Source organism: Marvinbryantia formatexigens DSM 14469 (assembly GCF_025148285.1).
GTDB lineage: Bacteria > Bacillota > Clostridia > Lachnospirales > Lachnospiraceae > Marvinbryantia > Marvinbryantia formatexigens.
On the sequence record NZ_CP102268.1, the window covers coordinates 624990 to 1086362 of the forward strand.

The 461373-nt window shown below is 50.7% G+C and carries 399 protein-coding genes, 10 tRNA genes, 5 pseudogenes and 3 riboswitches (2 of these 417 running past the window's edge); of the genes and pseudogenes, 75 read left to right on the forward strand and 339 right to left on the reverse strand.

The features are described from left to right. Nucleotides 1-78 carry the 3' portion of a 4-hydroxy-tetrahydrodipicolinate synthase gene (dapA, locus tag NQ534_RS03275; RefSeq protein WP_040783443.1) on the forward strand. Its footprint begins 885 nt before the window's first position, so the window shows 78 of its 963 coding nt (coding positions 886-963); its start codon lies off the left edge, out of view; it ends in the stop codon at nt 76-78. A 635-nt stretch (nt 79-713) separates the two neighbouring features. Here the strand turns inward: dapA and NQ534_RS03280 are convergent. The 4 genes and pseudogenes from NQ534_RS03280 to NQ534_RS03295 form a co-directional block, all read right to left on the reverse strand. Next, nucleotides 714-1472, reverse strand: coding sequence for a class I SAM-dependent methyltransferase (locus NQ534_RS03280; protein ID WP_006862128.1), 759 nt, complete (start codon nt 1470-1472; stop codon nt 714-716). Between the two features lie 287 nt (nt 1473-1759). Next, nucleotides 1760-2361 (reverse strand): annotated as a pseudogene (locus tag NQ534_RS03285) (GyrI-like domain-containing protein). Further along, nucleotides 2351-2995 carry an MmcQ/YjbR family DNA-binding protein gene (locus NQ534_RS21495; protein WP_081455604.1) on the reverse strand — a complete coding sequence of 215 codons (645 nt, stop codon included), beginning with the start codon at nt 2993-2995 and terminating at the stop codon, nt 2351-2353. The pseudogene NQ534_RS03285 and the gene NQ534_RS21495 overlap by 11 nt, the downstream one beginning before the upstream one ends. Before the next feature lie 161 nt (nt 2996-3156). Then, nucleotides 3157-4095: a helix-turn-helix transcriptional regulator gene (locus NQ534_RS03295; protein ID WP_040783391.1), complete on the reverse strand. Its 939-nt coding sequence runs from the start codon at nt 4093-4095 to the stop codon at nt 3157-3159. Between the two features lie 274 nt (nt 4096-4369). On the opposite strand from NQ534_RS03295, the gene NQ534_RS03300 reads away from it, so the two are divergent. Beyond that, nucleotides 4370-5533: an acyl-CoA--6-aminopenicillanic acid acyltransferase gene (locus NQ534_RS03300; RefSeq protein WP_006862133.1), complete on the forward strand. Its 1164-nt coding sequence runs from the start codon at nt 4370-4372 to the stop codon at nt 5531-5533. A gap of 170 nt (nt 5534-5703) precedes the next feature. Here NQ534_RS03300 and NQ534_RS03305 read toward each other — a convergent pair whose 3' ends face one another. From NQ534_RS03305 to NQ534_RS03370, 15 genes and pseudogenes are all read right to left on the reverse strand, one after another. Continuing rightward, the gene (locus NQ534_RS03305) at nt 5704-6366 is read right to left on the reverse strand and encodes a TipAS antibiotic-recognition domain-containing protein (RefSeq protein ID WP_322790984.1); all 663 of its coding nucleotides are present in this window, start codon (nt 6364-6366) and stop codon (nt 5704-5706) included. Between the two features lie 9 nt (nt 6367-6375). Beyond that, a pseudogene (locus tag NQ534_RS21955) lies at nt 6376-6618 on the reverse strand (MerR family transcriptional regulator); the annotation flags it as partial. A 216-nt stretch (nt 6619-6834) separates the two neighbouring features. Continuing rightward, nucleotides 6835-7239: an ACT domain-containing protein gene (locus NQ534_RS03310; RefSeq protein WP_006862137.1), complete on the reverse strand. Its 405-nt coding sequence runs from the start codon at nt 7237-7239 to the stop codon at nt 6835-6837. A gap of 109 nt (nt 7240-7348) precedes the next feature. Further along, entirely contained in the window at nt 7349-8662 is a 1314-nt protein-coding gene (locus NQ534_RS03315; RefSeq protein ID WP_143115777.1) for a sensor histidine kinase, read from the reverse strand. Nucleotides 8663-8676: 14 nt separating this feature from the next. Beyond that, nucleotides 8677-9402 (reverse strand): response regulator transcription factor, encoded by a 726-nt coding sequence (locus NQ534_RS03320; protein WP_040783450.1) that lies wholly within the window; start codon nt 9400-9402, stop codon nt 8677-8679. 17 nt (nt 9403-9419) lie between these two features. Then, entirely contained in the window at nt 9420-9944 is a 525-nt protein-coding gene (locus NQ534_RS03325; RefSeq protein ID WP_006862140.1) for a UBA domain-containing protein, read from the reverse strand. Between the two features lie 105 nt (nt 9945-10049). Next, complete coding sequence (locus NQ534_RS03330) at nt 10050-10910, reverse strand: YitT family protein (RefSeq protein ID WP_006862141.1); 861 nt, start codon at nt 10908-10910, stop codon at nt 10050-10052. Between the two features lie 36 nt (nt 10911-10946). After that, the gene (locus tag NQ534_RS03335) at nt 10947-11867 is read right to left on the reverse strand and encodes a ketopantoate reductase family protein (protein WP_006862142.1); all 921 of its coding nucleotides are present in this window, start codon (nt 11865-11867) and stop codon (nt 10947-10949) included. Between the two features lie 259 nt (nt 11868-12126). After that, nucleotides 12127-12660, reverse strand: a complete 534-nt coding sequence (locus NQ534_RS03340; RefSeq protein WP_040783394.1) for a cysteine hydrolase family protein — start codon at nt 12658-12660, stop codon at nt 12127-12129. A 104-nt stretch (nt 12661-12764) separates the two neighbouring features. Beyond that, on the reverse strand, nt 12765-13112 hold the full coding sequence (locus NQ534_RS03345; protein ID WP_242655356.1) for an arsenate reductase family protein: 348 nt from the start codon (nt 13110-13112) through the stop codon (nt 12765-12767). Nucleotides 13113-13298: 186 nt separating this feature from the next. After that, nucleotides 13299-14474 carry an MATE family efflux transporter gene (locus NQ534_RS03350; protein ID WP_081455601.1) on the reverse strand — a complete coding sequence of 392 codons (1176 nt, stop codon included), beginning with the start codon at nt 14472-14474 and terminating at the stop codon, nt 13299-13301. A 73-nt stretch (nt 14475-14547) separates the two neighbouring features. Beyond that, on the reverse strand, nt 14548-15948 hold the full coding sequence (locus tag NQ534_RS03355; protein WP_040783397.1) for a S41 family peptidase: 1401 nt from the start codon (nt 15946-15948) through the stop codon (nt 14548-14550). A gap of 132 nt (nt 15949-16080) precedes the next feature. Then, nucleotides 16081-16641: a hypothetical protein gene (locus tag NQ534_RS03360; protein ID WP_006862149.1), complete on the reverse strand. Its 561-nt coding sequence runs from the start codon at nt 16639-16641 to the stop codon at nt 16081-16083. A 376-nt stretch (nt 16642-17017) separates the two neighbouring features. Then, a complete protein-coding gene (locus tag NQ534_RS03365) occupies nt 17018-18811 on the reverse strand; it encodes a DUF4367 domain-containing protein (protein WP_006862151.1) in 1794 nt (597 codons plus the stop codon). Next, nucleotides 18804-19325, reverse strand: coding sequence for an RNA polymerase sigma factor (locus NQ534_RS03370; RefSeq protein ID WP_040783457.1), 522 nt, complete (start codon nt 19323-19325; stop codon nt 18804-18806). Before NQ534_RS03370 ends, NQ534_RS03365 begins: the two co-directional genes overlap by 8 nt. Nucleotides 19326-19546: 221 nt before the next feature. On the opposite strand from NQ534_RS03370, the gene NQ534_RS03375 reads away from it, so the two are divergent. Next, entirely contained in the window at nt 19547-20947 is a 1401-nt protein-coding gene (locus tag NQ534_RS03375) for an MATE family efflux transporter (RefSeq protein WP_006862153.1), read from the forward strand. A 328-nt stretch (nt 20948-21275) separates the two neighbouring features. Here NQ534_RS03375 and NQ534_RS03380 read toward each other — a convergent pair whose 3' ends face one another. From NQ534_RS03380 to NQ534_RS21850, 18 genes are all read right to left on the reverse strand, one after another. Then, on the reverse strand, nt 21276-22301 hold the full coding sequence (locus tag NQ534_RS03380; RefSeq protein ID WP_040783461.1) for an aldo/keto reductase: 1026 nt from the start codon (nt 22299-22301) through the stop codon (nt 21276-21278). Between the two features lie 156 nt (nt 22302-22457). Then, nucleotides 22458-24536 carry a glycoside hydrolase family 13 protein gene (locus NQ534_RS03385; protein ID WP_006862155.1) on the reverse strand — a complete coding sequence of 693 codons (2079 nt, stop codon included), beginning with the start codon at nt 24534-24536 and terminating at the stop codon, nt 22458-22460. Nucleotides 24537-24793: 257 nt separating this feature from the next. Then, complete coding sequence (gene ftsH / locus NQ534_RS03390; RefSeq protein ID WP_040783400.1) at nt 24794-26596, reverse strand: ATP-dependent zinc metalloprotease FtsH; 1803 nt, start codon at nt 26594-26596, stop codon at nt 24794-24796. Between the two features lie 49 nt (nt 26597-26645). Beyond that, nucleotides 26646-27167, reverse strand: coding sequence for a hypoxanthine phosphoribosyltransferase (gene hpt / locus NQ534_RS03395; protein ID WP_006862157.1), 522 nt, complete (start codon nt 27165-27167; stop codon nt 26646-26648). Next, nucleotides 27124-28539 carry a tRNA lysidine(34) synthetase TilS gene (gene tilS / locus NQ534_RS21365; protein WP_006862158.1) on the reverse strand — a complete coding sequence of 472 codons (1416 nt, stop codon included), beginning with the start codon at nt 28537-28539 and terminating at the stop codon, nt 27124-27126. The genes hpt and tilS overlap by 44 nt, the downstream gene beginning before the upstream one ends. A 12-nt stretch (nt 28540-28551) precedes the next feature. Continuing rightward, the gene (locus tag NQ534_RS03410; RefSeq protein WP_050778319.1) at nt 28552-29946 is read right to left on the reverse strand and encodes a SpoIIE family protein phosphatase; all 1395 of its coding nucleotides are present in this window, start codon (nt 29944-29946) and stop codon (nt 28552-28554) included. A 284-nt stretch (nt 29947-30230) separates the two neighbouring features. Beyond that, entirely contained in the window at nt 30231-31913 is a 1683-nt protein-coding gene (locus NQ534_RS03415) for a phospho-sugar mutase (RefSeq protein WP_006862160.1), read from the reverse strand. Between the two features lie 300 nt (nt 31914-32213). After that, nucleotides 32214-32287, reverse strand: a tRNA-Met gene (locus tag NQ534_RS03420). Between the two features lie 126 nt (nt 32288-32413). Further along, nucleotides 32414-32713 carry a septum formation initiator family protein gene (locus tag NQ534_RS03425; RefSeq protein WP_006862161.1) on the reverse strand — a complete coding sequence of 100 codons (300 nt, stop codon included), beginning with the start codon at nt 32711-32713 and terminating at the stop codon, nt 32414-32416. Between the two features lie 27 nt (nt 32714-32740). Continuing rightward, entirely contained in the window at nt 32741-33085 is a 345-nt protein-coding gene (gene yabQ / locus NQ534_RS03430; RefSeq protein ID WP_006862162.1) for a spore cortex biosynthesis protein YabQ, read from the reverse strand. A gap of 1 nt (nt 33086) precedes the next feature. Continuing rightward, entirely contained in the window at nt 33087-33371 is a 285-nt protein-coding gene (yabP, locus tag NQ534_RS03435) for a sporulation protein YabP (RefSeq protein ID WP_006862163.1), read from the reverse strand. A 140-nt stretch (nt 33372-33511) separates the two neighbouring features. Further along, the gene (locus tag NQ534_RS03440; protein WP_040783403.1) at nt 33512-33751 is read right to left on the reverse strand and encodes an RNA-binding S4 domain-containing protein; all 240 of its coding nucleotides are present in this window, start codon (nt 33749-33751) and stop codon (nt 33512-33514) included. A gap of 152 nt (nt 33752-33903) precedes the next feature. Beyond that, nucleotides 33904-34179, reverse strand: a complete 276-nt coding sequence (hbs, locus tag NQ534_RS03445; RefSeq protein WP_006862165.1) for a non-specific DNA-binding protein Hbs — start codon at nt 34177-34179, stop codon at nt 33904-33906. Between the two features lie 155 nt (nt 34180-34334). After that, nucleotides 34335-34802 carry a MazG nucleotide pyrophosphohydrolase domain-containing protein gene (locus NQ534_RS03450; RefSeq protein ID WP_050778321.1) on the reverse strand — a complete coding sequence of 156 codons (468 nt, stop codon included), beginning with the start codon at nt 34800-34802 and terminating at the stop codon, nt 34335-34337. 32 nt (nt 34803-34834) lie between these two features. Continuing rightward, on the reverse strand, nt 34835-35824 hold the full coding sequence (locus tag NQ534_RS03455) for a CotS family spore coat protein (RefSeq protein ID WP_006862167.1): 990 nt from the start codon (nt 35822-35824) through the stop codon (nt 34835-34837). A gap of 90 nt (nt 35825-35914) precedes the next feature. Next, complete coding sequence (locus tag NQ534_RS03460; RefSeq protein WP_006862168.1) at nt 35915-37288, reverse strand: CCA tRNA nucleotidyltransferase; 1374 nt, start codon at nt 37286-37288, stop codon at nt 35915-35917. Nucleotides 37289-37300: 12 nt separating this feature from the next. Further along, nucleotides 37301-38128: an undecaprenyl-diphosphate phosphatase gene (locus NQ534_RS03465; protein ID WP_006862169.1), complete on the reverse strand. Its 828-nt coding sequence runs from the start codon at nt 38126-38128 to the stop codon at nt 37301-37303. Nucleotides 38129-38229: 101 nt separating this feature from the next. Beyond that, nucleotides 38230-38613: a hypothetical protein gene (locus NQ534_RS21850; RefSeq protein ID WP_330371619.1), complete on the reverse strand. Its 384-nt coding sequence runs from the start codon at nt 38611-38613 to the stop codon at nt 38230-38232. 133 nt (nt 38614-38746) lie between these two features. Between NQ534_RS21850 and NQ534_RS03475 the strand changes: the two genes are divergently transcribed. Both NQ534_RS03475 and NQ534_RS03480 read left to right on the forward strand, forming a co-directional pair. Continuing rightward, entirely contained in the window at nt 38747-39220 is a 474-nt protein-coding gene (locus tag NQ534_RS03475) for an RNA polymerase sigma factor (protein ID WP_006862171.1), read from the forward strand. 4 nt (nt 39221-39224) lie between these two features. Continuing rightward, nucleotides 39225-40922 (forward strand): DUF4367 domain-containing protein, encoded by a 1698-nt coding sequence (locus NQ534_RS03480; RefSeq protein WP_040783406.1) that lies wholly within the window; start codon nt 39225-39227, stop codon nt 40920-40922. Between the two features lie 361 nt (nt 40923-41283). On the opposite strand, the gene NQ534_RS03485 is transcribed toward NQ534_RS03480, so the two are convergent. From NQ534_RS03485 to NQ534_RS03505, 5 genes are all read right to left on the reverse strand, one after another. Next, a complete protein-coding gene (locus NQ534_RS03485; RefSeq protein WP_006862173.1) occupies nt 41284-41667 on the reverse strand; it encodes a DUF2304 domain-containing protein in 384 nt (127 codons plus the stop codon). 22 nt (nt 41668-41689) lie between these two features. After that, the gene (locus NQ534_RS03490) at nt 41690-42376 is read right to left on the reverse strand and encodes a glycosyltransferase family 2 protein (protein WP_006862174.1); all 687 of its coding nucleotides are present in this window, start codon (nt 42374-42376) and stop codon (nt 41690-41692) included. 92 nt (nt 42377-42468) lie between these two features. Continuing rightward, nucleotides 42469-43290: a glycosyltransferase family 2 protein gene (locus NQ534_RS03495; RefSeq protein WP_006862175.1), complete on the reverse strand. Its 822-nt coding sequence runs from the start codon at nt 43288-43290 to the stop codon at nt 42469-42471. 16 nt (nt 43291-43306) lie between these two features. Further along, on the reverse strand, nt 43307-44596 hold the full coding sequence (locus NQ534_RS03500) for a lipopolysaccharide biosynthesis protein (RefSeq protein ID WP_040783407.1): 1290 nt from the start codon (nt 44594-44596) through the stop codon (nt 43307-43309). A gap of 37 nt (nt 44597-44633) precedes the next feature. Continuing rightward, on the reverse strand, nt 44634-47312 hold the full coding sequence (locus NQ534_RS03505; RefSeq protein WP_006862177.1) for a DUF2142 domain-containing protein: 2679 nt from the start codon (nt 47310-47312) through the stop codon (nt 44634-44636). A gap of 125 nt (nt 47313-47437) precedes the next feature. On the opposite strand from NQ534_RS03505, the gene NQ534_RS03510 reads away from it, so the two are divergent. After that, nucleotides 47438-48685, forward strand: a complete 1248-nt coding sequence (locus NQ534_RS03510; RefSeq protein ID WP_006862178.1) for an MORN repeat-containing protein — start codon at nt 47438-47440, stop codon at nt 48683-48685. Nucleotides 48686-48742: 57 nt separating this feature from the next. Here the strand turns inward: NQ534_RS03510 and NQ534_RS03515 are convergent, their stop codons facing one another. From NQ534_RS03515 to NQ534_RS03600, 18 genes and pseudogenes are all read right to left on the reverse strand, one after another. Then, nucleotides 48743-49876: a glycosyltransferase gene (locus NQ534_RS03515; RefSeq protein ID WP_006862179.1), complete on the reverse strand. Its 1134-nt coding sequence runs from the start codon at nt 49874-49876 to the stop codon at nt 48743-48745. 7 nt (nt 49877-49883) lie between these two features. Further along, complete coding sequence (locus tag NQ534_RS03520; RefSeq protein ID WP_006862180.1) at nt 49884-50786, reverse strand: glycosyltransferase family 2 protein; 903 nt, start codon at nt 50784-50786, stop codon at nt 49884-49886. A gap of 12 nt (nt 50787-50798) precedes the next feature. Further along, a complete protein-coding gene (locus NQ534_RS03525) occupies nt 50799-51830 on the reverse strand; it encodes a glycosyltransferase family 2 protein (RefSeq protein ID WP_006862181.1) in 1032 nt (343 codons plus the stop codon). A gap of 18 nt (nt 51831-51848) precedes the next feature. After that, nucleotides 51849-53756 carry a DUF2142 domain-containing protein gene (locus NQ534_RS03530; RefSeq protein WP_006862182.1) on the reverse strand — a complete coding sequence of 636 codons (1908 nt, stop codon included), beginning with the start codon at nt 53754-53756 and terminating at the stop codon, nt 51849-51851. Nucleotides 53757-53795: 39 nt separating this feature from the next. Then, a complete protein-coding gene (locus tag NQ534_RS03535) occupies nt 53796-55865 on the reverse strand; it encodes a glycosyltransferase (RefSeq protein ID WP_006862183.1) in 2070 nt (689 codons plus the stop codon). Between the two features lie 3 nt (nt 55866-55868). Then, nucleotides 55869-57110, reverse strand: a complete 1242-nt coding sequence (locus NQ534_RS21685; protein ID WP_322790993.1) for a CgeB family protein — start codon at nt 57108-57110, stop codon at nt 55869-55871. Next, nucleotides 57111-57836 (reverse strand): annotated as a pseudogene (locus NQ534_RS21690) (ABC transporter ATP-binding protein); the annotation flags it as partial. Between the two features lie 11 nt (nt 57837-57847). Further along, nucleotides 57848-58624 (reverse strand): ABC transporter permease, encoded by a 777-nt coding sequence (locus NQ534_RS03550; RefSeq protein WP_006862185.1) that lies wholly within the window; start codon nt 58622-58624, stop codon nt 57848-57850. 4 nt (nt 58625-58628) lie between these two features. Continuing rightward, nucleotides 58629-59837, reverse strand: a complete 1209-nt coding sequence (locus NQ534_RS03555) for a glycosyltransferase family 2 protein (protein ID WP_006862186.1) — start codon at nt 59835-59837, stop codon at nt 58629-58631. Then, a complete protein-coding gene (locus tag NQ534_RS03560; RefSeq protein WP_006862187.1) occupies nt 59834-61087 on the reverse strand; it encodes a CDP-glycerol glycerophosphotransferase family protein in 1254 nt (417 codons plus the stop codon). Before NQ534_RS03560 ends, NQ534_RS03555 begins: the two co-directional genes overlap by 4 nt. A 10-nt stretch (nt 61088-61097) precedes the next feature. Continuing rightward, nucleotides 61098-62459: a polysaccharide pyruvyl transferase family protein gene (locus NQ534_RS03565; protein WP_006862188.1), complete on the reverse strand. Its 1362-nt coding sequence runs from the start codon at nt 62457-62459 to the stop codon at nt 61098-61100. Between the two features lie 10 nt (nt 62460-62469). Continuing rightward, nucleotides 62470-63495: an alcohol dehydrogenase catalytic domain-containing protein gene (locus NQ534_RS03570; RefSeq protein ID WP_006862189.1), complete on the reverse strand. Its 1026-nt coding sequence runs from the start codon at nt 63493-63495 to the stop codon at nt 62470-62472. A 1-nt stretch (nt 63496) separates the two neighbouring features. Beyond that, nucleotides 63497-64234, reverse strand: coding sequence for an IspD/TarI family cytidylyltransferase (locus NQ534_RS03575; protein WP_006862190.1), 738 nt, complete (start codon nt 64232-64234; stop codon nt 63497-63499). A gap of 71 nt (nt 64235-64305) precedes the next feature. Continuing rightward, entirely contained in the window at nt 64306-65469 is a 1164-nt protein-coding gene (locus NQ534_RS03580; RefSeq protein WP_006862191.1) for a CDP-glycerol glycerophosphotransferase family protein, read from the reverse strand. Between the two features lie 26 nt (nt 65470-65495). Further along, on the reverse strand, nt 65496-66272 hold the full coding sequence (locus tag NQ534_RS03585; RefSeq protein WP_006862192.1) for a glycosyltransferase family 2 protein: 777 nt from the start codon (nt 66270-66272) through the stop codon (nt 65496-65498). Nucleotides 66273-66347: 75 nt separating this feature from the next. Beyond that, complete coding sequence (locus NQ534_RS03590; protein WP_006862193.1) at nt 66348-67760, reverse strand: sugar transferase; 1413 nt, start codon at nt 67758-67760, stop codon at nt 66348-66350. A gap of 218 nt (nt 67761-67978) precedes the next feature. Then, nucleotides 67979-68746 (reverse strand): hypothetical protein, encoded by a 768-nt coding sequence (locus NQ534_RS03595; protein WP_006862195.1) that lies wholly within the window; start codon nt 68744-68746, stop codon nt 67979-67981. Between the two features lie 17 nt (nt 68747-68763). After that, the gene (locus NQ534_RS03600; protein ID WP_006862196.1) at nt 68764-69810 is read right to left on the reverse strand and encodes a DUF6077 domain-containing protein; all 1047 of its coding nucleotides are present in this window, start codon (nt 69808-69810) and stop codon (nt 68764-68766) included. A 433-nt stretch (nt 69811-70243) separates the two neighbouring features. Between NQ534_RS03600 and NQ534_RS03605 the strand changes: the two genes are divergently transcribed. Beyond that, entirely contained in the window at nt 70244-71581 is a 1338-nt protein-coding gene (locus NQ534_RS03605; RefSeq protein WP_006862197.1) for a L,D-transpeptidase family protein, read from the forward strand. A 199-nt stretch (nt 71582-71780) separates the two neighbouring features. Here NQ534_RS03605 and NQ534_RS03610 read toward each other — a convergent pair whose 3' ends face one another. The 15 genes from NQ534_RS03610 to NQ534_RS03680 form a co-directional block, all read right to left on the reverse strand. Then, nucleotides 71781-72044, reverse strand: a complete 264-nt coding sequence (locus NQ534_RS03610) for an HPr family phosphocarrier protein (protein WP_006862199.1) — start codon at nt 72042-72044, stop codon at nt 71781-71783. Nucleotides 72045-72047: 3 nt separating this feature from the next. After that, nucleotides 72048-73370: a CdaR family protein gene (locus NQ534_RS03615; RefSeq protein WP_006862200.1), complete on the reverse strand. Its 1323-nt coding sequence runs from the start codon at nt 73368-73370 to the stop codon at nt 72048-72050. Nucleotide 73371: 1 nt separating this feature from the next. Further along, a complete protein-coding gene (cdaA, locus tag NQ534_RS03620; protein ID WP_006862201.1) occupies nt 73372-74262 on the reverse strand; it encodes a diadenylate cyclase CdaA in 891 nt (296 codons plus the stop codon). A gap of 17 nt (nt 74263-74279) precedes the next feature. Beyond that, nucleotides 74280-75212, reverse strand: coding sequence for a hypothetical protein (locus tag NQ534_RS03625; RefSeq protein WP_006862202.1), 933 nt, complete (start codon nt 75210-75212; stop codon nt 74280-74282). Next, the gene (locus NQ534_RS03630; RefSeq protein WP_040783409.1) at nt 75209-75637 is read right to left on the reverse strand and encodes a hypothetical protein; all 429 of its coding nucleotides are present in this window, start codon (nt 75635-75637) and stop codon (nt 75209-75211) included. Before NQ534_RS03630 ends, NQ534_RS03625 begins: the two co-directional genes overlap by 4 nt. 156 nt (nt 75638-75793) lie before the next feature. Next, nucleotides 75794-76699, reverse strand: coding sequence for a ComF family protein (locus NQ534_RS03635; RefSeq protein WP_006862204.1), 906 nt, complete (start codon nt 76697-76699; stop codon nt 75794-75796). Next, entirely contained in the window at nt 76689-76925 is a 237-nt protein-coding gene (locus NQ534_RS03640) for a hypothetical protein (RefSeq protein ID WP_040783412.1), read from the reverse strand. Before NQ534_RS03640 ends, NQ534_RS03635 begins: the two co-directional genes overlap by 11 nt. After that, nucleotides 76913-79162 carry an SF1B family DNA helicase RecD2 gene (gene recD2 / locus NQ534_RS03645; protein ID WP_006862205.1) on the reverse strand — a complete coding sequence of 750 codons (2250 nt, stop codon included), beginning with the start codon at nt 79160-79162 and terminating at the stop codon, nt 76913-76915. Before recD2 ends, NQ534_RS03640 begins: the two co-directional genes overlap by 13 nt. Before the next feature lie 20 nt (nt 79163-79182). Beyond that, a complete protein-coding gene (locus NQ534_RS03650; protein WP_006862206.1) occupies nt 79183-79356 on the reverse strand; it encodes a hypothetical protein in 174 nt (57 codons plus the stop codon). After that, a complete protein-coding gene (locus NQ534_RS03655) occupies nt 79337-80335 on the reverse strand; it encodes a rod shape-determining protein (protein WP_006862207.1) in 999 nt (332 codons plus the stop codon). Before NQ534_RS03655 ends, NQ534_RS03650 begins: the two co-directional genes overlap by 20 nt. A 376-nt stretch (nt 80336-80711) precedes the next feature. Further along, the gene (uvrA, locus tag NQ534_RS03660; RefSeq protein WP_006862209.1) at nt 80712-83549 is read right to left on the reverse strand and encodes an excinuclease ABC subunit UvrA; all 2838 of its coding nucleotides are present in this window, start codon (nt 83547-83549) and stop codon (nt 80712-80714) included. 29 nt (nt 83550-83578) lie between these two features. Then, nucleotides 83579-85561 carry an excinuclease ABC subunit UvrB gene (gene uvrB / locus NQ534_RS03665; RefSeq protein ID WP_006862210.1) on the reverse strand — a complete coding sequence of 661 codons (1983 nt, stop codon included), beginning with the start codon at nt 85559-85561 and terminating at the stop codon, nt 83579-83581. 343 nt (nt 85562-85904) lie between these two features. Beyond that, a complete protein-coding gene (locus NQ534_RS03670; RefSeq protein WP_006862211.1) occupies nt 85905-86990 on the reverse strand; it encodes a phosphotriesterase family protein in 1086 nt (361 codons plus the stop codon). 27 nt (nt 86991-87017) lie between these two features. Then, nucleotides 87018-87947, reverse strand: a complete 930-nt coding sequence (locus tag NQ534_RS03675; protein ID WP_006862212.1) for an alpha/beta hydrolase — start codon at nt 87945-87947, stop codon at nt 87018-87020. Between the two features lie 42 nt (nt 87948-87989). Then, a complete protein-coding gene (locus tag NQ534_RS03680) occupies nt 87990-88211 on the reverse strand; it encodes a hypothetical protein (RefSeq protein WP_040783414.1) in 222 nt (73 codons plus the stop codon). A gap of 341 nt (nt 88212-88552) precedes the next feature. Between NQ534_RS03680 and NQ534_RS03685 the strand changes: the two genes are divergently transcribed. Then, nucleotides 88553-88738 carry a hypothetical protein gene (locus NQ534_RS03685; protein ID WP_040783417.1) on the forward strand — a complete coding sequence of 62 codons (186 nt, stop codon included), beginning with the start codon at nt 88553-88555 and terminating at the stop codon, nt 88736-88738. 22 nt (nt 88739-88760) lie between these two features. On the opposite strand, the gene NQ534_RS03690 is transcribed toward NQ534_RS03685, so the two are convergent. Next, nucleotides 88761-90167: a S41 family peptidase gene (locus NQ534_RS03690; RefSeq protein ID WP_157200733.1), complete on the reverse strand. Its 1407-nt coding sequence runs from the start codon at nt 90165-90167 to the stop codon at nt 88761-88763. A 136-nt stretch (nt 90168-90303) separates the two neighbouring features. Continuing rightward, a complete protein-coding gene (locus NQ534_RS03695; protein ID WP_006862217.1) occupies nt 90304-91392 on the reverse strand; it encodes a PucR family transcriptional regulator in 1089 nt (362 codons plus the stop codon). Between the two features lie 204 nt (nt 91393-91596). On the opposite strand from NQ534_RS03695, the gene galT reads away from it, so the two are divergent. Continuing rightward, on the forward strand, nt 91597-93090 hold the full coding sequence (gene galT, locus NQ534_RS03700; RefSeq protein ID WP_006862219.1) for a UDP-glucose--hexose-1-phosphate uridylyltransferase: 1494 nt from the start codon (nt 91597-91599) through the stop codon (nt 93088-93090). Nucleotides 93091-93100: 10 nt separating this feature from the next. Continuing rightward, on the forward strand, nt 93101-93835 hold the full coding sequence (ymfI, locus tag NQ534_RS03705) for an elongation factor P 5-aminopentanone reductase (RefSeq protein ID WP_006862220.1): 735 nt from the start codon (nt 93101-93103) through the stop codon (nt 93833-93835). 58 nt (nt 93836-93893) lie between these two features. Here ymfI and greA read toward each other — a convergent pair whose 3' ends face one another. From greA to NQ534_RS03730, 5 genes are all read right to left on the reverse strand, one after another. Next, nucleotides 93894-94397, reverse strand: a complete 504-nt coding sequence (gene greA / locus NQ534_RS03710) for a transcription elongation factor GreA (RefSeq protein WP_040783506.1) — start codon at nt 94395-94397, stop codon at nt 93894-93896. A gap of 62 nt (nt 94398-94459) precedes the next feature. Continuing rightward, entirely contained in the window at nt 94460-96733 is a 2274-nt protein-coding gene (locus NQ534_RS03715) for an adenosylcobalamin-dependent ribonucleoside-diphosphate reductase (RefSeq protein WP_006862222.1), read from the reverse strand. Between the two features lie 276 nt (nt 96734-97009). Beyond that, complete coding sequence (locus NQ534_RS03720) at nt 97010-98176, reverse strand: ABC transporter permease (protein ID WP_006862224.1); 1167 nt, start codon at nt 98174-98176, stop codon at nt 97010-97012. Further along, nucleotides 98173-98865, reverse strand: a complete 693-nt coding sequence (locus tag NQ534_RS03725; RefSeq protein ID WP_006862225.1) for an ABC transporter ATP-binding protein — start codon at nt 98863-98865, stop codon at nt 98173-98175. The genes NQ534_RS03720 and NQ534_RS03725 overlap by 4 nt, the downstream gene beginning before the upstream one ends. 12 nt (nt 98866-98877) lie before the next feature. Beyond that, nucleotides 98878-100407, reverse strand: a complete 1530-nt coding sequence (locus NQ534_RS03730) for an efflux RND transporter periplasmic adaptor subunit (protein ID WP_006862226.1) — start codon at nt 100405-100407, stop codon at nt 98878-98880. A gap of 180 nt (nt 100408-100587) precedes the next feature. Between NQ534_RS03730 and NQ534_RS03735 the strand changes: the two genes are divergently transcribed. Together NQ534_RS03735 and NQ534_RS03740 are read left to right on the forward strand one after the other, a co-directional pair. Next, the gene (locus NQ534_RS03735; RefSeq protein ID WP_040783420.1) at nt 100588-101265 is read left to right on the forward strand and encodes a response regulator transcription factor; all 678 of its coding nucleotides are present in this window, start codon (nt 100588-100590) and stop codon (nt 101263-101265) included. Continuing rightward, nucleotides 101255-102301: a HAMP domain-containing sensor histidine kinase gene (locus NQ534_RS03740; RefSeq protein ID WP_006862228.1), complete on the forward strand. Its 1047-nt coding sequence runs from the start codon at nt 101255-101257 to the stop codon at nt 102299-102301. Before NQ534_RS03735 ends, NQ534_RS03740 begins: the two co-directional genes overlap by 11 nt. A gap of 190 nt (nt 102302-102491) precedes the next feature. Here the strand turns inward: NQ534_RS03740 and NQ534_RS03745 are convergent, their stop codons facing one another. From NQ534_RS03745 to NQ534_RS03865, 25 genes are all read right to left on the reverse strand, one after another. Further along, entirely contained in the window at nt 102492-102950 is a 459-nt protein-coding gene (locus NQ534_RS03745) for a cytidylate kinase-like family protein (RefSeq protein WP_040783422.1), read from the reverse strand. 244 nt (nt 102951-103194) lie between these two features. After that, the gene (gene rpsI, locus NQ534_RS03750; protein ID WP_006862231.1) at nt 103195-103587 is read right to left on the reverse strand and encodes a 30S ribosomal protein S9; all 393 of its coding nucleotides are present in this window, start codon (nt 103585-103587) and stop codon (nt 103195-103197) included. A gap of 17 nt (nt 103588-103604) precedes the next feature. Then, nucleotides 103605-104033 carry a 50S ribosomal protein L13 gene (gene rplM / locus NQ534_RS03755; protein WP_006862232.1) on the reverse strand — a complete coding sequence of 143 codons (429 nt, stop codon included), beginning with the start codon at nt 104031-104033 and terminating at the stop codon, nt 103605-103607. A 219-nt stretch (nt 104034-104252) separates the two neighbouring features. Beyond that, nucleotides 104253-105944 (reverse strand): AAA family ATPase, encoded by a 1692-nt coding sequence (locus tag NQ534_RS03760; RefSeq protein ID WP_040783509.1) that lies wholly within the window; start codon nt 105942-105944, stop codon nt 104253-104255. A gap of 53 nt (nt 105945-105997) precedes the next feature. Further along, entirely contained in the window at nt 105998-107881 is a 1884-nt protein-coding gene (locus tag NQ534_RS03765) for a hypothetical protein (protein ID WP_006862234.1), read from the reverse strand. Nucleotides 107882-107899: 18 nt separating this feature from the next. Further along, nucleotides 107900-108913, reverse strand: a complete 1014-nt coding sequence (locus NQ534_RS03770; protein WP_006862235.1) for a glycosyltransferase family 2 protein — start codon at nt 108911-108913, stop codon at nt 107900-107902. A gap of 222 nt (nt 108914-109135) precedes the next feature. Next, nucleotides 109136-110242 carry an SGNH/GDSL hydrolase family protein gene (locus NQ534_RS03775; RefSeq protein ID WP_006862236.1) on the reverse strand — a complete coding sequence of 369 codons (1107 nt, stop codon included), beginning with the start codon at nt 110240-110242 and terminating at the stop codon, nt 109136-109138. A gap of 210 nt (nt 110243-110452) precedes the next feature. Beyond that, the gene (locus NQ534_RS03780) at nt 110453-111214 is read right to left on the reverse strand and encodes a formate/nitrite transporter family protein (protein WP_006862237.1); all 762 of its coding nucleotides are present in this window, start codon (nt 111212-111214) and stop codon (nt 110453-110455) included. Between the two features lie 357 nt (nt 111215-111571). Continuing rightward, complete coding sequence (locus NQ534_RS03785) at nt 111572-113257, reverse strand: formate--tetrahydrofolate ligase (protein ID WP_040783516.1); 1686 nt, start codon at nt 113255-113257, stop codon at nt 111572-111574. A 179-nt stretch (nt 113258-113436) separates the two neighbouring features. Beyond that, a riboswitch (THF riboswitch) is annotated at nt 113437-113527 on the reverse strand. Nucleotides 113528-113649: 122 nt separating this feature from the next. Then, nucleotides 113650-113731 (reverse strand) — tRNA-Leu (locus NQ534_RS03790). Nucleotides 113732-113842: 111 nt separating this feature from the next. Then, a tRNA-Lys gene (locus NQ534_RS03795) sits at nt 113843-113915 on the reverse strand. A gap of 16 nt (nt 113916-113931) precedes the next feature. Then, nucleotides 113932-114003 (reverse strand) — tRNA-Gln (locus NQ534_RS03800). 19 nt (nt 114004-114022) lie between these two features. After that, nucleotides 114023-114096: transfer RNA gene (locus NQ534_RS03805), tRNA-His, on the reverse strand. 34 nt (nt 114097-114130) lie between these two features. After that, nucleotides 114131-114204 (reverse strand) — tRNA-Arg (locus NQ534_RS03810). Nucleotides 114205-114208: 4 nt separating this feature from the next. Next, a tRNA-Gly gene (locus NQ534_RS03815) sits at nt 114209-114279 on the reverse strand. 32 nt (nt 114280-114311) lie between these two features. Further along, a tRNA-Pro gene (locus NQ534_RS03820) sits at nt 114312-114386 on the reverse strand. Between the two features lie 160 nt (nt 114387-114546). Next, the gene (locus NQ534_RS03825) at nt 114547-115029 is read right to left on the reverse strand and encodes a metallophosphoesterase family protein (RefSeq protein WP_006862239.1); all 483 of its coding nucleotides are present in this window, start codon (nt 115027-115029) and stop codon (nt 114547-114549) included. Beyond that, the gene (locus NQ534_RS03830) at nt 115007-115642 is read right to left on the reverse strand and encodes an XTP/dITP diphosphatase (protein WP_006862240.1); all 636 of its coding nucleotides are present in this window, start codon (nt 115640-115642) and stop codon (nt 115007-115009) included. Before NQ534_RS03830 ends, NQ534_RS03825 begins: the two co-directional genes overlap by 23 nt. Next, a complete protein-coding gene (locus tag NQ534_RS03835; protein WP_006862241.1) occupies nt 115642-116988 on the reverse strand; it encodes a lectin like domain-containing protein in 1347 nt (448 codons plus the stop codon). The genes NQ534_RS03830 and NQ534_RS03835 overlap by 1 nt, the downstream gene beginning before the upstream one ends. Further along, a complete protein-coding gene (locus NQ534_RS03840; protein WP_006862242.1) occupies nt 116981-118144 on the reverse strand; it encodes a THUMP domain-containing class I SAM-dependent RNA methyltransferase in 1164 nt (387 codons plus the stop codon). The genes NQ534_RS03835 and NQ534_RS03840 overlap by 8 nt, the downstream gene beginning before the upstream one ends. A 143-nt stretch (nt 118145-118287) precedes the next feature. Further along, the gene (locus NQ534_RS03845; protein ID WP_006862243.1) at nt 118288-118593 is read right to left on the reverse strand and encodes a rhodanese-like domain-containing protein; all 306 of its coding nucleotides are present in this window, start codon (nt 118591-118593) and stop codon (nt 118288-118290) included. 516 nt (nt 118594-119109) lie between these two features. After that, nucleotides 119110-119322 carry a hypothetical protein gene (locus NQ534_RS03850; RefSeq protein ID WP_006862245.1) on the reverse strand — a complete coding sequence of 71 codons (213 nt, stop codon included), beginning with the start codon at nt 119320-119322 and terminating at the stop codon, nt 119110-119112. A 292-nt stretch (nt 119323-119614) separates the two neighbouring features. Further along, complete coding sequence (locus tag NQ534_RS03855) at nt 119615-120058, reverse strand: threonine/serine exporter family protein (protein ID WP_006862246.1); 444 nt, start codon at nt 120056-120058, stop codon at nt 119615-119617. Continuing rightward, complete coding sequence (locus NQ534_RS03860) at nt 120052-120828, reverse strand: threonine/serine exporter family protein (RefSeq protein ID WP_006862247.1); 777 nt, start codon at nt 120826-120828, stop codon at nt 120052-120054. Before NQ534_RS03860 ends, NQ534_RS03855 begins: the two co-directional genes overlap by 7 nt. Further along, entirely contained in the window at nt 120828-121274 is a 447-nt protein-coding gene (locus NQ534_RS03865) for a DUF1700 domain-containing protein (protein ID WP_006862248.1), read from the reverse strand. The genes NQ534_RS03860 and NQ534_RS03865 overlap by 1 nt, the downstream gene beginning before the upstream one ends. Nucleotides 121275-121540: 266 nt before the next feature. Here NQ534_RS03865 and NQ534_RS03870 point away from each other — a divergent pair, with 266 nt between their 5' ends. Continuing rightward, the gene (locus tag NQ534_RS03870) at nt 121541-122200 is read left to right on the forward strand and encodes a hypothetical protein (RefSeq protein WP_006862249.1); all 660 of its coding nucleotides are present in this window, start codon (nt 121541-121543) and stop codon (nt 122198-122200) included. An 86-nt stretch (nt 122201-122286) separates the two neighbouring features. On the opposite strand, the gene NQ534_RS03875 is transcribed toward NQ534_RS03870, so the two are convergent. The 22 genes from NQ534_RS03875 to NQ534_RS03980 all read right to left on the reverse strand — a co-directional run bounded on the left by NQ534_RS03875 (nt 122287) and on the right by NQ534_RS03980 (nt 152644). After that, nucleotides 122287-123078, reverse strand: coding sequence for a polysaccharide deacetylase family protein (locus tag NQ534_RS03875; RefSeq protein ID WP_006862251.1), 792 nt, complete (start codon nt 123076-123078; stop codon nt 122287-122289). 139 nt (nt 123079-123217) lie between these two features. Beyond that, nucleotides 123218-124342: an RNA polymerase sigma factor RpoD gene (rpoD, locus tag NQ534_RS03880; protein ID WP_006862252.1), complete on the reverse strand. Its 1125-nt coding sequence runs from the start codon at nt 124340-124342 to the stop codon at nt 123218-123220. Beyond that, nucleotides 124335-125831, reverse strand: a complete 1497-nt coding sequence (gene clpX, locus NQ534_RS03885; RefSeq protein ID WP_006862253.1) for an ATP-dependent Clp protease ATP-binding subunit ClpX — start codon at nt 125829-125831, stop codon at nt 124335-124337. Before clpX ends, rpoD begins: the two co-directional genes overlap by 8 nt. 83 nt (nt 125832-125914) lie before the next feature. After that, a complete protein-coding gene (locus NQ534_RS03890) occupies nt 125915-127309 on the reverse strand; it encodes a S1C family serine protease (RefSeq protein ID WP_006862254.1) in 1395 nt (464 codons plus the stop codon). 74 nt (nt 127310-127383) lie between these two features. After that, a complete protein-coding gene (locus NQ534_RS03895) occupies nt 127384-128352 on the reverse strand; it encodes a glycosyltransferase family 2 protein (RefSeq protein ID WP_006862255.1) in 969 nt (322 codons plus the stop codon). Next, nucleotides 128352-129737 carry an LCP family protein gene (locus tag NQ534_RS03900; RefSeq protein ID WP_006862256.1) on the reverse strand — a complete coding sequence of 462 codons (1386 nt, stop codon included), beginning with the start codon at nt 129735-129737 and terminating at the stop codon, nt 128352-128354. Before NQ534_RS03900 ends, NQ534_RS03895 begins: the two co-directional genes overlap by 1 nt. Nucleotides 129738-129832: 95 nt before the next feature. Continuing rightward, entirely contained in the window at nt 129833-131233 is a 1401-nt protein-coding gene (locus NQ534_RS03905) for an undecaprenyl-phosphate glucose phosphotransferase (protein ID WP_006862257.1), read from the reverse strand. 96 nt (nt 131234-131329) lie between these two features. After that, the gene (locus tag NQ534_RS03910; RefSeq protein WP_006862258.1) at nt 131330-132283 is read right to left on the reverse strand and encodes a glycosyltransferase family 2 protein; all 954 of its coding nucleotides are present in this window, start codon (nt 132281-132283) and stop codon (nt 131330-131332) included. A gap of 42 nt (nt 132284-132325) precedes the next feature. Continuing rightward, complete coding sequence (rffA, locus tag NQ534_RS03915; RefSeq protein ID WP_006862259.1) at nt 132326-133456, reverse strand: dTDP-4-amino-4,6-dideoxygalactose transaminase; 1131 nt, start codon at nt 133454-133456, stop codon at nt 132326-132328. Then, the gene (locus tag NQ534_RS03920; protein ID WP_006862260.1) at nt 133449-135275 is read right to left on the reverse strand and encodes a glycosyltransferase family 2 protein; all 1827 of its coding nucleotides are present in this window, start codon (nt 135273-135275) and stop codon (nt 133449-133451) included. Before NQ534_RS03920 ends, rffA begins: the two co-directional genes overlap by 8 nt. Continuing rightward, nucleotides 135244-137985, reverse strand: coding sequence for a YfhO family protein (locus NQ534_RS03925; protein WP_006862261.1), 2742 nt, complete (start codon nt 137983-137985; stop codon nt 135244-135246). Before NQ534_RS03925 ends, NQ534_RS03920 begins: the two co-directional genes overlap by 32 nt. Nucleotides 137986-138090: 105 nt before the next feature. After that, complete coding sequence (locus NQ534_RS03930) at nt 138091-143769, reverse strand: glycosyltransferase (RefSeq protein ID WP_006862263.1); 5679 nt, start codon at nt 143767-143769, stop codon at nt 138091-138093. A gap of 91 nt (nt 143770-143860) precedes the next feature. After that, nucleotides 143861-145144 carry an ABC transporter ATP-binding protein gene (locus NQ534_RS03935; protein ID WP_006862264.1) on the reverse strand — a complete coding sequence of 428 codons (1284 nt, stop codon included), beginning with the start codon at nt 145142-145144 and terminating at the stop codon, nt 143861-143863. Nucleotides 145145-145252: 108 nt separating this feature from the next. Further along, on the reverse strand, nt 145253-146059 hold the full coding sequence (locus NQ534_RS03940; protein ID WP_006862265.1) for an ABC transporter permease: 807 nt from the start codon (nt 146057-146059) through the stop codon (nt 145253-145255). Between the two features lie 4 nt (nt 146060-146063). Then, entirely contained in the window at nt 146064-146624 is a 561-nt protein-coding gene (gene rfbC, locus NQ534_RS03945; RefSeq protein WP_006862266.1) for a dTDP-4-dehydrorhamnose 3,5-epimerase, read from the reverse strand. A gap of 141 nt (nt 146625-146765) precedes the next feature. Continuing rightward, a complete protein-coding gene (rfbA, locus tag NQ534_RS03950) occupies nt 146766-147635 on the reverse strand; it encodes a glucose-1-phosphate thymidylyltransferase RfbA (RefSeq protein ID WP_006862268.1) in 870 nt (289 codons plus the stop codon). 48 nt (nt 147636-147683) lie between these two features. Then, nucleotides 147684-148772 carry a dTDP-glucose 4,6-dehydratase gene (gene rfbB / locus NQ534_RS03955; RefSeq protein WP_040783437.1) on the reverse strand — a complete coding sequence of 363 codons (1089 nt, stop codon included), beginning with the start codon at nt 148770-148772 and terminating at the stop codon, nt 147684-147686. Nucleotides 148773-148786: 14 nt separating this feature from the next. Then, complete coding sequence (gene rfbD, locus NQ534_RS03960) at nt 148787-149728, reverse strand: dTDP-4-dehydrorhamnose reductase (protein ID WP_006862270.1); 942 nt, start codon at nt 149726-149728, stop codon at nt 148787-148789. A gap of 27 nt (nt 149729-149755) precedes the next feature. Next, nucleotides 149756-150697 (reverse strand): glycosyltransferase family 2 protein, encoded by a 942-nt coding sequence (locus NQ534_RS03965; protein WP_006862271.1) that lies wholly within the window; start codon nt 150695-150697, stop codon nt 149756-149758. A 384-nt stretch (nt 150698-151081) separates the two neighbouring features. After that, nucleotides 151082-151246, reverse strand: coding sequence for a hypothetical protein (locus tag NQ534_RS03970; protein WP_157200734.1), 165 nt, complete (start codon nt 151244-151246; stop codon nt 151082-151084). 35 nt (nt 151247-151281) lie between these two features. Continuing rightward, nucleotides 151282-151626, reverse strand: a complete 345-nt coding sequence (locus tag NQ534_RS03975; RefSeq protein WP_006862274.1) for a sporulation initiation factor Spo0A C-terminal domain-containing protein — start codon at nt 151624-151626, stop codon at nt 151282-151284. A gap of 112 nt (nt 151627-151738) precedes the next feature. Next, nucleotides 151739-152644 (reverse strand): LysR family transcriptional regulator, encoded by a 906-nt coding sequence (locus NQ534_RS03980; RefSeq protein WP_006862275.1) that lies wholly within the window; start codon nt 152642-152644, stop codon nt 151739-151741. Nucleotides 152645-152746: 102 nt separating this feature from the next. On the opposite strand from NQ534_RS03980, the gene NQ534_RS03985 reads away from it, so the two are divergent. From NQ534_RS03985 to NQ534_RS03995, 3 genes are all read left to right on the forward strand, one after another. After that, nucleotides 152747-153250: a flavodoxin gene (locus NQ534_RS03985; RefSeq protein WP_006862276.1), complete on the forward strand. Its 504-nt coding sequence runs from the start codon at nt 152747-152749 to the stop codon at nt 153248-153250. Nucleotides 153251-153262: 12 nt separating this feature from the next. Further along, nucleotides 153263-153673: a cupin domain-containing protein gene (locus NQ534_RS03990; protein WP_006862277.1), complete on the forward strand. Its 411-nt coding sequence runs from the start codon at nt 153263-153265 to the stop codon at nt 153671-153673. A 111-nt stretch (nt 153674-153784) separates the two neighbouring features. Beyond that, complete coding sequence (locus NQ534_RS03995; RefSeq protein WP_006862278.1) at nt 153785-154327, forward strand: Uma2 family endonuclease; 543 nt, start codon at nt 153785-153787, stop codon at nt 154325-154327. 1528 nt (nt 154328-155855) lie between these two features. Here NQ534_RS03995 and NQ534_RS04000 read toward each other — a convergent pair. From NQ534_RS04000 to NQ534_RS04015, 4 genes are all read right to left on the reverse strand, one after another. Further along, a complete protein-coding gene (locus NQ534_RS04000) occupies nt 155856-156797 on the reverse strand; it encodes a tyrosine-type recombinase/integrase (RefSeq protein WP_006864686.1) in 942 nt (313 codons plus the stop codon). A gap of 136 nt (nt 156798-156933) precedes the next feature. Next, nucleotides 156934-157398, reverse strand: coding sequence for a 6TM ABC transporter family protein (locus tag NQ534_RS04005; RefSeq protein WP_006864685.1), 465 nt, complete (start codon nt 157396-157398; stop codon nt 156934-156936). After that, a complete protein-coding gene (locus NQ534_RS04010) occupies nt 157383-157631 on the reverse strand; it encodes a hypothetical protein (protein ID WP_006864684.1) in 249 nt (82 codons plus the stop codon). The genes NQ534_RS04005 and NQ534_RS04010 overlap by 16 nt, the downstream gene beginning before the upstream one ends. After that, nucleotides 157628-157966, reverse strand: a complete 339-nt coding sequence (locus NQ534_RS04015) for a hypothetical protein (RefSeq protein ID WP_006864683.1) — start codon at nt 157964-157966, stop codon at nt 157628-157630. Before NQ534_RS04015 ends, NQ534_RS04010 begins: the two co-directional genes overlap by 4 nt. Nucleotides 157967-158325: 359 nt before the next feature. Between NQ534_RS04015 and NQ534_RS04020 the strand changes: the two genes are divergently transcribed. The 3 genes from NQ534_RS04020 (at nt 158326) to NQ534_RS04030 (ending at nt 161004) form a co-directional block, all read left to right on the forward strand. Beyond that, the gene (locus NQ534_RS04020) at nt 158326-158541 is read left to right on the forward strand and encodes a helix-turn-helix domain-containing protein (protein WP_006864682.1); all 216 of its coding nucleotides are present in this window, start codon (nt 158326-158328) and stop codon (nt 158539-158541) included. A 163-nt stretch (nt 158542-158704) separates the two neighbouring features. Next, a complete protein-coding gene (locus tag NQ534_RS04025) occupies nt 158705-159247 on the forward strand; it encodes a Uma2 family endonuclease (protein ID WP_006864680.1) in 543 nt (180 codons plus the stop codon). Nucleotides 159248-160518: 1271 nt separating this feature from the next. Then, nucleotides 160519-161004 (forward strand): QueT transporter family protein, encoded by a 486-nt coding sequence (locus NQ534_RS04030; protein ID WP_006861010.1) that lies wholly within the window; start codon nt 160519-160521, stop codon nt 161002-161004. Between the two features lie 297 nt (nt 161005-161301). Here NQ534_RS04030 and cdd read toward each other — a convergent pair whose 3' ends face one another. From cdd to NQ534_RS04355, 65 genes and pseudogenes are all read right to left on the reverse strand, one after another. Continuing rightward, nucleotides 161302-161715 carry a cytidine deaminase gene (gene cdd / locus NQ534_RS04035; protein WP_040782289.1) on the reverse strand — a complete coding sequence of 138 codons (414 nt, stop codon included), beginning with the start codon at nt 161713-161715 and terminating at the stop codon, nt 161302-161304. An 85-nt stretch (nt 161716-161800) separates the two neighbouring features. After that, nucleotides 161801-162973, reverse strand: coding sequence for an NAD(P)-dependent malic enzyme (locus NQ534_RS04040; RefSeq protein WP_006861008.1), 1173 nt, complete (start codon nt 162971-162973; stop codon nt 161801-161803). A 175-nt stretch (nt 162974-163148) separates the two neighbouring features. Continuing rightward, nucleotides 163149-164228 (reverse strand): type II toxin-antitoxin system RelB family anti-toxin, encoded by a 1080-nt coding sequence (gene relB, locus NQ534_RS04045; RefSeq protein WP_006861007.1) that lies wholly within the window; start codon nt 164226-164228, stop codon nt 163149-163151. A 348-nt stretch (nt 164229-164576) separates the two neighbouring features. After that, a complete protein-coding gene (locus tag NQ534_RS04050) occupies nt 164577-166322 on the reverse strand; it encodes a dihydroxy-acid dehydratase (protein ID WP_006861005.1) in 1746 nt (581 codons plus the stop codon). Nucleotides 166323-166420: 98 nt separating this feature from the next. Beyond that, nucleotides 166421-167776: a GntP family permease gene (locus tag NQ534_RS04055; protein WP_040782406.1), complete on the reverse strand. Its 1356-nt coding sequence runs from the start codon at nt 167774-167776 to the stop codon at nt 166421-166423. Between the two features lie 294 nt (nt 167777-168070). Beyond that, nucleotides 168071-168880: a FadR/GntR family transcriptional regulator gene (locus NQ534_RS04060; protein WP_006861002.1), complete on the reverse strand. Its 810-nt coding sequence runs from the start codon at nt 168878-168880 to the stop codon at nt 168071-168073. A gap of 25 nt (nt 168881-168905) precedes the next feature. Next, a complete protein-coding gene (locus tag NQ534_RS04065; protein WP_040782287.1) occupies nt 168906-171359 on the reverse strand; it encodes a hypothetical protein in 2454 nt (817 codons plus the stop codon). 53 nt (nt 171360-171412) lie between these two features. Beyond that, complete coding sequence (locus NQ534_RS04070; protein WP_040782400.1) at nt 171413-172594, reverse strand: class I SAM-dependent methyltransferase; 1182 nt, start codon at nt 172592-172594, stop codon at nt 171413-171415. 167 nt (nt 172595-172761) lie between these two features. Further along, complete coding sequence (locus tag NQ534_RS04075; protein ID WP_006860999.1) at nt 172762-173967, reverse strand: MalY/PatB family protein; 1206 nt, start codon at nt 173965-173967, stop codon at nt 172762-172764. A gap of 148 nt (nt 173968-174115) precedes the next feature. Next, nucleotides 174116-175156, reverse strand: coding sequence for an ABC transporter permease (locus NQ534_RS04080; RefSeq protein WP_006860998.1), 1041 nt, complete (start codon nt 175154-175156; stop codon nt 174116-174118). Then, the gene (locus tag NQ534_RS04085; protein WP_006860997.1) at nt 175153-175899 is read right to left on the reverse strand and encodes an ABC transporter ATP-binding protein; all 747 of its coding nucleotides are present in this window, start codon (nt 175897-175899) and stop codon (nt 175153-175155) included. Before NQ534_RS04085 ends, NQ534_RS04080 begins: the two co-directional genes overlap by 4 nt. Nucleotides 175900-176032: 133 nt before the next feature. Further along, a complete protein-coding gene (locus tag NQ534_RS04090; RefSeq protein ID WP_006860996.1) occupies nt 176033-177241 on the reverse strand; it encodes a sensor histidine kinase in 1209 nt (402 codons plus the stop codon). Next, entirely contained in the window at nt 177229-177951 is a 723-nt protein-coding gene (locus NQ534_RS04095; protein WP_006860995.1) for a response regulator transcription factor, read from the reverse strand. Before NQ534_RS04095 ends, NQ534_RS04090 begins: the two co-directional genes overlap by 13 nt. Before the next feature lie 48 nt (nt 177952-177999). Further along, a complete protein-coding gene (locus tag NQ534_RS04100) occupies nt 178000-179682 on the reverse strand; it encodes an AAA family ATPase (RefSeq protein WP_006860994.1) in 1683 nt (560 codons plus the stop codon). Nucleotides 179683-179834: 152 nt separating this feature from the next. Beyond that, on the reverse strand, nt 179835-181019 hold the full coding sequence (locus NQ534_RS04105; protein ID WP_040782283.1) for a hypothetical protein: 1185 nt from the start codon (nt 181017-181019) through the stop codon (nt 179835-179837). A 177-nt stretch (nt 181020-181196) separates the two neighbouring features. Beyond that, a complete protein-coding gene (locus NQ534_RS04110; protein ID WP_006860992.1) occupies nt 181197-183026 on the reverse strand; it encodes a sensor histidine kinase in 1830 nt (609 codons plus the stop codon). Then, nucleotides 182992-183690, reverse strand: a complete 699-nt coding sequence (locus tag NQ534_RS04115; RefSeq protein ID WP_006860991.1) for a response regulator transcription factor — start codon at nt 183688-183690, stop codon at nt 182992-182994. The genes NQ534_RS04110 and NQ534_RS04115 overlap by 35 nt, the downstream gene beginning before the upstream one ends. Before the next feature lie 234 nt (nt 183691-183924). After that, nucleotides 183925-184608 (reverse strand): DUF4405 domain-containing protein, encoded by a 684-nt coding sequence (locus NQ534_RS04120; RefSeq protein ID WP_040782279.1) that lies wholly within the window; start codon nt 184606-184608, stop codon nt 183925-183927. 172 nt (nt 184609-184780) lie between these two features. Continuing rightward, nucleotides 184781-186088 carry an ATP-binding protein gene (locus tag NQ534_RS04125; RefSeq protein ID WP_006860989.1) on the reverse strand — a complete coding sequence of 436 codons (1308 nt, stop codon included), beginning with the start codon at nt 186086-186088 and terminating at the stop codon, nt 184781-184783. Next, nucleotides 186089-186796, reverse strand: coding sequence for a LytR/AlgR family response regulator transcription factor (locus NQ534_RS04130; RefSeq protein ID WP_006860988.1), 708 nt, complete (start codon nt 186794-186796; stop codon nt 186089-186091). A gap of 190 nt (nt 186797-186986) precedes the next feature. Further along, on the reverse strand, nt 186987-189386 hold the full coding sequence (locus NQ534_RS04135; protein WP_006860987.1) for an ABC transporter permease: 2400 nt from the start codon (nt 189384-189386) through the stop codon (nt 186987-186989). 170 nt (nt 189387-189556) lie between these two features. Further along, nucleotides 189557-190222 (reverse strand): annotated as a pseudogene (locus NQ534_RS04140) (ABC transporter ATP-binding protein); the annotation flags it as partial. A 101-nt stretch (nt 190223-190323) separates the two neighbouring features. Then, nucleotides 190324-191511, reverse strand: a complete 1188-nt coding sequence (locus NQ534_RS04145) for a sensor histidine kinase (RefSeq protein WP_006860985.1) — start codon at nt 191509-191511, stop codon at nt 190324-190326. Beyond that, nucleotides 191508-192182 carry a response regulator transcription factor gene (locus NQ534_RS04150; RefSeq protein ID WP_006860984.1) on the reverse strand — a complete coding sequence of 225 codons (675 nt, stop codon included), beginning with the start codon at nt 192180-192182 and terminating at the stop codon, nt 191508-191510. The genes NQ534_RS04145 and NQ534_RS04150 overlap by 4 nt, the downstream gene beginning before the upstream one ends. After that, nucleotides 192179-193291: an anaerobic sulfatase maturase gene (locus tag NQ534_RS04155; protein WP_040782278.1), complete on the reverse strand. Its 1113-nt coding sequence runs from the start codon at nt 193289-193291 to the stop codon at nt 192179-192181. The genes NQ534_RS04150 and NQ534_RS04155 overlap by 4 nt, the downstream gene beginning before the upstream one ends. Nucleotides 193292-193334: 43 nt before the next feature. Beyond that, nucleotides 193335-193580 (reverse strand): DUF2442 domain-containing protein, encoded by a 246-nt coding sequence (locus NQ534_RS04160; RefSeq protein WP_006860982.1) that lies wholly within the window; start codon nt 193578-193580, stop codon nt 193335-193337. A gap of 16 nt (nt 193581-193596) precedes the next feature. Continuing rightward, entirely contained in the window at nt 193597-193863 is a 267-nt protein-coding gene (locus tag NQ534_RS04165; RefSeq protein ID WP_040782275.1) for a DUF4160 domain-containing protein, read from the reverse strand. Between the two features lie 68 nt (nt 193864-193931). After that, nucleotides 193932-196157, reverse strand: coding sequence for an ABC transporter permease (locus NQ534_RS04170; RefSeq protein ID WP_006860980.1), 2226 nt, complete (start codon nt 196155-196157; stop codon nt 193932-193934). Between the two features lie 12 nt (nt 196158-196169). Next, nucleotides 196170-196871 (reverse strand): ABC transporter ATP-binding protein, encoded by a 702-nt coding sequence (locus tag NQ534_RS04175; RefSeq protein ID WP_006860979.1) that lies wholly within the window; start codon nt 196869-196871, stop codon nt 196170-196172. Nucleotides 196872-197010: 139 nt separating this feature from the next. Beyond that, complete coding sequence (locus NQ534_RS04180) at nt 197011-197205, reverse strand: hypothetical protein (protein WP_006860978.1); 195 nt, start codon at nt 197203-197205, stop codon at nt 197011-197013. Next, a complete protein-coding gene (locus NQ534_RS04185; protein ID WP_006860977.1) occupies nt 197198-197731 on the reverse strand; it encodes a DUF3990 domain-containing protein in 534 nt (177 codons plus the stop codon). Before NQ534_RS04185 ends, NQ534_RS04180 begins: the two co-directional genes overlap by 8 nt. Beyond that, nucleotides 197731-197952, reverse strand: coding sequence for a DUF3791 domain-containing protein (locus NQ534_RS04190; RefSeq protein WP_040782271.1), 222 nt, complete (start codon nt 197950-197952; stop codon nt 197731-197733). Before NQ534_RS04190 ends, NQ534_RS04185 begins: the two co-directional genes overlap by 1 nt. Before the next feature lie 187 nt (nt 197953-198139). Continuing rightward, nucleotides 198140-199801: an FAD-dependent oxidoreductase gene (locus NQ534_RS04195; RefSeq protein ID WP_006860975.1), complete on the reverse strand. Its 1662-nt coding sequence runs from the start codon at nt 199799-199801 to the stop codon at nt 198140-198142. A 1-nt stretch (nt 199802) separates the two neighbouring features. Further along, nucleotides 199803-200366, reverse strand: coding sequence for an alkyl hydroperoxide reductase subunit C (ahpC, locus tag NQ534_RS04200; RefSeq protein ID WP_006860974.1), 564 nt, complete (start codon nt 200364-200366; stop codon nt 199803-199805). 147 nt (nt 200367-200513) lie between these two features. Then, complete coding sequence (locus NQ534_RS04205; protein ID WP_006860973.1) at nt 200514-201455, reverse strand: transcriptional regulator; 942 nt, start codon at nt 201453-201455, stop codon at nt 200514-200516. Further along, entirely contained in the window at nt 201439-202158 is a 720-nt protein-coding gene (locus tag NQ534_RS04210) for a streptococcal pilin isopeptide linkage domain-containing protein (protein ID WP_006860972.1), read from the reverse strand. Before NQ534_RS04210 ends, NQ534_RS04205 begins: the two co-directional genes overlap by 17 nt. 47 nt (nt 202159-202205) lie before the next feature. Beyond that, entirely contained in the window at nt 202206-202997 is a 792-nt protein-coding gene (gene srtB / locus NQ534_RS04215) for a class B sortase (protein ID WP_006860971.1), read from the reverse strand. A gap of 315 nt (nt 202998-203312) precedes the next feature. Then, nucleotides 203313-204326, reverse strand: a complete 1014-nt coding sequence (locus NQ534_RS04220; RefSeq protein ID WP_006860969.1) for a DUF7601 domain-containing protein — start codon at nt 204324-204326, stop codon at nt 203313-203315. A gap of 151 nt (nt 204327-204477) precedes the next feature. Next, nucleotides 204478-205197, reverse strand: coding sequence for a signal peptidase I (gene lepB / locus NQ534_RS04225; RefSeq protein WP_006860968.1), 720 nt, complete (start codon nt 205195-205197; stop codon nt 204478-204480). Beyond that, a complete protein-coding gene (locus NQ534_RS04230; RefSeq protein ID WP_006860966.1) occupies nt 205197-207521 on the reverse strand; it encodes an Ig-like domain-containing protein in 2325 nt (774 codons plus the stop codon). Before NQ534_RS04230 ends, lepB begins: the two co-directional genes overlap by 1 nt. 424 nt (nt 207522-207945) lie before the next feature. Further along, on the reverse strand, nt 207946-208788 hold the full coding sequence (locus tag NQ534_RS04235; RefSeq protein ID WP_006860964.1) for a tyrosine-type recombinase/integrase: 843 nt from the start codon (nt 208786-208788) through the stop codon (nt 207946-207948). A gap of 233 nt (nt 208789-209021) precedes the next feature. Next, nucleotides 209022-209420, reverse strand: coding sequence for a putative toxin-antitoxin system toxin component, PIN family (locus tag NQ534_RS04240; protein WP_006860962.1), 399 nt, complete (start codon nt 209418-209420; stop codon nt 209022-209024). 1 nt (nt 209421) lies between these two features. After that, entirely contained in the window at nt 209422-209679 is a 258-nt protein-coding gene (locus tag NQ534_RS04245; RefSeq protein WP_040782269.1) for an AbrB/MazE/SpoVT family DNA-binding domain-containing protein, read from the reverse strand. A gap of 95 nt (nt 209680-209774) precedes the next feature. Further along, nucleotides 209775-210641 carry a magnesium transporter CorA family protein gene (locus NQ534_RS04250; protein WP_006860960.1) on the reverse strand — a complete coding sequence of 289 codons (867 nt, stop codon included), beginning with the start codon at nt 210639-210641 and terminating at the stop codon, nt 209775-209777. Further along, entirely contained in the window at nt 210638-212755 is a 2118-nt protein-coding gene (gene ppk1, locus NQ534_RS04255; protein WP_006860959.1) for a polyphosphate kinase 1, read from the reverse strand. Before ppk1 ends, NQ534_RS04250 begins: the two co-directional genes overlap by 4 nt. 196 nt (nt 212756-212951) lie before the next feature. Continuing rightward, nucleotides 212952-213746, reverse strand: a complete 795-nt coding sequence (locus NQ534_RS04260) for a sulfite exporter TauE/SafE family protein (RefSeq protein ID WP_006860958.1) — start codon at nt 213744-213746, stop codon at nt 212952-212954. An 82-nt stretch (nt 213747-213828) separates the two neighbouring features. Then, nucleotides 213829-214407 (reverse strand): hypothetical protein, encoded by a 579-nt coding sequence (locus tag NQ534_RS04265; protein WP_006860957.1) that lies wholly within the window; start codon nt 214405-214407, stop codon nt 213829-213831. A gap of 163 nt (nt 214408-214570) precedes the next feature. Beyond that, the gene (locus tag NQ534_RS04270; RefSeq protein WP_006860956.1) at nt 214571-215272 is read right to left on the reverse strand and encodes a response regulator; all 702 of its coding nucleotides are present in this window, start codon (nt 215270-215272) and stop codon (nt 214571-214573) included. Beyond that, nucleotides 215265-217952 (reverse strand): ATP-binding protein, encoded by a 2688-nt coding sequence (locus NQ534_RS04275; protein WP_006860955.1) that lies wholly within the window; start codon nt 217950-217952, stop codon nt 215265-215267. The genes NQ534_RS04270 and NQ534_RS04275 overlap by 8 nt, the downstream gene beginning before the upstream one ends. 61 nt (nt 217953-218013) lie before the next feature. Continuing rightward, nucleotides 218014-218139, reverse strand: a complete 126-nt coding sequence (locus tag NQ534_RS04280; RefSeq protein WP_006860954.1) for a hypothetical protein — start codon at nt 218137-218139, stop codon at nt 218014-218016. 357 nt (nt 218140-218496) lie between these two features. Continuing rightward, the gene (locus tag NQ534_RS04285; protein WP_006860952.1) at nt 218497-219144 is read right to left on the reverse strand and encodes a potassium channel family protein; all 648 of its coding nucleotides are present in this window, start codon (nt 219142-219144) and stop codon (nt 218497-218499) included. Between the two features lie 16 nt (nt 219145-219160). Further along, nucleotides 219161-220495, reverse strand: a complete 1335-nt coding sequence (locus NQ534_RS04290) for a TrkH family potassium uptake protein (RefSeq protein ID WP_006860951.1) — start codon at nt 220493-220495, stop codon at nt 219161-219163. 105 nt (nt 220496-220600) lie between these two features. After that, nucleotides 220601-222661, reverse strand: coding sequence for a DUF4118 domain-containing protein (locus tag NQ534_RS04295; protein ID WP_006860950.1), 2061 nt, complete (start codon nt 222659-222661; stop codon nt 220601-220603). A 134-nt stretch (nt 222662-222795) separates the two neighbouring features. Further along, nucleotides 222796-223404 carry a potassium-transporting ATPase subunit KdpC gene (kdpC, locus tag NQ534_RS04300; RefSeq protein WP_040782383.1) on the reverse strand — a complete coding sequence of 203 codons (609 nt, stop codon included), beginning with the start codon at nt 223402-223404 and terminating at the stop codon, nt 222796-222798. A 17-nt stretch (nt 223405-223421) separates the two neighbouring features. Further along, nucleotides 223422-225491, reverse strand: a complete 2070-nt coding sequence (gene kdpB / locus NQ534_RS04305; protein WP_040782266.1) for a potassium-transporting ATPase subunit KdpB — start codon at nt 225489-225491, stop codon at nt 223422-223424. Between the two features lie 42 nt (nt 225492-225533). Then, on the reverse strand, nt 225534-227339 hold the full coding sequence (gene kdpA / locus NQ534_RS04310; RefSeq protein ID WP_006860947.1) for a potassium-transporting ATPase subunit KdpA: 1806 nt from the start codon (nt 227337-227339) through the stop codon (nt 225534-225536). Nucleotides 227340-227653: 314 nt separating this feature from the next. Next, on the reverse strand, nt 227654-227845 hold the full coding sequence (locus NQ534_RS04315; protein ID WP_006860946.1) for a hypothetical protein: 192 nt from the start codon (nt 227843-227845) through the stop codon (nt 227654-227656). A 461-nt stretch (nt 227846-228306) separates the two neighbouring features. Continuing rightward, nucleotides 228307-229386 (reverse strand): HigA family addiction module antitoxin, encoded by a 1080-nt coding sequence (locus NQ534_RS04320; protein ID WP_006860942.1) that lies wholly within the window; start codon nt 229384-229386, stop codon nt 228307-228309. A 395-nt stretch (nt 229387-229781) separates the two neighbouring features. Continuing rightward, nucleotides 229782-231026 carry a PDDEXK nuclease domain-containing protein gene (locus NQ534_RS04325; protein ID WP_198140190.1) on the reverse strand — a complete coding sequence of 415 codons (1245 nt, stop codon included), beginning with the start codon at nt 231024-231026 and terminating at the stop codon, nt 229782-229784. A 297-nt stretch (nt 231027-231323) separates the two neighbouring features. Beyond that, complete coding sequence (gene tsf / locus NQ534_RS04330; RefSeq protein ID WP_006860939.1) at nt 231324-232265, reverse strand: translation elongation factor Ts; 942 nt, start codon at nt 232263-232265, stop codon at nt 231324-231326. 4 nt (nt 232266-232269) lie between these two features. Then, nucleotides 232270-233025 (reverse strand): 30S ribosomal protein S2, encoded by a 756-nt coding sequence (gene rpsB / locus NQ534_RS04335; RefSeq protein WP_040782263.1) that lies wholly within the window; start codon nt 233023-233025, stop codon nt 232270-232272. Between the two features lie 224 nt (nt 233026-233249). Continuing rightward, complete coding sequence (locus NQ534_RS04340) at nt 233250-234512, reverse strand: ABC transporter permease (RefSeq protein ID WP_006860937.1); 1263 nt, start codon at nt 234510-234512, stop codon at nt 233250-233252. Between the two features lie 18 nt (nt 234513-234530). Beyond that, a complete protein-coding gene (locus NQ534_RS04345) occupies nt 234531-237803 on the reverse strand; it encodes an efflux RND transporter periplasmic adaptor subunit (RefSeq protein WP_006860936.1) in 3273 nt (1090 codons plus the stop codon). A gap of 3 nt (nt 237804-237806) precedes the next feature. Beyond that, entirely contained in the window at nt 237807-238481 is a 675-nt protein-coding gene (locus NQ534_RS04350; RefSeq protein ID WP_040782379.1) for an ABC transporter ATP-binding protein, read from the reverse strand. Nucleotides 238482-238519: 38 nt separating this feature from the next. Continuing rightward, the gene (locus NQ534_RS04355; RefSeq protein WP_050778282.1) at nt 238520-240025 is read right to left on the reverse strand and encodes an efflux RND transporter periplasmic adaptor subunit; all 1506 of its coding nucleotides are present in this window, start codon (nt 240023-240025) and stop codon (nt 238520-238522) included. A gap of 198 nt (nt 240026-240223) precedes the next feature. Here NQ534_RS04355 and NQ534_RS04360 point away from each other — a divergent pair, with 198 nt between their 5' ends. Further along, entirely contained in the window at nt 240224-241363 is a 1140-nt protein-coding gene (locus NQ534_RS04360) for a DUF5105 domain-containing protein (RefSeq protein ID WP_006860933.1), read from the forward strand. A 387-nt stretch (nt 241364-241750) separates the two neighbouring features. Here NQ534_RS04360 and hisS read toward each other — a convergent pair whose 3' ends face one another. The 8 genes from hisS to NQ534_RS04400 form a co-directional block, all read right to left on the reverse strand. Beyond that, nucleotides 241751-242998, reverse strand: a complete 1248-nt coding sequence (gene hisS, locus NQ534_RS04365; protein ID WP_040782261.1) for a histidine--tRNA ligase — start codon at nt 242996-242998, stop codon at nt 241751-241753. A 14-nt stretch (nt 242999-243012) separates the two neighbouring features. Further along, nucleotides 243013-243576 (reverse strand): HD-GYP domain-containing protein, encoded by a 564-nt coding sequence (locus tag NQ534_RS04370; RefSeq protein WP_040782374.1) that lies wholly within the window; start codon nt 243574-243576, stop codon nt 243013-243015. Between the two features lie 11 nt (nt 243577-243587). Next, the gene (gene hemZ / locus NQ534_RS04375) at nt 243588-245036 is read right to left on the reverse strand and encodes a coproporphyrinogen dehydrogenase HemZ (RefSeq protein ID WP_006860929.1); all 1449 of its coding nucleotides are present in this window, start codon (nt 245034-245036) and stop codon (nt 243588-243590) included. Beyond that, nucleotides 245033-245662, reverse strand: coding sequence for an MBL fold metallo-hydrolase (locus tag NQ534_RS04380; RefSeq protein ID WP_006860928.1), 630 nt, complete (start codon nt 245660-245662; stop codon nt 245033-245035). The genes hemZ and NQ534_RS04380 overlap by 4 nt, the downstream gene beginning before the upstream one ends. Nucleotides 245663-245672: 10 nt before the next feature. Next, nucleotides 245673-247997, reverse strand: coding sequence for a RelA/SpoT family protein (locus tag NQ534_RS04385; RefSeq protein ID WP_006860927.1), 2325 nt, complete (start codon nt 247995-247997; stop codon nt 245673-245675). Nucleotides 247998-248033: 36 nt separating this feature from the next. Next, nucleotides 248034-248561: an adenine phosphoribosyltransferase gene (locus NQ534_RS04390; protein ID WP_006860926.1), complete on the reverse strand. Its 528-nt coding sequence runs from the start codon at nt 248559-248561 to the stop codon at nt 248034-248036. Nucleotides 248562-248823: 262 nt separating this feature from the next. Then, nucleotides 248824-248908 (reverse strand) — tRNA-Leu (locus tag NQ534_RS04395). Nucleotides 248909-249148: 240 nt separating this feature from the next. After that, a complete protein-coding gene (locus NQ534_RS04400) occupies nt 249149-250630 on the reverse strand; it encodes a sedoheptulokinase (RefSeq protein ID WP_006860925.1) in 1482 nt (493 codons plus the stop codon). Between the two features lie 110 nt (nt 250631-250740). Between NQ534_RS04400 and NQ534_RS04405 the strand changes: the two genes are divergently transcribed. Continuing rightward, nucleotides 250741-250824: transfer RNA gene (locus tag NQ534_RS04405), tRNA-Leu, on the forward strand. 422 nt (nt 250825-251246) lie between these two features. On the opposite strand, the gene NQ534_RS04410 is transcribed toward NQ534_RS04405, so the two are convergent. From NQ534_RS04410 to NQ534_RS04535, 26 genes are all read right to left on the reverse strand, one after another. Next, nucleotides 251247-251759 carry a Uma2 family endonuclease gene (locus tag NQ534_RS04410; RefSeq protein ID WP_006860922.1) on the reverse strand — a complete coding sequence of 171 codons (513 nt, stop codon included), beginning with the start codon at nt 251757-251759 and terminating at the stop codon, nt 251247-251249. 170 nt (nt 251760-251929) lie between these two features. Continuing rightward, complete coding sequence (locus NQ534_RS04415; RefSeq protein ID WP_143115705.1) at nt 251930-252637, reverse strand: SH3 domain-containing protein; 708 nt, start codon at nt 252635-252637, stop codon at nt 251930-251932. 28 nt (nt 252638-252665) lie between these two features. Continuing rightward, a complete protein-coding gene (locus NQ534_RS04420; protein WP_242655322.1) occupies nt 252666-253322 on the reverse strand; it encodes an HD domain-containing protein in 657 nt (218 codons plus the stop codon). A gap of 280 nt (nt 253323-253602) precedes the next feature. Beyond that, entirely contained in the window at nt 253603-256728 is a 3126-nt protein-coding gene (lacZ, locus tag NQ534_RS04425; RefSeq protein ID WP_006860919.1) for a beta-galactosidase, LacZ type, read from the reverse strand. Between the two features lie 191 nt (nt 256729-256919). Then, the gene (locus NQ534_RS04430) at nt 256920-257945 is read right to left on the reverse strand and encodes a DUF4981 domain-containing protein (RefSeq protein ID WP_040782257.1); all 1026 of its coding nucleotides are present in this window, start codon (nt 257943-257945) and stop codon (nt 256920-256922) included. A gap of 128 nt (nt 257946-258073) precedes the next feature. Beyond that, on the reverse strand, nt 258074-258430 hold the full coding sequence (rplT, locus tag NQ534_RS04435; protein WP_006860916.1) for a 50S ribosomal protein L20: 357 nt from the start codon (nt 258428-258430) through the stop codon (nt 258074-258076). Between the two features lie 25 nt (nt 258431-258455). Further along, nucleotides 258456-258653, reverse strand: coding sequence for a 50S ribosomal protein L35 (gene rpmI / locus NQ534_RS04440; RefSeq protein WP_006860915.1), 198 nt, complete (start codon nt 258651-258653; stop codon nt 258456-258458). A 63-nt stretch (nt 258654-258716) separates the two neighbouring features. Next, a complete protein-coding gene (gene infC, locus NQ534_RS04445; RefSeq protein WP_006860914.1) occupies nt 258717-259211 on the reverse strand; it encodes a translation initiation factor IF-3 in 495 nt (164 codons plus the stop codon). 371 nt (nt 259212-259582) lie between these two features. Further along, entirely contained in the window at nt 259583-264412 is a 4830-nt protein-coding gene (locus NQ534_RS04450; RefSeq protein WP_006860912.1) for a hypothetical protein, read from the reverse strand. A 37-nt stretch (nt 264413-264449) separates the two neighbouring features. Then, the gene (locus tag NQ534_RS04455) at nt 264450-265379 is read right to left on the reverse strand and encodes a serine/threonine protein kinase (protein WP_006860911.1); all 930 of its coding nucleotides are present in this window, start codon (nt 265377-265379) and stop codon (nt 264450-264452) included. Nucleotides 265380-265666: 287 nt separating this feature from the next. Then, nucleotides 265667-267598, reverse strand: a complete 1932-nt coding sequence (locus NQ534_RS04460; protein ID WP_006860910.1) for a protein kinase domain-containing protein — start codon at nt 267596-267598, stop codon at nt 265667-265669. A gap of 12 nt (nt 267599-267610) precedes the next feature. Further along, nucleotides 267611-268069, reverse strand: a complete 459-nt coding sequence (locus NQ534_RS04465) for a helix-turn-helix transcriptional regulator (RefSeq protein ID WP_143115706.1) — start codon at nt 268067-268069, stop codon at nt 267611-267613. A 334-nt stretch (nt 268070-268403) separates the two neighbouring features. Beyond that, on the reverse strand, nt 268404-268721 hold the full coding sequence (locus tag NQ534_RS04470; RefSeq protein WP_006860907.1) for a DUF1540 domain-containing protein: 318 nt from the start codon (nt 268719-268721) through the stop codon (nt 268404-268406). Nucleotides 268722-268797: 76 nt separating this feature from the next. Next, nucleotides 268798-270726, reverse strand: coding sequence for a threonine--tRNA ligase (gene thrS / locus NQ534_RS04475; RefSeq protein WP_006860906.1), 1929 nt, complete (start codon nt 270724-270726; stop codon nt 268798-268800). Nucleotides 270727-271175: 449 nt separating this feature from the next. Further along, nucleotides 271176-272384 (reverse strand): hypothetical protein, encoded by a 1209-nt coding sequence (locus NQ534_RS04480; protein ID WP_143115707.1) that lies wholly within the window; start codon nt 272382-272384, stop codon nt 271176-271178. A gap of 8 nt (nt 272385-272392) precedes the next feature. Further along, nucleotides 272393-273862 (reverse strand): hypothetical protein, encoded by a 1470-nt coding sequence (locus tag NQ534_RS04485; protein ID WP_006860903.1) that lies wholly within the window; start codon nt 273860-273862, stop codon nt 272393-272395. 46 nt (nt 273863-273908) lie between these two features. Beyond that, nucleotides 273909-275396, reverse strand: a complete 1488-nt coding sequence (locus NQ534_RS04490; RefSeq protein WP_006860902.1) for an MFS transporter — start codon at nt 275394-275396, stop codon at nt 273909-273911. A 122-nt stretch (nt 275397-275518) separates the two neighbouring features. Continuing rightward, nucleotides 275519-276757 carry a helix-turn-helix domain-containing protein gene (locus tag NQ534_RS04495; RefSeq protein ID WP_006860901.1) on the reverse strand — a complete coding sequence of 413 codons (1239 nt, stop codon included), beginning with the start codon at nt 276755-276757 and terminating at the stop codon, nt 275519-275521. Nucleotides 276758-276875: 118 nt separating this feature from the next. Then, nucleotides 276876-278681 (reverse strand): family 43 glycosylhydrolase, encoded by a 1806-nt coding sequence (locus tag NQ534_RS04500; protein WP_006860900.1) that lies wholly within the window; start codon nt 278679-278681, stop codon nt 276876-276878. Nucleotides 278682-278699: 18 nt separating this feature from the next. After that, nucleotides 278700-280298: a GH35 family beta-galactosidase gene (locus NQ534_RS04505; RefSeq protein ID WP_242655321.1), complete on the reverse strand. Its 1599-nt coding sequence runs from the start codon at nt 280296-280298 to the stop codon at nt 278700-278702. Nucleotides 280299-280325: 27 nt separating this feature from the next. Continuing rightward, the gene (locus tag NQ534_RS04510; protein ID WP_006860898.1) at nt 280326-282806 is read right to left on the reverse strand and encodes a glycoside hydrolase family 2 TIM barrel-domain containing protein; all 2481 of its coding nucleotides are present in this window, start codon (nt 282804-282806) and stop codon (nt 280326-280328) included. 9 nt (nt 282807-282815) lie between these two features. Beyond that, entirely contained in the window at nt 282816-285086 is a 2271-nt protein-coding gene (locus NQ534_RS04515; protein ID WP_006860897.1) for a glycoside hydrolase family 2 protein, read from the reverse strand. Between the two features lie 83 nt (nt 285087-285169). Then, a complete protein-coding gene (locus NQ534_RS04520; RefSeq protein ID WP_006860896.1) occupies nt 285170-286534 on the reverse strand; it encodes an MATE family efflux transporter in 1365 nt (454 codons plus the stop codon). Nucleotides 286535-286923: 389 nt separating this feature from the next. Next, nucleotides 286924-287493 (reverse strand): PDDEXK nuclease domain-containing protein, encoded by a 570-nt coding sequence (locus NQ534_RS04525; protein ID WP_242655320.1) that lies wholly within the window; start codon nt 287491-287493, stop codon nt 286924-286926. Nucleotides 287494-287592: 99 nt separating this feature from the next. Next, nucleotides 287593-288075, reverse strand: a complete 483-nt coding sequence (locus tag NQ534_RS04530; RefSeq protein WP_006860893.1) for a DUF1016 N-terminal domain-containing protein — start codon at nt 288073-288075, stop codon at nt 287593-287595. 180 nt (nt 288076-288255) lie between these two features. Then, nucleotides 288256-288654 (reverse strand): alpha/beta fold hydrolase, encoded by a 399-nt coding sequence (locus NQ534_RS04535; protein WP_143115708.1) that lies wholly within the window; start codon nt 288652-288654, stop codon nt 288256-288258. Nucleotides 288655-288895: 241 nt separating this feature from the next. On the opposite strand from NQ534_RS04535, the gene NQ534_RS04540 reads away from it, so the two are divergent. The 3 genes from NQ534_RS04540 (at nt 288896) to NQ534_RS04550 (ending at nt 292812) form a co-directional block, all read left to right on the forward strand. Then, nucleotides 288896-289909: an SDR family NAD(P)-dependent oxidoreductase gene (locus NQ534_RS04540; protein ID WP_006860890.1), complete on the forward strand. Its 1014-nt coding sequence runs from the start codon at nt 288896-288898 to the stop codon at nt 289907-289909. Nucleotides 289910-290190: 281 nt separating this feature from the next. Next, on the forward strand, nt 290191-291042 hold the full coding sequence (locus tag NQ534_RS04545) for a phosphotriesterase family protein (protein WP_006860888.1): 852 nt from the start codon (nt 290191-290193) through the stop codon (nt 291040-291042). Nucleotides 291043-291264: 222 nt separating this feature from the next. Further along, nucleotides 291265-292812: a PucR family transcriptional regulator gene (locus NQ534_RS04550; protein ID WP_040782251.1), complete on the forward strand. Its 1548-nt coding sequence runs from the start codon at nt 291265-291267 to the stop codon at nt 292810-292812. Between the two features lie 68 nt (nt 292813-292880). Here the strand turns inward: NQ534_RS04550 and NQ534_RS04555 are convergent, their stop codons facing one another. From NQ534_RS04555 to NQ534_RS04585, 7 genes are all read right to left on the reverse strand, one after another. Continuing rightward, entirely contained in the window at nt 292881-293885 is a 1005-nt protein-coding gene (locus NQ534_RS04555; RefSeq protein ID WP_040782248.1) for an aminomethyl transferase family protein, read from the reverse strand. Between the two features lies 1 nt (nt 293886). Next, entirely contained in the window at nt 293887-295110 is a 1224-nt protein-coding gene (locus NQ534_RS04560) for a hypothetical protein (RefSeq protein ID WP_006860883.1), read from the reverse strand. Nucleotides 295111-295244: 134 nt separating this feature from the next. Further along, on the reverse strand, nt 295245-296189 hold the full coding sequence (locus tag NQ534_RS04565) for a carbohydrate ABC transporter permease (RefSeq protein ID WP_006860882.1): 945 nt from the start codon (nt 296187-296189) through the stop codon (nt 295245-295247). Nucleotides 296190-296208: 19 nt separating this feature from the next. Beyond that, nucleotides 296209-297174, reverse strand: a complete 966-nt coding sequence (locus NQ534_RS04570) for an ABC transporter permease (RefSeq protein ID WP_006860881.1) — start codon at nt 297172-297174, stop codon at nt 296209-296211. 72 nt (nt 297175-297246) lie between these two features. Continuing rightward, nucleotides 297247-299061: a hypothetical protein gene (locus NQ534_RS04575; protein WP_006860880.1), complete on the reverse strand. Its 1815-nt coding sequence runs from the start codon at nt 299059-299061 to the stop codon at nt 297247-297249. 54 nt (nt 299062-299115) lie between these two features. Then, nucleotides 299116-300456 carry a hypothetical protein gene (locus tag NQ534_RS04580; protein WP_006860879.1) on the reverse strand — a complete coding sequence of 447 codons (1341 nt, stop codon included), beginning with the start codon at nt 300454-300456 and terminating at the stop codon, nt 299116-299118. Between the two features lie 100 nt (nt 300457-300556). Beyond that, a complete protein-coding gene (locus NQ534_RS04585) occupies nt 300557-302569 on the reverse strand; it encodes a type 2 periplasmic-binding domain-containing protein (RefSeq protein WP_006860878.1) in 2013 nt (670 codons plus the stop codon). Between the two features lie 324 nt (nt 302570-302893). Between NQ534_RS04585 and NQ534_RS04590 the strand changes: the two genes are divergently transcribed. Beyond that, nucleotides 302894-303451, forward strand: a complete 558-nt coding sequence (locus NQ534_RS04590; RefSeq protein ID WP_006860876.1) for a TetR/AcrR family transcriptional regulator — start codon at nt 302894-302896, stop codon at nt 303449-303451. A 144-nt stretch (nt 303452-303595) separates the two neighbouring features. Here the strand turns inward: NQ534_RS04590 and NQ534_RS04595 are convergent, their stop codons facing one another. Together NQ534_RS04595 and NQ534_RS04600 are read right to left on the reverse strand one after the other, a co-directional pair. After that, nucleotides 303596-303997 (reverse strand): HI0074 family nucleotidyltransferase substrate-binding subunit, encoded by a 402-nt coding sequence (locus NQ534_RS04595; protein WP_006860874.1) that lies wholly within the window; start codon nt 303995-303997, stop codon nt 303596-303598. Further along, nucleotides 303978-304259 carry a nucleotidyltransferase family protein gene (locus tag NQ534_RS04600; protein ID WP_050778281.1) on the reverse strand — a complete coding sequence of 94 codons (282 nt, stop codon included), beginning with the start codon at nt 304257-304259 and terminating at the stop codon, nt 303978-303980. Before NQ534_RS04600 ends, NQ534_RS04595 begins: the two co-directional genes overlap by 20 nt. A 237-nt stretch (nt 304260-304496) precedes the next feature. Here NQ534_RS04600 and NQ534_RS04605 point away from each other — a divergent pair, with 237 nt between their 5' ends. Further along, complete coding sequence (locus tag NQ534_RS04605) at nt 304497-305795, forward strand: hypothetical protein (protein WP_040782245.1); 1299 nt, start codon at nt 304497-304499, stop codon at nt 305793-305795. 221 nt (nt 305796-306016) lie between these two features. On the opposite strand, the gene NQ534_RS04610 is transcribed toward NQ534_RS04605, so the two are convergent. From NQ534_RS04610 to NQ534_RS04625, 4 genes are all read right to left on the reverse strand, one after another. Then, nucleotides 306017-306664, reverse strand: coding sequence for a potassium channel family protein (locus NQ534_RS04610; RefSeq protein WP_006860870.1), 648 nt, complete (start codon nt 306662-306664; stop codon nt 306017-306019). Between the two features lie 76 nt (nt 306665-306740). Continuing rightward, complete coding sequence (locus NQ534_RS04615) at nt 306741-308123, reverse strand: TrkH family potassium uptake protein (protein ID WP_006860869.1); 1383 nt, start codon at nt 308121-308123, stop codon at nt 306741-306743. Between the two features lie 69 nt (nt 308124-308192). Further along, nucleotides 308193-308975, reverse strand: a complete 783-nt coding sequence (locus NQ534_RS04620) for a YdcF family protein (RefSeq protein WP_006860868.1) — start codon at nt 308973-308975, stop codon at nt 308193-308195. Next, the gene (locus NQ534_RS04625; protein ID WP_143115709.1) at nt 308960-309460 is read right to left on the reverse strand and encodes an SEC-C metal-binding domain-containing protein; all 501 of its coding nucleotides are present in this window, start codon (nt 309458-309460) and stop codon (nt 308960-308962) included. The genes NQ534_RS04620 and NQ534_RS04625 overlap by 16 nt, the downstream gene beginning before the upstream one ends. 436 nt (nt 309461-309896) lie before the next feature. On the opposite strand from NQ534_RS04625, the gene NQ534_RS04630 reads away from it, so the two are divergent. Then, on the forward strand, nt 309897-310136 hold the full coding sequence (locus NQ534_RS04630; RefSeq protein WP_006860866.1) for a hypothetical protein: 240 nt from the start codon (nt 309897-309899) through the stop codon (nt 310134-310136). 130 nt (nt 310137-310266) lie between these two features. Here NQ534_RS04630 and NQ534_RS04635 read toward each other — a convergent pair whose 3' ends face one another. Beyond that, nucleotides 310267-311073, reverse strand: a complete 807-nt coding sequence (locus NQ534_RS04635; RefSeq protein WP_006860865.1) for a DUF134 domain-containing protein — start codon at nt 311071-311073, stop codon at nt 310267-310269. Nucleotides 311074-311422: 349 nt separating this feature from the next. On the opposite strand from NQ534_RS04635, the gene NQ534_RS04640 reads away from it, so the two are divergent. Further along, a complete protein-coding gene (locus NQ534_RS04640) occupies nt 311423-311998 on the forward strand; it encodes a TetR/AcrR family transcriptional regulator (protein WP_040782241.1) in 576 nt (191 codons plus the stop codon). Between the two features lie 258 nt (nt 311999-312256). Continuing rightward, nucleotides 312257-314218, forward strand: coding sequence for an oleate hydratase (locus tag NQ534_RS04645; protein ID WP_006860863.1), 1962 nt, complete (start codon nt 312257-312259; stop codon nt 314216-314218). A gap of 2 nt (nt 314219-314220) precedes the next feature. Here NQ534_RS04645 and pfkB read toward each other — a convergent pair whose 3' ends face one another. From pfkB to NQ534_RS04665, 4 genes are all read right to left on the reverse strand, one after another. Next, nucleotides 314221-315150, reverse strand: a complete 930-nt coding sequence (pfkB, locus tag NQ534_RS04650) for a 1-phosphofructokinase (RefSeq protein ID WP_006860862.1) — start codon at nt 315148-315150, stop codon at nt 314221-314223. Nucleotides 315151-315196: 46 nt separating this feature from the next. After that, on the reverse strand, nt 315197-316051 hold the full coding sequence (locus tag NQ534_RS04655) for a patatin-like phospholipase family protein (protein ID WP_040782336.1): 855 nt from the start codon (nt 316049-316051) through the stop codon (nt 315197-315199). Nucleotides 316052-316218: 167 nt separating this feature from the next. Beyond that, nucleotides 316219-317076 (reverse strand): DegV family protein, encoded by an 858-nt coding sequence (locus NQ534_RS04660; RefSeq protein WP_006860860.1) that lies wholly within the window; start codon nt 317074-317076, stop codon nt 316219-316221. 36 nt (nt 317077-317112) lie between these two features. Further along, nucleotides 317113-318468, reverse strand: a complete 1356-nt coding sequence (locus NQ534_RS04665) for a radical SAM/SPASM domain-containing protein (protein WP_040782238.1) — start codon at nt 318466-318468, stop codon at nt 317113-317115. A gap of 265 nt (nt 318469-318733) precedes the next feature. Here NQ534_RS04665 and NQ534_RS04670 point away from each other — a divergent pair, with 265 nt between their 5' ends. Both NQ534_RS04670 and NQ534_RS04675 read left to right on the forward strand, forming a co-directional pair. Then, the gene (locus NQ534_RS04670; RefSeq protein ID WP_260043274.1) at nt 318734-318868 is read left to right on the forward strand and encodes a hypothetical protein; all 135 of its coding nucleotides are present in this window, start codon (nt 318734-318736) and stop codon (nt 318866-318868) included. 30 nt (nt 318869-318898) lie between these two features. After that, nucleotides 318899-319636, forward strand: a complete 738-nt coding sequence (locus NQ534_RS04675; RefSeq protein WP_006860857.1) for an SGNH/GDSL hydrolase family protein — start codon at nt 318899-318901, stop codon at nt 319634-319636. A gap of 44 nt (nt 319637-319680) precedes the next feature. Here NQ534_RS04675 and NQ534_RS04680 read toward each other — a convergent pair whose 3' ends face one another. From NQ534_RS04680 to NQ534_RS04700, 5 genes are all read right to left on the reverse strand, one after another. Further along, complete coding sequence (locus NQ534_RS04680) at nt 319681-320466, reverse strand: hypothetical protein (RefSeq protein WP_006860856.1); 786 nt, start codon at nt 320464-320466, stop codon at nt 319681-319683. 68 nt (nt 320467-320534) lie between these two features. After that, nucleotides 320535-321791, reverse strand: a complete 1257-nt coding sequence (locus NQ534_RS04685) for a dipeptidase (protein ID WP_006860855.1) — start codon at nt 321789-321791, stop codon at nt 320535-320537. Between the two features lie 55 nt (nt 321792-321846). Beyond that, a complete protein-coding gene (locus tag NQ534_RS21695; protein WP_242655324.1) occupies nt 321847-322023 on the reverse strand; it encodes a DUF6472 family protein in 177 nt (58 codons plus the stop codon). 246 nt (nt 322024-322269) lie between these two features. Next, nucleotides 322270-322935, reverse strand: coding sequence for a YkgJ family cysteine cluster protein (locus tag NQ534_RS04695; RefSeq protein ID WP_040782235.1), 666 nt, complete (start codon nt 322933-322935; stop codon nt 322270-322272). 1 nt (nt 322936) lies between these two features. Then, the gene (locus tag NQ534_RS04700) at nt 322937-323830 is read right to left on the reverse strand and encodes a DMT family transporter (RefSeq protein ID WP_040782232.1); all 894 of its coding nucleotides are present in this window, start codon (nt 323828-323830) and stop codon (nt 322937-322939) included. Between the two features lie 139 nt (nt 323831-323969). Here NQ534_RS04700 and NQ534_RS04705 point away from each other — a divergent pair, with 139 nt between their 5' ends. Further along, entirely contained in the window at nt 323970-324662 is a 693-nt protein-coding gene (locus NQ534_RS04705) for a hypothetical protein (protein ID WP_006860851.1), read from the forward strand. Here the strand turns inward: NQ534_RS04705 and NQ534_RS04710 are convergent. From NQ534_RS04710 to lysA, 4 genes are all read right to left on the reverse strand, one after another. After that, a complete protein-coding gene (locus NQ534_RS04710) occupies nt 324659-325597 on the reverse strand; it encodes an NAD(P)/FAD-dependent oxidoreductase (RefSeq protein ID WP_006860850.1) in 939 nt (312 codons plus the stop codon). The two genes, NQ534_RS04705 and NQ534_RS04710, sit on opposite strands and share 4 nt — an antisense overlap. 145 nt (nt 325598-325742) lie before the next feature. Beyond that, nucleotides 325743-326408 (reverse strand): energy-coupled thiamine transporter ThiT, encoded by a 666-nt coding sequence (gene thiT / locus NQ534_RS04715; RefSeq protein WP_006860849.1) that lies wholly within the window; start codon nt 326406-326408, stop codon nt 325743-325745. Between the two features lie 38 nt (nt 326409-326446). Next, nucleotides 326447-326547, reverse strand: a riboswitch (TPP riboswitch). Between the two features lie 88 nt (nt 326548-326635). After that, nucleotides 326636-327193, reverse strand: a complete 558-nt coding sequence (locus NQ534_RS04720; RefSeq protein ID WP_040782323.1) for an HD domain-containing protein — start codon at nt 327191-327193, stop codon at nt 326636-326638. Nucleotides 327194-327207: 14 nt separating this feature from the next. Further along, nucleotides 327208-328476 carry a diaminopimelate decarboxylase gene (lysA, locus tag NQ534_RS04725; RefSeq protein WP_006860846.1) on the reverse strand — a complete coding sequence of 423 codons (1269 nt, stop codon included), beginning with the start codon at nt 328474-328476 and terminating at the stop codon, nt 327208-327210. Between the two features lie 219 nt (nt 328477-328695). On the opposite strand from lysA, the gene NQ534_RS04730 reads away from it, so the two are divergent. From NQ534_RS04730 to NQ534_RS04740, 3 genes are read left to right on the forward strand one after another with little or no spacing between them, the layout of a single operon-like run. After that, complete coding sequence (locus NQ534_RS04730) at nt 328696-329580, forward strand: LysR family transcriptional regulator (RefSeq protein ID WP_006860845.1); 885 nt, start codon at nt 328696-328698, stop codon at nt 329578-329580. Next, nucleotides 329577-329816, forward strand: a complete 240-nt coding sequence (locus NQ534_RS04735) for a hypothetical protein (RefSeq protein WP_006860844.1) — start codon at nt 329577-329579, stop codon at nt 329814-329816. Before NQ534_RS04730 ends, NQ534_RS04735 begins: the two co-directional genes overlap by 4 nt. After that, on the forward strand, nt 329794-330393 hold the full coding sequence (locus NQ534_RS04740; RefSeq protein WP_006860843.1) for an HAD family hydrolase: 600 nt from the start codon (nt 329794-329796) through the stop codon (nt 330391-330393). The genes NQ534_RS04735 and NQ534_RS04740 overlap by 23 nt, the downstream gene beginning before the upstream one ends. A 63-nt stretch (nt 330394-330456) precedes the next feature. Here the strand turns inward: NQ534_RS04740 and relB (NQ534_RS04745) are convergent, their stop codons facing one another. The 6 genes from relB (NQ534_RS04745) to NQ534_RS21390 all read right to left on the reverse strand — a co-directional run bounded on the left by relB (NQ534_RS04745) (nt 330457) and on the right by NQ534_RS21390 (nt 334183). Then, a complete protein-coding gene (gene relB / locus NQ534_RS04745; RefSeq protein WP_143115710.1) occupies nt 330457-330693 on the reverse strand; it encodes a type II toxin-antitoxin system RelB family anti-toxin in 237 nt (78 codons plus the stop codon). Between the two features lie 133 nt (nt 330694-330826). Continuing rightward, nucleotides 330827-332101 (reverse strand): adenylosuccinate synthase, encoded by a 1275-nt coding sequence (locus NQ534_RS04750; RefSeq protein WP_040782228.1) that lies wholly within the window; start codon nt 332099-332101, stop codon nt 330827-330829. Nucleotides 332102-332513: 412 nt separating this feature from the next. Next, nucleotides 332514-332894 carry a dihydrofolate reductase family protein gene (locus tag NQ534_RS04755; protein ID WP_040782225.1) on the reverse strand — a complete coding sequence of 127 codons (381 nt, stop codon included), beginning with the start codon at nt 332892-332894 and terminating at the stop codon, nt 332514-332516. Between the two features lie 29 nt (nt 332895-332923). Continuing rightward, the gene (locus NQ534_RS04760) at nt 332924-333754 is read right to left on the reverse strand and encodes an SDR family oxidoreductase (RefSeq protein WP_006860839.1); all 831 of its coding nucleotides are present in this window, start codon (nt 333752-333754) and stop codon (nt 332924-332926) included. A gap of 15 nt (nt 333755-333769) precedes the next feature. Then, entirely contained in the window at nt 333770-333895 is a 126-nt protein-coding gene (locus tag NQ534_RS04765) for an oxidoreductase, aldo/keto reductase (RefSeq protein WP_198140189.1), read from the reverse strand. A 54-nt stretch (nt 333896-333949) separates the two neighbouring features. After that, complete coding sequence (locus NQ534_RS21390; protein WP_176944174.1) at nt 333950-334183, reverse strand: hypothetical protein; 234 nt, start codon at nt 334181-334183, stop codon at nt 333950-333952. A 120-nt stretch (nt 334184-334303) separates the two neighbouring features. Here NQ534_RS21390 and NQ534_RS04775 point away from each other — a divergent pair, with 120 nt between their 5' ends. Then, entirely contained in the window at nt 334304-335191 is an 888-nt protein-coding gene (locus tag NQ534_RS04775) for a LysR family transcriptional regulator (RefSeq protein WP_006860836.1), read from the forward strand. Nucleotides 335192-335532: 341 nt separating this feature from the next. Here the strand turns inward: NQ534_RS04775 and NQ534_RS04780 are convergent, their stop codons facing one another. Then, nucleotides 335533-336162, reverse strand: coding sequence for an NAD(P)-dependent oxidoreductase (locus NQ534_RS04780; RefSeq protein WP_006860834.1), 630 nt, complete (start codon nt 336160-336162; stop codon nt 335533-335535). A gap of 361 nt (nt 336163-336523) precedes the next feature. On the opposite strand from NQ534_RS04780, the gene NQ534_RS04785 reads away from it, so the two are divergent. From NQ534_RS04785 to NQ534_RS04805, 5 genes are all read left to right on the forward strand, one after another. Then, complete coding sequence (locus NQ534_RS04785; protein ID WP_006860832.1) at nt 336524-336862, forward strand: winged helix-turn-helix transcriptional regulator; 339 nt, start codon at nt 336524-336526, stop codon at nt 336860-336862. 245 nt (nt 336863-337107) lie between these two features. Beyond that, a complete protein-coding gene (locus tag NQ534_RS21700) occupies nt 337108-337338 on the forward strand; it encodes a GNAT family N-acetyltransferase (RefSeq protein WP_242655319.1) in 231 nt (76 codons plus the stop codon). Nucleotides 337339-337361: 23 nt separating this feature from the next. Continuing rightward, nucleotides 337362-338126 (forward strand): MBL fold metallo-hydrolase, encoded by a 765-nt coding sequence (locus NQ534_RS04795; protein WP_006860830.1) that lies wholly within the window; start codon nt 337362-337364, stop codon nt 338124-338126. A 457-nt stretch (nt 338127-338583) separates the two neighbouring features. Continuing rightward, entirely contained in the window at nt 338584-338829 is a 246-nt protein-coding gene (locus NQ534_RS04800) for an ArsR/SmtB family transcription factor (RefSeq protein WP_242655323.1), read from the forward strand. Nucleotides 338830-338999: 170 nt separating this feature from the next. Next, nucleotides 339000-339671 carry a nitroreductase family protein gene (locus NQ534_RS04805; protein ID WP_006860826.1) on the forward strand — a complete coding sequence of 224 codons (672 nt, stop codon included), beginning with the start codon at nt 339000-339002 and terminating at the stop codon, nt 339669-339671. A gap of 59 nt (nt 339672-339730) precedes the next feature. On the opposite strand, the gene thiD is transcribed toward NQ534_RS04805, so the two are convergent. The 9 genes from thiD to purF all read right to left on the reverse strand — a co-directional run bounded on the left by thiD (nt 339731) and on the right by purF (nt 350438). Further along, on the reverse strand, nt 339731-340723 hold the full coding sequence (thiD, locus tag NQ534_RS04810; protein ID WP_006860825.1) for a bifunctional hydroxymethylpyrimidine kinase/phosphomethylpyrimidine kinase: 993 nt from the start codon (nt 340721-340723) through the stop codon (nt 339731-339733). A 156-nt stretch (nt 340724-340879) separates the two neighbouring features. Further along, the gene (gene thiE / locus NQ534_RS04815) at nt 340880-341554 is read right to left on the reverse strand and encodes a thiamine phosphate synthase (RefSeq protein WP_006860824.1); all 675 of its coding nucleotides are present in this window, start codon (nt 341552-341554) and stop codon (nt 340880-340882) included. After that, complete coding sequence (gene thiM, locus NQ534_RS04820; protein ID WP_006860823.1) at nt 341541-342365, reverse strand: hydroxyethylthiazole kinase; 825 nt, start codon at nt 342363-342365, stop codon at nt 341541-341543. Before thiM ends, thiE begins: the two co-directional genes overlap by 14 nt. Before the next feature lie 172 nt (nt 342366-342537). After that, nucleotides 342538-343845: a phosphomethylpyrimidine synthase ThiC gene (gene thiC / locus NQ534_RS04825; RefSeq protein ID WP_006860821.1), complete on the reverse strand. Its 1308-nt coding sequence runs from the start codon at nt 343843-343845 to the stop codon at nt 342538-342540. Between the two features lie 149 nt (nt 343846-343994). Continuing rightward, nucleotides 343995-344102: riboswitch (TPP riboswitch) on the reverse strand. 127 nt (nt 344103-344229) lie between these two features. Beyond that, nucleotides 344230-345582 (reverse strand): MATE family efflux transporter, encoded by a 1353-nt coding sequence (locus NQ534_RS04830; protein WP_006860820.1) that lies wholly within the window; start codon nt 345580-345582, stop codon nt 344230-344232. Next, the gene (locus tag NQ534_RS04835) at nt 345575-346027 is read right to left on the reverse strand and encodes a MarR family winged helix-turn-helix transcriptional regulator (RefSeq protein WP_040782218.1); all 453 of its coding nucleotides are present in this window, start codon (nt 346025-346027) and stop codon (nt 345575-345577) included. Before NQ534_RS04835 ends, NQ534_RS04830 begins: the two co-directional genes overlap by 8 nt. 110 nt (nt 346028-346137) lie before the next feature. Further along, a complete protein-coding gene (locus NQ534_RS04840) occupies nt 346138-346839 on the reverse strand; it encodes a Uma2 family endonuclease (RefSeq protein ID WP_006860818.1) in 702 nt (233 codons plus the stop codon). 374 nt (nt 346840-347213) lie between these two features. Then, a complete protein-coding gene (gene purB / locus NQ534_RS04845) occupies nt 347214-348647 on the reverse strand; it encodes an adenylosuccinate lyase (RefSeq protein WP_006860816.1) in 1434 nt (477 codons plus the stop codon). A 342-nt stretch (nt 348648-348989) separates the two neighbouring features. Further along, on the reverse strand, nt 348990-350438 hold the full coding sequence (gene purF, locus NQ534_RS04850; protein ID WP_050778280.1) for an amidophosphoribosyltransferase: 1449 nt from the start codon (nt 350436-350438) through the stop codon (nt 348990-348992). Between the two features lie 264 nt (nt 350439-350702). Here purF and NQ534_RS21525 point away from each other — a divergent pair, with 264 nt between their 5' ends. From NQ534_RS21525 to NQ534_RS04870, 3 genes are all read left to right on the forward strand, one after another. Continuing rightward, nucleotides 350703-351491, forward strand: a complete 789-nt coding sequence (locus NQ534_RS21525; protein WP_040782214.1) for a transporter substrate-binding domain-containing protein — start codon at nt 350703-350705, stop codon at nt 351489-351491. Between the two features lie 141 nt (nt 351492-351632). Next, nucleotides 351633-352289, forward strand: a complete 657-nt coding sequence (locus NQ534_RS04865) for an amino acid ABC transporter permease (protein WP_006860812.1) — start codon at nt 351633-351635, stop codon at nt 352287-352289. Between the two features lie 12 nt (nt 352290-352301). Next, nucleotides 352302-353087, forward strand: coding sequence for an amino acid ABC transporter ATP-binding protein (locus tag NQ534_RS04870; protein ID WP_006860811.1), 786 nt, complete (start codon nt 352302-352304; stop codon nt 353085-353087). A 6-nt stretch (nt 353088-353093) separates the two neighbouring features. Here NQ534_RS04870 and NQ534_RS04875 read toward each other — a convergent pair whose 3' ends face one another. The 4 genes from NQ534_RS04875 to nrdR form a co-directional block, all read right to left on the reverse strand. Further along, complete coding sequence (locus NQ534_RS04875) at nt 353094-353891, reverse strand: hypothetical protein (protein WP_006860810.1); 798 nt, start codon at nt 353889-353891, stop codon at nt 353094-353096. Between the two features lie 3 nt (nt 353892-353894). After that, on the reverse strand, nt 353895-355052 hold the full coding sequence (locus NQ534_RS04880) for a DUF5716 family protein (protein ID WP_006860809.1): 1158 nt from the start codon (nt 355050-355052) through the stop codon (nt 353895-353897). Between the two features lie 71 nt (nt 355053-355123). Further along, on the reverse strand, nt 355124-358663 hold the full coding sequence (locus NQ534_RS04885; RefSeq protein ID WP_006860808.1) for a DUF5717 family protein: 3540 nt from the start codon (nt 358661-358663) through the stop codon (nt 355124-355126). A gap of 60 nt (nt 358664-358723) precedes the next feature. Beyond that, entirely contained in the window at nt 358724-359173 is a 450-nt protein-coding gene (nrdR, locus tag NQ534_RS04890) for a transcriptional regulator NrdR (protein ID WP_040782211.1), read from the reverse strand. Between the two features lie 165 nt (nt 359174-359338). Between nrdR and NQ534_RS04895 the strand changes: the two genes are divergently transcribed. Continuing rightward, nucleotides 359339-359602, forward strand: coding sequence for a PRC-barrel domain-containing protein (locus NQ534_RS04895; protein WP_006860806.1), 264 nt, complete (start codon nt 359339-359341; stop codon nt 359600-359602). Between the two features lies 1 nt (nt 359603). Here NQ534_RS04895 and sigG read toward each other — a convergent pair whose 3' ends face one another. The 4 genes from sigG to NQ534_RS04915 all read right to left on the reverse strand — a co-directional run bounded on the left by sigG (nt 359604) and on the right by NQ534_RS04915 (nt 363039). Next, nucleotides 359604-360380 carry an RNA polymerase sporulation sigma factor SigG gene (sigG, locus tag NQ534_RS04900; RefSeq protein WP_006860805.1) on the reverse strand — a complete coding sequence of 259 codons (777 nt, stop codon included), beginning with the start codon at nt 360378-360380 and terminating at the stop codon, nt 359604-359606. Nucleotides 360381-360679: 299 nt separating this feature from the next. After that, a complete protein-coding gene (locus NQ534_RS04905; protein ID WP_040782309.1) occupies nt 360680-361393 on the reverse strand; it encodes a biosynthetic peptidoglycan transglycosylase in 714 nt (237 codons plus the stop codon). A gap of 193 nt (nt 361394-361586) precedes the next feature. Beyond that, nucleotides 361587-361802: a hypothetical protein gene (locus NQ534_RS04910; RefSeq protein WP_040782208.1), complete on the reverse strand. Its 216-nt coding sequence runs from the start codon at nt 361800-361802 to the stop codon at nt 361587-361589. Nucleotides 361803-362043: 241 nt separating this feature from the next. Continuing rightward, nucleotides 362044-363039 (reverse strand): M15 family metallopeptidase, encoded by a 996-nt coding sequence (locus tag NQ534_RS04915; protein WP_050778279.1) that lies wholly within the window; start codon nt 363037-363039, stop codon nt 362044-362046. Nucleotides 363040-363288: 249 nt separating this feature from the next. On the opposite strand from NQ534_RS04915, the gene NQ534_RS04920 reads away from it, so the two are divergent. From NQ534_RS04920 to NQ534_RS04955, 8 genes are all read left to right on the forward strand, one after another. Next, entirely contained in the window at nt 363289-363675 is a 387-nt protein-coding gene (locus NQ534_RS04920) for a hypothetical protein (RefSeq protein WP_242655318.1), read from the forward strand. A 20-nt stretch (nt 363676-363695) separates the two neighbouring features. Then, the gene (locus NQ534_RS04925; RefSeq protein WP_006860799.1) at nt 363696-364127 is read left to right on the forward strand and encodes a CPBP family intramembrane glutamic endopeptidase; all 432 of its coding nucleotides are present in this window, start codon (nt 363696-363698) and stop codon (nt 364125-364127) included. A 288-nt stretch (nt 364128-364415) separates the two neighbouring features. After that, a complete protein-coding gene (locus NQ534_RS04930; protein WP_006860798.1) occupies nt 364416-364769 on the forward strand; it encodes a hypothetical protein in 354 nt (117 codons plus the stop codon). 63 nt (nt 364770-364832) lie between these two features. Further along, nucleotides 364833-365312, forward strand: coding sequence for a GNAT family N-acetyltransferase (locus NQ534_RS04935; RefSeq protein WP_006860796.1), 480 nt, complete (start codon nt 364833-364835; stop codon nt 365310-365312). 106 nt (nt 365313-365418) lie between these two features. Next, the gene (locus NQ534_RS04940) at nt 365419-366285 is read left to right on the forward strand and encodes an ornithine carbamoyltransferase (RefSeq protein ID WP_242655317.1); all 867 of its coding nucleotides are present in this window, start codon (nt 365419-365421) and stop codon (nt 366283-366285) included. Between the two features lie 23 nt (nt 366286-366308). Continuing rightward, a complete protein-coding gene (locus NQ534_RS04945; protein ID WP_006860794.1) occupies nt 366309-366830 on the forward strand; it encodes a GNAT family N-acetyltransferase in 522 nt (173 codons plus the stop codon). A gap of 64 nt (nt 366831-366894) precedes the next feature. Next, the gene (locus NQ534_RS04950; protein ID WP_006860793.1) at nt 366895-367662 is read left to right on the forward strand and encodes an MBL fold metallo-hydrolase; all 768 of its coding nucleotides are present in this window, start codon (nt 366895-366897) and stop codon (nt 367660-367662) included. A 217-nt stretch (nt 367663-367879) separates the two neighbouring features. Further along, entirely contained in the window at nt 367880-368683 is an 804-nt protein-coding gene (locus NQ534_RS04955) for a class I SAM-dependent methyltransferase (RefSeq protein ID WP_006860792.1), read from the forward strand. A 161-nt stretch (nt 368684-368844) separates the two neighbouring features. Here the strand turns inward: NQ534_RS04955 and NQ534_RS04960 are convergent, their stop codons facing one another. The 5 genes from NQ534_RS04960 to aroD form a co-directional block, all read right to left on the reverse strand. Beyond that, nucleotides 368845-369363 (reverse strand): CarD family transcriptional regulator, encoded by a 519-nt coding sequence (locus NQ534_RS04960; RefSeq protein ID WP_040782203.1) that lies wholly within the window; start codon nt 369361-369363, stop codon nt 368845-368847. A 397-nt stretch (nt 369364-369760) separates the two neighbouring features. Further along, nucleotides 369761-373264 carry an ATP-binding domain-containing protein gene (locus NQ534_RS04965; RefSeq protein ID WP_143115711.1) on the reverse strand — a complete coding sequence of 1168 codons (3504 nt, stop codon included), beginning with the start codon at nt 373262-373264 and terminating at the stop codon, nt 369761-369763. A 185-nt stretch (nt 373265-373449) separates the two neighbouring features. After that, complete coding sequence (gene sigE, locus NQ534_RS04970) at nt 373450-374190, reverse strand: RNA polymerase sporulation sigma factor SigE (protein WP_040782199.1); 741 nt, start codon at nt 374188-374190, stop codon at nt 373450-373452. A gap of 18 nt (nt 374191-374208) precedes the next feature. Continuing rightward, nucleotides 374209-375039 carry a sigma-E processing peptidase SpoIIGA gene (locus NQ534_RS04975; RefSeq protein WP_050778278.1) on the reverse strand — a complete coding sequence of 277 codons (831 nt, stop codon included), beginning with the start codon at nt 375037-375039 and terminating at the stop codon, nt 374209-374211. A 199-nt stretch (nt 375040-375238) separates the two neighbouring features. Beyond that, nucleotides 375239-376480, reverse strand: a complete 1242-nt coding sequence (gene aroD / locus NQ534_RS21395; protein WP_006860784.1) for a type I 3-dehydroquinate dehydratase — start codon at nt 376478-376480, stop codon at nt 375239-375241. Between the two features lie 208 nt (nt 376481-376688). Between aroD and relB (NQ534_RS04990) the strand changes: the two genes are divergently transcribed. The 9 genes from relB (NQ534_RS04990) to NQ534_RS05030 all read left to right on the forward strand — a co-directional run bounded on the left by relB (NQ534_RS04990) (nt 376689) and on the right by NQ534_RS05030 (nt 385880). Next, nucleotides 376689-376832, forward strand: a complete 144-nt coding sequence (gene relB / locus NQ534_RS04990; RefSeq protein ID WP_006860783.1) for a type II toxin-antitoxin system RelB family anti-toxin — start codon at nt 376689-376691, stop codon at nt 376830-376832. A gap of 408 nt (nt 376833-377240) precedes the next feature. After that, nucleotides 377241-378119 carry a MerR family transcriptional regulator gene (locus NQ534_RS04995; protein ID WP_006860781.1) on the forward strand — a complete coding sequence of 293 codons (879 nt, stop codon included), beginning with the start codon at nt 377241-377243 and terminating at the stop codon, nt 378117-378119. A gap of 44 nt (nt 378120-378163) precedes the next feature. Then, nucleotides 378164-378406: a hypothetical protein gene (locus NQ534_RS05000; protein ID WP_006860780.1), complete on the forward strand. Its 243-nt coding sequence runs from the start codon at nt 378164-378166 to the stop codon at nt 378404-378406. 54 nt (nt 378407-378460) lie between these two features. After that, nucleotides 378461-378622: a hypothetical protein gene (locus NQ534_RS05005; protein ID WP_006860779.1), complete on the forward strand. Its 162-nt coding sequence runs from the start codon at nt 378461-378463 to the stop codon at nt 378620-378622. 416 nt (nt 378623-379038) lie between these two features. Next, nucleotides 379039-380253, forward strand: coding sequence for an XRE family transcriptional regulator (locus NQ534_RS05010; protein ID WP_006860777.1), 1215 nt, complete (start codon nt 379039-379041; stop codon nt 380251-380253). A gap of 924 nt (nt 380254-381177) precedes the next feature. Next, nucleotides 381178-381450 (forward strand): hypothetical protein, encoded by a 273-nt coding sequence (locus NQ534_RS05015; RefSeq protein ID WP_006860775.1) that lies wholly within the window; start codon nt 381178-381180, stop codon nt 381448-381450. Between the two features lie 111 nt (nt 381451-381561). Beyond that, nucleotides 381562-383175, forward strand: coding sequence for a recombinase family protein (locus NQ534_RS05020; protein ID WP_006860774.1), 1614 nt, complete (start codon nt 381562-381564; stop codon nt 383173-383175). 70 nt (nt 383176-383245) lie between these two features. Further along, nucleotides 383246-384187, forward strand: coding sequence for a tetratricopeptide repeat protein (locus NQ534_RS05025; protein WP_006860773.1), 942 nt, complete (start codon nt 383246-383248; stop codon nt 384185-384187). Beyond that, a complete protein-coding gene (locus NQ534_RS05030) occupies nt 384159-385880 on the forward strand; it encodes an ABC transporter ATP-binding protein (RefSeq protein WP_006860772.1) in 1722 nt (573 codons plus the stop codon). The genes NQ534_RS05025 and NQ534_RS05030 overlap by 29 nt, the downstream gene beginning before the upstream one ends. A gap of 194 nt (nt 385881-386074) precedes the next feature. Here the strand turns inward: NQ534_RS05030 and NQ534_RS05035 are convergent, their stop codons facing one another. Then, nucleotides 386075-386401 carry a hypothetical protein gene (locus tag NQ534_RS05035; protein WP_006860771.1) on the reverse strand — a complete coding sequence of 109 codons (327 nt, stop codon included), beginning with the start codon at nt 386399-386401 and terminating at the stop codon, nt 386075-386077. Between the two features lie 426 nt (nt 386402-386827). Here NQ534_RS05035 and NQ534_RS05040 point away from each other — a divergent pair, with 426 nt between their 5' ends. Then, entirely contained in the window at nt 386828-387685 is an 858-nt protein-coding gene (locus NQ534_RS05040) for a shikimate dehydrogenase (RefSeq protein ID WP_040782193.1), read from the forward strand. Between the two features lie 15 nt (nt 387686-387700). On the opposite strand, the gene NQ534_RS05045 is transcribed toward NQ534_RS05040, so the two are convergent. The 11 genes and pseudogenes from NQ534_RS05045 to NQ534_RS05095 all read right to left on the reverse strand — a co-directional run bounded on the left by NQ534_RS05045 (nt 387701) and on the right by NQ534_RS05095 (nt 401245). Continuing rightward, nucleotides 387701-389203, reverse strand: a complete 1503-nt coding sequence (locus tag NQ534_RS05045) for a Mur ligase family protein (RefSeq protein WP_006860767.1) — start codon at nt 389201-389203, stop codon at nt 387701-387703. 102 nt (nt 389204-389305) lie between these two features. Beyond that, nucleotides 389306-390322 (reverse strand): hypothetical protein, encoded by a 1017-nt coding sequence (locus tag NQ534_RS05050; protein ID WP_074679853.1) that lies wholly within the window; start codon nt 390320-390322, stop codon nt 389306-389308. Next, the gene (locus NQ534_RS05055) at nt 390312-391727 is read right to left on the reverse strand and encodes a HAMP domain-containing sensor histidine kinase (protein ID WP_176944175.1); all 1416 of its coding nucleotides are present in this window, start codon (nt 391725-391727) and stop codon (nt 390312-390314) included. The genes NQ534_RS05050 and NQ534_RS05055 overlap by 11 nt, the downstream gene beginning before the upstream one ends. Nucleotides 391728-391782: 55 nt before the next feature. Then, complete coding sequence (locus NQ534_RS05060) at nt 391783-392436, reverse strand: response regulator transcription factor (RefSeq protein ID WP_006862917.1); 654 nt, start codon at nt 392434-392436, stop codon at nt 391783-391785. A 259-nt stretch (nt 392437-392695) separates the two neighbouring features. Continuing rightward, entirely contained in the window at nt 392696-394777 is a 2082-nt protein-coding gene (locus tag NQ534_RS05065) for a heavy metal translocating P-type ATPase (protein ID WP_006862916.1), read from the reverse strand. Further along, nucleotides 394778-395068, reverse strand: a complete 291-nt coding sequence (locus tag NQ534_RS05070; protein WP_006862915.1) for a DUF6110 family protein — start codon at nt 395066-395068, stop codon at nt 394778-394780. It abuts the gene before it with no gap. Between the two features lie 319 nt (nt 395069-395387). Next, nucleotides 395388-396692 (reverse strand): annotated as a pseudogene (locus NQ534_RS05075) (O-acetylhomoserine aminocarboxypropyltransferase/cysteine synthase family protein). A 199-nt stretch (nt 396693-396891) separates the two neighbouring features. Further along, nucleotides 396892-397938 carry a LysR family transcriptional regulator gene (locus tag NQ534_RS05080; protein ID WP_006862911.1) on the reverse strand — a complete coding sequence of 349 codons (1047 nt, stop codon included), beginning with the start codon at nt 397936-397938 and terminating at the stop codon, nt 396892-396894. A gap of 30 nt (nt 397939-397968) precedes the next feature. Then, complete coding sequence (gene relB / locus NQ534_RS05085) at nt 397969-398412, reverse strand: type II toxin-antitoxin system RelB family anti-toxin (RefSeq protein WP_006862910.1); 444 nt, start codon at nt 398410-398412, stop codon at nt 397969-397971. 150 nt (nt 398413-398562) lie between these two features. Beyond that, nucleotides 398563-400743: a glycoside hydrolase family 2 TIM barrel-domain containing protein gene (locus NQ534_RS05090; RefSeq protein ID WP_006862909.1), complete on the reverse strand. Its 2181-nt coding sequence runs from the start codon at nt 400741-400743 to the stop codon at nt 398563-398565. An 82-nt stretch (nt 400744-400825) separates the two neighbouring features. Further along, nucleotides 400826-401245 (reverse strand): hypothetical protein, encoded by a 420-nt coding sequence (locus NQ534_RS05095; protein WP_040784016.1) that lies wholly within the window; start codon nt 401243-401245, stop codon nt 400826-400828. A gap of 367 nt (nt 401246-401612) precedes the next feature. Here NQ534_RS05095 and NQ534_RS21960 point away from each other — a divergent pair, with 367 nt between their 5' ends. Further along, nucleotides 401613-401732: a putative holin-like toxin gene (locus NQ534_RS21960; RefSeq protein WP_465220231.1), complete on the forward strand. Its 120-nt coding sequence runs from the start codon at nt 401613-401615 to the stop codon at nt 401730-401732. A 186-nt stretch (nt 401733-401918) separates the two neighbouring features. Here NQ534_RS21960 and bsh read toward each other — a convergent pair whose 3' ends face one another. Further along, nucleotides 401919-402893, reverse strand: a complete 975-nt coding sequence (gene bsh, locus NQ534_RS05100) for a choloylglycine hydrolase (protein ID WP_006862905.1) — start codon at nt 402891-402893, stop codon at nt 401919-401921. 135 nt (nt 402894-403028) lie between these two features. Beyond that, nucleotides 403029-404462 carry an alanine/glycine:cation symporter family protein gene (locus tag NQ534_RS05105; RefSeq protein ID WP_006862904.1) on the reverse strand — a complete coding sequence of 478 codons (1434 nt, stop codon included), beginning with the start codon at nt 404460-404462 and terminating at the stop codon, nt 403029-403031. 256 nt (nt 404463-404718) lie between these two features. On the opposite strand from NQ534_RS05105, the gene NQ534_RS05110 reads away from it, so the two are divergent. Then, the gene (locus tag NQ534_RS05110) at nt 404719-405321 is read left to right on the forward strand and encodes a TetR/AcrR family transcriptional regulator (protein ID WP_242655381.1); all 603 of its coding nucleotides are present in this window, start codon (nt 404719-404721) and stop codon (nt 405319-405321) included. A 181-nt stretch (nt 405322-405502) separates the two neighbouring features. Here NQ534_RS05110 and NQ534_RS05115 read toward each other — a convergent pair whose 3' ends face one another. From NQ534_RS05115 to NQ534_RS05165, 11 genes are all read right to left on the reverse strand, one after another. Continuing rightward, complete coding sequence (locus NQ534_RS05115; protein ID WP_006862902.1) at nt 405503-407056, reverse strand: AMP-dependent synthetase/ligase; 1554 nt, start codon at nt 407054-407056, stop codon at nt 405503-405505. A gap of 4 nt (nt 407057-407060) precedes the next feature. Beyond that, complete coding sequence (locus NQ534_RS05120; protein ID WP_006862901.1) at nt 407061-407297, reverse strand: acyl carrier protein; 237 nt, start codon at nt 407295-407297, stop codon at nt 407061-407063. A gap of 144 nt (nt 407298-407441) precedes the next feature. Then, a complete protein-coding gene (locus tag NQ534_RS05125) occupies nt 407442-408827 on the reverse strand; it encodes a condensation domain-containing protein (protein ID WP_006862900.1) in 1386 nt (461 codons plus the stop codon). 204 nt (nt 408828-409031) lie between these two features. After that, on the reverse strand, nt 409032-410009 hold the full coding sequence (locus NQ534_RS05130) for an alpha/beta hydrolase (RefSeq protein WP_242874366.1): 978 nt from the start codon (nt 410007-410009) through the stop codon (nt 409032-409034). A 123-nt stretch (nt 410010-410132) separates the two neighbouring features. Then, entirely contained in the window at nt 410133-412331 is a 2199-nt protein-coding gene (locus NQ534_RS05135; protein ID WP_242655379.1) for a glycoside hydrolase family 3 C-terminal domain-containing protein, read from the reverse strand. Between the two features lie 52 nt (nt 412332-412383). Then, the gene (locus NQ534_RS05140) at nt 412384-414414 is read right to left on the reverse strand and encodes a beta-galactosidase (RefSeq protein WP_006862895.1); all 2031 of its coding nucleotides are present in this window, start codon (nt 414412-414414) and stop codon (nt 412384-412386) included. Nucleotides 414415-414419: 5 nt separating this feature from the next. Further along, a complete protein-coding gene (locus tag NQ534_RS05145) occupies nt 414420-415136 on the reverse strand; it encodes a GTP pyrophosphokinase (protein ID WP_006862894.1) in 717 nt (238 codons plus the stop codon). 21 nt (nt 415137-415157) lie between these two features. Continuing rightward, nucleotides 415158-416204 (reverse strand): galactose ABC transporter substrate-binding protein, encoded by a 1047-nt coding sequence (locus tag NQ534_RS05150; RefSeq protein WP_006862893.1) that lies wholly within the window; start codon nt 416202-416204, stop codon nt 415158-415160. 82 nt (nt 416205-416286) lie between these two features. Further along, a complete protein-coding gene (locus tag NQ534_RS05155) occupies nt 416287-417258 on the reverse strand; it encodes a sugar ABC transporter substrate-binding protein (RefSeq protein WP_006862892.1) in 972 nt (323 codons plus the stop codon). Beyond that, complete coding sequence (locus NQ534_RS05160; RefSeq protein ID WP_006862891.1) at nt 417248-419149, reverse strand: cache domain-containing sensor histidine kinase; 1902 nt, start codon at nt 419147-419149, stop codon at nt 417248-417250. The genes NQ534_RS05155 and NQ534_RS05160 overlap by 11 nt, the downstream gene beginning before the upstream one ends. Next, the gene (locus NQ534_RS05165) at nt 419098-420708 is read right to left on the reverse strand and encodes a response regulator (RefSeq protein ID WP_040784084.1); all 1611 of its coding nucleotides are present in this window, start codon (nt 420706-420708) and stop codon (nt 419098-419100) included. Before NQ534_RS05165 ends, NQ534_RS05160 begins: the two co-directional genes overlap by 52 nt. Nucleotides 420709-421016: 308 nt before the next feature. Between NQ534_RS05165 and NQ534_RS05170 the strand changes: the two genes are divergently transcribed. The 3 genes from NQ534_RS05170 to NQ534_RS05180 are packed head-to-tail and all read left to right on the forward strand — an operon-like array spanning nt 421017 to nt 422260. Then, nucleotides 421017-421334: a PadR family transcriptional regulator gene (locus NQ534_RS05170; RefSeq protein WP_006862889.1), complete on the forward strand. Its 318-nt coding sequence runs from the start codon at nt 421017-421019 to the stop codon at nt 421332-421334. Next, nucleotides 421327-422007 carry a DUF1700 domain-containing protein gene (locus NQ534_RS05175; protein WP_006862888.1) on the forward strand — a complete coding sequence of 227 codons (681 nt, stop codon included), beginning with the start codon at nt 421327-421329 and terminating at the stop codon, nt 422005-422007. Before NQ534_RS05170 ends, NQ534_RS05175 begins: the two co-directional genes overlap by 8 nt. Before the next feature lie 4 nt (nt 422008-422011). Beyond that, entirely contained in the window at nt 422012-422260 is a 249-nt protein-coding gene (locus NQ534_RS05180; protein WP_006862887.1) for a hypothetical protein, read from the forward strand. 375 nt (nt 422261-422635) lie between these two features. Here the strand turns inward: NQ534_RS05180 and NQ534_RS05185 are convergent, their stop codons facing one another. The 5 genes from NQ534_RS05185 to NQ534_RS05205 form a co-directional block, all read right to left on the reverse strand. Continuing rightward, entirely contained in the window at nt 422636-423373 is a 738-nt protein-coding gene (locus NQ534_RS05185; protein WP_040784009.1) for a response regulator transcription factor, read from the reverse strand. Continuing rightward, a complete protein-coding gene (locus NQ534_RS05190) occupies nt 423348-425108 on the reverse strand; it encodes a sensor histidine kinase (RefSeq protein ID WP_006862883.1) in 1761 nt (586 codons plus the stop codon). The genes NQ534_RS05185 and NQ534_RS05190 overlap by 26 nt, the downstream gene beginning before the upstream one ends. Before the next feature lies 1 nt (nt 425109). Beyond that, nucleotides 425110-425946 carry a carbohydrate ABC transporter permease gene (locus NQ534_RS05195; protein ID WP_006862882.1) on the reverse strand — a complete coding sequence of 279 codons (837 nt, stop codon included), beginning with the start codon at nt 425944-425946 and terminating at the stop codon, nt 425110-425112. After that, nucleotides 425943-426836 (reverse strand): carbohydrate ABC transporter permease, encoded by an 894-nt coding sequence (locus NQ534_RS05200; protein ID WP_006862881.1) that lies wholly within the window; start codon nt 426834-426836, stop codon nt 425943-425945. The genes NQ534_RS05195 and NQ534_RS05200 overlap by 4 nt, the downstream gene beginning before the upstream one ends. A 97-nt stretch (nt 426837-426933) precedes the next feature. After that, nucleotides 426934-428184, reverse strand: coding sequence for an extracellular solute-binding protein (locus tag NQ534_RS05205; RefSeq protein WP_006862880.1), 1251 nt, complete (start codon nt 428182-428184; stop codon nt 426934-426936). Nucleotides 428185-428722: 538 nt separating this feature from the next. On the opposite strand from NQ534_RS05205, the gene NQ534_RS05210 reads away from it, so the two are divergent. Together NQ534_RS05210 and NQ534_RS05215 are read left to right on the forward strand one after the other, a co-directional pair. Then, the gene (locus NQ534_RS05210) at nt 428723-429970 is read left to right on the forward strand and encodes an MFS transporter (RefSeq protein ID WP_006862877.1); all 1248 of its coding nucleotides are present in this window, start codon (nt 428723-428725) and stop codon (nt 429968-429970) included. 73 nt (nt 429971-430043) lie between these two features. Beyond that, a complete protein-coding gene (locus tag NQ534_RS05215; protein ID WP_006862876.1) occupies nt 430044-430823 on the forward strand; it encodes a class I SAM-dependent methyltransferase in 780 nt (259 codons plus the stop codon). Between the two features lie 16 nt (nt 430824-430839). Here NQ534_RS05215 and NQ534_RS05220 read toward each other — a convergent pair whose 3' ends face one another. The 10 genes from NQ534_RS05220 to NQ534_RS05265 form a co-directional block, all read right to left on the reverse strand. Then, the gene (locus NQ534_RS05220; protein WP_040784003.1) at nt 430840-431598 is read right to left on the reverse strand and encodes an ABC transporter ATP-binding protein; all 759 of its coding nucleotides are present in this window, start codon (nt 431596-431598) and stop codon (nt 430840-430842) included. 108 nt (nt 431599-431706) lie between these two features. Further along, nucleotides 431707-432492, reverse strand: coding sequence for an ABC transporter ATP-binding protein (locus NQ534_RS05225; RefSeq protein WP_006862874.1), 786 nt, complete (start codon nt 432490-432492; stop codon nt 431707-431709). A 72-nt stretch (nt 432493-432564) separates the two neighbouring features. Further along, nucleotides 432565-434115: an ABC transporter substrate-binding protein gene (locus NQ534_RS05230; protein WP_006862873.1), complete on the reverse strand. Its 1551-nt coding sequence runs from the start codon at nt 434113-434115 to the stop codon at nt 432565-432567. 30 nt (nt 434116-434145) lie between these two features. Beyond that, a complete protein-coding gene (nikC, locus tag NQ534_RS05235; RefSeq protein WP_006862872.1) occupies nt 434146-435039 on the reverse strand; it encodes a nickel transporter permease in 894 nt (297 codons plus the stop codon). Nucleotides 435040-435041: 2 nt separating this feature from the next. Continuing rightward, entirely contained in the window at nt 435042-435986 is a 945-nt protein-coding gene (nikB, locus tag NQ534_RS05240; protein ID WP_006862870.1) for a nickel ABC transporter permease, read from the reverse strand. Between the two features lie 4 nt (nt 435987-435990). Continuing rightward, the gene (locus tag NQ534_RS05245) at nt 435991-436596 is read right to left on the reverse strand and encodes a class I SAM-dependent methyltransferase (protein WP_040784075.1); all 606 of its coding nucleotides are present in this window, start codon (nt 436594-436596) and stop codon (nt 435991-435993) included. Between the two features lie 18 nt (nt 436597-436614). After that, the gene (locus tag NQ534_RS05250) at nt 436615-437796 is read right to left on the reverse strand and encodes an ABC transporter substrate-binding protein (protein WP_006862868.1); all 1182 of its coding nucleotides are present in this window, start codon (nt 437794-437796) and stop codon (nt 436615-436617) included. Further along, entirely contained in the window at nt 437793-438560 is a 768-nt protein-coding gene (locus NQ534_RS05255; RefSeq protein ID WP_006862867.1) for an ABC transporter ATP-binding protein, read from the reverse strand. The genes NQ534_RS05250 and NQ534_RS05255 overlap by 4 nt, the downstream gene beginning before the upstream one ends. Continuing rightward, on the reverse strand, nt 438554-439567 hold the full coding sequence (locus tag NQ534_RS05260; RefSeq protein WP_207645512.1) for a FecCD family ABC transporter permease: 1014 nt from the start codon (nt 439565-439567) through the stop codon (nt 438554-438556). Before NQ534_RS05260 ends, NQ534_RS05255 begins: the two co-directional genes overlap by 7 nt. 116 nt (nt 439568-439683) lie before the next feature. Next, nucleotides 439684-440652 carry a LysR family transcriptional regulator gene (locus tag NQ534_RS05265; RefSeq protein ID WP_006862865.1) on the reverse strand — a complete coding sequence of 323 codons (969 nt, stop codon included), beginning with the start codon at nt 440650-440652 and terminating at the stop codon, nt 439684-439686. 336 nt (nt 440653-440988) lie between these two features. Between NQ534_RS05265 and NQ534_RS05270 the strand changes: the two genes are divergently transcribed. Next, the gene (locus NQ534_RS05270) at nt 440989-441747 is read left to right on the forward strand and encodes a class I SAM-dependent methyltransferase (protein ID WP_006862864.1); all 759 of its coding nucleotides are present in this window, start codon (nt 440989-440991) and stop codon (nt 441745-441747) included. A gap of 5 nt (nt 441748-441752) precedes the next feature. Beyond that, a complete protein-coding gene (locus tag NQ534_RS05275) occupies nt 441753-442520 on the forward strand; it encodes a class I SAM-dependent methyltransferase (RefSeq protein WP_006862863.1) in 768 nt (255 codons plus the stop codon). 43 nt (nt 442521-442563) lie between these two features. Here the strand turns inward: NQ534_RS05275 and NQ534_RS05280 are convergent, their stop codons facing one another. The 6 genes from NQ534_RS05280 to NQ534_RS05305 form a co-directional block, all read right to left on the reverse strand. After that, nucleotides 442564-442755: a hypothetical protein gene (locus NQ534_RS05280; protein ID WP_006862862.1), complete on the reverse strand. Its 192-nt coding sequence runs from the start codon at nt 442753-442755 to the stop codon at nt 442564-442566. Further along, complete coding sequence (locus tag NQ534_RS05285; RefSeq protein ID WP_006862861.1) at nt 442748-442930, reverse strand: hypothetical protein; 183 nt, start codon at nt 442928-442930, stop codon at nt 442748-442750. Before NQ534_RS05285 ends, NQ534_RS05280 begins: the two co-directional genes overlap by 8 nt. A gap of 126 nt (nt 442931-443056) precedes the next feature. Next, nucleotides 443057-447619, reverse strand: coding sequence for an efflux RND transporter permease subunit (locus NQ534_RS05290; RefSeq protein ID WP_006862860.1), 4563 nt, complete (start codon nt 447617-447619; stop codon nt 443057-443059). Between the two features lie 113 nt (nt 447620-447732). Further along, the gene (locus NQ534_RS05295; protein ID WP_006862859.1) at nt 447733-448653 is read right to left on the reverse strand and encodes an AEC family transporter; all 921 of its coding nucleotides are present in this window, start codon (nt 448651-448653) and stop codon (nt 447733-447735) included. Continuing rightward, on the reverse strand, nt 448641-451388 hold the full coding sequence (locus tag NQ534_RS05300) for an ATP-dependent DNA helicase (protein WP_006862858.1): 2748 nt from the start codon (nt 451386-451388) through the stop codon (nt 448641-448643). The genes NQ534_RS05295 and NQ534_RS05300 overlap by 13 nt, the downstream gene beginning before the upstream one ends. Nucleotides 451389-451569: 181 nt before the next feature. Beyond that, on the reverse strand, nt 451570-451797 hold the full coding sequence (locus tag NQ534_RS05305) for an HPr family phosphocarrier protein (protein ID WP_040784065.1): 228 nt from the start codon (nt 451795-451797) through the stop codon (nt 451570-451572). A 451-nt stretch (nt 451798-452248) separates the two neighbouring features. On the opposite strand from NQ534_RS05305, the gene NQ534_RS05310 reads away from it, so the two are divergent. The 3 genes from NQ534_RS05310 (at nt 452249) to NQ534_RS05320 (ending at nt 456184) form a co-directional block, all read left to right on the forward strand. After that, on the forward strand, nt 452249-452782 hold the full coding sequence (locus NQ534_RS05310) for a DUF8052 family protein (RefSeq protein WP_040784000.1): 534 nt from the start codon (nt 452249-452251) through the stop codon (nt 452780-452782). A 3-nt stretch (nt 452783-452785) separates the two neighbouring features. Continuing rightward, nucleotides 452786-454498 (forward strand): carbon starvation CstA family protein, encoded by a 1713-nt coding sequence (locus tag NQ534_RS05315; protein WP_006862854.1) that lies wholly within the window; start codon nt 452786-452788, stop codon nt 454496-454498. A gap of 177 nt (nt 454499-454675) precedes the next feature. Continuing rightward, nucleotides 454676-456184, forward strand: a complete 1509-nt coding sequence (locus NQ534_RS05320; RefSeq protein ID WP_006862853.1) for an aminotransferase class I/II-fold pyridoxal phosphate-dependent enzyme — start codon at nt 454676-454678, stop codon at nt 456182-456184. 156 nt (nt 456185-456340) lie between these two features. Here the strand turns inward: NQ534_RS05320 and NQ534_RS05325 are convergent, their stop codons facing one another. The 5 genes from NQ534_RS05325 to ppdK all read right to left on the reverse strand — a co-directional run. Beyond that, nucleotides 456341-456817 (reverse strand): Hsp20/alpha crystallin family protein, encoded by a 477-nt coding sequence (locus NQ534_RS05325; RefSeq protein ID WP_006862852.1) that lies wholly within the window; start codon nt 456815-456817, stop codon nt 456341-456343. A 283-nt stretch (nt 456818-457100) separates the two neighbouring features. After that, complete coding sequence (locus NQ534_RS05330; RefSeq protein WP_143115713.1) at nt 457101-458312, reverse strand: hypothetical protein; 1212 nt, start codon at nt 458310-458312, stop codon at nt 457101-457103. A 17-nt stretch (nt 458313-458329) separates the two neighbouring features. Then, nucleotides 458330-458896 (reverse strand): RNA polymerase sigma factor, encoded by a 567-nt coding sequence (locus NQ534_RS05335; protein WP_143115714.1) that lies wholly within the window; start codon nt 458894-458896, stop codon nt 458330-458332. 106 nt (nt 458897-459002) lie between these two features. After that, nucleotides 459003-459770: a nucleoside phosphorylase gene (locus NQ534_RS05340; protein WP_040784056.1), complete on the reverse strand. Its 768-nt coding sequence runs from the start codon at nt 459768-459770 to the stop codon at nt 459003-459005. A 290-nt stretch (nt 459771-460060) separates the two neighbouring features. Next, nucleotides 460061-461373: the 3' portion of a pyruvate, phosphate dikinase gene (gene ppdK / locus NQ534_RS05345; RefSeq protein ID WP_040783997.1), read on the reverse strand. 1312 nt of this gene lie beyond the right edge of the window; the window shows 1313 of its 2625 coding nt (coding positions 1313-2625); its start codon lies off the right edge, out of view; its stop codon occupies nt 460061-460063.

The window sequence follows — 461373 nt, forward strand, 5'->3', positions numbered from 1 at the left end:
GATTCCAGTCTGAGGGCCGGTTCCGTAGCCATAAACATGACGCCGCATACGGGTACGGTTCTCCACGGAAATGTATAACAACTAATCCGGCAGACATCACCTACGGGACCTTCCACCGGCAGCCCCTTCAGATACATGGCCACTAAAAAATGTCCACTGGACGTTTTTATCGTATGCATGGCAACAAAAACGGCAGCCCGCATTTTTCAGGCAGGCTGCCGCATTTCAAGGATTTCCCCAAACCGTTTTACTGACTTTTTCTTTCAAACCACCAGATCCATGCCACAACAGCAATCACTATGACAAACATCAGTCCTGCTACTATGTGCATTCCCATAGATATCCCTCCTTGTCTCCGGATAAAATCTGAAGCGTGTTGAGAATATCCTGGTGGTTACAAATAATTCGCGCGGCAGATAATCAGCCATCCGGATTTTTCCGGAAACAGCAGCCAGTTCAAGTATAAGCAGCAGGAGAACAATCCCTATGTAATTTACGCCGGAATGTCTGGTTTTCGCAGTCCAACAGCGCATCGCCGTTCCTCCTGTTCTGGTGTTTCTCCAGATATTATTATACATAGAAAGGTTCTGTACGGCAAGGATTTTTTCTACATTATCCCGTGAGCGTGAACACTGTGTATAACTGTTCACTCCGTTCACAGTAACCTTTTTATCTTTGAACAATTTGGGAAAAAAGGTTATCCACAACCACGTTTATTCTTTTTGGGCAATCAAACAATACCAGTCTGCCACATCCGGATCAACATTTTCAAGAAACGCCGGATGACACATAACCTCCATTTTCCGATATCCCATAGATTGCAGTTTTTCCAGCAAACGTGATCTTTTTATCGGGAAATAGTGTTCCTCAAAATGCTCTTTCTGAAATATCTGCCGGTTCTTTTCAAACAAATAAAGCAGATGAAATGTCATGGACTGATCCATATTGTAATCCCACACCTGCAGAAAATTAATTCTGATATCGCCGTCAAACACCGGATCATAGAGATAAAAACGCTTCCGCTCTTCCAAAATCTTATCCCAGTTGCGCATATCAAAATAAAGGTATCCATGCCTTTTTACCAGGGCATCCATTTGTTCAAGCACCATTTCCGCTTCTTCATTTGTCACATATGGAATGGAATTCCCAGTGCTTGCCACACAATCATATGCTTCATGAAAATGCTGATCCAGCTTCCGGAAATCACTTACCCTCAGATCAATTTCCAGATTTCTCTCACACGCCTTTTCTTCACATTTTTTTAACATTGCACTGCTCAGATCTGAGCCGGAAAGCCGGATGCCAAGCTCTGCCGCCGGAAGCGTCAGATTGCCCGTTCCAATGCTGACATCCAGCATCGTATGTATCTTTTTTCCATCAAAAACCTTTTCCCAGTGCCGCTTAATTGCCCCATGCCTGTTCTCATTTTCCAGAAGGTCATAGATATCTGGTCTTTCGTATAAATCCGACACGTCAATTTTCTCCCTGTTTTCCTTTATTTATCAACTTTCCTGAGGTCTGTATTTCAGACTTCTTCTCCGCTTGCTTTCTCCGAAAACCGCCCGAACCATACCGCTACTTTTCCCCTGAATTTCATGTTTCCCCTCCTTCGCACATTTTTCTGCCCTCGGACCCGTTCCAATGCCTTTTTTCTTTGTGATACATTTTATCATAGGCACTGTTAAAAATCACTTCTTATTTGTACGATATCCGCCATTTAAGCATCCATCTCCTGTTTCTTCCCTAATTACAGCAAGCCTTACATTATCTTCTTAACAGGATGCCGTATCACCGTACGCAGCTTTTCTTTTGCAGTCCTCCTTGGGTCACTCAGATAAATTTCATGATGAAACCGGGATGATGATATATCTGTTACATATCCTTTTTCACAGATAAAATCCTCCATCCGCCCGATCGTTGCCGGCTCATCATCATATCCTCCGATATGCATACATTGCACACAAAGCCCCTCTTTATATGTGAAAAATTGTACTTTGGAAAAATCCTGCTGTTTTTTTGCAGTCGCCTCCCGGATTGCCCAGTCAAATTCCTCTTTTGATACAAACTCCGGCAAACGAATCATGGAAATCCATTCAAAAGTCTCTTTCTGACTGTAGTCAAGTCCCGAATGCCCAGGCTGCCACCACAGTCCCTCCAGAGGCGGCACCACATAAGGAAAATATCCTGCTATTTTATGTGTGCCCTTATAACTCATTTTAATAGTAAACGCAACTCCGTACAGCAGCCCTATCGATTCCTTATACGCACCATCCGGCACATTGGGATTCCCGCTTCCCCGCACTGCAATATAGTTCATTTCCGGTATTTCCACATATACTCTTTCTTGTAATCAAATGCCATGTTTTTTGTCACTCCTCAGATTATTTATGCGATTTTCTATGCTTTTCTGAAATGCATTCTCTGAAAGCTGCGGATCCTTCGTTTCCTGCCATATGCTGCACGGAAGAATATCACATTCTGCACAATTCACCATTCTCTTCTTCCGGACGGCACACGCATAAATGGGACACGGCTTTCCTTCCGGCGCATGAAACACCCTGCCCTGCAGCTCATTGCAGCCCTGACACATCGTTCCATAGTATCCGCAGGCGGCACATTCTGTCCCACAGCAGCTCAGTCCGAGAATTTCCCTCTGTTTCTTTTTACTGAAACCGGAAAGCACCAGCCGGTAGGACTTATCCAGCATCCCCTTCAGCAGCTCATCCGGTACTTCACCATCCGGCTTTATGGAGTTCCAATGCAGCTTATCAGAATAATACCCAGGTATAATATCCTCATACTGTGTTCTGAAAAATTCTCCCTCCGCAGGCTCCAGTTTCAGATTGATATAATAAGGCTTTCCATCTGCGCCCAGGCAGATTGCCGCAAACATCTTTCCGCCGACATGATAACGTATCCAGTTCCATGTCTCCTGCAAATCTTTTGTAACGCCACGCTTCTGCAACAAATAAGTGTCCATCCATTCATATCTCATAATGTTCTCCCTTCCTGCTTCCGGGCATTTTCCCTCCCGCATCAGCAGTCTCATATTATTTTTGTGTCCACGCCTGCATCGATAATCTCATATGCTTTTAGTGTCCCCGCCTGCATCAGTAATCTCATATGCTTTTAGTGTCTCCGCCTGCATCGGTAAGCTCATATGCTTTTAGTGTCTCCGCCTGCATCGGTAAGCTCATATGCTTTTAGTGTCTTCTCCAGCGCTTCACACAGTTGTGTCCGCAGCTCCTGCGGCTCCAGCAGCACTGCCTTATCCCGAAAAGACAAAAGCCATGTGATGAGATTTTCCGCATCCGTGTAATCCGCCTTAAAAAGCAGTCTTCCATCCTGCTGCACCGTGAAGCAATCCGTGCCAAACTCTTCCACCAGACGCCATTTGCACTCCGGCGCAAACAGAGCTTTCACACGTATCCCGCCCGGAAAAATGCGCTCATTCCGCAAATCCGGCACAGGCACCGACCTTTTTTCAAATGTATTTTCTGTCACCTGCAGCTCTTCCATCCGGTTCAACTTAAACAATCTGTAATCTCTGCGTTGCCCGCACCATCCCCACACATACCAGCTCGACCATTGGAAAATCAGATAATACGGCTCAATTCGCCTCCTGCTCTCCCCTCCGGAGGAATAATACTTAAATTCTATTTCCAGGCAGCAATCTATGGCGTTGCGTATCTGCTCAATCTTCGGCGCAAGAGAAACCTTATACCAGGATGAAAGATTAATCAGTATCGACTGATTTCCCGTCATAAAATCCGAAGCTCCCGCGGACAGCTTATCCATCAGCCTTTTGTAATGATTCGTTCCATGAATACTGTCCAGACTGCGAAGTCCCGCCAGAATATCCCGCATCTCTGCACTTGTCAGAAGCGCACGGTCCACCCTGTAATTTTCCATAATGGAAATCCCGCCATTTATTCCCTGCTTTGTCACAATCGGAATCCCTGCCCTGCACAGACTGTCGATATCCCGGCTGATTGTTCTTCTGGATACCTCAAACTGTTCCGCGAGTTCCGGTGCCGTCACAGATTCTTTTTGTAACAAAATAGATAAAATTCCAATTAACCGGTCAATCTTCATCTCTATCTCCTGTTCCCTGCCAGTATAACACCCCAAACCTGTCATCTGTGTGTCCTGTTTTTTCAAATTATACCACAAAATCTGACACTCCGTTCAGGTCTTTGCACTTAACTGTTAAAACGGTGAAAAATGATACAAAAGAAGACTTGACAAAAATTTTTTATTCTTTTACTCTTTTCTCAGAGTTGCCGGCAGCTCTCCAGCATCAATCAAAACCCCGCTGCAAGCACGACACCTGACTCGTTGCTCGCGGAAAAAAAGGAGAGCAATTTTTATGTATCATCACATATTTTCGTGGAATCACTACGATATTGGTTTTCAATGGGGTTCCCTGCTGGCTGCAAACAGCAATTTTATTTTAGAAAACATCCCTTTTCCACTTGACGGGGAGCGCACAGGCTTTTCCGAAAAGTGTCTGCCTCTTTATAAGCAGTATTTTCCGGAAATTCTGGAAGAAATCCAGGGCATTGCCGATGGGCAGAGCTGCGCGGCATCCAAAATACATGCCTTTTTATTCAGTATGTACGCCTTACCGCCGGCATGTCATTGTTCCTGTTTTGCGGTATCTGCCAAAAGACAGATTCTTTTGGGAAGAAACAGTGATTTTCTTACAATGCTTGAAGAGACAAACCGAAATGTCATATATGATTTTGAGACAGGTTCATATGCCTTTACAGGAAATACTACCGCCTTTGTTCAGATGGAAGATGGCATCAACGAAAAAGGACTTGCAGTCGGACTGACTTCTGTTTTCCCCCGTATGATAAAACCGGGATTGAATGCCGGAATGCTGCTGAGATACTTTCTGGAAAAATGCACCTGCACAGAACATGCACTGGAAGAGCTGAAGCGCCTTCCTGTCAGCTCTGCGCAGACCATTATTTTCGCGGATATCTCCGGCAATATCGCATTAGCAGAATGTGATGCCCGGCAGATTGTTATCACGCGCTCATCCGCTGACGCTCCTTATGTATGCGCCACAAATTGTTTTCATGCTGATGTACTGCGGACGCCGTCTGATATATTTCCGTCGGCTACCTATTCCAGTACATTGTCGTCAGACCTGCAATATGATGCACCATTTCCCGGTGTGCAGTCCGGTATATTTCCACCGGCTACCCGTTCCGGTACATCCGCGCCAGGCAGTTACAACGGCGCCGGGATGAATTCTCCAATTTCTTTTCCGGACGACTGGAAAGCAGAGTTGCGCTATCAGACCCTTACCCGTACTTTGTCACATAATGCGGACAACTTCACTCTCCGGGATGGTATGGACCTGTTATCCGGGAAAAAGGGATTTCTCTGCCAGTATGACCGGAAATCCGGCAGAGATACCGTATGGTCTGTCCTTTATGATTTGAGTAACCATAATATTTACCGCGCAGAGGGAAATCCGCCAGAACAGCCTTACCGGGAAGACGACTGTTTTATTTTCTGAACCCGTTTCCGGATACAATGGCATCTATCCTGAATTTCCATGTACGCCACCAGGATACCGTACGGCATCCGCACCCAGGCACTGCACGGATATCACATTCTAATAATGGCAGTAATTTTGTCCGGCTATACTTTCCGCGACAAAATTACTGCCAGCAGCTTTTTCCATAGTTACATCTTTTTATAAAATTCTCCGACAGCCGCCGCAAAAAAATCCGCGGTTCCAGCGCCATATTGTTTGTCCAGCGCCGTCCTCGCCTGTTCATTTGTCTGATAAAGCGCTGCCAAATCCTTCACGATTGCCTCTGCGTCTTTTATCTGGTACAGTTGTCTGGAAACGAAATCATATTCTCCAATGATTTCTTTAACCGGAAAGCCGGAAGGTTCCTCTCCCCGCTTATCCGCAAGCTTCTTCATCACCGCGTCCAGGCGCTTCTGATATGCCGCAAAGATATCCGGGTTTGTCGGCTGCGCTCCTTCCAGTACCTGCTCCTTACTTCCATACCACTCCACCAGCTTCTGGAAATTTTTCTGAGCCTGTTCTCCGGACGCATTTTTCACAAACATTTTGTGAAATTCTGCTTCCTGCTCTGCCGCATCCTTCCCCATCATTTTCGCATCACTCATTTTAGATGTTGCGCCGCCGTTTGCCGCAATGTAGTTTCCCATAAACTGTTTTTTCTGCTCATCCGATAGATTTCCCATAACAGCCCGATAAAGCTGCTCTATGTCCTCCTGGTTAAATACTGCAAAATCCATCCTGTTCTCTCCTTTCAAAATATCGTCTATTGTAAAAATCAGACGCTCCAGGCGCTCTTTTTTCTGTTCCAGCATTTTTCGCTGTCCCAGCAAGATCTGATTTCTGTCAAGAGCAGGATTTTCCATAATGGACTTAATTTCCCGGAGAGGCAAATCAAATTCCCGGAAAAACAGAATTTGCTGCAGTCTTTCCAGCGCTTTATCGTCATAAAGCCTGTAGCCGGCATCACTGATTGCCTATGGCTTCAGCAACCCGATTTCATCATACCAGTGAAGCGTGCGCACGCTGATACCGGTCAGCGCAGATACCTCTTTTACCGTTCTCATTTACTGTTCCTCCTGTCCCCGACATCATCAGAATAATCCATCACGTCACGTGAGAGTCAAGCACAAATTTACAGCCGCCAGAGAATTTTTATAAATCTTTTTCTAATCTGGCAGGAACAGTTTCCGCAGCCCGCCGCATATCACATACAATACGTGAATTCCCTTATATTTCAGACACTCTTACCATACGTGAATTCCCTTATATTTCAAGCACTCTTACAATACGTGAAATCCTTTGTATTTCAGACACTCTTCCACTTCTGCGGTATCATTTACATGAAGTACCATAATTGGACTTCCCTTTTCCCGGTCAAAGGACAGGTACAGATAATCTACGCTGATGTTGCTCTCATCCAGCGCCAGCAGCAGACGATTCAGATTACCAACCTCATCCGCCACCTCTATGCCCAGAACATCTGTTAACTTGCAAAGATATCCGGCTTCACACAAAGCTTTCATTGCCTCTTCCGGTTTGGATACCAGCATTCGAATAATGCCATACTCTGCACTGTCGTTTGTGACAGAACCAAGAATATTAATATCATTTTCGGCAAGTATCCCGGTAATTTTCTGCATCGTCCCTTTCTTATTTTCTGCAAAAATCGCAAGCTGATTTAACATAATTTTCTCCTCCGTTTATTCCCGGTCAGACATCACATTAACTTTTTGTGACAGGATGTCCGCCTAATTCCATATCATTCTAGCACTATATAACAGTAACTGTCAAATATCAGAGAATCACACGTATCCTTGTTCCAAGCTGCGTCCTTGACAGCACCTCAAAATGTCCATGATGCTTATCAATAATCCATTTCGCAATGGAAAGTCCCAGACCGGTTCCCTGGAAACGCCTCGCATCGTCCGCTCTGTAGAAGCGCTCGAACATCTGGGCAATGTCCTTTTCCGCCATGCCAATCCCCGCATCCTGCACCAGCAGATATACATGTCCGTCCCCGGTATAGCCGGTGCCAAGCAGAATTTCTTCCCCGTTTTCCGTATATTTTGCAGCGTTATCCACCAGAATCCGCACTGCCTGCTTCAGCATCGCCGCATCCGCCCGGATGATGATTTCTCCGTCTTCCATCCGGCAGCGGTACCTGTGATTCTCATCAATCATCAGTGATTCCTCATAAACTTCCCGCATCATATCATTAAGAGACACATTTTCCATAGTAAGCTTGTGCCTGCCGCTGTCGCCCCGCGCCAGGAACAGAAGCTGCTCAACCAGATGCTGCATGTGCTCCGATTCGTGGCTGATAGCCGTAATCGATTCATCCAGCACTTTTTCATCCTCCCTGCCCCACCGCGCCAGCATATTCGCGTATCCCTGAATCACTGCAATCGGTGTGCGCAGCTCATGAGACGCATCGTTTACAAACCTTGCCTGCTGCCGGTAGGAATCGCGCATCCTGATGAGAAGGTTGTTCATCGCCGCCTCTATTCCCTGCAGATCAGCGTCTCCAAAAGAAATCAGCTCTGCATCTTCCGGCTGCAGACTTGAAACCGCCTCTTCAATCTGCTGATATTTTTCTTCCGTAAACGTCATTTTGCTCAATTCGTCCGCTTTCAGGGCAATTTCATCAATCGGTGCAAGAATCCGGCGGATTTTCCGGCTCTCGCTGCCGTAAGAAAAAATCATTCCCATTACCTGGAAGAACAGAAGAACCAGCACCACCGTACCAATCACCTGCAATGCCGGATACAAAGCAAGCCTTAGCAGAACCCTTCCGCTTTCATCTGTCACCACATATGTCACATTCTGCAGATACTGTGTTTCTGCCAGCGTCCTCATATAATCCAGCCGAAGCTCTCCAAACCGCACCAGCTCCCGGTCAATTATCCATCCCACAAAAAGCAACACAAAAAGAAGCAGGTCCATTCCGGCATACAGACCGAGCTTCTTTCCAATCCATGACATGTGAATTTTTCTTGCAATGGAAGTCATCCGCTTCGTTTCCGTGTTACTTTTTGTCTTCTCTGCCCGTCCTGCCTCTTTCCGCCCGTGTTTCGCCTCTTTTTGTTTATGTTTCGAATTTTTCTGCATCTTACCCGCGTCCTTCATCCTCCGCATGCATCCGGCGCTTCCGATTTTATCACATATCCTACGCCGCGCACAGTCTGAATCATTTTAATCTGAAAAGCCTCGTCTATTTTGGCACGCAGAAAACGGATATAAACATCCACCACATTTGTTTCTCCCACATAATCATAGCCGCATACCCTGTTCAGCAAGACTTCCCGTGTAAGTACAATATCCTGGTTTTCCAGAAGTGTTTTCAGCATCTGGAATTCCCGGTTTGTCAGGATAATTTCTGTCCCGTCATATGTGACCTGGTGACGTTTTTCGGAAAGCTGCAGCCTGCCCCATCTGTACACGCCCGTTTCTTCTTCCTCCGGACGCCGCGCAGACCGCCGGGTGTCTCCGTGCAGCTTCAGCGCCACACGGATGCGCGCAAGCAGTTCCTCTATTGCAAACGGTTTTGTAATATAATCAACAGCTCCGGCATCCAGTCCCGCCACCTTGTCCATCACGGCATCCCGCGCTGTCAGCAGGATGACCGGCGTCGGTTTCTCCTGCTGCAGCCTCCGCAAAACCTCCAGACCATTCAGCCCCGGAAGCATGATATCCAGCAGAATCAGAGCGAAATCACCGGACAGCGCAATTTCCAGCGCCTCTCTTCCATTCACAGCCTTGCTGACAGTATAGCCCTCATGCACCAGCTCCAGCTCTACAAACCGCGCCAGCTTTTCTTCATCCTCAACCACCAGAATATGTGCTCCCATAATATCCCCTTTTTTCATTACAGTTTTTTAAATTCATCCTTCGCCTTATCCGCCATCTTGCTTGCCTGCTCCATCACCTTATTTGCTTCGTTGAGGTTATCCTTCCCCTCGAAGGAATACTGACACCCCAGAAACAGCCCGATGATAAGCGCCGGAACAAGAATCTGCCACATCAGCACCAGCGCAATCACTACCAGAACAATCGGCACACGGAGAATTTCTTTCTCCTTCCGTTTCACACAGAGGGAGTTGTCCAGACATTTGCGAATCACAATCCCGACCAGACGCCCAAGCTTGCGGAATATATTGTCATCGGCTTCCTTCTGCTCCTTTACCTTGTCCTTCACTGACACATATTGTGTCTGCTCCTCATAGCTGGTGGAGTATGTTTCCCTGGACGGACCCTGGGTCTTTCCGGATTTTTCCAGATAAACCATCGCATCCAGAAGATCCCAGTTGCTCGCCTCCAGCGCTTCCTTCGCCTCTTCATAAGTGACATTTGCGCGCGCCCTTAATTTTTCCACTTTTTCCAGTTGTTCCATATTCTTACCTTCCCTTTCCGAATGATTTTCCTGTTGATGGTAACTACTTTACCAGTGTTTTCTTAATCATTCTTTGAAGAAAGATTAAAAACGGATTAAAGCCGGTTATTCTGCCGGTTTCTGGTAAAATCTTCCGGAAAGCTGCTCCGTGCGGATAGAATTGACAAATGCGTGCGGGTCGGCTTCCTTGACCGCATTCATTACTTTCTTGGTTTCCGCGCAGGAAACAACGGAGTAAACCACGTTGCGCTCGCAGTGCCCATAAGAGCCTTCGCCCTCCAGAATCGTCGCACCGTGATGGCTCACCTGCGCAATCGCGTCGCTGATTTCCTGCGGCTTATTGGTAACGACAAACAGGGTCTGTCTCTGGTATTTCTTATACATGCTATGCAGAACCTGCGTGGACGTATACTGGAAAATGATAGAATACAGCGCCTTGTCCCATCCAAACAGCAGCCCCGCCGCAGAAAGAATCACAATGTTCAGTCCAAGCACAAGATTAAAGGATTCCATTCCTTTTTTCTCTGACAGGAAGATGGCAATAAAATCCGTTCCGCCCGTCGTCGCATTCATCGAGAAACATACGCTGATAACAAAACCATTTATCATGCCGCCGAAAATACTGATCAGCAGCAAATCATATGTGATTTTATAGCCCGGTACCAGGTCCGTGAAAATACCGGTAAGAAAAATCATCAGGCAGGAATACAGCGTAAATTTTTTTCCGATATAGCGGAAGCCTATGTACACCGGAAGGGCATTCAGCAGCACGTTCACCAGGGTATACGGAAGCTCCACATTCCAGAGCATCTGTGCTATCCGCTGCAGAAGAATCGTAAGCCCGGTCGCTCCGCCCGGATAAAGTCCCCCGGTACGTACAAAGGATTTAATATTCACTGCCATCAGCAAAGACATCAGGCAGATTACGACAATTCTCTTTCCATCTTCTTTTACATCAAATTTCATTACCGTTCCCTCTCATATTCTCTTTCATGTTCCATATTACAGTATGTTGCGTTCCCGCAATGCATCGGCAATCTTCTCATAGACCGGCATGGGAACTCCCCACTTTTGTCCCATACGCACCACTTCATATACCAGTCCGTCAATCTCAGAAGACTTTCCCTGCCGGATATCCCGCTGCATGGAGGTAGACGCTTCCGGCGTCAGACTGTCCAGAATGTCAAGATTTGTTTTTACAATATCCACATGAAAGGGGATTCCCATTGCTGTCGCCAGCGCATCAATCTCCCGTATCAAAGCCGCAAAGGTATCGCGGATTTCCCCTTCCTTCTGCATTTCTCCCGCCTTTGCATCGTAATACTGTCCACATGCCGCTGCCGGGGATACATAAGAAAATTTCTGAAGGGCATCCCGCCGGATATTATCAGACAGCACCGCCTCAATGCCGGAATCCTCCAGGTCTTTTTTCACATCTTCAAGCACCGGACGATACTGTGACGGCTCGCGCACACCAAAAACTACCCGGAAAATATTTCCGTTCTGCCAGAGACAGCCCGGTCGTTTAATCTCCGCCGCAATATAAATACAGCCGTCTGTTACAAGAAGCTGCGGCAGCTTTTCCTGCAGGCGTCCACCCGTTCCGTATATATTCAGTATCGGAATTACCACCGTTTCCGGTTTTGCCACTTTTTGAATGAAGGGCACCGTTTCTTCCAGAGAATAGCCCTTCACACAGACAAATATCACATCCGGCTGCTCATTGTAATGCTCCATATCCGCCGCTTTCACCGGACTGACTGTATAATTTCCTTTTCTGGTCGTCTCCATCTGAATTCCGTTTTTCTGCATCGCTTCCAGATGCGCGCCGCGCGCAATCAATGTTACATCCTTTCCCGCTTCGGTCATATAGGCGCCGATGCATCCGCCCGTTCCACCTGCACCAATCACTAAATATTTCATATATCCTCTCCTGTTTTCTTCCCGGCATTTTGGGTAATCTGTTTTATCATTCCGCCCGCAAAAGGATTGCAATATATATCCCCCGTAAGCATTTATGCAGCAAAAGAGTTGCAATATATATCCCCCGTAAGCATTTACGCAGCAAAAGAGTTGCAATATATATCCCCTGTGAGCATTTATGCAGCAAAATGGTTGCAATATATATCCACTTTGAGCATTTATACAGCAAAATACTGCGATAAGCAGCTCTGATAAGCATTTATGGCTTCACATAAATCTGGCACATTTTCATGGCTGCCAGCGCATTTTCGTGGCTCTGCGGCGTAACGCCCGCACAGCAGGATGCGTCGACTGTCACCTTTATTTCCGGAGCAAATGCTTTTGTCAGCATCGCGTTTGAAATCACACAAATATCTGTGCACAGTCCAATGATTTCCACCTCGGTAACGTCTGCATAACAGCCCTTTTCCCAGTCCAGAGCATATTCACTGGAACCAAATGTCTCTTTTTGATAAATCTTCATTTCCGACAGATTCACCGTCCCGCGAATCTGCTCGCAGAGCTCCCAGCCAGCCGTCCCCTTTATGCAGTGCGGCACCGGAAGATTTTTTCCTTCCTGGGTTTCCAGATAATTTTCTCCGTGCGTATCCATCGTGAATACAATCCGTTCTCTGTCCTTCTGATAGCTGCGTATTTTCTCCACCACAGCCGGTACAATCGCCTGCGCCTCTTTCGTGCCGAGCGCCCCGTCAATAAAATCCTTCTGCATATCCACTACCAGCAACATTTTCATTGTTATTTTCTCCTGTCTTTTCACGCGCAAAAAGCTCCCCACGGCTTTGCCGTGCAAGGAGCCCTTCCGGCGCCCTTGCCGGAAATCTTTGCATATGTTTTATGTTACAGTTTTTCTTCCCACTCCTTCTCCCGGAAGCCAAGCAAAACGCCGTCCTCCAGAACCACAAGCGGCCGTTTTACCAGCATCCCGTCGGAAGCAAGCAGGGCAAACTGTTCTTCCTCACTCATCGAAGCAAGCTTGTCCTTCAGCCCCAGCTCGCGGTACAGCATTCCGCTGGTATTGAAAAATTTCTTCAGCGGCTGTCCGCTTTTTTCATGCCACGCCTTTAATTCCTCCACCGTCGGATTTTCCTCTTTAATATGGCGGTCTGTGTATGCAATGCCGCGGGCATCCAGCCATTTTTTCGCCTTCTGGCAGGTACTGCATTTCGGATATTCAATAAACAGCATCTGTATCCCCTCCTTTGTGAAAACAGTATAACATGCAGCGCCTGTTTTTTCAATGGAAGTATGGGAATTTCCAGCCTCCGGCACCTGCTGCGGCGTGAAACTTATCCTGTGAGTCTGCGCCCTGAGAACAAATGAAAATCCACTTACCATTCCAGTCTACCGTCCAGATAATAAGTGGTAATCCACTTACTGTTTCAGCTCCCGATAGGTGTAGGCGATAACCGCCGCCGACATAAGGAAGGTCAGCACATCGGACACCGGCATGGAATAAAGTACGCCGTCCAGCCCGAAGAAAACCGGAAGCAGCAGAGCAAAGCCAACGCCGAATACCACCTCACGCACCATAGATAACATGGTGGACGCCAGCGCTTTGCCCAGCGACTGCAGATAGATAAAGGTTCCCTTGTTTACGCAGGCGAAAATCATCATGCACAGATATATGCGGAAGGCTTTGACCGCAAACTCCGTATAATATACGCTCTCATTTGCCGCGCCGAACAGCGCGATCAGCTGCCGCGGGAAAAATTCCACAATTATCAAGGCGACGGCGCCAACTGCCGCCTCGGAAACCAGCAACAAAGTAAAAAGATTTCTGGCACGGTCTTTTCTTCCCGCCCCGATATTGTAGCCAACGATGGGGATACACCCCGCCGCCATGCCGACTGCAATCGAAATGACAATCTGGAAGAACTTCATTACAATTCCCACAACTGCCATCGGAATCTGCGCGTACTGCGCCTGTCCGAAAATTTCATCCATCGCGCCGTATTTCTGTATCATATTGTTGATTGCCGCCATTGCTGCAACAAGTGATATCTGTGAAAGAAAGCTGCAGATACCAAGCGGAAGGTATCTCTTTGTAAGAGAGACATGTATTCCAAAGCTTTCTCTGGAAAGCTTCACCGCCTTCATGTGGCAAAGATACCATATGGAAAGCGCCGCGGTCAGCACCTGTCCCGTAACAGTTGCGACAGCCGCTCCCATCATTCCCCAGTGGAATCCGAAAATAAACAGCGGGTCGAGCACAATATTCACCGCAGCGCCCGCCAGCGTGGAAATCATGGCAAATTTCGGGCTGCCATCCGAGCGGATAATCGGATTCATCGCCTGCCCGAACATATAAAACGGCACGCCAAGGGTAATATAAAAGAAGTATTCCCGTGAATGATAAAAGGTTTCCTCATTTACCCTGCCGCCAAACAGTGTCAGAATCGGGTTCATAAACAGCAGATAGATAGCGGCAAGCAGCAGACCGGCTCCGTCTCCAGGAATGTATTCGATTTTTGTTCCATTTTTCTTCCTCCTCACATAAAAACAAAAAAATAATGTGTGGCAAACAGCCGGATTTACGCCGTTCGCCACACACTGTATCTTATATTATATGTGTTTTTCAAAAAATTTTCAAAGGACATTTTTCACAAATTTCTAAAGCCCTTCAGGGAACGATACCGTCACAAATATAATCCACTGCTGTATCCTTTCCCGCCAGAAAGTCTTCTGCAGTCTGCACAATCTCAATTTCCGGCTGAAGCTGCCCGGACACCCCGTATGCCGAAGAGAAATCCTTCGTAGAACAATAGAGTGTGCTGCCGTCCGGAAGCGTTTTCTGCACAAGCTCTCCAAATGCAAGCACGCCTCCTGTCGGCTCCCCGACAAGCTGCGCTCCAATTTCCTGCAAATCCAGCGCGTTCATCACCCCGGAGGAAAACGTCTGCGGTCCAGTCAGGCAATACAGACTGCTGCCCTTCTCCCGGAATTTTTCCAGCGTTTCCAGAAGCGGGCGGATTACCTCACTGTTTCCGCCGCTGTTATGGCGCAGGTCGATAATCACTTTCTCCGGCGCATCGGCAAGGAGCTGCTGCTCCAGCTTCTGCGCAAATTCCCGCATCGTCATCCGCGGATTCTCCTGGCAGACATTATACTGCAAAAAAGCGCTTCCATCGTCCAGAAGCGTTGCATAGTAATAGCCGGACTGTGCCAGTGTCTGTGCCATCGGGTAAAATGAGGAATTCTGATAATCGTATTCGCCGTCAGACGCTTCCACCTCCATCGTGACCTCTTCGCCGGAAGCGATGTCCTTTGCGGTAATTTCCACAAAAGCAAGGCTGTCCGCAATGCCTGTGTATTTTAAGTTTTGCAGATACCGGATTTCCTGGCTGCACTGCATGTCCGCCCACTGCTGCGTTTCGCTGCTTATCAGCGGCAAAAGCTTCTCCCGAATCCGGGAAACCGCGGTTCCATTCACCGCTGTCAGTTCTTTTCCCACCAGTTCCCCGTACTCCTTCTGCGCCTGCACAATCATCCAGTGCCCGTCGTAAATCATCACAAAAAACGGCAGCTCCGGTTGGGTGATATTCGCCGGCGGCAGCAGCATGGTGTGCTCATCGCCAAGCGCTGCAACCAATCTGCGCATTGCATAATAATGCTCTGTCTCCCCGCAGTTATTCCAGCTTCGCTCCAGCTCATCAATCTGCGCGTCAAACTCCTCCTCTGTCATTTTCGTAAACGGCGACGGATGATGCTCCTTTATAAAATCCCGCAGCTCCAACGGGGATGAGGACGTATCATTTTGCTGCACTGTTTCTGCCGTCTGCACAGCATCACCTGCTTCCACCGCTTCTGCAGTTTGCGTAGCGCCCTCTGCTTCCATCGCTTCTATCGTCTGCGCAGCATCACCTGCTTCCACCGCTTCTGTCGTCTGTGCAGCATCACCTGCTTCCACCGCTTCTGCAGTTTGCGCAGCGCCCTCTGCTTCCACCGTCTGCGCAGCCCCCGCTCCCCGGATGGGTGCTGTCAGCGCCGCTGCCAGAAAAATTCCCACAATATATTTTTTCACAGCTTTCCCTCCCCGCACAAGCTTTCCTTCTATAATAATAACAGCATTTTGCTATCGCCCTCCGGTATCCGCCCGGCTTCCCCACATAATATTCTTTCTATATAATAACAACGTATGCTGTCGTCCTCCGGCTCATCCGCACAGATAAAATCTGATATCCGCATCGGAATACAGCGCAAGACTGACGGAGATTTCCAGCATACGGCTGTTCAGCCGGTGATACATGACCGCCGGCTTCCAGGGAATCCCTGTCAGATATTCACGTTCGCGCCCCGTGAGCGGCGCAAACATTTTCTGAAGCCGCGCTTCCCGGTCGCGCCGGATGGTGCCAAACGGGCAGGAAACATACAGATGCTCTTCGCCGTTCCGGGCAATCTGCTTTTGCAGCAGCACCCACAGCTCTTTTTCCTGCAGACCTTCCGTGCTGATTTCGCGCGCATTCTCCGGTAATGTTTCCAGAAGAATGCCGCGCTCTGTCAGATGACGATAAACTGTCTTTTCCACCCGCTCGCGGGGTGTGGGAAAAGTGAGCTGCCGCATAATGGCGTCCGTCGTATATCCAAGGTCACACAAATGACGAATGGCATCACCGCTGGCGGCATCGTGCATAAAATCAGCCAGCGCTTCCTGGAAATATTTTGATGTCTCTTCTCCCTGCTTTCCCGCAGACGACCGCCGCCCCTCATCTTCCACAACGCTCTCCCCCTTCCCTTTAAAAGTCCCGGTTCATTTTCTCAACTTCTCCAAACAAATATCTTTACTGTTCCTTGACAATAAGCTTACCACAGACACAACCAGCCTTCAAGTCCTTTGTCAGGCTGCCGGACCTCCTCATCGCATTTCAGGTTACGGTTCAGGCGTCAGCTATGCAGGTCACAGAGCGCCTGCTAAAACAGAGGGGGACACCCCGTTCCTTTCTCCGGAGTGTCCCTCTGAATGTTCTGTCAATTTTTACAGGATTCCCGCCTCTGCAGCTTTCTTTTCCCACACTTTTACTGGCATTCTCCCGTATTTTTATCGACGTACCTTTCCCGTATCTGCTCTCTGGCGCAAAAGCCTGCCGCAATCGTCAGTTTACGTTTATCCGCACGTAACGCTCTGTATAAGTCTCGCCCTCTTCCGGAATCACAGTTCCAGTTCCCGCTCTTCCCCAACACAGATAGAGATTATCCAGCATATCTTCGTCCACCACAAAGAGCATTGTATACTCCAGTGTTTCTCCGGCCGCCAGATCACAGTAGAAGAAATGGGAATTCAGTTCGCCGGCATATGGAGACTTGTCAAAGTAGATTGCTCTGTTTTCATACGTCATTGCGTCCTCCTGCAGGTTCAGCGGCTCTGTCCAGGTCTCGGCATACCGGTAGTTGCCCTCCTCCACCGGCTGCAGATAGGCTATGTTCGGAGCACCCGCCCAGAAATCTACCGCCGCATCACTGATATTCTCCGCCGTAAAGGTAACCTTTAAGAATTTACGGTTTACGCCCTCGTCGCGCGCAACCTCCTGCGGATCTGATCCATCGTCGCTGTCACTGTAAGTAACCCTTGTATAAGAAGATGCCGTCCCGTCTTCATTGATGTTGGATGCAATGCGAGCTTCGTAATCAAAGAAATTTTCCTGCGGATAATCTGCAACAGAGTCAATGATTTCTGCACTCTCTACCATAATTCTGGTCGTATTGCTCTCCGATATCCCACTCTCCTTATCAACAAAGCTATCCAACGCCTCAAAGCTGTCTCCGATATCATAAATGTATTCCTGGGGCACGCCAAACTCCAGTCTCGCCTGTTCTTCCTGCTCGTACTGTTCCATAGATTCTGCCAGAGCTTTCTCCCGCGCTTCCTTCTCTTCTGCGCTCATGTACTCCAGCACTTCCTCCTGCTTTGTGAATTGCAGACCTTCCGCCACCTTCACAAGCTCTTCCATGCTAAGGTCATTGCCCCCGAAAATAATGCATACAAAACCTTCTGTCTCGTCGAAGAGATAAATGCGTTTGTCAAAGGTTCTGGTCTCTCTCTCCAAATCGTAATTCAGCGTAATCAGATGCGCCTCCATGCCGTTGATCGTAGTTTTTTCAATGCTCTTAACGTTATCCACGTCCAACTGATCCGGCTGCTGGTCCAGAGTATTTGCCGTTGCCAGATAGATGCTGATGCCATCCTTCCCGGAACCGTCCGCGCTCCATATCAGCTTACCCATATTTTCCCTTGTTTCGTACCCCTCCGGAATATAACCAGCTTCCACTTCGATTGCATTCGGCGTCAGCTCATAATTAAATTCCAGCTTGTAGCTCAATGTGTCCTCTGTTTGCTCGACCGTCTTTGAGAACATACCGTTGATTGCCATGACGGTGACGGAGGATACAGCAAGGATGCCCATTGCCGCTGCCAGCACTGCCCAGCGTCCCGTTTTTCTGCCGCGCCCTGACGCGCTCCGGCGTCCGTCCGTCTTCCGCGCATATGCCCTGTTCTGCCTCTCGGTCCGCTGCTCATACGCACCCGGCTGTCCTGCATACGTACTGCTCTGATATGCACCCTCCTGCTGTCCTGCATACGCGCTGCTCTGATATGCACTCTCCTGCTGTCCTGCATACACATCACTCTGATATGCACTCTCCTGCTGTCCTGCATACGCGCTGCTCTGATATGCGCCCTCCGGCTGCTCATACGCACTGCTCTGATATGCACTCTCCTGCTGTCCTGCATACGTGCTGCTCTGATATGCACCCTCCGGCTTCCGCTTCATGGCTGCATCCGCGCGCACAAAGCTGTACGCCTCCTGAATCTTCTGCTCTGTCAGCGCCGATGTGCTGATATTCTGGCGCAGAATCCGTTTCATTTCCGCCTTTGAGTATTTTCTATCCATAAATCGCTCCCGCCTCCTTCGTCTCTAACTGCATCGCGAACTTTTTTCTGGCACGTACCAGCCTGCTCTTCACCGTATGCTCATTCATTCCAAGCAGTCCGGCGATTTCTTTTGTATGGAAACCTTCCACATAATACAGCACCAGAATAATCCGGTATTTCTCATCTATTCCGCGCAAAAGCTCCCGGAATTCAATATCCGCATAGCTCATATCCTCCACCGCCTGCTCCTGCAGCTCCTCCGGCAGCGTTTCCATGCGGTTCTGCCGCAGAATATCCTTACACTTGTTAATGACGATCCGTATCAGCCAGGTTTTAAAATACTGCGGCTGCTGCAGCGTATGTAATTTTTCATAACAGGTAAGAATCGTATCCTGCATGGCATCCGCGATATCCTGCTCGCTGCTCAGGTATGCTCTGGCAACCTTGAGCATGCTCTGCCGGTTCAGCTCCATAAGCTGTATGAAGCTCTCGGCATCGTTCTCACGCTGCGCCTTTATCACCAGACGTTCCAAATTTACACCTCCATCTCTGTAAAGTCCGCCTTTTCCGGCGCGCTTCACATATTCGCCGGTATCCGGCGTTTCAAAAACCGGTTTTTTTCACTTTACATCTATTAGACGGGCGGGTCCGCAATAAGGATGCAGAAAAATGAAAAAAACTTGCTTTTTCTTTTCAGTGTGCTACGATTAAATGGTACGGGAAACCGTTCACACAGGAGAAAGGATAGAAGAACATGTCACACCACAGTCATCACTTTTTACACGTAAACATCCATCATCAGCAGAAGCAGCAGGCGCTGCTCACAGAGGGCCCGATTCCGCAGCGGATCATCTCCTTTGCACTCCCTCTGTTTCTGGGAAATCTGTTCCAGCAGCTTTATAATACGGCGGATTCCCTGATTGTCGGAAATTTTCTCGGAAGCGAAGCGCTTGCCGCCGTCAGCTCCTCCGGCAGTCTGATTTTTCTGATGGTCGGATTTTTTAACGGAATCGCTCTCGGCGCCGGCGTCGTCACCGCGCGCTATTTCGGTGCAAAGGATTACCAGACAACACAGAAATCCATTCACACGACCGTTACCTTTGGCATCATCTGCGGTCTTCTGCTGATGCTGCTCGGTATTTTTCTCGCCCCGCAGATTCTCATCTGGATGGGGACGCCAGAAAACGTGCTGCCGAATTCCGTGCTTTATTTCCGCGTATATTTCTGCGGCTCGCTTGCTTTTGTGCTCTACAATATTTTTGTCGGCATCATGCAGTCAGTCGGCGACAGCAGACGACCGCTGCTTTATCTGATTATTTCGTCCGTCACAAATATTCTTCTGGATCTGCTGTTTATCGCCGTGCTCGGCATGGGCGTCGGCTCCGCGGCGCTTGCCACCATTCTCTCGCAGTTTCTGAGCGCGGTGCTCTGCCTGCACCATCTGATGCATGCGCCCGAAGAGTACCGTATCTCTCTGAAAAAGCTGGGAATCGACCGGCAGATGCTGCGCCAGATTATCTCAAACGGTCTGCCATCCGGCATCCAGAATTCCATCATTTCCATCGCGAATGTGGTGGTGCAGTCCAATATCAACGCCTTCGGGCAGATGGCGATGGCAGGCTGCGGCTCCTACTCCAAAATAGAGGGATTCGGCTTTCTGCCGATTACCTGCTTCGCAATGGCGCTGACCACCTTTGTCAGCCAGAATCTGGGGGCAAAGAAATATGACCGCGCAAAGAAGGGCGCCTATTTCGGCATCGCCTGTTCCGTGATTCTCGCGGAGCTGGTCGGCATCACGATTTACCTGACCTCACCGGTGCTGATTTCGCTCTTTAATAAGGAAGAGCCGGTCATCGCCTACGGCGTCACGCAGGCGCACACCGTTACTCTGTTTTATTTTCTGCTCGCCTTCTCGCACTGCCTCGCGGGTATTCTGCGCGGCGCCGGAAAAGCGATCGTGCCGATGCTCGTCATGATGATATGCTGGTGCGTTATCCGCGTCACCTACATTACCGTCGCTGTGCGCCTCGTCCCGCAGATACAGACCGTATTCTGGGCATACCCGCTCACCTGGGCGCTCAGCTCCATCGTGTTCCTCATCTACTTTTTGAAAGCAGACTGGATACACGGCTTCGAAAAAAAGAAAGCCGGCTGATATAAGCCCGGCTTTCCTGATATATACGGCACAAAGGTCACTTTTCAACATATCATCTACAATTTGTATATGGAAAGCTACTTTGAAATCCGACGTCATATGTCTGTCCGCAGACGATAGGCAGATTTTGCAGATTTTGCGAGCATAGCGGCAGCAATTTTGTCCGACTATCTTCTATGGAGGCAAAATTGCTGCCAATAGGCGGCGCAGCAAAATCAAAAAATCAACGTGTCTGGGGACAGACATATGACAGACGGATTTTCAAAAAACTTCTATAACAAATTGGTCCAGAAACATGGAAAGCGACCTTTGTGCAAACCTCTCACTTTTATTTACGGCTTGCCTCGAAATCGCGGAAATCCTTCGCGCATTTTTTGAGCATTTCCCGGATGGGCAGATGATACGGGCAGCGGCCCTCGCATTCGCCGCATTCGATACATTCATCCGCCTTTACGTTCAGCGTCTGGTAGCGGCTGTACCCCCATTCAGCAAGACCATACCGCTGCAGATAGCCTGCAAACAGAAATACGTTGGAAATGCTGATACCGGCGCTGCAGGGCTGGCAATAATTGCAGCGGCGGCAGAAGTTTTCGCCAAGCTGCTCCCGCACGGACGCAATTTTTTCCGCGTCAGTCTTATCCAGCGGCTGTTCATTTTCCACCGCCTCCACATTCTGCTGTACCTCCTCCAGGCTGTACATGCCGGGTATCACAATGGTGACATCGGGATTGTCGCAGATATAGCGCAGCGCCAGCGTCGCGTCCTCAATCGCACCGCCCGCCAGCGGTTTCATGGCAATAAAACCGACGCCGCGCTCTGAACAGACTTTCATCAGCTCTTCGCCCTGCGATTCCACGATATTGTAGGGAAACATAATCGTCTCCACCCAGTCCAACGTCAGAGCGTGCTCAAATACCTGCAGCGAATGCGCCGTCAGACCGATATGCCCGATTTTTCCTGCCGCCTTTGCCTCCAGCAGCGCCTCCAGCGCACCGCCCTCGCCGGTAATCGTATCCATATCGCCCATTCCCGGATTGTGAAGCTGATAAAGGTCGATATAGTCTGTCCGGAAATTGTGCAGACTGGTTTCAATATCCTTCGCCATCGCTTCCTTTGTGCGCGCCATGCTCTTCGTCGCCAGCACAAATTTATCGCGGATGCCCTCCAGCGCTTCCCCGATAAGCTGCTCGCTTATTGTATAGCCGCGGGCACTGTCAATATAGTTTACGCCCTTTTCCATCAGCGCGCGCACCAGCTTTTTTACTTCCTGCGCATCGCTCTTCTGGATGGGGATTCCGCCAAGCCCCATCTTCGACACCTTTAAACCTGTCTTTCCAAGTGTTACGTATTTCATCTGTTGTCTCCTCCCTGTTTTTTCGCCGCCCGGCATCGTCATCTGTTCTCTCCGGCACACGCTTTTCTTTTATCCGCCGCCCGATCCGTGCGCGGCTTCTGTCCCGGAACCGTCGCCCGGACCATCGGCACATTCCCTCCGGATTTGCAGCTTCGCCTATTCCATCACCTTCAGCACGGTCGCCGAGAGCGGCGGCAGCGTCATGGTAATCTCTCCGCCGTGTACCTCATAAAACACGCTGTCCGTGTGATAGCCGTCCGCATCCGTCTGCATAATCTGGATAACATTGTCCTCGTCCCCGATTCCGATATCCAGCGTGCGAATCTGCTTCGTCATCGGCACTTCGCTGTTATTGAACACCATCATATAGCGTTCTTTTCCCAGAAATCTGCCGTAGCAGATATACTGATAATCTGTTGCCACAATCTTAATGGAGCCGCGCCTCAGCGCCCCGCTCTCCCGGTGGATACGAATCATTGCCCGGTGAAAAGCAATCAGCTCCTTATCCTCCTGTCCCCACGGATAGGTGCGCCGGTTGTCCGGATCCGTAAAGCCGCAGACGCCCGCCTCATCGCCATAATAAATCGTCGGCGCGCCCGGCCAGGTCATCTGCATGACTACCGCCTCGCGCATGACCGCCTTGTTAATATTCTGCTGCGCCGCCTCGCTTCCGAGCGCCGACACACGTCCGACCCTGTGGTTGGTCCGCGTAAGGAAACGGGAATGGTCGTGATTAGACAGCTCGTTCATCGCCACCTGCAGCGACGGTCCCAGAAAGCTCGCCATAAAATGTCCCATCGCCCACTCAAAGTGCATTCCGTTGCCCAACATATCCTGCCGGTATTCGTCGCTGTGCTTTTCCATGCCGGTAAAAAACCACGTCACCGGCTCCATAAACGCATCGTAATTCATAACGGTGTCCCACTCGTCGCCCTGCAGCCAGGAGCGCGCGTCGCCGTAATGCTCCGCCAGAATCAGCGCGTCCGGATTCGCCTCCCGGACAACCTCGCGGAATTCCTTCCAGAACTGGTGGTTATACTCGCTGGAAAAGCCAAGGTCCGCCGCCACATCCAGCCGCCAGCCATCCGCATTGTACGGCGGCGATACCCACTTTGCTGCAATCCGCAGGATATAGTCATGCAGCTTCTGTGAGTGCTCATACGTCAGCTTCGGCAGCGTATCGTGCCCCCACCAGCCGTCGTAGTCCCTGTTATAGGGCCAGTTTTCACTGTTAAACTTAAAAAAGCTGCGGTACGGGCTGTCGGCTGACACATAGGCTCCCTTTTCATAGCCGGGCTGGTCCTCGTATATGCACTCCCGGTCCAGCCACTTGTTAAACGAACCGCAATGATTGAATACGCCATCCAGGATAACGCGCATCCCGCGCCGGTGAATCTCCTCCACCAGCCGGATGAAAAGCTGGTTGCTCGCCTCCAGGTTCTCCTTATCCGTCACCCGCGTAATATAGCGCGTGGCGTGCCTGTTCTCGCAGTCGCCCTCCGGCAGCAGCTCTCCGGTATCCTTCACAATCTTTCCGTAATGCGGGTCCACGTAATCGTAATCCTGGATATCATATTTGTGATTGGACGGCGACACAAAAATCGGGTTTAAATAGATTACCTCCACGCCGAGCTCCTGCAGATAATCCAGCTTATCCATCACGCCCTGCAGATCGCCCCCGTAAAACTCGCGCACGCCCATGCTCGCCGGATATTTATTCCAGTCCGTCACCTTATTCGTGACGTCCCCGATATAGAAATATTCCCGGTCCTCCACGTCGTTTGACGGGTCCCCGTTGCAAAAGCGATCCACAAAAATCTGGTACATCACCGCACCCTTCGCCCAGTCGGGCGTACGAAAACCCGGCACCAGCATAAACTGGTATTCTCCGCGCACATCCCTGGAAACTCCCCGCTTATCATAATAACAGACCAGTCTCCCCGCCTGTACCTTAAAACAGTAGCGCAGAGGACGGATGCCGACCGGCACCTCAACCTTATAGTAATAAAAATATCCTTCTTCCCTGTCAAAGCTCATCGGCAGCGTCTCATCCTTCGTCTGCAGATACACTGCGTCAATATTGTCCCGCTTTGCGCGGAAACGGATGGTAACAGTATCTCCGGGCTCCGGTTCCATCGGTGTCACAAAATTTTCTGTCTCGTCGCTGAACAGAGCTGACGCGATAAACACCGGGCGCATTCCCAGTATATAAAGCTCTTTCTCATTCAGCAGCATCGTCTTGTCCCAAATCAATGTTCTTCTCCTTTTTGCCGAAATTACATACCTATTTTATAACATCCGCCGCCAAGATACAACCCGTAACGTAAAAAAGACAGCGGTTAAGCTGTCTTTTTTGGAGAAGGTATTTCTTCTTATGGGGTGTTGCAAAAACTATATAATGTATTGGGGGGTTTTACAATACGTAGTATAGCATGACTCCTCAAATAAGTCTACACAAACTTCACAAATTTTTCAGTTTGTTTTTGTGAATATTACACAAAAAGCGCCTCAAATTCCTCCTGGCCAATCTTTTCCTTCTCAATCAGAAGCTTTGCGCAGGCATGAAGCACCTCGATGTGCTCCTTAATGATATCGGTCGCCTTCGCATGCGCCTCGTCAATCAGGCGTTTTACTTCCTCATCAATGGTCGCCGCCACGCTCTCGCTGAAGCCGCGCGACTGCGCCAGGTCACGTCCGATGAATACCTCGTTCTCGTCGTTGCCGTAGTCAATCAGACCTACCCTGTCAGACATGCCGTAGCGCGTCACCATCGCCTTGGCGAGGTGCGTCGCCTGCCGGATATCCTGCGATGCCCCGGTGGTAACGTCCCCGATAATCAGCTCCTCCGCCACGCGGCCGCCCAGGTCCACCACCAGCGTATCCATCATCTTTCCTTTGGTCATGAACATTTCATCCTTCTCCGGCAGCGGCATCGTATAGCCCGCGGCGCCCATACCGGTGGGGATAATGGATACCGTGTGCACCGGCCCCACGTTCGGCAGCAGATGAAACAGGAGCGCGTGCCCCGCCTCGTGGTACGCCGTGATGCGCTTCTCCGATTCCGATATCACGCGGCTCTTTTTCTCGGCGCCGATACCCACCTTGATAAACGCCTGCTGGATATCCTCCTGCATGATGTAGGCGCGGCTTTTCTTCGCCGCATAGATTGCCGACTCATTCAGCAGGTTTTCCAGGTCCGCGCCGGTAAAGCCCGCCGTCGTGCGCGCAATATCCGCCAGATTTACATCGTCACCGAGCGGTTTTCCCTTGGCGTGCACCCTGAGGATTTCCTCTCTTCCCTTAATATCCGGCTTTCCGACGCCGATTTTCCGGTCGAAACGCCCCGGACGCAGGATTGCCGGGTCGAGAATATCCACCCGGTTGGTCGCCGCCATCACGATGATTCCCTGGTTTACTCCAAAACCGTCCATTTCCACAAGGAGCTGGTTCAGGGTCTGCTCCCGCTCGTCGTGACCGCCGCCCATACCGGTGCCTCTGCGGCGTGCTACCGCGTCAATCTCATCGATAAATACGATGCAGGGCGCATTCTGCTTCGCCTCCGCAAACAGGTCGCGCACACGCGATGCGCCGACACCGACAAACATTTCCACAAAGTCGGAACCGGATATGCTGAAGAACGGAACGCCCGCCTCCCCCGCCACCGCCTTTGCAAGCAGCGTTTTACCGGTACCCGGAGAACCGACAAGAATCACGCCCTTGGGGATGCGCGCCCCCATCTTCGTGTATTTCTGCGGATCCTTCAGAAAATCCACCAGCTCCTGCAGGTCCTCTTTTTCCTCCTGCAGACCGGCGACATCCTTAAACGTCACCTTTCTGGCATCCGGCATAATCAGCGTGGCGCGGCTTTTGCCGAAATTCATCATCTTATTGCCGCCGCCCGACTGCCGGTTCATCATGATAATAAATACCACCATAATGATCCCCATCATCAGCACCGGAATGAGGCTCGTCAGGAACGAGCTGTCCGTCGGCACATCGTAGGTCTCATAAGATATGTTATATTCGCGGAGCAGCTTCTCCGCCTCTTTTACATCCGTCACATATACCTGCTGCAGGCTGCCGTCCCTCATGGTCAGAACGACCTCTCCGGTCGGCACCTCACTGTTCTGGCGGAGGTCCGCCGCCGCAATGGTGCCATCCTCCAGCGCCTGCACAAAGTCATTGTAGGTGCATTTTTCCTCCATTGTCACTCCGCTGCGCATACCGAATAAAACCAGCACGACAAGCACCAGAGCAATAAAATAAACGCCAATATTTCTTGTACTTCTGTTCAAAAGTAGTCTCCTTTCCAGTCATTCTTTTTCCGCGGACCGTAAGCTTTCTTTACAGCTCCACCACGCCCACATACGGCAGGTTGCGGTAGCGCTGCGCATAGTCCAGCCCGTAGCCCACGACAAATTTATCCTCAATCTCAAAGCCGGTGTAATCCACCTTTACCTGCTTTACCCGGCGGTCCGGCTTGTCAAGCAGCGTGCAGAGCGCCAGGCTCGCCGGTTTGCGCGCTTCCAGGATCTCCAGCAGGTAGCTTAATGTCCTGCCCGAATCGATGATATCCTCGATGACGATTACATGCCTTCCCTCCAGCGGTTCGTCCAGGTCCTTGACGATCTTTACCACGCCGCTCGATTTGGTGCCGGAGCCGTAGCTGCTGCAGGACATAAAGTCCAGCGTCACCGGAACCGTGATTCTCTTTGCCAGCTCGCAGGTAAAGAAAATGCTGCCCTTCAGCACGCAAATCAGATGTACAGATTTTCCCTCATAATCTGCACTGATTTTTCTGCCAAGCTCCTCAATTTTCCTGTCAACTTCTTCCTCCGGAATCAATACACTGATTTTCTCCGCCATAATTTTCTCCAATCCTCCGTATCTCTAAAATCCTCTTTGTCTCCGGTGATACCCTGTACGCTTCGCTGACGCGGTGTCCAATCACCCACAGTATCTCACTTCCCTGTGCGAGAAGCAGGATATGATTCCGCTGTCCAGCCGGTATTTTCTCTTCGATGAGGTATTCTTTCAATTTCTTTTTTCCGCCCTGCCGGTTGATGACGATATAGTCCCCCGGTCTGCGTGTGCGGATAAAAAGATTATTGCCTATTCTATCACAATCCAGCCGTTTCGTATATGTATTTTGAAAAATATTTTTATTTTCATTCGAAAAAATCCGGAATTCGAAGGTTCCCTCCGGTGTCTCACAGCTTCCCGGAACCTCTGCGTGCACCGAAAACGGAAGCTCCTGCCCTTTTTCGTCCGCCTTTTTTAGCAGCAGCTTATCGAAGCTGCGCACCGCCTGCCAGCCGCCGGGAAGCATGGTCTGCCGCCCTGACTGCCCCCCGGCAAGCTTCTTTATGTCCGCGATATGTCTGCGGCTGATATCCTTCAGCGGACAGCCCGCCCGCCGGAGGCTTTCGCGCAGCACATATTCCTGCAGAAGAGACGGCTTCTCCTTCAGGGCGGATACCGTTATCTGCACCGTTCCCTCCCCGAAATCCGCCAGCTCCTCCAGACATTTCTGCGTCTCCTGCTCCATATACGCCTGCACCCGCTGCAGCTCCTCCGCCAGCGCGGCGATGTGCTCCCGTCCAGCACTGTTAATCTGCTCCTCCAGAAGCGGCAGAATCTGGTGACGGATGCGGTTGCGCGCATAATCCGTTTCCTGGTTGGTGGCGTCCGTGCGCCAGGTCTGCGAGTGCCCGCGCAGATACTCCTCTATCTCCGCGCGGCTGCATGAGAGCAGCGGACGGATAACCGCGCCGCGCACCGGACGGATGCCGCCGGCGCCCGTCAGCCCGCTGCCGCGCGCGATCTGGAAGAGCACCGTCTCCGCCTGGTCATCCCGGTTGTGCGCTACCGCAATTTTATCCGCGCCCGTCTCCTGCCGGATGCGCTCAAACGCCTCGTAACGCGCCCGGCGCCCGGCTTCCTCCACCGAAAGCTTCTCCCGGCGCGCCAGCTCCGGCACGCAGACCTGCACGAGCCGGTATTCTATTGTATGCTCCCGGCAGATTTTCTCCACAAATGCGGCGTCCTCCAGGCTCTCCTGCCCGCGCACGCCGTGCTCCACATGTACCGCGAGGATGGAAAACGGCACCCGCTTCCGGTATTCCATCAATACAAAAAGCAGGCACAGAGAATCCGCGCCTCCCGATACGCCCGCGATTACCTTGTCTCCCGCCTCAATCATGCGGTATTTTTCCATATAGGCAAATGCCTTCTGCATACGTATCTCTCCTCATTTTTTCCAGAAACCGCCCGCAAGGATGGTCATGTCGTCCTTCGCCCCGTCCTGCGCAAAGGACAGCACCTGCTCCATCAGAATATCGGCAAATTCCGCCGGATTGTCAGAATCAATCTGCAGGATAAGGTATTTCATCAGCTCCTCCTGCTCTTCCTGCGGCAGCGCGTCCAGCACGCCGTCCGACACCATCACGATCAAATCGCCGTGCTCCAGCCGCTTGCGCGATCGCTCAAAATCCACCTCCTGGAATACCCCGACCGGCAGGCTTGTGGAGGTGACCGCTTCCACCCAGCCGGCGCGCCGGATAAAGGTGGTTGCCGCGCCAATCTTTAAAAATTCGCATTCTCCGCTGTAGAGATTGATTCCGCAGATGTCCAGCGTGGAAAACCGCTGCATTCCCCGCTGCAGTACCATCGCGGAATTAATCATCCGCACCGCCGTCTCCGCAGTAAATCCTGCACCCATAAACTGCTCCAGAAGCTCGATAACCGTCTGGCTCTCCCTGTTTGCCCGCACGCCGCTGCCCATGCCATCCGAAATTCCCAGGATCACCTGCCCGTGGCTGCCGGTCAGCACCGAGAAATTGTCTCCGCACGCCGCCTCCCCCGCACAGGTCCTTCTCGCAGAACCGGTGAGCATGTAATAGCCTGTCTCTTCCACAAAATGAATGGTGGCGGGCTCCGCACCCAGGGTGAGCCGGCTGTTCCGCTCCGGAACCAGCGGACGGCTGCAGGCTTTTGAGAGGGTATCGGCGATTGCTTTCACTGAAACACAGTGCCTGCGCGGCGTTTTTGCCGTCAGGACGACCTCCGGCGGTCCCCAGTTATTTTTTACGATGCGCAGGCTCTGCACCCGCACGTTCTGCAGCCGCAGCTTTGTCTTTACCCTGTGCTCCAGCTCGCTGTCGGCGTCGGACGCCTCGTAGACTGTGCAGGCGATCTCCTGTATGATCTGCGCCGTCTCGGAGAGCTGTCTCGCCACCGCCGCACGGTTTTCCAGCATCCGGTTGCTCCACATCAGATTGATGCGCGCCTGGCAGAAGCTCCCCCGCAGCTCCTCCGCAAAAGAATAGCCCTTCACGCAGTGACGTGCGAAGCGCTCCTCCGCCGCCAGGCAGACGCCGCTCTCCGCTCCGTCCTCCGCCACCGCCGACAGCAGATCATAGACAAGGCGCGCCGTCTTTTCCCCGTTTTCCTTCCAGCATACGGCATACCTTCCGCAGGTGCGGCAGACCCTTCCCTTCACCGTATCATAGATTTCCTCCAGATCCTCCCCGCTCAGCTCTTCTTTCTTCGATGGAAGATACTGAAAAACCTCCGCAAGACGCTGGAACGATTCCGCGCAGCGCTCAATCCTTCCCTTTTCCGATACTCTCTCCCACTCTTCCATCCTTATGCCTCCCGCTTCAAACTCCCGCACGCCTGCAGTCCCACCTCCAAGTATACACAGGATCGCGCGCATAATTTGTCAAACGGGGAGAGAAAACTTAATTTTTTTATGCAGCCTCTTCATCCGGCGACCGAAGGCAGATTTATGTAACAGCTCAGACAGCTCTTTGTGCCCGCTGCGACGCGCAGCTAGTCCTGTGGGCAAAGACCGTAAGAAAATGATACGGGAATTCGACAGCAAAAGCGCCGCACCATTTGTGCAGCGCCCTTTTACGCTTATGTATATCAGGAGAACAGCGGCTTTAATGCTTCTGCCAGTCTGTCCTTCTGCGCCTGCGCCTCTGCAAGGTCTTTGCCAAGCGTAGTGAAGTAGGTCTTTATCTTCGGTTCTGTGCCGGACGGGCGGACTACCACGGTCGCGCCGCCTTCCAGCGCGTAAATCAGCACGTTTGCTGCCGGAAGTCCCGTCTCCTCCGGTTTCTTGTAGTCTGTCACCTTTGTCACCTTATAGCCTGCAATGTCCGCCGGCGGATTGTCCCGCAGCTCCTGCATGATGCCCGCCATCTTATCCATACCGGTAAGCCCCGGAAACTCGAAGCTGTCCACCTTGTTCAGATAGCGTCCGTATTCTTTATAGATTTCTTCCATGCGCTCCTTCAGCGAGCTGCCGATACTTCTGTAGTACGCCGCCATTTCGCAGATGAGCATAGAGCCGATTACCGCATCCTTGTCGCGCACATACGGACCTGCCAGATATCCGTAGCTCTCCTCAAAGCCGAAGATGAAGCGGTCTACCTCGCCTGCCGCCTCCAGCCCTGCTATCTGGTCGCCGATCCACTTAAAGCCTGTCAGAACGTTGCGCATTTCCACACCGTAATGCTCCGCCACTGCATCCGCCAGCGGGGTGGATACGATGGATTTCACCGCTACCGCCTTCTCCGGCATCGTGCCCTTTTCGATACGTCCTGCGCAGATGTAATCCAGCAGAAGAACGCCCATTTCGTTGCCGCTTACCAGCTCATAGGAGCCGTCCGGGCACTTCATGGCGATGCCCACACGGTCCGCATCCGGGTCGGTAGCCAGCATCAGGTCCGCGCCGGTCTCTTTTGCCAGCTCCAGACCTTTCTCCAGCGCCGCAAAAATCTCCGGGTTCGGATAGCTACAGGTGGTGAAGTAGCCGTTCGGATACTCCTGCTCCGGAACGATGGTGATGTCTGTGATGCCGATGTCCTTGAGCACCTGTGTGACAGGAACCAGACCGGAGCCGTTCAGCGGGCTGTACACCAGCTTCAGACCGGCAGTTCTGCACAGACCCGGACGCACCTGACGGGATTCGATTGCCTCATAGAACGCCTTCTTGCAGTCGTCGCACACAAAGCGAATCATGCCGTTTTCCACGCCCTCCGCGAAGGATATGTATTTTGCGCCGTCCAGCACGTCTGTTTTCTGGATTTCTTCGTAAACGATCGCCGCCGCGTCGTCTGTCATCTGACAGCCGTCCGGACCGTATGCCTTGTAGCCATTGTATTTTGCCGGGTTGTGGGACGCCGTCACCATGATACCCGCATTGCACTCATAGTAGCGGGTAGCGAAGGAGAGCGCCGGTACCGGCATCAGCGCGTCGTATATCCGCACCTTAATGCCGTTTGCAGCCAGCACGCCTGCCGCTGTCTTTGCAAATACATCGCTCTTTAAGCGGCTGTCGTAACTGATTGCCACAAGCTGATTGCCTCCCTGTGTCTTTACCCAGTTCGCCAGCCCCTGTGTCGCCTGACGCACTACATAAATATTCATACGGTTTGTGCCTGCTCCGAGCACGCCGCGCAGTCCCGCGGTGCCGAATTTCAGCGCTACCGCAAATCTGTCCTTGATTTCATCGTCGTTTCCTTCAATTTTTGCCAGTTCCGGTCTTAAATCTGCATCCTCCAAATCTGCAGCAAGCCAGCGTTTGTAATCTTCCTGATACATTTTTCCCACTCCTGATTATTATTTTGAATCGTTTTGTACAAAATGACAAAATCTTAATTATAATATATCGCTTTTCTGTGCATCTGTCAATGAAAAGAAGTGCGCAGCGGGCGTGTTTTGCGACATAAATAGTACGTCTGCATGTGATAAACAGATGTCCGTTTGCATATGGATTTTCCGTGGAATCTGCCGCTGTATGCCTGCCCGCAGACACGTCGATTTCCTCGCAGCCCCGCCAGATAATCAACTGTACTGCAAAAATAGCAGCAAAAAGCCCCGGCATCTGCCAGGGCTGATAAGTAGCGGAAGGGAGATTTGAACTCTCGACACCACGGGTATGAACCGTGTGCTCTAGCCAACTGAGCTATTCCGCCGCAACACGATTATTATAGCGGTTTTCCTTCTGCTTGTCAACTGCTTTTTTCAATTAATTATATGAAATATTCATGCCTGCATAAGAACCCGGCGGCCGGGCCGCTGCCCTGTCTGGCACGGCTCCGTCAGTCGTCTGAGCGGAACAGGATTTCATCCTCTCCGACCATGCCAAGCTTCTGTCTGGCAACTTCTCCGGCATATTCCGGCGTTTTGACATATTCTTTTAATTCTTCTATTTCTTCCGCCCGTTCGCTCTCTTCGGCAATCTCTGCATTCAGCTCTTCGATGCGCGCTTCATAACCGGCGTTTTTTTCCCGGAGACGGCTGCTCTGCGTAAACACGACGCACATCAGTACGACTACCACCGCCGAAATGCAGATCATTTCCCTGCGGTTGCTCCCTCTGCGTTTTTTTCTTTTTTTCATAGACTGGATTCTCCTGTTAAAAGACTTCTATCTTCCGTGCACTGACATTTTACCTCTTTTTCTTATCTTTTTCAACAGTTTTGTCCATATCTTCCGAAAAAAAACCTCTGCCAGATACTGGAACCATACGCCAAGGAGAATTCCCACGAATGCATACCCCCGCAGCGCGCCGTTATTTTTTTCAAATATCATACCGAATATAATAAAGGATACCGCCAGCCAGTAAAACAGATCCTCGATACTGACCGCCACAATATGATGAGGAACCACTTTCCGGAAAATCCGGAACAAATCGTATGCCCAGACAAGAAATACGCCTGTCAGGATGCTGACGAAGAAAAACAACGCCTCCTGCTGCACGACCGCGCTCATATCAGCGGAGCAGCCTGCTCATCAGGCTTCCTTCCTGTTTCTTTTTATGCCCGCGCTCGGAATAGACCATGCTGTCGATTTTTCCTTCCAGATCCGCCTCCCCCAGCTCCAGCGTCAGCCGGCTGATATGCAAATTTTTCCCCTTAATCGTAAGAAGTCCCATTTCCGTATCCAGCACGATTTCATTCTCATCAAATGACAGCACATCGGATATGCCGCTGACTGTCCCTGTTTTCCTCCCAATGAGCACAAGCTTGTGCGCACGCTGCATCTGCTTTTCTTCCATTGCATTCTCCGGCGTCGTCCTCAATTCTATATATATGCGCCGCCTTGGCTTTTATGCGTTGCAGTTTAAGCGCGCTTTTTTCGCGAAAGGTCTGCACCCGTTCTCTGCCTGGCCGCCTCAGGCAGCCGCGCATCTGCTGCTTACAGATACCGGTACATCTCCTGCGCTTCCTCCTTGCGCACTGTCTCCTGAACATTGAGCACTTCCACCTTCACGCTCTTCGTGCCAAACTGGATCTCTATAATATCGCCCTCTTTTATATTGACAGAAGCTTTCGCCGTCCTGCCGTTTACCAGTACGCGCCCGGCGTCGCACGCCTCGTTTGCAACCGTCCGCCGCTTAATCAGGCGGGAAACCTTTAAAAACTTATCTAATCTCATTTCTGTCTCCCTGACGTCTTTGTCACGCCGGGACAGCTTTTCTGCGTAATGAAAGTGATGCAGGATAGGCATACACGCCATAAAACTGCCATATTTCCGGCGTCATAAAAAATAGCGAGGCCGGACAGCCCCGCAAATTCCATTCTCTGTTCTTAGTTGTTCACTGCATCCTTCAGCGCCTTGCCTGCTTTAAACTTCGGAGTTTTGGATGCCTGAATGCTCATTGACTCACCAGTCTGCGGATTTCTTCCTTCTCTTGCTGCTCTCTCAGATACCTCAAATGTACCGAAGCCCACCAGCTGGACTTTCTCACCTTTTTTCAGTTCAGCAGTTACTACATCTGTAAATGCCTTTACAGCTAACTCCGCATCTTTTTTGGATAACTCAGTCTCTTTTGCGATAGCTGCGATTAATTCTGTTTTGTTCATGGAAAATTTCCTCCTCTAGATTTTCTCCTGCTCTGCCTTCCGGCACTCGTCAGATTTATCAGTCTTGTACGCCTCCGCGTGCATTACTATTAACCTTTATATACCGTAACCCTTTTTTTGTCAAGACCTTTCCTTTAAAACCCCGAAGCTGTTTTCTAGTTACTGTGAGCGGTAACGTTTTCCAGATGCCGTATCATATCCTTCTGCGCCCGCTCCAGCGCCCGACGCTTTGCCTCCTCCACCTCAGGCGGAATATGCGCCTTTTCTGCGCGTTTTATCGCGTCCCAGTCTGGCAGCTCTTTGTTTTCCGTAAAAACATGCGGGTGACGGCGGATCATTTTTTCGCACGCCGCCTGCAGGACATCACTGATGTCAAACAGCCCCTCCTCCGCGGCAATCTGGCTCTGCAGCACGACCTGCAGCAGCATGTCCCCAAGCTCCTCGCACAGGTTGCTGTCATCGCCCGTTTCCCGCCACACATCTATGGCGGCAAGCGCCTCCACCGTTTCATTTATCATGCACGGCTTCAGACTCTCATGCGTCTGCGCGCGGTCCCACGGACAGCCGTCCGGGGCGCGCAGCTTTTTTATGATTTCCACATAATCTTCAAAGCTGTATTTCATATTCTTTTCACCTGTCCTGTTCTTGCGCCAGCTCACTCTATTGTTTTTAGAAACGCGTTCCGGCGGTTCTGCTGGCTGATTAAAGCCTCCAGCTTTTCCCGGTTCTTTTCCGGCACCCATGCTTTTTTCCGGTTGTAATACTGATTGGCAAGCTTCCAGAATTTTTCCGGATACAAAAGCCGGATATAGAGGTAATCACGCTGCTGCTTTCCCATCGTCCTTTCCCGGTCATAGCTGTCCAGAATCCGGTATCCATTATTCTGCTGCCATTCCTGTTTTTCCATAATCTTGCGCATAAACTGGTAGAGGTCCGTCTCCTGGACGTCATACCGGCACTTGTCAAAGTTTCCGACAAATATCTGGTTTCTGCCGGGGAACCAGACATTGTGCTGGTTGAAATTTCCGTGGCAGAGTGCGCCGCGCCGGCACATTTCCTCCCGCAGGGCGGCATATCCGGAGCCGCGAAGCTGCTCCAGCGCCTCCTGTGCCTGTTCGTAAAACATGCGGAAGCAATTTAAGAACAGAATCTCAAATCCATTCTTCTGCTTCCGCTTCCGGATGAAAGCATAGACCTTGCGCAGCTCCCGGTTGTGGCGCAGAAACTCTTCCTGCAGGTCCTCCCCGACATAATTTCCGTCGTCTGACTCCGGCTCCGGAGGCAGGTACATCATCCGGTGAAGCTGCGCCAGACGCCTTGCCGTCTGCTCGACATCCGCCATGCTTTTTGTATCGCACTCGCGCCCCTCATACCAGTCCTTGAGGATGCAGGCTTCCTCCTCGCGGTCCGTCGTCAGGAGCTTTCCTTCTCTGTTTTCCATCGCTATATCAGCATAAAGATACCCCTTCTGCCGCATGGCTTCCAGCACGCGGTTGACAAATACCATTTTCTTCTCGGAGCTGCCGCAGCCCGCCAGCAGCTTCTTTCCCAGATTCGTCTCGCAGATATAGGAGCCTCGTCCTCTCCTTGTGCTGATGACCTCGATTTCATACTGTTCCAATACCTTCAGGCTTTTTTCGTTCACGCATAACCCTCCCCTATATCATTCCTTCTATCGTATGCCGGAAGGGGACAGATTATGTTTTAAAAGCCATGTAAAAAATTCCGCGCGCGTTTACCGCCGTCCGCCCACGTAAGTATCCATCAGATATTCTCTGGTATTGTGCTGCGGCTCGTCAAGGACATCCTCCAGCATCCGCTCCAGGATTTCCCCGATTTCCTTTCCGGGAGCAATGCCTGCGCCAATCAGGTCCCTGCCGCTGACGGCAAGCTCCTTCAGTGAGAGACATTCCTCCTTCTGTAAAATTTCCTCATAGATATCGTACATCTGCTCCAGCAGCAGAAGCTTCTCGGTCTTCCGGTAATCGCTCTGCGCCAGCACATCTGCGCCGCACACCTGCATCAGCGCCGGAAACAGCTCTTTGCCGCAGCGATACACCAGGCGGCGCACACTCCTCTCAGAGACGGCGCGTCCGCCGCTTCGCAGCTTCTCTGCCGTCCCGTCATTTAAAGGCGGCTTTGCGTCGTGCAGACGCACCAGCGCCTTTACTTTGCGAATCGTGTCGTTATCAAACTTCAGCCTGCGGAGCATCCTTCCCGCCAGCTCCTCGCTGATGGCGGGATGCCCGTAAAAATGGTCCACCCCGTCCTTTGTCGTCCGTGACGCCGGTTTTCCAAAGTCGTGACAGAGCACCGCCAGACGGATAATTCTGTCGGGTTCCGAATACTCCAGCGCCTTCAGGGTATGCTCGCCCACATTATAAATATGATGCTTATGATGCTGGGGCGTCTGCATCATGGCGTCAAATTCCGGGAGCACGACCGCCGTAATGCCAAGCTCATACGCTTTTCCCAGAATCTCCGGATGCGGCGACACAAGCAGACGGACCAGCTCTCCCTGAATCCGCTCCGCACTGATATTTTTTAAATTCCCCGCCATGTTCCGGGCGGCAGCCTGCGTTTCCTCCTCAATAGAAAAACCAAGCTGCGCGGAAAAACGCACAGCCCGCAGGATGCGCAGGGCATCCTCGCTGAAGCGCTCCTGCGCATTTCCCACGCAGCGGATGATTCCCTCCTGCAAATCGCGGATGCCTCCGAACACGTCAATCAGCCCCCGCGATTCGCTGTACGCCATCGCGTTGACCGTAAAATCCCGCCGCCGCAAATCCTCCGTCAGATTATCGGTAAAGCTGACCTCCTTCGGATGGCGGCTGTCGGCGTATTCCCCGTCGATGCGGTAGGTGGTGACCTCGTAGCCCGTTTTATCCAGCATGACCGTCACGGTTCCGTGCGCAATGCCCGTATCCACTGTCCGGTCGAACAGCGCCTTTACCTGCTGCGGTTTTGCGGAGGTGGTAATATCCCAGTCGTCCGGCTCTCTGCCGATAATGGAATCGCGCACACAGCCGCCGACCGCATACGCCTCAAAGCCCGCCTCCTCAAGTCTCCCGATAATATGCTTTACTTGTTCCGGTAAAATAATATTCATAAAACTCCCTTACTATCCCTGCGCCCAGAAGTATGCCAGCACGACCACGCCGAGAATGATACGGTACCAGCCAAATACCGTAAAGTCGTGCTTGCGGATATAGCCAAGCAGCAGCTTGATTACCGCGATGGACACAAGGAATGCCACGACCATGCCGACCAGAAGCAGCACCAGCTCCATCTGGGTGAACGAAAAGCCGAATTTTACAATCTTTAAAAGGCTCGCGCCCAGCATGACAGGCACCGCCAGGAAAAAGGTAAATTCCGCCGCCACGGTGCGGGAAACGCCAATCATAATCGCACCCAGAATCGTCGCACCGGAGCGCGAGGTTCCCGGAAATACTGCGGCTATCAACTGGAATGCTCCAATCCACAGCGCAACCGGATAGGTAATCTCCGCCACTGAGTTAATCTTTATTTTCATACCGCGGTTCTGCCGCTCAATCACGATAAACAGAATACCGAACACTATCAGTGCTACCGAAACGGTCTCGTAATTGTAAAACAGCTCGTTGAGCTTTTCATCAAAGAGGATTCCCACAACCGCCGCCGGTATACACGCGACCAGAATCTTAAACCACATGGAAAATGTGTCTTTTTTGATGAAGTATTTTTCTTTCAGCGAAAACGGCCAGAGCCGCTTAAAATAAAGCACGACAACCGCCAGAATCGCGCCGAGCTGGATGACCACCAGAAACATCTCCATAAACTCTTCTGATACATTCAGCTTTATGAATTCATCCAGCAGAATCATATGTCCGGTACTGCTGATTGGCAGCCACTCGGTAATCCCCTCTACAATGCCGAAAAGCACTGCCTTTAAAATTTCGATGATGTCCATAAATTTCCTCCTTATTTTTATGGCTGAATAGTTATATTATATTGCCCGGAAGATTAAAATACAAGTGAATTCTTTGTTAAGGCCGGGCGCGCCCGCCTCTCTTAGTATTCTTTTGCAATTTCTTCAATGCCGTACAGGCTCTTAAACTCCGCCAGGTCCTTCGCTCCTTTAATCAGCATGACCTCCTCGAATTTCCCGGTGCGCAAATCCTTAAACCCCGCCACGGTCTCCCCGGTGCAGATGCTGCAATGAAGCACCGGCTTCTGGTTCTGCCTGTCGTATTCTTTTTTGACCGCCTTTTTCCTTCCAAACATATTCCTTCCAACCTCCCCTTTTCCGGATTCGCTGCTGAAAATAAATCCCGGATATGTTTCATTATAGCATCGCTTCCATTTCCGGACAAGAGTCAAATGCCAGTGCAGGCACGGCACCTGGCTTGGAATAAAAGTGTGCTTCGGCGCATTGTCCGAATCTGACTGCCGCAAAATGCACCTTCCAGTTTCTTGTTTTGCAGGGAATAAAAAATATTTATCGAAAAAAACGGGACCATCCACTGTTCTGAAGCATCTAATCAGTGTAAGATAAAAATGCCGGCCGGCAGAAAGGAACCAGATTAATATGAAGAAAGAACAGCTTGGAGAACTGATTCTGGCAGCTTCCGACACGATGTATCATATTGCAAAGTCGCTTTTGTATGAGGATGCCGACTGTGCGGACGCCATCCAGGAAGCCATCGTGAAGGCGTTTTCCAAATATCACACTTTAAAAAATGATGCTTATGCAAAGACCTGGCTGATACGTATCTTAATCAATGAATGCTACCGCATTCTGCGCCGGAAAAGCCGTACCGTTCCGATGGAGATGCCGCTTCAGGACCAGCCATCTACACCGGCGACGGATTATTCTGAGCTTTATGAGGCACTCTCCGCCCTGCCGGATGATATGCGGCTCACCGTCGCACTTTATTATCTGGAGGGCTACAGCGTCCGAGAGACCGCAGCGCTGCTGAAGGTTTCCGAAAGTGCTATAAAAAACCGTCTGTCCCGTGCACGCGCAAAACTGCGCCGGACATTGGATGAAAGGGAGGACTAAGCTTATGCAATCTGATAATCTGAGACAGAAATTAAAACAGGATTTTCCGCAAATGCCGCCGGAAATCCACAACATAATCGGACAGGAAGTAAACCGGCAGCTTACTTCCTCACCGCGCCGCAGCAGCGCAAAACAGAGACTACTGTTTTTCATCCTCGCCGCAGCGCTGCTGCTCGGAACTGTTGCCTTTGCTGGGCTGCAGTTTTACCAACTCTATGTAGAAAATGAGGGTACCTATGGAAGAAAAATCCACGTCGAAGGGAATGTCGGAAGAGACGAAGCGGATAGCTCTGAGGCATCTGATACAACTAATTCCGGAGCGGCTGGCACAAGCGATGCTGGACGGACCGATACGAATGGTTCCGGAGCAACTGATACGGATGGCGCTCGCAGCTGGCTGCAGTTTCATTATATTCCGGAAGGCATGGGACTGGATTACAATGGATTTAAGCTGCATTTTGCAGATTCTTCCTGGGCAATTTCTGTTTTTCAGATCCCGCTGGAAGCAGATACTTCCACCGAAAGTCTTGTCCTGTCGGAAAACTATGTTACATTCAGCGAAGAGCTGGAAATCGGAAATCATCAAGCTGTCTATCTGACGCTTCAGAATACCTCTGACACTCCCACCGGTCTGTCAGAAAACAGCGCACCGGGCGCGCGCCAGAAGATTTATATGCTGTGCCCGGAAGCAGAAACAGTTCTGGAGGCGGTTGCCTCCCCGGAGGTTTCAAAGGATGAGCTTATAAAAGTACTGGAAAATATTGAGCTGACTGCAACGCACAAAAGCCCCGCTGACCAGAATACAGCGGATGAAACCGGCATTTCTCTCATAGAAGCCGCAGTAAATCTGTTTAAAGCTTTGCTGCCGGAGCCAGAGAGCAAAGATTCCCCGGTTCAGACATCCTTTACCGCAGAAGAAATAGCGCAGATGCCTTCCACCGGAGAACCTGTTTCCGTTCCCTGCGGAGCAGATACGGCAAACAGGCAAAATGATGTAACAAATGATATTACCGCAGAGGTAATACGCGTACAGGTTGCCGATGACCTCAGCTTATTAGAGGTTCCTGCATACATTCCCTCCTGGTGGTCGGATGTCACCGATGAAAACGGAAAGCTGAAGCCAAATGAAATCAGCTACATCAGACGCGGCGACGGCGTCCGGACTCTGGATGAAGTTCTTAAAACAGAATTTATCCCACAAAAGCTGGTTTTTGTAACCGTCGCTTACACCAATACCGGCTCTGAAACGCTGAAAAATATCTGTTTCTTTATTACGCCCTGCGCTATTGCAGAGAAAAACGGCAGTTATTCCCTGTATACAGATTCCACCGAGCTGCGCAGTGATTTATATAATCATCGCGCCACTCCGGGCAATACGGCAACGGAAAACTCTGGCGGACAGAATGATGCGGCAGCGGGAAACTCCGGCGGGCTCACCTGCGATTACAGTCATTTCACCGGTGCCGCCAGCTTCTCAATGCCCTACTTTGCCCCGCATGGTGGAACCCAGCGGCATGGCGGCAATTATATTACCGAACTGAAGCCACAGGAAACCATTTTCATCCATGCCGCCGCCATCATCAATGCTGATGAGCTGCCATATCTTTTTCTGAATCTGAATGCCGTCACCGGCAACGACTACTACGAAACATTTTCGCAGCGGTATGTGGATATCCGAAGCGATATATCTTTTTCGCAATAACAGCGATAAAAGCAGGCAAACCTTTCCCGTTTGCCTGCTATTCACTTATCTGTGAGGTAAAATAAATTCAGATTGGTACATGGAAAATATCGCCAGACGGGAAATCAAATACCCCGCTGCAAGCAACGGGGTATTTGACCCTCGCGGCATTCGCCAAATGCTCGTGCAAGCACGGCACTTGGCTCATTGCTCGCGGGAATAAAAATTATCCGGTATGAGATGGTGTTTCGTGAGAAAAATATATGGTAGATATGAGATAAATTGGAAAAGCGCAGACACTCCGGCTATGAATTATCATGATTCACAGCCGGGTTTGTGACATCTTTACAGTTCAAAAAGATAAATAAACAATCATTTTCCATTAACAGCTCCCGCTCATTTTATTCTGTTTTTTCTCTGAGCTACCGCTGTTCTCCAGCTCATCATTTTTTAAAGCCATCATCTGAGCCAGTTTTCTCAACCGGTTATTCATTCTGGAAAGGGCTACCGTGAGAGAAAAGATAATAACAATGGATAATAAAAATCCCACAAAGAAAATCATATTCATCGGAGACTGGATTCCCAGAATTTTCGCAATAGAATCCATCAGGCTCGGACGGATAATTATAATCAGCAGGACGATATCGCACACTATCCAGACCAGCACGTATTTCAGCTCCAATGACCTTTTTCTGACCATATTCAGTATCGCAGCAAGCCCTATCAGCAAAATAATTCCTATAATAATCTGTGCTCTCAGTGTCATGTCTTCACCTCATTTAATTATATCAGCGTAACCGTTCAATCAAAATCGCCAGGCTTACCTTTATCATATAGTAAGCAGATTTTCCAGGAGAAATAGAAGATACTCCAGCCAGGCGTTCCCGCATAATTACCGGTACTTCCTTTACTTTATATTTATGTCTCAGCAATCTTGCCGCTGTCTCTGGTTCCGGATAGTCTTTGGGATAATCCTTAATAAACAGCTCCATCACTCTCCGGTTGCACATCCGCATACCCGAAGTAGCATCCGTTATTTTCGTTCCAAACAATACTTTCAACAAAAAAGCAAAAAAACGGATTCCGAATCTACGCAGAGTCGAAGACTGAAACCCTTCATTATCAATAAAACGCGAGCCGATTACCATATCAAGATTTTCTTTTTCCAGAGTATCAGCCATCATCTGCAAAAATCTGGCATCATGCTGACCATCCCCGTCAAATTGTACCGCCACGTCATACCCGTTTTGAAACGCATACAGATATCCAGTCTGCACAGCTCCGCCAATTCCAAGATTAATCGGCAGATCCAGCACATGAATTCCGTGGTTTCTGCACAGCCCCAGGGTATTGTCCTTTGAGCAGTCATTGACAACTAAATAGTCGAAACCCGGTGCATTATTTTTTATATCTTCTATTGTCTCTAATATACTTCCCTGCTCATTGTAAGCAGGAATGATAACAAGCTTTTTCATTATCCTGTGTACTCCCTATCGTGAGACTCATTCTGATTTTCTCCATTATAACGTATAAGAACCGGTAAAGCAAGCCACCCTGCTGCATTCTTTTATAGTTGATTGGAATCCTGACCCTTTGCATAAAACTTCAGAATCAATTTTGCAACTGTTTCCGGCCAGAATTTGCAAAACATCTGGTATTCTTCATCCGAACGTTTATTATCTCCAATAATTGCCGATGTCTCCGAATCCTCATGAATACGATGCCCCATCAGCATTTGCGGAGAATACACAAACTCTCCCGGCAGCTTCGATAATGTCTCCCATGCTTCCCAGTCCTCACAAGCGCGAAAACCATTTTTGAAAATTACCTCCGGAAGATGCTCCGTTACAAACATCACCGACGGACAGCAGATTGGAGAACCCAACGATAAAATACGCCGCCGTACCCACCGCGATTTCCAGAAAATACGTATGCAGAGAGGAAGAAGCATGATTCTTTTAATGGTCAGCAGGCGGTTTTTTACCACTGGTTTTCCTTCTCTGATTTCATAATAATTGCTGAAAAATATGAGCGGCTTTTTAGCATCCTGGCACATACGCAGTGCTGTCGCCAGATAGTCTTTATGGTACACATCATCCTGATGTGCAATAGTAATATATTTTGTTTTTGCACAGGCATAGCCAAAATTCCAGTCCTGCGTAATTCCTCCTTCTCCCGTATTTATATAATACGGTAAATGATATTTCGCAGCCAGATTTTCAATATAACTGTTCGGAGTCGACGTTACAACTATAATATTGCTCTTTACAGTCTGTTTTTTCAGAGAAAGAATGCATTCCTCCAGATAAGGACTCTCCTTATAGGCACAGATCACAAACGAGTGATTCACACTTTCCATATTCTTTTTGTACTCAACTTTACTATTCACGCTGTCCAATCCTCTTTTATTCTGTTTCTTCCTTATTAAGATACCTGACGAAATATGCCACGGATATAGCCGACGTAATGATGCAGATAATCAGTGTCGTTACAGCCGCTCCAACAGCCCCCATCAGATGAATCAAAACCCAGTTACTGATAATATTTAAAACTGACTCACCAAGTCCAAGCCAGACATTGAACTGCAATTTTCTTTGTGTAACAAGAAGATTTCCAGTAATTTTCCGGAAGGTTGCTGTAAAAAAATAACTCAGTGACAAAATCCGGAATGCCGGAACAGCATCCAGATACTGGCTGCCAAATACTATTTTTATGATAACAGGTGCAAATACAATCAGGCATGCGCTAATCAGTGCATTCACGATGGAAAAGTACTTCAGCAGCAGAAAATATTTTTGTTTTACCCACTGCTTGTCTCCCTGCCTCTGGCTGAAGAACGGATATATATATACGACGAGAGCAGCCGGAATAAACAGCAGCGCATTCGGAATAATCGTTGCTGTTTTATAAGAAGCCACAATCGTTTCATCCGTAATAATCCAGCCGACCAGAAAAACATCTACCAGATAATATAACTGTCCCGTCGCCGTATTCAGCATAGAAATTACCGACAGCTTCAGAATATCTTTTTTTTCCTCTAAAGTGATTGCCGCTGCCCTGAAAATACGTTTAATCGGAAATCTGTATATCCATATTGCACATAAAATAGATAACACATACGCTAATTCCCGGAAAAGAATCATACCGGATGCTTGCAGCAAATAAGCGCCTGCCACAGAAGCCACCAGAATCAGCGCAGTATTTATCACAGAACATTTTGAAAATTCCACATTCATCATATTATAGCGGAAATATGTCTGGATAAAATTGAAAAATGTGTAGAGTAAAGGCAGCGCTGCAAACAATATCAGAATATCATTAACGCCCTCCAGAGGCAGCGGCAGATACAATGCCCCCAACACAATCAGCATTCCCAGAAAAACATTAAATCCGCTGCCTGCCAGCATTCCAAACTTCAGATAACGGTCCGCATTTTTCTCTGTCTGCATCTTTTCACTGCACACCTGCAGGCAGGCCGGTTCCATTCCAAAGCCATTCGCCATTGCCAGAAAAGAATAAATGTTAAACGCATACGAATAAATACCGTAATCACTTTTGGAAAGGACACGGATTACGATAAAATTACTCACAAAAGCAATCACCTGGTTAATAACATTCGCCCCAAATATATGCCCGAACCCGGTGCTGATCACCTTTTTAATAAGCATTCTGGTTTTTTCTGTATTCTTCTTCAATACATTCTCTCCCATCCACTGTAAACGCGCATAATAATCAGAATATAGAAACGACCACATACCCGATTGCTATCATATCCAGCAATGCTGCAGAAAAAATCAGCAAATCGTCTCTCTTATTTTTGAATGAAAATGTTTTATTCCGAAACACGACAAACAACAAACCTGCAAACGGCAAAAAGTATCTTCCCTGTACACCGTCTATAGACTGTGTTCCTACCTCTGTCCATGCCAGAAGCATTGAAAGCTGTGTCAGCACCATACTGCCCAGGCACAACAGCACAACAAGCCCACGCTGCCATTTATTCCAGAATACCTGCTCTTTTTCGCTTCGCACGGTGCAAATACAAATAATCAGCAAAAAAGCAATTACAAGAAACCACGGCAGCACAATTTCCAGATTTCCAAGACGTCCTCCTGCCATCCCCTGTATATAATAGTCCAGTCTCTCCGTTACCGTATTCTGATAAAGACGGATCAGCTGTTTGGGATGCTCCAGAAAATACGAAATTGTATAAAGCTCCACATCTCCCGACCTGAACGAGGTTCCCTGTGCTTTGGAAAACATAGAAATAATCCGTTCTGAAAACTGCGCTATAAATAATATACCCATAGAAAACAGCATTCCAAATACTCCGGCCAGGCGCTTCCAATCCAGCTTTTTCCCGGAAAAAACAGCCAGAAGAAGCAGTCCCAGTACCGGAATGTAAACACCGCCCTTACAAACCGCCATCATTGCTCCTGAAACGGCAATAACAAGCAGATCTGAAATACTCACATCTTTCTCGAAAATTATGTGCAGACAATATGCAATAAAAATATTCGCAGCACCAATAATAATGCCGTCATAAGAACAGGATGCCATCTGCTGCAGCATAATCGGAACCAGACCGACAACTGCCAGTACCGATTTTCCAAACGGAACTTTTCTTATTGCAACATACATCAGCAGAATCGTGACGAGCAGGTTGCAGATTCTTCCCATAAGCAGCATTACAGCATGTCCCAGGTGCAATATGCGCGCTACCGTAAATCCAATCGCAGAAGGCAGATAATTCAATACCGTGACATTATTCACTGCATTTCCCGCATAAGCAATCGTCAGTGTCTCATCCTCAGACGTTTCCTGCAGCTCCTCATAAAAATCACGATATTCCTCTAAATCAACCTTCATGGTGCTGCCCACTTTTTCGTTGATATCGCACGCTCTCTTATAAATTCTGTCCGGTCCCGGTATCTCCGTAATTCCAAGCATCTCATTTGAAATCCGATAGGCACTGTCAAAATGAGTCCATTCATCCGGCACACAGTATGGCGGTATCAGAAAACAGAAAATCATTCCCAGCACAAGCGCGCTGACCGCATACATTTTTGCCGCCGGTACGCGAAAAACAGATACAAATATCCACAGACCTGTACCGAAAACTATTACAGCAATCATCAGACAGCGGAACATTTTTTCCAGAAACAGATTTTTACTGTACAGTGCCGTTATAGCAAGATTTCCCGATGCATTCTCCCCATTTTTCATTAATGAAAAATTCCTGCCGGTTCCCACTGCCAGCTTCAATTCCTCCTCCTGCAGATTTCCGCTGCGCAGAATTACCTTATAATAATGATTCGCAGAATCCTCCAGCACAGTCTGCCAGTCAAAAAAAACATACTGTTCTGTCATCTCTGTGTCATCAGCTTCTATCTCTCTTTTGGGAATAACATCTGACAGCTCTGTCAATGCAGAAACACGGTATTCTTTTTCCAGCAGCAATTCTCCTGTTGTAAAATCATATAGCTCCAGCCTCAGAGTTGCTTTTGTATCCTCATCCGCCTCTATACCGATTCCTATACCGGAAAAATCATCCCCGCTCACACAGAAAATCTGAGACACCTCATCTCCTTCTCCCATGCCAATCCACTGCTGTCCATCACGGCAGGCCACCTCATATTGTCTCTCTGCAACCAGCTTTTCTATACAGTATGTGTAAATATAATCTGCCAGAATAAGCCCGCCTGCAAATATAATAACCGCTCCCAGACAGGTTCTTTTCCAGTTAATCCTTCTCTTTACAATTCTTTCTGTTTTTTTCTCATTCCAGACCGGCAGATGCAGCTTTTTCCGCGCAAGAAACAGCAAAATACCAGTTAATATTTCTGCTGCTAAATATAAAACCGCTTTCAGATAATTATAGGAGATTGTTTTATAGCACAGCGCCCCGCAAAGATATGTTTCCTGAAGCACACCGTCCTCCCACAGCGCACTTCCATAACCGCTCTCTTCTGAGAGACTGATCGTCGGTCCTTTTTCTTCCAGCCCTTCTGATTCAATTCTTAATCTTACTTTTGTTCCAGCAGGCAGCTCTTCCTGAAACGAAATATAAAAATTCCCAAATTGATTAGCAAGCTCAATTTCGTTTTTCTGGATCAACGCGCCGTCCTCTTCGTTAAATAAAGAAATGAGCAGCTTCTCGTCTGTAAAGCTCAGATTATTTTTTTTGTAATTATATATAATAAATCCATCCGGGTTATCCTGCCCGATACGGAAAACGGTATCCAGTCTCTGACCATCCAGAATTTCATACTCTTCGTCGGAGCTTGTTCCCAGACTGTATTGCTGAAAGGTCTGTGTCCCGGATGTAAATATCTGCCATATAAAAGCAACAACAATCACAGCAAAATATAGGATGAAAAAATTCTTTTCTACAAATCGTTTTAATTTCATTCGTATGCTGCCTTTCCTTATTAATACATTATCTATAAAGTATAGCAAACAATTCTTTTATTTGCAAGTTGACATTTATCCGGGTGTTCGCTAGAATATTATTATTAGTGTAAAGGAGTTGTTATATGAAAAAAGCGTTTAAATTTATTTATTTTCTGTTTTTTCTGCTGCTGTTTTCAGAAAATGCTTTTGCCGAAGACAATGATAAGATTGCCGTCACAATCTTTTCCGATACTTATTACGGAACCTACGAAGGAAATATGGAAAATGGTGTTCCTGCCGGAGACGGCACTCTGACCTGCAGCGATGACAGCGCTGATTTTACCTTGACCGGCACCTGGGAAGCCGGCATTTTAAACGGTAAAGCAACCATAAATTACAGCGACGGTTCTTATCTGACTGCTTCCTTTAAGGACGGGCTTATATCCGGCAGAGTAAAAGACTGTCTCGCAGACGGCTCCTATCGCGTTTATTCCTGCACTGACGGACGTCCATATAAATTCATCACTTATTATGATGCTTCCGGAAACGAAACCGGCGTCGATGCCTTTTATCAGATGCAGCCGGTCTCTTCTTTAAAAGACGCCTGCATCGAACCGGAATACGGGCTTATGCTGAATTCCTTTTACAGCACGACTCCTTATAAAATTTCCGGCACTGTCCTCGGAACCTTTGACGACAGCACTTCCACTTTTGTGCTGCTCGAAGATGGCGACGAACATATTTATGTTCTGACCTATAAAAATGTTGCTACCGATAAATATAACCAGGCAATCGTCCCAAATCTTGTGACCGGTGATACGATTACCGCATACGGTTTTCTGCAAAAATGTGATGTTCTTTCGTCCATCAGCGATTACAGGCGTTCGGTACCTGTCACCTCAGAGCCGGATTCTTCCGCCCTTCCGGAAAGTATTCTGCAGTCTGAAGAAGTGAAGACAGAAAATTTGCGCAGCAGTAATTCAACTGTGCCCTTTCTTCTTCTTTTTGCTGCAGATGTGAGAGGGGAAGCTGCCACCGACCGGCTGGCTCCTTCTTATGAATACGATGATGTTGCCCGTAATCCCTATTTATATTCTGATTTAAGCTGCAGCATAACAGGAGAGGTAACGCAGGCACAGATTAATTATGAAAACGGAACCGTTTCTATCCGGATGGAAGAATCGGGGACACAAAACAAATACGTTGTCCGTTATACATTTTCTGACGGCGATTCCATTCCCGCTATCGGAGATACCATTGTGGTCGACGGCGCATATGCCGGCAACTCCAAAGCTTTATCCGAAGCAGACAGAGATACCTCGTCAGATGAAACAGACTCGATTTACATCATCTATCCCAGAATAAACTCAAAGTCAGTCCGGATTTTATAAACCTCAAAAAATATAAGTGCCTCTTACACAGATATTTCATCTGCCGAGGCACTTTTTTCATTTCGTATTTTTAAAAAACTGAAAAACCGGTTCCATAACAACCTTAAAATCGCACAGCCCGATTGCCCATCCGCGAATGTCGTCTATCACTTCTTTTCTGCTTTTAGACTTATATACGCTGTCGCAAAATACTATCACTTTTTCTATATCCACCGGACTTTCATCTGCCGGAAACCGCTTAAAGTAACGGGAACCACTTTTAGAGAACACATCTATCTCAGATGATGCAATTACCGGTAAGCCCTTCGCCACATACTCTTTGCTTTTTAATGATGTAGAATAATTGTGCCCGCTTCTGTGCCGTCCAAAGCTTTCCGCCGCCACATTGCACTTCTCATAAATCTGCTCCAACTCTTTTCCAAATTTCTGCCCGTAAAGAACCACATGTTTCTCTATATGCCATTTTTCAATAATCCTTTTATATTCCTCAAGCTCCGGTCCATTCCCCACCAGATGAAATACAACCTCTCTTTTCCCACCCTGCCTGTAGTACGCTCCAATTCCTTCTAAAATCCTGTCATAGCCGTGCCATTTTGCCAGGTCTGCTACTGCAATCATATTGATTTTTCCATCATACGGATGTTCTCCCGAAACCGACTTTATTTTTTCAAAATTGACGCCATTCATGGTCCGTATCGTCTGAATACCGAAAATCTGCTTATCCCCTGAAAACGTCACAATACGGTCTACATAACGATGCATTCTGTTTCTATAACATTTATCTAAAAATAATACTACCTTATTTTCCAGACTATCTGTCAGTTCTTTATCGTAAGGATACGTGGGCACTTCTATTACTGTAACGATTTTCTGCTTTTTCAGATATTTTAGAAGCCGGAAAAACTGCCAGTCCCCATATACATACCGGATGTAAGCGCCATCGTATTTTCTGCCCTTGATATATCTCTTCAGATATTTACTTGCCTCTATTTTAAACGGACGATGCATTCCTGCTTTTACAACAATTTCTTTATCATGTCGGCAGATCAGCTGACTATCATGCTTTCTGTAAAATGCATCAACAGAAAATCCTGCTTTTCTGAAGTTCTCTATCTGCTCGTTTATTTTCTTATTAATTCCGAGTTCCGGGTCGGTCATATCACGGCCAGTATAATATATAAGCTTTTTCATTCTTTTCCTATACCTTTCCCACCATCATCAGAATACGCATTGCCAGCTCACTGCTCAAGGACGGCCTCCATCTTCCCGGATAAAGCGCCTTCTGAAGCGCCAGTCTGAAAGAATAGGTCTCCCTGTTAAAGAGATTCATAAGTCTCCGTTTTTCCTTCGGCAGCCGATTGTAAAAGCAACGCGAAAATTCTATATTACGCTCCTTCACGTCTCCCTCATTTTTCAGCATTTCCAGAAACCACTGGATTCTTCTCGATAAAGATATCCTTGTCACACTTGTATCCAGTCTGCGGTACTGGGCGCAGATTTTCTTATCCACAATTACATGCCCCATTCCAAGCGCAACCGCTCCCGCCAGCCAGTCGTGGGAATGTACCGCCTTTGGATCGCACTGAAGCATCATATTCCTCAGTTTGCGGTTAATCACCATTGAAAATCCAACGCCAAAGGTCCCTGTCAGCGCCCTTCTGAAGCACAGGCTTCCTTTCGGCGGCTCCTGAATCCCCAGATCATTTCCATTTTCATCCACCATTCTGCTCAGACTGTAATACAAAAGCGGTACCTTCTCTTTTTCTGTATGGCGTTCCAGGTGCGCCACCGCCCGCTTAATCTTGTCTTTTTCCCAGATATCGTCCTGGTCGCAGAAGGACCAGTAGGTTCCTTCCCCGCACAGCTCAAGCAATGAAAAAAAGCTTGCGCAGAAACCAATATTTTCTCCCCGGATAAGGAAAATTTTTCCCTGCCTGTCATACTTTTCCAGGATTTCCACCGTGCGGTCTGTAGAGCCATCGTCCCGCACATAAATATCAATATTGGGATATTCCTGTGCAAACAGGCTCTGCAGCTGTTCCTCTATATATTTTTCGCCATTATAAGCAGAAAGAATAATATTAACCTTTGGCATATCCATTTTTCTATCTCCCTAAGCCAGATATTTAAACATCGGAATCCATTTCAGACACTGCATACCGGCGAGCACAGGTCTGCATAAGTGAAAATAAGCAGACAGGATTTTTATCTTATGCATTACAGGAACCTCCGTTCCTGCAAAATCCGGTTTCCACCGATAATGTCTGCGTGCAGCTTTCCACTTTTTCCTCAGCATACGTGCCTGTTCACTTCTTTTATCAGAATCCTGCTTCATCCATTGAAGCTGCTTCATAGAACTAAAATACATCCCCAGAGAAAAATTGTCTGTATTAACCCTTCTCCCGGTTTTCTGAATATAGGTCCGCGCTTCCTTCCAGTCCAGGTAAATATCTCTGGCATGCTTTAAGGAATATGCATAAGAAACAGAATCCTTCCTGTGTACATAATAATACAGGCTTTCCGGAACCACCACAACCTCATTGACATGCGTAAGAATTCCCACACTGGCAACAAGGTCTTCTCCCTGACGATGCGGGTAAGGAACCTCTATATGATATTCTGTAAAAATGCGCTTTTCCACCACCTTATAGCATAAGCTGTTCAGAGACATGTAGGTATAATTCAGCAGCCACTTCAGCACATCCTCGCTGGAATACACCGTTTCTGTATCTACTGGAAATCTTGTCTCATTTATAAGCTGAATTTCTCCATTTTCTGCATATACATTTTTTTCCTGACAGACAGCAACCGGCGTTTTGGTCCTTTCCAGTGCTTCCACCATGATGCGGAACATATCTGTATCTGCAAAGTCATCGCAGTCCACAAAGCCTACATACTTTCCCTCTGCTTTACTGATTCCCAGATTCCGGGCAGCGCCCGCTCCCTGGTTCTTCTGTGCAAACAGCTTTATGCGCTTATCATTTGCCATATATCTCTTTACGATGTCAGCACCTTGATCCAAAGAGCCATCGTCCACAACCAGAATCTCTATGTCTTTTATGGTCTGACCGCAAAGACTGTCCAGGCATCGCTCTATTGTATGGGCACCATTATACAGTGGAACAATCACACTTAACGTACACATCTTATTCTCCTTTGTTTTTTAAATAAGCCGTCCCTGCAGGAAACACTGGTATAAACCGGCAAAGCCCAGTATCCCGGCGGACACAAACGCCAGCCGTGTCATCAGCACTTTATCGCACTGCACTGAAATTCTTTTTCCGGATAGCAGCAGTGCTCCCAGATAAATCAGCGGCAGATAATATCTTGCCTGCACACCTGCAATATAGCTTTCGCCAATCGGCGTAAAGCTCAGATACATTGCCAGCCAGATAAGAATAACCGTTACCAGACCTATTGTCACAATGATAAAGGTTTGCCGCCCCGTGCAGCTTCTCCGTTCTTTTTCTGCCGGGTCTCTGTAGAGAAGAAGCACTGTAAATGCCGGCACCAGCAGCGCGCTCCATTTATCGCCCAGAATTCCGGCGGTTGCAAAATTCAGAAACATCAGATTTCCGAAAAAGAAATTATCCGTTGCTTCTGCTCCAAGATTCCGGAAATTATCAAGCTGCGTCACATTCTGCAGTATCAGCCTTACGCTTGCCAGCGGATGCTGCAGCATAGACAAAAGCTGTCCGGCGGCGCCCGTATCGCCGCCGCGCGAATCTCCGCCAAAGGCCAGGTTGCCGGTAACCGTATTGATGAGGGTCGGCAGTACAAAAGTCGCCATCACCAGACCACACAGCAGGAATATGCCGCCCCAGAATATCACTTTCTCCTTCCGGCTGCGCTCTCTGAACCACGGCAGGAGCAGAACCAGCAGGAGCAGGGGAATATATACCGCTTTTGAAAGACTTCCCAAAAGCATAAACAAAACCATCAGAATAATATCCCGCACACGCGTTTTTCCCTCCCGGAAAAAGAAGTGGTTCGCCCACAGCACACAGCCCAGCGTGAGAAAACAGTTTACAATACTGTCATACGTATAGGAGGATGCCTGGAAAATAACCGTCGGCATCATGGCAAAAAAAGCAAGAAACAGTTTCTTCGTCTTCGCAAGCCTGACTGCCCAGAACATAGTAAGCAGATACACCAGCAGATTTCCGATTTTTCCAAAAGCATACAACGACGAAAACGGCAGGTCAAGCAGCCTTCCAATCCATAAAAACAGAGCCTGCGGAATGTAAGCAAGAGAATTGTATGACGGCACTATCGTCTCTTTTTCCTCTTTTTGGGCATATTCCTCTCCTTTTTCGTCCCGGTAGGCGCGCAGCTGCGCATACTCCGCTTTCGTATTGCATTTTACGGAAGTCCAGTTCTGCAGATGAACTGCCGATTCTGACCACTCTACTGTTTTTCCGTAAGAGAGGCGGTACGCATTTCTAAAATGAATCTGCTCGTCCCAGGATATTTTCACCGGCTGCGCATACAGAATAATCAATAATCCGAAAACTGCGCCGTACAAAACGACATACCACTCTGTTTTCCGGCAGAAGTTCTCCTCAAACAGCGCACAGTACAGCAGTGAAAACACCGCCAGAAAAAATAATACGCGGTACTTATTAATCTCTGCCCTGTTTGTGCAGACAGCTCCTGTCAGTTCAGCGCCCTCCGGTTTATCCAGAACGATTTTTATTGCCGTAACTGTTTTATTCAGATCCGTATAAAAGTTTTTAAACCATGCATTCACCGTATCTGTATAGGTTACTTCCGTCTCTTTTCCAAACGCATTCACCTCTGTAACCTGGACAGTATATTCATATTCTTTAGGAAATCTGCCGGACAGACGAATCTGCTTTACATAAAGACCGTTCTCCGGGCGATACTCAATCACATACCGCTCTGTATCCCCCTCCTGCTCCGTCCGGATCGCCTCGCCAAGATTCAGTGAATCATATCCATTTCTGAGAGACGGATAATTATAGCCGGTTTCCACCAGCCCGGTGAGAAGCAGGATAACAAACACTGCTATCAGTCTTTTATATTTTTTTATTTTCTCAAGCACTGCCACGTTTGTCTCTCCTTATAAGCGTCATGCCCGAAAGCTCCACTAGCCTTTCCGGAACTCCAGATACTCCTCATACAGCTGCGGATTATATATGTCCTCCGGGCTGCACTCTGTAATGCCGAAATAATCAAATCCCTCCGTAAGCATTTTCTCTTTAATTGCCGCCTTTGCCTCTGCCGTCTTCATCGTACGGTAATTAAAAAGACTTTCTGTCAGCGTCCAGTTGACGAAACTTTTTTTATAAAGTGCAAACAGCCCTTTCTCTGTCAGCGCTTCTTTTACTGCTGAAAATGCTTTATAAAATTCCAACGGAGCTTCATGCTTCACTCCCTGCGTACTTGCGCCCATATTAAACCGGTATGTGGTAAAAATCTGGTCCACCATCGTCATACGCTCCGCCAGTGCCATTGCCATCCTCACAAAATAAGCATCATTGCAATGTCTGGTACTCTGAAATTCCAGCCCGTTTTCCAGAATAAAATCCCTGCGGAACATCTTTGACCACGGACAATTACTTGTAATCTGAAATAACCGGTCCGCAATCTCCTGTCCGCTGAAAACAGCATCCTTCGGAAGCTCACTGCTGCGAAGCACCCATCCCATCCTTTCCGTGCGGTTATTCATCATATCCATACGCTGCGCACCAAAAAGAACTACCTGTGCATCATGCTTCTCCGCCGCCCGGTAAAGCTCTCTGCACATATTTTTGTCAAAAAGGTCATCGCAATCCAGAAACAGCAGGTATTTTCCTCTTGCTTCCTTCATGCCGAGATTCCTCGCACTGCCGGCACCCAGATGTTCCTGCTGCAAAATGCGCACCCGCTTATCATGCCTTGCCCGCTCCTGCAGCAGCTCCATTGACCGGTCCGTAGATTTGTCATCTACGCAGATAATTTCTATATCGCGGAACATCTGCTTCTGCAGCGATCTGATGCATCTCCACAGATACTTTTCTCCATTATATACCGGCATAATAATGCTGATTTCAACATACTTTTTCGCATAATACCCCGGTGCAATTTTATATAATATCGCTTTATAAAGCTCTTTTATTCCCTTTTTCTTTAAAACCCGGTACGCAGACTTCAGCTTGCGCGGAATAAACGTTACTGTTTTTCCCACCTTAAAAGTCGTGCTTGCCCTCAACTCCTGTATTTTCTTCCGCAGATTGCGGTTGCTGATCACCAGCCTCTGCTCGTATTTAAACTGCTCAAGCAGTGCCATATCTTCCAGGCGGTTACTGGTAAAGCGGTCAATTTCTCCTCTTTTTACATCCTTTAGCGCACTCTTTATCGAGCGGCGCAGTCTGGATATCTTATTCACATAGATATCCATGATATCCTTTTCCTTCACCAGCTCTGTTGCTTCCGCCAGAATAAGCTGATTGCACACGTAATACCCGAAGGCACTTCTGATTGCCCTGACGCTTGTCATAATAGATTCTTCCCTGACAAGCCGCTGATAAAAGGGTCTCGCAAGGTGCTTTGCCCGCTCTGCCCGCAGTGACACCTGCAGAGTAAAAAGCTCGTCCTCATGTATCATTCCTTCACGAAAGCCCAGCCCGTACTGCTCCAGAAATGCCCGCCGGTTCATCTGCAGGCAGGCGGAGGAACGATACTGCTCCCTTGGCATCATCTCTGCAAACAGCCTCTGTCCTGTCACTGTATTTCCAAAACAGTCCTCCCGGTGATAGTAATCCCGGTAGGAAGGATGCAGCCTTTCTACTTCCTCTGTTTCAAAAATACTGTCCGCATCAAAAAGAATTGTATCAAGATTCTCTTTTTTACATTCATCGTACAGAACCTCCAGCGTTTCCGCCAGAATCCAGTCATCGCTGTCAAGGAAATACACATATTCCCCTTCCGCAACAGCCAGACCGGCGTTTCTTGCCGAGGAAAGACCGCCGTTTTCCTTATTGATGATGATAATTCTGTCATCCTTCTCTGCATAGGACTGCAGAATCTGCAAAGAGCCATCTGTCGAGCCATCATTTACGCAGATAATTTCTATTTCCGGCAGCGTCTGCCGCTCCACACTGTCCAGACACTTTTCCAGATATTTTTCTACATTATAAACCGGTATAATCACCGATACCTTTTTCCGGTCCGCCATAAATCACAAGCCCTTTCCTTCCTCAGACATATCCGCCCTTTTTGCCGCAATCTGACCGGCAATTTCAACGAGCTCTTTTGCCCTTGCCTCAAAGGAATATTTTTCCCGGATCAGCGGCCACTGCTCTGCCACACACGCCCTTATCCGGTCATAATCATTTTCAATCCGCTCAATACACTGCTCAAATTCCTGTCTATTGCGGTAATAAAGCACCGCTTCCGGAAAGGTTTCCGCAAGCTCCTCACTGTAATCCGAAATCACCGGCAGACCGCACGCCAGCGCATCAAAAATACGATTATTGATATATTGTGCATCCTTCATATCCTTCCAGTGGTCATTCAGTGTCACCCGGCTGGAGCGATAGAGCTGCGGCAGCTTATCGTTTTCTATAAAGGTATCCTCCACAAGATCCATGTGGTCCTTCAGAATATTCTGCCAGTTTCCGCCCCAGATCGTAAGCGGCAGCTTATTTTCCACTGCCCACATAACGCTGTCCCTCGCAACGCCCCGCGAGTTGCCCACGAAAATATAATCATACGCATATTCCTGCGGCGTTTTCTCTGCCGGATAAAACAAATCTGTATCGGTGCACTGCAGCAGCGCAAACACCGGTACACTCAGGCTTTCCTGCAGCCGCTTTGCATAATGCATGGAAGCCACGCACACGCCATCATACAATTCATATTCCGATGCCGTGACATCATTCGGATGACTGATGTTCCACATCAGATAAATGCATTTTTTGTTTCTGCGGTCCGGCCGGTAAAACTCGCAGCCGCGCAGCACCACTACCACGTCCGCCTGTGTCTCGCATCCCCAGTCTTCCCTCATATCCAATACGACGTATACGCCCTGCTTTTCCAGATTCTTCTTCAGTGACACCGCATAGGCATAATCGCCCCAGCGGATTTTGGATGCATTATCCGGTGCCGGGCATTTGATTACCCAGATGGGACGCCCCGCTGCTTTTACCGCAGTCTCCTCTGCGCGCGCACCCCAGTCATCCCGTCGGTACAGCTCCCGGTTCACATGCGTCTTGATTTCCTGGATTGCCTTCATGCCGTCTGCATGCTCTCTGTGAAGATCCCAGAGCATTTTTTTCTGCTCCTGCAGCAGCTTTTTCTGCTCTTCCAGAAGTCCGGCGACCTTCTGCGCGTCGTCCTTCCCCTTTTTTCCCTTTTCAGCGACAGCCGGCTTTACGATACTCTCCTGCCGTCCAGCTGTCTGTCCGTTTTCTCCTATCATTTCCCGGTAAACTGCCGCCACCTCTTCCACATCACCTTTGGCAATGAGCCGTCCGTGGTCGAGCAGGATCGCTTTATTGCATACCCGCAGTACCTGGTCAAGATTGTGAGAGACGAACAGAACTGTCACCTTGCTTTCAAACATATCGGTGATGCGCTTCTCGCTCTTTTTACGGAATCTGGCATCGCCCACGGAAAGCACCTCATCGAGGATCAGAATCTGCGGCTTTACCGTTGTGGCGATTGCAAAACCGAGTCGGCTTTTCATGCCGGAAGAATAGTTTTTTACAGGTACGTCAATAAAATCCTTCAGCTCTGAAAATTCCACGATTTCATCGTATTTTTCTTCGATAAAGGATTTGGAATAGCCCAGCATGGAGCCGTAAAGATAAATGTTTTCAGCGCCGGTGTACTGCTTTTCAAAGCCGGCGCCCAGCTCCAGCAGCGGAACTATCTTTCCATGTTTGATGACCTGCCCCTCGGTGGGCTTGAACACACCGGCTACCACCTTCAGAAGCGTACTCTTTCCGGCGCCGTTCAGTCCGAGAATGCCTACACGGTCGCCCTTCTGGACAGAGAAATCCACGTCCTTCAGCGCCCAGAATTCATTGTATTTGATTTCACCTTTTATTTTTTTGAGAACATATTCCTTGAGAGTGTCCACACGCTCTCTGCTGAGGTTAAATTTCATCCCCACATGCTCTACCCGTAACATTTCTTTTCCCATAGCAGCTCCACTTAAATATGCAGGATAAATTTATCCTGTTTCTTATAAAACAGTACAATACCGATAATCAGCGATACAATGGCAAACCCCAGCGAATAAAAAGTATAGTTCAGATCCATCGGCTCGCCAAAAATAGCGCTCCGGAAATTGGAAATTACCGCAAACAGCGGATTAAACCGCAGTATCCAGCCGGTATTTGACTCCAGAATCGTTTCCGGATAATAAAATATCGCGCTCGCATACATAATAAGCATGGTAGCGACGCTCCAAAGATACTCCATGTCGCGGAAAAACACCCCAATGGTAGAAAGAATCATACCGATTCCAAAAGTCAGCAAAAACAATATAATCAGCGGCACAAACACCTGGAAAATATATACCGTCGGTCTTACGCCGAGCACAAGACCTACCACTACCAGTACAATCAGCGAAATCAGAAAAATAACGTAATTGAATAATACTCCCGAAAGCGGGTACAGATATTTCGGGATATACACCTTCTTTATCATACCGGAATTTGCCCGGATAGATTTCAGAGCATTGGTGGTTCCCTGCGAGAAAAAGCTGTACAGCAGTCTGCCGGACAGTATATAGACCGGATAATCCTTCCCGCCTCTTCCGAGAAGTGTCCCGAAAATAATGGTGAGAACAATCATGGTGAGCAGCGGTTCTAAAAGCGACCAGATAATCCCCAGATAGGACCGCCGGTATTTTAGGACAATTCCTCTTTTTACCAGTTCCTTCAGCAGGAAAAAGTAGTGAAAAAATCCTTCTATCAGTTTTTTCATAGTATCAATTCACCTTTCCGCTTTCTTCTTTCGGATTTTTCCGGAGTGCGTATATTTTCTGTACAAGACGTCCGCCGCATGAGCCGAGAACAGCACGCATCTGCCTGTTTTCTTCCTTCATCGCTTTTTTTTCGTCTTTCAGCTCCGCCACCCTGCCGCGCAGATTCTGAACCTTTTCTTTCAGTTCATGGATGCGCTTCTGCTTTTTCGTCTTTTCCTCCAGCGCATACTGCAGCACGTAATCCAGGGGCTCCTCGTCAAGCAGCCTTAAAAAACGCCGGTATGCCTCCTCCGAGTAATAATACTGCTCCTGCGGGCATATCCCCAGTCTGGCAAAGCCCTCTTTTTTCAGATACTGATACATCTGCGCAAAAGCCTCTCCCTGCACGCATTTATGCAGTCCGAACAGCAGGCTCTGCAGAACGCGGTTGTCAAAGCTCTGCCTGATCTGCGGGTTCTCCATTGCACCGAGCCGCAAAAGCTCCTTCCTTACAGCATCGAATGCCTTGATTGCGCAAAGCGGCGTCTGCGAGAGCGTTCCCGTCAGACTGCTTTCGTTATTGGCGCGGTATGTCACCAGCCGTTCATCCAGAACAGCAATTTTTTCCGCCAGATAAAATGCCATCATCACAAAATATACATCGTTGGCGCGCGACCGGTTCTCAAACTGCAGCCCGTGCTCCCGGACAAATTCCGCGCGGAACATCTTATTCCACGGGACATTTGTCGCAATGTTAAATAAATACTCCGGGTGTGTCGTTTTTGCATATTCCTGCGCCCCCTGCAGATAGGCGGGCACCAGATAGGATTCCGACCGTATCAGGTCTTTTGTGGTCTCGTCCAGCACATTTACATTGCAGACGCAGATATCCGCCTGTGCCTGCGTGATTCTTGCGTACATTTTCTCCAGCATCGCCGGTTCGAAGCAGTCGTCAGCATCCCAGAACACCAGATATTCTCCCGTCGCATGGGACATCCCGTGATTTCTCGCCACCCCGGCATACTGGTTTTTCTGCCGGATAAGGCGCACCCGCGCATCCCGCCGGGCATATTCCTCCACGATCTCTGCCGAGCTGTCCGTGGAGCCGTCGTCCACGCAGATGATTTCAATCTCCCGCAGCGTCTGTCCTGTCGCGTCGTCCAACGTATCGCGCAGATATTTTTCCGCATTATATACCGGAATAATGACAGACACCTTCCTGTCATAGCTCATTTTTTCTTTCCCTTTCCGCTCCAGTGGTTTTCTTTTCCCATAACGGTTTCCAGAATCCGCTCTGTAGCGTGCCCGTCGCAGGCGCTCATAAATTTGTTTTTAAAATCTATTACCCTCTGCCTGTCAAATCTGGTATCCAGATTTTGGATATAGTCTATCATTTCTTCCGTCGTTTTGCAAGTCGGACCGGGCGTCATTTCCCCGAAGTCATAGTAGAAGCCACGCCAGTCAAAATATTCCTCCAGATCGTATGCAAAAAACAGCATCGGCCGCTCAAACAGCGAATATTCAAACACCAGTGAGGAGTAATCGGAAATGCAGATATCACTCACCATCAGCAGCTCCTCAATTGTCATATCCGCCGTCAGATCCATAACAAAATCCTTTAACGCCTCCGGCACGACCGGACGGTTTTTCACGAACGGATGGTGCTTGAATACCAGCACATATTCCGCACCAAGCGCCTCCTGCATCTGCTCCAGATCCATCTTCTCCGGCGAGTACGCCTTTGCCACACGTCCGCGGTAGGTCGGCGCGTAGAGAATCACTTTTTTCTCCCTGCTTTCCGGGAACAGGCGGTGGATTTTTTCGTATGCCGCCGCGATTGCCGCTTTATCGTAAAAGACATCGGTGCGGCTGATGCCGGTCGCCACGATATCCTCCAGGCGGTCCTCCATGTGGAACGCCTCCGCGTATGCCCAGATTACCTCCGGGCTGCTGACCGTTACCAGGGAAAAGTTTTTATGCAGCGGGTATTTCGTCAGCTGCTCATAGTTTCCGCCAAACTGTTTGTCCACGGTACTAAAGCCGAATTTTTTGAAAGCGCCGCAGGCATGCCAGGTCTGGATGACCTTCGTCTCCGGACGCAGCGGGATGCAGCTTATCAGCGCCGAGGAATCGTTGATGAACACGTACTTCGCCGTGGCGATTTCTTTGAGCGCCGCAACGCTGTTTTTATACTGCTCCCGGCGGGAAACAAGCTCGCTGCCGATATGGCAGGTGACAAGCTGATAGCCGCCGCGCTTTTTCAGAGCGTCGTATATGCGCTGAAAATTGTCCGTCAGCTCCATCATGCGGATTTCCAGAAAAACAATCTTCTGCTCCTGCACCGGCTTTTTACTGTATTTCCGGTAAACGGACGGGTAAATTTTTTTCTGCGTCAGGATTTTATAATACTTTGCCAGCTTCCGCCTTCCGTATTTTGCCACTCTCCACGAAACTCCGTGAATTACTTTTTTTATCATTCCCATGCCAGTTCCTCTACTTCTTTTTGACAAGCTTTTCCAGAATCCTGTTTGCCGATTTATACATACGCTTCAGCTTCAGCAGCATCTCCATCGATTTCAGTTCGTCATACTTCTGCCGCAGCGCCTCCTGGTCTCTCTGTAATTCTGCCAGCCGTCTCGCCTGCTCTTCAGAGGAGGCGGAAAAGAACGGCGTCAGCGCCGGCTGCAGGGACAGCTCCTGCATTTTCCGGTCGTATGGGCGCGGCGCGGAGGGCTCCATATCAAAGGTATGCGCAAGCCCGTTTTCCTCCAGAAAGCTTTTGTAATTCTCAAAACGTTCCCGGTGTCCCTCCTGCAGGCGCGTATAATCCGCCCTGTCGTAAAGGGAGAAAATCGTATCGTCCTCTTTTAGATCCTGGTAATTGATATGCGGAATATTGTGATAGCGCACCAGCTCTGAAATCCGGTAGTCCGACACAATGACATAAGCCGGCGTTCCGGCAAGCAGCGCTGCAATATTTCCGTGAATGCGGCTGCCAAAGGACAGCTCCTTCTGGCTCAGATAATCAAACCAGGACGGAACATTGATAAACGCCCGCGCCCTGTCCTGCAGATACCAGGGATGGCACGCCTGCGCCGGGTACTGGTCGGTAATTTTCTTATATTTCCCCTGCGGAAAAGGCGTTCCGTAATACATCAGCCGGATTTCATCCGTAATCTGCGGCACATACTGGAAGTTTTCAAACCGGCAGACATTGCTGCGCATAAAGGCGTGTATCGGCTCCGGCAGGTCAATTTTCCAGTTAATGCTTACCGGAGAATCCTTCGTAAGCTCTTTTTTTTCGATTTGCGGCAGCTTCTCCCCGTACCAGAACATCGACGGGCAGCCGATCACCCGGTGGTGCGTTCCTTCTTTGAAGCCCAGACGGGTCAGATACGCGGAGGTTTCCTCCCCGCGGGTACCGATTATAGCAGATTTGTCAAGAATCGTTCTGACAAATTCCCGGACGGTCCCGTCAAAGGAATTCTCTTCCTTCAGCGGACTGGTATAGGTGGCGGAAATGCCCGTGCCGATAACGACGCACGGTACCTTCAGCTTTTTTACAAATCCCGTAATCTTCTGAAGCTCCCGCTGGAACGACGGGCGGAAAGCATTGGCAAACGGCAGCACCACAAAGCTGTACTCCGCATTGATGCGCTCCACCATCTCCGCCGTCAGATCACGCCTTGTATTGAAAGTATCAATCTGCACATCCTCCGTCATCAGCGCGCGCATGATGCTGTTGATAAAAATCATGTTGCCGGCGTTTGTGCCGATTCTGTCATGCTGCAGCACGCTGGCGGCATCCAGGTTATCAAAGGGCGACATGTGCGCCCGGATCAGTATCTTTTTCATGGACACTCCTTTATTCGTTCCAGATCATGACCGTTTTTCCAATCATTTTGTGGATATCGGTCTCAAACGCTTTTACAATATCACCTATATTGCTTACCTTCAGCCGGGTGCCGACGATATTTTCCAGATAGGACGGAATGTCCGGATTTTCCTTATACAGCTCCATAAGTCCCTCGTAATCCGCCCTGCCGCTGCGGCTGCTGCCAAAAATACGCAGCCCCTTCTCCAGTACCATGCGGGTGTTGACCGGCACCGGGTCTTCGCTGACGCCCATCAGACTGATGGTTCCCTCCGGATGAATACAGTCGATGATCTGGTCAATCGCTTTTGCGGCCGCGCCGCTGCCCACACACTCAAAGGCGTGATCCACCTGCAGCCCCTCCGGCACCTGCGAAACAAGGAAGGTATCGTCCGCGAAGGAAAAATCACTCAGCTTGCTGCGGTTTACGCCAAAAACATATACCCTGGTTTCCGGCAGCATCTTTTTCAGCAGCAGCGAGGTGATATAGCCGAGATTTCCGTCTCCCCAGACGCCGACTGCCGCGCGTCTTTCGTGCGAGAAGCGCAGGAACCGCGTGATAGCATGATAGCTGACCGTCACAATTTCCGTAAACGCCGCCGTAATTTTATCGAGTCCCTCCGGCAGCAGGACGACGCGGTCCGGCAGCAGCGAAACGTATTCCTGCATAAACCCGTCCTTGCTGCTTCCGCAGAATTTTGTGGAGCGCAGATAGTTTTCCGCGATTACATTGTCCGTCTCTGACGGGTGGTTCGGTATCATGACCACCTCATCGCCAACCTGAAAGGTGCCGGTCGGGTCGTAAACCACCCTGCCGATTCCCTCATGGATCAGCGCCATCGGCAGTTTTGCGCGCAGAACCGCCTCCGGGCGTGTGCCCTGATAGTAGCGCTGGTCCGCGTGACAGATGGACAGATGCGTCGGACGCACCAGTACATGCATATCGTCCAGCTCGATATTTTTAAACACCGCTTCAAACTGTCTGGCAGACTTTAACTGATAAACAGTATTTAGCATCTTATTTTCCTCCTAACAAAGCCTCCGCCACACGCAGGTCGTGAGGATACGTGATCTTGATATTGAAAACCTCTCCTTCTACCAGATACACCGGTTCTCCCTTCAGGACAAGAATCTTGCAGGCATCTGTGAGAATCGCCTTTTCCTCCTCCGTAAGCGCCATATAAACATCGCGCAGCTTCTGCGCCTTAAAGCTCTGCGGCGTCTGCCCCTGGTACATTTTCGAGCGGTCCGGAATACTGGTTATCCGTTTATTATCCGCACTTTCCACGATCGTATCCGTCGCCGGAATCACTGTATCGCAGGCGCCTGCCTCTTTTGCGTAGCGGATGTTATCCTCCAGAATCCGGTGCGTGACAAACGGACGCACGGAATCGTGTGTGACAATCACCGTCTCCTCATCCATTCCATAGGTTTTCTCAATATAGCGGATGGAATTCATAATCGTCTCATTGCGCGTCTCCCCGCCCTGGATGACGTCGATTCGTCCGTTTGCGGGAATGTATCTGCGTATAACATCCTGCGTATAATTTATCCACTGTCTTGGAGAAAGCACGATAATCCGCTCAAACGCGGGATTTACCACAAATTTTTCAATGGTATGAACAATAATCGGCTTTCCGCCGATTTCCATAAACTGCTTCGGCTTTTCAATATTTCCCATGCGGCTGCCGATTCCGCCCGCAAGCACTACGCCATATACATTTGTACCCATTGTCTGCTTTTTGTCTCCTTCCATTCGGGCGCTCCGGATACAGCGTCTCCGGCGCAGCCATTCTGTTCTGTCTCTGCCCGGTGCATGACCGGTCTTTATTCCTGCCCGCATACCTCCAGTATGCGCGCCGTCACAAGCTCGCATGCACGTCCGCTCTCACAGTTTCCCATTTCACGGTGGTGCCGCCGGATGCTCTCCCGCGCCGCATTTTCATCGTAACTGACAATTCTTTTTTCGAGCTCTGCCATATCCTGTGCCATCGCAAACGGCCACTGATCGATATCCGTGTAAAACCCGGTCTTTTCCAGATATTCCGCCAGGTCCGGCACAAATAAAAAGCACGGACGATATAGAAAGGAATAATCCCATACCGCCGAGGAATAATCTGTAATCAGCATGTCCGCCGCACATAAAAGCTCCTGCATATCCGGATAATCCCCCGCCTGCAGGACCTCACATCCCGTCACGCTGATGGACGCTGTCTTATCCTGATAGCGGTGCGCACGGAACAGGATATGCCATTTCGTGCCGTCCCTCTGAAGCGTCTTTAAAAGAGCCTCCCCGTCCAGCACGATCCGCTGCGACGGCGTGCGGTAGGTGGGCGCATAGAGCACCAGGCGCTCCCCCTGCGGAATGCGGTAATATGCCCGCACCTTATCCGCCGCGCGCTCCGTCTGCCCGTTTACCAGGCAGTCGTTGCGCGGCATTCCAATCTCCATAATCTCTCCCTGATAATGAAACGCCCCGCGGAACAGGCAGACCGTTGCCCGCCTGCAGGTTGATAAAAACAGGCTGATATTTTCCGCGCAGAATTTCAGCTTCCTGCGCTGCAATCTGTCCGCGTCCTCATAATTGTCCTTCAGGCGTTTGTAGGCGCCGCCGCCGTGCCAGGTGTTGATCAGATACTGCTTTTTCCGGAACGGAAACCACGGCGCATAGGAGCCGCTCGTCACGATCACCTTTGCCGTCATCAGATAATAAAAGGACTGCAGGCTGTAATGCTTTACAAACGTAATGTCCCTGCCCTCGCTCTCTCGGTAACGCTCCGGCCCGGATACCGCCCAGTAAATCTGAAACCTGCCCGGATATTCCCGGCGGATATAATCGCAGAGGTATTTCGGATTACCGGCGTATTCGTAGGCATCCCCGCCGGTCAGCCCCGCAAAAACGAGCCTGTCTGACCGCACCGGAAACAGCCGCAGCGGAAAAAGAAGGACCATCAGCGCGTAAGAATATACTATTTTCAAAAAATCCTTCATCCAATATTCTCCTGTATTGGTTTATTTTAACACACCCGCCGCAAAGAATCTACCCAGAAACCCAGATATTTGAAAATCCCATGAACGGTGTAGCTGAGAAAACAGAGCGCCGACTTCCCGCAGCCGAAGCCCATACAGCGGTACACCCGGAAGGTCATCTTCGCCGATTTCAGCTTGCTGCCGGATTTTCCGGTGCTGCTCAGACGATATTTCAGCAGCGGCTCGTTCACCGCGCACGCCGTCTTATATTTCTGCAGGATCCGCAGCCAGGTCAGATAGTCCTCGTGCGCCTCCTCATGCTCCATCGGAAACTGACGGCAGACCTCCGTATGTATCAGCACGGAGGAGCAGTTGATACAGTTGTGCCGCAGAAGCTGCCGATAGGTAATGCGCTCCTTCACCGGAATCACCTTTCCGGTGCGCGTGCCGTCCGGGCGCACCAGCTCCCGCGCCGTCCCGCAGAGCACACAGCCGCTCTCCTGCAGCCTGGCAAGCTGTTTTTTCAGCTTGCCCTTCTCCCACCAGTCGTCTGCGTCCAGAAACGCCGTGTATTTTCCGCGCGCAAGCGAAACCCCGTAATTTCTGCTCGCCGCCGCCCCGCAGTTTCTCTCATTGCGGACATAAAAAACCACAGGATTCGACGCGTACTCCTCCATCACGCGCGCTAATTGGTCCTTTGAACAATCATCGATTACTATGATTTCCAGATCAACGTCCTGTGCCAGCGCCGATTCCACTGCCTGCCGGATGGTACCGGCACAGTTATATGCCGGTATCACGACAGAAACGAGCGGTTCCTTCATAATACGCCTCCATTATCCTGTGTATTTGCAGCATTCCGGGCAGACCGTCCTGCTGCAGACAACAATCCTTCCAAGTCACTTTGCGGCGGAATTTTCCTTTTCTTCCGGACTCTCCCTGCCGTTCTCTTTTGTCGCCGCGGTCACCTGCCACGGCTCCACGCCCTCCGTATTCTCCTTCTGGAAGAGAATTTTAAAGGTAAGCATCAGAAGCTTGATATCCAGTATGACCGAGTACGTCTCGATATAAGTCAGATCCAGCTTCAGCTTATCATACGGCGTCGTGTTGTATTTTCCATAAACCTGCGCATAGCCGGTAAGTCCCGCCTTGACCTTCAGACGATAATCAAATTCGGGGATTTCCCGGCGGTACTGCGCTGCAATCTCCGGGCGCTCCGGGCGCGGTCCCACCAGCGACATATCTCCCTTTAAGATGTTGAAAATCTGCGGAAGCTCATCAAAGTGGATATTGCGGATAACTCTCCCCACCGGGGTGATACGGTCGTCCTCCTTGCAGGCAAGCCGCGCGCCCTGCGTCTCCGATTCCACCTTCATGCTGCGGAATTTCAGAATATAAAACACCTTTCCATCCTTCGTCAGACGCGGCTGCTTATAAAACACCGGCCCCCCGTCATACGCCTTGATCAGCACCGCGATAATCAGCATAAACGGCGACGCCAGCACAAGACCGAGCAGCGAAAATACAATATCCATCGCGCGCTTTACGAAAAGCTGCTCCGCCGTCAGCCTGCGGTTGCGGGACAGCAGCAGCGTCGTATCAAACAAATGGATATCGTCTGCATTCCGCAGAAGAATATCGGAAATTTTCGGAATGCTGTAGCAGCGGATGTCCTTCTCGAAGCAGTATTTCAGATAAACATTGCGCTCATGTGCCGGAATGTCCGCCAGAATGACCGCCGGGTACTCATCAATTTTCTTCTGGATATAATCTTCTCCCCGTGACAGGTGCACCTTCTCACAGATGTTGTACTTATCCTCACGGGAGGAAATTTTCCGGATGAGGTCGTGCGGATTTTTGTCTCCGTATATCAGCAGCATCTTGCGCGGCGGATAGATCCGCGCGTATACCCAACGCATTCCCACTACCCAGATTACGACGATTACCAGGTCGATTGCCGTCATATAGATAAACGGGACGGCGTTTGTGCCGAATTTCCAGCGCCCGATCAGCGCCATCTGCAGGTAGGTAATGATATTGACGCAGATAACAGACAGGATCTGCGAGAATAATACTTCAAACACCCGCAGATATCCCACCTTAAAGCCTCCGTAAATGCGGAAAAACAGGTAAAGCATAAGGGCATACTGTCCGATGATGACATAGTTGCCACGCACGAACCCCCTGCCTATCACGTCTGTTTTCGCAAAGCATTTAAACCAGACAGCCGCAAAAATCGCTGTTTCCAGTGCAAGTATCAGCACGGACGCCAGAAACATGATGACTCTTTTATAATGTTCTCTTTTTCCCATATCGCATCCCTCTGTTTTTGTATCTATTCCGCCATGCAGCAAATGAACCCCGCCGGCATAAAAAACATCTTTTTGTATCTCCTGGTTCCCTGGCTCATTCTACAACATTTTTCTGCAAAAAACAACTTCAAAGAACTGGCAATCACAGGCGTATTATAATCGCAATCAGAAAAGATGTCAATCCGCATAACAATGGCGTCCGGGCAGTGACCGGCAGATTACGCCGTCGTATCCTTATAGATTACGTAATTGTCCACTCTTCCGACCACCGCGAAGCCCCTGTCCTCCATCAGCTTCACGCGCTTTCCTTTATCTGTCAGCACAATAAAATTGCAGCCGATTTCCCGCGCGTCCTGACAGAGGATATCCGGATAAATTTTATCCTTCAGAAGCTGTCTGCGGATTCTTTTTCCTCCTGTCCTTGCGCCGCCGCGCCTGCCGTATACCTGCCCGATCCCCGCATCGTACTGTCTGATATACCAGGTAAGCTCCTCCGGAGCCGCGACCAGCACGCTCTCATCCTCCCTGCAGTTTTCCCGTATAATCGTGCAGACCGACGCCGCCTGCGCCGGTACCTTCTGCAGGTTTGCCGCCTCCGTAAAGGGCGTGTTCTGAAGGTATACATTCTGCCCCGTCAGGCAGATCGCCAGCGAAAAAAGTACCGCCAGTCCTGTCCGCTTCCACCCCGGAGCCATCCTTTTCCATGCCATTACCATAGCATATGCAATAATCACCGGTGTCGGAAGCAGCCACAGCATTCTCCAGTATACCAGCGAGCCGATAAGCTTTCCCATCCCGAATATCACCAGCGGGCAGAAATACAGCAGCACAAACAGCACCGCATAGCCTGCGAAGAGAATGCGTCTTATTTTTTCTTTTTCATACAGAATAATATATAGCAGCGCGGCGGCAAGAAGAACCATATGCATTCCGTCTCCCACGTACAGCTTCAGCCATCCTGCCGCTATTTCGAACTGTTCCATCATAAAAGGTCACTCCCTTTCTATTGTATCTTCAGCAGCACCAGATAAAGAACGCCAAGCACGGCGCACGGCGCGCCGCACAGCAGAAGCTGCCCCGCCGTTTTCCAGGACCTGCGCGAAATTACGGACAGAACCGCGAACATTCCCAGCATCACCGGAACCAGTGCAATACCCATAGACGATACCATGCAGCAGGAAAGCACCGTGAGAATCATCATCTGCCAGTCTCCCTTTCCATGCTGCGGCGACAGCACCCGGCAGCACAGGCAGAAAAGCAGCGGCAGCAAAATGGCTGCTAAAACTGCTTTTCCCTGCCAGATACGGATAAGCAGAAAAGTCCCCTGGGTGTAGGCTGAATAATAGGAGCTTATATGAATCAGAGAGAGAAACACCAGAAACAGCCCGATATCCTTCCGGTTTTCCGGAAAAAACGTTTTTCCGATAAAACCGTAAACGAGATAAGCGAGCACTACCAGAAATACCGGCAGAACCGTATGCGCCACCACCGCCGCATGAAAGCCCGTGCATCTTGCGATAAAGGCAATGAACATCGGCATCGGTGAGAGCACATAGCGCATTTCCAGCGTCGTCATCAGCTCCCCGGTATAGGGACTGTGCTGATACATCGTATCGCACTCCAGGGAGGTCGCCGCCGTGGCGACAAAATAAGCATCGTCAAGGTCCGTCACCATAAATACCGCATACATTGCCGCCTGCAGCAGGACAAGTACCGCCGCCGCATACCATATCGCCGGCTGATGCCGCAGCGCTCCCACGCTGCCGCGGATTTCTGCCGCAGCAGCCTTCCCGCACAGGAAAACAGACAGCAGACTCAGCAGAAGCAGCGCGCCCGCCATCAGATACACCGCCGTATGAAACGGCGCTCTGAGCAATATCAGCGGGACAAAGATCACTTCCAGCAATGCGAACATCGCCAGATATCCGGCTATAAAGCTCCACGCGATACCCATCCGCCGTCCGGCTGCCCTCTGCAGCAGATTTCCAATCAGAAACGGCACGATCACAAGCCAGAACACTGCCGCCAGACATTTTAAAACCACAACCATTGTTTCTCTCCGTTTTTCTCATTTATCAATACATTTTTTCTGTGTCTCTGTCTCATTGTACAGGAGATGTCTCATTTTATCAAGCAAAAGAATAATTCTGAAGTTTCTGAAGTTAATCTAAAGATTTTTTTAAGAATTGTTCCTGTCTTTCTCCTTGCGGATGGCCGGCAAATATGTTACAATTTGGTTAACAGAAATGTTACAATTATATGATGCCAGGGGGAAAGGGTCCTGTCCCCGCATGAGCTTGCTCATAAGCGGGGGCTGGATCCTGAATCCCGCCCCGATATGAGCATAAAAGTGGGATGTATATCCCACGATATGCGAATAGCGGGTCGGATTTTGAAAGCGCGCAGCGCGGAAAAATCCGAAGGCATCATAACCGGGACAAAATCCCGGCATCACTATATTTTTATGAGGGAGTGTAAAAGGCATGAAGAAGAAACAGTTCTTTGCATCTTTGTTTCTGCTGGTTTGTATGCTGTTCGCCATGTCCGTGGCGGCCTCCGCATACAAAAACCAATGGGTGACCACAAACGGTTCTACCTATTACTACGGCAGCAACGGAAAAATGTACACCGGCGGTCCGAAAGCAATCAAAAAGAACGGCAAGACCTATCTGTACCTGTTTGATTCCAAAGGACGCCTGGTAAAGAATCAGCTCACCTATGTGAAGAGCAGCAAAAAGCTGTATTTAAGCCTGTCGGACGGACATCTGCTCACCGGCTTCGGCACCTGGAAGGGGCAGACCTACTACGGCACCAGCAAGGGCTATCTGCGCACCGGGCTTCAGAAATACGGCGGCAAGTATTACTACTTTAATTCCTCCAACGGACAGGCGGTAAAGCGCGCCTGGAAGAAGGTCGGAAAATACTACTACTATTTTAACGGAAAAGGAAGAGCCTATCACGGCGCAGTGTACACCATCAACGGCGACAAATATTACTTTGATAAAGACGCCCACCGTGTCACCGGCGTCCAGAAGGTTGGCGACTATTACTACTGCTTCCATATTAAAACCGGAAAAATGGTATACGGCTGGAGAAAGTACAATGGTCAGACCTACTATTTCGCCAATAATTCAAAAATGAAGGGGCGCGCCTGCACAAACGGTATCTATAAGATCAGCGGCAAGCGTTACTACTTCAACAATCTCGGCGCACGCCAGACCGGCTGGATCGTGCTGGGAACAAAGCGCTACTATTTCGACCCGAAGGATGGCGGCGCACAGGTTTACGGCAAGAAGACCATAAACGGAACCACCTACAACTTCGGCACCAAGGGCTATGTCACCTACACGCCGAGCGGAAACATGACCATCCGCGTAAACCGCGCAAAGAATGTCGTTACGATTTATGACGGCAACACGCCGGTAAAAGCAATGGCCTGCTCCGTTGGTCTGAATAACGCCACACCGGTCGGCACCTTCTACATACAGAGCCACTACCGCTGGTGGACACTCGACGGTCCGACGACAGGACAGTATTGCAGCCATTTTCTTTCCTCGTACCTGTTCCACTCTGTACCGATGAGCGGAACAGACCATAATCCATACAATGTAGCCGCCAGCGACTACAACAAGCTCGGTCAGGCAGCTTCCCACGGATGCGTCCGTCTCTGCGTTGCCGATGCAAGGTGGATCTACTATAATTGTCCAATCGGCACAAAGGTCGTTATTTCCGACAAGGAAGCGACCCCGCTTGGAAAACCGGCAGTTGTAAAGATGAAAGCCGGTACTGTCGGAAAGGACCCGACCGATATCTGGAGTTAAAGAAATCCCAGGCTAAAAATCATCAAAAATGCAGCCCACGCAGGGCTGCATTTTTATATCAAACCATATTATCCTGTTTCAGGATGATTCCACAGCAAAAATCCATCGAAAGCGCAGTCATCCTGCTTCAGGATGATTCTGCCGCAAAAATCCATCGAAAGCGCAAAACCCCCGCGCCAGTACCGGATATCTTTGCCGCTTATTCCCCCAGTCCGCTCATAATCAGCTTTCCAAGGTTTTCCAGTGCCTCCTCTTCGTCCGGTCCGTCGCAGGACAGCGTAATGCTGTCATTACACTTCACGCACGCGCTCAGCACGCTGAGAACGCTCTTTGCATTTGTCTCCGTATCCGCAGAAAACAGCGTGACAGACGACTTATACTTTATCGCCTCCGTACACAGCATCGCCGCCGGTTTCAGATGCAGTCCCGCCTGGTTTCTGATTACAAACGTCTGGCTCACCATAAGCTATTCCTCCGTCTGAAGCTCTCCTTCCGCTTCCCGTTCTTCGTCTTCTACATTTACCACGATTGTCACCTCGGCACCCAGCTCGCAGCCCTCCGGCAGCGTAACCGTCACAGGCAATGTATAGCTTCCATTCGACTGGCACTTTTCCAGGTCGATTTCCGCCCGGATATCCTCCACGCCAATACCGTCCAGCAGCTCATCCGTAGAACGGATATTGATGGCAAGCTGATCGGTCGGTGAGAAAATCAGCCGCTTGCCGGACGGCGCATTGCGCAGTGTCAGCTCCGACACCGGGAATTCAATGGTCTTACTTCCCACCTCGTCAATCGTCACCGTAACTACCACCGCAGAAGAGACATCCGCCTCCAGCCGCACCTCATCGTACTGGCTCAGAGTATTGCTCAGATCCACGGTAAACTCCTTGTTCTCCGACGCACCGGAAATATCGAGGGTATCCGTCAGCTTCAGCGTGGTGCCGATTTTCTCAATCGCCGACGCCGATGCCGTCAGGTTGACTGTGGACGGTGAAATAGATACATCCGTCACCTCATAGCCGTCCGCAGGCGCTCCCGTCAGCTCCGCCTGCAGCTCAATCTCGCCGTAAATCCGCCAGACTTCAATGCCTACCTCCGCCAGATTATCCTTCAGAACGACCCCGTCCATATTTTTCAGCTCCAGATTACTCCACTGACTGTTCGTCAGCTCCGCACCGTTTTTATCCTCGATGCGCACCGGAAGCTGCTGGATGCTGTCCTCCGACATATAAGTCACATCCACCGGAACCGTCACCTTTCCGATAATATCAATCAGGGACTCCGGTCCGGCAATCTTGATGGTATCTCCGGTAAGCACTGTCGTTTTACCCACCTCAAAACCCTTCGCCGTGTTTCCGGAAACAGTGGCGGCGATGCCGAAGGTCTGTTCCACCTTATCCTCCAGCTCAATCTTCATGGAAGCCGGCTGGATGCGCATATCCTCCTGTGCCACCGACGGGTCCGAGCAGGTCACCTCCAGCGGAACCGACCCGATTGCTTCATTATAATTTTCCAGATCCGCGCGCACGGTAAAGCTTGCTGTGCTCAGTCTGGAGCGCACTGACCGGCGCGCCGTCACATAAACGCTCACCTTATCCGTTCCGTCAACCACCGTGTATGTTTTATTTGCATTGGTAATCGTATCCTGGTTTTTTATCGTTACCGGGATATTCCGGTACACCTGCTGCTTTTCCGGGTCGTTGCTGTCCATAACGACCAGCCAGATGAGACAGGCAGTCAGAACAGAAAGCAGCTTCAGCCCAATATTACGTGTCAGTTTATATTTCATGCTATTTGCTTCCTTTCTCCGCGTCCCTTTTTCCCTTTCGCCCGAACGGAAATCCTTTCCTGCTAATCAGCTTTATGGAATTTACCGATTTATTCTGAAGCGTGACAAGCTGCGCGCGCAGAATTTCTTCCGTAACATTTCTGGTGAGAACCCCCTTCTTCGCAATCGATATCTTTCCGGTCTCCTCCGAAACAATAATCGTGAGAGAATCCGTCACCTCGCTGACGCCAACACCGGCGCGGTGCCGCGTTCCAAGCTCCTTGCTGAGATTCTGGCTGTCCGACAGCGGCAGATAGCAGGTTGCGGAAACGATTTTGTCTCCTCTGATGATGACCGCACCGTCGTGCAGGGGCGTGTTATGTTCAAAAATGTTGATCAGAAGCTGGCTGGATACCACGGCGTCGATTGCGATCCCCGTGCGCTCGTACTCCGCAAGCGTCTCATTCTCCTCGATTACCATCAGCGCGCCGGTCTTCACCTTTGCCATTTCCAGCGACGCCCGAACGATCTCGTTAATCGTACGGTCACTGCAGCGCTGCACGACCTCTTTTACCGTGCCCGCCGGAATAATACTGGAAAGCAGTTCCTTTTCTCCCAGCTGCTCCAGCACCTTGCGCAGCTCCGGCTGGAAAATGACAAGCGCACCCATAATGATGATATTCAGTCCTTTTTCAATGATAAAGGTGAGTGTGTCCATATTAAACAGATATGCCAGAGCAATAAAGCAACCAACCAAAAGCATTCCTTTCAGAAGTGTCCACGCCCTGCTCCGTTTGATCCATACCAGCACGCTGTATACCAGAAAGGAAAGAATGATAATCTCGATAATATCGATAACCCCTATTGTTATAGCAGGCACCTTCAGCCACGGAAAATGACTGCCAAACCACATTCTGATAGTATCCACGTTTATCTCCCCTCTGCCCTGCGCCTTCTCTTCTTTCTGTGAAGCTTCTTTTTCGGCACAGCTTTTACATAGTAATAATATTCGTCGTCCTCAAACCGGACTGTCTGTGTTTTTTTATAATCCAGATGAAACAGCATCGTCTGCGCTATCCATCCCACCAGCAGCGATACCAGAATCTCCCCGGCAATCTGCAGCGCACCGGCCGGCACCCCGAATACAGCCGCCCCCGCAATGCGCACAGCCAGATAGACCGCGCAGCCTGCCGCCGCAGCAATCATCCACGCATATTTTATAGCCTGGATGCGGATAAAATATACTGTCAGCAGAACCGCCGCCAGCGCCGCCGTCATTACCAGCATTTCCCGGTTGGTAATCACCGCCTGTATAAGCTGCGCCGCTTTCTGCACCATTGCTTCCGCAGCCTCCGCCGCGGTCGAATGCAGATTGGCGCCGTTCTCTTCCACGATCCGTATCAGATAGCCGCCAAGCGTCCCGAAAGCGACCCCGACCGCTCCGAGCGGTCCGCCCAGCAGACCAAAAAGCACTGCGGGTACACAGCCCATATTCCCTCCAAGAGCCAGCGCCGTCAGAAGAAGCGGCCACGCCGACTGCGGCGCCAGACTGAAATACACAAGCAGCTCTATTACCAGGATGCCTCCCCCGACCAGAGCCGCCTCCAGGGAAATCCCGTAAAAATGCACCAGAACCAGCCCCGACGCCACCAGAATAATTGCATTCGATGGCAGAAGCATGCAGACTGCCGCTAAAACGAGCAGCAGCGCCGGATGGTCAATCGCGGTTGTCTGTCCGAATGCCGCGCGGATCGACAGAAATATCAGGAAAGCTGCCGCGAACTTAAACAGCAGGCGGATTGCCGTATCATATTTTCCGTAAAATCTGCTCAGCTTATCCCGGACGGTAAGCAAAAATCTCATACTGTTCTCCTCCTGCGGGTGTCATCTTTTGCGCTGTCCTCTTCGCGGTATGCCGCCTCCAGCTGCTTCAGGAGCTCCCGGTACCGGTAAAGGTCCTGTTTTGCCCGCGCATAGCGCAGAGCCTGTATCGCGTAGGTTAGAACCAGAAAAAAGCAGAGCACCACGGCATACAGGAATAAGATACGCGCGCCGAGCGCCATCACATCTATCTGGGTAATATCCACGATCAGCGTCTCCGCGTGATACAGCGCCCATCCTGCCAGTCCGAGCAGAAATGCCAGGGTAATCCGCAGACCGTTCTTTATCATATGGCGTCCGATATAATCTCCCCGAAAATATCCCTGCACGCCCTCCAGCTGTTCTTTGTGCTGCTCCTCGAAAAGAGCAAGCTGTGTCATCAAATAAATCCGTTTTTCATCCGGCATGTCATACCAGCTCCTCATTTTTCTGTGTGTGCTTCCAGTATAACATGAAAAACCGTCTTTGCAAACACCCTAAGTTCCCCTGATTTATGTATTTTTTGTAACCAGGTCACTATTTTCACTCCGTTCACAGTAACGTAACCAGCTGGTTAAGCCCGGCTATCCCGCCATACATATGGTTACAAAATATACATATTTTACACCGGCGCTTCTTAATACCGACGCCGCCTCGTGGATGGTGCTTCCCGTCGTGTAAACATCGTCCACCAGGAGGATGCGCTCCCACGGCAGGCGGCGCTCCCCGCTGCCCGCTGTTTCCGGCAGACTGCTCCTGGCTCTGGCATCCTCCATTTCCGCCAGCTTGCTCCCGGCTCCGGCATCCTCCATTTCCACCAGACCGCTCCTGGCTCTGGCATCCTCCATTTCCGCCAGCTTGCTTCCGGCTCCGGCTGCCGCATATTTTTCCGAAACGGCGAAGGCGCCTTTTAAATTGCTTCTGCGGGCACGGTAATCCAGCTCCTTCTGATTCGCCGTTTTTCTCACTTTTTCCAGCACATCGCACCGCACCGGAAGCGACAGCAGACCGCCCAGCTCCCTTGCCAGAAGCTCCGCCTGGTTATAGCCCCGCCTTCTTCTGGCAGAAGAATGCATCGGAACCGGAATCAGCACCTGCGGCCGCCATTTCTGCAGATACTCTCCCAGATGCTCCGCAATCTCCTGCGCATAATATTCCAGATATTCCCTCTTGTTCTGATATTTCACTGCATACAGCGATTCCTTCAGCGGACTCCTGTACAGATACAGCGCGCGTCCCTGCGTATAAGCAAGTCTCCCGCTGCTGCAGGAGGGACAATATTCCTCCGTATCATCCGCCAGCGGCCGCCCGCAGCGAAAGCAGACCGCCCCTCTGATATATGGAAGCTCCTCTCTGCATTTTTCACAGATTCCCTCTGACAGCTTCCCGCACAGAGGGCACCTGCGCGGCAGCACCAGATCCAGCGCCGCCATTCCAGCGTCCCGCGCCGCCTGCTTCCAGAATCCATTCTTTCCCTTTTCAGACCTCATAAGCCGTACCGTTTACCGATTCTCTCCCGGCAGGAAAATCGTCAGCGGCTGTTCCATCCGCAATCGGGCTTACGCATTCCACCCGCAATCGCCTGGGAATCTGCCGCACAAACGGGCTTACACATTCCACCCGCTGTCGCCTGGGAATCTGCCGCACAAACGGGCTTATACATTCCACCCGCTGTCGCCTGGGAATCTGCCGCACAAACGGGCTTATACATTCCACTCGCAGATCCGCTCCTTCAGCGTAGAATAGCGCTTCTGCTCGAAGCGGTTGTCAATCATCTGATAAAAAACCTCTGCGGAGCCGACCAGCGTCACGCATTTGCGCGCCCTTGTCACCGCCGTGTACAGCAGGTTGCGGTTCATCAGCATCCGCGGCCCGGCAAGCAGCGGAATCACGACGGCGGGATATTCGCTTCCCTGCGATTTATGAATCGTCACCGCATACGCAAGCTCCAGCTCTTCAAGCTGCTTAAAGGAATAGTCTACAAAACGCCCCTCGTCGAACTCCACCGTCAGCATTTCCGCATATGTATTGATCTCGCGGACGATGCCCATGTCCCCGTTAAAGATACCGACGCCTTTTTCCACGGCAATGCCGTATTTTCCGCGTATCTCCCACTCCGCCTGATAGTTGTTTTTTATCTGCATGACCTTGTCGCCCTCCCGGAATACCCCGCCGGCGTGCTCCCTCTCCCGCTTATCGGGAGCGGGCGGATTCAGATACTGCTGCAGAATCGTATTCAGCCTCTCCACGCCGAGCAGTCCCTTTCGCATCGGCGTCAGCACCTGGATATCATATGGCTTTGCGTCCACGTATTTGGGAAGCTTCTGCTGGACGAGCGCCAGCACCACACGGATAATAATATTCGCCTCATCGCGCTTTAAGAAGAAAAAGTCACGGCTTTTGTTATCCAGCACAACATGCTCCCCGCTGTTGATTTTGTGCGCATTCACCACAATGTCGCTCTCGCTCGCCTGACGAAAGATTTTCGTCAGACGCACAACCGGAAAGCGCTCCGATTCAATGATATCTTTCAGGACGCATCCCGGTCCCACGGACGGAAGCTGATTGACATCGCCCACCATAATCAGCCGCGTGCCCGGCGTGACCGCGCTCAGCAGCGCGTGCATCAGAAAAATGTCCACCATCGACATTTCATCAATAATAATGACGTCCGCCTCCAGGGGATTCTGCATATTACGCTCAAAATGGGTGTGCGCCGAGGATTCCTCCACCGCGCCGGATACCTCCAGCAGCCGGTGAATCGTCTGCGCCCCATAGCCCGTAGCTTCCGTCATGCGCTTCGCCGCTCTCCCGGTCGGCGCCGCCAGCAGAATCTCCAGCCCTTCGGAAGCAAAATAATGAATCAGCGCGTTGATGGTCGTTGTTTTTCCGGTGCCAGGACCTCCCGTAATCACCAGCAGTCCGTGGCTCACCGCCGCTGCCGCCGCCTCCTTCTGCAGCTCTTCCAGCTTTGTCCCGGTCTCCTGCTCGATCTGCTCCAGACGACGCTGCACGGCTTCCTCTGATATTTCCGCTGAAATATTCAGGTCATGCAGCATTTTCGCCGTGTTCAGCTCCAGATAATAATTGGAAGCGCTGTAAACGCCGGGAACCCGCACTTCCTCCCCGTCGCTTCCCTGCCCTGCGCCCGGCACGTCCTTTATGACAATTTTCCGCTCAATTGCCAGATCCGGCAGCAGTGCCTCCATCGCCTCCAGGGAAACGCCAAGCAGCTCCGATGCACGCCGCATCAGCTCCGGCTGCGGCAGGTACACATGCCCCTCCGTCATCGCCTGCGCCAGCACATACAGAAGTCCGCTTTTTATACGAAAATCAGAGTCGGTATGAATACCCACTCTGGATGCAATTTCATCGGCAGCCTTAAAGCCGACGCCGGCGATATCATCTGCCAGTTTGTACGGATTTTCCCGCACGATCTGGTAGAGAGACGCCCCATACTGGTTGTAAATTTTCATTGCAAGCGCGGTGGAGATCCCGTACTGCTGCAGAAAAAGCATTGCCTTTCGCATGTCGCGCTTTTCCTCCATCTGCTGCGCAATTTCCCGCGCCTTGCGCTCACTGATACCCTTCACCTCCGCCAGTCTCTCCGGTTCTTCCTCGATGATGCGGAAGGTGTCGCCCTTAAAGCGCCGCACGATCCGCGCAGCAAGCGCCATGCCAACGCCTTTCACCGCCCCGGAGCCGAGATAGCGTTCTATGGAAAGCTCGTCCTCCGGCGTCTTATATTCATAAGAAGAAATCTGAAACTGCCTTCCGTAGGTACTGTGCTCCGTATAGCCGCCCTCCGCCTCGATCAGCTCTCCTTCCGCGGCGGACTGCAGCGTTCCGACGCATGTCACCTCCTCGCCGTCGCAGACCAGCACCATCACTGTATAACCGTTTTCCTCATTGCGGTATATGATATGCTCCACATATCCAGAAACCTTTTCCATCCTCTGTCTTCTTCACATCCTTAAATATAGTTGCCGGCCGCCGTATCCACACGGCTCAGTCTGTCCGGCTTATGTCCCGGCACACAGCCCAGTCTCTCCGGTCCATGTCCCGGCGCACTGCTCAGTTTCTCAAGTCCATGTTCCGGCGCACGTATCCGTTCTTCCCCGTACGGCTCAGTCGTCCTGGCGCGCACGCCCGGAAATGACCTCCGGATAACGTCCGACGCCGATTGCCACCGCGGAAACCGGGTCCTCTGCCGTCACCGTATTGATGCCGGTTTTTTCTTCTATCAGCTCCTCCATGCCGTCCAGCAGACAGCCCCCGCCTGTCAGCACGATGCCGCGCTCCACGATATCCGCCGCCAGCTCCGGCGGTGTTTTTTCCAGCACGCCATGCACCGCTTCCGTAATCTGGGAAAGCGGCTCCTGCAGCGCCTGCCGGATATCCTCAGAGCTGACGCGCACCGTCTTGGGCAGCCCGGTCGTCAAATCCCGGCCCTTCACCTCCATCAGTTTCTGCTGCGCGCGCTCCACGGCTGTGCCGACATGGATCTTGATATCCTCCGCAAGCCGTTCTCCGATAATCAGATTGTGCGCCGTCCGCACATAATGCATAATCGCATTGTCAAAATCGTCTCCCGCCACCTTCAGCGTGGTATCCACCACGATGCCATCCAGCGAAAGAATCGCCGCGTCACAGGTACCGGCGCCGATGTCCACAATCATTTTTCCGCAGGGCTTCGAGATATCGATCTCCGCACCGATGGCCGCCGCAATCGGTTCCGGCACCAGCATCACCTCGCGCGCCCCTGCCTGATAGGTAGCGTCCTCAATCGCCTTCTGCTCAACCTCCGTGACCGTTCCCGGCAGGTTAATACTGATGCGCGGCTTCTTAAAGGACAGCTTTCCGCTTGCCTTCTGGATAAAATATTTCAGCACCTGTTCCGTAACTGCATAATCCGAAATAATACCGTTTTTCAGCGGACGGATAGCGACAATATTGCCCGTACTTCTGCTCAGCATCATGCGCGCTTCCTCGCCGATTGCCTTTATTTTATTGGCGTCCCTGTCGAAAGCCACCACAGACGGCTCCTTCAGAACAACGCCTTTTCCTCTTACATAAACCAGTATACTGGCTGTTCCAAGGTCTATTCCGATATCAGAAATATTCATCTGTCTTCCCCTTTCTGTCCTGTCTGAAGTAAGTATAAAACACCCTTATCATTTTTTAAAGCCCTTTTTAGGAATTTCACATTTTCTTTAGATTGAAAACATATTTTGAACACATTTGTTGGATATACTAACAGCATATTAGCAAACAGCTAATATATTTCATAACTCACACTTCGCAGCCCCCACACGCTGCGAAGTACTCCCTCAAAATATTTAATTTTTTCTCTTTCCTGAAAAGGCTGTGCCGAGAGGCACAGCCTTTTCACATGTCCAGACCATTACATGGTCTCATATGCACACATCCGGCATAAAATGCCGGATGGCGCGTTCTACAAAATATAACAGTTCAGCCCGCGCCAGATGGCTGAACTGTTGGTTACAAATATTTCTTTATATACTGACCGGTATAGGATTTTTCGACCTGCGCCACTTCCTCCGGCGTGCCGCGCGCGATCACGGTGCCGCCGCCGTCGCCGCCCTCCGGTCCCATGTCGATGATATAATCGGCAGTTTTGATGACATCGAGATTGTGCTCTATCACAACTACGGTATTACCGCCCTCCGCCAGGCGCTGCAGAATCTCGATCAGCTTATGCACGTCGGCAAAATGAAGCCCGGTGGTCGGCTCATCAAGAATATAGATTGTCTTTCCAGTGCTGCGCTTGCTGAGCTCAGTGGCAAGCTTGATACGCTGTGCTTCCCCGCCTGAGAGCATTGTGGAGGGCTGTCCGAGACGGACGTAGGAAAGCCCGACATCATAAAGCGTCTCGATTTTTCTGCGGATAGACGGAAGATGCTCAAAAAATTCCAGCGCCTCCTCGACCGTCATATTCAGCACATCGTAAATATTCTTTCCTTTATACCGGACCTCCAGCGTTTCCCGGTTGTAGCGCTTTCCCTGGCAGACCTCGCAGGGCACATAGACATCCGGCAGGAAATTCATTTCAATTTTCAGAATACCGTCACCGCTGCACGCCTCGCAGCGCCCGCCCTTCACATTAAAACTGAAACGCCCCTTCTTATAGCCGCGCGCTTTGGCGTCCGCCGTAGAGGCAAACAAATCTCGAATCTGGTCGAATACCCCCGTATAAGTTGCCGGATTGGAGCGCGGCGTCCTTCCGATCGGCGACTGGTCAATATTAATAATCTTATCGAGCTGCTCCGTCCCCTCAATGCGGTCATGCGCTCCGGCAATGGTGTGGGCACGGTTCAGCTTCTTCGCAAGGCTCTTGTAGAGAATCTCGTTGACAAGGGAGCTTTTTCCGGAGCCGGACACGCCCGTCACACACGTCATGACACCAAGCGGAATATCCACGTCAATATTCTTTAAATTGTTCTGTTTCGCGCCGATTACCCGCAAAAATCCGGTCGGCTTTCTGCGCACTTCCGGCACCGGAATTTTCTTCCTTCCGCTCAGATAATCTCCCGTGATGGATTCCTTACAGTTTATAATGTCCTCCACGGTGCCCGCAGCAACTACCTTTCCGCCGTGTTCCCCCGCGCCTGGTCCGATATCCACCACAAAGTCCGCCGCCCGCATGGTATCCTCATCATGCTCAACAACAATCAGCGTGTTTCCAAGATCCCGCAAATGATTTAGGGTATTCAGCAGCTTGTCGTTATCGCTCTGATGCAAACCGATGCTCGGCTCGTCCAGAATATACGCCACGCCGACAAGACCGGAGCCAATCTGGGTGGCAAGCCGGATACGCTGCGCCTCCCCGCCCGAAAGGCTTCCGGTCGCCCGCGCAAGCGTCAGATAGTGCAAGCCGACATCCACCAGGAACTGTACCCGCGCGCGGATCTCCTTTAAAATCTGATGTCCGATCAGCTCCTGCTGCTTCGTGAGCTGCAGCTCCTGCAGAAATACCTGCAGCTTATCAATCGGCATGGAGGTTATCTCATAGATATTTTTCCCCTGGATGGTTACCGCAAGCGCCTCCTTTTTCAGACGCTGTCCCTTACAGGTCTTACAGGGGGTAATCCGCATAAATGTCTCATATTCCTGCTTCGAGGCATCTGAGCCTGTCTCGCGGTAGCGCCGCTCCACATTGCGTATCAGTCCCTCAAACGCCACATCATACACGCCGGTTCCCCGCATCCCGGTATAATGCACCTTCACCTTTTTCCCGTCCGTTCCGTGAATCAGCATATGCCGGATATTTTCCGGAAGCTGCTCATACGGCGTATCCAGACTGAAATGGTATTCCTCCGCCAATGCATCCAGAATCGCTCTGGTAAAGCTCCCCTTTGTCGTGCACGACTGCCATCCGAGCACTGTAATGGCGCCCTCCGCGATACTTAGGGATTTATCGGGAATCATCAGCTCCTCATCAAACTCCATTTTGTAGCCCAGCCCGAAGCAGTCCGGGCAGGCGCCGAAGGGATTGTTGAAGGAAAAGCTGCGCGGCTCAATCTCGTCCACGCTGATGCCGCAGTCCGGGCAGGAAAAACTCTGGCTGAAGCGCAGCTGCTCCTTTCCGTCCACATCCACAATCAGAAGCCCTTCCGACAGCTCCAGCACATTTTCAATCGAATCTGTCAGACGCTTTTCAATCCCCGGTTTGACCACCAGACGGTCTACCACGATTTCGATATTGTGTTTTTTATTTTTGTCCAGCTTTATCTCCTCGGACAGGTCGTACATATTACCGTCCACAATCACGCGCACGTAGCCGCTGCGCTTTGCCTTTTCAAACAGCTTGACATGCTCGCCCTTCCTGCCGCGTACTGTCGGGGCAAGCAACTGGATTTTTGTGCGCTCCGGCAGCTCCATAAGCTGATCCACCATCTGGTCCACCGTCTGCTTCCTGATTTCCTGTCCGCATTTCGGACAGTGCGGGGTGCCGATGCGGGCATAGAGAAGGCGGAAATAGTCGTAAATCTCCGTCACCGTGCCGACCGTCGAGCGCGGGTTGCGGTTCGTCGATTTCTGGTCAATGGAGATAGCGGGCGGAAGCCCCTCAATGCTCTCCACGTCCGGTTTTTCCATCTGTCCCAGGAACTGACGCGCATAGGAGGACAGCGATTCCATGTACCGTCTCTGTCCTTCCGCATAGATGGTGTCAAACGCCAGCGACGACTTTCCTGAGCCACTCAGACCTGTCAAAACCACAAGCTGATTGCGCGGGATATCGAGATCCAGATTTTTCAGATTGTGTTCATTTGCTCCGCGTATGCGGATATACTGCATTTTATTTGAATTAACTGCCATGATTTTTCTCCTGTTTTCTATATTGCCGGTTACGCTTCCTGCAGGTGCTGCTTCAGATTTATCATCTGGTCACGCAGCTCTGCCGCCGCCTCGAAATTCAGCTCCGCGGCTGCCTTCTTCATCTTCTTCTGCACCTCTGCGATCAGCTTCTCCAGCTCCTTTTTGCTCATAGATTCCGGATCGACCGCCAGTTTCTTCTCCTCCTTCGCCACTTCCTTCGAAATGCTGATGAGGTCGCGCACAGACTTCTGAATTGTCTGCGGCGTAATGCCGTGCTCCTGATTGTAAGCGTCCTGCACCCGGCGGCGGCGCTCCGTCTCTTCAATCGCAATTTTCATGGAATCCGTCATCACATCGGCGTACATGATCACATGTCCTTCCGCGTTTCGTGCGGCGCGTCCGATGGTCTGTATCAGAGAAGTTGCGGAACGAAGGAAACCCTCCTTATCAGCATCCAGAATCGCTACCAGTGTGATTTCCGGAATGTCCAGACCTTCCCGGAGCAGGTTGATGCCGACCAGCACATCAAAGACGTCCAGACGCATATCACGGATAATCTCCGTGCGCTCCAGCGTGTCAATGTCCGAGTGCAGATACCGCACGCGGATACCGATTTCCCGCATATATTCCGTGAGATCCTCCGCCATCCGCTTGGTAAGCGTGGTAATCAGCACTTTGTTTTTCTTTGCAACTTCTTTATTTACTTCGCCGACAAGGTCGTCAATCTGCCCCTCCACCGGTCGCACATCCACCTTCGGGTCCAGCAGACCGGTCGGGCGGATGATCTGCTCGGCGCGCAGCTGCTCGTGTGCTTCCTCATATTCGCCCGGCGTCGCCGAGACAAACATGATCTGGTCTATTTTACTTTCAAATTCTTCAAAATTCAAGGGGCGGTTATCCTTTGCGGACGGCAGCCGGAAGCCGTAATCCACCAGCGTCGTCTTTCGCGACTGGTCCCCGGAATACATCGCCCGTATCTGCGGAATCGTTTTATGCGACTCGTCAATGATCATCAGAAAATCATCCGGAAAGTAATCTATCAGCGTATGCGGCGGCGCTCCCGGCTTCAGTCCCGCCAGATGCCGCGAATAATTCTCTATGCCGGAGCAGAAGCCCGTTTCCTTCATCATTTCAATATCAAAGTTGGTCCTCTCTGCAATGCGCTGCGCCTCAAGCAGCTTGTCCTCGCTCTTAAAATACGCCACGCGCTCCGCCAGTTCTTCCTCGATATCCGCCGCTGCCTGTCGTATCCGATCCGGCGGCACCACATAATGCGACGCCGGGAAAACGGCAATATGTTCCATTCTGCTCTTTATCTCGCCCGTCAGCACATCAATCTGTGTAATCCGGTCAATCTCATCCCCGAAAAACTCCACACGAAAAGCGTAATCTCCGGCGCTCGCCGGAAAAATCTCCAGTACATCGCCATGCACCCGGAAGGTACCGCGGTGGAAATCCATCTCACTGCGGTCATACTGGATGTCGATCAGCTGCCGGATCACCTCGTCGCGGTCCTTCTCCATGCCCGGACGCAGCGATACCATCATCTTTTCAAAATTCTCCGGTTCTCCCAGACCATAAATGCAGGATACGCTGGAAATGATCACCACATCCCGCCGCTCCACCAGCGAAGCCGTGGCAGACAGACGCAGCTTATCAATCTCATCATTTACCGCCGAATCCTTCGCGATATACGTGTCAGACGAGGGCACATATGCCTCCGGCTGGTAATAATCGTAGTAGCTCACAAAGTATTCCACCGCATTGTTCGGGAAAAACTCCTTAAACTCGCCGTACAACTGTGCCGCCAGGGTCTTGTTATGCGCGATAATGAGCGTCGGTTTATTTAATTGCTGGATGACATTCGCCATCGTGAAGGTCTTGCCGGAACCGGTGACACCGAGAAGCGTCTCGCACTGGTTGCCTTCTTTGAAGCCTTTCACCAATTTTTCTATCGCCTGCGGCTGGTCGCCGGTGGGCTTGTATTCTGATACTAATTCAAATCTTTCCATAGCAAAATCGCTCCTTACTATGACGTGTTTACGGTATTATGCTACCATAAAGTGCTCTATAAATCAACACCATTTTGAACATATGTTCTGTTCTTCATTCAGTGATAATTTCCAATCGCACGCATCGCCGGTTTCATTTAAAATCATTCCAAAAATACAGCCGCTTTATTATAACAAAACCTATAAAAAAGGAAAAGCAGGGAATGTTTTATCTGCACATTCCCTGCTCTCACGTATTTTTTTCTTTTATCTCTCCATAAGAAATATTCTCATCCCGGTTATAAAAATCTCCATCCGCAGTTTGTCGAATGATCTGCCGCTCAGAATCCTACATTTTGACATATCAGTAAGCCAGAATTCTGGCCGGATTATCATATACCAGTTTATGGATCTGTTCTTCTCTTCCAAGCATTTCCATCATCTGCAGACCAAATGTAATAAACCGGGTACAGCCATGCCCGCCATAGGCACGCCACATCAGTTTTGATGAAAAATCATTTCCAAGTGTAATATGGTCTCCATAGCCCAGATCAATCAGGGTAATTAAAGCTTTCAGCCGCTCAAAATCATCCGGCATAAAGAAATTTGAATTTTCCACCGGCATTCCCCAGGTATCCAGACCAATATTATAGCCCTTCTCCAACAAAGTCTTCTGCAGATTAAGATCCAGGGTACGGTCTGTCTCCGGTTCCTCCAGATAATCTGTTACCATCACACTGCCCGCAATGCGATTATCCATGTGACAGATCAGTATCCGATCGTGATCTACACTGTATTTTTCGCACAGCCTGTCAAGCAGCGCTACAATTTCATCACCGTCCATCATCGGTTCTGTATGAATATGAGTGGACAATCCTGTTTCCGCTGTCAGACGTATGCACGCCTCCACTGCATTATTTTCCGTATCCGTACCTGTCGCCAATGCCGCTTTCAGTACGCCTGGATAAATGTCGGTTCCGTCAATTCCATCTTCAATCTGTCCCTTGCAATAATCGTAATAGAATTTGACATCCTGCCCTCTGAACTCCTGCGGAATCGCTGTTTCATGGTAGATTCCCGTTGCGGTTATAAAATTAATTCCGGTTCGCTCGGACAGTGCTTTCGTCTTTCTCACATCTCCACGTCCGGTAGATGGAACGGGATCACAGACTGACTGACCACCCAGCGCCTTAAAATATCCGTACTCTTTTACCATGCCCTCCAGATCGTCCACTACCTGCAGTTCCGGGCACATCAGGTAGGTCCCTGTTTTCAAAAAGCTGTAATTTTCCGGTTTAAACTCCACCATTTCATGGGTGACCTGCGGAAACATTGCTTCCATATATTTTCCTGTTACACGCAGATCCACAAAAGTATGATCATGCATAGAAGTAAATCCAAGCTGTTCCGGTGCAATATCACCGCACACGGTTGTTATTCTTTTCCCCATCTGTATACCTCTCTCAGCCTTATTGTGCTATTCCTCAAAGTCCAGCTTCTGATCATGGATATGACGATAAATAAATGCAATTGTATCATCCAGAAGCTTAGAGCTTTCCGGCGTATTCCGTCCTACCGGCGCAAACGCATGGAAGCAGCCCTCGTAACGATCATATTCCACAGGAACACGCGCCTCCATAGCAAGCCTTACCAATTCCTCTCCATCAACTGCCAGAGTCTCCCCTCTATCCCAAACTACATAAAGCGGACAATAATCCTTATAATCCGCAAAAAGCGGGGATGCGTATGGCTCCTTTCTCCTGCTCTCATCCGGACAATACAGCTTTGCCAGGCTCTTCAGACCAGCAGCTGTAACCGTATTCTCATCCCATCCATAATTACTGTGATCCAGAGTACCACTCATATCTATAACCGGAGAATATGCAATGACCCCGGCAGGCATCCGGATTTTCTCGTCCCTGATCTTCAAAGCCGTTGCAATACTAAGAAGTGCGCCGCCACTCTCACCGATTAAAAACACCGGAATATCCGGATGTTTTTCCAGCGCTTCACAATACGCTTTAAAACACTCTTCCACGGCTGCCGGATACGGATTTTCCGGTGCCAGCCCATAAGAAAAAGCATAGACGGGGATTCTCGACTCCCCGGCAAGCATACCTGCATACCCCCGTGAGGTTCTGGCATTTCCGCAAACCAGCCCGCCGCCGTGAATATATAAAATCAATGCATCTTCCCGCGCATAGGATGGCATACTCAACTCCGCTTCCATGCCTCCCAGTGTTGTCTCCTCATAAGTCACCCCTTCCTGTAAGGGCATGGCTGCCTGCGCCGTTTCCACCGCTGCCCGCAGCTTCTCCGGATTAATATCTTCATCAAAAGACGGCAGTCCCTCATTTGTCATTGCTGCCGTAGCCATTCTTACCGCTTCCATCTGTATACTTGACATATCTGACCTCCCTCCATTTCTCCTTATAAACCTGAATGCCCTTTACCCGATGTTAGCTTCCTCCAGTTCCTTAAAAAATGCTTCCCTTATATTCTTGGGACATTTCGTCTGTGGAAATGAGAGAAGCGCCTGTACTGACATTCCCATTGCCGGTCCCATACCCGGAGCATCCTTTGTGCAGGTTGGCACATGTTTCTTTAAAATCTCATAAGCCGCCTCATTTTCAAAAATTTCCTTCATTTTTGATTTTCTTGTTAATGCCATATCTTATACCTCCTTGTAATATTGATCACAGTGTCAGATTCTTCCGCACTATTATCCAAAGTTATTTAGATAATATCATATTAGCCTTTTTCATTTTTGGTGTTAATCCACAAAAATGATAATTATTTTTCTGTTTTCCCCTACATATTGACACTTATCTCTGGTTCTTTTACTACAAATATTCCATATTTTTACCATAGTAAAACCTATAAAAGCAGAAAAGCAGGGAATATTTTATTTACACATTCCCTGCTTCTTATATACAGTCTGCCAGCTATTTACTTTTAGACTTATTTCGACTAAAATGAAAATATACCGAAAATAAAGGAGGTCACGATTTTATGAAAATCGGATACATGATCGTTCATCCGGAAATAACCGCAGAGCGGCTCCGCCGTTTCGTCTCCCTGGATGATGCAGAATTTGCCGGCGCCTTTCTGGATACGCTTTCCCCGGAGGAAATCGCCAGCTTTCATCAGCTCTGTCCGGAGTTTCCCGTCAGAGAGCTTCCGCAGAAAACACCGTAGCCACATGCGCGTCGGCCGGCGCCTACTTTCCGCCGGACGCTTCCTCTAAAATACGGATTGCCTCCTGAAGCTGATTATCGTCTTCTTTTTCGATAACCAGTTCATTCTCTATGTCCTCCGGAAGCTCCACCTCCACATCCGGCTCAATGCCTTTTTCGTGGATATCCGCTCCGGACGGCGTATAATATTTTGCCACCGTCAGCTTCATGCCGGTACCGTCGGACAATGCGAAAATCTGCTGCACGATTCCCTTGCCAAACGTCGTCGTTCCCACCAGCGTGCCAATTCCGTAATCCTTCACCGCCCCGGCAAAAATCTCTGAAGCGCTGGCGCTGTTTTCATTAATCAGCACCGCCAGCGGCTTATCGAAAGCATTTTCCCCGTCGCAGTAATATTCGGTGCGCTGTCCGTACTTATCCTCCGTGTAAACAATCAGCCCCTCCGGGAGCAGCTCCTCCAGAATATCACAGACTGACTGCAGCAGTCCGCCCGGATTGTTGCGCAGGTCAATCACCAGCTTTTCCATTCCCTGTTCTTCCAGCTCCTCCAGAGCTGCGGTAAACTGCTCCACCGTAACCTCGTCAAATTCCGAAATCTGCAGATAACCGATTCCGTTCTCCAGCATTTCCGAAGAAACCGTCGGAATCTGGATTTCCCGCCGTTCCACCGACAGCTCCTGCTCTTCCTCTCCGCGACGGATTTTCAGCAGCACCGCATCACCCGCCTCTGTCTTTATGCGGGAAACCAGCTCTGTTAAATCCATCCCGTCCGCAGCCTCCTCATTGATGGCAAGAATCACGTCGCCCGGAAGCAGCCCCGCCTCTGCGGCAGGCGTATCCGTAAAGCAGGTGACGACCGTAATCTCCCCCGTCTCCGGGTCCTGCGCAAGCAGCGCCCCGATTCCGGAATATTCCCCGCTCGTTGATTCCTCCAGTGTTTTCAGCGCCTCCGCGGAATAATATGCGGCATACGAATCCTGCAGCCCCTCCAGAAGACCGCTGTAAATATCATCCTCCACCAGTTTCTCATCTATCTCTCCCATAAAATACTGGTTGATGATTTCCTGTATTTCCAGCATCTTACTGCTAATCGCCCCGGTATCAAGCTCCAGTTGTTCCTCTTCTCCCTGCGTGAGCGTCTCTGTCTGCGTCTGCAGCTGCCTCGCCAGCCTTAAACGTACCAGCCCCAGCGAGAGTGCGATGCATATTAATGTGAGCACAACGCCGCAGAGAAGTCCGTGGATAAACATAAAGTCCCGGTCTTTTTTCTGCGCCCCGCGCTCCTCTTCCTGGTCATTTTTCATCCACTGCCCGGCTTCTCTTTCTTCCCCCGTCTCCGCAAAATCTTCTGTCTTCTCCGGCAGATACCCCGTCTCTTCCGTTACCCCGTCCTGCCGTCTCATTTCTTCATCCAGATTCTTTTTTTCCATAATTAATCTCCGAAAAAAGGGGAATCTGAGCCGCTCAAATCCCCCACATGAATTCTCCTTCATTCTTATTTTATGCGGCAGCCCTCTTCTTCATGCTGCCCATTCCAGACCGCTGTTTTCTCCCTCACAGCCGCCATTAATACTCCATCGTTTCCATATACTTCATGTACTTTACGACCATCAGGGCGATTTTGAAGGTTATCGCATCCTCAAACACCCGCAGATCCAGCCCGGTGCTCTTCTGCAGCTTATCCAGACGGTACACAAGCGTATTCCGGTGAATGTAAAGCTGCCTGGATGTCTCGGAAACATTCAGACTGTTTTCAAAAAACTTATTGATGGTGGTCAGCGTTTCCTCATCAAAATCATCCGGCGATTTTCCGTCGAAAATTTCTTTTATGAACATCTTGCACAGCGGCATCGGAAGCTGATAGATCAAGCGCCCGATTCCAAGCGAGCTGTATGCAATAATATCGCGCTCGTCAAAAAAGATTTTTCCGACATCCAGCGCCATCCGCGCCTCCTTGTAGGAGCGGGATACCTCTTGGATCTCTCCCACGATCGTACCGTAAGCGACATGGGCGTGCTCCCGCTTCGTCCCCTCCAGACTATTGATAATCAGCGACGCCACCTTTTCCATCTCCGCATAATCGTCTGAAGGCGCCAGCTCCTTTACAACAATCACACTCTTTTCATCGACCGCCGTAATAAAGTCCTTCGCCTTATTGCCAAGACACATGCGCACATTCTCCAGCGACGCATTGTCCTTCTCGTGGTCAGTCTCCAGAATAAAGACCACCCTGCGCGCCTCGGTATCGATATGAAGCTTTTTCGCACGATTGTAAATATCGATCAAGAGCAGGTTGTCCAGCAGGAGGTTCTTGATAAAATTATCTTTATCGAACCGCTCTTTGTAGGCAATCAGCAGGTTCTGCACCTGGAAAGCAGCCATCTTTCCCACCATGTAGGTGTCGTCGCTGCTTCCGCTTGCCAGCAGAATATATTCGAGCTGCGCATCGTCGTACACCTTAAAAAACTGATATCCCTGCAGCTCCTGGCTGTCTGCCGGAGAGTTCACAAACAGCATCGCAGAATCCACATATTGTCCCACCTCTTCAAACGTAGATGCGAGCACATTTCCGTCTGTGTCGATAATGCCGACGTCCACTCTGCTGATTTGTTTAATTCCCTCCACCGTATTTTGCAAAATTTGATTTGAAATCATGTTCTTCACCCCAATACGTTTGTCATGTTACAATCATACACTAATTTCACCAAAAATAAAAGAGAAATTTCGTCTTTTTTTGTAAAATTTTTATTTCGTTCGCGGCATCTGTACAAAAGGCACAAAAAGACGGGAACATTTCTGTTTCCATCCCTGCCAAAATGTGCTATACTTTCTTTATCACAGAGAGGGAGGTTCACTGTCATGATTTATAATGATATTTCTGATTTAGTTCAATACGGCATCCAGAGCGGTCTGATTACAGAAACAGACCGGAATTATACCATCAACGAGCTGCTGGAGCTGTTTCATCTGGACGAATATGAGGCGCCCGAAGAGGCGCCGCACAGCGTCTGCCTTGAAAAAACACTGGCAAATCTGCTGGATTATGCATACGAAAACGGCATCCTGCAGGAGAACAGCGTCGTTTACCGCGATTTGTTCGACACGAAAATAATGGGACTTCTGACGCCGCGGCCGCACGAGGTAGTGGAAAAATTCCGGAACCTCTATGAGGAATCCCCGGTTGCCGCTACCGACTATTTCTATAAACTGAGTCAGGATACCGACTACATCCGCCGCTACCGCATCTGCAAAGATGTGAAATGGACCACGGATACAAAATACGGCACGCTGGACATCACCATCAATCTTTCCAAGCCGGAAAAGGACCCCAAGGCAATCGCCGCGGCAAAGCTCGCAAAGCAGAGCGGCTACCCGAAATGTCTGCTGTGCATGGAAAATGTCGGCTATGCCGGAAGAATCAATCATCCCGCAAGGCAGAATCACCGCGTCATTCCGGTGACGATCAACGGCAGCCAGTGGGGTTTCCAGTATTCCCCCTATGTTTATTACAACGAGCACTGCATCGTGTTTAATTCGCAGCACGTCCCGATGAAAATCGAGCGCGCCACCTTCGGCAAACTGCTGGATTTCGTGGAGCAGTTCCCGCATTACTTCGTGGGCTCCAACGCGGACCTTCCAATCGTGGGCGGCTCCATTTTAAGCCATGACCACTTCCAGGGCGGACACTATGAATTCGCTATGGCAAAGGCTCCTATTGAGCGTGAGATTTCCATCGAAGGCTACAGCGATGTAAAAGCTGGCATTGTGGCATGGCCGATGTCCGTCATCCGTCTGCGCTGCGCCGACAAAGACCGTCTGATCGCGCTCGCCGACCATATTCTGCTGGCATGGCGCGGCTACACCGATGAGGACGCCTTCATTTTTGCTGAGACAGACGGCGAACCGCACAATACCATCACGCCGATTGCGCGCCGCCGCGGCGACGACTTTGAGCTGGACCTCGTTCTGCGCAACAATATTACCACCGAGGAGCATCCGCTCGGCGTCTACCATCCGCACGCAGAGCTGCATCATATCAAAAAAGAAAATATCGGACTGATCGAGGTTATGGGACTGGCTGTTCTGCCCGCAAGACTGAAGGCGGAAATGGAGCTGCTCGCAGAATATCTTCTGTCCGGTCAGGATATCCGCTCGCACGCCGACCTGGAAAAGCACGCCGACTGGGTGGACGGCTTCCTTCCGAAGTATGAAAAGATTACAGAAGAAAATGTGATGGATATTCTCCACGCAGAAATCGGAAATGTCTTTATGCAGGTTCTGGAGCACGCCGGCGTCTACAAATGTACCGAAGAAGGACGCGCAGCCTTCCTGAAGTTTATCAGTACCCTTTAAGGAGCGCCTCATGGAACGGAAAACAGCCTGCATCACCGGCGCCTCCCGCGGCATCGGGCGCGCGCTTGCCGCCGCCTTTGCCGCGCAGGGCTACGATTTATTTCTCACCTGCCGGAAAAACGAAGCGCTGCTGCTTTCGCTGAAGCAGGAGCTGGAGCAGACCTGCGGCATCCGCTGCCGCACCTTTGCCGCCGACGCCGGAAGCGCCGCGCAGATGGAGCATGTCTTTGCAGAAATCAGCAATCAGACTGACCATCTGCATGTACTGGTGAACAACGCCGGCATTTCCTGGCACGGTCTGCTCACGGATATGACGCCGCAGGAGTGGGACGACCTTCTCCGGACAAATCTAAGCTCCGTATTTTATGCCAGCCGCCTGGCGGTTCCGCTGATGCTGCACCGCCATGCCGGAAAGATTCTGAATATTTCCTCTGTCTGGGGACTGGCGGGCGCTTCCTGCGAGGTGGCGTATTCCGCCTCCAAGGGCGGGGTCAACGCCTTCACAAAAGCGCTGGCAAAAGAGCTTGCTCCCAGCAATATCCAGGTAAACGCCATCGCCTGCGGCGTCATCGATACGGAAATGAACGGCTTTCTGGATACAGAGGAGCGCGCCGCGCTGATGGACGAGATTCCCGCCGGACGCTTTGCCTCCCCGGAAGAGGTCGCCGACCTTGCCGTTTCGCTCTGCGGTGGACATAGTTACCTTACCGGGCAGATTATCACGCTGGACGGCGGCTGGATATAGCCGTTCTGCCCCGCGCATCATCCGGCGCATTATTATCATATGCAAAAATAAGAGGCCTTTAAAAGCCTCTTATTTTATCGTCCGCATCCTCCGTGGTGTTCTGCACGGATTTTATCACTACATAATAGCCCGCGTTTTCGTTTACCTTTACATAGACGCGGTCGCCCGCCTTTTTCCCAAGGAGCGCCCTGCCCATCGGCGATTCGATGCTGATCTTTCCGCTCATGGAATTTCCGCGGATAGAGGTGACGATTTTATAAGTCTCTGTTTCATCATCGTCCTCAAAATAAACCTCCACCGTGTTGTTCAGCCCGACCTCTCCGTCCCTGGAGACGTCCGATACGACACGCGCCGTCTTCAGCATCCGCTCCAGATAGCGGATACGGCTTTCATTTTTATTCTTATCACGCTTTGCCGCATAATACTCGAAATTTTCACTTAGGTCGCCCTGCGCCCGCGCTTCCTTCACCGCGGCGATTGCTTCTTTCCGCACAACCAGCTTCCGGTATTCAATCTCCTCTTCAATTTTGCGGACATCGCTCCTGGTTAATGTCTCACCCATAATATTTCCTCCCGACAAAATTATCCGGCTGTCTGCTGCCGCATTACTGTTCACAGCAGCTTTTACAGACATTTGCTCCAGCCGCAGCTCTTACAGATATTGCAGCCCTCTTCAAACACCAGCTTTTCCCCGCACTCCGGGCAGTACATATGCCTGTCCGCCTCATTTATATCAACGACCTGCGGCTTTGCCGGTTTTTCCGGCTTCTTTTTCGGACATACATCCTGCTTCTGCGCAAGCTCCGCCTGCATTTCCTTATACATATCCATCAGCGCGTTGCCGACCGCCATCGGACAGCAGGCGCCCTTGCTGGTATCCTTGCGCGTTACGCGGCGCGCCGTGTAGGACGGGCAGGAGCCGCTGGAATTGAGCTGGTCCACAATCGTTTCGATATCGATGCCGCCGCGCGCGCTGATAGAAATCATGCGGGACAGACCCACCATGAAATTGTTGCAGCCGCCCGTAGAGCCCTTGCTGAGATAAGTCTCCAGCAGCGCTCCCGTGTGCGGGTCAAACAGCGCGATACAGTGCAGGCTTCCGCAGCCGGTGATCAGCTTGCGCTTCTTTCCGACCACATCATCCGTCACCAGGATAATTTCTCCGCGTCCCAGTCCTTCGCCGGCAACCACCTTCTTTTTGTCGTTTGTCGTCAGCACGCCGGTGCGCTTGCAGCCGTCGCGGTAAATCGTGATGCCCTTCAGCCCGCGCTCCCAGGCATAGAGATACAGACTCTCCGTCTCCTCCACCGTAAAACTGTTCGGCACGTTCACCGTCGAGCTGATAGAAGCGTCAATGTGCGTCTGCCAGATGGACTGCATGTCAATCCGCTGGTGATAATCCAGCATCATTGCCGTCACAAAATAGCCCGGAAGAGCGTTTTCCTCCGTGATGCCGTGCTGCTTCATATATTCATCCACGATTTTCGTGTAGACCTTATAATAAACATCCGTTCCGTGCAGGGACTCTGTCTTTCTCTGATAAGAGTTCGCATAAACCGGCTCGATGCCGCCGGAAATGCCCAGCATGGTGGACAAGGTGCCTGTCGGGGCAATCGTCAGAAGCTGCGAATTGCGCAGCCCGTATTTGCGCACCAGCTCTCTGGTTTTCTCCGACGTATTGGCAAGAAAGTACGGTGTTTCCATGATTTCCTCTGCATTGCACGCCGGGAACGCACCCTGCTCCTTTGCCAGCTCCGCCGAGGTGGCGATTGCCGCGTCCGCCATCGCAAAGCCGATTTTGTCACACATTGCTACTGCGTCCTGCTCGCCGTAGGTCAGACCCAGCTTTAAGAGCGCGTCCGCCAGACCCATAATGCCAAGACCAATCTGACGCCATTTCGCCACGCTCTCCCGCTGCTCCTGAAGCGGGTGAAGCGGAAGCCCTTCCTCCAGCACCTCGTTCAGCGCGCGCACGGACGCCTGCACACATTTGCGGAAGCCCTCCATGTCAAAGGTCGCCGCCTCCGTAAAGGGATACTGCACAAATTCCGAAAGGTTGATACTGCCCAGCAGACAGCTTCCGCCCGCCGGGAGCGGCTCCTCTGCACAGGGATTGACACCCGCATAGGAAAATTCCTTCGTATTGCTGAGCAGATTCCAGCCCGTGATGCGGTCCCAGAAAAGTGCGCCCGGCTCTGCATAATCCCAGTTCGTCAGCGCAATCTTATGAAACAGCTCCTTTGCCTGCACAGTCTTTTCAATCCGCTCCCCGGTCACCTCCCGCGTAAAGCTCAGGAGATATTCCCCGTTTTCCTTTACCGCCTTCATAAAGTCCTCATGGATGCGGACGGAAATATTGGCCTTTGTCACCTTTTCCAGATCTGTTTTCAGATTGATAAATTCTTCCACATCGGGGTGCGAGCTGTCGATGGAAATCATCAGCGCGCCGCGCCTGCCGTTCTGCCCGATCAGCGCCGTCACCATAGAATACAGCTCCATAAAGGAAACCGCACCGCTTGTCTCCTTCGCCGCATTATGAATGCGCGCACCGCGCGGCGCCAGCCCGGAAATATCGATTCCGCAGCCGCCGCCGTAGCTGTAGGTGCGCGCAAGCTTCTTTGCACATTCAAAAATATCTTCAATCTCATCCTTCGGCGGTGTGATGACATAACAGTTTGAATACGTCACCTTGCGGTCCTTCTGGTCCAGTCCGCGATTGGACAGAATCCTTCCGCCAAACAGGAATTTCTTCTCCTTTATATACCGGGCAATCTCCTCATTTCCGCCGCTGATGCGCGAAATCCATGCTTCAAAATCCTCGCCTTCGCTGCGGTATTTCCGCTCCCAGATATCCATGCCAAGCTGGTTGTCCTTCCCCAGCCATTCCTCTATAACCATTCCCAAAAACCTCCATATTTTGTCGCTGCCTGTATATCATAGCACAATATATGGTGGTGTGCAAGGGTGGATTTTTTTTTACTACTCAGCCATGCGACAAATATCAGAAACAAATGCGTCATGCTTGCATGTAAGCAGATGTTTCTGATATTTGGCATATGGCGTTTAGCCATAAGCCACAGACAGGAGCTGTGCAAACAGCGGATAGCCTGCGCAGCAGGCGGTCTGTGGCTTGATGGCTGAGTAGCTGCAAATATCTTTCCTGTCAGTCCGCCGCTACTCAAACCGCAGCGCGTTTATCGGCTTCAGCCCCGCCGCCTTGTTTGCCGGATAGATGCCGAAGACCACCCCTACGCCTATGGAAAAGCCCAGCGCGAGCATTCCCACCGGAAGAGAAATCGCAAAGTAGTAGTCCGTAAAAATAAGATTCAGCACAGACAGAATCCCCTGACTGAGCAGCATTCCTATGATGCCCCCAAGCAGCGAGATAAATACCGATTCAATCAGAAACTGTACAATAATATCGCTGCGCTGCGCGCCAATCGCCTTGCGGATGCCGATTTCTTTTGTTCTTTCGGTAACGGATACCAGCATAATATTCATAATGCCAATGCCGCCCACCAGCAGGGAAATCGCCGCAATGCCGCCCAGCATGACAGAGAGCGTATCCAGTACAGTATTCATCATATCTATCACATTTGACATGTTCAGGACAGAATAGCTGTCCTCCGAGCCAAATTTTTTCAGAAGATATGCGTCGATGGTATCCTGCGCCTGCGTAAGGGAAGTCTCATCCTCCGCCGTCACATAAAAATTTGTTATGGCGGTCTGCTTCAGCATACGCTGGGCGTTCACAAGCGGGATATAGACACTGTTATTGGTGCTGCCCATCACCGAGCTGTCCTCTTCCTCCAGCACGCCCACGATGCGGTAGTCATATCCGTCAATCCGGATGCTGCTGCCGAGCACCTCCGTTGTACCGTACAGCTCCTTCGCCGTACCCGCACCGACAATGCAGACCTGCAGCCCTTCCTCCTGGTCCAGCTCCCTTATATTTCTGCCGGAGGCAATATCCAGTCCCTGCACCTCCTGGTAAGCGGGCGTGATGCCGCATACGGTCACATCGTCAGATTTTCCGCCCGCCTTCGCCACAGTTTTTCCGGACAGATAGGGAGACACATTCTTGATGCCGCCGGTGCCCTTCAGCGTATTCAGTTCGTTATAACTGAGCTTTTTATGGCTGTCTGTCACCGTAACAATAATCTGGTTTCCGCCCAGCTCCTCCATCGAATCGGTAATGCTCCCGGTTCCGCCCTGCACAATGGAAATCAGCAGAGTAACGGACAGCACGCCGATGATAATACCCAGCATGGTAAGAAAGGAACGCATTTTGTTTGAGCAGACAGCGGAAATCGCCATCTTTACAGACTGTTTCATCTTCATGACTGAATCCACCTCTCCTTCCCGCTGTCTGAAACGATTTTTCCGTCCAGGATCCGCACCTGGCGCTCCGCCTGGGCGGCAATCCCATCGTCGTGGGTAATCAGTATAATCGTATTTCCCTGCTCATGCAGCTCGTGAATAAGCCCCATGATATCCCGGCTGGACTTGGAGTCCAGATTTCCGGTCGGCTCATCCGCAAGAATCAGCGTGGGGTGCGTCGCCAGCGCCCGCGCCACCGCGACGCGCTGCTGCTGTCCTCCGGATAGCTGGTTCGGGCGGTGATGGATCCGTCCCGCCAGACCGACCCGCTCCAGTGCTCCCAGCGCGCGCTCTTTGCGCTCTGCTGCTCCCAGTCCCTGGTAAATCAGCGGCAGCTCCACATTCTCATACGCTGTCAGCTTGGGAAGCAGATTGAACTGCTGAAAAATAAAACCGATTTTGCGGTTTCTCATGGTGGCAAGCTCCCGCTCGCCGAGCGTCGTCACATCCTGTCCGTCTATGTAATAGTTTCCCTCGTCCGGCGTGTCCAGACAGCCGATGATGTTCATCAGCGTGGATTTTCCGCTGCCGGACGCCCCGACGATTGCCACAAATTCGTGCTCCACAACCGTCAGGGAAACTCCGTCCAGCGCATGGACCTTCTCGCCGCCGAGACTGTAAATCTTTTTAATGTTTTCCAACTCAATCATCCGCCGCGTCTCCTATCCCCGTATATTTTCCATGACAGACTGGCGCTGCTCCATCAGCGAGCCGAACGCGTCCGTGCTGCCTGTGGTCGTCACAACCACCTGGTCACCGGCTGACAGCCCTTCTGTCACCTCCGCGTATTCGTCGTTTATCAGACCTACCGTGACCGGCGTCTGCACGATTTCCGCCCCGTCCGCTACCTGCACGTATTTCTGTCCGTCAATGCTCTCTATCGCATCCACCGGCACCAGCAGCGCGTTATCCTTACTCTCCAGCGTGATGGACGCCGTTGCGCTCATAGCGTTTTTCAGATGGGTATCCCCTTCCATAGAAATCGTTACCGTATAGGTCGTCACACCGCCTGTGTTCGTTCCGACGCCGGAAATCTTTTCCACGGTTCCCTCATAGGTCTCCTCCTCAAATGCATCAAAAACAACAGACGCCTTCTGTCCGACCTCCACGCCGTCAATATCCAGCTCATCGATCTCTACCTTCAGATTCAGCGTTTCGGCATCCGCAATCGTGCAGAACTGCTGGTCTTTTTCATAGGTCATCCCCTCCAGCACATCCAGTGTGACGATATACCCGTCATAGTCTGAGGTGACCACCGGATTTTTCTGGTACGCTTTCAGCTCCTGCAGCTCTTCCACCAGCTCCTCCCGCTGCGAAAGCAGGTCGAGATAAGTCTGGTTATATTCTGCCTCCCGGCGCTCAAACATGGTATCGCCGGCATTTACATAGGTTTCTCTTGTCACATTTACAGAATCAATGATGCCGTATTCCGCTGTCACCAGATAAGGATGGTTGGACAAAAGCGTCCCCTCTCCCAGCTTCGCACCGGATTTGCCTCTGATAACGGCTGTGGTGTCCACCTTATATTCTGTATCGTCCTGAATCGTGACGCATACCTGCTCTCCGTCCACCTCTGCGACAGTGCCCTCCACCGAATAAGAATCAAATTCCACGGTTACGGAGTCGCCCTCCGTGAGCGCTGTATCCGTGCAGGTAAATTCTACCTTCAGCCTGCCGTCCGCGGAAATCTCCGCCAGTCCGCCGTTATTCTCCACGACACTGGAGACCATATCGTCCGCCGACGCATAGATGCGTTTTACCCTTCCGCTCACCGGAGCCGTAATGGTGGTGGAGCCGCTGTCATCCGTCGCCGCAATCGTGCTGTTGATTTCTTCTAATTCCGTCTCTTTCTGCTCGATCACCGTATCCAGCGCATCCGTATCGTAAACGGCAAGCGTCTCCCCGGCGGTCACCTGGTCTCCGGTTTCCACATAGATTTTTTCCAGCTTTCCGTCATATTCCAATGCAAGCGCCTTTGTGGACGCCGCTTCCACGTAACCGCTTCCCTCTGTCGTCACGGCAATGCTGCCGGTAAACGCCGCTTCCGTGGTTACATTTGCCGTTGTATCCTTCTTTGTCCTTCCGCCTCTGCCCAGAAGTATCAACGCCGCGGCTGCCAGAATCAGTATCACGACCGCCGCTATAATCAGCCGTTTTTTCTTCCCCGGTTTTCCTGTTTTCTCTTTGCTCATGATAATCCTCCTCAAAAAAATTTGTTTGTTATTTCAGCAGATATCTTAATACAAAAAGAACAACTCCCGGTAAACTGGCGGCGGGATAAGTCTTAAAAAAATATGAAATCACACGTTCTGTTTACACTGACTTGTCTTTTCCGTGATACAATAGAAAATAAAAAACGAGGTGAGGCAGATATGTTTAATATTCTAGTTGTGGAAGATAATGCGGATATGCGCGAATTGTTCTGTACTGTTCTGGCGGACCACGGCTACAACAGCATTCCGGCGGCGGACGGGGCAGAGGCGCTGGATATCATGGACAGACAGTATATTGATTTGATTGTTGCCGATATTATGATGCCGAATATGGATGGATATCAGCTTACAAAGGCATTGCGGGACGCCAATTACACGCTTCCCGTCCTCATGGTGACGGCAAAGGACCAGTTTATCGATCTGCAGCAGGGCTTCCGTACCGGCGCGGACGATTATATGATAAAGCCCGTCAATGTAAACGAGCTGGTGCTCCGTGTGGAGGCTCTTTTGCGGCGCGCCCGGATATCGTCCGAGAAAAAAATCACCATCGGCTCCACGGTTCTGGATTACGATGCGCTCACCGTCACGATTCACGGAAAGGAGACGCTGCTCCCGCAGAAAGAATTTTATCTGCTCTACAAGCTGCTCTCCTATCCGAATAAGATTTTTACCCGGCAGCAGCTGATGGATGAAATATGGGGAATGTTTTCCGAAACGGACGAGCGCACGGTGAATACGCATATCAACCGGCTGCGCGATAAATTTTCTGACTGCAGCGATTTTGAAATCGTGACGGTGCGCGGACTTGGGTATAAGGCGGTGAAAAATGTTGAATAAAAAACCACACTCGAAGCTATGGCTTTATTTTACCGGGATCATCTTTGCGACAGTAACGGCCGCCTTTCTTCTGATTACGCTTTTTTTCCTGGCACTGTTTAAACTCCATATTATTTCCATCGACCCGCGCATCCGCCATATACCGCTTCTGGCTTTTCTTGCCTTCAGTATGCTGATTGGCTGCACGATTGCCTTTTCCGTCGGCAGGCAGATTATCCGCCCGCTGCAGAAAATGGGCGCTGCATTCGACGAGCTATCGAAAGGCAATTTTTCCGTCCGGATACCGGAAAATCATAGAATCGAGGAAATGCGCGAAATGGCAGAGCATTTTAATCTGATGGTCTGCGACCTCTCCCGCATAGAGACGCTCCAGAATGATTTTGTGGTGAATGTTTCGCATGAATTTAAGACCCCGATTTCCTCTATTGCCGGATACGCCACGCTGCTTCAGAATCACAGTCTTTCCGCGGAAAAACGGGATCACTATATCGAAAAAATCCTTGATAATTCCGGGAAGCTTTCCGTTCTCTGCAGCAGCATTCTGATGCTGTCCCGGCTGGAAAACCAGGAGACCGTGATGCATAAAAAACCGTACCGCCTGGATGAGCAGATCCGCCGGTGTATTCTGCTCTTTGAAGCCCGGTGGACGCAGAAAAATATCGAATTTGATATCAGTCTGCCCCGGCAGCTATTCTGCGGAAATGAACAGCTGATGGAGCAGGTCTGGAGCAATATCATCGACAACGCCATCAAGCATTCCCCGGACAACGGCGTCATCCGCGTCAGTCTGGCAAAAACCCGGACGCACCTTGCCGTGACCATTGCCGACCAGGGCGCCGGAATCGCGCCCGAAGTGCAGCGGCATATCTTTGAAAAATTCTACCAGGGCGATTCCTCGCGCAAAGCCGACGGAAACGGTCTCGGTCTCGCACTGGTCAAACGGATCGTCGACCTGTGCCAGGGCACCGTTTCCGTGAAAAGCGCGCCGGGCAGCGGCGCCGCCTTCACAGTCACACTGCCGTTGGAAGAGGGATAGACTGTTTTCTGCTGCACTGCCGGTCGGTGAATGGATAAGCTGTTTTCTGTCACACATCGGTCGGGTCAGGCTAAACTGCTTTCTGCTGCATTGCCGGCCGAGACGGGGCAAACTGTTTTCTGCCGCATGACCGGCGGCGGACGGAGAAACGACTTTTGGTTATATTCCCGTCCGCCCGTTCCGTTTTTCATTACTTCCTGCTTTTTATCAGTGTTTCTATCGTATCTGCCGTTTCTTTTATTCCCAGGCTGGAGGAATTGATGCAAAAATCATAATTGTGGGGACGTCCCCAGCTTCCTCCGGTATAGTAATCATAGTACGCTTTTCTCTGTTTATCCATCTTGCGCACAAGCGAAACCGCCTGCTTTTCCTTCATATCCAGCAATTCTGCTTTCCTCTTTACACGGTCCTCAAACGGTGCCGTAATAAACAGGCTCACACAGCGGACGCCCTGCTGCTTCAGCACAAAATCCGCGCATCTTCCCACAAAAACGCAGTCATCCTTTGCCAGCTCCAGTGTCATTTCGCTTCTCTCCATTGCCTTTTCAACCAGCTCGTGGTCATAAAAAGGAATTCCAAGACCTTCCGAAAGACATTTTCCGATTTCATGTCCCCCGCTGCCAAACTCTCTTCCGATGCAAATAATCATAAATAACCCTTCCTTTCGTATTTTATCCTGCCTGTTTATAATGCATATCATACTTCCGTCCGGGGTCTCCATGCAACATACAATCCCGGCCTTTTGTCTGAAAGTCCGGCATTTACATCGAAAACGGATATTCTGAAAACAGCCGGTTAGCAATATATAATGCTGCTCCTTTGCCAAAAAAGAAACCCCGGAAAATATAGTTTCCAGGGTTCTTGTACTGTTTTGATTCGATTTTTCTTGTTCGTTAACGTTTGCTGAACTGCGGAGCACGACGTGCGGCTTTGAGACCGTATTTCTTACGCTCTTTCATACGCGGGTCGCGTGTAAGGAATCCTGCTTTCTTGAGCACCGGTCTGTAGTCCGGGTCTGCCTGAAGCAGTGCTCTGGAGATACCATGTCTGATGGCACCTGCCTGTCCGCTTGTACCGCCGCCGCGGACATTTACCAGAACATCAAATTTATCTGCTGTCTCTGTAGCTACCAGCGGCTGGCGAACGATTACTTTCAGTGTTTCCAGACCAAGGTAGTTGTCGATATCTCTCTTATTGATTGTAATTTTTCCGGTTCCCGGTACAAGATAAACTCTTGCGATGGATTTTTTTCTTCTTCCGGTTCCATAATATCTTGAATTAGCCACTGTTCTTTACCTCCTGTTTAAAATGTCAGCGTTTCCGGTTTCTGAGCCTCATGCTTGTGCTCTGCACCGGTGTAAACGTGAAGCTTTGTCATCATCTGTCTGCCGAGCGGTCCCTTCGGGAGCATACCCTTAACAGCCAGTTCAATCACACGTTCCGGTTTCTTGTTCAACATTTCACGCAGGGTGGTTTCCTTCATACCGCCTACGTACTCAGAGTGACGGTAGTAAACCTTCTGGTCCAGCTTCTTTCCGGTAACCTTTATATTCTGTGCGTTTACAATAATTACATAATCGCCTGTGTCAATATGCGGCGTAAAAATCGGCTTATGCTTTCCTCTTAAAATCTTAGCTACTTCTGATGACAGACGTCCTAATGTATATCCGGTAGCATCAACTACATACCATTTTCTCTCGATTGTTGACGGACTCGCCATAAAACTTTTCATTGGTCTTCCTCCTTGAATAATAAACTGCCTGGCGGCGCTGGAAAGTTACGCCGCTTGTTATATAGCAAAACGCCACTACCGGGGCTTTGGCTTGGACGTTTACGCACTTACTCACACTGAAAAATTATATTATACTGCAAATTTAATGTCAACTCTTTTTTTCAAAAAATCCCCGAAAAATCACTCTGTTTTTTACCTTTTTGCTCCCGCATTGCTTCCTTACGGCTGGTCCGGAGCCTGTGCCATAACCACCATACATTCTTTCTTCCAGAACGCCATCCCATACCGGATGACCTTCTTCATTCCCCGGTGCTGCAGACCGGCGGCGTACTTTTTTTTCTCAATCTGTTCCAGCGCCTGCAGACATTCCTTTTCAAGATTTCCGTCATCTGCATACTTCAGCTCTATCACAATTCCCGTCCTCTCCGGCGTGCAGACGGTTATGTCGCTGTAACCTTCTCCATTCTCCGTATTGGACTGGATCAGCCAGTTTTCCCGACTTTGCAGCAGCCCCACCAACATCCCGTGATAGAAATTTTCTTTCCTGTCCGACCGGACGGCCGTATCTCTCACACTGATGGAATCCCACAGATAATCATGCAGCATATCCTGGATGGTCGCTGCGTCTCCGGCAGGAAAAGCTGCACAGAAGCGCTGAATCCTTGCAGTATCCGCAAGTGTAATCTTCCGAAACCATTCCTTTATCTGTAAGACAAAAACCTCCCGGACCTCCCGGTTGGGTATCACCAGCTTATAGATGCCGCCTGCCGCCCGGTCTGTCTGCGTCAGATAGCCGGTAGTAAAAAGAACACTCCAGAGGTTTTCAATGCTGGTATCCAGCTCATTATAGGTCAGATCCAGCCGTACCGCCTTTTCAATCACCTCTCCCGCAATCAGACACTCAATCTCATCCTGTGTGGTCTTGTCCGCCTTGTCAATAAAGCGCTTCACCAGTTCATTTCCACTGGTATTAATCCAGAAGGCTTCCGGCTCCGCGCAGGGGTCTGCCAGCAGCTTTTTGGCATACTTAATAACGTCCCACGGACAGTAAATACTCGCATCGCCAAAACGATAACCATCATACCAGTCTTTTATAACATCCGCCTTTTCTTCCAGCCCGTAATCTGCCAGGAGCTTCTGTACTTCCGAATCTGTAAATCCGAACTGCTCGTCATGCTCCACATCTACGATTGAATTAACATCAAAATTATTCAGACCTGTGAAAATACTCTCCTTTGACACCCGCAGGCAGCCTGTCAGAACCGCAAACTGCAGAAATTCATTTGTCTTTAACGCCTGTCCGAACAGCCCGCGTATCAGCGCTGCCATTTCTTCATAATAGCCATGCTGGAATGCTTTGTCCAGCGGCACATCGTACTCATCGATCAGCAGGATTACCTTCTGCCCGTGGTATCTGTACAGAATTTCCGTTAATAATGAAAGTGATTTCTGTATCACGGAATCACTCACCCTTGCAGTCATGAGGCTGGAAAAATTTTCCCGGTCCGGCTTCGACAGGCGTTCGTCCTGCAGCAGGTACTGCAGACGCCGGAATTCTTTCTGGATGACCTCCCACAGCATATCCCGTGCATTTTCAAAATCCAGTCCGTCCACGCCCTTCAAAGAGAGAAATATCACAGGAAACTTTCCCATATACTTTTCACAAAGCGCTTTCTCCCGTGAGATTGAAAGTCCCTCAAACAATGTTTCATCCGCTCCGGTTTCGAAAAAACATTTCAGCATACTCATGTTCAACGTCTTTCCGAAACGACGCGGGCGAGTAAAGAGATTGACCTTTCCCCAGTTGTTCAGCAGTTCCCGGATAAGCCCGGTTTTATCAATATAGTAAAACTCTTCCTTCCGTATTTCTTCAAAATCCTCTATTCCAACCGGCAACTTTCTTCTTAGCATCTGGCTTATCTCCTTTCTCAGCCGGCTCACGTCTTTCTGCGCGCTTCCGGCTTTCACTCTATCCGGTAAATTTTCGCCTTTCCCGGCGACGCAGTCAGCACCGCCTGCGCCTGGGCATCATAATAGGTGCGCAGGTATTCCATTGTGACGTCTATCTCGTCGTCCACAAGATAAATCTGCTCATTTCCAATCATATCCCGGAAAGGATTCGTAATTCCGTATTCCCGCATTTTTTCCACATAGCCGGGCGTATTTGCCGGCCAGCCGCCCAGCGCAAGCGTATTCTCCGTGATTCCCGCCGGAATAGCATCGAAAACGCCATAGCTTTTTGCAAAGGATACCGCCCCCGACTTCGTGATATAAAGGTGCTCCTTATCCGCGGAAATGTATTCCAGCACCTCCCGGTAGCTGCTCTGCTTCTGCTCCTCCGAAGCATTGTTTATCCGCAGGCGCTTCTCCCATGTTCCGTAAGTTGCCAGTACAAGAAACACAAACAGCGCCGGACCTGCCGCCCTCTGCAGCACGCGCAGACTCCTTTTCCATTCCCGGCGGCATCTGCCATCCGCCTGCGTCTCCGGGGTTACTCTGACGTCCGCACGCGCTGCCAAATTTCCCCTTACATCCGCCTGCGCTGCCGGATTTTCCCCGATGTCTGCCTGCATTGCCAGATTTCCCCTAATATCCGCCTGCGCTGCCGGATCCGCGCCGGCAACCGTGCACTTTACGCTCTCCCTGCGCTTTCCCGGCGCCGAAATCCACAACACCGCCAGCGACGCCGCCAGCCAGATGCCCACATCCACCCGGTTGCGCAGATAGCGCCCCTGATAGTATAAAAAGAAATACAGCACGACCACAGCGGCAAGCTCTCCCAGAAGCGCGGCGATATCCCGTCCGCGATGTCTGGCGGACAAAAGCCAGACGAGCAGCGTCAGCAGAAAACACCAGAAGCTTCGCACGGTGTACAGCTTCAGCAGCACCTTTCTCACAAATCCCTTCAGAAAATCCAAATCCACGCTTTTCGGCGTTTTCAGCGCAATCAGCTCCTCCAGAACCTCCTGCGAAAATTTTTCCGTGTCCATATGATTCCAGCCGCGCAGAAGCTGATAAGCATTTTCGTCGATTCCAAGCGCCTCATACGCTTCCCGGTTTTTCTTATAATCGGGGAACCTATAATCAAAAAGCTCCGTCCTGGCGGCGTTGTACGCCTCATACCTCTGCCAGTCCTCCGAACGGTAAGCCAGACGGTCGGCGCCATAGAGCACAGCAACCGCAAAAAGAAGTGCCGCCGCTGTCCGGACATAGCGCAGAAAGCGTCTCTTTGCCTCCTGCTTCGTATACTGCCGCAGACGCAGCAGCTCATAAATTACAATTCCAGACAACAACGCGGCCTCCGCAAAAAACTGCGGCAGCCGGTACACAGCTCCGGCGCAGGCAAGCAGAAGCCCGCACACGGCACTGCGCCATCTTACACGCTCCTCCGTCACGGCATCCAGCAGCAGAAGCATTCCCGCCGCTGCCGCAATTCCGGCTGTTTTTGTATACTGGAGCCGGATATAACCTTCAAAAGCAAAATAAAGCAGTATCCCGCAAAAGACCCACCACGGCAAAGAGGTGCGCAGCCGTCGCAGACCCACATACGTTACCGCGGAAAAAGCGCAGAAAAGCACCGCATACTGCAGCAGTGCATACCATGCAACAGCATCCGTCAGCCGGTAAAGCGCACTCAGCAGCAGCCCCGCAAGATAGTTTACATAAATCATATGTGCATCATAGCTGCCCTTTGCGCCGTTTACAATCGCGCACAGCCCCATATCGTCGTTCGTCTCATACGCCGGCGAAAAAAGCGCCAGAAGCACTGCAAGCAGAACCAGATTTACCATGATGGCAAACCAGGGCTTCCCGCAATGCTTCTGTATCCATACTGTCTGTTTTTTCATCTTCTCCCCCAGAATCCGCTATCTGGCAGCCGTCCTGCCGTCCGGACCGCCGCTCTTTTCCTCCCGCGCCGTCTCCCCGGTCTCATACGTCCGGTCGCTGATAATATAGCGCGGTCTCGCCTTTGTCTCCAGATAAATTTTCCCGATGTACTCCCCGATGACGCCGGTGCAGATAAGCTGTATCCCGCACACGAAGCAGACGATCGCGCAGGTGCTCGCCCAGCCCTGCACCGTTTTTCCGGTAAAAAACTGCACAATGATCCACACAATCATCAGAAAGCTGAGCAGAGAGACTGCAAAGCCCAGCATGGAAATCATCCGGATCGGCTTCACGCTCAGACTGGTAATGCCGTCTGCCGCAAGGGACAGCATCTTTGAGAGCGGATAATGGCTTTTCCCCGCCATACGCTCACTGCGCTCATAATACACCTGGGTACTCTTAAAGCCCACCAGCGGCACCAGTCCCCGCAGAAAAATATTTACCTCTTTAAACTCCGCCAGCTCGTCCAGCACCAGACTGGAAATCAGACGGTAATCGGCATGATTGTAGACCACCTCCGCGCCCATCCAGTTCAGCAGGCGGTAAAAAAGCTGCGCCGTATATTTCTTAAAAAAGGTATCCGTATCGCGCCTGCTGCGCACACCGTATACCACCTCAAATCCTTCCATATATCTGGCAACCATCTCGTCCATCGCGTTGATATCATCCTGCCCGTCACAGTCGATGGAAATGGTGATGTCGCAGCGGCTGCGCGCTTCCATCAGCCCCGCCAGCACCGCGTTCTGATGGCCGCGGTTCCTGCTCTGCGAAATCCCCATGAAATGCTCATCCTGCTCTGCCAGACTGCAGATAATCTTCCAGGTATTATCCCGGCTTCCGTCGTCCACAAACAGAATCCTGCTCTCGCCGCTGACGGCGCCCTTCTGCGCCAGCGCATGAATCTTATCCAGAAACATCGGCGCTGTCACCGGCAGGACCTCTTCCTCGTTGTAGCACGGAATCACAATATATAAAACAGGTATTTTTCTCATATCGCGTACCTCTTACCGTAACCGGCAGACCGCTGCCGTTTTCCTTCATTTTATTATAGGGCACAAACAGGGCTCTGTCAACACGCGGCAGACCCACAGGTTACAGTAACCTTTTCAACCTTTTTATGCAGGCTGTGACATTATGACCAGGCAGTTACCAATATAAAAACTGCAGAGCTGTATGAAATTCACACTGCCCTGCAGTCTCTGGAACTCTCTTTTTCAGACCTGCGTCAAAACATAACTGTATATTTTTTTGTAGGTAGCGGTCGTGTAGTGAAGCCCGTCCACCGTCTCGAATTTATTTTTCTGAAGATAGCTGTAGCAGTCTATGTAGCGGTCCGGAAACGCGCTCTTTACCGCGGTATTAAACTTCTTGATATACGACTGCAGAGTGGAACAGGTAAACCAGCCCCAGTCATATTTTTTGTCGATTGGATTGATCGACATAAAATAAAACTCTGCTTTCGGATAGCTCTTCATCAGCTCCTTGTAGCGCGTAATATAGAGGTTGTAGTTTGCAACATCATTGACGCCGAGATTAAACACAACCGTTGCCGTCGGGTTCGCCTTCAGCATTTTTTTCAGCTTTGATTCCCCGGTGCTTACAAACCAGCTATAGCCCTCGCCCACCTTGGCGATGCATTTGCTGCTGATGCCAACGGCGCTTCCAAGACCGACCGTTCTGGAATCACCCACAAAAATATCTACGCTGCCGGTTTTCTTACCAGACGTCTGTGTCTTATCTGCGGGGATATTCGTTGTGCCGGCAACAGCCGTCGTACGGATGCCCTGTGCATTGACATAATATTTTCCGACCGTCTTATTTACCGCCATACTTCCGTTGGACTGGAAGTAATAATAATACTTTCCAATCTTTTTCCAGCCAGTCTGCATCTCACCGGTCGTGGAAAAATAGTAGTATTTCGAAGCAATCTTTACCTTCCCTGTAGCAGCCGCCCCTGTCTTCGGCGAGAAGTAATATCTCTTTGTGCCGATTTTCTGCCAGCCGGTCGCGAGACTGCCGTCGCTCTCAAAGAAGTAACGCTTTCCGTTGTACTTTGCAAGCCCGGTCTTCAGATAGCCGTTCGACATAAAATAATAAATCTCTCCGTCTATCTTCAGCCATGCGCTTTTCGCGTATTTTCCGCTGTTATAGCGATAACGGTATCCCTTCGCTGCGATGACCCACTTTCCGGCTTTTGCCTTCGGCGCTTTCATAACGTTTGTGAGTTTCGCCGCTTCCACCTTTGTACCGGTAATGGTTGTCCCAAGACCAAGCGTAAGAAGCAGACATGCCATCATGAGAATAAATCTGATTTTCTTCATAATACCTCCCAATAACTCCCAAATACGTTATCAGTATAACACAGGGAAAAAAATATCTCAACCTTTATTTAAAGATTGAGACATTTTTTTGCAATATTCACAATATCTATGACACATTTTTGTAATTTTTTCACCTTCCGGCTACCATAACCCCGAAAAAGCAGCCGCAGCTCTTCCCGGAGAGCGCCGGATACGTGTCTGTCCGGTCTTTTATGCCTTCTCCTTCGAAATGAAGTAGTAGGGAAGCGCCACAAAGACGATACCGCCCACCATGTTTCCGAGCGTAACAATCAGAAGATTGTACAAAAAGCCGCCCAGACCAACTGCCGCTCCATTCATCATACCGACGGACAGAAACGTCATGTTCGCAATGCTGTGCTCAAAACCGCAGGTCACGAAGGTTCCCACGCAGCAGAAATTCATCACGATTTTCGCTCCCTCCGATTTCAGCCTGGTTCCGCACCAGATTGCCACACACACCAGAATGTTGCAGAGAATTGCCTTTGCAAACAGGTTTGCCGGCGTGCCCGTTGCCTTTGCCACCGCCGTGTTTTCAAAAAATGCTCCGACATCGCCGCTGCCCGGTATTCCCGTCATGGTAAAAATACCCGCCGCCACCACGGAACCGACCAGATTGCCGAGATAACATACGACCCATACCTTCGCCGTCTGCGCCCAGGTCACCGTCTTTTTCAGCGCGCCGACTGACATCACGAAATTGTTGCCGGTAAACAGCTCCGCACCGGCTACTGTCACAAAACAGAGTCCGACCGAGAAAATGATGCCGCATACCAGCTTCTGCGCCGGCTGACCGGTCATATAGCCGCCGACGATTCCCATGAGGATACTTCCGAAAGCGATATACAGTCCCGCCATCATGGAAGAAATAAAATATCCCGCCGGGTTCTTTTTCAAAAAGTTACTTTTTGCAAGCGCCGTATTCGACGCCGCTTTATAATCCTCCTGAAACATGCTATGTACCTCCCAGATAAAATACGCAATCGTTCTGTAAAACCACAGATACAGACAGGCACCCCGATATCACATGTCATAAGCAGCTTTCATTATAGAAAACCAGTGAAAACATGGATACAGGCTGCCTGTCCTTTTAAATTTCAGAAAACATCCGCACGGAGTGCTCTGACCCGAAGGGTTCAGAAAACGCCTGCGTTTTCTGTGCGCCGGACGCTTTTCCGCTTGCGTCCGTGCGCATCCTGCACAGAGTGCTCTGACCCGAAGGGTTCAGAAAACGCTTGCATTTTCTGCGCGCCGGACGCTTTTCCGCTTGCGTCCGTGCGCATCCTGCACGGAGTGCTCTGGCCCGAAGGGTTAGAACAATCCGGAAATCTTTCCGTTCTCGTCCACGTCGATGCGCTCTGCAGCCGGTACCTTCGGCAGACCCGGCATCGTCATGATCTCGCCTGTCAGCGCCACGATGAAGCCTGCGCCTGCGGAGATCTTCAGGTTGCGTACCGTTACCTCAAAGCCGGTCGGTGCGCCGAGTTTCGTCTGGTCGTCGGTCAAGCTGTACTGTGTCTTTGCCATGCAGATCGGGCAGTGCTCGTAACCAAGGGCGGTCAGCTCTTTCGCCTGCTTCTGTGCGTTTGCTGTCAGAACTACCCTGCTTCCGCCGTAGATCTTCTGCACGATTGCGTTCAGCTTGTCCTCGATGGTGCCGTCCAGCTCATACGCGAAGGTGAAGTCATTCGGCTGTTCGCAAAGTCTTACAACCTCTTCCGCAAGTGCGATACCGCCCTCGCCGCCTTTTGCCCATACTTCGGAGAGCACAACATTTACGCCAAGCTCTTTGCATTTTGCCTCAACAAGGTCAAGCTCTGCCTTCGTGTCGGTCGGGAATGCGTTGATGGCAACCACGCACGGAAGCTTGTATACGTTTGTGATGTTGCTTACATGTTTCAGAAGGTTCGGAAGGCCTTTCTCCAGCGCCTCCAGGTTCTCATTGTTGAGATCCGCCTTTGCCACGCCGCCGTTGTATTTCAGCGCGCGCACTGTTGCCACGATGACAACCGCGTTCGGCTTCAGTCCCGCCATACGGCACTTGATATCCAGGAATTTCTCAGCTCCGAGGTCTGCGCCGAAGCCTGCCTCTGTTACCGTATAGTCAGCCAGCTTTAATGCCAGCTTGGTTGCGGTTACGGAGTTGCATCCGTGTGCGATGTTTGCGAACGGGCCGCCGTGCACGATCGCCGGGGTGTGCTCCAGTGTCTGTACCAGATTCGGCTTCAGGGCATCCTTCAGAAGTGCAGTCATTGCACCCTCTGCGTGCAGGTCGCCCGCCGTTACCGGCTTCTGTTCGGAAGCTTTTCCGTATGTATAGCCCACAATGATTCTTGCAAGTCTCTTCTTAAGGTCTGTGATGTCGCTTGCCAGGCAGAGCACCGCCATGATTTCAGATGCTACTGTGATATCGTAGCCGTCCTCTCTCGGCATTCCGTTTGTCTTTCCGCCAAGACCGTCCACCACGTTACGAAGCTGACGGTCGTTCATGTCCACGCAGCGTCTCCAGGTAATCTTGCGCGGGTCGATGTTCAGCTCGTTGCCCTGGAAGATGTGGTTGTCCAGCATCGCCGCCAGCAGGTTGTTTGCCGCGCCGATCGCGTGGAAGTCGCCCGTGAAGTGAAGGTTGATATCCTCCATCGGGACTACCTGTGCATAGCCGCCGCCTGCAGCGCCGCCCTTTACGCCGAATACCGGTCCGAGGGACGGTTCACGCAGCGCCACCATGACCTTCTTGCCGATTCTGGAAAGACCGTCTGCCAGACCCACGGAGGTGGTGGTCTTTCCCTCTCCTGCCGGTGTCGGGTTGATTGCCGTCACCAGGATCAGCTTGCCGTTCTCGGCATCTGTATCCTTTAACAGGTTATAATCAATTTTTGCTTTATATTTACCATACTGCTCCAGATATTTCTCGTCGATTCCCGCCTTTGCTGCAATCTCGGTAATCGGCTGCATCGTTGTCTCCTGTGCAATTTCGATGTCTGATTTGAATCCCATAATGATTTTTCCTCCATTCATAATTTTACATTCTGTCTGCCGCGGCACAGCGCACCTGCCTTTTCCGCGAATGCGGATTATTCCGGATACAGCCTGCCGCCTGCTGATTTTGGGCAAAAAAATGCTGCGCAAACCAAAAATATTCCGACTGGCCCAATCAGAACATTATGCTTTTACGCAGTAGCGGAAGCGGTCATATAACGCGGTAACCCTTCGTTCACCGGAAGTCTCCCCATCCGATGACACTTTACGTATAAGACCTACTCTACTTTATGATATTCAGGCACTTCTTTTGCTTTCGTCTAACAGTATACTCACTTTTCGGCTGTTTGTCAAGGATTTATCAAACATTTTTGAAAAAAAAACGACTTTCCGCCGAAAGCCGCCTCTCATGCGGAATGAGGGATTTGAACCCTCACGGTGTAAACCACAGGAACCTAAATCCTGCATGTCTGCCAATTCCATCAATTCCGCTTATCAAAACCGGAGGGACTGCGCCCGGCGCCTGCCGGTCCCGTCTTCTCTGCCGGTCATACCTTTTTATATAACAAAAAGCATCGACCTTTACAATCAATGCTTTCCGGATGAAGCATCGGGGATTCGAACCCCGGACAACTTGATTAAAAGTCAAGTGCTCTACCGACTGAGCTAATGCTCCATAAATATTACTGAAACTGGGCTAGTTGGATTCGAACCAACGAGTGCAGCAGTCAAAGTGCTGTGCCTTACCGCTTGGCGATAGCCCATCATTCGCCGTAACGGCAGGGTGGATAAAGGGATTCGAACCCTTGGCCTCCAGAGCCACAATCTGGCGCGCTAACCAGCTGCGCTATACCCACCATATCCTTTAAAAGGCTTCCTTTTGCAAGGAAACGAGCCTGAAGGGATTCGAACCCCCGACCCACGGCTTAGAAGGCCGTTGCTCTATCCAACTGAGCTACAGACTCACAGAGCGGGTGATGGGAATCGAACCCACGTATCCAGCTTGGAAGGCTGGTGTTCTACCATTGAACTACACCCGCGCAATCGCGTCGCTCCAGCAGTTCTGCTGAAGTCGGGGTGACAGGATTCGAACCTGCGACCTCCTGGTCCCAAACCAGGCGCTCTAGCCAAACTGAGCCACACCCCGGATTCTCGTACTCCTGCGCATCCCACGATTAACGCAAATAAGATTATATTATAGCCTTAAAAAAAAGTCAACTGTTTTTTTCACATTTTTTTACGGTTTTTTGCACATTTTACGTTCTGCGGCAGGATGCCCGGCGGATACGCTGTTTTCGCTGTACCGGCTACTCCAGATATTTAATCGTATAGTCCGCATTGCCCTTCTCATCCAGCTCCATGATGATATAGCTCGGCTTTCTGCCCTCCTGGCGCGGATAGGACAGGCTTCCCGGATTCAGCAGGACCAGACCGTCCTTTTTCTCGATTTTCGGGCGGTGCGTGTGACCATACATCGCAATATCAAAGCCACGTGCGCGCGCCTCCCTGCCAAGCATCTTTGTATCCAGTGAGACATAATAATAATGACCGTGCGTCAGAAGCACCCGGTAATCGCCCAGCATAATCTCCTTCTCCCGCGGCATATCTCCGAAAAAGTCATTGTTTCCGCTCACAATATCCAGCGGCTGTCCGGCAATACGGCTCATACAGCTCTCCGTCTCCTCTGCGTCGCCAAGGTGTATCACGCGCTCCACCGGCTTCTCCGCCAGCAGGACCTTTTCAAAATTTTCATTTCTGCGATGGGTATCACTGACAATCAGTATCTTCATGGACATTCTTCTCCTTATCGTAGTACGCTTTTAGCTTCTCCTTCATCGCCCGCAGCGCCTTTCCCCTGTGGCTGATTTCGTTTTTCTGCTCCGGAGATATTTCCGCGGAGGTACAGCCATACTGCGGAAGGTAAAATACCGGGTCGTAGCCGAAGCCGTTTTCTCCGGCGGACGCATAGCCGATTTCCCCTTCCATCACACCTTCGCTCGTCAGAACAGTGCCGTCCGGAAGCGCCGCCGCAATCACACAGACAAAGCGCGCCGTCCGCTTCTTAGGCGGGACATCCGCAAGAAGCTCCAGGATATGCCTGTTCTTCACCTCATACGGCGTCTGTTCCCCCATATAACGCGCGGAATAAATGCCCGGAGCGCCGTCCAGATAATCGATTTCCAGACCGGAATCATCCGCCAGCACAACGGCGTCCGTCAGCTTCTTCACCGCGCACGCCTTTATCATGGCGTTCTCCGCAAAGCTGGCGCCGTTTTCCTCCACGTCCGCCGTAATGCCCGCTTCCTTCTGCGAAAGCACCGGCACGCCCAGATCCGCGAGAATCATCCGGACTTCCTTCATCTTTCCTTCATTTCCCGTGGCAAATATAATTTTCCCTTCCATTATGCATCCTCTCTGTCTTCTGTATAAGCTTTCAGGCAGACATTCGCCTGATGCTTTTCCTCAGTGCGCGTCCAGATAACGCCATTATGACTAATATACCCTTCTCCGTCCGAAATATCAACTGTTTCTGTCGCTTCTCCCGCCACATATTCTGTCGCCACCGGATACTGCGTCCCCGGTGTATGTATCTCTATGCCGACAGCGTAACGCTGCCCGCTCTCAAGCGCCACCGGCTCGTCCAGCTCTGCCGTATAATAGCCGGTTTCCTGCACAATCCCCCGCTTCAGGGTCCTGCGCTTATAAAAGGAGGAATCGTCCTGGAAATCCTCCACCACAAAGATTTCGTATTCCGTATTCTGCCCGGTCGCGTAAAAGCCTGCCGCCCGCAGATTTTCCGCACCGCCCGCCACATAGACATTTGCAGCAAAGCAGCTTTCATCGCCGTATCCGAGCTGTCCCACCCAGCCGCACAAATCGGTCTGGTAAATATGGTCGTAGTTATCGTTTTCCTCAATTCCTGTGTAGGCGACCGCCTGGTTGCCGATGTTCACGTCCGCATAGGATACGTAAAACACGCCGCCGTCGCCGAATTTTTCTCCCCAGCTGTTCTGGCAGATAAAGGCGCCCGCCTCCTGCGTGTTGCGGTTAAAATGCGACGCTTCGTAATTGTCGTCCCATCCGATAATCAGAACGTCGTGGTTGGAAATCTGGTCGCCGTCGTAAAAATAGGAGTTCTCTATCTGGTTATAGTAGACGGAAGAACTGAAAGCATTATCCAGGTCCATGTATATTGCAGACTGCACCGCTCCGTACTGAAGAACGGCGCGCTTTATGGCGTCATGATCCTTATTCCGGAACATCTGCATCTCCTGGACATGCTTCACCGCCGTCAGCCCTTCGGGCGAATAGCCGTCCCCGTAGGGGTCGTCCTCCTCCAGCACCGGTCCCTGCCAGGCGGCAAGGTACGCCATCACCATCGTGTACGCCCCGCCGTCGTTCTGGTCCTTCGAAAAGCTGTTCTGCAGCGACAGATGGTCCGGCGAGAACACCAGACTCTCCTGCGGCAGAAAATACGCTTCCATTGCCGAGCACGCCGTAATCGCCCAGCAGGTGCCAAGCGAGCCCTGGCTTCTGACCGTTGGCATCCTGCCCGCCTCCCGTCCGTCATAGCGCGCCGGGAGCGCCGAAAGCGTCGTCGCCTCCGCCGTGTCTCTGCTCTGCGTCTCATATACGCTCTGACTGACCGCCACCGTCTCCGGCTCCGCCTGGCGGAGCAGATCGTATGCCAGCCAGGCCACCAGGCACACCAGCACAATTTTTAAAAACGTTTCTGTTTTTTTAATCAATCTGTCTCTCCTGTTTTTTGCGCGGAGGCTTCGGGCCCAGGAACTGATATAGATAGGTCTTCATCATTCCATTATATATTTTCCGGTTTTTATCCGCCTTTCTTCCAATATACTTTTCCGCGTCCTCATAAGCCGTAATGACATACTCCGACCAGCCGTCCAGCCTTGCAAAGCTCCTGCCCATCTCGCGGTACAGCTGCGGAAGCTCGTCCTTCGCGGAAAGACGCTCGCCGTAGGGCGGATTTGTGATGACAAACCCGTATTTTTTCGGATGGCTCAGCTCGCTGACAGGGCGCTGCTGGAAATGAATCAGATGCTCTACCCCGGCGCGTCCGGCGTTTTCCCTCGCCGCCTTTACAATACCGCCGTCAATATCGTATCCCTGTATGTCCACGGAAATCTGCGTATCCACAAGCTCCTCCGCCTCACCGGCAGCCCCGCTCCAGAGCTTTCCGGGAATGAGGTTGTCCCATTTCTCCGCCAGAAAATGGCGGTGCATCCCCGGCGCTATGTTCGCGGCAATCATCGCCGCCTCGATGGGAATCGTCCCGCTGCCGCAGAAAGGATCTACCAGAATGCGATCCCGGTTCCACGGCGTCATTAGAATCATCGCCGCCGCCAGTGTTTCCGTAATCGGCGCCTTTCCCGTAAGCAGACGGTAGCCTCTCTTGTGAAGTGAATCGCCCGACGTGTCAAGCCCAATCACCGCCTCATCCTTCATAAAGAATACCCGGACCGGATAGGACGCCCCGCTCTCCTCAAACCAGTCCTGGTGGTAGACCGTCTTCAGACGCTCCACCATCGCTTTTTTCATAATCGACTGGATATCCGAGGTACTGAACAGCCTACTTTTGACCGACGTCGCCTTTGCCACCCAGAATCTGCCGTCCCGCGGGATATAATCCTCCCAGGGCAGCGCCTTTGTTTTTTCAAACAGCTCGTCAAAGGTTTCGGCGTGCACCCTGCCCACCTTCAGCAGGATGCGTTCCGCCGTGCGCAGGAACATATTCGCATAGCAGATTGCTTCCATGTCCCCCACAAACGTTACCTTTCCGTCCTCCACCTGGCTGATTTCGTAGCCAAGGTCTATAATCTCTCTTTTTAAAACCGCTTCCATTCCAAAATGGCACGGCGCAATTAATTCCACTGTATTCATGCTTGCCGGCTCCCGCACTGTCTCTTTCTCATCGTCATCCCCCGGACTAATTATCCTCTGAACAAAATAGTTATCCTCTGAGCTAATTATCCTCTGGACTAAATAGTCATTATCTGAATTGTATCAAATCGTTCTCTTATCTGTCAATACGTCTCTGTCATTTTGCCGCGGTACGCGTGAAAGCCGCCGACCACCGTCTTTACAAGATACCCCCTGTCCGCCAGCTCCTTCGCCGCGGACATGCTGGAGGAGCCGCGCTCACAGTAAAGAATCAGATACATATCCATCGGAAACATACAGCAGCTCTGCAGCTTTTCGTAGGGAATGTTGATGGCGCCCCGGATGTGACGCTCCCGGTACTCCGCGGGATTGCGCAAATCTATGATGAGCGCATCCGGATTCCCCACATAGCACTCCAGCTGCACCGGTGTAATCATTTCAAATTTCATGGCAAACACTCCTAAATCCGTATATGCTGCGCAACAGTTCAGACAGGCTTCCCTGTTACCGTTCTATTTTAATCTATGCAGCGCGCGCCTTCCCGTTCCTGCGCAGAAAAATCTCATCCGCACAAAAAGACGCCTGCGCGGAAAAATCCTATCCGCACAAAAAACGCCTGCGCGGAAAAATCCTATCCGCGGAAAAATACTGCCTGCGCGAAAAAATCCCGCCCACGCAAAAAAATCCTGTACGCGTGAAAAAATCCTGTACGCATAGAAAATGCGCCGGGATGGTTCCCCGGCGCATCTTGCTTTTGCCTCTTAAATTCTGTATTGGCAGCCCATCCGTCGTCCTCCGGCCCGGATACGTCCTGTGCCGCCGCTTAATTGCAACAGCCCGGACCTGTCATGCCGCCGTTTAATTACAGCAGCCCGGACCAGCCATGCCGCCGCTTAATTGCAGCAGCCCGGACCTGCCATGCCGCTGCTTAATTGCAACAGCCCGGACCTGTCATGCCGCCGCGCTTAATAATCGCAGTCTGTGGTATGATTCTGCGTCTGTACGTTTCTGGCGGCGCCTGCTTTATTCTGTGCTTTGTTCTGCGCCTTATTCTGGCTGCCGGTGCTGTTCTGTGCGCCGGTGCTGTTCATACCGTCTGTAGCTCTGCCTGTTGTGTTTGTGCTGTTATAATTGCAGTTTGTAGTGTTGGATTCGTGCATATTCTTATTCTTTGCCATGCTTCTGACCCTCCTGGTTTGTTAATTTTTAGTTACAGGTCTTATTATTCCTTAATATTTTTTAAATTATGTATTGCAATTTTTTCCATAATATATTATAATTCCCTTTGTAAGAGGAAATACCTCTTACGACCCCTTATTAATTATTTATACTCCCCTCGAAACAGCAGGTAGCTCCCCTACCTGCTGTTTCACGTTATCCGGATATTTCCGCCCCGGCTTATCTAAAGTTTATCCGGGCATTTCCGCCCGGCTTATTTCCGTTCATCCGGATATTTCCGCCCCGGCTTATCTAAAGTTTATCCGGGTGCTCCGGCTTATTTATTTTCTTCAGGGTCTGAAACACGGAATCCATAATAAAGATGGCGAGCGCTATCACCCCCGCAATCTGTGCAGTAAGCGCAAGATAAGAAGCCGCCGCCTCCATATTTCCCATAAACAGCTCATATCCCGTATGATACATCGCCGCGCCCGGCACCAGTGTTAGGATGCCGGAAATCAGAAAAATGGTTACCGGCGTTTTCAGCACCCGCGCAAACAGGTGCGACACCAGCGAAATGACAAGGGCGCTGATAAAGTTCGCCCAGATAGGTCCAAAGTGCGCATTGCAGATGAGGTACACCGCCCACCCGGCGGCGCCTGTCAGCCCGCAGTATCCCAGAAATTTTTTCGGCGTCTCGATTACAACGGAAAACGCCACAATGGCAATAAATGCCCCGACGATCTGTATCAGCATATGCCCACTCCTCTCATCAGTAAGGTCGCCGCCCCGGCGCCTGTCACGATTGCCGCCGCCTTGAGAACGGCTTCCAGGATTTTCGCGCCGCCCGCCACATAATCTCCCTGCAGCGTATCGCGCACAGCGGTCGTCAGCGCCGCGCCGGGAACGATCGGCATTATCCCGCCCACAATCACCATGTCCGCGTCCAGCGGCGGATACAGCGCCTGCAGCAGCAGCGCCGTAATTCCGATCATCAGCGCGCACAGCATGTTTTCTATAAACGCATTAAGCTCCAGCTTTGCGCACAGCAAAAGCACCGCCGCCAGCACAGCGCCGGTGATACCCGCCGCAATCCCGTCGGCGATCGTTCCGCCCAGCAGAATGGAAAAGGCGGCCGCCACCACGACAATGCAGATATTTTTCTGCCAGAGCGCGCAGGTGTGTTCCTCCATGTGCTTCAGCCCCGAAAACGCCTCTTTTAACGACATTTCTCCCGCACAGAACTTACGGGAGATTTCATTTGTTTTTGCTATTCTGTTTAAATTTGTTTCCCTGCTGCGGATACGCTTCACGACCGTCATGGAATCCATATCCGGATTATCCAGCGTGACGATCAGCCCGGTGGCGGTGACATATGCCTCCGCCGATTTCAGCCCGGACACGGAAAGAATCCGGTGTATCGTATCCTCCACCCGGTAGATTTCCGCGCCGCTGCTCAGCATAATCTGCCCGGCGAGCACCGCCGTATCCAGCAGTAATTTGTAATCTGTCAGTTGATTTTCCATTATCTGCCATGTCTCCTGAAAATTGAAATTACCAGTATAATAAGAAGAATCGGCACAAAATATCTTATGGCAAACGCAGCGACCGAGCCGACCAGCCACAAAAGCAGCAGCACGATCAAAATGCCGGCAATGGGAAGCACCCATTTTACCACCAGCGGATTGATGTTCCAGGTGTGCACCCGCCTGTGAAATTCCTCCTGCCGCGGCGTTTCTTCATAATAACCGCCGTTCTCCTTTTCTGTTTCCGCCTCCGACGCTTCCAGAAGCGTTTTGGCAATAAAAACAGGGCTGCCAAGCTCCTCCAGCACATCGCTCTCTCTGCGCCCGGCCGCAACCGCCCCCGAAATATACTCATCATAATAATGCAGATGTCCCTCTATCTGCGCCGGACTCAGCTCGCCCTCAAGCTGCGTGCGCAGGGTATCCAGAAATTCCCGCTTTGTCATCTTTCCTCCTTTAATCGCTTCGCGATGGGATTTTTGAACTCCTGTATCATTTTTGCGGTCTTTGCAGTAAATGCAAAAACCTGCCTAAATTATAGGGCAAATACCTGAAATTCGCAAGAACTTTTCTTGATTTTCAGCAAAATCTGGTCTATACTAAAAGCAGTTCAGCCATATCTTTGCACTTATCTGCATAAACCTTAAAAAGGTGATGCAGTCCAGCCAGGTTATATCAGAACTATTAGAAGTTTTAAAGGGGAGATTCTGAGATGAAAGCACGTAGGTACAGACTTCTGGTGATTATGGTGTGCTGTCTTGCCGGTTTTTCCGGCTGCCGCCGGAAACCAGTCGAAACGGAAACACAGTCCGAGACTGTTTCAGAGACACAGTCAGAAAGCGAAACAGAAACACAGACAACAAAGAAACAGACGGAAACACAGAAGCAGACAACGCAGAAACAGACAACACAGAGAACCACCATCACCCCGTCCACGCAGGTTCCGCAGACCACCTCCACGCAGGCGCAGACGACAGAAGCCGCCCAGACCACCGAAGCCGCCACCCAGCAGTGTCCTTACTGCTATAACTGGTTCGGCACCACGCTCCAGGCGGACGGCAGCTCGGAATATTCCAGCCACGTAGCCGCCGAGGAGGCTTATCTTGAGAGCATCCAGTCCTCTGCAACTACGCCGGATACCTCATCCTACCAGACCGGCGCCGATGGAAATCTCTACGCGCAGTGTCCTTATTGCTTCCAGTGGTTCTCCGATACCGCCGATGCCAGCGGATATTCTCCCTATGCCGACCATGTGGCCGCCGAGTCCGCCTATGCCGCACAGATGGCAAACCAGGATCTTGTGCAATGCCCTTACTGCGGTAACTGGGTAACGCAGGAGGAATACCAGGATCATATCAATAACGGCTGGTAGACAGCTCTCCGGAATTCCCGTTCACAAAGCGGAATTTAAAACAGAAATACTGCAAAAGCGCCGGATAAGCTCCGGCGCTTCACACATCAGGACACATCCGAAATCTGCCTGCCGGTGTGATCCATGTGATAATTGTCTTTATAAATCAGCTCAGAGATTGGCACCACCTCATATCCCTGCTCCGCCAGACCGGTAAGCAGCTCATCCAGCGCCTGCGCTGTGTATTTAGCCCCGTTATGGCAGAGGATTATCGCGCCCTCCTCCAGATTTTTATGCTTCAGCACCGTATCCAGAATGCTCTGCACGCCGTAATCCTTCCAGTCAAGGCTGTCGACCGACCACTGGATCGGATAATAACCGCACTCCTGCGCCGTAAGAATCACCTCGTTATCGTAATCCCCATAGGGCGGACGGAACAGCGTCATTTCCACGCCGGTCAGCTCTTTCACCTTATTATGTACCGTCATCAGCTCGCTGATGCATTCCTCCTTCGACAACTGGCTCATATTCTTATGATTTTCGCTGTGGTTGCCAAGGTCGTGACCGGCTGCCTGAATCTTTTTCACATCCTCCGGATAGGCGGAGACCCAGCCTCCCGTCATAAAAAATGTCACATGGACATTGTGATTGGCGAGAATATCCAGTATCTGCTGCGTGTCCTCATTTCCCCACGCCGCATCGAAGGATAGCGCCACCTGCTTTTTGTCTGTCTCGACACAGTAAACCGGCAGTTCCCGATCCCCGGCGCGGCTGCTCGTCTGCGCGGTGGCATTGCCGAAGCGCACGCCGCCCGCTATCGCCAGCAGGGTGCACAAAAGAATCAGAGCGCCGCCCCGGTGACGCTGCAGCAGACGCTCCATTCGTCCAACGTTTTTCATAACTGTACCTCGAAGCTTTTTTACAGTATATGAAAGCGATGGCTTATCCTATGACGCATCTGCACCGGCAGGCGCCGTCTTTCCCTGTCGCATCTGCGCTTCGCTTTGGTTAGCACGAGCGCCATCCCGAAAACTTTTTCTAGATCAAAAAGTCTTTCAGTCGTTTGCTTCTGGATGGGTGGCGCAGCTTGCGCAGCGCCTTCGCCTCTATCTGACGGATGCGCTCACGGGTAACGTTGAATTCTTTGCCGACCTCTTCCAGGGTCCGCGCTCTGCCGTCAATCAGTCCGAAACGAAGCTGGACTACCTGGCGTTCCCGGTCTGTCAGTGATTCCAGCGCAGTGCCGAGCTCCTCGCGCAGCATGGAGAAGGCTGCGGAATCGGACGGGGAGAGCGCGGAATCATCCTCGATAAAGTCTCCGAGATGGCTGTCGTCCTCCTCACCGATCGGCGTATCAAGCGACACCGGGTCTCTGGAGATCTTCAGCACCTCGCGCACACGCGAAACCGGAACGTTCAGACGCTCCGCCACCTCCTCCGGGGTCGGTTCGCGCCCCAGCTCCTGCAGCAGCGTGCGTGTCATGCGAAGCGTCTTGTTGATCGTCTCCACCATATGCACCGGCACGCGGATCGTCCTGCCGGTATCCGCGATTCCTCTGGTGATTGCCTGACGGATCCACCAGGTGGCATACGTACTGAATTTAAAGCCCTTGGCATAGTCAAACTTGTCCACCGCTTTCATAAGTCCCATATTGCCCTCCTGGATAAGGTCCAGAAACGGCATACCGCGGCCGACATATTTTTTTGCGATGCTGACAACGAGACGCAGGTTCGCCTCAATAAGCCGCTTTTTCGCCTCCTCATCGCCCGCCTCCACTCTTTTCGCGAGTTCTACCTCTTCTTCGGTGGTAAGCAGCGGCACATTGCCGATCTCTTTCAGATACATACGCACCGGATCTTCCGTGCTGACGCCCTCCAGAACGTCCGCATCATCGATAATCTCCACTTCCTCCTCGTCGGAGAGCAGAATATCATCGTCGTTATCCAGAAGAAGCTCCGTCGTATCGTCCGCATTATCCTCATGAACCAGGTCAATATTATGTTTTTCCAGATATTCAAAGACAAAATCCATCTTTTCTTCCGAAATCTGCATCGACCCGAAAGCATCGTTTACCTCTTTGTAGGTAAGCATGTTTTTCTTTGTTTTTGCCTCTGCAACCAAACCTTCCAGTGTTTTTAAAAACTGTTCATGCATTTCATCCATAAACTACTAAATCTCCTCTCAGGGTAATCTGCGGACCTCCGGTATGTTCGATGTATGCCCTGGTAATCGTTACCTTACCAATATTGTCATCTTTGGGAATTTCATACATGATATCGAGCATAATTTCCTCAATAATCGCCCGGAGTGCCCTTGCACCCGTCTTTTTCTCAAGCGCACGCTCGGCAATCGCCTCCAGCGCATCGTCTTCAAACTCCAGTTGTACCTCATCCAGCGCCAGCAGCTTCTGGTACTGCTTTATAATGGCGTTTTTCGGTTCCTTCAGAATCCGGACCATCATTTCCTTCGTCAGTCCCTGCATGGTAAATACGATTGGCAGCCGTCCGATAAACTCCGGAATCATTCCAAATTTGCGAATGTCCTCATTGGTCACCTTTTCCAAAATGTGCGGGTCGCTATCATATTTGTCACGCAGGTCCGCCTGGAAGCCAATGGATGCCTGTTTGTTCAGACGTTCCTTAATAATGTCCTCCAGTCCCGGAAATGCTCCGCCGCAGATAAAGAGTATATTGCGCGTATTTACCGTCTCCAGAGGAACCATTGCATTTTTGCTGTTTGCCCCGACCGGGACCTCCACATCGCTGCCCTCCAGCAGCTTTAACATTCCCTGCTGGACGGATTCGCCGCTCACGTCTCTCTGCGTCGCATTCTGTTTTTTGGCAATCTTATCGATTTCATCTATAAAAATAATACCGCGCTCTGCCTTCTCCACATCATTTCCCGCCGCCGCGAGAAGCTTGGATACCACGCTCTCGATATCATCCCCGATATAGCCCGCCTCCGTCAGGGAGGTGGCATCGGCAATGGCAAGCGGAACATCCAGCAGTCTGGCAAGCGTCTTCACCAGATACGTTTTTCCGCACCCGGTCGGTCCAATCATCAGCATGTTGGACTTTTCAATTTCAATCTCATCCATCGTACCGGTCGCCACCCGCTTGTAGTGGTTGTACACGCCGACGGAAATCACCTTTTTCGCATATTCCTGCCCGATGACATACTCGTCCAGCTTCGCCTTGATTTTGTGGGGCGCCGGAATCGATTTTATATCAAATTCCTTCTGCGGCTGCGGTTTTTTCTTTTTCACCTTCTGACGCTTCGGAACCTCCTCCGGCATATCCGACAGATTTATCATCTGCATGTTCGGGAACCGTCTGGTCAGCTCCATCAGCTCCTTATAGCTGTCCGCATCCATGCGGCTCATGCTGCCAAACGCCTTCTGCAGGCAGTCCGGACAAATCGTAAGATTCATAAGCTCCAGCATTTTTCCGGTCTTACTCTCCGGTCTGTGGCAGATATAACATATTTTTTCATATTCGTCGTCTTTTTTTACTTCTTCCGTCACTTCTTCAGGTTTCTTTACTTCTTCCGGTAAAGAATCTTTTTCTTCTGGCACAAAATCCTCTCCTTCTTCTGTTGCGTGCTTATCTGCACAACTAGCCCATCTTAAGCAATCATAACACAGGAATCTCATTTTCACAAGAAAAGTTTTTATAAAAACGGATAAAAACCCGGAGTGTTTTCGCACTCCGGGTTTCCCGGTATTCCAGTGGCTTTTTAGAATCCAAACCCTCTGAAAAAGTCCTGCATTCCATAGTTACCGTCATTGCTGTCGTAATAGTAGCTGTCGTCTTCCTGGCTGTCATCCGAGCCGCTGTTGTCGGACTTGCTGTTATCCGAGGAAGTCGAGGTCTGCAGGTCTGACTTCTTTCCGAGCTTAACTTCAATCTGCTTTTCCTGATAGCCGTTATCCTCAAATCTCTGCAGCGTTACGGTTACCGTCTCCCCTGCCTCATAATACTGCATACGGTTCAGCAGGTCAGCTCTGCTGGAAATCTTTGTCTCATCCAGCATCGTAATGATATCGCCTGTCTCAATGCCGGCTTCCTTAGCTGCGCTGTTATCTGTCAGCTCATATACCAGGGCTCCGGAGGGAACGTGATAGAGCTCCTTGGTGTCGTCATCAATATCCATCACGGTGATTCCAAGTGCGCCTGCATTTTCCTCATCCACTCTGGTTCTGGTGGTCTGGTTCATCAGATCTTCGATAATCGGCTTTGCAGTGTTGATCGGGATAGCATAACCCATGCCTTCCACGCCTTCCACTGCCGCTTTTGCGGAGTTGATGCCAACCAGGCGTCCGTTCATATCCAGAAGTGCGCCGCCGCTGTTACCGAAGTTGATCGCCGCGTCGGTCTGGATCATATCGTTGGTAACGGTTCCGCTGTCAGTGGAAACGGATACCTCGCGGTCCAGTGCGCTGACAACGCCGGCGGTAACGGACTGCCCGTAGCCGAGTGCATTACCGATGGCAACTACCCACTCGCCAACCTGAAGCTCATCGGAATCGCCGAGCTGGATAATGCCGATCTTATCAGCCACCTCTTCGTCGATATCGTCCAGACTGACTGCGATGACCGCCAGGTCCATCGAGGAATCGGTGCCCTTCACAAGCGCCGGTGCGAGTGTTTTCTCGCCGTCCTCATCATCCTCTACATCCACGCTGAAGCATACCGTCAGCTCCTCTGCTCCTTCTACCACGTGATTGTTTGTGGCAATCAGAAGCTCGTCGTCATTCTTGCCGACGATGATGCCGGAGCCGCCGCTGGTGGTCTCCTGCTGGTAGCTTCTTCCAAAGAAGTCTACCTCCTCGATGCCCACATTCGTGATAGCCACGATGGCCGGCATGGCATCGGATGCAACTGTCTGTACATCCGGCAGTCCGCCGCCTGCATTGCTCTCCTCCTGTGTGGGAATCTCATCGATGTCCGCCGCCTCTGCTGTCGCGGAATCCAGCGTGGTGTCCGCCGCCAGGTCCGCCTGCGCGTCCAGTGTTATGCGGTCCTCCTGCTGATTGCTCTCCATATTTCCAATTCCATATACTGTCGCCCCAAGTGCTCCGACCGCTGCCAGCGCGGCTGCACAGGTACCTATTTTCTTTTTCATACTCATAATCTAAAGACCTCCTGTTTCTTTATGTTGAAAATATCATATCAGCCATTTGTGTACAATTTGTGACAACAGTTTTAAAAAACTTTGTTTTTCCAATATTTTCTGTTCATGGAGCAGGCGGTCACAACGCGCTTCGGCAGCGCCCGGTAACGACTGCCCAGAAAATACCCCAGATACTTGCAGCCGCTCTGCCAGATAAGCTTCGGCAGCAGATACGGTCTGCCGTGCCTGCACAGATATGCCGCCGTGCTCTTCACCAGACGTACCCCCTCCTTTTCCGAACGGACATCGGCAAAAATCTCCGGATGGTCCGCCTGCGAAACGGCAAGGTCAAAGTTGCGCTTAAACTGCTGCTTTCCGGTGTAATTATGGGAATGCACCACGCGCGCATCCGCCGCATAGGCGATTTTGTATCCCGCCTTTATAAGCTTCGCCGCAAAAATCATGTCCTCGTTAAAAATCGTCTGCTTTTCAAAACCGCCCATCGCCTCGTAGACGCTGCGCACATAGGCGGCGCATACATTCGAGCAGAAATACGTCTTAATGCCAAGCTCCGGCAGATCCCTGGCCGACTTTATCCGGCTCTTTTCTCCATAATTAAAGCTTCTCGTGTAGCGCTCCAGAGGGCTGCATTTCTTATCCGGAAGCTGTCTGGCGTAAGCGGCAGCCACCGCCCCGCCGGTGTTATCGCCAAGCTGTGCAAGCAGCCGCTCAATCAGATATTCGTCCGCCGGCACGGCGTCCTGCGTCATAAAAAGCAGGACATCCGCCTGCGACATTGCCGCCGCCCGGTCTCTTGTCCCGCCGTGGTCAAACTCCTCCTGCGGAAGGTGTACAAGAGCGAGCGGCACACCGCCTGCTGTGTGCCCCGCCTCAAAAGCAGACCGGCAGACAGGCGCCTGCTTCCACAGGGATTCCTCTGTATTCATTACAAGAATCCGCTGCGGAAGATGCGTCTGCTGCGTCAGTCTCTCTATTAATCTGTTAAACCGCTCATCCGGCCGGTAAGCCGGTATGATAACCTCTACTGTTCTGTTATCCATTAATAAACACCGGTATAATTTGCAATATAATTGCTGATTTCCTGCACCGTTGCGGACGGTGTATAATCTGTCACACCAAAGAGGTACTCGTGCAGCTCCGATACATTCTGCGCCAGATTGATAGGAACTACGATACTGTAGTGGATCTCCATCGGCTGCTGCTCAAACGGGAAGCCCTTCGTATCGACAAGATTATAGCTTGCAATATTGGTGGCAAGATTCATCAGCTCCGTCATCGTAAGATTGGTGTCCACCGCGTCAATCAGGTCGTCAATCAGACCGACCAGAACTGTCGGATTGCTCTGCACTTTATCCAGAATCAGAGACAGCACCTTCCGCTGGCGCTCGGTACGCTCGTAGTCGTTGCCGATGGCACGGATACGGCAGTAGGACGTCGCCTGCAGACCGTTCAGGTGAACCAGACCGCCGCCGCTGAGCAGCTCAATCTCACGGTCTGTAATCATGGAGGTCTCATCCTGGTAATTGTTGATCCAGGTCGCCTCATCGTCCGTTATCTCAATATCGATGCCGCCGATAGCATCCACCACGTCAGCAACCACATTCATATTTACGGTGACATAATCGGTAATATCCAGATCAAAATTCTTATTCAGCATATTGATGGAACGCGCCGGTCCGCCCGCCGCATAGATATCGGTCGCCTTTCCATAGTCGCCGGTGGTATCGTCAAGATACGTGTCGCGGTATACCGATACCAGCTTCACATCGTTCGTGTCACGGTTGATGCTGGCGATCAGAATGGCGTCGCTCTGCCCGCTGGTGTTTTCATCACGGCTGTCAACTCCATACAGCGCGATATTCCAGTAGCCCTTCAGCGTAGCTTCCACCTCGTCGCCGAGCTGCGCCTGAATCTGCTGCACCATCTCGCTCTGCTCCTCTTCACCGAAGGAGGTCTGTACCTTGGAGATTTTGGAAACCTGCGCGGCAACAAAGAGCGCCGCCGCCAGTATCACTAACAAAAGCACCTCAAATACAAAGAGAATGATTTTCCTTTTTTTCCGTTTCTTTTTCTTCTTCGCGGCAGCCGCCTCACGCTCTCCCTGTCCGTACGGAGGACGCTGGTCATACCCCGGCTGGCCATACGGATTCTGCTGGTAATATTGCTGCTGACCATATGGATCCTGCTGGTAATACTGCTGCTGGCCATCCGGTCCCTGCTGGTAATACTGCTGCTGGCCGTCCGGTCCCTGCTGGTACGACTGCTGCTGACCATACGGATCCTGCTGATAATACTGCTGGCGGCCATACGGATCCTGCTGGTAATACTGCTGCTGACCGTACTGGTCCTGCCGGTAGTATTGCTGCTCCTGCCCGCTGCCGCTCCTTGCATTCTTTTTGTCTTTTTTCTCTTTGTTTCGTGCCATAATAAATCCCCTTTTCTCCCTTTTGCTATAATGCCCGCGGACTGCGACGCGCAGCTGGTCCTCCAGGACTGCCTGCTGCGCACTTCCGCATCTTATTAATACGCGTTTTTATTAATAAATCCCTTAAAAACCGTCAGGAACAGGATTTTAATGTCCAGCCCCAGCGTCCAGTTTTCGATATAATATAAATCGTACTCGATTCTCTTTCTGATAGAGGTATCCCCGCGATACCCGTTTACCTGTGCCCAGCCCGTCATGCCCGGCCGCACCTGATGCTTGATCATGTACCGGGGAATTTCCTCGCGGAATTTTTCCACAAACTGCGGGCGCTCCGGACGCGGTCCGATCAGACTCATTTCGCCCTTCAGCACATTTACAAGCTGCGGAAGCTCGTCGATGCTTGTTTTCCGGATAAGCTTTCCGATTCCCGTGACCCGCGGGTCGTGACGTGTCGTCCATCCTCTGCGCTCCGCGCCTGCCTTCTGCACTTCCATCGAGCGGAACTTGTACATGATAAACGGCTGATTGTGCAGTCCGACGCGTTCCTGCTTAAAAATAAGCGGCCCCGGAGACGTCAGCTTTATCAGAACCGCTGTCACCAGCATGACCGGTGAAAACAGCACGAGACAGATAAGCGAACCGACAATATCCACCGTCCGTTTTACGATTGCATTGAAGGTGTTGGACAGCGGCACATAACGGATATTAATCACCGGAAGCCCCATGAGGTCTTCCGTATAGGGCTTTGTCGGAATAATATTGCCATAATCGGGAATAAACTTCGTATGCACGCCCGACTTCTCGCACTGCGCGACGATGTGCTCCAGCTTATAATACTCGCTGAGCCCCAGCGTGATGGCGATTTCATCCAGCGTGTTTACCGACAGCAGCTCCATCAGCTCCTCCGTCCGCCCGATGATATGAATACCCCTGTAAACCGTTGACCGTTCCGTATTGTCATCCAGGATACCGAGCACCTTATAGCCCCACTGCGGATTTTCCAGGATGCGGTCGATATATTCCCTGGCAGCCTGTCCGTATCCGACCAGAAGGACATGCTTCAGATTCATGCCCCTTCTGCGCATATCCCGCAGTACGCCGCGTATCAGCATACGGGCAATGATATCCGCCGTAACATTCAGTGCAAAAAATGTAAAAACAACGCCGCGGGAAAAGTCGATTTTCTTGATCGCCATTGTCATGGCGAGGAAAATCAGAATTCCCATCAGATTTGCTTTTATGACATTGCCATATTCCAGGCGCCTTCCCTGCACCCTTTTTGGCGTATACAGGTTGAACGCAGAATACAGAAGCAGCATTCCCGGAACCAGCGGAAGCAGCACCAGCATATATACCGAATCCGGGTACACACCGGTTCCCGGCTCCGTCAGTATTTTTATCTGGACAAACCACGCCAGCAGATAGCTGCCGACCACAATCAGGGCATCTATCAGAACATGCAGCCGATTAAAATACTTCTGATTGTCTTTAATCAATCTGGTTCACCCCTTATGCTTTCCATACCTTTATCATCATACACTGTGAATTTCAAAAATGCAACTGCCGAATGCAAAAATATTACTTTTTTGTTTCTAATTTTTTACTATTCTCGCGAGGTTTTTCCACAGTTCGAGCTGAATCCGCCAGCAATTATCAAAATTTTCCGGCAGAAACGGCACTTTTTCGCCGCTGCGCGCCAGAAGCACGCCCTGCCAGAGCCCTTTCAGATACGTCCCACCCATGCCCTTCGCCGTAAAAAAGAGCAGCTTGATCAGCGTCCCGGCAAGCAGAAACGGCAGATTAATCAGAATCTGCCAGAACGGCATATTTTTATAAATCAAGTACAGATTGTTGCGCGCCGCGCTGCCCACCTTAAAGCGGTTGTAGCGGGAGCCTGTGGAGGCGCTGCCCTTGTGATACACGACAGCCCGCGGCGCATAACGGTTTTCATACCCGGCGATTTTCGCGCGGTAGCAGATGTCCACATCCTCCAGATAGGCAAAATGCTTCTCGTCAAAATAACCGATTTTTTCGAAAATACTTTTCCGGTAAATGGCTGCTCCGGCGCACGCGGAAAAAACAGCGTCCTCCTTAAGATAACCTGCGCAGCTTTTTCCCTTTCCGCGCGTCAGCGCCCAGCCGAGCGCACAGTAAAAATCCCCGGCGTTATCCAGAAGCTGCGGTTCGTCCATCTGCCGCATCTGCGCCTGACAGGAAAAGATCCGCGCATCCCGCCGGATGGCGCGCAGCAGCTCCGACACGAAATCCGCCTCCGCGCGCGTATCATTGTTAAGCAGAATAACAAATTCTGTCCGCGCCGCCCGGATACCCTCGTTGACCGCGCGGGAGAATCCGTAATTTTTATCGAGGCGAATCAGCCTTACGGACGGATATTCCGCCTCGATAATTCCGCAGCTTCCGTCAGCGGAGGCGTTGTCTACCACGATGACAGGCACATCCCCGATGTTCTGCGTAAGCAGACTGTCCAGACACGCCCTTATATATTTTTCCCCATTATAATTGGGAATTATGACCGATACATCCATTTTCTCTCCTACCGGGTCACGTACCTTTCGTTCACCGTAACCCTACCAGTTCTGATATTTCAGAATCGTATCCGCGATGTATTCCACCTGCTCCATCTCCAGATTATAATACATCGGCAGACGCACGAGACGCTCGCTCTCCTTCGTGGTGTATATGTCTTCGCCGTGGAAACGCCCGAATTTCTGCCCGGCAGCCGCCGAATGCAGCGGCACATAGTGGAACACCGCCCAGATACCGTGCTCGCGCAGATAACTGATGAAGCGGCTTCTCGCCTCCAGGTCCCTCAGCTTCACATAATACATATGTGCATTATGGGTGGCATAATCCGGGACAAACGGGCGCGTAAGCACCCCTTTTTCCTCCAACGGCGCCAGCGCTTCATGGTAATAATTGTAAATCTGCAGGCGCTTGCGGTTAATCTCATCGGCAATCTCAAGCTGCGCGTACAGATACGCCGCATTCAGGTCGCTCGGAAGATAGGAGGAACCGAAGTCCACCCAAGTGTACTTATCCACCTGACCGCGGAAAAATTTGCTGCGGTCGGTACCCTTCTCGCGCAGAATCTCCGCCTTTTCCTGGTATCTCTCATCCTGGAAAAGCAGCGCGCCGCCCTCTCCCATCGTATAATTCTTTGTCTCGTGGAAGCTGTAGCAGCCGAAATCCCCGATGGTGCCTAGCGGTTTCCCCTTATAATACGCGTTCATGCCCTGGGCGGCGTCCTCCACCACCTTAAGATCATGCTTTTTTGCGATCGCCATGATCTCGTCCATCGCGCAGGCAACGCCCGCATAGTGTACCGGAACGATTGCCCTGGTTTTCTCCGTGACGGCTTCCTCAATCAGGCGCTCGTCGATGTTCATAGTGTCCGGCCGGATATCGACAAACACGATTTTCGCCCCGCGCAGTACAAAAGCGTCCGCCGTGGAGCAGAAGGTGTACGACGGCATAATTACCTCGTCGCCCGGCTGGATATCCGCCAGGTACGCCGACATTTCCAGCGCATGCGTGCAGGAGGTGGTCAGCAGCGTGTGATTTACATGGTACGTATCGCAGATCCACTTCGCGCACTTTTTCGTAAACGGACCGTCGCCGCACATCTTGCCGCTTTTGATCGCCTGTTCCATATACTCCGTCTCTTTTCCGGTAAACGGCGCCCTGTTAAAATCAATCATTTGTATTCCTCCCCTTTTTCCTGTCCGCCCGCAGAGAATAATTCCATTTGGACAGCGACAGATTTTTATTATAATATGGGTCGCCCGCCTTCAGAAGCTTCTCCCAGCGGGTCCTCATAAACTCAATTTCCTCCTGGAACCGCCGCACCTTTTCCGGCGAATCCTCCGCGCCGCGGCTCTTTGATTCGTAGTGGCGCAGGCAGGCGTATGGGTCATAAACGACCAGAAAACCCGCCTCATTTGCCCGCAGACAGAGATCCACATCATTAAACGCCACAGAGAGCCGCTCCTCAAAGCCGCCAAGCCGTTCAAACAGGCTGCGCTTCATCATCATGCACGCCGCCGTCACCGCGCTGTAATCCATCTGCAGTGACGCCTTATGCAGGTAGCCGCTGCGCTCCGCCGGCATCCCCACAAACATGTGTCCGGCAATCCCGCCGATTCCAATCACGGTACCCGCGTGCTGGATGGTTCCGTCCGGATAAAGCAGCTTCGCTCCGGTGATGCCCACCTCCGGGCGCTGACAGTTTCCGAGCAGCTCCTCAAACCAGCCTGTCTCCAGAGCTTCGATATCGTTGTTCAGAAACAAAAGGAATTCTCCTTTTGCATATTTTACACCATAATTGTTGATTGCGGAATAGTTAAATGCATCCTTCCAGCGGACAATCCGGATGCGCGCATCCTCTGAAAGCTCCTTATAGTATGCGAAAATCTCCCGGCTGCTGCTGTTATTCTCTACAATAATGATTTCATAGTTTTCATAAACTACCGTTTTTTTGATAGATTCGATGCAGAGTCTGAGAGCCTCCGTCTCATCCTTGTTGGGAATGATGATGGACACCAGCGGCTTTCCCTGCACCGGATATTTCACCCGGTAAAAGCCCAGGTCCTTCTTCAGCGAAACCTCCGCCGCCTGCCCACGCCTTTCCAGGTGCGCCTCAATGGCGCGCTTTCCCGCCTCGTAGGCGTACATTTTGCTGATGGGATTATCCGCGGTCGACGCCGCGTGCGTCCGCCAGTGATATAAAATCTCCGGGATGTGATGAATGTTCTTTGCCATATCCGTGCAGCGGAGAATAAAATCGTAATCCTGCGCGCCCTCATAAGCGCCGTCAAAGCCGCCCGCCCGCTCCGCGAGCGCTCTTCTTACCATAAAAAAATGACAGATATAATTGTTGGAACGCAGCAGATCGAGGTTGAAATCCGGCTTCAGATTCGGCTTGAAATGCGTGCGTCCGTCGGTTTCCACCTTATCCTCATCCGTATAAAGCACATCGATGGACGAATCCGCCTCCAGAGAGCGCGCCGCCTCAAAAAGCGCGTTCGGCGCCAGCAAATCATCGTGGTCCAGGAGACATACAAAATCACCGGACGCCATCGCGAGCGCCTCATTTGTATTGCCGGCGATTCCTTTGTTTTCCGCAAGGTTTTTCACGCGGATGCGCTCATCCGCCGCCGCATATTCCTCCAGCACCTGCTTCATCCGCTCGTTCTGCGGGCTGGCGTTCACAATACACAGCTCCCAGTTCCCGTAGGTCTGCTTCTGCACAGAGGCAATCATTTCCCGCAGAAAAGTCTCCGGCGTCTCGTATGCCGGAACCGCGATACTGAATTTGCAGGAATGTTTAAACTTTTTTCTGCGCTGCGCCGCCAGGTCCGTTTCCTTTGGGCGGTACGCTTCGTACCAGGGACCGTATGGAACCTCCTCCGGCTCCATGCGCTCCTGCAGACGGATGAGAAACTCCTTCACCCCGAAATGCTTCAGATAGTGCAGTCCTTTTTTGACATTATACCACTTCAGCTTTTTTAACAATTCCATCTTTCTTTACTTTCCTTTTTGTGCGCACTGCCCATACCGTGTAAATCGCCGCCGTCAGCGCCAGGAAGAAAATACTTCCCGCCGCGCCCGCCGCAAATCCCGGACATTTGTAAACCATCTGTATCTCATGCTCTCCCGGCTCCAGCATGACGCCGCAGAAACCGTAATCCACCTGAAGAACTTCGCGCTCCTCCCCGTCCACCAGGGCGGTCCAGCCATCCTCATAGGCGATTGGCAGAAGCAGTATCCCTTTTTCCGTCACTGCTGCCGTACCGCTTACCACGCTGTCCTTATCGGACGCTTTAAAAGAAATCCCCTCGCTGAGCGCGGAAAAGTCGTACTCCTCCGTCTCATAAATATGGATATCGTCCAGAGTTGCAAATTTCTCATATGCCAGCGGGCAGGTAATCTCCAGCGTGCTGATGCCCTCCGGAATCTGGAGCTCCACATGCATATGCTCTTTTTCCGCGCGCACCATCGTGTAATATTCGCCGTATTCCACGTACACATACGGCATATCCTCCGGAAAATACAGCTCAAACTCCAGCCGGACGCTGCCTTCCCGCTTAGGAAGCGTGATGGTGATGCCCTGCTCCGTGCTATTTACTTCCGCCTCCAGCGGCAGCTCCTGCGCGGCGCACTCCTGCAGCAGAGCGCCGTCCGTCTCTGTCAGTTCGCCCGCCGCATCGCAGATGACCGCCTGCGTCAGCAGCTTTTCCCGGTCCACGCCATCGGCGCTCTCCTCGTATTCCGCACTCGTCACCGCCTTCGTGTAGAATTTTCCAAAAGCCTCCGTGCCGCTGTTGCGATAAACATAAATATCCCCGAACTGCTTCAGCAGCTCATAGCCCTCCGCGTCGAGCGCCGCGTTGCGGGAGAGAATATATTTCACATGGCTCAGAGAAGCCTGCGCGCTGTCATACACCGCATTCGCATAGTTAAAGTGGGCATTATCGGCAATATTAAGATTGGGCCACAGCTTCTTTACAAATTCCCGCAGATTAACATTCAGCGAGGAATTGTAGGTGCTGACCGGCATATAATTCTGCGCCAGCGCGTTCAGGCTGGAGGTGCGACTGCCAATCGTGTAATCCTTCTCCACGCGGTAGAATGAATCATCCGTCTCTTCCAGCCAGGCGAGGGCATCGGAGACATCCGCATCGTACAGCTCGTCAAAATATTCACTGGGCGCCTTTTTGAGAATTGCCCGCTCGTTATAGGAATACCAGGCGTCCGCGCACAGCGTCACCGCAACACAGAGCAGCAGCCCGCCTGCCGCTGCCTGCTGAAGCCTCTTGTTTTTTACACGCACGGCGGCAAAAAGGCAGATGGCAATACCGGCTGCCCCCAGCGTCAGCGTGCGCGGCAGATACTCCGCGCCCGGCACATGCACCCGCAGATACTGGATAAGCACCGCCGCAGAAACCACCGCGAACAGCGACAGGCAGAGCCGGCGGTTCTCAAAAACCTCCTGCAGAAACGCCGCCACCAGCAGGGCAAAAAACGGCATACAGACAAAGGTGTGCCTGGAAAACGGATAGGCGAAGCCGTTAAAGATCAGACCGCCCATCGGCATGGCGATAACAAACATGCAGGCAGCAGCCGCCAGCAACAGGATGCCTCTCTGTTTTCTGCTGAATGGCGCTCCGCCTCCCGCCCGGTAAGTTTCCCTTCCGGAGGCGTCCTTACATACCAGGGCAGATTTCAACTGCCCGCGCAGGACCATCCAGAGAAAACAGACCGCCGCAATGATAAACAGCGCGGAGAAAAAGACATTCGGCGATTCATAATAATTTGAGTAGCCGGTGTAGTCTGTAATCCCCTCAAAATTGCTGGAGAAAAATCTTTTGAACAGGGTCCTGTAAAAATTCATTCCGTAAAAGCCGACGGCATCCAGCAGCTTTTCTGTCAAAGGCTTTGCCGTCACGCGCCCGGAAACATTCAGAATCGCATTGCCGCTGGGCAGCAGATTGATAAGCCCGATGCCGATGCCAAGCAGCATGGAGCCATACGCTTTTGCAAGCGTCAGAAGTCCCTTTTTGCAGAAAAGCCGTTCCCGCCAGGCAATCCGCAGCAGGAAATAAACGCCCAGCACGATAAACTGCATATAGCTGAAATACAGCGCGTCTATCGCGCACACGCCGCACATCAGCGTCACGCCCAGATACCAGCGCGGCTTTTTCAGCGCCTTCTCCGCCATCATCAGAAGCAGCGGCAGCAGCACCAGCAGCGTTCCAAACTGGTAATGCTGTCCCCAGACCACCATGTATCCGCAGAGCGCATAGATATAAGAAGCAATCAGCTTGCTGCGCTCCGACAGGAAGAAGCAGGACAAAAAGCCATAAACAGCCAGCCCCGCAAGCACGATGCGAAGAATGTGCACGTAGACCAGCAAATTATATATGCTCTCCGCTCCAAACAGCACTCCGCAGGCATAGAGCAGCATCAGAAACGGGTCGAACATGTTCAGCGAATACATATTTATGCCATAGCCATTGTTAAAATCCCAGAGGGAGAAGCTGCCCTCCCGCAGATGATTGATGATAGTCTGATAATGCATCAGATACTGGTCATACGTATCCGTTCCCACATCCATGTACGCGAGGAGCGAATCCCCGGTCAGAAAATCATAGAAAATATATATACAGGATACCAGCAGCGCCGCCGTCAGCAGCGCCATCGTCTTTTTCTTTGCTCCCGCCTCTGTCATAATCCGCTCCTGTTATCGTTTCTCCTGCCGTCTCTTCTGCTTTCTTCCGTTATTTCTGCAGACGTCCGGTAATCCCAGTGTCCCGGTCTTCCGGAGACACTGCGCTTAATGTTCCATTTTGCCAAGCACCAGTTTCAGCGCCGCCCTGCCGGTTCCGTCCGTCGTACCGTGCTCCAGCACCGCGCGGTGCGCGTTTTCTGCGATTTTTCCGCGAAGCTGCCCGTCCTCTATCAGGCGGGTAAGCCCCTCGCGCCACTGCTGCTCATCCGCGCAGAGGATGCCGTCCTCTCCGTCCCGGATAACGCGGCGCGTTTCTTCATTTGCGCTGGCGATACACGGCACTTCCACCAGAGCCGCCTCCATCCAGCGTTCCTGCGGTCTGCACGCATAAAAGCGCTCATCCGGCAGCGGCATCAGAAGGATGTCAATGCCCGCCAGCAGCTCCGGCATTCTCTGCCATCCGGCAGGCGGCAGCTTTGTCATGCGCTCTTGGCAGTTATCGAAGCGCGCCGTATCCGCCACGCCGCTCACCACCAGATGCACCTGCGGGTATTTCTGCATAATCTCCGTCAGCAGCTCTTCGACAACGGCAAATTCCGCATCGCCGGTATCTCTGCCGCCAAAGTAGCCGATGCAGAGCGCATCCCCGCTCTTTGCGCGGTTTTCGCGGGCGTCGATGGATAAAATCTGCTGCTCCATACTGCATACGTTTCTGCGGACCACGACTGTCTTTTCCGGAAATTCCGTCCGGATTTCTTCTGCCAGCGACTCCGTTGCGGCAATAAATCCATCGCAGTACGCCATGCACCGGTGTATCCGCTGCGCCGTTTTTTTCCTGCTCTGATATGCGCTGCCTCCCGGCGTTTTCTGTCCGGGAAGCCTATCTCCGTCAAAGATCAGCTCATCCAGGTCGTAATATACCGGGATGGAAAGTCCGTGCGCCTGTCTGACAAGCGCTTCCACAAACGCAGCATCCGTCAGACGGCAGAGCACCACGCTGCAGTAGCCCTTCAGATTCACCTGCAGATCTCTCTCCCATTCCAGATGGCCGGAGGCATATCCGGCAATCGCAAGCTGCTCCCGGAACTGTGCAGCACGGCGGCCGGCGCCGTCCGCCTCCGGTCCGGTGAGAAACAGCACCTTTTTGCGCCGCACCGGCTGCTCCATAATGCCGCAGCGCTCTGCAAATGCCTGAAGCTGCTCCAGTATTTCCGCCGGGGATGCTTCCAATGGAAGCACCGCTCCGCGCGCATAATCCTTCACACGCTCCGCCGGCGCGCCGATATCAAATACCGCCAGCGGCATATTCATCGCCATAATCTCCGCCGTAGTGTAAGAGAAGGTCTCCGGCCATACCGCCGGGATGAAAAACAAATCAATATCGTTTTCCAGCACCAGGCGCGGCAGCTCCTCCCGCCGGTATTTCCCGGTTTCCTTAAAGATTTTATTTTTGCCCTCGTCGCCGGTATAGCCCAGCAGGCAGAGACGGATATCGCATTTCTGCTTTTTGATTTCCGCCGCCAGCTGCTGTACCACCTGCAGTCCTTTTTTATAATCCAGCGCTCCGACAAAGCCGATATTCAGTGTCTTTCCGGTTTTGCCTGTTTTATGCAGCGGCAGCATGGTATGCGGCTTGTGCGGCACCAGACGGATATTGTCCAGCGCCGGATATACCTTTTCCAGTAATTTGCGGGAGGCATCGGAAAATACCCGCACTTCCCCGCAGGCTGCCAGGAAGCGCTCCCAGCTTTCCCGCCACTTTTCGGCGCTCTCATATGCCAGATAAGCATTCTGCTCGTGCTTTGCCAGGCAGGCGTTGCAGCGCTCCGGCGCCGCCGCCCCGCAGTAACAGCCTCTGTCGTCCACCAGATTGATTGCCGGGCAGATGGCGTAATAGTCGTGGAACAGCATCAGCATCCTGGCGCCGTTCTGCTCCTTTGCCCGCACCAGCGCATCCATCACGTCATACAGCTTCGGCACCGTCACCAGCTCATTTATCCAGATTTCATCCACCCTGCCGGTCACCGCCCAGACATCCTCCAGATTTTCCGAGACGACCTGGATCCGGTACTGCCGGTAGCTGTATTCCACCAGATACATGCCGGTAAAACGCACGACAATAAAACGGCAGCCCACGCGCAGCGCCTCCCGGCGCTTTGTGTCCAGATAGGCGGTCGCCCCGCCGCCGAGGTTGTGATCGAAGGCGACAATGGTTTTGGCATCAATATTCAGATTCAGCAGCTTCAGCATGGCGAGACGGCGCGTTTTCGCCATCGGGTCCCTGCTGCAGTAGGAGGATACCACCTGGTCATAATCCGGATGCTTCAGGCGCAGCGCCTTTGAATTTGTCTCCAGCAGCGCCTTCTTTTCCTCCGACAGGAAGCTCCCGCCGTGCTTATGGTACACAAACAGATTGTCCGCCTGTACGTTATGATAACCGGCGGATACCGCGCGCCGGCACCAGTCGTTCTCCTCGCCGTAGCCCTTTCCGAAGGTCTTTGCGTCCAGCAGTCCGATTTTTTTAATCACATTCAGATTCATGCCCATGCAGAAGCCCACGCCTGTCGGCACAACCGGGTAGGACGGGACAATCTGCGAAAACGCCTGGTCTATCTGCCAGAGCGGCATTCCCTCAAACAGCTCATTATTCTCGCAGAATTTCGGGAAGCTGCAGATGGTGCCGCTGTTGGTAAACGGCGTCGTCGTCGCCACCTTTTTGTCGCAGATGATGGGCAGCATCAGCCGCTCCAGCCAGTATGCGGGCACCTCCACATCGGTATTCAGAAGCACCACATGATGCTCCGCCCGCTTCAGCGCACGGTTTACCGAGCGCACAAAGCCGACGTTCTTTTCGTTATTGAGCAGCACCGCCTCCGGATGATTCTTCACATAATTTTCCAGATACGGCAGCACGCGCTCATCCGGGCTGCAGTCGTTTACAATCAGCAGCCGGTACGGCATCTCTGTTCTGCGCAGGCTGTCAAACAAAACCTGCAGATACTCATATCCATTGTAGACCGGGATGATAATATCCACCGCCGTCTCTTTTACCTTTTTCGGTATCGTGAAGGTTTCCGTCAGCTTCTTTTCCCGCAGATACTGGATATCTCCGAGCTGCTCCGCCTCCATAATCTCCGAGATCTCCACCTTCGCGTCCGCAGGCAGCGAACGGCTGCCTTTTACCACGCCAAGCGGATAGCGTCCCGTGCCGTCCGGCATATCGTATTCCATCACCACACGGATATCCCGCGGGGAAAAGATACGGGTTTTCACCTCAAAGCCGCTCAGAGCGGCGTCCGGATTCTGCAGGGCGGAAGCGACATCGTAGCGGTACACCATGCGGAAAGGACGCTCCGCCACCTTCGTCTGCCGGTCGTAATATACGATACGCGGATTGCGCATCCGGCAGCGGTTGTCAAACACCCAGCCGCTCATGGAGAGCACCTGCCTGTCTACCGTGAATGTATCTACATGCCCGGACACCTTTACCAGTCCGGGAATCTTTTTCGCCGCCCGTTTTACCTTCCTAAGCTGGTTTTTCACAGTATCCGGCTGCAGCTTCGGCGCCTGCAGCACCGCGCCTTCCCTTGCCGGTCTGCGCTTTTCGGACAGCATTTTCTTCAGGCGCGAGGAAGCCGCCTGCACAGATTTGTCCACGCGCGCGGAAACCGCCTGCACAGATTTGCCCGCGCGCACGGATTCTATACTCTGCCTCCCCACGCGCAAAGCTTCTATATCCTCCCGACTCATGCGCATGCTTTCCGTTCCCTGCTGCTCTGCCAGACGGGCGCATCTTCCCTCAATCGTCAGAGTCCGGATTTCGTCCGCGTCAAACGTCTCCACCGCAAAATTCGGGTCATCCTGCGTGAAAATAATACAGTTCCCCTCCCGCCTAAAATCGCCGAGCGGCTGCAGGCGGACGCCGCAGTTGCACTTCACACGGTCAATCATGCACCAGCAGCTCTCCTCCATCGGGTCCCAGCGGAGCTTTTTAATCCCCTTTATATCACTTAAATCAAAAGAGATCCGGAAGCGGTTGTTCGTCAGCGTCAGCGGCTGCGGAAGAATCTCCTCCTCGTTAAAGCCCCCTCCGGTATCATAGTACAGCTTGCACTCTGTCTGGACTGCTTTATGATAATACTGGTAAACCTGCTCCAGACGGAAATTGATTTCCGGCTGCGCATACTTATCCAGCGGGTCCGCCCCGACATAGCGGTACACAAAATGCTGCGACCACTTCCGGTACAGCTCCTCGTCATCTCCCGTGATGCCGAAAATATCCATCAGCGTTTTCTTAACGAACAGCCCGCGAAGCTGCGGCAGCTTGGTGTATAAATCATTCAGCAGACGCCACATGATGAAATCCACCGGGATTTCCATATCAAAGATCCACTCGTAGTCAATCACCAGACGGCGCTGCTTTTCCATATAAACATTATCGCAGATAAGGTCCAGATTCGCCGGGCGTACGCAGGCGCGGCTGCCCTGTCCTTTTGCGCTTCCGAACAGCTTCTGAAACGCTTCGCCGGCGTAATCCTCCTTCCGGGGACATCCGGCAAAGCAGGTCTCATAAAATTTCTGCAGAAGCTGCACAATTCCTTCCGTATCCCCGGCGTCCGCCAGCGTCCGGATACGGTCAAACAAGGTCTCGCCCTCCACAAAGGCATATTCCAGAGCGCCGTCCTTCTCCGCCGCCGGCAGATTTTCATAGTCCGTGCCATAGCGCACCGCCCCGTTGGCGATAATCTGACGCACAAACGGCTCCGCCTCCGCGCAAAGCGGCTCCTTGCGTACCAGCCGCTCCCCGTCTCTGCGGATAATTTTCGTCAGAATCTGAAACTCCCTCCGGCGCTCGCTGTTGCTCTTTACATACAGAATCTCCTCCGGCTGCTTCTGCGGCGTCCGTCCGGCATCCACCAGGAAGGAATTGGAAAAAATATCGGCTACCCCCTCCTCCGCCAGCGAATGCGCCGCCTCACTCTCATTAAATAACAAAATTCGCTTGCCGTCCAGCGAGCGGTAAGGCTTGCCGTAGCCGTTCGCCTTCAGTGTTTCATCGGTAAAAATTTCCCTCGGAAATTTGTAATCCGGATACGGATAGTAAAACTGCATACCGGGGAAGCCGCTTCTTTCCAGAAGCTCCCGCAGCTCTTTTTTGCTGAAGGTGCGCACCGTATCGACGCCCGGATAATTCTCCAGGCCGAGGAAATAACGGTCGGTGTGGTCCTCCGGCGCCCCCGCAAAGTATTTCAGACCGAGCCTGTTTTCGATTGCAATCAGAATGCGGCCTTCCTCTTTGAGGAAACATCCCATATGCTGCAGGAACGTCTCGTACGGCGTCTCTCCCTCCGTAAAGCTTATGGCGTATTCCAGAACGCCGTTTAAAATAATGTAATCAAATTTCTCCGGAAACTCCATATCATTTAAGTTGCCCACCATGATACAGAGATTGTCGTATTCTTTATGGCGCGCATAATTAATGGAAGCCCGCCGCTTCGACAGCTCGACGGACACCACCTTCGCCGCCCGGCGGCACAAAAGTCCGGTAATCGCCCCGCAGCCCGCCCCGATTTCCAGTACCGCGGCGTCCTTCTTAAACGGATACCAGTTCAGAATATTTTCGCGCATCGCGGAAAAATGATAGATCACCGGGAAGCTGACCTCCTCGTGCGGGAGCTCTTCATAGGAAACTCCCCGTTCTGCCATGTCGAGCATGACCTCCTCGATTGCTCCGTCCGAATACCGGTCCTTTTCCTTATAATATGTTAAATTAAACTCTGCCATAAAAAATCCCCCGAAATAAAACTTTTCCCTGGCACAATATGTCTGTGTACCGCCGCGTTTCAGCGCCCGGATATTATTTTCCGGAACAGACTCAGCGCCCGGATGTTACCGTTACATCCGAAAACAAATCAAAATAGCCGACCGCTTTTTTGTCTGAAATCACCGTGAGGCTGCATACGTCATACAGCCGGTGAAAAACCGTAAAGTCTCCTTTGTAGTAGCCCGTGCAGCCCAGGCAGAGCATATACTCCCCCGCCTCCAGCGGCATTCTCTGGGTGAAGGTGATCGTCTGCTCATCCCCGCTTTTCTGCGGCTGTACCGGTACTTTCTCGTACATCGTGTTCGTTCCGGCAATCTCCGTCCCCTTCAGATCCTTGATGGTAAACGCGTAGACCGGCTCCGAAACGTCGCCCTGGTAACGCACCTTCATCATCACCTGGAATTCCTCGCCCTTTTCAATGGTGCCGCCCGCTCTTCCCTCATGGTCGTAAATACAGAAGTCGGCAATGGAAGCAATGCCGTTTCCGTACTCCAGCACCTGCGGATTCAGATGAAGATATTCCTTCTGCCACTTTTTCTCTGTCTGCCGGTCCTTTTTCCCTGTCTCCCGGCTCTGCTCCCCGGTCTCCTGCATGGAATCCTCCACCTGGTTCACCAGCACCCGCCGGTACAGATTCACCATTTCCTTGGCGCCGCCCTCGGCAAGCTTGCTCCCTTTATTCAGCAGAACAACGCGGTCGCAGTATTTTCCGATGCTGCTCAAATCGTGGCTGACAAAAAGGATCGTGCGCCCCTGCTCTTTAAATTCCTCAAATTTCCGGTAGCACTTTGCCTGAAAGAACACGTCTCCCACAGAAAGCGCCTCATCCACAACCAGAATTTCTGGATCAATATTAATGGCAACGGCAAATGCCAGCCGTACAAACATACCGCTGGAATAGGATTTCACCGGCTGATAGACAAAATCGCCGATATCCGCAAACTCCAGGATGTCCTGCAGCTTCGCGTCTATCTCTTCCTTTGAAAAGCCCATCATCGTGCCGTTCAGATAAATATTTTCCATACCGGAATACTCCATATTGAATCCCGCTCCCAGCTCCAGCAGCGCGGAAACCCTTCCGTCCACCGTCACCTCGCCCTGCGTGGGATTCAATACCCCGGTAATAATTTTCAGAATCGTTGATTTTCCGGAACCATTCGTCCCGATAATTCCCACCGTCTCGCCGCGCTTTACATCAAAGCTGACATTCTTCAGCGCATAATGATCCTGCACATCAACCTTAAAGCCAAGCACTTCTTTAAGACGGTCCGAAGGCTTTTTGTACAGTTTATAAATTTTCGTCAGGTTCTTCACCCGAATCGCAAATTCGCTCATTCGCCTTTTCCTTTCCGTATTCCCCGCATCCTGTCACAGATTCTGCGCAAGGTGCATCCCATGAAGCCACGCTTCCAACGGACGCCCGCCGGCACATTCCGTAGCGCCTTACAGTACATCCGCGAAATGTACCTGCAGCCTGCGGAACAGCTTCAGTCCGAAGAAAAATATCGTCAGTGTGAGCAGCCAGAAATAAACGGTCAGCAGCGGGTGCTGCCAGAATCCGACATGGTCAATCAGAGAATCCCGGAAGCCCTGCACAATGTAGAAAACCGGATTCAGCTTAAATATTTTTACAATGATGCCTGTCAGTCCCAGGTCTTCAAACGCCCACATAATCGGCGTCGCCCAGATGCCAACCTGCAGCGCAATATTAATAATCTGCCCAAGGTCGCGGAAAAAAACCACCACCGCGCTGGTAAAATATGAGAGCGCAAGCATCAGCATAAAAAGACTGAAGCTATAGTAAACAAGCTGCAGGGTGTACAGCGTCGGCGGATAGCCCATAAGAAGATAAATGAGAATGACCACCAGCACAAAAAACACATGCACAAAAACTGCCGAAAGTACCTTTACAAGCGGCAGTATGCGGATATTAAACACCACTTTTTTTACCAGATAATTATATTCCAGCAGCGCATTGGTCCCGCCCGTCAGACCCTCCTGGAAGAAGAACCACGGCACCAGCCCCGCCATCAGCCAGAGCACAAAGGGCACGCTGCGCTGTGCGCCGTCGCGCAGCGCCAGCCCGAACACAAACCAGTATACGCAGACCGTGACAACCGGCTGGATAAACGCCCAGATCGTTCCAAGATAAGAACCGGCGTATCGTTTCTTAAAGTCATTTCTGGCAAGAGAAGCGATCAGCCTGCGGCTCTGATAAATTTCCTTAATCAGTAATTCCTGTTTCTTCAATATATCACTCCCGCGCCTTACTGTATTCCCGGATGCCGCCCCACTTCCGGTCTTTTTCCGAAATAGTCAGCTCCATGCCTTCCTGTATCGGCCATGCGACGCCGATATCGGGATCGTTCCACATCAGACCTCCCTCATCATTCGGATGGTAAAAGTCTGTACATTTGTAGGCAAATTCCGCATAATCGGAAAGCACCAGAAAACCGTGCGCAAAATTTTTCGGTATAAAAAACTGCTTTTTGTTTTCCGCTGAAAGAATCTCGCCGTGCCATTTTCCGTAGGTGGCTGAACCCGGACGCAAATCTACCGCCACATCAAATACCTCGCCGGAAACTACCCGCACCAGCTTGTCCTGCGGGAAATTAATCTGAAAATGGAGCCCGCGCAGAACGCCCTTTTTCGACGCGGACTGATTATCCTGCACAAATTCCATATCAATCCCCGCCGCCTTATAATCGTTATAATTATAGGTTTCCATAAAATAGCCGCGTTCATCCCCGAAAACCGCCGGCGTGATAACCTTCAGCCCCTCTATCTCACATGTTTCTACTGTTATCTTTCCCATTGTTCCATCCTTCAATCTTATGCTTCTTCTGATTTATAATATCGGTCCTGCTCATCCATGTTTGTGCAGGTTCTGTTCCCGGAATGTGGTATCCCAGGCTGCCCTGAATCTGCACAGGTGCAAACGGTCCCGGCATCGTATCTACAACCCCTGAGCCACTTCCACCAGATACTGCCCGTAAGCGGTCTTCAGAAGCGGCTCCGCCAGCTTCAGAAGCTGCTCTTTTGTGATAAAGCCTCTCTTGTAGGCAATTTCTTCAATGCAGGAAATGTAAAGCCCCTGCCGTTTCTGGAAAGCCGCGACAAAATCCGCCGCGTCCAGCAGAGAATCGTGGTTTCCGGTATCCAGCCACGCAAAACCGCGTCCAAGCGTCTCCACCTGCAGCATGCCGCGGCGGAGATATTCATTGTTTACGCTGGTAATCTCGATTTCTCCACGCGCGCTCGGCTTTACATTCTTCGCAATCTCCACCACATCGTTGTCGTAGAAATACAGCCCCGGAACCGCATAGTTGCTCTTCGGATGCTCCGGCTTTTCCTCGATGGAAAGAGCTTTTCCATTCTCGTCAAACTCCACTACCCCGTATGCACGCGGGTCGCGCACATAATATCCGAAGATGGTCGCTCCGCTCTCGCGCGCCGCCACCGTCTGCAGTACCCGTGAAAAGCTCTGTCCATAAAAAATATTATCGCCGAGCACAAGCGCCACACGGTCTGTGCCGATAAAATCTCTTCCTATTATAAAAGCGTCCGCCAGTCCGCGCGGCTCCTCCTGAATGGCATAGCTGAAGGAAAGTCCAAGCTGCTCGCCGCTCCCGAACAATTCCTCGAATGTCTTAATGTCCCGCGGCGTAGAAATAATCAGTATCTCGCGGATGCCTGCCAGCATCAGCGTGGACAGCGGGTAATAAATCATCGGTTTATCGTAAACCGGCATAATCTGCTTTGAGATTGCCTTTGTAAGCGGATACAGCCTTGTGCCGCTGCCGCCCGCCAGTATAATTCCTTTCATTTTAAAATGTCCTCCGTATATTCCACTCCGGCTCCTGCCGCCGCCCGCTTACTGTTGTGTACCTGCGTACATTTCGTCGTAATACTTCTGATAATCCCCGCTGGTGACATTCTTCATCCAGTCCTCGTTTTCGAAATACCAGCGGATCGTCCGGCGGATGCCATCCTTAAACATCGTTTCCGGCTCCCATCCCAGCTCTCTGCGGATTTTATCCGGCGCGATCGCATAGCGGCGGTCATGCCCCTTGCGGTCGGTCACATAAGTAATCAGATTCTCATTCACCAGCGCTTTGCGCGGGTCGTCGTCCGGCAGCATTTCCTTCAGCGTATCCAGAATAATGTGAATAATCTCAATATTCTGTTTTTCATTATGTCCGCCGATATTGTACGTTTCAAAAAGACGTCCCTTCTCCTGCACCATGTCGATGCCCTTGGCGTGGTCCTCCACATACAGCCAGTCGCGCACATTTTTGCCGTCGCCGTACACCGGCAGCTTTTTCCCCTGCAGCGCATTATTGATAATCAGCGGAATCAGCTTTTCCGGAAACTGGTACGGTCCGTAATTGTTGCTGCAATTTGTGATATTTGCCGGGAATTTATAGGTGTCCATATAGGATTTTACCAGCATATCCGAGGAAGCCTTGCTGGCTGAATACGGACTGTGCGGGTCGTAGGGCGTTGTCTCATAAAAATATTCCCCTTCGTTTTCCAGAGAACCGTACACTTCATCCGTGGAAACATGCAGGAACTTCTTGTCCGGCCGGAAGCTTCCGTCCGGCAGTTCCCACGCCGCTTTGGCAGCATTCAGCATCACCAGGGTGCCAAGCACATTGGTGCGCACAAAAACCTCCGGATTTTTGATGCTGCGGTCCACATGGCTCTCCGCCGCAAAATGCACGACCCGGTCAATATCATTTTCTTCAAAAATCTTTGTGATTGCCTCGCTGTCTGTAATATCAGCCTTCACAAACGTGTAGTTCTCACGCTTCTCCACATCCCGCAGGTTTTCCAGGTTGCCCGCATACGTCAGACAGTCTACATTAATAATGCGGATTTCATTGTCATATTTTTTAAACATATAGTGAATATAATTGGAACCGATAAAGCCTGCGCCTCCGGTAACAAGGTACGTTCTCATCCTTCTTCCTCCCATCATATATCAATCGCCTGCAGATAGCGGTGCAGGGCATCCTGCCAGACCGGCAGCGGCGTAAAGCCGTTTTCCGCCAGTTTTCTTTTATCCAGGCGGGAATTAAAGGGGCGCTTCGCTTTTGACACACCGTATTCCTCCGTCGTGACAGGGCATACCTTTACATGCTCTTCGCTGTACTCCTTATGCCCCATCGCCTCCGCCTGACGGAATATTTCCTTCGTAAACTCATACCAGCTGATGTAGCCGCCCTCATTTGTCGCATGGTAGTAACCGTACTTTTCCGTCTCAATCATGTCGACCAGCAGACGCGCCAGATCATAGGTATAGGTGGGCGTTCCAACCTGGTCGCTTACCACACGGATGGTATCGTATTTTTTTCCGAGGTTCAGCATCGTGCGGATAAAATTCTTTCCATTTACGCCAAACACCCAGGCGATACGCACAATAAAAAACTTCTCCAGCTGCTCCGCCACGGCAAGCTCGCCCTCCAGCTTCGTCTGCCCGTAAACATTCAGCGGCTTATAAGCTTTGCAGTCCGGCTCCCAGGGCTCTGTGCCCTGCCCGTCAAACACATAATCCGTGGAAAGATACAGCATTTTGCAGTCCAGCATTTTGCAGACGCGGGCGATATTGTCCGTCCCCGTCGCATTAACCAGCCGCACCTTCTCCACTTTGTCATCGTCCTCCGCCAGATCAACCGCCGTCCACGCCGCACAGTGCACCACCGCGTCCGGAGCTGCCTCCCGCAGAGTCCTCTCAACCGCCGCCGCGTCGGTGATATCAAGCTGCACATACGGCATCTCTGTCACCGCGCTGCCATCCACAATTCCGCTGTACTGCGGCGCAATGTCGCTTCCAATCCCCTCGTGCCCGCGCTTCGCCAGCTCGTTCATCACATCATGTCCGAGCTGCCCGCCGACACCAGTCACAAAAACCTTCATAATCCCTTCCTCCGAAAATATCTTATTTTATCCGTTCTGCGCATCTATCCGGCTGTCTATCTTTCTGGATATCAGATACCGCGGTCTGCCCTTTACTTCCTCATAAATCTTGGAAATATAGTATCCGATAATGCCAAGGCTTATCATAATAATACTGCCGATCAATAAAATCAGCAGAATCACCGTCGTAAAGCCTTCCACCGCATGTCCCATAAAATACTTTATCAGCGTCTGGATGCCAAGCACGATTCCAAGCAGAAATACCGCAATCCCGGCAAATGTCACAACTTGCATGGGTGCAGAAGAAAACGCCACGATATTGGTGACAGCATACTTTATCAACGACCGTGTCGACCATTTGGATTCCCCTTCGGTGCGCTCCTGCACATCAAATTCCACCGATGTGGAACGGAAACCGATCCACGAAGACAGCGCCCGGAAAAATGCATTGCGCTCCGGCATTTCCAGAATCGCTTCCACCGCCCGCCGGTCCATCAGCTTAAAGTCCGACGCGCGCGACATATCTATCCCGACCGCTTTGGAAATAATCCTGTAAAACAGCCCCGCGCTCGCCCTATGCAGCGCGCTTTCCTTTCCGCGCGTTCTTTTTACGCCTTCCACAACCTCATAGCCATCTTCCCAGAGACGGTACATTTCCACCAGCGTCTCCGGCGGATGCTGCAGGTCGCAGTCCATCACAACGCAGCAATCGCCCTTTGCATTGGCAAGTCCGGCAAACATCGCCGCCTCTTTTCCAAAATTACGCGAAAAGTGAACCCCCGTAATATGCGGGTTTTCCTTCGCTGTTTCCTCAATCTTTCTCCATGTTGTATCCTTTGAGCCATCATCCACAAACACAAGCTCATAAGAAATCCGGGCGTCATCCAGCACCTTTCCTATTTCCTGTGCAGCCCGGACAATCATTTTTTCCTCATTATACGCCGGCAGAACAACAGACAGCATTTTCATAGCCAGCACTTCCTTTCTGAATTCAAGCCGCTCTGTTTTGCAGAACAGCGCTTATCCGGACTGTTTCCTTTCTTTCTGTCATGTTTCCGGACGTTATGCTGTTCGAAAGCATTATATCATAGGATATGCCTGTTTGCCATACCCAAAATATTTCTTTATACGTTTTTAAGAAATTTTTATTATTTTATTGACATCATAAATATTTTATGATACCATCTTTTTAATCAATTATGTTTTTACAAAGAACGTGCCAAAAATGTGCCGCATAAGCAACATCCCTCCCGATATAAGAAAAACAGCAGGTCCGGCACATAAGAAAAAACGGCAAAAGATATCCGCTGATATCCTTTCTGCCGTTGCTCTTCCTTTGTTTTTATATGAATTTTACAGATGAATGTGTCCCACCGAATGGCTGTACTCTGCCGGATAGATGTATCCCACCGGATAGCTGTACTTTGCCGGATAGATGTATCCCACCGGATAACTGTACTTTGCCGGATAGATATATCCCACCGGATAGCTGTACTTTGCCGGATAGATATATCCCATTGGATGACTGTACTCTGCCGGATGCATTTTCCGGTTCAGTTTTGCGATTTTTCATTTTCCAGAACGCGGACGATGATTCCGATAAATTCTTTCGGATACGGTTTCTGCGCTTCCCACGCGGAGCAGCCCGTCCACTCGATAATCCGCTCTTTTCCGCCGTTATTCCAGAAATGGTCGCGTAAAGTACGGATATCTTTATTCACGTTTGAAAGAGTGGTATGATTTGCCTCTGCAATCGGAGTGTAAATCTGTTTGCACACATCCGTCAGCCGTTCCGGATTTTCCGCTGCAAGCATTACAGCCTGTACAAAATAGGAATACCCTTTATAATGCTCAAATGCACCGACACTGTAAAGCAAGCTCTCAATCTTGTCTTTCATAGCAAATTTCTCCTTTGTAAAATTTTCTTTTATCTTACGGAGAATTTACATATATTTCCACTCTTTAGCCATTATTAAACTTTTATAGACCAGAAAATGCTTTTGCCATATTCTATTCCCTCTGCTTCTCAATTCCCGCTTCTTTCACCACATTCACAAAACGCAGCACATCCTCCGGCGCGTTCAAGCTGTATAAAAGCCCGTAAGGAATGCTGTAGTCCCAGTTTACCGGAACCGAGACCAGGCCGGGATGCACATCCTGCCAGCATTCGATGGTAAGCAGCACATTGCCCGTTTCCGCACAGCGGTTAAAAACAGACATATCGTAAAACTGTGGCGTATCTTCGATATGTATCTGCGGATGATTCCGTTCCAGGTCATTGCGGATAAAATCATTGACCCCGGAATCCCCGCGCGCAACCATCATCAGCGTTTCTCCGTACAGATCCTTAACATCAATCCGCTTTCTCGAAGCAAGACGGTGTCCTCCCGGTACCGCCACCATTTTCCGGTATCTGCCAAGCGGCAGAAATCTGCAGAGCGACAGCCACGCTTTCGAATCGCACACTCCTATCAGAAAATCAAACTTTTTCCCAAGCTGCCCGATTTCAGACAGGATGCCCTCATGATTGTCCTCAAAAGGCACCAGATGAAGCTTATAATCAGGAAAGCTTTTGTTTACGCGATACCACAGATCCATAAAAGGCTTTGCCGGATTCAGCAGAGACGTGCCCACGCAGAATGTCGTATCATAGGAATGTGCGGCGGCATTTGCATCCGCAATGGATTTTCGTGAGTAATCTATCAGGAATTTTGCGTCCCTGTAAATCACTTCCCCCGCCGGAGTCAGACGGATGCCCGCCGGGGTCCGTTCAATCAGCTTCAGATTCAGATGTGCTTCCAGTGTGTTCATCTGTTTCATAACGGCAGTCGGCGAAATATACAGCTTCTCCGCCGCTTTTGTAAAGCTCCCGCAGTCGGCGGCAGCAATAAACGTATCCAGTAAGGGATTGTACATACAGCACCTCCATATAAACTTTTAGTTAATACTATTATAACCCGGCGGAGATTCCCTGTCAAGAAAATACGTGGTATAGTAAAGGCAGAAGGAGGTTGTGATATGGCAAAAGAACTGATTGCTTTTTATTCCAGAGCAGACGAAAATTATGTAAACGGCACAATCAAAACATTGAAGACCGGCAACACGGAGATTGCCGCCGGTATTATCCAGAAGCTGACAGGTGCGGATTTGTTTAAAATAGAACAGGTGAAGCCATACGCGAAAAGCTACAACGAATGCATCGCGCAGGCGCAGGCTGACCAGCAGAGAAACGCCCGCCCGGAGCTTTTGCATTACCCGGAGAGCATAAGCCAGTATGATGTTATTTATCTCGGCTATCCGAATTACTGGAGTACCATGCCGATGGCGGTCTTTACTTTTCTGGAGCATTTTGACTTCAGTCAGAAAATAATCCGTCCCTTCTGCACTCACGAGGGCAGCGGCATGGGCAGCAGCATCGGGGATATCCAGAGGCTCTGCCCGGCGGCAGTTGTAAAGGACGGTCTTGCTCTACGCGGCGGCAGCATCCTGCGCTCAGAGCATGAAATTGAAAAATGGATATAGGAGGTAATTATCATGAACGAAAAAGAAATGAGTGTTTTTCCGCAGGGCGGACCAAATGATGCTTTTGCGCAGTATTTTACCGGTCAGAGCTATCTTCATATGCTCTCCACCGAGCAGGTTTCCATCGGCAATGTAACCTTTGAGCCAAAATGTCGCAACAACTGGCATATCCATCAGGCTGCAAGCGGCGGCGGACAAATGCTGCTCGTTACTGCCGGCCGCGGATGGTATCAGGAATGGGGAAAGCCCGCAAGAGCGCTGCTCCCCGGCGATGTTGTCCATATTCCTGCCGGGGTAAAGCACTGGCATGGCGCAGCAGCCGATTCCTGGTTCCAGCATCTGGCAATCGAAGTGCCGGGCGAAAACTGCAAAACGCAGTGGTGCGAGCCGGTTTCTGATGAAGAATACGAAAATTTGCAATAATTTACTCCGTTAAAATAATCCTTGCATCCTGCCGCCGGATAAATTATAGTTAAGTTATCGGAGCAGCACGGTACTGTTTTCAGAACATTACCTATGAAAGGATGTGTTACAATGCCATTACCGCAGGAAAAGACCTATACCATTGATGATATTTATGCCTTGCCGGAAGGAACGCGCGCAGAGCTGATAGATGGTCAGATTCATTACATGGCTCCTCCAGGCAGAAAACACCAGAGAATAATATTATTTTTAAGCCGTCTTATTGCAGATTATATTGATAACAAAAACGGAAATTGCGAGGTAAATATTGCCCCCTTTGCAGTTTATCTGGATGAAAAAAATTCCACCTATGTTGAACCGGATATCTCCGTTGTCTGCGACAAAAACAAGCTCAATGACAGGGGCTGCAACGGCGCACCCGACTGGATTATTGAGGTCGTCTCACCCGGCAGCAGGCGCATGGATTATTTCATCAAACTATTTAAATACCGCTCTGCCGGTGTCCGGGAATACTGGATTGTGGACCCGGATAAAAACCGCATTCTCGTTTATGATTTTGACCGGGAGGAAACTGGAGATTATACATTTTCTGATTCCGTCAGTGCTGGTATATACGATGATTTTTCCATCAATTTTTCCGGGCTTCACTTTTAATTCTCTGCGCCCTGCGCGGACAGAATGCACTTAACAGGAAACAGGTCAATCCAAAATGGGCTTTACCCCATTCTGTCCGTGGAAATGAAGGTTTCCAGACTTGCTTTTCCATTTTGGGAATCACTCATTTTTGAGCAAAGGACTTTCTTCCACTTTTGGAAATTACTCAATTTTGAGTAAATCCCTTGCATCCTGCTGCCAGATGTGCTATATTGAAAACAGAAAAGGGAAGCCAGAGACACGGCTTACCCGAATATTAAAGCTTAACCTTTTAAAGGTCAGCCGTCATTATTGCGAGTAATGGCGGCTATTTTCGTCTTTCCTTGAAAACTGTATAACACAATCCCACAAGGGCACAAATGAATACCCCAATCTGAATCAAATCAGAGTATGTAACATACATTGGCAACGCCCTCCTTTCTTTTCAGTCTGGAGGGTTAGCCCCTCCGATAAAAAAGAGGGTAAGCCGCCCGGCTCTGGTTTCCCATGTCCCAAGTATAACACATGTCTGTGTTTTTATCAATCTCTATATATTCTTTCCAACATTTATTTTGCTTTTATCCGCATCCATATATTTTTTGATTTCTTTTATGGAAAATGCCTCACCTCTTCCGGATTTATACGGCAGCAGGTATCCTGCAAATACTCCGGTTTAAAATCGGGAAATTCATTCCAATTCCCCTTTCGTCCGATCCCACAGTCTATCGCATCACAGCACCCGATTTCCACTTTTATTCCCCGCACCTTTATATTTCTACCCTAAAGGCATTATAAACCGGATTTACCTGTTTTCATGCCCGGTACACGGTCTTTTCCAACTACTTTCCGTACAATCTCACTGCCATCTGCTGCCCGGAAACAACCGTCCCGATGATTTTTCGCTGTTTCCTCGCTGTCCAATCTGCTCTCATGCCTGCTATGTCCTAAGAAATATCTTTGGCAGCAGGCTTTTGTAGGTACCACTAATTCAAATCCGATAACTACAAGCCCCATATCACTTTTAGCTGGTTCAGCAGTCTCATATGTTCAGATGTGTCCCTGTCCGGATTGCTGTCTGGATAGAAGCGTTTTAACTTATAGCAGATACAGTAGAAATCATTGTGGGTACGGCTTGCATTTTCCTAAACATTATGCTATACTCTCTTTCGTTGCAAAGCCCTTGCGAACAGCCTGTCACTGACAGCCTGCTCTGCCCACTGAGGCGAAAACCAAGGTCTTACGGGGCTTGCCGCCGATTCCCGGCGTCCGGTTAAATACGCTGTATTTAACCCTCGCGGCATTCGCCAGATGGACACACAAGTGTGCCCGCCCGGCTCATTGCCCACGGGAATGAATCGAGTGTTCGAGACCTTCCACTCGTAAAACAAAACTTCATAGCCCGTTATTTTATCTTGCTTTATCAAGATGCTTGAATGCCCGGAAATACAGTGTTTCCAGGCTTTTTCTTTTATCTTCTTCCATCCCTGTTCATGCAGTTTGGTACTTTTTTGGTACAGTAATGCAATCAAAAAAGAGGGGAAACATCCCCTCAAAATACATTTGCAATCTTCTCCATTTCGTCCGCTTTTGTGTCTGGCAATACATGACTATATAAATCCATCGTCATTGCAAGTGAGCTGTGCCCCAGAATCGTTTTCAGTACCTGCGGCTGCATTCCTGCTTCAATGGCTCTGGTAGCAAATGTATGCCGGAATACATGTGGTGTGATACGTTCAAACTCATGGCCTGCAGCATGAATCTGTTTGATAATACGTTCAATCTCAGCCTGCACCCGGTCCCTGCTCAATGGTTCGCCGTTCTCATTGCAAAACAAATAACTGTCGAGCCGCGTCACTTTGAAGCCCCAGTACCGTTTCTGCGCTTCCAGCAGCTCCAGAATATCTTTTGTCAGAGGTATATCGCGCTTTGAGGTCCTTGTTTTCGGGGTATCCTCCAGATATCCCTGCCCCTCAATATATTTTAATGTTCTCTGTACATGGATAACATTCTTTTTTCTGTCAATGTCCGTATACTTTAACCCCCGGATTTCACCGCTTCTCATTCCCGTGCGGAGCATCACCGCAAATAAATTGTATAAGTAACTGTCCTTTGCGTATTCCACGAATAATGCCTGCTGCATACAGCCATTTAATACAGCAGATACTACTTTGATACTGGAAAGAGCATAATCCTCCTGCGCCAGTTCATTATAAAGTTTCTGGATATGTTCACCCCGAATATCTGCTATTTTCCTGCTACCAAGCCTTTCTTTTATGGCGCAGTCAAAATATTTTCTATAACTTGTATATGTTCCGATTTTTATCCGGTTCTTTTTATATTGCTCCATCCAGGTATCAAACCACTCTGCAAGTGTAATGTTCTGCTTCGCCACAAACAGCCCGTGTTCCAGCCGGTATTTAAGCTCTGTAACCTGTTTCTGCACATCTGCAATCGTTTTCCCGTGAATAAAATACCGCTGTCCCTTTATCATCGGACGCCCGCAATCCCATTTTTCTACGGCTCGTCATCCTGGACGGTCCGGAACAGGCACCCGCATTTGAAATGCGCGCTCCTGCATGTCCCGGACATTTTACCGCTTCAAATTAATCCTCTGGCAAAGAAATCTATCATATCTGTTTTTTCTTTACTCTGATAACAGTCCGCAATGGTTCTTTGTATTCTTCCGGTCTGTATTCCCCAACCTCTGCTACCGTAACGGTACGTACTCCCTGCCGTGTATGTACAACAGCCCTGTCGCCTGCTGCCGCGCAGTCATTCAGTGCTTCCAGCAGCCTCCATGTGTACAGCCTGCCGCTTTTCCTGTGATACGCCCTTATAATCTGCTGTTTCCCATATCTGACAGGAACATGCGTCAGCTCATGCTCCAGTGCCAGCAGATACCAACAGTAACCGTCTATCAGATAGCCCTGTGAATCCAGTACAATATCAGATTCCGCCAGACCATTTCTGGCATACTGCCAGGATTTTTCCTCATACTTTCCGGTGCGCGGCGGATTTTCTGCAAAGCAGGGGTAAATCTTCACCTCTCCGATTTTCATGCTCCTGTATCCTTCTGTCATTTTTTCAACCATATTCCTTCCGGAAATCTTGTCCCCAGATTCAGCCCGCCAAGGAATGCATTTCTTTCAGCAGCCTGCACCGCGCGGATAATATGGTTTTCTATAAACACTTCACCTGCTGCCGATGTGCCGAAATATTTTCCAACAGAACAGGTACCTTCCTTGATTTCCGGCAAATCATCTGTCCTTCCGGAGCACCACCAGTCGAAAAGTACATCCTGCAAGTTTCCTTTCATCATCTTCACCCCTGTCCTGCTGCAGTCTCTGCCACCTGTGAACGTCCGAAGAACCGCGCCCTGTAAACTGCCCCGTCCCCTCTGCTTCCCCATACCAGTTCCGCATCAAACAGGGACCTGCTGCCGTGGATTACCTCATAACCGAGACTTTTCCAGCCGCTCCATGTGTTTGTTTCCTCTGTGACGCCTGCTGCATCTTTCGCGCGTTCAATGCGCTTCCGGTTGGTTTCAGCAGCTTTCGCGGATAACCATGCCCTGTGGAGCGCTTCAGCGAATGTGATTTCCGCTTTCCGGAAAAGCTCCCACGCCTTTTTCATTATCCTGCTTAAATCGTATTTTTTCATGTGCCATCCTTTCCCGGAACAGCCCCGGCAGGTCTTAAAGCTATCTTAGGTATCTCTGACCATCTCATTATCCCCTTACCCTTGCCCGGTGTTATGTGGTTGTCTCCGGTACGCTTGCGCCACTTCGTTTTCAACCTTCGCTGTTCTGTATCTCTTTGTTATGAATACATTATAGCACTAACTCTAGTACGTGTCTATTGACTTTTTCACTAAAGTTAGTACGTTTCTCTGGTACTATCTTTGTGTATATTGACACTAGACTTAGTACGTGACAAATGATATAATATGATTGTAAAATGGAAAAGGTGTATCTTTATTTCAACACCCCATTTACAGAAAAAATGAAAGAAGGTGTATAAATGGGTATCAGCTTCAAAAAATTAGAGATTCTATTAACTGAAAACGGGAAAACTTTTTATAGTCTCCGCAAAGATAAAATTGTCGGTACCGAAACTATAAAGAAATTGCAGCAAGGTTATGGCATTATCGACACACGCACAATCAGTAATCTTTGCGAATATTTGAACTGTCAACCGGGAGACTTAATGGAATATGTGCCGGACAAGACTGAATAACCGCTCTATTTGCCCCGTATCCGTCACGGGCAGGAACGTGCCCATTTTTAAGCGTCTTCCGCTTAAATAACCCTTGCGTCCTGCTGCCGGATAAACTATAGTTAAGATATCAGAACAGCACGCTGCTATTTTCAAAGCATTACCCATGAAAGGATGTGTTACAATGCCATTACCGCAAGAAAAAACCTATACCATTGATGATATTTATGCCTTGCCAGAAGGAACGCGCGCGGAGCTGATAGACGGTCAGATTTATTACATGGCTCCTCCAAGCAGGCGCCACCAGGAAATTGTTGGTGAACTTTATACCAGTATTAACAATTACATCAAATCCAGAAGCGGCTCCTGCAAAGCGTATATTGCCCCGTTCGCCGTGTTTCTGAATGAAGATGGCAGAAACTATGTCGAACCGGATGTCTCTGTTGTCTGCGACAAAAGCAAGCTCAATGACAGAGGCTGTACCGGCGCACCGGATTGGATTATTGAGGTCGTTTCACCCGGCAGCAGGCGCATGGATTATATGACCAAACTTTTCAAATACCGCTCTGCCGGCGTCCGCGAATACTGGATTGTGGATTCGGATAAAAACCGTATCTCTGTTTATAATTTTCCCTCTGACAGTATAGAAGAGTATTCCTTTTCCGATTCCGTCAGAGCTGGTATATACGATGATTTTTCCATCAGTTTTTCCGAGCTGCGCTTTTAATTTTCTGCGCCCTGTGCGGACAGAATGTACTTAACAGGAAACAGGTCAATCCAAAATGGGCTTTACCCCATACTGTCCGTGGAAATGAAGGTTTCCAGACTTGCTTTTCCATTTTGGGAATCGCTCATTTTTGAGCAAAAGACTTTCTTCCTTTTGGGGAAATTACTCATTTTTGAGTAAATCCCTTGCATCCTGCTGCCAGATGTGCTATATTGAAAACAGAAAAGGGAAGCCAGAGACACGGCTTACCCTCAATACATTAGCTTAATTTTTACGTCAAGCCGTCATTATTGCGAGTAATGGCGGCTATTTTCGTCTTTCCTTGAAAACTGTATAACACAATCCCACAAGGGCACAAATGAATATCCCAATCTGAATCAAATCAGAGTATGTAACATACATTGGCAACGCCCTCCTTTCTTTTCAGTCTGGAGGGTTAGCCCCTCCGATAAAAAAGAGGGTAAGCCGCCCGGCTCTGGTTTCCCATGTCCCAAGTATAACACATGTCTGTGTTTTTATCAATCTCTATATATTCTTTCCAACATTTATTTTGTTTTTATCCGTATCCATATATTTTTTGATTTCTTTTATAGGAAATGCCTCACCTCTTCCGGATTTATACGGCAGCAGGTATCCTGCAAATACTCCGGTTTAAAATCGGGAAATTCATTCCAATTCCCCTTTCGTCTGGTCCCACAGTCTATCGCATCACAGAACCCGATTTCCACTTTTATTCCCCGCACCCTTATATTTCTACCCTAAAGGCATTATAAACCGGATTTACCTGTTTTCATGCCTGCTATGTCCTAAGAAATATCTTTGGCAGCAGGCTTTTGTAGATACCACTAATTCAAATCCGATAACTACAAGCCCCATATCACTTTTAGCTGGTTCAGCAGTCTCATATGTTCAGATGTGTCCCTGTCCGAATTGCTGTCTGGATAGAAGCGTTTTAACTTATAGCAGATACAGTAGAAATCATTGTGGGTACGGCTTGCATTTTCCTAAACATTATGCTATACTCTCTTTCGTTGCAAAGCCCTTGCGAACAGCCTGTCACTGACAGCCTGCTCTGCCCACTGAGGCGAAAACCAAGGTCTTACGGGGCTTGCCGCCGATTCCCGGCGTCCGGTTAAATACGCTGTATTTAACCCCCGCGGCATTCGCCAGATGGACACACAAGTGTGCCCGCCCGGCTCATTGCCCACGGGAATGAATCGAGTGTTCGAGACCTTCCACTCGTAAAACAAAACTAAAGGAGAAAACTGAATATGAGAGACAAAAAAGTGTTGTTTATTGTGCAGGCAGCGGCAATTGCTGCTATCTATGTGGTGCTTACGGTTGTTTTTGCACCGCTTGCCTTCGGGCAGGGGCAGATTCGTTTTGCGGAAGCCCTAACAATTCTTCCGTATTTTACGCCCGCAGCGATCCCCGGATTGTTTGTTGGCTGTATCATCGGGAATTTTCTGGGAGGAGCCATTCCGTTGGATATTGTCTGCGGCAGCATCGCCACACTGATCGGAGCGGTCGGTTCCTACGCATTGCGGAAGCAGAAATTCCTGGTTCCGGTTCCGCCTATTCTGGCAAACACCGTGGTAGTACCGTTTGTCCTTTTCTACGGATATGGCGTTAATCTTCCGATTCCTCTTATGATGCTGAGCGTCGGAGCAGGCGAAGTCATTTCCTGCGGAGTACTGGGACTTGTCATTCTGCTGGCACTTGATAAATACAAAAATGTAATCTTTAAAACAGCATAAAAAACCGGACAGTGTCGGGAATATTTTTTCCGTACACTGTCCGGTTTTTATTGCCTGTATATGCCACTTAACAAGTTGCTGTAACCTGCACACGTCTTCTGCCACATCACTGCAATACACGCACACTTGCCAGACATACGGTTGTAATCTGCACACATCTTCTGCCACATCACTGCACTACACGCACACCTGCCAGACATACGATTGTAATCTGCACGCATCTTCTGCCACATCACTGCAATACACGCACACTTGCCAGAATACGGTTGCAGCCTGCACGCCCATCCCGTCAAATCGTTATTTCAGATTTTCCGGTCCGAAGCCGAAGGGAAGCATTTCCTTCAAGGAGCGCCGGATATACTTATCCTTTCCATTCGCCAGAATTATCTGGAAGGTTTCCGGATCGCAGAATTCCATCATGACCTGGCGGCAGACGCCGCAGGGAGAGCAGAGCTCATCGCCATCTGTCCCTTCCGCTCCGCCAACGACTGCAATTTTATCAAATTCCCGTTCTCCATCGTAAATCGCCTTAAAGAAAGCCGTCCGCTCCGCACAGTTTGTCGGTGTATACGCTGCGTTTTCAATATTGCAGCCATGATAAATCCTGCCGCTCTTTGTAAGAAGCGCGGCTCCGACCTGAAAATGGGAGTATGGCACATAGGCGTGCTTCCTCGCTTTTTTCGCTTCCAGAATCAGTTCTGCATCCGTCATATCTTCCCTCCCTGCGCCTGCCATTTTTATTCATGCCGCGCCGCACCATCTGTTTTGTGCCGCGCTGCGCCCGCTTCCTGTTTTCTTATATACGCGCCACGCCGCTGTCACGCGCTGCCTGCGCGACTGCCGCAGCTACAGCCGGTCCCACCTTCTCATCGAAGGCATACGGGATGATATGCTCCGCGTCCAGTTCTTCCTCCGGAATCAGGTCCGCCAGCGCCTTTGCCGCCGCCATCTTCATTTCCTCGTTGATGTCGCTTGCGCGCACATCAAAAGTACCGCGGAAGATTCCCGGAAATGCCAGCACATTGTTAATCTGGTTCGGGAAGTCGCTGCGTCCGGTTGCAATCACCCGCGCGCCGCCCGCCTTTGCGTCCTCCGGGAAAATCTCCGGCGTCGGATTCGCGCACGCAAAAATAATCGCATCGCGGTTCATCGTTTTTACCATTTCCGTCGTCACAGTGCCGGGCGCCGATACGCCGATAAAGATGTCTGCGCCGACCAGCATATCCGCCAGCGTGCCCGCCCGTTTTTCCAGATTCGTCACCTGCGCCATTTCTTCCTTAATCCAGTTCAGCCCGTCGCGCCCCGCATAAATCGCTCCCTTGCGGTCACACATCGTAATATGCTGAAAGCCTGCCGCCAGCAGCAGCTTCACGATGGAAATCGCCGCCGCGCCCGCGCCGGAGGTCACAACCCGTACCTCCTCCTTCTTCTTTCCAACCACCTTCAGTGCATTTATCATGCCCGCCAGCGTAATGACCGCTGTTCCATGCTGGTCATCATGGAAAATCGGTATATCACAGCGCTCCTTCAGCTTGCGCTCAATTTCAAAGCAGCGCGGAGCGGAAATATCCTCCAGATTAATGCCGCCAAAAGACCCGGAAATCAGCGCGACCGTGTTTACAAACTCATCGACATCCTTCGTTTTCACGCAAAGCGGAAACGCATCTACATTGCCGAATGCTTTAAACAGCACGCATTTACCTTCCATAACCGGCATACCTGCCTCCGGACCGATATCGCCAAGACCGAGTACCGCCGAGCCGTCGGTGATGACCGCGCAGAGATTATGCCTTCTTGTCAGCTCATAAGATTTATTAATATCCTTCTGTATTTCCAGGCAGGGCTGTGCCACGCCCGGCGTATACGCCAGAGACAAATCATCCTTCGTGGATACCGGAACTCTGGATACAACCTCGATTTTTCCCTTCCATCCGGCATGGAGCTTCAGCGATTCTTCTGCATAATTCATATAGTTTCCTCCTGCATTTTATTGTTTGTGACAGCTCAGATGAGCTGCGCTGTCACCATTGTTCCTCTTCTGTTATACTAAAATTTACAGAAAAATGCAAGGAAAAAACACTACCGGCTGCGGTTTACATAAAGCTGATGTCAGATTCCGTTTGTGAAGAACAGTTTAAATTTTCTCACACCTGGCTGCGGTTTTCCAGACGTCTCCGATATTTTTCAATCAGCTCCCCAAACTCCTTATGCGGACGCAGGAAATCGTAATCCGGGCTGGTCTCCAGCTCCGCAAGAAGCGGCGGCAGAATTTTTTCCGCCATAGATACATTCGCTGCCACTTTCTCGTAAAGCTCATGGTACAGCACCGATTTGCTCATGTTCCACGGCTGGAAAGTCTGCTCCAGCATCTTCTCCAGAAGGCCCAGGGTTTCCTCTATATTCTCCTGCTTCCGCGCCACCGTCAGAGAACCGACCAGTCCGCTATAGCCCCACGCATCAAACAGTTCTGCCGCCTTCTGCGACTTTTCGGCAAGCTTTGCGGCATTTTCCGCATTTCCAAGCCCCAGCTCAAGCTCCACCATCCTCCACAAATTTCCCAGTACCTCTGTATTCATCTGCAGCATCATCCGCTCCACAAGCTTCAGCGCCTCCGCATATTTTCCCTGCTCCCTCCACAAATCCGCCTGCAGCATATTTTTGTCAAGCGGCTCCGTCTCCGGAAGCTTATCAATTATCTCCTGTGCTTTCTCATATTCTTTGCTCCCCAGGTATTTTGACGCCACCATATAACCAGTCCGGCAGCGGACTTTCTCATCATCGCAGTTCATTGCCTGCTCATACAGTGCCCTTGCGCGCTTCTGGCAGCGGCTTTTTTCCTCCGCGGAGATATCCGCCATGATAATGCTTCCATCCAGAAGCATCGCCATTCCCTCAATCAGCAGCCCGCAGTCCGGATATTCCTGTATCCGGCTCTCCGCCATAGCAAAGCCTGCCTCAACGCCGTTTTTTCCAATTTCCTTTGTCACTTCGTCCATATAACTGTTTATTTCCTTCTGCGTCAATGTTTCCCGGAAACAGAACAGGGTATTCAGATCCACCTTCAGCAGACGCGCAAGCGCAGCCGCCAGCGTAATGTCGGGATAAGTGTTTCCCTTCTCCCACTTATTTACCGCCGGTGCCGACACGCCCAGCCGTTCCGCAACCTGCTCCTGTGTAAGCCCAAGTGCCTTCCTTCTCTCCCGTATCACTGTATTCATTGGCATCTGTCCATCCTCCTTCGCCTGTCATAACATAAGCTCCGCGGCGCGCCCCGCACGGCTGTTCCCTCCGTTTTAACCTCCGGGATCGCCTGCACATCGTGGCAGGCATCCCTTGCTGATGTAAGCAGCAACTGCCTTACACTTTTACTATAGCAGACCGGTCGGATATGCACAATGGAGCCGTTGTTAATTACCGGCGAAAAAAAATAACGGCAGGTTAATTTCGCCGCCGCCATTCAAACGATAACGGGGAGGCAGAACGCCTCCCCGCAGCTCTTAATATGAAATCCGGATGCCCTGGCTGCGATGCCGTCGGATTTTTTCCGCACCGCGCACCTTTTCCCCGGTATTTTAATATTCCAGATATGCCCCTTTCATCGGGCTTGCTGCGTGCTCGCTGAAAAGTCTCAGCACGCCTTTTTTGTATTTCGACTCGCGCGGCTTCCAGTTCTGCCTGCGCTCTTTGAGCACCGCGTCGATTTCCTCCGGCGTTTTTTCCTCGCCGTGGATACCAATGATGTTCAGCTTTCTTTCCATAACGTCGATTTCAATTAAATCGCCTTCCTCCACAAGCGCGATGGGACCGCCGTCCACAGCCTCCGGGCTGCAGTGTCCGATCACCGGACCGGTGGAAGCGCCGGAGAAGCGTCCGTCCGTGATAAGTGCAATGCTGCGTCCCAGCTCCTTGTCGCTGCTGATTGCCTCGGAGGTATAAAACATTTCCGGCATTCCGCTGCCCTTCGGACCTTCATAGCGGATAAACACCGCGTCGCCCTTCTGCACCTTATGCTTCAGCACTGCATCGAGGCATTCCTCCTCGCTGTCAAACGGTCTTGCCCGCAGCACCGCCTTAAACATTTCCTTCGGGCATGCCGTGTGCTTGATCACTGCGCCCTCCGGCGCCAGGTTGCCCTTTAAAATAGCAATGCTGCCGTCTGTCCCGATTGCCTTGTCGTACGGACGGATGATGTCTTCTTTTGTGACATTCACCCCATAGCGGGCGTTGAAATCCGCCAGCCATTTTCCGCAGCGCTCATAGAAGCCGTTCTGCTTCAGCTCCTCCAGATTTTCGCCGAGCGTCTTTCCCGTCACCGTCATCACATCCAGGTGCAGATGCTGCCTGATTTCCTCCATGATCGCCGGAACACCGCCCGCATAGTAGAATACCTCTGCCGGCCAGCGTCCCGCCGGACGCACATCCAGAAGATAGTGCGCGCCTCTGTGCAGGCGGTCGAAGGTGTCTCCCGTAATCTCAATGCCAAATTCATGGGCAATCGCCGGAATGTGCAGCAGACAGTTCGTGCTGCCGGAAATTGCCGCATGTACCAGAATCGCGTTTTCAAAGCTTTCCATCGTCACCATTTCCGACGGTTTCATATGCGGCATCGTCGCCAGCTTCACCGCCTGCTCTCCCGCCTGTCTTGCGTATGCCAGAAGGTCCGGGCTGGTCGCCGGCATCAGCGCGCTTCCAGGCAGCGCCAGACCGAGCGCCTCCGCCATAATCTGCATCGTGGACGCCGTTCCGATAAAAGAGCACGCGCCGCAGCTTGGGCAGGCATTGCATTTCGCCCAGTTCAGCTTTTCCTCGTCAATCTCTCCGCGCTGATATTTTGCGCTGTACATGCCGAGCTGCTCCAGTGTCAGCATTTCCGGTCCGGCGTTCATGGTTCCTCCCGGAACAACCACCGCCGGGATATCCGCTCTCGCCAGCCCCATAAGGTTTGCCGGCATTCCCTTGTCGCAGCTTGCCAGATAAACACCGGCGTCAAACGGCGTCGCGTTTGCGTGGATCTCGATCATGTTTGCGATCATCTCACGGCTTGCCAGACTGAAATTAATCCCGTCCGTTCCCTGGCTCTCGCCGTCGCAGATGTCGGTGCAGTAATAACGCGCGCCGTGTCCGCCCGCTGCCTCCACGCCTTTCCTTACTTCCTCCACCAATACGTCCAGATGACCGCTTCCCGGATGACTGTCTCCGAAAGTGCTCTCAATCATGACCTGAACCTTTGATAAATCCTCCGGCTTCCAGCCGGTACCGATGCGCAGCGGATCAAGCTCCGGCGCTAATCTTCTCATTTCCTGACTCTTTAATTCCATTGTTTGCAGCCCTTTCTATTTATAATAAATGTCCTGTCGCGATTTTTCTGTGATGCGCGGGGCGAAGGTACGTCACTCCTTTTCGCCCCGCCATCCGTCTATGCGAAGAAGGATATGATTAATGCTACCACAAAACCGGTTCCGCCTACAAGCGTTTCCATAATCGTCCATGTCTTTAAGGTTGTCTTTTCATCCATGCCCACCAGCGACTTCACCAGCCAGAAGCCGGAATCGTTGAAGTGGGAACATACCGTCGCGCCGCCTGCGACTGCCGCCGTTGTACATGCAAGATACAGCGGGGAAAGCTCCGCGATGCCCGGCATTGCCGCGATGATGCCTGCCGCCATCGTCATTGCCACCGTTGCAGAACCCACGCAGATTCTTACCAGCGCAGCTACGATGAATGCGATCACAACGATCGGAAGGTTTGCGGATGCCACCGCGTTTCCGATCACGTCGCCAAGTCCGGAATACTGCAGCATGTAGCGGAGCACGCCGCCGCAGGCTGTTACCAGAAGAATCAGTCCGGTCGGCTCCAGAGATTTTGTCATGATCTTCTCCAGCTCTTCCATTTTATAGCCATGCTTCACGCCGAGCACGAGCATCGCCACGATGGTCGCGATCAGAAGCGCTACGAACGGTTCGCCGAGGAAGCCAAGGATCGGCGCGATCGGAGCCATTGCCGGAACAACGCCAGCAACGGAATCCAGAATAATCAGTACCAGCGGAATCAGGATAATGCCGACGATCGTCCAGAAATTCGGCAGCTTTGATTCATCAAAATCCTCCTGGTTCGCCACATGCTCCGGAACCGGAACGTAATACTTGTTTCCGCAGATGGAGCCCCATACCGGACCTGCCACGATCATCGCGAAGATACCGCAGAAGATGCCGACCATGATCACCCAGCCAAGGTCCACGCCGAGCATCGTTGCCACCAGCACCGGTCCCGGTGTCGGCGGGATAAACGCATGTCCGACTGCAAGACCTGCGAGCAGCGGAATCACATAATACAGTGAGGAGCGTTTCGTTCTCTTGGCCAGCGAAAATGCAAGCGGAATCAGAATAATCAGACCGGCGTCAAAGAATACCGGCATCGAAATAACCAGACCGGTAATTCCGAGCGCCCACGCCGCCTTTTTATCGCCAAACCATTTTACCATCGAGACGGCAAGCGTCTGGGCGCCGCCCGATACCTCCAGAATTGCGCCGAACATCGAGCCAAGCCCCACCAGAAGCGCAATGCCTTTCAACGTGTTTCCAATACCATCATTTACCGCCGTCACGATATCCTCGAACGGCATTCCTGCTACCAGCCCGATGACGATCGCGCCGACCAGGATAGCAACCATTGCCTGAACCTTAAATTTAATAATCAGTACCAACAGTAATGCGAGTCCTATCAGCGCGGCGATCACCAGCCGGGTAGGATTCAGAGCGACTTCTCCAGTCATAACTAATATTTCCTCCTTCAGCATAATTTCGTTTCCTTTATAACATCTGACGTCTTATGTTATGTTGGTTTTATTATACAATTCAAGCCGATTTTCGTCAATACATCTGATGTATTTTCTTCATCTTCTCCTTTTTCCACAAAAAAAGACAGATTTTCGCGGTGGAAAACCTGCCATTTTTGTTTATTCTGTCTATATTCATCCCATTTATACCCAGTGCCGCACCCCGGACGTCTCGCCCCGGCGCCGATTCTGCCGCTTATTCATCTGATGTCTGCGGCTTTTCCTGCTTACTCATCCGACTTTTCCGGTCTTTCCTGCCTGCCCGTCCGCCATCTGCAGCTCTTCCTGCCCGCTCACCGGAGGCTTCCGCTTCTCCGCCTGCCCGTCCGACGTCTCCTGCTCCTTCCGTTCCTCCATCATCTTCATCAGCATCTGGCGGTTGTATGTCAGATGCATAATCATCGCACAGCGGGCGCCGGTGGCATCGCCCTTCTGTATGGCGTCCGTCACTGCCCGGTGCGTCTGGATGGTTTCCTTCATCAGTTTGCGGTGCGTCAGATTTCCGAAGGTCATGACCGCCGTGTTGATGATGGGTATCAGCGTCTCTACCACCCGGTTTTTGCTGCACTTTGCGATATATGTGTGAAACTCCACGTCTTTTTTCAAATGGTTTTTTCCCTCGCGGTATAATTGTTCCACCTCATCGCATAATTCATTCAGTTTTTTTCGTTCCTCCTCCGTCGCCGACCCCGCCGCAAGCGCGGCAATCTCCGGCTCCAGCATCAGCCGGACCTCAAAAAGCTCCAGCGCAAGCTGATAGCGGTCCTGGAATCTGGCAAAGCCAAGCGGGTCCTCCTCCACGGAATACGTACTGATCACATAGGTTCCGGAGCCGCGCCGGACCTCCAGAACGCCCTTGGAGACCAGAGACTTCACTGCCTCGCGGATGGTGCTTCTTCCCACGCCGAACCGCTCCGCCAGCTCAAATTCATTCGGAATCTTTTCTCCCACCTTCACCGGCTCCTGCAGGATGAAATTCATCAGCTCATCCTCCACCTGCGAGCCAAGCAGCTTTTTATTCACCTTTTCAAACTGATACATTGTCAGACCTTCCCTGCCTTCTTGTCTACTCCTGCGGTTTATCGAGAAATCCGATAAACACGTTGCCCGATTCTTCAAACAATGCCAGCGCATCCTCATCACTGATCAGATAGGACTCCTCCGCCCCCGGTTCATAGAGACGGACATTTCCCCACTGGTCATAGCCCAGTATAATCCGCACGCCGTCCGTCGTGTCCGCCAGCAGCACATTGCCCTCGCTGACGAAATAAAGCACCGAATCGATTTCGCAGCCCGACAGGTCCAGCACCAGCTTATCCGGAAGCTGCTCCTGCAGGTAGGCGGTATCCATCGTTCCGCTTAAAATGCACGCCGGCACCTCATCCACCGAAAATTCCGCCGCTGTTTTCTTATTGCCGCGCTCCCAGATATAATTCTGGTCCTGGTCGACCACCACGCCAAAGAGCTCGTTCGCGCGGACAATCGCCGTATTGGCGTTTTCATAGATGCTGTCCAGTCTGCCCTTCGCATAAACATAGTACAGCTCTTCCGTGTGCTCTTTTTCCTCTATCGTGACCGTGCGGTCCGTCTCACTGACAATCATGCGGCTGCGCACCGTCTGCGGCGTCTTCTTTTCGGAAGCGTCCTCCATCAGCAGGATGCGCTCCGTCTGCTTGCGGTCGCTCACCTGCGTCGTCAGCCCCGCAGAATCCGTCTCCTGCGTATTATCAATAATATGGTCCTCGGAAGCATCCTCCCAGCCGTCGCCCGCTTTGCGCACGCGCGTCATGGTCAGCAGCTTGTCCTCAATCGTGGCGTCCGTCACATAAATGCCGGTCTCGCCATACTCTTTGACCACCTCTCCGTCCTCGTTCATGATGTAAATCGTGCGCATCGGGAAAATTTCATCGCCCTCGTGCGACGCGTCGATATCCGACACCTCCGCGATACCGTAAACCAGCGATTCTCCCATGTAGCCCAGCATCCGGATACGCTCATTTTCCCCGCAGGTAATCTGGCTGCGCTCCTTCGTATCCATATTATAAATGGTAATCGTGCGCGAATTATACGCCTCATTTTCCTCCAGATACGCAAAATATCTGCCGGATTCGGAGCCCGCATAGCAGTTCGGCTTCATATTTTCCACAACCTTTGCCGTCTCAAAGGTCGTCAGATTGATTTCATACACATCGCCGTCCAGCAGCAGATAAAAATCCTCCTGGTCGTCCGTCACATACGAAATCTCCTGCACGTCCGCCTTCAGCAGGTCGTAGGAGCGCATCGTATCCACAAACAGCATTTCCTCGATGCCCCCGGAGGAAGCGTCGTAAAAATAAACTGCCACACCCGACTCGCCCTCGTGGCGTCCGCGGTTCATGTAGCCCGCCACCACAAACTGAATGTTTCCGCTGGTGCTCACGTTGAGGATTTTGATATCGTGCTGCCCGTAGATATCGCGGTAATCGGAATCCTCCTTCTGGCGGAAGGTGAACACCTGCGCCATCTTGCCGCTGGAGGAATCGTAGCTCCACAGCTCCCCGCCGATTTCAAAAGCGTAGAAGCGGCTCCTGGAATCCGTCACAAAGGAAATATCGCTGTCGCAGATGCCCAGCCGGATGCCCTTATCGGTAAGCACATCATTGTCCGGGTTGAAAATCTCGTTCGTCGAGCGCTCAAAGTCCAGCAGCATCACTGATTCATCAGAATAGCGCAGACGGAAATATTCATTCACCGTATAAAGCTCCGTATAGCCCTCCTCGCTCTGCGCACTGATTAAGTATTCCTGCACGATCGTCGCCGTCGTCTCATTCAGCTCCTTAATCGCCGGAATCGATTTATAGTAAATCTGCGGATTCAGATTGCCCCACACCACCTGGTCCGTGGTGCTGTGAATATCCATAAAGGATAAATCCAGCTCTTCCGCATCCCCCTCCGGCTCCAGATAGAGCGCCAGACGGTCAACCTCCTGCTTGTTGAGGCACTTTTCCGAAAAGCTGTTGACAAAGTCCAGATATTCCTTCGTGTGCAGGCTGTCCTGCTGCACCACGCGGGTATAGTAGTAGACGTCGCGTCCGTCCGCCTTCAGCTGAAGCTTCAGCACATATTCCTGGTTCATCAGCATAAAGTTCTGCAGCGTGAAGGACGCCTCCACGTAGTCCTCCTCCTGCGTCAGATTCGTCACCTTCGTGTTTTCCAGCGAGGTTTTGCCGTCCGCCGAAAAAACTTCAAAATAGATGTCGCTCACGTCAGCGCCAAAGGTCTGTACCCGGATACTCATATCCCGCTCCGTGGAAATGGGCGTCAGCGTATCGCGCACAGCCGTCACCGCCATCGGCTTTACATACCCGTGCAGCGGATTCATTTCCACGTCCCTGTATACCATATAAACGAGCGGAAGCGTCGCCTGCGCCATATCCTCCGTCCGCATTTCCGTCTCATCGTTGACAAGCTGCGAAAAAACTGCCGTCGAAACGACAAAAACCGCCAGCAGTACCACGATTCTGATTAATATTTTCTTCATTGCATTCCTCCACTGAGCCATCGCCGTTTTCCGGATGGCCGGCGGTATGCCGCCTACGTATTTTCCTGCTGCAGCGCCTCATCCTCTTCACCCCGCTTCAGCAGACTGCCAAGCAGCGGCTGCGCATTCCACGCCTCCATGCAGGCGGTAAGCGCCCTGTTTGTCTGCTTCGCACCATTTTTCTTTTTCACCGCGCGGATAAGAATATTTTTCGGCGTATGCTCCATGTCGATAAATTCCAGAATCTGCACCTGATAGCCCTGCTCCTCCAGGATCTCCGCCCGGAAGGCATCGGTAAGCAGCGCCGCCATCCGCTCTTTTATCAGTCCGTACTTCAGCACCGGCTGCATCAAATCGCTGTGAATCTGTCTGTTCAGCTCATGCTGGCAGCAGGGAACCGAAAGAATCACCTTTGCGTTCCACGCCACCGCCTTTTCCAGCGCATAATCCGTCGCCGTATCGCAGGCATGCAGCGTCACCACCATATCCGCCTGCGTGCAGCCCTCATAAGAAGCAATATCCCCGGTGAAAAACCTGAGCTTTTCATAGCCGTACCGGACGGCGAGCTGATTGCAGTGCGCGATCACATCCTCCTTTAAATCCAGCCCGATCATCCGCACATCCAGCCCCTGCTGCTCGTGAAGATAGTAATACATGGCAAAGGTCAGATACGATTTTCCGCAGCCAAAGTCGATAATCGTCAGCTCCCGGTCTTTATCCAGCGCCGGCAGAATATCCGCCACAAATTCCAGAAAGCGGTTGATCTGCCGGAACTTGCGGTAATGCGCGTTCACCGTTTTTCCCTCCGGCGTCTGCACGCCCAGGTCAACCAGAAACGGCACCGCCCGTCCCTCCTCCAGGAGATACTGCTTTTTACGGTTGTGCTCCGCGGCTGCCGCCTCCTCCGGCTGTTCCTTCCTTCTGACCTTCACCGACGCTTTTCCTTTTTTGCTCACCAGCGCCTGCACAGAAAGCTCCTGCGTTTCCATGTTGAGCTGTCTGTAATCCTGCAGAAGCCACGTCTCAATCTGCGCTGTCAGCGCGTCCTTTTCGTAATTTTTGTGAAACTCTTTTTTGCCGTCTGAAACCGCCGTCTGAAAAAGAAGCTTCCCTTTTACTGTCACCGGGCGGATTTTCACCTTATCCGCGCCGTCCGCATGACGCTTTCTGCTCACAGTGATACGCAGCAGATGCTCATTTAATTGTTTATTTAAAATCTCAAGCAGCCGTTCCATATAGCTTTTTCCTTTCGCAGGCAGAATTTCCTGCTTTTCTCCTTTTATCGCTGCCAGCGGCAGGTTTTGTGTATTATCATACCACAATCGTCACTGTTCGTCTACTTTTTTCAAAAAGGAAGCCGGCAGACAGCCTCTGCCAGCTTCCCAAATCGTGCGGTATTTTCTCACGCATGAAACACATACTTATCCATCCGCGCGAACGCCTCCTTTACGCGCAAAAGCGGCAGCGCCAGATTAATGCGGATGTGACAGGGACCGTGGAACATTCTGCCGTCCTGCCAGGCAACGCCCACATCCCAGCCTGCCTTTTCCACTTCCTCGATCGTTTTTCCATGCTTTTCGCACCAGCCGCTGCAGTCAATAAACAGCATATAGGTGCCCTCCGGTCTGCTGACCGTCACTCCCTCAAAATGCTCTTTTATATAATTGCAGGCATAGTCCACATTCTGCCCGATTACCTGGCAGAGCTCGTCCACCCATTCGTAGCCCTCTGACCGGTAAGCGCCGATCAGCGCGTACATAGAGAGCACGTTCATACTGTTGTAATGCGAAAGCGACGATTCCTTGCGCACGCGGTCACGCAGCGCCCGGTTGTAAATAATATGATAGCTGCCGACCAGTCCGGCAAGATTAAAGGTCTTGGAGGGAGCATAGAGCGCTACCGTTCTGCTGCGCGCATCCTCACTGACAGACTGTGTGGGGATATGCTTATGCCCGTCCAGGATGATATCGGACCAGATTTCATCCGATACGACCATAACATCATGCCTGCGGAAAATATCCATCGCCTGCGCTATCTCCCATTTCTCCCACACACGCCCGCAGGGATTGTGCGGCGAGCAGAAAATCGCCGCGTGAATCTTATTTTCCACGATTTTTTTCTCCATGTCCGCAAAATCCATGCGCCAGATGCCGTTATCATCCTGCTGAAGCTGAGAATGCACGATATGATATCCGTTATTGTTCAGTGCGCTGGTAAAACCGATATAGGTGGGCGAGTGCAGAAGAACCGCATCCCCCTTTGAGCAGAGCACGTTCAGCGCGCTGATAACGCCGCCGAGCACGCCGTTTTCATAGCCTATGCACTCCTCCGTCAGCCCCTTCACGCCGTTGCGCGTCTCCTGCCACTTTATAATGCTGTCATAATATTCCTTGCGCGCCTCAAAATAACCGAACGCCGGATGCTGCGTCCGTGCGATAATCTCCTCCGTAACCGTCGGCACTGTCGCAAAATTCATATCCGCCACCCACATCGGAATCACGTCAAATCCCTCGCGCGGCTTCTGCGGCGCGCCGCCCTTTCCAAGTCCGTCAACGGCAAGGGCATCCCTGCCTGCGCGGTCCATAATTGTCGTAAAATCGTATTTCATCTTTTCCTCCTGTATTCTTCCGGGCGTCAGAGGTTTTTCTTATGCCCTCTCCTCCGTCGGCCCTTCAATCTCGTCTACTGCCTGCATTATACCATACTTCCGGACAAACTCCATATTAAAATAACAGGAAAAGAAGAAAAAACTGTTTTCACCCTGTCTGCCGCCCTCTCCACAGTTTCCGCGCCAACAGGCTGCCGCACAGCATCGCGGCTGCCGCCGCCGGAATGCCAAGGAGCGCATAGAAGCATTTTCCCGTCCGCCCAATCTGCATCAGAGCAGAAAACTGAAGCTGGTATGCGGGCAGAAGCCCGATGATTTTAAAGAGCGGCGCATTTTCCGGCAGGTTTAAAATCAGCGGCAGCAGAAACAAAAAAGAGGCGGCTATCAGCGCCGTGGTCTGATTTTTTGCCGCGGCGGAGACAGCAAGCGTAATGCCCGTCAGCATCAGAATACCGCTGACGGAAAGCACTGTCTGATAGCAGAGCATCGTCCGGCAGCTTATGTTAAACGGCATCCACCTCTGATATTCATATCCGCAGAACAGCGTACCTGCTTCCAGCCCCTGTGTCCCCAGCGTCAGAAACGCGCCGGCAAAATTTCCGGCAAGGAATATCGCCGCCACTGCCAGGGCCGCCAGAAAGGAAGCAAGCACCTTTGCCGCGACGCATTTTGTTTTCCCCAGACGCGCTGTCAGCAGAAGCTGGTCCATCCCGGCATATTCGCCGGAGAACACCGGGCTTATCATCAGCACGCAGAGAATCGCCGCGCCCATCATCATTTTTGCCAGCAGCATACTAAAATCCAGCCAGCCGCTGCAGTAGCCCACCCGGATTTCCCGGTCGCCGAAAACATCCCGTACTGTTTTGCCGTTCCAGGTTCCGTCCTCATTGGCAAAGTATGCATGTACCGCCGTCTGGATGGAATTTAAGCCGATGTGCATTACATGCACGCCCTTCCACATTTCCAGCTGCTCCTGCGTGGGCATAAAATCCTGCAGCATCTGCTGCACCTTTTCATCGTCCAGCAAACCCTCATACTTTCCGGCAATTTCCTGTTCATACGCCGTTTTTTCCGCCGGAAATTCCACCAGAAAGCTGTTGATATTGAAAAATACCAGCACCGCAAGCGCCGCCAGAATCACCTTTCTGGAAAACATTTTTTTAAGCTCAAACCGGATTAACTGTCTCATGCCTCTTCCTCCCCGAAATAATATAAATAAAGCTTTTCCAGATTATCCGCCGCGCCCGCCTGTCCGCCGATGCAGCGCGCCGATTCCGCCGTCCGGTCCGTCCGCCCGGTGTACACCAGCTTCCCGTCCTTCATCATCAGAATGATGTCTGCCGTATTTTCCACATCGGAAACGATATGCGTGGAGAGCAGCACGATTTTATTCTCGGCAAAGGAATGCAGCAGGCTGCGGAAACGGATGCGCTCCTTCGGGTCCAGACCCGCCGTCGGCTCGTCAAAAATAAGGATTTTCGGGTCGTTTAAGAGCGCCTGCGCGATTCCAAGCCGCTGCTTCATGCCGCCGGAGAAGCGGCGGATTTTTTCGCCTTCTTTTCTGCCAAGCCCGACTGCCGACAGAAGCTCTCCGCTTCTCTTTTGCGCCTCCTCTCTGCCGAGTCCCTTCACCGCCGCCATATAGCGCAGGTATTCCCCGGCGGTAAAATCCGGATAGTATGGAAACTGCTGCGGCAGATAACCGAGCAGTCCCGCAAAGGCGGCTCCCATCTGCGAGACCGGTTTTCCGTTTAGCAAAATTTCTCCCTCTGTCGGCTTCTGCAGACCGCACAAGAGCCGCATCAGCGTCGTCTTCCCGGCTCCGTTGGCACCAAGCAGACCATAAATCCCGTTGGAAAATATCAGGTTCAGATGATTCACCGCCGTTTTATCACCATACTTTTTTGTCAGTTGTTTTGTCTGTAGCTGCATATTACATCCTCCTTCTATGCGTGGTTTTAGAAGCTTTGTTTCATAGCATTGCAGGCACTTTGCACCATTTTTGCCATGAAAAAACTCTCCCCGTGTTATGGAAAGAGTTTAATGCAGACTTTTCTACTTTTTATCAACGTTTTGGCATCTTTTCTGAAAAAAATGCCGTTACATTTGCGCCGGAATCCCGGTTTTCGATTTTCAGCCAGCCGCCATGCTGCCGGCACAGCACCTTGCAGATATACAGCCCCAGCCCGAAGTGATTTCCGCTGTCGCCATCTGATGCACGCCCGCCTTTTTTCTGCTCGCTGTAATAGGGCTCTGAGGCATTTTTCAGCCCCTTTTCCGAAAATCCTCCGCCGTCGTCTGCTACAGTGAGCAGCAGCCCGCCGTCCGCCTCCCGCACCGTTACCGAGACAGACGTCTTTGCATAGCGCACCGCATTCGACAGCAGATTTTCCGATACCTGCTGAAAAATATCCGCATCCATAGAAAGCCGCGCGGATGCTGTCTGATACGCAAACTGAAACTCCTTCTGATACTGTGCGCAGAGCACGCCGGCGCTGTCCTTCAGCGTTCCCAGAAGGTCCGCCAGCGGCAGCTCCGCACAGATTGGCGCGCGGTCCTCCAGCCGCTGGAGGCTGCTCATGCCCGCGACGTAGCCCTCCAGTCTCTGAATATGCTTCTGCATCATTTCCGCCGTGCGCCGCTCCTGCCCGTCTTCTGCAAGCAGAAGTATCTCATTGCAGCCGCGCAGAACCGTCAGCGGCGTGCGCAGGTCGTGGGCGAACGCCGCATTCAGCCGTTTCCGCTCCTCCACCGCCCGCCACATTTCCTTCTGATTTTCCTCCAGCGCGGCGCGCATCTGCTCAAAGGCGCCGCAAAGAGCGCCCATCTCATCCGCACGGTCATATTCCACGGAAAAATCCAGATTATTTTCCGCTATCTTTCCGGACGCCTCTGTGAGCAGCGCCAGCGGACGCTTCAGCTTCCGACGATAAAAAAACAGCGCCGCCGCCAGCGTGCACGCCGCCGCATATACCGGCGTCAGAACCGCCGGCAGAAGCTCCAGCAGACCAAGCGCCCGCTTCGCCTCCTGCGGAAGCTCCATCTCCTGCTTGTAAACATAGGTGCTCTCGCCCAACCGCTGACCGTTTTCATCGACAAGATAATAGCGCTCCCGCTCATCCGGATATCTGGCATAGACAGCATCGATACCGCGCTGGCAGAGATTCTCCGTCAGCATAACGAGCAGCGCCGCCAGCAGCGCAAACAGAATGATATAGCAGGCGAGACTTTTCCGCAGCGACATATTCTGAAAGGTCCGTTTCAGCTTTTCCATTTATAACCGCACCCCCAGACTGTTTCGATATACTCCCTGTCCGTGACGGCGGACAGACGCGCCCGGATGCGGCGGATGTGCTCCGCGACCACGCTGCTGTCGCCCTCCCCGTCGTATCCCCACACCTTTTCATAAATCCGCTCTTTGTCAAACACCTGTCCCGCATTTGCGGACAGCAGCTCAATAATGGCAAATTCTTTTTTCGGAAATGCCAGCGTCTCTTTGTTTACAAACACCTTCCGCTGCGAATAGTCAATCGACAGTTCTTTATCAAACCGGACGCTTGCGCCGTTTATTCTGCGCGTCTCGCGCCGCAGATGCGCGGCGACCCGCGCCTCCAGCTCCGCCAGGGAAAACGGCTTTAAAATGTAATCGTCGCCGCCCGCCGCAAACCCCTGCACCCTGTCGCTCTCCTCGATGCGCGCCGTCAGAAACAGAATCGGGCAGGGCACAAAATCCCGGATGCGCCTGCACACCTCCATGCCGTCCAGCTCCGGCATGTTCACATCCAGCAGAATCATATCCGGCTGCTGCTCCGCCTTTTTCAGTGCCTCCGCCCCGTCTGTCGCCGTAAGTACAAAATAGCCGCGGCGCTCAAAAAAGCACCGCAGCATTTCCACAATATCCGGTTCATCGTCCACAATCAAAATCCTGTACACCGCAATCTCCCCTCTTTCAGAATCCTTCCGGCCTGTATGCTTTAATTGCATTCATTCTAACAGGATTTTTTCAACTTTTTATCAACAAATAACACTATATCATCCTATTAAAACTTCTTTTCCGCGAAAAGCAAAGCCATACTTTCGAATCCGTTCTTTCGGAATTCCTTTTGCTGTCAGGGATGCAGCATAGTTTTTGTCTTCAATCTGTTCCAATGCACATTTCACCGTATCTTCCAGATTTTTTTCCTTCTTCGGGCGGAACACTTTAAACTCCAGAATAATCGCATTATCCTGTATGTTTAACGGTTCTAATATGACATCATATCTTCCAAACCCGCTTTCCCGATTGGATGAAATCACATAACGTCCGGTCAGATCCACCATCAGCCCCAGCACAAATCCGTGATAAAATCGTTCCGGCTCTTCAACAGAGTTTTTTTGCCCTGTATCAAAATAGCTGAATGTTGCCATTGCCACCCGGTTCATATATTCATTCATCGCATCAATGTCGTCTGCCAGCAAAGCCCTGATAAAATTATTGTATCCCGGCTCTTCCTCTGAAAACCAGTCCCGAATCATATTCTGAAACATAATCCGTACTTCTTTATTCGTAAGCGCCAATTTATAATATTCTCTGCCAGAAGGCTCATCCAGAGTATACTGCACTACTTTCAGATAACCGCAGGCAAGCAAAAGGCTCCATATAGCGCTTTCTTTTGTAGAAAGCTGGCTAAATACAATTTGTTCATCGATCACGGTTTCTAATACGCCGCCTTTTAAAAGCTCCTCAAACTCCTGTTTCATTTCGGAACTTCCTTCCCGAATCAGCTTGTTCACCAGACTATTGCTGCTTGTATTCGCCCAGTACGTAGCGAATTTTCCTGTATCCAGATAATTAATAATAGACCACGGATTATAGATATCTGACAGCCCTCCGAATGTGAACCCATCATACCAGTCTTTTACATCCTGCTTTTTATCTGATAATCCATATTCTTCCAATGTTTCAAATACTTCACTCTCTGTAAATCCAAAGGCGCATTTATATTCGTCAGAGGTGGTGGTAACTACCTTCAGATTATTCAGGTCAGAAAATATCGATTCCTTACTAACCCTCGTAATTCCAGTCATAATCGCACGCTCTAAATATGGATTTGTCTTAAATGCAGAATTAAACAAACTTCTGGTAAATGCAGCCAGTTCCTCCCAGAATCCATTTACATAAGCTTCCTGCATCGGAGTATCATACTCATCCAACAAAATAATTACCTTTTTTCCATAATACCTGCAAAGATAATCTGACAGGACCTTCAATGATGAGGTTGCCGCATAATCTTCCATATCTACAGAGATTTCCTGTATAAATGCTTTTTCTTTCTTATTCAGCAAATCACTTTCCATTAAGAAATCGTATTTGTTATACACTTCTGTAATTGTCTGGCAGATTTTCTTTCTTGTTTCCAGAAAAGACGTTTCTTTGATTCCCGCAAAACTCAGGGAAATCACCGGATATGTCCCCTGTATCTTACGGAACTTTTCCAGTTTCCAGATATCCAGCCCTTCAAATAAATCCTCTCTGCCTGCATAGTTGACAGAAAAAAACTTCTCTGCCATACTCATATTCAACGTTTTTCCAAATCTTCTCGGACGGGTAATTAAAGTCACGCTGTCCCCGTTTTCCCACCATTCCCGGATAAAATCCGTTTTATCAATATAGAAATAGTCATTCTTTCTTACCGTTTCGAAATCCTGATGTCCAATCGCGACAGTCCTCGCCATACCGCTTCACCTTACCTTCTGTTCACTGGTCTTTTGCCAGTACACTTCTTCTTTTATTATATATGCCTCTCCTTTCCGTTACAAGGACAATCTGCGCAAAGCCGGATAGCAGCAGAAATTGCCTATAACAATAACTGCTGCCTTTTCATACATTACTTATCCATCTGTACCTTTGCTTTCAGGACTTCCTCATCTGTCACCTGCTTTACCTCTTTGATGCTGCCATCCTCATTCCGCTTTACCAGAACATAAATTTTATTATCGGCTGTCTCGGAGGTGTTGTTTACAGAAAGTCCGCCGTCCTCATCCAACAGGAAATAGATCGCCTGCCCATTCCAGAGCCAGCCGCCGCTGCTGCTTCTTGTAATGCCGGCTTTTTCATACTCCGCCGCTTTTTGCTTCTCCTCCTCCGTTTCTGTCCAGGAACCGTCTCCGTCCTCCTGCGCAACGGCTGTTTTTTCCGGTCCGTCCTGGGAATACGCGGTGCCGTTCTCTTCAGTCGTGCTTCCCGGTCTGTCCTGGGAATACGCGGTACCATTCTCTTCGGTCGTGCTTCCCGGTCTGTCCTGGGAATAAACGACATCGCTCTTTTCCGACTGCGCCGCATTTCCGGGCACACTATCCACTGCCAGCCCTTCGTCTGTGCTCCAGGTATACAGAACTCCTCTCTCCGGCTTTTCTTCTATAACGATATCATGATATGCCGCGTTTTCTCCGCCTTCGGATGCAGCTTCCTGTGAGCTATATACCCGGTTTTCGGACGCGGTTCCCGGTGTAACAGCATACACCTGTTTTTCCGCCAGCTCATCCTCGCGCGTGCGCTCGTCGTACTCCTCCTGCGTCGCGATTCTCACTCCTGTCAGCGTATAATCCTCATCCCGCACCGTGTAAAGGTCAATCTCGCCCTCCGGCATGTGAATCGCCTCATAGCAGTCGTCAATCTGCTCGTCAATCAGCCAGCGCACGGTTTTTCCCTCATATAGCAGACGGTCGTTTTCCGCATCATAGGATACCCCATACTTTTCCACATAAGCGACCGCCTCCTGCATGGAAGCTTTGTACCATGCCTCTGCCCGCCGGCGCTCCTCCTCCGTCTGCTGCGCCGCATCCACAGCAGAAGTTTGTCCGGCCGTTTCTCCTGCCGCTTGTCCAGTTGTTTCTTTGACTGCCTCTCTGGCCGTTTGTCCGGCTGTTTTCCCGCCTGCCTCCCCGGCAAAATAGTAGACGGAGCTTCCGTTGCCAAGGTCATACCCATATGTCATTGCTTGCGCGCTTCCCGCGGCACACGCCAGAGCCAGAATGCTCCCCGTCAGTAACATCACCATTTTTCTTTTCATACTGTGCATCTCCTTTACTGTTTTGTTTGTAACATTCCAGCCAGGCTGCCCTGCTGCTTTTCTGTTACATCAAAAGGATAGCACTGCTATTTGTAATCCATCTGGAGTTTATGTGTGATTTTCATGGAGCTGCGATTCTGTCTTTGCGGGGTATTCTGGCGGGCGCGCTCTGATCCGCTATTTCCGGGGCAGCCCGGCGGGCGCGCTCCGGGGACCGCACGCATCCAGTACGAAGAAGAAGCGCACGCCGTCCCGCGTATTCTCCGCGCCATACGCTCCGGCGTCTGCACCATGCATTTCCAGCGCCATTTTTACGATATAAAGTCCGAGACCGCTTCCGCCCATCTGACGGCTGCGCGACTGCTCCACACGATAAAAGGCTTCAAAAATATGCGGCAGGGCGTCCTCCGGGATATGGACGCCAGTATTTTCTATATTAAAAAAAACAAGCTGTCCCTTCTGATACAGATGTACACAAATCCGGTTTTCTTCGCCCGCCGGTGTATAGCGCAGTGCATTTGTCAGCAGATTGCGCAGTACCTTCTCCATCAGCGCGGCATTGACATCCACCCACAGATGCTCCGGAAGCTCCAGCGCCAGCCTCAGCTCCTTCGCCTCAAAAAGCTCTGTCAGCTCTGCGAGCTGCAGCCGGAGCTGCTCGGCGATATCCGTTCTGGAAACCGTAAAGGGCGTCGTCTCCATCCGGGATACCGTCAGCAGCTCCTGCACCATCTCCTCCATTTTTTCCGCCGTCTCCTGCGAGCGCCGCAGATAATATTCCCTGTCCCTGTATTCCCCGACGCCCTGCAGCATCCCGGTAAGATGTCCTTTTAAAATAGTAATCGGCGTTTTCAGCTCATGCGAGACCGCTGAAAAAAACGCCATCCGCTTTCTCTCCTGCTCCCGTTCCAGCTCGATGTCAGACTTTAAGCGGGCATTCGCCTGCTGCAGCTTCGAAAGGGCACCGGAAAGATTTTCCGCCAGTTCATTTAAGTCTGCGCCAAGCGCTCCGATTTCATCCCGGCGCTTTCCCGTATAAGTCCCGGAAAAATCCAGCTCTGCCATTTTCCGCGAAAGACGGCTTAAACGCACGACCGGCAGCGTAAGATAAAGCGACGCCGCCAGCGCAGATATCACCGCCATGCAGACCGCGACCGCAAAAATCCAGGGAAATATCTGCCGCAGAATCCCCATCGCCTGGTCGACCGGCTGCATACCGCCGGTGACAAGCATAGTATAGGGCTTTCCGCCGACTTCCAGGTCGTATTTCTTCACCGTCGTATCCGCCGCAACGCCGCTTGAAAGAGCCGTTCCCTCTTCCCACGCCGTCCCCACATCCGCAGACGCCTCCGCATCCGCAGGCGCTTCCCACACCGTCTCCATATCCGCAGACTCCTGCCCCGCCGCGGCGTCCTGTCCCAAAGCAGTATCTCCCTCTTCGGGCGCGTCCTTCCCGGAAGCAGTATCTTCCTCTTCGAGTGCGTCCTGTCCCAAAGCAATATCTTCCTCTTCGGGCGCGTCCTTCCCGGAAGCAGTATCTTCCTCTTCGGATGCGTCCTTCCCGGAAGCAGTATCTTCCGCAACTACCGTTTCCTCAACTTCTTCCACAACCGTATCATTTCCTGCAGAAACAGCGTCCCCAGCGGCATCCCCCGTCACATATTGTATCACAAAATCCTCTTCTGCGGCGCTGCCCTCCGCCACCGTCTCCTCCGCCAGCGACGCCCAGACATAGTAGCCATCCTCATCCAGAATCGTCACAGAAGCCTGTGAGTTCGCCTGGAACAGATCAATAGCAGTGATCGCGTCCCCGATAGAGGAGAAGGATTCAATCGTTTTCACCAGCTCCTGTGAAAGCTGGTCAATGCTTTTCTCCAGCTCATTTGAGTAGTACGTCGGCAGAAAGCGCGCCACCGCCGCATAGGTAACGCCGCTTGCCGCAAGCAGAAGCGCTGCGACAAGCAGAAAAATTTTAATGGTAAGACTGGTTCTTATTTTCTTTATCAATGCGGTATCCCACCCCTCTTATGGTACTGATGCAGCCTGGTCCCAGCTTTTTGCGCAGATTTTTGATATGTGTGTCCACAATACGCTCTTCACCGAAATAATCCTCTCCCCAGACCAGATTGAGCAGCTTCTGGCGCGTCAGCACGATTCCTTTATTGATAAGCAGCACATGCAGCAGCTCAAATTCCTTCTGCGTCAGCTCCGGTTCCGTAATATCCCCGTTTTCCTGCCCGACATACACATGGTGCCCCGCCGGATCCAGCCGCAGATTTTTATAAACAATCTGTTCCTGCCCGGCGTCCCTGTTTGCGCGGCGCAGCACCGCCGCAATTTTCCGCAGCAGCACCTGCACGGAAAAAGGCTTGGTAATATAATCGTCCGCCTTCAGGTCCAGTCCGCGAATCTGGTATTCCTCTTCCTCCAGCGCCGTCAGCATCATTACCGGCACCTCCGACTCCCGGCGAATCAGCTCCAGCACCCCGAAACCGTCAATCTTCGGCAGCATCACATCCAGCAGAACAAGGTCGCAGGTATGCTCATGAAACTTATGAATGCCCTCCACACCGTCGCCCGCCAGAACCACACCGTATCCGTTCCCGCACAGATAATTTTTCAGAATCTTCTGAATATCCTCGTCATCCTCTATTACCAGTATCTGATACATTTCTCCCTCCCAAAGTTTCTCCCTGACAGCTTACTGCCCACCTTTCTTTTATAGTATAGCATGAGCCAGGGGACAAATGGACATAAAAAACAGCCAGTCCTTCTGATTCTGGCATCATAACATGGAAATATGGAGATTATATGGAGCTGCCAGCCCCGCGACCGAAATCCCGCCCGGCAGCCGGTGACGTGATGCCCCGGCGCGGACGGATTATTTTGCTGCCTGTTATCAATATTATTTTTTTCTTCCCCCGTTCAGCTTCTGTATTCCTCTGGAGGCATAATGCGCCAGAAAGACAAACAGCCCCATAATAGCGAGATACTCTGTAAAAAAGAGCAGGACCGGTCTTTCAAAATCGAAGAACACAAAGTGGGTCGTCAGGAACATATAGGACAAAAACTGGTTCTTAAGGAAAGCATACAGACCATATCCGGCGACAAGCACCGCCGCCGCGCGCAGCAGGATGCGCAGCGGTCCTGAGGTGACCGATCCGGCGGCTTTGCGCGCCATGCCGAGAATCCTGTTCCAGTGCAGACCGAGGTGCAGCGCCATCAGCACATAGCCCCAGAACGCGGAGAGAATATGAAGCTGCCTTGCCATCGCGATTCCTCCGGAAACCGGCAGGAAAGCAAACACCTCTCTGGAAAGCAGGATGCCGCTCACCATCAGACCGAGCATGGAGAGCAGTACCGCGAAATTTATCACGGTCTGCAGAATGCGCACCGGCGTATATTTCCCTTTGAAAAGATGACTGTACCAGTTCCGGTTCAGAATATGATGAGCGATCCACAAAAGAAACATCCCGGCTCCAAGCCATTCGTGCGCGGATTCCCCGGTAAGCTGCCGCGCCATAAGAAACAGCAGCAGCACCGTCATTATCATATCAACGACCATCTGAAATATAAACTTTTTCTTCATCTGAACCATTCCTCCCATTTGCGGATAAGAGCCTGTTCTGCTCCGTTTTTCCCGTCTCCGGTTTTTACTGCCGATTATACTATCCGATTGTTACTACCGGTCAAGCATTTTTTCAAAAAATTCAAAAAATTCCGGAAGCTATCCGCTCAAGAGTTACCGTTCACAGTAACGCTCATGATATATAAAACAGAATATCCACCCGAAAGCGCTGCCCGCCCGCGCTCATCAGCATATCCCCCTTATACTTATCAACGATATACTTAATGCTGCGGACCCCGAAGCCATGATAAGCCTTGTCCTCCTTTGTGGTTACCGGCAGCCCTTCCTCAAAAACAATGGCTTCATTGCAGTAATTATCCATATGTATGTGATATCCCTGGCTCTTTCTGGACATCTGGATACTGATGATTCTCTTTTCCTCGTCCGCCTCCTTCATCACGCTTTCAATCGCGTTATCCAGCAGATTTCCAAAAAGCGCATAGACGTCTGTCGTGTGCATAAAATTCAGGGCGGAGCCGTCTATCATGCTGCTCAGCTTAATGTTATATTCGTCACACAGCAGGCTCTTTTCCGTGAGCACCAGATCCAGCGCATCGTTTCCCGTCTGATAAATGTTATCGTAAATTGCGACCGCGTTCCGGATGCTCTCAATATATTCCTTCTGGTCCTCCGAATTTTCAATTTTGGAAATCCGGGAAATCCGGTACTTCAGGTCATGGCATTTTATATTGATAATATTGATATTCTCCCTGGAGAGCTTCTGCTGCTCCCGCAGGCTGTGCAGCATACTTTCCATCATTTCATTTTCGTGGAGAATCCGGTTCTGCCTGGACAGACTGAAGGCGATAAACATGGACAGCGCACAGCAGAAAATCGCATATATTTTGCACAGCACATTTCTGAGCAGCGGCGATTCATCCCGGAACATTTCGCTGTCGACGAGCACGCTCAGAAACACGACCGTAAGCAGGATGACCAGCGCAAGCAGAATCATCCGGATATCCCGCTCCTTCAGCTCGCTCTTCCCCTCGTACCGTCTGATCAAGACAAAGTAAACCAGCAGGTCGACCAGAAGATACGGCAGTATCCGGAAAATAAGAAAATCCCAGACGCCGCTTAAGACCAGCCCGCTCAGCTCCTGCACAATCATGTATACCGCAAAGCCAATATGCTGCGCCGCATATCCGCATACCCCGGCAAATAACATTTCTTTTCCCGTCATCTGAAAGGCTGTCCACAGAAATCCCAGCGACAGGAAAAATAAGCTGATATAGTAGGCGGTGTATGCAACGGGAAGATTTCCCGGAATACTACTGAACAGCAGGTATACCAGCCATGCAAGCAGCAGATAACCGGCAAGCCCCGCCGCCAGTCTTATCCAGAAATGCTTTCTTTTTTCCAGCCCGGCAGCGAAGAAGCCCTCCGCCATCAATAATTGTATCGAAAACCGGATACAGGATATAAACTGGATTCCTTCCATTTAGCATACACCTCCCATATATTTCATAAGCTCTTCTTTAAACGCCTTCCTTCTCTGCCTGCTGATTGGCAGTTGTACCTCATCCAACCACACCGTATCCTTCGACGCCCTCGTTACATACTTCAGATTTACCAGGCAGCCGCTGATGCATCTGGAAAAGCCCTCCGGGTTTAATACTTTCTCCACATCCGCCAGCGTCCCCCTTATCCGGAACGCCTCGTCCGCGGTATGATAGATGAGATAATTCTTGTCCTTCTCGATATACGTGATTCTGGAGGAGCGCAGCTTTACCACCGTGTCTCCCGTATCAATTACAATTTCCTTTTCCGTGTTCATCTGAGAGAACCGGATTGCTTTTTTCAGCTTGTCTGTAAAAACATAATACTGGACAGGCTTTACAATGAAATCAATCGCGTTCACCTCGTAGCCGCGGATTGCGTACTGCGCCATATTGGTAACGAAAATAATTCCCACCGACTGGTCCGCCCGTCTGATGCGGCGCGCCGCCTCCAGCCCGTCAAGATGCGGCATTTCAATGTCCAGAAATATCACGTCAAAATTTCCGTCATAGTCTTCCACAAAATTCAGACCGTTCTGAAATTCTTTCACGGAAACCCGGACGCCTTCCTCTTCGCTGTATCTTTCCAGATACGATTTCATTAACTCCAGATGCTCCCGGTCGTCATCCACCAATGCAATCCTGAGCATGCTCCTCACTCCTCCCTGCTGCTCCGGAATATCCGTTTTCTCTTTCCCGGAGCCTCTGTAATGATTATAGCAGACGATAGCAGGAACCGGTCAAGTATATCTTATAATTGTTTTAAGCGTGAACAGATTCCTTTCGCAAAGCGAGTTTTAAATGGATTTGCAAAAGCTGCCGCGAACAGAGCGGACCGCTTCACCCGATACTGTCATCCCGCAGGGCGTCCGCCAGACTGCATTTCAGAATCCGCTTTCCGCCGATGTAATACGCCAGGGCAACAAACCCGAAGATGGCAAGGAAAAATACAAGCACAGGCACGACCGGAGCCTGCGCCAGAAATTCCATTGGATCCAGATAGCTCGCCGTTATCATAAAGCCGGTGACCGCCGCCGTGAGCGGCAGGGTAATCAGCAGCGGACGCCCGGCAATCACCAGGATTTCCACGCAGAACATTTTCCGTATCTGCCGCGGCGTCATGCCGACAGACATATAGCGGGCAAATTCCCGTTTTCTCTGACGCACGAAGCCCAGCGTATTTGAAAATACATTAGCTATCCCGATGACGGCAAGCAGAGCACAGAATGCCCCCAGAATCAGCATGGAGCCTCTTCTCATATTGTCGTCGGTCTGCTTTTCCCGGATGCGGTTTTCACTTTCTGTCGTATAACCGTCCAGCAGATGCACGGCGGCTGCTTCCAGAGCATCCAGTTCCTCCGGTGTCGTCCCTTCCACAGCAAGTATCCGGATATACGTGTCAGTCTGCATTCCAATATACGTGTCAGCCTGCGCACCGCCAGATGGTCCGGACAGCTTCTCCCACACGGACAGCGGAAGAAACTGGACAAGCGCATAATTTTCGTACTCCTCCCGCAAAGCCGGAGCTTCCTGCGTATAGCCATCCACAGAAAGCCGCACTGCTTCTTCCGGCGCGTCCCCCGCCGCAGCCTCCTGCCCGGCTCCTTCCGATGCATATCCTGCCGCAGACTGCACAGCCCCGGCGCCCTGCAGCAGGAGGGTCCGCTGCTCTTCCTTCACGAACGGAACATATTCTTTATAACGGAAATTACTATTTACGCTGTCCCAGATACGGTTCAGCACGATGCTGCCGCCCGCCGGAGAAATACCGGTCTGCGCGCAGTATTCCTCAAATCCCGCGTCGTCCATAATCACGAGCGGAGCCTTTACAAGATAAGCCCCATCCGCCGCTGTCACCGCGCCGCCCGCTACTGCGACCGGACCGCCCAGGGCATCCAGCTCCTCACTGACCTCCGCCTCCGGGATAACGCACACCGCCTCCGCTTTCTGATACATCACACAGCTTCTGACACCCGGCAGACTCCGGACAGCCTCCGCCTGCCCGATACTGCCGATATCCGTATTCTTTACCGTTATCATGATATCCCAGGCATCCTGGTAGCGCTCAAAATATGTGTGATTTGTGCTGATGCCGGACAGCGTGAAAAAACACAGCATCACGGTAAAGCCAAGAAAAGAGAGCGTTAAGGACAGCGTGGAGGTCCGCAGCGCTTTTCTCCTGGCTTTCAGCGCGTTTCCCGCCAGCTCTCCCTCTATCCCCGCCAGCAGCGCCAGTATACGGAAGTGGCTTCTTCTCGGCTTTCCGGCATTGTGTGCCGCTCTGCGCGGCAGCTTTCCGGCATTCCATGCCTTTCTGCGCGGCAGTTTTCCGGCATTCCATGCCTCTCTGTGCGGCAGCTTTCCGGCATTCCATGCCGTCTCCGCCTCCGGTTCCCCGGTATTTCGTATCGCCTCCAGCGGCGTCAGCCTGGCAAGCTTTCCCGCCGGCAGCCAAGCGGATATCAGCACAGTCACACCCGACAGCAGAATAGCTGTCGTAAATACCGGCAGAGAAAACTGAAATACCGCCGTATGTCTTCCCGCCATATCTGCCGCCAGCAGATTTATGATGCGGACAACCCCCGCGCCAAGCGCCGTCCCGGCAATGCTTCCCGCCAGCAGCGGCAAAACACAGAGCGCCGCGGCTTCCTGCATCAGACAGGTGCAGATCTGTCCCGGCGAAGCTCCGATACTGGAAAGTATCCCGAACTGATGAATCCGCGCATTCATGGACAACGCAAAGGAATTGTGGATAATCAAAATCAGTGAAAGCGATACGGCGAGCAGTATCGCCAGATAAAAGGCTATCAGAAGCGGCGGCTCCTCATCCTGCGGGTCATGCACCAGATATCTTGACAAAAGCAGCTCATGATATGACACCGCCTCCTCCCCCAGACCGAGCCTTTCTGCAATCAGCGGCATTTCCCGGTAAACCGCACGGATATTTCTAAAATAAATATCTACTGTCGTTTCCGGAGGCGCTGTTGCATGTACCTGCACCTTCTCCACATTCGCAAAATTTTCTATAACAGACAGGTCCTCTTCTCTGATTTCCCCGGTGATGCGTCCATGCCAGCCGCCCTCCTCCAGAATAATCCGCTCCACCTCATAATTCCAGAAATTATAAAACAGGCTGCTAAGCAGCGACAGAAACAGCGCGGCAATAAACGCTGCCGCCGCAACCGACACGCTGGAGGCGCGGTTCTTTTTTATAAAGCTTACGGAATAATCCTTCCACATGTTTCCTGCCTCCGTTTCCCGGAGCGGGATTCTCCGTATTTCGCAAAGCCGTCATCCTCTCCGGCTCCCCCGTAAAAGCAATCATCCTCTCCAGCGCCTCCGCAAGAACAATCGCCCTCTCCGGCTCCCTCGCAAAAACAATCATCCTCTCCGGCGCCTCCGCAAAAGCAATCGCCGATAATGCGCCCGTCCTCTATGGTGATCATGCGGTCCGCCGCCAGCGCAATCCGCTCATCATGTGTAATCAGCAGAATCGTCTGGTCCAGACTGCGGTTGGAGCGCTTCAGCATATCAATGATTTCCTCCGAATTTCTCCGGTCCAGATTTCCGGTCGGCTCGTCCGCGAGCAGAATCGCCGGGCGGTAAATCAGCGCTCTTGCGATGGCTGCGCGCTGCTGCTGCCCGCCGGAGAGCTGCCCCGGAAGAAATTCCAGCCGGTCGGCAATCCCCAGCGTATCCACTATCTGTGCAAAATACTCCCGGTCCGGTCTGCGCTTATCCAGCAGCAGCGGCATCAGAATATTCTGCCGCACCGTCAGCGTGGGAATCAGATTGTAAAACTGGTAAACCAGCCCCACCTTCCGTCGCCGGAAAATGGCGGACTGTGTCCGGTTCATGGAGGAGATATCCTCTCCTTCCACCAGCACGCGCCCCTGCGTCGGCTGCTCCACACTTCCGAGAATATGCAGAAGCGTGGATTTTCCGGAGCCCGACGCCCCGACAATGGCGGCAAACTCTCCCCTCTCCACCGACAGATTTACGCCGTCCAGAGCGACGACCCGGTTTTCCCCGGCGCCGTACACCTTCCGGATTCCCTCACATCTTAATATTTCCATCATGCCCTCTCCTTCCTTCGCCCGCGGAACATTTCATCCCGTTTTGCCGGAGGCCGCGGTCCAGCCCCCTTTCGCTCATTATAGCAAAGGAAAGTGACATTTCAGTGACAGTAAACTTTTATTTCAAAGCAGGCTCCGCCCTCCGGCAGATTCCGCGCCGTAATGCTGCCGCCCTGCAGCTCAAAAATGGAGCGCGCAAGAAAAAGTCCGATTCCCGTGCCGTCTCCCTTCGCGTCTTTTCCGCGGTAGAACCGCTCAAAAAGATGCGGGATGTCCTCCGGAAGGAAGCCAGCGCCCTCGTCCCACACCTTCATTTCTGTGTAAAGCGGATTGCCGGAATAATCGCAGTGAATCACTCCGCCGCGCGCAGAATGCTCCATACAGTTTTTCATCAGATTCATGAGGGCTTCCATGCTCCATTCCATATCTCCGCAAAACTCCACGCACCCGCGCTCCGGGATATCCACGGCAATCCCCTTCCGCTCCAGCAGCTCCTGCAGATTTTCCGCTGCCAGATTGAAAACCGTATAAACATCTACCGCCGCGCGCTCCAGATGCAAAACGCCGGCGTCCAGCTTCGAGAGCGTCAGCAGCGCCTCCTCCAGCCGGTTCAGGCGCAAAAGCTGTCTCTCTATCTGCACCCTGCTGTTTTCTGCCGCCGTCTTTTCCATAAGCTGCAGGGACAGAAGCGCCGCCGTGACCGGCGTTTTAAGCTGGTGGGCGATGTTCGCCAGATTGTCCGCAAAGTTTTCCTTCGCCTGCACCGCCGTCTCCTTCGTCCGTCGCAGAGCGGTGACGGTCTTATAAATTTCGTCCTGCAGACAGGAAAATTCGTCCTCTTTTTTCTGCATGACAGTGCCGGATGCTCCCGCATTGACCCGCTCCAGATAACCGGTCAGCTCCGCAATCCGTTTCCCGCTGTGCCGCTCCCGGCAGCGGACGGCAGTCAGATAGACGCCGGTCATTACGAGCAATAAAACAAGGGAAGGGACAAAAAAGCTCTGATATGTCCCTTCCCGGAAATCCTCCTCCCGGTATCCGTATTGTCTGAGGAACTGGTTTTCCCATGCCCGCCTCTCAGACTGCGCGCAGTATTCCTTCAGCGCAGAGAGCACCTGCGCCTCTGCCTCCGGGTCGTTTTCTATGATAATTTCGCTGAATTCTGAAATGTGCGCAAAGGCTGCCTGCCGGTACTGCTGCAGCCAGATAAGCGACAGTCCCGTTATGCCGAGCACGCACACCAGCACCGGCAGCCACACGGTAAGGCGCCATTTTCTGCTCTCCGTCATATGCTCTCCTCCATCCGGTATCCAAAACTGCGTATGGTTTTCAGGCAGGACGGATTGTGCAGCTTTTCCCGCAGGCGCTTCATCGCGACCGTCAGCGTGTTGTCATTCACAAAATTTCCGCCGCTGTCCCACACCTGCTCCAGAAGCTGTTTTCTGGTTACGGTCTTTCCCTTGTTTTCCATCAGAAGCAGCAGTATCTGATATTCCAGACTGCTCAGGCGGATTTCCTCCTGTCTGCAGAATACCGCCTGCCGCTCCCTGTCCAGGGACAGACAACCGCAGGACAAATGCATCTCCTCCACCCGGCTGCTGCGCCTCAGCAGCGCCAGAATCCGGGAATACAGCACCTCCAGTGCAAAGGGCTTTACCACATAATCGTCCGCCCCGTTTTCAAATCCCCCGACAATATCCGCCGTTCCGCCCCGGACCGTCAGATAGAGAACCGGCACCTGCCCGCCCCACAGGCGGCGGACCAGCCTGCACAGCTCATCTCCGCTCCCGTCCGGCATATTGCGGTCCGCCAGCAGAAGCTCCGGACGCCTCCTGCGCAGCGCCTCCTTCGCCCCGGCGACACTGTCAAACACAGAGACCTCCATCTGCCGCTGCTCCAGGTAGGTCTTTACATTTTCCGCAATATCCGCGTCATCCTCCACATAATAGATTGCCGTCATTTCAGCTCCTCCGCAATCCCGGCAAGCTTTCCGTAGCACGCGTCAAAAAACATCCGGTAAGCGCTGCAGAAATAATTTTCGTAAGCCTCCTGCTGCAGCTTCCAGTCGCGGTTGCGCTGGCAGCCGCCGCGACAGACGTGATAATAGCGGCAGGCGAAGCACTCTGCGGACAACTTCTGCGATCGCTCTATAAATCCAAGCTCCCGGCGGCGCTCATCCAGCGCATCCAGCCTGCAGTCGTTGAAATTGCCCAGAAGATATTCATCGGTCATATAAAAATCGCACGGGTAAACGCCGCCGTCCGCCTCCACGACATACTGTATCCCGCAGGTTCCCCTCTGGTCGCACGCCTCCGGGAAATACCCTGCCAGAATGCTGACATAGTTTTCAAATGTCCGGATGTAGGGCTGCTGTCTTTTCTGCCAGTCCGCATACCACAAATCAAACAGACGGATCAGAAATTCTCCGTATTCCGCCGGGCGCAGGGCATACTCGTTCTGCCCGTGCGGCTCCCCCAGCGGGTCCAGGCAGGCGATGTACTGCTGGTATTTCCAGCCGTGCCTGCGGAAATTTTCATAGATATCTTCTATCCGCTCCGCCACCCGGCGGTTTACCACCGTAAGAATGTTATAATCCACGCCGTATTCATCCAGCAGCCCGGTGGCGCGCACCACGCGCTCATAGGTTGGACGGCCGTCCTTCCCGTGGCGGTAGGCGTCATGCACCTCCTGGATGCCGTCCAGGGAAACGCCCACCAGAAAATGGTTGTCTTTCAGAAACCGGCACCACTCTTCATCCAGCAGATAGCCGTTCGTCTGAAAGGCGTTCTGCACCTGGATGCCGTGTTTGTTGTACTGCTTCTGATACGCCACCGCTCTCCGGAAAAAATCAATCCCGCGCAGCGTCGGCTCGCCGCCCTGGTAGGCGTAGCTGATGCCTCCCTCCGCACGCAGCATCGTTTTGCGGATGATATTCTTCAGCGTCTCCTCCTTCATAAAGCCGAAGGACTGCTGCGTTCTCTTCTTTGTCTCGTCACAGTAAAAGCAATAATCGCACATCATGTTGCACATCCCGGACGCAGGCTTCATCAAAACACTGATTGGCGGCATAACGATTCCTCCTCCACGTAACCGCACCTGGCTGCTGTTATATTCATGAGACTTCTGTTTTACTGTTATAATATAATTCGTCCGGGCAGATATCCTGTCCATCCGACCATACTACTGTAAATCCGTCTGTTTTTACACGGTTAAAATATGACAAATCTCTCAGCATACCATACCAGGAACCTTTTATATATGGCTTCACATCAAAAAGCTTTCTTTCCCCATTATCAAAAGTCACATCTAATGTATAATCTTTTCCGGGTATCACCTTAATAGCTGTCGGTCTCAACATACTGTTCCTCCCCTTTCTATCGCAAGGGTTCTATCTTAAAATACCCTTCTCCTTCACATAAAAGCTGCCAGTTTGCTTTTAATTCATCTTCATGCAGAGCTATCCATGCAACTAATAATTTCTGTTGCTTTCCCGGAAACGACCCTTCCAGCTTCTCTCCCGACAAAGACATTACTATCTCATACTCTCCATAAACAGCATGAAGATGCGGGACATTATGCTTTCCGCCCCTTTCACTCTGCATTCTGACTATAATTCCATAAAACATTGATAATATCGGCATTCCATCACCCTTTTTTCTTTAGTCTACCATACTTTTTCCGATATCGCAATCACTATGCCCCCGGTGCTCTACTCTCTGTTGTCCTTCAGGCTCTCCACCATATCCACTTTTTTCACTTTTCTGCGCAGCAGCCAGAGCGAGCCAAAATAGCAGCCGGCTGTAAGCAGAATTGAGATAACCATACTTTCAGGCTCAATATAGGTGTCAATCAGCATTACGCCGTAATCCACCATCCATATAAAGAAAATACGCGACGTTGCATAAACGCAGGGGATTGCCGCGATAATTCCAAGCGGCAGCAGAATATGATGGGCGCGCAGCACGATTTTATCAATTTCTCTGTCCCGGTAGCCCAGCACCTTCAGCATCGAAATGCTGCGGCGGCTCTCGGACACCAGCATATTGACCGCAACGTAAACCGCGGCAATGCAGATGATAACGCCAAGTCCGATAATCATCTGCAGCAGGAAATCCATCTGACCGGTCATTGCCTCCGCCTGGTCAGTAATATCCTCCCGCCGGCTCTCCTGCGCAATCCGGGCTTCCGGGATCGAAAGCGTGCTTCCGCTGACGATGCAGTTAAAGCTGTTTTCATCCAGCCCGGTCAGCTCCGCCGCCAGCGCCTTCGAGGTAATAATGCTCTTCTGCACATTGTTCTGGATGACGCCGGCAATTTCCAGCTCCTTTTCCTCCAGCGACAGCGGATTGTATACCGTCACCGTATCGCCTGGCTGCCAGCCAAGCGTTATCTGCACCAGACTGGTAATATAATATCCGTCCTCCACCGGAACCGTACTTCCGTTCTCATCCTTCAGATTGAGCCAGGGATTATCTGTCTCCGTTCCAATCACGGACAGCCGGTCCCCCGCCTCATTTTCCACGGCGGATACCAGCATAGTCTCCCCGCCATAGGGATTTTCCACCAGCAAATCATTCAGGATGTACTGGCGGGCAAAGCTGCCCATCTCCTCCGCCGCCGTATCCCCCATATGATTTATGGAATCAAAAATACCCTGTCCGAGCAGCATAATAAAGCAGCCCAGAAAGACGCCCAGAAATACCACAAAGCTGCGCGCGGGATTGCCGAGCATGGAGCGGACGGCAAGCTTCGTGCGAAAAGAAATCCGTCTGCCCGCAAGGATTCTCTTTGCCTTTTTCGTCCCACCGTCCGCATTTCCTCCGAGCAGCAGCACCGTGTCTTTCTTCAGCAGCCTGCGCACCGCCAGCAGCGCGGCAATCACGTAGAGTGCCGTCGGGATGAGCACGCCGAGCAGCGCGGCGGTCACATCCAGGTGTCCCCTCACCCGCATAGGCTCGTAATCCTGCAGCCCCAGCTCGCTCATCGGCTGCGCTACCGCGGCAGAAATTACCGCCGTCAGAATTCCACCGAAGAGTCCCGGAATCACCGCAAATCCGGCGTAGTGAAGCATAAGCTGTCTCTTTTTATAGCCGAGCGCCGAGAGCGTCCCAATCATCCGCTGCTCCGTCTTTACCTTGCGGCTGATAATAATGCAAATCAGAATCACCGCCACCAGCGGAAGAATGCAGAGCAGTATGTACGCCATCACGATAAACATCTGCGCCTGCTGCTCCACCATGATAATGCGGGGATTCTCTTTTGCGGAAGTGTAGGTACTCATATAATACCGGTCATGCACCGCCCTGCGCAGACCTGTGACGTCGGAATTTTCATGATAGCGCGCAAGATACTGGCAGCCAGTGCTGCCAAGGCTTTCAAATTCCTCCTCCGTCATGTAGCACAGATAAAAGGTCGTAACGTTTTTATAAGAATCGTCCTCATTTTCCAGCATATACAGATAATCCGGGCGCTGCATAAAACCGGAAATCACATATTCCTTATCTCCGATTTTCATGCTGTCGCCCGTTTTTACATTGTTTTCCAGAGCATATCCCTCGGATATGACGATTTCGTTGTCCGCCGACACGTCCCTTCCCTGTGTGACCTCATAAAGGTCGATGTTTTCCGTTTTCTGAAAAATGCGCGCAGTCACACCGTCTGTTTCGATATTGATATACCGCTGCTTTTCTAAAACAACATCATACGTATCGGCAAGCTCATCAAGCTCCGCTTCCGGGATTTCCAGATAAGTCGTAAAATGCGCGTCCTCGATCTGGTTGCGCGCATAAAAATCCCTGCTGAAATCCAGTATCGCGCTGCCCGCAATCTGATAAAGAAAAAACAGAAGCAGCGTCACCACCGTAAGCACGGTGGAAGAGACATAAAACGACAGATTTTCCCTGATATTGCGCATATAGCGTCTGTTCAGCTTCATCGGTATCCCTCCCTACAGCGCCAGCTCCGCCGCGCGGAGCCTGTGCTCATTCCGGAAATTACCGGAAATCCTGCCGTCCTTCAGCCTGACGATTTGGTCCGCCATCCCGGCGATGGCTTCATTATGTGTGATAATGACGACCGTTGTGCCGAACTGGTCATTCATTTTTTCAACAAACTTCAGTACCTGCCCGGATGCCTTCGTATCGAGCGCCCCGGTCAGCTCGTCGCAGAGCAGAAGCCGCGGATTTTTAATCATCGCACGGGCAATCGCCACCCTCTGCTGCTGTCCGCCCGACAGCTCCGCCGGAAAGCGGCGACGATATTTCTCTATATCCAGCGCTTCCAGCACCTCCCGCAGATCCAGCGGATTGTCCGCGATATCCGCTACCACCTCGATGTTTTCCTCCACCGTCAGATCGGGAATCAGATTATAAAACTGAAAAACAAATCCCACATCCTCCCTGCGGTAATCGGTCCGCTCATCCTGCGACAGCCCCGTCACCTTTCTGCCTGCCACGGTCAGCTCTCCCGTGTCCAGCGAATCCAGTCCGCCCAGCATATTTAAAAGCGTACTCTTTCCAGAGCCGGAGGGGCCGAGAATCACGCATATTTTTCCCTCCTCGATGGTAAGCTCCGCATGATTGAGCGCGTATACCTCGTTCTCTCCGCTCCCATATTTTTTTACCGCATTTTTTAAAGAAATAAGCTCCATACTCCACACTCCCTTTATTTTTTCGCCGCCCCCTGGAAATTTCCGTTTCCTGGCGACTTTTAGTTAGTTTATGCTAACCTTCGTCCATCATAGCACCTGTCCAGAGCTTCTGTCAAGCTACATTCACGCGACTGCTGTGTCATTTTTTATTTTGCAGCTCTTTTTTCAGCAGTTCATATATATAAGCGGAGCCCTCTAAATAATATCCCGTTCTTACATCGCATAATTTTTCAAACGTGTCCGACGTATAAAACTGTTCCATAGCCTGCTCCATCATGATCTCTTTATCTTCCATAAGATATGCTATCACTTCCTGTGTCGTATATTCAATCATTTCCTGCTGCTGATTGGTCATACATCACACCCACTTTCTTCAGATATTGAAGCGCATTTTCCGTATGAAATGTATACTGGTTTGTCAGCCTGCCAAAATCAAACTCTTTTTTAAGATATTCTGCATCTATCGTTCCCCGGCTAAACTGCCGTATCAAAAGCCCCACTGTGTCATTTGCCACAGGTCCGACTACAATATCATATTTACAGTCAAGATTGCACTCCGGATTTCTAAAATCAGTAAATTTTCTGTCCCGGTTATTTTTTATAAAAACAGCCCACTCAACCGTAGGCTTATCACCAAATATACGACAATTAAGGTCTGCTCTCTCCACCAGATTCTCCGGTATTTCATACACAGTTACTGTTGGTATTCCTCCATCTATTCTGGCTCTGCGCTGTGCCATCCTCCATGCCTGTTCTTCCAGAAGCGTGGTGTAAAATCCACGTCCAAAGTCCTTATATGGCATACACTTTGACAAATCCACTTTATCAATTTCCATATTTGAGCCATGAAAAAGCTTCATTAAGCGGCACCTCCGTTTTTTCTGCAAATCGCATATAAATCATCCAAAACATCATCAAATGAGAGTGTATGCTCCACGTCATAAAATTCTTTTAAAAACTCAATTCCTTTGTACTGTTTTAAATAAATATATGCATCTTTCATATGCATCCCGTAGCGGACTGCAAATTCACTGATGCAGACAACAATATATTCCAATATGTTTCTATCTGTTTTTGTCATACCACCCTCCCCTTCCGGTAATTTCAGTTTCTTAACCACATTTTACAATAAATCCTCTGTCATTTCAAGCCGGGGCAGCCCCTTCGGACGCACGGCGACCAAAAAACATCCACCGGACGTTTCGTCGTGTGCACGCCAACAAAGATGACCGGCGGCAGGGATATTTCCCCGCAGCCGGTCGTCGCCTTTATTTTTCCAGCAGCTCCAGAAGCTGCCTTACATTTTTCTTTCCGAAGGAGACCTGCTCCCCGTCGTTTATGACCAGGCAGGGAACGCTCATCACCCGGTACTTCTCCCGCAGACCGGGGAAATGATTCAGGTCGTACACCTGCGCTGTCACCAGCGGATTTTCCGCCGCAATGCGCTGCGCCGCCGTCACCAGCTCCGGGCACATGGTGCACGATAAAGAAACCAGCACCTTCATATCCGTCTTTTCCAGCTTCCGCGCCTTCTCCAGAAGCTCCTCTTCCAGCGCCTGGCCCGGTCCCGCCGCATTGTAAAGCCCCAGCACGAAGGAGGTAAACTCATGTCCGCCGGGAACCCCGTGAAACGCCAGGCCCGTCCAGGAGCCGTCGTCCCGGCACACCCGCACGCAGGGAGCGTCCTTTACTTCTCCCTTTCCGCGTATGACCGAAAGCCGGTCCGTCAGAGAGCACAGCTCCTCCATATAGCCCATCAGTTCTTCCGACAGAGGAGTATCATCCAGATACAATTCCAGTACAAGCGGCGTCTGCATTCTCGAAAACACCGTATCTAACTGCGCCAGCATATCCGGCGTAAACAGATGCCCTGCCGCATCCTCTTTTTCCGCCGCCGTTTTATCCGTCGTATGTTCTCCGGAAACTGCCGTCCGGTTTTCCGCCGCCGGTGTTCCTGCCGGCTGCTCCGGATGCAGCCCGGTCTTTTTCTGCATGGCGGCGGCATACCGCTCCAGCTCCGTAGCTGCCAGGGCGCCGTCCCCGACCGCTGTCACCACCTGGCGCAGCGGCTTGACACAGATATCTCCCGCCGCATACAGCCCTTCGCAGGTCGTTCTCTGACTGCGGTCCGTTATGACATAGCCCTGCGCATCGCAGTCCGCCAGATTTTTCACCAGCTCCGTGGCAGGCTCATATCCGGCGAACACAAACACGCCAAACGTTTCCCCTTCGGGCGGACGGTATTCCGTCACCTCTTCCGTCTGCGTATTCCGGTAGCGCAGAACGCGCAGCGCATCGTCCCCGGAAACCTCTTCTATCTGACTGTGTGTCAGCACCGTAATCTTTTCATTGTGCAGCGCCGCCTCCGCTGCCGCCGGAGCGCAGGAAAAACCGTCTCCGCGAATCAGAACCATCACATGGCGGGCATATTTCGTCAGAAAAACACTCTCCTCCGCCGCAGCAAAGCCGCCGCCCACCACAAACACGTCCATGCCGCTGAAAAACTCTCCGTCGCAGGTGGCGCAGTAAGCTACGCCGCGTCCCCGGAATTCCTGTTCTCCCCGGAAACCGACCGTGCGCGGACGGGCGCCCGCCGCCAGCAGGATTCCAAAGCAGGAAAGCGTGCCACGGCTGGTCTGCACCTTTTTTATATCTCCCTTCACAGAAAGCTCTGTGACCTCCGCCAGCAGAAATTCTGCGCCAAAGCTCTGCGCCTGCCGGCGCATACTGTCTGTCAGCGCTTTTCCGGAGGTTTTTTCCACCCCCGGATAATTCACCACCTCGGAGGTGATGGTAATCTGCCCGCCAAACTGCTCTTTCTCCACCACCACAACACGGTAGCGGGCGCGCGCCAGATAGAGAGCCGCTGTCAGACCCGCCGGTCCTCCGCCGATGACTACCACATCGTATAAATTCTTTTTGTCCGCCATATTATAACTGCCCTACCAGATCCAGGCTCGGCCTCAGCGTCTCGGCGCCCGGCTGCCATTTTGCCGGGCAAACCTCGTCCCCGTGCTCATGTACAAACTGGCACGCCTGCAGCTTGCGCAGCAGCTCGTCGGCATTTCTGCCCACATTTCCGGCGTTCACCTCATAAGCGACAATTTTTCCCTCCGGATTCACAATAAAGGTGCCGCGCTCCGACAGTCCGTCCGCTTCGATGTACACCTCAAAATCCCTTGACAGGGCATGTGTGGGATCCGCCAGCATCGGGTAAGCAATCTTTTTAATCCGCTCCGAAGCGTCATGCCACGCCTTGTGGACAAAATGCGTATCGCAGGAAACGGAATACACCTCGCAGCCCGCCGCCTGGAAATCCGCGTACTTATTCGCCAGGTCCTCCAGCTCCGTCGGGCAAACAAAAGTGAAATCCGCCGGATAGAAGAAAAATACGCTCCATTTTCCCAGCACATCCGCTTTGGAAACCTGTTTAAATGCACCCTCATGATAAGCCTGAACAGTAAAATCACTGATTTCTTTGTTAATTAAAGACATATTTCGTCCTCCTTTATCTTTTCCATATTGTGTTATAGTTAGCTATAACTAACCATATTATATAAACAATCCGGCCTGTTGTCAAGCCGGAAGTTTTTCATGATATGTATATCTGCGAGCCGGTTACTGTTCCCTCCAGCCTGACTGTTACACACTGGATACGACATGAAGCCCATCCTTTTCTTTTACGACCTCGAAGACGAGCGGATTCTGCTCTGCCCATTCGGCGTCCGCCTGCGCTTTTTCATTCCACTGGCGGTAGCTTTTCACGAAGCCGCCGTGAATCATTTCCTCCGCCTCCAGACGCGCCTGCACCGCCTCGTCAAAGGTCTTGTATCTTCCCAGATAGAAGCGGCGTCCCTTGAAACCGATATTTACCCGGTAGCCGCCACGCGCGGTCCTGTTCACGCCGCGGAAGCCGCTGGTATTGTCGCAGCGGTATTTCCGCTTCTCCAGCCACTCAATGCAGGTACCGTCCACCCGCGTCAGCCGGTCCCGGATGCCGTCCTGCACCTCCCGGCGCAGGCAGCCGCAGCTTTTCTGCGCACCGCTCAGGAGGGCGTCCCGCGTGACCTCTACCTCTTTCCCGCAGTCACAACGGCAGTGCCAGTACACCGACGATTTTTTGCTTTTTTCTTTTGTGGGCGCCAGCGCCACCAGCCGTCCGAACCGCTGTCCGGCAAGGTCGTCCTTCATGTGGTGCATCCAGAGATTTTCGCAGCCACAGCTCGTTGCCCTGCCGGATTTCAGGCTGTTCGACGATACGATTTTCGTATTGCCGCAGTCGCAGAGGCAGTTCCAGTACATATGCCCGCGGCGGCTCTCCGCGCGCGACTGCACCGTCAGATGTCCAAACTGCTGACCGGTGAGGTCGGCGGCGGTGTTCCTTCCCCGCGAAGAATTTTTCGAGATACAGCCGCAGTCCGTTGCCGTGCCCCGCTGCAGATACTTTGTGTTCGCCAGCGTCTCCTGCCCGCAGTCACAGCGGCAGCGCCAGACCACGTAGCCGCAGAACCTCTCCGGTGTCTTTTCCAGCACGGTCAGATGACCGAACCTCTGTCCAACCAGATTTTTACTCTTTCCCGCCATAATTCTTACCGCCATTTCCTGCCGTCAGCTTCTTTTTCGCCAGGATCGCGGCAGCAACGATAACCACCGCAGCTCCCATCAGCACAGCCCAGAGTGTCAGATTTGTGGAATCGCCTGTCTTCGGCGCGTCACTCTTCTTCGCCTCGGTCTGTTTTTCTGTCTGTTTTTCGGTTTCCGTTTCTGTTTCCGTTTCTGTCTCTGATTCTGTCTCAGTTTCCGTCTCCGTCACATAAACATTTTCAAAGGAAGCACAGTCCAGCTTCTCGCTCTCCTCATTGCGGTAGAGCACGGATACCGCGCCGAGACCGCCCGCCTCATCATTTGTCACGGTGACAACCAGATGATATACGGAATTATCATATGTGCAGTCCGCATTGGAACCGCCCTGCTGGCTGATTGTGTAACGGTAAATGCCTACCCTCGGAAAACGGATTACCGGAAAGCTCTGCGTCCCTTCCCCGGAGATTACCAGCGTGCAGACCGCGCCGTCGCTGCCCTCCGGCATCGGTGCGGATGCATCATCCGCCTCCAGGACAACGGAAAAGTCCTCCGCCTCCTCCGGCAGCGTCCCGGACAGGGAAATCCGCACCGGAACCTCTGTAACCAGCCCTTCTGCCGCCATTGCCTCTGACGGTGCAAATCCAAACGCCCCGAATACGGTGAGCACCAGCGCCATCAGAATTCCTCGTTTCCATGTTTTCATTTTTCATATCCTCCTGTTCGCTGACATGTGGCTCCGCAGCAATTCCGCTAATCTGCGCTGTTACGTGGCTTCATCACTGTCAGAATAATGGTTCTTGCATCTGTGAATTCTGAAGAGCAGGTGGAAAGCGCCAGAATCTGGCTGCTTCCGTCCGTCTGCCGCAGCCCTGCAACCGTATCCGCATCGTAATACAGCGCATTCTGTTCCACAAAATCCAGCAGGGAATTTATATCATCCTGATACTGCTGCGGGTCGAAAATGGCATTCTCGGACGCCGTCACCAGCATGCAGGCATAGATTTCCAGGTCATAGGTTCTGTCCGGCAGAATCAGGGTTCCTGTCTTATTTTTCCGGAAAAAGGTCTCCTCCTCAAATTTATCGAGGTCCCCGAACATATTTCCGTTCGCCATGTGATGCCCATAGAGAAGCGAATACGTGTCGCCAAACCCGCGGTCGCTGCGGGAATCCAGGAAAATGCTGCCTGCCATCGCAAAGTTCCCGTATACATCGGTATTAATATAGGTAAGATTTGTTGCCCCCTGCAGAACAGGGTAATCAATATTTGTGTTGTCTATGGTGACCCACGCACAAACATCGGGATTGACTGCCAGAAGCTCTTCAAAAGAAGCCCCATTGTCTTCAATCACCACCGGCTTCAGCTTCATCATATCCGCGCGCACATCCTCCGCCGCCGAATATACTCTGTTGTTGTCCCACAGCGCATATACGGAGTACAGCCCCGCCGTGCAGAGACACAGGGCTACCACAAAGGAGACAAGGGCATTTGCCGCCCTCAAGAATGCTCCCGCCAAACGCATACAGTTCCACTCCCGTATCATGCGGCTTCCCGCCCTCCCCGGAGCAGCTCCGGGGAGAGGTTCCGCCTGTTGTTCTGTTATTCTGTCATTTTGTTCTTCTTGTCGTCTGTTATTTCGTTATTTGCTTACAGTATTGTTTTGTCGCCGCGTTGTATCGTCGCCGCGTTGTTTTTTCGCCGCGTCAGTCTTTTACCGCGTAATTTTATTACCGCGTTAATCTTTTACCACGTAATTTTATTACCGCGTCATTCCGTCATCCCGGCACTTTACTGCCCTGCCTTTCTGACAGACATTTCGCCGGACCCTGTCCCGCACACGCAGTGACTTAAGATAAATTTAGCGGTTTGCAGAGAAACGCTTTCTTACGAACATAACTACTGCGCATACTGCAACCAGAGCAAGAATCATGATGTACGGCATGCTGTCAAGGTTGATGCCGGTGTCAATCTTATCGTTGTTCTTATTATTTGTGATATCTACGCTGTCACTTGCACTATCAATTTTCTTGTTATTATCACCAAAAGCATATGTTGTCTTATAACCGTCGCTAGTATAATCATCCTCTTTTACAGTGTAAGTAACTCCATAAGGAATATTGGTGAAGGTCACGGTCTCATCATGTTTCAGATTAATTTCAGCAGTTGCCGTTCCACTTGTCCATGCACTTGCAGGAATAGTATAATCCGTGCCACCATCTGAGTAGGAAATTGCTTCACTGACTGTTTTTCCTTCCGGAGCTGTAAATGTTACTGTCACAGCGAATTCTTTCTGCTGGTCACCTAAGTTTCCAGTAACAATCTTTTTTACAGCCAGGGAACCTGCAGAATACTCATTGTCATTAAAAGTATTTGTCTTGTTTCCACCTTCATCCTCTGTATGAACAGCAGCTACACGGATATAACCGCTTGCATCCTGCAGAACTGTAACAACCAGTTTGATATCACTGGTACGGTATGTAACACCGGCAGTTGAACCCTGGTCTTCCTTAATCGTGTAGGTATAAACACCAACACTTCTATACTCTGGCAGGGTTACTGTAATATCTTTACTCTTGGTCGTGGAACCAGCTTCACCGGCTGTATATGACACATTTCCAATCGCCGGCGTCGGCATATTGGCTGCAGTAACACCAGAAGCAGCATCTTTAACAGAGGTATTCGCAATAGTAAAATTAAAAGTCTCTGCCGGAGAAGTTGTACCTTTGTTTGTCGCTTCATAGTTCTTTGTGATGGTGACGGTTTTCATATCAGTAGGTGATTGTGTTGGTTCTCCCGTTGCCATCGCCGCTGCTCCCATGTTCAGCACCATAGCTGCTGAAAAAATAATTGCTGCAAGTTTTTTCATTTTCATGAATTTTTCCTCCCTGGAATATTAAAATTTATTTATGAACAGCCTTTCGGCTTATCATACTGTGTGAGCTGTGCTCTGCTCGGCGCTGTCTGCTCTTCGCTTTGCGCTTTTCCTGACACGACCGGTATGCACCGGCGCTCTGCCCTCCATTCTATAATCCCCTCCGGCGGAGAATGGTGATTACTTTCCCTTTCACGTCCCCCATTGGAACCGCCCCAAGTGTCCGGCTATCCACTGTCTGTGTCCGGTAATCACCGAGCACAAAGACATATCCTTCCGGCACCGCGTAAGGATACTCCAGTTCTCCTTCCGCATAGGTCGGATAGAGAATCTCCCCGCTCTGTACCGTGCCGTTTACAAGAAGCGTTCCGCTGTCATCCAGCGTCACCACATCCGTCCCGCGGGCGGCGATTCGTCCGATGTACTCCTGCCCGTCCACTTCATAAACCACGACATCATTTTTTGCGTATTCCTGCTGCAGCCGGAACGCAAATACCAAATCGCCGTCTTTCATTGCCGGAAACATGCCGTTCCCGGAAACCTGTGTAATCAGAAAAACCTGTGTGAGAAAAAGCCAGCCTGCTGCCGCAAGCAGCACAATCCGTATGAGCAGACTTACATAACCTTTTCGGATTTCTTCCTTCCGTCTCTGCTTCTCTTCGCGCGCAGCCCGTGCACCGCTTCTGCGTCCCCGGCGCTCCTGTGCGGGGCGTTCCCCATATTCATCGCGCTCCCGCACAGGGCGTTCTCTGTATGTTTCCCGTCCCGGCGCCGGTGGATTTCTGTAATCAGCCTGTTTTTGCACCGGCTGTTCCCTGTATGTATTCTGTTCCTGCGTCTCTCTGGCTCTCTCCCGTCTTTCAGTCGTCATTACTTTCTCCGCTGACCGGCGCGATATTTCTTACGTCTGCCTATAACGAACAGAACCGCTCCCGCAATTACAACTGCCAGAATAACGATGTATGGAAGCGAATCCAACGTGATGCCGGTATCCGGAGAGCCTTCCTTGTTATTGGTAACGACAACTTTTCCGTCAGCAGCAACCTTGACCTTAAACGTTGCTGCGCCATCCGTACTTTGCGTTACTGTCAGATTCTCTGATGTTGCACTAACGGTATAACCAATGGCATCCGTTTCAGTCAGCGTTAATTCTGTTCCGACCGGAATGTTATCAATCTTTTCCGCTCCCCCATGCGTCAGAGAGAAGTCCTTTGTCACATCACCATAGCTATAAGTAAAGTGGAATTCTTTCGTGCGGTCTCCCAGACCACCGGTTACCTGCTTTTCAATGGTAATGCTGGTAGTCGACGGAACATACTTCGCATAGAAATCTATTGTACCGTTATGCTCTTTAATTTCTGCATTCGTCGGATAATAAGGCCAAGTCTCAACTTTATCTCCATCCTCACTATATTTATACCAGCCATCAAACACGTAAGTGATTCCGTTGCGTTCCATTGTTTTAGGAATTGAAGCATCAATATATTCAGTAATCTCCTCCGGTGTCTCATTAACAATCCTTTTATTCTGGCTGCTTACAAGTGTATATCCCGTTTCTCCAGGCTTTTGTACATAAAAGCTTGCAACATAAGCTTTGCTGCAAACTACGCTGATTGTACAGTCTATATGTTTATCTGGATTAGTGCCATTTTCCTTTGAAATCTTGTAAGGAATCAGTGTAATGGATTCGATATCATCCAGCGTCAAGTTTGTAATTTCATACTGACTACTCAACTGTGCCCCATACTCTCTCAAAACCTCTTCAAATAATGTTTTATATGTAGTCTTGTCGCGCACAGTCCATGTTCCGCCCGTAGAAGAAGTATCCGGCCATGAAACAATGTAATCTGAGAGATTGGCATCATTCCGCTTAAAAATATTTTTGTTATTTGTCCAGCTCGCAGTGCCAGGTATTTTTACTGTTGCATGATTTCCGTTATTTGTGACAACAGTTCCCCACTGATTAACATCATTACTATCCGGATTGCTGGTAGGTGTCAGCAGACAGTAAACCTGCGCACCTTCAGGCTTGCCCTCTGATGTTGCGGTAACTTCTATTTCATGTGTTTCCCTGCCGTTGGAATTGCATCCCCGGCCATGTCTATGCCATCCGCCCGTATTATTACAAAACGTATGCGTAATCGTTACTTTGCCAGCAGCTACTCCTCTTACAACTCCGTTCGAATTCACTGTAGCAACAGAACTATCGCTGGAACTCCAGCTTGAATTTGCCGTATTGCTGGATGTCAGAGTAATTGTTTCTCCCACCGCAACCGTAGTCTCTCCGGAGATTGCCGTTGTAGAAATCCCATCATCCTCCGCATATACTGCATACAGCACCGGAGAGAATTTATCGGATGTAAACCCCACCGTACCGGACGGGGCTGCTGCTTCCGTCAGTGTGTCGGTAATATTTCCATTTTCATCTGCGTGATAGACACGTGCTTCCTCCGCATCCTCCACGATATCCATACCGGAGTATTCGATGCGAACCGAACCGTCCAGATTATGCATTTCATTGCCGTCGGCATCATAGAAGGTGATGTCGAAGCCAATGAGCTGGACAACTTCTTTTTCTCCCAGCGTGTCGTTGATTGTCTGCTCGGCAGTATCGAGCACGTCCGCCGCGAGCGGCTTTACCATCACGGTCGTCCCTGCCGGAAGGATGCCCTCCGGAGCATGGATGCTCACGGTGATTCCGTCCACGGTTGTACAGTATGTAAACTCCGGTTTTTCTTTCTCAGTAGTTTTTGCTGTTTCGCTTTCCTTCTTAGAGACTGCTTCCTCTGTAAGGTTTTCGCTTCCGCTTTCACTGACTGCTTCGCTTGTGGTCTCGCCAGTCGTCTCACTGGTTATTTCACTGCCGGGTTCACTGACGTTCTCTGTCACATTTTCTGAGTGTTCCGTCCCGCCCTCACTGAAATTTTCTGTCCATGTCTCGGAAGGAACGATTTCCCCGGTCTCCCCCGGTACCGTTTCCGCCTCCGGCTGACCGGCTGTTTCCTCCTGTATGGCTGCCGGTGCCTCTGTCTCCGGAACGGCAGCCGGTGTTTCCGCTTCCGTGCCGCTGTCCGTGGTAAGCTCTGTCAGCCCGGTCTCTTCCGCAATTACAGAAAAACCGCTTCCGCAGACCAGGGACATCACCATGACCAGCGCCATCAGGAATGTCAATGATTTTTTCACTTTCCTTTGCATTCCACATTCTCCATTCTTCTTTTTTTCAGATGCACTGCCAACCAACGGCCAGTTTACTGCATAATGTTTGTTATGGGGTAATTTTTGCGGTAACAGAGATGGACGGCAGATAATCCGTCGTATGGAAATTGAAAAAATGCCATTCAGAGGCAGACTGGAACAAGGCCGAAGAAAAATTTTTCCTGTCGGTCTGTTTTTTGTGGAAATTTAGTATTGAATTTTCATTACTATGATGCTAGAATAGTAACTGTTAATGGATAGATACATATGTAATGACTGCTCTTTTACCGCATAACAAACATTATGCGGTTTTTTTATGTTCTCCGGCACTGGCGAAAATGCGGCTGAAGCTGTACGTCTCCCCGCTCCCAAGTCTCTCATCATCCGCCCCGCCTCCGGAGTGTCCTCCGTCATCTTTCCCTGCTCAGACCACAAGCCCCAGATATTCAATCTGGCGTTTCTGCTCCTCGCTGCTGGCCAGCGTGTAAATCCGTGTGGTGTTTATACTGGCGTGCCCCAGCAGGTCCGCCAGATGGGATAAATCCTTTTTCATCTTATAATATGTGACGGCAAACAGGTGACGGAGATTGTGCGGAAATACTTTTTCCCGGCAGATTCCCGCTTCGCCGCAGAGCGCTTTCATGTCATGGCAGATATTGCTGCGGTCGACCGGTTTTCCGCTTCTGGTGACAAAAATGCTGTTCCCGGTTATTTTCTGACAGACAATGTATTTTCTCAGCTTCCTGCACAGCGGCGCCGGCAGCAGCACAGTCCGCTGCTTTCCCTTGGAGCTTACCGTCGCGCACCCTGTCTGCAAGGCATCCACCGTAATATAGCGCAGCTCGCTCACCCGGATGCCCGTCGCACAGAGCACCTGCATGATCCAGTACAGCCGCAGGTTCTTCTTTTTCTTCGCCGCATCCAGAAGCCGGAAATACTCCCCCTTTGTTAAGTCCCGCTCCCGCGCACGGAAGGCTTCCTTCTGGATTTTCAGTGCCTTTACCGTGCATTCGTGCCATCCCATCGCTTTTAAAAATGAATTTACAGCCGCCAGCATGGAATTCACACTCGCCGCCGCATAATGCCCCGTCAAGTATTCCTTGTATGCAATCACGGTATACTTGTCGATTTCGCTCCCCTCCTTTGCATACGCAAAAAATGCGCTGACATCCCGCATATATTTTTCAATCGTTGCCTGCGCCTTTTCCTCCGCCTTCAACTGGTTCCGGAATTCCTGCAACATGTTCTTTTCCAGTAAATGTGCCATATGCTATCCCTCTCTTTTCTTCTGAAGCTTTCCGGCGCACTGACCGCCGGTGTTCCTCATAGTATGCCCCAGATGAAAAAAACTTTGCAAGTCATATCCGTCTGACCGCGGCACAATCTGTAACAAATCACACAATCTGCTCCACAAAAAAAGCATCCGGCGCAGGATATGTCTCCCGCGCCGGATGCTTCCGGGCTATATGCAACAAATAAAAAACGCAGGCACTACAGAGGCTATTCCTCTGCGCCCTCACTTTCAAAAAACTGTGCAACCGTCATACATTTTGGATGCTCCATTTCCAGACTTAAAAAGTCTTTATCTCCTGTCAGGATAATATCTACATCGGACACAATCGCCGCATTTAAAATAGGTTGATCTTTTGCGTCGCGTATCAGTTTTTCCGCATGGTCTACCGCCGGAATCAGCTCATAAGACATTTCAGCAAGCAGCACTTCCGCATCCGGCAGGAACTTCGGCGCTTTCCGTTTCAAAATATCCCGCAGCTCCATAATGTTACGATCACACAAAACAATCTCATGATTCTCCGCAGCATACAGCAGCGCACGCGCCGGTTTTGAATGTGGAAAAACCAATGCAGAAAACAGGATATTTGTGTCAACCAATATCCGCATATTACCTTTCCTTTCCGTAACGAACTTCGTCCACAAGTGCCTGGATATCATCTTCGCTGGTAACTCCCATCGCTTCGGCAGCACCGGCGAAAGCAGACTGCGCTTTGCGGATTGCCTGGGATGAAGCGTTGCTTACAACGATTTCTCCGTCCTGCTTCTGAAAGAACAGAATTTTATCACCGGATTTTAAGCCGAGCAGGCGCCTGATTTCCACCGGAACAGTAATCTGACCGTTTGCAGAGATTTTCGCTAAATTCATAAAAATCATCCTTTCTATTCTTGAGAATTAAAGAAAACTTGAGATTATCTATAGTATATCCCATTCCGGCGCAAAAGTAAACTATATGCAACAAATTAAAAAATCTTCTTTATCTTAAAAATAATAATGCAGGCTATTACCACTATGACGCTTAATATAATGACGCCATGATATCCGTTTTCCAGCTCCGGCATGTTCTGGAAGTTCATTCCGTACCAGCCCGTAATCAGAGTAAGCGGGAAAAAAACGGTTGAAATAACGGTCAGAAACTGCATGTTGCTGTTCTGCCTAGCGTCCACCTTTGACTGATAGGCATCGTTCACCTGTCCCGCGTATTCCAGCAGATGAGAGGTTTTATTCATCAGCCGCTCCGCCCGGTCCGATATCGTGCCAAAATATTTTAGCTGCTTTTTGGCAAAATAGCGGTTTTCATTTTCCTCCAGCGCCTTTCCGACATCCATGATTTCATCATAATAGCCTCTTAATATAAGAAGCTCGCGGCGCAGCTTCATAATACTTGACTGAAAGTTGTCCGCGCGGTCCCGCTGGACAGCCTCCTCCAACTCCATCAGCCTCTTTTCATACAAGGCGAGTTGCTCCTGGTCCCGGTTCAGAAATTCCGCCATGAAATGAAACAGAAACATTTCCTTTGTCATGTTTTCACTGCCTTTTCTATGACGGATTCTTTCTGTCATCCTCTCTGAAAAGCCCTCATCATCCACCAGAACGATTTTATCCCGCGTGATAAAGAATAAGATGCAGTATCTGGCTCCCTGCACATCAAGAAACCGTGGAATGCAAAAAGAACCCGTCAGACAATCCTGCTGCGCTTCCAGCTTACAGAAACCGATTTTCTTTAAATCTATCTCGCCCTCATACAGAATCCCGCTTTTTTCCAGCTCCCTGGGCGCGCCTGCGGAATCCGTAATGACCGGCTCAAATGACACATCCTTTTCTATCACTTTTTGATTTCCTTCTCCGTCTTTTCCGCATTGCTGTAAGCCATCGCATAAAACAGCTCCTGGGAATCCAGCTTCACATCGCCCAGGTTCCGGTTCACATAGATTCCTTTTGATGTGAGACATTTTCCCTTTTCATCGTCATGCATCATGGTCTCAAACATCCATCCGAGGTAATCCTTCAGCTTCTCATCGAGCACCGGTGCGGCAACCTCCACTCTGCGGACAGTGTTGCGCGTCATAAAATCAGCGGAAGCAATATACACCTTTTCCCGTTCCTTCGTCCCGAACCGGTAAATTCTGGAATGCTCCAGATAGCGCCCCACAATGCTTACCACCTTTATGTTTTCCGTGTAGCCCTTCACGCCTGGTATCAGACAGCAGATTCCTCTGACTATCATTTCGATTTTTACGCCCGCCTGGGACGCCTCCACCAATTTGTCAATTATCACCTTGTCTGTCAGAGAGTTGATTTTTATTCCGATGTTGCCGTCCTCCCCGTTTTTCACATGCGCGATTTCTTCCTCTATCATATCGAGCACCCGGTTCTGCAGGCACTTCGGCGCCACCAGAAGAAGCCGGGTCTCCTCCACCGTTTCTCCTCTCAGCAGAGCCGCGAAAACCTCCGCGGATTCCTTTCCGATGTCCTGATTTCCCGTAATCAGCGAGAGGTCCGTATACAGCGCCGATGTTTTCTCGTTGTAGTTTCCGGTTCCCACCTGCGTGATGTAGGATACGCCCTCCTCTGTTTTTCTGGAAATCAGGCAGAGCTTGGAGTGCACCTTGTAGCCGTTCAATCCGTAAATCACCCGGCATCCTGCCTCCTCCAGTCTTCTGGAATATTCAATATTGCTCTCTTCGTCAAACCGCGCTCTGAGCTCCACCAGAACGACCACTTCTTTACCGTTTTCCGCAGCTTCCACCAGCGCGTCCACAACCTGGCTCTTGTCCGCCAGACGATATAACGTCATCTTTACAGATACCACCGTTTCATCCTTCGCCGCCTCATAAAGCAGCTTAATAAACGGTCTGATGCTTTCAAACGGATAGGATAACAGCACATCCTTTTCCATAATCTGCGGAATCAGCGGCTCCTTATCATCCAGCTGCTGCGTCATTCTCGGAGTGCGTCTCTGATAGAAGATATCCTCCTGCCCGGTATTTCTCAGATAGCTCTGAATCGCCGACACAAACGACATATCCAGCGGAACCTCCGATAAAAATACGTGCTCTTTGTCCACATGGATATCCCTGCATAAGGAGCTGATCATTTTTTTGTTGAGCTCCCTGGAAAGCTCCATCCGCACCGGATTCATCCGCTTTCTCTGCTTGATGAGGTTTTCCATCGCCTTCCGGTATTCCATATCCTCGTCGTAAACGGTCTCCGTGTCGATATCTGCATTTCTGGTAACGCGGATTAAGGATTTTTCTTTCACTTCATAATTTTTAAACAGCTTGGGCAGGAAATGAAGAATCAGCTCCTCCGAAAGCATAAAGGTCCCTTTTCTGGTCGGGATATCTATCAGACGCTTAAAAACGTTGTTGCTGCAGGGGATAATCGCCGTTCTTGACTTTCCTCCCTTCGTTACCAGCAGCGCCGCCGCATAAATATCTTTATTTTTTAAAAAGGGGAACGGCTGCTGCTTGCTTACGATATTCGCGGACAGATACGGCGCAATTTCATTGTCAAAATAGGCTTCCAGAAGCCTGCCTTCCTCCGCCGACAATTTATTAAAGTTTATCAGACGCACACCCTTTGGCTCCAGCTCTCCCATCAGCTGCTCGTAAATCACCGCTTTTTTGCGATCCAGCTCTCTGGTGACTTTCAAAATTGCCTTCACCTGCTCCTCGCTGGTCATATTGGTCTTGTTTTCCCGCACAACCTCCGAGGATTCCATCTGGTCCATGAGCGTGCCAACTCTTACCCCGTAAAATTCATCCAGATTTGACTGATAAATGGCTGCAAAGGTCAGACGTTCCGCAAGCGGCACCTCCGGATTTCCAGCTTCGTTCAATACTCTTTCATTGAATTTCAGCCACGATAATTCCCGGTTCATCATGTATGGTATGTTTGTCGTTTTTGCCGCTTTTTCCGTTTTTTTGTCTGTTTTCTTCATCTGAATTTTCCTCTCCTTATAAGCTTTTTCCGCTGTAGAACAGATTGCTTATAAGCAATCATACTCATTTTATGTCAAATCCAGGAGAACTCTGTCTTAAATCTGTGTAAAAAATGATGGTATGTCAAAATATGCCCTACTCCTTCATCTGAACGAACAGGAGCCAGAGACGATCTCTGGCTCCTGCTTTATATAACTACATAAACTGATAGATATTGTAGACGCATATCAGCATTATCACACCCATCAGTCCGATAAACAGACGGTTCACCACGCTGCCGTCTATTTTTTTATTGATTGCCCTGCCTGCCATGCCGCCCAGGATTCCGCCTGCCACCATCAGAACCAGCAGGATGACGCTGAATTCCGGCACGGTGCGCGTCACCAGCGTGTTGATGAGGCTGGTAATCTGGGAAAACAGGATGATATACAGAGAGTTCTGCGCCGCTGTTTTGGTGTCCATAGAGAAGAAGAAAAACAGCACCACCAGATTGATTGGGCCGCCGCCGATTCCCAAAAATGAGGAGCAGATGCCAAGCACCAGCCCGATGGCTATGCAGGCAGCGATGTTTTTCACATGATGCGTTTTGATTTTATCCTTGCGGATGGTGTAAAGCATGGTTCCAAAGGTAATCAGCAGCAGGCAGATAGCCTGAATTGCTCCTACCTGGTCTTTGTCCGTGAACATGTCCGTAAGGTACTGGAACATCATTTTTCCTGCCACACCGCCCAGCGCCGCGCCGATAGCAAGCGGCGTTCCGGTCTTCATATCCACAAGGGAGTCTCCGCTTAATTTTGCTTTCACAACGGAATAGCAGGACATCGAGAGTACCGTACATCCCGATAAAAAGCTGATGCTCGAAACACTCAGCACGCCAAACGCGTCCAGGAGGGGTTTTATCAGTACGCCCCCGCCGATTCCACAGATGGCGCCCACCACCGATGCGCCAAAGCTGACTGCCAGAAAAATCACATATAAATACGCTTCCACTGTTTTTGTCTCCTCCCTACTGTCCTATGTGTGACACCGGCGCCACCCTGATTTCTCCGCCGGATATCCTCCCACCGGATATTTACCAGTCGTTCCCTCCGCTCTGCCGCAGCGCCTTCTGTCCCTGCCACAGAAACATCAGATATAAAACATTGATAATCAACTGGATCAGCGTGGCGATCATCTGCACCGCCATTGCCGCAATATTAATAATCGGGATATAGGACAGCAGTACGCAGGCAATTTCCACAATCGTGCACAGCCATACCACCCTCCAGATCAGACCTCCGCGCCGCTCTACCGAATCGTCAATGCCGCGCAGCAGTCTCCCGGTCGTGCTGCAGATAAAATAAATGACCGCCGCATTAATCAGCATGGAAACCACGCTGCACAGAAACGCCAGGATGCCCTCACTGTTCAGAATCACCACACTGAACAGCGAAACCGCAAAATTTGCAAGCGTCAGCAGAAACGCATTCTGGTAATCGGCATCCGCTTTGGAAAGCGTATATAAACCATAAATAGAACATACCGTGCCGGCAAGCATCCCCAGCAGTCCAAGCGTGGGAAGCATCAGCAAAAAAAGGGTGCCGGCAACACCCAGAATCTGTCCGATGAATAAAAAATACAGCCCTTTTCCGGCAATTTGTCGAAATCCCATGTTACCTTTTCCTCCGCTTTCTTTCCGTATTCTTCCGGATACTCTGATTGTAACATTGATTTCCGCAAATAGCAAGCGCGCAGAAATATTCGCACCCGCTCCGCAAATGGCAGGCGGTTGCTGTTCACTCCGTTCGCAGTAACGGCAGGCGCGCAGGCCATCTTTACTCCACCTTCAGCATCCGGTAGCCGACACCGATATGGGTCTGGATATACTGCGGGGAATCCGCGTCCGGCTCCAGCTTTTTGCGTAGCGTCGCCATAAACACGCGCAGGGACGCCACGTCATTATCCCAGCTTCTCCCCCAGATATTCTGCGTAAGAAACGTGTGCGTCAGCACCTTCCCCACGTTTTTGGACAGGAGACACAAAAGCTTATACTCAATCGGTGTCAGATGCAGCTCCTGTCCGTCCAGATAAGCGCACCCGCCCACATAATCCACCTTCAGCTTTCCGTTGACAAATACCGAGCTGGCGGAAAGCATTTCCGCGCTCATAAAGGAAAGCCTGCGCTGCGTCACGCGCAGCCGCGCCAGCAGCTCCTCCACGGAAAACGGCTTTGTCAGATAGTCGTCCGCTCCCGCATCCAGCGCCTTTATCTTATCGGTGTCCTCACTTCTGGCGCTGATGACAATAATCGGCAGATTCGACCAGGAGCGGATATTTTCAATCACCTCCACGCCGTCCATATCGGGCAGCCCCAGATCCAGCAGAATGATATCCGGATTATGGGAGGACGCCTCCAGAATCGCCGTCGCCCCGTTTACCGCCGCAAGATAGCGGTAATCATTCGTTTTCAGTGTTGTGGTAATTAAATTGCGCACAGGCGCATCGTCCTCTACGACTAAAATCAATGGCTTATTCATGCAGTTCTACCTCCCCTGCCGGTAATGTAAATGTAAATACCGTTCCCTCCGGATGATTGTCCGATACCGTAATCGTTCCGCCGTGGGCGTTTACAATCGACCTGCACAGCGAAAGCCCCAGTCCGAGACTTCTCCGGCTGTCCGCAAGCTTATTTGCCCCACTGTAAAACATGTCGAACACATGCATCTTCTGCTCGTCCGGGATGCCGGGACCGTTGTCTGAGACAGACACCACGACCCATCCGTCCTTCTGTTCCGTATGGATTTCGATGCAGGAGCCCTCCTGCGTATACTTGATGGCGTTATCCGTCAGGTTAATCAGCACCTGGACCACCAGACGGGCGTCGATTTTCGCCAGAATCAGCTCCTGCGCGCTGGAGACGCGTATCGTATGTGATTTGCTCTTTCTGCTGGTATGGCGCAGCGCCTCCGCCACCACCTCATCCATCAGCTCCACGGACTGATGCAGCCTTACCTGTCCGTCCTCCAGCCGCGTCACCGCCAGAAGATTTTCCACCAGATTAATCAGCCACATGGAGTCCTCGTAAATATCTGTAAAAATGCGCTCGCGCGCCCCGTCGTCCAGTTTCCGGTAATTCGACAGCAGATTGCTGGCGTTTCCGGAAATGGAGGTCAGCGGCGTGCGCAGATCGTGCGAAATGGTCCGCAGCAGATTTGCCCGGAGCTGCTCGTTCTTCGCTATAATCGCTGCTTCCTCCTTCTCCCTGGCATTGCGGATATTTTCGATGGCGAGCGCGCATTCACCCAGTATCGACAGCAGCACGCTGTTTTCAAACGCCTCCAGAGGAATGCCTTCCATCGCAATGCCGACCACCCCGTACACCTTCCGGTTCATCCGGATTGCCAGATACATGCACCGGGTGTCGGAGAGCGTATCCGTCGTGGCGCCCGCGTGCTTATTGTTGCGGTACACCCAGAGGGCGGCCGCTTCCTCCTTTTCGGAATCCAGCTCTTCCCTGCTGCTGTCCGCCGTTCTGTATACGCTGGGCTTCGACAGACCGTCCCCCTCAGGGAGATAAATCACGATATCCCGGTTCAGCAGCCGGATGATCTGTCCCGCCGCCGCATTAATGACCGCCTGCTCATCCTCCGCCTTCTGCAGAAGCTGGTTTGTCTCAAACAGGATCCGGGTGCGGAACGCCGCTCTGGCGGACTGTCTGGCGTTTTCCTTCAGCTTCGCCGCCAGCGACCCGGTCAGCAGCGCGATCATAAACATAATCAGAAAGGTGACGACATACGCCGAATCGTAAAACCGGAACGTATAGCGCGGAACCGTAAAGAAAAAATTGAACACCAGCACGCTCACCAGCGACGATATCAGGCTGCAGAACCGGCTCGTTGTTATCACGGAGACCACCAGCACCCCGAAAATGTATACGCTGATGATGTTCGCCTCTGTAAAGCCAAGCTCATAAAACAGATAGCTTACCAGTGTTGCCGCCAGCAGCACAACGATGGTTTTTCCAATGTCCCTCACCGGCATCGCGGACGCCTGCAGCCACTGTCTTTTCCGCTCCCTGCCTCCGCTGCCGGAAGCGGCGTCCGGAATAACGTAAATGTCCATATTCGGCGCCGCCGCAATCAGCCTGTCCGTCAGCGAGGGCTTGCTGAACATGCTTTTTCTGGCGGCGCTGCTGCGTCCGACCACGATTTTGGAAACGCCGGAAAGCCGCGCAAACTCCGCAATCTGATAGGGAACATCCTCCCCATAGCCTGTCTCCACCGCGGCTCCGAGCTGCTCTGCCAGCCGCATATTCTCCCGCAGCCGCTTCCCGTCCTCTCCGCTCATTGCCGCCGCGTCCGCGGTCTGCACGAACAGCGCCGTAAATCTTCCCCGGAAAGCCTTCGCCATTCTTGCCGCCGCCCGGATAATTTTCGCGTTTGACGGGGAAGAAGATACGCACACCAGAATATGCTCGTCCGTATAATAGCTGCCGGGAGCGGAATCCGCCTCCGTAATCAACTTTACCCGGTCCGCGCAGCGCCGCAGGGCAATTTCCCGCAGCGCGGTCAGCTTTTCAACCGTAAAATACTCCGCCGCTGCGCTTCTTCCCTGTTTTTCCCGGTCTGCGCCGCCCTCCTCCATCCGCTCCAGCAGATCCTTCGGCTCAATGTCCACCATTTCCACCTGGTCCGCCTGGTCGAACACGGAATCCGGAATGCGCTCCCGCACCGGCATCCCGGTAATTGACGCCACCGTATCGTTCAGGCTTTCAATGTCCTGGACATTTACGGTCGTATATACATTAATTCCCGCCTTCAGCAGCTCCTGCACATCCTGATAGCGCTTCATATGGCGGCTGCCCGGCGCGTTGGTATGCGCCAGCTCGTCAATCAGAATCAGATCCGGCTTTCTTTTAAGAGCCGCGTCGATATCAAATTCGCCGCCCGCGCTGCCCCTCTGCTGCGCTTTTCCCGCAGGAAGCCGCTCCAGCTCTCCGGCTCTTTTATCCGCCTCCGGTCCGGAAGGTCCGATATAGCCCGCCACTACATCCGCCCCGCGCGCCTTCGCCTGCTGTGCCGCCCACAGCATGGCGCTGGTTTTTCCCACGCCGACGGCATAGCCAAAGAATATCTTCAGTTTTCCGCGGCGCTCACCGGACATGCCGCCCGCGCCTGCCCGCAAAAGCAGCTCCGGCTGCTGTTCTGACATTTCCATAGGCTCTCCTCCTGTCAGTCAAAAAAAGTATACCCTTTTTCTACCATAATAACACGCACGCTCATTTCCTGCCACTGCGGAATTTGCGGCGTTCCTTCCTCCGGCGGTCCGGGAACGCCACCTCAACACCCAGCCGTCCGATGACAAATGCCGCCGCCACAACCGCCAGCAATAATATCTCCCTCATACGCTTCCCTTCTTTCCGGGTATTTCCATGTACATCCCACTTTTATGCTCATATCGGGGCGGGTCCCAAGGTCTTTCATCCACTTCTGTGCAAGCACAGCGTGGATTCAGACCTTCCTTGTAAACGATACCTTTCCTGTAAGATGCCTGCGGATTTTTCCGCGCTGCGCGTCTCCGTTTCACTCCGGTCGTTGCCAAACGAGTGCCACTGGCACTCGGCAACCCAAAATCCTGCCCGCTATTCGCATATCGTGGGATATCCATCCCACTTTTATGCTCATATCGGGGCGGGTCCCAAGGTCTTTCATCCACTTCTGTGCAGGCACAGCGTGGATTCAGACCTTTGAACCCTGGCATCTTATATATGAAAGTATTTATGCAAATCCCGGTTCCGTCCGAGCACCAGCATCGTTTCTCCTTTTTCCAGCACGGTATCCGGGGAGACCGGCAGATTCAGATTGCCGTCTTTTTTGATTCCCATGATATTAATATGATACTTTTTCCGGATATCTATCTGTCCCACAGAGCGGCCCGCCCACGCCGTCGGAACCGGTATCTCAAACATGGCGTGCTCCGCGTCCAGCTCTATGTAATCGAGGATATTGTCCGCGCTGTAGCGGATGGCTGTCCATCTTGCAAGCTGTTTTTCGGGGTACACCACCTCGTCCGCCCCGTTGCGCAGCAGAAATTTTGCCTGCACATCCCTGGCTGCCCTCGACACCACCAGGGACGCCCCCAGCTCCTTTAAAAGTGAAGTCGTCTCCAGCGAGCTCTGAAAATCGTTTCCAATCGCCACAATGCACACGTCATAATTGCCGATTCCCAGCGATTCCAGAAAATCGGCGTTGGTGCTGTCCCCTATCTGTGCGTTTGTCACAAAGGGCAGCGCCGCTTCCACACGTTCCTCCACATGGTCGACCGCCATCACCTGATGTCCCAGCTCATTTAATTCCATAGCGATGTGTCTTCCAAACCGTCCAAGTCCTATCAGAAGAATTGATTTCATAGTACCTTCCCTCCTGTTATCCTACCGTAATTTTTTCCCGCGGTAATTTTGATACATTTGTATGTGTCACGGACATGGCGGCGAACACCAGCGTCAGACCGCCCACCCGTCCGAAAAACATCAGAAGAATCAATATACCCCGTGACAGCGCGCCAAGCTCCGGCGTAAGCCCCAGGGAAAGCCCGACCGTTCCGATTGCCGAAGCCGACTCAAACAGGCATTCCAGCATAGGAAGTCCCTCCGCAATGCTGATGACCAGCCCGCCGGCAAAAAACAGCCCGGCGTACATCAGCAGAATCGTCGCCGCATTTTTCACCACCTCCTGGTCCACGCGGCGTCCGAACAGATGCGTGTCCTCTTTTCTGGAAAAGGTGGAAATCGACGCGGCAATAAGCACCGCGACCGTGGTCGTCTTCATGCCCCCTGCGGTGGAGCCCGGCGAGCCGCCAATCAGCATCAGCACGATGATAACCGACAGCCCCGCCTCGCTCATCTGCGTCAGGTCAGCCGTGTTAAAGCCCGCCGTTCTCGGCGTAACCGCCTGAAAGAGCGAAGCAAGCAGACGTCTGCCCGCTCCCATATGACCAAATTCAAAAAAGTAAAAATACAGCGCGGGAAGGAGAATCAGAACCGCCGTCGTTATCAGTATCACCTTGCTCTGCATCCGGTATTTCGACAGATGCCACCGCCGTGTCCGGATATCCTCCCAGGTGAGGAACCCGATACCGCCTGTTATAATCAGCAGTATCACCGCCAGATTCACAACCGGCTGCGCGGCATAGCCCGTCAGGGAGGAGAAACGCTCCACCGTCCCCATAAGGTCGAAACCGGCATTGCAGAATGCGGATACCGAATGAAACAGCGCCATCCACAGCCCCCGGATTCCAAAATCCCGGACAAACACCGGCGCCAGGACCGCCGCTCCCAGGCATTCCACCAGCAGCGCCGTCTTTATAATAAATCCCGTCAGCCGCACAATACCGCCCACCTTCGGCGCCGAAATCGCCTCCTGCATGGTGCTGCGCTGCATCAGCGATATTTTCCGTCCGGAAAGAATGGAAAACAGCGCCGCTATCGTGATAACGCCCATGCCGCCCACCTGTATCAGAACCAGCAGGACCGCCTGCCCGAAGCCGGACCAGTAGGTAGCCGTATCATGAATCACAAGTCCGGTCACGCAGACAGCCGAGGTGGAGGTAAACAGCGCCTCCCAGAAGGGCGTCATCTCGCCCCGGCTGCTGGAGACGGGGAGCATCAGAAGCGCCGTTCCCAGCAGAATAACGCCGGAAAAGCCGAGTATAATAATCTGAAAGGACGATAATTTTCTTTTTTTATGCAAAATCCTGTTCATCACGAAAGGCTCCTTTACACTCCTTTATTACGTCTTAATATACGTCAAGCAAAATAAAGAGTGTAAAAGAATCTTTATGTCTGTATTAATACTGTATAAAGATTTTTATTCCCCCGTCCCCTCCTGTGACCACAAATCTCTCTTCAGCTCATCGATGCGCCGGATACGCTCCAGCACCAGCGCCGCCTCATCCAGCATCGCCATAATGATGTCGTACTCAAAGGAACCGATTTCCCGTCTTTCCTCCAGCACCATTCCGACGACCGCCAGGACATTTTCTCCCTCCATCACGGGAAGATATATCGCCAGGGCATCCGGCAGTGTGTGCGTGGTGCAGCCCGCCCGGCGCCCGTTTCCAAATACCCAGGCGGCTACCGCCTGTTCCGTCTCCGAGGTGTACGCCAGTCTCAGCTCATCCTGCCGCGCTTCCTGCATGCCTCTGCGCAGATACACCACCGGCTGCCGGATATAGTCCTCTCTTTTTAGATAGATGATCACGGAAAAATTCATCAGCCTCTGAATCTGGGACGCTATCTCGCTTCCCACCGCTTCTGCCGTGTACGCCCGCCTCAGCCTGCGGCTGTTCGTCAGCAGGATTTCCGTCCGGTATGCCCGCTTGGCATTTTCCTCGCTCTGTCTCTGCACCTTCGTCATCATATAGGAGCAGAGGACACTGACCAGAAGCATCATGGCAAAGGTTACCGGATAATTATGCCCGTACGCCTTCAGCGTATGCAACGGCTGCGTAAAGAAATAATTAAAAAGCAGCACGCTGCAGACGGAGGCGAGCACAGAGCAGATATAGCCTTTCGTCAGTACCGCCGTCGCCATCACGCCGAGCAGGTAACCCATAATAATATTCGCCTCGGTAAGCTGCAGCCTGCGCATGAGCAGACCCGCCAGTGTGGCAGCCGCCATCATCAGCAGCATCACCGCCATATCCGTACCGCTGATGCTTCCCAGTGATTTTGCGGCGGCGCTTCGGGCAGGCCGGTACGCCTGCTGCTCCCGCTCCTTTTTCAAATCGGGAATGATATACACATCCAGATTCGGGGCGTACTCGTTGATGCTGTCCACCATCGTTCCCCGCTTCTGTCCCAGAAAAAGCCGGTGATTTGTTCTTCCCATCACCAGCTTTGTCACATTGCCCGCCTTTGCGTACTCCGCAATCTGCCGGGCGATATCCTCGCCATACACCGTCACGATTTTGGCGCCCAGCGTCCGGGCAAGGCGGATATTCTCGTCCCGGCGTTTTTTCGATTTTTCATCCATATCCTGCAGGCTGCGGTTTTCCACATAGAGCGCCGTGAAATCCGCGTGAAACGCATAAGCCAGCCTCGCCGCCGTCCGGATGACTTTGGCGTTGGTTGGCGACGGGGAAATGCAGGTCAGAACATGCTCTCCGGCAGAGAGCTCGCCTGTTCCCATCGCCTTTTTTTCTTCCTCCGCCAGATAATTTACGCGGCCCGCCATCCTCCGCAGCGCAATCTCGCGCAGCGCGACCAGCTTATCCTTTGTAAAGAAATTCTGCAGAGCTCTCTGCGCCTGCTTCCGGGGATAAATCTTCCCCTCCTCCATGCGCTCAATCAGCTCCTGTGCCTCGATATCCACCAGCTTCACCTGGTCCGCCTCATCGAAAATGCTATCCGGGATCCGCTCCTTTACCGCGATGCCGGTAATGCCCTCCACGATATCATTGAGGCTTTCCAGATGCTGGATATTCACGGTCGTATATACATTTACTCCATGCTCCAGCAGCTCCTCTATGTCCTGGTAGCGTTTCTGATGGCGGCAGCCGGGCGCGTTGGTGTGCGCCAGCTCATCCACCAGCAGCACCCGCGGGCGGCGCTTCAGAGCAGCGTCAAGGTCGAACTCGCGGACATGGATTCCTTTATATTCCACCATCAGATACGGCAGTGTCTCCAGGTCCTTCATCAGAGCCGTCGTCTCCGGACGCGCGTGCGGCTCCACATAACCGGCGACCACATCCACTCTGTGCTTTTTCAGATTCTGCGCCGCTTCCAGCATTGCATAGGTCTTTCCCGTCCCCGCGGCAAAGCCCAGAAAAATCTTCAGCTTTCCGCGCTCCTTTTTCCGGGCGCGCTCATCCTCCGCCTGAATTCTTGCCAGAAGCTGCTCCGGTCCCGGTCTTTCACCTTCTCCCATTGTTCTTCCCCCTCTCCTGCTCTTTGACCCGCCGTCGCGGCAAAGATTTCCGTCAGGCTTTCAAAATATCTCCGGCATCAGGCTGACATTTTTCCCGCCAGCCTTCCCGTCAGGCTTTCAAAATATCTCCGGCGTCAGGCTTCCAGGATGCCGTCCAGCATCAGATTGACCTCCAGCACGTTGACGGTTTCCTCACCGAAGATTCCCAGGAAGCGTCCGCTGCTGCATTTGTCAATAATCGCCCGGACTTCATCCTCCGTCATATTGTTTGCTTTTGCCAGCCGCGGCACCTGGTATTCGGCTGCCGCCGGGGAAATATGCGGGTCCAGCCCGCTGCCGGAGCAGGTGACCAGATCCTCCGGGGTTTTCGTTTCATCCATATCGGGATTTGCCGCTCTGAGCTTTTCCACACGCTCCTTTACAAGCTGTCCGTATTTCTCACTTTCCGGAGACAGGTTGGAGGGCGACGCATACAGCAGCGTCTTTCCGTTTTCATCCCTGTAGGTGGAGACGTCGATGTTCATGATTCTTCCCCACATATGGGCTTCATCCGTGTACTGCTGCCCCAGCAGCTCCGATCCGTACTTTTTCCCGTCCACCTCAATGATACTGCCGTTCGCCTGCTCCGGAAAGAGCACCTGGGCGATACCGGTCACAACGCCGGTATAAAGAATCCCGCACAGTACCGTGAAGATAAGGAACATGATTATTGCCTTCGGTATTACCGACTTTATATCCTTCATCATTTTCAACCTCCCTTTTATACCAGATGGGCAGCCGTCAGCAGAACGTCAATCAGCTTGATAAAGATGAACGGCGCCGCCAGACCGCCAAGGCCATAGACGAGCAGATTCCTGGACAGCAGCTTTCCGGCGGATACCTCGCGGTATTTTACGCCCCTCAGCGCCAGCGGAATCAGCGCGATAATAATCAGCGCATTGTAGATGATTGCCGAGAGCACCGCGCTCTGCGGAGAATGCAGCCCCATGATGTTCAGCGCGGAAAGTCCCGGATACAGTCCCACGAACAGCGCCGGTATGATAGCGAAATACTTTGCCACATCGTTTGCAATCGAGAAGGTCGTCAGACTGCCTCTCGTCATCAGAAGCTGCTTTCCTATCCGCACGACGTCGATCAGCTTTGTCGGCGAAGAATCCAGGTCCACCATGTTGCCCGCTTCCTTTGCCGCCTGGGTGCCGGTATTCATGGCTACCGCCACATCTGCCTGCGCCAGCGCCGGCGCGTCGTTCGTTCCGTCCCCGGTCATCGCCACCAGATGTCCCTGCGCCTGCAGCGTGCGAATCATGTCCAGCTTTCCCTCCGGCGTTGCCTGCGCCAGGAAATCGTCCACGCCCGCCTCCGCTGCGATAGCCGCCGCTGTTATCGGGTTGTCGCCGGTAATCATGACGGTTTTGATGCCCATCTTCCGCAAATCGGCAAACTTTTCCTTTACGCCCTGCTTGATGATATCCTTCAGGTAAACCACGCCGAGAATCCGGTGATTCTTTGCCACGACCAGCGGCGTGCCGCCTTTGGAGGCAACGTCCCGCACTATTCTGTCGCATTCTTCAGAATACGTGCCGCCCGCCTTTGTCACATACGCCTGCATCGCCTCCGCAGCTCCCTTACGGATTTCATTGCCGTCAAAGTCGACGCCGCTCATGCGGGTTGCCGCCGTGAAGGGAATAAACTTCATATTTTTATCCTGCAGGCTTCTTTCACGGATACCGAATTTTTCTTTTGCAAGCACGACCACGCTGCGTCCCTCCGGCGTCTCATCCGCCAGGGATGAGAGCTGGGCGGCATCCGCCAGCTCCCGGACGTCCACGCCCTTCACCGGAAGAAATTCCGCCGCCTGCCGGTTTCCAAGGGTAATCGTTCCGGTTTTATCCAGCATCAGAATATCCACGTCGCCGGCGGCTTCAATCGCTCTTCCGCTCATCGCCAGCACATTTGCCTGGTTCAGCCGCGACATGCCCGCAATTCCGATGGCGGAAAGCAGCGCGCCGATGGTCGTCGGCGCCAGGCACACCAGCAGAGCGACCAGCGTTGTTACAGAGGTCGGATTTTCAATTCCCGCCAGCCTTGCGGAAAAAAGCGAATACGTATAAAGCGACATCGTAACCAGGATAAAGATAATGGACAGCGCCACCAGAAAAATCTGCAGGGCAATCTCGTTGGGCGTCTTTTTCCTTGCCGCGCCCTCGACCATCGCAATCATCTTATCCAGAAAGCTTTCGCCCGCCTCACTGGTTACTTTTACCACGATCCAGTCTGACAAAAGCAGCGTACCGCCGGTAACGGCGCTGCGGTCCCCGCCTGCCTCGCGGATAACGGGCGCCGATTCGCCGGTAATGGCACTCTCATCCACGGAAGCGGCTCCTTCGATGACCTCGCCGTCCGCCGGAATCTGCTCTCCGGCTTTCACTATCACAATATCGCCTTTTTTCAGCTTTGCGGACGGAACCGCGGTGATGCAATCTTTCTCCTTCTGCGATGGAATCTTATGCGCTTCCACATCCCGGCGGGAGGCTCTCAGCGCATCCGCCTGCGCCTTGCCCCTGCCCTCCGCGATGGCTTCCGCAAAGTTGGCAAATAATACGGTAAACCACAGTATCACGGAAATCGCAAAGGTATAGCCGCTGGGTGCATCCTTCATCCCGAAAAGCGAGACAATCCACAGCACCGTTGTCAGTATCGCTGAGACAAATACCAGAAACATGACCGGATTTTTTGCCTGGGTCTTCGGTTTCAGCTTTATAAAAGAATCTTTAATGGCTCTGCCCACCATTTTCCGGTCAGCGAGAGCGCTTTTTTGTTGCTTACTCATATATAGAAACCTCCTTTTGTGCATTCTGCTCTGTTATGCGGCTCATCCGAAGAACTCGGCAAGCGGTCCAAGCGCCAGCGCCGGGAAGAAGCTGAGCGCGCCGATTAAGAGCACAACGAAAATCAGCAGAAATACAAACATCGCGTTGGTCGTGGAAAGTGTTCCCGCCGTAACCGCAATTTTCTTTTTGCCCGCCAGGCTTCCGGCAATCGCCAGCGTTCCGGCAATCGGCAGGAAACGTACAAACAGCATGACAAGACCGATGCTCACGTTCAGAAATACCGTGTTGGCATTAAATCCGGCAAAAGCGGAGCCGTTGTTTCCGCCTGCGGAGCTGTATGCATAAAGCAATTCTGAGAAGCCATGCGCGCCGCCGTTGTTCAGACTGTCCATCACCTCCGGAACCGCCGCGGCAATCCCGCTGCCCACCAGAATACCAATCGGCGTCGCCAGGCAGACCAGAACCGCCCATTTCATTTCATAGGGCTCAATTTTTTTGCCGAGAAATTCCGGCGTACGCCCTACCATGAGTCCGGCGATAAACACCGTCAGTATTGCAAACGCAAGCATTCCGTACAGACCGCATCCGGTACCGCCGAAGACGACCTCGCCAAGCTGCATCAGAAGCATCGGCACCATACCGCCAAGCGGCGTGTAACTGTCATGCATGGAGTTTACAGAACCATTGGAAGCCGCCGTGGTAAATACCGCCCAGGTGGACGACGTTGCAATGCCGAACCGCGTCTCCTTGCCTTCCATGTTGCCTCCCGCCTGATTCTCTGCAGACGTATCCACATATTCATTTTCTGTAAGCTGCGTCGCCGCGCTCTGCTCACTTACGGCTACACATGCCAGCGCCGCGCACAGGCAGATAAACATAGCGGCAAATATCGCAATGCCCTGCTTTTTATTTTTTACTGCGGAGCCGAAGGTAAAGCACAGCGTCGCCGGAATCAGCAGAATGGCAATCATTTCCACCATATTTGTAAAGGCGTTCGGGTTCTCCAGCGGATGCGCTGAGTTGACGCCCATGAAGCCGCCGCCGTTGGTTCCGGACTGTTTAATTGCCACCTGGCTTGCCGCCGGTCCCATCGGAACAAACTGCTCTGTCACTATTTCCGCATCGGGAACGATTTCCCCGTCTACCGTTACCGTCCCGGCTTCTGTATCAATGACGGCATCCTCCAGAATTTCGCCGTCCGCACTGACTGCTACCGGTTCCAGCAACGATACCATTTCCGCGCCTTTTAAGTTCTGGATAACGCCGCCGCCCACCAGAAGCAGCGAGATAACCAGGTTCAGCGGCAGCAGCACATGGATGACGATTCTCGTCATATCTGTCCAGAAGCTGCCAAGCCCCTTTGTTTTTACGCCGATGAATCCGCGAATCATCGCAAACAGCACTGCAATGCCGGTCGCCGCCGAAACGAAATTCTGCACCGTCAGTCCGAGCGCCTGCGTCAGATAGCTCAGCGTGGATTCGCCGCTGTACGCCTGCCAGTTGGTGTTCGTCACGAAGCTGGCGGTCGTATTAAACGCCAGGTCCCATTTCACACCGGGAAGCCTCTGCGGATTTCCCGGAAGCACTCCCTGCAGAAGCTGCAGCAGAAACAGAAATACAAAGCCTGCCGCCGAGAAAAAAGCAACGCTCCACGCATACTTTTTCCATGTCATCTGCTCATCCGGATCAATTCTCATTATCCGGTATACCGCCTTTTCACAGGGATTCAGAATCCCCGACAAAAATGTTTTTTCGCCGTTCATTACTTTTTTCATATAAGCGCCCAGCGGAATTGCCAGAACCACCAGAACAGCAAGATACAAAATATACTGCAGCACCGCGTTCATGCCTGGTCATCTCCCTTCATTAAAATGTACACATACCACAGCAGCATTGCCACCGCGCATATGCCGATAACTGCAACCATTACATTCATAATCTTCTCCTCCTTTTCAGCAACTATCTTACTTCCTTCTTCTTAAAAAAGGTGTTAAGCATTCGTGCCGGATATTAAGATGGGATAAATTGAAATCTGAAAGAAATGGAGGGTGCCGATTCCCGTATTATGCCATGTTATAACATGATCGCTGTACGGCTTGGTATAACACTGTATGATATTGCACTGTGTGATCCGGCATGATATTACATGTTATCGCTTTATTTACAGCCACCCGAACAGCCACGCCATCGGAAAGGCGATGACTATCGTGCAGATACTGACACACGCCAGAATAAAAGCCGGCATTCCGATAAATATAGAAAGAAAGCCGAGAACCGGATGATGCCAGACAAATTTCTCCACCTTCAAATCAAGTCTGTTTTCAAATTTTTTCAGGATTTTTATGATACTCATAGCAACACCTGCAATCCGTCTCTGAAGCCTGTAGAGCCTGTCTTCCGAAGCCTGCTCCCGGAATCTGTGTCCGGAAACCTGCCCCCGGAATCCGTGTCCGGAAACCAGGCTTCGGAAGCCGGATTGTTTTCCTTTCCTGCGCCCGCTCTGCCGGGCACTGTCTGTTTATAATAAGCATATCGCCGGAAAAATTAAAAAGGGGAAAGGATGAGAGGGGATGCGTTAAAGAAATGTAAAGAGACAGGGAATTTTTCTAAGCCATACCTGCAGAAGCTGCCACTGGCAGCTTGCTTCGTCTGCATGTAAACCTTGTCGTCGCAACCGGGAGCTTTTCGGGCAGTGGCTGCCACTGACAGCTTCCTTCGGATGCATGACAACAAAAAAACGACAAAGATTTCTCTCTGCCGTTTTAATACATCAGTACCACCGTATTATTCACATACCCTGCAAAACATCATGCTCTAAATTACTGGTTTTATCTGATATTTGTGTTTCAAAGATTTCATACTCTGGTCATCCGGACTGATAATTCCGTCTTTCTGTAATCTTCCCAGAACAATTCCGGGATCGCGGTCAATCTGATTTGCAAAAAGACATATTGACTGCAAAGTAAATTGCCCGTTATCTCTGAACTTCTGATATTGCCCGACCGGAATCAGGCTGTCCTCCGCATACTTATTCGCCAGCTCTTCCTGCACGCCTGTCTCTTTATCGAAGGAAATACCATAATCTCCATTCATTATATGTCCAATTTCATGAAACAGTGTAAACCAGAAAGAATCTGCGCTCAATCTTCTGTCGTTGACCATCAGCATAATATTGTTGCCAATTTTCTTCGTGGCTCCATTAATCTGTGAGCCGGAAATGTTAGGTAAAATAATAAAAATTACACCAGCTTCAAGAAATGCCTTAAATATGAGCTGGTAAAATTCCTTATGATTTTCCGTTAAAGTCAGCGCATATTTTGCCGCATTCTCAAATCTGTGTTTATTGAAACCGGGTGCTTCTATTTTTAGTGCTTTGTTCGTAGCAATCTGCACCATTGCATTCGCTTTTATCGTATCTGCCTGCGTTAATTGCTTCGCAGAGCTTCTGAAACTGACCGCCATGTCCTTTTGAGTAAGAACTCTCAAGGTTGCTACATTCAAAAATTTTCTTACTTCTTTTATCTGTTCGTCGCACCCTTCTGGAAAATCAGGCAAACCGAAATTATCCCTAAAGTATCCGTAATCAAGACTTTCGAAAACTACTCGCTCTGTTACAAATTCTTCATCCGATTTAAATTCCGTAATCAATTCATCGTAAGCATTCTGCAAATGTAGCCAGTACGCCGCACTCGTACCAAGCATTCGCGAAAGCTTCATAGCCATATCTACAGACAGGCTTTGCTCGCCCCTGATTAAAAGACTGAGATTTTTTGGGGTTGTATCAAGCCTTTTTGCAAAATCTTCCTGTGTCAGCCCGCTGTCATCTACAATTTCTTTGATATAATAACCAGGATGGAATGCAACAGTATCCTTATACTTGATATAGTTACTCATAATGCTTGCTCACCTCCGAAATTTCTACTATCTTAACAATTCCTGCAATCCTGTCTATATTACATGGACGATATTATCTTTTAAATTCTCTGCATTTTCAAGAGCATTAATACGTGCCAACAAACTGACTGATAATGGAATATTACCATTAAACAATTTTTTGCTGCTGACAGATTCGTACATTGCAGTTTAAGCCTCCCGGATGCATATATTACCCGCAAGTCATTCCTCCTTATTCAGATTACCTTTCTGGTAATCTGATTATATCACTGTTCTCTTTAGAAGTCAGCCACAGCACAAACTATTTTCTAGTAATTTAAAACCATTTTTTATAATTCTCTTTTTGTATTAATTTAATTATTTTTACTCTGATACTTCCATTTCATTTCACATTTCTATTTCTTTCTGTTCAAGTTAAATTCTTCTTCTGCTAATTCGATACGTTGCTGAATCTCTTTCTCTGTAGGGAGTTGCTTCTTAATCTCTTCCAACCTAACATTGTCATAAGAAGCAACTCCCATCGGTGTCTGAATTCCCTGAAATGCCCATTGTACTTCTGTCTGATCTTTATCTTTGCAGATAAGCAGTCCTATTGTAGGATTTTCATCCGGGGTTCTGATAAGCTCATTTACAGCATTCACATAAAAGTTTAATTTTCCGGCAAATTCCGGTTCAAAGGAAACAGCCTTCAGCTCAACTACAACATAGCATTTAAGGCGAATGTGGTAGAACAGCATATCAATCTTTCGTGTTTTCCCCGAAACTACAATCTCCTTCTGCCTTCCAACAAATGCAAATCCAGTTCCAAGTTCCAGCAAAAATCTGGTAATATTCTGTTCCAATGCTGCTTCTAATTCTGTCTCATCATATCCTCTTGGCAAAGAAATAAAGCTGAAATCATAGGTATCTTTTACAATTTCCTGTGCTATCTTTCCCTGTATTTCCGGAAGCTTCTCCGCAAAATTTGTATTTGCCGCTCCTATATTATGATATAAATCAGCTTTTATACAATCAATTAAAGCATTTCTGCTCCAGCCCTCTTCAATTGTTTTCTGAAGGTAGAACAATGCTTCTTCCACAGAATTACACTTTGAAACAATTTCTACATGATGACGCCACGGCACAAAACCGAAAAAGGATGGAAATGACATTTCTGCACCAACCTGGTGCAGTTTTTCTTCCTCGTTATTTTCTTGAATTTCTGCACCAATCTGCTGCAGTTTTGTACTATCGAGCTTTAATTTATCATCCATTGCACGAATTAAATCATCTGAAGCTCTCGTCAGTGCATAAAAGGAATACCATTTTTTCATATTCCAAAGATTTCTGGCTGAAAAGCCTCTCACCTCTGGAAATTCCTGCTGCAAATCAAGGCTTAGCTGTTCAACAATACCTTTTCCCCATTTTTCCTCTGATTTTTGCAAAACTAGATCCCGTCCCAGCTGCCAATTAAATAATAACTGTTCTGAGTTTATCTTCACAGCTGCCTTAATCTGTGCACCTCTAAATCGTTCCTTTATATCATGAATCCACTGTACATAATCAGAATCCAAATGCACATCATGAGAACGCACAACGATTGGAGTATTATTTCTTTTATTCCGCATTGCCTCTCCTTCTTTTGATAATATTCTTTCCAAACCTTAATATCCTGTTTCATTTCATATAGTAGAACTATATGCTTTTCCAATTATAACCGCAGATATGCTTTTCTTTATGCCAAGTACCAATATGCCTCTCCGTATGTCACTCCTCCTCATTTGGTTATGCCTTCACATATCCGATGTGTTTAACACCAATCGTGCCTTGGCAGAGAACTGTGTGTCAATAGTTTCGTAATCTAATGCATTTTTTGTAACTAAAAAACCCTTACAAACAGTATACTATACCATTTGCAAGGGTCTTTCTTTCATTTAAAAAGTCTTGAAAATTCAAACTTAATTGCCAGCCATCTGCTTAGCAACCTCTGCCGCAAAGTCTTCTTCCTTCTTCTCGATACCTTCGCCGGTCTCGAAGCGAACGAAGCCTTTTATCGTAATCTTTGCGCCAACTGCTTTTGCAACGGAATCTACGTAAGCCTGTACGGTCTGCTTGCCGTCCTCTGCCTTTACGTATACCTGGTCGAGCAGGCAGATTTCCTTCAGCTCTTTGTTGACACGTCCGCTAATCATGCCGTCGATTACCTTCTGCGGCTTCTGGGATTCCTTCGGGTCGTTCATGATCTGCGCAAGCAGAATTTCTTTTTCGTGAGCGATGTACTCCTCGCTTACTTCGTTTCTGTTTGTGTACTGCGGTCTGAGCGCTGCAATCTGCATGGCAACGTTCTTTGCCATTTCTTTTACTTCATCGTTTACCACATCAGTCACAACATCAACCAGAACGCCGATTTTTCCGCCCATATGGGTATAGGAAGCAACAAAACCTTCTGTCTCCTCCAGCTTCTGGAATCTTCTGATTTTCATGTTCTCGCCGATAACAGCGATTTTGCCCGCCAGAGCTTCTGCAACGGTCTTTGTGGTATCCGGCAGCCATTTTTCCGCCATGAATGCGTCCATATCCGCTGTCTCTGTTGCCATTGCCTGCTCGGCAACCTCAGCAACATATGCCTGGAAGGTATCGTTCTTTGCAACGAAATCCGTCTCAGCGTTTACTTCCACAACAACCGCTTTCTTGTCATCATCAGATACAAGCACCTTGCAGAGACCCTCCGCTGCAATTCTGCCTGCCTTTTTCTGTGCGGTAGCAAGACCTTTTTCTCTCAGGAACTCTACGGCCTTGTCCATATCACCATCGGTAGCAGTAAGCGCCTTTTTGCAGTCCATCATGCCTGCCCCGGTCATTTCTCTTAATTCTTTTACCATTCCTGCTGTGATAGCCATGTTATTATTCCTCCGTCTCTGCCTCTGCTGCAGTCTCTTCTGCGTAGTCTTCGCCTTCAAATACAACGTCCCGCTCTGCGCCCTGGTTTGCTTCGATAACAGCGTCCGCCATCTTGGAAACGATCAGTTTTACAGCGCGGATTGCGTCGTCGTTGCCCGGAATTACATAATCCAGCTCTTCCGGATCACAGTTTGTATCACAGATACCGATTAACGGAATACCCAGTGTATGTGCTTCCTGAACGCAGATTCTCTCCTTCTTCGGGTCAACCACGAAAATAGCATCCGGAATCTTCTTCATTTCCTTGATACCGCCAAGGTTCTTATTAAGCTTTTCCTTCTCTTTTCTCAGAGCGATAACTTCCTTCTTCGGCAGAACATCAAAGGTGCCGTCCGCTTCCATTGTCTCAATCTGTTTCAGACGGTCTATACGGCTGCGGATAGTCTTAAAGTTGGTCAGCATACCGCCGAGCCATCTTTCATTTACATAGAACATGCCGCATCTTTCTGCTTCAGATTTCACCGCATCCTGCGCCTGCTTCTTGGTACCAACGAACAGAATCGTACCGCCGTTTGCCACGATATCGCCCACTGCATTGTAAGCGTCGTCTACCATGCCTACGGATTTCTGAAGATCGATGATGTAGATGCCGTTTCTCTCTGTGTAGATGTACGGAGCCATCTTAGGATTCCATCTTCTGGTCTGATGTCCGAAATGAACACCTGCTTCAAGTAACTGTTTCATTGAAATAACACTCATTTTTTTGTCTCCTTTTGGTTTTACTTCCGTATCCCATGCTTTCTTGGAAACCCCTGCGGGCACCCTCCTCGAAATAGAAATACGTGTTTTTTGCGACCTTTTTATATTATCATATACCGGCGCGCTGTGCAAGCACTTTTTTTGCACAAACGCCTGCGTTTCCGAGTCTGCATGGCGTTCCCTCCGGCATGACCTTCCGCATGGCATATCCCCGCGGCGCATTTTTACTCATGCCTCAAGGCATCAATCGGATTGAGGTTCGCCGCCTTGATGGATGGCATGAATCCGAAGATCAGACCGATTACCATCGAGAAGAGGACCGCTATAATCGTTGCCGGAATATTGATCGCCACCGGCACATCCGCCATCCGGGATATCGCCTGCGCCATGCCGATGCCTGCCACCACGCCCAGAACGCCGCCCATGCTGGTCAGCACAGCCGCCTCTGTAAGAAACTGCATCAGAATCGCCCGCTTCTTTGCCCCGATTGCCTTTTTCAGACCAATCTCACTGGTACGCTCCGTGACGGACACCAGCATGATGTTCATAACGCCGATGCCGCCTACCAGCAGGGAGATACTGGCTATCCAGATAAGCTGCTGGTTGGTGGATTCATTAATCTGCTGCTGCTGCTCTACCGTCTCCAGTGTGTTCTTGGCGCGGTATTTTAAATCGCTGTCCGTCGTATACAGATTTTCATTCAGGATGTCGGCGCACGGCTTTCCGATGGTCGTCATCGCCTCCACAGACTCCGCCTTCACCGCGACATGCTGCGGCTCATCATACTGATATGCAATGCACCATGCGCTCGACGGCATAAATACCGTACCGGAGCCGCTGTCATAGCCCATATACGTATAGTAATCCTCCATACTGTTGATGACCGGCTCAAACTGCGACGCCACCTGCGCAACCCCGATTACCGTAAACGGTTCACTGTTAATCTCAATCGTCTTTCCAATCGCGCTCTCCTCCTGGAACAGCGAGCTTGCCGCCGTCTGGTCGAGAATCACGACCTTGCGGAAATTCATGTAATCCTCCTCCACAAAGCCGCGCCCCGTGCGGATAACATAGCCGTTTACATTAAAATAATGCGTGTCAATTCCGTACACATTCGCGCCCTGCAGAGCGGTATTCTGATGATAAATACTGTCCGCATAAGTACGGCTGGTGTAGAAGGTCGCGTCCTCCACGCCGTCCACCTCCAGCAGCTTCTCCCGTGTGTCCTCTCCGATTACCGGAACACCGTAGGGCACGCTCTCATAATCGAAACTCATCTCATAGTCCGAGCTTCTGCTCAAAGGAATCGATACGGCGTTGTTTCCCGCTCCGATTACATTCTGCATAAGCTGCTCGTTCGTTCCCTGAATCGTGGAAACAATCGAGATAATGGAGGCGATTCCGATAATAATGCCGAGCATCGTCAGAAACGAACGCATCTTATGCGACCAGATTCCCTGAAAGGAAAGTCTTATATTTTCCAGCATTGTTGTCTCCTCCCGTCCTTAACCTATGCCATAGCCCGAAAAGGCATCGTCATCCTGGGTCTTCACCTTCGCGCCGTCCTTTACGTTCTTTCCATATGGAAATGCGACCGAATCCTCTGTTGAAAGTCCGCTCTTGATTTCCACATAACCGTTGCTCGTTACGCCGGTATGCACGTACTGCTTCTTCAGCAGCCCGTTCTCGCCCACCTTATATACATAACTCTGCCCGTTCTCCGAGCGGATATACGGTGAAGAAAGATAAATCTCGCTCTCCCCGCTTTCCTTTTCCTGATACCTCACATCCACCATGTCAGAGACCGTCATTCCTGCAGAATCATCCAGGCGCGCCAGCACCGGATAGCTGGAAGAGTTCGGATTGCTGCTTCCATAGTAGCTGTATCCGTCGGACGAGGTATCCGGGAAGGTGGAAATCTCCGTAATCGTGGCGTTTGCCCGCGTCATACCGTCCCAGGAAGTTACCTCCAGGGTATCGCCCTTTTCCACGGAATCCAGATTCACCTCGCTGACCGTCGTGCGCACATAAAGTCCGCCCTCACTCGCCACGACCATATAAGCGTCCGAGCCGTCCCCGGTCTCTCCGACAGATTTTATATAGCCGTCGACAGAGCTTACGACCACCGACTCCTCCATATCCTTCTGATAATCCTTCAGCTTCAGCTCCGCCTCGCGTTTATCCACATTCAGCTTGCGGATTTCGCGTTCCTTCTCCGCAATGGCGGTTGCCAGCTCCTCCGCGGTATAGGTATCGCCCGTATCGATCCAGCCGGGGTCGTCCCATCCCAGGTCGCCCATATCGTCCGGCACCTCTTCCTCATAGCGCACGATTCCCGTATCGCTGGAGAAAATCCAGTAGGTGCCGGGACCGTAGCCGTACTCCATCCGGATGGTGCCGTCCAGTCCGACGCTCTTTATAAACGCTCCGGTAATAGTATCCGATTCGCGTATCTCCAGTCTCACAAAATATCCCGTGCGCTCCGTACCGTCCGCGTTGCGCATACGTTCCGTGCCGTCCTCGTTAAAGCCAAGCACCCAGTTGACAAAAGAGCTCTTTATCACTGCGCCATCGACACAGAAGAATACATATGGGTCCTCCTTTGTGCCGCTGCCCTTATAATACAGCCCGTTCTCCCCGGTCCAGAAATCCAACTCGCCAAGCGGCTCCAGCTTCGTCAGCGGAGAATCGTCCGGCTCCAGGTAGGTCATGGTGATGGAGCAGGTCTTCGTGCCGTTTTCATCGGTTCTGCCCCAGGCAATACGCACAATGTAATTCAGCGTATTTTTCGGGCTTACCACCATCGTATAGTCCTCCGGATTTAAAGAAGCATCCCATGCAAGCGGCTCCGTTACCCAGTGCACGCTGCTGTAGCTGTTATCCGGCTCTTCCTCCATCACAACGTCCGACGTCTCCTCCTGGAGACCTTCCGTGTTCATGTTCTCCGTGCCGTCCTCCAGCATCACCTGTTCATCCGTTGCCGGTTCTTCGTCACCCTCCGGATTCTCGGTATCCGCCTCCGTCTCCGGCTCCATACTGCCGGAAATCTTCCGGTACCAGACACTGTTTTCCTGCGCCTCATCCGTCTTTTCATAGAAATTGATATCGATGGAATGCGGCCACTTCATTTCATTATTCGTGCCGTGATACCATGTCACATCAAATATCACATTCTGCGGAACTGTCTCGCTCTCCGTCTCCGTTTCCGTTTCTGTCTCCGATTCCGTTTCAGACGCGGGCTCTGTCTCCGTCGCCTGCACCTCGTCCTCCGTCATGGTTTCCGGCTGCTCCGTATCCTGCGAAGACGTTTCCGAATCCGTTGTTCCTTCCGTCTGCTGCTCCGTCGCGTCCGTTTCTGAAGCTTCTGTCCCGCTCACATCGCCGTTTTCCTCTGCCGGCTGCGTCTCTTCCGGTCTGCCAACCGCAATTTCGATATCCGTATCTTCCTTCGCCGTCCGGAAAATCAGCACGTCGCCGGTAATTTCCTCTGCGGACAGCTCAAGCTCCGCGTACATATCCTCCAGCTCCGGCGCAATCTCATGCTGCTCATCAAGCCCGTCGTGGAAAGCAAGCGTCAGATGGGCGACGTCCGCCGTCTGACCATCCCGTATCAGCGTATAACCGCCGATTTCCGGATAATCATTTCCGTCTATCTTTGCCGTTCCATACAGTTTTCCGCTCCGGTCTTCCTTCAGCGTCACGCCCTTAATCAGCATGGTGTACGTATTCAGCCGCTCAAAATGTGCCTCCGCCGTTTCCTTAAAGTGCGGAATCAGCTTCACGCTCTGCTGCGAAAGCTGCGCTGTTGCCGCCGCATCGCCCGTATTCCGGGTATCTGCAAGCAGCACCTCTCCGCCCTCGCCCGGCTCCTTGATGCGGATATAAGAAAGAAGCTTTTCGAGGCTCTGGTTCAGCTTCGGCTTTGCCGCATCATTTCCGGATGCTTCTGCTTTTCCGGAGGAATTCTGCGTACCGGCTGACGGAGCGTCATTGATATCCATGTAATCCGGCTCCGTAATAAGCTGCTCTTCCTCCTGGCTGCCGGATGTGTCCTCCGTCTGTGCACTGTTCTCTGTCTGTGTGCCGGTCTGACCTTCCGTCTGCCCCTGCGTCTCTGTCTGCGCCGCCTCCGTCTGCGCATTCGTCTGACCTTCCGTCTGCTGTGCCGCCTGTGTCTCCGCCTGCTGTGACACGGCATCCGCGGCACCGGTCCCCTCCTGCGCTGTATCGGAGCTTGCCAGCAGCATATTCTGCGCCGGAATCATCCGCGCTTCCTCCTCACCGTCCACATCACTGTCTGAACCGCCGGGCAGCGATAGATCCGGCCCCGAAAGTCCATCATCATCCAGCGTTTTCTGCGTGCCCGGCGTCGTATTTTTCAGTTTTTTCAAATCCGCCTCGGCAGACTCGATTTCCAGGTCCAGTTCCTGCACCGTCAGCTCCTGCAGCTCCAGATCCAGCTCCAGCAGCGTGGTATCGTAGCTCAGAAGCTTATCGCCAATCTTTACTTCATCCCCCTGCGCCACATAAACCTCGTTGATAACCTTGTCCTCCGGGACGTACACCTGCTGGTTGACATCGGACACCACCGTGCCGTTCACCGAATCGTAGGAGTAATTGATCCAGTCCGCCCCGTTAAGCTGCGACACCGGATACACCTCCACACTCTCTCCGCTGTTCGCCAGATAATAGCGGACACCGACGGTAATCCCGCCGCCAAGTACCGCAAGCCCCAGCAGCAAAATAATGATATTTCTGACCTTCTTTTTTTTCTTCATACCTTACCCCCGTTTTTCCGAAAGCTCCCCGTCGAAAATGTACACGACCCGCTTTGCGTGCTGCGCAACGCCGGAATCGTGCGTAATCATAATCACCGTCACGCCCTCCTCGTTCAGCTGCTGAAACAGCTCCAGCACCTGGACACTCGATTTGGAGTCCAGTGCGCCGGTCGGCTCGTCCGCCAGCAGAATCTTGGGATTGTTGACCATTGCGCGCGCGATCGCCACCCTCTGCTTCTGTCCGCCGGATAACTGGGTCGGCAGAAAGCTCATGCGGTCGCCAAGCCCGACCTTCTCCAGCGCCTGGGCAGCCCGCTTTTTCCGCTCCTTTTTGGAGATACCGGCATAAACCAGCGGGAGCGCCACATTTTCCAGTGCCGTCTGCCGTGGCAGAAGCTGGAAGGTCTGAAACACAAATCCGATATTGTGAAGGCGCTCCTCCGCAATCTCATTATCGGATAAGCCGAGAACATTTTTACCGTTCAGAAGAAAGGTGCCCTTCGTCGGTTCATCCAGACAGCCGATAATATTCATCAGCGTGGATTTTCCGGAACCGGAAGGTCCCATAATCGCCACATATTCCCCCTCCTCCACATGGAGCGTGACATCCTTCAGAACCGGCACGACCATCTTTCCGGTGAGATAATCTTTATAGATATTGTCCAACTGTAAAATCATATAGGTTCCCTCTTTTTCCCGCAAAGGCATCGTGTGCCCTACGGCACCTCTTCCACCACCGCGCTGCTGTCATAGCCCGCGCTGTCTCCATCGTCATAACCTTCGTCGATTACTCCCATGTCCGCTTCGTCATAGCCTTCGTCGATTACTCCCATGTCCGCCTCGTCATAGCCTTCATCGATTACTCCCATGTCTGCTCCGTCCATTCCGGAGATATCTTCATAGCCGCCGTCCAGCATATCCATGCTGCTGTCGTAGCCGTCCTCCATCATACCGTCGCCACTGTAATCATAACCGCCCATCGCGCCGGTATCCTGGTCCACATTGCGGATAACGGTCTGTCCTTCCTGCAGTCCTTCATACGGAATCGTAATATAATCGTCCGCCGTCAGCCCGTCCAGAATCTCGTACTGACCAAGGTCCTCGTCAAATTCACCCAGCGTGACCTCCCGCTTTTCCAGACGGTCGCTGTCATTTGCCGCCCAGACATACGGCGTCACTTCTCCGTTTTCATCGGTGATAAGGTAGTATGCGTCCAGCCACATGCCGGTGCGCTCCTCCGTCTGTCCGTTGTCCAGCTCCACATAGACATGCTGACCGAGCATCAGTCCGGAGGAATCCTCCAGCTCCACATAAAACGGATAAGAGCTGGAATTCGTCATGGAATTATCGCTGCCTCCGTAATAGACAACGTTACTCTGGCTGGTCTGCGCGTTGTCCGTATCAATCGAATCCACGATACCCTTCCAGGTAAGGGATTCATCCACGCGGGAATGCACGACCACATCACTGCCCACCTGCAGCTCCGACATATTCTGCTCGTTAATCAGTCCCTTGATGCGGTATTCTCCTGTCGCCATAATTGTGATATAGGCGTTTGCATTTTCATCCGTGCTGCTGTCCAGCCCGCTCATGCCGCTGCTTCCGTCGCTGCCGCCGGAATTATTTTTATTAACCGTTTTTACCACGCCGTCCAGCTCGCTGGTGACGACCGCATTGGCAATCTGTTTTTTTAGGCTCTCCATTTCCGCCTGCTTGCTCTTGATGTTGTACTCCGCACGCCGGATGGAGTTCTGCGCCGTCAGAATAGAAGTCGTATAGGCGCGCTTCTCGCTGTCCGATACCTTTGCGCGCTCTTTTTCATACTGCTCTATGGTCGCATTAGTGGACTCTATCTCAATCTCATAATTTTCGATATCAATCTCAAGCTGCGTGATGCTGTCCTGCGCCTCGTCAGTATCGTAGGAAAACAGCTTTGTCCCCACCTTTACCTCCTGCCCGACAGTGACGTAGGTCTCCTTCACCTTCATGCCGTCCGCCACCTCAACGCCGACTGTCCGCTGCGCTTCCACAACGCCGGAAAAGCGGTTGCTGCGCCCGCTGCCGCCCACGCCGGTAATCATCGCCACAGAATCAACAAACGCTGTATTTTCCGAATCCGCCTGTTGCCCGGCATCCCGGAATTTAAAAAACCAGACTGCCGTCCCCACACCTGCCGCCAGAATTATGATCAATAATATAATCCATATTTTTTTCTTTTTCATTTTGCCGTGCCTCCCCTTTCTAACACTGTATCTTACCATAATTCCTATCTGAATGCACTACGAAAATGAAAGTTCACAAAATCTTCAGAAACAGGCGTTCTCTTTTTGATGGAAAAATTTGACATTTCATCACTTTTCATATAAAATAAGTTCATTAAATAACAATATAGGTTTCGTGCCAACTATTAAGGAGAATATATGGACAAAAAGAAGCTGTTCTTATGGATGCTGCCCACTGCAGCGCTGTTTTTGACAGGATGTGGATATGCAGGTCCCGAAAAGGCGGTCCGGCAGGAAATGGACCTGATACAGAAGCTGGACGAGACAACCATAAAATCCCTTATCTCATACGAGGACATCCGTCTCTCCAACTCCGCTCCCCTGGAGATTGGTGATGAAACTACCGAAGCTGTAAAGCTGTTTTTCAAAAATTTCAAGTACAAAATACGCTCCTCCTCCGTCAGTGACGACAAGACGACCGCCACCGTGGAGCTGGACATTACAAATCTTGACGCGGAAGAACTGGCAAAGGATTTGTGCTGCGCGATGATTAAAGATTCCGTCATCCAGGCGGGCAGCAGCCAGCCGGAGGGGCTCGCCTCCTCCTTTGCGCTCATGAAGGACTGCCTGGAAAACAATACCTACGACCTTGTCACCACCTCCGCCACAGTCTCTCTGACATACACGGACGATAGCTGGGTCATCCAGGAAAGCCCGGAGCTGGAGGATGCGCTTGTGGGAGGGCTCGTATCCTATCTGCGCGACCCGTACCTGCTCTCGCCCACAGAGGTGCTGGAATGCACGCTGGAGCCGTTTGCCGGTTTTTCCGCAGAGGAATGGAAAAATTATCTGGAGCTGGACGATGTTTTCAGCACCGGAAGCTCCCTTGCCTCCCGTATGGATGAAATCGTGGCGGAGCAGATTGCACAGTTTTTCAGCTTCGATATCAGTTCCGTAACGGAGGACAACGACACCGCCAGCGCTTCCGTCACCATCACCAGCCTGGATCTGCCGGAAATCATCAGCCAGTGCCGCACCTCCCTGCTGGAATATGCGCAGACCACGGAATCCATCCGTGCAACCGATGAGGAAATTTCCCAGAAGGCAGCGGAATATCTGCTCGCGGCGCTGGAGAGCAATACCAGCAGCACGGAAAGCACCATTACCATCCCCCTTATCAACAATGGCCACGCCTGGGAGGTGCTTCTGGATGAAACTTTCTCCGACGCCCTGCTCGGCGGCATGGACGTCGCGCTGGAAAATCTCTACGCCGATACCGGCGTAGCAGAAAGCGGCGCAGAGACCGAAAATGGCACGGAAACTGACGCCATGCAGTGAATCCGGCAGCGCACAGCAGGAATCTCCAGCAGCCGACAGCCGACGCCATATAACAGGAATCCGGCACCATATAGCTGCAGCCCGGACACGTTGCTTTTTTGATTTTGCTGCGCCGCCTATCGGACAGCTTTCTTCGCAAACTCGCCTGCTGCGCAGGCTCAGACATGCTTCGAAAGCTGTCGCTATGCTCGCAAAATCTGCAAAAGCCGCCTATCGTCCGGGCTGCAGCTATATGGTGCCGGATTCCCTTTCATAGCGTCAGCTTCTTTTTCACAGCGTCAGATTTTTCAATATATAAAAAGACCCGCCGTGTGCGCGCACGGAAGGTCTTTCACATTTTATACGCAGTCCTGCCTGCATCGGCAGGCACGTCCACGGCATGGCATCTTACTTAAAGAATTCCACGATTTCCGTGTATCCTTCCGAAGCAAGCTGCTCCTTCTGGAATTTCTTATTTTTCTTCATCATATTCATGCTGACGCAGACGCCCTCTGCACGTCTCTTTTCCGCCTCGCGGAATACGTCCAGAAGCTTGTCCTCCGGCATTCCCTTTTCGATGAGAAAGGCTGTCTTTTCCGCTTTTCCCGGAATCTGGAAATCCTTTTCCAAAAGCAGCATCACGATGCGCTCAAACCCGATGGAGAAGCCGCACGCCGGCGTCGGATTTCCGGTAAAGCGCCCGATCATTTCGTCGTAGCGTCCACCGCCGCCCACTGAACCGCCAAAACCGTCGATGCTGATTTCAAAAATCGGTCCGGTATAATACGACATGCCGCGTACCAGCGTCGGATCGAATACAATGTTGAATTTCGCATTCTTCACTGCTTCCACGCTCTCAATGATAGTCTCCAGATCCGCCGCAACCGATTCCTCCAGAACGCCCGCCAGTGTCTGACGCAGGAAACGGACGCCCGCAAGGTCGCCGGTCACCTTCTCAAACAGCCCCAGATAGGTCTGCACCGCCTCCTCTGCAAAGCCTTCTTTTTTCAGCTCCTGGGCAACGCCCTCCAGACCAATCTTATCCATCTTGTCCAGAATAATAAAGACCGTATCATAGCTCTCCGGTGCAAATCCGCTGTACGCCGCCATCGCCTTCAGAATCCGGCGGTCATTGATGCGGATAGTAAAGTTTTCGAAATCAAGCTTGCCGACCAGTGTCGAAGTGGCAAGGATCAGCTCGATCTCCGCCAGAATGGAAGGCTCGCCGAGAATATCGATATCGCACTGCATAAACTGGCGGTATCTGCCGCGCTGCGGACGGTCCGCACGCCACACATTGCCCATCTGCAGCGCCTTAAAGGGCGCCGGAAGCTCGTTGGCGTTGTTGGAATAATAGCGTGAGAGCGGCACCGTCAGATCATAGCGCAGACCGCCGTCCACCAGATCCGCCTCGCACTGCGCCGTCTCCAGCTTCAGCTTCTCGCCTCTTTTCAGAATCTTAAAAATCAGCTTCTCATTCTCTCCGCCCTGCTTGCTGCTTAAGTTTTCAATATGCTCCACGCACGGCGTCTCTATGGAAGAAAAGCCGAATTTTCCATAGGTTTCCTTAATCAGTCCAATCACATAATCGCGGATTTCCATTTCCCGCGGGGTAATATCCTTCATACCGGTAACCGGCTTCTTTTTCAGGCTCATCTGCCGCATCCTCCCTATTCCTCTGGCTGTCCGTCGTTTTCATGAATCACTTCCAGGAACGCCAGAAATACTTTCATGTCAAAATTTTTTACTTCATCTATCATCAGACGCACCGCCGTCCCGCTGTCAAACGCCCCGCGGTACGAGCGGTTTGTCGTCAGCGCCGCATAGACATCGCAGACCCGCAGGATCCGCGCTCCCAGAGGAATTTCCTCCCCCGATTTGTTGGACGGATATCCGCTGCCATCGTAATTTTCATGATGATACAGAATCCACTGCGCAATTTCCGGGGAATAGCCCTCCTCATTTAAAATCACATAGCCAAGCGCGGGATGCGTCCTCACATAGCGCAGCTCCTCCACATGCAGCGGCGTGCCCTCGTCCCGTGAATAAATATATTTCATGATTTCCAGCTTGCCGATATCATGGACAAGCCCTGCGACCGCAAGCTGATGGCAGGTATCCTCCGGCAGTCCGAGCTGCCTGCCCACCCTGCAGGCGAGATTGCTCACGCAGATTCCGTGCATAATCTCCTTCTGCATGTCCGTCTGGATAATATGATACTTTTTCGCTTCCATACCTTTTTTGCTCATCCCATTATTTTTGATTTGCGTGCAATCATTTCGTCGATGCGCTCAATATAGCTGCGGATATCCTTGACATTCTCAATCCGTTCAATCCTTCCGCCGGACACGATTTTCGTGGAGGCTCCGGCGCCGAGAGCCAGAATGCTCTGCTTCTCTTCCATAATCAGAATGTTGTATATGCCTGCTGCGCCCTCCCGCGCGTAGCCGACATTTTCAAAATTGCCCGCCATATTCTTCTGACGGTACAGATAATACGGAAACTGTCCCGCCTGCGCCGCATAACGCGCTGTCATATCCATAATCTCCCCGCTGTTTACGAAGCTGACCGGCGCATACTTATCCTTAAAAAGATTCAGACGGGTCGCCCGCTTCAGCGCCAGAGAATGTACCGTGATGGAATCCGGCGCCAGCGCCGTCACCTGCTGCATGGTGTATTCCACCTCCGGATAGCCCTCTCCCGGCAATCCGACAATCAGGTCCATGTTGATATTATCAAAGCCAAGCTGCCGCGCCATCGCAAACGCCTCTTTTGTCTGAGCCGCCGTGTGCCCTCTGCCGATGACCTCCAGCGTGCCGTCGTTCATCGTCTGCGGATTGATGGAAATGCGCGTGACAGGGTGCTTTTTCAGAACCTGCAGCTTTTCCGCCGTGATGGAATCCGGACGTCCCGCCTCGACTGTAAATTCCTTCAGATGGCTGAAGTCAAAGCACTCCTCCAGCTTTTCCAGCAGCCGCTGCATCTGCTCCGGGCTGAGCGTTGTCGGCGTTCCCCCGCCGATATACACGGTATCCAGCGTCTTCCCCTGCCAGATATGCGCTGTCTGCTCAATCTCCCGGCAGAGCGCGTCCAGATAATCGTCCACACGGTTCTTCCAGACCGACAGCGGACTGGAGCCAAACGAGCAGTACAGACAGATGCTCGGACAGAACGGGATGCCGACATACAGACTGTAACCGTTCTGATAGTCAATATCCTTTAAAATGGCGCGTTCACGATTGGCAATCGAAATGGCGAGCGCCGTTTTTTCATTGCTGGTATAATAGGTCTTACGCATATAATCCGCGATTTCCGTGTTCTTCCAGCCCTGCTCCAGAAGTCCCATCGGAATCTTGGTCGGGCGGATACCGGTGAGGTTTCCCCAGGGGAGCTTCTGACCCGTATATTCGGAAAGCAGCTCATAAAGCAGCGCCTTCAGGGTATTTTTCGTCGCCGTCCGGTCCTCATAATCATCCACCGCGCGCTCCTTCTGCGCCAGAACAGCTCCATCCGCATCCCGCCAGATAAGCCGGATGCCATCCTCACCGTAAAAGACCTCCAGCTGTTTTTCAAAGCCCTCCGGCTGCGTTTCTCCCTCCAGATACAGAGGAACATCCACTCCCGGATAAAAAGCTCTTACCAGAGAATGGATATCGTATTCAAAATCCCGTTTATTCAGCTTTACCGTAATCATAAGAACGGATTGTATCTCCTCTCATGCGCAACGCTGGTCGCTTCGTCGTGTCCCGGATAAATCGCCGTATCCTCCGGAAGCGCCTCCAGAATCTTCCGCGCAGAGCGCACCAGCTCCGCGCCGTTGCCGGTCGGCAGATCCGCGCGCCCGATACTCTCGCAGAAAATCGTATCGCCGGAAAAAAGCACCTTTTCCTCCGGAAGATAATAACAGGCGCCGCCCTTCGTGTGCCCCGGTGTATGATAGACTGTGATGTCAAAGCCCGCTACACTGAGGATTGCCCCGTCCGTCAGGAAGCGGTCCCCCTTCACGGAAAACGACTTTCCGAATTTTGCGGAAGCGTTCAGAAGCGGATCCTCCAGCACCGTTTTTTCCGCCTGCATCGCATACACCGGCACCTGCAGGTCCGCCTTCAGCTTCATGACCGCCCCGATGTGGTCGAAATGACCGTGTGTGAGCAGAATCGCCTTCAGAGACGCACCCGCCTTTGCGATCCAGTCCTCAATCAGCTCCGCGCCGTCCGCCGGGTCTACCAGAAACGCTTCCTTTGTCTCTTCATTGACGGCAAGATATACGTTGGTCGATACCATGCCGATTACCTTTTTTTCCAGCCGCAGCTTTTTCATTGTCTGCCTCCTAACCGGTCGTGCGGGCAATATCCAGAACGCTTTCCACCTGCCGGATTTTTGCAATCAGCGAATCCAGCTCTGCCCTGCTCTCCACCTCAAATGCCATTGCAATCGTCGCCGTTCCCTGCTTGCTGGTACGGGAATTGACGCTGAGCACATCAATCTTCCGCTCCGTAAATATCTTTGAAATATCCACCAGCAAACCGGTACGGTTATTGCCGAATATTTTAATCTCCGCCAGAAATCTTCCGGAAACATCGCCGGGCGTCGCCTGCCACTCCGCCTCGATCAGCCGCGCGCGCTCCTCGATTGGCAAATGAATCATGTTTACGCAGTCCGTGCGGTGAATCGTCACACCGCGCCCTCTCGTCACAAAGCCGACGATCTCATCCCCCGGCACCGGGCTGCAGCACTTTGCAAAACGCACGGCAACGTCGTTGACGCCTTTTACCACGATACCGTTTTTGCTGCCCTGTCTCTTCTGCCGGTCTTTGCCAGCTCCGCCGGCGGCGTTTTCTATCGTTTCCAGAACCTGTGCGTCCGTCAGCTCCTTCTGGTTCTTCTTCCGGTACTCCTCCTGAAGGCGGTTGATTACCTGCCCCTCCTTCAGACCGCCATGCCCGATGGCCGCCAGAACGGAATCCCAGTCGCGGAAGCCATATTTTATCATGACCGCCTGCATAAACTCCGGTTTTGTGAGGTCACTGAGCACAATTCCCTTTGTCTTGCAGTAAGTGTTCATCAGCTCCCGGCCCTTGATGATGTTATCTTCCTTGAGCTCCTGCTTGAACCACTGGTTGATTTTGTTTTTCGCCTGCGTACTCTTTACGATTTTCAGCCAGTCGCGGCTCGGTCCCCTGGAATTCTGCGAGGTGATAATCTCCACGCGGTCGCCGTTCTGGATTACGTAGTCGATGTTCACCAGCTTTCCATTGACGCGCGCGCCCACCATCTTGTTGCCGACCGCGCTGTGCACATTATAGGCAAAGTCAATCGGCGTGGAGCCCGCCGGAAGGTTTTTCACATCGCCCGCCGGTGTGAAGCAGTACACATTTTCCGCAAATAAATCCAGGTCGCTCTTTAAAAGATTTAAGAATTCATGATTATCCGACATATCCCGCTGCCATTCCAGAATCTGGCGCAGCCATGTCATCTTCTCCTCTTCCCGGCTGCTGTCCGGCTTTTTGCCGTCGGACTGCTCCTTATATTTCCAGTGCGCCGCGATACCGTACTCCGCCGTCTTATGCATCTCGAAGGTACGTATCTGGATTTCAAACGGGGTGCCGTTCGGACCAATCAGCGTCGTATGCAGGGACTGATACATGTTCGGCTTCGGCATCGCGATATAGTCCTTAAATCTGCCCGGAATCGGCGTGTACATTTCGTGGATAACACCGAGTGCCGCATAGCAGTCCTTTACAGTATCCACAATGATGCGCACCGCAAACAAATCGTATATCTGGTCGATTGTTTTGTCCTGATTTACCATTTTCTTGTAGATACTGAAAAAGTGCTTTACGCGCCCATCCACCTGTGCCCGGATGCCTGCGTCCTCAATATGCTTTTTCACCTCATCCACAATGCCCTGCACAAATTTTTCGCGCTCTGTTTTGCGCAGTGCAACTTTTTCCACCAAATCGTAATATACGTCCGGCTGCAGGTATTTCAGGGAAAGGTCATCCAGCTCCACCTTGATTTTGGAAATACCAAGGCGCTGTGCGATCGGCGCATAGATGTCCATCGTCTCGCGCGCCTTTTCCTTCTGTTTTTCCGGACTCATATATTTCAGTGTCCGCATGTTGTGCAGCCGGTCCGCCAGCTTAATCAGAATAACGCGGATGTCCTTCGCCATCGCCAGGAACATTTTCCGCAGGTTTTCCGCCTGCACCTCTATTTTATCTGCCGAATAACTGAGCTGTCCGAGTTTTGTGACGCCATCTACAAGCTGCTCCACGTCCTCGCCAAACTCCTGGCGTATCTCCTCCGAGGTCATCACCGTATCTTCCACGACATCGTGCAGAAGCCCCGCGGTAATGGTCTCTTTGTCCATTTCCAGATCCGCCAGAATAATCGCCACGCAGAGCGGGTGGATAATGTACGGCTCCCCCGATTTCCGTTTCTGGCCCTTATGAGCCTCGCTCGCTATTTTGTATGCCTTCTCAATCATAGAAGTATCCGCGGACGGATGGTACCTTTTGATGCTCGCAATCAGCTCCTGGTAGAGCGCATCCGGGTCGGTAAAGTCCTCCATGCTTTTCACACGGGCCTCCACACGCCTGATTTCCGCCAGTTTTTCGTTTTCATCTATTGTCGTTTTTTCCCTTACGTCCATCTAACCACCACTCACTTTGGGATATTTCTGTTATTGTTATTTTCCTTCGTAGCATACCACCGATTTTACATCATATCCTTCCAGCTTTTTGCGTCCGTTCAGACCGGCAAGCTCGATAAGGAATACATTTTTTGCAACAACGCCTCCCAGCTCTTCAATCAGCGCATTGCACGCCGCCAGGGTGCCGCCGGTAGCAAGCAGGTCGTCAATGATTACCACGCGCTGTCCCGGTTTGATGGCATCCTTGTGAATCTCAATCTCTGCTGTGCCGTATTCCAGGTCATATTTTTTTGAAATTGTCGCGCAGGGGAGTTTTCCTTTTTTGCGGATCAGCACAAATGGTTTATGCAGATTGTACGCAATCGGCGCTCCAAACAGAAATCCTCTGGATTCTGTTCCGGCAATCACATCTACTTCCTCCGGGTTGATAAATGCCTGCATGGCATCAATCGCCATCTGCAGACCGTCCGCGTCCTGCAGGACACTTGTGATATCACGGAAAATAATGCCCGGTTCCGGAAAATCCGGTATGCTTCTGATATAATCCTCTACGCTCTTTTTCATTTGTCTTCCTCCACTCAATATATAAAATTTCCGGGAAAATGTTACCCGCCCACAGATAAAATATAGTATACCATTTTTTTCTGTATTAATCAATAAGTTACTGCTCACTCCGTTCACAGTAACTTTCGCAAATCTATTTAAAATTCGCTTCGTTACGGCCGGCGCCAAACGCGTGCCACTGGCACACAGCGCCCCTCGCGGCATTCCCCGGATGCCCGTGCAGGCATGATGCCCGGCTCATTGCCCGCGAAAATAAAAAAAGTGCAGGAGATGGGACTTGAACCCACACGGTCTTAACGACCACAGGCACCTGAAGCCTGCGCGTCTGCCAATTCCGCCACTCCTGCATTTCCTTTATGATGTGCTTCGTTCGCACGCATATTAATATACAATACTTTTTCCGGAATGTCAACAGCTTTTTTGAAATTTTTTTAATTTTTTTGCAATTTTTTTGCAGCCCTTTTTTCAACCTTTTTGTAACTGCCTGTTACTGCCCAGCCATGCAGTAAATACCAGAAGCAAATGCGTCGCACTTGCGCCGCAAAACCAGTCCTTCAGAGCCATCCGCCCAGTCATTTTCACAAACCTCAGGCATCTGCCGCAGATAATGCCGCGCCGCACGCCGCCTCTTCCTCAAATCTGGCAAGACAGATTTCTGCCCGGAACATTTCTGAAAATGTTTCCCGCAGAAGTGCATTTTTCCGAAGCCCATTGCCGGAAGCGACCAGAAGCTCCGCCCGGCTGCCCGTGCTCTCTTCTATTTTCCGGTACATCTCATACAGTTCTGCAGCCATACCCTTCATCACTCCCCGGATAAGCTCTGCCGGAGTAAAATTGTCCTCACAAATATTTGTGATGCTTCCCCGCAGCCCAGGCTGAGTGCGCGTCCCTGCAAACAGCGTCGAGACTTCCAACGTCCCCGTTCCTCCGCTGCGCGCGAGGCGTTCCATCGTCTCATATTGCGGCGCCTCCTCTCCGGTCAGCGCTCCGGCATACATCCGGAAAAACGCTTCCAGAATAGCGTAAGCTCTCCCGCCGCAGAGCGAAGCGCCCACCAGCAGGTATCTTCCGCTATCCAGCGGGCGTGTCTCAATGTCCGGAATTTTTATGTAACGGTCGGTCATCATAGAAATCTGCCCGCCGGTTCCCATATTGACAAGCAGCACATTTTTTCTGAAGCCCACGCTTCCGAGAAATCCCGCCTGGTTATCTCCCAGCGCCGCACAGACCGGAATTCCTTTATAATATCCGGTCACCGCAAAATCCGCCGTCACTTCCGGCAGAAGCTTCTCATCTATCCCGAACCGCCGCAGCGCCCTGCGCGCAAAGCAGAGCCGCCCGCAGTCGAAAAAGCCCAGGCTTGCCGCATTGCTCACATGCATCAGCGGATACCGGCGCCCGGTAAGCACCATTGCAAAATAATCGGCAATCGTGCACAGCCTGGCGGCACCGTCCGGAACTTCCCCGTGCCGCTGGTTATATAAATGCGTCAGCAGCCCATAGCCCGCCGCAATCTCTATACCGGTTTCCCGAAAAACCTCCTCCGCCAGCGTTTCCCGCTGCGCCAGTCGGGGCACTTCCGGCGCGCCTGCTCCCGTCTTTTCCACCGCACCCGTTTCACAGTCTGCCCATGTATTCTCCGGCACGCCTGCCCTGCCGTCCGCTCCCGCATCTTCCTCCGCACTTGTTCCACAGTCTGCCCGTATATTCTCCGGCGCGCCTGCCCTGCCGTCCGCCCCCGTATTTTCCGTCGGCAGCCCGCCTCTTCCATCCTGCCAGGTATACAGCGGGCTTATGCATCTGCCTGCATCATCTGTATATAAAATGCCATGCATCTGTCCGGTCAGTCCGATTGCCGCCGCATCGGGATGCTGCTCCAGCAGCTCCTCCAAAAGCAGTGTCGCCTTGCGCACAATCACTGCCACGTCCTGCAGACGCTCCCACGACCGCCCGGTTTCCATAAAACTTCCATTTTCCACAGTTCTGGCAGCAAGCACGGTATCTGCCTCTCTGTCCAGCACCACACCGCTGATGGTTGTTGTTCCAATATCAATGCCGATTACTTTCATCTTTTTCTTCCTTTTCTTTTGAGGTTCTTTTGAAAGTCTTTAATTTTTTTAAATTTTTTGCAATTTCTTGTTGACGAATCCGTTGCCGGGTGCTATAATACTTCTTGCTTGCGGAAGTGCTGGAATTGGCAGACAGGCTAGACTAAGGATCTAGTGGCAGTTATGTCGTGTGGGTTCAAGTCCCATCTTCCGCACGATATTGGTTAGCTGTATTTCCCTTAAATCTAAGGGTCATACAGCTTTTCTTTTGTTCGCAAAAACAATGATTTTCTGATGACAGCTGATTACATTTCCGTTATAATCATTTTCCGTTCTTTTCATCCACGGTAGTTACTTCCACAAAGCCGCCTGCTCTTCCCTCACGTAGGCCCCGCTCTGCTTTTTTCCCGCACGGCAGAAGCCTTTTCCTGTTGATGTTCACCCGGTACGGGCTTTTCTCTATATTGCTATTGTATCCTTACATTTCTCATGAATATTCATATTCTTTTCCATATTCGTATATCGTATCACTTGGTAAATCAATATAATCATTCCAGAAAACACAGGTTCTGCTTTCATCAAGTTGTACCTGCTTAAACAATCCATGAATAGTTCTTAAATCATCATATCCTTCCTGTCATTCTACTCCGTCAAATAATTCATCAAAATCAATTTTAATATGAGGAAACTGATGCAAATGAAGTTTTTCCTTATTTTCATCAGTTACTGTATCTGTCAAATAGTAGCGTGGGGTCGTTCCATTCTCATAATCCAAATCATAAATTTCTATCTGACGAAGTTTTAAATTTGCAATCCAATATTCAGCAATCTCTTCTTCACAATAGATATCCATTTTCTCTCCACGGTCATATTTTTCCGTCGACGGACTTAAAACTTCCATAACAAATTGCGGAGCATTCAGGAAAGAATTTCCTCTCCGTTTTCTCACCTGACAATTTATAGTGGCATCCGGAATGACAGTTTTCTCAGAACCATCATTCAATTTCCATTTATATTGTACGTTATCCGGAAAAACTCTACACGTACTATCTTTAAGTTGTCCGTGCACTATCGCAACGAAATTTGTAATGAAAATAGAATGATTCGGTGTAGCTCCAGACATATCTGTTATTTTTATATCAAGGTTCATATGCCTTCCATCTCCATTCTCTCTGACTTTTTTCTAAATCAGCGGGCTCATTCGCATGTGTTCACCTTCTCTGCCTTCTGATAACTTTATTATATCAGAGTCCATCACATTTTCAATATGTGTTTCATTTTATGTGTGAACTATTGACCAGCAATTCGTACAAGATTTCGTTACTCTTTCACATCAAAAGGATTGTCCTTTGCCAGTTTTTCGTCCTCACAGTCCATTCTCTCCGCAACCTCCAGCAGCCGTCTGTATTCTGCCGCCTGTCCGGCATCCTCCGGATTAAACTGCACGTCTGTCGGATAAATGGCTATAAATTTCTTTTCATTACTCAGTCCTGCAACCGACCAGGACGGTAAATCTGCGTATCCATTGTCACTCCAGTCATAGGCCTTAATTGTTACCACATGTCCGCCATACCCGTCTTCCTTTGCCGGTGTATAGGAGATGCGGATAGTTTCATTGTCCACCACCTCATATTCCCATTCAATATCGCCCGGAAGATACATACTGAAATAATCCGTCTCAAGCCACGCCATGCCTTCACTTGCATGGGTCCTGATTCCGCTTGCTATGTTATAAGCTTCCACCAGATAATTTTTATTTACGTAACCTTCTTTTCCGGATTCCGAATACCCATATGCATATGTGTCGTCTTCATCATACATCACATAAAAAATATCGCCCGTATAGAGCGCCTCCAGTTCATTCTCCGCATCAAACGACGGCTCCGAGCGCACGGCAAGATAACCGCTCTCCACCTTTACCGTATATGCATCTGCCGCTTTTGTTTCCGCCATAACCGGAACAGCTGACACAAAAGCCGCCAGCATCGCCGGAGATAATAACAAATACTTTCTGAATTTCTTCGCCATAAAAAGATTCCCCCTTTTTCTGCTGTCTTTACAGCACCTTGCTTCCATTTGCCGTGAGTTTAAATTTCGCCCCCAGTATCTCTGCCGCCCGCCGGCACATCATCATCCTGCCAAGGAAGATGTCAAAATATTCATACATCGTACAGATTTCCTCATCCACCTGCAGGTTCAGGGCAATTACGCTCTTCTCCCGGTTTACCTTCAGCTTCGCCTCCGTAACCGCATAATTCACGCGGTCGTGGATGTCAAAGGACGCCTTTTCCTTATTGCGGACGCGGTTTCTGCGGACATCCGTTTTGTCCGCGATAATAAGCGCCGCCGATATCGGGTCCACGGCTCCTCCGGTGGACTCATCGTGATTCCCGATAGCAGAAATGATAGTCAGACGGTCCTGCAGCTCCGCCCCCATGTTTTTCAGGATATCGTTTGCCAGCAGCGCGCCGTACTCCGCATGTCTGGAGCGGTTGATTACATTCCCGATATCGTGCATAAAACCGGCAATTTTCACCAGCTCAATGTCATGCTCCGGAAAGTCAAATTTCTTCAGAATATACGCCGCGCGTTCCGCTACCAGCGCACAATGCACCTCCGAATGGTCCGTATAACCCAGCATCCCCAGATTCTGATTTCCTTTTTTCAGATAGCCGCGCACCTCTTCATTTTTCTTAATTTCCAGATAATTCAATGATTTCCTCCCGTTTCCGAATTTCTTCTTTTCCAGAATCCCCCGTACCCAAATAATACGGCGAATTCCATTTTCTGAATTTCTTCTCTTCCGGAATCCCCCGTACCCAAATGATACAGGGAATTCCGTTTTTTGAATTTCCTTCATTTTTTGTCAATGTATCTACTATACAGTTTCTGTGTGTAATCAGCTATCCGTTTTCTGTAAATTTCCGGTAAAATTATATAAGTCCGTAGACAAGCGAACGCAAAACAGTCCGTCTTTCGCGTTCCGCGCCGCATCATATCCCTTTAAAGCAGAATTTAAAGGTGAGCTTTTCTCCGGTGTCTATCAGATATTCCCTGTGCGGACGGGCTCCCCAGCTGTCATCGCCGCCAATTCCCATCTGCTGCTTCGCCGCGCGGATAACCGTATAGTGCACCGGCGGCAGCTCATATGCATGGCGGGCATTTTCCAGCTCATGCGGCGTCCACGGAAGCGCCGAAAAGCTCATAGAATCGCCGGTAAAGAGCAGCCCTCTGCCGCGGCGGTCTGTCACGCGCGCCCAGCGCACGCCTGTTTTGTTGCCGCACTCCTGCGGAACCAGATAACGCGCAAGATTATCGGACACTTTATTGTGGTAAATGCCGAGTTTTGCACCGCGACAGCGGTCCGCATAAGTTTCCTCCGGTCCCATGCCGTACCATTCCAGACAATCATAATCGGCATTGATTTTCATCATCATTCCAAATTCCGGCATATCGCCCAGCTCCTCTACCGTATCGTAGGAAAGCTCTGTCTCAACCGTGCCGTCTCCGTACACTGTGTATGCCACCTGGCAGGATGCCGCCGGTCTGGTCGGCAGATGATAAGTATAAGTAACCGTCACACAATGTTCATGTTCTTCCACCAGAGGCTCCGCCCAGGCATTTGTCTCAAAATCTTTGTGTGACAGATACATGCTTGCAATTTTCCACTGCGCATAACGGGCAGGCATATTACAGCCCTCATCATTATCCGTCGGCGCACGCCAGAAGTTCGGTTTCGGAATCGCCTCTATCATTTCCACGCCGCCCCAGCGGTAGGACACCAGTCCGCCGTTCAGATAAGAAAACAGCGCCTCAAATTCTTCCCCGCGCACACCGATATTCAAAGTACCTCGTATTACCTCTGGACGCCTTGGAGCGCGCGCCGTACCTGCTCCGTACGCACTTCCCGCAAATGCTATACCTGCCGCCCGTCCATCCACCCGGAAGATTCCCTGCCCGAAAGCGACCTCATGCCCCGCCTTCGCCCAGAGCGTATCCGCCTTCAGTGTAAAGGAAACTGTAACCGCATATTCTCCCGGAAGCTCCGGCACAGTCAGCGGCAGCTCATATTCTTCTTGTGACAGCGGTGCAACTTCTGTTTTCAGTGATGCGCGCCCGGTCACTCTGCCATCTTTTGCAAGTGTGACATTGCAGGCAAAGGCGTCCGTATTCACAAACAGGTTTTTGTTGCAGATACGCACGTGGTCTTTGAAAACCTCCGCCGTAATGTTCTGATAATTATACTTTACCTCCTGCATTTTCGGCGACGGGCTGCGGTCGCCTCCGTACACGATCCCGTTCCCGCTGAAATTATAATCGGTCGGACGCTCCCCGAAATCTCCGCCGTACGCCTGGAATTCCCGTCCATAACGGTCCTTCTTATAAAGTGACTGGTCCACATAATCCCAGATAAAGCCGCCCTGGTAAAGAGGCTCCGTATCAGTAAGCTCCGTATATTTATGCATGGCGCCGCAGGAATTTCCCATCGCATGCGTATACTCGCAGCAGATAAACGGCTTACTGCCATCCTGCGCCAGAAAAGCCTTTATGCTCTCCACCGACGGATACATCTGACTCTCCATATCGCTGGATTCATTGTAGCGGCGGTCGTGGAATACGCCCTCATAATGCACCAGACGCGTGTCATCCAGCTCATGAAAGCGGTCCGCCATCTGTTTGATATTATATCCGCCAAAGGACTCATTTCCGCAGGACCAGATTAGTATCGCCGGATGGTTTTTATCACGCTGATAGATGGAATTTACACGGTCCAGCATGATTTCCCGCCACTGCGGCGCATCACCAGGCACCGCCATGTCCATTTCCCCGGCGCCGCGCTCAATCGGCTCCCAGGAGCCGTGCGATTCCATATTGTTTTCGTCAATCATATAAATGCCAAGGCGGTCACAGAGACGGTAAAGCCGCGAATCATTCGGATAATGGCTGGTTCGGATGGCATTAATATTATGGCGCTTCATGGTAATAACATCCTGCAGGATCTCATCATTCTGCGGCACACGCCCCGCCCGCGAGCTGAATTCATGACGGTTTACGCCCTTAAACACAATCCGTTTTCCATTCAGGCACATCAATCCGTCCTTCATCTCAAATTTCCGGAAGCCGACCTCCTCACAAATAACTTCTGTGACATTTCCCCGCTCGTCAAACACGGTCAGCAAAAGCTCATAAAGGTTCGGCTCCTCCGCGCTCCAGAGTTTGAAATCCTGCACGGGCAGACGCAAATGTCCTTCTCCGTCAATAAGTGAAAATTCACTTTCTGCAAAAACACTGCTGCAGCGTGAAAGCAGATTGCCGCTCTCCAGCAGCTCCGGCAGACGATATTCTTCCATCACGCTCTCGCGCAGAACCGCACGCACGCTTCCGCTGCCGCAGCCGCACACATCCACGGTAAGTTCTCCTTTTGTATATGTGTCGTCAAGCAATGTGCGGATTTTCAAATCCGCAATATGTACCTCCGGACAGGTGTACAGATACACATCACGAAAAATGCCGGAGAAACGGAAAAAGTCCTGGTCCTCCGCCCAGCTTCCGCCTGTCCATTTTACCACCTGCACAGCAAGCTTGTTTTCTCCCTCCTGCACATAGGGAGTCAGCTCAAAGTCCGAGGGAGAAAAGCTGTCCTCACTGTAGCCGACATAGTGACCGTTCAGCCAGAGAATCATTCCGCTCTCAACACCCTGGAAGGAAATAAACAGCGGCTTATCCTTCATCGTCTCCGGCACAGTAAAGTATTTCACGTAGCTTGCGATGGGATTAAAGCGCTCAGGGATCTCCCCTGCCCGGATTTGCTCATGCCCGTCCCACGGGTACTGCACATTCACATATGCCGGAGCGTCGTAGCCCTCCATCTGGATATGCGCCGGAACGCGGATATCCGCCCATCCCCGGCAGTCCGTCTCCGTTCTCTCAAAGCCGCGTACCAACTCGCTGAAATTGCGCGCATAGGAAAATTTCCACAGACCGTTCAGAGATTGCCGGAACGGATTTTCCCCGCGCTCCAGCCATTCCTCCCCCGGATAGCAGATATGGTCCGAATGTGCAGGAAGCACATTTTCCTTAAAAAATTCCGGATTCGCAAGTTTTGTATAATCGAACATTCTCTTTCTCCCTTCTTATATTGAACTATCCTTCCGGCGAATTATTTCCGCGCTCTGCGCGTCGGACGCCCGATATCTCTTTTTGCTCCGGCGCCACGGACACCCAATATCTCTTTTTGCTCCAGTGCTCCGGACGCCGGATATCTCTTTTTGTACTGACGCTTGGACGCCGGATAATTGTCACGCCAGCTTTACGCGGAAAACAAATTCGAAATCAGGCTCTCCCCCGCCGCAATTTCATAGCCGCGCGCCGCCCACGGAGTGTCCTGTTTCAGATGCAGCGAAACACGATAAACATACTCTCCCGCTTCATGCAGGGCAGCGAACGGAAGCTCGATATAGCGTCCGCTTCCCGGCGGCACATCCGCACACAGACTTCCATCGCAGACTGTTTCTCCATTATGAAGGAGAGCATAACGCAGCTCATATTCTGATGCATTTACAAACAAACAGTGATTTTCCAGAAGAACGCCCTCCTGCGTGACATTCAGCTCGAAACCAGAAACCGGTGCAGCCACTCCTGCGCGCTCGCTGTCAGCAGAAAATGCCGCGTCCGGAAAAACCCCCGCCTGCGTTTCCTGCACCATTTCCGCCTTACTGCCGCATTCCGTCTCTTCGTCATAGTACAGCCCGTATTCCGGGCACAGCTCCGCGAGCATCCTGCGCAGCCCGCTTTTTGTGTTTTCCCATGCAACAAAAAGCGCATTGTAACGCCCTCTCCTGATAGCGGCAAGCCAGCAGCGCAGCCGCTTCTCCAGATTATCGGCTATTGTATTTTCACAGAACCCCGTCTGCATTTCTCCGGACAGCTCCAGTTCTTCCCGGAGCTCTTCCTCACAGCAGCACCAGGGGCGCAGCCGGATCTCCCGTTCATTCAGCCAGAGCTCCCCCTGCTCCTTTTCCGTTCTCTGAAACGCAAGCTTTTTTACGGTACAGCCAAGCAGACGCATCTGTTCATCGCGCAGCTCAAGTGCCAGCTTATACAGATAAGCGCGTTCCGTATCCCACAGACGCACCGGCGACACCTGCATACAGAAGGCAATTTCTTCCTCCACCGGCACCGGAAAAATGCGGTCCTCCTCCTGGTCCTCCTCCGAGAGCAGCTGTGCGCATACAAACCCTTTTCCAGGCGCGCTGCAGCGCATTGTCACCTCCAGATTTCCCATTTCTCCCTCTTTTTCTGCCCATACACGGATGTCTATATCTGTTATCTGCATGTTACCCTTCACTTTCCCATAAATCACCACTGTTTATTCTTCAACATCATTATATTTCATGTTCCCGGAAAATACAAGAAGGGCAGTGTACATCTTTTCTGCACACTGCCCCTGATAAAATTATCTGTTTATGCAATTTTGCTTTTTGCAAGCTCTGCCAGCGTAGCGAAGCCTTCCGCATCGTTGATAGCCATATCAGCCAGAATCTTTCTGTTGATGTCAACGCCTGCAACCTTCAGACCATGCATCATCTTGCTGTAGGACAGACCATTCAGTCTTGCAGCCGCATTGATACGTGCAATCCAGAGCTGTCTGAACTGACGCTTTTTCTGCTTTCTGCCTGCGTAAGAGCTCGCCAGAGCACGCATTACAGACTGTTTTGCAATCTTATACTGTTTGGAACGGGCACCTCTGTAACCTTTTGCCAGTTTGAGGGTTCTGTTATGTTTCTTCTTTGCGTTCATGCCGCCTTTTACTCTTGCCATGTCTTAATTCCTCCTTCAATCCTTCTTATAAATACGGTAAGATCTTCTTCATGTTCTTGAAGTTTGTAGCATCCGTAATAGCTGGTTTTCTGAGATTTCTCTTTCTCTTGGTAGATTTCTTTGTTAAGATATGGCTCTTATAAGCTTTGCTTCTTTTTAATTTTCCTGTACCTGTCATTTTGAAACGTTTTGCAGCTGCTCTGCTTGTCTTCATTTTCGGCATTTTTGTGTTTCCTCCTTGAATATAGTTTTCTTATTTACCCGAAAAACACTGCTCTTTTTGCAATTAACGTTTTTCAGTTAAAATCATTGTAAGGCTGCGGCCTTCCACCTTTGCTGCCTTGTCTACGGACGCGATATCCTCCAATTCCTTTGCAAAATCGTCGAGAATATGTTTGCTGCTCTGCATATGAGCCATCTCACGGCCGCGGAAACGAAGCGTTACCTTCACCTTGTTTCCTTTGGACAGAAACTTTCTGGCTGCCCCAATCTTTGTATTCAGATCATTCGCATCAATATTCGGCGACAAACGAACTTCCTTAATCTCGATGGTTTTTTGCTTCTTTTTGGCTTCTTTTTCTTTTCTTGCCATTTCATAACGGTATTTACCGTAATCAATAATCTTGCAGACAGGCGGTTTTGCCATCGGCGCGACCTTTACCAGGTCCAGCTCTGCCTCCCGCGCCAGCTTCATGGCGTCCTTTGCAGACATAATGCCAAGCTGTTCTCCATGCTCCCCAATCAGACGGATTTCCTTGTCTCTGATTTGTTCGTTAATCATTAATTCGCTAATTGTTGTACACCTCCATATTCAATGCGTTTCACCTGATTTTTGAAAACACGCCCTGCCTTACCGTTTTCCCCGAAAAATATTTTTTCACAGAAAATCCCATGTGCCCCAAAAACATCCCGGATGCTTTTGTTGTATACATGGCAACAAAAAGCGTGGACAGCAAAGCCATCCACGCAAACATACTTTTCCAATGCCTTTCGTGCCGCATTGCAGCCTCCGGGCATCATTCAGCATATTAACCGGCAGTCACGCGCCTGTGCTGCGGTGAGAGTGGACACTCTGCTTCGTTTTCATACTTTGATATGATAACACAGGCGCAAATGACTGTCAATAGTTTTTTATTACATTACTTCAAGGTTTTATCGTACCTGCTCATAAAGCTGACCGGCAACTACGTTAAAGACCGCTCCATCATATTCGATGGTTCCGTTATAATCAGAATCCAGCTTTCCGTTTTCGATAACAAACCACTCGCCATCGTACATAGCTACGCCGGAATACTGCGTCTGAATCTGACCGTTTGCTGCAAAATACCACTCGCCGTCCTTCGGGTTCTGCCATAAGCCATTGGCTTCTCTTACCAGACGCCCCGATGCAACGATGAATTTGCCGCCATTGTACTCAACGATACCGTAAAACGCCTTGTCCATCTGACCCTTGTTTACATAAAACCACTCGCCGTCATACAGCACAAGACCTGTGTAGGAAATGTTTAGCACACCATTTGTAACGTAGAACCATTCGTTGTCATAAAGTGCAAGACCACTGTACTGGCGCTGAATCTGTCCCTGGGACAGGAAGTACCATTTACCGCTTTCTGCATCCTGCCAAAGACCATTCTTTTCTTTCACCAGACGACCTGCCGCTATCACAAACTCGCCTTTATTATATTCGGCAATACCAGAAAATGTAACATCCAGCACACCGTCTGTAACATAGAACCATTCGTCATACTTCGGTGCAAGCCCTGTGTAGCTTCTGTCCACCTTGCCGTCTGATAAATAATACCAGGTAGCATCAATCAGGTTCAAACCATTTAAGCGCGTCACCTTACCATTGCTGACAAAATAATCTTCTCCATTGTATTTCACAAGACCAACAAATTCTTTATCAATTCTGCCATTCTTATAATAGTAAAGTTCTCCGTCCGAACCCTTGTGCAGTCCGTTGATAGTGCTGCCTCCCTGGTTATTATCTCCAGGTGTATCATCGTCCCCGTCATCTGTTTTTTTCTCAACGCTGATATGAATATTGCTGCCGCTTATCTCCACCATCTCTGGCTCTACAGAATCCATTATCATCGCACGTACATAGATATCCGTCTCCCACTCGTTATCATTTGATTTAATCACAAGTGTCGTTCCCTCCGGAGTGACAGTCAGCAGATTCGTGTCATATGTATCATTTCCGTCGTCCCACTGTACAGAAAGCTCGTAATCTTTTATGATTTCTTCCTTGATTGTTTCATCATCATCAACATATCTGCGTTTCAGTGAGGTTGTAATCACCTTTTCACTGTTCGGCTGCATAATTTCCGTTCCATCCGAATAGCTCCACTCAAACTCATAAAGCTCACCGCCGACAAGTTCCGCAAAACTATACTTTTCTTCATCTCCCGTCTTTGGATTAGTATAGGTAATCTGAATATGCGCAAAACCATAACCATTTCCATTCGACTGCAGCTTCCATCCTGTCTGCGCATTTCCAGTCAGTGTGATAACAGCTTCATCAAGAGGCTCGGCATCTCCTGGATTATCATTCTCCCAATCCCAATCCTCATACTGACCGAGAATTTCAACCTTTGTTATCGTCACTGGTACATTTTCACCGTAAGGATGTTCCTTATCTTCCATGTAACAGGTCATTGTCGGCGCAATATCCCTGCTTTCATTCAACAGTATCACGTTCTCCCAGGAGCCGGTAAGCGGGTAATTAAATTCGTACCATGATTCACGCACGTCTGCACCACTGCCGCACTGCAATACTTCAATACCATTCACTTTGATAATGGCGTTTACATTGAATCCGGAATTATCCCCATTATACTTCTCCGCAAGCTTTTTGCCGTGAAGTGTGATACTATTTCCATTGCTTGTATAATACCCGTTCTCTTCATCAACAAAGTCAAGGTTGCCCTCTTCATCCCAGGTACCAACCTGCCACTCAACAGTCACTTTGCCTTCCCCAGCCGGAAGATTTTTCGTTTCAAGCGCCAGCGTGAAATCCTCATCGTTAAATACCCAGGTATAATTTTCTTCCCGCAAATTCTTAAACCAGGCATCATATTCAAGATCCGGAATCTGCAGATTGTAACGGCAGCTCTCGTACCAGATTTCTTTGCCATCGCCATCCGTTTCCGGTTCGCCGTTTTCATCAAGCGAACGTTCTTCAACGAATACGTTAATTCCGTTGCCCCAGCTTTCCTTTCTTTTAAGTTTCGGGATCAAATCATCCTCTGCTCCTTCAACAGCTTCCCATGCGTTTTCGTCCCAGCCCAACTCATCATTCCCAGAGCGAATCAGAGTAACACGTACATTGTCATTATTCTCAACGCGTACGCCTTCTGGATGTTCTGCGCTGCATTCATAGATTACCGGCTTCAGAGCCTTAATATCCAGTGTTTCTCCAACCTGTGTCTGGATACCATCTTTCGGCATATTTTCAAAACGGACAACATAATAGCTATCCACTACCTCCACGTCAAGACGGGCGGTGCATACCTCACGCCAGCCGCTCAGTTCCGACGCATCCGGTACTTCTACTTTGATGTAGATATCTTCTCCGAAGTCTCGCTGTTTGGATTTAACCTCCACACCTTTGCCATCCGCTGTGATAGATACATCCAGTGCATCCGTATCATATAAGTAATTTCCTTCATCATCTGTACTAAGCGTCAAACGATAATTATCTACCGCTTCACTGCCTTCACCATCTCTTTCAAGGCGCAGGCTGGTCTGAGCAGTAAGCGACCCCGGATAGTTCAGACGGTTGCTGTCATCCGGAAGAATAAAGTCCAGACGGTAAACCTCGCCATGAACATACACACAAAATTCCCCGTCAGCTCCATAAACCTGCTCTTCGCCATTTGCATCCTTGTATGTCATCTGGATTTTTGCCCAGCCGTAGTTCTGTGCGCAGATATTCCAGCCATTCTCGAATTTTTCCAGGCGAACAGGATATTCTCCCTCTTCTTTTCCAGCCTCCAGAGTTATTTCATTGCCTGCATCATCCCAGGTACCCTGTCCGACAATTTCTACTTTGGTAACTTCAAATCCGCCATCCAGCCATTCTCCGTCCGGATAGTTTGCATCGGCTACGTAACCACTCATCCACTTATCAATCCAGAGATTTTGTCCCGGAATAAGGTCGCGGTCCCCTGGGGAGGTTGCCGGGAAATTATAGTCATATTCCGGTGTGTCAACGTGCATGTCATAATCTCTGCCCGTTATTTCTTTTCCTTCAAAATATAGTCTCACTCTCAGAACAAAATTATTATCTTCCGGATACAGTTCTGCCAGCTTTTCCCCATGTAATGTAATGCTGTCATCACTATTAAAAGTATATGCAGATGAATCTGCCTCTTCAATCTGCCAATCATTGCGCTGACCAACTGTCCACTTTACTGTAACCGGCAGCTCTCCAAAAGTATCTTTATTCACGGATACCGTATAATCCTCATTAGAGTAAATCCAGTCACGGTAGTCGCCGTTCGCATCTTCTACCCCATAATCATAATCCAGATAATCAAAAGTAAACGAGCGTTCGCAAATTATCGTCCACCGTTCTTCTCCATCTGCCTGCTCCATTTTCTTTTCAGCAGCCACACGCACAAAGTTCGTCTCTATTCCTATTCTCTTCAGAGCGGTAATATTTCCATCTTCAGATTCAGACACATCTTCCCAAACAGAACTCTCAAAAGATGTAATACGGAACCGAACATCCTCTACTTCCACAGGCTGTTCGTTGTTCTCACTGTAAGAAAGCACCTTTAGTCCCTGTGCATTTACGTCAAATTCTTCACCGAGTTTCACATTTTCTACACTCACCGGATCAATACTCATATATTGGTCTAAAACATTCACAACGATGTTTGTAGAAGCCACTGTCTCATACACCCCGGATTCATTCGGTATCTGCGCATTCACTGCAATCTCCGTATCACCGGTACGCACTCCTGTGATAGAAAGCGTACTGCCGTCTATGGAAGCCTTCACAACGCTAGTGTCATACTGCCCGGCAATAACAAACTTTGCATTCTCCACCGGCTCTAAAAAATAATCATCTTCCGCATTATGCTCATGACTGAGTGTCAAGGAGATTTCCATTGTTTCTCCAGGCACCATTTCATTGGTGCCCTTTGGATATTGCCAGCTCATACCATACATATCTGCATGGACATATATGCAATACTTCTCATCTTCCAGGTTTCCGTAGGTCTGTGTCTCTCCATCCGGATCTACCCAGGTAATCTGCAGATATGCAACTCCGGCTCCATTGCCATACAAATTCCAGCCATTCTCTGCATTTCCAGAAAGTTCAATAATACTTCCTTCCTGTGCCACAACTTCCTCGCCGTTATCATTCCAGGAGCATTCCTGCAGAACCTCTACGTTTGTTACCGAAGCCCATTCTCCATTTCCGTTGCTTGCCCAGTAATATATTGAATTTTCAATATATGCGGAGCGTCCAAACAGTATCTCATTCCGCCCCGGATCACTGAGCGGCAGAGAATACGTATACTCCACTTCTTCAGATTCACCTTCGTTTGCGAAAAGTGCCATTTCAATAGCTTCCTCTGCATCCTCCGGCAACGTTTCGGCTTCTGTTCCCTCATCGCCGATGACAATTTCTTCCGCCTCTGATGTCGTAGTTTCTGATTCCTCCGGCAACTGCGTATCAGTCTCTGCCATCTGTGTCTCAGCGACTGTCTCCGGTGCTGCAAGTGTTTCCGCCTCTGTTTCCGTTTCCTGCACTATCTGCATTTCCGTCTGCGGTACTTCTACCGGAGTTTCCGCCATCTCCTCCACGACCGCCGGTTCCTCTGCCGCAACTGCTTCCTGTACAGCCGTATTCTGTACAGAAGTCTCCGACAGCTCTTCCGCCAGCGTCGTAAAGGAACTGCTGCTGACAACCATTGCTGTCGTCAGTATCCACGCAGATATGCGCTTCCAGTTATCCTTCCTTTTCATGTTGTTTCCTCCTTGTGTTGTTTTATTTACTATAAAGTCATTCCGACTTTATGGTATCATTTCCCAGCGCACTTTTGGTACGCTTCCGGCAGACTCCGGCGAAAAAAATAACCCCGCTTCCCATAAGCATCCACGCTGCTTTTAAAAGCGGCTGCCACTTTTTGAAAAACTCTCTGCGGCGCCTGTGTCCCCCTGTCGCCCGGACCGCTTTTTTCAGCTCCGCGCAGCTCTGGTAGCGGTCGTCCGGGTCCATTTTTGTGCATTTCAGAATGACGGAACAGGCGCTTCTATCCAGCAGCTCCCAGTTTTTCGGGCACTGCACGTCCAGGCTTCCCGTGAGCAGGAAGAGATACAGAACACCGAGCGCGTAGATATCCGCTCTTCCGTCCGTCTGGCGATAGCCGTACTGCTCCGGCGCCGCCGTCGGCTTTGTTCCCACAAAGACCGTATCCTGCCGGGTGTCCTCCTTGTATTCCCGCACCGTTCCCATGTCAATCAGAAACAGATTTTTCTCTTTCGTGATGACAATGTTCTGTGGTTTGATGTCCCGGTGAATCACCGGTGGCTTCTGCTGATGAAATTGTCCCACCATATCGCACAGCCTGCACAGAATCTCCCGCGCCTCCTGCGCGCTGAATACGCCGCGCTTATTTACCCATTCCCAGAGTGTGTCGCCCTCTATATATTCCCGCAGAAGGTAGCCGGTGTCCTCCGCTTCCAGATACTCCTCATATTCCGGCAGGAAGGAAAAAGCATGCTCGCGCAGCACAGCCGCGTCCTTTTTCAGCATTCTTCTCTTGCTGCCCTTTGCCACCTTCAGCACAAACGGCCGGTTCTTTATATCCCTCACAAGGTAAACCCGCTGCATATTGCTGTACGCCATACAGGAGACCACTGCCACCCTGCCTGCAAGCGCCTCCGGCAGCGTGATCTCCTGCGAATATATTTCCTCAAAACTTTTTTCCACGTTATTTTCTCTGCCTCATTTTTCTGATAGATATAAGTAATTTTAGTATATTTTATTTTGCCCACTATTTGGTATGCAACTTGCAGACTTTTAGAGATTTTGCGCAGTAGTTCCGCCAGGCGGTCCTGTTTCCCGCAGAGATCCATCCAGAACCGCTTCGCAGCGTCATTTCCCCGCATAGTCAGAGGACCCGGAAGCTTCCGCCTCCGGGTCCTGTATCATCCTTCTGTTCAATTAATGCTGATGTTTCTTCTATCATACGTGCTTCTATTCTGTTAATGCTGATATCACTCTTCTGTCACCGGCACGCTCTCCAGTGTAAACGGGAGCGTATCCGCCATATCTTCTATCTGCGGGCGCTGCACCTCGTCGCACCGAACCCACTGCAGGTTCTTTAATTCCGTCAGCACGGAGAAATCCGTAATCTCCGTGTTGTCCAGCCCCAGCCAGGTAAGCTGTTCCAAAGCGGCAAGCGGAGAGATATCCTGCACCGGCGTGTTGTTGATTCCAAGAAACGTAAGCTTTGCGAGCGCTTCAATTCCCTCCACGCTCTGCAGTCTGCCGCCGTAAAGGTCCAGCGTCCTCAGATCCGTCAGGGAAAGCAGCGACAAGAGCGTGTCATACTGATATCCATAAATGGTCAGCTCTTCAAGGTCCGTCATCTGTCCGACCGCCTCCTCCAGCTCCATCGACCAGCTATGAAAACGCAGCCTCTTCAGCGGAAGCTTCTGCAGTATCTCCGTGCTGTCCTCCGCCACCATGACCATGCACAGCTCCTCCAGAGGAAGCTCCGCCACCGGCGTCAGGTCCACTGGCTGCTCATTGCCAATCCGCAGCACGCGCAGCGATGTCATTTCCGCCATATCCTCCAGGCTCTGCACCCCGGTCTCCTCCAGATACAGCTCCCTCAGCGTATCCATGCCGGAGAGCGCCGAGATATCTGTGACAGGATTCCGGCACAGGCTCACGCTTTCCAGAGGCAGCGCGGCAAGCGGAGAAATATCCGTAATCTCCTGCCTGTCCAGAACCAGTGTGCGCAGATTTTTCATATAGACAAGGTCCGTCAGGTCCGAAATATTTCCGCTTCCGGAAATCTCTGTCCCGTCAACGCTGTGGCTGGCGCTGTGCTGCTGGTGCTGCTCATTTTCCGTGAGAATGTAATCGCCGCAGATGCGCAGGCTCTCTATACCGGCAAGCTCTTCTTTTGTGATTGCCTGCCCGTCCGTCCTGCCAAGCTGCCGTCGCACCGCCTCCTCCACCAGCTCAGAATGGAACTGATACGGCATTTCCCGGTAATAACAGATTCCGGATATTCCCAGAAGCGCCAGCGCCGCAACAAACAGGACGGGCAGAAGCCATTTCCTTTTTCTTCTCTGCGCATGTTTTGCATCGCCCTCCGCCGCCCCTCCAGTCGTCTCCCGCACCGCCCGCTCCAGCTCTTCTGCGGACGCGTAGCGCTCTTCGGGCTCCATCCGGGTGCATTTTTCAATAATGCGGCGGCAGCCTTCCGGCACCCCGGAGAGGTTCTCCGGTCTCTGCAGCTCCATGCTGCCCGTGAGCAGGTACAGATAAATCACGCCCAGCGCATAGATATCCGTCCGGCAGTCTGTCTGGCGGTAGCCGTACTGCTCCGGCGCCGCCGTCTGGCGGGTTCCCATAAACTGCGTATCGTGCGCGGCGCCCTCGCGGTATGCTCGCACCGTGCCCAGGTCAATCAGAAACAGATTGCCCTCCGGCGTCAGCACGATATTCTGCGGTTTGAAATCGCGGTGGATTATCGGCGGGTCGCAGCGGTGAAGCTGCCCGGCGATTCCGCAGAGACGGCAGAGAATCTCCCCAGCTTTTTCTGCCTCCAGAGGGCCATTCCTCTCCACCAGCTCCCAGAGGGTATCGCCCGGAATGTATTCGCGCTGCAGCCAGCCTGCACCGTCCTCCTCCTGCCACGACAAAAAAGCAGGCAGAAACGAAAACGGTATGCGCTTCAGGCACTCCGCTTCCTTCCGGAGCACCTCTTTTCGTTTTTCCTCTGCCCGCTTGATAACCGAGCGTCTTCCCGCCTTATCCTCCAGCAGATATACGCTCTGTTCCTCCTGCCAGGAAAGGCAGGAAACAATATGAAATTCTTTCTTAAGCGCCTCCGGCAGCTCCTGCTCCTGTATGTACCATTTCTGCAGGCTCTCCTCCTGCCGCGGGACGCGTGTTTGCTTTTCTCTGTTCATCTTCCGCTTTCCTTACAGCAGCTTTTTCTCTCCGTGCTCCTCCAGAAACAGATTGGTGTATTCCAGGGACCGCTTCGCCTCAATGCAGCAGAGAATCGCCGCGTCCCGCTTGACCTTCGGATACAGCACGCCCTTTTCCGCCAGTGTGAGCATCCGCTGTGTCTCATCCACCGACGCCTTCATAGCCAGACTGATGCGCAGAATTACATCCCTTCCCGGTACGCGCTCGCCCTTCAAGACCTGGTAAATGTACGGCTTGCTCAGACAGGTGCGGATAATCAGTTGTCCCGGCGTGCAGTGATACCGCTCCATCAGCTCCGCAAGATAATCTTCAAAGCGGATGCCGGGAATCGTATCCAGCCGTTTTTCGGAAAACTGTATGGGAGCCTCCTTAATCTGGTTAATAATCTCGTCCGTGGATATCTGGTTGAAATTTTCCATGTTCTCGCCGTTTTTGCTGTCGAATATCAAGCAACCACCCCTCTTTTGTTTTTCTGTCGCCTTTATCCGGTGCCGCCGCACCAGCGCTTTTGCAAAATGCAGACACCTGCCGCCGGTATGCCTTAACCAGTGCCGCCTGCAGAACCTTCGCCTGTGATGCCTGCGGGACTTTTTTGCACAGCGTGCGCAGAAGCCCCGGCAGGCTGCTTTAAACCGGATGATATCATTAAGCATACCATTTATTTCCCGGTTTATCAATGAAAGTTTTTTGTCCCGTCCACTTTTTTATATGCAGACAGCAGACAGGCATCCCGTTCTTTTCCGGGTTTTCCGCCTGCTGTCAGGTCTTTGCGGACAGCAGCTTCTACTCTTTGCTGAAGGTGCTGCACTCTGTCTGACGGCATTGACAGGCAGAAGAACCGGCAATGGCAATCTGGCCCGCCTGGCACTTTTCATTTTCGTTGTAGCGGCAGTTGCAGGCTGTGCAGTCCACCTGGATTTTTCCGGACGGTTCCCCGGCAGAGTTTTTCGCCGTCATTCCGCCTTCGTCCTCACGGAAGCTGGAGCAGCAGGTCTCGCACGCCTCCTGCGCCTGGTTTCCCTCCACCAGAATATCGCCCTTCCGGCAATAGTTGTCCTCATTATAAATGCATTTTACCGCTGAACATGATAAAAACGGCATGATATTACCTCCTTTTTTCACAGTTGTGTGTTACAGAGGTAGTATCTGCCGTTTTTCTTATTTTATGAAAATTTTTTTAATTTTCCTCTACTTCCACTTTGCGCATTTCTCTGGTGCGGATTTCTTCTTTGATTGCCGCGATAAAGTCATCGAGATTCTTCTGACCTTCGTCGCCGAGGAAGCGGCTTCTCACGGATACCTTGCCGTCCTCTTCTTCCTTCGCGCCGACCACCAGCATATACGGCACTTTTGCCAGACGCGCCTCGCGGATTTTATAGCCAATCTTTTCCGCACGGGTGTCCACGCTGGAGCGGATGCCGTTTTCATTAAGCGCTGCATTTACCTTATCCGCATAGTCCAGATATTTATCGGAAATCGGCAATACGCGCACCTGCTCCGGCGACAGCCAGGTCGGGAAGGCTCCGGCAAAATGCTCGATCAGGATACCGATAAAGCGCTCGACAGAACCAAACACCACGCGGTGAATCATAATCGGGCGGTGCTTCTCTCCGTCTGCTCCGATGTATTCGCAGTTAAAGCGCAGCGGAAGCTGGAAATCAAGCTGGATGGTTCCGCACTGCCAGGTTCTTCCGATGGAATCCTCCAGATGGAAGTCAATCTTCGGACCATAGAATGCGCCGTCGCCCTCGTTTACCACATAATCCAGACCGAGGTCATCCAGCGCGCTGCGCAGACCGTCGGTTGCCATTTCCCAGTCCTCGTCGCTTCCCATCGAGTTTTCCGGACGGGTGGACAGCTCCACATGATACTTGAAGCCAAAAAGCTGGTAAACCTCGTCAATCAGCTTTACAACGCCCTTGATCTCGTCGCAGATCTGCTCCGGTGTCATGAAGATGTGGGCATCATCCTGGTTGAAGCAGCGCACGCGCATCAGCCCGTGAAGCTGACCGGATTTTTCATGGCGGTGAACCAGACCGATTTCTCCCATGCGCAGCGGCAGATCACGATAAGAGCGCGGCTCCGACTGGTAAACCAGAATACCGCCCGGACAGTTCATCGGCTTGATGGCAAAATCAGTATCGTCAATCACAGTCGTGTACATATTTTCTCTGTAATGGTCCCAGTGTCCGGAGGTCTCCCAGAGCTGGCGGTTCAGCATGATCGGCGTGGAGATTTCCACATAGCCCGCCTTTCTGTGAATCTCACGCCAGTAATCCAGCAGGGCGTTTTTCACAATCATGCCGTTTGGCAGAAAGAACGGGAAGCCCGGTCCCTCGTCGCGCATCATAAACAGTCCAAGCTGTTTTCCAAGCTTTCTGTGGTCGCGCTTTTTCGCCTCTTCCATGCGGGTAATGTACGCCTCCAGGTCCGCTTTCTTTGTGAAGGAGGTACCGTAGATTCTGGTGAGCATCTTATTTTTCTCGCTGCCTCTCCAGTATGCGCCCGCCAGGCTGGTCAGCTTGAACGCCTTCACCGGCTTTGTGCTCATCAGATGCGGTCCGGCGCAGAGATCCACAAATTCACCCTGCTGATAAAAGCTGATTTCTGCATCCTCCGGTAAATCCTCAATCAGCTCCACCTTGTACGGCTCGTTCTTTTCTTTAAAGTAAGCAATCGCTTCGTCGCGCGGCTTTGTGAAGCGCGTAATCGGCAGCGCTTCCTTGACGATTTTCTTCATTTCCGCCTCGATTTTTTCCAGGTCCTCGGCGGTAAGCGGCGTGTCGCTGTCGATGTCGTAATAGAAGCCGTCCGCGATGGAGGGTCCGATTGCCAGCTTTACATCCGGATACAGACGCTTGATAGCCTGCGCCATAATGTGTGATGTCGTGTGGCGGAAAGCGCCTGCGCCCTCCGGGCTGTCAAAAGTGAGGATATTGAGCTGGCAGTCCCGGTCGATGACGGTGCGCAAATCCTCCACATTTCCGTCTACCTCGCCTGCCGTTGCTGCTCTCGCAAGTCCCTCGCTGATATCCGTGGCAATTTCCAGAATTGTCATCGGCTGCTGATATTCCTTCTGTGTGCCGTCTTTCAATGTGATAATCATGATAAATTCTCTCCTTTTTATACCGTGGCTGTTACGTCTGCGCGCGTGGCTGCAGGGGTTGCTGCAACTGCATAAATTACTGGTACTTTGCCAGATTTTTTCTTCATGAATCTACTAAAAAACGTCCGCTGGACGTTTTTGTCGTATGCATGACAACAAAAAACCGCCCCCTGCAATTAAAGAATAACTGCAAGGGACGGGCAATTTTCATTACTCGCGGTTCCACCCTGTTTGCTTTTTGCATGCGCTATCACGCGCCAACGCCAAAACCACTCATTTTTGATGATAACGGAATCACCGTGCCGTATTGGGGCCGCTCAGAGGTGGTCTTCAAATGCTTTCCTGCAGGATGCTTCCACCATATGCATCCCTCTCTGTGAATTCCGGCATTCTACTCTTCTCGTCTGCGCTTTATCTTATTCGATAATATCTCACTTTGCTGCCATTTGTCAACACCCAAAATGTCTTAAATAAACTTCCCCGGTAATTCCGCTTCCGCCCTCCGGCTTTGCAAGACCACGCATCTTCATGCGCGGGTCGTCTTTTGTCATTTCGTAGCACTGCCGCTCCAGTGTGGTCGCCACCTCAATCACCAGCTTATTTTCCCCGGCTTCTGCCAGCCCTGTCAGGTCATAGCGGTAGGGCGGCACGATCTGGATGCCGGCGCTCTTTCCGTTGACGAATACCTCCATGCCTTCCTTCGCATCCGTCACCTCCAGCAGCACCTTTTCTCCCGGCTTTGCAGAAAATGTGCTTTCATAGCGGACAAACCCGGAGAAGGACGGCTGCTCCTGCGCCAGAGTGTCCGGCAGAGTGACCGTTTTTTCTTCCCGGAAATGAGGATATTCCGTCGCGTCGCAGATGCTTCTTTTCCATGTTTTCAGAGGAGACGTCTCTCCTTTTTCGCAGAGCGGCTCGCACAGCAGCTCCTCATCCGCCGTATCCAGCACGACAATCAGGCTTCTGCGCGGATCAAGGCTTACCGGAAGCTTCCGGGCAGCTCCGTCCTCCCGCCGGATATGCTCCGGCTTCAGGCGGTAGATCCGGTTTTCCCACGCATCGTATCCGTAGCACGGACCGGCGCCGGGAATGCAGACCGTTCCCTCGTATCTGCCGGCTCCCTCATTTACAAAATAGTACAGCTCGCACTCTCCCTGGTAATGCAGCGCCCGCAGGTAAGGATTCTCCGGCGTAAATGCAGCCTCCGGCAGCCCCATCCGCTTCAGATACGGCACCAGCTCTTCCAGAGAAAGTACAGGGCAGTCTTTCAGCCCTTCCAGAGAAACTTTTGCATTCTTCGCGGGATTGCAGATGCCTTCCGGAAGCCCTTCCAGGAATATCACCGGAAAACCATTTTTCCAGAGCTCTGCCGCCGCTTCGGCAAATTCCGCAGTGACAAACTGCGCATACGGCACAATCAGCGCCCGGTATTCCTGCGTATTCACCCGCAGCACACGGCTTATATCCGTCCGGTAATGCTCTCTTTCCGCAAATACATCCGCCGGGATGCAGTCGTATGCGATCTGCGCCTCCGCCAGCTTCCGCGCAGGCTTCTGGCTCAGCATCGCGCGCCCGCACCATTCCGCCTCTCCATGATATAAAATCGCCGTCCGGGCAATCCTGCGCCCGCCGCTGATGCATTCCGACACCCGGTTCATATAGCCCATCAGCGCGCCGAAATGGCGATACTGGGGATTATGTCCGTGCGCATAAAAATGCGGCGGACAGTCAGAATCCGGAAACGGCGCCGGATCAAATGCGTGGGGCACAAAATGATTGATACCGCGCACACCATAAAGTGGTCCGCCAGATATTTTTCAAGCTGCACGCCCTCCGCCCAGCCATAGTTTCCAAAAATTTCGCACATCGCGTTTCCGTGCTTGCCCGGCTCAATCGCCGCCGCGGACGCCGCCAGGCTTCCCAGCATATAGTGATAAAATTCGCCGTCGCGCGGCAGTCCCATCGTTCCGGTGAGAGGCGCATCCTCACCCTGCGGGAGGACCTGTCCTCCGATATCGTCGATGCCCGCCATATCCTGCCCGTCCAGTCCGCGGAAATAATGGCCAAGACTGACGCCAGTCCTTGCGTGGGCATTGCAGTCCTCAATGATATGTCCGATGTACTGCACGCCGTGCTCCCTGCACCAGCCGCCAAGCTGTCTGGAAAAGGCTTCCCGTACCAGCTTTGTGACGGCATCCATGTAGGCGTACCGCACGCGCGCAGTCTCCTGCGCGTCGCTCTCGTTGTCCCACAGCAGATACATAAGATTTGCCCAGTCCGCCCCCAGACGCGCGCTTAACTCTTCCGTCATGGCACTGGAAAACGGCAGATCCTGCTCTCCTCCCAGTCTGCCCTCATTGTCAAAGATATGACCGTTCCCCAGCTCCGGCTCGTCGGAGAAAAAGCCGGCAATCGTCCTTCCGAAATCCTCCCGGTAATGCTCCCAGTGCGGCTCGTAGACCGCGTCGATCAGCAGACGGCAGGATTTTTCATCCAGCATATTAATATATTCCCGGTGGGGACCGAAATTCCGGGAAAGCCCGGTGATAAAGAGCGTCCAGTCGCCATCCCGCTTCTCCCAGACCAGCTTTTCGCCAGGCTCAGGTACCGTAAGAAAAATCTGCTCTTTGCTCTCCCGGCAGACCGCCGTCAAGGCAAGAATCCGGTCGTCCGCAAAGCGGGGCGCATCCGCCAGCATCGCCGACAGGATATACTGCTCAAGCTGATTCGGACAAAAAGCGGGCGGAAACATGCTGTGCACATCAATTTCCGTCCGCTCATCATCCCCGCACAGGGGCACACGGCTGGTGCAGATGCTCTGGCGGTGCAGCTCGTCGGGCGCGTTTTTCAGCGCCCCGTTCGCATAGCCTGTCGGAAAATGGCTGTCATCCAGAATCCACACCTTCATGCCGCGGCGGCGCGCCTCATCCAGAATGACATCCATATCCGCCCACCATTTTTCCCCGCAGAAATCCGGATGGGGACGGCTCTCCACGCATACCGCGCGGCAGCCGCTCTCCCGGATCACCTTCATATATTCCCGCAGGGTGGCTTCGTCCTCGCCATGCTGCCAGAAAAATGGCATCAGCCGGTTTTCATATTCTCCATTTAAAAGTTTTCTTACTTTTTCAATCATACTGCTCTCCTGTCAGCCAGGCGCTGCCGCCGGCTCCGGTGCCGCATCAGCCCGCCTGGGCTGCTTTTTTCTTCTCCTCGATATTTTTCTGAATAACTACCATCTGCTCTCTGGTCAGCCTGCTCTTTCTCATTGCCAGAATCGTACATATCCAGCCCAGAATCGGGAAGCCGCAGTAAAGCAGAACCGTCATGAGACGGACGCCTGTTGTCAGCGGGTCTCCCTGCTGCGGAGCAGTTATCGTATAGCCGATGAAGCCGATTAAAAACGTTGCAACCGACGCGCCAAGCGCGGAAATCACCTTGTCGATAAAGGAATATGCCGCAGATATCGTAGCCGGCATATATTTTCCTGAACGATACAGCTCATAATCGATTACATCCATGCGCATTGCCGCCGTCGCCGTCGATACGACCATCTTTGTCGCGTTATTTCCAAGCATCATAATGAGGAAGATTGCCGTCGGCAATATCGAAACCGTAATGGAAGTCGTGTCCGAAAGCAGCAGGAATACGGAAAAAATCACATTCCAGATGATGCAGACCCAGGTCCATTCCACTACCGTCTTCATATTTCCTCTTTTTCCCGCCAGTCTTGCTCCGATAACCACAAACAAAAGGGAAGGAATCATTGCCACTGCGGAAATAATCGTTGAAATTGACATATTTCCAATCATAATACCAAACAGCATCGTTGATACGACAGACGCGCCGCCGATGGTCTGCGCGAGCTTGTCCGAGCTTCCGGCAATGATGTATCTCTGCAGCTCTTTGTTATCTTTAATTACATTAAGCATGTCGCGCATGGACGGCTTTTCTTCTTTTTTGTCCTTTCCGACAATTCCCCGGAAGTTTTCCGGCTTATCAAAAGCGCTTACTCCGATGCAGGAAATAAGGAACAGTACCAGCGATACGCCCACGCACACCAGATTCAGAACAGAGAGAAACGGCGTGCCGATTTCATTGTTGAAACGCGGAAGCAGTACCACCATCGCAATCATGGACATAATCATCGGAACGAAATAGCCGTAGACCGTGGACCAGACGCCGACAATCGGACGCTGCTCCGGGTCGTTAGTGATGACCGGTCCCAGAAGGTTGGTGGAAACGCCTGTCAGCGTATAACCGACAATGTAAAGCAGATAGCATACTACAAAGAAAATCAGTCCGGAAGTACCGTACAGATGTCCGGCGCCCCAGTTGCACATCGCTGTGGTAGCCAGCGACATCACCGCCCAGCCGGCGAGCATGAAAATACGGATTTTTCCGTGTCTGGTATTGACGCGCTCAATCAGATACGCACAGATCGGGTCGGTAATGCCGTCGAAGAGACGGGATACCGTCATGACAAGTCCGGTAACACCTACCAGAATGCCAAAGTTGCTGTTGCCTATGTAGGTTGCATAGGTCATCAGAAAATAGAAACACATCGGCGCGGCTGTACAGAGCTGCGAAATTGCAATCTGCCAGTTTTTCGCCCGTCTGTACTGAATGCCGTCCTGTTCGGAACGTGATATTTTCTTTTTCTTTTCCATTGTTCTTCTCCTTTGGTATATTGATTTTATCTGTAGTACATTTTAATCCAGACCTGCCGTATTTTTTAGAAAGAAACAACGGAAATTTAGCACAATTTTATTGCATGGAAGGCAGCCCGCGATTACGGCTTCATCCGCATCATACTGCGGTACTGCTTGGCAGTCTGCCCCTGGAATTTCTTAAAAAGCCGGGCGTAATAATTCTCATCATAAATGCCGACCTGCGCCGCCACCTCGTGGATGGGCAGATCAGTCGTCGCCAGCAGGATGAGGGATGACTGGATGCGCTTTTCGTTCATGTAATGCGTCAGCGTCTTTCCCGTCTCCTTTTTAAACTGCGCGGACAGATAATTGAGACTGATATTGACTTCCTCCGCGATGGACTTCAGAGATAGCGGCTCCCTGATATGAAAGTCTATATAGTTCACGGCGTCGCGGATGACGCTGGAATAGCCGCGCATGGAATGATTTCTGACCAGGAGGCAGTATTTGCGCATCATGACATGGCTTAAATCCGCCAGCTCCGTGACGCGGGCGGCGTTCTCAATCTGCTTTGCAAAGGCTTCCGAAATCCGGTCTATATATACGGGATGCACCTCCGCCTGCTGCACCGCCTTCCGGAAAAGCGTATTCCACACCACCATCATGTTTTTTACATCGCGCAGGTTGTCATCGTTTCTCGGCTTCAGGCGGTAGTGCTTAAAGCCCTGTGTGACCTCCATGATTTTTTCCATATCCCCTATCTGGATGGCTTCCATCATCTGGTCCTCGTAGCGGTAGCGCTCCTCCACTGCAGCTATCCGCAGCGAATCCTCCTCTTCCTGCTCTTCTTTGTGCGGTTTTTCATTAAATTCATTGTAGTTTTCCACCCGCGTAATGGACAGCCCTTCCCGGTCGCGGCAGAGATAACCAAGCTGCGTCAGAACAACGCCCAGCAGCGCGTCCGAATCCGCCAGAATCGGAACGCTGTAGTAATGCTCCTTCAGCTCTTCCGAAAGATAAGGCGCAAGTCCGAGGCGTTCTATCACCCTCTCCACGATCTCCTCCGGATTGCTCATGATGTACGGTCCTATCTGGATAAACTCCTGCCTGCCGTCGCTGCAATGCTCCTCCGGTATCCGGAAGCTCATGTAATGCTCTTCGAAGGAATCCCGGACCAGATACAGTATCTTTTCTTTATAATGCTTCTCCATCATACGGAATCCGCGTTCGATTTCATAGGGATACCCCAGAAAACGTCTGAGCCCCTGGTCAAATTCCATAAGGTCGTCCTCTTCCGTCATCCGGCTGTCCATGCGAATCAGCTTCACACCGAATGCTTTGACCAGCTCCTCTAATTGTCTGATAACATCTATTTCCATATTTTATCTCCATGTCTGATGATGCAGGGTACCTCTACATTATAAATAAAATACCGTTTTCTGTAAAGAGCGTAAAAAATGGACCGCCTTGCGGCAGTCCGGAATCATTGCAGTATTTTTATTCCAGTTTCTTTGTCTTTCCGTGTGTGATACCGTTTTCGTTGAAAGCGTCCACGCGGACATAGTATTCGCTGCCCTTTACCAGAGCGCCGATTCTTTTTTCTGTGCCATACAGCAGGTAGCTGTGATACAGCTTATCCGGGGACAAGCCCCAGAGGATGTTGTATCCTGTCGCGCCGCTGTCCTTAATAACGACCTCCATGTCCAGCTCGTTTGTGCGCTTTGCCGTAAATTCCGGCGCTTCTGCCGGCGCCCCGCTGCCAAGACCAAATACGCGCAGTCCCGAAATGCAGGGCTTCTGTTCATAAGCCACCTCCAGAATCGTCAGCTTCAGGAAGCGCACCTGTTTTCCCGCTTCCCAGACCAGGAAATCATGCGTCAGGTCTGTCTGCGCCTGGGATTTATCCTCCAGCACAAACCATTCCCCGCCGTCCAGGGAACCCTCTAATATCCAGCGGGTCCGGTGATTTCTGTCGTCGATGTACCGCGGCTGTGACGTTTTGTGGATTTCACCGGGCACCGGTATCTCTATTTTGTCATCCGCAAAATTAATCTGCACCGCATGTACGTCATAAGCTTCTCCCAGATCCATCTGAAGCCACTGTCCGGGTTCCGCCGTCGCGGCGCGCCACCAGGTCTGTACATTTTCATCGGCAGCCAGCTCCGGTCCCTTTCCTTCCTCGCAGGAGGAGGCTGTCATCGCTTTTTTATAGCTTAACAGATACCACTGCGGCTCCGCCCAGGGATTCTGCTGTGCTCCCTCCTCCAGGCTTTGCGGCCAGTCGCCGTAGCGCTGGTTGCAGAACAGCTCTCCGTCCTCATCCAGTCCCGCCTGCCAGATGCCCACCCGGCGCTCGAAGGAATGGTGCACGCTGATGCGCATCGTCGCTGCATGCCAGAGGTTTCCCGCCTCATCCTGCATGGTGGAGCCGTGTCCCGCTCCCGGCATAAAGCTGCCCGGATGAAACGAATAAGGATTGTTCTTTGCAGGCTGAAAATCTCCCAGAGGAGAATCCGCCACGTAAACGCCGTCCCCGTAGATGTTGTACTGGGTGCCCGCGAACGCATACTGGAGATAATATTTTCCATTGAATTTATTCATCCACGCGCCTTCTATATAGGGCGCTTTGCCCAGATAGCCCTTCAGCATGTCCATCTGCTCCTCCGGAAATTCCATGTCCTCCGGAATGCCCTGCTTTTTCAAAAAGGCGGAAACTGCAGCGTCCAGCTCCTCTTTTGTGAGCGGCGTGACCGTATTGTCCTCCCCCATCCGCTCAAAGCCCTTTGTAAAGGAATCGCCCCAGATCAATCCCTTCTTTTCGCCGATGGGCTTCATCGTTTCCGGGTCCAGCTCCACGCCCCAGATCGGCTTCACGCTTGCGCAGCCCCAGTAAAAATATACTCTTCCATCGTCATCGACAAAAAGATTGGGATCCCAGAAATCAAAGGTTCCGGGGATTTCCTCGTAGGGTCCCGCCAGCACATCCTTCGTGCGGTAGAAATTGCACGCCTCGCCTCTTTTCGATGAGCAGAAATACACGTATTCTCCCATAACCCGCACATCCGGTGCATAATCATACAGCGGCAGACTGTCCGGCAGCCGGTGATTTTCCCAGTTCACCAGATCATCCGACACCCAGACGCCCAGCGTCATGGACGCAAAGATATAATATCTTCCCTTAAAAAGAATCATGGACGGGTCCGCCGCTTCCCGGTCGATGATAATCTGGTTTCCCTGCGTGGTGTCCTGGTTAAACTGGTATCGGTAATTAATATTCACAGGATTACAAAAATATTTTTTCATACTATGATGCCTCTTTTCTTATAAATACGCGAACAGCCGGATTTTCAGCAGCGTCGGCTCCTGGAAAATCAGTGTGACCACTTCGTCTCCGTTCAGCCGCCGTCCCGCCTTCCAGACGCCGTTTTCAAAGACGCCCTCTTCAAAGGAGAGCACGTCCACGTTCGGTCTGTCCGCATCCGCGGAAAAATATGCGATAGCCGCCTTGTTTATCAAAATATAAAACGTATCCTCGGATTCCTTTACAACCATGCAGACGCCGTTCTTTCCGGACAGCATCGGGCTGTCCGTCACAGCGGTAAAGCCAAAGGTACCAAAAAGCATGGTATTTTCCGCCGCCCGCTCGCTGGATACCGCCTGCAGATCCCCGGTGCCGTATTTGCTGCACAGAAGAGGCATCATTTCCGCCAGCGCTCTGGAATACCAGCCGTATTCCTCCACATCCTGCGGCGTTTTCAGAGCCGGGTCCGTGACGTCCACACCGAACAGGTAGGACTGTGTCGCGGAGAAGGGCTTTCCGATATCCTCAAAGCCGAAGGGCGAATAGCACATGGCGTGGTAATGTCCCACCGCGTACACCTGTCTTGCCCCGGCATAGCTGTGCGTCGCGCATTCCGGGATAAACAGCGGATTTTCCCGTCTTGTGTATTCATCACACATTCCCAGAAAGTCCGGAACATAGATATCGGGCGCGATGACGTCAATCTCCGGCGCACGGTACCGCCATACCTCCATCACTCTGGATACGGGACCGCCGGTCGGATATTTTCCCGGCGCCTCCCCCTTGTCCAGCCAGCAGTTTGCTGTCATCGGCAGGGGATATTCCGCCTTTCCCGCCGCCGCGACCGCGTTCACATAGCCCGCCACATAGTAGGCGCTGAACAGCTCCTCCGCGCAGGCTCCGAACACCTCACTCCAGCTTCCGCCTGCGGCGCCGTTTTCTACCGCTTCCCGGACATCCGGAACCATCGTCTCCGTGTGGGCTTTCATGTAATCCGCAAACTCCTGCGGCACTCTTCCGTAAAACAGCTCATCTGCATGATCGGAATTCTCTCTTGCGGTCCCCATCAGTCCCGTCTCATTTTCCACCTGCACGGTAATCACCGTATTTTCCGTCTCATCTATGCTGCGGATATGCGCCATCAGCGCGGCAAACGCTTTCGCGTCCGCCTCCCGCGTAGCGTCGCACAGATAGGAAAGCGTCGTGTACGGCATTTCATAGAAATCCTTTCTGCGGATGAAATTCTTTCCCTTTTCCACCTGCGCGCGCGCAAACCGTACCAGATCCGTTTTCACCCATTCGGGCGCATAGTAGCACTGGGCGTTTTTCCAGGCGCCGAACCATAAAAGCCCCAGCTTTTTCCCTCTTCTTCGCGCCTGCAAAATCAGCCCGTCCACCAGGGAAAAATCGAAAACGCCCTCCTCAGGCTCCGTCAGCTCCCAGCTTACCGGCAGAAGAAGTGTGTTCATTCCCAGTCTGTCCGCCTGGTCGTACACCCCTTCCATATATTCCACGGAGGAGGAATTTGAGTTGTGGACTTCCCCCGCCAGCATGATAAAAGGCTTATCGTCCACCATAAGCAGCTTTGTTCCGTTCTGTTGTCTGATATAAGGATACATATTCTCCTCCATTTCCTTTCTTCGGTTCTACTCTGCCGTTATCTCCAGCTCTGCGCCCTCCAGTCCCTCTGCGGATACGCGCAGTATGGCGGTTCCCTTCTCATAGCCGGACCGCACAACAGCCAGCATCCTTCCGTGATAAGAAAGAACCTTTCCAGCGGTATAGTTTTCTTCTGTCGCCGTTCTTCCCGTGCCGAACGCCGCCAGAGACGCCGCGCCTTCTACTTCTGCATGAACCTCTGTCTCGGCATATGGAATCAGCCTGCCATCAGCGTCCACCACCTCTACGACTGCAAAGCAGAGGGATTGTCCGTCCGCCTTCAGCACATTCTGGCGCAGCGCCCGCTCATCGGCAGTAATCTTCAATCCGGCAGGCGCTCCCGCACTCTTTACACAGTCGCGGGAAACCTCTTTTCCATCCGTATAGCTGATTGCCTCCAGCGTGCCCGGCTGATATTTTACAAGAAAGCAGGCTTTGTTGTGATGCTCTTTTCCGGCGCTCTGGCGTCCTGCGGATACACCGTTTATCAGAAGCTCCACTTCGTCCGCCCCGGAATAAACCTCTACCTTGATATCGCAGCCTGTCTCTGCGTCCCAGGTCCAGCTATTCGCGCAGTCAGACCAGCCGTATCTGCCAAGAAGCTCCACCTTGTGGAAATTAGCGGGATTGTGGCAGGCAATATACGTCTCCTTCGAGCCCCAGATGATTCTGTGGTATGCAAGCTGCGGCTTTTCAAAACCGCACAAATCAAAATCACCGGCTCCCGCCGTGCGCCACGGATACTGCACAAAATTCAGCTTCTGCGCCTCCGCCTGCGCTTCTGCGGCTTCCGCATAAACAGTCTTGCCGATTCCGGCTTCCCCGATATAATCCTGGCTGGTCCAGACGAAATCGCCGATAAGATACGGATATTTTTCCACATCCGCCCAGTATTCCTCCCCCTGGCGCGGCTTGCTCTCGGTCGCGCAGATGACCCTGCCGGGGAACAGCTCTCCCGCTTCTTTATAATGATAATTCAGATAGTTATAACCGACAACATCCCACGGCGCGCAGAAGGCTTCTGTATAATCATTCCAGATTTTCCGTCCGTACTCGCCGTCCAGATTGTTGAGCGTTCCGCCGCTCTTCATCGCCTCTTCCATCAGGGACTCCCAGAATTTTCCGGTGTCCTCATCGTCCAGACCGTTGAAGAAGGAGCACATGGCGCCTCCGATAAAGCGGGTGGAATCCAGGCTGCGGGCATATTCCGCCAGCTCTGCGGAGGTCTGATAGCCGTCCGAGAGTCCGCCCTGCTCCGGCAGCTCGTTGCCGATGGACCAGATAATCACGCAGGGATGATTGCGGTCCCTCGTCATAAAGCTCTTCATTTCCTGCTTCCATTCCGCCTCAAAATGACGGCAGAAATCATGGCGGTTCTTCGGCATCTTCCAGGTATCAAAGGCTTCGTCCATGACGAGAATGCCCAGCCTGTCGCATACCTCCAGAAGGTCCGCCGACATCGGGTTGTGGGCAAAGCGGAGCGCATTGTAGCCGTTTTCCTTGTGCAGCTTCACCTTGCGGTACTCGCTTTCGTACAGGGACGCTGCTCCCAGGATCCCGTTGTCATGATGAATACAGCCGCCCTTCAGCTTGAGGCTCCTTCCGTTTAGCATAAACCCGTTTTTCGCATCCACGGAAATCGTGCGGATACCAAAAAGCGTCTCCGCGCTGTCCAGTACCTTTATCTCCTCCAGTCCTGCGGGGCGGCAGTCTGTCAGCTCCGCCGTCACCACATACAGATCCGGATGGTCAATATCCCAGATGGCGGCATTCTCCGCGCACACGCATGTCCGCCCGATGGCAGAGGAATCCGCGGGAATATGTATCTTCACCGCTCCCCAGGCGGCAGCGCTTCTGTCTTCATCCTCTTTTTTCAGCGCTATCCGCACCCACACGTCCTGTTCCTTTGCCGTGTGATTCTCCACCGTAACCTCCACCGTCACAAAGGCGTCCCCGTTTACGATATGATCCGTATGGGCAAATATCCCGTCCGGGGCAATATGCACCTGCGGCGCCAGAAGCAGATTTACATGACGGTAAAGACCGCCGCCCGGATACCAGCGGCTGTTCGGCTCGGCGTCGTTGCCTACCAGCACCGCCAGACGGTTTTTCCTGCCGCACTTTAAGCGGCTGGAAAGCTCTGTCCGGAACGGCGTGTAGCCATAATGATGACGCCCCATAATATGTCCGTTTAAAATCACGGTCGTATCCCGGAACGCGCCGTCAAATTCCACCAGGACCCGCTGATTCTCCCACTCTTCGGGCACCTCCAGGTATTTCGTGTAGGTCGCGGTTCCTCCGTCGTAAAATCCGGTGTTCGTCCCGTTTACGGAATCCGCCTTTACATCCGATTCTATCATAAAATCATGCGGAAGATTTACCGTCCGGCTCTGCTTTGTCATCCCCGGAATATTGGAGGGCTCTCCCAGCATAAACTCCCATGCCCTGTCTATGTTTATTTTCTTCATCTTCGTCTCCTATTTTGCAATCTGGTTCAGCCGGTTGTTCAGCTTATGAACCAGCTCCGGCGTAACCAGTCCCGCCAGCTGCTTTAATGTATTTTCCACACTCATGCGGTCCATCATTTTCTGCATTTCCTCCGGAAGCTGTATGTTTTTCGCCACGTCCCCGTAAGCCTCCGCCGCCTTCGCCTGGACAGGCGCAACCAGCTCGTCAAACACCGCCAGCGCCTCCGGGCTTGCTTTCACATCTCCCATGCTGTCCTTGATGGAATAATAGCCCTCCCGGACGATCTCGTCGTCCCTGTCAAACCAGTTTACGACCTCCCCGCCGGCTTTCCGGTAATCCGGATTGGGCTGCTCCACCTTGCGTATCCTTATGGTGTCGCTGCAGGCGCCCGCCTTCGCTTCAATCACATGCTCCCCGCTTATCGCCGCCTTAAAGCGGAATACCTTCTCCGCCTCCAGCGTTTCCATTACGTTTCCATCCACCAGGAGCGTCACCGCCGGGCGGTTGGAATACACCTTAATCTCCGTCTCCTCCTCCGTTCTGTCCACGTATCTGCTTCCGCAAATATGCACGAAGGGTTCTTTGGATAAATAAGCCTTATAAATATAAAACGCGTCCTTCTTCGTCTTCCGGTCGAAGGTCACAAGCCCCTTCTGGTTCTGACCCGGTTTTCCGCCCTCGTCGCGCCCGTCCGCGCCGAAGTCGAACATGTTCCAGACATGCATTGCCCAGATATACGGGCGTTTGCTCCACATTTCCAGCATGTGTTCATGATACAGCGCCTGATATGCTTCCGTCCAGTCTCCCTTCTGCGGGCTGGCGCTCTGATACTGCGGATTGGCATCCGCGCCGTACTCGGAGAGCCCCATCGCCACATCAGGATGCTTTTCGTGATAGCTGTCAAACCAGCTGTCATTGTCCTCCATCTCTCCCACGTACCAGCCGTAGTACAGATTATACGAGCGGATATCCGGCAGCGTCACCAGCTCTTCCTCCGGACTTAACATAAAGATATGCGCCATCGAGGTTGATCTTGTTTTATCCAGTCTGTGACACAGGTCGTTCAGTATCCGGTGATTTTCCATCAGATCCTCCGTGACGCCCGTCGTTCCCGTAATCTCATTGGAAAGCGCCCAGCAGATAATGGAGGGATGATGATGATTCTGCACGATAAGCTCCGTCATCTGGGAAATCGTATTTTCCCTTGCCTCCGGCATGTGCTCCGTAATGTAGGGAATCTCCGCCCACACAATCATACCGCAGCGGTCCGCCAGCTCGTAGAAATACTGGTCGTGCTGATAATGGGCGAGGCGGATGGTGTTGGCTCCCATTTCAAGCAGAAGCTTCATATCCTCCTCATGCATGGCGCACGTTAAGGCGTTGCCCACACCCTGCCTGTCCTGATGGCGCGCCGCCCCGCAGAGCGGATAGGATCTGCCGTTCAGGAAAAATCCCTTCTGCGGGTCAACAAAGAACGTGCGGCAGCCAAATTGCAGCTCCACGCTGTCCAGAACCTCCGTATTTCCGGCATCCAGCAGCTCCGCCCGCAGGGTGTATAAATAGGGGTCTTCTTTTCCGTCCCACAGATGCACCTGGTTAAGCGTCAGCTCCTCCTTCAGGCAATTTTCCTTTATCTGTACCGAAGAGCGCGCCGCCACGTTTCCTTCTGCATCCAGAATGGTCAGCGCTGCCTTTGTGCCATCCGGCGCGTTTTCCGTCCAGCCCTCCACCGTGACCGCCGCATCGTTTTCCTTTACCTCCGGCGTCACCTTAATACCGTTTCCGCCATAGTAGCCCAGCGCAAAATGCGCCTCCGGCACGCGGATCAGATAGACGTTCCGGTAGATACCGCCGTAGAACGTGAAATCCGCCTTCTGGGGATAAATGGTGCGCACCGCGCTGTTGTCAGCAGAGACGGCTATGGTGTTTTCCTCTGCCAGCCAGGGGGTAAGATTTACCCGGAAGGTGGAATAACCGCCATCGTGCTTCCCGGCAAGCTGTCCATTGACATAAACCTCCGCCATCATGGCAACCCCGCGAAATTCCAGCCAGAGCTGCTCATCTCTCTCCAGCTCCATATGCGGAAGCCGCTTTACGTACCAGCATTTTCCCCGGTAGTAATCATTGCCGCCATCCTGTCCGTCAACGGCATTCCAGGTGTGGGGCAGATCAACCATTTCTCCGAAAGCCGCATCAATGACCTCCGATGCCGCTGCCCCTGCGCCGATGTCCTTCTTCACAAACCTCCATTGTTCCATAAATTCTGTATATTCTCTCATAAGGTGCCTCCTGCTCCATCCTTCTTCTTGCCTTTATTATATAAAACCCCTCCGCTCTCCTAATAGAATAATTTAAGTTAAAACTAGCACAAAATTTTGTTTTTCGCCAGCTTCCGGTACTGCCGCAGAGCCAGCACCGCCGCCACCGCAGCCGCCGTTATATCGGCGATGATATGCGCCAGAATATTTCCTTTTACGCCAAAGAGCCCGTTCATGATGTACAGAAGCGGTATCAGAAATATCCCCTGGCGGAGCGTCGATACGAGCGTCGCCATCGGCGCGTTGCCGGACGCCTGCAGGAAGTTGGAGCCAAGATAATATACGCCCAGGAACGGTCCGGACAGCACCAGCATCGATATCATTTCCCGCCCCAGCGCCAGCGCCTCCGGCTCTTTTAAGAACAGCGAAATCAGTATCCTGCTGTTAAAAAGACAGAGCACGGTCACCGTCAGACCGATTCCCACGGTCAGGATGGAGAGCTTCACCAGCGTCTCCCGGATTCTTTTCACATTGCGTTCCCCGTAGCAGTACGCCAGCAGCGGCTGCACGCCCATGCAGATTCCCATCTGTATCATGGAAATGACCATCGTGGATTTTCCTGCCGCCGCCATCGCCGCCACGGCGGTCGTTCCGTACTGCGCCAGGAGCTGGTTTGCGATTGCCGACGCAAAGCCGACCAGTACGCTGTTTATCGCATTGGGCGCCCCGATTGCCAGCACCCTGCGGATTTCCCACGGGTTCCGGCGGGCATAAGATGGGCTTAAGGTGAAATTGGTTTCGTTTTTCTTTTCCTTCGTCTTCACGTAGAAAATAATGTACACCGCGCCCACCGCGTTTCCCAGCACGGTCGCTATGGCGGCTCCGCCTACGCCCAGATGAAATACCAGGATAAAAACGGGGTCCAGAATGATGTTTGTCACCGTGGAAAGCAGGTTTGCAATCATGCCCTCCCGGATGGCGCCCTCCGCACGGATGATTCCGCCGAAGCCCGTGGTAAAAATCATTATGGGCGCCCCCAGCGCCAGCACCGTCAGATACATTTTCGCATACTGCCAGGTCTCTTCATTCGCTCCCAGAAATCCGAGCAGAGGGTCAGCGAAAACCACTGCCAGAGCGGCAAACACAATTCCGAAAAGCAGGCTTCCCCAGCAGCACAGACTGGAGTAGAGCTTCACTCTGTCGCCGTCCTTCTCGCCCAGCGTTTTTGCAATCAATACGCAGCCACCGCCGCCCAGCATGTTCCCGACCGCCATGATCAGCGTAAATACCGGTCCCGCAATGGACACCGCCGCCACCTGCGCGGTATTCCCCGCCTGTCCGACAAAAAACATATCCGCCATGTTGTATAAAAGCATCACCACCATAGATATCATTGCCGGAACGGCAAGATTGGCGATTGCCTTCCACACGCCCGCATCGCGGAATAACTGCTCCTGTTTCGTCTGCATCTTCTGCACCCTCCCTGTTCCTTTCTTTTCTGCTCATATGTAAGCGCTTCCCGGTGTCCTGCCTCCGGGCAGGTTCCTGTGGGTTCAGACCTTTCATACCTGATATCTTTAGTATATGGAAAACGGTAAATCCATTCAACCGGCAATATTTCGTCATCCGAAAGATAAGCGACATCATTTGCATTTCTGTTGCAGAATTCAGTAATTTTTTATATTTACAATGGTGGGTGCTGTCTGTCCGTCAATAGTTAAGTGGTTCCTGTCCGCCGGGTCTTTTCTATTTTTTGCAAAAAAAGAAGCAGCGCATCTGTTTCTTAGATTCGCTGCTTGCCTTTAGATAGAGGCGATATAAACGCCATTCCATAATCTCACACTATATTTTTTAGGATTTAACTATCCTCACCCAGTTCTTCATCTTCCTTTTTTTGTAAATAATAAAATCTCTTTTGAATTTCAATTTCTTCCCGAAGCTGTTCCTCCGATGGAAGATAAGTTTTATACTTTGATGCGAAAAGCTGTTCGTGTCCGTGTAGAACAGAATATTTCGCAATGTCCTCATCCGTATCAGAGCATAAAATAATACCTAATGTAGGATTGTCTCCCTCATTTCGTTTCATTTCGTCATATATACGGATATACATATCCATTTGCCCGACGTCTTGATGCGTGATTTTAGTTGTTTTCAAATCAATTAGAATAAAGCATTTTAAGATATAGTTATAAAAAACAAGATCAATATAGTAATCCTCTTTTTCTGTACGGATGTGCTGCTGTCTTGCAACAAAGGCATATCCTTTTCCCATTTCCATAAGAAATTTCTGAATATGCGTAATAATTCTCTGCTCCAGCTCACTTTCTGTAAAATCCGCATTAGAAGCCAGACCCAGAAATTCCGCTATGACCGGATTCTTGATAAATTCCAGCTTATCTGCCTGATAAGAAGCTGTCAGTTCCTTCATTTCTTTTTCAACTGGCTCTGTGTTTTGAGACATCAACATCCGGTAATAATATTGAGAAGAAACATTCCGCTGCAAAGTACGAACAGACCACGCCTGTTCCTAAGCTTCCTTTGCATACCAGGCTCTTGCTTCTGGTGATGTTTCTTGAAGCAGGATTCTATAATGCGTCCATGACAGCGGACGACCAGACTTTGGACTCAGTGAGTCCAGAATTTGAGGAAACTCCTGGTGGAACTTCACATACTTGTATAAGCTGCTAAAGTCAAAGCCTTTTCCATATTTTTCTTTCAATTCAGCAGACAATTTCTTCATTGTCTTTTTACCATAGCCTGCTTTTCCGTTTTCGTCCAGACACTCCATTGCAATTCGCTTGCCAATCAACCAGTTCCTTTGAACCAGAATCGTATCAACAGCAGCATAAGCTATGCTCTGGGCACTTTCTACAATTTCACAGGTATCGGCAAATAAATCTCCGATTTCATGATAAGCAATCATGCTTCTGTTGAATTTTGGACTCACTGAATCCAAAATTGCCGTTTCTTTTTCACGACTTTTTTTTGTTTTTTGAGAGTTCTGTTCCACTGCTTATTGCCACCCCTTACCATTATTCCCGCTCAAAACTCAGTGTTCACGTTATTTCCTCTATCTTAGCATAGAAATGCGAATGGTGCAATCAAGAGGTCAAAAATAGCACCCGGAGTTTCCCTTCCGGGTGCCTGGCACCGACAGCTTATCTTCTTTTTTCACAGGTACCGTTATAACTTATTCCGCATCAAGAAATTCCTTAACCTTCCGGGCAACCAGCTCCGTATCCTCAATCATGGGATGCGCGCTGTTTGGCAGCCACAGCAAATCCGACGTTTCAATCTGCGTTGCAATGAGCGCACCATTCGCAGGCGGAATTACAATATCATATCTTGGCGCAATTACCAGTGTTTTTGCTTTAATCTCCGGCAGCCTGTCATAAATATCAAATTTGCCAAGAGCAACCTGCTGATGTTCAAAAGCCTCCGCATCACCCGGATTATCGTCCCTGGTGGCGGCAACCATCCTGCGGACGCCCTCCGCCGCCTCCGGATTTTCACGGATAAACTTTCTGGATACCACCATCTGAAGCGCCAGCTCCTCCGGCACGCTCTCATAGCTTCCTTTTTCCATCATGGTCATTGCGCATCCTGGAGTATTTGGGGTTTTTCGTCAAAAAATATATTATTTAGAAAAATTAGCGTCTATATTTTGCATTATATCCAAGCATGATGAAATCACACGCCATGACATTTTGGCGAATCAAACAAAAAAATTATCCAACACATTGCCGGATTTTAATTTCCCCCTGATGGCGTTACGATAATTTACAGAAAGTATTCGATTTTACTATCTAATCTGAAAGGAGAACAACAATATGGGTAATCTGTTAAAAGACCAGGTAGCTATCATCACCGGCTCCGGTCAGGGCATCGGAAAGGACCTGGCTGTGTGGATGGCTTCACAGGGCTGCAAGGTCTTCACCAACAACCGTAAAAAAGGCTCCTCCATGCAGGCGCACGACGGAAAATTTGTCAAATTAAACGAGGACGACCAGGCAAAGCTTGCCACTATCATCGGCGACGCGGAAACCGCTGCAGAGGCAGTCAATTCCAACCCCGATGTGCAGGCTGCAGGAGGCGAAGCATGTCCGGTATATGCGGATATCAGCAAACCGGAGGGATGCAAAAAGCTGGTGGATGCCGCCATCGAAAAATGGGGACGCCTCGACATCCTGGTAAACAATGCCGCCGCCACCTGGACCGGCAATGTAAAAGAAATGAAACCGGAAAACTGGGAGACCTGCGTCCGTTCAAAGCTTGATTCCTCCTTCTATCTCATTTATTACGCTCTGCCCCATATGCTGAAGCAGGGCTATGGACGCATTCTTCTGGCATCCTCGGAAGGACAGGTCGGTCTGGAAGGTATGTGCGGTTACAGCGCTGCCTGCGGCGGTGTGGCTGCCATGACGCGCGGTATCGCACAGGACCTGGCAGGCGACGGCATTTCCATCAACGCGTACACCCCCAACGCCGGAACCCGGAGCTGGTTTAACATGCTTGCGGAGTACCGCGCAGAGGGTATCGACCCGTCGTATATCGAAGCGGCTGCCCCGGCGGCACAGAAGTTTCCGCCAGACCGCATGATTCCGGTTCTCGGCTACATGTGCACAAAAGAATTTGAGGCTACCGGACTGGTGGTAAAGGTCGGCGCCGACGGAGAAGTTTCTCTGTGGAGCAACATGGATAAATACAACACAATGTTCAAGGATTTGTGGAAGGACGGCGCCTGGACAGTGGAAGAACTCCGGGAGCGCGTTCCGAAGGAGCTGCTGAAAGATGCCACTGTCACAAAATCTGTTCTGGCGGTAAACAAGGGCAGCTACGACTAAACGAAGCTTACACAAAAAACTGACTGCATATGTCTTACACTTATCTCTTTTTTGCCCGCTGCGCTCGCGGCGGGCATCTTCGTTGGAGGAATTTTGCCCCCGGCATTATAATCTGAGCTGCCCGGCAAATGTTTCTTATTTCCATTTGTCCTTTGGCTCATAATCTATACGTAAGGAGGATTTTATCATGGCTTTTCTGCGCAGCGGCAGCGGTCTGTTTTCTGACGGCTGCTCCACCAATGATGATGTGGAATGGCTGAAAAAGGAGCTGGAGATTTTCCGTGACAAAAGTGGGCGGCAACGCTGTAGTGGACGCGTCTCCCGTACCTCTGCGCGGCGACGTGCAGCTCATCCGCCAGGCTTCGGAGGCGACCGGCGTCCATGTTATCGTCTGCACCGGTCTTTATTATGAAAAAGGCCGTCCGCAGAAATATCTGGAAATGGACGAAAACGCGGTCTATCAGATGTGTAAAGATGAAGTGGAGCATGGTATCGGCGATACCGGTATTTATCCCGGCTTTCTCAAATGCGGCATGAGCTCCCTTGGTCCCGGAAGCGATATTCCCGCCTGCGAATGGGCAACGCTCCGCGCTCTCGCCCGTCTTTCCGCGGAAACCGGTCTTTCCCTGCACGTCCACACGGCTGTGCCCATGACGCCGGAGCAGGTTATCAGCGTGGCAAAATGCGCACTGGATGCCGGTGTCAGCCCGGACCGTCTGAACATGATGCATTTGGATCAGTACCTGCGCGTCCCCTATGTTATGGACGACTATATCCGCAATTTTGAGCAGACCCGCACCGTAAATATCGACCTTCAGTGCAAAATTCTGGATATGGGCTGCACAATCGGTTTTGACTCCTGGGATTCCCTGGTATCTATTCTGCCGGATAATAATGACCGTCTGAAGGCTCTGGTGGAATTGATCCGGCGCGGCTATGCGGGACAGATCGTCCTTGGGCACGACGTCAGCGACAAATCCCACAGCGCTTCCTTCGGATATACCGGCTTTACCGGTTTTGCAGTCAATGCCCTCCCGACGCTCAGAGCGATGTCTGATATCGTCAGCGACGCAGATATCCGCAAACTTGTCTGCGACAATCCGGCAAGACTTCTGGCATTTGATATTCCTTAGACGGACGCTGACGCAGCAGTAACCCCGCCCGGCAAAAGGGATTTTATTGTTTTTTTCAGCATAGCATTCTTTTGTTTCTGTTAAAATCATGCAACATGGCGGAATTTTTCCAGATAATATTCGACAATATTCCCTATCCGTGCTATAATATCTTTATCTCTGCCGGGTATTTTTTACAAATGCCCGGCAGACAAATCTTCACGCATATGGACGGTTACAAAAATGATTACATCTTTACTTCTTTATCACTATTTATGCGAGACCTGGCAGGTGACGACCATCGGAAAAAGCATGGCGGACCAGGCGCTCTCCTTCCCGGTATTTTTTCTGCCGGGCATGAAGCCCGCGGAAAATCATCTGTATATCTGCCGCTGTAAGGATCTGCCCTCCGCCTGTCCGGTTCCCTGCCTGTTCCTGTGTATTGGAAGCCAGCCCGCTTCCATCCGTCACGGATGGGAATGGAAAGGGAATATCTTTTATATCGAAGACAAGACCGACATCCTGTCCCTCTACAACAATGTCGTCCATCTGTTCCAGATCGTTACCGACTGGAAGACCCGGATGGACGGGCTGATGGAGCAGGGAGCCGACATCAGCGCGCTGGTGCAGACGAGCCTGCCGCTTTTCGAAAACTGCATCACGATTTCCGACTATAAGCTGAATCTTCTTGTCACCTGCGATGTAAAAGCGGGCGGCGACGCCAGCGCTATCGAGATCCGGAATGATCTGGAACGTGTCCCGGACGATGTCAGTCTCGAATTTAAAGACTTTTTTTCCCGTAATATCCGGATGCGCGAGCCCTTTCTTTACAAAGGGCAGCAGAACAATCCCGAAGGACAGAATTACTGTATTAATCTCTACCACGGCGACACGTACGCCGGCACCTGCACTCTCTGGGACAAATGCCGCCCCATGCTTCCGCGGGACTTTCTTCTGTTCCAGGAATTTGCCAGATACATCCGGCGGGCATTATCGCGTCCCTCCAATATTCCCTCGGAGCAGACCATCAGTATGAAATCCATCTTTTATACGCTGCTGCAGTGCTTCCCCATCAGCCAGGAGGAGCTGTCCGCCGCCGAAGCTGATTTGCGGCAGCTTCTGGAAATGAACCAGGTCGCCTTCGGGCACTGGGTCTGTATCACCATCGACAGCGCCAACCGGGACAAGCAGCTTCCGGAGGAGTATCTCTGCGCCGTTCTGGAAAATATGCTTCCTTATACCCTGTCCTTTGGCATGGACAACCGGATCGTATGTTTTTCCATGATTCCCGCCGGAGACACCTGCCGCAATACTGTCTGCGATATTCTGGAGCCCTATCTGAAGGACATGAATTTCCGGGCGGGCATCAGCGATGCCTTTACCGATATATTCCAGAGCCACACCCACTACCGGCAGTCGCTCGCCATGCTGAAAACCGGGTTTTCCTCCCAGCCGGAGCGTCTGATTTACCCCTTTGGCGACTTTATCCTCCCCTATATGCTGGAGCACTGTGTGGGGGAATTTGATAAGGATATGATTTTTACAGAGGGGCTGCGTGCCCTAAAGGAGCTGGACACCGGCGTGGACTACTGGGACACGCTGAAGCGCTATCTCGACAACGAATGCAACGCCTCCAAAACCGCCCAGGAGCTCTATCTGCACCGCAGCACCCTGCAGCCAAGGCTGGAAAAAATCCGGACGCTGGCGGATATGGATACACCGGAGGGCAGGCTTTATCTGCGGATATGCATCTATCTGGAGGAGTACCTGGACAGCAAAAAAAGGAAATGAGGAAAGGCGGAACGCTGTGCCTGCGCACAGTATCCCGCCCCTTTTTATGTCTTCTTTTCTGTCTTCTGTCAGATAAATTTCCGTTCCGTCACAACTGCATCTACATCCCAGTCCAGAGTCACATGCTCTCCTGTTTCTGCGCTGCCCGCATTGATCAGAGCCATGCCGACCCATTTTCCGACGGTAAAGCCGTAGGTAAATTTAGTAACGCGTCCAATTTCCTTTCCGTTTTTGGACACCACTGCTCCGTAAGGTCCTCCGTGAACCTTTACGTTTGGATCATCCACCGTGATGCCGACCAGTTTCTTTTTCATCGGCTGGTCCTTTGCCGCCAGAACTGCGTCTCTGCCAAGGAATTCTTCCTTCGTCCAGTCGATCATCCAGTCCATGCCGGTCTCAAACGGTGTGGCGTCGTCGAAATCTGTCACCAGATACAGTCCGGCTTCCGTCGCCAGCGTATAGGCGATTACGTCAAACTCATCCACAAATTCGCCGCCGTATTTTCCTACCTCTGCGCAGAGCATCTGCTTCACGGCTTCCGTATCCTTTACGTCACAGTAAATCTCATAGCCCTTTTCGCCGGTGTAGCCGCCCTTTGCCGCCTTTATCTGAATATCGCCGAGACGGTTTTCCACCATCTGGAAACGCTTCTGTCCATGCGGATTCACCTCAAGAAGCTGTTCTACCATTTCCTCCGCACGCGGTCCCTGCACGGCATACATATCAATTTTTTTCGTGATTTCCTCCCACTTTGCATCAAGACCGTCGGATGCATTTTCCATCTCACGCATAATACGCGGCACATGAAGTGTGGAAATCCAGTAGGTAGTTTCACCCTGTCTTGTGATGACGCAGTCATCCTGGGGGATGCCCTCCTCCGTCAGCAGCATCGTATATTTTCCTTTTGTGATATCCAGTTTGGAAATCCTGCACGGATAAAGCCGCTCCAGGAGAACAAGCGCATCCGCACCGGTCACCTCAATCAGACGGTGCGTGAAATAATATACGCCCACTGTATTCCGGATGACCTCATGCTGATGTCTGCAGCTTTCGTCTGTACTGATTAATAACATCTTATTTGCCCTCCTTTGCTCCCTCATAGTTCTCTACACCGGTATTCGGCTTCTGTCTGCGGAAACCGATAGCACGTTTATGTATCCGGTACCGTATCTTGTTCTGTTCTTTGTCTTCCTCCATATCAACGCTCCACTGGGCGCCTACCAGAGTTTTTACGTTGCCGTCGAAAATCTGACGGTACATCTCGTTGTTCTCCGGATACATTCCCAGCATATCCCATTTCATCATGTCGCCTTCGATGATGGTCTCGTCGCTCTCAAATTTCGTGAAGTTGCAGTCTACATCCCTGGACTGGAATACCATCGATATCCAGGAACCCATTACACGCGAATCCTCCACATCTGCCGGAACGCCCATCCATTCCCTCGTCGCCTTGCGGGTATGGAAATCAGCGAACTGGAACTTGCCGCACGCTTCAAACAATGCCGGCATCACACGATCCCAGAGCGCCCGCTCTTCATCGGTAAACTTGTTGCGGTACAAATCAATCGCATTGTATGCATACGCAATCGGGAAGCCGCCCACATTATCCTGATACATTTCTCCTGCTGTCCATCTTGCTCCCGTCGGGGATTCGAAATATCCGGTGTCGATAAAGGACGGATACTCCTTCTTCGGCCAGGGCTTCGGTCTGCTCTTTGCGGCAGCCGGTCCCCATACTTCCCATTCATACTGTTCTTCGTCAAATTTATCCTCTTCGTTCGTGTTGGGATGCTTGCCGTATTTCCGTTTCGTCTCCTGAATCGCCAGACAGTAGTCGTCGCCCATGCCGATTCTCTCCGGATCCATTGCGTTCAGCGGACATCCTGCCAGACCATAGCAGAAGTGGGAGCCTCCGCCAAGAGACAGATCACATGCCTCCGGTCCCGCGATGTCGTAATCACAGACATGGATTTCCTTCTCAAAACGGTCCTCAAACGGTCCGATCTGTCCAGCCATCGGGCTCCAGCAATAGTCCATCAGCTGTGCCCAGTTATCCGACAGCATGGTCTGTCTTCTCTCGTATTCCGGAATTACCACGCGCAGCGTGTGGAATGTCGCCAGGCAGAATTCCGCGCCCAGACGATTCATAAACTTGTACGTCTCATAAAAATTCTTGATTGCTCCCCACGGAGAGGACATGCCCCTGTAAAGACGCATATTGCTGTCCGCGTCCCGCAGGTTTACATCCGAAACATTATAGGGAAAGCATTTTGTTGCCTCCTTTGTCTTTGAACCCATAAATAATACCCTCCTTCAATAATTTGCCCTTCGGCAGGTTACTTTTATCTTAATCTTCCGGCTGCTTTTTTGCTATCCGCAGGATGTCGGATTATTTCGCCCCGCAATCAGACACCCTCCGGAATTTTTCGCGCTTATCCTTTTACGGCTCCGGCAACTGTATTTTTCTCCAGCACCCGGTAGAAGAACGGGAATGCGAAGAGAATCGGAACCGTCGATACGACGATTGCCGCAAACTGCACGAGATATTTCACGAGCTGCAGCTCGCCGCCGGATACCATCATATAATTCTGGTTGCTCGTCTCCACGATTTCACGTATCCAGAGCTGCATCGGCCAGAGTTCCTTGCTGTTCGGCACGTAAATCGACGCCTGGAACCAGGAATTCCAGTGGAGAATCGCCGTATTGATCATGATTACCACGATCAGTCCCCGCGCCTGCGGAAGCATGACCTTAAACATGGTGGTCAGATGACCAGCCCCGTCAATTTTCGCCGACTCGACCGTTTCCTCCGGCACCGACAGAAACGCGTTCATCGCCAGCACCATAAACATACCGTTCGTGCAGGACGGAACCACCAGCGACCAGACCGTGCCGGTCAGACCGAGGTTTCGCAGCACGATATAAGTGGGAATCGTCCCGGCGGAAAATACCAGGGAAAGCATACAGAACAGCTTCATAAAGTTCTGCAGCTTCGTCTTCCTGCTCAGGCAGTACCCTGCGATTACGTTTAAGACCAGACCGAACACGACGTTGACCACCATGTAAAGAATGGTGTTAAACATTCCGCGCAGCACATTTCCGTCCGCAAAGCTTCCGCCCGTTTCCTGGAAGAGAATCCGGTACGCCTCCAGATTCACAGAATCTCCGAACCACCACGTAATTCCCTCGTTGGAAATCAACTGCTGCGGGTCGCTGTAGATGGAGCTCATCAGCACGTGCCACATCGGCACGATGCATATCAGGACTACCAGGCACAGCATCGCGATAATGACGATATCCACAATCGTCCCGCTTACGCTTTTTCCCTGCACCATTCCCTCCTTCGGCTTCTTTCTTGATAAATGTTTATTATCCATCTTCTCAATCTCCCTTCTGCTATGCGGCGTTCTTCTTCTGCAGTCCTGCCTGCATATAATTCGAAATCAGCATCAGCACCGTGGCAATCACAGACTGGAACAGACCGGCTGCTGTCGACAGCGCGTAGTCCGGCTTCGCTCCGGTAAAGGAATACCGGTAGGTAAAGGTCTGCATACAGTCGGCAACGCTGTAGATATCGGAATTATACAGCAGAAGGATTTTGTCAAAGCCCTGCATGAAAATCAGTCCGACGTTCAGGGTAAGCATGGTCAGCACGAAGGGCATGATAGCGGGCAGCTTGATTTTCACCAGCCGGTCCCAGCGGTTTGCCCCGTCAATCGCCGCCGCTTCCATAATGGAATTGTCGATGTTGGAAAGCACCGCGACAAACATAATCGAGCTGTAACCCGTTTTCTGCCACACTTCAATAAAGGCATTTATCAGCCAGAACACCGGGATATCTCCGTTTGTCAGAAGATTCTGCGGCGTTATGTGGAAAATCGCCACCAGCAGCTCCGTGATGATGCCGTCCTTATCCAGGAACAGCTTAAACATCATACACACAACGACGGTGGAAATGAAATACGGCAGAAAGGAAATCGTCTGGACGCCTCGTCTGAACCATTTCACCCGCACCTCTGACAGCAGCAGCGCCAGCACCAGCGGGAAGAAAAAGCCGAATACCAGATTAATCAGCGCCATACACACGGTGTTCCGGAATGCCAGCCAGAACTGGTCCAGCGAAAACAGACGGGCAAAATTCGCAAATCCTACCCAGTCGCTTCCCAGAATTCCCTTCCGGAAGCTGAAGTCCTCAAATGCCATCGCAAGCCATGCCATAGGCATATAGTTAAAAACGAACAGGAAGGTAAAGGGCAGAAGGAACATGACGTATACGATCCAGTTTTTTCTCAGGTCCTCTTTCCATGTCTTTTTATTGATTCCCGGTGACCGGGCTCCTTTTTTTGCAATCACTTTACTCATAATCCAGCTCCTGTTTTATATGACAAAAGAGACTGCTGCATAAATTAGCGGACAGCCTCTTTCACCTGTTTGCTACTTTGTTTCCTTTGTTTCTTCTGTTTCTTTTTCGGCAGGTGCAGGCGCTTTTTCTGTCTCTGCTTTTGCCGCTTCCGTTGCGGCTTCTGTTGCCTTCGCCTCTGTCGCCGGCGCCTCAGTTGCCTTTACTTCTGCTTTTGTTTCAGCTTCTGTTGCCGGTGCCTCTGTTGCAGGTGCTTCTGTTGTCTGTGCCTGTTCTGCCTCAGATGCTGCCTCAATCGTTGCTGCTTCCGTCACAGCCTCCGTTGCCTCAGCCTTTGCTGCTTCCGTCACGGCTTCTGTGGTTTCTGCTTTTGTCTCTGCTTCCGTCACGGCTTCTGTTGCTTTCGCTTCTGTTGCCTTTTCGGTTTCTGCTTTCTTAGCCTTGGATGCTTTCTTCGCAGCCGCCTGCTTCGTCACCGGAGTTGCTGCCGTCGTACCTTTTTTGAGGTCAACGCCCATATCCGCATTCTTAATGCAAACCGTGCCATTTTCCTCTGTAATTGTCAGAGTAAGCTGACCATCCATCAGAGATACCGTATTGCCGCTCCAGCTTCCCGCAAATTTCTGGGTTCCGCCGTAATTCTCCGGCATATTAACCGTGTACTGCGCTGCTCCGTTTTCAGAGAGCACCAGTGTTGCCGCAAAATAGCCGCCGTGTGTTCCGGTGTAGGTTCCCGCATAGCTTACTGCCGGCTGTTCTGTTACCGGTTCTGTCTCCGTCTGCGGTTCTGATTCTGTCTCTGATTCTGTTTCTGATTCTGTCTCCGGCTCCGTTTCCGGTTCTGTTACCGGCTCCGACTCCGACGGCTTCTCAGATTCATCTGTCGAACCGCTGCCTTCTTTCGTCAGGTTGACGCCCTGTTCCGCATTCGTCACGGTAACCGTACCGCCTGCTTCTGCAATCGTCAGAACGAGCTGCCCTTCCATCAGAGATACCGCATTGCCGCTCCAGCTTCCTGTAAAGTTCTGGGTTCCGCCGTAGTTTTCTGGCATATTTACTGTATACTGCGCCGTTCCGTCTTCAGCAAGCACCAGCGTTGCCGCAAAGTAGCCGCCGTGTGTTCCGGTGTAGGTTCCTGCGTAGCTTACTGCCGGCTGTTCTGTCACCGGTTCTGTCTCCGTCTGCGGTTCTGATTCTGTCTCAGGCTCGCTGTCCGGCTGTTTCTCTGTCTCCTTCTCTGTTTCTGTCGGAGGGGTTTCCGGTTTTTCCGGTTTCGTTGTGCCGCCCTTATTTTCATATGTAACCGTTCCCGGCTGTGTATATAGCGCCGGAGAGCTTGGGATTCCTACAGAAATCGTTTTCACTGTCTTACCGTCCGAAGCATAGGTGACGCTCATTTTCATCGTCGTTCCTGCCGGGAAGATAATGTTGTTCAACATATCCTTACCGGACTGCGTCATCGTCAGCACTGCTCCGTCTGCAATACCGGTATAGGTACCTCTCTGTGCTTCAACGGTAATACCGCTGGAGCTAAGCGTCATAACATATGTCTTATCACTGTAAAGTGTCAGCTCGCAGGGCCAATCCATCTGGGCATAGGAGCCGTTTACCATACCGTATCCCGGTACGCTGCCATTTAACACGTATGTTCCGTCTGCTGTGTTCTGATTGTTATTATTGTTATTGGAGCTGCCGCCCTGGTTACCGTTTGTGCTGCCCGGCTTATCGGTATTATTGTTGTCCGGATTCTTGTCAGAGCTGTTGTCCGGCTTTTTATTACCATTGTCCGAACTGCTTCCGTCAGCAGGCGGTGCGCTGCTTCCGGTGAAGGTCGCGTCATTCCATACAAAGGAATAACTTCCGTTGCTTCCGGAAATTGTCGCCGACAATCCCTGAATCGTAAGTGTTCTTCCGGACCAGCTTCCCGTAAAGTATGCGTTCTCCTAATGTCCGTGCATATCGCACTTGAAGGTTGCTGTTCCGCCGGGCAGAAGCTCGATAATTGCCTCAAAATAGCCCGCAATCTTTCCATAATATACATAGGAGGTAGAACCGCTCGCCGCTACGGTAACGCCCGTGCTCGGTTTTCTGCCTGTATCGCCCTCTTCTGCGCCTTCTTCATTCTCGCCTTCAGAATCTGCCTTTGCCAGAGCGCTTGCAGAAGCCTCGTTGTCCGTGGACATCAGCACGCCGTCCAACGTTACTTCAAAGCTCTCGCCGCTGCCTGTGATGTACGCAGTCTCGTTCATATCCGCAATGGTAACGGACCTCGGCGTACCATCCGCGTTCTTCTCCCAGGTACCTTCGCACTGCGCGCCGCTGATTACGATGGAGCAGCTCATATCGTCATACAGAATCACGACATTTTCACCGGTCTCATCCGCAAATACGTACACTTCATTTCTCACGCGCGGTCCCAGCTCCATTGCACTGCCGCCCTCCGGCGTAAACACTGCTTTTGTCGCATCGTCCTTGTCGATTACCAGGGTTCCGCCTGTAGCGCCTTCGCCCGCCGTCAGTATGTAGGTGTCGCCGTCCAGCTCCCAGGTACCCGTAACTTCACCCGTACCGGTCAGCATGTTGTCCAGGTAGGTTCCGTCATGATAGATGGTGATGGAAGCATTTCTGCCATCCTCCAGCCGGTAGTAGAAGGTATAAAGCTCTACGCCGCGCTCCTGCGATTCTTCGTCCAGATGCAGGAAGCAGTAGTTGGTATACCATGAGGTTGCGCCGATTTCATTTTCCGTCGGAATACCCAGAATCTTGTTTTCTTCGGTATCCCAGCCGCTGCGGAAATACTCTGTCTCTCCGTCCAGCGAATAGAACACAATCGTCTTATCCGCCGTCATCTCTTCCCAGTTTTCTTCGCCGCGCTGCTCTGCCAAAGGTGCGGTGTTCATCGTAATCTCCTCGTCCAGTACCTCATAGACACCCAGGAGCGGGTCGATTACAGCAATCCACTGTTCGCCGCTGCCGGACATCGCCTGGAAGTAAAAGGTCTGCTTGTCTTCGATAATCTCTCCTTTTTCGTGGAAGCTTATGAAGCAGTCCTGCTCGAACGTAGTTCCGCCCGATGCACCGGAATATCTTCCTTCGTAATACCCCTCTGTCGGAAGCTCCGTATCCTCTTCTCCGCTTTCCGCCGCGTCAGCCGCTTCCGTCTCCGCTTCGGCTGCCACTTCGGTCGTTGCCTCTTCCGCCGCCATTCCGGTAACGGCTGTCGCCGCCAGGCCCGCGCTAAGCGCCGCGGTAAGGACCGTTTTCAGTAACCATTTTCTTTTCATATATCTTTTCCTCCCTTCAAAAAATACACCAGTATTTCAAAACCGCATTGTCTGCTGAAATTGTTACTGTTCACGCCGTTCACAGTAACCTAAAATTCTCTTACTCTGCGGCTGCGCTGTACAGATCGTATGCCGCCTGCGCATATTCCTGCAGAATGTCGCCCGCATCGCCAATCGCGTTTACCCAGTCCTCCCAGGCGTAGCCGAAGGTCGTCTCATCCGGAGCCTTGATTGGGGAAGCCAGACGGCTCTGCATCGCTTCTGTCATCTTGGCATAAGCGGTATTATAGGTATCGTCCGCTTCTATCTTTCCGGCGATATCTGTCAGGATGTCACCGGTGTTCGGATAACGGTTCCAGTTGTCGATTGCCTGCTGTTCTATCGCCGAATAGCCGTGGTCCATTACGCCCATGTAGTGATAGCCCAGTGAGAGGCGATTCAGTCTTGCCGCGCCGTTGAGATCCTGGCTCTCCGGATTATTATCCGCCCACCGGTAGGTTTTTCCGGTCTCGGCATTGTCCTCCTTCACGTATGCGCCCTCTGTCAGTCCGTATTCCGTATAGAAAGCATCCTGCGTTTCCTCGTACTGCTCTTTGCTGAATCCGAAGCTTGCCAGCACTCCGCCCTCTTCGGTATAGAGATAGTCGATGAGGCTCAGCAGGGCCGGAAGGTTTTTATCCTCCGCCGCCGTCGTAATCATGCTGCTTCCCGCCACTCTGCCCATCATGTAAATCGTATCCGGCTCTTTAAAGCGGTATTCATTCTCGCCAATCACATCGTTGATCGGAAGCGGAGCTCCCACTACCATGATACCTTTTGTCAGAGCGATCGAACCGTTGTCCAGCACGCTGCCGAGCTGCGAGGTCTTATGTCCCAGATACACCGGAACCGCTCCCGAAAGCTGTCCCGCCGCGTCTATCTTATAGAAGATATCCGATGTTCTGGTCGTGAAGTCCCGGTCGATCCAGCCTTTCTGATACCATTCGTTCATATACTGCAGATAAAGTCTGGTACTCTCCGAGGTCAGCCCCGATACAATCTTTCCGCTGTCCGCATCGTAGTAAATGGTCGGTGCGCCGCCGCCGAATGCACTTGAGAAATCTCCTCTTGTCGACGTTCCCCAGTAGTAAAGACTCATCATATAGGTATTGTCGCTGCTCAGCATCGCTCCGCTGTCATCCGTGTAATCCGGATTGTTCCATACTTTTTCTTCATAGGTCTGCAGCATCCATTCCCAGTCGGAAAGAAATACCGGGTCCTGTGTGCCGCTGGGGAATACAAGATTGTCGGTGTAGGTGTTCATGGAATCATCGCCGTAGCTGCATGTAATTCCGTTTCCGCGCGTACCGCCGACGCCTACCTCCCAGCTGTCTTCGGAATCCGCCGTGTAAAGAGGATTTTTCTGCCAGCCGCCTGCCGTCCAGGCACTTTCATCGGTTCCATAAGCTTCCCGCGCCTCATAATAATTGGTAATCTCCGGCGCCGCCCCCTGGCGTTCTTCCCAGTCCATTTCCAGAATCTCGTCCGCGTTGACCGCCCATACGTATTCCGGCATTTCCCCGAAGCGCACCAGCCAGTCTCTGCGGTACATCAATCCCTGATACTGGTCCTGCCCCATATCGTTAATGCACAGAATCTTCAGTATTTTCTGCTCGCCGTCCACAATCGATACTGCTTCCCGGTAAAGCGCCGGGTCGGACCGGATCAGAGCCATGTAATTCGGCATATATTCCTCTGCAAGCTCCGTTAAATCCATCGCAATTCCTTCGTCGTAAAGCTGTGTGACGGAGCTCTGCGAGTAGTTGAGGTCCATAACGTCCTGGAAATCACCCCCGTAAATGAGTGTGGTAAAGGAATCCGCCGGATTCGTGGATGACGCCGCGTCAAATTCCAGCGTCAGCGTCGCCGCATTATCCCCTTCTCCCCATTCCTGCGCCATCAGATACTGGATGATCGGATTTTCTGCATAATCCATGTAGAATTCATCCTTTTCCCCGTTCGCCAGCCAGAAGGTGAATGTGTTTTCATCATTCTTTGCACCGGCTGTCAGCGACGGCACAAGCGCCGCAAGCGCAGCGCAAAAAAGAATTCTGCCTGCTCTTTTCCTTTTCATAGAGTTCCTCCTGTTCTTATTTAAGTTTTCCTTTCTGAATTACTGATGTTTCGTATTACTATTATAATGCCGGGAATCTTTTTTCTTTAGAATAATTTTAATTAGAATTAGCACAAAATACCCGTCTGTACCCTCCCATACCACCGTCAATAGTATCAGGTTTTTACATTCTGTTGCTTATTTTTTCGACATCTATTATAATGAAGCAAAAGCAATCCGAATGCTTTTCATCGATTTTGAACGTGCAGAGCACGGAAAAATCAATGGAAGCTTATTTCAACGATAACGCCGGGGCAGCCGCCCCGCCCTGAAAGGAACCGTATTATGAAGACAGACGCACGCACACGCTATACGAAGAAGATTATCCGCGAGAGCTTCCTCTCCCTGCTCAGAGAGAAGCCCCTGAACCGCATCACCGTAAAGGAAATCTGCGAACGCAGCGAAATCAACCGCGCCACCTTTTACCGCCATTACCAGGATTGTTTCGACCTGCAGGCACAGCTTGAAGCTGATTTTGCAGAAAAGCTGCGTTCTGCCCTGCGGTCAGACAATTTCAAGAATATAGAAGTGTTTTATCTGCATATACTGGATTTTCTGAAAAAAAGCGGGGAAAGCTGCCTTCCTCTGCTGACTGCCAGAGGAGCTGCTTTCCCCACCGAATTATTTCTTTCCTGTCAGCGGGAAGCCCTTCCGCTTCTCGCAAGAAACTGCCCGCAGCTGGATGCCGAAACCCTGAATCTGCTCTATCACTTTATCAGCCAGGGCTGCAGCGGACTGATGAGCTACTGGTTCCAGAGCGGCATGAAAGAGCCGCCCGAAACGGTCGCGCACTTCATGACCGAAGCCGGAAACGCCGTGCTGGAGCATTATATCCACGCATAAGATGCGGCGGCGCGTTTCGGCAGCTTTGCCGGGTGCACGCCGTCGTGCACGATATCCGCACGCAAGATGCGGCGGCGCGTTTCGGCAGCTTTGCCGGGTGCCCGCCGTCGTGCATGATACCCGCACGCAAGATGCGGCGGTTGCTCAATGATAATACGCACCCGCTCTCTCCCGGAATTTTTCAAATAAAGGATAATATTCCTTTACGATCTCCTGGAATTTTTCCGCCGCAAGCGTTCCGTCATAATCGTGCGCCAGCAGGTTTCTGGTTTTCAGCATCTGCATCCACCGGTCATCGTCAATCAGTCCGTTTGCAAAGGCCTGCCGCAGCGTCTCCCGCGGCGAACCGGCAGCAAAATCAAGGATTCCCAGTTGTTTTACCAGAATCTCCTTCATTACCTTCCAGGAAATGTCAAATGTCAGATTAAAATTCCACGCAGTTCCCTCCAGTACAAAGTCCTCTTCCGGATTCGCCCACCGGCTTTTTTCCAGATTTTTTAAGCTTTTACAAAAAGTATGATATCTGTTAGTAAATCTGTTTTCCATATTTTTTAATATCCTCCAGAAGAAATTCATTGTGAATGCTGTCATAATCAAAAATATCTATTTTCCTCAGCGTATCTATTTCCTCCAGCTCCTCCTCCAGTCTTAATATATCTTTACATCCATACACAACAAAATCAATATCACTTGTCGGCAACGCTGTCCCCGTTGAAAACGAGCCGAATAAATCCAGACGCTTTACGCCGTTTCTTTTACAGATTTCCGCCACCCTGTCAATCAGTTCTGACACCGGCATTACATTCATCGCAATCTCCTCCCGTTTTCTTCGGCTCCCATCTGCTCTCCCGGAACTTCCGGCGACTCTCTTAACCGCAGAAAGCTCCGTTTCAACTTCTTTTTCTCTTTTAACTATACTCAATTTTTTTCTTTTTTACAATCCTAAAATATGTTATACTGGACACGATACGGCGCAGCCGGAATGAAGCTATACGTTTCCCTGCCCGCCGTTTCAGAAAAAATTACTTACTTAGGGAGGACTTTTATGCGCAGAAAATTTTTAACGTATCTTCTTGTGTGCAGTATGGCTGTCAGCACAGCGGGCTTTGCCGCGGCGGCAGAAGAAACAGAAGGTATCAGTGAAACAGAGGCTGTCAGCGGGGCGGAGGCGGATTCTGAGGAATCCGGAAGCGCGGATGACGCAGATGCTGCAGACGACGCAGAATCCGGAAGTGCAGACGCCACAGACGGCGGAGACGCAGACACCACTTTATCAGATGATATTTACAGCTTCCAGATTAAAATCGACGGAGAGCTTTACCAGTTCCCGATGTCCTGGGCTGATTTTACCGCACACGGATGGGAATACCAGTCCGACGCTTCCGCCGAGCTGTCCCCGAATTCCTATTCCGTCGCGGAAACCTTTAAAAAAGGAAATCTGGAGGTCTACACACAGATTGTCAACTTCGGTCTGAATACACAGGCATTCTCCGAGTGCACCATCGCCGGAATCTCCATTGACAACTGGCAGTTTTCCGACGCGCCGGATACCGTCATCGAGCTTCCGGGCGGCATCACCTACGGCGTTTCCACGCTGGAGGATGTCAAAGCCGCTTACGGCGAGCCGAGCGATACCTACGACGGAGAGCTTTATACCAAGCTTAGCTACCGCTACGACTATTACCAGGAATGGTCCCTTTACATTGAAAAAGAAACAGGCGTGCTCTACGAGGTCGAGCTGGAAAATATGATTGCCGACGAGGCGACAGCGACAGCCAACGAGGCGGCGGCAGCCGAGGTCAGCGATGAACCGACCGAGGAAGTGCTCGCATACACCGCTCCCACCGAGCTTGGCGACGACCCGCTCTCCTTCACTGTCGATTATGCAGGCGCTCTCTACCAGCTCCCGGCTCCGGTATCGGTGTTTGAAGAAAACGGCTGGACCATTAAAGAAGAGGATTCTGACAACATCATCGCCGGTGGCGATTTCGGCTGGGTCTATATGATGAAGGATAACCAGGAATACCACACGACCGTGCGCAACTACAGCAAAAATGCCGCTACCCTGCGCAACTGCTTTGTCACCACGGTCGAGGCAGGCGTCTATGATGCAAATCTGCCGATTACCATTCCCACCGGCATCACATCCGGCATGTCCGGCGACGAAGCGCTCGCGCTTCTGGAGGGCATCAGCTACGAAACAGAAACCAGCGGTTCCTTTACCTATTATAATATCGTCGGCGAGAGCATCAGCCGCGAATGCGTACAGATTGTAATAAACGAAGAGGAAAATACCGTTACTTCCATTGAAGTGAGCCACGAGCCAAAAACACTGGATGAATAAAGCCGGGGCGAATCCCTCAACTATGATACTTACGGATTGCTCCGCGTTTCGCACTTCCACATCTCCGCTTCGCTCCGGTCCGCGCTAAACGGATGTCCACCGGACCTCCAGCGCCCTGGCATCAAAATTTATGCTCTGCGGAAAAATCCGCAGAGCATTTTTTATCGCATTCCAGCTACAGTTTCCATGCAGTTTTAAATGGTGCTTTTGGGATTGCATTTTCAGAAATGAAAGCACTTCTGAATATCGCGGTTGCTGCCAAGCACCAGCAGCGTATCGTCCTTGAGCAGCAGCGTATCCGGCGAAATCGTCATGTCGAGCTGCCCGTCCCGTCTGAGCGCCATGATATTTATGTGATGTTTGCGGCGCACATCCGCCTCCGCGATAGTCCTTCCGACCCAGGCGGAAGGAACCGCCACCTCGAAGATCGCGTAATCCTTTCCAAGGTCGATGTAGTCAAAAATATGGTCGGCACTGTAGCGCATAGCCGTCCAGCGCGCAAACTGCCGCTCCGGATATACCGTCTCGTCCGCTCCGTTGCGCAGCAGAAACTTCTCATGCACATCGCTGGAGGCACGCGCCACCACCATGTTGGCGCCAAGCTCCTTCAGAAGAGAGGTCGTTTCCAGCGAGCTCTGAAAATTATCGCCGATTGCCACAATGCATACGTCAAAATTGCGCACGCCCAGAGAAGATAAAAACTCTTCACTGGTGCTGTCCCCGATAAGCGCGTTTGTCACATCCGGCAGCACTTCATTGACGCGCTCCTCCCGGATATCCACCGCCATCACCTGATGGTCCAGTTCACTTAACTTTTTTGCGACATGCGTGCCGAATCTTCCCAGTCCAATCAGTAAAATCTGCTTCATACGTTACTCCTTTTCAGCCAAACGTCATGCTTCCGCCACCGCCAGCGTTCCTGTCAGCTGCGCCATCCATTCTGTATCAGCCAACCGTCATGCGGTCCAGCGGCGCCCTTGAAATATCGCTGCGCGTTCCGGACAGCGCGGCGTAAATCAGCGTCAGCCCGCCAACTCTTCCCAGAAACATCAGAAAAATCAATATCAGCCGGGAGACAAACCCCAGCGTCGGCGTAATGCCAAGCGTCAGCCCGACCGTGCCCACCGCCGACGCCGTCTCAAACAGACACACCGACATCGGCAGATTCTCGATTCCGCTGATAAGAAGCGCCGCCGTCACAAACAGGCTCATATACAGCATCAGAATCGCAACCGCATTGCGCACCGCCGCATCCGCTATCCGTCGTTTGAAAAAACAGATATCTTCTTTTCTGCGGAATACCGAAAACGCCGTGCCAATCAGCACCGCGACCGTCGTCGTTTTCATACCGCCCGCCGTGGAGCCGGGGGAACCGCCGACAAGCATCAGAAAAATCATGATGGTCAGCCCCGCCCCGCTCAGCTTCGTAAGATCCAGCGTATTATATCCGGCGGTACGCGGCGTCACCGCCTGGAAAAGCGCGCCCCAGAACCGCTCCGACGCGGAGAGATTGCTCCACTGCGGCGCCGAAAACTCAACAAAAAAGTAATAAAGCGCCGACAGAAGAATCAATGCCGCCGTCACAGCCAGCACCGTTTTCGTCTGCATCCGGTATTTCCGGAAATGCAGCCGGTTTGTCCGCACATCCTCCCAGATGAGAAAGCCGATGCCGCCCAGAATAATCAGTCCCATGATAACGAGATTGACCAGCGGGTCCGTCCGGTAGTCTGTCAGCGAAGAAAACGGCTCGCGCACGCCCATCAGGTCGAAACCCGCATTGCAGAATGCCGACACGGAATGAAACACCGCATACCAGACGCCCTTTGCAAAACCGAAATCCCGGCAGAACACCGGCGCCAGAAGCAGCGCCCCCACGGTCTCCGCCAGAAAGGTTACTTTCAGGATAAACGACGTCATCCGGACGATGCCGCCAATGTGCGGCGCCGAAATCGCCTCCTGCATGGTGCTCCGCTGCAGAAGTCCGATTCTGCGTCCGGAAATTACGGCAAACGCCACCGATATGGTGACAACGCCCATTCCGCCAATCTGAATCAGCAGCAGAATGATAAGCTGTCCGAATTGTGACCAGTAGGTCGCCGTATCCTGCACAACCAGTCCCGTCACGCAGACAGCAGAGGTGGCGGTAAAAAGCGCATCCCAGAAAGACGCGCCGCCCGCTTCCCTGGTGGAAAACGGAAGCATCAGCAAAAGGCTCCCAATCAGAATCACGAGCAGAAAGCCAAGAATAATAATACGTGATGTAGAGAAGCTCTTTCGCAGGTTTTTCCTGTCCCGCAGCTTCTGCATCAGATGGTCATCCCATTTCATGTGTATACTCCTGTCATACCATGTATCATTTCCCGGTATCCGAAAATCATTCCTGCCTCGCAGGTATCGTCAGATTTTTCCCATCGCCTTTTCCTTGCACAGTGCAAAAAATTCCCGCACAAGATAATGTATCTGCAGACGCCAGTCCGACGCAGCCGGAACAGAATGCACATCTGTATAGCCCATTTTTTCCGCCAGCAGCCGCGCACGGTATACATGGAAATTATTGGAAAGAAGCCCCGTTTTCCGGGACATTCCGCCATCCTCTCCAAAATATTCCGCAATTTTTCCGGCGCTGAACGTCAGATTTTCCGCAGTGCTGGTAGAACTGTCCTCCAGAATCAGACGCGACGCATCAATGCCCTGTCCGGTAAAATAGCGGTACATACACTCCGCCTCCGTGATATCCTCCCCGTCGCCCTTTCCGCCGGAGAGCACCGCCACGGTGTCCGGATTTTCCTTCAGATAGCGCTCCGCCGCCTCCAGACGGCGAAGCAGCGCGCGGCTGGGCTGCTCGCCCTTCACCTGCGCGCCGAGCACGATCAGCACATCCATATCTGCCTGCGGCTTTGTCAGCATTTCCTTTAAAATCAGCCCTTCCACAACCAGAAAGACCGCCAGTGCAAGCGCCAGCACTGCTCCGGCAGCCGCAAGCAGCGGCGCGGGCAGCCGAAAGCCCCCAGGATGATGCAGGCAGTACCGTCCATATCCGCCCAGAGCAAAAAATACTGCGCTGATCGGTAGCCAGATAATTGCAAAATCCACGCCCATAGCCAGCAGAACGAGCAGATACAGAGCACACAAAGCGCCAACGCCAATCAGTACATCGTACATGATTATCTTCCGCAGCATTTTTTATATTTCTTCCCGCTTCCGCACGGACACGGGTCGTTTCTGCCAATCTTCGGTCCCTTAACGATCGTGTTTGCGCGTTTTGCTTCTTTATAAAGCTCCTTTAATTTCTCCTCCGTGAAAATTTCCTTCCACGCCGGAAGTCCGTACAGCCAGTCCGCCTTTGCGTCTACCATGTTTTTATACAGACTTTCTTTATCAAAAGCGAGACTTACCACGGTGTCTTCATCCATCTCCTCGATCGGATTCTTCACCTTCAGACTGTCGTCGATGCCATCCAGAAAACCTGCCATCGTCAGCACCGGAACATCGTATTTCTGTGCCAGCTCCTTTACCGTGCCCTTAACCTCAACATCCGGATTCGCGAGCAGCTGCTCGTAGATTCCCTTCTCAACCAGAAAATAATCCGTCCAGAATTTCTGAAGCTGCTTTCTGTCTGTTTCCTGAGAATACGCAATGTCTCTCCATTCCTGTAATAAACCCATCTTAAAATCCATCCTTTATTCTGTGTAAATATAAAACTTTGCGGGCGTTCGCCCGTCAATGAGTACAGTATATACCACTTCTGATTATTTTTCAAATATTTTTACGCAAAGCTGTATAGAAAAACAAAATCCGTCCATACTAGGAACATACCAAAGATAAATTTTTAATACTTATCCTCCCCTTTATAAACCCGGCACTTTTATGAGTTCACATAATCTCATAAAAGTGCCGGGTATTTTTGAAGCTCTCTGAAAAAGTGCGTATCTTCCAAACATCCCGGATTAGTAATTATGTTCATTTTGTATACGCAAAAGTTTGTGTAAAATGACTTTTGAAATAATTTAGCAAATTTGATAAAATATTCTTACAACATATGGCACAATCGCACAAATCCGGTTGTGTTCTACGTTTATTTTAGAATTGGAGGGAATTATCATGAAACGAATTAAAGCGGCATGTATCTGCCAGACACTTCATTTTATGCTGAAAGAGGATATCGGACACGATTATGCGGTATCGCTTGTGAAACAGGAGGTGGAACAGTACAAACGGACGCTGGAGCGCAACCATACACAATATAAGATTCTGGAGGAGACCGACCAGCCGGACGGCTCTATCATGCTGAAGGTAATCAAGCAGTACAATTCCAGCCCGGTAGGAAATTATCTGGACTAAACGCAGCATCCTTTCCACACCGGGCTTGCGGCTCTGCACAGCTTGACAGTAGCTTTTATCATCGTGCGAGCCGTCAGCGCTTTCTGTAAACTTAACGGCTCTTCGCCGTCCTGTCCGGCGACACCTTACTTTAACAGCGGCTTTCGCTGCCGGAGCATCCGTGCTTATTTTCCCCGCAGTGATGCTCCCCGCAGGAATGCCCGTGTCCGTTTTCTTCTCCATGTCCGTGATGGCTGCAGCGCACATTGGGATTATAGGCAAGATTTCCCGCAAGATATGCGTTCACCGCATCGTCCGCGCTGCCGGATACGCCGCCAAGAAGCCGGATTCCCGCTTCTGCCAGCGCCGCCTGCGCTCCGCCTCCGATGCCGCCGCAGATCAGCGTGTCCACCTGCGCCTCCATCAGAAATCCTGCCAGCGCGCCGTGCCCCTGTCCATTGGTATCCACAACCTGTTCTTTTACAATTTTCCCGTCCTCTATATCATAGAGCTTAAACATTTCTGTGTGTCCAAAATGCTGGAAAACCTTTCCATCCTCATACGTAACTGCAATTCTCATATTTCCTTCTCCTTTCTCCGGCACCGCCGTCTGCACGGCAATACCATTTGCTTTTCTGCAATTTTTCTGACAGAAACAGGCGGCGGAGCCATCGCAGAGCCGGTAATGACCGCCGCCGATCAGCAGTTTCTTTCCATTTACAATGCTGTCGGCAAGCTTTTCCCTGGCGGATTCATAAATCTCCGTCACCGTGGTGCGGGAAATGCCCATCTGTGCGGCGCACTGCCCGTGTGTAAATTTTTCCAGGTCCACCAGCCGGATGACTTCATACTCATCCACCGTCAGAATCACCTTTTCGCCGCAGCAGAAACCACCCGGCGCAAAACTGTCGTAAGCCGGTTCTGAACAGATTCTCCGGCATTTGCTCGGTCTTGCCATACGTTCCCTCCGTCTCTATTTCCGTCATATGTCGGAAATATTCTAACACATCTACAGATAAGATGCAAGATGTAAATGTCTACGTCCGGCAACACAAATATCTGCGGCCGGCGTAACGGAACCCAGCGCTGCTGTTCACGCCAGCCGCTATTTCTTTATAAACATTTCACAAAAGAACCCCTGTTGTAAAATATTTTCTGTGATATGATAGAGGGAAATCCAGTTCCGCAAATATCACACGCTGCGGTGCGCCGCACAGTCTCCGTCTGCATGACACATAGTGCCAAACGGATGGACGACCGGAGCAGACATCCGCCGCGCACCGGCATTACATATGGAGGAAAACAATATGTCTAATCTGACCAAGCAGGCACTGGAGGATTCCCTGAAGCGTCTCCTTCTGAGAAAGCCTCTGGATAAAATAACAATCAGTGACCTTACCAGCGACTGCGGCATCAGCCGCATGACTTTTTATTATCATTTTAAAGACATCTACGACCTTGTGGAGTGGGTATGCCTGGAGGATGCCACAAAAGCATTACAGGGCAAAAAAACATATGATACCTGGCAGGAGGGGCTTCTGCAGATTTTTGAAGCCGTCTACGAAAATAAACCCTTCATTCTGAATGTCTTCCGCAGCATCAGCCGCGATCGGATTGAAAGCTACCTTTTTCAGCTTACCTGTCCGCTGATTGCCGGAGTCGTGGAAGAAAAGTCCGCGGGTGCTTCCATCACGGAAAAACAGAAAACCTTTATCGCCAGCTTTTACGCATACAGCTTTATCGGCGTCATGCTCGACTGGATTAAAAATGGCATGAAGGAGGATTACCCGGCCATTGCAGAAAACATCACAACCACGATACATGGAAATATCACAAATTCTATTCGTAACTATTCGCAGCCGGATACCGGACTTTCCGGCTGACACCACATTCTGAAGAGCAGACACGGCACCCGGCTCATCACTCGCGGGAATAAGTTGCACAATGCGGGGCATCTGACAAAAATTTTATCAAATGCCCCGTTTTGTAAATTGTCCGCCCCGGAAATTACAGATACAATGTTTCATGAACACAGACACAAAGCATTTGTGTAATGAGCCGCCGGCAAATGAACCCCTGTCCCATGTTTTCTCATTCATTTGCCTTCCGGCTCATATCATCCAGGAAAGGTGGAATCATTTATGGCAAAGAAAAAATCATCGCTGGGCAAAGCAGCCCTTTTAGCGGCGGGCGCAGGCGCTGCCGCCTATCTTGCAAAGAAAGCGAAAACCGAAGAAAAAACAGAAACCGCGCAGAAGCCGGTAAACAATTACCGCAATACCGAGCGCGGAAAAGATGCGAAAAACAGCAAAGGAATATACTACACTAACGGAAACTACGAGGCATTTGCCCGCCCGGAAAAGCCGGAGGGCGTGGATGAAAAGCATGCTTATCTGGTAGGCAGCGGTCTTGCCTCCCTGGCAGCCGCCTGCTTCCTGGTGCGTGACGGCCAGATGCCCGGCTCCCACATCCACATACTGGAAGCAATGGACATTGCCGGCGGCGCCTGCGACGGTATTTTCGACCCGTCCCGCGGCTACGTTATGCGCGGAGGACGCGAGATGGAGAACCATTTTGAGTGCCTCTGGGATTTGTTCCGCAGCATCCCGTCCCTGGAAGTTCCGGATGCTTCCGTTCTGGACGAATACTACTGGCTGAACAAGCACGACCCGAATTACTCCCTCTGCCGCGCAACCGTCAACCGCGGAAAAGACGCGCACACCGACGGAAAATTCAACCTCAGCCAGAAAGGCTGCATGGAAATCATGAAGCTGTTTCTGACAAAAGACGAGGATTTGTATGACAAGACGATCGAGGATGTATTTGACGACGAAGTGTTCAATTCCACCTTCTGGCTGTACTGGCGGACCATGTTTGCCTTTGAAAACTGGCACAGCGCTCTGGAAATGAAGCTCTATTTCCAGCGGTTTATCCACCACATCGGCGGACTTCCGGATTTCAGCGCACTGAAATTCACCAGATACAACCAGTACGAATCCCTGATTCTGCCGATGCAGAAATACCTGGAGGCGGCGGGCGTCGACTTCCAGTTCAACACCGAAGTCACCAATGTCATCTTCGAGATCAAGGGCAGCGAAAAGGTTGCCACCGCGATTGAATGCAAGGTAAACGGCGTGGAAAAGGGCATTCTTCTGACAAGAAACGATCTGGTATTCGTGACAAACGGAAGCTGCACCGAGGGCACCATCTACGGCGACCATCACCATGCCCCGAACGGTGACGCGGAAGTGCGCACGAGCGGCTGCTGGAATCTCTGGAAAAACATTGCAAAGCAGGACGCTGCTTTTGGTCATCCAGAAAAATTCTGCTCCGATGTATCCAAAACCAACTGGGAATCCGCCACTGTTACCACGCTGGACGATAAGATTCTTCCGTACATCACAAAAATCTGCAAACGCGACCCGAAGAGCGGAAAGGTTGTTACCGGCGGCATCGTAAGCTGTCAGGATTCCTCCTGGCTGATGAGCTGGACCATCAACCGTCAGGGACAGTTTAAAGAGCAGGATGCGGATAAGGTGTGCGTATGGGTTTACGGGCTCTTTACCGATGTGCCGGGCGATTACGTAAAGAAGCCGATGAAGGACTGCACCGGTAAGGAAATTACCGAAGAGTGGCTCTATCATCTTGGCGTTCCGACCGCAGAAATTCCGGAGCTTGCCGAGCACAGCGCCGTCTGCGTGCCGACCATGATGCCGTACATTACCGCATTCTTCATGCCGCGCACAAAGGGCGACCGCCCGGACGTTATCCCGGACGGCTGCGTAAACTTCGCTTTTCTCGGACAGTTTGCCGAGACGCCGCGTGACACCGTATTCACCACCGAATACTCCGTCCGCACGGCTATGGAGGCGGTATACGGACTGCTCGGCGTCGACCGCGGCGTACCGGAGGTCTGGGGAAGCGTCTACGATATCCGCGAGCTGCTTGACTCCACCGTAAAGCTGATGGACGGCAAATCCCCGCTGGAAATCGAGCTTCCGGGACCGTTAAACGCGCTGAAAAAACCGCTCCTTCATGTCATCAAAGGAACGGTCATTGAAAAGCTGCTGCGGGACCACAACGTTTTAAAAGATAATATGTAACCTTATAATTTTTCTATCACAACCTGCTTTAGCAGATTCTCTACCAGTTCTCTGGAAGGCGGCTTCGTCCCGGTCGTTGTTACGGCCCCGGCGGAAGCCGCCATACAGAGCCTCACGGTTTCCTCCACATCACATTTTGCGCTCCATGCACAGGCGAGCGCCGCCGCCATTGCATCCCCGGCTCCCACCGTCGACTGCACCTTTACCGGAAGCGCCGGACACTTTACCCGGTAATCCCCCAAGAAAAACATCGCTCCGTCCGCTCCCATTGACAGCGCAATTTTCCCGGCATTCTGCTTCTGTACCGCTCCGGCAATCTTAAGAAGCTCCTCATCGGATATCCGGTCATCCCTGCCCGCATACTGCGCAAGCTCCATACGGTTCGGCTTCATCATGTCGGGACCTGCCGCCAGCGCATTTTTAAACAGCTCCCCGTCCGCATCCAGCAGCACGGAGGCGCCCTTCTGATGCACCATCCGGATAATATTTCCATAAATATCCGGCTTTACGCCTGCAGGGACGCTGCCCGACAGCACAAAAAGCGTATCCTCTTTCGCATAGCGCTCCAGCTTCTGCAGCAGCTCGCGCTGCTTTTCGCCGGAGACAAACGGTCCCGGCTCGTTCAGCTCCGTCAGAGCGCCGTTTTCCTCACAAATCTTGGTGTTTGTCCGCGTTTCGCCGTCCACCCACACAAAATCCGTTTCCATTTCTTTTTCCAGCAGGGCAGCCGCTATCGCCCTGCCATTATTGCCGCCCAGGAACCCCGTCGCGATACTGCTGCTTCCCAGCTCCCGGATAGTTCTGGAAACATTAATGCCCTTTCCGCCTGCGTCATATTCCACATGCCGCACCCGGTTCAGCCCGCCGCGCGCCAGTGTGCCGACGCTCACGGTTTTGTCAACGGCAGGATTCATTGTCACTGTAATAATCATTGCGCTGCTCCTTTTTGCTTTTTGTATACAAAGACGAAAACGGCTTTTATTTCCCGCCGTCCTGCTTCAGGAACTCCGGTATCGCCTGCGCGTCCTGATAACCCTTCTTATAAAAACGCTGCAATGCTTCGCGGTCCCTTGTCAGAGTATCTACCCCGCAGGTATCATCCGGCGCAATAATGATGGCGCGTCCCTGGTCCCGGTACTGCTTCGCCAGCGCTACCTGGCGGTTATAGTTTTCCGCCCTTTTCCGGAGATTCTCTGCGGACGCCGGATATTTTTTCTGAATCCTCCTGGCAATTTTTTCATCCTTTGCGGGATTTCTGATAAACGCCTCCGGTTTTGTCAGAATGACCACAACCTTATCACAGCCGCATGCAAACGCCTTCTCTATCGGAACCGGGTCGCTCAGCGCCCCGTCATAATAGGGCACGCCGTTTATTTCGTACGGTCTGCATACAAACGGAATGGAGCAGGACGCCTTAAATATATCGTAATTATCCTGCTTTAAATCGTCTTTCTGAAAATAGACCGCCTCCCCCGTCTGCGCATTCGTCGCCACCACCAGCATTTGGGCAGAATTCCGCACTATCGCCGGGTAATCCAGCGGGTTTTCTCCCGTGGAATTGCTTAATGTTCCATACAGATAATCCATATCAATATAGGACTTCTTGCGGACAAAATTCTTAAAGCTCATATACTCCTTCCGGAACGAATAGTCCGTATAGAACAGATAATTCCGCCCCTTCTGCCCTGCCAGATAAGCAGCAATATTAGCGCTTCCCGCCGAAACACCGATACCAATATCAAATGTGACGCCGGCGTCCAGGCAATAGTCAAAAACTCCGGCAGCATAAATGCCTCTCAGACCGCCTCCAACATCAATTACTCCTGTTTTCATGTTATCCTCAATCCTTTCTTCCAATCAATGTGTTGCTTTCCCGTAATCGAAAAAATACGTCATCCTGCCCGTTATTATATCACAAAAATATAAAGTAGTCAGCATGACGTATTATCTATTTTCCGTATCACCGGTTTTTCGGGGTCTCGTATTTTGCCCCAGACCGCCTATCCTGTTTTCCGGCTGATTCCCATGCCGAAGGCGCCCGGTCCCACATGGCATCCGATGCTGCATGTCAGCGGGTCATAGCGGACCTCCTCGCCCGGAAAGCTTTCACGGACCATTTTCACCCACTCGCGCTGTTCCTCTCCGACAAAGCTTCCGGCAGCTCCGATATAGATTCCGGTTCCCTTTTTCCGCAATTCCTCCGCGCTCCTTTTCATTTCGGCAAGCAGGCGCTTCTGGCAGTTTCTTGTGCCCCGCACCTTCGCGCAGGCGTCCAGACGCTCTCCTTTAATCAGAAGAAGCGGCTTAATATTCAGCAGTGTTCCCATCGCCGCTCCGGCAGGTGTGACGCGCCCGCCCTTTTTCAGATATTCCAGCGTCTCCACACCCACATAGATGATGGATTCGTATGCGTACTTCTCCAGAATTTCTTTTATCTCTCTGGCGGAATGTCCTTTTTCCCGCAGCATAAGCGCATCCTGCACAGACTGTCTCTGCGTCACAGAAATCCGGCGGTTATCGGCCACCTGCACCTTTCCTTTGTAATCCTCCGCAAGCATCCTTGCCATCTGGCAGGAACCGCTCAGTCCGCCGGACATCGGGATATACACAATCTCGTCATACCCGGAATCCAAAAGCCGGTCCCATACCGCCGTCACATCACCGGGCGAAGGCTGCGAGCTGGAAACCTCCCGATGCTCCAGGAGACACTGGTAAAACTCCTCGCTCGTCAGGTCTGCGCCCTCATAGTATACCTTTCCGTCTATCACAACCGGCATCGGCACCACCTGGACACCCAGCTTTTGTCCCTCTTCCTCAAAGATGCCGCTGTTACTGTCCGTAACAATCGCAACATTCATCCGGCCTTTCCTCCTCCATCCGGTATTTCTCTTTCATTACTTTTTTTCTGCTTTGTTTTTTCTGTTTTCCGCCCATAATTCATCTGCCACCGGCTTCCAGTGCTCCGCATACTTGTCGCACTTCGCGCAAAGATGCTCCACGGTTTCCGGAGACTGCAGATCTGTAGAATGTGCATCCGTTCCGGCTACCATGCTTCTGAGCTTTTCCGGATTTTCCAGCATCGGACATGGACGCAGCATATTTTCATTGAACGGCTGGTTATCGTGGTACGCCATCATCATCGGGGACTGCAGTGCCTCCAGAATCGTCTTCTCCCGGATGTTGGAATCGGAGTAATGGATAAATACGCACGGGTCGATATCTCCATTCGCATTAATATGGAAGTAACGGCGTCCTCCCGCGATACAGCCTCCCACATATTCCGCGTCATTCTGGAAATCCATAGCGAACAACGGCTTGGTTGCCCGGTAATGGCGGATGCGCCGGTATGTTTCCGTTCTCTGCTCCGGCGCCGGCATCAGTTCCGGGGAGGCGTCATTTCCAACCGGCATATAGTGGAAATACCAGATAAAGTAGGCTCCCATGTCAATCAGGCTGTCAAAAAATTCTTCCGATGTAATAGATGCAAAGTTCGCGCTTGTGTAACAGGCGGAAATACCGTAAAACAGTTTCTTTTTCCTAAGGAGCTCCATCGCCGCCGTCGCTTTTTTGAATACGCCATCGCCGCGGCGCAGATCTGTTGCTTCTTCAAAGCCCTCCAGGGAAATCGCCGGAACGAAATTTCCCACCCGGAGCATTTCGTCGGCAAATGCTTCGTCAATCAGCGTTCCGTTCGTGAAGCAGAGGAAAACGCAGTCCGAATGCTTCTCACAGAGACGAATCAAATCCTTCTTGCGGACCAGCGGTTCTCCGCCGGTGTAAATATACAGGTATACGCCCAGTTCCTTTCCCTGCTCTATGATTCCGTCAATCTCGTCATAGGTAAGATTCAGTTTATTACCATATTCTGCTGCCCAGCAGCCGGTACAATGCAGGTTGCAGGCACTTGTCGGATCCAGCAGAATCGTCCAGGGAATGTTACATCCGTATTTTTCACGGCACTCATTCTGCTTCGGCCAGCCTATCATCGCCGCATTGATAAAGAAATTTACCGCCGTCGTTTTCATGACATGCGGATCAATATCTTTGATAATGTGACGGATATATCCATAATACGGATGCTCCGGGTTGGTCATTGCTTCCCGGACGATTTTTCTCTGGGATACAAATTCATTTCCGGCAAATTTATCCGCCCAGTCCATCATTTTAAGAAGATTCTTCTCCGGGTCTTTATAAAGGTAATTAAACGCCTGCTCCAGTCCAAATTTTTTAATAGTTGTCGATACATCCATAGCAAGTTCTCCTTTCTGTGCTTTCTCATTTAACACCATCATTCTATAGGGTCTTTTGTTTTTCCGCTATGGACAAATATAGGGAGAATATCCCAAAATCAGACACTCCTCCCCTGTTTGTCTAAAAATGTTTCAAAATATCTGTCTGTAAATTTGGTAAAATGTATGCCGCATCCACCCATTACGGGGCAAAATGGTAGAAGTATCCACATCTTTGTGCTAAAATGATACTGGAAACGAGTTGTTAAACTGGGAGAAAATTGACATGGAAAGTTATGAAAAAAAGGCAGATGAAAATCTGATTGCCCTAAAAAGAAAAAATGAAAATAACATGCCAAAGAATGTGATGATTTCACTCCTGTTTTCCATAACACTTAAAAAGAAACTGCTGAAACAATAAACTGGATTAAATTTTGAAAGGAGAATTCCTATGCCTGTATTTTATTTTGCCGGAGACAGCATTACCGCTTCCAACCGGCTGTGGATGCCGGGCGGTGACGGATTGGGAGACGGCTACGTTTCTCTGATCGCAGCACAGCTCAGAAAAAAATTTCCGGAAGCAGTTTTCTACAACCGGGGATTTGACGGATTTTCAGTCGCCGCCCTGATCCGTCATCTGCGCCGGGATACCGCCTGGGAAACCGCCGATTTTATTACAGTGCAGATTGGTATCAACAATGTGGGCATCGCCATGAACACGGGCGTTTCCCTAAAAGCGCAGGACTTCCCGCAGCAGTATGAGGAGCTCCTGTCCGTGCTTGTACGCAGAACACGCAGTTTTTCTGAAACGGCGCCCGGACGCGCCCCGGCACAGCGCCCTGTTTCCGCAGATGTCCCGTCCGAATCCCCCTCAGTCCCGCAGCCATGCACACACGATTTTTCTGAAATGATGCCCGGACGCGCCCCGGCGCGGATTCTCGCCGTCGGTCCGTTTCTCTTTCCGCAGCCGCAGGAGTATGCCGGCTGGATGCCCGTCGTCGCCCAGGCGGAAACCATCATGGCGGAAACCGCTGCCGAAGCAGGCGTGCCCTTTCTCCCGGTTCAGGAAAGCTTAAATAATGCCGCGCGCAGACAAGGATATTCCGCCATCACCACCGACGGCATCCATCTGACGCCTGCCGGACATCGTCTGCTTGCGCAGCTTCTGCTGCCGCACTACGATGTCTGAAGCCTCTGCTGTAATGCAGCGCCCGGACCCGCTGCATTACGCTGTCACTGCACGGTTTCCTCTGTCCCGTTTTCTGGTGTCGATTCTGTGATTTTTTCGTCTGCTTCTCTCTCCGCCATCTGCTCCGCGTTTTCTTCGTCTGCCTCTTTTTCGGACGTCTGCTCCACGCTTTCTTCATCTGCCTCTTTTTCGGGCGTCTGCTCCGCGTTTTCTTTTATCTCACGTACCGGCTTCGGCTCCGATGCCTTCATCATAGCCCGCTCACGCAGGCTCTTTCCGTTTGCCGCCGCACTCTCCTGGCGCTGTTTTTCCTTTACCTTTTCCGTCTGAACAGCATAAACACGCTCCGGATCCTGCTCTGCAAGTTTACAGAGACGTGTAACACCCCAGAGCATAAACAGCGGCAGCGCGATTGCCGTAAACAACATTCCAAGACTCAGCGACCGCATAAAGAATAACACAATCTGCATCAGGATTTCTACTCCAAGCAGTACGAGCACGATTTTCTTTAAAAGGAAAGCCCTGTCTACACGGTTAGAAAAACGCACCGCGCTGATACCGGTAAACATTTCCACTATCGCCGTCAGCAGGAAACAGGCTCCCATCGCCCATGCCATGCCGACTGTCATATTGGTTTCCGCCATGAGCTCAACAATTTCCTCTGTTCCCTTCGTTGCTTCCACTGCAATAAGTATCATATTGATTCCATACATCATGGTAGTTGTCACCGCAACAAGTATCACCATGATTCCGACGGAAAGCAGACACATTCTGCCGTTCATCGCCATGCGCATCGCTTTTTGTTTATCCATTGGTTCCATTGTTTTCATTTCTTTTTCCCTCCTGCAGTCTGTTCTCCTGTTACACACCACTGCTTTCGTTCCATTTACATATTTGTTTACTTTTCACGCCATACTTCCCGGAATACCCGCAGAGCGTTTTTGTAAAATATTTTTTCCAGCTCCGATTCCTTCATGCCGCACTTTGTCAGTACATGCGCCAGCAGCGGCATTTTCGCCGGACTATCTATTTCCAGATGTCCGCGGATACCGTCAAAATCCGTTCCAATCGCCAGCACATCACTTCCGCCCACATTTCGTATATGTCTTATGTGACGCAGTATGTCACGGATGCGGCTGGTATCATCCCCGCGCCCGCTTAAGAATTGCGGCGCAAAGTTTATCCCGATTACGCCGCCTCTTTTTGCAATCGCTTTAATCATGGCGTCCGTAAGGTTACGCGGATTATTTGTGATTTCCCGGCTGTTGGAATGTGTTGCAATAAACGGCTTGCTGCTTACATGCGCAACATCCCAGAATCCGCCGTCTGACAGATGGGAAACGTCAATGACTATGCCAAGCTCATTCATTTTCTCAACCGTCTCGGTACCAAACGGCTTCAGCGGCGCCTGCATTACCTGCGGCTTCGCAGAATTCGGAAAACCGATCGCGTTCTCATGATTCCAGGTGAGCGTCGCAATCCGCACACCCCGCTGATAAACAGTATCCAGCTTTCGCAAATCACTTCCGATAACCCCAAGGTCCTCTCCGGTAAAAATAACGCCGATTTTTCCGCTATCCTTCCGCGTCTCTGCCGCCGGATCTTCCAAAGCCCCCGTCTCTCCAGCTTTTTGCTGCTCTGCCAGACGCTCCATATCTGTCTTTTCTGCCTCTGTGCAGCGCTCCACATTCTGCCGCTCCACATCCGTTTTTTCTGCCTCTGTGCGGCGCTCCCCGGCTTTTTGCTGCCCTGCCAGCCGCTCCACGTCCGCCCAGGATTCCACCGGAACCAGAACATCACTGTGATGTTCCAGCAGCGCATCCTTTTTATCCGCAATATCACAAAATCTTTTCCAGACAAATGCGTCTCTGCAAAGATGCGGGAAATAGCCGGTTGGCACAAATGCCGAAAAACACTGTATCCATGCTTCTCCATCCTGCAGCGCCGGAATGGAAACCATTCTCTTATTATCTAAGAGGTCTTCCTTCGGGTAATGCAACATAGTAAATGTATCACTGTGTAAATCGATATATTTCATAAAATCCTCCCTGCATCCGTCCGCCCTGCGCACCCGGACATTTTTCTGCATGACCGCCCTGCCCGCCCGGACACTTTTCTGCATGACCGCCCTGTCCGCCCGGACACTTTTCTGCATGACCGCTCTTCGCACCCGGACATTTTTCTGCACGGCAGCTGTGCGCCCCTTCCGTTTAACATTGCTTTCTCACAACCGCATACTCGTCGCCATTGCGGTAATACGGGCAGCGGTAATGGCTGTCAGACATCAGCCGCATATATTCGTCCTCATCCATATTTATGTCGCACACATAGCTTTCATAATCATCATCATACATATAATATGCACAGCTTTCGCATATTCCGCCCATTCTGCCCTTCCCCTCTCTGTTTCCGGCACACCGGTTCCGCTCCCACCCGGATTTTTCCGCCTGCGGCTTTTCTGCCTGCACTTCTTGTGCCGCACTTCTTTCGCCAGACTCTTTCTGCTGCACTTCTTGTGCCGCACTTCTTTCGCCAGACATTTCCGCCTGCACTTCCTGTGCCAGACTTTTTCTGCCGTACTTCTTATGCCTCACTTTTTCCGCCAGACATTTCCGCCTGCTTTCCTGCCTGCACTATCTGCCAAGAATCTTCAGCAGCTTTCTCATGTATTGCAGCCGTTCCTCAAACTGCACATAAAAGTCACGTCCATCGTACGGTTTCTGATAGAAGCTTTCCAGAAGGTAAACATTCAAATCCCTTGTGAGCTGTTCGTCCTTCTGTGCTTCAGCCATTGCCCCGGTCTCTTCCAGAAGATTATGCCACTGCAGTACAAATGTCTCATATTGCGCAAGCTGTCCGATGTCCAGCCATTTACTGATTTTCACTTTTGTTTTCGGCTGCACGGGACATTCCTGCTGCTGGATAAAATACCGGAAGCTTCCGTTTTCGTAGATACGTCCAAGCGGAAACAGCCTGCACAGCCCCGGTCGGAAGGCGTGAATCGCGCAGCGTTTTTCCTCATTTAAAAAGGGACATTTCTCCGCTTCCCCCTCCATGCGCAGATTCGGCAGGAGAATGCCGTCCACCGGATGCAGCTCCACAAAGCGCTCCATCAGTCCCGCAAAGCCGGTATCCAGCCCCTTTTCCAGACGCCACACATCCAGAGGATCCAGAACAATGGATTCCCCCATTCCCGTGCAACAATCACAGCAGCCGCGGCAACCGCCGCAGCCTATTTTAACCATATCGTTCGCCGAGTAAAGTTTTTCTAAATCGGCAGCCAAAACCTCACGTCTCATATTATTCTCCGCTCCTTCTGCAGGTAAGCAGAAATACCGTTGTCATGATACACACAAAACCTGCCAGATCAAACGCCCCGAAAGAGCTGCCAAGCCAGAAGACCGCCAGCAGCGTAGCCGACACCGGTTCAATACTTGCGAGCATACTCGCCTTCACCGGACCGATATCCCCGACGCCCTGCAGATACAGCGTATAAGCAACCAGCGTCCCCGCTATCGCGACGCCGCCCACGGCAAGCCAGCCGCGTATATCCAGATGCACCGGTATCTGCCAGATGCGGATACCGCAGGCAAGCACCACTCCGCCAATCAGCATCCCATAGCCGGTGACGACCATGCTGCCCCATTTCGGGATAATACGTGCCGGAAGCAATGTGTAACATGCCAGACTTACCGCGGCAATCAGACCCCAGAGCAGCCCCTTCTCTGTCAGCACCATTGTGGAAAGATTTCCATGCGTCGCCAGCAGGAACGTACCAAGCACTGCGAGAACCACCGCAGTTGCTTCCCGCCCCGTCGGCAGACGGCGTCCCCGCAGACACACCAGAATCATAATCAGCACTGGTCCCAGATACTGCAGCACCGTAGCCGTGCCGGCATTCGAATAAGAAATCGCCGTCAGATAAGCATACTGGCAGAACAGCAGCCCGCAGACAGCAAAAACCACCACCTGCATGGCATCCCGCTTATTCCGCCAGATTCCCACCGCACACTTTTTCTGCTTCACAAAAATAAAAAGTGTCAGAAGAATCCCCGCCGTCAGCATCCGCACCGCTGTCAGCCAGCTCGAATCCACCTGATAATTGGTAAACAAATATTGTCCGCATGCCCCGGAAAAACCCCAGAGCACAGCTCCTGTCATTGTACAGACCGTTCCACGCAAGCTGCGGTTCATACTCTCTCCCTCTTTCTCCTACTCTTTATACTACAAATTCCCTGCTTCGTCAAATATTACTTATCTTGTTGATTTTTTCATGGTGAAGTGATAAGATAGGCGCATAAAGGCAACATATGAAATACAGGAGGGGATAATAATGGCAAAGAAAGGCAGACTGCTGTTTCTGCTTGCGCTTTGCGGAATGCTGAGCCTCACCGGCTGCCGTAAAAAAGCAGAAGAAACAGAAAGTGAAACTACCACCGTTTCCGAGACAGAATCTGAATCCGAAACGGAAAAAGAAACAGAAAAAACGACCGAAAAGAAATCACAGAATACCAGTGTGAAGAATACAACGGAAACAGAAAAAACAACCGTAAAGGCATCTGCCGCAAAGCCGTCCACCACAGGCTCTTCCACACAGACAGAGAGCACGGCGCAGACGGAAAATTCTGCCGGTACCGCACAGTGTCCGTATTGCTACCAGCAGATTTCCCTGGCGTCAAACGGCGACGGCACTACCGTGTATTCCGTTCACGTAGCCCAGGAAAAGGCATGGGCGGATATGTATGGCTACGGCGATACGCCCCCTGCCAATCAGCAGCAGACGAATGCACAGCAGACCGAGGCGCAGCAGACGGATGCTCCGTCCGGCGGCACCGATGATTCACAGCAGTGCGGTTACTGTTACCAGTGGTTCAGCGTATCCGACGGCTCCTATGCGGCGCACCTTGCCCAGGAAAATGCGTCGCTTGGTCTCCCGCAGGGAACTGAGTATGTCCAGTGCCCGACCTGCGGATACTCCTTCCCGAAGGGAAGCCTGTACGACAACCACGTCTGTGTCACAAATTAATCTGATAACTGAAGATATTTTTCCAGCTCCGCCGCAGCAATGGCTCCATCCGAGACAGCCGTTGCTATCTGGCGGAGCTTTTTCGCGCAGATATCTCCCGCCGCATATACGCCGGGCAGCGCCGTCCTTCTGTTCTCATCCGTCAGAAGATAGCCTGCCTCATCGCGCGCCAGTGCCTCCGGAAGCCAGGAGGTATCCGGCATACGCCCCGCCAGCACGAACACTCCGTATCCTTCCCCGCTGCACTCTGTCCACTCCCTGTCCTGTCTGCTGTCATAAAATGTGATTTCTGTTACGGCATTCTCTCCGGCAACCGCCTTTATTTTTGTGCAGAAGCGTACGTCCATTTTTTCCTGCTCCCGTATTCTGCCGGATACCGACGGCGGACAGGAAAACTCATCGCGGCGCACCACCAGCGTCACCTTTCTGGCAAAACGTGTCAGAAAAATGCCCTCCTCCACGGCTGCCACACCGCCACCCACCACGAAAATCTCTTTTCCACGGAAAAACGCTCCGTCGCACGCTGCGCAATAAGATACACCGTGTCCGGTATAAGCCTCCTCTCCGTCAAAGCCCGCTTTTCGCGGAACAGCTCCCATCGCAAGCACCACCGCCCGCGCCGCGACCTCCTTCTGTCCCGCCGTCAGACGCCAGTGTTTTTCTTCCCGCTCCAGCTCTGTCGCCTTTGCAAAACAAAATTCGCTTCCAAACTCCTTCGCCTGCCGCTGCATGGTATCCGCCAGCTCATAGCCGCTGCACGCCGATACCCCCGGATAATTTGCGACCTCCCAGGTGGAGGTCACCTGCCCGCCGATATTTTCTTTTTCCATCACCACCGTGCGAAATCCCGCCCGTGCAAGATAAATCGCCGCCGTCAGTCCCGCCGGACCGCCGCCCACTATCGCCGCATCATACAATCGTTTTTTCTCCGCCATCTGCTCCCCGTTCCTCCTGTTTCTATCCTGTTCCAGTCCCGTTTTCTGTCCGCCGCCGGATTATATTTCTAAACAGAGTATGCGCAGAAGGGCAAAAAATATGCCCGGCATTTCGCCGGGCAACGTGTCAATGCATCTTATTACTTTAGCTGTTCGCCATTTCCTTAACCTGTCCAAGTCCCTTTGCAACAGCCGGAATACACAGAATAATCACTGTGACAATTCCCTCCGCAAAGATGTAGCAGGCATTATAAGCCATCGAATATGCGAGCGTGTTCCATCCCTCCCACGCATATTCTCCAAAGAAAATCCATCCGGAAATCACCGCAAATACCCACCGTCCGCAGATACCTGCTATGTAACCCTTTATCAGCCCCGCCTTCGCGTTGCAGAAGAAGCCGGACAGACCGAGTGCGCCAAACGCCAGCGGATAATCCACCAGCACCTGTGCCGGGGACAGAATGTACGGGTCAATCAGAAACTGCAGGACGCCGTAAGCCATACCTGTCATAATGCCGGTCGCCGGTCCGTAAAGATAACCGACCAGACAGATAAACAGCATACTGAACAGGGTTACAGAACCGCCGAACGGGAACTCATACACCTTCAGCATGGATGTTACCATCGCAAGCGCCATCGCCATTGCACAGAACACAAGCTGCTTTGTGCCCGCTTTTTTCTTTCCGTTGCCCAGTTTCGCGGCAATCAGTGCCGCACCGATGAGAAGCGCCGCCAGAATCACAGCCGTTCCCACTTTGCCCGCCGTGGTGAGGAGCAGTTCTCCATCCACCTCTGATACAAAAAATGACATAAAAAAACCTCCTAAAAATAAAATTTGACAGGAGGAGCTTCTTCGGTAGTCTGCTTCCTTACGCCGGTATTACCCGGTTCAAGTAGTGAGGGTCAGCACCGCAGTGCTTTCTCAGCCAAAGGCTCCCCTAGCATAAAAATGCTATGTAGTTGTCATTTCTTATCTATTGTACCACCAGCCATCCAAATGTCAAGCATTGTATATCCAAAAAAACAGAGCCGGGAGCATTAAGACCTCTGCGCGGCGCACTTATTGTAGAGCTCCGCAAATAATTCCGTAAATTCCATCTCCACCTCCGCAAAGGGACGCAGCGAGAAATCCGCCACGGACAGCATTTTCCCCGGCTGCTCATACAGCTTTTCACCGGCAAAATGCAGGAATTCAAAATACAGACAGGTATCGTCCACATTTTTTATGCAGCGCTCTTCGTCCTCCCTGGGCACACTTCCGAGAAACTTCCGGTATATGGCGTCCTGCAGCACCTTCTCTGCTTCCCGGTAGCCGGGCAGATTTTTCTTGACCGGACGGGTAATATCGGAAAGATACGCCTCGCTGGCATCGTGCAGCAGGCACGCCAGCGCCAGGCGTTCACTGTATCCACGGGCGATTGCCTCTCTTGCGCATTGTATACAGTGCTGCCCCACCGAATAAAACTGCGGAAAATGTCCGTTTGCCCGTGTGAGAAAGGACAGCGGATGCGCAATATCCTCAATCACAATATCCTCCGCCTGCGGAGCAAGCGGAGTAAAATGTATTCTGGAATAAGTTGTAATATAATCAGCCATAAAACCCTCTGTCATCAGATATTCTTTAACGGTATCATATGCCGCAGGAGGTCTTCTAATTCCTCGCGCTCCCGAATCAGCACGACCTCTCCGTTTTCCCGCAGCATTACCTCCGCCGGGCGCAGGCGGTTGTTATAATTTGACGCCATCGTAAAGCCGTAGGCTCCGGCATCCAGAATGCCAAGGATATCGCCCTTGAAAATTTCCGGAAGCACACGGTCCTTCGCCAGAATATCGCCGCTCTCGCAGATATTGCCGACCACCGTCACCGGCTCTGTTTTTTCAGATTTCACCTCAGAACCGCGGTACACCTCAATCCCATGATAGGAATCATACATAATCGGGCGCTGGAGCACATTAAAGCCGCAGTCGCAGCCAACAAACTTTTTGTCGTTATTGTGCTTTACAGAATGCACCTCTGAGAGAATCACACTGCACTCCGCCGAGATATAGCGTCCCGGCTCGATGCGGAAGGTCACCTCTCTGCCATATTCCCGCGTAAACTTCCAGAGAGCCTCGTCGATTGCCGCGCCAAGCCCCTTCAGATCCAGCGGAGCCTGATCCTCCTCTTTTTTATATGGAATACCGAAGCCGCCGCCCATATCGATAAACTCCAGCTCCGGAAACTGTTTTGCAATCTCCAGAAGCGCCGCGATGCTTGCCGTGAAGGCTTCGCCCGTCATAAACAGCGAGCCGATGTGCTGATTGATCCCCACCAGCTTTAAGTGATATTTTTCCAGCAGCTCCCTGATTTGCGGAATATACTTCGGTTCAATACCGAATTTTGTTTTTTTGCCCGCTGTTATCACCTTTTCATGATGTCCGGCGCCAACGCCCGGATTAAAACGAATGGCAACCTCGCCTCCCGGCGCAAGCTGTCCAAACTGCTCAAGCTGGCTTAAAGAATCCACGCTGACGCGCACTCCGGCATCGATTGCATACTGCATTTCCTCTGCGGATACATTATTTCCGATATAAAAAATCTCCTCCGGAGCAAAGCCTGCCGCCCGCTCCACATAAATTTCTCCCGGAGACATGGCGTCTACCTCCAGCCCCTCGGATTTTACCACCTGCAGAAACGCAAGATTGCTGTTTGCCTTTGCGGAATAATCCACCACAAATTTCGGATACGTCACCATGTTTTTCAGATCACGGCAGCGCTGTCTTAAAATTCTTTCATTATATACATACAACGGCGTCTGATATTCTTTTGCCAGCTCCACCGGATTGTGTCCCTCGAAAAAATCCAGGCTGTCTGTCACCTTTGTGTATACTTTGTTCATTTCTGTTTTTCCTCCTGTCGCCTTTATTCGTTTGTCATTTTAATCATTCAGCCCGCGCCATCCGCAAAGCCGAACTGTTCACTCCGTTCACAGCAACGGTTAATTCCCTGCGCTTTATTCCTTCTTCATCTTCCTCTTGACTTATTATAGCGATGGCGATAAAATTTGTATAATGAATTTTATGAAAAAACTAATTTGCTATTTCGATAAGAGGTTCACATGAATATTGAGAATTTAAAAACATTTATTACACTTTCCGAGCTGAAGAATTTTACCCAGACTGCCGACCGCTACTATATCGTGCAGTCAACCGTTACCAACCGCATCATGGAGCTGGAAAAAGGGCTTGGTAAAAAGCTTTTTATCCGCAACCGCAAAAACGTTGAGCTGACGGAGGAGGGGCTTCATTTTCTGAGCTATGCAAAACGCATTGTCGCCCTGGAGGCTTCCGCGATAGAGGAACTCAGTATGCTTCACACCTTTTCCGAATCGCTGCGTATCGGCACCGTGAATACTGTATATGACTGCTACCTCGGACAGCCGATTATGGACTACATCCGCAATCACAAGGATATTTCGCTGAAAGTCATCATCGACCACTCCGGCACGCTGCTGCGTATGCTGCAGGACGGTACGCTGGACCTGGCGTTTACATATATCCCCCTGAAAAAAGCCGGCTTCATCTGCAAGCCGTTTCACACCGACGACCTGGTGCTTGTCACCTCGCCGGTCCACCAGGAATACAAGGACGGCGTCCGCCAGTCGCAGCTCCCGGATTTGAATTATCTTTACTGTGATTTTATGATTCAGGACAACGGCACCTTTATCCGCGACCTGTTCCCGAAAAATTATTCCTTCCCCTTTGAGATTGACAAGCTGACGCATCTGCTGCCGTACCTTCTTGAGGGAATCGGCTGCACATTTCTCCCGCGCACGCTTGTGCAGAATTATCTGGATGAAGGAAAGCTGATTTCCATTCCGCTGCTCGATTTCGAAGCGCCGACCATCCAGAATCACATTGTAATTCCGGAAAACCGGATAGACAGTCATGCGCTTGGCCTTTTCCTGGAAAGCGTCGGAGCTGACACGGAGGATACAGTATGAAAAAAACAAAACGCATTCTTGCTCTGACAGGCGTCGTCCTGCTGGTTCTTTTATACGTCTTCACACTGATTTTTGCGCTGATCGACAGCCCCTGGGCATACGATATGTTTAAAATCAGCCTTGGCACAACAATTATCCTTCCGGTACTGCTCTATGTATACAATCTGATGTACCGTTTATTAAAGCATGATGGCGAAAACGAGGGAGGGTCTGATGATAAACACCGTAATCTTTGATATCGGAAATGTACTGGTCGCCTACGACTGGCAGAGCAGTCTGAGATCCTACGGATTCTCCGCAGAAAAATATGAAACGCTCGCCGATGCCGTCTACCGGCACAGCGACTGGAACGAGATGGACCGCGGCGTGCTGACCACAGAAGAGGTCACAGCGCGTTTTATCAGCCACGCTCCGCAGTACGCGGATGATATCCGCCGTCTGGTTGCAGATATCGGCAGGACGATTTATCAGTATCCCTACACAAAATCGCTGCTGCAGAGGCTGCGTGATGCCGGATACCGGCTGTATTATCTCTCCAATTACGGGGAATACGGGCGCAGCCGCACCGAAGACGCCCTGGATTTTATCCCGCTGATGGATGGCGGACTGTTTTCCTACGAGGTGCAGATGGTCAAGCCGAACCGCTGGATTTATGCAGAGCTTTGCCGCCGCTTTCAGATTTGTCCTGAGGAAGCCGTTTTCTTTGACGACAACCCTGCAAATGTGCAGGCGGCAAGGGAAATGGGACTGCAGGCTGAGGTCTTCTCTTCCCCGGAGGATGTACTTGCAAGGCTTGCAATAAGTGATAAATAACATTTTATCTGAAGAAAACGACCGGATTCCCTCACAGGTTTCCGGTCGTTTCTTAATATGCTCTTATTCATGTTCCTTCTCTCTGGGGTAACGTTTCTTTATATCCGTCCGCTCCAGAAGATAATCCGTACTCACATCATGAAAATCCGCAAGCTTTACCAGAATGTCCAAAGGCATCATACTGTCTGCATTTTCATAACGGCTGTACGTCCGCTGTGTGATGTTCAGCGTGTGCGCCATTTTCGCCTGTGTCAGGTCTCTGTCTTCCCGCAACTCCCGAATTCTTTTATACTGTTTCATAATGTCCTGACTCCTTTGCATCTGTCAAACATTATAAGCCAGTCAGAATCCGTCTGCAAGGATTTGGGGCGCATTCGCTAGTCATTTTTCGTCTATGTTTATTTTACATTCAATATGTTATTTTTCACAGAAATTACCGATAAATAATATCGTTTCTTCCCGGTCCGTTTGAAATCATGGTAATCGGAAAGCCGATTTCCTTCTCCACAAATTCAATGTAGTTCCGGCAATTTTCCGGAAGCTCCGCGTATGTCCTGATTCCGCGGATGTCTGTCTTCCAGCCCGGAAGCCTTTTCAGCACCGGCTTCGCTTTCTGCAGCTTCGGCGTTGTCGGGAAATCAGTCGTCACTTCCCCGTCAATCTCATAGCCTACGCACACCGGAATCTCGTCCAGATAGCCAAGGACATCCAGCACCGTAAATGCCACATCCGTTGTTCCCTGCAGGCGGCATCCGTATTTTGATGCAACGCAGTCAAACCAGCCCATGCGGCGCGGTCTGCCGGTCGTAGCGCCGTACTCGCCGCCGTCTCCGCCTCTGCGGCGCAGCTCATCCGCTTCCTCTCCGAAAATCTCACTGACAAAAGCACCTGCGCCGACCGCGCTGGAGTATGCTTTTACCACCGTAACGATCTTTTTGATTTCGTATGGCGGGATGCCTGCCCCGATTGCACCATAAGCCGCCAGCGTGGAGGAAGAAGTAACCATCGGGTAAATGCCGTGGTCCGGATCCTTCAGGGAACCAAGCTGCCCCTCCAGCAGAATATTCTTTCCTTCTTTAATGGCGTTCCACAAAAAGGCGGAAGTATCGCACACATAAGGCGCAATCATTTCCCGGTAGGAATCCAGCTCCTTCAGCAGCTCCTCCGGCTTAATTGCCGGTTTGTGATAAAGATGCTCAAAAATAACATTTTTCTGTTCACAGATGCGGTAAACCTTTTCCTTCAGCAGCTCCTCATCGAACAGCTCGCTTACCTGGAAACCAATCTTCGCATATTTATCGGAATAAAACGGCGCAATCCCGGATTTTGTGGACCCAAAAGATTTCCCCGCCAGACGTTCCTCCTCATACTGGTCCTGCAGTATGTGATATGACATCACTATCTGCGCACGGTCTGACACCAGAATCTTCGGCATCGGGACGCCGCGCTCCACTATACTTTTTATTTCATTAAACAGTACCGGAATGTTCAGCGCAACACCATTTCCAATAATGCTGGTGGTATGCCCGTAAAACACGCCGGACGGCAAAGTATGCAGCGCAAATTTCCCATAATCATTTACAATGGTGTGTCCTGCATTTGCTCCGCCCTGAAAGCGCACAATAATGTCCGCCTTTTCTGCAAGCATATCTGTAATCTTGCCTTTTCCCTCGTCTCCCCAGTTTGCTCCTACTACTGCCTGTACCATAAGTACCTCCATTCTCCGGGCGCATACGCCCGTCCGTTATCCGCAGACATTATACTACAACTATTCCGGAAACGCAAGTAATACTGAAACTTAGCAAAAAAAGTGATTCTCTCTTTGTTCCGGGGTCAGCCGCTCCATTGCATCATATTCCGCTTTCCGAATCTGGGGGATGATTTCATCCGCAAATTTCCGGATATCCTCTTACCTCCGGCGTGATCTGTCCAAAAAAACGATATCTACAAGAGAAACACCGGACACCGCTGCTGAATAGCCGTTCCGAAGGAGCCGTATTACAGCTTGCTGTATCCTTCATCGCTGACCGGCTCCAGCCATTCGTTGGAGGCTCCCTCTGCTGGAACCTCTACTTTCTTATCTCCCATAGGGAATACACTTGTTATTTTTTCCATGATTTTTACTCCTTTTCTTTCACCAGATAGCGCAGCCAGACGCTTCCGCCGTTCCTGACCTCCGCGCTCTGCAGCGAAAAGCAGACCGGCATTTCCGGGGCAAACCCGCCCTTCGCGGAAAACAGCGCCGGGGTATTCGTAGAACCATCCGCAGCTGCGGCAATGACAACACTCACTTCATCACACATTCCAGCCTGTATAAAAGACCAGTTCAGGACGCCGCCACCGCCAAGCATCAGCGTTTCAATGCCAAACAGTTTTTTGCCGAAAGAAATATTGTAAAACACATCTCCGGCGGCGCTGCCTTCCGGTGTTTCCATGTATTTCCCCATGATCTTCCCATCCAGAGAAGTCATCATATAGCAAAAAATATAAGGTCTGTTCATCTTCTTGTTTCCTTTCATTCTATCGTTTTTTAATCCTGCGGCTTTAACGGACCGTAAAAATAACTGGACGTTGCCCCGCCGTCAATCAGGAAGGTAGAACCGGTGATAAAGGCTCCCTTGTCGCTCATTAACAGCTCCGCCACATTTGCCACTTCATCTGCGGTTCCCGGACGTCCCGCCGGGCAGTTTGCAAACATATTCTTGTAGAAATCACCGCGGGGACCGTTAAATTCATCAATCGCCAGCGGCGTCACAATAATGCCGGGGGCAATATCATTGATACGGGCGCCCCGCTTGCCCCACTTAACAGCTTCCGCCATCACCCGCTTCTCATTGCAGCGTTTCGCCATCTGATAAGCGTGCAGCGTATCCCGGATGTTTTCCGGCTGCAGCAGGGGAAGATTCAGCAATTCTTCCGTTGGCGTAGTAGCTAAAAGTTCATCTTCCTCGTCTGTCAGAGCAGGCATACGCCACCCGGACTGGCTGGAAATCGTCACGCCTACACCGCCTTTTTTAATGACTTTTCCGACTTCCTCAAGCAGCACCGCCGTACCGTACAAATCTACTTTAAGAATCGCTTCAATCGGCGCCTGACTGGGAGAAACGCCCGCCGCATTGACCAGCATGGAGATTTCCCCATATTTTTTTGCTTCTTCAATCAGATTCAGAATGGATTCACGGGAAGATAAATCCATTTCCACCGGAACTGTATCAAATCCGGCATCGTTCATGGTTTTGGAAATCGCCTCTGCGTTTTCCAGTTTCTTATCGCCAACCACAATTTTCATCCCGTAGCCCATTCTTCTGGCAATCGCCATACCAATCTGTCCGGCGCCAGTTAAAATCATTACATCCTTCATTGTATTTCTCCTTTCTTACAGTTTCCCGCCAAAGACCGGGAATCCGCTGTATTCGCCGTAGTCCTCAATTTGCTCCATCGTTTTTAGGATTTCCATGTCAGCATCGGAAATCACAAAATCTACCTCTGCGTTGTTTTGCATATGTTCCGGGTTTGCAGTTTTCGGAAGGGGAAGCAGCCCAAGCTGCATTAAAAATCATTTTTTACATCCTCCAGTTATTATTTTTTTATTTCTTCCAGACACTCTTTGATTTCCGGTTCTGCGTAATTCACGCTCGCGCCTCTCAAAGCAAGTCCTTTTCCAATCTGCGCCGGTCAGCTTTTGAAGAAGCCCCGCTGCAATTTCCGTATTGCCGATGTCCAGCTTTCTGATCGTACCGCTCACATAGTTTTCATCCTTGCGCGAGAAGTACACAATCATCTCTGCCATCTCACCTGCTCCTTTCTTTTGTTCTGTCTCCATTATAAACTCTTTTTTCTTGACTGAGAATCTCCGTTATGTTACCATAGTTTCAACTTAAAGTTTAAAGTTTTCCAGGAGGTAACTCGTATGTATAACAGCCAGCTAACAGTTTTTGTCTGTGTTGCAGACTGTGGAAGCTTTTCTAAAGCGGCAGAAAAGCTGTTTATCTCCGCCACTGCCGTGATGAAACAGATTAATTCTTTGGAGAAGCATTTGAACTTAAAATTGATAGAAAGAACGCCCCGCGGAATCTTTTTAACCCCTGCGGGCGATGTGATTTACCGGGACGCCAAATTTCTTTTTGACTATTCCAGACGTTCCATAGAAAACGCAAGACAAGCCATGAATATCTGCGATACAACTTTTTGTGTCGGAACCTCCATGCTGAATCCGGCAAAACCTTTTATGGATTTGTGGTACCGCGTCAACAAAGAATTTGCGAATTACAAGCTGCATCTTGTTCCTTTCGAGGATGACCATGAAGGCATCCTTTCAGAAATCGCACAGCTTGGAGAAAAATTTGACTTTCTTCTTGCTGTCTGTGACTCTAAACTCTGGCTTGATAAATGTAATATGCTGCCTTTGGGAAGATACCGAAAAATGTGCGCAGTCTCCAGAGAACATCCGCTGGCACAGAAAAAGCAGCTTGAAATTTCCGATCTGTATGGCGAAACCCTGATGATGGTAAAGCAGGGAGACTCCGAAGTGAATGACCGTATCCGCGAAGATTTAACCCGCAATCATCCGGCAATCCAGATTGAGGACACGCCGCATTTTTATGATATTTCTGTTTTTAATCGCTGTGTGGAAACCGGAAATGTCCTTTTAATTCTCGAATGTTGGAAAGACATCCATCCAGCTCTTGTAACAATTCCGGTAAACTGGGATTACAGTTCTCCCTATGGACTTCTGTATGCGCTTGATCCGCCGGAAGATGTGGTGCGGTTTGTAAACGAAGTGAAAAAACTGAAATAACTCGTCAAAATAAATATGTAAAATCAAGTTCGCAAGCAATTTGGCAGGAATCCGTACCCGGATTTCCTGCCAAATTACTTGTTAATGACATATCCCCAAACCCCTGAGAGCATTGCCCGCTTGTAAGCAGAGCAGACTTTCCGTTTCTGTTCCAGAAGTCCGGCGTATTCCTCCCGCAGAGATTTGACGGAAAGCAACTTTGTAATGGGCGCTTCAAAGACCGCCACATGCCGGTTGCCCGGATTGTTGGGCGGTCATCTTTCCCGACAAACACACAGGCCGGCTCGCCATGATACCGGGCTTCATAGAACAGACCTTCCCGAAATTCATTTTAATATTATTTACTCTCTTACAACACTGATGCGCTTCTGAATGTTTGCGCCGTTTATAATTTCATCTACCATTGCGATGGCATAGTCTGCATAGCTGATAATGCTCTCGCCCCTGGAATTGAGTGTTAATTCTTCACCGCCGGAAATGTATTTTCCGATGCGCTCGCCCTCCGCCTGAAAATCACCGGCAGGGCTGATATAGGTCCATCTGACGTCCTTCCGTTCCCGAAGCTCGCCCAGCGCCTTTGCCATAGCAGCTGCCAGCGGCTTGAAAATATCGGGGAAATCCGGACCATCTGCCACACAAACGGTATGTTCGGGATTTACATACAGGCTGCCAGCGCCGCCCACCACAAGCAGCCGGGTATCCGTACCGGAAAGGATATCGCACAAATGCTTCAAAGAGGTACTGTGCTGCGGCAGCGTATCTTCCGTCCATGCACCAAAGGCATCCACTACTGCGTCCAATCCTTTCAGATCATCAGCCGTCAGATCGAACAAATCCTTTTTCAGGACCTGCTTCGCTGCGGTTGTATTATCCGAGCGGACAATGGCTGTTACATCCAGTCCTCTGTCCACGGCTTCCTTTACAATAAGTCTTCCAGCTTTTCCATTTGCACAAATCACTGCTATCTTCATGTTAAATTCCTCCCTGTTTTATCATTACTTATTTGATCAAGCTTTGGAGCGGCCGTTCTCGTCAGCTCTTGTCTGTATTATAAACAGAGCGGTTTCCACTGTAAAGTAAGCACAATAATGTGCTGTAGTTACCAAAAGGGAACTAATGGAAAGCTTCCCGGCAGATTATGGAATCCAAATTACAGACCGGCACCGGCTGGAATCAATAGCTGGAAACAATATCCAGAAGATTCTACCGCGTGCCTTGACTTTCATCCGGCACAATGCTATGATACATCCATAATGCCTATTCGTAATGCAGGCGTAATATTATGCTGTAGTTACCAAAAAGAAACTATGTATATATTGGGAGGTAAGCAGTATGGCAGAACAGATTAATAAAAAGGAATTACCGGCCTGCCCGGTAGAAACTACCCTAACTCTTATAGGGGATAAATGGAAAGTATTGATTCTCCGGGATTTGCTGCCCGGCACAAAGCGTTTTGGAGAGTTGAAAAAATCTATCGGAAATGTATCTCAGAAAGTATTAACTGCACAGCTTCGCGATATGGAGGCAAACGGGCTCGTAAACCGTCATGTGTATGCAGAGGTGCCGCCAAGAGTAGAGTATTCTCTTACCGAGCTTGGGTACAGTCTGAAGCCTGTTCTTGATGCAATGTGGAATTGGGGCGAGGGCTACAAAGCATCCTATCATTCGTAAAGCATATTGACCAGCCGCTTTCAGGCTGGTTTTTATGTCAGCACCCGGTTTCAAGCTGGTTTTTGTGTTGCCATGCATACGACAAAAATGTCCGGCGGCCGTTTTTTAGTCAGCTCTTTAAAGAGGCTACCTTTTCCTTCGGGGAGCTGCAGGTAGTTTCATTAATCGATAATTATTTCAGAAAAAAAGAGATTCTGGAAAACATCTATGTCTTTGATGACGGGTTAATAAAGGGTTTTCTTCAAATGAACGGAACCGAGATTTGTAAATTATATGTGGACACCTTCTTCCAGTGTAAGGGAATCGGCAGGGAACTGATTGAATATGCCATAAAGGAATTTCATGCAGATAATTTATTGGCACTGGAAAAAAATACCAGAGCCATTTCCTTTTATCAAAGGCACGGATTTCGCCTGACAGGTCAGAAGCAGTTTGAAGAAGGAACCACCGAATATCTTGTTAAAATGGAAAAATAAGAAATAAAAAAGGAGAACGCCACATGGACAACTGGTTTACCATTGAACAAATAGACAGCGATACATTCGCTATCAGTGAATACAGGCACTGGGAGGAGACACATTGTTATCTGCTATGCGGAAAGCAAAGGGCCGTTCTTATCGATACAGGTCTGGGTGTTTCCAATATCAAAGAGATTGTTGACGGTCTGACGAAATTGCCTGTTATCGTAGTTACTACTCATGTTCACTGGGACCACATTGGCGGACATCGGTATTTTGAAATTATTGCGGTACATGAAGCGGAAAAAGACTGGTTGTCGGTCAGGTTTCCGATACCCCTGCAAACGGTAAAAAATAATCTTATGTGCAGACCATGTGACTTTCCCCAGAGTTTTCACATAGACGAGTACCGGATTTTTCAAGGTATTCCTCAAATGCTTCTGCATGATAAAGATTCTATCGACCTTGGTGAGCGCAATCTTGTTGTTATCCACACGCCCGGTCATTCTCCGGGACATTGCTGCTTCTACGAACCAGACAGGAAATATTTATATTCCGGAGATTTGATATACAGCGGTTGTCTTGACGCCTTTTATCCATCTACAGATCCCGAACAGTTCTGGATGTCCGTCAGAAAAGTTCAATCTTTCGAGACAGAGCACATTTTTCCCGGACACCATCAGTTATCCATCCCGGTTTCCATAATAGAAAAGATAGAAACAGCTTTTCACACATTGTCAGATGCGGGAAAACTAGAACAGGGAAACGGCATTTTCCAATATGAGAATTTCCAGATTCATATCTGAATTCTGTTCTGAAAACATTTGACAATTACATAGAACCTCAATATGCTATATAGAGTCCTCGATATAGCGAAGTAAAATAGTGGGGATACCTATGGATAATAGAACCAAAATCTTTATATCCTCCGGAAAACGCATTCCGGTACGGAGAAAGATTCATCCGGGACATCCAGCATCGCGCTGTTTCCGGTATTTTTATCAGTTATCTTATTGCTTATGATTCTTATGCATGAGAAGCTGGTACGAAGCTGCGGATAATTATCGGTCTCGATTTTCTTTACAGATAATCTGTCCGTCATTTTTTGTGATATAATGCTTTTGTTCAAGTGCTCAAACAGAGGAGGCGGTTTTTACGGAAAATACAGTCCAGGACATAGAACGCATAAAACAGCAGTTTCAATCATGTCAGCAGATATTTACTGCTTTTGGAGACGAAACACGGCAGCATCTTTTATCCATTCTGCTCTGCAGCGAATGCAGCGGAAGCCGGGTGGTTGATATCGCTAAAAAAACAAATCTGTCGCGCCCGGCGGTTTCACATCATATGCAGATACTGAAGAATGCCGGTATTGTCAAAACACGCAAGGAAGGGACATACGTCTATTATTATTTAGCGCCGGAGGGCAGTGAGATCCAGAAGGTTATCGACCTTTTTTGTGATATCCGGCGAATCATGGAAAATGCTCCGGACAGAAGTGAAGAATAAGCTGCCGGTTTATGGCACAGACTTTAAGTTGTATTCCCGTAACGCAGACTTTAAGGTTTCTTCACCTGCTGCAGACCGCAGCTTTATGTTACAGACTGTACTCCGGAACAGATTTCCGGTTCCAGATGCACTCATGATAATTATACAATTTGTGACGGAGGTAATGGAATATGGATTTAGATTTAATGGAAGCAATCAGGAGGCGGCATTCCGTCCGCTCCTACAGCAGCAAAGCCATAGACGGCGACGTCAGAAGTGAGCTGTTGTCTTATATTGAACAATGTAACCGGGAAAGCGGGATGCATATGCAGCTTGTGTTAAACGAGCCGCAGGCATTTGACGGATTTATGGCGCATTACGGAAAATTTTCCGGCGTTAAAAATTATATTGCCGTAATCGGAAAAAAAGGCAGCGGACTGGAAGAAAAATGCGGCTATTATGGAGAAAAGGTCGTTCTGAAAGCACAGCAGCTCGGACTGAATACCTGCTGGGTCGCAATGACATACAGCAAAATCAAAACAGCATTCCAGGTAAACAGCGGCGAAAAATTATGTCTTGTGATTGCCATCGGCTATGGCGAAACAAAAGGCGTTCCCCACAAATCAAAGCAGCCGGATGCGGTGATGAATGTGGACGGTCCGGTACCGGAATGGTTCCGCAAAGGCATCGAAGCGGCTCTGCTGGCTCCCACTGCAATGAACCAGCAGAAATTCAAATTCTCCTTAAATGGAAATACTGTTACGCTGAAACCCGGAACCGGATTTTACACAAAAATGGATGCCGGCATTGCAAAGTATCATTTTGAAATCGGCGCCGGAAAAGAAAACTTTCAGTGGGGATAACAGACAGGGGAGCCAATCAGCTCCCCTGCATTTGCACGATATCCTGCCGGTTCCCGTCTTTACAGACTGCCATACTCCTGGTCTTTGCAGTTATGCGCCAGCGGACAGGAGCCTCTTCCAATTTTGCAGTTATGCGCCAGCGGACCGGAGCCTCTGCCAAGGTTCAATCCCGCCCGGAGCGCGTCTGTCACATATTCTTTTGCGGCATACACGCTTTCATAAACTGTTTTTCCTTTTGCAAGATTGCAGGCGATTGCAGAAGAAAGTGTACATCCTGTCCCGTGAGAGTTCGGATTTTGTATACGTTCTGTCCTGAACCAGTGAAAATTTCCGTTTTCACAGAGCAGGTCTGCCGCATCCCCGCACAGATGTCCGCCCTTTATAAGCAGCGCCCCGCCATACCGTCCGGCGATTTTCTCCGCCATTCTCTTCATATCCTCTTCCGAACCAGCATGAAATCCCGCGCCCGTCTCATTTTGAAAAGATCCCTTCTCTGCCCGGATTCCTGCGCCTGTCTCATTTTGATAAGAGCCCTTCTCTGCCCGGATTCCGGCGCCCGTCTCATTTTGATAAGAGCCCTTCTCTGCCCGGATTCCGGCGCCTGTCTCATATTGATATAATGCCTCCGCTTCCGGAAGGTTCGGTGTAATAACCGCTGCGAGTGGCAGCAGCTTTTCCGTATAGGTCTGCATTGCCTGTTCACTCATTAATCTGTGCCCGCTTGTGGAAATCATGACCGTATCAATCACGATGTTTTCCGCCTGATACTGTTTCAGCTTTTCTGCAATCACTTCCATAATTCCGCAGTCCGGCACCATGCCGATTTTTACCGCATCGGGACGAATATCCTGAAATACACAGTCTATCTGCTGCGCCACAAACTCCGGCGGTGTTTCCAGTATCCCATAGACACCTGTTGTGTTCTGCGCTGTCAGTGCGGTAATGACACTCATCCCATAAACATCATGTGCCATCATGGTTTTCAAATCCGCCTGTATTCCGGCTCCGCCGCTGCAGTCGGAACCGGCGATTGTAAGTACCTTCGCCGTCATTTTTTCCTCCTATAGCCGGTCAGCTTTCCGTACTGTCATTTCCCTTCTGTAGCCGGTCAGCTTTCCGTACTGTCATTTTCCCTCTATAGCCGGTCAGCTTTCCGTACTGTCATTTCCCTTCTGTAGCCGGTCAGCTTTCCGTACTGTCATTTCCCCCTATAGCCGGTCAGTCTTCAGAGCTGTCATTTTCTTTGACATAGCAAGCAGCTTCCGGCATTCCGTCTCTATATGCTCCGCTGCAAAAACAGCCGAGACGAGCGCCACCCCGTCAATGCCGGAGCCTGCAAGCTGCATCATATTGTGTCTGTAAATACCACCGATGGCACAGACCGGAATCTTTACCGCATGACAGATTGCCTTCAGCTCCTCATATGGCACATAATCCGCATCACTTTTTGTAGATGTTGTAAATACTGCTCCGACTCCAAGATAATCCGCTCCCATTTTCTCCGCCTCCAGCGCCTGCTGTACCGTCTGGGCAGACACGCCGAGGATTTTACCGGCGCCGATTTTCTCTCTGACACGCGCAGCCTCCATATCGCTCTGTCCGACATGAACACCGTCCGCATCACACGCCAGCGCTACCTCTATATTATCATTAATAATAAACGGGACCCGGTACTTCTCACATACCTTTTTAATCTCTGCCGCTTCACTTAAAAATTCTGTAAAGGAGAGCTCTTTTTCCCGAAGCTGCACCATCGTTGCCCCGCCTTTTACAGCTTCTTCCACAACGTCGCACAGTCTGCGTCCATTCAGCCACATACGGTCCGTCACCGCATACAAAAGCATGGCGTCCCTGACGGATTGCGTACTTTTAGCAAATTTCATACCTCGCACCCTCTTCCAGCATCCTGCCATCCAGTTTATATACCTCATCTATCAGATAATTCCGGAAGCTGGAATTACCCGCATTCTGTTCTTTTCTCACAGCCTCCGCTTTCTCTCCGCAAAGGCCCATAGCACATACTGCCGCAGCGGCAGCCTCCAGAAGCTGCTGCGGATTTGCAGTGATGTACGCCGCTGTCATCGCCGTCAGCATACATCCGCTTCCTGTAATCTGAGACATTGTCGGCACCCCGTTTTTAATCACATATGCTTTTTGTGAATCCGCCACAATATCGGTCGCGCCGGTGATTACGATTACAGCTCCTGTTTTTTCTGAAAAGGCTTTCGCAAAGGCAATGACAGAATCCAGGGTTTCATCCGTCACCTTATCCGCAACATCTGCATCCACCCCTTTTGTCGTTCCGCCTCCCAGCGCAAGGGTCTTAATTTCTGAGATATTTCCGCGGATAACACTGAATCTCACTTCCTCCAGAAGCTTTTTTGCGGTATTGGTGCGAAGTGCGGACGCTCCGGCCCCGACCAGGTCCAGGATTACCGGATGTCCCAGCTCATTCGCTTTTTTGCCTGCCGCCAGCATTGACCGGATGGTGCGCTCATTCAGCGTCCCGATATTGATATTCAGACCGCCGCACACGGAGGTAATTTCCTCCACTTCTCCAATGTCGTCCGACATAATCGGCGAACCTCCGCACGCCAGCAGAATATTGGCGCAATCGTTTACTGTCACATAATTTGTGATGTTATGTACCAGCGGCGTTTTCTCTCTCACATTTTCCAGCATTTTTCCTAGCATTTCTTTATTCTCCTTCTCATTCTCTTTTTGTTATGTTAAATTCTCCGGCAGACTTTCCAAAATCCGCTCTTTCATTACAAGCGCCGGACAGAACAGCGTTTTCTTTACAGGCATCCGGCGAAACAGAACACTTTATTCTCCGGCAGACACCGGACGCGGCAGACCTTAGGTATCACTCATCGAAAATAGACACGATTTCCCCGTCCAGAATCCGGTTCATGTTTTTCACTGCGCAGAAATTTCCGCACATACTGCAGGTATCTTCTTTTTCCGGCTTTGAAGAAGCGCGGTACCTTCTCGCTTTTTCGGGGTCTATGGCAAGGCGGAACATTTCCTCCCAGTTAAGCTGCTTTCGCGCAAGGCTCATCTGGTTATCCCAGTTGGCCGCTCCCGGAACTCCCTTGGCTATATCCGCTGCATGCGCTGCAATCCGGGCAGCAATAATTCCTTCCTTTACATCCTCCACATCCGGCAGGCGCAGGTGTTCCGCGGGCGTCACATAACAAAGGAACGAAGCGCCGTTCATCGCCGCCACAGCCCCGCCGATAGCGGAGGTGATGTGGTCGTATCCGGGAGCGATATCTGTCACAATCGGCCCCAGAACATAAAAAGGCGCACCGTGACACAGTGTTTTTTCAATTTCCATATTTGCGGCAATCTGATTGAGCGGCATATGACCCGGTCCCTCAATCATCACCTGGACATCCTTTTCCCACGCCCGCTTCGTCAGCTCGCCAAGTGCTATCAGCTCTTCAATCTGCGCAGCGTCCGTGCCGTCCGCAATAGAACCCGGTCTGCACGCATCACCTAAACTTAATGTAACATCATATTCCCGGCAGATTTCCAGAATCTCATCAAAATGCTCGTAAAACGGATTTTCTTTTCCTGTCATTTCCATCCATGCAAAGATAATCGAGCCGCCGCGTGAAACAATATTTGTCAGACGCTTATTTCTCTTAAACTTATGTGCTGTCTCTTTATTAATTCCGCAGTGGATGGTCATAAAATCCACGCCGTCCTGCGCGTGCATCCGCACAATATCAAGCCATTCCTCCGATGTGATTTTTATCAGCGGCTTATGATAATACACCACCGCATCATAAATCGGCACCGTGCCAATCATTGCCGGACATTTTTCTGTCAGCATCCGGCGGAATTTTCCTGTATCGCCATAGGAGCTTAAATCCATAATCGCCTCCGCTCCCATAGAAACAGCGCTCTCCACCTTCTGAAGCTCCATTTCCAGATTTTTGCAGTCTCTGGAGGTTCCGAGATTTACATTGATTTTCGTTTTCAGCATGGAGCCCACGCCAGCCGGAGAAATGCTCTTATGATTTTTGTTGCACGGAATAATCACCTTTCCTTCCGCCATCAGCTTTGCCAGCTCCACCGCCGGAATCCCTTCCTTCTGCGCCACTGTCTCCATCTGCGCAGTAATAATTCCTTTGCGCGCTGCATCCATTTGTGTTGTATATTGCATGATTTTCCCTTTCCGATACAAAAGAACTGTGCCACATGCGTATCCTTACGAAGTGCTTTTGATTTTACGAAAGGTCCGGTTCTCACAATATATCTGAGAAGTCCTTCCCTGAACGAAAAAAGGGAGGCACTGATTCGTGTCTCCCAAAGAATACAATCTCTGCTACTTCCTACGTTGGCATTATCCAAATCAGGTTAAAGGGTCGAAGTTTGATTACTTCCTCTCAGCCCGCTTCACAAGCTCCCCTGTATCTATGTTATTTATTTTGTTTTTGTCATCATATCATGGCAGGACGATACTGTCAAGACACAGAAATCTCCCTGAGCAGAGTGACGTACACAGAAATCCCTGAGCAGGGCGACGTAGTATAGGAAACCGTAACATCTACGCTTTCTGAGCACGCTTTTGGGGCGCTTTCTTATTTAAATATATATAAAATACAATATTTAATAAGATCCCCACGGCTGTAGATGTCGGAGCGGCAAGCCCGATCATGGTCAAACTGGCGTTGGGCTGAATACTCATAAAATAAGACATCGGCAGCCGTACCAGAAGCGTCTGAACAAGCCCCTGCACCATAACCCAGAGCGTCTTATCGTTTCCGTTAAAATAGCCAATCATACTGAACAGAACAGCCGTCAGGATCGTTTCCGGCGCAAAGCCCTTCAGATACTCAAATGCCTTCCGGACAACCGCAGCATCCGTGGAGAAGAATCCTGCCAGCACATCGCCCTTCAGCATAACAAGGGCAAATACCGCACAGCCAAATACCAGTCCTACGCCAATACCGGTAAACATCGCGCTTTTCGCCCGCTTTGTATTTCCGGCTCCCACATTCTGAGAAACAAAGGATGCCATCGACTGCATCAGCGCGCTTGGGATCAGCATGGCAAAGTTTACGATCTTGCAGGCAACGCCGTAGCCGGAAGAAGCCTCCAGACCAAGACGGTTCACGAACGCACACAGGGCCAGGAAAGAAACCTGCGTCAGAAATTCCTGCAGTGCCAGCGGCAGCCCGATGCTCAGAAACTTCCGGCATTGCGGATTCAGCCGGAAATCTTTTTTGGTAATGGGGAACGGAAGCCCTTTTTTCACAAGCATTACCACGGCGCACACCACACTGACCGCCTGCGCAAAAACCGTCGCAAGCGCCGCGCCGGTCGCATCCATATGCAGCCCGGCAACCAGCGCCAGATCGCCGATCACATTGACCACACAGGCAATCAGTACAAAGAGCAGCGGCGATCTGCTGTCTCCCAGACCTCTGAAAACAGCGGAAAGCAAATTATATGCCACGATAAAGAAAATACCGCTTCCGCAAATGCGCACATAGTCAGACGTCAGATCGACCGCTTCCGCCGGAGCCTGCATCAGGACCGAGATTGGACGTGCAAAGCATACCATCAGGACAAAAAGCCCTGCAGAAATCAGGGCAAACACAACCACCGCACCGCCAATGACCGGACCGATCGCTTCCGAACGCTTTTCTCCCAGATAGCGGGCAATCAGAACGGTAATGCCCATTGCAAGCTGCGTAACCACAAAGGTAACAAGATTCAGTACCTGGCTGCCGGTGGAAACCGCGGAAAGCCCGGAGGTGGAACCGAATCTTCCCACCACCAGCAGATCCACCGCTCCATATGCCGCCTGCAGCACCAGCGCACCTAAAATCGGAAGCATAAAATATGCCAGCTTTTTCAAAATACTGCCCTGTGTAAAATCTGTTTTCTCATTCATAAAAAGAATCCCTCCACTCACACGTTCCACGATAAAATTTTTCTATAATCCGGATCATACAGTCCGCATCTTCTTCGGAAATATCGGCAAGATGCGGCGCCAGGACGCTGAAATACTGCTCGTTATATCTGTATGACAACTGTTTCCCGGATTCTGTCATGGAAATATAGATAATACGCCCATCCTCCGCAGAAGCAATTTTCGTCAGATACCCCTTATTCTCCATTTCCTTGACCGTCCTGGTCACTCCCGGTCTTGGAAGCCCCAGCGCACTGCTGATGTCCGAAATCTTTACCCGGACGCCCCGGCGTTCCAGATTCTCAATAACGTCAAGATATTGTATGTAAGAAGGCGTAACGCCCGCCGGCAGTGGCGGAAGCATATCGCGGATTCGTTTTGCCTGATAACAGGCGTCCAGCATCTCCTTTATTTTCTCAACAGTCATACCAAACCTCCTCGCCATTATTACCAAAGATAATTACCTTCGGTAATAATAACGCTGGTTCTCTTTTTTGTCAAGTAAAGGTTCGAAGGATCTTTTCTTAGCTGTGGCTCTCACACCCCATAGATTTCTTTAAGATAATCATGAATTTCTCTAAAATTAATTTTGCATTCCCCTTCAAATATACGCACGGGAATCTCATCATCAAATCCATAAATAACAGGATATCCTTCTCTCTCAAAGTCATATACGAGAATCTGTTTTTTATCCGGGTCTATCATCCAGCACTCGCGCACACCGGCGTTTTCATATTTTACTGTTTTTATGAGCAGGTCTTTTTTCCTTGTAGATTTTGACAATACCTCTGCGATAAAATCCGGCGCTCCATAAATGCGCTTACCATTGTTTTTCTCTCTGTCACAAATAACCATCACATCCGGCTGCAGCATGGTCTTATTGTCACAGTCAAGCTGCACATCCACCGGAGCAGCAAACGGCACGCATTTCCCGCCTTTTTCCATGATAAATGCTCTTAATCTCGCAAAAATCTCCAATTCTATCGTCTGGTGAATCGTATACGGAGCCTCCATTTCAAAAATCACCCCGTCAATCAGTTCCACCCGCTGTTCATCCGGAATGTTTGCCAGGTCCTCTACCGTAAACTCCCCCTGTTTTTTTGCCGGAAGATACGCCGCAAGCGCCTCACACACCATGCCATCTGTTTTCACCAGACCCTCTAAAGGATACTCTTTCGCAGCTTCTGTCTGCTCCCCTCTGCTGTTCTGTTTTCCGCCGTCAATCATCTTTTTATCCATATGTTTCCTCCATTCCACACGCTTTGTGTTATATATTATTTTCTATATTAACATACTTGTTTTATTTGTCAATATATTTTATAATAAATATCTCAAATTATTTATATTCCTCATTTTAACATACAGCTTCATAAAGTGCGCCATTTTTTCCGGCTGTCCTCCGCTTTCTTTCATACTGCTGCCATGCGGACATTTCACGCTGTTACTGCAGAGCCAAAAAACGTCCACCGGACGTTTTGGTCGTATGCATGGCAACAAAAAAGGAACCCGGCAGCTATTATCTGCTGCGGATTCCTTCATTCCCTGTTTATTCCTTATCTTGTTCTTCCCGCCCATACGACAGTTATTCTTCCTGCCAGTGTGCCGGCTCTGCCCTATACGTTAATTTCTGCTTTCAGACCGAGAAGCTCTTTGTTTTCTTCCAGAACCGGTTTTACATTTTTCTCCAGGAATACGTCCACCTGGCGCGGTGCGCGTCCGACGTATTTTGCCGGATCCATCGTTTTCTGCAGTTCTTCCATCGTCAGATTGAACGCTTCATCCTCAGCAATCAGCTCCAGAAGATTGTTTTCTTTTCCTTCTACCTTTACATTCCTTCCGGCTTCCATTGAAAGTTCCCGGATTTTCTCATGCAGCTCCTGACGGTCGCCGCCCGCTTTTACCGCATCCATCATAATATTTTCCGTAGCCATAAACGGCAGCTCCGCCATCAGATGCTTTTCGATGACCTTCGGATAAACCACCAGACCGTCTACCACGTTCAGACAGAGGTCCAGGATGCCATCCACCGCCAGAAAACCCTCCGGGACGGACAGACGTTTGTTGGCGGAATCGTCCAGCGTGCGCTCAAACCACTGCGTCGCCGAGGTAATTGCCGGATTCAGTGCATCGCAGATTACAAATCTGGACAGGGAGGCGATACGCTCGCTGCGCATCGGATTTCTCTTATACGCCATCGCCGAGGAGCCAATCTGGGTCTTTTCAAACGGTTCCTCCACCTCCTTCAGATGCTGCAGCAGACGGATGTCATTCGAGAATTTGTGTGCGCTCGCGGCGATGCCGGCAAGGACATTGAGCACGCGGGTATCCACCTTGCGCGAATACGTCTGCCCGGAAACCGGATAACATGCCTCAAATCCCATTTTCTCCGCAATCATCGGGTCAATTTTGTCAATTTTCTCCTGGTCGCCGTCAAACAGCTCCAGAAAGCTCGCCTGCGTACCGGTCGTTCCTTTGCTGCCGAGCAGCTTCAGACTGCCGAGCACATAGTTTAAATCATCCAGGTCCATCAGGAATTCCTGCATCCACAGGGTCGCGCGCTTTCCGACGGTCGTCGGCTGCGCCGGCTGGAAATGCGTGAAGGCAAGCGTCGGCTGCGCCTTATAGGTATCGGCAAATTTCGCCAGCTCCGCAATGACATTGACCAGCTTTTTCTTCACCAGCTTCAGCGCCTCCGCCATTACAATAATATCGGTGTTGTCTCCCACGTAGCAGGAGGTCGCTCCCAGGTGGATAATGCCTTTCGCCTTCGGGCACTGCACGCCATAGGCGTAAACGTGCGACATAACGTCGTGGCGCACTACCTTCTCACGTGCCTTCGCCACATCGTAGTTAATGTCCTCCGCGTGCTCCTTCAGCTCTGCTATCTGTTCATCCGTGATGTTCAGACCAAGCTCCTTTTCTGTCTCTGCCAGCGCAATCCACAGCTTTCTCCAGGTCTTAAACTTCATATCCGGTGAAAAAATGTACTGCATTTCGCGGCTTGCATAACGCTCCGATAACGGGCTCTGATATCTGTCGTTCATCATAGCTTCTTCCTTTCCATTATTCAGAATCTAAGAATCTTTTCCTATTTATCTTCGCATGTTTACCCGTACAAGTCAATAACCATTTTGCAGGCAGCAATTCAGCCATGCAGTAAAAATGGGAAAACAGACCGTGCAAGTTTACTTGCCAAGGGCTGTATTCCCATTTTTATGGATGTGCGGGCGCTGAGTCCCGGTGGGACTCGTTTAGCGCCGACCGAAGCGGAGCGTAGACCGCACATCAACCACAGACAGGAGCTGCAAAGCAGCGAATAGCCTGTGTAAACAGGCGGTCTGTGGTCTGCATGGCGTTAAGCAGCTGCTTTTAAAACAGACCGTGCAGGTTTATGCATCATAGTCCCCGCGGATGTCCTCCGTGGGCGGCTCCATCGGGTACTTGCCGGTAAAACATCCGGTGCAGATTTCCAGTCCGTTTACCATCTCGCGCAGGCGCTCCAGCCGCAGATAACCCAGGCTGTCCGCCCCGATTATCTGACGGATTTCCTCCACGCTGCGGTTACAGGCAATCAGCTGGTCGCGCGCGGGCACGTCGGTTCCAAAGTAGCACGGCCACAGAAAGGGCGGAGAGCTGACACGCATATGCACCTCCGTCGCTCCCGCGTCGCGCAGCATCTTCACAATGCGGTCGCTGGTGGTTCCGCGCACAATGGAATCGTCAATCATGATGACGCGCTTTCCCGCCACCGCCTCACGCAGCACGTTCAGCTTGATTTTTACGCTGGATTCGCGGTTGCTCTGCTTTGGCTTGATGAAGGTGCGCCCCACATAGCTGTTTTTCACAAACGCGCTCCCGTATGGAATCCCCGACTGCAGGGAATAGCCAAGGGCAGCCGCATTTCCCGATTCCGGAACGCCCACCACCAGATCCGCCTCCACCGGGGAATCCATAGCGAGAAAACGTCCCGCCTTAATGCGGGAGCCGTAAACGCTCACGCCGTCGATGTGGCTATCCGGTCTTGCAAAATAAATATACTCAAAAATGCAGCGCGCATGCTGCTCTTTGGGAATACACATACTCTTATCCGAGGAAATGCCGTCTCTGGTGATTGCCACCACCTCTCCCGGCTCCACGTCGCGGACGTATTCCGCGCCCAGCGTCTCCAGCGCGCAGGTCTCGGAGGTAATAATCCAGGCATTATCGCGCTTTCCGATGCACAGCGGCTTAAAGCCGAATGGGTCGCGCGCCCCGATAAGCTTGCGCGGCGACATCACCACCAGAGAATAAGCCCCTTTTATTTTTTTCATTGCCTTTAAAACTGCTTCCTCGACATTCCGGGAACCAATCCGCTCCCGCGCGATGTGATAGGCAATCACTTCCGTGTCAATCGTTGTCTGGAAAATCGCCCCGCTGTACTCCAGCTCGTGGCGCAGCTCATTCGCGTTAATCAGATTGCCGTTGTGCGCCAGCCCCAGCGTTCCCTTTACATAATTCAGCACCAGCGGCTGCGCATTTTCGCGGGTGCTCGCCCCGGCGGTCGAATAGCGCACATGACCGACGCCGATATCCCCCTTCAGCGCCTCCAGCGTTCCATCCACAAACACTTCATTTACCAGCCCCATGCCCTTGTGGGAAATCACCTTTCCCTTCGGTCCATTCGTATCGCTCACCGCAATACCGCAGCTTTCCTGCCCGCGGTGCTGCAGCGCAAACAGCCCGTAATATATCGGCGCAGCCACATCCTTTCCGTCCAGATCGTACATGCCGAAGACGCCGCATTCCTCATGCAGCCCTTCCTCCGGCTCACACTGCTGATGTATTTCCTCTTCTCTCATAAATTCCGAATCCTCCCTGTTCTTCTCTCCTGCTGCCGGACGCCTCACTGAAAGCATCAGATAAAAGGGGAGCCGACGCCGCGCATACCCACGTACACGCCGCTGCCGCACTCCCCATTGAGTTCTCACCATTTTTACGCGCTTTATTATACTTCATGACACCCGGAAATGCAATTCTTTTTTAAAAACTTCTTTACTTCATCACTTTACTATGATAATATATTAAACGAATGTACCAAAAATCGTTTCTGGAGGAGAATCATTATGAAAAAGAAATTGGCTTATGTATTATGCGGAACCATGCTGCTGGCTTCCCTCTCTTTCGCGGGCGTATCCGCAAACGAAGACCTTACCTATGCGGTAGAGGCGGGCTCTGCCGGAGAAGCTGCCGCGCAGGACAACGGCTTTACCTACAATTCCGTTGCATCACAGGCTGACGCACTGATGGAGGTTGCTTCCGGCACTTCCGACGCGGCAATCATCGACCTTCTGATGGCGGGCGCCATGATCGGCGAGGGCACCAGCTATCCGGATCTGACACATACGGACGAGCTTACAGAGGAAGAATACGGCGTAGGCTGCCGCAAGGGCTCCGACCTTGCCGCTTACATAAACAATGTATTTGCGGAGAGCTATGCGGACGGCACGATGGAGGAGATTGCCACCACATACGGCGTGCAGGAAGCGCTGGTGGAGCAGCCGGAGGCTTCTGAGGAAACAGCGGAAGCTGCAGAGGACAGCGACGTTGCCTACATCCAGGATAAGGGCTCTCTCATCGTCGGCATCACCGACTTCGCACCGATGGATTACAAGGATGACAACGGCGACTGGATCGGCTTCGACGCTGATATGGCGAAGCTGGTGGCAGAAAAGCTCGGCGTGGAAGTGGAATTTGTGGAAATCGACTGGGACAACAAAATCATGGAGCTTGACGCGAAAAACATCGATGTTGTCTGGAACGGTATGACGCTTACCGACGAGGTGAAATCCTCTATGGAATGCACGAATGCTTACTGCAACAACGCGCAGGTAATCGTCGTTCCGGCAGAATAAACAGCAGCGGCACATCTGTGCTGCAACCAAAGTATAACGCTTATTTTATCTCACAGGAGGTCCCGCAGGCTTTCCTGTGAGCCCAGAAAGGCAGAGGGCATCCGCTCTCTGCCTTAATCCGGTAAACAGGAGAATTTTATCATGCTTTTAAATGTTACACGCACGCTGATGAGCGGTCTTGCGACCACCTTTCAGATTTTTTTCTTTACGCTGATTTTTTCGCTGCCGCTCGGTCTGCTGCTTGCTTTCGGCACCATCAGCAAATGCCGTCCCCTGAGCTATCTTATCCAGCTCATCGTCTGGATCATCCGCGGCACGCCGCTGATGCTGCAGCTTATCATCATTTTTTACGGTCCCGGTCTGTGGTTCGGACACAATATCTGGAGCGGCGGGGAAGCCGGACGCATCACGGCAACCGTCGTCGCCTTTACCATCAACTACGCCTGCTATTTTTCCGTGATTTTCCGCGGCGGCATCGAAGGTGTTCCCGCCGGTCAGCGCGAAGCGGGGCAGGTGCTTGGCATGACAAAGAGCCAGATTTTCTTTAAGGTCACGCTGCTGCAGATGATTAAGCGTATCGTTCCGCCGATGTCAAACGAGATTATCACGCTGGTAAAAGACACCTCGCTTGCGCGCATCATTGCCGCGCAGGAGCTGACCTTTGCCGGTTATTCCTTCATGAAATCCGCCGGTCTGACATGGCCGCTGTTTTATACCGGAGTATTTTATCTTGTATTCGTCGGCATTCTGACGCTGCTTTTTAACTATATTGAAAAGAAACTGGATTATTTCCGCTGAGGAGACAGATGTATGGCAATTTTAGAAGTGAAGCACATTGAAAAACATTTTGACAATACGAAGGTGCTGGAGGACGTCAGCTTTGAGCTGGAGGAGGGCAGCGCGCTTGCTATCATCGGCTCCTCCGGTTCCGGAAAGACGACGCTTCTGCGCTGTCTGAATTTCCTGGAAACGCCGGACTGCGGCACCATCACAGTAAGGGGCAATACGCTCTTTGACGCAGCCCGCCCGAAAGCAGAAAACGAAAAGGATATCCGCACAAAGCGGCTGCATTTCGGCATGGTATTCCAGTCCTTCAACCTCTTTCCGCAGTATACGGCGCTGGAAAACGTGACGCTTGCCGAGCGCCTGCTGGCAAAAGAAAGACCGGATTTCCGGCAGAACAAAAAAGCTGTTCTGGAGGAAATCAACGCGCATGGACGTGAGCTGCTTGCGCAGATGGGGCTCTCCGAGCGGGAGGGACATTATCCGCACCAGCTCTCCGGCGGACAGCAGCAGCGTGTGGCGATTGCCCGCGCTCTTGCCCTGAAACCGGATATTCTCTGCTTTGACGAGCCGACCAGCGCCCTGGACCCGGAGCTGACCGGCGAGGTGCTCAAAGTCATCCGCGCGCTTGCCGAGCGCAAGACCACCATGATCATCGTCACCCACGAAATGGCATTCGCCCGCGACGTGGCGGACCAGGTCATCTTTATGGACGGCGGTCTGATCGTTGAACAGGGACTTCCCGACGACGTCATCAACCATCCGCGCGAAGAGCGCACCAGACAATTTCTCGCAAGATACACACAGGGGTAGCACAGGCTACCCCTGACTCATTCTTAAATAGTCTTCCTTCAGCTTCGCAAGCTGCTCCTTTACGGGCAGCGCGTCCCACTCTTTTGCAAACCGGCTCTCCTGCGCCTCCCGCAGAATCGCCACCGTGTCCTCCTTCATTTTTTCCGCATGATCCCGGTCCGCCTTAATCTCCTCCAGCCGCTCCTGATAGCGCTTTTCGGACAGAAACAGCGGAAGAACGCACAGGTATTTATCGTATACCTTCCGTGACTTCAGGGCGCTGTACGATTCCCAGAGACAGTCCGCCGCCTCCTCGAAGCGGAACAGATGCGCATACGCCGTCGCCATATTTTCCAGCACGACCGCATAAAACTGCGTGCCGAGCCTGCCCGGACTGCGCGTAAACAGAATATTTTCATACTCCTCTATCGCGCGCACATACATCCCGTAGTTTACCAGATAATCCGCCTTCATTTTTTTGCGGGTATCCTGCGGCTCAATCTGCACCTGCTGCAGCTCTTCCTTAAAATACAGCAGCTCCGTGCGCGTCAGATAGCCGCATTCCTGGAAAATGGGCATCACAAAATCCATCGCCGGCGCCTCCGTCTCCAGCGCCTTTTTCAGCACCCGTCCCAGCTTTTTCAGACCCAGCTCTTCCGCCAGCCAGGTGCAGAGCCTTTCGTTCAGAATCGTCTCGTCCAGAAGATAGACGTTTTCCTTCATATAATAGCAAAGCTCCTCGATAGACCAGATATGGATGCCGATGCTCTCAATATAAAAGGGATGCTGCGCCCGCGGCGTTTCACATAGATAGTATCCTCCCATCTGCTATACCTCCAAAACACTTTCCCAGACCTTCCCGGACGCCGGGTAAAATTCCCCGAAGCCGAGGTCGCGAATCGTTACTTTGCAGCGCCCCTGTGAGATAAATTTCAGCCGCATCTGCAGCCGCGTCGTCCGCTTCGGGCGCTCCGGCAGATTTTTCAGCACAATGCTGTAGCTCTCCGCCTCCCCGCCCATCATGGACCGCGCGTAAATAACGACCTCATCCGTGTCATCCAGAATAAACTCGCAGGTATATTCCGCTTCAAACCAGTTGGTGCCCGCATTAATCAGCATATGCGTGCTCTGCTTTCCGCGGTGCTCCATCTGCATACTCAGATTGTGCTCCACCAGATCCTCGCTCTGATAGAGAAAATCGTCCAGCCTTTTTCCGATATCCATGCGCTGCATCGCCGCGTAGCAGGCGCCCTTTGTGTACAGATTGCGCCCCTGGTAAACGCGGCGGCGCCGGTTGCTCCACAGATACTGCAGCGATTCCACCGCCCATGTCTTATCAAAGCTGTCCCCTATCAGAAAAACCGCCGAGAAGGTATCGTTCTGGAATACCTCCTCTATCATTTCCAGAAAACGCGCGTCGCGCTGCTCATTCCACTGCTCCTGCGAGCGCGCGCCCTGCCTGCCGAGATTGATGGATTTTCCAGTCTCTGCGCGCACCAGCGCCGGCTTCGTATGATAGTCGATATCCATGATATAGGAAGAAATCTTCGTATCCTCATATTCAAAGAGCGCCACGCGGTGTATCCAGAGCTCTTTTTTCTGATTCAGTGTGTAACAGCAGAAGCTCTCCCGGTGCGTCTGCAGAAACACCGCTTCCCCCGGAATGCCAATCATCTGGCAGGCGTTGCGCAGCGCGTCCGCCCAGGCAAGTGTGATTTCCTTCATGGTAATCATGATGCAGACATTTTCCGGCTTCACGGACGGTCCGATGTACCCGATGCAGGTCTTTAAAAAATTCGCCAGCGTCATCTGCCCCAGCTCGACCTTGCCCTCGATCAGGGTAAACAGGTCGGACGGCGTCGGAATCAGATAGCGGTCCTGGTTTTCCTGGATGCTGACCGTCTCCGGCTCCATGCTCCTCTCACTGTAATAAGAAATCTGTGAACTTTCCCTGTCAAGGTCCAGTCCGATTATTGTTTTTCTCATCTGTTTTCCTCAGTTATGTTAGTTTAATTCCGCCGGATGAGCCTCCGTCGGTTTTTATTTTCCACGGCTCATCAGTTTATTCCAAAAAGCTCATCCACCAGATATTGCTGTCCGACGTACTGCTCGCGGATTTCTTTCAGCTGTTTTTTGTCCTGGCGCGAAACGGCTTCCGCCATCCGGTTGGTCAGCTCATAGCGCCCCATCTGACCGCGGTGGGAACGCCTGCTGCACACAATTTTCTGCGGCTGCGTCTGCTCCGTTTTTCCTCTGCCCTCGATTTCCAGATGCCATTCCAGCTTATCCCCGTAAAACAGCGTAAACGCATACACAAAAATCCCCTCGTAAATATCCTGAAGCAGCAGCGTCTGCTCCTTCCCGCCATTCAGACGGTAATGCAGCGTCACGCGGTTCTCCGGATCGGTGCGGTATTCCACAAGAAATTTATCGTGCAGGTTCAGATGGCGCAGGAGACGTTCCGGCAGCTTCTGGTAAAAGCGGAAATACATACCTTTTTCCGTGTATTTTTCCAGGAGATACTGCAGCCACTTCTGCTGCCCCGCCCCCAGCTTTTCCGCCAGCGTGTAATATCTCAGCAGCGCAAGCTGGCAGATCTGCGGCGCATCGATTTCTCCGATGATATGCTGTTCTATATACGTAAAAACACTCTTCTCCACCGGCATTTCCCGCACAAAATAGCAGTAGGACATCCAGATTACGTAAGCCCGGCAGATTCTGGTATTCCCCGCCTTCCTGCAATAAGAGACAAATACCGGTTCCGTCTGCTCCATATCCTGGCGCGTATACAGCACCGTTACCAGGATTTTCTCCTCCAGACTGTAGTCCTCCATCAGAAAGCCCTGTCCCGCCTGCCAGAGCGCTTTCATGCTTTTTGCCGGTCCCTCATAATACGAAAGCAGATAGCGCAGCACCGGCTCATCGTAGACTCCGTCGAAAAAGCAGCGCGCGCACAGCGCCAGCAGGAAGGCGTCCTCCCGCTGCTCCGTCTCTGCGATCCGTCTGCTGCACAGGCGCACCAGCGTATGGGAGGCGACATGCTCCGGACCATATTTCTGCACCAGCGCATACGCCCGTTCTCCCATTCCCTCCGAGACAAGCAGCTCCACCAGCTCCTGCATATGCTCCCCGGAGAGCTCCTCAAAATCCGCACGCTCCAGATATTCCGTCAGATACGCATCCCGCGGATGCCCGCTGTAATAAAGCAGGAGCTTCTCCTGCACGCTTCTGCGGCTTTCATCGCCAAGCTGCGGCAGCTCCATAAAGCGGACCAGCCTGCCGGTATCACCTTCTGAGACCGGCGCCTCCTCCATCAGACTGCAGCAGTCATGCAGCAGCATCCCCTCCGGAAGCGGCACCTGCCCGCGGCAGTATTCCTCCAGAGCAGGCACCGCCAGCAGGCGCCGGTGCGCGGCGAACGACAGATCCGCAATGCGCGCGCCGTCCCTGTCCTCCAGCAGAAGGCAGCAGTCCGGGCTGTAAATCTGCACGCACGCTTTTCCCTGTACAAGCTGCACCCGCTGCTCTCCTCTGAGCTGCCGGTGGATTGCAATCACATGGCGGATATGCGGATTTTCACAGGTAATCTCATATGTGAACAGCGCCCGCGAAAGTCCGTCCGCCAGCTTTTCCGTCAGCACATACGGCGTCAGCAGCGTCTCATAGATAAGGGCAAGGTCTTCGCTCATCCGCCCCTCCAGAAGCTGCTCCTCCATAAACAGCTCCATCGTCTGCCGGTAAGTCTCAAACGTCTGCGCGTCCTTTTCGCGGTTGCGGATGATGTTGGCATAAAGCGCCGCCTTTTTTCCGCTCTCCAGTGTATTGTTATAAGAAAAATACATGCGCACCGCCTGCGGCAGCTCCCGGACATTCAGATCCTGCGCGCTCCGGGCATAATACTCATAAAGTCCCGCCAGACGGATATCCTGCTCAACGCCCCGCGCGAACCACCTGCTGTACCGGGGACTGTCTTTATGCCCCTTCATCAGCAGCGAGCAGATTGCCGTCAGCAGATTTTTTCCCGGATATGCGTCATAGCAGCGGCAGAGGACCCCGCACAGCAGCGGATTCCAGGCGGTGGCGTGGCGCATGGCAATCTGTGCCGCCTGCCCGCAGATTTCCCGGTCCAGCAGCTTTTCCTTGCACAGAAAGGCGAGCACATGAATCTCGAACGCCTCCAGACCGCGCAGCAGCAGCGGCTCCTTTTTCAGAAGCTCCCAGGCTTCCAGATACATCACCGGGCTGTGGCAGCCGCAGAGATACTGGCGGCGCAACGCGTCCAGACGCTCGGAATCGCTGCGGAACAGACTGTCGTTCACCTTCAGCATCAGCCACTGCAGCACCCAGTTTTCCTGATTTGCAAGAAACAGCTCCTGGATTTCCTGCTGCACATATTCCAGATGCTCCTTTTCCTTGTTTTCAAACGTCGTCAGATAAAGATAAAAGCCCTTCCACTGCGCCGGATAGCGCCCCGTATTCTGCTCCGCAAGCTCTCCCAGGCGTATCTGCGCTTCCACACTGTCTCCCGCCGTAAATAAAATATAGACCCGGTAAAGGTCGTAAAACAGATTCTCACCGCCCGCCCGGTGCAGATTATCCAGACAGCTTAAGGAAATCCCGCTCCACTCCCGGACGCCGTTTCTACCCGCGCGGTAATCGATATAAGCGTGCAGAAGCTGCAGAATCTCCTGCCGCCTGCGCAGCCCCCGCCTCTCCGATGCCGGATGCGGCGTATTTAATATCTCCACCACACAGCTCTGCGTGCGGCACTCTGTATTCACGGTGATGCGTGCAAAATTCCGCCCGGCATGCAGATGTTCCCGGTGAATCACAAAACCAATATGATACGAGCTGCCGACAAACTCATCTGTCGTGATTTCCGGCCGCTCTATCGTAAGGAACGGCGCATCGCAGGAAAATGACAGCGGTGCAAATCCCCAGGTGTTTTTCAGCAGCAAAAGCTCCTCCCGCTCGTTATCGCCGGGGTTTTTCATGGACAGGTGTTCAGACGCCAGGCTCACTGTGACCGGCTCCTTCAGCCCCATCCCCACCAGAAACTGCTCCAGGGAGCGGTAGGACGCCGCCGTCCCCTGCAGTCCCTCATACAGCGTCAGAGCGCGTGTACCCCAGCCGCGCACCGTCTGCACAAACTGCGTCGAAGCAAACAGCACGTATGCTCTGCCGAAATCCCCCTTTGCAAGCTGCGCGAACGCTTCCGGCGTCATCTGCAGCGGTTCTGTCTTTCTGTGCTGCGGCTTTGCCGCCTGCAGACAGTAGGGCAGCGTGTACTCCCCGGAATCCGCGCAGATGACAAAAGCGCCCTCCAGCATTTCCCCGTCCTTCAGACCCGCCGGGTCCGCCTGGAAACGGAAGGTCTCCTTCCTGCCGATAAATACCTCCGGCGAAATTGTCACTCTTGCATTTGTGGAATACACAAAGCCCTGCGCCTGTCCTCCGCCGCCCGCCTCCACGGAAAATTTCCCGTGAAATACCCGGTCCGCCGCAATCGCTCCCTCCAGCTTCTGCGTGGAAAGCTGCAGCTTCTCCGGCGCATATTCAAATTTTTCCTTCAGTAGTTCTCCAATTCTCTTTTTCAATGTGTGCTCCTTATAGAGGGAAGGGCCGCAGCAAATGCAAGTTTGCGGCAGCCCAGACTTTTAATTTAATATTTTCTTCAGCTCGTCCATAAACGTGTTGACGTCCTTAAACTCGCGGTACACAGAAGCAAAACGCACATACGCCACCGCATCCAGCTCCTTCAGGCGCTCCATCACGATTTCTCCGATAATGCTGCTCGGTATCTCACGCTCCTCACGGTTGAAAATTTCCGTCTCTATCCGGTCGATCGTATCGTTGATCTGCTGTGCGGAAATCGGACGCTTGTAGCATGCGCGGAGCACCCCGCTCTCTATTTTTCTTCTGTCATACTGCTCCCGGTTCTGGTCTTTTTTTATAATAATCAGCGGTATGGTCTCCACCTTTTCATAGGTCGTGAAGCGCTTCCCGCACTCATCGCAGAGCCTGCGGCGGCGGATGGAACTGTTATCGTCCGCCGGTCTTGAATCCACAACTCTGGTATTATCCTGATTACAAAACGGACATTTCATACTGCCTTCCTCCTGTGTATCCTCTTTTCCGTCATGACGGCGGCAGATGCTGTGCCCAATGCCGCATGACCAGATACCCCTGTTTAAAAGTATATCGGATTGAAGTCTGGCTGTCAATCGCATATACTAAAGTAAAATGATTTTTTTGTAAAGCAGAGGTAATCTATGAGAGTATGCGAGCTTCGCCAGAAGGAAGTTATTAATGTGTGCACCTGCGCCTCCCTCGGATGCGTAATCGATGTGGAATTCGATCCGAAGGACGGCTGCATCACGGCGCTGATCGTGCCGGGCGGCAGCCGTCTCTCCTGCTTCTGGGGGCACGAGGCGGAAATCATCATTCCCTGGCGGTGCATCTGCCAGATTGGAAAGGATATCATTCTCGTTGAGCTTCCAAAGGAAAAAGACAAAGACAGGGACAAAGGCAGATAAGCTACCGCAGGAAATTGCGCATACTTTTCAGCGCGCTTTTTTCCAGGCGGCTGACCTGCGCCTGTGATATGCAGATTTCTGCGGCAACCTCCATCTGGGTCTTTCCCTCAAAAAACCGCATATTGATTATTTTGCGCTCGCGGTCGCTCAGCCGCTTCATCGCCTCCTGCAGCGCCAGCGATTCCACCCAGTTTTCTTCTTTGTTCTTTTTGTCGCTAATCTGGTCCATTACATAGAGCGTGTCGCCGCCCTCCGAGTAAACCGGGTCGTACAGACTTAAAGGGCTCTGTATCGCGTCCATCGCAAAGACGATGTCCTCCCTGGAGATGCCGATTTCTTCCGCCAGCTCGTTGATGGTCGGCTCCTTCAGATGCTTTTTCATGTAAGCTTCCCGCGTATAAAGTGCCTTGTAAGCCGTATCGCGCAGCGAACGGCTTACCCGGATGGAGTTATTGTCGCGCAGATAGCGGCGGATTTCCCCGATAATCATCGGCACCGCATACGTGGAAAACTTTACGTCCATTTCCGTATTAAAATTGTCGATTGCCTTCATCAGCCCGATACAGCCAATCTGAAATAAATCATCCGCATTTTCGTTGCTTGCCGAAAATCTTTTTATGACGCTCAAAACCAGGCGCAGATTGCCCTTGATGTACAGCTCCCTCGCTTCCATATCTCCCTGTCTGATACGCTCAAACAGCTCCTCCTTTTCCTCATTCGTCAGAACCGGAAGCTTTGATGTATTAACTCCGCATATTTCCACCTTGTTCAGTGCCATTGCAAGAACCCTCCTTACGTTCAGTGTGCGCGGATGCGCAAAGGTTTCCCGCCTTATGGAAAATTGCTGGTTTCCATATAGGCGAAAAATTTACCGGGACAGTAAAAACCATCCCGGTAAAAGAATTCTCATATTAAAACACGTTTATGCGGTTTTACAAAAAATATAAAAATTATTAGACCTTGACAAATTTCCGCCAGGCAGACATGCGCCCGGCGCCCGCATCACGGGTCCACGTTTCTTCGCATTTGATATTTCTTCACATTTGATATTTCTTCGCATTTAATGTTTCTTCGTACTCAATGCATCTGTATTTTCTCTGCCTCCTCCTGTGTGATGCACGCATTTCTCACCATGCAGGAAAGCACCTGTTCCGTGCGCTGCATGGCAAGCTCTCCGTTTTCATCCGGGGAATAGACGGATGGCGCGTTCGGAATTCCCGCCAGCATTGCCGCCTCGTAATCTGTCAGCTCCGCGGGAAGCTTGTCAAAATATCCCTCCGCCGCCTCATAAATCCCATAATAACCGCTGCCGAAATACAACGTATTGACATACAGCTCAAAGATTTCCTTTTTACTGTAATCCGCTTCCAGCGCCAATGCCGCAAACACCTCCGCCACCTTGCGGTCGATGGATTTTTCCTGGGAAAACAGCATGTTTTTGGCGAGCTGCTGTGTAATCGTACTGCCGCCTTCCTTAAAGGAAAGCGTCCTCAGGTCCGTCCATGCCGCGCGGCAGATGGCAATCACATCAATTCCCGGATGACTTTCAAACCGGTGGTCTTCCGCGGAAATCACCGCGTCTATATAAAAATCAGCCAGCTCCTCATAATATGTGAAATGTTCCATACTGCGGATTTCCTCCACCCTCTCCGCAATGGATTCCTGCTCCGTCGCCGTCCGGTACATATCGTAGCCTCTGATTCCAAAATAAGCCGCCGCCCCCGCTGCCGCAAGCAGCAGAATCACAAACAGTATTCCCAGAAGTTTTCTCAGTCGATGTCTTTTCTTCATATAATCTCCCGCTTTCTTTTCTATCATACACCCATCTTCCTCGCACGCCGCGTCATACTTCTCTGCAAGACCTGCACGGCAGGCTCTTCCGCGCATGTCCGTTCTGTGCGACAAATCTCCCTGTGTCTCATTCGGTCCGCGCGGCAAATCTGCCTGTATCTCATCTGGTCCGCGCGGCAAATCTCCCTGTGTCTCATTCGTTGTCTAGTTTTTTCAACAGGTAGTCGGTCAGTTTCCAGACAAATGAAATCCCTAAAAACAAAATCCCCGCCGGTACCAGAAGAATCATCAGAAGCCCACCTCCTGCAGTAAGTACCATTGCGCGGAGCGTCTTCCTGCAGACAGTCCTGTTCCTTTCGCCTGTCTGAAAATGACTTTTCTCTCTGCCGTCCGTTAAAATATCACTCATTAAATCGTCCCCCTTAACATCATTATATTTCTCCCGGTTCAAAAAGCAACTTACATTATTGTAAGCCAGAATCTTCCGTGGGATGCCTTTATCTGTGCTTTATCCCGGATAACCATGAGGACAGTGGCTCTGATTGAGATTAGCCACAGCTAACCTCCGTGCATAAAAATCCCCCTGTAGCTAATACCAGCACCTTGCTGATATCTTTAAGCTACAGAGGGTGTCGTCTTAAAATTCCCCATCAGCTTCTTGCCTCAAAGTGCTGATAATCCTTCGGCGAGGACCAGTCGCCTCCCCAGGTAAAGCCGTATTTTTTAAAAATTTTATATACCTTATCATTTTTATGTATCATATTTTTCTTATACTTTCCCCGGCATTTTGATACATTTCTCTCTTTGTACAGCTTACCGTTCGCAGGGGACACGCGCCCGTTTTTCACATACGGATTTACCATCGGATTCAGGTCAATCGCCATCCCATATGCATGGTTCGAGAGGCTCCGGCTTCCGCTGATAGTGCGATAATTAAATGCGGATGTGTTATTTGCGGACATTGATTTTTCATCCGAGCCGCCATAGTTGTCAACTAATACCATTTTCTGTATGGGATATTTTATCTGATAAAGCTCGTAAAAAACCTTCACCGTTTTTTTCGCTATCTTTCTGTTTACGACCAGCTCACCACTTTTGATTTTGCCGTTATAATCGTAATATAATACCCGTACATAACGCAGATCCGATAATTTAATGTGTGAATTTGTCCGGTATGATTTTCCCATCATGCGTTTTTTCACCGCAGCCGGAATTTTTTCACAGTAAAATCCCTCTTTATAAAGATACGCACCGGAAGAAGCCGTCGCTACTGAGACAGCTTTAGAATATCTGCTATATATCCGGCTGCTGCCAGAGGTCACATATGTACGCATTCTCACATAATAAGTCTTATTTGCTTTCAGATTTTTAATTGTCCTGGAAGAAGCTCCTTTCTGCGTAATCAGCAGTTTTTTCGCATTCTTAAAGGATTTATCTGCAGAATACTGAATTTCATAGCCGGAAACATCCGCACGCTTATTCCAGTATAGAATGAAACCGGCTTTCGTCCCAGCCGCAGAAACCGTGACCGCAGGCGGCTGCCGGTCCGCCGCCCGCACCTCCACGGCATACGCCGATGCCTGCACCAGGCTCAGAAACATCAGTATTATCAGAAATATGTAGCTTTTCTTTCTGTGACTTTTCATTTGCGGCTTCCTCCGGATAAAAACATCTGCATAATCACACATACAGCTTATGTATCATTATCATCTGGTAACAGTATACCTTATCCCCGCAGATTGCGCAATATCATAACCACGACTGCCTGGGAATTTCCCATCGAATGTGGGGGTAGAAAACACAGGCGAATTATGGTAGAATGGAAAAATCTACAAACGAGGTTTATTGAGCTGGTAGCAAATTTTTACAATATTGAAGATAAAGGAGAGAATTTTATGAGTACAAAAAAGGCAATAGGAGGAGCCCTGGGAGCAATCATTGTATTGGTAGTAGCTCAAATATTGGCTCAGTTAGTGGCAAATTTGTTTGTTTTAGTTAAAGTCCCGGAAGGCATATGCAATATTATAGCAGGAATTATATATGTTGGATTTGCATTTGTTTTATTAAAATTATTTTCACAGAAGATGCTTAAAATAAAAATAGACAATTTGGGAATGCCAAGGTTTTCAATTAAAGTTAAATGGATTATTATAGGTATATTATTACCTGTGACAATAAAGGCGGTCTATCTTTTTTTCTTTCCCGGAAAGTACGTTTCTTCTGGAATGAATCGTAATCAGATTTTTTCAACACTGAGTGCTGGTATTTTTTTACAGGCATAGCCGCTGGTTTTGTTGAAGAAATGGTTTTTCGTGGAGTTATCCTAAATTTGTTAAAAGAGAAATGGAATATTAAAGTGGCTGTATTCATTCCATCAGCTTTATTTGGATTGATACATATTATAGGAATGGATTTTTCCGTTATAAGTAGCCTGTTGGTTCTTATTGCAGGAACAATGGTGGGAATAATGTTCTCAATGATTGCTATTGAAAGTGGTTCTGTTTGGAACAGCGGAGTTGTCCATTCACTTTGGAATATTTTAATTATTGGCGGGGGCTTATCAATAAGCGAAAAGGCAGATGAATATTCGGTTATGACATATGTACTTGATTCAAAAGATTTTGTTTTTACTGGCGGAGAATTTGGAATTGAATCATCAATTATTGCATTATTAGGTTATATTGTAGTTACTTTAGCAGCAATATGTATGATTAAGAAAAAGGCAAAAGTGTAATAAGTATCAAAAAACGAAATTCGGCAGTTGCAGAACAAGAAACGGAAACTTCTCAACCAGAAGAAAAGAGCCGAGCGCAAGGGTTCAATCCATTTCTTTCCGTTCCTATCCCTTCCGGACGTCCAGAACAGCCGCCCGCCCTTTTGGAATTGCAGGAAGTTGTGTCGGATATGAAAAAGCGGTACAGGAATACCAACAGCGCAATCAGGCAGACGGAGAAGCTGCTCCATGAGCGAAAGGAACTGATAGACCAAGCCGAGAAATATCGGGGTTGGGGAGGAAAGGTCAATGAAAAGAACATACTACGTACTTCTAATTGCTGTAATGATATTCTCGTTTTGTGCCTGTTCCAAACAGGAGTTAGCAAATATGACGACAGAAGTGTATGATGATTATACTGCAATCATTTGGGAAGACAAAACATATGTCCCGTATTGTGTCATTTCAAAAACTGAATGTGGCGAGCAAATAGGTGTCATTGATGATAGCAAAGATGATAAAATATATGAGTACAAGGGGTATTCCGTTGACGAGTGGATTATTGATTTATATACCGTAGACAACATTGCTATGCTGATGAAAGAAATTGATGTAACTGATATTCCAGACGGTTTAGAATCAGAATATGAGTGGAACAACTAAATTTTCGTTTGTCCGGAAGGCGCAGAGAGCGCAAAATCGGAATTGAAAAAGGAGTGTGCTTGAGTGCAAACAAGCGATATAATCAGGGAAAGCAAATGCTACATCTATGTTACTTTAAGACAAAAACCTGAATTAAAAGAAAAAGCAGCCACATGGTTTCATAATAAATGGGAAGTGCCACGAGAAGCCTATCTTGAATGTATGGAAGCCTATCTTAATCATGAAACAGAATATGGTTGGTATCTTTGCTTAGATAAAGAACGTATCGTAGGTGGTCTTGGAGTAATCGAAAATGATTTTCATGACAGGAAAGACCTTACGCCAAATGTATGTGCAGTATATACAGACAAGGAATATCGCTGTCAAGGAATTGCGGGACAGTTACTTGATATTGTTGTGAAAGATATGAAATCCAAAGGAATTACTCCTATCTATTTGATTACAGACCATACAAGTTTTTATGAAAGATATGGTTGGGAATTTTTGTGTATGGTTCAAGGAGATAATGAGCCTGATATGACAAGAATGTATATCCATAGATAAATTCCCATTTGTCAAGAAGTTGCAGAGAGCGTAAAATCGGAAAAATCGGAATTGACCGTTCGGAAAGCAAGAGATGCTTTCTGAACGGCAGTTCAGGAAGATAAGTTTGAAACAAATAGAAAGTTCTATGGAGGTCAGTGTCTTGAAAAGTTTAATTAGATTGACAGACTACAATGTAAATGATATTTATGATATATTTGCACTGACAGATGAAGTTAGAAAAGGAAAATACCGGGGACTACTCAAAGGAAAAAGTGTGATTTTATTTTTTCCTGATTCCAGTATTAGAACCAGGGTAACATTTGAGAAAGGAATCTATTTATTAGGAGGACAGTCAATTCTCTTTCCTATGGAGACCCTGGACAAAAAAGAGGATATACGGGATGTGTGTGGATACCTGAATAACTGGGCTGATTTGGTTATCGTGCGGCACAAAGACATTCACTTACTGGAACAAATATCTGCTTGTTTAAGAGTACCTGTTATCAATGCTATGACAGATGTGAATCATCCGTGTGAGGTTTTGGCAGATATGTATACCTTGTCTAAGATACGAAAGGATTTTATAAAAGATAGCTTCTTATTTGTCGGAGAACGAGGAAATATTGGCTTAGCGTGGAAAGAAGCTTCTGAGGTCATGGGATTCAGTCTGGAACAATGTTGTGGCATAGGTTATGAAATCGAGGGTTTGACAACCTATAATAATATTCGTGATGCGGTGATGGGTAAAGACATTGTATGTACTGACCCGTTGCCTGCAAAAGCTCTTGTAGATTTTAAAGAGTGTCATGTTACGACTGATGTAATGAAAATGGCAAATGATGGTGCAATCCTAAATCCCTGCCCGCCTTTTTATCGTGGTGAAGAAGTTTCAGAAGAAGTGATTGAATCAGATTATTTTGTTGGATATGAATTTAAGAAGTATCTGTTAGAGGTTCAACAAGCAATAATGATTTATTGTTTAACTCGATAACTTCCAATTTTGGAGGATACATTATGATTAGAAAAGCGGTTTTAGATGATATAGATTTGATTGAAGATACTTATAATGAACATTTCAAGTACGAAATAGAGCATGAAGCCTATACCGTATTTAAGAAGGGCGTGTATCCAACGAGAGCAGACGCGGAACGCGCCATAAACTTGAAAACAATGTTTGTATATGAGGAAAACAGAAGCATTGGCGGGAGCATTATTATTGATAAAGTTCAGCCAACAGAATATGCCGATATTCCGTGGAAAGGTAATTTCTCTAAAGATGAAGTTATGGTAATTCATCTTCTTATGGTGCGTCCGAGTATGTCTGGAAAAGGGATTGCAACTTTACTTATAGGATATGCTGTTGAATTAGCGAAAACCTATAATTGTAAAACTTTGCGTTTGGATACAGGAAGTCAAAATATTCCGGCGGTGTCTTTATATAAGAAAAATGGATTTGAAATAGTTGCAAGTGCGCCTAAAAAGGTGGGAGATGTAATTGCACATAAAAATCATCTCTACCTTGAAAGAGTTTTATAATCAATAAATTGGGATTTGTATTAAGCTATCAGTATCACACCAGAATTAACAGATAGGAGTTAAGATGATGAAGATTGAAACAATACAAACCGGCTGGACATTAGTTTCAAGCAGTGTACCAGATCGGAGTAAACATAGATGGAAGAAAGCATACAGCCGGTTATTTCAAAGTAAAAACAGTAGAATAAAAGTACCGGTAAAATGCTTTTATGTTACGGTGGCAGACCATGCTTTTTTAATTGATGCAGGATGGAGCGAGCAGGTTGTGGACAACGCAAAAAGACATCTTGGGTTTGGATTGAATTTTGCAAGTGAGCCGGTGATGTTAAAGACGGAATCTGCAAACCATCAACTTAAAGGGAAACCGGTAGACTGTATTTTGATGACACATTTAGATTGTGATCATGTCTCTGGAGTGCATGATTTTACAGAGAAAAAAATAATCTGCGCAAGAGAAGAATATGAGTATGCACATAAGAATGGTATTCGATATGGAAAAATATTAAAGGGTCTGACATTTGAGTATATTGATTTTAGGGCGGACACTCAAGCGATTTTTGGTAAATCTTCAGATGTTTTTGGAGATGGCAGTGTTATTGCATACCTGACACCCACACATTCTGCCGGAAGCGTGATTTATAAAATTATGGAGAATGGAAAATATTATCTTGTGGTTGGAGATAATGGCTATATGAAAGCGTCGTGGGAAAAAGGAATTCTTCCGGGACCTTTATATAATGCAGATAACATGATGAAATGTTTGAAATGGATAAAAGGAAAAAGTAAAGATAAAAATTGTTTGGGAGTATTATGTGCTCATGAACATATGTAATGAAAAAGAAAAATTCCAGTTTATAAAATAGATTATATAAGAATGTAAAGAGGTGGGAAAAATTGCACCACCCCTTTTTGCAGGCAGATTGGTATCTGTACAGCGATGGAATCAGATTTTCTTTTTAGTTTAGATGCAATTTGAAATTGTTTATCTGCATAAGATATGGTACAATCAAGTTAGCCAAATCTAACCATATTGCAAAAGAGGTAAATGTATGAGTGAAAGAGTAAAACCCACTATCAGTGGTAGTGCTGAGACAATGCTTCAGAGCTTCTATGCCAGAGCCCAATATTCCAAAAGTAAACATAATAAATTCTATGATGCAAAGGCGGTAGAATTAGTCGACAAAATTGATTATGATTTTTCTACAGCAGCCAAGGATTCTACGATGGGAAAAGGGGTAATTGCCAGAACTATCGTTTTTGATGAATTGGTAAAGAATTTTATAGAGAAAAATCCTGATTGTACGGTGGTTAACATTGCCTGTGGTCTGGATACGAGATTTTATCGCATGGATAATGGTAAAATTACCTGGTACAATCTGGATCTGCCAGAAACGATAGCAATCCGCAATCAGATTTTCGAGGAATCCGGACGTGTTTCTACGATAGGAATTTCTGCACTTGATCCTGCATGGTCAAAAGAAGTAAAAGTGCGGGGGAAAATGCTTTTTATCATTGAAGGATTATCAATGTATCTGACAGCAGAAGAAAATGGTAAGATATTAAAAATAATAAAGGATAACTTTGATAATGCCTATATTCTTATGGAATGTCTGGCAAAGACATGGGTAAAGAAAGAAGGAATAGAAAAATCCATACAGCAAACAGGCTCAAAATTTGTTTTCGGGGCAGATCATTTTGAAGAACTTGGGAATATGACGACAGGATATCACAAAATAAAAGATGATAATATTCTTCGTGGCATGGAGTTATTTTCATCTGTATATAAATTTTTTGCATTGTTGCCTGTTGCAAAAAAATTCACGCAAAAGATTCTGATATTTGAAAAAGATTAATTCCATTTGCAGAACGAAAAAAATTTCAGTTTGACACTTTGAAAATGCTTTATATTGTTATGCAACAGGCAACTTGCACCGCCGTCAATCAGGAAAGTGGAACCGGTAATAAATGTTCCCTTTTCCCCATCTGACAGCCTCTGCAAAGCCCCATAGCGATTTTACGATTCCCGCTTATCGCCAGTCTTTATTTTTTCCGTAATCAGTCCTGGAATATCTTCTTCCCGGCAGCCAAGCGAAAAAGCCAGCTCCATATATAAGGCATGTTCCGCCTGCCGGAAGTATTTTTCATCAGTTGCCGTGGTCTTTTTTCCGCGGATTTCACGTCTCTTTTTGCGCCCGTAAATGTCCTTGATAATCTGTACCATACGCTCACAGTCCAGGCTCTGAAGCGCCTCTTTGTATTCCAGCTCCCGCAGCTTATCATTCTGTGAAAATTCCATGCCGATAGAAGGGATCCGTGAAATCAGCTCCGTCGCTTCTTCATACGTAAGCACTCTGCGCAGCACCTTTTCTCCCCGTTCCAGCGGAATATAAATTCTGGCACTTTTCTCAGCAAGCGGGATCAGCAGATAATACATTTTGTTATCCTTAAAGTCCGCCTTCTGCCCGTCCAGTACGTCCTCCACCTTACAAACTCCCGAATTATACTTTACAACATAATTATTTACTTCAAACATAGTTCCCTCCTGCTGCCAATTACGCTCTGATACTGCCTGTACCGGAAAACCGGCATCCTGCTGTAAAAATCTTTCCCGCCGGACTGCCGCAGCAAACGACGCCAGATGGATATCCGCCCGGCTCCATTGACCACCTACAGGACCTGCCACCGGCAGTTCCCTTCGGATGCATGGCAACGGAAATCAAATACCCAACGGGTATTTGGTACTAACGGCATTCACCAAATGCTCATGCCCTCACGGCACCCGGCTCATTCGCGGGAATAAAAAACGTGCAGCCGGGAACTGGATTTACGCAGCTCTGCCACACGTTCTCTTTTTTTATTATATCTTTTTTGCCCGCTTTTTTCAAAGGCACTTTTTCACAAAAATAAGCACAGCCCTTTCCGGCAGAACGCTAAAGCAGTCTGTATTGCCCCAGCACCGTCTCATAATTGCCTCCATAAAGGAAATAGTAATCTATCTGCTTTTCTCCTTCTGTATACAGATAGGGGCCATACATGGGAATCGCGCAGCAGAGCACAGCTCCCTTTGCCGCCACGCCGATGCCATAGCCCTTCGAGGAATACAGCAACGGCATTCTTAAGCTTCTGCCGCCAAAGCTGATGTATCTTGCCTTCTGGCTCAGACGTTCCGTCTGCTCCGCCAGAACCCCTTTCGCCACAAGCTTTTCGTTTTTCTGCCAGTCAAAATAAATCCAGCTCTGATATCCCGCCGCTGTTTCCATCTGCCGCGGAAGCTGCGCTTTTTCTGCCAGAAGCAGCACGCCCTTTTTATCATAAAACTGCAGGGCACCCGTCTTTTTCTCTACCCTCACAACGAGCTTTCCGGTTGCAATTTCAACCAGATTTCTGCCCTCCTTTGCCGTCCAGGATACCGGCTCCGTTCCCCGGTAATTCCACGGTCCCTCTTCAAAGTCTGCCGTCTGTCCGCGCCGGAACTGTACACGCAGAATTGCATCTTTCAGAACCGTCAGACGCAGGATTCCATAGCTGCTAATCATATCAATATGTTGCTTTGTCTTGCGGACCATCCGCACCGCACAGTCAATGCGGCTGTGTCCCCGCGGGCGGAGGATGCTGTTATCCGGGATGTCCCCAAACCGGTAAGGTGACATATTGATTTCCTCCGTGCCGCCGGTGCCGGGCGCCTTTGTTTGTCCGTTTCCAATGCCTGCTGCTCCCGTCCTTCTGATGCCGGTACCGGATGCTCCCGTTTGTCCGTTTCCGATGCCTGCTATTCCTGTCCTTCTGATGCCGGTGCCAGGCGCTCCTGTTTGTCCGTTTCCGATGCCTGTTGCTCCCATCCTTCTGTTACCGGTGCCGGACATACTGTACCTACCCGGTGTACGGTTTTCTATGCCCGGCACGCTATCCATGCCCGGCGCGCCAGTCTCCCCCGCTTCCGGTTTCTTTTCGCCATGCAGCCCTATCCGGTTCCCGGCATCTGCATTATCATTTCTTCCCGGCGTCTGCACTTTAATTGCCTTCGGTCCGATATAGCCGCGCATGGCACGCTCCCTGTCCCCCTGCTTCACATCCAGCAGAGCCTGCTCCCGCGCCGAAATCTCCACGTCATCAAACCGGCGCGCCTGCTTTGGAATCTGATTTTCCAGTGAGCGCATCCGCTTTTCCTCAGATACCGGTTTCCCTATCAGCTCTGTCAAGTCTCCCGTATGCAGAACCGCCAGTTCATGAAGCGCACGGGTCGCCGCCACGTACAGCAGCTTCACATAAGAATCCTCCGCCGGATAATGCGCGGCAGACGGATGGTAAAGCAAAACGGCATCAAATTCCAGTCCTTTGGTATATTCCACCGGCAGCACCATCACACCGCTTCCAAACTCCGCTGTTTCCAGATTGCTGTCTTCCAGCAGAATCTTTTTGCCCAGCATATCACTTACTGCTGCACTCTCTTCTTCATCGCGGCAGATTACCGCAACGGTCTCATGTCCTTCCCGCTGCCACCCGGTAATAATATCAGCCGCTTTTTGTATCATATTGTTTTCATCAGAACAGCTCTCTACGCGCACCGGATTTCCATGCCTTTTCACCGGGTCGACCGGATAAATCGGAAAATTTCCATGCCGCAGGATATCTGTGGCAAAGTCTGAGATTTCCACCGTATTCCGGTAACTTTTTTTCAGCAGGCCAAAGCTGTCAAAGGTTCCGGTAAGTATCAGCTTCTGCAGCTCCTCCCAGTCGTTCAGACCATATCCGAAATAAATATTTTGTGAGACGTCTCCCATAATCGTATAAGTGCACCCGCGCAGGCAGTAAGCCAGTGCCCCGTACGCCATCATACCGAAATCCTGTGCCTCATCAATAATTATGTGACTTGCCTCACGGATTCCGTCCGTTTCTTTGATGCGCTTATAAAGATACGCCAGAGCCGCCAAATCGTATACATCAAAACAATCTGTAACATGCGGTATAGCTTTGCCAGCTTCCCGCTGCGCCTGCAAAAACTCCTGATAAACGGTATAGATGGAGCCCTTCCAGGTATCCTTTCCAAAGTATCTGCGATATTTTCTCTTCAGCTCTTTTTTCTCCGCTCCGGTATAAGAGACATATTTCCCGGTCAGCTCATTCTCCAGCTTTGCGGAAAGTATCTCATTTAACATATTAATTTTCTGCTGAACAGACATCTGCACATTTTGTGTAAGATAATCCTCGATAACAGACCCACTTAGTAAAAGAATATCCTCATTCTTTGCCGGACACGCTGCTTCCCTAAGAGGCACTTTTTTCTTCGCCGGGTGTGCTCCTTCCACAGAATCCGAACTTTCCTTCGCCGGATGCGCTCCTTCCACAGAATCCGCACTTTTCTTCGCCGGGTGCGCCTCTCCCACGGATGCATCGTCGTCTCTTTCCAGATATACATCCCCCGTCGGAATCATGCGTCTTTCATATTCCCGGCAATAGTTTTCCAAATCGTGAAACCACGCATAGCTTCCCTTCATGCAGGCGTTAGCATCCTTTTTGTCGACCGGGCAGACATGATAAAGCTCTGGATTCCAGTCCTCGTAAAGCAGACGGACAAAAAGCTGCTCCATTGTCATCTGGGAAACACCGTACACATCCAGATCCGGCAGTACGCCGGTGATATAATTCAGCAGAATCCGGTTGCTCCCTATAATATAGAAATCCTCCGGTCGGAATTCCTCCTCATAGTTATACAATATGTAAGATATGCGGTGCATCGCCACGGTCGTTTTTCCGGAACCCGCCACCCCCTGTACGATCAGATTGGTTTTAGGGGATTTTCGGATAATCGCATTCTGTTCCTTCTGTATTGTCGCAATAATTTCTCCCAGCACTGCTTTCTTGCTTTTCGCCAGATACTTCGTCAGCAGCTCGTCGTTTGCCACCACATCCGAGTCAAAAAAATCCTTCAGCCTGTCATTTTCAATTTCATAAGTTCTCTTACGCTGCAAATCAATTTCATAAACGCCTTCATTTTTTACGGTATACCTGCAGCGCCCAAGCGCATTTTCATAATAAACCGATGCCACCGGAGCGCGCCAGTCTATCACCACCGGCTCCGAACCGTCCTTCGCTATTCCCACGCGTCCCACATAATAGGATTCCGCCTGGGGAGCGTGCGAATCACGAAAATCAATACGCCCGAAATATGGTTTTTTCCTCGCCTTCCGGCATCTTAGCAAATCACGCTGATTTTCCCTGAGCTGCGACTGCGTGTTATGCAAAAGTGAAAGACCTTCCTTGTCCTTCGGACCGTAGGTCTCCATTAAGTCGTGCAATTCCTCTGACAGCTCCCCGATATGTTCTTCTGTGCGCTCCAGATTTTCCTGCGCTATGGAAAGAATCTCTGCAAGCTGCTTCTCTTCATCCTCCCGTTCAAGACCGGGAACCGGACGAAATGTCTTTTTTTGTTCCATTTCTCTTCCTCTTTCCAGTATGTGCTTCTGCTGCATCCCCAAATGGTCCGCTGCACGCAGAAATGAAAAAGCTGCTGTAAAATGTCGTATTTTCTATTTTACGCCTGTTGCAGAAAATGTCAATCAGAAAGCAACATCCGTCAAAAAGCAACATACTTTCAAGAATGACTTTCCGGCAAATCCCCTCACTGCGCTCTGGCAATCTCTTTTTTCAGCCGCCCGATAATCTTCTTTTCAAGACGTGATATATAGGACTGGGAAATGCCAAGCATATCCGCCACTTCCTTCTGGGTTTTTTCCTCTCCGTCGTTTCTGCCGATTCCAAAACGGAGCTGGATAATCATTCTCTCGCGGTCGGAAAGTTTGTCTATCGCATGCATCAGCAGCTTATATTCCACCTCCGTCTCCATGTCGCGGTAGATTACATCCTCGTCCGTTCCGAGAATATCCGAAAGCAGAAGCTCATTTCCATCCCAGTCCACGTTCAGCGGCTCGTCAAAAGAAACCTCCATCTTTGTCTTGCTTGTTCGCCGCAGATACATCAGAATTTCATTTTCAATGCAACGGGATGCATATGTTGCAAGTTTAATATTCTTCCCCGGATTAAACGTATTGATTGCTTTAATCAGTCCGATTGTCCCGATGGAAATCAAGTCCTCCACCCCCACCCCGGTATTGTCAAATTTTTTCGCTATGTACACAACAAGTCTCAGATTGTGTTCTATCAAAAGTGATTTTGCTTCCCCCGATTCCCTGCCTCCGAGCTGTTCGATTACTTCCGCTTCCCTGCCCGGCTCCAGCGGAGAAGGAAGCACCTCGCTGCCTCCAATATAGTGAATATCATTTGTCCGTTTCCAGAAGATATCCGATACGCTCGGAATCATCCGCAACTGAAATCTGTCCGGCACAGCCACCTTAATCATCATGTTATACATTCCTCCTGCTTATTCTAAAATACGAGGGTGCAATATCATCTGATATTTTCCTCTGCTGCTGACTGCCTTCCTGCTGACGGCAACCAGTACCCTTTTTGTACTCCATGCACTCTCCCCATGCCTTATTTCCATACTGTCCAGCGTCATTGCCGGAAGCACGCCTCTGCTTTCCCCGACAGAATGATAAGGAACATACACAAATCCGCCCCTCATGCTTCCGCCGATTTCCATATCCAGAAAGCTGTCAAGCTCCAGTATTTCCACATCACTTAAAAGTCTGCAGATTTCATCATAGTCCACGATGTGGACCGGTCTGTCTGTGAGCGGTTCCGTCAACTGATTTCCGCTGTCCAGAAGTCCCTTCAGAGAGATCTGCGCTGTTCCCCTTTTTAATGTGACATCATAGAGGTACCCTGTTCCGGCTTTTGCCTTCTGCCAGTATTTCCATAACAGTCTGGCGGCAGCATATCCCGCCATTGCCGCTATCCAGAACGGCAGCTTCAGATATGCTATAAAAAACTGCCATATTCCGCCCAGAAATAAAGACAGAATGCAAAACGAAAAAACCATCTTCCGCCAGCTTCTGCTTCCACGCTTTTTTCCCGCTGTATACGCCGTAAGGAAACACAGCAATATGCTGCATACAACAGATAATATTCTGCTTTTATGTATGGGAAAGACGACGAGCATACATGCTCCAAAGGCTCCGATTCCACTTGCCAGGAGCTTTCTCGCCATTGAAAAGGTGTCTTTTTGTATGAATTCCGCAAACTGCAGAATCAGAAAGTAAAGCATCAGATTTTCCAGAAAGTATACGTCCAGATAAATCTCATAGTACAACAAAAAGCCTCCCTTCACGTGTACCCCCAGTATACGTGAAAAGAGGCATATTATTTGTCAAAACAGCCACGCGAAACCGCAGATTTCCTCGACAAAATGTGACCTGCCGGGCGACATCACAGGCTTTGCATCCTGAACATATGCGATATGCCTGGCGTTTTCACAGGCTTTGCATCCTGAACATGATGTGACCTGCCGTCTACTTTGTGCTGTAGAAATGTATTTTCTGCAGTATCCCGCGCAAGTCCTCCACCGGAATCTGCCCCGGTGCGGAAGCCTGCCCCGCCATGCCGAAGGTAAGCGCCGAGCCGGATATCTCACCAAGCATTCTGCTTACTGCGCCGGTCGCTCCCATAGACATGGTAATAACCGGGATCTGCAGTTTCCGCCGCGCCTCTTCCGTTGCCGCCAGAAGCATAAGAACATCCGCGCTGCTCTGCGGCATCACCGCCACCTTGGCGATATCGCCTCCCAGCTCCTGCATTTTTTCCAGGCGGTTCACCAGCTCCTCCCGCGGCGGCGTTTTCTGAAAATCGTGACTGGATAAAATCACTTTTTTCCCATATCTGTGCGCTGTTTCTATCAGTGCGGATACCGTCTCACTGTCAAAATAAAGCTCCGCATCAATCGCGTCCGCCAGATTGCTCTTTAAAATCACATGATACATATGTGCATACGCTTCCGGAGATATTTCCTTCTCCCCGCCCTCCTGCTTTGTGCGGAAGGTTGCCAGAAGCGGCGTATCGCCCAGACAGCTTCGCAGCTCTCTTAAAATATCACATATATTCTCTGTATCCTCTATATTGTCCAGATAATCCACCCGCCATTCTATCATATCCGGTCCCTGCTCCATTGCATTGCGGGCGGAACAGGCAATCTTCCTCCGCTCTTTCCCCATAACAGGCACGCAGATTTTGGGGATCCCCTCCCCCAGAATCAGATTGCGGATTTTTACAGTATTTGACATAGCAGACGAATCCTTTCTCTTTCCAATTACCTTCTGTTCATAAACAATAGCAGAACTATCATGCAAAATCTCCACCGTTTTCTGATCCGGCTCCCCGTGAAAAAACTTATCCAGCACCTTCTGAAATACTTCGCATTCCGGCTTTGCCAGGGCAAATAACGTCATAGAAGATTTCAGCTTCAAGTTATCCGGCCATCCCATCACTTCCTGTGCATCACTGGATTCTGTCTCCAGAAGCGCCTCCGATATTTCCACGAGATTTTGCCCCAGCATATCATCTTCCATATATGCTTTCGCCTCATCCATGTCTCTTATTGCATAATACCTGGCCGTTTCGCTGTAACCCAGTCCCGCAATCTGCGGAAAGATAAACCACATCCAGTGGCTGCGTTTCTGTCCTGCTTTTATCTCCTGCAGGGCAGTCTGGTAATAATTCTGCTGTGCACTCCGAAATCGTTCTAAATTATAATCCATGCTCCGTTTCCTCTTTCCCGGTAAAATAACATCACTTTCTAATTACCATTATTCTACCACAGATCCGCCTCTTTTCCTACCATAAAAGAAAAAAGCCGTTTCTAAACCAACAGTTTAGAAATTATTGAACTAATTATACCTGTGATACCTTCCATGTTCAGAAATTCGTGCTATGATATAGATACGAAGAAAATGGAGGAACACAAAAATGAAATTATCTCTTGCCGCAAATATCAGCAAATTACGAAAAGAACATTCCATGACACAGGAACAGCTGGCGGAGGCATTGGGCGTCACCTTTGCTTCTGTCTCAAAATGGGAGCGTGGAGTTTCCCAAACAAAAGGATATTAAGAAATAACCTGTGTTTACCTGCTTGTGAATAAAAGAATAATGCTATTAAGTTAGAGATACTGCATAAATGTGCTGGTATCTCTTTTCGTTGGCTTGAAACAACAGACTATTTCATTTCTGCTTGATTACCCTAAACTTATCGGGATATGGTTTGTCAAGGGCTTGTTGCGTAAGCAATGCTTTAGCACCCTTTACAAATCATAGACAGATAAGTAGTTTTTCAAAAGCAGAAAAAAAATAGTAATCTTAAGATTTTGAATTATTGTTGCAAGCATTAGAAAATGATATAATGTAGACACAAAAAGACGTAGAAATAAGAATTTGTATGATTGAAATGAAAACTTCAAAAATATATTGACTTGTACGTAACGTACACCCTTATACTATCATCACAAGGAGGTGTGTCCGATGTTATTGAATGAAATTATTAAGGAAGTCGGAATGACAAAGCGTGCAGTTAAATACTATGAAGAAAAAGGATTGTTGTCAGTAGATAAAGATAGCAACGGTTATCGAAACTACTCCATGCAAGATGTTAAAACTTTAAAAAAAATTTCAGTATATAGAAAGCTTGGGATTGGTATTAAAGATATACAAACCCTTTTGGAAAAAGATGATAAAAGTATTCTTTTACGTATTTATCAGGAAAAATTACAGGAAAAAATTTTACAGGACTCAGAACTTGAGGCGTTGAAGCAATTTATAGATGATGGTAATGCAGACAAGGCAAATGAGATACTTGATTACCAAACTGTCGAAAATGCGATTGAGTCGTTGTTGCCGGGAAAAGAATGGGGAGATTACTTAAAAGGTCACTTCAAACCATTTCTTAATGTGAGATTAAAGACTTTGGAGCAGAAGCAAGCCCTACGGAATATATTAGAGTATTGCGATGAAACGACATTGAAAGTTCCTTTTATTATGGGAATAGGTGTGAAAATAGCAGGTGGGATTGCACAGGAAACAAGAACTGCAGATGAGATGATAGCTTATTATCGTGATATGAGTGAAAGCGAATATGAAAAATTAAGAGAAATGCTAAAGAAAGGTGCTAAAATGAAAACTGGCATTATGAAATATCATCCGTCATTTGTTGCCCAGAGAAAAATGCAGAAAGAGTTCCAAGATAAAGGGTATAACGACATATTCATTCCTAATTTGATGGTGCTATCTCCACAGTATGCAGAATACAAGAAAGCCTTAGATAAGGTAAACGATAGAATGTGTAGAGAACTTGGACTGCATTATGATAGTAACTACAACTTAGTTATAAAAAAGCTTGAATAAATGAGTGTATCTAAAAAGGACAGAAGTTGGGAGGAGAAGTACTTATGCGTACCAAGAAAGCAATATTTAGTGTTTTAACGATTATTTTCGGTTCTCTTGGACTGATGAACATAGTGTCTACTGATATAACACTGCCAATTATGTTTGTTTTTATGGGATTGACCCTTTTGACGAATGCAAGGGAGTGTTATGATAATGGTGCAAAGAAAGATGCTATGATATTTGCAGGTGTAGCAATCTTTGTCTATGTAGTCACTGTATATAACTTGGTAAGTAGATTTATGTAAATTACAGTTTGTTTAATGATTAAAAATTGGAAGTTGTAAAAGGAGGATAAGCAGATGGAAAATGTAAAGAATGAAGAATATGTTATTTGCCCACGTTGCAAGCAAGAAGTTTATAAAGAAGCGATTATATGCCCTTTTTGCAAGTTTGGTATTATGGCATGGCTTGAAGGAGAAATTGATGAAAATGGAGAGCCAATAGAAAATAAGTCAAAGTAAAATCCTAGGTTGAACGGAAGATAAGTGTAAATCTCAACAACCGACGGAGTGATCCAGACGTGGTGGCGGTCGAAGACATCAAGCCATGACAGCGAAGCTGTCAAACGTCTGGTTCACTTTGTCTGTGAGCGAGCCTTTGGCGAGCGATTATGAAGCCCCCGTTATCTAACAAGGGGGGCACAAAAAACAAGAGTCAATATACATTAACAAGCGGAAAACGCTGTATTTACAAGGCGAAACTGCATTTTACATGGTGTGATATAAATTATGCCATTATCACTTGGGAAAATTGAACAAGACATAGGAAAGACAGTTGATTTCAAACGAGAAATTGATTGTCTTTTTCTTTTGCAGAAATTTAAGTATAGGCAATTATCAAATACGGTAGTTACTTTTTTGATTGGAGGAATTTTAGAATGAATGATAAAAACTTTATTGAAGAACTAAGACAAAAGCGTGAGGAATACGGAGTAACACAAACAAGGCTTGCTGTTGCCTGTGGTATCAGCCGTGAATATTACAACCGCATTGAAAAAGGGAAACAGCCATTGAATGACGAATTAAGAGAAGTCATAGAAAAACAGATTGAGCGTTTCAATCCGCAAGAACCACTATTCTTATTGATTGATTACTTTCGTGTCCGCTTTCCTACTACGGACGCATTGGCGATTATCCGTGATGTATTACAACTGAAATCTGATTATATGCTTTATGAAGATTATGGAAAATACGGATATGAAAGCAAATATGTACTTGGCGACATCAATATCATGTGTTCCATGCAGGAGCATTTAGGTGTTTTATTGGAACTGAAAGGCAAAGGCTGTCGGCAAATGGAATGTTATCTGCTGGCACAGGAACGCTCATGGTATGACTTCATGCTGGATTGTATGACGGCTGGTGGTGTGATGAAACGGCTTGATTTGGCTATCAATGACCGAGCAGGAATATTGGATATTCCAAAGTTAAAGGAAAAATACAAGGCTGGCGAATGTGTTTCCTATTTTCGTATGCAGAAAGATTACAGCGGTACAGAAAAATGCGGTAGCGATTTACCAAAGAATACAGGAGAAACCTTATATCTCGGTTCAACAAGTAGCGAATTATATATGTGTGCTTATCAGAAAAATTATGAGCAGTATGTCAAGAATGGCACAGAAATTGAAGATATGGAGATTAAGAACCGTTTTGAAATACGCATGAAAAATGAACGAGCCTATTATGCGGTTGTAGATTTACTGACCTATCGGGACGCTGAACGCACCGCTTTTTCTATCATCAATCATTATGTCCGCTTTGTTGACAGAGAGGACGACAAGCCAAAAAGTCAATGGATAACAAATGATGATTGGGCATGGTTTGTAGGGGAAAACAGAGAGCCGATACGCTTAACCACAAAGCCAGAGCCTTACACTTTACAAAAAGCGTTGCATTGGCTACAAAGACAAGTTGCACCAACAATAAAAATGGTACAGGCATTAGACAGAGAAAATCATACAACGATACTGAAAGATATGATTGAGCAGGCAGAACTTAAAGACAAGCATAAACATTTATTACAATTAGAGAAATCAACCATAGAAGAACGTATAGATACCGCTGTTCCACAAGAGAATGACGGTATTTTTTAATGTAATTGAAAAATTTCAGATTTAGTCAGCAAAGAGCTGTTTTCATTCCCTATGTGAAGTGAAAGAAGAAAAATAAATTTTTTATTAAATCTGCAACAAAACGGCTACTTGCGTACAGATATGGTGCGAGAAAAGGAAATCTAAACTTTTTTTGAAAATAGGTCATTAAATCGGGGCTTGCTGTCCCTATATGAAGTGAAAGAAGAAAAAAGTTTTGAAAAAATGACGGAAATTCGTGATTTGTGGACAGTGTTCTATGAAAAGAGGAAAAGCATCATCATTTTGTATTCAAACAGGCATTAGCAGTTGAGTGTTGATGTGAAAAGAGGAAAATACTTTATTCTAAACTTAACAATTTAAGGTTTCCGTTCCCTATATGGTGCAAAGAAAATATTTCATTCTATTGTTGGCAGTAACGGTATGGTTTGGGTAGTTAGGGTGTGAAAAGAAAAATAATCTTTTTTCGTCATTAACTTAGCAAAATGACAATGTCTATCCCTATATGGTGCAAGAAAAGAAGTTAAAATTTTTCCATTTCAACTTAGCAAATGGACGTTTGCTGTACAGATAGTAGTGAAAAAGGAGAAAATCAACCGTTGATTGCCAAAATGAACCGTTCCATTTGTACTAATAACGGAAAAAGTTTTGGATTTTGGTTACGTTTCCCCTCTTTTCCAACGCGGTATATAGGAAAGATGATTTTCTTCTTTCGTGTTCTTTGACAACTGAATAAAGCAATTCAATACGTTTGACAGACAGCGAGCCGTTGAAACAAATACGCCACGACCTTTCCCCTGCAAGAGCGAGCGAAAACCTATTTGTGTTCTTATAAAAGATTTGTCCTCTTTTATCGCCATGACCTGTACTGTCAGATAATGATACTCCCGTACAGCCACAGCTTGAGCGTTCAGAGCGTCGCACGCAATGGGTACGGCTACATTGGATAATGCAGAGGTGGAAGTCCTGTGGGCTATGACAAAAGCCGTTGAATTGCTTAGAAACTATTTTTACAGAAAGGGGGGATGTGTTATTGATAATGCTGTAAAAACAATTCAAAAGAAAAATAACAAGTGTGGCATTGGAAACAGAGGAAAGACAAAGATTGTTGTAAAAGAGCATTTTTCCGAAAAAGGAAAGACAATGGAAGAACTTCTGACTGATGTTATGCTTGAGAAAGCAAAGCAGACAATCGCATAAATTCGGTGCAGTTGTAAGAAATAGATTGAATGTGAAAAATAACCCATGTTATACTTTACTTGCAAGCAGGTATTGTAAACATGGGTTAGTTATAAAGGAGGATAACTGACAATGAAACAACAGATTTACAATACTGCACTTTATCTTAGGTTGAGCCGAGATGATGAATTACAAGGCGAAAGTTCAAGCATTACCACACAAAGAAGTATGTTGCGTCTATATGCAAAAGAACATCATTTGAATGTGATTGATGAATATATTGATGACGGCTGGTCGGGGACAAATTTTGACAGACCGAGCTTTCAAAGAATGATTGAGGATATAGAGGCAGGAAAAATCAACTGTGTTGTAACAAAAGACTTATCACGACTTGGTAGAAACTATATTATGACAGGACAATATACAGAATTGTATTTTCCCAGCCATAATGTCCGTTACATAGCGATTGACGACGGTGTAGACAGCGAAAAAGGCGAAAGTGAGATTGCACCATTCAAGAACATCATCAATGAATGGGTGGCAAGAGATACGAGCCGTAAAGTGAAATCAGCGTTTAAGACAAAATTTGCGGAGGGTGCTCATTATGGGGCTTATGCTCCGTTAGGATATAAGAAACACCCCGACATCAAAGGGAAACTGTTGGTTGATGAGGAAACAAAATGGATTGTTGAAAAAATCTTCTCCCTAGCCTATCAAGGTTACGGTAGTGCAAAAATCACAAAAATACTGCGAGAAGAAAAAGTCCCGACAGCGTCTTGGCTGAATTTTACAAGGTATGGTACTTTTGCACATATCTTTGAGGGAAAGCCCGAAAGTAAGCGTTATGAGTGGACGATCGCTCATGTCAAGGCAATATTAAAAAGTGAAGTCTATATAGGAAACAGCGTTCATAATCGACAATCAACCATTTCTTTCAAAAGCAAGAAGAAAGTACGAAAGCCCGAAAGCGAATGGTTTCGAGTAGAAAACACGCACGAACCTATTATTGACAAGGAAGTGTTCTATCGTGTGCAAGAGCAGATAAAATCAAGACGCAGACAGACAAAGGAAAAGGCAACGCCGATATTTGCAGGGCTTGTCAAGTGTGCGGATTGTGGCTGGTCTATGCGGTTTGCGACAAATAAGGCAAATAAAACGCCATACAGTTATTATGCTTGCAGTTTCTACGGACAGTTTGGCAAAGGTTATTGTTCTATGCACTATATCCGCTATGATGTGCTGTATCAAGCTGTATTGGAACGATTGCAGTATTGGGCTAAGGCAGTACAGCAGGACGAAGAAAAGGTATTGAACAAAATACAGAAAGTCGGCAATGCAGAGCGAATACGGGAAAAGAAGAAAAAGGCAAATGCTTTGAAGAAAGCCGAGAACCGACAAAATGAGATTGACCGTTTATTTGCGAAAATGTATGAAGATAGAGCCTGTGAGAAGATAACAGAACGAAACTTCATTATGCTGTCGGGGAAATATCAAAAGGAACAGATAGAACTGGAACAGCAGATAACAAGCCTAAGAGAAGAATTAAGTAAAATGGAACAGGATATGGTAGGTGCTGAAAAGTGGATAGAGTTAATCAAGGAATATTCCGTACCAAAGGAACTGACAGTACCGTTATTAAATGCAATGATAGAAAAAATACTCATTCACGAAGCAACAACGAATGAGGAGAACGAAAGAATACAGGAAATAGAGATATACTATCGATTTATTGGAAAAGTAGACTGATAAATAGGGTTCATATCTTTAACTAAGGGAAAGCGGCGTAGCGACACCGGAGTTAAATCTGATTGCGGAAATGGCGGATTTGTTTGAGGTATCCATTGATGCGCTGATAGGATATCAGTTCCGGAACAACGACAGACAAAATGTGATCGCAAGATTAAAGCAGTATCTCCACGACAGAAGCAGCGAAGATGTTTACGCAGATATTGAAAAATCGCTGCAGCGCTATCCGAATTGTTTTGAGATGGCCTATTACAGCGCGCGGATATATCGTGTAAGAGGTCTTTGTCAGAATAAACCCGAATACTCCAGAAGAGCGCTTGCTCTGTATCAACGTGCGTGTATGATGATTGGACAGAATACCGACCCGGAGGTCAGCGAAATCTCTGTCCGCAATGAAATGGCAGATATTTACCTCACGCTTGGTGAATATGATAAATGTCTGGAAATATTGAAACAGTACAATCCCTGCCGCTTAAATCATCCGCTTATCGGGCAGACACTGGCATCCGCCTGCGATGACCCGAAAGGAGCTTTGCCGTATTTATCAATGGCGCTGCTCGACTTAACCAGAACGCATATGTCAATCGTTACGGGATATCTCAATGTCTATTGTAAAACCGGGAATTATCAGGACGCACTGCTTCTTGTGGACTGGGCGCTTGCATTCTACCCCGGACTGCGGGTTCCCGGAAAACGAAGCTACATGGACAAAAGTGAAGCAATTCTCTGGGCAGTCCGGGCGGAGGTTCTATTGTCACTTAATAAAAAAGAGGATGCCATAAACAGTCTCCGTCAGGCAAAAAAGATTGCACTGCTGTTTGACGAAGCGCCCAGCTATGACGCATCAAACATTCGCTTTTTCTCCTGCGGGACACCTGCAACCGCTTTCGATGATTTAGGAGAAACTGCAATCATCGGGATTGACAATCTCATATTGAAACATGAAAAAAACGAATTATCTGATTTATGGAGGAGGGTCAAAGATGAATCACAAACACAAATCTGCCAGTAAAAAATATATCGCCCAGTTTTACAAAAAGAATCATGCTTCCTTTTTGATTGCCCTGATTTCCTCACTGCTGACTGCCGCTCTCAACCTCTGGATTGCATGGATGCTGCAGCAGATGGTTGATTTTGTATCGGGTGTTTCCGGCGCTTTTGGGTTGCCTGTTTTAGTCTGGTACGTTGTCAGCGTGGTCGCAGCGATTCTTCTTCTGAAAACAATGAGTTACTTTTCCCGGCCGCATTTTATGGAAAAGGCGATGAGACAATATAAGGATTACGCATTCCATAAGCTGACCCAGAAGAACATTTCCGCATTTTATGTTGAAAATACCGCGAATTACATATCTGCATTTTCCAATGATGCCGCGACCGTTGAGAATGGTTATTTGGATATGCAATTCAACATTTTGTCTAACATTTTCATGCTGACCGGTGCATTACTGATGATGCTTATGTATCATCCGCTGATGACAGTTATTGCCCGCGCATTTTTCCTGCTGCCCATTGGCGTATCCTATATCACAGGGAACCGCATGGAAACAGCGGAAAGAAACATATCCGAGAAAAACAGTAAGTTAATTGCCACATTAAAAGACAGCCTGAGCGGTTTCTCTATAATCAAAAGCTTCAAGGCGGAAAATGCCATCTTTGATTTGTTTGCACATAACAACACCGCCGCAGAACAAGCCAAATGTAAAAAGCGGAAGCTGATAACGGTCATCGGCTGTCTGGCAAGCGTGGCAGGGATTACCGCACAGCTCGGAACGTTTTTAGCCGGTGCCTGGCTCGCTTCATCCGGTCAGGATATCACACCGGGCATACTGATTGCTTTTATTAATCTGACAGCTTATGTGATTCAGCCAATCCAGGAACTGCCGGAACAGCTCGCATCGAGAAAAGCGGCAATCGCACTGATTGACAAACTCGCTGATTCTCTGGAAGGCAATGTACGTGATGAAGGTATGCACATTCCAAATCAGTTAAACACCGGGATTACGATGAAAAATGTTACGTTTGGTTATGATGCAGAATGTGATGTTCTGCACAATATCAGCACTGCCTTCGATGCCGGGAAAAAATACGCAATCGTGGGAACCTCCGGCAGCGGAAAATCTACGCTTCTGAATTTGCTTATGGCGAGTCACGGAAACTACTCCGGACAAATCTGCTATGACGGACAGGAAGTAAAGGACATCAGCAGTGAATCGCTGTATGACATCGTTTCGATGATTCAGCAGAATGTCTTTATTTTCAACGCCTCTATCCGCGATAATATCACGATGTTCCATGAGTTTCCGGCGGCGGAGGTGGAGCGGGCAATCGAGCTTTCCGGCCTGTCAAAACTGATAAAGGAGCGTGGTGAGGACTATCTCTGCGGAGAGAATGGCAGCGGATTGTCCGGAGGCGAAAAACAGCGTATCTCCATTGCCCGCAGCCTGCTCAAAAAGACAAAGGTGCTTCTTGTTGACGAGGCAACCGCAGCCCTGGATACCGAAACCGCCTGTCAGGTATCAGGTGCGATTCTCGGACTGGAAGGGGTAACGGGTATCGTGGTTACGCACGCCCTTAATGAGACTCTGCTCAGACAATACGATGGCATTATTACGCTGAAAAATGGCTCGATTGTTGAATCGGGAACTTTCGATGAACTGATTGCAGAGAAAGGATATTTCTATTCGCTGTTTACGATTTCCCAGTGATGCTCCGTCCATGAGCCATCCTGGTCAGCCTGGTCAATACCTTGGTTAGTACCCTGGTCACTACTACTAACCAGGCTCTTAAACATAACCATAATATCCTCTCGTTAATTGTATGATGCCGGGGACAAAAGTCCCCGGCTATGACGCCTGCGGATTGCAGCGCGCAGATAGTTCTTCATGGTCTCTTTTTTTGCTTACAGCAGCTCCTTTACCGCCAGCGCGTCCGCACATGCCTGGCAGTCGCAGTAAAGCGCACCCTTTGCTTTGATGTCCTGGGCGTGCGCAAGAACGGCTCCGGCATTTTCTCCGAATACCTTTGCGCCCATATCGGAACCGGCAAAGGCAATCAGACCATCAATGGTCGTAACATCCGCATCAATCTCCGCAATAAGCGCTTCCTTTGCCGCGGCTTCTTTTTCGGTTCCCACAGCGTCCAGATACGCCTGTCCCGCAGCCTTCAGCTCTGCGCAGCAGGAAGGCGCGCTGATCATATCCTGTATCTTTTTAATTACTTCACTCATTTTGGTACCTCCTTCTGAAATAAAATGATATCTACAGCCGTTTTTATCATACCACAATTTATATAAAATGGAAAGATTTTCTCCTGCTGTTTTCGCCTTAGATCTGGACTTCGGTTACTGTTCACGCCAGCCTCAAACACTTGCTGTTTGAGGCGTAAGAAGTGATTCAAGTGTGAGCAAATCCCATTCGCGAAGCGAATTCTAAATGGATTTAAACGGAGTGAACAGTAACCGGGCTTCGCGACGCAGCAGGTGTTTGAGGCTGGCGCAAACAGTAAACAGCTTCCATCTTCTCCTTGCCGATTTCTCCGGGTGGGCGTATAATACCCTTAGCATTTCCCGCTCGCGGGATCTGTCGCTGCAATAACACAGCGCAAAAGCGCAGCATTTACAGATAGAATTTTACAGACAGGAGACTTAAATCATATGATTACCGGACGCACACGTCTGACCGGGCTTCTTGGAAGTCCGGTCGCGCACAGCATTTCCCCCTTGATGCACAATAAAGCCTTCCAGCTTCTGGGGCTTGACTATGCGTATCTTTGCTTTGAAGCGAAGGAAGCAGATATGGAAGAGGCGATAAAGTCACTTAAATTTTTGAACGCACGCGGCTTCAACTGCACGATGCCGGTAAAAATCCGCATGTGCGAGCTTGCCGACAGGCTTTCCCCCGCCGCGGAAATCATCGGCGCTGTCAATACGGTCGTCATTGAGGACGGCGTTCTGACCGGACACAATACCGATGGCATCGGCTATATGGCGGCACTCCGGGAGGCTTCGGTAGATGTTATTGGGAAAAAAATGGTGCTCCTGGGCGGCGGCGGCGCAGCCACGGCGATTGCCGTGCAGGCTGCTCTCGACGGAGTTTCACAGCTTTCGCTCTTTAACCGCAGGGGACGTTCCTGGCAACGCGCGCAGAAGCTTGCGGATACCTTGAATGACCGCACCGGCTGCCGCGTTTCCCTGTTTGATATTGCCGACAGCAGTACGTTAAAAAAAGAGCTGGCTGACAGCTATCTTCTCACCAACGCGACGCCCGTCGGCATGGCGCCGGATACCGGTGTCAGCCCGGTTCCGGACGTCACAATGCTCCATGAGGAGCTGATTGTCTCCGATGTCATTTATAATCCGCGCCGGACAAAATTGATGGAAGACGCCCAGAGCCGCGGCTGCCGCACATGCAACGGATTGTATATGTTACTCTACCAGGGCGCGGAAGCATTTCGTCTCTGGACAGGATGTGACATGCCGGTGGAGGAAATCAAGGCAGAATTTTTCTGCTAAACCGGTGCTGATGCATCAGTGCGCCGCCATCAGCTCCCGCACAATGTTGGCGTCGGTGGGATAGGCATAGAGCCGCCGTCCGATTCTCTGGAACTTTTCGCTGCCTCTTCCCAGAACGAGAACCAGCGTTTTTTCCGTTCCGGAACCGGCTTTCTCCAGCGCGCTGCGGATGGCGATTCTGCGGTCCGCTATGCAGTCGCAGGCTCCCCCTGCCATTTCCACATAGCTGCCCACCTCGTCGGCGATCCTGCTCTCATCCTCCATGCCGGGGTCGTCCGATGTCACATAAACATAATCCGAGAACATCCCCGCCAGCACGCCGAGCTCCCTGCGGCGGTTGAGCGCCTTGCCGCCCGGACAGCCAAACACCGTGATAATCCGGTGAAAGCTCCGGTATTCCTGGAATACCGTCTGGAACAGCTTCTGGAAGCTGAGCTGATTGTGCGCATAATCCACAATCGCGCAGACCTTCTTATCCCCGCTTTCAAAGACCTCCATTCTTCCCGGAACGGTCGTTTCCGCCAGCGCTTTTTGCATACAGTGTACCGGTACACCGTACACCTGTGCGGCGGCAATCGCAGCCACAGCGTTTTCTATATTAAAGCTCCCCCTCATTTTCAGCGAAAACTGCTCCGTAAACTGCGGACAGGTGACTTCAAAGGTCTGCTTTCCGTCCTTTTCCGGCAGAATCCGGTAGCGGAGCTGCGCCTCATGATGCTGCCCGAACGTCACCACGCGCTGCGCCTTCCGCGCTTCTTTCAGAATCTGCTGCGCATAATCGCTGTCCAGGTTCACGCACGCCGTACCGCACTGTCTGAGCAGAGACAGCTTCGACTGGAAATAATCTTCAAAATCCCGATGTTCGCCCGGACTGATATGGTCCTCCGATATATTCAGAAAAATACCCACCTGGAAATGCAGCCCGTCCACCCGGTGATACTTCAGCGCCTGGCTGGAGGTCTCAATCGTCATGTATTCGCTTCCTGCCGCCCTCACCCGCGCGATCAGCTCATAAAGCACCGGCGCCTCCGGCGTCGTCATCACCGCATCCGAGCGGCAGTTTCCGTCAAAATTTTCCACACTGGAAATAAGCCCCGTTTTCTTTTTGCCCTTTTCCTGCTGCCATTCATCCAGCATCGCCCGCAGATACCACGCCGTCGTCGTCTTTCCCTTGGTTCCGGTGATTCCTGTGAGCTTCAGCGCCTCCGGCTCATATTCAAAAAATGCCGCCGACACCACCGCCATCGCGCGCCGGATATCTTTTACCACAAAGCCTCTGACTGTTTTCGGCGTTCCCCAGCGTTCCTCGCTCATATAGGCAATGCAGCCATACGCCACAGCCTCCAGCAGGTATTCCGGCAGAAACTCCGCCCCCTTGCAGATAAAGAGCGTGCCGGGAATTACTTCTCTGGAATCACACGTAACCCACGTAACCGGCGCCGCCTCTTCATTTTTATCCGCACGGCAGAGAAGCCCCTGCTCCCTCAAAATCCGCTCCACATCATGCGTTGTAATCATGCCCGCCACTCCTTTTCTGTTTCATTTCTGCAGAAAGGATAACTCCGGCATGCATCAGAATTTCTTCAAAACTGTATCAGAGTTGTATCTTTTTTTATTTTTCTACCAGTTTTCGCTTCCATTATAATATCCGTCTGTATACAGTACATCGCAGAACAGCTCTGTATCAATCAATCCATCAATACTCTGCCAGTAGCTCCCGTCTGCATCCTCCTTGTACAGACATTCCATAAATACGCCGGGACTTTCTGTCGGTCCGAACATCACGGCAAGTCCGTAGCCTGCGACCGAATCCGGATATTCTTTGAAGGACTGGTAATTCTCCCCTTCAATCAGGCGGCGCTGCGCCACTGTCCGGAAGGAATCGTATACAATATCCGCCTCCAGCTCCAGATACCCCGGAGAAGAGGTCACTACCGCACGGTCCGCGCCGCAGACAGCGGCAAAATCCATTCCGGAGATATCCGGGCTGACCTCAAATTCCCGCGAGCCATTCTTCACCAGATTACTCTGCAGGTCATCCAGTGAGGAATAGCCAAGCTGCTCTGCCATATACTCCCGCACCCCGTTCCCGACCGCCGACATGTAGTACGCTTTTTTCGTTTCGGCATCCAGGACCATCGTGACGCATCCTTTTCCACTGTCATCCGTAAATAAATCTTCGTCCAGCGAGAAAGAGAAGATTGCCACCGGAATCTCGTTTTCTCCCGCAATGAGCGTTCTGCATTCTACCAGATATACTACCCGTTTTGCTAAGTCAAGCTGTTCTTCCTCCAGTGGAAGCAGTCCGTTTGCACACCAGATTTTTGCTTCCTCCTCACATGCCTGAATATACTCATCCCATTCCGATGTAACGGTATAGTACCATCCCTCGCCGTTTTCCCAGAAAAAATCAGTGCACGCCTCCAGCTCCTGCCATCTGGAAATCTGGTCCAGCTCAGCCCCGTCCAGGAAATCAATCTCCGCGCGGTCTGAGAGCTGCACCTGCCCGATCAGCCGGCTATCCTGCCAGTTGCCGTAGGCTTCCGGCAGAAACCAGCCCGCCGCTATGCACAGAGCCAGAACAAGAACTCCCGCCGCATACAGCAGAATCGTTTTTATTTTCTTTTTATCCGACATCTTTCCTCCTGCGCCTTCTCTGCTCCTGCCATTTCATCTGCGTGTTTCTCAGGCAGACCGTGATTTTGGTTCCCCTGCCCTGCTCGCTCTCTATTTTCCAGAGCGCCCTGTGAACCTCCAGGATTTTCCGGCAGAGCGCCAGCCCCAGACCGGCTCCGCCCTCCTTGCGCGCACGCGATTTATCCGCCATATAAAACGCTTCCGTGATACGGCTCAGCGATTCCTGCGGTATTCCGCGCCCTTCATCCTCCACTGTGATGATATAGCCGGCACCGTTTACAAAGCCCTTCACCCAGATATGCTGTCCGCTCTCAGACGCCTTGCGGGCATTATCGATAAAATTGATAAATACCGTGGAGAGCAGGTCCCGGTCGCCGTAAATAACGCCCTTCTGCGCCTGGATTTCCAGCAAAATCCCTTTTTCCTCCAGCGCCGGAGCCACCGCCGCGCCTACCTCCTGCAGGAATTCCTGCACCGGGATTTCCTTCTGCTGAAAATCCTGCCTGCCCGCCATCATCAGCTCCAGCAGCTTGTAGGAAAGCGACTGCAGACGCTTTCCCTGGTGATAAATATAATTGGCGCACATATCCGTCTCTTCCCTGGAGAGCTCCATCTGCCGCAGCGTGTCCGCATAGCCGATGATGGAGGTGAGCGGCGTCTTCAGCTCATGCGCAAACGCGGAGGTAAATTCCTCCTGCCTCTCCACCTCGCTCTGCAGTTTCTCCATCTGGACGCTCATGGCATCCGCCATCCAGTTGAAGTCCGCCGCCAGCGCGCCGATTTCATCATGGCTCTTCACCTGCGCGCGCACGCCATACTGTCCCCCGGCAAAGCTGCGCACCGCCGTGGAAAGCTTTTTCACATTCTTCATAACGGCGAAAATGACAAGCAGAATCAGCCCGCCCGCCGCCAGGCAGACGAACAGCATCGCCGTCTGGTATCTTGCATACATCTCCGACCGGCTGGTAAACAGCTCGGAAATGTCCGCCGTCGTCTCTATATACTGCGAAAAGCTGGTGGCGCTCATGACGACAAGATACATTTTGTCGTGCCACTTTACCAGCTCATAGCCAGTATTGTTTTCCGGCGTCAGGCTCTCCCGGATATTGTGCTCCACCTGCATACCGGTATCCTGATACAGAACGCTGCCGCTTTCGTCGTAAATCCGCGTATTCGTACCCTTTTTTCCGTCATGCTGGTAGAAGCTCTCCACCAGCCAGTCCACCGACACCTTGGCAAGCTGCTTCTTGGAAAGATTGTGCCGGGTAAGCTCATAGGAATTCTGGAAAAGCTGGTTTTCCGCCAGGCAGCGCCCGATTTCCTGCTGCAGGCTCCTCTGAAAGCTGTCCTGGATTACCCAGGAGCCTGTCAGAGTGAGAAACAGGATAAAAATCGGTGTTGTCAAAAAAAATAGTTTCCAGGATAATTTCATTGGTCCTCCTGTTATCTTCCGCCCGGAATTACACCTCCAGCCGGTAGCCTACCTTATAAATAGCGGTGATGTGTTCCTCCAGACCGAGTTTTTTCTTTAAGCGCTGCACATGCAGGTCGACGGTTCTGCCCGCCCCGCTGTATTCGCCGCCCCATACGCTCTCATAAATGGTTTCCCGGTACAGCGCACGGTTTTTGTTGCGCAGAAATAAAAGCAGCAACTCGTATTCCTTGATGGTAAGATCTACTTCCCTGCCGCCGCGCTCCACCCTGCGCGACTGCGTGTCAATCTCAATGTCATAGAGCCGCAGCTTCTGCTCCGTTTTCTTATAGCGGCGCAGTACCGTCTCCACGCGCGCCAGCAGCTCCGCAATCTCAAAGGGCTTTGCGATATAATCCTCCGCGCCCAGCCGCAGCCCCTTTACCTTCTGCTGCGTCTCGCCCATCGCCGTCAGAAAAATCACCGGAATATCCACCGATTTTGCGTACTCCAGCACCTCATAACCGTTTAGCTTCGGCAGCATGATATCCAGCAGAATCAGGTCATAGCTCTTCTGGGCAATCTTATCCGCCGCCTCCTCCCCGTCAAAAGCCAGCTCACACTGGTAGCCCGCTTTTACCAGATTCATCCGTATGAGGTTCGCAATAGCTTCCTCATCCTCCACAATCAGTATTTTAATCATTTCTCTCCCCCATTTTTATGGCTTTTTTTCATTATACTGAAATCTGCTCCGGATAACAATACGCAATATCACAAATCCCTTTCGCGAAGCGAATTCTAAATGGATTTGCGAATGTTACTGTGAACGACGTGAACAGTAACAGATTTTGTGTTACAATTCGGGCATACATGGCAACATAAAAATCCCGGAGCCGGGCAGCAGAAAATGCCGCGCCATGCTCCGGGCAGACCGCAGAAAGCCCAAAAGAAGCCTTCCTTTTTTACTTTTCATCCAGCAGATTTTTCATGCTCTGCAGACTGATCATCAGCGTGGAAAGATTGTGCAGCAGCGCCGATGTCGGCGGCTGCAGGATTCCGCTCACACCGCACAGAATCAGTCCGGTGTTGAAGCTGACAATTTTGGCATAATTACCGTGAATCCGCTTCATCAGCGCCTTACTTAAATATTTCAGACGCACTATCTCATAGAGATCGTCCGCCGCAATCGTGATATCCGCAATTTCGCGCGCCAGCTCCGAGCCGTCGCTCACGGCAATTCCGGCATCCGCCTCCGACAGCGCCGGAGAATCGTTGATACCGTCTCCCACCATCAGGACACGGTGTCCTGCCTGCTTTTCCTGCTTCACAAACTTCGCCTTGTCCTCCGGCAGCACTTCCGCGTAATACTCATCCACGCCGACGTGCGCCGCAACCGCTGCCGCTGTGCGTTCGCTGTCCCCGGTCATCATGACAATCTTGGAGAAGCCCGCCCTGCGCAGCTCTTCTATCACCTCCGCGCTCTCCGGGCGCAGCGGATCCTCTATACAGATGACCGCCGCAAGCACGTTGTCCACCGCCATATACAGATGCGAGTATTCCTCCGGCAATGTCTCAAATTGCTGCCGGTACTCCTCCGGGACCGTGCTCTTTTCATCGTCAAACACGAAATGATAGCTGCCGATAATGACCTTTTTCCCGGCGATCGTGGACGAGATACCGTGGGCGACGATGTATTCCACCTTCGTGTGCATTTCCTCGTGGTCCAGTCCGCGCTGCTTTGCCGCGTTCACCACCGCCTTCGCCATCGAATGCGGGAAGTGCTCCTCCAGGCACGCCGCCAGACGCAGAAGCTCCGCCTCCGGCATATCGCAGAACGGCACCACCTGCTTCACCACCGGCTTTGCCTTTGTGAGCGTACCGGTCTTGTCGAAGACAATCGTCTCTGCCTCCGCAACCGCCTCCAGGTATTTTCCACCCTTCACCGTAATGCGGTAATTGCCCGCCTCGCGGATAGCGGAGAGCACGGCTATCGGCATCGAAAGCTTCAGCGCGCAGGAAAAATCAACCATCAGCACAGACAGCGCTTTTGTGACATTCCGCGTAAGAAGCCATACGCCTGCCGTTCCTGCCAGCGTCACCGGAACCAGCCTGTCCGCCAGCCGCTCCGCCTTGCCTTCCACCGAAGATTTCAGCTTTTCCGATTCCTCTATCATGGTCACAATCTTCTCGTAACGGGAGGAACCGGAAACATTTTTCACGGCAATCGTCAGAGAGCCCTCTTCGAGTACACTGCCCGCATACACCGATTCATGCGCCCTGCGGTGCACCGGAAGCGGTTCCCCGGTGAGCGACGACTGGTTTACCATTCCGTCGCCGGACACCACCACGCCGTCAAAAGGTATCACATTGCCCATGTAAACAACCACATGGTCATCCTTTTTAATGGTGCGGGCGTCCACCAGGACCTCCTGTCCGTCCGCCTGCAGCCACACCCTGCTGTTGTTCAGGGACATGCTGCGCGCAAGGTCGCCGACCGATTTTTTATGTGTCCACTCCTCCAGCGTCTCCCCGATTCCGAGCAGGAAAATAACGGAGCCCGCCGTATCAAAATCCCCGCGCAGCACGGATACGCCGACCGCCGCCGCATCCAGCACGGAAACCTCCAGCTTTCTTTCCGCCAGACTTTGCAGACCTTTTTTGATATATTTCAGAGAGCTTACCGCAATCCAGGCGGCACGCACCGGAAACGGCAGAAGCAGCTTTCCCGCATAGTGCCGGATAACCCGGAATGCCAGCTTTTCCTGATAGGTGCGGCTAAGCTCCCTTCCGGAATTTTCCCGTACCGTATCCGGCAGCTCGACCGACGCGTAACAGAATTTCTTCAGCGCCGCTATCAGCTCCGCCCGTTCCCCGGTATAGCATATGCTGGCGTCCGCCGTTCTTTCATATACCTTCGCCTGCGTAACACCCTGCAGATTGTTCAGATAATACAGAAGCGTGTCCGCCTCCAGGCAGCTCATATGCTTCTGCTTCATGTGCACGCGGATTCTCCCCGGAATTTCATGTTTAATTACAAAGTTCACTTATGCCCCTTCTTCCTGGCTCTCTTCCGGACTCTCTTCTCCGCTTACCTCTGCGGCTTCCTCCTCAGCAGCGCGCTGCTCATTGATCTGCTTTGCCTCCGCAAGAATATCCTCCGCATTTTCCTGTACAGTCGCCGCAGTCTTCATAACGCTTTCCTTCATGCGCAGTACCGCCGCCGTGCAGTTTGTGTAACATTTTTTCGCGTCACGCCCGGAGAGCAGCTTGATACCTGCTGTTCCAAACAAAACGCCGCCTGCAAATAATCCAAGATTTTTTAATTTGTTGTCCATTTTTATTTCCTCCCTACTTAATTCTTTATTTGTGTTTTTTTCCGGTGTAGAATAGCATTACGAGGCACACAACCATCGCCCATGCCCAGAACCTGTGCTGCTTCATGGAAATCACCTCCCCTTCCGGCAGTTCTGTTACCATTCCGGCAGATCTGGCATCCACACTTTCTGCTTTGCCTGTCCGCATACAGTTAGAAGTCTCTAACGTTTACTAGTATACGCTATTTTTTCCCATAACGCAACACCGGCAGAATAATTTCCGCCGGTGTCCCGATTTCCGTGTAACAGTTCAGCCAGGCTGCCCTGTTACATTTCCGTTTTACTTTACCGCCTCAAAGGCTGCGTCCAGCGCGGCAATCAGATCCTCCGCTTTTTCTATGCCGACAGAGAGCCGGATGGTGTTCGGGCGGATTCCCTGGTCCAGCAGTTCCTCCTCTGTGCACTGGCTGTGGGTAGTGGTTGCCGGATGAATCACGAGCGACTTCACATCTGCCACATTTGCCAGCAGCGAGAAAATCGCCAGATTATCAATGAATTTCTGCGCCGTCTTTGCATCCCCTTTAATCTCAAAGGTGAAAATCGAACCGCCGCCGTCCGGCAGATATTTTTTATAAAGCGCGTGGCTCGGCTCGCTCTCTATGGACGGATGATGCACCGCCTCCACCTGCGGATGCTTTGCAAGATAGTCTACGATTTTCAGCGCATTGCTGACATGACGCTCCACTCTGAGCGAAAGCGTTTCCAGTCCCTGCAGGAAGATAAATGCGTGGAACGGGGAGAGCGTGGCTCCCGTATCGCGCAGAAGGACCGCGCGGATGTAGGTCACAAAAGCCGCCGGACCTGCAGCGTCCGTAAACGACACGCCGTGATAGCTCGGATTTGCCTCAGAAATCCACGGGTATTTTCCGGAAGCCTTCCAGTCAAATTTTCCGCCGTCCACAATAACGCCGCCGATTGCCGTTCCGTGTCCGCCGATAAACTTCGTCGCGGAATGAACCACGATATCCGCACCGTACTCCAGCGGACGTATCAGATACGGGGTTGCAAAGGTGGAATCCACGACCAGCGGAATGTTATGCCGGTGCGCCACCTCTGCCAGCTCCTCCAGATCCACCAGGTTGGAATTCGGATTTCCCAGTGTCTCGACAAAAATCGCCTTGGTGTTTTCCTGTATTGCCGCCTCAAAGGAGCCTTCTTTTTCCGGGTCTGCAAAGGTTGTGGTAATGCCGTTTGTGAGCGGAAGCGTATGCGCCAACAGATTGTAGGTTCCGCCGTAAATCGTTTTGGATGCCACAATGTGCTCTCCCGCCTTTGCCAGCGCCTAAAATGTATAGCTGATTGCCGCCGCGCCGGATGCAACCGCCAGCGCCGCCACGCCGCCCTCCAGGGATGCAATGCGCTGCTCAAAAACATCCTGCGTCGGATTGGTCAGTCTGCCGTAAATATTTCCGGCATCGCGAAGACCGAAGCGGTCCGCCGCGTGCTGCGAATCATGAAATACATAAGAAGTTGTTGCATAAATCGGAACCGCTCTGGCGTCCGTCACCGGATCCGCCTTCTCCTGCCCGATGTGAAGCTGTCTTGTCTCAAATCCCCAGTTTTTAGAATCTTTTATATTTGCCATTTTTCATATCCTCCTGTGCTTTGATGAATTCATACTAACACAGTAGGAAATCTTTGTCTAATACACGAAAAAAATATCCGGTTATAGATTCAGTCTATAACCGGATGTGTTATGCTTCTGGCGCTGTCAGCCAGCGCTCCAGGCATTATGATATTAAATTTGCCCGGCAAAAAGGTTTTATGTCTGTTTATCCCCTGGCTCATGATATTTTCAAATATTTCTTCAGCGCCGCCACGTACCGCTCTCCCATTTCCGTAAGTATCATATTCTTCCGGGTGATATAACCAATTTCCATCGTAACCGCGCGGTGCTGCGCATCCTCCTGTTTTTGTGATGTGTCCGGATGCCATGCAACATCCTGCTCCTGTGACGTATCCGGATGCCATGCAACATCCTGTTTCTGTGATGTGTCTGGATGCCGCGTACCGTCGCTCTCCTGCGCATCCTCCACAAACGGCACCGCCACAAAGTCGCTGCCGTTTAACTCTTCACAGATGATGCCGGAGCACAGGGTGTACCCGTTTAAGCCTATCATCAGATTGAGCATGGTTGCACGGTCGTTTGCCTTGATGGTGCGCGCATATTCACGGGTAGCCAGAAGCTCCTCCGCCAGATAAAAGCCTGCGCCGTCTCCCTGCTCGAAGGAAAGGCACGGATATGGTTCCAGTTGCGCAAGGCTGACCGCCTTTTCCTTTGCCAGCGGATGCTGCTTCCAGAGGTACACGTATGCCTGGCAGTCAATCAGATGATGAAACACCAGCTCCGCCTGTGCCAGCAGCTTTTCCAGCGCCTTTCTGTTAAAGTCACATAAATAAAGAATGCCGATTTCACTCCGCAGTGTGCGGACATCACTGATGACCTCCGCGGTGCGCGTCTCCCGGATGGCAAAATCATATTTCAGCATATCAAATTCCTTTGCCATATCCACAAAGGCTTTCACCGCAAAGGAATAATGCTGCGCCGACACCCCGAACTTTTTTCTGCGCGTCCCGTGCTCCCCGTAGCGCTCCATCAAATCCTCATACTGACTGTAGAGCTGCTTCGCGTACAGCAGAAATTCCGCCCCATCGCCGGTAAGCGTCACGCCTCTCCCACTGCGGTAAAACAGCGTAATCCCAAGCTCCCTCTCCAGCTCTTTTACCGCACTCGTCAGCGACGGCTGCGAAACATATAAAAGCTCCGCCGCTTTATTAAGAGACCCGGTTTCCGAAATGGTAATGATATACCGAAGCTGCATCAGTGTCATAAGTATCCCTCTTCCAGAATCATTGATTTTTCATTGTTTCCAGTGCTTCAGACCGGAGAGCTGCCCGGAAAAATATTTCCGCGCCTCCTCCGGTGTAAAATTGCCTGCCGGCATGTGCTCCACCAGAAAGTCCAGCAGCTCATCCATACTTTTGTATACAAACTGCCCGTCCGCATAGCACCACTTACAATAGTCTTCATTAAAGCTGTTGTCCACCTCCCGGCTGATTACGCCATCCTCCTCCAGCGGCATCCCGCAGCACTGGCAGAAAAGCTTCCGGGGACTCCCCAGCAGTGTGTTAATGGAAACATCGAAAGCTGTTGAAATCTGCTTCAGTGTTTCTATATTCGGCGTCGCATCGCCGTTTTCCCAGCGCGAAACCGCCTGGCGGGTAACAGCCAGCCTCTCCGCCATTTCCTCCTGCGTAAGACTGTTTTCTATGCGAATCTTTTTCAGAACATCCTTCGTCTCCATATTCCCATCCTCCCTGTCCGGTCAAACCCTTTTTTTCCCCGCCCTCCGGGAATGCATCCATTATAACGCAGGTCTCGCGTTCGCGGCAAGCAATCATCTGTTGCTTTTTCAGGTTTTGCCCGGCCTTGGTTACTGCGAAACTATTACTTTTTACTTAATTTTTATCCCGGCGCTGCCTCTGGCATGTTCGCTTACAGCGTATACATGTACGCTCTCTGCCCTGCCGGGTTTTATCACTGCGAGTGCTTCACCATAATAAGTATCTGTTACATTTCCAAGATAGCTTTTTGTATAATACGGGCAGGCGCTGCCAAGTCCGAGAAGCGTGCCGCCCTCCACCTGCACCGTAATGTCGCCGCGCATCATTGGCTTGAGCGTGCCTTCCCTGTCCGTAAACTGCAGGCGGACATAGCACAGCTCCTCTGCACTTACGCAGGAACACTCCGGCTTTACCGTCAGCACTGTTTCCCGTCCGGCAGTTTTCAGCTCTTTCTCGGCAATAACACCGTCATTTTCATCATAAGCTACTGCGCGCACGCTTCCATCCTGATAAACGGTATCAAATATCACACGGCAGTCGTTCTGCGGTTTCTTCGTGCCGACACATTCGCCGTTCACAAACAGTGACACATGGTCCGCCCGCGCATATACCTCCACCTGCGTCTTTTTGCCCGCGCAGCCGCGCCATGACCAGCTCTCGACCGCATTCGTCATTTTCCACGCAGACGGCGAATGCTTCTGCCCCGCATAGGGTACCGGTATCACGCCGATGCCGATTTTTTCCATTTCAAACGCCACTTTTGTGTAGGTCAGCTCCGCAAGCGCTCTGCCTGTCAGATCAATTCTGCCGGTTCCCGCTGTCACCCAGCCCTTTCCGTGCGAAAAGTCCGGAGCATACGCCTTATATTCCCAGCTTCCCACACCGACCTCTCCCAGATAATCCATGCCGGACCAGACAAAATCTCCTATAATACGCGGATTTTTTTTCGCCATCTCCCAGAAAGTGTATGCATCCGAGCAGAAGGTCTCACTGCCCAGTATGAGACGCTGCGGATATTTTTTCAAATCGTGCCGGTAGCGCTTTATCCCATAATTATAGCCCGCAACATCCATAGCGGCAAACGCATCGCGCGTCTTCACATCGCAGGGATACAGCGTCGCGCCGGATTTCATAAATTCTGAGCCCATCAGCCCGGCAAGGTTATTGAAAAATTCACTTCCTACCGCCTTTTTCTTTTTCGCATTTCTGACTGCCTGCTCCGCCTTTTTGTCGCTGTAAACGCCAAAGCCCATAGAGCTTAAAAAATTGAAGAAAATATTGACGCCGCAGGTAACAGGGCGCGTGCCGTCCAGCTCATGCAGACACGCTGTCAGCTCGCCGCACAGCCTGATTCCCCGCTTCTGCGCGGTCTCCGACACCTCATTTCCGGTCGAATACATCGCCACGCACGGATGGTTGTAATCTTTATCCACCATCGCTTTTAAATCTTCCCGGTAATGCGTCTCCACCTCCGTGGCGTAATCATTCTTTGTCTTATGAATATACCACATATCTGCATATTCGTCCATCATAAGCATTCCAAGCTCATCACAGGCGCGCAGCATCGCCTCCGAGCAGGGATTGTGCGCCGAGCGCACGGCATTGTAGCCGCCTTCTTTCAAAAGCCGGATTTTCCGGTACTCCGCAAAATCATAGGCGCAGGCTCCCAGAATACCATTATCATGATGAATGCAGGCTCCCCGCAGCTCCCACAGAACATGCGGCGCTCCGGCTTCCAGGATTTCCACCCGCACCGTTCCTTTTCCGGTGCTCTGCACCTGCACGCGGATGCGCGGCGTGCGGTAAGCAAGCGTAGTAATTCTGATTCCCTGCAGACAGATATGCTGCTCCGGCAGCCGGTACAACCAGACAGGACGGTAAATGCCCGTGCCCGAATACCAGCGGCTGTTCGGCTGGTCACTGTTGACCGCTGTCACCATCAAAGTATTTTCCGCTCCGTAACGCAGCTTCCCGGTGATGTCCACAAAAAAGCCTGTGTATCCATAATTATGACTGCAAAGCTTTTCTTCGTTCAGATACACCGTCGCCCTGTGATATACGCCCTCAAAGTACAGAATTATTTTCTGCCCGCGCCATTCCTCTGAAGCCGTGAATACTTTTTCATACGTATAATCCTTCGCGTCAATCCAGCCATTATTGACGCCGCCCGCACTGCCCTGGCGCCTCTCATCCAGCAGCATGGCATCGTGGGGAAGAGAAACGGCAAACGCCGCTTCCCTTTTCCCTGTCTGATAACAAATCCAGTTTTCGTTAAATGATTCTTTTCTCATACTTCCTTTTCACGCCTCATAAATCCTGCCGCAATCGTCAGAACCGCACTGACTGCCATAACGGCTGCAATCGCATCGTTTCCTATTGTCCGGTGACGCCCCATTCATTCTCCAGCACCTGTGTGCAGAGTTCCGTACTGGAGGAGCACCATACAAAGCCCAGACGGTTAAAACCATGCATCACGGTCTGTCCGCCCACAACTGCCAGCGCGCCCTCACGAAATGCCTGCTCATTAAAGAATACAGCGATTCCTTCGCGGTTGTTTTCCTGGTCGTTTCCAGTGCAGTGCTTTGCTCCCGCATGAACACCCTTTGCTTCCATCGCCTCTCCCTCTGGAATCTCGCAGAAATGATTCATCACGGCATCCTTACTGGTCTGGATGCCGAGCGCCTGGTTTACGGTTCCCGCATACCCCATCATGCAGTCCATACCCACCAGCGACAATACCAGCAGGAAGCTGCACAAAGACGACAGACCAGTCCATAATCTGGAATGTTTCATTTCTCTACCTCCATAAAATTTTCTTTTCCCGTGCGCTGCAGACGCCGGGTCAGTAAAACATGTCCGCGCAAACATTTGTTGGTACATATTCTATTATTTTATGGCAAAAATGACAACACTTCATTCCTATTCTGTACTTTTCAAGTGCATATTTTGCATAGAATCCGGTTGTATCTGTTTTTCATCCGGCATATCATACCTTCTTCTGCACGTTTCATAATATTTGTATATATTTTAATTTGATAAATTGATTTTCTTATTGGTTGTGTTTTTATAGAATATATGGTAGAATGAATCTGTGGAAAGCACCTATGATGGGGTGGTAGCCTCCCGGCTTATTTTATACATAGGAAGGGAGGTGGCGCCGATGACTGCATATGAAATTGTCTCAACGATTTTAGCCGTAGCTTCTTTAATGGTGGCTGTCGGTATGTTTGTTATTGCGTTGCTTGCTTTTCTCGATAAAAAGAGGAAGAAGCGAAAGTAAAAAATGCCTATCCTGTCTGCACACAGGATAGGCTGTGCCTTTAAGGGCATGTAAAAAACCTAAGCTTGGAGCATCCACTTTGGAATGGGTGCTTTCTTATTTCATATTATCACATCACCCCATATTCTTCAAGTTCTTTTTCACTTTTTGCCGTTAGATTTTTCACTCAATTTTAATTTCTCAGTTTTAATTCTCCCAGCGAATCTGTTCCCCGGTAATCAGCGGATAGCGCGCCAGCTGCGTTTCCTCCAGATTCTCCCGGAACATATCCACTGCTGTTATCTGGTGATTTTCGTAGGTGGTGTAGTAATAGATTCCCCGGTCGGCGTTGCAGCAGGAGGTATAGATGGTAATCTCATACCTGCCCCCGTCCGTCTGACAGCATCCGCGCTGATTCTGCACGGCGCCGAGGATGTGGAAAAACTGACTCACACTCTCCTCCTCCGAATCCCCGGAAACGGCATTCATTTTTGTAAATGCCGCCCGCACAAAGCGCGACTGCGAGGATAAATCCCCCGGCAGCCCCAGCGCTCCCATGCCGCGGCTGTACGCCCGCAGAGACAGCTTTTCCGAAAAATGGTTCTGCGGCTCCTTCGGAGACAGATGCATATAATTGTTGAGCTGGAACATCTGCTCCTCAAAGGGCGGATTGTTTGTCAGCACGCCCACTGGATTGTCGTATACCCGGATACCATCTTTTACCGCCTCCACCGTGACCGCCCCGTGTCTGTCCGCAATCAGCCAGTGAAGCTGCGCGGGCGGCAGCTCACTGTAAAAGCGATGGTCTGTAAGATTTATGCGTTCAAGCAGCCCTGACGCCTGCGCCGCCGAGTCACATTGTCCCAGTATCCAGGGAATAAATTCAAACTGCGCCACATTATCCCTGTCCAGCATTTCTTTTTTATAATCAGCATTGCCGACAAAGTTCAGCCCCGCCATGCAAAGTCCCTTTTCATTAACCGCCTCATAATAAAGCGGGTAACCTTCTGCAATATGTGCCATTCCAATCATGGCATAATGCGTTTCCATCGTTCCCATGCACCGGAATTTAAACGGATACTTCCGCGGGGTGACAACAACCTCCTCCCCGAAGGTCCGGTCGTAATCCAGCGTTCTGCCAAAGTAAAAATCACGTGTGCAGTAAGTGACGGCTGTGCACATAAATTTTCCTCCTGTTCTGCTATTTTTCTATTATCTATCCCATGTCATCTTCTGTTATGCCCTGTCAGCCCTGAATATCTGCCAGCCCTGTTTGTACCTGTCAGCCTGTTAATACCCCAGCCCTGTTTGTACCTGTCAATCCTGCCGGGACTTCCGCTTTTGCTTTTCATAATCCTTCAGCGCGGCGACCGCCTCCCCGGACAGCGGCAGCAGCGCAACCATATTGAAGATGGTCATAAGCCCGATGCCCACGTCCCCAAGGTCCCAGACAAAGGTATACGCGGCAAGACCGCCGATAAAAAGCATTACAAGCGCAATGCATTTATAGACCGTCTGCGAAGTCCAGTTATCACCAAATAAATATGCGACATTGGACCTTGCATAAAATAAGATGCCGATAAAGGTCGAAAAGCTGAACAGCAGCAGAATGACAGCAATAAAGACCACGCCAAAATCGCCAAAGTGATAGCGCATCGCCTCCTGCAGCAGGTCCATTCCCGCCAGTCCTTTTATCTGCTCTGCGGGCGCCAGCAGCATAATCATTGCCGAACAGCTGCAGATAACAATCGTATCCACAAATACACCGAATGCCTGCAGAAGCCCTGCTTTTGCAGGATGTGTGACATCTGCCGCTGCCGCCGCGCAGGGTGCGGAGCCGGAACCGGCTTCATTGGAAAACAGCCCGCGTTTCACTCCGTTCATCAGCACGGCGCCGAAGCCGCCAGCCGCCACCTGCCGCAGTCCGAACGCCTCCGCAAAAATGCGCTCAAAAACCGCCGGCAGCGCACCCGCATTGCGGACAATCACAAACAACGTCATCAGAAAATAGCAGCCCGCCATCACCGGCACCATTACGTCAAGCACTTTCACGGTCGCATTTTTCCGCAGGACTATCACTGCCGCAACCACCACAAGCGCAATCGTTGTATACAGCGGCGGAATGGAAAAGGCATTGTCCACCGCGGAGGTGACGGAATTGCTGATTACCTGGCTGATGCCGCACCAGCAAATCAGCCCGGAGAGTGCAAACAACGCCGCCAGCACACTTTTTTTCCTCTTATGCTTCTTTTTCCTCATCACAAATGCATGGATATAATACGCCGGGCCGCCCCGGTAGCCTCCGTACAGCGGGTCCTTCTGGCGGTAAAGCTGCGCCAGCGTCGCCTCCGCAAAAGCCGTCGAAGAACCGAGCAGCGCCATCACCCACATCCAGAACACCGCGCCGGCGCCGCCCGCGGAGATTGCCGCCACCACGCCCACCAGATTTCCCATGCCAACCCTGGTCGCCGTAGATACGATCAGCGCCTGCAGCCCGGAAATACTGTTTTTCTGCGTCTCCTGCTTTTTCTCCACCGCAATGCGCAGCATTTCCGGAAACTGCCGCACAAGCACGAACCGCGTCCGGACAGTAAAATAGATTCCCACCGGCGTGAGAATCAGAACCAGCAGCGACAGTCCTGCGCTGCCGCCGCCCGGCAGCGGAATCGTAATCAAATCGCCCCACAGAAAATTATAAATCACCTGCACCAGGGCTATCAGCCCCTGCCCGAATGTCTGAATCATCTCCATAATAAAATTTTCTCCATATCTTTCGTTTTTATAAACAGTATAAACGAACAGGCGCGATTTGTCACCCTGACAATAAAAATATATTGTAAAGAATGTTTTTCATTCAATCTGACGACAATTTTGTGGTATAATAAATAGTATCAGGGGACAAAAGGGTCTTAATCCACATGAGCCGGCTCTATAGTGGGTGCAAGACCCCGGAAGCCGCCCCGATATGAGCATAAAAGCAGGATGTATATCCCCACAGGAGAATCTTATGAGTTATGAAATGCAGGATACACGATATGATGAAAAATCTGACGAGCGCTACTCTGTCGCCGACGAAGCCATTTATGACGCTTTTTTTTTGCTTCTGAAGGAAAAAGAACTGGAAAAAATCACGGTATCGGACGTCATAAAAAAAGCCGGAATCGTCCGCAGTACCTTTTATAATCACTACGAAAACATTCCGGCTCTGATTACCGCCATTGAGGACAAGACCATCCATGACATTTTTTCCCTCATGGAGACCTTTCATCCAAAGAATGACCATGATATGTGCAAATCTTTTTTTCTTACCGTCTGTAATTATACCAGGACGAACCCGTTTCTGGCGAATCTTCTGTGCAACCCGCAGGGGGACGGTTTTTTTGAAAGAACCCTTACCATGCTGCACCGCTACGTGACAAATGTCACGCGCACCACTGCTCCCACCCACTGCAGCAAGGAGGAGTTTTCCTATATGATCGCCTGCGCAATCGGCAGTACCATCGGCGTGCTGCACAAGTGGATTATGGATGATTTCCGCAGCTCCCCGGAAACTATCGCCGGTATTCTGACGCACGCTTTCGTGGGCGGGATGCTGCCCTTTATGTCCTGAGCGGACATGCTTGCATGTCCATTTGGCGGTGCTGTGTGCCGGTGGCACACGTTTAACGCCGACCGAAGTGACATGTAGACCTGCCGCGAGGGGCGCTGTGTGCCAGCGGCACACGTTTAGCGCCGACCGCAGCGAAGCGTAGAACAAATACCCCGATGCCTGCATCCGGGTATTTGACTTTTTATGCGCACGGCTCGTCCACCAGAACCTCCTGCCGTTTAATTTTCCGGGTCGCGCTCTTGATGAACGGATTTTTCCGCACAACCAGCCCGGTAATCTGGCGGTAGGACGGCTGCGTCTTATTATACTGGTCCAGAAATGCCTGCAGCTCTGTCTGGACAGCCTCCGCATCCATTCCCTTTGCCGCAACAACATCCGGATCCGGATAAATTCTCGCGGTAAGTCCGTTGTTCTCACCGGTCACAATGACCTCTCCAACCAGAGCGCCAAGCGCCAGCTTATTTTCAATTTCCTCCGGCGAAATGTTTTCTCCGTTAGAAAGAATAATCAGATTTTTGACACGTCCGTTGATAAACAGGAAGCCGTCCTCGTCCAGATATCCCTTATCTCCCGTGTGCAGCCAGCCGTCTTTTAAGGTGTCCGCCGTCTCCTGCGGCATCTGGTAATATCCCTTCATGACGCTGCTTCCGCGCACCAGGATCTCGCCGTTATCAAACGAAAGCTCCACATTGGGAAGCGGTCTGCCGACCGAACCCTTCTTGTGGTCCTCCGGCGTATTGGAGCTGATGACCGGCGAGCATTCCGACATTCCGTAGCCCTCCAGAACTTCCACGCCATACTCGGCAAATCTGTCAATATAGTACGGGTCCAGATGCGCGCCTCCGGTAAAGATGGTGTGCAGCCTTCCGCCAAATACGGCTTTCGCCACCATCTGCTTCGGTATGGAAGCGTCCGCCCCGGCAAGTCTCTTATAAATCGTCTCCACCATCAGCGGAACCATCAGCATGACCTGCGGCTGGAACACGCCCATATTTTTCACCATGTGCAGCAGAGAATCGTTGATGCACACCGTTGTTCCCAGAGAGAAGCCCTTCAGCCAGTCCATTACCAGGCAGAATGCATGATGAATCGGGAGCACACTGAGCAGCACGCTTCCCGGCTCTGCGGTGTACTGCACAGATTTTACATTCTCCGCCAGATTCTTCTGTGTCAGCATAACGCCCTTGCTCTTGCCGGTTGTTCCGGAGGTAAAAATAATCGTCGCAATGCTCTCCGGGTCCGGTCTGTCCGCATCTGCCACGCTGCCTGCGCCGGCCGCCTTTAAGTCTGCCAGAGAAGTCACTTCTGCGCCGGAGGCATTACCTGGTTCCACAGCATCCTCCAGCATCCAGATTTTTTTAAGCTTCGGACATTCGTCCAGAATCTGCCCCAGAAGCCCCTTCTGCTTCGTGCTCAGAAAAAGACCAGCCGCATCGGAACGGTTAAGCAAATCCACAAGGTCCTCACCCGGAAGATTTGCATCCAGCGGCACGGCAACCGTATTTCCGGTGATAATGCCCAGATAGCTCTCCACCCACTCCGCAGAGCTGCTGCCAATCAGCGCAAGATGCGCTCCGGCAAATCCCTCCGCCAGCAGTCCTCTTCTCACCGCAGCGGCATTTTCCAGCAGCTCCCGGTAACTCATTTCCATGATTTCCTTTTTCTTCAGCCACTTGATTGCCGTAATCCCGGCATATTTTTTTCCGCTTTCCTCTATAATATCCCGAATCAGCATCCTCTTATTCCTCCTGTAATTTTTCCAGCAATGCGAGTGCTTCCGCCACCGTGAGAATCTTTACAACCTCTTCCTCTTCCAGCTCTACATCAAAGGTATCCTCCAGCTCGCCCAGAAAAGACATAAAATCCAGAGAGCTGAAGCCCAGGTCCTCACGAAATCTCATATCATTTGTCATATCCTCCGGCTTTACCCCGCAATACTGCGCCGCGATTGTCTTAAACTGCATTTCCTGTGTCATGATTTTCCCTCCATTTTCTTACTATATCTATTCTTCGTTTTCCGTATCTGCTCAGTATTTTCTATCTGCGCCATATTTTATTTATGCTGTATTTTATCTATGCTGTATTTTTATCTGCGCTGTGCTCTATACCTGCACCATGCTTTATACCAGCTCCATAATTTCTCCGATGCTCATATCCGGCTCGGCAATTCCCTTAAACAGAATGCGCATCATATAATAATACAGCAGTTCCATATCATGCTCGCAAAGCTGCGCTGTCTGATAATGATAAGAGAAGTTCATGCCTCCGTCCGGCGTATGTGACACGGTCAGATACATTTTCTTCGTCGCCGCGCCGTTCGCAAACCATTTCGCATGCTGTGAGATTCCGGCAAGATGCGGATTATCCATCTGCACCGGCATCGGCTGATAGGTAAGGTAACAGCTTTCATATGTTGTATTTTCCGGTGTGTGATATCTTCTCCGCATCTCTTCCTCAATCAGCGCCGGGTCGTAATTGCTGTGCATATAAATGCGGTTCTGGACGTTCTGGATTTCGTATGCCGCCGACAGAAAATCCGTCTCCGGCGAAATCACTGTCCGGCACGGGAACATAATCGTGCGGCTTCCTCCCGACGTCCATTCATCATGCGTGGAACGTCTGGAAATAAAGTTTTCAATGGTAATATCCTCCTGCCCGTTGTTCACCTTCGATAAATAAGTACGGATGCCCAGCAGCAGCAGATTTGTCATGGAAAGCTGATGATTCATACAGAAATCAATCAGATTTTTGGTCGGCTCCGGTTCCAGCCTGTAATCCTTCACTTCCACAAACAGGTTGTCCAGCTCGATATCCGCCGCCCGCAGCATTGGATTTTTGTGGCGTTTTCTTGCCGCTTCCAGAACGGAAGGTCCCTGAATATCCGAGTAGAGCGGCTCTCCCAGGGCATTGAGCTGGTCATCCCAGAATTTTTTGTCCTTCGCAAAGCGCTTCTCGTTATTCGCCCGCTTCAAATCCTTCGCCAGAACCGTCTCATAATCCGCCAGATCCTGCGGATACGCCGAACCGAAACGGTAATGCGTGTAAAGCTGCATCAAATCATTTATCATCACAACCAGACCGCAGGAATCAATCAGGCGATGGTCCATGTGGATAAAGAAACCATTATACCCGTCCGGCAGCTTCAGCATCGTCACATCGCAGAGCGGAATATCGTCGCCGTCAAAGGTTTCGTAAGCCCACTGCTGCATCAGATTATCCGCCTCCGCCATGCTCATGCCGGACAGATCCTTCATCGGAATATCCCGTGTATCCCTGTCCACAATATACTGCTTTATCCCGCCCTTTTCATCCGGCGCCGTAAAGCGTACTCTCATGCACCCGTAGCGCTCAGTTTCCAGTTGTATACATTTTTTCAAAAGTCCAAAATCCAGCGGCGATTTTAAAGATGCCACCACACTGACCCCCGACACCTGCTGCGTCCGGTACTTCCGAATCCAGTTGTAATGCATCTTCTGTGCCGCTGTTAATGGATAATATTCTCTCATGTGTTACCTCCCTTTTTTTCTATGACAGAGACCTTAACACATTTTATTTTTGATTTCTACCCCCTCGGAGACTTAACAGACAGTTTGCGCAAAATTGTCCGAGACATACCATCTGTTTCTTTTGCATTTGCATGCCTATTCTCCCGGAACGCTTTTGTTTCCGCAGATAATCCGATAAATTTTTCCATAAAAAAACACCGGCAGTCAGACCGGCGTTTTGTCATACTTCTGGAAAAATTCCAGTATTTTTCTTCTATATAATTCCGGCGCTTCGTAAGCGCTGCACAGATGACGCGCTTCCGGCACCAGCACAAGCTCTTTTGGCGCCCTGCAAACAGAATAATTGTGCAGGGTATTTTCCGGCATCACATACGTATCCTTCATGCCGTGGAAAAACAGAACCGGACGGTTGTTTTTTTTCATGGCGTCCGTTGTATCCGCATCCTTCATGCGAAAGCCTGCCAGAATCCTGCAGAACAGATTCAGCCGGAACAGCAGCAGTCCCACCCATTTCAGATGAAACCAGTTTGCCGCCATGTCCTGAATCTGCCCCTTCATGGAACTAAAACCGCAGTCCGCGATCAGTCCCTTTACCCCGCGCGGCAAATTATGCCCCGATGCTATGAGCACGGACGTCGCTCCCATTGATTCCCCATACAGATAAATGGGCAGCTTCTCCTTATTTCTCTTTGCGAGATACCAGGTCCATTCCTGCACATCCTGCTGCTCCTTCGCTCCGAAGGTGATAAATTCTCCTTCGCTCTCCCCGCAGCAGCGCTGGTCGATAAACAGAAGATTGCAGTGATGCTCGTGAAGAAACTGCGCAATGTATGCAAAATCCCCGAAGTTGCTGCCTTTATAGCCATGACTGAGCAGCACTGTGCGCTCCGCATTTTCCGCCGGCAGGTACCCGGCATGAAGCCGCAGTCCGTCTCTGCTGCAAATATAGCAGTCCTGCATACGCTGCGCCCTGCACCATGCCTTTCCCTCTTCATATTCTTTTTCAAATTTATGCCGCGGATGATTTATTTTTGCATGGGAAAGCGAAAACCACTGTTTCTTTACCTGTCTGCGGTCCTTCCTGCAGTGAACCGTCATTTCAAAAAAAGACCACCCGAACGCCATAAAGCTCCCCGCCGCCGCAGCGGCAATCCCCAGAATCTCAAATTTTGTTTTTTTCATAATATGTCATCCATTCTCCCCGTAGAAGGTCCTATAAGCTGCCCCGCAGATATTTGTAAACCTGTCTGTCTGCCGGCTCATCATATCCGGCAGGCAGATGCGAAAACCCGCATAAATGCCGCACTATATACAGCATGTCAGCCGGATGTCGCGTGAGGAGCTTCCCACGCAGTAAACATATGCTTTTTCCCTGGAGGTCTGCGCAGACACCGCCCCGCACTTTTCACCGGACGGCTCTGCCGCTTTTTCCGGGTACTGCATACCGTACAGCTCCACAGCGATTTCCACCTGTTTTTCCTCTCCCGGTTCCAGGAAGACTTTTTCAAACCCTGCCAGCTCCTGCATCACCGGTGCGTCGTCCGCCGTGTCGCGCCGGTAGACCTGCACGGTTTCTTTGCCCGCCACATCCCCGGTATTTTTTACAAAGCAGGACAGAACGCCGGTCTTTGGATTGATAACAGCGTCACGGTAGGCAAACGTCGTATACGAAAGCCCGTAGCCAAACGGGAACTGCGGTTCAATCCGGTATTTATCATTATAGCGGTAACCCACATATCTGCCCTCGCGGTACGCCACCTTATCCGTGCCCGGAAATTCGCCAAGCGAATGTGCGGAACAGTCGGTATGCGTTTTATAGAAGGTTTCCGGCAGCTTTCCGGAAGGATTCGTCTCGCCGAGAAGCACCTCCGCCAGCGCATTGCCTCCCTCCATTCCGGCATACCAGTGCCAGACAAGTGTCTTTGCCTTATCTATCCACTGCCCCATTTCCACCGGACTTCCGCCTATCATCACAATCACCATATCCGGCTTCACTTCCAGCAGCTCCGCTATCAGGCGGTCCTGCTCATAGGGCAGCTTCATGTCCCTGCGGTCGCTGCCCTCACAGTCATAATCGTGATTCAGTCCGCCCACATAAATGACGGTATCGTACTGCCCGGCAAGGCGCACCGCCTCCTTTCGCAGCGCAGCGCGCTTCTGCTGCATTTCCTGCGCAGCGGCTGCGTCCGCCGCCTGCATCTGCCCGCCGCCGTTTTCCAGACTTGTCTCCTGCCAGTTTGCGTCGCCCTGTTCCGCACCCCCGTCGCGGCAGTAGCCCGGCGTGTAATCCACCTGCGCATTCCCGCCCAGATGTGTTTTCAGCCCCATCAGCGGAGTAATTTCATAAAGCGCTTTAATCTCCGCGCTGCCGCCGCCGTTGGAATGCACGCAGGCGGCATTTTCCCCTACAAGGAGCACCTTTTTCAGCGCCGCTTTTGAAAGCGGCAGCCTGCCATCGTCATTCTTCAGAAGCACCACCGATTCGCGCGCCGCCTCCAGCGTTTTTGCGCGGTGCTCCGGCGTATTATATGCCCCGCTCTTTCGCGGTTCGTCTCCAATCATATGCAGGCGCAGCATCAGCATCAGAATATACAATACCTTCTTATCAACCGTGCTCTCCGGTATTTCGCCCGCCAGAATCTTTTTCTTCAGAGGCTCCGCCATAAAATAATCATCAAAATCAGACGTCACGGACATTTCAATATCAAGCTCCGAATATGCCGCCGCTTCCGTGTCATGCACGCCGCCCCAGTCGGAAATGATCACACCGTCAAAGCCCCATTTCTCCCGCAGAATCCTGCGCAGCAGAAAATCGCTCTGACAGCAGTGCTCCCCGTACAGACGGTTATATGCGCCCATTACCGTGTATGCCCCGCCTTCCTTTACCGCCTCATAGAATGCCGGAAGATAAAGCTCGCGCAGGACCTGCTCGTCAATCTCAACCTCCACCCAGAGCCGCTGCGTCTCCTGGTTATTCACAGCAAAATGCTTCACGCACGCCGCAACATCCCACGCCTGCACGCCGCGGATATATGCCGCCGCCAGCTTCTTAGTCAGATAGGGGTCCTCGCTGAAATATTCAAAATTTCTTCCGCAGAGCGGACTTCTTTTCAGATTCACACCGGGAGCGAGAATGACGTCCTTGCCCCTTCCTCTTGCCTCCGCGCCGAGTACACTTCCCATTTCATATGCCAGCTCCCGGTTCCAGGTCGCCGCGATCGCACTGTTGCAGGGCAGGTAAGTCACGTAATCATCGTTGTTTCCCACCGGCTTCCAGGCATCCGGCGCAAACTCCTGCCGGACCCCCATCGGACCGTCCGACATTACCAGCGGCGGAATACCGGCGCTCTCTGCTCCCGCGGTTTTGAAGAGCTGTGCGCCGTGAATCATGCCGATTTTTTCATCTAAAGATAGCTTTTCTAAAATTTCTCCGGCTTTTTGCCGCAATTCTCTGTCTGTCATATTCTGCACAAGCGTTCCTTTCTCTTGTATCGTTTCCAGCATTACTGTAAACGTCCTTATTTTTCTTCCCCTACCCATGCACATTTCCGGTCATTCAACCGCCGTTTTTCAGAACCAGCACCCCGTTTTTCTCCAGCACAAGGGTCTGTCCCGCCTGATACGTCTCCCCGGTGAGCAGATTTTCCCAGGCGCCGCCGGCGGCAAACGCCGTCTGAGCACCTGTGTGGTTGAGCAGAAACAGCACATTATTTCTGTCATTGCCGCGCACGGCTGCCTCTACGCCCTCCGGTACCGTTACCGGCGGCTGCACACCCGCATCCCGGAAAATATTTTTCAGAAAATGGCGGTAAAACGCCGCATCTGACCGCGTGCCGACATAATAAGCGCAGCCGCTGCCCAGCGTATTTTTTGTGATGACCGGCGTTCCCTGGTAGAAATCCCTGCCATATGAGGCAAGCGCCTCCGCACCGCAAAGGTGCATCAAATCGCACAGCACCGCCGCCGGATACTGCGCACCCTCATAAACAAAGCAGTTTTCCTCCCCGTCCGGCAGGGCGTCGTTCTCCTCCACCCAAATGCCGAGCACATCGCGCAGCGGTCCCGGATAGCCGCCGGGATACACCAGGTCGTGCTCATCGACGATACCGCTGAAATATGTAGTGATAAAAATGCCACCGTTTTCCACAAAGCTGCGGATACGCTCCGCCACGCCGCTTTTACACATATAAAGGAGCGGCGCGATCACTACCTTATAAGGCGTCAGCGCATCCTCCGCCCCGATGATGTCCACCGGAACATTCATGGAAAATGCCGCCGTGTAGTAGTCCTTCACGGCATCCAGATATTTCATGCGCACACTCGGTCCGGCGGAATATTCCACTGCCCACCAGTTATCCCAGTCAAACAGGATGCCCACCTCAGACGGCGTCCTCCCCTCCAGGAAAACGTCCTGCAGCGTCTCCAGCTCCGCGCCGAGCTGCGTAATTTCCCGGAAAACACGGGTATCCTCCCGCCCGGCGTGGTCAATGACAGCGCCGTGGAATTTTTCGCAGGCTCCCATCGTTCTGCGTATCTGGAAAAACTGGATGGCGTCCGCCCCGTGCGCCGCCGCCTGGTAGCTTAAAAGGCGCATCTCGCCCGGTCTTTTCAGACGGTTGTACGGATGCCAGTTTGTGACGCTCGGCGTCTGTTCCATCAGCACGAAGGAATCCTGCCCGCCGATACCCCGCATCAAATCGTGATTCAGCGCCACCTCCGCCGGGCTGTCCTCCGGATGCGGATAACTGTCCCAGGAAACAAAATCCATTTCCTTTGCCCATTTCTGATAATCGAGCGGCTTATAAAAGCCCATCAGGTTGGTCGTAACCGGAACCTGCGGCATCACGCGGCGGATGGCGTCGCGCTCCAGACAGAAGCACTCCAGCATACTGTCCGAATTAAACCGCCGGTAATCCAGCGAAATTCCCTGGAACATGGTCCGCTCCTCCCCGCTCTGCGACCGGAAATGCTCGCTTAAAAAGTTTGGCGGCACCACCTCGTCCCAGTCGTAGAAGGTATGTCCCCAGAAGGCTGTATAAAATGCGCGGTTCATATTTTCCACCGTGCCATACTTCTTTTTCAGCCATTCGCGGAAAGCACGCTCACAGTTTTCGCAGTAGCACTCGCCGCCAAATTCGTTGGAAATATGCCACGCCACGATATTGTCATAATCACGGTAGCGCTCCGCCAGCTTTCCGGCAAGCTTTGCCGCGTAATGCCGGTAGGTAGGGCTGTTGGGGCAGGAATTGTGCCGCCCGCCAAACCGGCGCTTTCTGCCCTCCGCGTCCGTGCGCAGAATATCCGGATGACGCCGCGCCATCCATGCCGGGTGCGCACCCGTGGACGTGGCAAGACACACCAGAAAGCCCTCGCTTCGCATCAGCTCCATAATCTTATCCAGCTTTTCAAAATCGTAAACATCCTCGTCCGGCTGCAGCGCCGCCCAACTGAATACATTCAGCGTCACCATATTAATATGCGCCTTTTTCATCAGGCGGACGTCCTCCTGCCAGACCTCTTCGGGCCACTGCTCCGGATTATAGTCCCCTCCGTAAAGAATCTTTTTTATCTTTTTTCCGTATGCCATTTTCCTTAATCCTCCTTCAGCAAATCTGTCGCCAGCTCCTGCATGATCTGGTCCGCCTCCGCCATCAGCTCCGCGCAGCACTTCAGCTCTTTTTGCATATCGTCCGTGAGCACATGGTCTTTTTTATACCGGAGCTGATGCTCCGTGCTCGCCCAGCAGTTCATGGCAATCGAACGGAGCTGGATTTCCACCGGAATCTTCTGCATCTGCTCGGAAAAAAAGACGTCGACCAGCACAATCAGATGCAGACTGCGGTATCCGTTTTCCTTCGGCTGCTTTATATAATCCTTCATCGTCACCAGGCTGATGTCCTTCTGGGACAGCAGCATCCGCGCCACCTGGTATACGTCGGAGATAAACGGACAGATTACCCGCACTCCGGCGATATCGTATATATTGCTCATCATGGCGCTGATCGTCATGGGCAGCCCCTTCTTTTTCATCTTTTCTACAATACTCTGCTCTGATTTTACCCGCCCTTTCACGCTTTCAATCGGATTGCGGTCATTGCCGTACTGGAATTCCCGGTTCAGGATCTCCAGCTTCGCCATAATCTGCTGCAGCCCCGCCTCATAAAAAAACAAGGCCCGGCTGAACTGTTTTTCTGTATCCAGATAATCATAAATCTGAGGCAGCAGCCTGTCGTCCCGCGCTACCTCCGTATAGGTTGTCTCGCTGACCTCCTTGCGCACTGTCACATCCACTGTATTTTTCACTTTCATACACCTCTATATTCTGTTTCTTCAATTCTCCGCCGGCAGCTTCCGGTTCTGGAACTCCCCGGCATTTTCTATTGTAACCTTCTCGTAGGGCAGGTAAATATAGCGCTCGTTTTCAAATGCGATTTCATCCATACCTTCCCCGGTAATCAGAGCGGCTGTCAGCGTGGCCATCGCCCCCGCCTGCCCCTCTTTATCATTATACACCGTTCCCGCCATCCTGCCATCCAGAACCGCCTCCAGCCCCACATCGGTGCCGTCGATTCCGAAAAATACCGGCATGGCGTCCCCTGGCGTGTTCAGCGCCGCGTAAGCATCCAGGGCTCCGAGAATCATATCGTCGTTGTTCGCCAGCACCAGCTCAATCTGGTCCTTATACTGCCCTATCATCTGTGTCATGCGGTTCTGCGCCTGGGCGCGGCTCCAGTTAGCGATGCCGTAGCTCAGCTTTTCCAGCCGGATATCGTTCTGCTTCAGGGTATCCACCGCATTCTCCGTGCGGATGATAGCGTCCTGATGCCCCGGCTCGCCCTCCAGCACCACATACTGGATTTTTCCGTCCCCGTTGCGGTCGATTTCCGGATTTTCCTTAATCGCCTCCGCCGCCAGCTCGCCCTGCATGGTGCCCGACTGCTCCGCATAAGCGCCCACATAGTACAGCCCGCTCCACTGCAGCATGTCCTCCGCGACCGGCTCCCGGTTAAAGAAAATAATCGGCACATCCCTGTCCCTGGCGCTGTCAATAATCTCCGAAGGGTCCGTCCGGTCTACCAGGTTTACGCAGAGCACGCTGCAGCCCGCTTCCAGCAGTTCCTTTATCTGGTCATTCTGCGTCCGCTGCAGTCCGGCGGCATCCATCACTGTCACGGAGACGGTCCGCCCGTCCTCCTGGTACTCTCCAAGCTGTTCCTTATAGCTCTCGACCAGCGAATTAATAAACGTATCGCTTTTGTCGTAGCACGCCACGCCGACGCGGAAGCTCTCCCCCTCCGGCTGTCCTCTGCCGCAGGCGGTAAGCAGCGCCGCCGCGCTCGCCGTAAGCGCCGCCCGTAAAATATTCTTTCTGCTCATTTATCCTCCCCTCCGCCGCGCAGCAACTCCGGTAAGCCATCTGCTGTTCACTTTGTCCACTGCAGCACTTTCATCCTGCCAGCTACTGGCTCATTGAAAAAAGAAGCTCCTGATTTTCTCTTGAAAACAGTGTTTCCCGGTAAAGCATTATATGAGAAACCGTAGTGTCCTTCATATCGTAAAACCGGCTTTGAAGCCTGCGCGCCACCTCCGTGACGCTCTGGTAGCCGACATTAAATTCATCCGGTACCACCAGACACTCTGCGTTTCCCATATCAAGCTGATAAACCGCCTCCGTGGAATGCCCGATTCCATAAACCAGCGCGCCGTGCAGATTGTTCGCCCCCGCCTCTTTCCCGGCGGCCACCAGACTGCTGTCATCCAGACAGATTACGAAATCCACCGGCTCCTGCGCCTCCAGGAGCTCCTCCCAGCCATCCTGCCCGGAATTCTGCACGGACCAGGCAACCGTGCCGCCCGCCTCCTTTAGCGCGCCGGTAAAGCCGCTCTCTCTGTCCTTTCCCTCTTCCGCCTCCGCCATATCTGACAGAAGCCCGACGGTCCTGCCTGCAAGGCTGCCTCCGCAGTCCGCAAGAAGCTCCTCCGCCAGGGCGGCGCCCATCGCATAATTGTCCGGTCCGGTGGCGGCTGCCGACACGCCTTCCTTTGCAAAGGACGGGCAGCCCGTCACCATAACAGGCACCCTGCCGTCGATCCGCTCCAGCAGCCCGACGGTCCCGCCGTCCGGATGAAGCTGGAGAATCACCGCATCCGCGCCGTTTACAATCTCACGCTCCAGCGCCGTTTCCTCTTCCCCGGCATCCGGCTGTTCCCCTGCGCTGACAATCAGCACATCGACCCCGGCGTCTTCCGCTGCTGCCCGCAGTCCGTACTTAAACGCCGCCCAACGGCTTGCGTCCGGCTCCTGCAGAATCACCGCGATCCGGTCCGGCTCCCGCCCTCTGTATTCGCGCAGCATGGCGGCTGTCACCAGAATCAGTATCCCCGCCAGCGTCACCTCTATCAGAATAAACACCCTTCTGCTATCCTTCATCGCTCTCTTCCTTACCCCTGGTTTCTTCCCTGCTGAAAACATACCCGTTTTCCAGACGCCTGCGGTTTTCCTCCGTAAAGGGGATTGCCGGCAGCCGGATGGAAACGACGGTTCCTTCATCCGGTTCGCTCTCAATGCTCAGACCGTATGCTTTTCCAAACAGAAGCTGTATCCGCTGGTTTACATTCACCAGACCGACGCCGGAACCATGCTTGTGCACCCGGTTGTTGTCTGTCAGCAGAAGCTGCGCCTCCTCCTCCGGAATGCCGATTCCATTGTCCTTCACCGCCAGCAGCACATTGTCGCCGTCCATCTTCGCGATAATGGTAATCTCTCCGTCGTCCATGCCGCTGACGCCGTAATTGATGGCGTTTTCCAGAAGCGGCTGCAGAATCAGCTTGGCGGCGCAATAGTCCTCCACCTCCGGCTCTATCTCCTGCCGGACCGTAAAGGAATCCTTGCAGCGCACCTTCTGGATATTCATGTAGGTCTGCGCGTGCTGCAGCTCATCCCGCACGCAGATGACTGTATAGCCCCGCGACAGGCTGAGCCGGAAAAACCGTGCGAGCTGCGTGACCATATAGGCGGCTCCATCGTTCTGCCCGTCCTCGATCATCCAGGTGATGGAATCGAGGGCATTGTAGAGAAAATGCGGATTAATCTGGCTCTGCAGCGCGTCCAGCTCGCTCTTTCTCCGCTCATTCTGCTCCCAGACGATGGTTTTCATCAGCTCCTCAATCTGCTCATACGATTTCTGGATGGAATAGCCGAGATGACGGATTTCCTGGGAGCCGCCAATGTAAATCCCCGGTTTTTCCCCCGCCTCGTATTCCAGCACCGACTCGTTCAGCTTCAGAATCGGGCGCGAGATACGCACCGATACAATGCGGTTGAGCACCACCAGCATCATTGCCATCAGAAGCAGCATCATGACCAGAAAGTAGCGGAGATTGACCATGCCGTAGGCGAACATTTCCTCCGGCAGCACTCCGACCAGCTTCCAGCCGGTATAGCTGACGGTACTGACGAGCACCTTCCGGTTTTCGCCGTCAAACACCTCGTCATAAACGCCGTCCTTGTACGCTGCCGCGATGCGGTTGTTTTCCCGCCCGATACCGTCGGCAAGCTGTGTCTGGCGCGGATGGAAAATAATCTCCCCGCTGCTGTCGCAGAGATAATAATACTCCCCGCTGTTTGCGTCATTGATTTTTTTCATCAGCCGGGAAATGCCGGAAAAATCCATATCCACCAGCAGCACGCCCTGTACGGAATCTCCGCCGTTTGTCAGCTCCACCATGCGGCTCAGGGAGATCACCCAGTAATAGCGGTAAGTTGCGTCATGGAAAAGATTCTGGATATGCGGTGTGGAAAAATGCATATTTTCCACCTCCTCCATCGCCCGCACAAACCAGCCCTGCTGCGTGACATTCGGGTCCTCCTTCTGCGCCGCGACCGGCTCCGCCGTAATCAGGCTGCCGTAATGGTCGTAAAGGGCGATGCTCCTTAAATTTTCCTTGTTCGCCTCGTATAAAAGGTTCAGACTTTTCTGGATGTCCTGGATTTCCCCGGAAATATCATATTCCTTGATGGCGTTGTAATATGCCGCGTCCGAGACCTGCCGCATGGCAATCAGATAATCCTCCAGGCTCTCCCCGGTCTGCTCCATCAGCTTCTGCGCGCTTCTGACTGTTTCACCGCGGTACACCACAGAAAAGCGCGCTTCCAGCACCAGACCGAGAATCAGCATCAGCGAAATCGATATTACGGAAAAGGTGAGCATAATCGTCGACTGGATGCCCCGGTGCGTTATTTTTTCCAGATATCCGAAATACTTGTTTTTCACTCTTTTGTATGCTCCGTTCTGTATTTGGAAGGCGACACGCCAAAGCATCGCTTAAACACATAGCTGAAATAATTGGAATCCGTGTAGCCTACGCTCTTCGCGATCACATAGCTCTTTTCGTTCGTCTCTATCAGCATACGGGACGCCTGCTCCATGCGGAAATCCGTCAGATAAGTGGTGAAGGACTTCCCGGTCTCCCGCTTGAAGGTCGTGGAAAAATAGGAGTTTGACACGCCGAGCAGCTCACAGATGGAATCCAGTGAGAGCGTCTCATCGGCATAATTGCTGTGTACATATTCCTTTGCCTTCCGTATATAGGATTTCGTCGAGCTGCTGCGGGCGCTGATTAACTGGGAGCGCAGCGAAAGCCCTGTCTCCGTCAGCCATTTCTGCAGCGTATCCGGCTCCAGCTCCAGCAGATAATTGTACAGCTTCTTCATATCCCCCGAAAGCGCCCCGGTGCTGATGTCGTTGTTTGCCAGAAAACGGTACAGCGCGCTCACCAGCTCCATGATGTGTATCTGGTACTGCTGCAGGGAATTTACCGGGGAGGCAATCCGCTTCAGATATTTCTCCGCCGCCTCCTGTACCTCCGCGGCGCTTCCCAGACGGATGGCTTTCAAAAGATTTGACAGCTCCGCTTCCGCCTCGGTATCTATTTTCCCCGGCTCCTGCGGAACGATTTCCTGGATATTGATTGCGCGGGCGGCGCCGTAAATGCCGCGGTAGGAGACCGCCTCTCTTGCCCCGCTGTAGGACTGCGCCAGCTCCAGAACAGAGTGACAGACCCGCCCGATTCCCACGGTGACGACGGCGCCGACGATGCGGCGGACATACCGGCAGAACCGGTCGCATTCATCTGTCACCTCGGATACATCATTCTCATTTTCAAGCTGCGCGATCAGCACCATATTTCCCAGATAGAAAAAGCTCTTCGCCTGCCATTTCTGCACGAGACGCTCCTCCACCTGCTTCTGCACGGACGCCGCCAGCAGCAGCGGACTCATTTCCTCCGGCACCTGGCTCGCCGAGGTGTGGATCACCAGACAGCAGTAACAGCTTCCCGAAAAAGAAATCTGGTAGTCCTCCAGGTATTTGGGAAGCTCCTCCTCCGGAATCCTGCCCTCAATAAGCGTGGAATAAAAGTTGGTCTGCAGAAGAGGCAGCGATTCTGTGTAGTATTTCTGCAGAATCTCCACATTCCGCTTTTCGCTGATTTCCTGGTCAAGCTTCGCCTTCACCCGCGAGAAAACGCGCGTCAGCTCCGGCGCATTGACCGGCTTCAGAATGTACTCCTCCACCTCCAGGCGGACCGCCTCCTTAGCATATTCAAATTCATCGAAACCGGTAAACAGCAGAATTTTCGTGGTGGGAAATTCCGCTTTTATCCTGCCCGCCAGCTCCATTCCATCCATATAGGGCATCCGGATGTCCGTCATAACGACGTCCGGCTGATATTCCTCCACCAGCTCCAGCGCCTTCACCCCGTTGCTGGCGGAACCGATGACTGAAAAGCCCATCCCCTCCCAGTCAATTTTTTTCATGATAATCTGCGTTACCTCTTCCTCATCATCCACCAGAAGTACCGTATAGTTGTTTGTTTCCATGATGATTCTCCTGCTTATTTTCCTGTCTTTTATCTCCGGTATCATGCTGTCGGAGACAAAAAGCCAGACTATGATGCCTGCGGATTTTTTGCGCCGTGCATCTGGCATCATTATAGCAGAGATACCGGGAAACGTCCACCGGATGTTTCCTGTAGTTGTCTGTATACATCAGTCTCAACCCCACAGGATCAGCTTCGCGTCGCAGCAGGTGTCTGAGACTTCCGTAAACAGTAATTACAATTTTTCAATATACCTCTTGACACATAATACTATGTATTATATAGTATAATGCATAAGGAGGTAACGATATGGATATACAGCTAAAAAAGGGGATTCTGGAATTCTGTGTGCTTGCCGCGCTTTATCAGACGGATTCCTACGGATATCAGATTATCAAGGATATTTCGCCCTGCATCGAAATCTCGGAATCCACTCTGTACCCTATCCTGAAGCGGCTGGAGGCAAACGCCTGCGTGGAGACGTATTCTGTAGAGCACAACGGCCGCCTGCGCAAATATTACCGCATCACGCCAAAGGGCCGGGAACGCGCGCAGGAGTTTTTGAACGACTGGCAGCAACTGCTGCAAATCTACGAATTTGTGAAAGGAGCAATCAACCATGAATAAACTGGAATTTCTGGCACGTCTGGAAAAGCTTTTGAAAGGGCTGCCAAAGAAGGAGCGCGAAACGCACCTTTCCTATTACCGTGAAATGATTGAGGACGCCATAGAGGACGGCTGCGCCGAGGAGGAGGCCGTGGCGCGCATCGGCAGCCCCGGCGAAATTGCCGAACAGATTCTCTCTGAGCAGGAGACTCCCGCAAAGCCGGTTTCTGCGGGCAAAAAAATTGTCATCGCCATTCTGCTGATTATCGGCTCGCCGCTCTGGGGTTCTATCCTGCTCGCCGCGGCTGCGCTTGGCGACGGAGTTCTTATCACTGTGCTGGCGCTGGTGCTTTGCGCCTATATCGTAATCTGGTGTCTTCCGGTTACGACCGGCGCGCTGTCGCTGGCCTGCCTGCTGCTTGCCGTCGTCAGCACCGTCGGAGCATTTCCCGTTTTCTTTCATAATGCCGCGCTCGGCGTCCTGCAGTTCGGCATCGGGATTTTATCCGCCGGCATCTTTATCCTCGCCGGTTATCTGACGCTGCTTCTCGGACAATTTTTTATCGGCATCACGATTCGTTTCAGCAGGTGGCTGAAACGCCTGTTCACCAGAAAGAAAAACATGGTCAAGAAGGAGGTAACCCCGCAGGGGGATACCATTATGACCTGTAAAACATGGTCAGAAAGGAGGTAACCGCATGAACAGCAAAAGAAATTTTCTTTCTTTACTTAGAAAAAAAGCCCTTCCGGGCGGTATCACGTTTCTTGCAGCCGGGATTCTCATCTGCTTTATCGGCTTTGCAATGGCGCATTTTGATTTCAGTAATTTAGAGTTTCCCGGCACTCCGAAGTGGTATCTGACAGTGCATATAGATGAGGGACAGTTTGAGCTTGGCATCCGCCTTGGCGAGGATGCGCGCATTACGGGGTTTTCGGTCAATCACTGAAGAAGCACACGGTATACCTGTGTAAAAGTGATGGCAGGCATGTGCTCTGATGGGAAACAACGGCAATCATGCACTGCGGTGAAAGGCATTGTGTGATGGCTGTCATCCCCGGCGGGCTGTCATACACGAAAACACGACCGGCTGCCTTTGCTTCACTGCGTTTTATCTGCCCGGACGTCGTTCGCTATAGAAGCGTTTGCTCCTCGTCCGGGCACAAAACTTGTGAAGCGCAGTCGCCGGTCTATCGTTTTCTTTGTATGACAGCCCGCCGGGGATTCAGACTGCATCACGCATTCCTTTCGTTCCGCCACAGAGCTGATTAAATGTAGCAGGGCTGCCCTGTTACGGTTAAAACAGCTTTCTGTCACAGGATTGTCAGCCGGGGCTGCCGTCATTATGTTGTTTTACGTATTCCGTATAGGTTACATTTTTATATTTTTTGAAGCATTTTCCAAAGTATCCGGCATCCGGTATGCCCACTTCTTCCGCCGCCTGGTACAGCTTTTTCCCTTGAAGCGCAAGCTCACACGCTTTTTCCACGCGGTATGCCGTCAGATAGTCGATAAAGTTTTCGCCTGTTTTTTCTTTAAATTTCCTGCTGAAATACGCCGGATTAAAGCCAAATTTCCGGGCGATATAGGTCAGATTAATCTGTGGATCGGCATAATTTTCTTCAATGAAGCGGATATACTCATTTACACTGATTTTTTTATTCTCATCCCCTTCTTCGCGTGGGCGCTCCCCAATCTGCGCAATCGTATCCCGCAGCGCAGCTTCCAGCTCTTTCCGCGAAATCGGTTTCAGCAGATATTTTGAAATGCCCAGCTCCATACACCGTCTGGCATATTCAAAGTCCTGATAAGCAGTGATAATAATTATTTTCATGTCAGGATAAATATCGTGCATGTAACCGGCAAAGCTGATTCCGTCCATAAACGGCATCTGGATATCAACCAGCGCAATATCCGGGCACAGGTCATCTATAATATGAATCGCCTCGATACCACTCTGCGCTTCCCCGACGACCTCCGCCCCCAGTTCATCCCAGTTGACCAGCCTTTTAATCAGGCTGCGTACTGCTTTTTCATCATCCATTATCATTACTCTGTACATGTTCCCTGTCCTTTTCAAATGGCACAAACAATTTGATTTCGCAAAATACGCCCTCTTCGCTGTTTATCTCATATGTTTTTTCCTGCCCGTAAATGGTTTTCAGACGTTCCAGCGTTTTTCTGAGCCCGAAGCCTCTTCCATCCGGCTGCCGCAGCTTTTCCAGTTTTTCCGGTGTCATGCCGATTCCCGTATCATAAACTGTCAGAACCACCAGCGCATCCTGCCTCTCTGCCCGGATGATGATTTTGCCCTTCTCGCCCTTCGGACGGATTCCATGATACAGAGAGTTCTCCACAAGCGGCTGGAGAATCAGCTTCGGCACCAGACAGTCCCAGCATCCCGGTTCAATCTCGTATTCCTCATCCAGTATCTCTCCATAGCGGTATTTCTGTATTTTCAGATAGGCTTCCACCGTCGCAATTTCCGTTTTCAGCGGCACCGTATCTTCCCCGCGGTTCAGAAAATACCTGTAAAATTCGCCGAGACTTTCCACCGCCTCATAGATTTCCTCCCGCGGACTCTCCAGCGACATGTAGCCGATAGTCTCCAGAGTATTATACAGAAAATGCGGATTGAGCTGCTCCAGCATCACGTCCAGCTTCGCCTGCTGCGCCGCCTTTTCCTGCTCAACGAGCTCTTCTATCAGTTTATTGACCTGTATCAGCATCTGATTATAGCTGTCCTTCAGATTACGGATTTCCGTCGTATGCGTCTCTACACTCACCCTGTGAAGCCAGCCCTGCTCCACCTGCTTCATTGCCGCCACCAGCTTTTCAATCGGTCTTGTAATCCACACCGAAATATAAAAACGGATAATCATAAAACACAGGATTGCCAGCACCGCGCCCGTTATAATCATAATCCAGGTCTGTCCTTTATAATAAGCCTGCGCGGAAATTTTCTGAAGAAATATAAGACGTATCGGCGTATCCGGCACAACATAACTGCAGACAAGATTTTTGTCTTTTACATAACTGAATTCCCCGTTCTGCTTCGCTTCCGGAAAGTCTGTCTGCAGCACGTTGCGCTGACCGCAGAGGAACTCGCCATCCGTACTTAAAATTGCCAGTTCCTGATTGGAAAGCTGCAAATCCTGCAGGATATTTTCCAGAAACGCCGTCGTGTAATTAACAGCGATAATTCCCATCTCTTTCTGGGTTTCGGGGTCATATATCATGCGCAGAAAAGTGATTACCGGCTTCCCGGACTGCAGACCAAACAAACCGTTTCCGTTAATCTGTATCAGATAGCCTCCCGCTTTTTCCGCAATCGCCTCTTTCCAGGCATCGTCCTGCAGCACCTCCGGATTCACCGTGGTGTCCTTGTCTATGATATTAATATAGCTGCCGTCCTTTTTAAAAATAAAGACAGACTTTACTCTAGAAAACTGATTGGTTATGCTATAAATCTTGCGGATAGCCGTATAAGACACAGAATACTTTGTCTCACCCTCTTCGCGCAGGTATTCCATAATTTCATCGGAAAACATAATCATCTTACTCATGGTGCTGACCTGTTCAAAGCTGTTATTAATATTGCTTCCAATCGACACAAGCATACCTTCTCCGGACTGGATGGCATATTCATTCATGCTCCGCTGTGCAGAATAAAACATCACAAACCCCAGTACCAGTGTATAAATAATGATAATTCCGGTGAACAGCCGGTTTATCTGACTGTTCAATTTCACTGTTCCAAACAGCTTTTCCGGTCTTCTGCCCCACTTTTTCTTCATGCTATCCCTTAATCGCTCCTGCCACGAGACTGTCCTGTACCTTTTTGCTCATAAATAAATATACTATAACTGTAGGAATGGTTGCAATAACCAAAGCTGCTCCGATCGGTCCCCAGTTGGTGCTGTAGGTACCCACCAGGCTCTGCATTCCGACCGTGAGCGTCCTGTGAGCGGAATCGCTGACAAAAACGGTTGCAAACATCAGCTCATTCCATGCCTGCAGAAAGGTAAAAATGGCAATCGTTGAAACCGCCGGCTTCATCAGCGGTACAATAATGCGGAAGAATATGCCAAAGGTCCCGCAGCCGTCCATACAAGCCGATTCCTCCAGCTCTTCCGGAATATTCATCATAAAGCTGTTGCATATCATAATCGCCATAGCAAGTGCAAACGCCGTATATGGAATGAACAATGAGGAAAATGTATTCAGCATATGCATGGAACGCAGAATCAGAAATACCGGCAGCAGCGCCGCATGAATGGGCAGCGTCAGTCCCAGCATAAAAATATTGTTCAGCAGCGTGCGTCCCTTCCACAAAAGTCTGGAAACAGCATAGGACGCCATCAGCGCAATCACAAGCGTCAGGAAAATCGTTATTCCGGTTACCAGTATACTGTTAAAAAAGTATCTCCCCATCTGCCCTTTTGTAAGCGCTTCCACATAGTTTGTAAGATTCCAGGATTCCGGCAGACTGAGCGCGCTTTTGTTAAATATCTCATTGTTGTCTTTAAACGAAAACAGAATCATCCAGTAAAGAGGAAAGATACTTATCACCGTCCAGAGCAATAAAATCAGATAGAACAAATATTTTCCGATAAAACCTGTATATTTTTTCATGCCGCCTGTTCCTCCCCCTCCACTTTAAATATCTTCTTAATCAGAATAGCAGTAGCAAAGCAGATTACAATAATAAATATGGCAATCGCACTTCCCGAACCGTATTTATTTTTCATAAAAATGTCTGTGAACATCAGCGTGCTTGGCACCTCGCTGGCATGAGCCGGTCCGCCGTTTGTCAGAACGTAAATCATATCAAAGGATTTAAATGCACCTGTCACGCCGAAAATCAGGCATACCCGCAGTACCGGCTTCAAAAGCGGAATCAGGATATGAAAGCAGGTCTGCGTATAGGTTGCCCCGTCAATATAGGCAGCCTCCTTCAGCTCCGGATTGATGGATTTGATTCCCGCATACAGCAAAAGCATATGGTATCCCACATACTGCCAGATAATCGGGACAAACACCGCCCACATTACCGTATCCTTTTCCCCCAGCCAGGTATGGCACCAGGATTCCAGCCCCAGCGTGCGCAGTATCGAATTCAGCACGCCATAATCCGGATTATATATTTTTATCCAGAGCTGACCGATTACAACAGTAGATAAAAGTACCGGAATAAAAAATACTGTGACGAAAAAACGCTCTCCCCTGATTCCTTTTGCCAGCCCCAGCGCCAGGAACAGCGCGAAGGGAAGCTGGATAAATACTGCGCCTGCCGCCAGCATAAGCATGTGCACAATCGATTTGGAAAATCCGGATGTTTTGCTTGTAAATAATTCCTTATAGTTCTCCAGCCCCACAAGAATTCCGTCTGTAATTCCATCCCAGTCCAGCAGACTGTAGTATCCCGAACAGAAAATCGGGATAATGATAATCCCCGCAAACAAAAGCACCGCCGGCAGCAGGAACACAAAAATTGCCAGCTTGTTTTTTCTTACTTTATCCACCCAAAGTCCCTCCTTTATAAAAAGAATCCCGTTTTGCGCGATTCAAAAGCCAGGGTGCCGGAAATTCCGGTCCCTGGCTTTCCCTGTTCTCTGTAATTTACTGATTCAGTTGGGCATCCATTGCCTCCACAAAATCCTCCGCCGTCAGGTCTCCTACAAAGAATTGCTGGAGCAGCGCCTGATATTCCGTGTAATCCTCCGCTTCCATAAGACTGCCGGACCATACGGTCAGCGAAGTGGATTCGTTGATGCAGTCACTCATTGTTTTCGAAATAGAGCTCTGGTTTTCCACCTCATAATCTACTTTCCATGCCGCGATGCCCGCTCCGGACATATACCCGTATTTTGAAACAAGCTTTGCGATTTCAAATGCCGCGTTCGCTGCCTCGTCCGGATTTTCCGTTCCCGGATTTACCATCAGCATATCCGCCGAGCCGCCCATCGAATCGGTCAGCACCGCATTGTCACTGCACACCGGGAACAGCATGAAACCGAAGTCATCCGGGTTCTCTGCCTGCAGAAGCGACCCTTCCAGGAATGCGCCCGTAACAAACATCGGGACTGTGCCGTTTGTAAACAAAGCAACTGCTTCATCATTGGAAATTCCCGCCGCGCTCTCGCTGAATGCGCCCATTGTAATTAACTGCTCCAGCTTCTTTGCGGCATCCAGAAATTCTTCGTCCAGATAGCTCTGCCCGCTTCTCGTAAAAGCGGCGTTAATTTTCTCGTCGCCCACGCATTTGAGCGTCAGCGCATCGTTAAACATTGCCATTACCCACGCTTCCTTTACGCTCACGCCAAACGGTGTAATACCGTTGTCCAGGAAGGTCTGGCACACATTGATCAGCTCATCCCAGGTTTTCGGCTCCTCCAGATTGTATTCTTCAAACATCGGTTTATTATAGAATATTCCGGAAATAGATACCACATAAGGAACCCCATACAGCTTATCATCGTAGGTAGCATATTTTAAGGTGCTTTCCGGGAGCTCATCCTTATATGTCTCATAGTAGGAATCCAGTTCCATTGCTTTTCCCGCTTCCACAAACGCTGAAGAAAAGCCTCCGCCCCATGTAAAATAAATATCCGGCAGTTCATTTGCCGCCACGGAAGCTTTGATTTTTGTTTTATATGATTCGTTTTCAAAAGCCTCCATCTCGATATGAATATCCGGATGCTCCGCTTCATACTCCTCGATTGCTTTTCCAAATGCCTCATGGTTGGCATCTCCTTCCGTCGCAATCGTCCACATGGTAAGTGTTTTCTGCTCTCCATCGCTGGCTGATACAGGCAGAATGCTTGCCGCACTAAGTGCCAGAGTCAATAATAACACCGCTTTTTTCTTCATGTAGAAATACCTCCCTTTTTCTCTTTGGACTAACCGGTCCTTTGTTTTATGCTATTATCATAAAAAATTTTCTGTAAAATGATAAGGCATTATTTTTACCGGAATCAGTAATATTTTTACCTGTTCACCCATCCGCACCTTACATTGCGGCGGAAGCATTGTGTGGGGTCTGCCATCCCCGGCGGGCTGTCATACAAAGAAAACGATAGACCGGCGACTGCGCTTCACAAGTTTTGTGCCCGGACGAGGAGCAAACGCTTTTATAGCGAACGACGTCCGGGCAGATAAAACGCAGTGAAGCAAAGGCAACCGGTCGTGTTTTCGTGTATGACAGCCCGCCGGGGATTCAGACCGTGCACGCAATTTACCTCTTTTTTACAAAAACAAAAACTGCTTTTTACAGAAATGCTCTGGTATTTTCCGGTACAGGTGTGCTATCATAAATACAGTTGTCAGTCAGCCAACGCAGACAAAGGAAGAATGCAGATCTGCGGCGCGCATGACCGGGCAGTTACAAAAAATGTGAGGATATGAAATCATGAACAAAAACAAGCTTACGAAACTGGAAAAGTACTGGATTCTCTACGACATCGGAAATTCTGCCTTTGTCATGCTGGTGGCGACGATTCTTCCGATTTATTTTAACTCGCTGGCGCAGAATGCCGGTATTTCTGAGGTGGATTATCTCGCTTACTGGGGATACGCCGCTTCTGTTGCGACGGTTGTGGTAGCCGTGCTCGGTCCGGTGCTCGGCACTGTCGCCGACACACGCAACTACAAAAAACCGCTCTTTACCGTCTGTATGATGCTCGGCGTCATCGGCTGCGCCGCGCTCTCACTGCCGACCTCCTGGATTTTGTTCCTGGCGGTTTTTGTCATCGCAAAGGTCGGCTTTAATGCCAGTCTGATATTTTACGATTCCATGCTGGTGGATGTCACCACGCCGGAGAAAATGGACGATGTTTCTTCGCAGGGCTATGCCTGGGGATATATCGGAAGCTGCATTCCCTTTGTGCTTTCTCTCGTCCTGGTGCTGATGAATGAGACGATCGGCATTTCCATGCAGACCGCCATGACGCTGGCGTTTCTTCTGAATGCCGTCTGGTGGCTTCTGATGACGCTCCCGCTTCTGCGCAACTATAAGCAGACGCACTACTCGCCGGCGCCGGAGCATCCGGTGCGCGACAGCTTCCGCCGCCTTGGCAGCACCCTGTCTGATATTAAAGGGCAGAAGCATATTTTCATGTACCTGCTGGCATTTTTCTTTTTTATCGACGGGGTCTATACGATTATCGACATGGCGACCGCCTACGGCAGCGCGCTGGGTCTGGATACGCAGGGGCTTCTGCTTGCGCTGCTTCTGACACAGATTGTCGCTTTCCCATGCGCGCTCCTCTTCGGCTCGCTGTCCAAGCGCTATGCGACGGATTTGCTGATTAAGGTCTGTATTATCGCCTATACGGGTATCGCGCTGTTCGCCATCCAGCTTGATAAGCAATGGGAATTCTGGCTGCTCGCTGTTCTGGTCGGCATGTTCCAGGGCGCGATCCAGGCGCTCGCCCGCTCCTATTTTGCCAAAATCATTCCGCCCGAAAAATCCGGCGAATACTTCGGCATCTACGATATCTGCGGAAAAGGCGCCTCCTTCCTCGGAACCACGCTGGTCGGCATCGTCGCGCAGATTACCGGTAACGCCAGCGCAGGCGTCGGTATGCTGGCGATACTATTTGTCATCGGATTTATACTTTTCTGTAAATCTGCGAAGATGAACCGGACAGCCAAATGACTATTCCATACAAATAATCCATTGGATTGCTGCCGCACAGATGAAAATTTCTAAAATATGGGAGTGAACGAAAATGAACCAGAACTGGAATGCGGAAAAATATTCTTCCGATTTTTCCTTTGTGCATGAATATGGCAACGATGTTATTTCACTGATTGATCTGAAAAACGCCCGCAGCGTTCTGGACCTTGGCTGTGGGAACGGCGCGCTTTCAAAAGTTCTCGCAGAAAAGGGGCTTATCGTCACTGGAATGGATGCCTCGGAGGACATGCTCGCAGTTGCACGGAAAAACTGCCCCGGCATCCGTTTTCACCGCGCCGATGCTACTGATTTTACTCTGGAGGAAAGCGTGGACGCTGTTTTTTCAAATGCAGTATTTCACTGGATTGATAAGAGCCGCCAGGAAGATATGATGCGCTGTGTTTACCAGGCTTTAAATGACGGCGGACAGTTTGTATTTGAAATGGGCGGAATTGGCAATAACCGGCTCATTCATACCGCTCTGGCACAGGAATTTACAAAACTGGGGTATACGTACACCATGCCGTTTTATTTTCCTTCTATCGGGGAATATGCTGCCATGCTGGAAAAAACGGGCTTTACCGTGCGCTGCGCTGTCCTCTTTGACCGCCCGACCAGGCTGAACGGTGCAGATGGACTGACCGACTGGATAAAGATGTTTGTGAAAAATCCCTTTGTAAACGTTACGGAAGATGACCGGCAGGTTATCTTAAAAAAAGCGGTAAGCGCTCTGGCTCCCGCTTTATTTAAAGATGGTGTATGGTATTCCGACTATGTACGGCTGCGGATGAAGGCTGTAAAAGAGAACACAGGCAATTCTATCCTGGTATAAAACCGCCGCGCCCTTTTTATAATACGGAATCCACCAGTATTTTTGTGTATTCTTCCTTCGGATGGTTGATGATATCGTCCGGCGTTCCCTGCTCTACAACCTTTCCCCTGCAAAGCACCAGCACCTTATCGCAGAATGCCTGCACAAGCGCAAGGTCATGGCAGATAAGGAGAAAAGAAAGATTTTTCTTTTCTTTCAAATTTATCAGCAGTTCCAGCACCTGCTTCTGCACCGTCACGTCAAGCGCACTGGTCGCCTCATCGCAGATCAATATGGACGGGTTTACTGCCAGCGCCCGTGCGATTGCTGCCCGCTGGCACTGTCCGCCGCTGACCTCGTGCGGATACCTGGCTGCAAATTCCGGCGTCAGCCCGCACATTTCCAGAAGCTCTTCCGTCTTTATTTTCGTATCGCGGCGGCTCATACCGGCGTTTCGCAGACTCTCGCCGATTCCGTCTCCCAGCGTGCGCCGCGGGTCAAATGATTCCATCGGCATCTGAAACACCATCTGCATTTCACGATATACGGCTCGCAGTTCTTTTCCTTTTATATTGGTAATATCTTTGCCGAGCAGTGAGACGCTCCCCTCCGTGGTCTCGATAAGACGCGTAATCATCCTGGCAATCGTGCTTTTTCCAGAACCCGATTCCCCGACAATGCCGAGACATTCGCCGCGCTCCAGGGTAAAGCTGACGTCCTCCACCGCCGTAAAGGATTTTTTCCCGGAGGTAAAGACTTTTTTCAAATGTTCTGCTCTTAGTATTGTATCCGGCATACTCGTTTCCATCCTTTTCTGACAAAATTCTCCCGGCTCTTTCCGAAAGCCGGATGGTTTCTTTGCAGCATTTCAGCCTGGATTTCCTGCTCTCTGTTACAATATAAGCTACGCGTTTCTGCGCAGATGCAGCACGGAATCCATCAGCTTTTTCGTGTATGCATTTTCCGGATGGTTTAGTACGCAATCTGTCGGACCATAGTCTCTCATTTCCCCATTTTGAAGAACCAGGACCCGGTCCGCCATCGCTTTTACAACACCGATATTGTGTGTGACCAGAATCATCGCCGTGCCGTATGTCTCCCGCATCAGCTTCATTTCCCTTATTACCTGCGCCTGAACCGTCACATCCAGCGCGCTCGTCGGTTCGTCCGCCAGAAGCAGAGCAGGCTTCATCATCATTGCGGCGCAGATACCGACACGCTGGTTCATACCGCCGGATAATTCAAACGGATAGCTGTCCATTATCCGCTGTGGGTCTGTCAGCCCGATTTTCTGCATCACCTCACCCGCACGCTCGTACACCTGCTTTTTCGTGACGCGCTCATGCTCCGAGATGCTCTCGTATATCTGCGCTCCCACTGTCCGGATCGGGCAGAGCGCCGCCTTGCAATCCTGAAATACCATACCGATTTCCGGTCCCAGAATCTTACGCAGCTCTTCTGATGGCATATCCACTACATTCCGCCCTTTATACCAGATATCGCCTTCCGTCACCATGCCGCCTCCGCCCAGCAAGCCCATAACAGCCTTTATAATCGTACTTTTCCCGCTTCCCGATTCACCGACAACGCCAAGTATCTCCCCGGCGTCCACGTTGAAACTGACGTCCTTTACAACCGGTTTCCCGTTATAACATATTGTAATATGTTCCGCCTGCAGCAATGGTTCCATAAAAATATCTCCTATACTAAATGTTGCATTCAGATAACAGGCATCTGCCCTTTCCTCTCTGATATCATCCGCTTACTCCACATTCAGCTCCGCCGTGATTTCATAATAATCACACGGATGCGCATACATACCTGTAACATTTGATTTTGTAACAATTCCCATGTTCAGATGCGATACAAAGAAAATCGCGCTCTCATCCAGCATAGCCTGCTGCATCTGAACCGCAAGCTCTCCGCGCTTTTCTGTATCAAACTCCTGATGCAGCTCTTCATACAGGCTCTCCACCTCAGCGATACTATGATTAGAGCGGTTCTTTGCTGAGCTTTCCAGTGCACAGGTGGTAAAGAAATATTCCGGGTCGCCCGTCGGCGCCGTCGTCAGCGAGCTTACATATACATCATATTCCCCGCTGTCCGCAATGCTCAGATGGTCGGACGTACAGTTTACGTCTACCTCAATTCCGATTTCCTTCAGGGTTGCCTGCGCGTATTCTGCCAGCTTGGGCTGTTCAAGACGTCCCGGATAGGTCAGCCAGCGGATAGTCAGCTTCTGTCCATCCTTATCACGGTAGCCGTCTCCGTCCGTGTCTGTCCAGCCTGCCTCCTCCAGCAGAGCCATCGCGCCCTCCGGGTCATAATCCGGAGCCTCTACCGCTTCATTTCCGTAGCTGAAGCTGCTTGGAAATGCAGACTTCGCCGGGATACCGCGTCCTTCCATCAGCACGCTGCAGAAGCCTTCCTTATCAATTCCCATTGTAATTGCTTTACGCACCGCTTCATCCTGGACAATTTCCGAATCGTAATTGAACTGCCCGAAAAAGCAGCGGCTTGTAGCAACAGAATTTATCGTATAATCGGGATTGTTTTCAAACAGTGCATAACTATCGTAGGACAGACCGTAGGTTCCCTGGATATCTCCCGTCTGGAGCGCTGCCTGCAGAGAGCTGGCGTCGCTGAAGGTCTTAACCACCACGTTATCCACGTTCACTTCGCCGCCCCAGTAATTCTCATTTTTCACCAGGTCAATCTGCGTCTCTGTGACATTCGTCGCAATATACGGACCTGTTCCGGCAACGTTTGCCGTACCTGTCGTATCACCCTCCACGCCGTCCGTGCCGTACTCCATATCAATAATTGCGCCGTACGGGTCTCCGAGATAGTTGATGAGCGCCGGACACGGCTCTGTCGTATGAATCGTAATCGTCATGCCGTCCGCTTCAATGCTCTCGATCTTCATATCGCTGGGCGCACGGTCATGCACCGCAAGAAGATGGTCCAGACATTCCTTTACCGCCTCCCCGTCCATGACGCGACCGCTTGAAAATGTCACGCCATCCCGCAGCGTGATCTTTACCGTCAAATCATCAAGAAATTCATAATCCGTAGCCAGCCACGGCTCAATTTCCATGTTGTCATTATATTTAAACAGCGTCTCGCCCACGCCGTAGCGCAGCGCGCTCCAGCCCGAATAATTGCTGTGAGGATTCAGCCCTTCATCGCCCATCTCCACACCGTAACCGGTCGTGCCGTAAACAAATGTCTTTCCTTCCGCCATTGCAGCCGACGATGCCATCGCCGAGACCGCCGCGCCCAGAAGGAGCGCTGTAAGTAATTTCTTCTTCATGTTGTTTTTCCTCCATAGATTGTGTTTTTTCTATTTTCTTCTCTGCTTCGGGTCCATATAATCACGGATTGTATCACCCAGCAGATTAAAAATCATAACCGTCACAAAAATCGCTCCGCCAGGCGCCAGCACCATCCAGGGCGCCGTCTGCAGCATTCCCCTGCCGTCGCTTATCATACTGCCCCACTCTGCCATCGGCGGCTTAACTCCCAGCCCCAGAAAGGACAGACCAGCCAGCTCCATCATCATCGTCCCGATATCGAGCACCGCTGTTACCAGAACCGGTCCCGCAATATTCGGGAGAATATGCTTTACCAGCAGCTTTGCCGTACTGCTTCCCGACAGCCGCGCCGCCATCAGATACGGCGCATCCTTCTGCGCAAGCGTCATGCCACGTGCCAGACGCGCAAATTTGGGCCAGCCGATTGCCGCAAGCGCGATAATCGCGTTCTGCACGCCTCCGCCCAGCACTCCGGCTACCGCCAGGGCAAATACCAGACTTGGAAAAGCCAGAAACAGGTCTGAAATACGCATCAGAACAGTATCGACCTTTCCGCCCATCCAGCCGCAGATGATACCGATCGCCGTCCCAGTTACAGTAATGACAGCCACCAGAACCAGAGTGGCAAAAATACTTGTCGTGCTTCCCATCAGAACTCTGGAAAACATATCCCGCCCATAACGGTCTGTTCCCAGAATATGCTGCCAGCCCGGCGGCTGCTGCGCGCTCAGCAAATCCTGTGCATACGGGTCGTACGGACAGAGCTGCCGTGCAAAAACAGCTGTCAGCAGCAGACCGGCCGCCAGCGCGATGAAAAAAATCAGTTTTGCCTTTATGTGGTTTTTCCGGAGCTTCTGTTTCCGGACTGTGACTGGTTTGTCCGTGCCTGCACACGGTCCCGTTTCCTGCTTCATTCCTTCCATGCTCACGCTCCGTCACCTCCCAGCCGTACACGCGGGTCCAGAAAATGATAAATAATATCGGTCACAAGATTTACCAGAACGTAAATCATCGCCATCCATGCCACGTACGCCTGAATCATCGGATAATCGCGCATCGTGATGGAATCTACCGCCAGCTTTCCCACGCCGTCCCACATAAAAATATTCTCAACAATCGCCGTGCCGCCCAGCAGGCTTCCGATAGACAGCGCCAGCAGCGTAATGATTGTCAGCATGGATGATTTCATGACGCTTTTCCAGATAATCACAGAGCCTCTCACGCCTCTTGCCCTGGCTCCCGCCACGTAATCTTTGTTCAGCTCCTCCAGAACGGTCGCCCTCACCTGCCGCGTATATTTGGACGCCATAGACAGCGCCAGCGTCAGCGTCGGCAGCACAAGACTGAGCGCCAGATTATCCGTCGTAATGACCGGAAAAATCTGCAGCCGGATGGAAAGAAAATACATCAGTACAAGCGCCGCAAAAAAGTTCGGCATTGAGTTGCCGATAAAGCTTAAGAAACGGATTACGTAGTCCACCCACCGGTTATGCTTCACCGCCGACAAAATTCCAAGCGGAACCGCAATCAGCACCGTCAGGATAATGGAAGACAGCGTCAGCAGCATGGTCGCAGGCAGCTTCGACACAAACGTGTCAAACACATCCTTATGTGACACATAGCTCTCCCCCATATCTCCTGTCAGCATTCCGCCAAGCCAGGCGGCATACTGCACCAGAAAAGGTTTGTCCAGACCATACTCCGCTCTCGCCGCATCAATAATCTCCTGCGAAACTGCCGTTCCCGCATTCTCGTACATATAAGTAACGGCATCGCCTCCCGCCAGCCGCATCATCCCAAAAGACAGGAAGGTAATTCCTATTAATATCGGGATAAGCTGCAGCAGCCGCCTTATCACATATTTTCTCATTTCATCACTCCCGCCTGTCTTTCCGGTTTTTCACACCGGACACCTGATACATCCGGCAGTCTGAAATCACAGTATCCACTGTAAAATACGGCTCAAACAGCTCTTTCAGACACTCCGCTGGCATCAGCCCGTTAGAAACCTTACTGGCTGCTCCCTCGTGATGGCGGTCAATCTGTTCCCGGCTGGCTCCGTGAGCAATGGTCATTCTTCCCCCGTCCTTCAGCAGCAATGCCAGCGTCCTGATCAGACGCCGTGCGTCCGGAAAATGCGGAAACGCATTATAAACCACGATTGCATCAAACCTTCTGTCAAATTTCTGCTCCTCGACATCTCCGCAGATTACCCGGATTTCCGGAACATCTCTGCACTTTTGCGCCGCAATCTTTGCCATCTCCGGCGAAATATCAATACCGGTCACAGAGGAAACGCCCCTCTCAATATAGTAGGGAAACAGCACCCCGGTGCCGCAGGCGACGTCCAGCACTTCCATGCCCGCCGCAATTCCCGTATTATCCAGGATTTTCCCGATTATTTCATCATTTGCCACCGTTCCGGCGTCCCACCCCGGGGCACAGCGGTCAAAAAAAGCAATGACATCTTCTTTCTGCATATTCCCGCCTTCGTTCACTTAATTCTCTCCAAAGAAAGTTGCCGTATCAATCTTCTGATATCCGCCGAAGCTTGACGGGCATGCAAAGATTTCCTCCGCCAGCTCCTGACCCAGAAACATATTGGTAATTTCGTTTGTCTTTTCCATCATGTCAACATCCTCAAACAGCTCCGGATAGACTGTCTTTGCAACAAACCAACTGTTGCACAGAGCAATTTCAAAGTTGGTATAGTACGCATTATACGCCATTTCCAGATAAACCTCGCCGTTGTTCCATGCCTTGCAGGTATCAAACATGGTCGGGTCCTCCTGATACAGCGGAATAATATTTTTGACCGCAGCCGCATCCATAATGATGATATCCATATCTTCTCCCAGCTCCACGAATTTCTCCTCTTCAATCGGTTGGATACCTTCCATCCCCGTACCGCTCAGAACATTTTTCACGTTTGCGATATTCAGGGAGACAAAGTTTTCCGCAGTCATCAGATGATCGGTTGTTCCCCAGTTGCCAAGTCCGCAAATATATACAGCCGGTTTATCTTCCTCCGCAATATCCGCCGTTCTGGATGTAATTTCTGCCGCCTCTGCTTCAACATATGCAATAAGTTCTTCCGCTCTTTCCTCTTCTCCAAACAGAACGCCAAGCAGTTCCATAGAACCGGAAAACGCTTCATCAAACACGCCTTTTGAGCCTGCTTTCAGCGTAATGACCGGAACGCCAAGCTGCTCCTGCAGCGCGTCCTCCTTCTCCACATCCTCAAACTCAGAAATCACAATATCCGGTTCGCATGACAGGATTTTTTCCGCTTCAGCCGCCTGCGCCATCGGACCTCCCACACCACAGGACGGAAGCATACTGAATACCTCCTCATAAGCAAGAACATACGGTCTTGCCACGGAATCGAACATCTCCGGGCGTTCCTCCAGCGTCGTGTTATCAATGTCCTCCACACCGCACAGCAAATTCACATCACCTATATAGCTGTACATGCGCAGCGCGCCTGCGCCGACGCATACCACCCTCTCATAACTTCCAGGCGTAACCGACACCTCTCTGCCGATCATATCGGTAATGGTAATCTCTTCTCCCGCATTCTCCACCGCAGTTTCCTGCTCCTCGCACTGCACGGTACTGCCGCAAAAGCCAAACGCCATTACAGAAGCCAGCAGAGCGGCTGTCATTTTTTTCATCTTCATTCCCTTTTTCCTCCTGTTAAGATTATTGTTTCATGATTTATCTCAACAATTCTGACATCAATGTCAAAAATGTCTTTGATTACTGCTTCACTGATACACGTACTGTCCCCGGCGTACTTCACGGCTCCGTCCTTCAGAAAGAAAAACCGGTCGCCAAAATCCATTGCCTGATTAAGGTCATGCAGCGAACTCAGAATACTGATTTGTTTCTCTTTTGCCAGTTTTTTCGCTTCTCTGATAATCAACTGTTCATTCGCTATATCAAGATTTCCGGTTGGTTCGTCAAAAATCATCAGTCCCGGTTCCTGCGCCATAGCACGGGCTATCGCTATTTTCTGCCGTTCTCCTCCGGACAGCTCGCTGACATTCCTGTCTGCAAATGCTTCCAGATGCATATCGGCTATGATTTTCTCCACAGCAGCATAGTCATCGTGCCCCGCTTTCAGCCCGAAATAGGAAACCCTTCCCATAAGTATAGAATCAAATACACTCAGCTCCCCGAAATGGATCTCCTGCGGAACATAGGCTATGCGCTTCGCCCGCTCCCTCACCGGCATTTTTACCAGCTCTTCTCCCTCAAACAGAATCGTACCGTCCGAAGGAGTGCAAAGCCCCAGAATATTCTTAAACAGTGTCGTTTTTCCCGAACCGTTTTTGCCGAGCAGAATGCCAATTTCTCCCCGTCCAAGCTCCAGATTGACATTTCTGAGCACATCTCTGCCATGTCTTCTGTAACGAAAGCACAGATTACTGACCTTCAGCATCGGCGATTCTCCTTTCCCGAAAAAATAATTGCAACAAAGAAGGGCGCACCCATCAAAGAAGTAATCGCACCGACCGGCAGAGCAGAGCCGTTTCCCATACTTCTTGCAAATGTATCGGCAAGCAATAACAGCAGACTGCCGCTTAAGGCAGAAATCGGTATGGTAACCCGGTGGTCCTGTCCCAGCAGTTTCTTTGTAATATGCGGACAGATAATTCCCACAAATCCGATAATTCCCAGAAAGGATACACAGACTGCGGTAATCAGAGAAGCAAGCAGCATCGAGAAGAACCGCAGTGTTTTTACATTCACCCCCATTGTCTTTGCCACAGCCTCCCCGCCAAGAAGTGCGTTCAGCCTCCACGACATAAGGGTAAAAAAGACCAGACCTGCCGTCACTACAGTAAACATTATGGCATCTGTGCGGTAGGTTGCCCGTCCAAGATCGCCGAAATTCCAGACAACTGCCGCTGATATTCCCACATCCGTAGCATAAAACTGAAGAATCGTTGTTGCCGCCGCCCAGACCGAGCCGAGCGCCATACCGGAGAGCACTACTACGTTCGGCGAAAAGGACCGGATTGTACAAAGCCCCAGAATCATCAGAATAGACACTGTGGAAAAGAAAAACGCCATAACGCTTGTCGCATAAGGATTCGCGCCAACAGCATAATTTGCTATGTTATTGCCGGTGGACAAAAAACCGCCCGCAAATGCAATGATGGACAGATTTGCTCCGAATACCGCCGCATTTGAAACGCCCAGCGTAGAAGGCGACGCCATAGAATTATTCAGCGTTGTCTGCATAATCAGACCGGAAACAGACAGTCCCGCACCCGCAATGATTGCCGCCAGGACCCGCGGGATACGGATATTCCAGATAATCCGCACATTGGCAGCCGTTCCTTTTCCGGTCAGCGCCCCAAAACATTCTGCCGCTGACATATGCGACGAGCCTGCAAACAGACAGACAAATCCCAGTGCAACTACTATAACGCACAATGCCATAATCACAAGGCGATCTTTCCAATTCTTTTTTCGAAACTTTCCAGTATCCCTCATTGATTTTCAAACTTCTCCTTAAAACAATCCTTTTTCTTCTGTCATCTGCTTCTTTATATAAATTATCCGTTCAAAAGTCTTTCCTTCATGAACGCCAGAAAATCCCCCGCCTGCCCGGACAGCTCTTCACCTCTGCGCCTTATATATCCAAATAATATCCTCGTATCCGTCAGATTCCGTTTCCATCCTGCAGCGTTTTCTTTTGACGGTTTTCCGGAGAGATAACCGGCGCTGATATTCACCAGCCCCTCAGACTGCAGGAACCGCTCCATAATATAGTCACTGTTTGTAGTAATAACTGTCTCCGCGTCTGTGGCAGACCTTCCCCCATCATCTGTGATATTCCAGTAATTATCCGGTGAAAATTCGTCAGGAAACCGTTGAATCAATTTCATTCTGGAAAAATCTACCGTTCCGTTTTTTCCTCCTCCGCAGTTCTTTCCGCCATAAAGCACGGCAGTTGTTTCTTTCAGAGCCGTGAATTCCAGATAATTTCTGGAGATATAATATTGAAACACCGTCAACTGGTCTTTTAGTATATATACAAATCCAACATCATCTGTCCGCTCCCGCACGCGCTCCACAATTTCCCGGCAATCTGCCGAATAAATCTGATAATGGATTTTTTCCTTTTGTTTCCGTTCATAAAATGCAGTAAAGCAGTCTGCGAACCACGAGCTCGGATTGCAGGAAACAGAAAGTGTTTCTATTGTCTCTTCTCTGTCCGGCATCTGCATTTTCTGCAGATTGTCAAGGATAGAAAGCGCATAAGGATATATGCGCTCTGCTTCCCGCGTCATACGTATTCCCCTTGGCAATCGCTCAAAAAGCACCAGATTCATATCTTCCTCCAGCGCTTTGATAATCTTACTGACACTGGACTGCGTAGTAAACAATACTTCGGCTGCCCGGCTAAAGGAACCTGTCTGCACACAGGCGACAAAATACCGGATTTCCCTCATATCCAACTGAAAAATCCCCTCCACTTTTCTTAAACTATCCCTGCCCTGCCGGTTCTTCTGTTTCTGCAAACAACCGGTCTGTTATTTCAAAATCCTAATACTGGTATGTTACACATAAGCAGAGACATATTCCGTCTGCGAATCCAGAATATGTCTCTTCCCATGAATGATAGGAAACTTTATATGTTGTATCTGACATGTCCTATCATATCCTATTCTCCCTCTGCTCCACAAGCCACCCAGGGGGATATTTCTCATTCCTTTTTTTCATGCATTTCCATTCCATTTACAGCATATCAAAATTATGAACATGCAAAAAATATCCCCCCTGGGAGCTTGCATCCGCCGTCCGTTTCTGTTATCTTAGTTATCGCAGTAAAAATTACTTTACAGAGGATTGGATATATGCCGGAACAATTAAAAGAACTCGAAAAATACTGGAGCGGTCGTGCAGAAGGATATTCTGCGGTCAACCAGGAAGAACTCGCCGGGGAGCAGCATCAGAAATGGCTGCATTACCTTCAGAACCGCTTTCCTGATAAAGCGCCGGAGCAGGTTTCCGTGCTGGATATCGGTACCGGACCCGGTTTTTTTGCCATTATTCTGGCAGAAGCCGGCTATCATGTGACCGCAGTGGATTACACTGCAGCCATGCTAAAGCAGGCGCGCAGAAATGCAGGTGTGCTCTCAGATAGTATTACCTGGAAAATAATGGACGCACAGAATCTGGATTTTGAAGATAATACTTTCGATGTCATCGTCAGCCGCAATCTCACATGGAATCTGGACGAGCCGGAAAAAGCATACGCGCAGTGGCTTCGGGTGCTGAAGCCGGGCGGAACACTGCTGAATTTTGATGCAAACTGGTACGGTTATCTTTTTGACGAAGAAAAGCGCCTGTTGTATGAGACAGACCGTGCCAATGTCGCCAGTCTGAATCTGGAAGATCAGTATACATGCACAGATATTACCGCAATGGAAGCTCTGGCGAAAAATATGCCGCTTTCCCGTATTTCCCGCCCGGACTGGGACAGAGCTGTTCTGACAAAACTCGGTGCCTCTTCCGTTTACATTGAAGAAGATATTGGAGATCAGGTTTACAGTTTTATGGAAAGGATAAATTACGCCGCCACGCCGCTGTTTTGCGTGCAGGCGTTTAAATAAGTCGTATGGAATATAAAGAAACATTTCACCCGGAATCCGGGGAGATTAAAAACAGAATTGTGAATTACTGGACAAAACGGAGCCACGATTTTAGTTCGCTCCGCGAAAAAGAGCAGGAATCGGAAACCGGTCGTGCCTGGCTCACGGAGATTCTGCAGAATATCCCCGCACAAAAATCACTTAAAATTCTTGATGTCGGCTGCGGAACCGGCATGTTTGCCCTCATGCTCTCCGCACTTGGTCACGACGCCACCGGCATTGATCTGACGGAGCACATGATTCTTCACGCAAGAGAGCTTGCGGGCAAACAACATTCTTCCGCGAAATTTTTCTGTATGGATGCGGAGAATCCGGCGTTTGCCGATAATACCTTTGATGTGATCCTCACCCGCAACCTCACCTGGACGCTTCCCCACGCGGAACAGGCGTATACGCAGTGGTTCCGCATCCTCAAAAGCGGCGGTATCCTGCTCAATTTCGATGCGGATTACGGACATGACAGTTGCAATAAAAACGTAAACGAGCTGCCATCCGAGCACGCGCACCGCTCCATGCCCTCCGAGATGCTGCTTGAATGCGAATCCATCAAGAGCCAGCTTTCCATCAGCAATCAATCCCGCCCGGCATGGGACGTGCAGCTTCTGCAAAAGATCGGCTATACAACTATTTCCGCAGATATCGGCATCTCTGCCAGAATATACCGGCAGTGTAATGAGTTTTACAATCCCACTCCGATGTTTCTCATCCGGGCAGAGAAACCTTATTCTTTTTAAATGCTGCTGTCGGAGCGTTTGCGGCATACTCCCTTACGCCCTTTTACTGTAGCTTCGGCGTTTTAAACATATTTTCCACATACGACCGCATTTCTTCCCTGGAATTTACCCGGCTGGCGCCATCGATGTACACCTGCTGCGCTTCCCTCGGCAGCGCCGAAAACTTCCGCAGCACATCCAGATGCTCCGCCAGCTCCATCGTAAAACCGATTGGCAGCTCCTGATTGTCAATCATCCGATTCCCCTCCCGGACCATCCTTGCGCGGACGGAAAGATTCCGGAAGCGGTTCTGTCTCCCACTCGGAATTTGTATCCACCTCTGGAATATTATCGTCGTCATACACCGATTCCACATGCAGGTTGGCGGCATTTTTGGCCGGTTTTGCTGTATTCTTGTTCTTGCTGTTCATAGACAATGCTCCCTTCGTGTTTCAAAATATCATTACTTCAGGGAGTATGTGTCAAAGCGAAAAGAAATATACGTTCTTTTTGTAAAATGCCGGATGCTTTTCGCACCCGGCATTTTTATATGCTCTTTATATTTCTTCCTCCGTCATATCCTTTTTCCGGTTAAAGATGTCGTAAATACACGGCACCACAAACAGAGTCAGCAATGTTCCGTAGGTCAGACCGCCGACGGTTACGATTGCCATCGGCTGTACCATATCGGCGCCCATGCCGTTGCCCAGCGCCATTGTGAGCAGTCCGAGGATGGTGGTCAGCGCCGTCATGATAATCGGGCGCAGCCTTGTTCTGCCCGCCTCCACGATTGCCGCCCGTTTTTCCATGCCGCCGCGGCGGAGCTGATTGATGTAGTCAACCAGCACGATACCGTTGTTTACGATGATACCGGACAGCATGACGAAGCCGATCATGGCAATGACGCTGACCGGATTGTCGGTCAGATACAGTGCCAGCAGACCGCCCGTGAACGCAAGCGGAATCGTAAACATAATGATGAACGGCGAGAGCAGCGACTGGAACTGCGCCACCATGATAAGGTACATAAACGCCAGTGCCAGCAGAAGCATCTTGACTACCTCTGTCATCGCCTCATTGATGGTCTGGTCCTCGCCCGCCATTTCCAGGCTGTAGCCCTTCGGCAGCTCATAATTTTCCAGAGCCGCGTTCAAATCCGCAGACACCAGACCGATATTATAGCCGTCGGCGATCTGCGCCGATACGGTGACATAGCGCGTCTGCGCCTCACGGTTAATGGAGGAGAAGCCCTCTGTATCCACAAATTCAACCAGATCGGCAACCGGCACCTCTACCTCCTGCCCGTCCTCGTCCTTTCCGGTGATGGTCAGCTTTTTAATCTTATCGCGCGTCAGCGTCTCATCCGCATCGCTCACCACCAGCACCGGATAATCCTTGGACGGCGCGGAAAGCGTCGTCGCGCTGGAAGCGTCCGCCAGTTTTGCCTGCAGGAACTGATAAACCTGGGCAGTCGTGAGCTGATAGCTCATCGCCTTATCTTTATCCACCACCAGGCGCAGCTCCAGCGTCTTCTCAGCAATTCCGTCGGAAACGTCCGCCGTACCCTCGACAGATTCCACAATTTCCGCCACCTCGCCCGCTATGCGCTTCAGCTCATCCAGCTCACGGCCCTTGATATTGATAGAAATGCCGCTGCCGCCCAGCGCCGACATATCCATCGTAGACGTCTCAACATCCAGATCGCAGTTTAAATCGGCGGTCTTTTCCAGAATTTCCGCCTTCAGCTCGTCATTCGTGATGGTCTTTTCCTCACTGAGCAGCACATAGAGCGAAACGGAATCCGCGCTGGAGCTCTGACTGCCGCCCATCATGCTCATTGCACCGGTGCCTCCCGCCATCGCGCCGACGTCCGTGACATCCTGAATCGTCAGGATGCGCTCCATCACCGCGTCCGACATCGCCGCTGTCTCCGGAAGCTGACTGCCCTCCGGCATATTCAGCGTGACGGAAACCTGCGTGCTTTCCATTTCCGGCATAAAGGCGGTTCCTTTGGAGAGCGCCAGCTTCGCGGAAAGCGCCAGCAGCCCGACCGCCAGCAGCAGCACCAGGAATTTTACCTTCAGGGACCATCCAAGAAGCTTCGCGTAACCATTCTGCAGCGCCTCAAAGATGCGCGAACGCTTCTGCTTCACATTTTTCAGCAGTCCCGCGCCCATCGCCGGAACCAGCGTCAGCGCGACAATCAGACTGGCGCCGAGCGAATACGCGATGGTAAGCCCCATATCCACAAAGAGCTGCCGGGTAATGCCCTCGGTAAAGACAATCGGCAGGAATACGCAGACCGTCGTCAGCGTGGACGCCGCAATCGACCCCGCCACCTGGTTTGCGCCCTCCACCGCTGCTTTCTTCACGGAGTAGCCCTCCGCGCGCAGGCGGTAGATATTTTCGATAACAACAATCGAGTTGTCGACCAGCATACCGATGCCGAGCGCCAGACCCGAAAGGGAAATAATGTTCAGCGTAATCCCGCTGAAATACATTGCCACGACCGCCGCCATGATACTGATCGGAATCGAGCAGGCGATGACCAGCGTCGGGCGTACGCTCTTTAAGAACAACAGCAGCACCAGGATAGCCAGTCCGGCGCCGGAGAGCATGTTCTCCAGAACCGAATCCACCACCAGGTCAATATAAATGCCCTGGTCCATCAGCTCGATGATATGGATGTTTTCGTCGCTCTCCTCCAGCTCGGCAAACTTCTCCTTGATGCGGTCCGAAACCTCGCCGGTGGAATAGCCCGACTGCTTCTGCATGGTAAACATGATGCCGGAGTGCCCGTTTATCTTCGCGTAGACCTCGCTGCTGTTATCCAGCGTCACCACGTCCGCCACGTCCGACAGACGGATAGGTTCCAGACCATCCATATGTAAATCCAGAAGCAGCAGATTTCCGATATCCTCCGTATCCTCCAGCTTATTGCCCACGCGCACCAGGAAGTCCACGCCGTCCTCTGTCACGTAGCCCGCCGGCATACTGAAGTTCTGCGCCGCCAGAATGCCCTTCACCATGTCCGCCGTGATGATTTCCGTCACATCCGCCTGGTCATAAGCCGCATCCTTCTGCTGTTCTATCTGCTCCAGCGCCGCATCCAGCTCCTTCTGCCCGGCGCTCAGCTCCGCCTTGCCCGCCGCCATTTCGATGGTGGCGGAGATTTTTGCCTTGTTCAGCTCGCCGACAGCCGCGGACACGCTCGTCTGGCCGGAGGCAATCTGCGCCTTCGCCGTTTCAAGCTGCTTCTGCGCCGCCAGAAGCTGCGCACGTCCCTCGGAAAGCTGGGCTTTGCCGCTCTCAATCTGCGCCTTGCCCGCGATAATCTGTTCCATCTGCTCCGGCATCCCGTCGATGGTCGTCTGCATCTGGGCGATGCCGTCCTCAATCTGAATCCGGCGCGCCACCAGCTCCGATTTTACCGTATCGATACTTTCATCGCGCTCCTGCGCCGTGCCGCCGGTATTAACGCCGAGCACCGCCAGTGACGCCAACGCCTGGGCTTTCGTATTTTCCAGCGTAAGCTGCTGCGCCTGCAGCTCCAGCAGTTGCTTCTGCAGAGCCGCAATCACCGCTTCCTGCTGCGCCTCCTGCGTGAGGCGGTCAATTTCCTCCTGTGAAAGACCCGGATTCACCTGCGGAAGCGAAAACTCCGGCTGACTCTGCGTCTCCCCGGCGCTTCCCGTATTCTCCCCGTCCAGGATCAGCTCTCCGTCGTCCTGCGCAAAAAGCTCTGCCTCCGCACCGGCATCCTGCGCGGGAACAACCAGCCCCGTCTCTGTCTGTGGCTCAGGGACAGACGGCTCCTCCGCCGAGCGCACGTTTTCCGTCTCATTATTCTTCATCCCGGAGGTTTCCGGCTCCCGGACATCCGCGGCGCTCTTTTCTTCCGCATCCGTCTGCGTCCGCGTTCCGGCGCTGTTCTTTCCTTCCGCATTCGTCTGCGTCCGCGCTCCCGAATAGAGCTGCGTCTGTGCCGCAGCATCTGTCTGCGCACCCTCTGTTTCTTCTCCGGCATCCGTCTGCGCACCGTCCGTCTCCGTCTCAGACGGCGCTCCCTGCAGTCCGGCAATCTGCGCCTCCAGCTCCTCAATCGCGCCTTTCACACCGGCAATCGCCGCGTCAAGCTCTGCGAGCTGCGAGGGCGCCGATTCAAGCTGGCTGATGCCGGCGTCGATCTGGGCTTTCTGCGCCTCCAGCGCCGCCTTCTGCTCCGGCAGCTTCTGAAGCGTCTCCTCGCCCGCCAGCAGCTCCTGCTCCTTCGCGAGCAGCTCCTGCTCGGAAGCGTCCATCTTTTCCAGCCCGCTCTGTACCTCCGCCAGCTTCTGGTCAATCTGCACCTGCCCGGTAATCATCTGACTGGCCCCCGCATTAATCTGGCTCTCCGCCGACGAAGTCTGGTCGGCAAGCTGCGTCTGCCCGTTCTCCAGCTCTTCCTTTCCCTCGTCAAGCTTCTTCTGCGCTTCCTCAAGCTCGCTCTCGGCTTCCGCGAATTTATCATCCAGGGCATTTCTGACCTTACGGTTCACCGCTCTGATTTTGTCCTCGCGCAGCGTCACCTGTACCTGCTCCTCAATGGTTCCGGTGGTGCTGACGCTCGCAACACCCTCGATGCTCTCCAGCTCCGGCAGAATCGTATTATTCACCAGATCCGTCAGGTCGCTCTGCGACATGTCCCCGTCTTCCATTGCCGCCACCATGACCGGCAGCATATCCGGATTCAGCTTCATGATGACCGGGCTGCCGATAGTATCGTCCCAGTAGCCCTCTATCTGGTCCAGGCTCTCCCGCATTTCAATCGTGACGGCGTCCATGTTCGCCGACTGCGAAAATTCCAGGATAACCATCGAAATATTTTCGGATGAAATCGAGCTGATATTTTCGATATTACTGATGGTAGCCATCGACTGCTCGACGGGACGCGTGACCATCGTCTCCACCTCCTCCGGGCTTGCCCCCGGATAGGTCGTATAAACAATCGCGTAGGGAAGCGTCATATCCGGCAGCAAATCCGTCTGCATACTGGTAAAGGACACATACCCCAGAATCAAAATTAAAACAACGCCCACTAATACGGTATAGGGGCGTTTTACACTATAGCGCGGCAGCATACAAATCCTCCTGTTAAAATACTTTTCTCTCTAACAATATCTTAAACAAGTAAATCCGTATGTCAAGCAATTCAAAAGAATTTATAAATTTTTCAGATTTGGTCCGCATGGCATTAACAAAGCATCGCCACCACCGGTATGGTAATCACGGACAGAATCGTACTGAAAAAGATACCTTTGGATGCAAGGTGCAGATTTCCGCCGTATTCGATCGCAAGCATCGTAGTGTTTGTGGCAACCGGCATGGCGGCAAGCACGATCATGATTCCGGTAATCTCCGGCGTAGTCAGATTCAGCGCGCGCAGCACCGCCATCACCGCCAGCGGGATGACGCCGAGGCGGAACAGCGTAAACACATATATCCGCCAGTCATCAAACAGCTCCTTTACCGGCATGGACGCAATCGTCGCACCCAGAATCAGCATCGCAAGCGGCGTAGTCAGATTGCCGAGATAATTCAGCGACGTCACCAGCACACGCGGGAAGGAAACTCCGCCAAAAAACAGCAGCACGGAAACGATTGCCGCGATAAACGGCGCGTTCAGAAGCAGCTTCGGGTTAAACCGGCGGCTCCCCTTCCCTCCGCCAATCAGTGCGATGCCAATGGAATATACCAGAATGTTAAAAATCACATTGAATATTACCGCATAAATCAGCGCACCGTCGCCGAAAATGGTGACAATCACCGGAAAGCCCATGAATCCGACATTGCCGAACAGGCACATAAAAAGGTAGGTGCCGCGCTCCTCCTTCGGCGCCCGCGTCAGAAATATAAACAGCACGCCGATGACCGCGGCAATCACATATACCAGGAAGGAAATTCCAAATACGGAAATCACCACGCCGTTGGAAACCACGCCGCGGTTTTCCACGAACGAGGTAATAATCTGGGCAGGCAGGGAAATGTTCAGTACCAGCCGCGTAAAGCGGACCGTCGCCTCATCGTCTATCATTTTCACCCGGTACATCACATATCCTACAATCATAATGAGAAATAACGACATCATCTGATTCGCCACTGTCATAAAGTCCATAATTTTTCTTCTCCCTCCAGGCTTTTCCAAAAGTATTTTAATTTTTCCGGCGCCGTCCTCAGACTGCAGGTTTCATAATCCGCCCACTCACGCGGAAAGATATCCAGATACTGGCGGCGGCAGAAGCGCTCATCCAGCAGCAGTATCACGCCGGTGTCCTCGTCCGTGCGGATGACGCGCCCCGCCGACTGCATGACCTTGTTCATGCCGGGATACTGATAGGCGTGGGCAAAGCCGTCCATGCTCCGCCGGTCATAGTATTGCTTTAAAATTTCCCGCTCGTTGCATATCTGCGGCAGACCGGTTCCCACGATCACCGCTCCGATAAGCTTCTTGCGCTTCAGGTCTATCCCTTCGCCGAAAATGCCGCCAAGCACGCAGAAGCCCGCCAGCGTCTGTGTATTATTCTCTGAAAAGCAGGCCAGAAATTCCTCCCGCTCCTCCTCCGTCATGCGGGGATTCTGGGCGATCACGCGCACATCGGTATACGCCGCCTCAAAAACAGCACGTATGTCCTCCAGCATTTTATAGGAAGGAAAGAATACCAGATAATTTCCGGCGCGCGCCTCCACAGCGCAGTGAATGTAGGCGGCAATCTTCTGATACTCCTCCGGTCCACGGCGCGTGTAGCGGCTGCTGACGTCCGTCCCCACCAGCACCTTTTTCTTTTTCAGATCGAACGGGGAATGCGCATAAATGGCATAATCCTCCTGCGTCCCCGACAGCAGGTCCATATAGTAGCGAATCGGCAGCAGCGTCGCCGAAAAAAACACGGCTGCCCGCCCGCGGTCCAGACACTCGCCGATTTTTCCCGCCGTGTCGATGCAGAACAGCTTTAATTTAAACCTGCCGTCCGCCTCGTGCTCTGTGTAGATTTCGTAGCTTTCATCCAGCTCCTCGTAAATGGCAAGAAAGCTGCGCACCTGAAAATAAAACTCCAGCACCTTTTTGCGCAGCTCTGCACCCGTCTCCGGTGCCTGCGGCAGTTCCTCCGGCTGCATTCCCGGCAGATATTCCTGCGCATAGCTTCCGTCTTCCGGCTGCCGGTGTGCCTGTGCGCCGCGTGCACTTCTCTGCTGCCGGTGCGTCCCTGCACCGTATACGCTCTCCGGCTGCGTCTGGTAACGGTTCAGCGGGCTGTCGCCGTCCTCCAGAAGCGTCTCAAGCTGCGTGGATACGTTTAGCAGCGCCAGCGCAAACACTGCAATGTCGCTGCAGAGCGAGTAGCCCTCGCAGTCCCGTTTCCATTCCAGCATATATTTGTTGCATTTATCCAGCGCGCGCGCCGCTTTCCGGCTGACCGGCGCAAGCAGACGCTTCATTTCCAGAAAATCTTCTTTATATAATGCGGCGCTGTACATTTCCCTGCCGCGCTCCACCAGATTGTGCGCCTCGTCTATCAGAAAAATATAGTCGCCCCTGCCCCCGTCGGCAAAAAAGCGCTTCAGCCTCGCCTGCGGATCGAACACATAATTATAGTCGCAGATTACCGCGTCCACCCAGAGCGACAGATCCAGCGACATCTCAAAGGGGCAGACCTGCCACTTCTTTGCGTGGGCAATCAGATTCTCCCGCGTATAGCTGTCACGCAATCCGGAAATCTCCTGCTCTTCCGGTCGTTCTGCCGGCGTCCGCACTCCTTCCGGGATTTCCGGTCCGCACGCCGGCTCTTCCGTTTTCTCCGTCCCGTGCTCAGCCGGCATCCGCATTCCTTCCGGGATTTCCGGTCCGCACTCCGGCTCTTCCGGCTTTTGCTTCCCGCGCTCTGCCTGCTCCCCGGCGTCCGGCTTTCCCCAGCCCGTCAGCAGCTCGTAGACGGCGTCGTTTACACGGTCGAAATGCCCCTGCGCATAAGGACACTTTTCCGGATTGCAGTCCGGTTCCCCGCACAGACAGATTTTTTCCTTTGCCGTGAGCGTCAGCACCTTGTACTGCAGCCCCTGCGCCTTCAGCAGCGAAAACGCCTCCTGCGCGACTGTCCGCGTGATAGTCTTTGCCGTCAGATAAAAAATCTTGTCGCCCAGGCCCTCGCCCACCGCCTTCACCGCCGGAAACACCGTGGCAATCGTCTTGCCGACGCCGGTCGGCGCCTGGATAAACAGCTTCTTTTCCCGCGCAATCGTGCGGTAAACCGCCGCCGCCAGGTCCTTCTGCCCCTCCCGGTACGGATAGGGAAACACGACGCCCGCGATGGACGCCTGCCGCACTTTTTTCCACTCCACCTGGAAGGAAGCCCACTTTTTATATTCCTCAATCAGCGCCGCAAACCACTCTTCCAGCTCCGGAAAGGAAAACTCCTTTCGGATGCGCCGGACCTCCTCTGTCTCCAGATGAACGTACGTCATCTGAACACCGATATGCGCAAGCTCCTGCTGGCAGGCGTAAATATAGGCATAGCACTTTGCCTGTGCCAGATGCACCGCAATAGCCTCTTCTAATTTATTCACATCACGGCCGGTTCCCTTTATCTCATCAATCCAGCTCTTTCCATCCTCCGAAAAAATGCCGTCCGCGCGCCCTTCCACACTGATTACATAAGAAGTGCAGTCGATCTCCGCTTTCAGCGAAACCTCCGCGCGGTAATCCGCTCCCATCTGCCCCTGGATTTTGCGGTGCAGACGGCTGCCAATCTGCATGGCCTCCTTGTCCGCCATCGCGCCGCGCCGGTTGTCAATGTCGCCGCTTCTTAAAATAAACTCTACCAGATTGCGGACCGAAATCCTAATTCTATCCACTAGCTTCCTCCATTTGCCGCTCTCCCCATGTTTCCGAATATCTTATTGTAACGCGCGGCGGCTGATTTGTCACCCGTTTTTCCCGGAATCACAGGAGGTTTTTTGCTTAAAGCGCAACAAAAAACCGCCCTCCGGATTTTTATCCGGAGCGACGGCTTCTTCCCATTCTCTCTGTTTCTCTCTATGCGGCAGCGTATTTATCGAGGATATTTTCAAACTGCGCATCCTTTCCCCCGTATTTTACGGTTAAGACCTGAGACAAATCCAGGCTCAGCACACCCATAATGGATTTCGCATCAATCGTAATACGGTTGTAATATACATCTATATCAAAATCACATTTTCCGGCTACTGACACAAATTCCCTGACTTCTTTCATCTGACTCAGTCTGATCTTTCTTTCTGACATCATCATCTGCACCTCTCTCTATGATTTCTTTTTAGATTTGCTACATTATGTCACAGCACCCGGTTTTTGTCAACTGTTCCAAAAACTTCCTCTGCCGCGGCTTTTTCGCTTCTCATTGTCTATTTTTCCCACAACCGCCAGTCTTAATCATCCGTTTTTTATTTTTCTGCGGGGAGTTCTCATCGCACCGGCAAAAAATCCACATGATTTTGTATAATCATATTTCATTCCGATAACAAAAATATTACATTTATTGAAACTTTTATCAATTAACGTGCTGCTATATTGCATTTTCCGACAAACTATGCTATATTCTTTATAAATTTTTTATTTCTTTATATTTTGTTTATTCTTCAGACAATGAGGTCTTTGGAAAATGGTCCGGTCTGTCAGCCGGATTTTTTTCATGATACAAAGCAAAAGATACACCAGAAAACAGAGGAGAACTGATATGGCGCTGGATTTAACACGAGAAGAAATGCTGGATGCGCTGCTGGGCGCCTACAGCGGATATTTTGACATCGAGCGCGCAGAGAACCCGGCACTCCCGCTGGCTGCCGTCTGCCACTTTAATGTACACACGGCAAAATACGTGCTCATCAAGAAAGCCGAGCTCTGGAGCGCCGATTCCAATGAACACGTTTACATTTTTTCTGTCCCGGAGCTTAACGAGGAGCTTTACCGTTCCTGCGAAAAGCTTGCCTACGAGCAGGGAATGGCGCTGATCGACCCGAAGCCCGGACATATGTATACCTATATTACGGCAGTGTTTCTCTGCGACACCTGTACGCCGGAAGCGGAAAAGCTTCTGAAAAAGTGCAGGCTTTACAAAAGTTTTCATTTTTCGCTGCACGGATGGATGGATTTCCATACCGTACTTGTCTGTCGCGGCGCGGAAGGTTTTCCGACGAACCGCAGCGGCAGGGCAAACGCGAAATTAATGAAAAATATATTCATGAAAAGAAAAAAGAAAAGGAGTGTGTGATTCATGAATGCAGCTTTACTACTGATTGTAGGTGTCGTGATTCTGGTTATCGGCTATGTCACCTACGGCAAATGGCTTGCGGACCAGTGGGGTGTGGACGACAAGCGTGTTACACCGGCGCATGAGCTGGAGGACGGCAACGATTACGTTCCGGCAAAAGCGCCTGTCCTGATGGGACATCATTTTTCTTCTATCGCAGGCGCAGGTCCGATCAACGGACCAATCCAGGCAGCAGTATTCGGATGGGTTCCGGTTATGCTGTGGGTACTTATCGGAGGAATTTTCTTCGGCGCGGTACATGATTTCGGTGCATTATTTGCATCCATCCGCAACAAAGGACAGTCTATCGGCGAGGTTATCGCAACCAGTATCGGAAGCAGAGCAAAGAAGCTGTTCCTCATCTTCTCTTATCTGACGCTGATTCTGGTAGTTGCGGCATTTGCATCGATTGTTGCAAATACCTTCAAGGCTACCTACGATGAAGCAGGCGTGCTGGATATGGCAGCAAGCGCAGCGAATGCGCGCACCGCCATGATTTCCATCCTGTTTATCGTAATTGCCATTATTTTCGGTATCATGGTTTACAGAAGAAACGCTTCTCTGGTTGTGTCCACCGTTATCGGCGTGGCAGCGATCATTGCCTGTATGGCAATCGGCTACAACTGGCATCCGTTCTACCTGAACGGAAATGTATGGATGGTGATCGTCGGTATCTACATTGCCATCGCTTCCGTCACCCCGGTGTGGATTCTTCTGCAGCCGCGTGACTACCTGAGTTCTTTCCTGCTTTACGGCATGATGATTATCGCGGTTGTCGGTATCCTCGGCGCTCATCCGTCTCTGGAAATTCCGGCGTTCACCGGATTTATTGACACAGCGGAGTACGGTGTGGGAAGCTCCCTCGGAAGCCTCTTCCCGGCGCTGTTCGTTACCATCGCCTGCGGCGCGATTTCCGGTTTCCACTCTCTGGTAGGCTCCGGAACCACCGCAAAGCAGCTTGACAAGGAAACGGATGCCCGCCCGATTGCATACGGCGGTATGCTGATTGAGTGTGCGCTGGCGCTGATTTCCCTCTGTGCTGTTGGTTATATCTGGAAAGAATATGTTCCGGGCGGCATCACCACCCCGACTGCAGTATTCGCAACCGGTATCTCCCGCATGTGCGCAACCATCCCGTTCCTGGCAGGCGCGGAGGATGTCATCTACTCCATGCTGATCCTTGCTGTATCCGCATTCTGTCTGACCTCGCTGGATACCGCAACACGTCTGGCACGTTACATGTTCCAGGAATTCTGGCTGGAGCCGGGACAGACCTACAAGGATGCAACCGGCATCAAAAAGACTCTGACAAATCCGTATGTGGCAACCATTATCACGGTTGTGCTCGGTATCGCGCTCGGTATGACCGGCTACGCAAAAATCTGGGCACTGTTCGGAGCCGCAAACCAGCTTCTGGCGGCACTTGGTCTGCTTGCTGTCGCTGCATGGCTCGGCAAAATGGGCAAGAACAACAAAATGTTCCTGTTCCCGATGGCATTCATGCTGGTTGTTACTATCGTATCTTTAATCCAGACCATTATCACCAACGTGACAAACGCGGTAGATATGTGGAACTGGATTCGCGCAGGACTTGGTACTCTGCTCGTTGTTCTGGCGGTTGTCCTTGCTATTGAGGGCGTAAAAACTATCACCAGCCAGGCAAAGGCAAAGAGATAAGACAACCCCCCTACGTCCCCAGGGATGTACGGGGGTATTTTTTTTGAACTTTTCTGTTCCCTTTTTGAACTTTTTCGTTTTCATTAAACTTTCCGTTTTTTCTGTTGAACTTCTTATAGAACTGTTGTATAATCATTTTTGAACTTTATGAAATCCCATTTTCGAAGGAGAACATCTATGTCAAATGAGACCTTTGCAGACAGACTCCGAAAAGCAATGGGCGACTGCGGCGTAAAACAGGTAGACCTGGTGCGTGCCGCCGCCGGGCAGGGCGTAAAGCTTGGTAAGAGCCATGTAAGCCAATATGTGAGCGGAAAGACTGTCCCGCGTGCGGACATTCTTCATTTTCTCGCCGCCGCCCTGCATGTCGAAGAGGACTGGCTGATGAACGGAGATTCCGAAGATGCCGCGCCTGCAGAAAACGGCGCGCTTCCGGAAAAAAAAGAAAAGAATGTTTCAGGAGGAAACACCATGCGTGAATTTAAAAAATCATCAAAACTGGATAATGTATTATATGACGTGAGGGGACCGGTCGTGGAAGAAGCTAACAGAATGGAAAGTGCCGGAACACACGTACTGAAGCTGAATATTGGCAATCCCGCCCCCTTCGGCTTCCGCACCCCGGACGAGGTCATCTACGACATGCGCCAGCAGCTTACCGAAAGCGAAGGCTATTCCGACGCAAAAGGACTGTTTTCCGCGCGCAAGGCAATCATGCAGTATGCACAGCTTAAAAACATCCCCAATGTTTCCATCGACGATATTTATACCGGCAACGGCGTCAGCGAGCTGATCAACCTGTGTATGTCCGCCCTGCTGGACGACGGCGATGAAATTCTGATTCCCTCCCCGGATTACCCGCTGTGGACGGCGTGCGCTACCCTCGCCGGTGGAAAGGCTGTTCACTACATCTGCGACGAACAGTCGGAATGGTATCCGGACATTGAGGATATCAAAAAGAAGGTAAACGACCGCACCAAGGCAATCGTTATCATCAATCCCAACAATCCCACCGGAGCGCTGTATCCGCGCGAAGTTCTCCAGCAGATCGTGGAGGTCGCACGGGAGCACCAGCTCATCATTTTCTCCGACGAGATTTACGACCGTCTTGTCATGGATGGGGAAGAGCATGTTTCCATCGCTTCCCTGGCGCCGGATCTGTTCTGCGTAACCTTCAGCGGACTTTCCAAGTCTCATATGATTGCCGGCTTCCGCATCGGCTGGATGGTTCTGAGCGGAAATAAACGTCACGTAAAAGATTATATTGAAGGGCTCAACATGCTCTCAAACATGCGCCTGTGCTCCAATGTGCCCGCGCAGTCCATCGTGCAGACTGCCCTCGGCGGACACCAGAGCGTGAAGGATTATATTGTTCCGGGCGGACGCATCTACGAGCAGCGCGAATGTATTTATAACGCACTGACCGATATTCCCGGCATCACCGCTGTCAAGCCGAAGGCCGCCTTCTACATCTTCCCGAAGCTGGATGTAAAGCGGTTCAATATCACAAACGATGAGCAGTTCGCTCTCGACCTGCTGCGCGAGAAAAAAATCCTCATCATCCACGGCGGCGGCTTCAACTGGAAACAGCCGGACCACTTCCGCGTGGTCTACCTTCCGCGCGTCGGAGTGCTTGAACAGGCGGCGCATAAAATCGGCGACTTTTTAAGTACCTACCGGCAGTAAAAGCTGCGGTAAATATCACCGGCGCTCTCTGAAAAATCTGTCTTCTTATGCTATTGGGTCAGATTCTTCTTATTGCAAAAAGGTCCGAAGCCGGGCAGCTCTTCGCTGCCTTGCTCCGGACCATACCATTTATCACTCTATTTTAAAGAGGTGCCGTTATCCCTCGATGGCAATATATTTGTTTTCCCCGGCTTTCGCTTTCGTCGCCTCCGTCTTCGGAATGCTCAGCTTCAATACGCCGCTTTCATACTTCGCATGGATATCCTCCTGCTTTACATCCTCACCGACATAGAAGGTTCTGCTCATGCTGCCCATGTAGCGCTCCCGGCGGACAAATTTTCCGCTCTTCTTCTCCTTCTCGTCCTCATTGAGCCCCTTCGCCGCACTGATTATCAGATAACCATCCTTCAGCTCCAGGGAAAGCTCTTCTTTCTTAAAGCCCGGCAAATCAATATCCACCTCGTAGTGGTCGTCATGTTCGCGCACATCCGTTTTCATCATATTCGCCGCATGACGTCCATACAGCTTTCTCTGCGCCTTCTGCGCTTCCTTATCGTCAAATGCCGGAAAATCAAAAAAGTCATCAAAGAAATCGTCAAATAAGTTTTCTCCAAAAATACTCGGTGTCATCATAAGTCATCTCTCCTTTTCCAGTTAAATATGATTGTCAGTAAGAACTGGGGATGACCGGGAAGAAACCGGAATTTTTTATTTATTCATTCCTTTCTTTCCTTCTCCTTTGTTCTATATGTGTTATAGCACATTTATTAGCACTCGTCAAGAGTGAGTGCTAATAAATTTTGTGAATTTTTTGTGAACAAAGAATCAGGTGCATACCGTCCGGATATTTCTGCGCCGGAAGTCCCCCGCAATGGCAGAAACACTCCGGCATTCGTAGCTGTATCTCACGAAATATTTATAAAATGTAACAATCCGCATTCACTACCTTTGTATCTGCCATTGTTCCCATAAAGTTTCTTACAGGGAACCTTTTCTCATTCTCTCCTCCATCATTTTCTGTGATATTCGCAACATTTTCTGAGACCAGCTCCACCGCGCTGCGCTGCGCCGGATTACAGGATACGCTGGCACAATTTTTTATCTCCAGCTTCGCAAGGATTTCTTCCGGCTCCACATCATCCTTCACGCAAACATCCGCACAGTTGGCGATGCAGATTCCCTCCTGCGCTCCCGAAAGCAGCGCACGGTCCACCGTGACAGACACCTTGTTCTTCAGGCATTTGCCCTTGCAGAGCTCCAGCTTCCGGTACTTTGCATCCAGCGCAAGAAATGCTTCCTCCTGCCGTTTCAAAAGCTGCACTTTTCCCTGTATGATCAGCTTCTCCACCTGCTGCAGGCAGGCATCGCTGTTCTCATCCAGCTGCAGGTCGCCACCGATGAACAGTCGTCCACCGTATCTGCGCAGCAATGTTTCGTCCAGCCGTGCATCGTCCTTTATATAGGCAAATCCCTCCGGGACTACTGCGATATCCGTTTCTTCGTCAAATAACGCGACCGCCTGTGCCACCAGTTTTTCCAGAATTACCGCGTTTCTGGTGACAAAATGAACCTTCTTTTCGGCAAGCGCCTGTATATCTGTCTCCGGGTCCGTCAGAAGCACCTTCCGCTCTGCGTAATACCGCGCGCCTTCTCTTGCCCGCAGATGAAAATAACGGTCAGCCTCGAACTCCGGTTTCAATACGATACAGCCGTCCGGAATACAGCTCACACTCCCGTTTACCGAAAGCTTTCCCATCCAGGGCGTCATACTCTTCGGATAGCGGACTTTCCCATTTACATAAATCCCCACTACGTTCTCCAGATATTTCTGTGTATCCGCTTCAATTACCAGGCTTCCATTCACAATCAGAACGATTTTCTTATCGCTCTCCATATCCCCGGTAATTTCATGATGACCGTTTATCGTAACGACCTGCACTCCTTCTTCAAGCTCCAGCGTATTGTCTACATTGAGTGTTACCGGAAGCCTGTGCAGGATTTCTCTGCTGCGCTCATCCTCCACCAGCATATCCGCATTGATTACGATCTGCTCATACGCCGCCAGACCTTCCTCCGATATCTTTCTCGCATCACACAAATCACAATTCACCATAAATTTTTTCTTCAAGCTCTCCACGTCCTTTCTCATCTCCAATATTTCTGAAGCCGCCGCCTCGCCGATGCCAGCCGCGACCGCACCGTTGCAGCCGGAAGTGAAAACAGCTTTCCAAGCTCTGCCGAATTATACCCCTGGAAATAACGGAGTACAAATAAAACGCGCTCTTCCTCCGGAAGAATCTGCAGCATCTGCTCGCAGTCAATTTCCGCATATAACCCTTCCTCTACAGGATTCTCCGGCAATTCCTCTGTAACCTTTTCATATGCAGTATGCCGCAAACGGTCGAGATACAGATTCTTTACGGTCCGGTAAAGCCATGCCCGCCGCTGTGCGGGCTGCAGCATTTCCAGCGTTTTCTCATGAATCAGTGCACGCAGAAATGCCTCCTGTATCAAATCGTCCGTCAATGTCTCATCCTGCGTCATCGCCCGGCACCATCCCGTCAGTTCTTTGCGGCATGTATTGTAGAGTTCTTCCAGCAAACCGTTTCCTCCCTCCCGCCATCCGTCCGCTTCCCTGCGGTTTCGTTTTTTCGCTGTTTTCATGCGATTGCTTTTTCTTCCGCATTCGTTGCTGTTTTTTGGTGGCTTCACTTATATAACGTCCGGGAGGCATAAAGTGTTGAAAAATTTTCAAGTAATTTTTTGTATGCTGCGCTTCGCAAACATATTTCCGGCACTCCGTAGCAAATCTTCCTTTTTACAATTTTTTCACAAGTTCAATCGCAGTAGCAATTAAATTATACCGTATATTCTTTTGCATATTCCAATTTCGTGAATCCCACACCTCACCGCTTACATCATCACCGGCATATAATAGCTGGGCAAGCGGAATATGATAATATTGAGACACCGCAAAAAAAGCTGCCGCTTCCATTTCCACAGTTATACAGCCTTCGTTTCGTCTTAATGCAATCATGTCGGGAGTTTCTCTGTATATGGCATCGCTTGTCCAGGTTTTTCCTGTTGTAAATGGAATCCCCATCTGTTCCAGACACGAAACCACAATCTCGGCGGTCTCCTTATGACATTCAACTTCACGGGATGGCTCCAGGTAATGATAAGATGTTCCCTCATCTCTGACCGCAGATACCGGGATAATGATTTCTCCCACTTTACTGTTCTTTGCCAGCGCCCCTGCGCCGCCACAAATTATGAATTTTTCACATCCCATAGCATGTAGTTCTTCAAGCGTTACAGCCGCTCCCGGTGCACCGCAAAATGCCATTGTAATGCAAAGTCTCTCTTCGCCGTACACATATTCATACACAGGCATGTCAAGCACTTCTGAGTTAAGATAACCGATGACAGAAAGATTGTTTTCCGCAACAAACTGGTCCAGTTCCTTTCTGAAAAAAGTAATAACACATTTTTCGGGAAGACTTTTCGCCAGAAAATTCGCCGGATGAATAAGTGGTTCTTTACTGGTATCAAATTCACATATGGGAAACTTATTTTTTAAAATCATGACCTTTACCTCCTCAATCCCGATTGTTCCTCCCATTATACCAGACATCCCGCCAACAATCATCTACTATTTAAAATTCTTTCCGTTTCATCCTCTATCCGCATAACACCTGATCTAGGCACAAATTTGTCGATAAAACTCCTTTTTTATTGATAATCCTTTTATTTTCGGGATTTTTTCACCGGTCAAAAAAAGACCCCATACTGTGTTTCCACAGTACAAGGTCTATTTCCTGGGTAAATTTTTTAGCCTAAATTGTGTTGCCGGTTGACAACAATAGATTTAAACTCCTACTTATTTGCAATAGCCGCCTGTGCTGCTGCCAGTCTTGCGATCGGCACGCGGAACGGTGAGCAGGATACATAGTCCAGACCGATCTTGTGGCAGAATTCAACAGAGGACGGGTCGCCGCCATGCTCGCCGCAGATACCGATATGCAGGTTGGGGTTGACCGGCTTGCCGAGGTTGATTGCCATTTCCATCAGCTTGCCGACGCCATTCTGGTCGAGCTTTGTGAACGGGTCATTCTCAAAGATTTTTCTCTCATAGTAAGCTTCGAGGAATTTGCCTGCGTCATCACGTGAGAAACCGAAGGTCATCTGCGTGAGGTCGTTTGTACCGAAGCAGAAGAAATCTGCGTCCTTCGCGATGGCATCCGCTGTCAGAGCCGCACGCGGAATCTCGATCATCGTACCGACAAGGTATTTCAGGTCGCTTCCTGCCGCCGCGATTTCTGCATCCGCAGTTTCCACAACGGTTTTCTTTGCAAATTTCAGCTCCTTGTCATCACCGATAAGCGGAATCATGATTTCCGGGCAGATATTCCAGTCCGGATGCGCTTTCTTCACATTGATAGCTGCGCGGATTACCGCTTTCGTCTGCATCTTGGCAATTTCCGGATACGTAACCGCCAGACGTACTCCGCGATGTCCCATCATCGGGTTAAACTCGTGGAGAGAATCAATGATCTGATGGATCTGCTCTACCGTCTTGCCCTGGCTGTCCGCCAGCTTCTGGATATCCTCGTCTGTCTGCGGAACAAACTCATGCAGAGGCGGATCCAGGAAACGGATGGTAACCGGGTTGCCCTCCATCGCCTCGTAAAGCTTTTCAAAATCGCTCTGCTGTACCGGAAGAAGCTTCTCCAGCGCCGCTTCTCTCTCTTCCGTGGTATCTGCGCAGATCATTTCACGGAAAGCGTCGATCCGGTCGCCCTCAAAGAACATATGCTCTGTGCGGCAGAGACCGATGCCCTCTGCGCCAAGCTCTCTCGCCTTCTTTGCATCGCTTGGCGTATCCGCATTCGTTCTTACCTGCAGCTTTCTGTATTTATCCGCCCAGCCCATGATTCTGCCGAATTCACCGGCGATCGTTGCATCCACCGTCGGGATAACGCCGTCGTAAATATTTCCGGTGGAACCGTCGATGGAGAGCCAGTCTCCCTCATGATATTCCTTGCCGGCAAGCGTAAACTTCTTATTTTCCTCATCCATTGCAATCTCGGAGCAGCCGGATACACAGCAGGTACCCATACCGCGGGCAACTACCGCCGCATGGCTTGTCATACCGCCGCGGACTGTCAGAATACCCTGCGCCGCTTTCA

Coding starts and splice junctions, on each gene's coding strand:
- NQ534_RS21495 (WP_081455604.1), bottom strand. CDS start 2,995: ATGAGATATGAATGGATGGACACTTATTTGTTGCAGAAGCGTGGCGTT.
- NQ534_RS03295 (WP_040783391.1), bottom strand. CDS start 4,095: ATGAAGATTGACCGGTTAATTGGAATTTTATCTATTTTGTTACAAAAA.
- NQ534_RS03300 (WP_006862133.1), top strand. CDS start 4,370: ATGTATCATCACATATTTTCGTGGAATCACTACGATATTGGTTTTCAA.
- NQ534_RS03305 (WP_322790984.1), bottom strand. CDS start 6,366: ATGCTGGAACAGAAAAAAGAGCGCCTGGAGCGTCTGATTTTTACAATA.
- NQ534_RS03310 (WP_006862137.1), bottom strand. CDS start 7,239: ATGTTAAATCAGCTTGCGATTTTTGCAGAAAATAAGAAAGGGACGATG.
- NQ534_RS03315 (WP_143115777.1), bottom strand. CDS start 8,662: ATGCAGAAAAATTCGAAACATAAACAAAAAGAGGCGAAACACGGGCGG.
- NQ534_RS03320 (WP_040783450.1), bottom strand. CDS start 9,402: ATGGGAGCACATATTCTGGTGGTTGAGGATGAAGAAAAGCTGGCGCGG.
- NQ534_RS03325 (WP_006862140.1), bottom strand. CDS start 9,944: ATGGAACAACTGGAAAAAGTGGAAAAATTAAGGGCGCGCGCAAATGTC.
- NQ534_RS03330 (WP_006862141.1), bottom strand. CDS start 10,910: ATGAAATTTGATGTAAAAGAAGATGGAAAGAGAATTGTCGTAATCTGC.
- NQ534_RS03335 (WP_006862142.1), bottom strand. CDS start 11,867: ATGAAATATTTAGTGATTGGTGCAGGTGGAACGGGCGGATGCATCGGC.
- NQ534_RS03340 (WP_040783394.1), bottom strand. CDS start 12,660: ATGAAAATGTTGCTGGTAGTGGATATGCAGAAGGATTTTATTGACGGG.
- NQ534_RS03345 (WP_242655356.1), bottom strand. CDS start 13,112: ATGCTGTTTATTGAATATCCGAAATGCAGTACCTGCCAGAAGGCGAAA.
- NQ534_RS03365 (WP_006862151.1), bottom strand. CDS start 18,811: ATGGATAGAAAATACTCAAAGGCGGAAATGAAACGGATTCTGCGCCAG.
- NQ534_RS03375 (WP_006862153.1), top strand. CDS start 19,547: ATGTCACACCACAGTCATCACTTTTTACACGTAAACATCCATCATCAG.
- NQ534_RS03380 (WP_040783461.1), bottom strand. CDS start 22,301: ATGAAATACGTAACACTTGGAAAGACAGGTTTAAAGGTGTCGAAGATG.
- NQ534_RS03385 (WP_006862155.1), bottom strand. CDS start 24,536: ATGCTGCTGAATGAGAAAGAGCTTTATATACTGGGAATGCGCCCGGTG.
- hpt (WP_006862157.1), bottom strand. CDS start 27,167: ATGGCGGAGAAAATCAGTGTATTGATTCCGGAGGAAGAAGTTGACAGG.
- tilS (WP_006862158.1), bottom strand. CDS start 28,539: ATGCAGAAGGCATTTGCCTATATGGAAAAATACCGCATGATTGAGGCG.
- NQ534_RS03410 (WP_050778319.1), bottom strand. CDS start 29,946: ATGGAAGAGTGGGAGAGAGTATCGGAAAAGGGAAGGATTGAGCGCTGC.
- NQ534_RS03415 (WP_006862160.1), bottom strand. CDS start 31,913: ATGTATCAGGAAGATTACAAACGCTGGCTTGCTGCAGATTTGGAGGAT.
- NQ534_RS03425 (WP_006862161.1), bottom strand. CDS start 32,713: ATGAAAAAAAGAAAAAAACGCAGAGGGAGCAACCGCAGGGAAATGATC.
- yabQ (WP_006862162.1), bottom strand. CDS start 33,085: ATGAGCGCGGTCGTGCAGCAGGAGGCGTTGTTTTTCTTCGTCAGCATC.
- yabP (WP_006862163.1), bottom strand. CDS start 33,371: ATGGAAGAAAAGCAGATGCAGCGTGCGCACAAGCTTGTGCTCATTGGG.
- NQ534_RS03440 (WP_040783403.1), bottom strand. CDS start 33,751: ATGAGATTAGATAAGTTTTTAAAGGTTTCCCGCCTGATTAAGCGGCGG.
- hbs (WP_006862165.1), bottom strand. CDS start 34,179: ATGAACAAAACAGAATTAATCGCAGCTATCGCAAAAGAGACTGAGTTA.
- NQ534_RS03450 (WP_050778321.1), bottom strand. CDS start 34,802: ATGAAATACAGCTTTGAAGATTATGTGGAAATCATAAAAAAGCTGCGC.
- NQ534_RS03460 (WP_006862168.1), bottom strand. CDS start 37,288: ATGAATATTATTTTACCGGAACAAGTAAAGCATATTATCGGGAGACTT.
- NQ534_RS03465 (WP_006862169.1), bottom strand. CDS start 38,128: ATGGACATCATCGAAATTTTAAAGGCAGTGCTTTTCGGCATTGTAGAG.
- NQ534_RS03475 (WP_006862171.1), top strand. CDS start 38,747: ATGAAGAAAGAACAGCTTGGAGAACTGATTCTGGCAGCTTCCGACACG.
- NQ534_RS03480 (WP_040783406.1), top strand. CDS start 39,225: ATGCAATCTGATAATCTGAGACAGAAATTAAAACAGGATTTTCCGCAA.
- NQ534_RS03485 (WP_006862173.1), bottom strand. CDS start 41,667: ATGACACTGAGAGCACAGATTATTATAGGAATTATTTTGCTGATAGGG.
- NQ534_RS03490 (WP_006862174.1), bottom strand. CDS start 42,376: ATGAAAAAGCTTGTTATCATTCCTGCTTACAATGAGCAGGGAAGTATA.
- NQ534_RS03505 (WP_006862177.1), bottom strand. CDS start 47,312: ATGAAATTAAAACGATTTGTAGAAAAGAATTTTTTCATCCTATATTTT.
- NQ534_RS03510 (WP_006862178.1), top strand. CDS start 47,438: ATGAAAAAAGCGTTTAAATTTATTTATTTTCTGTTTTTTCTGCTGCTG.
- NQ534_RS03515 (WP_006862179.1), bottom strand. CDS start 49,876: ATGAAAAAGCTTATATATTATACTGGCCGTGATATGACCGACCCGGAA.
- NQ534_RS03520 (WP_006862180.1), bottom strand. CDS start 50,786: ATGGATATGCCAAAGGTTAATATTATTCTTTCTGCTTATAATGGCGAA.
- NQ534_RS03525 (WP_006862181.1), bottom strand. CDS start 51,830: ATGTGTACGTTAAGTGTGATTGTTCCACTGTATAATGGTGCCCATACA.
- NQ534_RS03535 (WP_006862183.1), bottom strand. CDS start 55,865: ATGGCGGACCGGAAAAAGGTATCGGTGATTATACCGGTTTATAATGTA.
- NQ534_RS21685 (WP_322790993.1), bottom strand. CDS start 57,110: ATGATAGGAGAAAACGGACAGACAGCTGGACGGCAGGAGAGTATCGTA.
- NQ534_RS03550 (WP_006862185.1), bottom strand. CDS start 58,624: ATGAAAAAACTGATAGAAGGATTTTTTCACTACTTTTTCCTGCTGAAG.
- NQ534_RS03555 (WP_006862186.1), bottom strand. CDS start 59,837: ATGAGCTATGACAGGAAGGTGTCTGTCATTATTCCGGTATATAATGCG.
- NQ534_RS03560 (WP_006862187.1), bottom strand. CDS start 61,087: ATGGGAATGATAAAAAAAGTAATTCACGGAGTTTCGTGGAGAGTGGCA.
- NQ534_RS03565 (WP_006862188.1), bottom strand. CDS start 62,459: ATGAAAAAGATACTGATCCGGGCGCACATGTCGCCCTTTGATAACCTG.
- NQ534_RS03570 (WP_006862189.1), bottom strand. CDS start 63,495: ATGCTAAATACTGTTTATCAGTTAAAGTCTGCCAGACAGTTTGAAGCG.
- NQ534_RS03575 (WP_006862190.1), bottom strand. CDS start 64,234: ATGGAAGGAGACAAAAAGCAGACAATGGGTACAAATGTATATGGCGTA.
- NQ534_RS03580 (WP_006862191.1), bottom strand. CDS start 65,469: ATGAAGGATTTTTTGAAAATAGTATATTCTTACGCGCTGATGGTCCTT.
- NQ534_RS03585 (WP_006862192.1), bottom strand. CDS start 66,272: ATGAAGGAACCGCTCGTTTCTGTCGTGATACCGGCATATAACTGTGCC.
- NQ534_RS03590 (WP_006862193.1), bottom strand. CDS start 67,760: ATGGGAAAAAGAGAACATTATAAAAGAGTCATCATGTTTCTGGCGTCC.
- NQ534_RS03595 (WP_006862195.1), bottom strand. CDS start 68,746: ATGATGGAACAGTTCGAAATAGCGGCAGGATGGCTGAAGCTGTACGTG.
- NQ534_RS03600 (WP_006862196.1), bottom strand. CDS start 69,810: ATGGTTGTGGTTTTAAAATGTCTGGCGGCAGTGTTCTGGCTTGTGATC.
- NQ534_RS03605 (WP_006862197.1), top strand. CDS start 70,244: ATGAAGAAGAAACAGTTCTTTGCATCTTTGTTTCTGCTGGTTTGTATG.
- NQ534_RS03610 (WP_006862199.1), bottom strand. CDS start 72,044: ATGGTGAGCCAGACGTTTGTAATCAGAAACCAGGCGGGACTGCATCTG.
- NQ534_RS03615 (WP_006862200.1), bottom strand. CDS start 73,370: ATGAAATATAAACTGACACGTAATATTGGGCTGAAGCTGCTTTCTGTT.
- cdaA (WP_006862201.1), bottom strand. CDS start 74,262: ATGTGGTTTGGCAGTCATTTTCCGTGGCTGAAGGTGCCTGCTATAACA.
- NQ534_RS03625 (WP_006862202.1), bottom strand. CDS start 75,212: ATGAGATTTTTGCTTACCGTCCGGGATAAGCTGAGCAGATTTTACGGA.
- NQ534_RS03630 (WP_040783409.1), bottom strand. CDS start 75,637: ATGCCGGATGAAAAACGGATTTATTTGATGACACAGCTTGCTCTTTTC.
- NQ534_RS03635 (WP_006862204.1), bottom strand. CDS start 76,699: ATGAGGTCTGAAAAGGGAAAGAATGGATTCTGGAAGCAGGCGGCGCGG.
- recD2 (WP_006862205.1), bottom strand. CDS start 79,162: ATGGAAAAGGTTTCTGGATATGTGGAGCATATCATATACCGCAATGAG.
- NQ534_RS03655 (WP_006862207.1), bottom strand. CDS start 80,335: ATGAATATTTCTGATATCGGAATAGACCTTGGAACAGCCAGTATACTG.
- uvrA (WP_006862209.1), bottom strand. CDS start 83,549: ATGGCAGTTAATTCAAATAAAATGCAGTATATCCGCATACGCGGAGCA.
- uvrB (WP_006862210.1), bottom strand. CDS start 85,561: ATGGAAAGATTTGAATTAGTATCAGAATACAAGCCCACCGGCGACCAG.
- NQ534_RS03670 (WP_006862211.1), bottom strand. CDS start 86,990: ATGGGGAAAAGAATAACAACCGTGTGCGGTGATATTGCACCGGAACAG.
- NQ534_RS03675 (WP_006862212.1), bottom strand. CDS start 87,947: ATGTCAAGTATACAGATGGAAGCGGTAAGAATGGCTACGGCAGCAATG.
- NQ534_RS03680 (WP_040783414.1), bottom strand. CDS start 88,211: ATGGCATTAACAAGAAAATCAAAAATGAAGGAAATTTTTGAAAATGAG.
- NQ534_RS03685 (WP_040783417.1), top strand. CDS start 88,553: ATGAAAATCGGATACATGATCGTTCATCCGGAAATAACCGCAGAGCGG.
- NQ534_RS03690 (WP_157200733.1), bottom strand. CDS start 90,167: ATGGAAAAAAAGAATCTGGATGAAGAAATGAGACGGCAGGACGGGGTA.
- NQ534_RS03695 (WP_006862217.1), bottom strand. CDS start 91,392: ATGATTTCAAATCAAATTTTGCAAAATACGGTGGAGGGAATTAAACAA.
- galT (WP_006862219.1), top strand. CDS start 91,597: ATGATTTATAATGATATTTCTGATTTAGTTCAATACGGCATCCAGAGC.
- ymfI (WP_006862220.1), top strand. CDS start 93,101: ATGGAACGGAAAACAGCCTGCATCACCGGCGCCTCCCGCGGCATCGGG.
- greA (WP_040783506.1), bottom strand. CDS start 94,397: ATGGGTGAGACATTAACCAGGAGCGATGTCCGCAAAATTGAAGAGGAG.
- NQ534_RS03715 (WP_006862222.1), bottom strand. CDS start 96,733: ATGGTTATAGAGGAATGGCTGGGGAAGGACAACCAGCTTGGCATGGAT.
- NQ534_RS03720 (WP_006862224.1), bottom strand. CDS start 98,176: ATGAAGATGAAACAGTCTGTAAAGATGGCGATTTCCGCTGTCTGCTCA.
- NQ534_RS03725 (WP_006862225.1), bottom strand. CDS start 98,865: ATGATTGAGTTGGAAAACATTAAAAAGATTTACAGTCTCGGCGGCGAG.
- NQ534_RS03730 (WP_006862226.1), bottom strand. CDS start 100,407: ATGAGCAAAGAGAAAACAGGAAAACCGGGGAAGAAAAAACGGCTGATT.
- NQ534_RS03735 (WP_040783420.1), top strand. CDS start 100,588: ATGTTTAATATTCTAGTTGTGGAAGATAATGCGGATATGCGCGAATTG.
- NQ534_RS03740 (WP_006862228.1), top strand. CDS start 101,255: ATGTTGAATAAAAAACCACACTCGAAGCTATGGCTTTATTTTACCGGG.
- NQ534_RS03745 (WP_040783422.1), bottom strand. CDS start 102,950: ATGATTATTTGCATCGGAAGAGAGTTTGGCAGCGGGGGACATGAAATC.
- rplM (WP_006862232.1), bottom strand. CDS start 104,033: ATGAAAAGTTTTATGGCGAGTCCGTCAACAATCGAGAGAAAATGGTAT.
- NQ534_RS03760 (WP_040783509.1), bottom strand. CDS start 105,944: ATGCTAAGAAGAAAGTTGCCGGTTGGAATAGAGGATTTTGAAGAAATA.
- NQ534_RS03765 (WP_006862234.1), bottom strand. CDS start 107,881: ATGAAAAAACAGACAGTATGGATACAGAAGCATTGCGGGAAGCCCTGG.
- NQ534_RS03770 (WP_006862235.1), bottom strand. CDS start 108,913: ATGAGAAAAATACCTGTTTTATATATTGTGATTCCGTGCTACAACGAG.
- NQ534_RS03775 (WP_006862236.1), bottom strand. CDS start 110,242: ATGAAGAAAATCAGATTTATTCTCATGATGGCATGTCTGCTTCTTACG.
- NQ534_RS03780 (WP_006862237.1), bottom strand. CDS start 111,214: ATGTTTCAGGAGGATTATAAAGCGGCGTCGAATACGGCGCTTGCAAAA.
- NQ534_RS03785 (WP_040783516.1), bottom strand. CDS start 113,257: ATGGGATTCAAATCAGACATCGAAATTGCACAGGAGACAACGATGCAG.
- NQ534_RS03825 (WP_006862239.1), bottom strand. CDS start 115,029: ATGAAGATACTGATTGTCAGTGATACCCATCGCAGAAATGAAAATTTT.
- NQ534_RS03830 (WP_006862240.1), bottom strand. CDS start 115,642: ATGGAAGGGAAAATTATATTTGCCACGGGAAATGAAGGAAAGATGAAG.
- NQ534_RS03840 (WP_006862242.1), bottom strand. CDS start 118,144: ATGAATACAGTGGAATTAATTGCGCCGTGCCATTTTGGAATGGAAGCG.
- NQ534_RS03845 (WP_006862243.1), bottom strand. CDS start 118,593: ATGAAATTTGAAATGATTACACCGGTGCAGCTGGAGTGCTATGTGGGG.
- NQ534_RS03850 (WP_006862245.1), bottom strand. CDS start 119,322: ATGGCAAAGAATAAGAATATGCACGAATCCAACACTACAAACTGCAAT.
- NQ534_RS03855 (WP_006862246.1), bottom strand. CDS start 120,058: ATGCTGATACAGATCGTCGGGGCATTTATTGCCATTGTGGCGTTTTCC.
- NQ534_RS03860 (WP_006862247.1), bottom strand. CDS start 120,828: ATGGAAAATCAACTGACAGATTACAAATTACTGCTGGATACGGCGGTG.
- NQ534_RS03865 (WP_006862248.1), bottom strand. CDS start 121,274: ATGACAAAGCGGGAATTTCTGGATACCCTGCGCACGCAGCTTGAGGGC.
- NQ534_RS03870 (WP_006862249.1), top strand. CDS start 121,541: ATGAAAGCACGTAGGTACAGACTTCTGGTGATTATGGTGTGCTGTCTT.
- NQ534_RS03875 (WP_006862251.1), bottom strand. CDS start 123,078: ATGAAAAACGTTGGACGAATGGAGCGTCTGCTGCAGCGTCACCGGGGC.
- rpoD (WP_006862252.1), bottom strand. CDS start 124,342: ATGGATGAAATGCATGAACAGTTTTTAAAAACACTGGAAGGTTTGGTT.
- clpX (WP_006862253.1), bottom strand. CDS start 125,831: ATGAGATTCCTGTGTTATGATTGCTTAAGATGGGCTAGTTGTGCAGAT.
- NQ534_RS03890 (WP_006862254.1), bottom strand. CDS start 127,309: ATGAGTATGAAAAAGAAAATAGGTACCTGTGCAGCCGCGCTGGCAGCG.
- NQ534_RS03895 (WP_006862255.1), bottom strand. CDS start 128,352: ATGGATAACAGAACAGTAGAGGTTATCATACCGGCTTACCGGCCGGAT.
- NQ534_RS03900 (WP_006862256.1), bottom strand. CDS start 129,737: ATGGCACGAAACAAAGAGAAAAAAGACAAAAAGAATGCAAGGAGCGGC.
- NQ534_RS03910 (WP_006862258.1), bottom strand. CDS start 132,283: ATGGATGTATCGGTCATAATTCCCAATTATAATGGGGAAAAATATATA.
- rffA (WP_006862259.1), bottom strand. CDS start 133,456: ATGATTGATTTTAACAGGGCGCCGTTTACCGGAAAAGAGACGGAGTAT.
- NQ534_RS03920 (WP_006862260.1), bottom strand. CDS start 135,275: ATGGAATTGTTAAAAAAGCTGAAGTGGTATAATGTCAAAAAAGGACTG.
- NQ534_RS03925 (WP_006862261.1), bottom strand. CDS start 137,985: ATGACAGAGGCGGGAGCAAAGAAAAAGACGATGGCGCTGCTGACGGCG.
- NQ534_RS03930 (WP_006862263.1), bottom strand. CDS start 143,769: ATGGCAGAGTTTAATTTAACATATTATAAGGAAAAGGACCGGTATTCG.
- NQ534_RS03935 (WP_006862264.1), bottom strand. CDS start 145,144: ATGAGCGAATTTGCGATTCGGGTGAAGAACCTGACGAAAATTTATAAA.
- rfbC (WP_006862266.1), bottom strand. CDS start 146,624: ATGGGAAAGATAACAGTAGAAACATGTGAGATAGAGGGGCTGAAGGTT.
- rfbA (WP_006862268.1), bottom strand. CDS start 147,635: ATGAAAGGAATTATACTGGCGGGCGGCAGCGGCACAAGGCTGTATCCG.
- rfbB (WP_040783437.1), bottom strand. CDS start 148,772: ATGAGAACGTACCTTGTTACCGGAGGCGCAGGCTTTATCGGTTCCAAT.
- rfbD (WP_006862270.1), bottom strand. CDS start 149,728: ATGAAGGTTTTTGTGACTGGTGTCGGCGGGCAGCTCGGACATGATGTG.
- NQ534_RS03965 (WP_006862271.1), bottom strand. CDS start 150,697: ATGAAAATGCTGTCTGTTGTTCTGCCGGCGTATAATGAGGAAAAAATG.
- NQ534_RS03970 (WP_157200734.1), bottom strand. CDS start 151,246: ATGGGATATATCTATCCGGCAAAGTACAGCTATCCGGTGGGATATATC.
- NQ534_RS03975 (WP_006862274.1), bottom strand. CDS start 151,626: ATGAAAGACAAGATTGAGAGCTTGCTTTACAGTGTCGGTGCATTTGAG.
- NQ534_RS03980 (WP_006862275.1), bottom strand. CDS start 152,644: ATGTACAATCCCTTACTGGATACGTTTATTGCTGCCGCCGACTGCGGG.
- NQ534_RS03985 (WP_006862276.1), top strand. CDS start 152,747: ATGGCAAAAGAACTGATTGCTTTTTATTCCAGAGCAGACGAAAATTAT.
- NQ534_RS03990 (WP_006862277.1), top strand. CDS start 153,263: ATGAACGAAAAAGAAATGAGTGTTTTTCCGCAGGGCGGACCAAATGAT.
- NQ534_RS03995 (WP_006862278.1), top strand. CDS start 153,785: ATGCCATTACCGCAGGAAAAGACCTATACCATTGATGATATTTATGCC.
- NQ534_RS04000 (WP_006864686.1), bottom strand. CDS start 156,797: ATGATAAAGGGACAGCGGTATTTTATTCACGGGAAAACGATTGCAGAT.
- NQ534_RS04005 (WP_006864685.1), bottom strand. CDS start 157,398: ATGGTTGAAAAAATGACAGAAGGATACAGGAGCATGAAAATCGGAGAG.
- NQ534_RS04015 (WP_006864683.1), bottom strand. CDS start 157,966: ATGAAAAAATACGATTTAAGCAGGATAATGAAAAAGGCGTGGGAGCTT.
- NQ534_RS04020 (WP_006864682.1), top strand. CDS start 158,326: ATGGGTATCAGCTTCAAAAAATTAGAGATTCTATTAACTGAAAACGGG.
- NQ534_RS04025 (WP_006864680.1), top strand. CDS start 158,705: ATGCCATTACCGCAAGAAAAAACCTATACCATTGATGATATTTATGCC.
- NQ534_RS04030 (WP_006861010.1), top strand. CDS start 160,519: ATGAGAGACAAAAAAGTGTTGTTTATTGTGCAGGCAGCGGCAATTGCT.
- cdd (WP_040782289.1), bottom strand. CDS start 161,715: ATGACGGATGCAGAACTGATTCTGGAAGCGAAAAAAGCGAGGAAGCAC.
- NQ534_RS04040 (WP_006861008.1), bottom strand. CDS start 162,973: ATGAATTATGCAGAAGAATCGCTGAAGCTCCATGCCGGATGGAAGGGA.
- relB (WP_006861007.1), bottom strand. CDS start 164,228: ATGCCAATGAATACAGTGATACGGGAGAGAAGGAAGGCACTTGGGCTT.
- NQ534_RS04050 (WP_006861005.1), bottom strand. CDS start 166,322: ATGGAATTAAAGAGTCAGGAAATGAGAAGATTAGCGCCGGAGCTTGAT.
- NQ534_RS04055 (WP_040782406.1), bottom strand. CDS start 167,776: ATGACTGGAGAAGTCGCTCTGAATCCTACCCGGCTGGTGATCGCCGCG.
- NQ534_RS04060 (WP_006861002.1), bottom strand. CDS start 168,880: ATGTATCAGTTTGAAAAGGTGAATAAAAAGCTGCTTGGCTCGCAGGTG.
- NQ534_RS04065 (WP_040782287.1), bottom strand. CDS start 171,359: ATGAAGAAAATATTAATCAGAATCGTGGTACTGCTGGCGGTTTTTGTC.
- NQ534_RS04070 (WP_040782400.1), bottom strand. CDS start 172,594: ATGGAACGGCTGCTTGAGATTTTAAATAAACAATTAAATGAGCATCTG.
- NQ534_RS04075 (WP_006860999.1), bottom strand. CDS start 173,967: ATGAAATACGATTTTACGACAATTATGGACCGCGCAGGCAGGGATGCC.
- NQ534_RS04080 (WP_006860998.1), bottom strand. CDS start 175,156: ATGAGACAGTTAATCCGGTTTGAGCTTAAAAAAATGTTTTCCAGAAAG.
- NQ534_RS04085 (WP_006860997.1), bottom strand. CDS start 175,899: ATGCAGCTACAGACAAAACAACTGACAAAAAAGTATGGTGATAAAACG.
- NQ534_RS04090 (WP_006860996.1), bottom strand. CDS start 177,241: ATGGAAAAGCTGAAACGGACCTTTCAGAATATGTCGCTGCGGAAAAGT.
- NQ534_RS04095 (WP_006860995.1), bottom strand. CDS start 177,951: ATGCAATTAAAGCATACAGGCCGGAAGGATTCTGAAAGAGGGGAGATT.
- NQ534_RS04100 (WP_006860994.1), bottom strand. CDS start 179,682: ATGGCGAGGACTGTCGCGATTGGACATCAGGATTTCGAAACGGTAAGA.
- NQ534_RS04105 (WP_040782283.1), bottom strand. CDS start 181,019: ATGAAAAGAAAAATGGTGATGTTACTGACGGGGAGCATTCTGGCTCTG.
- NQ534_RS04115 (WP_006860991.1), bottom strand. CDS start 183,690: ATGTATCAGATACTGGTAATAGAGGATGACGAGGATATTCAGAAGATT.
- NQ534_RS04120 (WP_040782279.1), bottom strand. CDS start 184,608: ATGAAGAAAAAGTTTATATTTCAGATGGTCGTTGATATGATAATGACG.
- NQ534_RS04125 (WP_006860989.1), bottom strand. CDS start 186,088: ATGGAAGGAATCCAGTTTATATCCTGTATCCGGTTTTCGATACAATTA.
- NQ534_RS04130 (WP_006860988.1), bottom strand. CDS start 186,796: ATGCTCAGGATTGCATTGGTGGATGACGACCGGGAGCATCTGGAGTTA.
- NQ534_RS04135 (WP_006860987.1), bottom strand. CDS start 189,386: ATGTGGAAGGATTATTCCGTAAGCTTTATAAAAAAGAACCGCGCCTCC.
- NQ534_RS04145 (WP_006860985.1), bottom strand. CDS start 191,511: ATGACGGAGAGCAGAAAATGGCGCCTTACCGTGTGGCTGCCGGTGCTG.
- NQ534_RS04150 (WP_006860984.1), bottom strand. CDS start 192,182: ATGACGGCAATCTATTATGTGGAGGATGACGCGGATATTGCGGAAAAT.
- NQ534_RS04155 (WP_040782278.1), bottom strand. CDS start 193,291: ATGCCGCCAATCAGTGTTTTGATGAAGCCTGCGTCCGGGATGTGCAAC.
- NQ534_RS04160 (WP_006860982.1), bottom strand. CDS start 193,580: ATGTTGAGACCGACAGCTATTAAGGTGATACCCGGAAAAGATTATACA.
- NQ534_RS04165 (WP_040782275.1), bottom strand. CDS start 193,863: ATGCCGATATTATCAATGTTTTATGGAATTATAGTCAGAATGCAGAGT.
- NQ534_RS04170 (WP_006860980.1), bottom strand. CDS start 196,157: ATGAAGCTGAACAGACGCTATATGCGCAATATCAGGGAAAATCTGTCG.
- NQ534_RS04175 (WP_006860979.1), bottom strand. CDS start 196,871: ATGGAGCTTATTTCTTTAAAAAATGCGGTAAAAAAATATGGGAGCGGA.
- NQ534_RS04180 (WP_006860978.1), bottom strand. CDS start 197,205: ATGATTGAATATACGACACAGGAAGTGATAGCATATCTTATGGAAGAT.
- NQ534_RS04185 (WP_006860977.1), bottom strand. CDS start 197,731: ATGAAGCTTTTTCATGGCTCAAATATGGAAATTGATAAAGTGGATTTG.
- NQ534_RS04190 (WP_040782271.1), bottom strand. CDS start 197,952: ATGACAAAAACAGATAGAAACATATTGGAATATATTGTTGTCTGCATC.
- NQ534_RS04195 (WP_006860975.1), bottom strand. CDS start 199,801: ATGGCGGACAAAAAGAATTTATACGATGTGGTAGTCATCGGCGGAGGA.
- ahpC (WP_006860974.1), bottom strand. CDS start 200,366: ATGTCTTTAATTAACAAAGAAATCAGTGATTTTACTGTTCAGGCTTAT.
- NQ534_RS04205 (WP_006860973.1), bottom strand. CDS start 201,455: ATGGCGGGAAAGAGTAAAAATCTGGTTGGACAGAGGTTCGGTCATCTG.
- NQ534_RS04210 (WP_006860972.1), bottom strand. CDS start 202,158: ATGAAAACATGGAAACGAGGAATTCTGATGGCGCTGGTGCTCACCGTA.
- srtB (WP_006860971.1), bottom strand. CDS start 202,997: ATGATACGGGAGTGGAACTGTATGCGTTTGGCGGGAGCATTCTTGAGG.
- NQ534_RS04220 (WP_006860969.1), bottom strand. CDS start 204,326: ATGAAAATGAAAAAACTTGCAGCAATTATTTTTTCAGCAGCTATGGTG.
- lepB (WP_006860968.1), bottom strand. CDS start 205,197: ATGACGACTGAAAGACGGGAGAGAGCCAGAGAGACGCAGGAACAGAAT.
- NQ534_RS04230 (WP_006860966.1), bottom strand. CDS start 207,521: ATGCAAAGGAAAGTGAAAAAATCATTGACATTCCTGATGGCGCTGGTC.
- NQ534_RS04235 (WP_006860964.1), bottom strand. CDS start 208,788: ATGGCACATTTACTGGAAAAGAACATGTTGCAGGAATTCCGGAACCAG.
- NQ534_RS04240 (WP_006860962.1), bottom strand. CDS start 209,420: ATGCGGATATTGGTTGACACAAATATCCTGTTTTCTGCATTGGTTTTT.
- NQ534_RS04245 (WP_040782269.1), bottom strand. CDS start 209,679: ATGAATTTAGCGAAAATCTCTGCAAACGGTCAGATTACTGTTCCGGTG.
- ppk1 (WP_006860959.1), bottom strand. CDS start 212,755: ATGAAGAAAACAGACAAAAAAACGGAAAAAGCGGCAAAAACGACAAAC.
- NQ534_RS04265 (WP_006860957.1), bottom strand. CDS start 214,407: ATGGGATTTCGACAAATTGCCGGAAAAGGGCTGTATTTTTTATTCATC.
- NQ534_RS04270 (WP_006860956.1), bottom strand. CDS start 215,272: ATGAATAAGCCATTGATTTTAGTCGTAGAGGACGATGCGCCTGTGCGC.
- NQ534_RS04275 (WP_006860955.1), bottom strand. CDS start 217,952: ATGGAAATGTCAGAACAGCAGCCGGAGCTGCTTTTGCGGGCAGGCGCG.
- NQ534_RS04280 (WP_006860954.1), bottom strand. CDS start 218,139: ATGAGGGAGATATTATTGCTGGCGGTTGTGGCGGCGGCATTTGTCATC.
- NQ534_RS04285 (WP_006860952.1), bottom strand. CDS start 219,144: ATGAAATCAATTCTTCTGATAGGACTTGGACGGTTTGGAAGACACATC.
- NQ534_RS04290 (WP_006860951.1), bottom strand. CDS start 220,495: ATGAACAGGATTTTGCATAAAAAAAGAAAATTATCGTCCTTTCAGATT.
- NQ534_RS04295 (WP_006860950.1), bottom strand. CDS start 222,661: ATGGGAGAAGGTGAAAGACCGGGACCGGAGCAGCTTCTGGCAAGAATT.
- kdpC (WP_040782383.1), bottom strand. CDS start 223,404: ATGAAGGATATAAAGTCGGTAATACCGAAGGCAATAATCATGTTCCTT.
- kdpB (WP_040782266.1), bottom strand. CDS start 225,491: ATGAGTAAGCAACAAAAAAGCGCTCTCGCTGACCGGAAAATGGTGGGC.
- kdpA (WP_006860947.1), bottom strand. CDS start 227,339: ATGAACGCGGTGCTGCAGTATATTTTGTATCTTGCTGTTCTGGTGGTT.
- NQ534_RS04315 (WP_006860946.1), bottom strand. CDS start 227,845: ATGAGTATCATAAAAATCCTGAAAAAATTTGAAAACAGACTTGATTTG.
- NQ534_RS04320 (WP_006860942.1), bottom strand. CDS start 229,386: ATGAGTAACTATATCAAGTATAAGGATACTGTTGCATTCCATCCTGGT.
- tsf (WP_006860939.1), bottom strand. CDS start 232,265: ATGGCTATCACAGCAGGAATGGTAAAAGAATTAAGAGAAATGACCGGG.
- rpsB (WP_040782263.1), bottom strand. CDS start 233,025: ATGAGTGTTATTTCAATGAAACAGTTACTTGAAGCAGGTGTTCATTTC.
- NQ534_RS04340 (WP_006860937.1), bottom strand. CDS start 234,512: ATGCTGGAAAATATAAGACTTTCCTTTCAGGGAATCTGGTCGCATAAG.
- NQ534_RS04345 (WP_006860936.1), bottom strand. CDS start 237,803: ATGAAGAAAAAAAAGAAGGTCAGAAATATCATTATTTTGCTGCTGGGG.
- NQ534_RS04350 (WP_040782379.1), bottom strand. CDS start 238,481: ATGATTTTACAGTTGGACAATATCTATAAAGATTATCTCACCGGAAAG.
- NQ534_RS04355 (WP_050778282.1), bottom strand. CDS start 240,025: ATGAAAAAGAAAAAAATATGGATTATATTATTGATCATAATTCTGGCG.
- NQ534_RS04360 (WP_006860933.1), top strand. CDS start 240,224: ATGGACAAAAAGAAGCTGTTCTTATGGATGCTGCCCACTGCAGCGCTG.
- hisS (WP_040782261.1), bottom strand. CDS start 242,998: ATGAGCCTGAAAAAGAAGCCGGTTACCGGTATGAAGGATATTACCCCG.
- NQ534_RS04370 (WP_040782374.1), bottom strand. CDS start 243,576: ATGGAAGCGAAAAAGTATCATATTATCCAGACGGACATGCAGAAGGAG.
- hemZ (WP_006860929.1), bottom strand. CDS start 245,036: ATGATTACGGTAAAGCTGAATAAACGGGATTTTGAATACGATATCCAT.
- NQ534_RS04380 (WP_006860928.1), bottom strand. CDS start 245,662: ATGAAAAAGCTGCGGCTGGAAAAAAAGGTAATCGGCATGGTATCGACC.
- NQ534_RS04385 (WP_006860927.1), bottom strand. CDS start 247,997: ATGGACGTAAGGGAAAAAACGACAATAGATGAAAACGAAAAACTGGCG.
- NQ534_RS04390 (WP_006860926.1), bottom strand. CDS start 248,561: ATGAAAAAGAGCGTAGAGGATTATATCAGAAGCATACCGGATTTTCCG.
- NQ534_RS04400 (WP_006860925.1), bottom strand. CDS start 250,630: ATGAAAGTAATCGGCATTGATATTGGAACAACAACCATCAGCGGTGTG.
- NQ534_RS04410 (WP_006860922.1), bottom strand. CDS start 251,759: ATGAACCTTGATATAAAAATAACAGATATGTCTGGAGCTACACCGAAT.
- NQ534_RS04415 (WP_143115705.1), bottom strand. CDS start 252,637: ATGGCGAAGAAATTCAGAAAGTATTTGTTATTATCTCCGGCGATGCTG.
- lacZ (WP_006860919.1), bottom strand. CDS start 256,728: ATGTTCGATTATACAAAACTTGCGAATCCGGAATTTTTTAAGGAAAAT.
- NQ534_RS04430 (WP_040782257.1), bottom strand. CDS start 257,945: ATGCAGATAACAGATATAGACATCCGTGTATGGGCAGAAAAAGAGGGA.
- rplT (WP_006860916.1), bottom strand. CDS start 258,430: ATGGCAAGAGTAAAAGGCGGCATGAACGCAAAGAAGAAACATAACAGA.
- rpmI (WP_006860915.1), bottom strand. CDS start 258,653: ATGCCGAAAATGAAGACAAGCAGAGCAGCTGCAAAACGTTTCAAAATG.
- infC (WP_006860914.1), bottom strand. CDS start 259,211: ATGATTAACGAACAAATCAGAGACAAGGAAATCCGTCTGATTGGGGAG.
- NQ534_RS04450 (WP_006860912.1), bottom strand. CDS start 264,412: ATGAAAAGGAAGGATAACTGGAAGCGCATATCTGCGTGGATACTGACG.
- NQ534_RS04460 (WP_006860910.1), bottom strand. CDS start 267,598: ATGAACAGAGAAAAGCAAACACGCGTCCCGCGGCAGGAGGAGAGCCTG.
- NQ534_RS04470 (WP_006860907.1), bottom strand. CDS start 268,721: ATGCCGTTTTTATCATGTTCAGCGGTAAAATGCATTTATAATGAGGAC.
- thrS (WP_006860906.1), bottom strand. CDS start 270,726: ATGATTATCACATTGAAAGACGGCACACAGAAGGAATATCAGCAGCCG.
- NQ534_RS04480 (WP_143115707.1), bottom strand. CDS start 272,384: ATGAACCGGGTGTCGGAATGCATCAGCGGCGGGCGCAGGATTGCCCGG.
- NQ534_RS04485 (WP_006860903.1), bottom strand. CDS start 273,862: ATGATTGAAAAAGTAAGAAAACTTTTAAATGGAGAATATGAAAACCGG.
- NQ534_RS04490 (WP_006860902.1), bottom strand. CDS start 275,396: ATGGAAAAGAAAAAGAAAATATCACGTTCCGAACAGGACGGCATTCAG.
- NQ534_RS04495 (WP_006860901.1), bottom strand. CDS start 276,757: ATGGAAATAGATGTTATCAGACAATTAGAGGAGCTGGTCAAAGCATTC.
- NQ534_RS04500 (WP_006860900.1), bottom strand. CDS start 278,681: ATGAAAAAATATTTTTGTAATCCTGTGAATATTAATTACCGATACCAG.
- NQ534_RS04505 (WP_242655321.1), bottom strand. CDS start 280,298: ATGTATCCTTATATCAGACAACAGAACGGAACAAAGCTGCTTATGGTG.
- NQ534_RS04510 (WP_006860898.1), bottom strand. CDS start 282,806: ATGAAGAAAATAAACATAGACAGGGCATGGGAGTTTATGCTGGGAGAG.
- NQ534_RS04515 (WP_006860897.1), bottom strand. CDS start 285,086: ATGAGAGAATATACAGAATTTATGGAACAATGGAGGTTTGTGAAGAAG.
- NQ534_RS04520 (WP_006860896.1), bottom strand. CDS start 286,534: ATGCAGACGAAACAGGAGCAGTTATTCCGCGATGCGGGCGTGTGGAAG.
- NQ534_RS04525 (WP_242655320.1), bottom strand. CDS start 287,493: ATGAAGGAACTGACAGCTTCTTATCAGGCAGATAAGCTGGAATTTATC.
- NQ534_RS04535 (WP_143115708.1), bottom strand. CDS start 288,654: ATGATGGAAAAAGGAAGCTATGAGAGCGTGCCGGAGGAGCTGGCGCTT.
- NQ534_RS04540 (WP_006860890.1), top strand. CDS start 288,896: ATGGGTAATCTGTTAAAAGACCAGGTAGCTATCATCACCGGCTCCGGT.
- NQ534_RS04550 (WP_040782251.1), top strand. CDS start 291,265: ATGATTACATCTTTACTTCTTTATCACTATTTATGCGAGACCTGGCAG.
- NQ534_RS04555 (WP_040782248.1), bottom strand. CDS start 293,885: ATGTTATTAATCAGTACAGACGAAAGCTGCAGACATCAGCATGAGGTC.
- NQ534_RS04560 (WP_006860883.1), bottom strand. CDS start 295,110: ATGGGTTCAAAGACAAAGGAGGCAACAAAATGCTTTCCCTATAATGTT.
- NQ534_RS04565 (WP_006860882.1), bottom strand. CDS start 296,189: ATGGATAATAAACATTTATCAAGAAAGAAGCCGAAGGAGGGAATGGTG.
- NQ534_RS04570 (WP_006860881.1), bottom strand. CDS start 297,174: ATGAGTAAAGTGATTGCAAAAAAAGGAGCCCGGTCACCGGGAATCAAT.
- NQ534_RS04580 (WP_006860879.1), bottom strand. CDS start 300,456: ATGAAAAGAAAATGGTTACTGAAAACGGTCCTTACCGCGGCGCTTAGC.
- NQ534_RS04585 (WP_006860878.1), bottom strand. CDS start 302,569: ATGAAAAGGAAAAGAGCAGGCAGAATTCTTTTTTGCGCTGCGCTTGCG.
- NQ534_RS04590 (WP_006860876.1), top strand. CDS start 302,894: ATGAAGACAGACGCACGCACACGCTATACGAAGAAGATTATCCGCGAG.
- NQ534_RS04595 (WP_006860874.1), bottom strand. CDS start 303,997: ATGGAAAACAGATTTACTAACAGATATCATACTTTTTGTAAAAGCTTA.
- NQ534_RS04600 (WP_050778281.1), bottom strand. CDS start 304,259: ATGAATGTAATGCCGGTGTCAGAACTGATTGACAGGGTGGCGGAAATC.
- NQ534_RS04605 (WP_040782245.1), top strand. CDS start 304,497: ATGCGCAGAAAATTTTTAACGTATCTTCTTGTGTGCAGTATGGCTGTC.
- NQ534_RS04610 (WP_006860870.1), bottom strand. CDS start 306,664: ATGAAGCAGATTTTACTGATTGGACTGGGAAGATTCGGCACGCATGTC.
- NQ534_RS04615 (WP_006860869.1), bottom strand. CDS start 308,123: ATGAAATGGGATGACCATCTGATGCAGAAGCTGCGGGACAGGAAAAAC.
- NQ534_RS04620 (WP_006860868.1), bottom strand. CDS start 308,975: ATGCTGCGGAAGATAATCATGTACGATGTACTGATTGGCGTTGGCGCT.
- NQ534_RS04625 (WP_143115709.1), bottom strand. CDS start 309,460: ATGGGTTTATTACAGGAATGGAGAGACATTGCGTATTCTCAGGAAACA.
- NQ534_RS04630 (WP_006860866.1), top strand. CDS start 309,897: ATGAAACGAATTAAAGCGGCATGTATCTGCCAGACACTTCATTTTATG.
- NQ534_RS04635 (WP_006860865.1), bottom strand. CDS start 311,073: ATGGCAAGACCGAGCAAATGCCGGAGAATCTGTTCAGAACCGGCTTAC.
- NQ534_RS04640 (WP_040782241.1), top strand. CDS start 311,423: ATGTCTAATCTGACCAAGCAGGCACTGGAGGATTCCCTGAAGCGTCTC.
- NQ534_RS04645 (WP_006860863.1), top strand. CDS start 312,257: ATGGCAAAGAAAAAATCATCGCTGGGCAAAGCAGCCCTTTTAGCGGCG.
- pfkB (WP_006860862.1), bottom strand. CDS start 315,150: ATGATTATTACAGTGACAATGAATCCTGCCGTTGACAAAACCGTGAGC.
- NQ534_RS04655 (WP_040782336.1), bottom strand. CDS start 316,051: ATGAAAACAGGAGTAATTGATGTTGGAGGCGGTCTGAGAGGCATTTAT.
- NQ534_RS04660 (WP_006860860.1), bottom strand. CDS start 317,076: ATGAATGTTGCGATTGTTACGGACAGTAACAGCGGCATCTTTGAGGAA.
- NQ534_RS04665 (WP_040782238.1), bottom strand. CDS start 318,468: ATGGATGTATCGACAACTATTAAAAAATTTGGACTGGAGCAGGCGTTT.
- NQ534_RS04670 (WP_260043274.1), top strand. CDS start 318,734: ATGGAAAGTTATGAAAAAAAGGCAGATGAAAATCTGATTGCCCTAAAA.
- NQ534_RS04675 (WP_006860857.1), top strand. CDS start 318,899: ATGCCTGTATTTTATTTTGCCGGAGACAGCATTACCGCTTCCAACCGG.
- NQ534_RS04680 (WP_006860856.1), bottom strand. CDS start 320,466: ATGAAAACAATGGAACCAATGGATAAACAAAAAGCGATGCGCATGGCG.
- NQ534_RS04685 (WP_006860855.1), bottom strand. CDS start 321,791: ATGCAGAAAAGTGTCCGGGCGGACAGGGCGGTCATGCAGAAAAGTGTC.
- NQ534_RS21695 (WP_242655324.1), bottom strand. CDS start 322,023: ATGGGCGGAATATGCGAAAGCTGTGCATATTATATGTATGATGATGAT.
- NQ534_RS04695 (WP_040782235.1), bottom strand. CDS start 322,935: ATGAGACGTGAGGTTTTGGCTGCCGATTTAGAAAAACTTTACTCGGCG.
- NQ534_RS04700 (WP_040782232.1), bottom strand. CDS start 323,830: ATGAACCGCAGCTTGCGTGGAACGGTCTGTACAATGACAGGAGCTGTG.
- NQ534_RS04705 (WP_006860851.1), top strand. CDS start 323,970: ATGGCAAAGAAAGGCAGACTGCTGTTTCTGCTTGCGCTTTGCGGAATG.
- NQ534_RS04710 (WP_006860850.1), bottom strand. CDS start 325,597: ATGGCGGAGAAAAAACGATTGTATGATGCGGCGATAGTGGGCGGCGGT.
- thiT (WP_006860849.1), bottom strand. CDS start 326,408: ATGTCATTTTTTGTATCAGAGGTGGATGGAGAACTGCTCCTCACCACG.
- NQ534_RS04720 (WP_040782323.1), bottom strand. CDS start 327,193: ATGGCTGATTATATTACAACTTATTCCAGAATACATTTTACTCCGCTT.
- lysA (WP_006860846.1), bottom strand. CDS start 328,476: ATGAACAAAGTATACACAAAGGTGACAGACAGCCTGGATTTTTTCGAG.
- NQ534_RS04730 (WP_006860845.1), top strand. CDS start 328,696: ATGAATATTGAGAATTTAAAAACATTTATTACACTTTCCGAGCTGAAG.
- NQ534_RS04735 (WP_006860844.1), top strand. CDS start 329,577: ATGAAAAAAACAAAACGCATTCTTGCTCTGACAGGCGTCGTCCTGCTG.
- NQ534_RS04740 (WP_006860843.1), top strand. CDS start 329,794: ATGATAAACACCGTAATCTTTGATATCGGAAATGTACTGGTCGCCTAC.
- relB (WP_143115710.1), bottom strand. CDS start 330,693: ATGAAACAGTATAAAAGAATTCGGGAGTTGCGGGAAGACAGAGACCTG.
- NQ534_RS04750 (WP_040782228.1), bottom strand. CDS start 332,101: ATGGTACAGGCAGTAGTAGGAGCAAACTGGGGAGACGAGGGAAAAGGC.
- NQ534_RS04755 (WP_040782225.1), bottom strand. CDS start 332,894: ATGAACAGACCTTATATTTTTTGCTATATGATGACTTCTCTGGATGGG.
- NQ534_RS04760 (WP_006860839.1), bottom strand. CDS start 333,754: ATGAAGGATGTAATGATTTTAACTGGCGCCGGACAGATTGGTATGGCG.
- NQ534_RS04765 (WP_198140189.1), bottom strand. CDS start 333,895: ATGCAAAACAACGCAGAGGTAGATTTTGTGATTTCCGATGCTGACATG.
- NQ534_RS21390 (WP_176944174.1), bottom strand. CDS start 334,183: ATGGCAGAGATGATTGTGTACTTCTCGCGCAAGGATGAAAACTATGTG.
- NQ534_RS04775 (WP_006860836.1), top strand. CDS start 334,304: ATGTATAACAGCCAGCTAACAGTTTTTGTCTGTGTTGCAGACTGTGGA.
- NQ534_RS04780 (WP_006860834.1), bottom strand. CDS start 336,162: ATGAAGATAGCAGTGATTTGTGCAAATGGAAAAGCTGGAAGACTTATT.
- NQ534_RS04785 (WP_006860832.1), top strand. CDS start 336,524: ATGGCAGAACAGATTAATAAAAAGGAATTACCGGCCTGCCCGGTAGAA.
- NQ534_RS21700 (WP_242655319.1), top strand. CDS start 337,108: ATGAACGGAACCGAGATTTGTAAATTATATGTGGACACCTTCTTCCAG.
- NQ534_RS04795 (WP_006860830.1), top strand. CDS start 337,362: ATGGACAACTGGTTTACCATTGAACAAATAGACAGCGATACATTCGCT.
- NQ534_RS04805 (WP_006860826.1), top strand. CDS start 339,000: ATGGATTTAGATTTAATGGAAGCAATCAGGAGGCGGCATTCCGTCCGC.
- thiD (WP_006860825.1), bottom strand. CDS start 340,723: ATGACGGCGAAGGTACTTACAATCGCCGGTTCCGACTGCAGCGGCGGA.
- thiE (WP_006860824.1), bottom strand. CDS start 341,554: ATGAAATTTGCTAAAAGTACGCAATCCGTCAGGGACGCCATGCTTTTG.
- thiM (WP_006860823.1), bottom strand. CDS start 342,365: ATGCTAGGAAAAATGCTGGAAAATGTGAGAGAGAAAACGCCGCTGGTA.
- thiC (WP_006860821.1), bottom strand. CDS start 343,845: ATGCAATATACAACACAAATGGATGCAGCGCGCAAAGGAATTATTACT.
- NQ534_RS04830 (WP_006860820.1), bottom strand. CDS start 345,582: ATGAATGAGAAAACAGATTTTACACAGGGCAGTATTTTGAAAAAGCTG.
- NQ534_RS04835 (WP_040782218.1), bottom strand. CDS start 346,027: ATGACTGTTGAGAAAATAAAGGAGATGCTGGACGCCTGTTATCAGGCA.
- NQ534_RS04840 (WP_006860818.1), bottom strand. CDS start 346,839: ATGGATAAAAAGATGATTGACGGCGGAAAACAGAACAGCAGAGGGGAG.
- purB (WP_006860816.1), bottom strand. CDS start 348,647: ATGATGAACGACAGATATCAGAGCCCGTTATCGGAGCGTTATGCAAGC.
- purF (WP_050778280.1), bottom strand. CDS start 350,438: ATGAGAGAAGAGGAAATACATCAGCAGTGTGAGCCGGAGGAAGGGCTG.
- NQ534_RS21525 (WP_040782214.1), top strand. CDS start 350,703: ATGAAAAAGAAATTGGCTTATGTATTATGCGGAACCATGCTGCTGGCT.
- NQ534_RS04865 (WP_006860812.1), top strand. CDS start 351,633: ATGCTTTTAAATGTTACACGCACGCTGATGAGCGGTCTTGCGACCACC.
- NQ534_RS04870 (WP_006860811.1), top strand. CDS start 352,302: ATGGCAATTTTAGAAGTGAAGCACATTGAAAAACATTTTGACAATACG.
- NQ534_RS04875 (WP_006860810.1), bottom strand. CDS start 353,891: ATGGGAGGATACTATCTATGTGAAACGCCGCGGGCGCAGCATCCCTTT.
- NQ534_RS04880 (WP_006860809.1), bottom strand. CDS start 355,052: ATGAGAAAAACAATAATCGGACTGGACCTTGACAGGGAAAGTTCACAG.
- nrdR (WP_040782211.1), bottom strand. CDS start 359,173: ATGAAATGTCCGTTTTGTAATCAGGATAATACCAGAGTTGTGGATTCA.
- NQ534_RS04895 (WP_006860806.1), top strand. CDS start 359,339: ATGAGAGTATGCGAGCTTCGCCAGAAGGAAGTTATTAATGTGTGCACC.
- sigG (WP_006860805.1), bottom strand. CDS start 360,380: ATGGCACTGAACAAGGTGGAAATATGCGGAGTTAATACATCAAAGCTT.
- NQ534_RS04905 (WP_040782309.1), bottom strand. CDS start 361,393: ATGAAGAAAAGACATCGACTGAGAAAACTTCTGGGAATACTGTTTGTG.
- NQ534_RS04910 (WP_040782208.1), bottom strand. CDS start 361,802: ATGAGTGATATTTTAACGGACGGCAGAGAGAAAAGTCATTTTCAGACA.
- NQ534_RS04915 (WP_050778279.1), bottom strand. CDS start 363,039: ATGAAAAGTCACAGAAAGAAAAGCTACATATTTCTGATAATACTGATG.
- NQ534_RS04920 (WP_242655318.1), top strand. CDS start 363,289: ATGAGTACAAAAAAGGCAATAGGAGGAGCCCTGGGAGCAATCATTGTA.
- NQ534_RS04925 (WP_006860799.1), top strand. CDS start 363,696: ATGGTTTTTCGTGGAGTTATCCTAAATTTGTTAAAAGAGAAATGGAAT.
- NQ534_RS04930 (WP_006860798.1), top strand. CDS start 364,416: ATGAAAAGAACATACTACGTACTTCTAATTGCTGTAATGATATTCTCG.
- NQ534_RS04945 (WP_006860794.1), top strand. CDS start 366,309: ATGATTAGAAAAGCGGTTTTAGATGATATAGATTTGATTGAAGATACT.
- NQ534_RS04950 (WP_006860793.1), top strand. CDS start 366,895: ATGATGAAGATTGAAACAATACAAACCGGCTGGACATTAGTTTCAAGC.
- NQ534_RS04955 (WP_006860792.1), top strand. CDS start 367,880: ATGAGTGAAAGAGTAAAACCCACTATCAGTGGTAGTGCTGAGACAATG.
- NQ534_RS04960 (WP_040782203.1), bottom strand. CDS start 369,363: ATGTTTGAAGTAAATAATTATGTTGTAAAGTATAATTCGGGAGTTTGT.
- NQ534_RS04965 (WP_143115711.1), bottom strand. CDS start 373,264: ATGGAACAAAAAAAGACATTTCGTCCGGTTCCCGGTCTTGAACGGGAG.
- sigE (WP_040782199.1), bottom strand. CDS start 374,190: ATGATGATTAAGGTGGCTGTGCCGGACAGATTTCAGTTGCGGATGATT.
- aroD (WP_006860784.1), bottom strand. CDS start 376,480: ATGGATTATAATTTAGAACGATTTCGGAGTGCACAGCAGAATTATTAC.
- relB (WP_006860783.1), top strand. CDS start 376,689: ATGAAATTATCTCTTGCCGCAAATATCAGCAAATTACGAAAAGAACAT.
- NQ534_RS04995 (WP_006860781.1), top strand. CDS start 377,241: ATGTTATTGAATGAAATTATTAAGGAAGTCGGAATGACAAAGCGTGCA.
- NQ534_RS05000 (WP_006860780.1), top strand. CDS start 378,164: ATGCGTACCAAGAAAGCAATATTTAGTGTTTTAACGATTATTTTCGGT.
- NQ534_RS05005 (WP_006860779.1), top strand. CDS start 378,461: ATGGAAAATGTAAAGAATGAAGAATATGTTATTTGCCCACGTTGCAAG.
- NQ534_RS05010 (WP_006860777.1), top strand. CDS start 379,039: ATGAATGATAAAAACTTTATTGAAGAACTAAGACAAAAGCGTGAGGAA.
- NQ534_RS05015 (WP_006860775.1), top strand. CDS start 381,178: ATGGGTACGGCTACATTGGATAATGCAGAGGTGGAAGTCCTGTGGGCT.
- NQ534_RS05020 (WP_006860774.1), top strand. CDS start 381,562: ATGAAACAACAGATTTACAATACTGCACTTTATCTTAGGTTGAGCCGA.
- NQ534_RS05025 (WP_006860773.1), top strand. CDS start 383,246: ATGGCGGATTTGTTTGAGGTATCCATTGATGCGCTGATAGGATATCAG.
- NQ534_RS05030 (WP_006860772.1), top strand. CDS start 384,159: ATGAATCACAAACACAAATCTGCCAGTAAAAAATATATCGCCCAGTTT.
- NQ534_RS05035 (WP_006860771.1), bottom strand. CDS start 386,401: ATGAGTGAAGTAATTAAAAAGATACAGGATATGATCAGCGCGCCTTCC.
- NQ534_RS05040 (WP_040782193.1), top strand. CDS start 386,828: ATGATTACCGGACGCACACGTCTGACCGGGCTTCTTGGAAGTCCGGTC.
- NQ534_RS05045 (WP_006860767.1), bottom strand. CDS start 389,203: ATGATTACAACGCATGATGTGGAGCGGATTTTGAGGGAGCAGGGGCTT.
- NQ534_RS05050 (WP_074679853.1), bottom strand. CDS start 390,322: ATGTCGGATAAAAAGAAAATAAAAACGATTCTGCTGTATGCGGCGGGA.
- NQ534_RS05060 (WP_006862917.1), bottom strand. CDS start 392,436: ATGATTAAAATACTGATTGTGGAGGATGAGGAAGCTATTGCGAACCTC.
- NQ534_RS05070 (WP_006862915.1), bottom strand. CDS start 395,068: ATGGACAACAAATTAAAAAATCTTGGATTATTTGCAGGCGGCGTTTTG.
- NQ534_RS05080 (WP_006862911.1), bottom strand. CDS start 397,938: ATGACACTGATGCAGCTTCGGTATATCATTACCATTTCGGAAACCGGG.
- relB (WP_006862910.1), bottom strand. CDS start 398,412: ATGGAGACGAAGGATGTTCTGAAAAAGATTCGCATAGAAAACAGTCTT.
- NQ534_RS05090 (WP_006862909.1), bottom strand. CDS start 400,743: ATGAGAAAAGAATCATTTAACGAAAACTGGATTTGTTATCAGACAGGG.
- NQ534_RS05095 (WP_040784016.1), bottom strand. CDS start 401,245: ATGAAACATTCCAGATTATGGACTGGTCTGTCGTCTTTGTGCAGCTTC.
- NQ534_RS21960 (WP_465220231.1), top strand. CDS start 401,613: ATGACTGCATATGAAATTGTCTCAACGATTTTAGCCGTAGCTTCTTTA.
- bsh (WP_006862905.1), bottom strand. CDS start 402,893: ATGTGCACAGCCGTCACTTACTGCACACGTGATTTTTACTTTGGCAGA.
- NQ534_RS05105 (WP_006862904.1), bottom strand. CDS start 404,462: ATGGAGATGATTCAGACATTCGGGCAGGGGCTGATAGCCCTGGTGCAG.
- NQ534_RS05110 (WP_242655381.1), top strand. CDS start 404,719: ATGAGTTATGAAATGCAGGATACACGATATGATGAAAAATCTGACGAG.
- NQ534_RS05115 (WP_006862902.1), bottom strand. CDS start 407,056: ATGCTGATTCGGGATATTATAGAGGAAAGCGGAAAAAAATATGCCGGG.
- NQ534_RS05120 (WP_006862901.1), bottom strand. CDS start 407,297: ATGACACAGGAAATGCAGTTTAAGACAATCGCGGCGCAGTATTGCGGG.
- NQ534_RS05125 (WP_006862900.1), bottom strand. CDS start 408,827: ATGAGAGAATATTATCCATTAACAGCGGCACAGAAGATGCATTACAAC.
- NQ534_RS05130 (WP_242874366.1), bottom strand. CDS start 410,009: ATGAAAAAAACAAAATTTGAGATTCTGGGGATTGCCGCTGCGGCGGCG.
- NQ534_RS05135 (WP_242655379.1), bottom strand. CDS start 412,331: ATGCTGGAAACGATACAAGAGAAAGGAACGCTTGTGCAGAATATGACA.
- NQ534_RS05140 (WP_006862895.1), bottom strand. CDS start 414,414: ATGGCATACGGAAAAAAGATAAAAAAGATTCTTTACGGAGGGGACTAT.
- NQ534_RS05145 (WP_006862894.1), bottom strand. CDS start 415,136: ATGAAAGTGAAAAATACAGTGGATGTGACAGTGCGCAAGGAGGTCAGC.
- NQ534_RS05150 (WP_006862893.1), bottom strand. CDS start 416,204: ATGAGCAGAAAGAATATTTTACGGGCGGCGCTTACGGCGAGCGCGGCG.
- NQ534_RS05155 (WP_006862892.1), bottom strand. CDS start 417,258: ATGAAGGATAGCAGAAGGGTGTTTATTCTGATAGAGGTGACGCTGGCG.
- NQ534_RS05160 (WP_006862891.1), bottom strand. CDS start 419,149: ATGCTTTGGCGTGTCGCCTTCCAAATACAGAACGGAGCATACAAAAGA.
- NQ534_RS05165 (WP_040784084.1), bottom strand. CDS start 420,708: ATGGAAACAAACAACTATACGGTACTTCTGGTGGATGATGAGGAAGAG.
- NQ534_RS05170 (WP_006862889.1), top strand. CDS start 421,017: ATGGATATACAGCTAAAAAAGGGGATTCTGGAATTCTGTGTGCTTGCC.
- NQ534_RS05175 (WP_006862888.1), top strand. CDS start 421,327: ATGAATAAACTGGAATTTCTGGCACGTCTGGAAAAGCTTTTGAAAGGG.
- NQ534_RS05180 (WP_006862887.1), top strand. CDS start 422,012: ATGAACAGCAAAAGAAATTTTCTTTCTTTACTTAGAAAAAAAGCCCTT.
- NQ534_RS05185 (WP_040784009.1), bottom strand. CDS start 423,373: ATGTACAGAGTAATGATAATGGATGATGAAAAAGCAGTACGCAGCCTG.
- NQ534_RS05190 (WP_006862883.1), bottom strand. CDS start 425,108: ATGAAGAAAAAGTGGGGCAGAAGACCGGAAAAGCTGTTTGGAACAGTG.
- NQ534_RS05195 (WP_006862882.1), bottom strand. CDS start 425,946: ATGAAAAAATATACAGGTTTTATCGGAAAATATTTGTTCTATCTGATT.
- NQ534_RS05205 (WP_006862880.1), bottom strand. CDS start 428,184: ATGAAGAAAAAAGCGGTGTTATTATTGACTCTGGCACTTAGTGCGGCA.
- NQ534_RS05210 (WP_006862877.1), top strand. CDS start 428,723: ATGAACAAAAACAAGCTTACGAAACTGGAAAAGTACTGGATTCTCTAC.
- NQ534_RS05215 (WP_006862876.1), top strand. CDS start 430,044: ATGAACCAGAACTGGAATGCGGAAAAATATTCTTCCGATTTTTCCTTT.
- NQ534_RS05220 (WP_040784003.1), bottom strand. CDS start 431,598: ATGCCGGATACAATACTAAGAGCAGAACATTTGAAAAAAGTCTTTACC.
- NQ534_RS05225 (WP_006862874.1), bottom strand. CDS start 432,492: ATGGAACCATTGCTGCAGGCGGAACATATTACAATATGTTATAACGGG.
- NQ534_RS05230 (WP_006862873.1), bottom strand. CDS start 434,115: ATGAAGAAGAAATTACTTACAGCGCTCCTTCTGGGCGCGGCGGTCTCG.
- nikC (WP_006862872.1), bottom strand. CDS start 435,039: ATGGAAGGAATGAAGCAGGAAACGGGACCGTGTGCAGGCACGGACAAA.
- nikB (WP_006862870.1), bottom strand. CDS start 435,986: ATGAGAAAATATGTGATAAGGCGGCTGCTGCAGCTTATCCCGATATTA.
- NQ534_RS05245 (WP_040784075.1), bottom strand. CDS start 436,596: ATGCAGAAAGAAGATGTCATTGCTTTTTTTGACCGCTGTGCCCCGGGG.
- NQ534_RS05250 (WP_006862868.1), bottom strand. CDS start 437,796: ATGAAGATGAAAAAAATGACAGCCGCTCTGCTGGCTTCTGTAATGGCG.
- NQ534_RS05255 (WP_006862867.1), bottom strand. CDS start 438,560: ATGCTGAAGGTCAGTAATCTGTGCTTTCGTTACAGAAGACATGGCAGA.
- NQ534_RS05260 (WP_207645512.1), bottom strand. CDS start 439,567: ATGGCATTGTGCGTTATAGTAGTTGCACTGGGATTTGTCTGTCTGTTT.
- NQ534_RS05270 (WP_006862864.1), top strand. CDS start 440,989: ATGCCGGAACAATTAAAAGAACTCGAAAAATACTGGAGCGGTCGTGCA.
- NQ534_RS05275 (WP_006862863.1), top strand. CDS start 441,753: ATGGAATATAAAGAAACATTTCACCCGGAATCCGGGGAGATTAAAAAC.
- NQ534_RS05280 (WP_006862862.1), bottom strand. CDS start 442,755: ATGATTGACAATCAGGAGCTGCCAATCGGTTTTACGATGGAGCTGGCG.
- NQ534_RS05285 (WP_006862861.1), bottom strand. CDS start 442,930: ATGAACAGCAAGAACAAGAATACAGCAAAACCGGCCAAAAATGCCGCC.
- NQ534_RS05290 (WP_006862860.1), bottom strand. CDS start 447,619: ATGCTGCCGCGCTATAGTGTAAAACGCCCCTATACCGTATTAGTGGGC.
- NQ534_RS05295 (WP_006862859.1), bottom strand. CDS start 448,653: ATGGACTTTATGACAGTGGCGAATCAGATGATGTCGTTATTTCTCATT.
- NQ534_RS05305 (WP_040784065.1), bottom strand. CDS start 451,797: ATGTCAGAAAGAAAGATCAGACTGAGTCAGATGAAAGAAGTCAGGGAA.
- NQ534_RS05310 (WP_040784000.1), top strand. CDS start 452,249: ATGGCGCTGGATTTAACACGAGAAGAAATGCTGGATGCGCTGCTGGGC.
- NQ534_RS05315 (WP_006862854.1), top strand. CDS start 452,786: ATGAATGCAGCTTTACTACTGATTGTAGGTGTCGTGATTCTGGTTATC.
- NQ534_RS05320 (WP_006862853.1), top strand. CDS start 454,676: ATGTCAAATGAGACCTTTGCAGACAGACTCCGAAAAGCAATGGGCGAC.
- NQ534_RS05325 (WP_006862852.1), bottom strand. CDS start 456,817: ATGATGACACCGAGTATTTTTGGAGAAAACTTATTTGACGATTTCTTT.
- NQ534_RS05340 (WP_040784056.1), bottom strand. CDS start 459,770: ATGATTTTAAAAAATAAGTTTCCCATATGTGAATTTGATACCAGTAAA.